General features: G+C 33.4%; 300 protein-coding genes, 4 tRNA genes, 1 pseudogene and 1 riboswitch (1 of these 306 cut by a window edge). Of the genes and pseudogenes, 188 read left to right on the top strand and 117 right to left on the bottom strand.

What is annotated here, in order from left to right; genetic code table 11:
- Positions 1-120: hypothetical protein (locus tag ABJM36_RS12170; RefSeq protein ID WP_348451749.1), on the top strand; the 120-nt coding region annotated here is incomplete at its 5' end.
- A gap of 219 nt (positions 121-339) precedes the next feature.
- Here the strand turns inward: ABJM36_RS12170 and ABJM36_RS12165 are convergent.
- Positions 340-2,937: a phosphoenolpyruvate carboxylase gene (locus tag ABJM36_RS12165; protein ID WP_348451736.1), complete on the bottom strand. Its 2,598-nt coding sequence runs from the start codon at positions 2,935-2,937 to the stop codon at positions 340-342.
- Positions 2,938-3,222: 285 nt separating this feature from the next.
- On the opposite strand from ABJM36_RS12165, the gene ABJM36_RS12160 reads away from it, so the two are divergent.
- Positions 3,223-5,031 carry a hypothetical protein gene (locus tag ABJM36_RS12160; protein ID WP_348451734.1) on the top strand — a complete coding sequence of 603 codons (1,809 nt, stop codon included), beginning with the start codon at positions 3,223-3,225 and terminating at the stop codon, positions 5,029-5,031.
- A 106-nt stretch (positions 5,032-5,137) separates the two neighbouring features.
- Here ABJM36_RS12160 and ssb (ABJM36_RS12155) read toward each other — a convergent pair whose 3' ends face one another.
- A complete protein-coding gene (ssb, locus tag ABJM36_RS12155; protein WP_348451732.1) occupies positions 5,138-5,470 on the bottom strand; it encodes a single-stranded DNA-binding protein in 333 nt (110 codons plus the stop codon).
- Positions 5,471-5,690: 220 nt separating this feature from the next.
- On the opposite strand from ssb (ABJM36_RS12155), the gene ABJM36_RS12150 reads away from it, so the two are divergent.
- On the top strand, positions 5,691-6,038 hold the full coding sequence (locus ABJM36_RS12150) for a hypothetical protein (RefSeq protein WP_092853875.1): 348 nt from the start codon (positions 5,691-5,693) through the stop codon (positions 6,036-6,038).
- 67 nt (positions 6,039-6,105) lie between these two features.
- Positions 6,106-6,798 (top strand): hypothetical protein, encoded by a 693-nt coding sequence (locus ABJM36_RS12145; RefSeq protein ID WP_348451730.1) that lies wholly within the window; start codon positions 6,106-6,108, stop codon positions 6,796-6,798.
- A gap of 85 nt (positions 6,799-6,883) precedes the next feature.
- Here ABJM36_RS12145 and ABJM36_RS12140 read toward each other — a convergent pair whose 3' ends face one another.
- Positions 6,884-7,351 carry a CBS domain-containing protein gene (locus ABJM36_RS12140; protein ID WP_348451729.1) on the bottom strand — a complete coding sequence of 156 codons (468 nt, stop codon included), beginning with the start codon at positions 7,349-7,351 and terminating at the stop codon, positions 6,884-6,886.
- A gap of 206 nt (positions 7,352-7,557) precedes the next feature.
- Positions 7,558-8,076 (bottom strand): hypothetical protein, encoded by a 519-nt coding sequence (locus tag ABJM36_RS12135; RefSeq protein WP_348451728.1) that lies wholly within the window; start codon positions 8,074-8,076, stop codon positions 7,558-7,560.
- A gap of 236 nt (positions 8,077-8,312) precedes the next feature.
- Here ABJM36_RS12135 and ABJM36_RS12130 point away from each other — a divergent pair, with 236 nt between their 5' ends.
- A complete protein-coding gene (locus ABJM36_RS12130; protein WP_348451727.1) occupies positions 8,313-8,903 on the top strand; it encodes a HupE/UreJ family protein in 591 nt (196 codons plus the stop codon).
- A 272-nt stretch (positions 8,904-9,175) separates the two neighbouring features.
- On the opposite strand, the gene ABJM36_RS12125 is transcribed toward ABJM36_RS12130, so the two are convergent.
- Positions 9,176-10,219, bottom strand: coding sequence for a hypothetical protein (locus ABJM36_RS12125; RefSeq protein ID WP_348451726.1), 1,044 nt, complete (start codon positions 10,217-10,219; stop codon positions 9,176-9,178).
- A 639-nt stretch (positions 10,220-10,858) separates the two neighbouring features.
- Between ABJM36_RS12125 and ABJM36_RS12120 the strand changes: the two genes are divergently transcribed.
- Together ABJM36_RS12120 and ABJM36_RS12115 are read left to right on the top strand one after the other, a co-directional pair.
- On the top strand, positions 10,859-11,290 hold the full coding sequence (locus ABJM36_RS12120; protein ID WP_348451724.1) for a dCMP deaminase family protein: 432 nt from the start codon (positions 10,859-10,861) through the stop codon (positions 11,288-11,290).
- Positions 11,290-12,888 (top strand): S41 family peptidase, encoded by a 1,599-nt coding sequence (locus tag ABJM36_RS12115; RefSeq protein ID WP_348451722.1) that lies wholly within the window; start codon positions 11,290-11,292, stop codon positions 12,886-12,888. Before ABJM36_RS12120 ends, ABJM36_RS12115 begins: the two co-directional genes overlap by 1 nt.
- On the opposite strand, the gene ABJM36_RS12110 is transcribed toward ABJM36_RS12115, so the two are convergent.
- Genes ABJM36_RS12110 through ABJM36_RS12100 form a run of 3 tightly spaced genes read right to left on the bottom strand, consistent with a single transcriptional unit; the run spans position 12,885 to position 14,332 of the window.
- Positions 12,885-13,493, bottom strand: a complete 609-nt coding sequence (locus ABJM36_RS12110) for an FAD-dependent oxidoreductase (RefSeq protein WP_348451720.1) — start codon at positions 13,491-13,493, stop codon at positions 12,885-12,887. The genes ABJM36_RS12115 and ABJM36_RS12110 overlap by 4 nt on opposite strands.
- Position 13,494: 1 nt before the next feature.
- Positions 13,495-13,698 (bottom strand): hypothetical protein, encoded by a 204-nt coding sequence (locus tag ABJM36_RS12105; RefSeq protein WP_348451718.1) that lies wholly within the window; start codon positions 13,696-13,698, stop codon positions 13,495-13,497.
- A 46-nt stretch (positions 13,699-13,744) separates the two neighbouring features.
- Positions 13,745-14,332 (bottom strand): MarC family protein, encoded by a 588-nt coding sequence (locus ABJM36_RS12100; protein ID WP_348451717.1) that lies wholly within the window; start codon positions 14,330-14,332, stop codon positions 13,745-13,747.
- 132 nt (positions 14,333-14,464) lie between these two features.
- Here ABJM36_RS12100 and ABJM36_RS12095 point away from each other — a divergent pair, with 132 nt between their 5' ends.
- From ABJM36_RS12095 to ABJM36_RS12080, 4 genes are all read left to right on the top strand, one after another.
- Positions 14,465-15,028, top strand: a complete 564-nt coding sequence (locus ABJM36_RS12095; protein ID WP_348451716.1) for a DUF3109 family protein — start codon at positions 14,465-14,467, stop codon at positions 15,026-15,028.
- A gap of 395 nt (positions 15,029-15,423) precedes the next feature.
- Positions 15,424-16,698: a ribonucleotide-diphosphate reductase subunit beta gene (locus tag ABJM36_RS12090; protein ID WP_348451715.1), complete on the top strand. Its 1,275-nt coding sequence runs from the start codon at positions 15,424-15,426 to the stop codon at positions 16,696-16,698.
- A 3-nt stretch (positions 16,699-16,701) separates the two neighbouring features.
- Complete coding sequence (locus ABJM36_RS12085; protein WP_348451713.1) at positions 16,702-18,498, top strand: ribonucleoside-diphosphate reductase subunit alpha; 1,797 nt, start codon at positions 16,702-16,704, stop codon at positions 18,496-18,498.
- Positions 18,499-18,958: 460 nt separating this feature from the next.
- Entirely contained in the window at positions 18,959-19,636 is a 678-nt protein-coding gene (locus ABJM36_RS12080; RefSeq protein WP_348451711.1) for a hypothetical protein, read from the top strand.
- A gap of 57 nt (positions 19,637-19,693) precedes the next feature.
- On the opposite strand, the gene ABJM36_RS12075 is transcribed toward ABJM36_RS12080, so the two are convergent.
- From ABJM36_RS12075 to ABJM36_RS12060, 4 genes are all read right to left on the bottom strand, one after another.
- On the bottom strand, positions 19,694-20,551 hold the full coding sequence (locus ABJM36_RS12075; RefSeq protein ID WP_348451710.1) for an OmpA family protein: 858 nt from the start codon (positions 20,549-20,551) through the stop codon (positions 19,694-19,696).
- A gap of 185 nt (positions 20,552-20,736) precedes the next feature.
- The gene (locus tag ABJM36_RS12070) at positions 20,737-21,018 is read right to left on the bottom strand and encodes a pyrimidine/purine nucleoside phosphorylase (RefSeq protein WP_348451708.1); all 282 of its coding nucleotides are present in this window, start codon (positions 21,016-21,018) and stop codon (positions 20,737-20,739) included.
- A gap of 98 nt (positions 21,019-21,116) precedes the next feature.
- Complete coding sequence (locus ABJM36_RS12065) at positions 21,117-23,420, bottom strand: inorganic phosphate transporter (RefSeq protein ID WP_348451748.1); 2,304 nt, start codon at positions 23,418-23,420, stop codon at positions 21,117-21,119.
- A 72-nt stretch (positions 23,421-23,492) separates the two neighbouring features.
- Positions 23,493-24,698: a porin gene (locus ABJM36_RS12060; RefSeq protein ID WP_348451707.1), complete on the bottom strand. Its 1,206-nt coding sequence runs from the start codon at positions 24,696-24,698 to the stop codon at positions 23,493-23,495.
- Positions 24,699-25,092: 394 nt separating this feature from the next.
- On the opposite strand from ABJM36_RS12060, the gene ABJM36_RS12055 reads away from it, so the two are divergent.
- On the top strand, positions 25,093-25,407 hold the full coding sequence (locus ABJM36_RS12055; protein ID WP_348451705.1) for a nicotinic acid mononucleotide adenyltransferase: 315 nt from the start codon (positions 25,093-25,095) through the stop codon (positions 25,405-25,407).
- A 75-nt stretch (positions 25,408-25,482) separates the two neighbouring features.
- Here ABJM36_RS12055 and ABJM36_RS12050 read toward each other — a convergent pair whose 3' ends face one another.
- The 3 genes from ABJM36_RS12050 to ABJM36_RS12040 form a co-directional block, all read right to left on the bottom strand.
- Positions 25,483-27,489, bottom strand: coding sequence for a hypothetical protein (locus tag ABJM36_RS12050; protein WP_348451704.1), 2,007 nt, complete (start codon positions 27,487-27,489; stop codon positions 25,483-25,485).
- A 255-nt stretch (positions 27,490-27,744) separates the two neighbouring features.
- Positions 27,745-30,483, bottom strand: coding sequence for a TonB-dependent receptor (locus ABJM36_RS12045; protein ID WP_348451703.1), 2,739 nt, complete (start codon positions 30,481-30,483; stop codon positions 27,745-27,747).
- Between the two features lie 282 nt (positions 30,484-30,765).
- The gene (locus tag ABJM36_RS12040; protein WP_348451701.1) at positions 30,766-31,143 is read right to left on the bottom strand and encodes a carboxypeptidase-like regulatory domain-containing protein; all 378 of its coding nucleotides are present in this window, start codon (positions 31,141-31,143) and stop codon (positions 30,766-30,768) included.
- Between the two features lie 163 nt (positions 31,144-31,306).
- Here ABJM36_RS12040 and dgt point away from each other — a divergent pair, with 163 nt between their 5' ends.
- Positions 31,307-32,647 (top strand): dGTP triphosphohydrolase, encoded by a 1,341-nt coding sequence (gene dgt / locus ABJM36_RS12035; protein ID WP_348451699.1) that lies wholly within the window; start codon positions 31,307-31,309, stop codon positions 32,645-32,647.
- A 158-nt stretch (positions 32,648-32,805) separates the two neighbouring features.
- Here the strand turns inward: dgt and ABJM36_RS12030 are convergent, their stop codons facing one another.
- Together ABJM36_RS12030 and dxs are read right to left on the bottom strand one after the other, a co-directional pair.
- Entirely contained in the window at positions 32,806-36,042 is a 3,237-nt protein-coding gene (locus tag ABJM36_RS12030; protein WP_348451697.1) for a two-component regulator propeller domain-containing protein, read from the bottom strand.
- Between the two features lie 265 nt (positions 36,043-36,307).
- Positions 36,308-38,062, bottom strand: a complete 1,755-nt coding sequence (dxs, locus tag ABJM36_RS12025) for a 1-deoxy-D-xylulose-5-phosphate synthase (protein WP_348451695.1) — start codon at positions 38,060-38,062, stop codon at positions 36,308-36,310.
- A 39-nt stretch (positions 38,063-38,101) separates the two neighbouring features.
- Between dxs and ABJM36_RS12020 the strand changes: the two genes are divergently transcribed.
- Positions 38,102-38,551 (top strand): nucleoside deaminase, encoded by a 450-nt coding sequence (locus ABJM36_RS12020; protein WP_348451694.1) that lies wholly within the window; start codon positions 38,102-38,104, stop codon positions 38,549-38,551.
- A gap of 273 nt (positions 38,552-38,824) precedes the next feature.
- On the opposite strand, the gene ABJM36_RS12015 is transcribed toward ABJM36_RS12020, so the two are convergent.
- From ABJM36_RS12015 to aspS, 3 genes are read right to left on the bottom strand one after another with little or no spacing between them, the layout of a single operon-like run.
- Entirely contained in the window at positions 38,825-39,061 is a 237-nt protein-coding gene (locus tag ABJM36_RS12015) for a hypothetical protein (protein ID WP_348451692.1), read from the bottom strand.
- A gap of 8 nt (positions 39,062-39,069) precedes the next feature.
- Positions 39,070-40,857: a chloride channel protein gene (locus ABJM36_RS12010; RefSeq protein ID WP_348451690.1), complete on the bottom strand. Its 1,788-nt coding sequence runs from the start codon at positions 40,855-40,857 to the stop codon at positions 39,070-39,072.
- Positions 40,858-40,902: 45 nt separating this feature from the next.
- Positions 40,903-42,657 carry an aspartate--tRNA ligase gene (gene aspS, locus ABJM36_RS12005; protein WP_348451689.1) on the bottom strand — a complete coding sequence of 585 codons (1,755 nt, stop codon included), beginning with the start codon at positions 42,655-42,657 and terminating at the stop codon, positions 40,903-40,905.
- A gap of 282 nt (positions 42,658-42,939) precedes the next feature.
- Here aspS and ABJM36_RS12000 point away from each other — a divergent pair, with 282 nt between their 5' ends.
- From ABJM36_RS12000 to ABJM36_RS11990, 3 genes are all read left to right on the top strand, one after another.
- Positions 42,940-45,879, top strand: a complete 2,940-nt coding sequence (locus ABJM36_RS12000; protein WP_348451687.1) for a TonB-dependent receptor — start codon at positions 42,940-42,942, stop codon at positions 45,877-45,879.
- Between the two features lie 267 nt (positions 45,880-46,146).
- Positions 46,147-49,119, top strand: coding sequence for a SusC/RagA family TonB-linked outer membrane protein (locus ABJM36_RS11995; protein WP_348451685.1), 2,973 nt, complete (start codon positions 46,147-46,149; stop codon positions 49,117-49,119).
- A 19-nt stretch (positions 49,120-49,138) separates the two neighbouring features.
- Complete coding sequence (locus tag ABJM36_RS11990) at positions 49,139-50,446, top strand: RagB/SusD family nutrient uptake outer membrane protein (RefSeq protein ID WP_348451683.1); 1,308 nt, start codon at positions 49,139-49,141, stop codon at positions 50,444-50,446.
- 206 nt (positions 50,447-50,652) lie between these two features.
- Here the strand turns inward: ABJM36_RS11990 and ABJM36_RS11985 are convergent, their stop codons facing one another.
- Genes ABJM36_RS11985 through ABJM36_RS11970 form a run of 4 tightly spaced genes read right to left on the bottom strand, consistent with a single transcriptional unit; the run spans position 50,653 to position 57,318 of the window.
- Positions 50,653-54,183, bottom strand: a complete 3,531-nt coding sequence (locus tag ABJM36_RS11985) for an efflux RND transporter permease subunit (RefSeq protein WP_348451681.1) — start codon at positions 54,181-54,183, stop codon at positions 50,653-50,655.
- A gap of 18 nt (positions 54,184-54,201) precedes the next feature.
- Positions 54,202-55,380: an efflux RND transporter periplasmic adaptor subunit gene (locus tag ABJM36_RS11980; RefSeq protein WP_348451680.1), complete on the bottom strand. Its 1,179-nt coding sequence runs from the start codon at positions 55,378-55,380 to the stop codon at positions 54,202-54,204.
- An 8-nt stretch (positions 55,381-55,388) separates the two neighbouring features.
- Entirely contained in the window at positions 55,389-56,711 is a 1,323-nt protein-coding gene (locus ABJM36_RS11975; protein ID WP_348451679.1) for a TolC family protein, read from the bottom strand.
- Between the two features lies 1 nt (position 56,712).
- Positions 56,713-57,318, bottom strand: coding sequence for a TetR/AcrR family transcriptional regulator (locus ABJM36_RS11970; protein ID WP_348451678.1), 606 nt, complete (start codon positions 57,316-57,318; stop codon positions 56,713-56,715).
- A gap of 125 nt (positions 57,319-57,443) precedes the next feature.
- Between ABJM36_RS11970 and ABJM36_RS11965 the strand changes: the two genes are divergently transcribed.
- Together ABJM36_RS11965 and ABJM36_RS11960 are read left to right on the top strand one after the other, a co-directional pair.
- Positions 57,444-58,418: a polyprenyl synthetase family protein gene (locus ABJM36_RS11965; protein ID WP_348451677.1), complete on the top strand. Its 975-nt coding sequence runs from the start codon at positions 57,444-57,446 to the stop codon at positions 58,416-58,418.
- A gap of 40 nt (positions 58,419-58,458) precedes the next feature.
- On the top strand, positions 58,459-58,806 hold the full coding sequence (locus tag ABJM36_RS11960; RefSeq protein WP_348451676.1) for a hypothetical protein: 348 nt from the start codon (positions 58,459-58,461) through the stop codon (positions 58,804-58,806).
- Between the two features lie 355 nt (positions 58,807-59,161).
- Here the strand turns inward: ABJM36_RS11960 and ABJM36_RS11955 are convergent, their stop codons facing one another.
- Complete coding sequence (locus ABJM36_RS11955) at positions 59,162-59,692, bottom strand: alpha-ketoglutarate decarboxylase (protein ID WP_348451675.1); 531 nt, start codon at positions 59,690-59,692, stop codon at positions 59,162-59,164.
- Between the two features lie 156 nt (positions 59,693-59,848).
- Here ABJM36_RS11955 and ABJM36_RS11950 point away from each other — a divergent pair, with 156 nt between their 5' ends.
- Positions 59,849-62,599 (top strand): 2-oxoglutarate dehydrogenase E1 component, encoded by a 2,751-nt coding sequence (locus ABJM36_RS11950; RefSeq protein WP_348451674.1) that lies wholly within the window; start codon positions 59,849-59,851, stop codon positions 62,597-62,599.
- A 28-nt stretch (positions 62,600-62,627) separates the two neighbouring features.
- Positions 62,628-63,833: a 2-oxoglutarate dehydrogenase complex dihydrolipoyllysine-residue succinyltransferase gene (gene odhB, locus ABJM36_RS11945; RefSeq protein ID WP_348451673.1), complete on the top strand. Its 1,206-nt coding sequence runs from the start codon at positions 62,628-62,630 to the stop codon at positions 63,831-63,833.
- A gap of 504 nt (positions 63,834-64,337) precedes the next feature.
- Here odhB and ABJM36_RS11940 read toward each other — a convergent pair.
- From ABJM36_RS11940 to ABJM36_RS11915, 6 genes are all read right to left on the bottom strand, one after another.
- Complete coding sequence (locus ABJM36_RS11940) at positions 64,338-64,970, bottom strand: response regulator transcription factor (RefSeq protein WP_348451672.1); 633 nt, start codon at positions 64,968-64,970, stop codon at positions 64,338-64,340.
- A gap of 33 nt (positions 64,971-65,003) precedes the next feature.
- Positions 65,004-65,447 carry a retropepsin-like aspartic protease gene (locus tag ABJM36_RS11935; RefSeq protein WP_348451671.1) on the bottom strand — a complete coding sequence of 148 codons (444 nt, stop codon included), beginning with the start codon at positions 65,445-65,447 and terminating at the stop codon, positions 65,004-65,006.
- A complete protein-coding gene (locus ABJM36_RS11930; RefSeq protein ID WP_348451670.1) occupies positions 65,416-67,992 on the bottom strand; it encodes a CHAT domain-containing protein in 2,577 nt (858 codons plus the stop codon). The genes ABJM36_RS11935 and ABJM36_RS11930 overlap by 32 nt, the downstream gene beginning before the upstream one ends.
- A gap of 29 nt (positions 67,993-68,021) precedes the next feature.
- Complete coding sequence (locus tag ABJM36_RS11925) at positions 68,022-69,968, bottom strand: PKD domain-containing protein (RefSeq protein WP_348451669.1); 1,947 nt, start codon at positions 69,966-69,968, stop codon at positions 68,022-68,024.
- A 336-nt stretch (positions 69,969-70,304) separates the two neighbouring features.
- Complete coding sequence (locus ABJM36_RS11920; RefSeq protein ID WP_348451668.1) at positions 70,305-71,279, bottom strand: hypothetical protein; 975 nt, start codon at positions 71,277-71,279, stop codon at positions 70,305-70,307.
- Positions 71,280-71,364: 85 nt separating this feature from the next.
- Positions 71,365-71,808, bottom strand: coding sequence for a hypothetical protein (locus ABJM36_RS11915; protein ID WP_348451667.1), 444 nt, complete (start codon positions 71,806-71,808; stop codon positions 71,365-71,367).
- 136 nt (positions 71,809-71,944) lie between these two features.
- Between ABJM36_RS11915 and ABJM36_RS11910 the strand changes: the two genes are divergently transcribed.
- The 11 genes from ABJM36_RS11910 to ABJM36_RS11860 all read left to right on the top strand — a co-directional run bounded on the left by ABJM36_RS11910 (position 71,945) and on the right by ABJM36_RS11860 (position 78,988).
- Complete coding sequence (locus ABJM36_RS11910) at positions 71,945-72,526, top strand: sigma-70 family RNA polymerase sigma factor (protein ID WP_348451666.1); 582 nt, start codon at positions 71,945-71,947, stop codon at positions 72,524-72,526.
- Between the two features lie 5 nt (positions 72,527-72,531).
- Positions 72,532-73,278, top strand: coding sequence for a hypothetical protein (locus tag ABJM36_RS11905; protein WP_348451665.1), 747 nt, complete (start codon positions 72,532-72,534; stop codon positions 73,276-73,278).
- Between the two features lie 130 nt (positions 73,279-73,408).
- Entirely contained in the window at positions 73,409-74,176 is a 768-nt protein-coding gene (locus tag ABJM36_RS11900; protein WP_348451664.1) for a TatD family hydrolase, read from the top strand.
- 2 nt (positions 74,177-74,178) lie between these two features.
- Complete coding sequence (locus tag ABJM36_RS11895; RefSeq protein WP_348451663.1) at positions 74,179-75,210, top strand: type I asparaginase; 1,032 nt, start codon at positions 74,179-74,181, stop codon at positions 75,208-75,210.
- Positions 75,211-75,281: 71 nt separating this feature from the next.
- Positions 75,282-75,369 (top strand) — tRNA-Ser (locus ABJM36_RS11890).
- A gap of 74 nt (positions 75,370-75,443) precedes the next feature.
- The gene (locus ABJM36_RS11885; protein ID WP_348451662.1) at positions 75,444-76,211 is read left to right on the top strand and encodes a MotA/TolQ/ExbB proton channel family protein; all 768 of its coding nucleotides are present in this window, start codon (positions 75,444-75,446) and stop codon (positions 76,209-76,211) included.
- Positions 76,212-76,230: 19 nt separating this feature from the next.
- Complete coding sequence (locus ABJM36_RS11880) at positions 76,231-76,662, top strand: hypothetical protein (protein ID WP_348451661.1); 432 nt, start codon at positions 76,231-76,233, stop codon at positions 76,660-76,662.
- A gap of 3 nt (positions 76,663-76,665) precedes the next feature.
- The gene (locus tag ABJM36_RS11875; RefSeq protein ID WP_348451660.1) at positions 76,666-77,253 is read left to right on the top strand and encodes a biopolymer transporter ExbD; all 588 of its coding nucleotides are present in this window, start codon (positions 76,666-76,668) and stop codon (positions 77,251-77,253) included.
- Between the two features lie 25 nt (positions 77,254-77,278).
- Positions 77,279-77,755, top strand: a complete 477-nt coding sequence (locus tag ABJM36_RS11870; RefSeq protein ID WP_348451659.1) for a biopolymer transporter ExbD — start codon at positions 77,279-77,281, stop codon at positions 77,753-77,755.
- A 92-nt stretch (positions 77,756-77,847) separates the two neighbouring features.
- A complete protein-coding gene (locus ABJM36_RS11865; RefSeq protein WP_348451658.1) occupies positions 77,848-78,540 on the top strand; it encodes a porin family protein in 693 nt (230 codons plus the stop codon).
- A gap of 4 nt (positions 78,541-78,544) precedes the next feature.
- Positions 78,545-78,988 carry a hypothetical protein gene (locus ABJM36_RS11860; RefSeq protein WP_348451657.1) on the top strand — a complete coding sequence of 148 codons (444 nt, stop codon included), beginning with the start codon at positions 78,545-78,547 and terminating at the stop codon, positions 78,986-78,988.
- Between the two features lie 6 nt (positions 78,989-78,994).
- Here the strand turns inward: ABJM36_RS11860 and ABJM36_RS11855 are convergent, their stop codons facing one another.
- From ABJM36_RS11855 to rplM, 11 genes are all read right to left on the bottom strand, one after another.
- The gene (locus ABJM36_RS11855) at positions 78,995-79,600 is read right to left on the bottom strand and encodes a hypothetical protein (protein ID WP_348451656.1); all 606 of its coding nucleotides are present in this window, start codon (positions 79,598-79,600) and stop codon (positions 78,995-78,997) included.
- Positions 79,600-81,060 (bottom strand): RNA polymerase factor sigma-54, encoded by a 1,461-nt coding sequence (rpoN, locus tag ABJM36_RS11850; RefSeq protein WP_348451655.1) that lies wholly within the window; start codon positions 81,058-81,060, stop codon positions 79,600-79,602. The genes ABJM36_RS11855 and rpoN overlap by 1 nt, the downstream gene beginning before the upstream one ends.
- Positions 81,061-81,130: 70 nt before the next feature.
- Positions 81,131-82,564 (bottom strand): asparagine--tRNA ligase, encoded by a 1,434-nt coding sequence (asnS, locus tag ABJM36_RS11845; RefSeq protein ID WP_348451654.1) that lies wholly within the window; start codon positions 82,562-82,564, stop codon positions 81,131-81,133.
- 89 nt (positions 82,565-82,653) lie between these two features.
- The gene (locus ABJM36_RS11840) at positions 82,654-85,044 is read right to left on the bottom strand and encodes an efflux RND transporter permease subunit (protein ID WP_348451653.1); all 2,391 of its coding nucleotides are present in this window, start codon (positions 85,042-85,044) and stop codon (positions 82,654-82,656) included.
- A gap of 157 nt (positions 85,045-85,201) precedes the next feature.
- Positions 85,202-86,473, bottom strand: a complete 1,272-nt coding sequence (locus ABJM36_RS11835) for a DUF5686 family protein (protein WP_348451652.1) — start codon at positions 86,471-86,473, stop codon at positions 85,202-85,204.
- A 79-nt stretch (positions 86,474-86,552) separates the two neighbouring features.
- Positions 86,553-87,110, bottom strand: a complete 558-nt coding sequence (gene frr / locus ABJM36_RS11830; protein ID WP_348451651.1) for a ribosome recycling factor — start codon at positions 87,108-87,110, stop codon at positions 86,553-86,555.
- A 53-nt stretch (positions 87,111-87,163) separates the two neighbouring features.
- On the bottom strand, positions 87,164-87,871 hold the full coding sequence (gene pyrH, locus ABJM36_RS11825) for a UMP kinase (protein ID WP_348451650.1): 708 nt from the start codon (positions 87,869-87,871) through the stop codon (positions 87,164-87,166).
- Between the two features lie 157 nt (positions 87,872-88,028).
- Positions 88,029-89,003, bottom strand: a complete 975-nt coding sequence (gene tsf, locus ABJM36_RS11820; protein WP_348451649.1) for a translation elongation factor Ts — start codon at positions 89,001-89,003, stop codon at positions 88,029-88,031.
- An 86-nt stretch (positions 89,004-89,089) separates the two neighbouring features.
- The gene (gene rpsB, locus ABJM36_RS11815) at positions 89,090-89,863 is read right to left on the bottom strand and encodes a 30S ribosomal protein S2 (RefSeq protein ID WP_348451648.1); all 774 of its coding nucleotides are present in this window, start codon (positions 89,861-89,863) and stop codon (positions 89,090-89,092) included.
- A 189-nt stretch (positions 89,864-90,052) separates the two neighbouring features.
- Positions 90,053-90,439 carry a 30S ribosomal protein S9 gene (gene rpsI / locus ABJM36_RS11810; RefSeq protein ID WP_348451647.1) on the bottom strand — a complete coding sequence of 129 codons (387 nt, stop codon included), beginning with the start codon at positions 90,437-90,439 and terminating at the stop codon, positions 90,053-90,055.
- Position 90,440: 1 nt separating this feature from the next.
- Positions 90,441-90,896, bottom strand: coding sequence for a 50S ribosomal protein L13 (gene rplM / locus ABJM36_RS11805; RefSeq protein ID WP_348451646.1), 456 nt, complete (start codon positions 90,894-90,896; stop codon positions 90,441-90,443).
- Positions 90,897-91,173: 277 nt separating this feature from the next.
- Between rplM and ABJM36_RS11800 the strand changes: the two genes are divergently transcribed.
- From ABJM36_RS11800 to ABJM36_RS11775, 6 genes are all read left to right on the top strand, one after another.
- Positions 91,174-91,758 carry a YceI family protein gene (locus ABJM36_RS11800; protein WP_348451645.1) on the top strand — a complete coding sequence of 195 codons (585 nt, stop codon included), beginning with the start codon at positions 91,174-91,176 and terminating at the stop codon, positions 91,756-91,758.
- A 27-nt stretch (positions 91,759-91,785) separates the two neighbouring features.
- On the top strand, positions 91,786-93,054 hold the full coding sequence (locus ABJM36_RS11795) for a hypothetical protein (protein WP_348451644.1): 1,269 nt from the start codon (positions 91,786-91,788) through the stop codon (positions 93,052-93,054).
- Between the two features lie 102 nt (positions 93,055-93,156).
- Positions 93,157-93,747: a YceI family protein gene (locus tag ABJM36_RS11790; RefSeq protein ID WP_348451643.1), complete on the top strand. Its 591-nt coding sequence runs from the start codon at positions 93,157-93,159 to the stop codon at positions 93,745-93,747.
- 237 nt (positions 93,748-93,984) lie between these two features.
- Entirely contained in the window at positions 93,985-95,616 is a 1,632-nt protein-coding gene (locus tag ABJM36_RS11785) for an ABC-F family ATP-binding cassette domain-containing protein (RefSeq protein WP_348451642.1), read from the top strand.
- Positions 95,617-95,884: 268 nt separating this feature from the next.
- Positions 95,885-96,511, top strand: coding sequence for a hypothetical protein (locus tag ABJM36_RS11780; RefSeq protein WP_348451641.1), 627 nt, complete (start codon positions 95,885-95,887; stop codon positions 96,509-96,511).
- 152 nt (positions 96,512-96,663) lie between these two features.
- Positions 96,664-97,950, top strand: coding sequence for an endonuclease/exonuclease/phosphatase family protein (locus ABJM36_RS11775; protein WP_348451640.1), 1,287 nt, complete (start codon positions 96,664-96,666; stop codon positions 97,948-97,950).
- Positions 97,951-97,997: 47 nt separating this feature from the next.
- Here ABJM36_RS11775 and ABJM36_RS11770 read toward each other — a convergent pair.
- Positions 97,998-98,070 (bottom strand) — tRNA-Gln (locus ABJM36_RS11770).
- 192 nt (positions 98,071-98,262) lie between these two features.
- On the opposite strand from ABJM36_RS11770, the gene ABJM36_RS11765 reads away from it, so the two are divergent.
- Together ABJM36_RS11765 and ABJM36_RS11760 are read left to right on the top strand one after the other, a co-directional pair.
- Complete coding sequence (locus ABJM36_RS11765) at positions 98,263-101,574, top strand: DUF2723 domain-containing protein (protein ID WP_348451639.1); 3,312 nt, start codon at positions 98,263-98,265, stop codon at positions 101,572-101,574.
- A 16-nt stretch (positions 101,575-101,590) separates the two neighbouring features.
- Complete coding sequence (locus ABJM36_RS11760; protein WP_348451638.1) at positions 101,591-102,274, top strand: polysaccharide deacetylase family protein; 684 nt, start codon at positions 101,591-101,593, stop codon at positions 102,272-102,274.
- 263 nt (positions 102,275-102,537) lie between these two features.
- Here the strand turns inward: ABJM36_RS11760 and ABJM36_RS11755 are convergent, their stop codons facing one another.
- Together ABJM36_RS11755 and ABJM36_RS11750 are read right to left on the bottom strand one after the other, a co-directional pair.
- A complete protein-coding gene (locus tag ABJM36_RS11755; RefSeq protein ID WP_348451637.1) occupies positions 102,538-102,834 on the bottom strand; it encodes a thioredoxin family protein in 297 nt (98 codons plus the stop codon).
- A gap of 143 nt (positions 102,835-102,977) precedes the next feature.
- A complete protein-coding gene (locus tag ABJM36_RS11750; protein ID WP_348451636.1) occupies positions 102,978-104,207 on the bottom strand; it encodes a metallophosphoesterase in 1,230 nt (409 codons plus the stop codon).
- A gap of 168 nt (positions 104,208-104,375) precedes the next feature.
- Here ABJM36_RS11750 and polA point away from each other — a divergent pair, with 168 nt between their 5' ends.
- From polA to ABJM36_RS11700, 10 genes are all read left to right on the top strand, one after another.
- Positions 104,376-107,228, top strand: coding sequence for a DNA polymerase I (gene polA, locus ABJM36_RS11745; RefSeq protein WP_348451635.1), 2,853 nt, complete (start codon positions 104,376-104,378; stop codon positions 107,226-107,228).
- 42 nt (positions 107,229-107,270) lie between these two features.
- Complete coding sequence (locus ABJM36_RS11740; RefSeq protein WP_348451634.1) at positions 107,271-108,056, top strand: N-acetylmuramoyl-L-alanine amidase; 786 nt, start codon at positions 107,271-107,273, stop codon at positions 108,054-108,056.
- A gap of 63 nt (positions 108,057-108,119) precedes the next feature.
- On the top strand, positions 108,120-108,371 hold the full coding sequence (locus ABJM36_RS11735; protein ID WP_348451633.1) for a hypothetical protein: 252 nt from the start codon (positions 108,120-108,122) through the stop codon (positions 108,369-108,371).
- 19 nt (positions 108,372-108,390) lie between these two features.
- Positions 108,391-108,777, top strand: coding sequence for a (deoxy)nucleoside triphosphate pyrophosphohydrolase (locus tag ABJM36_RS11730; RefSeq protein WP_348451632.1), 387 nt, complete (start codon positions 108,391-108,393; stop codon positions 108,775-108,777).
- The gene (locus ABJM36_RS11725; RefSeq protein WP_348451631.1) at positions 108,774-111,911 is read left to right on the top strand and encodes a DUF3427 domain-containing protein; all 3,138 of its coding nucleotides are present in this window, start codon (positions 108,774-108,776) and stop codon (positions 111,909-111,911) included. Before ABJM36_RS11730 ends, ABJM36_RS11725 begins: the two co-directional genes overlap by 4 nt.
- 102 nt (positions 111,912-112,013) lie before the next feature.
- Positions 112,014-112,904 carry a YitT family protein gene (locus ABJM36_RS11720; RefSeq protein ID WP_348451630.1) on the top strand — a complete coding sequence of 297 codons (891 nt, stop codon included), beginning with the start codon at positions 112,014-112,016 and terminating at the stop codon, positions 112,902-112,904.
- On the top strand, positions 112,904-113,485 hold the full coding sequence (locus tag ABJM36_RS11715; RefSeq protein WP_348451629.1) for an HD domain-containing protein: 582 nt from the start codon (positions 112,904-112,906) through the stop codon (positions 113,483-113,485). The genes ABJM36_RS11720 and ABJM36_RS11715 overlap by 1 nt, the downstream gene beginning before the upstream one ends.
- 213 nt (positions 113,486-113,698) lie before the next feature.
- Complete coding sequence (locus ABJM36_RS11710; RefSeq protein WP_348451628.1) at positions 113,699-114,193, top strand: hypothetical protein; 495 nt, start codon at positions 113,699-113,701, stop codon at positions 114,191-114,193.
- A 27-nt stretch (positions 114,194-114,220) separates the two neighbouring features.
- Entirely contained in the window at positions 114,221-116,137 is a 1,917-nt protein-coding gene (locus ABJM36_RS11705) for an adenylate/guanylate cyclase domain-containing protein (RefSeq protein ID WP_348451627.1), read from the top strand.
- A 545-nt stretch (positions 116,138-116,682) separates the two neighbouring features.
- Complete coding sequence (locus ABJM36_RS11700; RefSeq protein ID WP_348451626.1) at positions 116,683-117,054, top strand: DUF559 domain-containing protein; 372 nt, start codon at positions 116,683-116,685, stop codon at positions 117,052-117,054.
- A gap of 286 nt (positions 117,055-117,340) precedes the next feature.
- On the opposite strand, the gene ABJM36_RS11695 is transcribed toward ABJM36_RS11700, so the two are convergent.
- Positions 117,341-119,293, bottom strand: coding sequence for a YgiQ family radical SAM protein (locus ABJM36_RS11695; RefSeq protein WP_348451625.1), 1,953 nt, complete (start codon positions 119,291-119,293; stop codon positions 117,341-117,343).
- Positions 119,294-119,380: 87 nt separating this feature from the next.
- On the opposite strand from ABJM36_RS11695, the gene ABJM36_RS11690 reads away from it, so the two are divergent.
- Entirely contained in the window at positions 119,381-120,583 is a 1,203-nt protein-coding gene (locus ABJM36_RS11690) for a tRNA modification GTPase (RefSeq protein WP_348451624.1), read from the top strand.
- A 160-nt stretch (positions 120,584-120,743) separates the two neighbouring features.
- Here ABJM36_RS11690 and ABJM36_RS11685 read toward each other — a convergent pair whose 3' ends face one another.
- Positions 120,744-121,568, bottom strand: coding sequence for a universal stress protein (locus ABJM36_RS11685; RefSeq protein WP_348451623.1), 825 nt, complete (start codon positions 121,566-121,568; stop codon positions 120,744-120,746).
- Positions 121,569-121,702: 134 nt separating this feature from the next.
- Here ABJM36_RS11685 and rimP point away from each other — a divergent pair, with 134 nt between their 5' ends.
- The 3 genes from rimP to infB all read left to right on the top strand — a co-directional run bounded on the left by rimP (position 121,703) and on the right by infB (position 126,317).
- Positions 121,703-122,164 (top strand): ribosome assembly cofactor RimP, encoded by a 462-nt coding sequence (gene rimP, locus ABJM36_RS11680; protein ID WP_348451622.1) that lies wholly within the window; start codon positions 121,703-121,705, stop codon positions 122,162-122,164.
- Positions 122,165-122,175: 11 nt separating this feature from the next.
- Entirely contained in the window at positions 122,176-123,408 is a 1,233-nt protein-coding gene (nusA, locus tag ABJM36_RS11675) for a transcription termination factor NusA (RefSeq protein ID WP_144115099.1), read from the top strand.
- A gap of 80 nt (positions 123,409-123,488) precedes the next feature.
- Positions 123,489-126,317 (top strand): translation initiation factor IF-2, encoded by a 2,829-nt coding sequence (gene infB / locus ABJM36_RS11670; protein ID WP_348451621.1) that lies wholly within the window; start codon positions 123,489-123,491, stop codon positions 126,315-126,317.
- 79 nt (positions 126,318-126,396) lie between these two features.
- Here the strand turns inward: infB and ABJM36_RS11665 are convergent, their stop codons facing one another.
- Entirely contained in the window at positions 126,397-126,786 is a 390-nt protein-coding gene (locus ABJM36_RS11665; RefSeq protein ID WP_348451620.1) for an SPOR domain-containing protein, read from the bottom strand.
- A 292-nt stretch (positions 126,787-127,078) separates the two neighbouring features.
- Here ABJM36_RS11665 and ABJM36_RS11660 point away from each other — a divergent pair, with 292 nt between their 5' ends.
- The 25 genes and pseudogenes from ABJM36_RS11660 to ABJM36_RS11540 all read left to right on the top strand — a co-directional run.
- Complete coding sequence (locus ABJM36_RS11660; RefSeq protein ID WP_348451747.1) at positions 127,079-128,374, top strand: c-type cytochrome; 1,296 nt, start codon at positions 127,079-127,081, stop codon at positions 128,372-128,374.
- A gap of 72 nt (positions 128,375-128,446) precedes the next feature.
- Positions 128,447-131,551 carry a TAT-variant-translocated molybdopterin oxidoreductase gene (locus tag ABJM36_RS11655; RefSeq protein WP_348451619.1) on the top strand — a complete coding sequence of 1,035 codons (3,105 nt, stop codon included), beginning with the start codon at positions 128,447-128,449 and terminating at the stop codon, positions 131,549-131,551.
- 28 nt (positions 131,552-131,579) lie between these two features.
- On the top strand, positions 131,580-133,322 hold the full coding sequence (gene nrfD, locus ABJM36_RS11650) for an NrfD/PsrC family molybdoenzyme membrane anchor subunit (protein ID WP_348451618.1): 1,743 nt from the start codon (positions 131,580-131,582) through the stop codon (positions 133,320-133,322).
- Positions 133,323-133,331: 9 nt separating this feature from the next.
- A complete protein-coding gene (locus tag ABJM36_RS11645) occupies positions 133,332-133,862 on the top strand; it encodes a DUF3341 domain-containing protein (protein WP_348451617.1) in 531 nt (176 codons plus the stop codon).
- 8 nt (positions 133,863-133,870) lie between these two features.
- Positions 133,871-134,422, top strand: coding sequence for a cytochrome c (locus ABJM36_RS11640; RefSeq protein ID WP_348451616.1), 552 nt, complete (start codon positions 133,871-133,873; stop codon positions 134,420-134,422).
- 22 nt (positions 134,423-134,444) lie between these two features.
- A complete protein-coding gene (locus tag ABJM36_RS11635) occupies positions 134,445-135,809 on the top strand; it encodes a quinol:cytochrome C oxidoreductase (protein WP_348451615.1) in 1,365 nt (454 codons plus the stop codon).
- A gap of 29 nt (positions 135,810-135,838) precedes the next feature.
- Positions 135,839-136,912, top strand: coding sequence for a cytochrome c oxidase subunit II (locus ABJM36_RS11630; RefSeq protein WP_348451614.1), 1,074 nt, complete (start codon positions 135,839-135,841; stop codon positions 136,910-136,912).
- Positions 136,913-136,940: 28 nt separating this feature from the next.
- Positions 136,941-138,734: a cbb3-type cytochrome c oxidase subunit I gene (locus tag ABJM36_RS11625; RefSeq protein ID WP_348451613.1), complete on the top strand. Its 1,794-nt coding sequence runs from the start codon at positions 136,941-136,943 to the stop codon at positions 138,732-138,734.
- Positions 138,735-138,961: 227 nt separating this feature from the next.
- Positions 138,962-143,119: a gliding motility-associated C-terminal domain-containing protein gene (locus tag ABJM36_RS11620; RefSeq protein WP_348451612.1), complete on the top strand. Its 4,158-nt coding sequence runs from the start codon at positions 138,962-138,964 to the stop codon at positions 143,117-143,119.
- 27 nt (positions 143,120-143,146) lie between these two features.
- Positions 143,147-144,103, top strand: coding sequence for a type IX secretion system membrane protein PorP/SprF (locus ABJM36_RS11615; RefSeq protein ID WP_348451611.1), 957 nt, complete (start codon positions 143,147-143,149; stop codon positions 144,101-144,103).
- 19 nt (positions 144,104-144,122) lie between these two features.
- Positions 144,123-146,009, top strand: coding sequence for an OmpA family protein (locus tag ABJM36_RS11610; protein ID WP_348451610.1), 1,887 nt, complete (start codon positions 144,123-144,125; stop codon positions 146,007-146,009).
- Positions 146,010-146,204: 195 nt separating this feature from the next.
- Positions 146,205-147,227 carry a Holliday junction branch migration DNA helicase RuvB gene (gene ruvB / locus ABJM36_RS11605; RefSeq protein ID WP_348451609.1) on the top strand — a complete coding sequence of 341 codons (1,023 nt, stop codon included), beginning with the start codon at positions 146,205-146,207 and terminating at the stop codon, positions 147,225-147,227.
- Between the two features lie 183 nt (positions 147,228-147,410).
- Complete coding sequence (locus ABJM36_RS11600; protein ID WP_348451608.1) at positions 147,411-148,751, top strand: cytochrome c peroxidase; 1,341 nt, start codon at positions 147,411-147,413, stop codon at positions 148,749-148,751.
- Between the two features lie 113 nt (positions 148,752-148,864).
- Positions 148,865-150,214 (top strand): cytochrome P450, encoded by a 1,350-nt coding sequence (locus ABJM36_RS11595; protein WP_348451607.1) that lies wholly within the window; start codon positions 148,865-148,867, stop codon positions 150,212-150,214.
- A gap of 166 nt (positions 150,215-150,380) precedes the next feature.
- A complete protein-coding gene (mddA, locus tag ABJM36_RS11590; protein ID WP_348451606.1) occupies positions 150,381-151,124 on the top strand; it encodes a methanethiol S-methyltransferase in 744 nt (247 codons plus the stop codon).
- Positions 151,125-151,154: 30 nt separating this feature from the next.
- On the top strand, positions 151,155-152,087 hold the full coding sequence (gene queG / locus ABJM36_RS11585; RefSeq protein WP_348451605.1) for a tRNA epoxyqueuosine(34) reductase QueG: 933 nt from the start codon (positions 151,155-151,157) through the stop codon (positions 152,085-152,087).
- 53 nt (positions 152,088-152,140) lie between these two features.
- Positions 152,141-154,435 (top strand): NADP-dependent malic enzyme, encoded by a 2,295-nt coding sequence (locus tag ABJM36_RS11580; RefSeq protein WP_348451604.1) that lies wholly within the window; start codon positions 152,141-152,143, stop codon positions 154,433-154,435.
- Between the two features lie 132 nt (positions 154,436-154,567).
- Positions 154,568-155,149, top strand: a complete 582-nt coding sequence (gene ruvA / locus ABJM36_RS11575; protein WP_348451603.1) for a Holliday junction branch migration protein RuvA — start codon at positions 154,568-154,570, stop codon at positions 155,147-155,149.
- Between the two features lie 6 nt (positions 155,150-155,155).
- The gene (gene sprA / locus ABJM36_RS11570; RefSeq protein ID WP_348451602.1) at positions 155,156-162,439 is read left to right on the top strand and encodes a cell surface protein SprA; all 7,284 of its coding nucleotides are present in this window, start codon (positions 155,156-155,158) and stop codon (positions 162,437-162,439) included.
- A gap of 280 nt (positions 162,440-162,719) precedes the next feature.
- Positions 162,720-163,100 carry a glycine cleavage system protein GcvH gene (gene gcvH / locus ABJM36_RS11565; protein ID WP_348451601.1) on the top strand — a complete coding sequence of 127 codons (381 nt, stop codon included), beginning with the start codon at positions 162,720-162,722 and terminating at the stop codon, positions 163,098-163,100.
- Positions 163,093-163,473, top strand: coding sequence for a VanZ family protein (locus tag ABJM36_RS11560; RefSeq protein ID WP_348451600.1), 381 nt, complete (start codon positions 163,093-163,095; stop codon positions 163,471-163,473). The genes gcvH and ABJM36_RS11560 overlap by 8 nt, the downstream gene beginning before the upstream one ends.
- Before the next feature lie 60 nt (positions 163,474-163,533).
- On the top strand, positions 163,534-164,253 hold the full coding sequence (locus ABJM36_RS11555; protein WP_348451599.1) for an energy transducer TonB: 720 nt from the start codon (positions 163,534-163,536) through the stop codon (positions 164,251-164,253).
- A 248-nt stretch (positions 164,254-164,501) separates the two neighbouring features.
- Entirely contained in the window at positions 164,502-165,245 is a 744-nt protein-coding gene (locus tag ABJM36_RS11550; RefSeq protein ID WP_348451598.1) for an energy transducer TonB, read from the top strand.
- A 204-nt stretch (positions 165,246-165,449) separates the two neighbouring features.
- The gene (locus ABJM36_RS11545) at positions 165,450-167,564 is read left to right on the top strand and encodes an energy transducer TonB (RefSeq protein WP_348451597.1); all 2,115 of its coding nucleotides are present in this window, start codon (positions 165,450-165,452) and stop codon (positions 167,562-167,564) included.
- Positions 167,565-167,699: 135 nt separating this feature from the next.
- Positions 167,700-168,230, top strand: a pseudogene (locus ABJM36_RS11540) (M24 family metallopeptidase); the annotation flags it as partial.
- 66 nt (positions 168,231-168,296) lie between these two features.
- Here ABJM36_RS11540 and ABJM36_RS11535 read toward each other — a convergent pair.
- Complete coding sequence (locus tag ABJM36_RS11535) at positions 168,297-169,163, bottom strand: MBL fold metallo-hydrolase (protein ID WP_348451596.1); 867 nt, start codon at positions 169,161-169,163, stop codon at positions 168,297-168,299.
- A 146-nt stretch (positions 169,164-169,309) separates the two neighbouring features.
- On the opposite strand from ABJM36_RS11535, the gene cyoE reads away from it, so the two are divergent.
- The 14 genes from cyoE to tsaB all read left to right on the top strand — a co-directional run bounded on the left by cyoE (position 169,310) and on the right by tsaB (position 181,720).
- Positions 169,310-170,203, top strand: a complete 894-nt coding sequence (gene cyoE, locus ABJM36_RS11530) for a heme o synthase (RefSeq protein WP_348451595.1) — start codon at positions 169,310-169,312, stop codon at positions 170,201-170,203.
- 3 nt (positions 170,204-170,206) lie between these two features.
- Entirely contained in the window at positions 170,207-170,788 is a 582-nt protein-coding gene (locus ABJM36_RS11525) for a cytochrome c oxidase subunit 3 (protein ID WP_348451594.1), read from the top strand.
- Positions 170,789-171,081: 293 nt separating this feature from the next.
- Positions 171,082-172,074: a cytochrome c oxidase subunit 3 gene (locus ABJM36_RS11520; protein WP_348451593.1), complete on the top strand. Its 993-nt coding sequence runs from the start codon at positions 171,082-171,084 to the stop codon at positions 172,072-172,074.
- 54 nt (positions 172,075-172,128) lie between these two features.
- Positions 172,129-172,509, top strand: coding sequence for a cytochrome C oxidase subunit IV family protein (locus tag ABJM36_RS11515; RefSeq protein ID WP_348451592.1), 381 nt, complete (start codon positions 172,129-172,131; stop codon positions 172,507-172,509).
- Positions 172,510-172,886: 377 nt separating this feature from the next.
- Positions 172,887-173,606 (top strand): hypothetical protein, encoded by a 720-nt coding sequence (locus ABJM36_RS11510; protein WP_348451591.1) that lies wholly within the window; start codon positions 172,887-172,889, stop codon positions 173,604-173,606.
- Between the two features lie 35 nt (positions 173,607-173,641).
- A complete protein-coding gene (locus tag ABJM36_RS11505) occupies positions 173,642-174,382 on the top strand; it encodes an SCO family protein (RefSeq protein ID WP_348451590.1) in 741 nt (246 codons plus the stop codon).
- Positions 174,375-174,908, top strand: coding sequence for a DUF420 domain-containing protein (locus ABJM36_RS11500; protein WP_348451589.1), 534 nt, complete (start codon positions 174,375-174,377; stop codon positions 174,906-174,908). Before ABJM36_RS11505 ends, ABJM36_RS11500 begins: the two co-directional genes overlap by 8 nt.
- A 3-nt stretch (positions 174,909-174,911) precedes the next feature.
- Complete coding sequence (locus tag ABJM36_RS11495) at positions 174,912-175,133, top strand: hypothetical protein (protein WP_348451588.1); 222 nt, start codon at positions 174,912-174,914, stop codon at positions 175,131-175,133.
- A gap of 84 nt (positions 175,134-175,217) precedes the next feature.
- Entirely contained in the window at positions 175,218-175,919 is a 702-nt protein-coding gene (locus tag ABJM36_RS11490) for an ABC transporter ATP-binding protein (protein WP_348451587.1), read from the top strand.
- Positions 175,912-177,141: an ABC transporter permease gene (locus ABJM36_RS11485; RefSeq protein ID WP_348451586.1), complete on the top strand. Its 1,230-nt coding sequence runs from the start codon at positions 175,912-175,914 to the stop codon at positions 177,139-177,141. Before ABJM36_RS11490 ends, ABJM36_RS11485 begins: the two co-directional genes overlap by 8 nt.
- Complete coding sequence (locus tag ABJM36_RS11480) at positions 177,134-178,378, top strand: ABC transporter permease (protein WP_348451585.1); 1,245 nt, start codon at positions 177,134-177,136, stop codon at positions 178,376-178,378. Before ABJM36_RS11485 ends, ABJM36_RS11480 begins: the two co-directional genes overlap by 8 nt.
- Before the next feature lie 103 nt (positions 178,379-178,481).
- On the top strand, positions 178,482-179,597 hold the full coding sequence (locus ABJM36_RS11475) for an efflux RND transporter periplasmic adaptor subunit (RefSeq protein WP_348451584.1): 1,116 nt from the start codon (positions 178,482-178,484) through the stop codon (positions 179,595-179,597).
- Positions 179,584-180,921 carry a TolC family protein gene (locus ABJM36_RS11470; RefSeq protein WP_348451583.1) on the top strand — a complete coding sequence of 446 codons (1,338 nt, stop codon included), beginning with the start codon at positions 179,584-179,586 and terminating at the stop codon, positions 180,919-180,921. Before ABJM36_RS11475 ends, ABJM36_RS11470 begins: the two co-directional genes overlap by 14 nt.
- A 121-nt stretch (positions 180,922-181,042) precedes the next feature.
- Positions 181,043-181,720 (top strand): tRNA (adenosine(37)-N6)-threonylcarbamoyltransferase complex dimerization subunit type 1 TsaB, encoded by a 678-nt coding sequence (gene tsaB, locus ABJM36_RS11465; protein ID WP_348451582.1) that lies wholly within the window; start codon positions 181,043-181,045, stop codon positions 181,718-181,720.
- A gap of 57 nt (positions 181,721-181,777) precedes the next feature.
- On the opposite strand, the gene ABJM36_RS11460 is transcribed toward tsaB, so the two are convergent.
- The 4 genes from ABJM36_RS11460 to ABJM36_RS11445 form a co-directional block, all read right to left on the bottom strand.
- Complete coding sequence (locus ABJM36_RS11460) at positions 181,778-182,593, bottom strand: mechanosensitive ion channel domain-containing protein (RefSeq protein WP_348451581.1); 816 nt, start codon at positions 182,591-182,593, stop codon at positions 181,778-181,780.
- 77 nt (positions 182,594-182,670) lie between these two features.
- On the bottom strand, positions 182,671-183,024 hold the full coding sequence (locus tag ABJM36_RS11455; RefSeq protein ID WP_348451580.1) for a DUF1304 domain-containing protein: 354 nt from the start codon (positions 183,022-183,024) through the stop codon (positions 182,671-182,673).
- A gap of 127 nt (positions 183,025-183,151) precedes the next feature.
- A complete protein-coding gene (locus ABJM36_RS11450) occupies positions 183,152-183,352 on the bottom strand; it encodes a dodecin family protein (protein ID WP_144115155.1) in 201 nt (66 codons plus the stop codon).
- 86 nt (positions 183,353-183,438) lie between these two features.
- The gene (locus ABJM36_RS11445) at positions 183,439-184,341 is read right to left on the bottom strand and encodes a NifU family protein (RefSeq protein ID WP_348451579.1); all 903 of its coding nucleotides are present in this window, start codon (positions 184,339-184,341) and stop codon (positions 183,439-183,441) included.
- Positions 184,342-184,517: 176 nt separating this feature from the next.
- On the opposite strand from ABJM36_RS11445, the gene ABJM36_RS11440 reads away from it, so the two are divergent.
- Positions 184,518-185,525 (top strand): type IX secretion system membrane protein PorP/SprF, encoded by a 1,008-nt coding sequence (locus tag ABJM36_RS11440; RefSeq protein WP_348451578.1) that lies wholly within the window; start codon positions 184,518-184,520, stop codon positions 185,523-185,525.
- A gap of 73 nt (positions 185,526-185,598) precedes the next feature.
- Here the strand turns inward: ABJM36_RS11440 and ABJM36_RS11435 are convergent, their stop codons facing one another.
- Positions 185,599-186,756, bottom strand: coding sequence for a vWA domain-containing protein (locus ABJM36_RS11435; RefSeq protein WP_348451577.1), 1,158 nt, complete (start codon positions 186,754-186,756; stop codon positions 185,599-185,601).
- 351 nt (positions 186,757-187,107) lie between these two features.
- Between ABJM36_RS11435 and ABJM36_RS11430 the strand changes: the two genes are divergently transcribed.
- From ABJM36_RS11430 to ABJM36_RS11420, 3 genes are all read left to right on the top strand, one after another.
- Positions 187,108-189,291 carry a histidine kinase gene (locus ABJM36_RS11430; protein ID WP_348451576.1) on the top strand — a complete coding sequence of 728 codons (2,184 nt, stop codon included), beginning with the start codon at positions 187,108-187,110 and terminating at the stop codon, positions 189,289-189,291.
- Positions 189,292-189,366: 75 nt separating this feature from the next.
- Complete coding sequence (locus ABJM36_RS11425; protein WP_348451575.1) at positions 189,367-190,101, top strand: LytTR family DNA-binding domain-containing protein; 735 nt, start codon at positions 189,367-189,369, stop codon at positions 190,099-190,101.
- Positions 190,102-190,108: 7 nt separating this feature from the next.
- A complete protein-coding gene (locus ABJM36_RS11420) occupies positions 190,109-190,624 on the top strand; it encodes a gamma carbonic anhydrase family protein (RefSeq protein ID WP_348451574.1) in 516 nt (171 codons plus the stop codon).
- Between the two features lie 147 nt (positions 190,625-190,771).
- Here ABJM36_RS11420 and ABJM36_RS11415 read toward each other — a convergent pair whose 3' ends face one another.
- Positions 190,772-191,044, bottom strand: coding sequence for a hypothetical protein (locus ABJM36_RS11415; RefSeq protein WP_348451573.1), 273 nt, complete (start codon positions 191,042-191,044; stop codon positions 190,772-190,774).
- A gap of 92 nt (positions 191,045-191,136) precedes the next feature.
- On the opposite strand from ABJM36_RS11415, the gene ABJM36_RS11410 reads away from it, so the two are divergent.
- Positions 191,137-191,613 (top strand): DUF1569 domain-containing protein, encoded by a 477-nt coding sequence (locus tag ABJM36_RS11410; RefSeq protein ID WP_348451572.1) that lies wholly within the window; start codon positions 191,137-191,139, stop codon positions 191,611-191,613.
- 70 nt (positions 191,614-191,683) lie between these two features.
- On the opposite strand, the gene rpmA is transcribed toward ABJM36_RS11410, so the two are convergent.
- The 3 genes from rpmA to ABJM36_RS11395 all read right to left on the bottom strand — a co-directional run bounded on the left by rpmA (position 191,684) and on the right by ABJM36_RS11395 (position 193,170).
- Complete coding sequence (gene rpmA / locus ABJM36_RS11405) at positions 191,684-191,944, bottom strand: 50S ribosomal protein L27 (RefSeq protein ID WP_144115167.1); 261 nt, start codon at positions 191,942-191,944, stop codon at positions 191,684-191,686.
- A gap of 41 nt (positions 191,945-191,985) precedes the next feature.
- Positions 191,986-192,639 carry a 50S ribosomal protein L21 gene (gene rplU / locus ABJM36_RS11400; protein ID WP_348451571.1) on the bottom strand — a complete coding sequence of 218 codons (654 nt, stop codon included), beginning with the start codon at positions 192,637-192,639 and terminating at the stop codon, positions 191,986-191,988.
- A gap of 87 nt (positions 192,640-192,726) precedes the next feature.
- On the bottom strand, positions 192,727-193,170 hold the full coding sequence (locus ABJM36_RS11395) for a DUF4199 domain-containing protein (RefSeq protein WP_348451570.1): 444 nt from the start codon (positions 193,168-193,170) through the stop codon (positions 192,727-192,729).
- A gap of 183 nt (positions 193,171-193,353) precedes the next feature.
- Between ABJM36_RS11395 and ABJM36_RS11390 the strand changes: the two genes are divergently transcribed.
- A complete protein-coding gene (locus ABJM36_RS11390) occupies positions 193,354-193,740 on the top strand; it encodes a heavy metal-associated domain-containing protein (protein ID WP_348451569.1) in 387 nt (128 codons plus the stop codon).
- A gap of 167 nt (positions 193,741-193,907) precedes the next feature.
- Here ABJM36_RS11390 and gldD read toward each other — a convergent pair whose 3' ends face one another.
- The 4 genes from gldD to mutY all read right to left on the bottom strand — a co-directional run bounded on the left by gldD (position 193,908) and on the right by mutY (position 197,522).
- Positions 193,908-194,513, bottom strand: coding sequence for a gliding motility lipoprotein GldD (gene gldD, locus ABJM36_RS11385; protein WP_348451568.1), 606 nt, complete (start codon positions 194,511-194,513; stop codon positions 193,908-193,910).
- 27 nt (positions 194,514-194,540) lie between these two features.
- Positions 194,541-195,845, bottom strand: a complete 1,305-nt coding sequence (locus ABJM36_RS11380) for a gliding motility-associated protein GldE (protein WP_348451567.1) — start codon at positions 195,843-195,845, stop codon at positions 194,541-194,543.
- 53 nt (positions 195,846-195,898) lie between these two features.
- Positions 195,899-196,348 (bottom strand): single-stranded DNA-binding protein, encoded by a 450-nt coding sequence (ssb, locus tag ABJM36_RS11375; protein WP_348451566.1) that lies wholly within the window; start codon positions 196,346-196,348, stop codon positions 195,899-195,901.
- Positions 196,349-196,481: 133 nt separating this feature from the next.
- Positions 196,482-197,522: an A/G-specific adenine glycosylase gene (mutY, locus tag ABJM36_RS11370; RefSeq protein ID WP_348451565.1), complete on the bottom strand. Its 1,041-nt coding sequence runs from the start codon at positions 197,520-197,522 to the stop codon at positions 196,482-196,484.
- 139 nt (positions 197,523-197,661) lie between these two features.
- On the opposite strand from mutY, the gene ABJM36_RS11365 reads away from it, so the two are divergent.
- The 3 genes from ABJM36_RS11365 (at position 197,662) to ABJM36_RS11355 (ending at position 201,946) form a co-directional block, all read left to right on the top strand.
- Positions 197,662-197,952 (top strand): HU family DNA-binding protein, encoded by a 291-nt coding sequence (locus tag ABJM36_RS11365; RefSeq protein WP_055442767.1) that lies wholly within the window; start codon positions 197,662-197,664, stop codon positions 197,950-197,952.
- Between the two features lie 331 nt (positions 197,953-198,283).
- Entirely contained in the window at positions 198,284-199,831 is a 1,548-nt protein-coding gene (locus ABJM36_RS11360; RefSeq protein WP_348451564.1) for a ribonuclease E/G, read from the top strand.
- Positions 199,832-200,323: 492 nt separating this feature from the next.
- Complete coding sequence (locus ABJM36_RS11355) at positions 200,324-201,946, top strand: OmpA family protein (protein WP_348451563.1); 1,623 nt, start codon at positions 200,324-200,326, stop codon at positions 201,944-201,946.
- 143 nt (positions 201,947-202,089) lie between these two features.
- On the opposite strand, the gene clpX is transcribed toward ABJM36_RS11355, so the two are convergent.
- The 6 genes from clpX to ABJM36_RS11325 form a co-directional block, all read right to left on the bottom strand.
- Positions 202,090-203,322: an ATP-dependent Clp protease ATP-binding subunit ClpX gene (clpX, locus tag ABJM36_RS11350; RefSeq protein WP_348451562.1), complete on the bottom strand. Its 1,233-nt coding sequence runs from the start codon at positions 203,320-203,322 to the stop codon at positions 202,090-202,092.
- A gap of 70 nt (positions 203,323-203,392) precedes the next feature.
- Positions 203,393-204,067: an ATP-dependent Clp endopeptidase proteolytic subunit ClpP gene (gene clpP / locus ABJM36_RS11345; protein WP_092848401.1), complete on the bottom strand. Its 675-nt coding sequence runs from the start codon at positions 204,065-204,067 to the stop codon at positions 203,393-203,395.
- 142 nt (positions 204,068-204,209) lie between these two features.
- Positions 204,210-205,538 carry a trigger factor gene (tig, locus tag ABJM36_RS11340; RefSeq protein WP_348451561.1) on the bottom strand — a complete coding sequence of 443 codons (1,329 nt, stop codon included), beginning with the start codon at positions 205,536-205,538 and terminating at the stop codon, positions 204,210-204,212.
- A gap of 152 nt (positions 205,539-205,690) precedes the next feature.
- The gene (locus ABJM36_RS11335; protein ID WP_348451560.1) at positions 205,691-206,038 is read right to left on the bottom strand and encodes a phage holin family protein; all 348 of its coding nucleotides are present in this window, start codon (positions 206,036-206,038) and stop codon (positions 205,691-205,693) included.
- Between the two features lie 10 nt (positions 206,039-206,048).
- Positions 206,049-206,819: an alpha/beta fold hydrolase gene (locus tag ABJM36_RS11330; RefSeq protein WP_348451559.1), complete on the bottom strand. Its 771-nt coding sequence runs from the start codon at positions 206,817-206,819 to the stop codon at positions 206,049-206,051.
- A complete protein-coding gene (locus tag ABJM36_RS11325) occupies positions 206,819-207,532 on the bottom strand; it encodes a pyridoxine 5'-phosphate synthase (RefSeq protein WP_348451558.1) in 714 nt (237 codons plus the stop codon). Before ABJM36_RS11325 ends, ABJM36_RS11330 begins: the two co-directional genes overlap by 1 nt.
- Positions 207,533-207,741: 209 nt before the next feature.
- Here ABJM36_RS11325 and ABJM36_RS11320 point away from each other — a divergent pair, with 209 nt between their 5' ends.
- The 8 genes from ABJM36_RS11320 to murI all read left to right on the top strand — a co-directional run bounded on the left by ABJM36_RS11320 (position 207,742) and on the right by murI (position 216,288).
- Positions 207,742-208,401, top strand: a complete 660-nt coding sequence (locus ABJM36_RS11320) for an acetoin utilization protein acuB (RefSeq protein ID WP_348451557.1) — start codon at positions 207,742-207,744, stop codon at positions 208,399-208,401.
- A gap of 9 nt (positions 208,402-208,410) precedes the next feature.
- The gene (locus tag ABJM36_RS11315) at positions 208,411-209,298 is read left to right on the top strand and encodes an NAD kinase (RefSeq protein ID WP_348451556.1); all 888 of its coding nucleotides are present in this window, start codon (positions 208,411-208,413) and stop codon (positions 209,296-209,298) included.
- 396 nt (positions 209,299-209,694) lie between these two features.
- Complete coding sequence (locus tag ABJM36_RS11310) at positions 209,695-210,381, top strand: DUF6089 family protein (protein ID WP_348451555.1); 687 nt, start codon at positions 209,695-209,697, stop codon at positions 210,379-210,381.
- A gap of 1 nt (position 210,382) precedes the next feature.
- On the top strand, positions 210,383-211,123 hold the full coding sequence (locus ABJM36_RS11305) for an isoprenyl transferase (protein ID WP_348451554.1): 741 nt from the start codon (positions 210,383-210,385) through the stop codon (positions 211,121-211,123).
- Positions 211,056-213,737, top strand: a complete 2,682-nt coding sequence (bamA, locus tag ABJM36_RS11300; protein WP_348451553.1) for an outer membrane protein assembly factor BamA — start codon at positions 211,056-211,058, stop codon at positions 213,735-213,737. Before ABJM36_RS11305 ends, bamA begins: the two co-directional genes overlap by 68 nt.
- 167 nt (positions 213,738-213,904) lie before the next feature.
- Complete coding sequence (locus tag ABJM36_RS11295; RefSeq protein ID WP_348451552.1) at positions 213,905-214,906, top strand: OmpH family outer membrane protein; 1,002 nt, start codon at positions 213,905-213,907, stop codon at positions 214,904-214,906.
- 30 nt (positions 214,907-214,936) lie between these two features.
- Positions 214,937-215,437 carry an OmpH family outer membrane protein gene (locus ABJM36_RS11290; protein WP_348451551.1) on the top strand — a complete coding sequence of 167 codons (501 nt, stop codon included), beginning with the start codon at positions 214,937-214,939 and terminating at the stop codon, positions 215,435-215,437.
- 71 nt (positions 215,438-215,508) lie between these two features.
- On the top strand, positions 215,509-216,288 hold the full coding sequence (gene murI, locus ABJM36_RS11285) for a glutamate racemase (protein ID WP_348451550.1): 780 nt from the start codon (positions 215,509-215,511) through the stop codon (positions 216,286-216,288).
- A 247-nt stretch (positions 216,289-216,535) separates the two neighbouring features.
- On the opposite strand, the gene ahcY is transcribed toward murI, so the two are convergent.
- Positions 216,536-217,852: an adenosylhomocysteinase gene (gene ahcY / locus ABJM36_RS11280; protein WP_348451549.1), complete on the bottom strand. Its 1,317-nt coding sequence runs from the start codon at positions 217,850-217,852 to the stop codon at positions 216,536-216,538.
- A gap of 130 nt (positions 217,853-217,982) precedes the next feature.
- On the opposite strand from ahcY, the gene ABJM36_RS11275 reads away from it, so the two are divergent.
- The 15 genes from ABJM36_RS11275 (at position 217,983) to moeB (ending at position 232,531) form a co-directional block, all read left to right on the top strand.
- Positions 217,983-218,609, top strand: a complete 627-nt coding sequence (locus ABJM36_RS11275; RefSeq protein ID WP_348451548.1) for a 4'-phosphopantetheinyl transferase superfamily protein — start codon at positions 217,983-217,985, stop codon at positions 218,607-218,609.
- 60 nt (positions 218,610-218,669) lie between these two features.
- A complete protein-coding gene (locus tag ABJM36_RS11270; protein ID WP_348451547.1) occupies positions 218,670-219,410 on the top strand; it encodes a geranylgeranylglyceryl/heptaprenylglyceryl phosphate synthase in 741 nt (246 codons plus the stop codon).
- A 41-nt stretch (positions 219,411-219,451) separates the two neighbouring features.
- Positions 219,452-220,084 carry a nicotinamide riboside transporter PnuC gene (gene pnuC, locus ABJM36_RS11265; protein WP_348451745.1) on the top strand — a complete coding sequence of 211 codons (633 nt, stop codon included), beginning with the start codon at positions 219,452-219,454 and terminating at the stop codon, positions 220,082-220,084.
- Complete coding sequence (locus ABJM36_RS11260; RefSeq protein ID WP_348451546.1) at positions 220,045-220,614, top strand: ATP-binding protein; 570 nt, start codon at positions 220,045-220,047, stop codon at positions 220,612-220,614. Before pnuC ends, ABJM36_RS11260 begins: the two co-directional genes overlap by 40 nt.
- A complete protein-coding gene (locus tag ABJM36_RS11255) occupies positions 220,614-222,164 on the top strand; it encodes a DUF4301 family protein (protein WP_348451545.1) in 1,551 nt (516 codons plus the stop codon). The genes ABJM36_RS11260 and ABJM36_RS11255 overlap by 1 nt, the downstream gene beginning before the upstream one ends.
- Positions 222,164-222,571: an alternative ribosome rescue aminoacyl-tRNA hydrolase ArfB gene (gene arfB / locus ABJM36_RS11250; protein WP_348451544.1), complete on the top strand. Its 408-nt coding sequence runs from the start codon at positions 222,164-222,166 to the stop codon at positions 222,569-222,571. The genes ABJM36_RS11255 and arfB overlap by 1 nt, the downstream gene beginning before the upstream one ends.
- A gap of 296 nt (positions 222,572-222,867) precedes the next feature.
- Entirely contained in the window at positions 222,868-225,051 is a 2,184-nt protein-coding gene (locus tag ABJM36_RS11245; protein ID WP_348451543.1) for a TonB-dependent receptor, read from the top strand.
- Between the two features lie 35 nt (positions 225,052-225,086).
- A riboswitch (TPP riboswitch) is annotated at positions 225,087-225,184 on the top strand.
- A 66-nt stretch (positions 225,185-225,250) separates the two neighbouring features.
- Entirely contained in the window at positions 225,251-225,451 is a 201-nt protein-coding gene (thiS, locus tag ABJM36_RS11240; protein ID WP_348451542.1) for a sulfur carrier protein ThiS, read from the top strand.
- Between the two features lie 50 nt (positions 225,452-225,501).
- Entirely contained in the window at positions 225,502-227,361 is a 1,860-nt protein-coding gene (thiC, locus tag ABJM36_RS11235; protein ID WP_348451541.1) for a phosphomethylpyrimidine synthase ThiC, read from the top strand.
- Between the two features lie 146 nt (positions 227,362-227,507).
- Positions 227,508-228,107 carry a thiamine phosphate synthase gene (locus ABJM36_RS11230; RefSeq protein ID WP_348451540.1) on the top strand — a complete coding sequence of 200 codons (600 nt, stop codon included), beginning with the start codon at positions 227,508-227,510 and terminating at the stop codon, positions 228,105-228,107.
- On the top strand, positions 228,104-228,856 hold the full coding sequence (locus tag ABJM36_RS11225) for a hydroxymethylpyrimidine/phosphomethylpyrimidine kinase (RefSeq protein WP_348451539.1): 753 nt from the start codon (positions 228,104-228,106) through the stop codon (positions 228,854-228,856). Before ABJM36_RS11230 ends, ABJM36_RS11225 begins: the two co-directional genes overlap by 4 nt.
- 1 nt (position 228,857) lies before the next feature.
- Positions 228,858-229,499, top strand: a complete 642-nt coding sequence (gene thiE, locus ABJM36_RS11220) for a thiamine phosphate synthase (RefSeq protein ID WP_348451538.1) — start codon at positions 228,858-228,860, stop codon at positions 229,497-229,499.
- 45 nt (positions 229,500-229,544) lie between these two features.
- On the top strand, positions 229,545-230,315 hold the full coding sequence (locus tag ABJM36_RS11215; RefSeq protein WP_348451537.1) for a thiazole synthase: 771 nt from the start codon (positions 229,545-229,547) through the stop codon (positions 230,313-230,315).
- Between the two features lie 9 nt (positions 230,316-230,324).
- Complete coding sequence (gene thiH, locus ABJM36_RS11210) at positions 230,325-231,434, top strand: 2-iminoacetate synthase ThiH (protein ID WP_348451536.1); 1,110 nt, start codon at positions 230,325-230,327, stop codon at positions 231,432-231,434.
- Positions 231,435-231,457: 23 nt separating this feature from the next.
- Positions 231,458-232,531: a molybdopterin-synthase adenylyltransferase MoeB gene (gene moeB, locus ABJM36_RS11205; protein WP_348451535.1), complete on the top strand. Its 1,074-nt coding sequence runs from the start codon at positions 231,458-231,460 to the stop codon at positions 232,529-232,531.
- Here the strand turns inward: moeB and ABJM36_RS11200 are convergent.
- Positions 232,517-232,945, bottom strand: coding sequence for a hypothetical protein (locus tag ABJM36_RS11200; RefSeq protein ID WP_348451534.1), 429 nt, complete (start codon positions 232,943-232,945; stop codon positions 232,517-232,519). The genes moeB and ABJM36_RS11200 overlap by 15 nt on opposite strands.
- A gap of 258 nt (positions 232,946-233,203) precedes the next feature.
- Here ABJM36_RS11200 and greA point away from each other — a divergent pair, with 258 nt between their 5' ends.
- Positions 233,204-233,677, top strand: coding sequence for a transcription elongation factor GreA (gene greA / locus ABJM36_RS11195; protein WP_348451533.1), 474 nt, complete (start codon positions 233,204-233,206; stop codon positions 233,675-233,677).
- 7 nt (positions 233,678-233,684) lie between these two features.
- A complete protein-coding gene (locus tag ABJM36_RS11190) occupies positions 233,685-234,074 on the top strand; it encodes an HIT family protein (RefSeq protein WP_348451532.1) in 390 nt (129 codons plus the stop codon).
- Here the strand turns inward: ABJM36_RS11190 and ABJM36_RS11185 are convergent.
- Positions 234,069-234,419 carry a hypothetical protein gene (locus ABJM36_RS11185; protein ID WP_348451531.1) on the bottom strand — a complete coding sequence of 117 codons (351 nt, stop codon included), beginning with the start codon at positions 234,417-234,419 and terminating at the stop codon, positions 234,069-234,071. The genes ABJM36_RS11190 and ABJM36_RS11185 overlap by 6 nt on opposite strands.
- A gap of 4 nt (positions 234,420-234,423) precedes the next feature.
- Positions 234,424-235,581 (bottom strand): HAMP domain-containing sensor histidine kinase, encoded by a 1,158-nt coding sequence (locus ABJM36_RS11180; protein ID WP_348451530.1) that lies wholly within the window; start codon positions 235,579-235,581, stop codon positions 234,424-234,426.
- Positions 235,582-235,793: 212 nt separating this feature from the next.
- On the opposite strand from ABJM36_RS11180, the gene ABJM36_RS11175 reads away from it, so the two are divergent.
- The 3 genes from ABJM36_RS11175 (at position 235,794) to aat (ending at position 237,815) form a co-directional block, all read left to right on the top strand.
- Positions 235,794-236,663, top strand: a complete 870-nt coding sequence (locus tag ABJM36_RS11175; protein ID WP_348451529.1) for a flavin reductase family protein — start codon at positions 235,794-235,796, stop codon at positions 236,661-236,663.
- 50 nt (positions 236,664-236,713) lie between these two features.
- Positions 236,714-237,091: a DUF3127 domain-containing protein gene (locus ABJM36_RS11170; RefSeq protein ID WP_348451528.1), complete on the top strand. Its 378-nt coding sequence runs from the start codon at positions 236,714-236,716 to the stop codon at positions 237,089-237,091.
- Positions 237,092-237,185: 94 nt separating this feature from the next.
- Positions 237,186-237,815: a leucyl/phenylalanyl-tRNA--protein transferase gene (aat, locus tag ABJM36_RS11165; protein ID WP_348451527.1), complete on the top strand. Its 630-nt coding sequence runs from the start codon at positions 237,186-237,188 to the stop codon at positions 237,813-237,815.
- A 13-nt stretch (positions 237,816-237,828) separates the two neighbouring features.
- Here the strand turns inward: aat and ABJM36_RS11160 are convergent, their stop codons facing one another.
- Both ABJM36_RS11160 and ABJM36_RS11155 read right to left on the bottom strand, forming a co-directional pair.
- The gene (locus ABJM36_RS11160; RefSeq protein ID WP_348451526.1) at positions 237,829-238,512 is read right to left on the bottom strand and encodes a DUF2490 domain-containing protein; all 684 of its coding nucleotides are present in this window, start codon (positions 238,510-238,512) and stop codon (positions 237,829-237,831) included.
- A 6-nt stretch (positions 238,513-238,518) separates the two neighbouring features.
- Positions 238,519-239,082: a DNA-3-methyladenine glycosylase I gene (locus tag ABJM36_RS11155; protein ID WP_348451525.1), complete on the bottom strand. Its 564-nt coding sequence runs from the start codon at positions 239,080-239,082 to the stop codon at positions 238,519-238,521.
- 129 nt (positions 239,083-239,211) lie between these two features.
- Here ABJM36_RS11155 and ABJM36_RS11150 point away from each other — a divergent pair, with 129 nt between their 5' ends.
- Complete coding sequence (locus ABJM36_RS11150; RefSeq protein ID WP_348451524.1) at positions 239,212-239,826, top strand: thioredoxin family protein; 615 nt, start codon at positions 239,212-239,214, stop codon at positions 239,824-239,826.
- Here the strand turns inward: ABJM36_RS11150 and ABJM36_RS11145 are convergent.
- The 4 genes from ABJM36_RS11145 to ABJM36_RS11130 all read right to left on the bottom strand — a co-directional run bounded on the left by ABJM36_RS11145 (position 239,813) and on the right by ABJM36_RS11130 (position 242,533).
- Positions 239,813-240,526, bottom strand: a complete 714-nt coding sequence (locus tag ABJM36_RS11145; RefSeq protein ID WP_348451523.1) for an energy transducer TonB — start codon at positions 240,524-240,526, stop codon at positions 239,813-239,815. The two genes, ABJM36_RS11150 and ABJM36_RS11145, sit on opposite strands and share 14 nt — an antisense overlap.
- A 158-nt stretch (positions 240,527-240,684) precedes the next feature.
- Positions 240,685-241,404 carry a tRNA pseudouridine(55) synthase TruB gene (gene truB / locus ABJM36_RS11140; RefSeq protein WP_348451522.1) on the bottom strand — a complete coding sequence of 240 codons (720 nt, stop codon included), beginning with the start codon at positions 241,402-241,404 and terminating at the stop codon, positions 240,685-240,687.
- A gap of 12 nt (positions 241,405-241,416) precedes the next feature.
- A complete protein-coding gene (locus tag ABJM36_RS11135; protein WP_348451521.1) occupies positions 241,417-242,211 on the bottom strand; it encodes an undecaprenyl-diphosphate phosphatase in 795 nt (264 codons plus the stop codon).
- A 73-nt stretch (positions 242,212-242,284) separates the two neighbouring features.
- Complete coding sequence (locus ABJM36_RS11130; RefSeq protein ID WP_348451520.1) at positions 242,285-242,533, bottom strand: hypothetical protein; 249 nt, start codon at positions 242,531-242,533, stop codon at positions 242,285-242,287.
- 93 nt (positions 242,534-242,626) lie between these two features.
- Between ABJM36_RS11130 and ABJM36_RS11125 the strand changes: the two genes are divergently transcribed.
- The gene (locus ABJM36_RS11125; protein WP_348451519.1) at positions 242,627-243,757 is read left to right on the top strand and encodes a glycerate kinase; all 1,131 of its coding nucleotides are present in this window, start codon (positions 242,627-242,629) and stop codon (positions 243,755-243,757) included.
- 27 nt (positions 243,758-243,784) lie between these two features.
- Here the strand turns inward: ABJM36_RS11125 and ABJM36_RS11120 are convergent, their stop codons facing one another.
- From ABJM36_RS11120 to ABJM36_RS11110, 3 genes are all read right to left on the bottom strand, one after another.
- Positions 243,785-244,039: a DUF3098 domain-containing protein gene (locus ABJM36_RS11120; RefSeq protein WP_092848302.1), complete on the bottom strand. Its 255-nt coding sequence runs from the start codon at positions 244,037-244,039 to the stop codon at positions 243,785-243,787.
- 96 nt (positions 244,040-244,135) lie between these two features.
- Complete coding sequence (locus ABJM36_RS11115) at positions 244,136-245,014, bottom strand: permease-like cell division protein FtsX (RefSeq protein ID WP_348451518.1); 879 nt, start codon at positions 245,012-245,014, stop codon at positions 244,136-244,138.
- A 207-nt stretch (positions 245,015-245,221) separates the two neighbouring features.
- Positions 245,222-246,136, bottom strand: a complete 915-nt coding sequence (locus ABJM36_RS11110) for a DMT family transporter (protein WP_348451517.1) — start codon at positions 246,134-246,136, stop codon at positions 245,222-245,224.
- A gap of 165 nt (positions 246,137-246,301) precedes the next feature.
- Here ABJM36_RS11110 and leuS point away from each other — a divergent pair, with 165 nt between their 5' ends.
- The 8 genes from leuS (at position 246,302) to ABJM36_RS11070 (ending at position 256,350) form a co-directional block, all read left to right on the top strand.
- Complete coding sequence (gene leuS / locus ABJM36_RS11105) at positions 246,302-249,124, top strand: leucine--tRNA ligase (protein WP_348451516.1); 2,823 nt, start codon at positions 246,302-246,304, stop codon at positions 249,122-249,124.
- A 247-nt stretch (positions 249,125-249,371) separates the two neighbouring features.
- Positions 249,372-249,632 (top strand): SemiSWEET transporter, encoded by a 261-nt coding sequence (locus tag ABJM36_RS11100; RefSeq protein ID WP_348451515.1) that lies wholly within the window; start codon positions 249,372-249,374, stop codon positions 249,630-249,632.
- 167 nt (positions 249,633-249,799) lie between these two features.
- The gene (ald, locus tag ABJM36_RS11095; protein ID WP_348451514.1) at positions 249,800-250,894 is read left to right on the top strand and encodes an alanine dehydrogenase; all 1,095 of its coding nucleotides are present in this window, start codon (positions 249,800-249,802) and stop codon (positions 250,892-250,894) included.
- A gap of 161 nt (positions 250,895-251,055) precedes the next feature.
- A complete protein-coding gene (locus tag ABJM36_RS11090; protein WP_348451513.1) occupies positions 251,056-251,754 on the top strand; it encodes a zinc metallopeptidase in 699 nt (232 codons plus the stop codon).
- Positions 251,755-252,080: 326 nt separating this feature from the next.
- Complete coding sequence (locus ABJM36_RS11085; RefSeq protein ID WP_348451512.1) at positions 252,081-252,902, top strand: T9SS type A sorting domain-containing protein; 822 nt, start codon at positions 252,081-252,083, stop codon at positions 252,900-252,902.
- A gap of 129 nt (positions 252,903-253,031) precedes the next feature.
- A complete protein-coding gene (locus tag ABJM36_RS11080) occupies positions 253,032-254,804 on the top strand; it encodes a DNA mismatch repair protein MutS (RefSeq protein ID WP_348451511.1) in 1,773 nt (590 codons plus the stop codon).
- A 198-nt stretch (positions 254,805-255,002) separates the two neighbouring features.
- A complete protein-coding gene (locus tag ABJM36_RS11075) occupies positions 255,003-255,491 on the top strand; it encodes a hypothetical protein (RefSeq protein ID WP_348451510.1) in 489 nt (162 codons plus the stop codon).
- 79 nt (positions 255,492-255,570) lie between these two features.
- Positions 255,571-256,350, top strand: a complete 780-nt coding sequence (locus ABJM36_RS11070) for an amidohydrolase (protein WP_348451509.1) — start codon at positions 255,571-255,573, stop codon at positions 256,348-256,350.
- Here ABJM36_RS11070 and ABJM36_RS11065 read toward each other — a convergent pair.
- Positions 256,343-257,947: an Ig-like domain-containing protein gene (locus tag ABJM36_RS11065; protein WP_348451508.1), complete on the bottom strand. Its 1,605-nt coding sequence runs from the start codon at positions 257,945-257,947 to the stop codon at positions 256,343-256,345. The two genes, ABJM36_RS11070 and ABJM36_RS11065, sit on opposite strands and share 8 nt — an antisense overlap.
- A gap of 62 nt (positions 257,948-258,009) precedes the next feature.
- Positions 258,010-258,687 carry a phosphoribosyltransferase family protein gene (locus tag ABJM36_RS11060; RefSeq protein ID WP_348451507.1) on the bottom strand — a complete coding sequence of 226 codons (678 nt, stop codon included), beginning with the start codon at positions 258,685-258,687 and terminating at the stop codon, positions 258,010-258,012.
- An 81-nt stretch (positions 258,688-258,768) separates the two neighbouring features.
- Between ABJM36_RS11060 and ABJM36_RS11055 the strand changes: the two genes are divergently transcribed.
- Entirely contained in the window at positions 258,769-260,310 is a 1,542-nt protein-coding gene (locus tag ABJM36_RS11055) for a glycine--tRNA ligase (RefSeq protein WP_348451506.1), read from the top strand.
- Between the two features lie 272 nt (positions 260,311-260,582).
- On the opposite strand, the gene ABJM36_RS11050 is transcribed toward ABJM36_RS11055, so the two are convergent.
- Positions 260,583-261,947, bottom strand: a complete 1,365-nt coding sequence (locus tag ABJM36_RS11050) for a saccharopine dehydrogenase C-terminal domain-containing protein (RefSeq protein WP_348451505.1) — start codon at positions 261,945-261,947, stop codon at positions 260,583-260,585.
- Positions 261,948-262,047: 100 nt separating this feature from the next.
- On the opposite strand from ABJM36_RS11050, the gene ABJM36_RS11045 reads away from it, so the two are divergent.
- Together ABJM36_RS11045 and pckA are read left to right on the top strand one after the other, a co-directional pair.
- The gene (locus ABJM36_RS11045) at positions 262,048-262,446 is read left to right on the top strand and encodes a DUF423 domain-containing protein (protein WP_348451504.1); all 399 of its coding nucleotides are present in this window, start codon (positions 262,048-262,050) and stop codon (positions 262,444-262,446) included.
- A 61-nt stretch (positions 262,447-262,507) separates the two neighbouring features.
- The gene (gene pckA / locus ABJM36_RS11040) at positions 262,508-264,124 is read left to right on the top strand and encodes a phosphoenolpyruvate carboxykinase (ATP) (protein WP_348451503.1); all 1,617 of its coding nucleotides are present in this window, start codon (positions 262,508-262,510) and stop codon (positions 264,122-264,124) included.
- 107 nt (positions 264,125-264,231) lie between these two features.
- Here pckA and ABJM36_RS11035 read toward each other — a convergent pair whose 3' ends face one another.
- The 3 genes from ABJM36_RS11035 to ABJM36_RS11025 form a co-directional block, all read right to left on the bottom strand.
- The gene (locus ABJM36_RS11035) at positions 264,232-265,797 is read right to left on the bottom strand and encodes a T9SS type B sorting domain-containing protein (protein ID WP_348451502.1); all 1,566 of its coding nucleotides are present in this window, start codon (positions 265,795-265,797) and stop codon (positions 264,232-264,234) included.
- A 232-nt stretch (positions 265,798-266,029) separates the two neighbouring features.
- Positions 266,030-266,779, bottom strand: a complete 750-nt coding sequence (locus ABJM36_RS11030; protein ID WP_348451501.1) for a uroporphyrinogen-III synthase — start codon at positions 266,777-266,779, stop codon at positions 266,030-266,032.
- A gap of 23 nt (positions 266,780-266,802) precedes the next feature.
- The gene (locus tag ABJM36_RS11025) at positions 266,803-267,450 is read right to left on the bottom strand and encodes a DUF4271 domain-containing protein (protein ID WP_348451500.1); all 648 of its coding nucleotides are present in this window, start codon (positions 267,448-267,450) and stop codon (positions 266,803-266,805) included.
- 115 nt (positions 267,451-267,565) lie between these two features.
- Between ABJM36_RS11025 and ABJM36_RS11020 the strand changes: the two genes are divergently transcribed.
- Genes ABJM36_RS11020 through ABJM36_RS11010 form a run of 3 tightly spaced genes read left to right on the top strand, consistent with a single transcriptional unit; the run spans position 267,566 to position 270,227 of the window.
- On the top strand, positions 267,566-268,288 hold the full coding sequence (locus ABJM36_RS11020) for a polyprenol monophosphomannose synthase (RefSeq protein WP_348451743.1): 723 nt from the start codon (positions 267,566-267,568) through the stop codon (positions 268,286-268,288).
- Positions 268,289-268,299: 11 nt separating this feature from the next.
- Positions 268,300-269,640: a dihydroorotase gene (locus ABJM36_RS11015; protein ID WP_348451499.1), complete on the top strand. Its 1,341-nt coding sequence runs from the start codon at positions 268,300-268,302 to the stop codon at positions 269,638-269,640.
- A complete protein-coding gene (locus ABJM36_RS11010; RefSeq protein WP_348451498.1) occupies positions 269,637-270,227 on the top strand; it encodes a DUF4296 domain-containing protein in 591 nt (196 codons plus the stop codon). The genes ABJM36_RS11015 and ABJM36_RS11010 overlap by 4 nt, the downstream gene beginning before the upstream one ends.
- Here ABJM36_RS11010 and ABJM36_RS11005 read toward each other — a convergent pair.
- Complete coding sequence (locus ABJM36_RS11005) at positions 270,202-271,203, bottom strand: NAD-dependent epimerase/dehydratase family protein (RefSeq protein WP_348451497.1); 1,002 nt, start codon at positions 271,201-271,203, stop codon at positions 270,202-270,204. The two genes, ABJM36_RS11010 and ABJM36_RS11005, sit on opposite strands and share 26 nt — an antisense overlap.
- Before the next feature lie 87 nt (positions 271,204-271,290).
- On the opposite strand from ABJM36_RS11005, the gene tyrS reads away from it, so the two are divergent.
- Entirely contained in the window at positions 271,291-272,586 is a 1,296-nt protein-coding gene (gene tyrS, locus ABJM36_RS11000; RefSeq protein WP_348451496.1) for a tyrosine--tRNA ligase, read from the top strand.
- Between the two features lie 124 nt (positions 272,587-272,710).
- Here the strand turns inward: tyrS and ABJM36_RS10995 are convergent, their stop codons facing one another.
- The 3 genes from ABJM36_RS10995 to ABJM36_RS10985 form a co-directional block, all read right to left on the bottom strand.
- Positions 272,711-273,157: a YHS domain-containing (seleno)protein gene (locus tag ABJM36_RS10995; RefSeq protein ID WP_348451495.1), complete on the bottom strand. Its 447-nt coding sequence runs from the start codon at positions 273,155-273,157 to the stop codon at positions 272,711-272,713.
- Between the two features lie 46 nt (positions 273,158-273,203).
- Complete coding sequence (locus tag ABJM36_RS10990; RefSeq protein ID WP_348451494.1) at positions 273,204-274,184, bottom strand: acyl transferase; 981 nt, start codon at positions 274,182-274,184, stop codon at positions 273,204-273,206.
- 239 nt (positions 274,185-274,423) lie between these two features.
- Positions 274,424-274,765 carry a T9SS type A sorting domain-containing protein gene (locus ABJM36_RS10985; protein WP_348451493.1) on the bottom strand — a complete coding sequence of 114 codons (342 nt, stop codon included), beginning with the start codon at positions 274,763-274,765 and terminating at the stop codon, positions 274,424-274,426.
- Between the two features lie 194 nt (positions 274,766-274,959).
- On the opposite strand from ABJM36_RS10985, the gene ABJM36_RS10980 reads away from it, so the two are divergent.
- Together ABJM36_RS10980 and ABJM36_RS10975 are read left to right on the top strand one after the other, a co-directional pair.
- Complete coding sequence (locus ABJM36_RS10980; RefSeq protein ID WP_348451492.1) at positions 274,960-275,640, top strand: response regulator transcription factor; 681 nt, start codon at positions 274,960-274,962, stop codon at positions 275,638-275,640.
- A 2-nt stretch (positions 275,641-275,642) separates the two neighbouring features.
- A complete protein-coding gene (locus ABJM36_RS10975) occupies positions 275,643-276,692 on the top strand; it encodes an ATP-binding protein (protein WP_348451491.1) in 1,050 nt (349 codons plus the stop codon).
- Positions 276,693-276,701: 9 nt separating this feature from the next.
- On the opposite strand, the gene ABJM36_RS10970 is transcribed toward ABJM36_RS10975, so the two are convergent.
- Entirely contained in the window at positions 276,702-277,754 is a 1,053-nt protein-coding gene (locus ABJM36_RS10970) for a glycosyltransferase (RefSeq protein ID WP_348451490.1), read from the bottom strand.
- Between the two features lie 137 nt (positions 277,755-277,891).
- Between ABJM36_RS10970 and trmB the strand changes: the two genes are divergently transcribed.
- The 3 genes from trmB to ABJM36_RS10955 are packed head-to-tail and all read left to right on the top strand — an operon-like array spanning position 277,892 to position 279,547.
- Positions 277,892-278,566 carry a tRNA (guanosine(46)-N7)-methyltransferase TrmB gene (trmB, locus tag ABJM36_RS10965; RefSeq protein ID WP_348451489.1) on the top strand — a complete coding sequence of 225 codons (675 nt, stop codon included), beginning with the start codon at positions 277,892-277,894 and terminating at the stop codon, positions 278,564-278,566.
- 2 nt (positions 278,567-278,568) lie between these two features.
- On the top strand, positions 278,569-279,198 hold the full coding sequence (locus ABJM36_RS10960; protein WP_348451488.1) for a LysE family transporter: 630 nt from the start codon (positions 278,569-278,571) through the stop codon (positions 279,196-279,198).
- Between the two features lie 19 nt (positions 279,199-279,217).
- Complete coding sequence (locus ABJM36_RS10955; protein WP_348451487.1) at positions 279,218-279,547, top strand: MGMT family protein; 330 nt, start codon at positions 279,218-279,220, stop codon at positions 279,545-279,547.
- Between the two features lie 45 nt (positions 279,548-279,592).
- Here ABJM36_RS10955 and ABJM36_RS10950 read toward each other — a convergent pair whose 3' ends face one another.
- Positions 279,593-280,459 (bottom strand): hypothetical protein, encoded by an 867-nt coding sequence (locus tag ABJM36_RS10950; protein WP_348451486.1) that lies wholly within the window; start codon positions 280,457-280,459, stop codon positions 279,593-279,595.
- Between the two features lie 242 nt (positions 280,460-280,701).
- Here ABJM36_RS10950 and ABJM36_RS10945 point away from each other — a divergent pair, with 242 nt between their 5' ends.
- The 3 genes from ABJM36_RS10945 (at position 280,702) to ABJM36_RS10935 (ending at position 282,615) form a co-directional block, all read left to right on the top strand.
- Positions 280,702-281,841: an Mrp/NBP35 family ATP-binding protein gene (locus ABJM36_RS10945; RefSeq protein WP_348451485.1), complete on the top strand. Its 1,140-nt coding sequence runs from the start codon at positions 280,702-280,704 to the stop codon at positions 281,839-281,841.
- Between the two features lie 3 nt (positions 281,842-281,844).
- Positions 281,845-282,087, top strand: coding sequence for a NifU family protein (locus ABJM36_RS10940; protein ID WP_348451484.1), 243 nt, complete (start codon positions 281,845-281,847; stop codon positions 282,085-282,087).
- Between the two features lie 198 nt (positions 282,088-282,285).
- A complete protein-coding gene (locus tag ABJM36_RS10935) occupies positions 282,286-282,615 on the top strand; it encodes a 2Fe-2S iron-sulfur cluster-binding protein (protein WP_348451483.1) in 330 nt (109 codons plus the stop codon).
- Positions 282,616-282,800: 185 nt separating this feature from the next.
- Here the strand turns inward: ABJM36_RS10935 and ABJM36_RS10930 are convergent, their stop codons facing one another.
- From ABJM36_RS10930 to ABJM36_RS10910, 5 genes are all read right to left on the bottom strand, one after another.
- Positions 282,801-283,595 carry a DUF1853 family protein gene (locus ABJM36_RS10930; protein WP_348451482.1) on the bottom strand — a complete coding sequence of 265 codons (795 nt, stop codon included), beginning with the start codon at positions 283,593-283,595 and terminating at the stop codon, positions 282,801-282,803.
- Positions 283,596-284,501: a metallophosphoesterase family protein gene (locus tag ABJM36_RS10925; protein ID WP_348451481.1), complete on the bottom strand. Its 906-nt coding sequence runs from the start codon at positions 284,499-284,501 to the stop codon at positions 283,596-283,598.
- Between the two features lie 102 nt (positions 284,502-284,603).
- A complete protein-coding gene (locus tag ABJM36_RS10920; RefSeq protein WP_348451480.1) occupies positions 284,604-285,359 on the bottom strand; it encodes an SGNH/GDSL hydrolase family protein in 756 nt (251 codons plus the stop codon).
- A 109-nt stretch (positions 285,360-285,468) separates the two neighbouring features.
- Positions 285,469-286,647 (bottom strand): acyl-CoA dehydrogenase family protein, encoded by a 1,179-nt coding sequence (locus ABJM36_RS10915; RefSeq protein ID WP_348451479.1) that lies wholly within the window; start codon positions 286,645-286,647, stop codon positions 285,469-285,471.
- Between the two features lie 100 nt (positions 286,648-286,747).
- Positions 286,748-287,473 (bottom strand): methyltransferase, encoded by a 726-nt coding sequence (locus ABJM36_RS10910; protein ID WP_348451478.1) that lies wholly within the window; start codon positions 287,471-287,473, stop codon positions 286,748-286,750.
- 147 nt (positions 287,474-287,620) lie between these two features.
- Between ABJM36_RS10910 and ABJM36_RS10905 the strand changes: the two genes are divergently transcribed.
- Entirely contained in the window at positions 287,621-288,076 is a 456-nt protein-coding gene (locus ABJM36_RS10905) for a DUF2383 domain-containing protein (protein ID WP_348451477.1), read from the top strand.
- Between the two features lie 69 nt (positions 288,077-288,145).
- Here the strand turns inward: ABJM36_RS10905 and rimM are convergent, their stop codons facing one another.
- The 3 genes from rimM to ABJM36_RS10890 form a co-directional block, all read right to left on the bottom strand.
- On the bottom strand, positions 288,146-288,670 hold the full coding sequence (gene rimM / locus ABJM36_RS10900) for a ribosome maturation factor RimM (protein WP_348451476.1): 525 nt from the start codon (positions 288,668-288,670) through the stop codon (positions 288,146-288,148).
- 224 nt (positions 288,671-288,894) lie between these two features.
- On the bottom strand, positions 288,895-289,413 hold the full coding sequence (locus ABJM36_RS10895) for a 30S ribosomal protein S16 (RefSeq protein ID WP_348451475.1): 519 nt from the start codon (positions 289,411-289,413) through the stop codon (positions 288,895-288,897).
- Between the two features lie 95 nt (positions 289,414-289,508).
- A complete protein-coding gene (locus ABJM36_RS10890; RefSeq protein WP_348451474.1) occupies positions 289,509-290,576 on the bottom strand; it encodes a lactonase family protein in 1,068 nt (355 codons plus the stop codon).
- A gap of 296 nt (positions 290,577-290,872) precedes the next feature.
- Between ABJM36_RS10890 and ABJM36_RS10885 the strand changes: the two genes are divergently transcribed.
- From ABJM36_RS10885 to ABJM36_RS10825, 13 genes are all read left to right on the top strand, one after another.
- Complete coding sequence (locus tag ABJM36_RS10885) at positions 290,873-291,322, top strand: PA2169 family four-helix-bundle protein (RefSeq protein WP_348451473.1); 450 nt, start codon at positions 290,873-290,875, stop codon at positions 291,320-291,322.
- Positions 291,323-291,488: 166 nt separating this feature from the next.
- Positions 291,489-295,877, top strand: a complete 4,389-nt coding sequence (gene dnaE, locus ABJM36_RS10880) for a DNA polymerase III subunit alpha (protein ID WP_348451472.1) — start codon at positions 291,489-291,491, stop codon at positions 295,875-295,877.
- A 282-nt stretch (positions 295,878-296,159) separates the two neighbouring features.
- The gene (trxA, locus tag ABJM36_RS10875) at positions 296,160-296,477 is read left to right on the top strand and encodes a thioredoxin (protein ID WP_092848165.1); all 318 of its coding nucleotides are present in this window, start codon (positions 296,160-296,162) and stop codon (positions 296,475-296,477) included.
- An 81-nt stretch (positions 296,478-296,558) separates the two neighbouring features.
- Entirely contained in the window at positions 296,559-297,101 is a 543-nt protein-coding gene (locus ABJM36_RS10870) for an ATP-dependent Clp protease proteolytic subunit (RefSeq protein WP_348451471.1), read from the top strand.
- Between the two features lie 93 nt (positions 297,102-297,194).
- Complete coding sequence (locus tag ABJM36_RS10865; protein ID WP_348451470.1) at positions 297,195-298,124, top strand: DUF58 domain-containing protein; 930 nt, start codon at positions 297,195-297,197, stop codon at positions 298,122-298,124.
- A 113-nt stretch (positions 298,125-298,237) separates the two neighbouring features.
- A tRNA-Asp gene (locus ABJM36_RS10860) sits at positions 298,238-298,311 on the top strand.
- A 577-nt stretch (positions 298,312-298,888) separates the two neighbouring features.
- Positions 298,889-302,329 carry a PAS domain S-box protein gene (locus tag ABJM36_RS10855; RefSeq protein WP_348451469.1) on the top strand — a complete coding sequence of 1,147 codons (3,441 nt, stop codon included), beginning with the start codon at positions 298,889-298,891 and terminating at the stop codon, positions 302,327-302,329.
- Positions 302,330-302,383: 54 nt separating this feature from the next.
- On the top strand, positions 302,384-302,758 hold the full coding sequence (locus tag ABJM36_RS10850) for a response regulator (protein WP_348451468.1): 375 nt from the start codon (positions 302,384-302,386) through the stop codon (positions 302,756-302,758).
- Positions 302,759-302,769: 11 nt separating this feature from the next.
- A complete protein-coding gene (locus ABJM36_RS10845; protein WP_348451467.1) occupies positions 302,770-307,263 on the top strand; it encodes a PAS domain S-box protein in 4,494 nt (1,497 codons plus the stop codon).
- A gap of 184 nt (positions 307,264-307,447) precedes the next feature.
- Entirely contained in the window at positions 307,448-307,864 is a 417-nt protein-coding gene (locus ABJM36_RS10840; RefSeq protein WP_348451466.1) for a hypothetical protein, read from the top strand.
- Positions 307,864-308,289, top strand: a complete 426-nt coding sequence (locus tag ABJM36_RS10835; RefSeq protein WP_348451465.1) for a hypothetical protein — start codon at positions 307,864-307,866, stop codon at positions 308,287-308,289. The genes ABJM36_RS10840 and ABJM36_RS10835 overlap by 1 nt, the downstream gene beginning before the upstream one ends.
- Positions 308,276-308,689 (top strand): PAS domain-containing protein, encoded by a 414-nt coding sequence (locus ABJM36_RS10830; protein WP_348451464.1) that lies wholly within the window; start codon positions 308,276-308,278, stop codon positions 308,687-308,689. Before ABJM36_RS10835 ends, ABJM36_RS10830 begins: the two co-directional genes overlap by 14 nt.
- A 132-nt stretch (positions 308,690-308,821) precedes the next feature.
- The gene (locus ABJM36_RS10825; RefSeq protein ID WP_348451463.1) at positions 308,822-308,995 is read left to right on the top strand and encodes a hypothetical protein; all 174 of its coding nucleotides are present in this window, start codon (positions 308,822-308,824) and stop codon (positions 308,993-308,995) included.
- A 266-nt stretch (positions 308,996-309,261) separates the two neighbouring features.
- Here ABJM36_RS10825 and ABJM36_RS10820 read toward each other — a convergent pair whose 3' ends face one another.
- Positions 309,262-311,769: an outer membrane beta-barrel protein gene (locus tag ABJM36_RS10820; RefSeq protein WP_348451462.1), complete on the bottom strand. Its 2,508-nt coding sequence runs from the start codon at positions 311,767-311,769 to the stop codon at positions 309,262-309,264.
- A 213-nt stretch (positions 311,770-311,982) separates the two neighbouring features.
- On the opposite strand from ABJM36_RS10820, the gene ABJM36_RS10815 reads away from it, so the two are divergent.
- The 4 genes from ABJM36_RS10815 (at position 311,983) to ABJM36_RS10800 (ending at position 316,125) form a co-directional block, all read left to right on the top strand.
- A complete protein-coding gene (locus ABJM36_RS10815) occupies positions 311,983-312,987 on the top strand; it encodes a LacI family DNA-binding transcriptional regulator (RefSeq protein WP_348451461.1) in 1,005 nt (334 codons plus the stop codon).
- 339 nt (positions 312,988-313,326) lie between these two features.
- Positions 313,327-313,476, top strand: coding sequence for a hypothetical protein (locus ABJM36_RS10810; RefSeq protein ID WP_348451460.1), 150 nt, complete (start codon positions 313,327-313,329; stop codon positions 313,474-313,476).
- Between the two features lie 132 nt (positions 313,477-313,608).
- A complete protein-coding gene (locus ABJM36_RS10805; protein ID WP_348451459.1) occupies positions 313,609-315,447 on the top strand; it encodes a sensor histidine kinase in 1,839 nt (612 codons plus the stop codon).
- A 3-nt stretch (positions 315,448-315,450) separates the two neighbouring features.
- The gene (locus ABJM36_RS10800; protein WP_348451458.1) at positions 315,451-316,125 is read left to right on the top strand and encodes a response regulator; all 675 of its coding nucleotides are present in this window, start codon (positions 315,451-315,453) and stop codon (positions 316,123-316,125) included.
- 241 nt (positions 316,126-316,366) lie between these two features.
- On the opposite strand, the gene ABJM36_RS10795 is transcribed toward ABJM36_RS10800, so the two are convergent.
- Positions 316,367-316,870 (bottom strand): DUF456 domain-containing protein, encoded by a 504-nt coding sequence (locus ABJM36_RS10795; protein WP_348451457.1) that lies wholly within the window; start codon positions 316,868-316,870, stop codon positions 316,367-316,369.
- A 152-nt stretch (positions 316,871-317,022) separates the two neighbouring features.
- Between ABJM36_RS10795 and ABJM36_RS10790 the strand changes: the two genes are divergently transcribed.
- On the top strand, positions 317,023-317,211 hold the full coding sequence (locus ABJM36_RS10790; RefSeq protein WP_348451456.1) for an energy transducer TonB: 189 nt from the start codon (positions 317,023-317,025) through the stop codon (positions 317,209-317,211).
- Positions 317,212-317,313: 102 nt separating this feature from the next.
- Positions 317,314-317,790, top strand: coding sequence for a hypothetical protein (locus tag ABJM36_RS10785; RefSeq protein ID WP_348451455.1), 477 nt, complete (start codon positions 317,314-317,316; stop codon positions 317,788-317,790).
- A 301-nt stretch (positions 317,791-318,091) separates the two neighbouring features.
- Here the strand turns inward: ABJM36_RS10785 and ABJM36_RS10780 are convergent, their stop codons facing one another.
- Both ABJM36_RS10780 and ABJM36_RS10775 read right to left on the bottom strand, forming a co-directional pair.
- Positions 318,092-319,234, bottom strand: a complete 1,143-nt coding sequence (locus ABJM36_RS10780; RefSeq protein ID WP_348451454.1) for a glycosyltransferase — start codon at positions 319,232-319,234, stop codon at positions 318,092-318,094.
- Positions 319,231-320,163: a lysylphosphatidylglycerol synthase domain-containing protein gene (locus tag ABJM36_RS10775; protein ID WP_348451453.1), complete on the bottom strand. Its 933-nt coding sequence runs from the start codon at positions 320,161-320,163 to the stop codon at positions 319,231-319,233. The genes ABJM36_RS10780 and ABJM36_RS10775 overlap by 4 nt, the downstream gene beginning before the upstream one ends.
- 297 nt (positions 320,164-320,460) lie before the next feature.
- Here ABJM36_RS10775 and ruvC point away from each other — a divergent pair, with 297 nt between their 5' ends.
- The 7 genes from ruvC to ABJM36_RS10740 all read left to right on the top strand — a co-directional run bounded on the left by ruvC (position 320,461) and on the right by ABJM36_RS10740 (position 325,566).
- Positions 320,461-321,012, top strand: a complete 552-nt coding sequence (gene ruvC / locus ABJM36_RS10770) for a crossover junction endodeoxyribonuclease RuvC (protein WP_348451452.1) — start codon at positions 320,461-320,463, stop codon at positions 321,010-321,012.
- Positions 321,012-322,145, top strand: a complete 1,134-nt coding sequence (gene hemW, locus ABJM36_RS10765) for a radical SAM family heme chaperone HemW (protein WP_348451451.1) — start codon at positions 321,012-321,014, stop codon at positions 322,143-322,145. Before ruvC ends, hemW begins: the two co-directional genes overlap by 1 nt.
- On the top strand, positions 322,142-322,891 hold the full coding sequence (locus tag ABJM36_RS10760; RefSeq protein ID WP_348451450.1) for a cyclase family protein: 750 nt from the start codon (positions 322,142-322,144) through the stop codon (positions 322,889-322,891). Before hemW ends, ABJM36_RS10760 begins: the two co-directional genes overlap by 4 nt.
- Positions 322,892-323,500 carry a DUF4230 domain-containing protein gene (locus ABJM36_RS10755; protein WP_348451449.1) on the top strand — a complete coding sequence of 203 codons (609 nt, stop codon included), beginning with the start codon at positions 322,892-322,894 and terminating at the stop codon, positions 323,498-323,500.
- A complete protein-coding gene (locus tag ABJM36_RS10750) occupies positions 323,500-323,865 on the top strand; it encodes an MmcQ/YjbR family DNA-binding protein (protein ID WP_348451448.1) in 366 nt (121 codons plus the stop codon). The genes ABJM36_RS10755 and ABJM36_RS10750 overlap by 1 nt, the downstream gene beginning before the upstream one ends.
- A 128-nt stretch (positions 323,866-323,993) precedes the next feature.
- On the top strand, positions 323,994-324,824 hold the full coding sequence (locus ABJM36_RS10745; RefSeq protein WP_348451447.1) for a hypothetical protein: 831 nt from the start codon (positions 323,994-323,996) through the stop codon (positions 324,822-324,824).
- 163 nt (positions 324,825-324,987) lie between these two features.
- Positions 324,988-325,566, top strand: coding sequence for a PhnA domain-containing protein (locus ABJM36_RS10740; protein WP_348451446.1), 579 nt, complete (start codon positions 324,988-324,990; stop codon positions 325,564-325,566).
- Between the two features lie 238 nt (positions 325,567-325,804).
- On the opposite strand, the gene ABJM36_RS10735 is transcribed toward ABJM36_RS10740, so the two are convergent.
- Complete coding sequence (locus ABJM36_RS10735) at positions 325,805-326,236, bottom strand: DUF4440 domain-containing protein (RefSeq protein ID WP_348451445.1); 432 nt, start codon at positions 326,234-326,236, stop codon at positions 325,805-325,807.
- Between the two features lie 298 nt (positions 326,237-326,534).
- Here ABJM36_RS10735 and ABJM36_RS10730 point away from each other — a divergent pair, with 298 nt between their 5' ends.
- A complete protein-coding gene (locus ABJM36_RS10730) occupies positions 326,535-326,813 on the top strand; it encodes an STAS domain-containing protein (protein WP_348451444.1) in 279 nt (92 codons plus the stop codon).
- Here ABJM36_RS10730 and ABJM36_RS10725 read toward each other — a convergent pair whose 3' ends face one another.
- From ABJM36_RS10725 to ABJM36_RS10680, 10 genes are all read right to left on the bottom strand, one after another.
- On the bottom strand, positions 326,814-327,914 hold the full coding sequence (locus tag ABJM36_RS10725) for a DUF4407 domain-containing protein (RefSeq protein WP_348451443.1): 1,101 nt from the start codon (positions 327,912-327,914) through the stop codon (positions 326,814-326,816).
- A 150-nt stretch (positions 327,915-328,064) separates the two neighbouring features.
- Complete coding sequence (locus ABJM36_RS10720; RefSeq protein ID WP_348451442.1) at positions 328,065-329,516, bottom strand: T9SS type A sorting domain-containing protein; 1,452 nt, start codon at positions 329,514-329,516, stop codon at positions 328,065-328,067.
- 28 nt (positions 329,517-329,544) lie between these two features.
- Positions 329,545-330,690 carry a cytochrome c peroxidase gene (locus ABJM36_RS10715; protein ID WP_348451441.1) on the bottom strand — a complete coding sequence of 382 codons (1,146 nt, stop codon included), beginning with the start codon at positions 330,688-330,690 and terminating at the stop codon, positions 329,545-329,547.
- A gap of 2 nt (positions 330,691-330,692) precedes the next feature.
- Positions 330,693-332,171, bottom strand: coding sequence for a hypothetical protein (locus ABJM36_RS10710; protein WP_348451440.1), 1,479 nt, complete (start codon positions 332,169-332,171; stop codon positions 330,693-330,695).
- Positions 332,158-333,636 (bottom strand): RagB/SusD family nutrient uptake outer membrane protein, encoded by a 1,479-nt coding sequence (locus ABJM36_RS10705; RefSeq protein ID WP_348451439.1) that lies wholly within the window; start codon positions 333,634-333,636, stop codon positions 332,158-332,160. Before ABJM36_RS10705 ends, ABJM36_RS10710 begins: the two co-directional genes overlap by 14 nt.
- 4 nt (positions 333,637-333,640) lie before the next feature.
- Positions 333,641-337,000, bottom strand: a complete 3,360-nt coding sequence (locus ABJM36_RS10700; protein WP_348451438.1) for a SusC/RagA family TonB-linked outer membrane protein — start codon at positions 336,998-337,000, stop codon at positions 333,641-333,643.
- 3 nt (positions 337,001-337,003) lie between these two features.
- On the bottom strand, positions 337,004-338,113 hold the full coding sequence (locus ABJM36_RS10695; protein ID WP_348451437.1) for a FecR family protein: 1,110 nt from the start codon (positions 338,111-338,113) through the stop codon (positions 337,004-337,006).
- 222 nt (positions 338,114-338,335) lie between these two features.
- Positions 338,336-338,941, bottom strand: coding sequence for an RNA polymerase sigma-70 factor (locus ABJM36_RS10690; RefSeq protein WP_348451436.1), 606 nt, complete (start codon positions 338,939-338,941; stop codon positions 338,336-338,338).
- A 100-nt stretch (positions 338,942-339,041) separates the two neighbouring features.
- Entirely contained in the window at positions 339,042-339,908 is an 867-nt protein-coding gene (locus tag ABJM36_RS10685; protein ID WP_348451435.1) for a DMT family transporter, read from the bottom strand.
- A gap of 111 nt (positions 339,909-340,019) precedes the next feature.
- Positions 340,020-341,408, bottom strand: coding sequence for a dipeptidase (locus tag ABJM36_RS10680; protein WP_348451434.1), 1,389 nt, complete (start codon positions 341,406-341,408; stop codon positions 340,020-340,022).
- Positions 341,409-341,509: 101 nt separating this feature from the next.
- Here ABJM36_RS10680 and ABJM36_RS10675 point away from each other — a divergent pair.
- The 5 genes from ABJM36_RS10675 to fsa all read left to right on the top strand — a co-directional run bounded on the left by ABJM36_RS10675 (position 341,510) and on the right by fsa (position 347,611).
- Positions 341,510-341,594: transfer RNA gene (locus ABJM36_RS10675), tRNA-Leu, on the top strand.
- Positions 341,595-342,592: 998 nt separating this feature from the next.
- Positions 342,593-343,072 (top strand): nucleoside deaminase, encoded by a 480-nt coding sequence (locus ABJM36_RS10670; RefSeq protein WP_348451433.1) that lies wholly within the window; start codon positions 342,593-342,595, stop codon positions 343,070-343,072.
- Between the two features lie 12 nt (positions 343,073-343,084).
- Complete coding sequence (locus ABJM36_RS10665; RefSeq protein ID WP_348451432.1) at positions 343,085-344,647, top strand: glycerol-3-phosphate dehydrogenase/oxidase; 1,563 nt, start codon at positions 343,085-343,087, stop codon at positions 344,645-344,647.
- A 248-nt stretch (positions 344,648-344,895) separates the two neighbouring features.
- Positions 344,896-346,944, top strand: a complete 2,049-nt coding sequence (locus tag ABJM36_RS10660; protein ID WP_348451431.1) for a transketolase — start codon at positions 344,896-344,898, stop codon at positions 346,942-346,944.
- Between the two features lie 10 nt (positions 346,945-346,954).
- Entirely contained in the window at positions 346,955-347,611 is a 657-nt protein-coding gene (gene fsa / locus ABJM36_RS10655) for a fructose-6-phosphate aldolase (protein ID WP_144115360.1), read from the top strand.
- Positions 347,612-347,697: 86 nt separating this feature from the next.
- On the opposite strand, the gene ABJM36_RS10650 is transcribed toward fsa, so the two are convergent.
- Positions 347,698-347,986, bottom strand: partial view of an alpha-amylase family glycosyl hydrolase gene (locus tag ABJM36_RS10650; RefSeq protein WP_348451430.1) — the end only. 2,603 nt of this gene lie beyond the right edge of the window; only the last 289 of its 2,892 coding nucleotides appear in the window; its start codon lies beyond the right edge, outside the window; its stop codon occupies positions 347,698-347,700.

The raw sequence follows: 347,986 nt of genomic DNA, 5'->3' as shown, positions 1-347,986 counted from the left end.
TTCTTTGTTTTAAAGAAAACAATGGGTATTAGAGTTTCTGAAAAAGAAGAGTTAGAAGGTTTAGATGCCCATGAACACGGCATGGATGCTTATCCAGATTTCAGGTTGAATGAGCATTAATCTATAACAACAATATAGTTTAGTTTGATAAAAGGACGTCTTGTGCCATACAAGGCGTCCTTTTTTTGTTTTTTTTTTTTTTTTTGGGGATACTGCCGGCAGACAGGCGTCCAATTATAGTACTACTTGAAATGCTATTTGATACTTAGAATTTATAGTATAAAAAAGCCTCCGTTGTTATTACGAAGGCTTTGGTTTTTAATTATAATGTAAAGCTGTTTAAGCTGAATTTCTACTGGCGTTGATATTACCAAATAAAGAACGTGTTACGATTTTCTCGTAAATTAACTTGTCTGGATCATCCGCAGGCACACCGGCTTTATCTAATTCTTGAAGCTTTTTAAGTGCAAACTGTTGTATGGTAAGCAATGGTAATACGATAGATTCTCTAACTTGTATTGAGGCTCTGCCCGAAGGTTCGTTTTCCATTAATTCGCTATAGCCTGTAAGTTTTAAAAGTAAACGTTTAGTGGTTAAATATTCCTCATGGATAATGTTCCAGAAGCCTCCAAACTCTTCGTCTTTAGACATGTATTTTGTTAAATCGAAGAATGATTTGGTTAAGGACATCATACTGTTTTCCAGCAATGTTCTAAAGAATTTAGAGTTGTGATATAGTTGTTCTACTTTATCGAACTCTCCATTTTCCTCGTATTTTTTAAGCGCTGTACCAACACCGTAAAAACCAGGAACGTTTTGTTTTAATTGACTCCATGACCCCACGAAAGGAATGGCTCTTAAATCTGAAAACACCAATTTATCAGATGTGCCACGTTTAGATGGTCTACTACCAATGTTTGTTTTAGCATAGAATTTTAGAGTACTCATACGTTCTAAGTAAGGTATAAACATAGAGTGACTCTTAAAGTCTTTGTATGTTGTGTAACTTGTTTCAGCTAAATCGGTCATAACCGCTCTGTCGGTATCAGACAATTTATTTTTAGCACCGTCAATTCTGTTTTTAATACCAGAACTTATAAGTTGCTCTAAGTTGAATTGGGCAGAATCTAAGGTTCCGAAATTAGAACTAATGGTTTGTCCTTGAATGGTAAGTTGTACTTCTTTATCTTCAATTGTTGGACCTAAAGAAGAGTAGAACTGATGTGTTTTTCCACCTCCACGAGCAGGAGGTCCACCACGACCATCAAAAAATATGGCAGTAACATCGTATTTTCTAGACATTTCGGTTAGCAATTCTTTGGCTTTGTAAATACCCCAATTGGCCATTAAATAACCACCATCTTTTGTACCGTCAGAGAAACCTAACATAATGTGTTGTTTGCTTCCTCTGGCTCTAAGATGTGCCATATATTCTGGGTTGGTATATAGTTGCTCCATTACTCCAGGTGCATTTTCTAAATCTGGAATCGTTTCAAAAAGTGGTGCAATGTCTACAGTTAATTCATCTTTAAAAGCAACCATTCTTAACATAGCAAATAATTGCATAACGTTAAGTGCGGTTTGGTTGTTACTTATAATGTATCGGTTAGCACCGCGCTCTCCATTACTTTTTTGAATATCTTTAATTATAGCAATGGTTTTAAGTGTGTTACAAACCATTTCATCTTCAAAGGTGTCTAAATTTGAAACATCGTCGGTAGCTTTAGATAAAATTTCAATTTGTTCAGCTTCCGATAGATCATGATAATTATCTGGGAAAGAGGAGTTTCCTGTTGCAATTAAACTATCAATAACAGTAGTAAATACATTATGGTGAATTCTACTATCCTGTCTTATATCTAATGATGCAAAACTGTATCCAAATAGGTGTACTCTATTAATTAGGTTATTAAGCTCGCTAACATATAATGATTGATGTTCTTGCGTGATAACCTCTCTAATACTTAGTAATTCTTTTATGAATTCTTTTGAAGACATGACTTCTTCATTTCCTCCATTTTGGTTTGTACTATAGTTATAAAACGTAGTTTCTAAATTTATAATACGATCTTCAACACCTCTAAAGGTTAATTTCTTTCTTAAATCTCTTAAGTCTTCATAATATTTTTTATGAATAGATTGCTTAAGTTTTTTAGCAACTTTTAGTGTTGTGTCTGGTTTTACAAATGGGTTTCCATCGCGATCTCCACCTGGCCAAAAGCCAATGTTTACAATTTCGTTATGGCGTTTACCATCATCGTAAATACTAGTTTGAATGTAATTATATATAGACCCAAAGGTTTTATAAAACACGTTTTCTAAGTACCAAATTAAACTTTTAGCCTCGTCATAAGGTGTTGGTTTTTGGTGTTTAAAAAATGGTGTTTTTCCTAACTGTCCAAATAAATTATTTATTTCAGACAAATCATTTTCTTTTATGGCCTTAGTTAAGTTGGTAATAATACCTAAAACCGACCCTGGATAAAACTGTGTAGGGTGGGCTGTTAATACTATTCTAACCTTAAACTCCTCTAGGTATTTTTGTAATTCTTCAAGATTACCTTCGGAAGCAGCAGTACCTTTTAAGTTTCTTAAGGTACCAACACCTTCCATATTATTTACAGTAGGGAAAGCGGCGTCCTCAATAGCATCAAACAAAACGACTTGACGCTCTATGTATTGAATAAACCTAAATAATAGGTTTATTTGACTTTCTTTATTTCTACGTGCTTGGTATTTTTTAAAAAATGTTTCAACTATAGTGGTTGGATTATCCCCTCGTTTAAACCCGTTTTCGCAAGTTTCATGAAACAAAGGAAGTAAAACTCCTGTTTTAGTAACTGCATCAAAAGGTAATGTCATGAATATACTATTGTATATCTGGTATTTTGATAAAACACTTTGGTTGAATCTAGTTAATTTTGGCTCTACGGACATAATTCAGCTTTTGTGAAAATTAGCCATAAAAATACTAAAGGTTTGGTGAACCACCCAGACGATTTAAAGTTTTGTCAATTATTGCCGATTCCCGATTTCTAATTATGAATAATTAAATAAAATAAGCGATTAGCCCGAGTTTTTTTAATTCGATATGATTAGTTTGTGGTAATATAAAACACTTAAAATACTATGACTTGTTATTGATGTGTTTTAAAGCATGATATAAGTCATATTCCTCGGTTTGTTACTTCTATAACTTTGTTGATTAATAATAAAGCAATTATGAAAAACACACATTCATTTCATATTCCTGTAATGGGCATTGGATTTACAATAGATACACCTTTAAAAGTTGCGCAATACGGAATGGATTCTGTAATTTCTTTAGTTGATGATATTTTACTAGAGAAATTAAGGAAAATGTATAGCGAAAAATTTGAGGTTTCATACCATGAGATTACTGATAAAATTGAAGATTTTAGAGCAAAACGAATAACCGCATACCTTAATTTAATTAGTGATTTGGCAGAAGTGAAATTTGAATCGCTAAAAACTATGGCTTCAGAGAAAAGCGATGCATTATTAGCTTACGTAAATATGCTTCCAGAAGACTCTAAAGCAAAGCAAGAATTTAAAAAACTTACATTAAAAGGTATTAATACCTCCGAAATTAAAAAATGGGCCAATAAAAAATTGCACATGGGAAGTATTGATGTAAATATCATGACCAAAGTAGATAAGGATAATTACATTAAAAAGGAAAAACTTGCTGTGGAGTATAATGATGCACACGCCGCATTACGGGGTTTTGCCCATAGTAAATTAAGCTCTTCGGTAGTGTTGTCGGCAGGTATGAATCCTAGGTTGTTTGCTTATATGGCTCAGTTTAGCGATTTTTTTCCTGATGAAAACGGACAATTTAAAAAACGCATCATCCTTAAGGTAAGTGATTATAGGTCGGCATTAATACAAGGTAAGTTTTTGGCAAAAAAAGGCTTATGGGTTTCGGAGTATAGAATTGAATCTGGTTTAAATTGTGGTGGGCACGCCTTTGCAACCGATGGTTTTTTGTTAGGTCCTGTGTTGTCTGAATTTAAACTAAAACGCAAGGAATTACAAGAAACTATAGAAGGTGTATGGCATCAGGAATTATTAAATACTAATCGCGTAATTCCCGAAAAACCAGTAACTTTTAAGGTAACAGCCCAAGGTGGAGTAGGAACAGATGAAGAACATACTTTTTTATTAAACCATTATAATTTAGATTCTATAGGCTGGGGAAGTCCGTTTTTACTAGTTCCGGAGGCCACCACTGTAGATAGTGAAACTCTAACAAAATTAGCCAAAGCCAAAGAGAAAGATTTGTATTTAAGTGATATTTCCCCGCTGGGAGTCCCTTTTAATAACTTAAAAAACAACACTAAAGATTTAGAAAAACAAGTATTGATTAATAAGGGAAGACCAGGAAGTTCTTGCCCTAAAAAGTTTGTTGCAATGAATACTGAGTTTAAGGATGAAGGCATGTGTACCGCCTCTAGAGAATATCAGTTTAATAAAATTAAAGATTTAGAAAAGCAAAATTTACCAAAGCAAGACTACTTAAAACAATACAATAAAATCATTGAAAAATCTTGTACCTGTGTAGGTTTGGGTACTTCGGCTTTATTGGCCTATAATTTAGATACTAAGGTTGAGGGCAACGGGGTTTCTGTTTGTCCGGGACCTAACATGGCATATTATGATAAAACCATGAGTCTTAAAAATATTACCGATCATATTTACGGTAGGGCGAATATGGTTTCTCGAACCGATCGACCTAATTTGTTTATTAAAGAATTAGATATTTATATTGAATATTTAAAAAATAAGGTGGAAGATGCTAAAGTTTTATTGAGTAAAAAGGAGGCTAAATATTTAAATACCTTTTCTAAAAATTTGAAAGCAGGCATCTTTTATTATCAGGATTTATTTAAAAATGTGTCCTATAGTTTTAAGGATTCTAAACTGCAAATTTTAAAAAAATTAGAACATAGCGAGCTTGTCCTTAACCAAATGTGTTGTGATATTAGAAATTTGGAAATAAAAGGATAAAGTTTGGTTTTCCCTACGTATAGGTGCTCGTCGTATATGTAATATGAATTCCATATTGTTATTATAAAAAAAAAGGACTGCTTTTTAGGCAGTCCTTTTAAGTTAATTATTTTCCTAACATTAATAATTCGTTACAAACAATTTCAGTGATGTAGCGTTTATTACCGTCTTTATCATCATAACTTCTAGATGTTAATTTGCCTTCAATAGCAACTTCTTTGCCTTTGGTTATATATTTTTCAATAATCTGTGCTGTCTTTCCCCAGGCCACAATATTGTGCCATTGGGTATCGGTAATTTTTTCACCTTTATTATTGGTGTAGCTTTCATTGGTAGCAATATTAAATTTAGCTAATGTTTTTCCTGATTCAAGATTGATGATTTCAGGATCGTTTCCTAAGTTACCAATCAACTGTACTTTGTTTCTAAGTGTGCTCATAATTTTTAATTTACGTGTTAAACAGTTAATACTATCGAGTTCTTATGTTTCGACACTGCAAAGATGAATCGCTTTTAATCTTGTAATCGGTTGGTAAATGATTGTGTTCGTTTGTAAGTGTTTGTAGTCGTTTAAATTGCTTTATTAGATTGGTATAGTTGAAAAGTTAATAGTTTACAATTTTAATATAAAATGCATATATTTATATAAATTAATGGTTATGACTAAAGTTTGTTTAGAATGTAGTGAGAAATTAGTGGGTAGAAGTGATAAAAAATTCTGTAGTGATTATTGCAGAAACGCCTATAACAATACGATTAATAAAGACTCTAAAAACTTAATTAGAAATATAAATAACCGATTAAGAAAAAATTGGAGGATTTTAGAAACTTTAAATCCTAAGCAGAAAACCAAAACAACTAGGACCAAACTAATTCAAAACGGATTCGATTTTAATTACTTTACTAGTATTTATACCACTAAAGCAGGAACTATTTATTACTTTGTTTACGATCAGGGATATTTGCCTTTGGATGGCGATTTTTATGCCCTTGTAAAGCGGGAGTAGGTTTGTGTAGTATGTTCAATTAAAGTATCAACTAAAGTTGTGATATAAATTCTTTTAAATTCAAAACATGAGTACACCCTTTATTGTTATTATAGCTTTTACTCTTTTTGCTTTAATTGCTTTTTTGATTTATTATTATAGGCCTAAAACAATTATTTTAAGGCGATTAAAAAACTTGCCTAATCAGCGTATAGGAAGTTTAAAAACCAAAACCTATTCTAAAATAGAAGGCCAGGTATTACCTATTGAAGTGCCTTTAATAGCGCCTTTAAGTAAGCGAAAATGTGTTTTTTATAAAATGGTGATTCAGAAAAAAGTGAGTTCTGGTAAAAATTCTAGATGGAAAACTATAGTTAGAGAAGAGGAAATTCAAGACTTTTTTATAGAACAATCCGGGGAGCGTTTGGTTGTTTTACCCACTAGTAATCCCAAGAATTATTATGATTATTTAATAACGGATAAAAAGGCGAGTGCGGGTTTGTTTAGAGAACTTACACCAGAGTTTGAAGCCCTTTTGAAGTCTTACAACATTAAAACTAGCAGTATATTAGGTTTTAATAGGCCATTACGCTATAAAGAATCTGTAGTTGAGGTTGGTGAGCGTATTGTTGTAGCGGGCCATGTTACTTGGGAAAAGTTAGATAACCCGGTAAAAGATTATAGCTACTCTAGTATTGCAACAGTTAGGGCAAAAGGAAAAGATAAAATTTTAATTACAGATAACCCTGATGCACTTAAACCTAAACACGGTCGGATATAAAGTGCTGGTCGTTTACAAGAATAAAGAGATAAATAAAATCGCCCCATAAGGCGATTTTATTTTATATAAAATGCTGTAAAACATGTTATTTCCAGTTTTGTCCTTTTAACTTCATAGCAGCCTTAAGGACATCTTTTTGGCTTATTTGTCCTACTAGTTTACCGTTTTCAACAATGGGAAAGCGACGTCTGTGAGTTTGTACAAACTTGCTTGCAGCGTCAAAAATATTCATGTTTCCATCAATAGTATCTACATCTTTGGTAAGATATTTTTCAATGGTTATATCTTGCACGGGCATGTTGTAATACCGACTCTCACTAATTTGTTTTATACAATCTGTTTCAGAAATTATACCAATTAATTCGTGTTTCTCGTTAATTACCGGTCCCCCAGAAATATTATTAGTGATTAATGAATGCATAACGCTCTCGACCGTCTGGTCTGGAGTAAATGTTATTAAATCTCGAGTCATATAATCGCTAACCGAAAATGGAATATCATCAGTAGTCTTATTTTGTTGTCTTCTAGCCCCTTGAAAACTCTTTATTGCCATAGTTATAGTTTTTAGTAACTCTAAATGTACTTGATTTTTTTTAGAAATCCTAAAATTACATTGCTAAAACAGTAATGAATATGGTTTAGATAAAGATTATAAACCTTTACTTTTAAGTAAAATAATACTCTTGAACTGGATTAGTTTTTATATGGAGGAGTTAAAAAACACGGTTAATAAGGGGCTAAATCTTAAATTAAATCTGGTTATGGTTTTTCAATAACACGGGTGTCAAATTCAATCTTTTTATTCATTTGGAAGTTTAAATTAGAAAACGCAACTAAGAATTCTTTAATGCTAAGTTTAAGTTCCTCTTTACTAGTTGTAGATAAGTTATAAAGGCTTTTAAGTTTAAGCAATTGCGTTTCTATAACTAAAATCCTAGAGTTTGTAGATTCAGATTTTAAAGCCGCAGGGATATTCTGTTTTAATTCCTTTAAAAACAATATAAGTACTTTTTCATCTTCAGTAAAATACGTTAAATCAGCTTTTTTTATATTTGAAATTAAGTTTTCTAATTGTTTATACTCCTGCCAATCTTTAACGGCATCTTGAGTTTTAGTATCTAAAATATAATCAATGTACTTTATTTTATTTACGTCTTGTTCTGTAATGTCATGCGTTTTAATTTGTGGCACTTCGTCGTCTACCGTTTCCTCTTGGTTTTTTTTACAAGCAGAAAATGTAAGGAGAAAACATAAAAGGGCAAGAGTTTTAATACGCATTAGGCTTTATTTAAAGTATTCTACAAATATAAATTAATAAACAAAATAGATAATAAAAAGACTTGAGTAAACTAGTATTTAATTTTTGGCATTCACTTTTCTTTATTTGTATATTTGAAAACACTAATTTAACCTTATAGTAAAGCTTAAGGACATAGCAGAGGCGTAAAACGAATAAACTGTCTATAAGTGCTGTTTAAAAGTTAAAAAGGTGTTCACCCTAAATCTTAATTATCATGTTTCAAAATTTTTGGTTCAATGTAGAATACGGTATAAATCATGTACTAGATATTAATGCCTACGACCACGTATTATTCCTTATTGTTTTAACCGTTCCTTACATGTTTAAAGATTGGAAACGCGTATTTCTGCTAGTGTCTATGTTTACACTAGGGCATACACTTTCACTTGTGTTATCGGCATACAATGTAGTAACTGTAAATGCTAGCGTGGTAGAGTTTCTTATACCTATAACCATTATGGTTGTGGCACTTTTTAACGTTTTTACATCAGGTAAAGGCGCACAACGGGAAAAAGTAGGCGTACTCTTTTTATCAACGCTGTTTTTTGGTTTAGTACATGGTTTAGGCTTTGCACGCGAGTTTAAAATGCTGCTAGGCGATAGCGATAATAAACTTATTTTACTTCTAGAGTTTGCCTTAGGTATAGAGTTAGCACAAATAATAATTGTGTTTTTGGTGCTCTTTTTAGGTTATATTGTGCAAACCATATTCAGGTTTTCAAAACGCGATTGGATTATGGTGATATCGGCAATCGTAGTAGGTTTAGTGATTCCAATGATTTTAAATAGCGATTTTCTTTCTTAGTTGTTTTTTAAAAATTTTCTAGAATAGAGAAAACTTTATCTTGGTTGTTAACAGTCCCGGTTTCCATCAGGGATCGCTGTGGGTTAGTATTCATTGGTTTCTGTTCTATATTAAAGAATTCAAGACCATAAATGTTTCACATGTATCCTTAACTCGGGTTGGTTTAGGAAGGTTTGTTTTCAAACCAGAGTGTCTAGTTAATCCTATAAACTTAGGTTTTTTTGATTTGTTGGTTGGGCTAAGGGTTAACCTTTTTTATAAGTAAGGCGTAATTAATTTATTGTTACTTTGAAGTTTTCAAGCAGTTTTTTCAGTTCTTCCCATGTGTTTATGGCCTCATTAGTTTGTGGGGACCATTGTAGTTGTATTAAATACACAAATTCTTTGTTTTCAATAAGTTGATAGACTCTGTAAATGGAAAAATCCTTCTTAGTTCCGCTAATTAAAACCTTCAAAAAATGATTAGTTGTCATCCATAATATGGAATCTTCATTAGAGATTAAAGTCTCTATGGGTTCTTTTATTGTTGTTTGCAGAGATGAAAATATATTAGGAAGTGATGGAGGTATCATACTGTCCTTAGTGTCTTTTTTATTAAAAACCTGAATGATAGATCCGTTAAAATAGTTGATGGTCTTTAATTTGGAATCTCCATGCATTAATTTGGCTCTCAAGATTGTTATTTCTTCTTCTGATGGAGTATCTTCTTTATTATCTTTTGCGATTTGAACGACATTATTAATAAATCTTTCAATTCGAGTCATGGTGGAGTCGTCCTCTAATTCAAGTTTATATTTATCACCTATTTGAATGTCAATATTATTGGAGTTAACAATCATTTTTCCAAATGGATTAATGATTGGTATCTTTTGAATAATGGAATCTACAGAGTCAGGTGTGGCTACGCCTAATTTTATTAAGTACTCGGCATAAGAAACACGATTAATTTTAACTTCCGATTTTAAGACGGGTTTGTGGAAAGAAAATTTCAGTAGTGTATCTGTATATACATCACTTTTGGATTCTAGATTATCTATGCTGTTTAATTTATTATTTTTTGGATTAATTTCCAGTTTCTGTTCATTAACCTTTAAAACAAGAGAGTTGCGTTGTCCGGTTCGATCAATAATCACTGCTACTACGATTAAAAGCAAGAAAAAAAGCATAAAAACTGGATACCAGTTGTATAAAGGGGATGTGGTTGGTGTAAGCTTCATCGCGACCAAAATTATGGCTTCAGCTACTAAAACTATTAAGGCTAATAAGTGAATCCAAGTGTTAACGGAGCTAAGAATTGATTTTCTATCTTTTGCCATAATTAAAGGTTTTTTGATTCAACAATAAAGAGTGTATGCCATTTTTAAAAAGTTAGATTCTATATAAGGAAACTCGGTTCGCTTAAAGTTGGGGGAGAAATAATGCACTTCAGAATTGTGCTCAATAAGTATGAATAAAAAGAGTAACAACTTTTAAAGTGAGTACTAAAGATAGCGAATTTTTTATGAGTTGTTAGCTGTTGAGGTGAGATATTTTAGCTATTGCTCTTTTAATAGTCTTAGCAATTTTATTAAAATCGAATTCGGTCCTTAAAGTGTTGCTAGTATAAAAAAAACTCTTTTGGTTATTTTTCTGTAATACTATTTCAAAACCTTTTAATGTAATATTTGTGTTTTAAGTTTAGCTTGGTTTCTTTAATGATAAACTTTCATAAAACTTTAACGCTATGGCGTTGTAATTAAAATACATACTAACTATATTCGTTATACAGACAGCGTTAAGGATAGAAGCGGCATCCTTTTTTATGCTAGTTTGAGTGTTTCGATTTTTTTTAATCGAAATGTATTGAGAGCTTATAAAAAAGATATAGCGGATAGCCTGACCTTTTACTTAGCTAAAAAGTTTAATTTTGTCACGAATTATTAAAGTGAAAGGTAACGCCCAAATAATTAAAATTAATGCCAAATAATAAACAACTTAAGTACGATAAGGCTTATTTAAGAATTGCTAAAGAGTGGGGCAAATTATCGTATTGCAAGCGTAGGCAAGTTGGAGCCATTATTGTTAAAGATAGAATGATAATTTCTGATGGTTACAACGGTACGCCATCGGGTTTCGAGAATTTTTGTGAGGACGATGAAGGTTACACAAAATGGTACGTTTTACATGCCGAGGCTAATGCTATTTTAAAGGTAGCTGCATCCACCCAATCGGCAAAAGGAGCCACCTTGTACATTACCATGTCGCCGTGTAAGGAATGTAGTAAATTAATCCATCAGGCAGGGGTGGTAAAAGTGGTGTATCATGAGGCTTATAAAGACGATTCTGGATTAAGATTTTTAGAAAAAGCAGGAATAGAATTGGAGCAAATAGAAGATTTAAAAGCATAATGTCGAATCAAAAAAAATATTTACCATTAATTATTGGTGTTGCCATTGCAGCAGGTATTTTTATTGGCGGAAAGTTGGATTTTAACGACTCGACCGATAGGTTGTTTTCTACAAATAGTAAAAAGGATAAACTAAATAGGCTTATTGATTATATTGAGTACGATTATGTCGATGATGTTAATACGGATAGCATTGTAGATGTTACGGTTAATGGCATTCTAGAAAATTTGGATCCGCATTCGGTATATATTCCCAAGGAAGATATGGCCCGTGTTGCCGAAGAAATGAAAGGCGATTTTGTAGGTATAGGCGTTAGTTTTTATACGTATAGAGATACTATTGCCGTTATTCGTGCTATTGAAAACGGACCAAGTGCTAAGGCAGGTATTAAAGGCGGAGACAGAATTGTTATGGCGGATGGCGACTCACTATTCGGTAAAAATGTTGCCGATGGTGAAATTGTTAAAAAATTAAAAGGCACCATTAACTCTAAAGTTAAACTAAAAGTTTACCGCCGTGGCGAGCCAGAATTATTAGAGTTTACCATTAAAAGAGGTGAAATACCTATTAAAAGTGTTGATGCTGCTTATATGTTAACCGAAAAATTGGGGTATATAAAAATTAACCGGTTTGCAGAGTCTACCTATAAAGAATTTAAAGCGGGTATCGAAAAATTAGAAGCGCTTGGGGCCACAGAAATAGCTCTCGATTTACGTGATAATCCAGGGGGGTTTCTTGGTATTGCAGAAAAAATTGTAGATGAATTTCTAGAAGATGAAAAACTTATTTTATTCACTAAAAATAAACGTGGTGATATTGAGGAGAGTTTTGCAACCCGTAAAGGGGATTTTGAAGATGGTAAAGTTTATGTACTGATAGACGAAAACTCGGCTTCGGCAAGCGAAATTGTTGCTGGAGCATTACAAGATAATGATAAGGGTACTATTGTTGGACGACGCTCCTACGGTAAAGGGTTGGTGCAGCGTGAAATGGATTTGGGTGATGGTAGTGCGGTACGTTTAACGGTATCGCGATATTACACGCCAACCGGGAGGTCTATTCAACGGCCTTACGATCATGGTAATAAAGATTATTACGATGAGTATTTTGATCGGTTGGAAAATGGAGAGCTTCTGGAGGCTGAAAACATTAAGGTAGACGATTCTTTAAAATTTACCACGCCAAAAGGTAAGATTGTTTACGGTGGTGGAGGTATTATTCCTGATGTTTTTGTGCCCATTGATAATAGCATGCAAAACGAAACCTTGTCTTTTTTACAACGCCGTGGATTTTTTGGGAACTTTGTTTTTGAAGAATTAGAAAAAGACAGGCATCTTTATGATAATGTGTTAAGACAAGATTTTATTGATTCGTTTGAGGTTGGAGACGATTTGGTGTTTGCATTTCAAGATTACTTAAATCTTAGAACCGACTCTAGAATTACTTTTGTGGCCTACCACGATGAGGTTAAGCAATATATTAAAGCAACCTTAGCCGACCAACTTTTTGGTTCTGGAGCTTTCGAGGAAGTTTTTAATCAGCGTGATATAATGATTGAAGAGGTCATTAAGTTGAGTGAAGGGAATAAAAAAGATTAAACCTCTGCCTTATCATGCACCTTAGCATGTTTCCCGCCGTTCCAAAGTGTTAATATATCGGTAGCTACATGAGCACCACTTCCAGAAGCGATGGCAAATTGGCTGCGCCATCCTGCCAAAGTACCCGCAACATATAAGTTAGGTTCTATGAGGTGATTGGTGTTTTTTAGCCAAATACGGTCTTTTTCAATGGCTGCTCTTGGGTGTGGCTCAATATATTGTTCTAAACCTTCTATATTTATTAGGCTTGTATAACCAACTGCGATAACTACAATTTTAGATTTGTAGGTGTTTTTATTTGTGGTAATTTCATAACAAGCATCTTGTTTTAAGATTTGTAAAACTTTTTCGTTTTCAATTTGCTCAATATGCGGGTAAAGGTCCGAAAGCTGTTTTTTGCCACTTTCTAAAATAGATGCGCCAGTAGTTCCGGGTGTTACCCCTAAAACATTGTTAAATAAAGCGGTTTGTAAATGCGAGGTTTTTTGGTGGGTAATAATGCCAATAGTTTTACCTATAGCATAAGCCCTTGATTTTGCCGAACCTATTACTAAAGCACAAGATAAACCTGCTGCACCGCCACCAACTATTAAAGCATCATACATATTATTTACGCTCTTTTACTTTTTGTTCTATACGTTTCGAAATCCTTAAAATAGCCATCATTACAATTACGCATAGCGATGCTACAATAGTAATTATGGCAACTATGCTATCATCTTTAAAAGGGGCGTCAAAATTAATTTGAGTTATATTAAAGATAATTAAGCCTAAGGCAAGTAAACTAAGTATTATGGTAAATATTTTCATTTATTTAAATTTTAATGTCATTTAGTTTTAAGAAAACTAGTGTGTTTTAAGCAACGTCAAACAACGCTTTAATATTATGAGCAAATAGTTTTACTGCAATAGCCAATAAAATAACACCAAAAACTTTTCTAATAATATTAATGCCATTTGCGCCTAGAAAACGTTCAATCTTTGCCGAGGTTTTAAGCACAATATAAATAATTATAACATTTAATAAAACAGCAACAATAATATTTTCTATATAATACTCAGCTCTTAAAGATAGTAAAGTGGTTAAGCTACCAGGTCCTGCAATTAACGGGAATGCTAATGGAAAAACAGCTGTTGTCATAGCTGCATTTTCATCCTGTTTATAAAGTGTAATACCTAGAATCATTTCTAAGGCAATAAAAAATAATATAAATGCACCTGCTACTGCAAAAGAGTTTACATCAATACCGATAAGATTCAATATACTTTTTCCTAAAAACAGAAATATTATTAAAATGGTTCCTGCAATTATGGCTGCTTTTTCACTTTGTATATGACCAGCTTTTTTTCTTAAATCAATAACTATAGGAACATTACCGATTATATCTATTACGGCAAATAATACCATGAAAACTGTAAATATCTCTTTGAAATTAAATTGCATGACGTATTGTTTAAATTTTTAAATGTCTCGCGGGTTTTTGCGTTTTTTAATTTTCTGCAAAAGTAGATTAATATCTTAATTAAATAAACCCAAAGTTTAACTATTTTTGTCGCCTACAAGATAAAAAAGTTTATGTTTCAATTAGGTAAAACAATTGTTTCTGAGGATATTATAGAAAAGGACTTTGTGTGTAATATATCGGCATGTAAAGGTGCGTGTTGTATTGATGGCGATGCTGGTGCACCCCTTGAAGCAGACGAAGCAAAAATTCTAGAGGATATTTACCCAAAGGTAAAGCCTTTTTTAAGACAAGAAGGTATAGATGCCATTGAGGCGCAGGGTGCTTGTGTTACCACCGAAGATGGTGAGTTAGAAACACCTTTAATTAATGGTGCTGATTGTGCTTATGTAATTTTTGATGAAAAGAAAGTAGCGCTTTGTGCTATTGAGGAAGCTTATAATCAAGGTGAGATTACTTGGAAAAAACCAGTTTCATGTCATTTATACCCTATCCGTGTTCAAGAATATAGTGAGTTTTCTGCAGTCAATTATCACAAATGGCAAATTTGCGATGTGGCATGTACATTAGGTGAAGAGTTGCAAGTTCCTATCTATAAATTTGTAAAAGAAGCCCTCATAAGAAAGTTTGGTGAGGATTGGTATATGGAACTAGAAAAAGTTGCAAAAAACTATTAAAAACATAGCTTAACAAGTGTAAAATTAGGGCATGAAGCCCTTGTAAATCTTTTATTTCATTTTCTTTTGAAACCTCAATGAATTGATTATAACTACCTGAAAAACAAACAATTAAAATTAATGTATTGGATTACCAATTTTTTTTGACTTGTTTTTAATTGTTAAAAACTTGTTGAAAAGGTTTCAGAGAATTTGTTAAAACATGTTAATGAATTTACAATCTTTGTTGTGGGGAAAAAACAACATATTTTTCTATTCTAAAGGAAAATAAGTTTTGACACTTTGCCCTTTTTTTGAAGGGAATTAATAGCACATTTTACAGAAATTGCATAAGGGCATTAGGAACGATGACTAATATTCTAATGGTTGTTTAATATTTTAAATTAATATTTTTTATGGAAATCACACAGATTATAAAAAGGGATTATGAAACTAGTCCTTTTGTTTTAAATAAAATTTCAAATGCCATTGAAAAAGCAATGCTGTCTGTAGGTAATGGCAATAAAGAAGATGCCAATACAATTTCGGTTAATGTTTTACAAACCTTATTAGATAGAAAAGGAAAGGATCATAACTATTTACCAACAGTCGAAGAGGTTCAGGATCTTGTTGAAGAGAAATTAATGGAAAGTTCTTTTCATGGTGTTGCTAAAGCTTATATCCTATATAGAGATGAGCAAGCCAGAAATAGAAAAACAAATATTTTTGAAAAAAGAATTAACTTAAAACCTTACGAGTACCCAGAACTTAATGATTATGTTGATGCGATTAGACATTCGTATTGGATACACTCAGAGTTTAATTTCACTAGCGATATTCAGGATTTTAAAACAAGACTTACCGTTGTAGAGCAAAATGCTATAAAAAATACCATGCTAGCCATTTCACAAATTGAAGTAGCAGTAAAATCATTTTGGGGCGAGATTTACAACAAAATGCCAAAACCAGAAATAGGGTCTGTAGGAGCAACTTTTGCTGAAAGTGAAGTGCGTCATCATGATGCTTACTCTCATTTATTAGAAATATTAGGCCTTAATAACGAGTTTAAAAACTTAAAGAAAAAGCCTGTAATAATGAGACGTGTTCATTATTTAGAAACAGCTTTAAAAAATGCAAAAAGTGAAGATAATAAGGAGTATGCAGAATCTATTTTGCTATTCTCTTTATTTATCGAGCATGTATCTTTATTCTCTCAGTTTTTAATAATCATGGCTTTTAATAAGCATAAAAACATGCTTAAAGGAGTTTCAAATGTGGTTGAAGCGACTTCTAAAGAGGAGCAAATTCACGGTGATTTTGGAATTGATGTTATTAAAATCATAAAAAATGAAAACCCAACGTGGTTTGATGAAGAACACAGTGCTTTAGTAAAAGAACTTTGTGAAGAAGCTTTTGAGTCGGAAAGTAAACTTATCGATTGGATATTTGAGGCTGGAGAATTAGAATTCTTACCAAAAAACGTAATTAACGAATTTATAAAGAACAGATTCAATAATTCTTTAGAGAGTATTGGTATCGATAAAGTATTCGAAGTAGACGAATCCTTAATAGCCCAAACCGAATGGTTTGATGATGAAATTATTGGAACTAAACACGGCGATTTCTTCGTAAAACGTTCCATAAATTATAGCAAAAGAACAAAAAGTATAACTAGCGACGACTTATTTTAAACCATGAACGAAAACCTTAATCCAGATCTCGAACAAAAAGTGAATATAGAAACAGTAAAAACATCTAGCCACGATGAATTAATAAAAGCTAGAAAAGAAGCTATAAAAGAAGGTAAAGCCGAACCAGAAATAAAATGGTTAACAGAGCATAGTCGTAAATTTTTGGCATCTGGTTATCTTACAGAAGGTACTAATCCGGAGGAGCGTATTAGAGAAATTGCCGATAGAGCAGAAGAAATATTAAAAATTGATGGTTTTGCCGATAAGTTTTATGGTTATATGGCAGAAGGTTATTACTCTTTAGCATCGCCAGTGTGGTCTAACTTTGGTAAAAGACGTGGCTTACCAATTAGTTGTTTTGGTTCACATATTTCTGATGATATGGGAGATATCCTATATACACAATCTGAAGTAGGAATGATGTCTAAATTAGGAGGTGGTACTTCTGGTTATTTTGGGAAACTTCGTCATAGAGGTGCGCCAGTAAAAAACAATGGTGAATCGTCTGGTGCAGTACATATCATGCAATTGTTCGAAAAAATGGTTGATGTTGTTAGTCAAGGTTCTGTAAGACGTGGTCGTTTTTCTCCATATTTACCAATCGATCATAAAGATATTCATGAGTTTTTAGAAATAGGAACTGAAGGTAATCCAATACAAGAATTAACACATGGCGTAGCTGTTGGAAATGATTGGATGGAAGACATGATTGCTGGTGATGCCGATAAAAGGGCTATTTGGGCTAAAGTTTTACAACGTAGAGGCGAAATAGGATATCCTTATATTTTCTTTAAGGATAATGCTAATAATGCAGCGCCAGACGTTTATCAAGATAAAAACCATGAGATTTACGCAAGTAACTTATGTTCAGAAATCATGTTACCAACAAACGAAAGATGGTCGTTTGTATGTGTGTTGTCTTCAATAAACTTATTACATTATGATAAGTGGAAAGATACAGACGCGGTTGAAACGATGGTGTATTTCTTAGATGCTGTATTAGAAGAATTTATTACAAAGTTAGAAGTATATAGAGATTCTGAAGATCGCGATGATAGGCAAACCTTCATGTTTATGGAGAAAGCTTATAATTTCGCAAAAGAAAATAGAGCTTTAGGTATGGGCGCCTTAGGATGGCACTCGTTATTGCAATCTAAAATGTTAGGTTTTGATAGTCAAGAAGCTTTTAACTTAAACAGCGAAATCTTTAAAACGATACAAGAAAAATCTACTAAAGCTTCAGAGGAATTAGCAAAATTATTTGGAGAGCCAGAAGTATTAAAAGGTTATGGCCGACGTAATACCACGTTAAATGCTGTAGCGCCAACAACATCTTCAGCTTTTATTTTAGGTCAAGTATCTCAAGGTATCGAGCCAATTTGGTCTAACAGTTATGTAAAAGATATTGCCAAAATAAAAACTACGATTAAAAACCCGTATTTATTAGCGCTTTTAGAGGAAAAAGGTATGAATACAGTTGAGGTTTGGAAGAGTATTCGTGATTATGACGGTTCTGTGCAACATTTAGAAGGACTTACAGAGCATGAAAAAGATGTGTTTAAAACCTATTCTGAAATTGACCAAATGACCATTATATATCAAGCGGCAAACAGACAAAACCATATCGATCAAGGACAATCTTTAAACATTATGGTGCATCCAGATATGCCAGTTAAAGAGATTAATAAGCTATATGTTAATGCATGGAAACTTGGTGTTAAATCTTTATACTACCAACACAGTATGAATGCAGCACAAAAATTTAAGCAAAAGAAAGAATGTACTAGTTGCGAAGGGTAAAACCTAGTAAAAAACAGGTATTAATAAAAAACCACTCTGTATGGGTGGTTTTTTATCACCAAATTTTGAAGTGTTAAATGTCATGTAAACACCTGTCAATTAGTATTTTATGGTGTTTTTTTGAAAAAATAAGTTTAATTAAATTAAGAATGAAGAGTAGAAAAAAGATATAAAAAAAAGGAACATCGTGAAATATTCCTCTTGGTATTTTAATTTACAAATTTGGATCCGACCCCTAAATTGTAATTTAAATTGAATTGAGATTAACTCATCTCCTATTTTGTTCTTCAAACGTACAAAATAAGAACCTTCTATCCAAGTTAAATATTTCTGTAAATAATTTAAGACCTAAAAACACTGATATTATAAGACTTTATGGCTTTTATAATTTATTAACTGTTTTTAGAGGTTATTAACAATTGGGGCAAAAAAATAAAAGCCCTTTATAATATTTAAAATTATGAGTACAAGAATTTTAATATCTGTAAATCAATTGGCAGATTTTTCAAAAGGGACAGAAGCTACTAAGAGACGAATTATTAGACAGCAGAAAGCACCAAATAAATTCATGATGGCTTGGTATCAATTACCTAAAGCTAGAATTAAAAAATCTATTGAAAATAACTGTGATTTAGAACCGGTTTTTAATGGTATAAAAGAACTTAAACTTAGAAAACCTGAAAAACCTAGACAGATTACAGATCGACAAGTGTCTTTAGAAGCTTTAAAACGTTTTATTAATATTAAATTACCAAAGTTGCTAAAAGATGTCCCACATGATATAATAAAAAAAGTTCCTTCTAAGTCTATAATAATTAAAGGAGTAGAAATTATTATTTCACCAGATGTTATTTATAAACTTAAAATAAATGAGAAAGTTTATATAGGAGCAGTTAAAATACATATTTCTAAAAATAATGTTTTTAATAATCAACAGTCGCGATATATTTCAAGTTTAGTGTATAAATATCTTAAAGAAGTAGTAGCGGAGAAAGATGAAGAGATTTTAGAAGAACTTTGTTTATCAATTGATGTATTTGGAGAGCAGGTAATCTCGACGCCTAATAACTTTTCTAAGTCATTGGTAGAAATTGAGAATATTTGTGAAGAAGTCAAAAATATTTGGAATGTAGCTTAATAAAAAAAAAGCATCCCATTTGGGATGCTTTTTTGTATTTAAATAATTAGATATAACTTAATCCAAAATATTATTTTCGGCTATGCCTTCATTGTTTTCAGACATTAAAGCGAAAAACTTATCAATGTTTGGAAGAATGATAATGCGTGTTCTTCTGTTTTTTGATCTGTTTTCAGCCGAATCATTAGATGCTACAGGTTGGTAGCTACTTCTACCAGCTGCAATTAGTTTTTCGGGAGCTACATTGTATTTACTTTGTAATTTACGAACCACAGATGTAGATCTTAATACACTTAAATCCCAGTTATCGGCAATGTGCCCTGTTTTTATCGTTCTGGAGTCTGTGTGCCCTTCAACCATAACATCTAAGCTAGGTTCAGAGTTTATAACATCGGCTAATTTTTGTAAAACGGTATCGGCTTTAGAACTTAATCTGTAACTTCCAGAATTAAATAACATATCATCTGCAATAGATATCATAACTACAGTTTCGTTAATATTTACTGCAAAGTCTTCATCTTCATTAATGTTACTTTCGTTAATCGTTTTTTGAAGATTATGCGCTACAGCCAAATTCATAGAATCTTTAAGTGTTTTTGCTTGACTTAATTTGTTAGCGTCAACTTGTTTAAGTGTTTCACGCATTTTAGATTTAGTTGCATTGGACATTACAACATTACCAACTACATCTAGTTTAGTATCGTTTTCTTGCTTTAAAGTGGCTAATTTTGTGTTGTAGTCCTCAACACGAGACTGAATTTTATCAAACTTGGCTTCTAAGTCTTCGTTTTCTACTTTGGTTTTAAGTAATTCACTTTTTATTTCACCATTTTCTTGTTCTAGGGCTAGGTATTTCTTTTTTGAAACACAAGAAAAGGTAAGGGCAATTAGTAATACAATTGAAATTTTCTTCATAATAATAAACTTTTAAGTTATTGTATCTACGTTGAAGAGTTGTGTTTAGACGTTAACCTGTAGGTTGTTTTTTAGTAATTTTAAAGAGATTGGAGTTAAGTGTCTTGTTGTTAATTATTTATGTGTTAAAATAAAAAAAGCACACCGTAATAGGTGTGCTTTTAAATATTTATTTACTTTTTAGTTTACTTATATTGGCATAAGTAGGCTGTTTGGCTAGGTACCTTTACTTGAAACTTCTTGTTAGCATCAATTTGGTAAGAGCTGCCTGCTTTATAGGTAGACCAATTGGTTTCTCCTGGCAGTTTAACTGTCATTTCACCTTCAATAACATGCATGGTTTCGTGAGTAGAAGTTCCGAATTCATATTCACCTGGTTCCATAACACCCACTGTAGAATTTCCTGTTTTAGATTTATAGGCTAAAGACTTTACTTGGCCATCAAAATATTCGTTTGCAGAGATCATATGTTTATTTTTAATTTAGTTTTAAAATGTTGAAATGCTAATTTAATAGAAAAGCACCTTATTATAAAGGTGCTTTTCTATTAAATTAATAAATTGTATTATTCTTCTTCATGACTAGAAATAGTTGCCGGCTTTACAGAGGCGTCATGCGAATTATGATATTCTTCAAGAAGATTCATAGTAGCAGTAAGTAGATCTTTTGTTTCTAATAAAACACTAAAATATAAGGTTGTGTTTTTCGGACTAGATTCTTCTGTACGTGTGCGTTCTACTTGTTTGTGAATTTTTTCAGATAAAATTTTAAATACTTTATCCTTGCTTTTCAAAATATTACCTATTTGTTCAAAAGAACGCGAATCGAAAGCTGTTTTGGTGTCATTAAATAAGCTTTCTAGAGCACCATCAACTTCTTTTAATTCTTTAATTTGATTGAACTTTAATTTTTTATGGTTATTGTTTACGTGCTTAAAGCTAACTTTAGAAATATATTCTAAGGATTGAGCCATATCTTGTAAGTAACCTAAAATGTTAATATAGAAATTACTAGCTCCAATACTAGATTCGTCTAGGTTTTTAATGAAATAGAAAATGTTGTTTCTTAAATCTTCAATTTCTAATGATAATTTATCAACTTGTTTTTTATTCTTTTTAAGCGATAATAAATCTTGTTTAGCTAGACCATTTATAGCATTTGTGTAAATCTTATTTCCACGCTTTACTACGTTTGCTATATTACCAGCACTTTCGTGAATTACACCTTGTACAGAGCTGCTTTCAGCTTTTATTAAGCTATCTTCAGCTCTTACCTCTTTACTTTTTCTATTATGTACTACAGAACTTCTAATTAATAATCCAAAAGCTATTACTAATAAGATAGGGAACATAATGGTAATGTTCAGGTTTAATAAATAGGCTACTAAAGCGGCAGCACTAAATGCGCTAAATGCTGTAAAAAACCAACCACCAATAACATTTAATACCCCTGCGACTCTATAAACAGCACTTTCTGCTCCCCAAGCTCTATCGGCAAGTGATGAACCCATAGCTACCATAAAGGTTACATAAGTTGTTGAAAGTGGTAGTTTATATGATGTGGCAATAGAAATTAAAACTGCTGCTATCATTAAATTTACTGCAGCTCTTACCAAATCGAATGCTGGCAATTCCACTGTTTTATGTTTTGATAGGGTTATAACAGGTGGTTCAAATTGTTTTTCAATTTTTGCTTGCCAAGATTCTGGTAATAAATATGAAGTTGTTTGCGACATTAATATGGCCGTTCTTACAAATCCACGAGATAAAAAGTTAGGCTGAAAACGTTCTTTTGTTTCCCCTTGGCTAGATAAATCCAACGATGTTTTTACAACGCCTTTGGCTTTGGTAGAAAACCATAAGGTTAATACCATAATCATTCCTGCAATAAATAATAACCAGTTATTGGTTGGAACTTTTTCTGCTAAAACATCCATTGGGAAATTGGTTGCTGCTATACCAGAAGTACTCCATTCTTGAAAAGCATTATAAGCGGCAACAGGAACACCAATAAAGTTTACCAAGTCGTTTCCTGCAAAAGCCAATGCTAAAGCAAAGGTTCCTACAATAATAATAAGTTTGTAAATATTCGTTTTTGCAAATGCTATTAAAGAATAGGACAATAAAGACCAAAAAGCGAAACTTATGGTTACAATAGGAAGTACATTGGTTTCTAAAAAGTGAGACATGGTATTGCCACCAAGTATGTTATACGATTCTTTAGCATATGATGTGCCTTTTAATCCTTTCATAAAAATGAAATAGGTAATTGCTGTTAAAGCAAATCCACCAAATAATGCGCCTACCCAAGTCGCTTTTTTCTCAAAATTATAAGACAATAATAATCGGGCAACCCATTGTACAAAGGCACCAACGGAAAAGGCGACTACAACCGAGAGGAGTATTCCAAAAATTATTTGAGAAGCTTTAGAGGTGTTAATATAATTTATAACATCTATAAAATCGCCACCATCATGTCCAATTTTAATTAAAGCCATAGCTACGGCAGCACCAAGTAATTCGAATACAATAGAAACCGTTGTAGATGTTGGCATGCCAACAGAATTGAAAAAATCTAGCAGGAGGATATCCGTAATCATGACCGCTAAGAAAATAATCATGATTTCGTTAAACATAAATTCGCTTGGGTTAAAAATACCTTTACGAGCTACTTCCATCATACCGCTTGAAAACACTGCACCAACTGCTACACCAACACTGGCAACAATCATAATAGTTCTAAAAGAAATAGCTTTTGAGCCTATTGCAGAATTTAAAAAGTTAACGGCATCGTTACTAACACCAACAACCAAATCAGCAATTGCTAAAATGGCTAAAGCGATAGTCATATATAAATAAATATTATCCATAGGGTTTTGTTGTAAAATGGTTGCAAATATCATGAGTATTAATATATAATGTGTTATGTAATTGTTATTTTTTTAAAAGTGGATATCGCATTGTAATCTATACATGAGTTCGTTATTTCCAGCTGCAACTTCTAAATGACTAATATCTGTTTGAACTTTTAGTTTATGGCCAACAATATATTTTGAAAGCCCTAATGTATATTGATTTTGGTTAGAGTTACCCGTAATTTTATCCCAATCTATGGTGGTGAAACGTCCGGATACCTCCCAATCATTCTTAAGTAGAACTCCCGTTTGTAAATTTAAACCTTTACCAACTTGTACAATAACTTGGTCGTTGTCGTCATCGAAAAGTAAAGACCCGTCCGAGTTTTTTGCAAATGGATCTTTGGCATCTCTGTTAGAATATTCGGCCATAAAAGAAAACCCTTGATATTTAAACATAGCATCTACAAAAAGGGTATTGATGTTGGTTTTATAAAAACCGGTGTCGTTAACCATATAAGACCCTTGGTTACTTCGGGTTTTAACGGCATTGTTATTATGGTCGTAACTAACACCAAGTGCTAGTTTAGGGGTTTGTTCTCTTTTTAAATCGGACCCTTTATAATCGCCTTTGCTTGAAAAATTTCCGAAAGGTAATAACTCAATTCGTCCGGTGTATTGATGTCCTCCTAAATTTCCTGTTGTAATATTACGACCTTCACCTTGTGCTAAAGAAAATATTTCGCGTACCACAAATTTTTCTGAAAGATTGAAATGATGTCTTAATTGAAAACCAATATCACGATCTATGGTAAATCTACTATTTAATATGGAGCGATCTACTTGTTGCAAATTTGCTGAAGATATAACACGTTCCCTATTTCCTGGGAGTTTAGTTTGCCCAAACCAAATAACAAAGTTTTTATGGAAATTCCACATTAAAACGGCATCTAAAATATAACGAGGGGCGTTACTTGTATACACTGATGCTCCAGATTGATCTCTGTTAGATAAGCCAAGTTCTATTTTGTATTTTAATTTTGGACTATAAGCAAATCCGTCAAATTTTAATCGAGATCTTCTTATTAAGAAACTGGTTTCTCCACTTTCGCCATCTTCCCATGTTGAAGTTCCTAGTAGTTGTGCGCGTAAGCCAACCCTCATGGTCCATGAACTATCTTTACCAACAAGGTTAAAAAGTCCATTACCAAATTTACCTGATGTAATTTCCTGTCCGCTTAAAGAAGTCATGACGAACAGAAGTAACCCTATTAGAGTTAATTTAGTTTTCATTGTAGTTATTAGTTTTTGTCGCTGCAAATAACTAAAACTAATGTTAACTTAATGTTTCCTAATGATTAACTTTAGAACAAAAAAAGACTGCCTCGGCCAAAGACAGTCCATTAGAAATCATGATAATGTAGTCGACAAAAACTAATAGATTATATGAAAAACTAATTTTTTTTGTCTTAAGACTTTACAAATATCTAGGTTTAACATCATCTAAAGGTAACCTGTATATTAAGTAATTATTAATTTCCAATGTTAAATCTTTAATTATTATTTAAGATTAAGTATCTGTAATACAGATAATTAAAATTTCAATGTTAACTCAATGTTAAGTGAGTGTTGTGTGAATGTTAACTATTGTTTATCTTTGAGATATAATGTTAAAACCCCCATAATTATGAAGAAGTTATTATTTGTTTTTGCCTTTTTAATTACTGTGGTATCTTTTGGTCAACAAAAGAGAGATTTAAAACTTAATAAAGACACAAATTTAATTGATGTTGTTTATTATCATGACAATGGTGTTGTAAGCCAAACAGGTTCTTACACGGCAGATGGTAAATTACATGGTGTTTGGTTAAGCTTTAACACAGAAGGTAAAAAAACAGTTTCTGCTAATTATGATAATGGAAAGAAAGTCGGCAAATGGATTTATTGGATTGACGGATCTAAAAAGGTGGTCAAGTATGAAAATAATGTTGCTTCACTATAGGTTTTTATAGTAAAGTGTTAAATGTAAAAAAGCATCCCAATGGGGATGCTTTTTTATTATCTGTTGTTTTACCGTTTATAGGCTTGCATTTATCCAACTCCAAGAAGAGATGTTTACTTGTGTTCCTGTGTTGTATGCATCAGTTGTGGTTGCAGCAGCACCATCGATAATTACGTTAGCTAAAGGACCATCATCTTTCATGTCGATGTTAGTATCATATCCGCTTAAGTAAAGATCTGTAATAGTTGCTCCAGATTGTTTTTTGAATTGTAAAGCTGTTCCTCCTACAGTAGAAATAGCAGTAACATTTACAAATTTAGGGTTTCCGTTATCTTTATCACCTTCAAAAGCAGTAGAGAATCCAGCAACAGTATTTGAAATGTACGTGTTTGTTACGGTTCCGTTCCATCCTTCAGTCCAATCAACAGCATCATCACTATTGTTTTCTAAGTAAATGTTAGTTACAGAAGCAGTTCCACCAAAGAACTCAATACCATCATCATCACCGTTAATTACAGAGATGTTTTCTAAAGTAGTTCCAGAACCCACAGCGTATAAAGAAACACCGTTGTATTGCGATTCCGAGTTAATTTGAGCACCAGTTCCTTTAAGAACTAAGTAGGTTACAGAACCAGAATTATCAGCATCATTAGTGCCTCCATAAATAAATCCACCAACTTCTGCAGTGGCATCAACACCAGCGGTAGTTGTTGCATTACCACAAATTGTTAAACCTCCCCAATCTCCAGGACTTGAAGATGCAGAAGCAATTACAACAGGATTAGTAGCAGTACCTTGAATGTCTATTTGGCCACCTTGTAATACAGCGATGTAAACTCCTGTTCCACCATCTCTAGCCGTAATTTTTGTTCCAGCAGGAATGGTTAATTTTCCACCATCTTGAATGATGTAAGAAGAGTTAAGAACATAAGAAATAGAAGCGTCTAAAGTTACATTTCCTGTTACAGCTCCTTGAAGTAAGCTACTCTCAAAAGAAATATTTGAACTTACCCAAGCAAAGTCTTCGGCAGTTGTGTTAGGAACAACAGTAGTGTTAAGCGCGTAGTAGTATTCACCGCTAACCAATTGATCGTCATTTGAAGCGAATGCTACGGGTGTATAGCCATCTACAAAAATAACGTTAGTTATGTCGCCACCATCTTTCATATCTAAATCAATATCGTAACCAACTAAAGAAAGCCCATCAATAGTTCCTCCAGAAGTTTTCTTGAATTGTAATGCAGTACCGCCAACAGTTGATACGGCTGTAATGTTATTAAATTTTGGGTTACCGTTATCTTTGTCACCTTCAAAAACTGTAGAGAAACCAGCAACGGTGTTAGAAATGTAAGCATTAGTAATGCTACCGTTCCAACCTTCTGTCCAGTCAATAGAATCATCACTATTGTTTTCTAAGTATAGGTTACTTACTTCAACAGTTCCTCCAAAGAACTCAACACCATCATCATCACCATTAATAACAGCAATGTTATCTACTAATGTGCCAGATCCAACAGCGTAAAAAGAAACACCATTATATTGAGATTCTGAGTTAATTTGAGCACCAGTACCAGAAATTTGTAAATATCTAATAATACCAGAGCTATCAGAATCATCGGTACCACCATAAATAAACCCACCAACTTCAGCAGTAGCATTAACACCAGCAGTAGTTGTTGCTTTACCACATAATGTTAATCCGCCCCAATCACCAGGGTTACCATCTGCAGAAGACATAATAACTGGGTTTCCAGCAGATCCGTTAATGTTTATTGTACCTCCCATTAATGTTGCGATGTAAACATTTGTTCCACCATTATCAGCAAGAATTTTTGTTCCAGCAGGAATATTTAATGTCGCGCCTTCATCAATAATAAATTGTCCAGTTAAGCTATAGGTTGTAGTTGAAGATAGTGTGTAATCTTCCGTTAAGGTACCGTTTAAAACACCTGCATCTAGGTTCTCCATAACTGCGGTTGTACCACCAGTTATTGGGGCAGGATCTTCAGAATCACAACTCGTTAAAGTAATAGCACCAAAGGCCATTGAAATGCTAAGTAGTTTTACAAATAAATTTTTCATTTCTATTTTTAATTTTGGTTTATTATGTATGTTTATTCTGCAAATTAAGCGGATTTATGTTGCTTACTGTTTAATTAAATATTAAGCATAAGTTACCTTTAACCCGCTAAATATGTACTTATGTTAAGCGATTGTTAATAGTTAATTATCACGAAAGATTAGTATATAAATGAACAAACCTCAATACTATGTATTGAGGTTTGTTTTAGGATTTTAAAACCATTTTATAGGTTTTAAATAGATTCTTGATTAGAATTAAAAATCGTATTTAAGGCTTAGGTTTAATTGTGCTCCTTTTTTATAAGAAAGTACCACTTCATCAGTTTCAACACCTGTATTAATATTTCTTACTAATTGTGTTTGTTGAATATCTGGGTTTAGTAAGTTTCTACCAACTAATTTAATTTGTAACTTTTCAGTTAGCATTTTGCTTACAACGAAATCTAGAGTAAAAAATCCTTTTTCAATAATTTCATCATTATAAAGTACAGCACTATTACTAAAATCTTCTGGCGATCCTAAGGCGAATACTTTATCTGAAGAATAGTTTCCTGTTAACGTAGCATTAAACTCTTTTTCAGTTTTACTGTTGTAGCTTAATGAGCTGTTTAAGATTAAATCTGAAGCACCTTGTAAATCAGATTCTGTGATGCCTTTATATTGAAAATCTTCTAATAAATCTTGATTAAACCACATTTTTGTAATGTTGGTGTTGAAATCTAAAAGACTTTCTTGATCTTCATTTTTAAGAAGCTCGATTCTCGTTTCAAATTCAAAACCAAATATATTAGCGTTATCTCCTGTGTTGGCATATTCAAATATTCCTGAAGACCCTCTAGTTTGTGCCAAGTTAATAGGGTTTTTAATGTCTTTATAAAATGCTGTTGCAGAAATTAATTGTCCTTTTGAAGGGAAAAATTCGTATTTTAAATCCACATTAAATACATCCGATTTTTCTAAATCTGGATCACCTCTAGTTACACGACCTGTTGGCGATACATATTCGAAAGGTGCTAATTCTTTAAACTCTGGTAAGGTTTGCGTTAAACTAGAAGCAAAACGAACGGCATGCTTATCATTTAATGTGTATTTTAAGTTTAAGCTTGGGTATAATTCAGAATATTCTTTTTTAATAGAACCAACACGACCAACGTAGTTAGCAACATCCCAAAGCACATTAATTTCATCACGCTCAAAACGTACACCGGCATTACCAGAAAGTTTCTGTCCTAAATGGAAATCTAAATTAGCATAACCCGAAATAGCATTTAAATCGGCATCGTATCTATCGGCTTCTCTTTCTCTTAAAACGAGGCCGTTTTCGAAATTTTCTGTAGTAAACGTTTCAGAAAACTGATCTACAGATGGCACTTGAAAATCTCTCGCTCTAACACCAATAAACAAAGAGCTAAAGACTCTATCTTTTTGACGGAAGTTAGCGCCGAAGTTTAATTTAAAAGGGTGGTTATCGTCTTCATCTAAGGTTCCAAAAGAAATGGCATCATTAATAAAGGCGTTATACTCTGTATCCTCAATTTTCTGATTAGACTTTCTTTGCTGAAAATCTCCAACGTGAGCATATTGCACGGTGTTTTCATCTAAAATATTAGCTTCATTTCTAACTCTATTTGGCTCTTGCGCTAATACATAGTTGTAACCAGCAGCCCAAGTTAATTTGTTGTTTTCTTTAATTTGATGAGAACCTTCAATTTGATTTACTAATAAAATAGTTTGTTTAAAGTTTTGGTCTCTAACAAAAGCACCATCTTCTTGTGGGTCCTGATCAAAAACATAACCTTCACCATTTCTACCTTGCTCGTAAACATTATCGTTACTTGTGTTAACAGATAGGCTGCTAATTTTAAGCCTGTGGTTATCATTTAGTTTTAATCCTAAATTAACATAACCTGTTGTGTTTGTTTTAGTAGTAAAAGATTCGGTATCTGTAAATTCGTTATCTAAAATATTTGATCTGTAACTTCTAAAAAGTCCTTCTTGGTATTCTGAAGATTTAGAGTGAGAACCCGCAACAAATACTTTAAGTTCTTTTCCAAATACTTCAAATTTTTGACCACCAGAAAGCGAAATTCCATAATTACCAGTGCTTTTTTGTTTAAGTGGATCCCAACCTTGTTTTGTAACTAAATCTACAAGTGCATATTCTTTTTTATGGAAACCTAAAGTCGCATCTTCTGTAGCAACGCTTCTTTTAAAACCGCCATCTAAACCTAATACATTGGTGTTGTAGCCAGAACTTAAACTAACAGTTGCGCCTTTTTTAGAATAGCCTTTTGAGGTTATATCAACATTTCCCGAAGTTTGATCTGCGTAACTAGATGTAGCGTAGGTTTTGCTAATTCCAACATTTTCAATTATGTTAGTTGAAAATAAGTTAAGGTTAATGTTTTTGTTGTTTACATCATCAGAAGGTATTGGTAAACCGTTCATGGTTGTAGAAAGGTATCTGTCACCTAAACCTCTAATATAAATATCTCCAGAACCTTCACTTTTAGAAACACCTGCTATTTTAGTAGTTGCAACAGCGGCATCAGAAACACCAATTTTAGATAAACGTTCTGCTCCAATACTTTCTTTTATTACAACCGCTTTCTTCTGTTCAAATAAAAGGGCAGATTCACTTGCTCTTCGTGTTGTAGTGGTAATAACAACCTCGTCTAAAGAGGCAGCACTTGCACTCATTACCACATTAAGTTCTAATTCTTTTCCCGCAATTACAGTAACTGGTATTTCTTGAGTTTGGTACCCAACAAAACTTACTATTAATATATAGTCTTTAGCTTCTAAATTGTTTAAGGTATAATACCCATCAAAGTCCGATGTTGTACCTGTAGTTGTTCCTTTTACAATAACATTAGCAAAGGCTAAGGGTTCATTATTGTATTCTTTATCTGTTAGTTTTCCTTTTACAGAGCCCGTTTGAGCATAAGAAAATACAGTTGTTAATAGCGTTATTGCTTGTAATAGTTTTTTCATTGTAATAATCTATTTTTGTCGCTGCAAAGAAACCAACGTTTTAAAAACTTAACGTTACCAACGGATTAAATAACTGTAATAAAAGTGTTAGATAAATGTTAATGGAAACCCTAATTTTTTTATAATAGTTTACACTGAGTTAACATTAAAAATTGGGGTTGTAAAGTAAATAACAGTTTCAGTCTATTTTAAAACATTTAAATTGAGGTATAAAAAAAGCAGCTTCCATTTTAAGTGAAAGCTGCTTTCTATATAATGTCTTTAAAAATTAAGTATTGCTAATTAGTTGTTGCTAGCTGATGCACTGTTATCTGCGCTAGCCATAGTAGCCATTAAATCTTCTAAAGATAATGTACTAGGTTCTAGTATTACCTTTACTACTGCAGCATCTGATGCTACCGTAATTTTTGTTTCTTTAGTGTCATAACCAACAAAGCTACTTACCAAGGTGTATTCGCCATTGTTCAACTTCTCGAACTTAAAAATGCCATTGTCATCAGTTAAAACTTGGGCTCCAGTTTCTTTTAATACTACTTTAGCAAGTATTAAAGGCTCGTTATTCGATTCAAAATCTAGTAAATTTCCTTGTATAGAACCAGTATTTTGACCATAAGATAATGACGAAATAAAAAATAAAGCGATGTAAATTATTTGTTTCATGAGTGTTATGAATGAACTGCAAAAATACATGCCAACAGCGCTTTGTTATGTTACCAAATCATTAAACATAAATGATTAAAAGGTTACCCTAATGTTAAGTAATTTACCAGCCCGTTAAGTCACGAATTTATTATCTTGCCACCAGTTAATTGAATACAAAATTATGAATTGGGAGCAACTTTTATCCTTAAAACGCTTTGGCGACACTAGTAAACGTATACGTAAAGAACAAGATGAAACGCGATTGGGCTTTGAGGTAGATTATGATCGGGTTATTTTCTCATCAGAGTTTAGGAGTCTTCAAGACAAAACGCAAGTTATCCCATTATCTGAAACCGATTTTGTACACACACGCTTAACGCATAGTTTGGAGGTTAGCGTAGTGGGCCGTTCATTAGGCAGACGTGTAGGTCAAAAATTATTAGAAAAACATCCACATTTACAAAGTACGCTTGGGTATCAAGCCAACGATTTTGGAGCCATAGTAGCTGCCGCAGCTTTGGCGCACGATATAGGAAATCCGCCTTTTGGGCACTCTGGAGAAAAGGCTATTGGCGAATTTTTTAAAACAGGACAGGGTAAATCGTTCAAATCTCAATTAACCGATAAAGAATATCAAGATTTATGCGATTTTGAAGGTAATGCCAACGGATTTAAAATTTTAACCGAAGACCGGGCAGGTCGACTTGGTGGACTGCGGTTAAGTTACGCTACCCTTGGGGCATTCATGAAATACCCAAAGGAGTCATTACCTAAAAAGCCAACAAAACATATAGCCGATAAAAAGTATGGCTTTTTTCAGTCTGAAAAAGAAGCTTTTCAAGATGTTGTAAACGAACTCGGGTTAACCAAACGAAGTCAAACCGATTTAAGTTATGCTAGACACCCATTAGCCTATTTAGTAGAAGCAGCCGACGACATTTGCTACACCATTATCGATTTTGAAGATGGTATTAATCTTGGTCTTATTCAAGAAGAATTTGCCTTAGAATACCTTTCTAAAATTATACGACATAATATAAGACCAGAAAATTATTATGCGCTTTCCACCAAGGAAGATCGCGTAGGTTATTTGCGTGCCCTTGCCATAGGTTCGCTTATTAACGAGGCCGTCGATATTTTTATGGAACACGAAGCTGCTATTTTAAATGGCAATTTTGATTGTGCCTTGCTTGATAAAAGCAAATATGACGCTCAAATTAAAGACGTTATTAAAATAAGTGTTGATAATATTTATCAATCTACAGAGGTAATCGATAAAGAAATTGCAGGTTATGGGGTTATAAACACACTATTAAAAACCTATACCACTGCCATAAATAACTGCTTTAATAACTCTGGATCTAATTATGACAAACTAATATTAAAAGGCTTGCCAAAAAATATAAAGGTTGAAGATTCAAGTCTGTACAACCGTTTATCAAGTGTGTGTTATTATGTGTCATTACTGTCAGATAGTAAGGCTATATTAGATTACAAGAAAATTAAAGGAATTAGTTTTTAGAAAAATATCACTTCGAGTGTTCCGAATCTATTTCTGGATATATAGAGAAGTGGGGCGCCTGCCAGTCGACAGGTTACCAATAGGGTTGGGCTTTCTGTTGTAATCCCTTACGCTTTTTTCGACATCCAATGCAGTTTTAATTGGTAACGTTGAAGTGATTACATTTTTGCTTCGGGTAAACTAACAATAAACTCGGTGCCCTCACCCAATTTGCTTTCAATTATAATAGACCCTTGTAGCTTTTCAACCAATGTTTTAACAATGGCTAGGCCTAACCCATGAGAACTTTCTCCAGCTGTTGGTCGTGCAGAAAGTTTTTGAAACATTTTAAAAGCCATTTTTTTATCGGCATCAGACATACCTGGTCCGTAATCTTTAAAAGAAATATCAATAAAGTCATTTCTTGACTTTGCTGTTAACTCAATAGTACTGCCTTTGTTTGAAAACTTAATAGCGTTGGTCATTAGGTTATCAAAAATACGACCTACCAATTTTTTATCTGCATGAATTTTAAGAGAGTCTTTACCAAGGTGTTTTCTTAGGTTTTGATCTTTTTGGTCTAGCCTAGTTATATAACTTTTTTCCCATTCTTCGATAAATTCAGAAAGATTAAAATCTTCAGAATCAATTCTTTTTTCTGGATGGTTTACGTTACTCATAATTAGTAAATCTGTAATTAAGCTATTGCCGCTTTCTACAGATTCATTAATGTATCTAATATATGTTTTTTGGTCTTCATCTAAATTTTCATTGTCTTCTAATAGTTGACTAAGGCCATAAATATTGTTTAGGGGGCCTCGTAAATCATGGGCTACAATTCCAATAATACCATCCTTTTCTCTGTGAAGTTCTTCTAGTTCTTTGTTGTTTTTTACCAGCTCTTTGGTTTGTTTGGAAACCTCCTTTTGAAGAGATGCTTCTCTTCTTTTCAATTGGTTAATCCGTAAATAGTAGATTGTAAAAATAGATCCAAAAAATATTAATATACTAAGTATTTTAAACCATAATGTTCCCCACCAAGGTGGTGTTATATTAATAATTAACGATGTTTCTTGTTCATTCCAAACGCCTTCATTGTTGGAGCCTTTTATTTTTAACACGTATTTTTTTGGGTCTAAATTTGTAAATGTAAGGTCGTGTTTAGTGCCATTTTCTACCCATTTATCATTAAATCCTTCTAATTTGTATTTGTATTTATTGATTTGAGAATTTGTGAATTCAAGAGCTGAAAATTCAAATGTTAAATTATTTTGGTCATACAACAAATCTATGGAGGTCAATTGGGAAATACTTTTATCAAAGTCCATAGATTTATTATTAATTTTAATATCTGTAAATACAACTTCAGGCAGGTAAGGATTAGTTTTTATATCATTCGGATTAAAAATAGTAAACCCAGTTGTTCCTCCCACTAATAAAGAACCATTCAGTCCTAGTGCATGGCCTCCCATATCAAGAATGTTATTTTCAGGGATGGTAATATTTTTGAATTCCATGTTGCTAGGGGTGACTCTGGATAACCCGTTTGGGGTTGTTAGCCAAATATTGCCATCAAGGTCTGGTAAAATGCCATATATAATGTCACTTGGTAAACCCTCATTTATTCCGTAATTTTTGAACTTTTCAGATTTTGGGTCAAATATTGCTAACCCATTTCTGGTGCCAACCCATATGTTATTGTTACTATCTCGGTATAAAGAACGAATTTTATTTCCTACAATACAGCTGTCGCAATCTTCTTTATGTTCCCATAATTTGAATTTAAGGGTATTGGTATTTAGCAAAATCAATCCTCTGTTGCTACCTACCCACAGTTCTGTTTCAGAGGCTTTTAATGTGCAGTTTACATATAAATTGAGTAAGGCGTCATTTAGGTTGTTTTTTGGGTATACCGTTTTATATTCATTAGTAAGTGTATTGTAGGCTAGAAAACCAGTTCCTATGGTACCCAACCATAGTGTTCCATCTTCTGGCTCATATATAATTTCAATATGTCGTATTTTAGTGGCTAGCGGACTATTTGCAAAACCTTCTGCTAGCATAAATCGATCTTGTTTCTGGTTGTATTTGTACAAAGCACCGCCTTGTGTACCAACCCATAAATCGTTGCTTTCTGAACGATAGATAGAGCGGATTTTTGGTTTTTTTATATCGGCTTTATAATTAAAGTCCTTTATGTAATTCTTAAATAAATTAGATGCGGGATTGAATCGACTTAGGCCATTACTGGTTCCTATCCATATTGTACCGTCTGCATCTTGCAGCATTGCTCTTACGTCATTGTTAATTAGTGAATTGCTATTGTTGTCGTCATTTTCCCAATGTTTAAATATCAGATTTTTTAAATTGAATTTGTTCAGTCCGTTTCCTCTTGTTGCTATCCAAATGTTTTTTGATTTATCAACAAGCACATCTTGTACTAAATTATTACCGATTTTATAATCCGAGTTGCCATCAGACTTATAAACAGATATTTTGTTTGTGCCTAATTGGTAGTTTATGAGGCCGTTACCATTTGTACATAACCAAATGCTTCCATCGCTATCATTATAAATACTCCATATGTACACATCTTGAATAAAATCTCTATCGTTAATATTGTCTAATGGGAGAATTTCATACGTTTCGGTAAGTGTATTTAATAGTGCTAGTCCATGGTCTGTTCCAACCCATAACGTGCCTTTTGAAAAGTCTAAATCATGTATGAAATCTGAAGGCAATTGGTGTTCACCTGTATATTTTAAATGCGGTTTCGTAAATTCACCGTTTGAAGGATTGAAGTAGTAAAGTCCATAAAATTCATCGCCTATCCATAGATTCCCATTGTGATCCTCAACTATAGCTTTTATAGAATATTTGCATTTTTGACAATTATTAGGTTGCAACCAGCTTTTAAAAGTCATTGTGGATTGGTCGAATAAATTCAAACCGTTTTTTGTCGCCACCCAAAGTCTTGACTTACTGTCTTCGTATATTTGATGTACAACATTACTACTAATAGATGTGGCATCATTTTTTTTATGTTTAAAACGAGTTATAACTCCTGTAGTTGTATGGTATAGGTTTAATCCACCACCACTTGTTGCTATCCAAATATTTCCATAAGAATCTTCTAATAAATTAGTAATCAAATTATCTGAAATGGTATTGGTGTTATTAGCATCGTACTTGAACACCTTATATTGATAGCCATCGTATCGGTTTAACCCATTATTGGTGCCAATCCATATAAATCCTTTAGAGTCTTGAATAATACTATTAGGGTAATTAGATGAAAGCCCTTTTTCAATACCAATTTGCTCCACAAAGTGATTGGTAGTCTGAGCATTAAGGTTGGTAAGTATAAGGACGTAGAATATTGAAGTAAAAAATATTCTACTTAAAACATGTTTCATTTATGAATCTTTTGTAGATATAAAAATAGTGAAATATTAATCAAAACGATTAGTAAAAGTCCTTTTTTAGAAGCCTAAAACACGTTTTGATGTTAGTATGGATATAATACGTAAAAGCTTGATTTTTATATGTATTTACTTATCCGGAATATGAGGTTTACCTTGTGTTAAGACTCTAATGTGATATTTTTTATACAGTGAAATACGTGTTTTCGAACCTTAACTGAAACTAGTTAAGTTTTAAGAAAAAGTCTGCTAGTGTTTTTTAAATAAGTCCACTAAAAATAGTCATTAAACTTCCAATATCTAACCCAGCGGATTCTTGAAGTTTATTAACACTACCATGTTCTACAAAAGTATCAGGAATGCCTAAAATTTTAATAGTGTTTTTATAATTATTTTTAGAAGCAAACTCTAAAATAGCAGAACCAAAGCCACCTTTAATGCTATTGTCTTCAATGGTAACCAAAATGGCGTAAGTTTTAAAAATGGTATGAAGCAAGTTTTCGTCTAATGGTTTTACAAAACGCATATCGTAATGCGAAACATCTAAATTAGCAAGTGCTGCAGTGACATTTTTAGCAATGGTGCCAATGCTTAAAATGGCAAGTTTGTTTCCTTTTTTAAGAGTAACACCTTTTCCAATTTCAATTTTAGAAAATGGTTGTTTCCAATCTACAGTAATACCCCGTCCTCTTGGATAACGAATGGCAATGGGTTGCTCTAAACCTAATTGAGCTGTGTACATAATATTGCGTAACTCAACTTCGTTTCGTGGTGCAAAAATGATGAGGTTAGGTATACAACGTAAATAACTTAAATCGAAAACACCATGGTGTGTTGCCCCATCTTCGCCAACTAAACCAGCACGATCTAAACAAAAAATAACGGGTAGTTTTTGTATCGCTACATCGTGTATTATTTGATCGTAAGCACGCTGTAAAAAGGTGGAATATATATTGCAAAATGGTATTAATCCCTGTGTAGCCATACCTGCAGCAAGTGTTACGGCGTGTTGTTCGGCAATTCCAACATCGAAAGCACGATCTGGAATTTGTTCCATCATGTATTTTAATGAGCTTCCTGTTGGCATTGCAGGTGTAATTCCTACAATGTTTTTGTTTAGTTTTGCTAATTCTACAATGGTGTGTCCAAAAACATCCTGATATTTAGGTGCTTGAACTTGGGTAGATTTAATTGGTAAGTCACCTGTTTTAGCATCGAATTTTCCTGGAGCGTGATACTTTACTTGGTCGGCTTCAGCTTGTTTTAAACCCTTTCCTTTAGTGGTAATAACGTGTAGAAACTTTGGGCCTTTAACAGTTTTTAAACGTTCTAACTCTCGAATGATTTCATCTAAATCGTGGCCGTCAATAGGTCCGGAATAGTCAAAATTTAGGGCTTCAAAAATATTATCTTGTTTTTGAGTGCCCTTTTTTACGTTTGTTAAGTACATTTTTAATGCGCCAACACTTGGGTCTATACCAATGGCGTTGTCATTTAAAATAACTAATAAGTTAGCCTTGGTAACGCCTGCATGATTTAAACCTTCAAAAGCCATTCCGCTAGCAATAGAGGCATCGCCAATAACAGCAATATGGTGTTTGTTTTCACCTTTTAATTTTGAAGCAATTGCCATTCCTAAGGCTGCAGAAATAGAGGTGGAAGAATGCCCAACGCCAAAAGCATCATAGGCACTTTCTTCTCGCTTTGGGAATCCGCTTAAACCACCCCATTGACGGTTGGTATGAAAATTGTCGCGTCGGCCTGTTAAAATTTTATGCCCGTAAGCTTGATGACCAACATCCCAAATCAATTGATCTGTTGGTGTGTTAAAAACGTAATGTAATGCTATGGTTAATTCTACAACACCTAAACTGGCTCCTAAATGACCTTCTTTAGTAGCGACAATATTAATGATGAATTCGCGTAACTCCTTGGCAAGTCGAGGTAAGTCTTTTTGGTTTAAAAGACGGAGTTCTTTTGGAGTGTTAATTTGTTTTAATAGACTTTTTTGCACAAAGCAAAAGTACAAGAATGAATTTGTATTTTTGCTATCATGATACAACCTTTTGACGACACCTATTTTATGAAGAAAGCGCTACAGGAAGCAGAGGCTGCTTTTGAACAAGGTGAGATTCCTGTTGGTGCTGTTATAGCTATTGATAACAGAATTATTGCACGCGGACATAATTTAACAGAAACATTAACCGATGTAACGGCACATGCCGAAATGCAAGCCATAACTGCGGCATCTAATTTTCTGGGTGGTAAATATCTTCAAAAATGTACCTTGTATGTAACGTTAGAACCTTGCCAAATGTGTGCGGGTGCGCTGTATTGGAGTCAGATTTCTAAAATTGTTTATGGTGCTAGAGATGAAACTCGTGGTTGTATTAATTTAAAAACCAAGTTGCATCCTAAAACTGAGATTTATGGCGGTGTATTAGCAGAGGAATCTTCGGCACTTATGAAACGGTTTTTTGTTGAGAAACGGAATTTGAATTGATGAGGTTGTTTCGGTTTAATCCTTTGTCTTTTAACGTTATGGAGTTGAAATTTACCATCCCTTGCTAATGAAAGGAATTGCTTGAGCTTGAACCTTTTTTTGTTATTACATTAGTACGATACTAGTTAACGGGAAACGACTACTGTAGGCTAGCCTGCGTTAGGGATTGAACGGTTTGTTTGAAATCCTTTTTGCTTTTTGCTAAAAGATTGAGTAGTGAAAGCCCGACCCTTTTCGGGGAACGCCCAATTAGTGTGATGCTTGAAGTGATATTTAATACTTTTTACGTTTTTGGTTTTCGCGCATTTTATCTAAATTTTCTTTGGTTAGCATGTAATCTTTCATGTTTTTATCTTTCCAACTGTAATAGGTATATAACGGAAAAACCACTAAAAACAAACCGGTTACGCCGAAGCCTATTAGTTTTTCAGAATATTCGACATCTAAGGTGAATCCTAAAATGATGCTTGTAAATGCGGCTATGGCTAGAAAATATATTATGTATTTCATGTTTAATGCTATTGGGTAAAATTGATTAATTGTTGCCTATAGGCAGTTAGCAGTTTGGAACGGGATATGTAGCCGTAATATTTACCGTTTTTTACTACGGGTAAGTTCCATGCGCCACTAGACTTGAATTGATCCATAATAGCATTCATGTTGTCGCTTTCGTAATTTATAATTCCAGCATCGGCATGCATGAGGCTTGCAGCGTCTACTTTGTCATAAAGGTCGGTATCAAACATCATATGGCGGATGTCGTCTAAACGTATTACACCTAAAAATTCGTAGTTGTCATTTACGACGGGAAAATGGTTTCGAGACGATTTTGCTACAGCGTTTTTAAGTATGTCGCCTAACTTCATTTCGGGTTTTAGGACGATAAAATTGGTTTCTACAACCTTATCAATATCTAAAACCATTAATACGTTTTTGTCCTTGTCATGAGTTATAAGTTCACCCCGTTGTGCTAGTTTTAAGGTGTATATGGAATGGGAAACGTAGTATTTTGTAATGACGAAAGAAATTGCAGAAACAATCATTAGCGGTACAAAAAGCTCGTATCCACCAGTAATTTCGGCAATAAGGAAAATGGCTGTTAGTGGTGCGTGAAGTACCCCTGCCATTAAACCCGTCATACCAATTAAAGTAAAATTTGATTCGGAAACGTGAAAATCTAGTCCAATATTATTTATGATTTTAGCAAAAGCATTTCCTAAAACATTTCCCATTACTAAGGTTGGGATAAAAACTCCACCAACGCCTCCGGCACCAAAAGTGGTGGTCATGGCAATGGCTTTAAATATACCAATACCTAATAGCAGTGCGATAACTATCCAGATATTGGTTAAGTCTAAATCGAATGGAGTGGTGCCAATGGCTGCTAAATGATCGCCTTTTAATAGGTTGTTCATAATACCGTAACCCTCACCATAAAGTGGTGGTACAAAATAAAGTATAGTACCAATGGCTAATCCACCAATTATTAGTCGGACGGCTCTACTTTCAAATTGCTTAAAGAAGTTGGTTATCGCGAAAAACACTTTTGAAAAATATACGGATGCTAGACCTGTTACAACGGCTAATAGCACGTAAAAGGCAATATCGTTTATTTCGAATTTATCGGTTAATTGAAAGCGTAATAATACATCGGTACCTAAAAACATATAAGAGGTTACCACTGCTGAAACAGATGCCAAAAGCAAAGGCACTAGTGAAGCAAAGGCAATATCGAGACTGAATATTTCTATGGCAAAAATAATGGCTGCAATAGGCGCTTTAAACATGGATGCCATGGCACCTGCCGCGGCACACCCAATAAGGAGCATGCGCGTTTTGGTGTTCATTCTAAATAACTGGGCAGCATTGGATCCTAAGGCAGAACCCACGCTTACCGCAGGACCTTGCAAACCTACCGATCCACCAAAACCAGCTGTTAATGGTGCTGTTATTAATGCGGCGTAGATATTGTACCGTGGAATGATTCCGTTAAGTTTTGAAATAGCATGTAATGTTGATGATATGCCATGCCCAATATGTTTTTTTAACCAAATTTGTTTAATAACATATACCAAAAACAACCCTATCATTGGGAAAATGAAGTACAATGAATTTTGATAATTATTAAAAAACTCTAGCTTAAAAAGCAAGCGAATATAGTGCGTTAAGTTTTTAAGTGTTACCGTACCCAAACCTGCTAAAAAGCCCACAAGGATGCTAAGTGCATAAATAAATTGTCGCTCTGAAATATATTTATATTTCCAGAGTAGAAATTTACGTAGCAGTTTTTTAGTGAATGATGGCATGATATAAAACTAATAAAAAATCCTGCAAAGCGCAGGATTTAATTTTTATGATTTTAAATTAAGTTTTAAACTTAATTCTGTTAACTGTTCATCATCAATTGGAGCAGGAGCGTCTATCATAACATCGCGACCCGAATTGTTTTTTGGGAAGGCAATAAAATCTCTAATAGTTTCTTGTCCGCCTAAAATAGCAACCAATCTATCTAACCCAAAAGCTAAACCACCGTGTGGAGGTGCGCCATATTCAAAAGCATCCATTAAAAATCCAAATTGCGCTTTTGCTTCTTCTTCAGAGAATCCTAAATGTTTTAGCATTATGGCTTGGGTTTGTTTATCGTGAATTCTTATCGATCCGCCACCAATTTCATTTCCATTTAAAACTAAATCGTAAGCATTAGCTTTTACTTCTCCTGGGTTAGAATCTAACAATTCTATTTGCCCTGGTTTTGGCGAAGTAAATGGATGATGCATAGCGTGGTAATGACCAGTTTCTTCATCTAATTCTAATAAAGGGAAGTCAATGACCCATAATGGAGCGAATACTTTTGGATCTCTTAGTCCTAAACGCTCTGCTAATTCCATACGTAACGCGCTTAATTGTGCACGCACTTTATTGGTGTCTCCAGAAAGCACACAAACTAAATCGCCTTTTTTAGCACCAGTAATTTCTGCCCATTTTGCTAAATCATCTTGATCGTAAAACTTATCTACTGAAGATTTAAAAGTACCGTCGTCATTACAACGCGAGTAAATCATGCCTAATGCACCAACTTGCGGACGTTTTACCCAGCTAATTAATTTATCAATTTCTTTTCTAGTATAGCTGTTTCCTCCTGGTACTGCAATACCCACAACTAATTCGGCATTATTAAAAACGCCAAAATCTTTATGTTGGGTTACTTCGTTTAATTCGCCAAATTCCATACCGAAACGAATATCTGGTTTATCGTTTCCGTATAAACGCATGGCATCGTCATATAATAGTCTTGGGAATTTTTCAACATCAACACCGTTTACTTCTTTTAATAAATGGCGAGTTAAACCTTCAAAAGCATTTAATATGTCCTCTTGCTCAATAAACGCCATTTCACAATCTATTTGTGTGAATTCTGGTTGTCTGTCGGCACGTAAATCTTCATCTCTAAAACATTTTACGATTTGGAAGTACTTATCCATACCACCAACCATTAGCAATTGCTTAAAAGTTTGAGGCGATTGCGGCAGTGCGTAAAATTGTCCTTCGTTCATTCTAGATGGCACCACAAAATCGCGTGCACCTTCTGGTGTAGATTTAATTAAATACGGTGTTTCAACTTCTATAAAACCTTCTTTAGATAAGTGATTTCTAACTTCTTGAGTTACTTTATGTCTAAAAATTAAGCTGTTTTTTACAGGATTACGACGAATATCTAAATAACGATATTTCATTCTAAGGTCTTCGCCGCCATCCGTTTTATCTTCAATGGTAAAAGGCGGTAATAAGGCTTTGTTTAAAATCGTTAATTCTGACACTAAAATTTCGATATCGCCAGTAGGGATATTCGGGTTTTTAGAAGCACGTTCAATAACTTTTCCTTTAACCTGAATTACAAACTCGCGACCTAAGTTTTGAGCTTGATCAATGAGTTCCTTAGATGAGCGTTCTTCATCAAAAACAAGTTGTGTAATACCGTATCGGTCGCGTAAATCGACCCAAACTATAAAACCTTTATCTCTTGACTTTTGTACCCAACCAGATAGGGTAACTTCTGTATTTATATTTGCAGCTGTTAATTCGCCACAATTATGACTTCTGTACATAGTAAAATTTTGATGTGCAAATTTAATGAAATACAGGAGAGTATTAATTTTTAAATATGTTTTTTTAATGAAACCGAATTTCAATTTATGGTGTCTGATTTTAGCTGGTTATGGGTTTTATGAAAATACTAGATTTAAAGGTTTTTTTTTGATGTTTTGTTAGGCTTTGTTGCTTTTTTGTGATAATTAACCGTTTTATAGGAGAATATTGTGCTTATTATGTGATGTTTCGTTCAATAATATGCATATATTAGCAAGAACTAACTTTAAATTATTTTAATTATGATTAAATCTTTACATTTTAAATCATTGATATTCCTATTGTTTATGGGGATGTCAGCAACATTAATGGGGCAGGAAGTTTCTGGGACTGTAACTGATGAATCTGGAGCATTACCCGGTGTTTCTGTAATAATAAAAGGAACAACTACAGGAACAACAACCGATTTTGATGGAAACTATTCAATTAACGCCAATACAGGTGATATGCTTGTGTTTTCTTATGTTGGATATGATACACAACAAGTTGTGGTTTCTGGAAATACTTTAAATGTAGTCCTAAAATCGGGTGTGTCGTTAGACGAGGTTGTACTTATAGGATCTAGAAATCCTAGTAGAACAGCTGTAGATACGGCGGTTCCAGTTGATGTTATTGATATGACTGATCTTGTTACGGCAGGACCGCAAGTTTCGGTAACTCAAATATTGAACTATGTTGCACCTTCTTTTTCTTCAAATACACAAACTGTTGCCGATGGAACCGATCACATCGATCCAGCTCAATTAAGAGGTCTTGGTCCAGATCAAGTATTGGTTTTGGTTAATGGAAAAAGAAGACATACATCGTCTTTAGTTAATGTAAATGGTACTCCAGGTCGAGGATCTGTTGGTACTGACTTAAACGCTATTCCTGCAGCATCTATAAAAAGAATTGAAGTATTACGTGATGGTGCGGCTGCGCAGTATGGTTCTGATGCTATTGCTGGTGTAATTAACATTGTGTTAAAAGATAATGTTAACGAATTAACAGCATCTATAACAACTGGTGCTAATATGTCCAAAAATGGAAATGACCATTCGGGCGGAACTGATGGAGAAAAAACACAAATAGATTTAAATTATGGTATTCCATTAGGTGAAAACGGTGGATATATTAATATGACAGGGTCTTTAACAACCCGTGAGCGTACTTCTAGAGCAAGAGCTTATAGCGGAGAGATTTTTCATGCTTACAATGCTATAGAATGGCAGGCAAATCAAGACGGTTATAATTTATCCGATTTAAGAAATAATTTGGGTGCTATACAAACCTATGCTGCTCAAGTACCTTATTTTGATGCTGGATTACAGGCACAAATTGCAGGTGCTACAAGCATTGAAGAATTATCGGGTTATAATACCACTACAGGTGCACAAAATTCAGGAATTTTATCTGGAATTGATGTTACCGATGCAGAGTTAGCATTGAGAGGACAAACACGTAATGATTATAATATGAGTGTTGGTCAATCTGCTTTAGATCAAGGGCAGTTTATGGGGAATTTAGAAATTCCTATTGGCGATGATGAAAATGAAGCTAAATTATATGCTTTTGGTGGGTTATCATACAGACACGGTGATGCTTCTGGTTTTTATAGAACACCAGGACATAGTTCTGGTAGAGGAAATACGTTATCATATATTAATGGGTTTTTACCAAATATTGAGTCTGATATTATCGATAAATCTTTAGGTTTTGGTATTTCAGGAAAAATTAACGATTGGAATATTGATTTATCTCATACTTGGGGCTTAAATACCTTTGCATACAATATTACTAACACGACTAACTTTTACCTAAAAGCTTCATCGCCTACGGAGTTTGATGCTGGACTTAATGGTTTTCAGCAAAACACGGTTAATTTTGATATGTCTAAGTTTTATGATGATATCATGTCTGGTTTAAATGTTGCTTTAGGTGCAGAGTATCGCGTTGAAAATTTCTTTATTGAAGCTGGAGAAGAATCGTCGTATGCTAAGTATGATGTAAATGGAGAAGTCGAAACTGCGACTGCCTCTGAAGATCCTACATTACAAGTAACTGACTTTTTTGGTAATCAGGCAAGTGCTGGAGCACAAGTTTTTTCAGGGTTTACACCGGAAAATGCTATCGATACTAAAAGAAATAGTATGGCCTTATATATTGATGTTGAAGCTGATATTACTGAAAAGTTTTTGATGAGTGGTGCTGTGCGTTTTGAGGATTTTAGTGATTTTGGAAGCACATTAAATGGTAAATTAGCCATGCGTTACAAACTAAGTGAGAATACAAATATTAGAGGAGCTTTAAGTACTGGTTTTAGAGCGCCGTCATTACATCAACAGTTCTATAGTAAATCAAACACGCTGTTTAATGATCAAGGAATTGCACAGGAGGTTGGAACCTTTACTAATAATTCTAGAGCTGCTAAATTAGTAGGAATACCTAAACTAAAGGAGGAAACTTCGTTTAATGCTAGTTTAGGGTTTACTTCTAAAATTCCAGATGCTAACTTAACAATAACTATAGATGGATATTTTATAGCTATTGATGATAGGGTTACTTATACAGGTAATTTCTCAAATCCTGACGATGGCTCTCCATTGGCTGATATTTTTACGAACCTAGGAATAGGTCAAGCGGCATTTTTTGCTAATGCTATAGATACAGAAACCAAAGGTTTGGATGTTGTTATTTCGCATAAAGCTAATATTGGTGAAGGTAGGTTAACTAATAATTTGGCAGCTACTTATTCAAAAACTAAAAAAGTAGGTGCAACCAAAGGAAGCGAATTACTGACTGAGGCAGGTTTATTAGATAATTATTTTGATGAAGGTTCAAGAGTGTATTTAGAGCTAGCTGTACCAAGAGTTAAAGCAAATTTATCACATAACTTAGACATGGGCGATTGGAATTTCTTCTTAAGAAATGCATTTTTTGGTAGTGTTTACGATACCGGAAATTTAACAGGTGGTGGTCACCCAGAAATTGGGTCCAATGTGGTTACCGATTTAACTATTGGTTATAACTTTAGCGATGCCTTAAGGTTAACAGTTGGTGCTAATAATTTATTGGATGTTTATCCTGATGAGTTGCCTGGGTATTTAACCTCTAGTAATCAATTTGTGTATTCACGTCGTGTGTCTCAATTTGGTAACAACGGACGTTATGTGTTTGGTAGATTAAGTTTTAATCTAAAATAAAATGCTATGTGAAGTCGAGTTAATTAAATAGTTTGACAAATTATAGTAGAATAAAATTTAAACCAGAGCATTTATTTGTTCTGGTTTTTTTTGTAATAAATAGTTGAAATGGTATGCTCAAAATCATATTTACTTGGTATGTTGAATTTTGGAATTCTCAAAATAAGTAACAATAGTTTGTGTATAATTAATATTTAATGAGTTTTTAGTGTTTTTTAGCGATATTTTTAGGATATTTAACTCAACTAACTCAAAACAAATTAAATTATGTACAAAATTTTGAAATCTAAATTATTTTTGTGTTTGTTATTTTTTGTTCCTATTGCTATTTATTCACAGCAAATTACAGGGACAGTAACAGATGGAGTAACAAACATGCCTTTGGTAGGCGCAAATGTTATTGTAAAAGGCACAACAACTGGAACAATTACAGATTTTGATGGTAAGTTTAGTATTAAAGTAAATAGCTTACCAGCAACCCTAGTGTTTTCTTCCATAGGGTTTACTACTTTAGAAGAAAAATTAACCACAGCTAGAGTTGTAAATGTGACTTTACAAGAGTCTGCAACTGCGTTAGATGAAATAATAATTTCTGGTTTAGCCTCTAGTGTTAAAAGAACAAATGCTGCCAACTCGGTAGCTTCAATTTCTTCTGAACGATTATCTGGCGTAACGCCACCTCAAACATTAGATGGTGCATTAGCAGGTAAATTTACTGGAGCTTTGGTAACATCCAATTCTGGTGCTCCCGGTGGTGGTATGTCTGTAAAATTAAGAGGTGTTACTTCAATTAATGGTAATTCTCAACCTTTATACATTATCGACGGTGTTTATATCGATAATAGTAGTATTTCTTCAGGAGGTTTAAATACTGTTTCTGGAGCTGCAAGTGGAGGGAATCCATCATCACAGGATAATGCAACAAATAGAATTGCAGATATTAACCCAGACGATATAGCAAATGTTGAAATATTAAAAGGAGCTTCGGCGTCAGCTATCTATGGTTCTCGTGGGGCTGCTGGTGTTATTATTATAACAACTAAAAAAGGTAAGTCGGGAAAAACTAATATAAATTTTTCTCAATCAGTAGGGTTTAATGAAGTAATTAATTTACAAGGACAAAGAAATTGGACAGCTGCATTAGCTGAAAGTGAATTTGGCGAAGGTGCCCTATATACTGCTGCAGAAGCTGCAGGTACTTTAAGAGATTATGAAAAAGAAATTTTTGGTGAAAAAGGGTTTATATCTAATACTAGCGTAAGCATGTCTGGAGGTTCAGACAAAACTACATTTTATGGTGGGTTAACTCGAAACCAAGAAGATGGTATTGTTAAAAGAACAGGGTATGATAAAACATCTTTAAGGTTAAATGTAGACCATAAGTTTACAGATAATATTAAATTATCTATGGTTAGTAACTATATCAATTCATCTGCTGATAGAGGTTTTTTTAATAATGATAATACAGGTACTACCTTAGGTGTTGCATTAACATCTACACGTCCATGGGATTATTTATTGCCTGATGCTAATGGTAACTATCCCGATCATCCAAATAATTCATCAAACCCGTTACAAACAAGAGATTTGATGACTAATAACGAAACAACCAAAAGGTTTATTACAGGTGGAACCTTGGATATTAATTTGTATAAGGGTGATAAATCGGACTTGCAGTTTGTAGCTAAGGCAGGTTCAGATCACTACACATTAACATCAACTGTAATTTTTCCAAAAGAATTACAATTCATGAGGCCAGATCAAGGTGGTGTAAATGGGGTTTCGGCTATAACAAATACGACAAATACAAATGCAAATTATTCTGCTTTCTTAGTACACAACTATAGAACAGATGATGATATTAGTTTTACAACACAGGCTGGTGTAACAAATGAGCAGTTTTCGCAAAATGTAGTGCGAGTTGTTGCTTCAGATTTAATTGCATCTGAAACCAATGTAGATCAAGCTGCTAATCAAGCCGTTAATCAATTTAGGTTAGAGCAAGAAGATTTCGGTTTTTTTGTACAAGAATCTGTTAATTATCAAGATAAGTTAATCGCTACTTTAGGTATAAGAGGAGATAAATCAACCAATAATGGAGATATAAATGAATTGTTTTATTATCCAAAAGGGTCTTTAGCTGCCAACTTACATAATTTTGATTTTTGGGGTGATAATGAGACTATTAATAGGCTAAAACCAAGAATTGCTTATGGTGAAGCAGGAACTTTTGCTGCATTCGGTTCTTTATTTACTATTTACGGAAGTACGGGAATTGATGGTAATGTAGGGATCGTTGTGCCTACAATTAGAGGTAATGCTGCAATTAGTCCAGAAAGACAAAGTGAATTAGAATTTGGTTTTGATGCAGGGTTTTTAAATGATAAAATTTCTTTAGAATTTACTTACTATAAGAAACAAGTTGACGATTTATTATTAAACGCTAACATTGCACCATCAACAGGGTATGTTAATGAATGGGTAAATGCTGGAACCCTAGAAAATAAAGGTTTGGAGATTGGGATTAATGTAAATGCCATTGAGTCTGAGGATTTTAGTTGGGATACTGGTATAAGCTGGTATAAAAACAAATCTGAAATGACTAAACTAAATGTTCCTACTTTTAATTTAGGAGGTTTTGGTAATAGTTTAGGACAGTTTCAAATTGAGGAAGGAAAAAGCGTTACACAAATTGTAGGAACAACAGGTCCTGGAACTCCCGTATCCGTTTTAGGTGATGCGGAGCCAGATTTTCAGGTGTCATTTACCAATAAATTAGTTTATAAAGATTTTACAATGTCTTTCTTATGGCATTGGAAACAAGGAGGGGACAATATTAATTTATCTAAGCTTCTATCGGATTTTGGAGGTACAAGTGCCGATTTTGATGATTTTGATGTAGATCCAGCTGGTTTAATTAGAAATGGAGACTATAGAATTGATAATGGTTTAAATGCTGGTAATGCCAAACCTTTTGTTGAAGACGCCTCTTATTTAAGACTTAGAGAAATTGGATTGTATTATTCACTACCTAAAGAAAACCTAGATAAATGGTTTAATGGTATAGTATCAAATGTAAAAATTGGGTTATCAGGAAATAACTTAATTAATATTTTTGATTATAATAGTTATGATCCAGAGGTTTCGAACTTTGGTGGTAATGGTTTATCAACAGGAGTTGAAGTAACACCTTTTCCATCATCTAAAAGATATATGTTCCATTTATCAGCACAATTTTAATAATTAAAAATTTAGAAAAATGAAAATAACAATAAAAATTTATTTATTAATATTCACCATTGGTGTTTGGTCGTTTACATCATGTACGCTTGAAGGTGGTGAAAGTTTAAACGGAGCCAGCACATCTTCAATATCTGATGATTTATCTAGAGGAGAGTTGCCACAGGCAATTTCAGGGGTGCTTTCAGATATGAGAGATCGATTAAATACTCAAATTGATGTGCAATGCATTTTAGGAAGAGAGTATTATTATTTTACAAATTCCGATCCGCGATTTGAAGGTGATGTGGTTAATGGGAATCTTGATGATAATACGTTTTATACAACCGCGCCTTGGGGTTCAAGATACGCAGCTATAAAAGATATTAATTTAGCTTTAACAGGCTTAGAGAATACGACAGCTGATTTTTCTGAAGAGGAAAAAGCCGCAATTAGGGGCGTGTTAAATACATTAAAAGCGAATGAGTTATTAACCGTAGCAAATAATCAATATACCAATGGAATTAGGATAGATGTTGTTGATCCAGATAATTTAGGGCCTTTTGTAGGTTATACTGAAGCTTTAGCAGCAATTAATGATCTTTTAACTACTGCGGCTAGTGATTTAGCATCAGGAGGAACTAGCTTTCCTTTTAGCTTAACAACAGGTTATGAGGGTTTCGATACTCCTGCTGGTTTTTTAGAGTTTAATAAAGGATTAAATGCAAGAGTTGAAGCCTATAGAGGTAATTATACAAATGTACGTTCACTTTTAGGAGATTCTTTTATGGATATGACGGGAAATTTAAATAAAGGAGTATATCATACTTTTTCTTTATCTGGTGCAGATCAGGCCAACCCGCTTTTTATTGCTTTAAATCAAGAGGCAAATGTTAGAGTAGCTCATACTAGTTTTACTGATGACGCTTTAGCTAATGATTCTAGAGTAGACAAAGTAGTGCTTAGAGACAGTCCGAGAGAGGCTTCGGATTTAGTTGGGACACATGATGTGTGGATTTATAAATCTAATATTGATGCAGTACCATTAATTAGAAATGAAGAGTTAATTTTATTATATGCGGAAGCTAATATGGTATCAAGTCCAGCAGATGCAGTAGCAGCAATTGATGTAATTAGAAATGCTGCAGGTGTTGGTCCATATCTTGGACTTCAAACGCCAGCTGCCTTAGAAGACGAAATTCTTTTTCAAAGAAGATATTCCTTATTTGGTGAAGGCCATAGATGGATTGATATGAGAAGGTTTGATAGGCTTGATGAACTGCCTAAAGATAGGGTTGCGGATAAAATTCCAGATGCAATTCCAGTACCAGCAAACGAAAATAAATAATAATAGTATTTAGAATTATCAAAAAGCCCCAACGTACGTTGGGGCTTTTCTTCGCTATTAATTAATCCTGATGATCTAAGAACAAAAGGATTTTTTTAAAACAACTTATCTAATAGTTGTTTTAAATTGTATTGTCAATTCCACTATAAAGGGAATGACAATTTCCAAATTGAAGTCTCGACTTATACGAGACAGTTATTTTCAAATTAATCTAAACGTTTATTTAAATTAAAATTTTCTTGTTGAATTAAGGCGTTTTCATTTGAAACACGATCTTTATATAACCACATTTTAAATTTGGTTACAAGATAAAATAAAATTGGGACAACTATTAAAGTTAAAAATGTAGCTATAAAAAGCCCGTAGATAACAGTCCAAGCTAGTGGACCCCAGAAAATTACATTATCACCACCCATATAAATATTAGCATCAAACTCACTAAGCAGGGTAAAAAAGTTAATATTTAAACCTGTTGCCAACGGTATTAATCCTAAAATCGTAGTTATTGCAGTAAGTAAAACAGGTCGTAAACGAGCTTTTCCTCCTTTTACAATGGCCTCCATAAGATCGTCTTTTCCTAAATATTGGTCGGCATCTAAATTATAATTTATTTTCTTCCTATCAATTAGAAGTTGTGTGTAATCGAGCAGTACCACACCATTATTTACAACAATACCAGCTAATGAAATTATTCCCATCATGGTCATCATGATAACGAAAGAGCTTCCAGTAGCAACAATACCTCCAAAAACACCAATTAAACTTAAAAATATAGCTATCATAATAATTCCAGGTTTTGAAACCGAATTAAATTGGAATATTAATATAAAAAATATTAAACCTAAACCTGTAAAAAAGGCACCCATTAAAAAAGCCATTTGCTTGTTTTGCTCTTCTATTTGCCCTGTGTAATCTATGCTTACATTGTCTGGTTTTTGGGTGAAACCTTGCATTTCATTTTGTATTTTAGATACAATAGCTGCGGCATCTGTAAAACCAGGTGCTAATGCAGAATATAAGGTAACAACACGTTTAACATCTTTATGCTTTATGGCGCTAAAACCAGAGTTGTTATTTTGTTTTGCAACTGTAGACACGGGAACTTCTTTTATTTGTCCAGAAGCCATATCTCTAAAGGTTATTTTTTGGTTAAAAATAGCGCTTGTATTGTACCTGTTGTCTTCGTTAAAGCGGACGTAAATATCATAATCTTCGCCGTTTTCTTTGTAAACACCAGCTTTTGCTCCAAAAATAGAATTACGTAGTTGCTGTCCTACTTGTCCGGCGCTAACCCCTAACTCGCCAGCTTTTTTTCTGTCAACCAAAACTTGCATGGAAGGTTTCGATTTATTAACATCAATTTTTAACTCATCAATACCTTGAATGTTTTTAGTATTTAAAAAATCACGCATATTTTCGGCAGTGAGAATTAATTCGGTGTAATCATCACCTTCTAATTCTACGTTAATAGGGTACCCAGCAGGGGGGCCAGCAGCATCCTTTTCAACCGAAATGGCAACTCCAGGGTAAATATCTTTTAAATCTTCTTGAACCTTTTTTAGGAGTTCTTGACTGTCGGCACCTTGTCTAAATTTGTACTCGCGCATGGTGGCTGTAATTTTTCCACGATGTGGCATTTCGGCTGCAGAACCACCATCGGTTTGTGGGTTCCCTGCACCTTCACCTACTTGAGATACAGCGCTTTCGGTTAAGAAATTAAAATCTCCGTCCATATAAGCGTCATCATTAATGATTTTATATACACGTTGTTCAATATCTTTTGTAATGGCATTTGTTTTTTTAATATCTGTACCTTCAGGGTATTCTATATAAACTATAATTTGATTAGGCGTGTTATCTGGAAAGAATTCTACTTTTGTTCGTTGGCTTCCTACCGATGCACCAAAGCCCATAAAGGCTACTATAAGTAGCGCAAATGTACCCACTGTAATTGCGGCAGGTTTTCTTCCACTTAAAGCAAATCGGAGTGATTTCTCGTAAATACGCTCCCATGTTGGTAGTATCTTATTTTGAAATCCGTTTGCCCAACTTCTTAAAAATAGGCGGTAAATCCAAAGTAATAATACCGTTACCATCATTAAAGTTCCTAAGCCACGATAAGCCCCTCCAGATATCAAAATTAATAACCCAATACCGCCAAGTATAGCCGAAATTTTGATGATGTTTTTTAGCGGCATGTCTTTATCCTCAATGGTCATAAATTGAGAAACCATTACCGAATTAAAGAAAATAGCAACAAATAATGAAGACCCTAATACCACGGATAAGGTTATAGGGAAATACTTCATAAATTGTCCCATAACACCAGGCCATAACCCTAGAGGAACAAAAGCGGCAACCGTTGTTAATGTTGAAATAATGATGGGGTATGCAATTTCACCAATACCTTTTTTTGCGGCTTCAATTCTAGTCATGCCTTCTTCACTCATTAAACGATACACGTTTTCGACCACTACAATACCATTATCTACCAACATTCCAAGCCCCATAATAAGTCCGAAAAGTATCATAGTATTCATCGTGTAGCCTAAAAGATCTAATATCATTAACGACATAAACATAGACATAGGAATGGCAAACCCAACAAATAAGGCGTTTTTAAATCCTAAAAAGAACATTAAAACGGTTACCACTAATATGATTCCAAATATGATATTGTTTACTAAATCGTCAACCTGACCAATGGTTTTTGAAGATTGATCGTTAGCAATAGTTACCGTTAAATCTGGTGGAAAGGTATTTGCAATTGCCTCCTTAACTATAACTTGAATTTGCTCGGCTGCAGCTACCATGTTTTTTCCTGCTCGCTTTTTAACATCGAGCATCACCACTGGATGACCAAATTCGCGAGCATAAGTAGTTTTGTCTTCGTCTTTAAAACTAACAACGGCAACATCTTTTAAGTAAATGGGATTGTTGTGTTCTACCTTTACAACAAAATTATCAAGTTCTTTAGGATTGTCAATTTCGCCTATAATTCTTATTGTTCGGCGTTGTCCGCTGGTAATTAAATTACCTGCAGACATAGTCACGTTTTCTCTACTTATGGTGTTTATTATATCGTCGAAACTTACTTGAGCCGCCATCATCTTGTAAATATCAACGGCAACTTCTACTTCTTTTTCTTGAGCACCACGAATATCTACTTGTTTAATTTCTTGTAAACTTTCAATTTCATCTTCAAGAAATTCTCCATATTCTTTAAGTTTATCAATGGGATAATCACCAGAAATATTAATGTTAAGAATTGGGATTTCTTCAGACATACTTAAGTCGAACACATTAGGTTCAACTTTAGCGCCATTAAATGTTGGCCAATCTTCGCCGGCAGTTTCAGAATCTACTTCGTCTTTTATTTTTTGCTTTGCAGCGTCAACAGTTATGTTTTCGTCAAATTCTACAATTACAATCGAATAATCCTCTTGCGATGTTGAGGTAATTTCAATAACATTACTTACCGTTTTAAGTTTATCCTCAATAGGGTCGGTAATTAGTTTTTCAATATCCTCGGCAGTATTACCAGGATATATAGAACTGATATAAATTTTGGTTTCTTTAATTTCTGGAAAATTCTCTCTAGGCATGCTAAAATAAGAACCTGCGCCAAGGAATAATATAAGTGCAATTAAAACATACATAGTTGTTTTGTTATTAATTGCCCAAGAAGAAAAACCAAACTCTTTATCTACTTGTTTGTTTTTTTTATTTTTAGTCATTGATTTTGGTCTTTAAGTTTAGTTTTCGTCTTCGATATTAAGCACTTTTACGTCTTGACCATCTTTGACACTGCGGGCGCCTTCAACAATAATTTCTTCATTATTATCAATACCTGATAATACTTCAATATAATCGCCTTGTGTTTTACCAGTTTCAATAAACTCGCGTTTTACTTTAGCTTTATTTTCAACTTTATTAGTAATTGTGTAAACGTATTGTTGTCCCTCGGCATTTTCTGAAATTATACTTTGTGGTATTAGTATAGCCTTTGGGTTGGTGTAATTGTTAATGTTAAGTTTTGCCGTTAGGTTGGGTTTGATATCTTTATTTTTATTCGAAATAGCAACTTCTACCTTAAAAGTTCGGTTGGCTGGATTAATAAAGTTACCAGCTTGACGGACCTTAGCATCTATTTTTTTGCCAAGAACAGGGAACTCCACTTTAACCTCTTTACCCTTTACTATGTCTGATACGTAGCGTTCTGGTACTTCTGTTTCAATATACATATCGTCCAGATTTACAATTCTAAATAGCATAGATTGACCTGGAGCAACAACGCTTCCTTGCTCTGTAATAACATCATCGATAGTTCCTGAAAATGGTGCACGTACAACTGTTTTTCCAACTTGTTGTTGCAGTTGTTTTGTGGCTTCAAGTTGACCTTCGTAAGCTGCTTTGGCCTGTAAATATTGTAATTCGCTACCTATTTTTTGGTTCCATAACCGTTCTTGACGCTCAAATGTTGTTTTAGCCAATGCCGTTTGAATTTTTAATTGCGATAATTGTTGGCTTAACCCACCATCATCAATTTTAGCTAACATTTGGCCCTTGCTCACCTTTTGTCCTTCTTTTACGTAAACTTGAGTTAATACGCCCGAAAACTCTGGGTATATTACTAGGTTTTGTTTAGTGTTTACGTTTCCTTGTAATTCTACAAAGTGATTAAAAACAGCCTCTTTAGCATGAAAGGTGGTTATTAATGGTATTTTTTCTTGAGGATCCAGGCTTTTAATAGATTGTTCTAATTGTTTTAGTTTCTCTGAGATTTCTTGAGCCGAAATTTCTAATTCACTTTTTTTAGTTCTAATAAGTTCTAAATCATTTGTGGCTATAATGTCTTCAATAGATTTTTTGCCTTCACCTCCACATGAGGTTAATATAAAAGCACTTATAAATGTTAGGTATATATATTTCATGTTGGTTGTTATTTAATATTTAGTAAATTTTTTAAAGTTGCTTTTTTATTGATGACATCAATAATAGATTGTAAGTAGTCTTGTTGGGTAGCGTATAATTGCATTTGTGCTTGCCTTAAATCGAAACTACTGGCAATTCCTTCCTTATATTTTATGGTATTTTTATTTTCAATTTTTTCTGCTAACACTAAATTTTTCTTTTGGTTTGCGTATGTATCTATCGCTAAATTATATTCGTTTTTAGCTTTTTTAAATTCTAATTCTAATTCGTTCTCTTTTAAAATCAGGTCATTTTTAGCGATATCCCATTCAATCCTTGCTTGTTCCCTTTTTGCTCGCCCTCCAAAAGAACTAAATATTGGAACAGAAAGTTTAACGCCTGCAATGGTATTAAATAACCAATCTTGTTCTTTTTTAAAGTACGTTGAGAAACTATCACTATACCCTAAATAGCTTGAGCTTATAAATGCGGTAAGTTTTGGTAATTGCTCAGATTTTTCTAGTTTGTATTCTAAACCCTTACTTGTTACTTGGTTATTAGCAATTTTATAATCAATATTATTTGTTATTGGGTACTCATTATCAATTAACTCTAAAGCTATGTTTTTTAATATTAGTGAATCTAAAGAGTCAGTTAATTCAATAGTTTCATTAATATTAATACCTAATAGTACCTTTAAATAACCTTCAGATATAACTAGATATGTTTCTAAACTTTTAAGGTTGTTTTCTAAATTAGATAGCGTTAATTGAAGCTGTTCAACATCTTCTTCTTCAGTTAAACCGTTTTCATAAATATTGGTAACTTCATTTAAATTCGATTTTAAGACATTAATATTATTATTCATAATTTCAATGCTTTCTTTAGTAAGTAATGTATTACTATAGGCGCTTACTATAGCGGTTTCAATTTCATTTCTTGTTTTATCTCTTGCGTTTTTAGAGATTTCCATAAAAACCTTGTTGGATTGAAGCCCAACAATATAGCCACCATCAAAAAGTAATTGAGATAATGTAATACTTGGTGTTAGGTTGTTTTTCGGAAATAGAAATAAAAAGGGGTTATTGTCATCTAAATCATCAGTGTTAAACGGCGCTTTTATATAAGTTTGATAATCAATTTCACCATTTATTTGTGGTAAACCTTGTGCTGTTGTTTCCCAAACGGTATGTTCGGCTGCTAGTATGGTTAAATCTGCGTTTTTAATAGTTCTGTTATTCTGTTCTCCATAAACTATAGCTTCTTGTAAGGAGAAGCTTCGTTTTTCTTCCTGTGAAAACAGAATAAGACTGCAAAGACAACTAAAAATTAAAATTAGTTTGTTTTTCATTTTATGATTGATTTGATGTTATAAATTTATTTAATATTAGGATGCCCTTTTCGGTTACAATTGCTCTCAAATGATATTCTAAATAACTTTCCATGAGGTAATTCATTTCAAATTTGTTAGCAGGAAATAATTGTTCGTCCTTAATTCCTAGCATACCGTTAAAATACATTCTAGAAATAAACTCTACATCGATATTAGGTCTAAATAGCTGGGTGTCAATTCCTTTTTGTAAGCTTGTTTTAACACACTCTTGCATCTTTTCGAATTGTTTAAATTTTAAAACTTCATATATTTTAGGGTAATACTTTTTTAACTGGTATTGTGGTGAAACTTTTTCGTCTTTTAAATGTTGCATAACAAACATTTTTATATCGTAAAGTTCTTCGATGGGGTTAACCGATGTATTGCAAATGCCGTCTATGCCTTCGCAAATATTTTCAAAAACTTCAAAAGTTACTGCTTCAATGAGTTTGGTTTTGTTTTGAAAATGAACATAAATGGTTTTTTTAGAAATCCCCATTTCTTGAGCAATATCGTCCATGGTAACACTTTTAAAACCAAGTGTTAGAAACATTGTTGCTGCCTTATGTGTTATTTTTTTTCTCATAGTTGTTGGCAAAACTACAATAGGAAACTTTAAAAACCTAAAAAGTTTCCTAAGTTTTAATGATTTTTTAATATATCCTTTACATTGAGGTTTTGAAATATGATGAATTACCCTATTTTTGTTTGATGCTTTCAATAGAAAAATACCAAGAAGAGTTTATCACGTATTTAGAAAACTTTTCTACATTCAAAGAGCCTAAAAACTTATATGATCCTATAGATTATATTTTAAGTTTAGGAGGAAAACGGCTTCGTCCAGTTTTAACTTTAATGACCGCCGATATTTTTTCCGGTAATTTTAAAAGTGCTTTAAATGCAGCATTAAGTATAGAGGTGTTTCATAATTTCTCTTTGGTTCATGATGATATTATGGATGATGCTCCACTGCGTAGAGGCCAAAGTACAGTACATGAAAAATGGGATGTAAACACAGGAATTCTTTCTGGTGATGCTATGTTAATTATGGCGTATCAACTTTTTGAAAATTATGAGCCTAATACCTTTCAGGCCCTGGCGAAGTTGTTTAGTAAAACCGCGTTGGAAGTCTGTGAAGGTCAACAATACGATGTCGATTTTGAAACTAGGAATGATGTTACTATTTCTGAGTATTTAAAAATGATAGAGTATAAAACTGCTGTTTTAGTTGGAGCTGCCATGAAAATGGGGGCTATTGTGGCAAAGGCGTCTACGGAAGATCAAAATAACATTTATGAATTTGGGCGTTATTTAGGTATTGCTTTTCAATTACAAGACGATTATTTAGATGCTTTTGGCGACCCTAAAACCTTTGGAAAGCAAGTTGGGGGCGATATTATAGAAAACAAAAAGACCTTTTTATACCTTAAAGCTTTAGAGTTTTCAAATGAAAGTGACCGCTTGGAGTTAAGCCAGCTATTTGCATCTAACCCAAAGGATGTTAGTACTAAAATTGAAGTGGCAAAACAGTTTTTTGTTTCTACAGGTTCTGCAGATGCGACTAAAAATGCCATTCAAGATTATACAACAAAAGCCTTTGCAGTGTTGGAGTCTTTAAATATTTCTGAAGATAAGAAACAGTTACTTAAAGCCTTTGGAAATAATTTAATGAACAGAACTGTTTAAAAATCAAATATTCTATTCCTTTTAAAAGGAGATTTTGTTTATGAAATTACCAGATACTTTTGAAAATTTGATTGAAGAGGCTAATCAGTTAGATTTATATAAAAAATTAATTCTACAGTTAAATAAAGACTTTCTATTAGCTAATATAGATTTAGATTTTCATGAAGAAGTTTTGCCATCAAGTTTAAAATTGATACTTCATGAAACGGTTTATAAACTTATTCAAGAAAAATTTACCGACTATTTAAGTTTGCTATATATTATAGATGTTTCAGAAAAACAGGTTAAAGCACTTAACGGTGATGATATTTTAAAACTCTCGGAAGAGGTCTCATTTTTAATCTTAAAACGCGAATGGCAGAAAGTGTGGTTTAGGAATAAATATTAATTAAGATAATTTTGTCCTAATTGGTTTTTGTGTCATAGTTGTACCTACTAATTTTATGATAATAATCATATTTAGGATAAAATTATCCTTTTTAAGTTTTTATAAATGACAAGTACTTTCAAGTGATTTGACCTTATGAGTTTAAATGACTAGTTTGTTTTTGGAGAAAGACGAAATAACAAGGCTTATTGATCTGCATTTAGATCATTTTATAGCTGTAGGAGAGCGAGGTTTTTTGTATGGTTAGTTATAATAAATAATGGTAAATTATAAGTGCATGTGTATTCTAATAAATGGCTCCAGTTAAATGGTTTAATGAAATGGATTTTAATTTTAAGAGTTGTTTTCTTAACTTCTAAAAATAAAATCTTACAAAAGGGGCCCAAGGGTCTGCATAAATACTTTTTTCACTATCATATAATACATCGTATCTAATACCTAATGTAACATTGCCGCTTCTATAACCGGCTCCAAAATACAGTGCAGGAATCCAATATTTATCTGTAGGGCGGTTTAAATTGGTGTTGTAACGTCGGTTAACATTAAGTTGTTCAAATTCTGCCGAAATTTGTACTTCTCTTAAAACATTATATAATCCAACTATACTGCCTCCTAAAATAGTAGATTTATAAGTGTTTTTTAGGTTGTTGAAAGTTGCGTTTAAGCCTAACCCTAATGCAAAGTTATTGTCAAATTCATAAATAGCACTTGGCGCCACAGTAGCGCTAAAAAAACCATCGCTAAAATTAAAACCTAAACCTCCACCAAATCGTACATTATTCCAGAAATCTGTCTGTGTATTTTGAGCATTAACATTTAAAGCGCAAAACATAAGTATTGTGAAAAGAAAGATAATTTTTTTATTTATTGAAAGAATTAAATTCATAGTAGCAGGAAATCTTTAAAAAATTAACAAATTTCTGAGCATATTCGTTAAATGCATATTATTTGCTATAAATATAGTTAAAGAAACATCTAATTTTGGTAAAAGTTGTATTTTTGGTGAATATTTTGATTAAACTATACGGGATTACAAATAACAATGGATAAATTTTCATTTTTAAACGCAGCACATACAGCATTTTTCGCTGATTTATACGAACAATATCAACAAAGTCCTGATTCAGTCGAGCCAAGTTGGAGAGCCTTTTTTCAAGGGTACGATTTTGGTAGTGATAATTATGGATTAGAGGGTGAAATTATTGAAGGAGTTTCAACTCAAATACCAGAGCATGTTCAGAAAGAATTTCAAGTTGTAAAACTAATTGATGGTTACAGAATGCGAGGCCATTTGTTTACAAAAACAAATCCAGTTAGAGCAAGACGTACTTATCAACCTACTTTAGAAATCGAAAATTTCGGGCTTAGCGAAAACGATTTAGATACCGTTTTTAATGCCGGAGATATTTTAGGAATTGGAGTAAAAACCCTTCGTGAAATTATTATTCATTTAGATAAGATATATTGTAGTTCTATAGGGATTGAATATATGTATTTGCGTAATCCAGAAGTAATAGCATGGTGGCAAGAGCAACTAAATAAAAATGATAATCAGCCAAATTTTTCAGCTGAAACAAAAAAATATATTCTTTCTAAATTAAATCAAGCCGTTACTTTCGAAAACTTTTTGCAAACCAAATATGTAGGTCAAAAACGTTTCTCGTTAGAAGGGGGCGAATCTTTAATTCCAGCTATAAGTAACGTTCTTTTTTATGCCGTTGAAAAACATGGTGTTAAGGAGTGTGTGCTAGGTATGGCTCACCGTGGGCGTTTAAGTACATTAATTAATATTTTTAGAAAACCAGTTAACGAACTGTTTAGCGAGTTTGATGGTAAAGATTTTGAAGATGCTGATATTGATGGTGATGTAAAATACCACTTAGGTTTAACACTCGATAAAACCTACCAAAACGGTAAAAATATTAAGATGAATTTGGTTCCAAATCCATCGCATTTAGAAACCGTTGCTCCAGTTGCCGAAGGGATAACTCGAGCCAAAATTGATAGTGATTATGAAGGTGACGATTCTAAAATACTTCCTATAATTGTACATGGCGATGCCGCTATTGCAGGGCAAGGTATTGCTTACGAAGTTGCACAAATGAGCCAATTGGCAGGATATAAAACAGGAGGAACCGTACATATAGTGGTGAATAACCAAATTGGATTTACAACCAATTATTTGGATGCGCGTTCTAGTACCTATTGTACAGACGTTGCAAAGGTGACTTTATCTCCAGTTATGCATGTAAATGCTGATGATGCCGAGGCTGTAGTTCATGCCGTTGAAATGGCATTGGAATACAGAATGCGTTATAAAAAGGATGTGTATATCGATTTATTAGGATATAGAAAATATGGTCATAATGAAGGTGATGAACCTCGTTTTACACAGCCTAAATTATATAAAGAAATTGCTAAACACGCTAACCCTTTTAAAATTTATGCCGATAAATTAATAGCTGAAAAAACTATTGATCAGGCCTATGTCGATAATATTATTGCAGATTTTAAAGAAACTTTAGAAAGCGAGTATGCTAAATCTAAAAAAGCAAAATCTTCTAAAGTTCGTGAATTTATGCAAGAACGTTGGACGAATTTTGATCGTCAAGGTGTAGATGCGATGCTTATATCGGAAGATACATCATATTCAAAAGAAAAGTTAGAAAGTATTTCTAAAGTTGTTTCAACAGTACCAGAAGGTGTAAAATTTTTACGAAAAGCAGTGCGTATTCTTGCTGGTCGTGAAAAAATGGTTTTTGAAACCGATACTTTGGATTGGGGAATGGCTGAAACTTTAGCCTACGGAAGTTTGCTTGAAGAAGGTTTTGATGTACGTATTTCGGGGCAAGATGTTGAGCGTGGTACATTTAGCCACCGTCATGCTATTTTACGTGATGAAATTTCAGAAGAACGTATTAATCTTTTAAATACCAATCCGGAGAATAAAGGAGAAATGTATATATACAATTCCTTTTTGTCTGAATATGGTGTTTTAGGTTTTGATTATGGTTATGCCATGGCAAACCCAAATACATTAACTATCTGGGAAGCACAGTTTGGTGATTTTAGTAACGGTGCTCAAATTATATTCGACCAGTATTTATCGGCTGCCGAAGATAAATGGAAAGCCCAAAACGGTATTGTTGTTCTTTTGCCTCATGGATACGAAGGTCAGGGGTCAGAGCACTCATCGGCTAGAATAGAGCGTTATTTACAATTATGTGGTAATGATAATATGATTGTAGCAGATTGTACAACACCTGCAAATATGTTCCATTTACTGCGTCGTCAAATGAAACGCGGTTACAGAAAACCATTAATAGTTTTTACTCCTAAAAGTTTATTACGTCATCCAAAAGCAGTTTCTAGTTTAAAAGAATTGGCTTCTGGCCAGTTTGAAGAAGTTATAGATGATACTGTAAACCCTAAAAATGTTAAAAAATTAGTGTTCTGTACTGGTAAATTCTATTACGATTTATTGGCCGAAAGGGAAGAACTTGATAGAGATGATGTTGCCCTTGTAAGAATAGAGCAATTGTTCCCACTTCATATAGAGAAAATTCAAAACGTTATTGATAAGTATCCTCATGTTGAAAATTATGTATGGGCACAAGAAGAGCCAAAAAACATGGGAGCATGGAGCCATATGTTACAACGTTTAGATATGGTTAAGCTAGAAGTAGCTTCTAGACCTTACAGTTCTGTGCCTGCACCAGGTTCTAGTACTAGAGATAAACGTAGACAGCGTCGTGTAATTGATGCGGTTTTTGGAAACCTAGATAAAAAATAAAATTCAGATACAATTAAAATTATAAAAAATGATTTTAGAAATGAAAGTGCCTTCTCCAGGCGAATCTATTACAGAAGTAGAAATAGCAACTTGGTTAGTAGAAGATGGTGATTATGTTGAAAAAGATCAAGCTATTGCTGAGGTAGATAGTGATAAAGCAACGCTTGAATTACCTGCTGAAGCTAGCGGAACTATTACCCTTAAAGCAGAAGAAGGTGATGCTGTAGAGGTTGGAGCTGTAGTTTGTTTAATTGATACAAGTGCAGAAAAACCAGCAGGAGGTGAGGCTCCTAAAGCTGAATCTAAAGTTGAAGCGCCAAAAGCTGAGGCGCCAAAAGCAACCGAAACTAAAACTTATGCTACAGGTACTGCAAGTCCAGCAGCTAAAAAAGTTTTAGCTGAAAAAGGTATAGATGCTGCAACGGTAACTGGAACAGGTAAGGCAGGACGTGTTACTAAGGAGGACGCTGTAAATGCGGTACCTTCAATGGGGACACCAACTGGAGGAAGCCGCGGTACTTCAAGAAGTAAAATGTCTATGTTGCGTCGTAAAGTAGCAGAGCGTTTAGTAGAAGTAAAAAATACAACGGCTATGTTAACAACGTTTAACGAAGTTGATATGTCGCCAATTTTTGCTTTACGTTCAGAATATAAAGAAACCTTTAAATCTAAACATGGTGTTGGATTAGGGTTTATGAGTTTCTTTACTCTAGCTGTAGTTAGAGCATTAGAAATGTATCCAGCTGTAAATTCTATGATGGATGGTAAAGAAATGTTATCATACGATTTTTGCGATATTAGTATTGCGGTTTCAGGACCAAAAGGATTAATGGTACCTGTAATTCGTAATGCCGAAAACTTAAGCTTTAGAGGTGTTGAGTCTGAAGTGAAACGTTTAGCGCTTAGAGCTAGAGATGGTCAAATTACTGTTGATGAAATGACAGGTGGTACTTTTACAATAACCAATGGAGGTGTATTTGGAAGTATGTTATCTACACCAATTATTAACCCACCACAAAGTGGAATTTTAGGAATGCACAACATTGTTGAGCGTCCTGTTGCAATTGATGGTCAGGTAGTAATTCGTCCAATTATGTATGTTGCTTTATCTTATGATCATAGAATTATTGATGGTAAAGAAAGTGTAGGCTTTTTAGTAGCTGTAAAAGAGGCGCTAGAAAATCCTATAGAAGTGTTAATGAATAATGATGTTAAGAAAGCATTAGAGTTATAGTATTAATAAAGTCAAATAAAAAAAGGTGTTACAATAATTATTGTAACACCTTTTTTTTTAGGTTCTGAATTTGGGACAAACTTGATTACACTAACTAAAACAAATAATAAGATTTATAGCTATTACAATAATGGCTAAAATGCTTAATCCTATAATAATACATTTATTTAAGGTGTTGTTTTCTTTTTCCATTTGGGAATCGAACATGTTTTTGTGTTTTAAATTTATCTAAAAACTCTGCACCATTACAGTGCAGAGTGTCTAAAAAATTCTCTCTCAAAAGAATTAATTAATAGCACTGTAAAAGTAAAAGGAATGGAGATGAAATAAAATACGCACTTGTACGTATTTTATGGATATAGGTAATTAAAATAGACTATTAAATAAAAAAGCTCTAGATCATTACAATCTAGAGCTTTTTATTAATTCTCCCTAAGAACTAATTAATAGCTCTGTAAAGATAAAGGATTTTAGGCTTATAAAAAATACGCACTACTACGTATATTATAAAAACTTTTTATTTAAGGTTGCCCAAATGGATAGTGATGTTGGTCTGTTATCTAAATTTAGTTTATGTACAATATTGCTTCGATGCTTATCAACCGTTCTTATTGAAATAGATAATTCATCTGCAATATCTTGGCTAGTTTTATTTTCCGAAATTAATTTTACTATTCTTAATTCTGACTTGGTAAGTAAATCTAAAGTTTCCGGTTTGTTTTCTAAGGTGCTAGCATTTAAATAGGATGCTATTTCTTCGCTAAAATACGGCTTGCCGGTAACAACCTGACTAATACAAGTTTCAATTTCTTCAATAGCAAACTCTTTTAAAATATAACCATAAACCCCAAATTCTATAGCTTTGTCGTATACTTCTTCTTCTTTGTCAAAAGTTATTAGAATTACTTTGGTGTCTAGTGCATTTTTTTTGCAATCTTCAGCAATTTCTAACCCTGTTTTAAAAGGCATTCTAATATCTAGAATAGCAATAGTTGGTTTTAGTTTAATAATAAGGTTGTAGGCCGTTTTCCCGTCTTCGGCACTACCAATAATATTGTAACCCTTAGATGTTAAGAAGTCTGTTAAGCCACGAAGCATTAACGGATGGTCATCAGCTATAACAATGGAAGTATTCATCTGGTTTCGAGAGAGAATTGGATTGCTATTAATTTATAACTTTAAATATAAATATTTCTTTTCATAATCTATCACCGCTTTACCTTTTTTTAAAATATCGGCACCAATAATACCATCAACGGGTTTCGAATTATGGTTTGTTAGAGCCCTATTTACATGCGTAAGGTTGAATAAAACTAAAACCACCTTATTATTATACCATTTTCCAATTTTAAGTTTGTTTTTTTTTGATGTTTTGGTGTCCATATCTGTGGCGCCAGCTCCTGCTGCTTTAATTAAAGAGTCTTCAGCCTTAAGTTTAAATGTTTCAATGCCTTCAAAACCCACGCAAGAACTAGAGGCTCCGGTATCTAGTATAAATAATCCCTTTTTACCATTTATGGATGCCTTAATTTCAAAATGATTGGTTTTAGTTAAGTGTAATTTTACTTTGGTATACCCTTTGTTAAGTAGAAATCCTTGCAGTTTTTCTGCCATTGTTTTTTAGTTTAAAAAATAAAAATAGTACAATAAAAACGATTAGTATCCCAATAATTATATAAAATGTAAAGTTTTGTGATTTTGAAACCTTAGGACTTCCATAGTATACGAAAGCACTCCAGAAATAAGGTGATTTTTTTATATTACTGATAGATTTATTTTGAAGATATTTAATTTTAGAATGATGATTGGCGGTAAACCCTGAGGCGTTCAATTTATAGTTTTTATAGAAGGATTCCATGATTTGCGATGTCGATAAATCATTTATCTGCCATAATGAAAATAATAAATTTTGAGCACCAGCATATTGAAAACCGCGCGCTATACTCATGGCGCCTTCACCTTTAAAAAGTGTACCAACACCTGTTTCGCAAGCGCTTAAAACCACAAGGTTGGAATTTAGGTTTAAGTTGTACAACTCATTTAAATAAAGGGTTTCGTCAATAAATGAGATGTTAGCAGGTTTTGATAAATTGCCACTACTAGCATGTGTAGATAGATGTAAAATACCATAACCAGCAGCCTTCTTATTGAAGTTGGTTTTGGTTGCTTCGGTTCCCATTAAAATATCCGAAGTCATATTATCATCAATGGTTTCTGCTTCGTTAATAGAATAGGTGAGTTCTTGATTAGTGTTTTCAAAAACTGGGAAAAACCCTAAAACGTTATTGTTTTTATGTTTTTTATTAGCATATAAATAGAACAGAACATTTGTGTTGTAGGCAATGCTTTGAGCGTTTACTACAAATGGCATTTTAGAAAATGAAGAGGTATGGGTTTCTTCTTTTAACAAGGCCTCAAATGGTAAGAAATTTAATAAACCATCTGGAATAATTAATACGTTTTTAAAAGTTGAAAGTGCATCAAATTTTAATAACTTATAGATTTTAAAAGCCTGCTCCGTATAGTTTGTAATATTATTGTTTATTATAGAAGCATCATCAAAAAGATGGATAAAACTTTTAATTTCATTTTGAATCGTTTTGGTGTTTGGAATTCGGTTTAGTGTAATATCATTATTTGAAATGATAAATTGAAAAATACTATAGCGTCCATAAAAATACTCGGTTAAAACCGTATTATCTTTTAATAATTTATCTTGTAATGTTTTTAGAGAAAAAGAGCCGAGTTCCTCAGGATATTTTTTTAAAATGATAGGTTTTAATGATTTTAGATCATGGCTGATTGAACTTAATTTAATACTTAATTCATTTATTTTGGAGGCGCTTAAGTTTTCTTTTACCAATTGTCCAGTAATATATTCTTGCTCTTTTATTAAGCTAAATTCTTTTATTAATAAAGAATCAATCGGATAGCGTTGCAATTGTATTTTTTTAAGAAAAATGTCTTTTAAAACAGAGGATTTGTTGTTTTCTGCGTATTGAAAGGCTTCAAATAACAAGGTTTTATTTTTAGTTTGGGTGTATAAGTAATAAAGAATATCAATACATTTCTCACTTCTAATACGGTTATTGGTTTCGTTTAAAATCTTAGTTTCTTGTGAAGTCCAAGCATTTCTTAATAAACTAGAAACATAAAAGCTTAAATTATAACTTTGTAATGCTGTTTCTGGACGAGTTATAATTTCTGCATATAAATCAAAAATATCAATGAATTTGTTTTCGGCATATAATTGATTTTTTGGGGGTAACCCTTCATTATTATAATTTGGTAAAAGTATTTTTATGGCCACCTGCAAACTTTTTAGGGCTTCAACCTTATTATTTAACAAAAAATAAAGTTGCGCTTCTTCAATATGGAGCTGCGATAACATTCTTTCAGTAATTTGACTTTTAAGTTGATTGTTTTTATATGTTTTGAAAGATTTAAACGCTTCTTGGTAATTGCCGTTTTGTAATTGAATTAAATAGTTGTTTTTTTCTATATTAAGGGGTGAAGAGTTGCTTAAATTGCTTGAGTATGTACCTTTTTCAAGTTTGTTTAAGACTATTAAGCATTCGCTTTTAATGTTTTGTAAATACGTTTTTTGAGTATTGGATATGTTGGGGATTTTATAGGTGTCTTCAATTATTTTTAATGCTGTTTCATGTTTTCCAACCGATAAATAAAGTTTGGCAAGATTGATACCCCCACTAATTTGATGCGACGTATTTTTATTTTTTTTTGCTAAAAAAATATACTGATTAATGGTAATTAAGGCATTAGTAAAATCGTCCGTTTTGGTATATAAATTGCCTAAGGGTTTTAAGCAATTTTCAATAATATCAAATTCTGAAATTTTAGAAAGTTCATGTTTATTAAAGCGTTTTAAAGCAATTTCATAAGTTGTAATAGCTTCTTTTAAGTGTGAGTTTTTATCTAAATAGTAGGCTTTATGAGATTGTAAAAAAACTAACGCAAGTTGTTCGTCTTTAGTTTTTACTTGAGTTTTAAATACTGATTCTTTTCGGTTTAAAATTTGAAGCGATTCATCATTCTGGTTAGCTAAAAAGGTTTCGGCAGCTACATAAATAGTTTCTTCAAGATTTTGGGCGATCCCAAATCCGTAAAATAAAAAAAGTAGAAAGCATATTTTATTCATAACAGTAAAATACTAACTGAGTTTTAGACTCAAAACTTCCAAATAGCATAAAATTGCCAATAATTAAAATCGTTTTCAAAGTTCAAAATATAACGTGCGCCAAGGCTAGGACCTATTCTAGCAAAACCGGCTGTGGCTTCAAATAATAAGCCAGTTCTAAAATTGGTGAACGAATTGGTTTCGTTATTTGTTTCATTAATAGTCTCAAAAACGGGCGCATCTGGTTGGTCACCCTCAAATCGCTCTATTAAAATAGCCTGGTCTTGTTTTTCGCTAATCGAAATCGTGTTGTTCAAGCCAGTTCCAAGACCAATATAATTATTCAAATTATAGCGTATTAACACGGGCACATCCCAATCAATATTTTCATAAGATGCGTTTGTGGTGGTGCGTTGTCTGAATCGGAAACCTTGCGCGTCTTGTACAAATTCATCTTGTATTACTGTTTTAGCATCGTAATTATGAAAATTGTTCATTAACTCCACTTGCCAATACCAGCGATAGGATTTGTAAGGTGAAAGCGTTGCGCCAAAAAAGTAGCTTTCAGAGTTTTTTAGATCAGAAAACGAATTATAACCCACTTTTGCACCAATAGAAATTCCGGGTAAAAAACGCGTGGTAGAATAGTTTGTAATTATAGGATCGTTTTTATCAAAAATAATGGCAGTCCTGCTTTTGGTTTTTTTCTTATGAAAATCTTTAGCGAATTTGATACTGTATTTTACAAAGCCTTTGGTGGAATCGTATGCTTTAACATTTTTTTGTTCGCTTCCTGGAAGGTAAATATTTTTGAATGTAAAAATAGCTTGGGTACCTGTAAAAGTAGTGTCTAAACAACTATAGGTAACTTCTCGTTTAGGGCAAATGTCACATTTGGGATACATATCTACAACCTTTAAGGTGGATTTGTCTAACATTTCCGGAATATCGGTTTCCAGCCTTATGGTGTTTGCTGGACCTTCACCATTATTCTGAAACTTAATTTTATATTTCAAGGTTTTAAAACGGACCAATCTGTAGTTCATAAACGTGCCGTTTGAAGACATTTTATTAGGGTCATGCGAGGTCACAATTTCCATTTCCATGTCCTTCACTTCGTGGTTGTCATAATTTCCATCTGGCACATAAATACCACGAACCGAAATTATAGCGCTAGTATCTTTAACCATTTCGGGTGTTGTTTTTAAACTAAAAAAGATGTTGCGCTCCTCTTTGGGTTGCATATTGTCGAATTCTAAAACACTCCAGTTTTTATACATGGCTTTAGATTCTGAAATGGTTAAAGGTAAATTTGTTTTTATTGTGGAGTCCTGAGGAAAGGTTCTATAATATATAGGCGCATTGCTTGTTGATGCTAAATAGGTGTCTTCGTCATCTATTTTTCTAGTGAAAGCAAAAGCATCTGTTGAAATAGTATTTTCATTGTGATGGGGCCTTGTGTCTGTTAATTCAAAATTGTCAGCCTTATATTTTAATTCATTATAAAACAGATAGATTTTTCCGTTTGTCTCGTAATTTTTACTGTTTTTATAGCTTAAAATGGTTACAATTTCCTCATTAGGCACGGGTTCTCTATTTCTTTGTAATGTAAAATCTTCTTGCATTGTCGCTACGTCTTCATAAGGATCAGTAACGGCGTTTACTGCAATTTTTTTAGGACGAGTTGTGGGTGGTTTTCCTGAATCGTAATTGTTAGTTGCCCATAGTTTTACTTCGTATTCGCCTTTCTTTTTATAAATATGTTTTGGGTTTTCTTCTTTGCTATAGTGGCCATCTCCAAGTTCCCAATAATGGGTGTAAAAAGCTTTGGGTGCTCCTGCAACCTGATTTAGTCCGGGCGTTTCTGGAGTTAATACAACAGTGTTTCCAACAATGTTTGCTTTTATAGTAGCGGTCCTAGTTATGGTATCGTTAATGAGTTCTTGACCAGATACCATAAAACTGAAGATAAAAAGTATGAAGGTGTATTTTTTCATAATAGATTAATTATCGATAAATATACAAAAAGAGAATGCTTTTTAGTCATTTTTTACTACGAGCAAAAATGAGTGATAATCATAATCAGATTAGCCCATAGTATTAATATGATGAATATCACTAGTAATTTTATGAGCGTATGCTTCTTCATACTATTATATCAACTAAATATAGTTTTTGTTACCTATAGTATTTAAAAAGTTTAAAAATGAACAAGTTAATTGTCTTGTGAAGGTGTACCAAAAAAAGCCAGAAACTTAAGGTTTCTGGCTTAAAATAAATAGGTTAAATAATTGGGCAATCTATTGTAAGTAGGTTAATAATGTGATAGACGTTTATGGTAAAGCATTAATAATGGTTGTAAGTTGTGCTTCGGTAGCTATTGCTGTTTCGCCATCAGTAAATGTGATAACATCATTTTCTGCGATGGTAACCGTTTTTATAGCGTATTTCCAGTTGTCTCCATCTTCCGTTGCAAAAATGATATGACACTCTAATCCTATTGGAATTTGTCCGTAATGCTCGCTAAATAACCCTGAAACTTCATCATAAGTATCTAGTTTTGCTAATCCAGAATCTTCACCATCATAAGAAATATAAACGGCACTATTTGCGTTGTCATAGCCTTCTGGAACACCAACTAGTATAGTTGTTTTAGGACGTGGGTCGTTGTAGAATCTATCTACATTAGACCAGCCAAATGAGTTAAAAAAACCGTAATATTGATTGCCTTCACCAAAAACACCACCTTCACCTTGGCCACCATCACGTTTGTCTTCTTCCCAAGCTAGATTCCCATCGTCATCAATAATCCCATTCCAAAGTATCATATCGTTGTCAACACCACCAGTTAAATCTGCTGGAATTAACATTTGAAATCCACATGTAGTTTCCAATATAGCTCCATTTTGAGTAGCTTCAACGAAAAACTCACCACCAGAAATTAATAAAGCTTTATCGCCATTTGGTAAGGTTCCCATAGTTGGTTTGTTGGTTGTAAGCATGTTTCCTTTTTCAAAAAGTTCGACAAATTCTAAATCTACTTGTCCAGTTACGGCATTTCCGTTTAGAGTTAAACATCCGCCGTTAATGTAAATTTGTACACCTTTATCCGAGGTTAATGTAATACTACCGTCATCTGCATTAAATTGAAAGTTTTGTGTTAGGTTTTCTAAAGCTGTTTCTTTTAGATTATTAAAATCTTCGGCTGTTGCACGAACTATTATATCGCCATCGTCATTTTTTGTACAGCTTGTAAATAGTATAATTGTCATTAAAATTGTTCCTAAAATGTGCTTAAAATTTTTCATAATATTGGGTTTAAAATTGTTATTCAAGTTTATATAAACAGGGCAACTATTTTGTTACCCTGTTTTGGTAATTATTTTATTTTTTTTATTGTTGAGGTTGACTGATGATTATTTTTGATACAATAGCATCACCAGAAGCTACTAATTCAATCATTTTGTGTGCATAAGCTTCAGATGAAGAATAGCCTTTTGCTCTTCCGGATTCTGTTTTAACTTCCCAGAAATAATTTCTCTTTGCATTTTGGTTAGCTTCACTTTTTAACATTAAAAAACTTGTAATTATTTTGTCCTTTACAATTTCACCAGCACTAGATAAAGCAATCATGCGTTTTGCACTTTCTAAACTTAAAGCGGTTCCGGCATAAGTACCTTTGTTGGTTTTTACTTTCCAATCAAAAACTTGGGCAATGTGGCTTTTTGTGATTTCTACAACTTCAATTGAAGTGTTACTTGTCGTTTTTTCATTTGTAGCATTTACGTTTAATATTGATAATGCTACGGTTGCGATAATTAAAATTGATTTTCTCATGATTTCTAAATTTTATGGTTTAATTAAATTTTTTATTTTGCTATTTTGACTGTTACACCCTTATATCAAAACCATTTTAAATTTGTTACCCTTTTATTTGAAAGTTTTTTTACATTAGTAGCAAATACAAGGGTTAATGAGTGAAAAAAAAATACACGAAGACCAAAAATATATAGATGGATTGCTAAAAAACAACTCATTTATTATACAGGCTATATATGATAAGTTTGTGCCAAAGGTTGTTAATTATATAAAACAGAATAGCGGTAGCAGTGATAAAGCACAAGATGTTATACAGGATACCTTAATTACCATTTATAATCAGGCAAGCGAAAAAAAGTTGCAGCTTACCTGTCCGTTTGATGCTTACTTCTTTTTATTATGTAAACGAAAATGGTTGAATGAATTGAAAAAATATTCTAATAAAGAGGTAACAATTAATGAGGAGGTCTTATCTAAAGATGACGACGCTCAAGAACTGGCTTTTGAAACTTCGGTATTTGGTGAAAAACAAGCTTTATTTACAGAAATGTTTGAAAAACTAGGAACCGCTTGTAAAGATCTACTTAAAGCTACTTTTAAAATTAAATCGATGGAAGAAGTAGCAGCAAGTTTAAATGTAACTTATGCGTATGCACGAAAAAAGAAATCGTTGTGTATTGGTAAGCTTACCGAGTTTGTTAGAGAGTCGCCCAAATTTAACCAACTTAATAATTAATTATCATGGAAGAGCAAGATTACATACTGTTTGAGGATTATATATCAGAACATTTATCGAATGAGGAACGGGCTGGTTTTGAACAAAAATTAAAAACCGATAAAACTTTTGCTGAAGCATTTCAGTCTTATAAAGAATGGTCTTCCTTTTTAGGTAGTAAATTTGGTAATGCAGATGAATTGAATGCGTTTAAAAGCAATTTAAAAAATATTTCAGACGAACACTTCAATAAAACTGAAGCAATTCAAGATTTTCATGGTAAAACAAAAACTTATAATGTTTTTAAATATGCCATTGCGGCTTGTGTAGTTATCCTGTTTGGGATTTTTACTTTCAATCAATTTTCAAGCCCAACGTATAGCGATTTTAATAATTACGATGCCATTAGTTTAACGGTTAGAGGATCAAATAGTGAGCTTTTAAAAACTGCCGAAAATGCATTCAATAGCAAAAATTTTAATTCGGCAGATGATGCTTTTAAACAGTTATTAGAATTAAATCCATATAATTCAGAGTTAAAACTTTATAGGGCCATAAGTAATATAGAATTAAATAATTTTAAAATTTCAGATGATTTATTAGAAGATTTAATCAATGGAAATTCGGCGTTTAAAAATAAAGCTTCATGGTATTTGGCTTTAAGTAAATTGAAACAAGAAAATAAAACTGCTTGTACAGTGATTTTAAAAACCATCCCTGAAGGTGCGGATGATTTTGAGAAAGCCCAAAAACTATTGGATAAGTTGGATTAGCTTTTTGTTAGCTGAGTTGGTTTTGGATTAAAAAAGACCTGTTAGGATACTAAATTCTAACAGGTCTTTTTCAATAGTGAAAATCCATAAAATCCATGTCATAAATTAAATACTTCATTATTTTTACCAAATGATTATTACAGATACACACACACATTTATACAGTGAAGCTTTTGATGAAGATAGGAATGATATGATTAAACGCGCTATTGATCATGGCGTTTCTCGATTTTTTATTCCCTCTATAGATTCAACATATACTAAGGCTATGTTGCAACTAGAAAAAGATTACCCAAACCATGTATATTTAATGATGGGGTTACACCCAACACATGTTAAGGATGATTATGAAGAAGAATTAAAACATGTTGAAGACATGCTGGCTTCAAGAAAATTTTATGCTGTTGGAGAGATAGGGATAGATTTATATTGGGACAAGTCGACTTTAGGTATTCAACAGAAAGCATTTAAATATCAAATACAACTTGCTAAAAAATATAAATTGCCAATAGTTATCCATTGCAGAGAAGCATTTAATGAAATCTTTGAAGTTTTAGAAAGTGAAAAGGGAGATGATTTGTTTGGAATTTTTCATTGTTTTACAGGAACATTGGAACAAGCTCACCAAGCCTTATCTTATAATATGAAGTTGGGTATAGGTGGCGTAGCTACATTTAAAAACGGGAAAATAGACCAATTTTTAAATCAAATTCCATTAGAGCATATTGTGTTAGAAACCGACTCGCCTTATCTATCTCCGGTTCCTTATAGAGGAAAGCGAAACGAAAGTGCCTATATAGTACGGGTTTTAGAAAAGCTGTCGGATATATATAATGTATCTTTAGATGAATTAGCTAAAATTACAACGCAAAATTCTAAGGATGTTTTTAAAATTTAAGGATGATAAAATCTAAGGTAAAAATACTACTTATATATACAGGAGGTACCATAGGTATGGTTAAGGATTTTAAAACAGGATCTTTAAAAGCTTTTAATTTTAAAAATCTATTAGATAGAATTCCCGAATTACAACTGTTAGATTGCAATATAGATACGGTGTCCTTTAAAACACCAATAGATTCAAGCGATATGCATCCAAAATATTGGGTTCAAATTGCTGAAATTATAGAAACCAATTATAAAGACTTTGATGGCTTTGTTATCCTTCATGGAAGTGATACTATGAGTTATTCAGCATCAGCACTTAGTTTTATGCTCGAAAATTTAGCAAAACCTGTGGTGTTTACGGGGTCTCAGTTGCCTATAGGGGATTTAAGAACCGATGCGAAGGAAAATTTAATTACCTCTATACAAGTGGCTTCATTACAAAGCGAAGGCAAACCTGTGGTTAAAGAGGTGTGCTTGTATTTTGAATATAAACTATATCGAGGTAATAGAACCACTAAATTAAATGCAGAACATTTTCAGGCTTTTGTGTCTTCAAACTATCCGGATTTGGCAGAATCTGGGGTGCATTTAAAAATAAATACCGAGTATTTATTCCAACCAAATACATCAAAACCATTAAAGGTTAATAAGACATTAGATGAAAATATTGCGGTTGTAAGGCTATATCCTGGGATATCAAAAGTAGTTTTAGAACATATTTTTAACGTTTCTAGCTTAAAAGCTGTCATTATTGAAACCTTTGGTGCTGGAAATTGTACTACAGAACCATGGTTTATTAATTTGTTAAGCGAAGCCATATTAAAAGGTGTATATATTGTAAATGTTACACAATGTTCAGGAGGAAGTGTGCTTATGGGGCATTATGAAACCAGTAGCGCACTGAAAAAAATTGGCGTGATATCAGGAAAAGACATGACAACAGAAGCGGCAATAGCAAAATTGATGTTTTTGTTAAGTAAAAATATTTCATCTAACACATTCAAAACCAAATATGAAACAGCATTACGTGGTGAAATGACTTAAAAATAACTGTAAATATTTTATCCTTTAAAGTTTTTTTTGTTATTTGAGCCCCGTAATTAAAAATTGATTATAGAGAGGTGGCCGAGTGGTCGAAGGCGCACGCCTGGAAAGTGTGTATACCCCAAAAGGGTATCGAGGGTTCGAATCCCTTCCTCTCTGCTCATATTTTTTATTTTTAATTGCTTTTTTTTTATATCTTTAACACTTTAACTAATAAAATTAAGATCGTAAACATGAAAAGATTATTTTCTATCCTAGCCATAACTTTAATGGTGGCATTCGGAACTGCTAATGCAACTACAATTGCAAACACTAGTACAGCTGTAACAACTGTTGCAACAATGACACAAGATGACGCGCCAGCTGCAGAGCTTTCGTTTCATCAAAATTTAAAGAAGCGTTTTATTGAAGGAGGTGCCGGATTTATGGGTATTGTACTTTTATGTTTAATTCTAGGATTAGCTATTGCTATTGAAAGAATTATCTTTTTAAATTTATCTACAACTAATACAAAAAAATTATCTCAATCTGTTGAGGATGCTTTAGCATCTGGAGGTATTGAAGCTGCAAAGGAAGTTTGTAGAAATACAAAAGGACCTATTGCTTCTATATACTACCAAGGATTGGATAGAACTGACGAAGGTATTGAAGCTGCTGAAAAAGCGGTTGTTGCTTACGGAGGCGTTCAAATGGGACAATTAGAGAAAAATGTATCTTGGATTTCTTTATTTATCGCACTTGCACCAATGCTTGGTTTCATGGGAACAGTAATTGGTATGATTCAAGCATTCGATAAAATTGAAGCTGCAGGAGATATGCAACCATCACTTGTTGCAGGTGGTATTAAAGTAGCACTTTTAACAACTGTATTTGGTTTAGTAGTAGCTATTATACTTCAAATTTTTTACAATTATATTATTGCTAAAATTGATAGTATTGTTAACGATATGGAAGATGCTTCTATTACGTTAATGGATCTATTAATCAGACACAAAAAGTAATAATCTAAAAAAACAAAAAATGGGTTTACATAAAATTTTAAAAATAGTGGCTTTCGCTTTAGCTATAATTGGAGCAATTATTGTTCTTTCAATTATTGCAGGAGATGAGGAATCTGCTTTAAGCATGAGTGGAAACTTACTCTACGTTGCTTATGCTGTACTAGGAATAGTACTGGCATTAGTAGTAATATTTGTAATTAAAGGTTTATTTGCTGGAGATATTAAAAAGACATTATTAACTGTAGGTGCATTTGCCGCAGTAATATTTGTTTCTTACGCAATATCTTCTGGTACAGATCTAGATTTAAAACCTTTTACAGATAAAGGTTTAGATGTAGATGAAGGAACCTCTAAAACTGTAGGTGCTGGATTGTATGCATTTTATACATTAGCTGTTGTAGCTATCGGATCTATGTTACTAGGTGGAGTAAAAAAAATCTTAAATAAATAAGTTATGGCAAAAAGAGCAGCACCAGAAGTAAATGCAGGCTCAATGGCCGACATTGCTTTCTTATTACTTATATTTTTCTTGGTTACAACTACCATCGAAACAGATTCGGGAATTAACCGTAAACTTCCTCCAATGGAAGAGTCTGAAGAAGATGTTATCATTAAGCAAAAAAATATTTTTACTGTATTATTAAACGGTAAAGATCAATTGCTTGTTGAAGATGAAATCATGGAAGTTAAGGATTTAAGAAAAGCAGCAAAAGAATTTTTAGATAATGGAGGCGACAAGTCTTGTTCTTATTGTAAAGGGGCAAAAGACCCTTCATCATCTGATAATCCTGATAAAGCCATAATTTCACTTAAGAATGAACGTGAAACGACTTATAAAACATATATTGCTGTACAAAACGAATTAGTAGCAGCGTATAATGAGTTAAGAGATGCAAGAGCCGAGGCTTTATACAATATGTCTTTTACGCAAATGGAAGCGGACTATAAAGACGTGAATTGGCCTGGGAATAAAGAGAAGCTAAAAGATAAGATAGATAAGATTAAAGCTGACTATCCTCAAAAGCTTTCAGAAGTACAATAATAAATAAAATTTAACATTTATATATATGTCTAAATTTAAAAAGAAAAAGAGTGGCGAAATGCCTGCGGTTAATACAGCATCACTTCCTGATATTGTATTTATGTTATTATTCTTTTTTATGGTGGCCACAGTTATGAGGCAAAACACTTTAATGATTGATAATAATTTACCGTTTGCCGATCAAGTTGAAAAGCTAGATAAGAAAGATTTGGTAATGTATATTTATGCAGGTAAACCAAGTGATAATTACAAGCAATACGGTACTGAGGCAAAGATTCAATTAAATGATAAATTTGCCGATGTTAATGAAATAGCATCATTTATTGCTGCAGAGCGTGCTTCAAAACGTGAAGAGTTGGTTCCTTTTTTAACTACAGCCTTAAAAGTTGATAGTGATGCTAATATGGGACTAATTGGCGATATTAAACAAGAGTTACGTAAAGTTAATGCACTTAAAATAAACTATACTACTAAAAAGGGTAGTCCATTAGGTAACAATTAAACTTACATTCTTAATTTTATAAAAAAGGCGTTTTGAAATTTCAAAACGCCTTTTTATTTTTATTACTTTTACTAATAAAATAATAAACTTTAATGAGGTATTTTGTTGCTATTTTGTTTTTTATATTCACTATACCTTTTGTTTTTGCACAGGAGGTTCCTGAAAAGGAGGTGGATTCTCTTTATAAGGAAGATCAGTTTTATGCTGGGGTTACTTATAACCTATTAGCTAATATACCTGAAGGATTAAGCCAAAGTGGATTTTCATTAGGTTTTCATTTAGGCTTTATTAAAGATATGCCAATTAACACTAGAAGGAATGTCGCAATTGGGGTAGGCTTAGGGTATTCTGCGAATTCGTTTAATCAAAACTTATTAATTTCTAGGGATGAACAAAATGATTTTGAATACAGTATTCTTGATGATAGTGCTACCTATTCAAAAAATAAATTCTCTACGCATTTAATAGAAATCCCAATTGAATTTAGGTGGCGTACATCTACACCAACCGAGTATAACTTTTGGCGTATTTATACAGGGTTTAAGCTAGGTTATGTGTTTAGTAATACATCTAAGTATTTAGGGGGTTTAGAGGACTTAAAGTATACTAATATCCAAGACTTCAATACAGTTCAATATGGATTTACCCTTAGTGCAGGGTATAACACATGGAATTTTTATTTATACTATGCTTTAAATCCTATTTTTTCAAATGAAGCTAAAATTAATGGTTCGGTAATCGATACTAATGCTATTAAAATTGGTTTAATGTTTTATATACTTTAACTAAATGAGACGTTTATGTTTAATTATTTTTCTTACCGCTTTATTATTTTCAAGTTGTCAAAACAGAAATAATGCAAAAAAGGAATTACTAGTTTATCCATTGGAAAATCACGTTGAATTTGTTAAAAATTTATCCGATAAAATTCTTAGAGCTCAAAGGGATGGTGGTTATTATAAGTTATCGGAAACTGAAGCAAGTTTAAAAATGGTGACTGGGTTAAATGAAACGTTACAGAAATCTAGTTATGCTAAAATTAAAAACATATTTGGTAATTATAAAGGCTTAGAGTTGCATTCTATTGAAGAAATTAAGAAGACTCAAGCTTATAAAATATATAGGTTTAAAGGTGATTTCGAATTGGGATCTGAAGTTGAAATACGATCTGTTTTAGACAGTGAAGGAAAGCTAGCAGGTTTTTTTATTATACCTTGGAAGGATAAACTTTAATATTTTTTATAGCCAATAGGTCACTAAAATTAATTGAGGCATAAGACCTAGAAAAGCTCCAATTATTAATTCAATATAAGAATGTGCTTTAAGGTGAAGCCTAGATGTCCCAACTGCACCTGTAAGAATGGCCATAAAAATTAGCATGCCATTTATATTAATGCTAAAATGAATGCTAAGCGCTATAAAAAACATAAATACTCCAGTAGTAGCTATCATATGAATACTTGCTTTAAACTTCATTATAGCAAGTAATAAACATGAAATATTAGATATTAATATACCAACAAAGAAAAAGTACAATTCAATAGAGTGAGATGGGGTTATAATGCGCTGTACAATGATTATTAGGACTAAAGCATTTAGCATTAAAGGATATATACGTTCTTTAGCTGTTTTTAAATTAATGGAACTAACTAAACCTAATATTTTAAGGAGTAGGTAGAGTAGAACAGGAAGTATTACTGTAAGTATAAACAACGATACGAGTTTAGCCTTAATTATTTCTTCTGGAAAATATCTAGGTGATTTTGAAAAATAAAAAACAACGCCGAATAAAGGCATTACTAAAGGGTGAAATATATATGAAATACTTCTTAATAATTTATCCATTATATTTTTTTCCGTAAGCGAGCTACAGGTATATCTAATTGTTCTCTGTATTTTGCTACCGTTCTTCTAGCAATGGGATATCCTTTTTCTTTTAATATACCTGCTAGATTCTCATCGGTTAATGGTTTTTTCTTGTTTTCATCTTCAACAACAGTTTCAAGGATTTTTTTTATTTCTCTAGTAGAAACATCTTCACCTTGATCATTTTTCATAGATTCAGAAAAGAATTCTTTTATCAATTTAGTACCATAAGGAGTGTCCACATATTTACTATTGGCTACCCTTGATACGGTTGACACATCCATGTTGATTTCATCGGCAATGTCTTTAAGAATCATAGGTTTTAGATTGCGCTCATCACCAGTTAGAAAGTATTCTTTTTGGTAATGCATTATGGCGCTCATAGTAACAAATAAAGTTTGCTGGCGTTGTTTTATGGCTTCAATAAACCACTTGGCGGCATCTAGTTTTTGTTTAATAAATATTACGGCATCTTTTTGGGACTTCGATTTATCTTTAGTGTCCTTATAACCCTTAAGCATATTGTTATACTCTCTTGAAACATGAAGCTCTGGGGCATTACGTCCGTTGAGAGTTAACTCTAATTCACCATCTACTATTTTAATGGCAAAATCAGGAACTACGTGTTCTACAATTCTGTTATTTCCAGCATAAGATCCGCCTGGTTTTGGGTTTAAATGCTCAATTTCACTAATGGCATCTTTTAGCTGATCTTCAGTAATATTAAATTTATTAAGTAATTTTTTGTAATGCTTTTTAGTAAACTGATCGAAAGCATTATCTATAATATTAATTGCTAATTCCGTATCTGGCGTTTTATCTTTTCTGTGTAATTGAATACTTAAACATTCTTGCAAGTTTCTAGCACCAACTCCGGCAGGGTCTAATTGATGTACTATTTTTAATACTTTAGCAACTTGTTCTTCCGTGGTATATACACTTTGCGTAAATGCTAAATCATCTACAATATCACTTAATTCTCGCCTAATGTATCCGCTTTCCCCAACACTTCCAACTAAAAATTCGGCTATATCACGTTCTTCGTCAGATAATCTATAGGTGTTTAATTGGCTAATTAAATGTTGGGTAAATGATGTTCCTGCGGCATAGGGCATTGTTTTTTCTTCATCATCACTACTGTAATTATTAACTTGAGTTCTGTAATCTGGAATTTCATCATCACTCAAATATTCGTCAACATTAATATCCTCGGCGTTTATAGATTCGTTATCCTCGTAATCGTCTGTTGTATTATCAAAATCAGAATCCAATTCGTCATTACTTTCTTCTTTTCCCCCTTCTAAGGCAGGGTTTTCTTCTAATTCTTGCTTTAAACGTTGCTCAAAAGCTTGCGTAGGCAGCTGTATCAATTTCATTAATTGAATTTGCTGCGGCGACAGTTTTTGAGATAATTTAAATTGTAAATATTGTTTAAGCATATTCTGATTTAAGGTTGTTACTCAAATATATAAAAAGGGATTATAAGTTTGAGTTTTACAAAGGTACTTTTTAAAATTCGGCATTTTGAGGGGTTCTTGGGAAAGGAATAACATCTCGAATATTACTCATTCCTGTTGCGAACATAACTAAACGTTCAAAACCAAGTCCAAATCCAGAATGCACTGCGGTACCAAATTTACGTAAATCGAGATACCACCATAGTTCTTCTTCCGGAATGTTTATAGCTGCCATACGTTCTTTTAAAACATTTAAGCGTTCTTCACGTTGCGCACCACCAACTATTTCTCCAATTCCAGGAAATAGGATATCCATGGCACGAACTGTTTTTCCATCGTCATTTAAACGCATGTAAAAGGCTTTAATATCTGCTGGATAATCAAATAAAATAACAGGGCATTTAAAGTGTTTTTCAACTAAAAAGCGTTCATGTTCGCTTTGTAAATCTGTTCCCCATTCATCAATAAGATATTTAAATTTCTTTTTCTTATTTGGTTTCGAGTTTCTTAGTATATCTATGGCTTCGGTATAACTAACGCGTTTAAAATTATTATCGGTTACAAAGTTTAACTTTTCAATTAAAGTCATCTCGCTGCGTTGGGCTTGTGGTTTCGTTTTCTCTTCATCTTGAAGACGTTTATCTAAAAACTCTAAATCTTCACGATTATTATCCAAAACATAAGTGATTACAGATTTCATAAAGTCTTCAGCTAAATCCATATTGCCTGCAAGATCCATAAATGCAACTTCTGGTTCAATCATCCAGAATTCTGCTAAATGGCGCGAAGTATTGGAGTTTTCGGCTCTAAACGTAGGCCCAAAAGTATATACTTTACCCAAGGACATGGCGTAAGTTTCGGCTTCTAATTGTCCCGAAACCGTTAAGTTGGTTTCTTTACCAAAGAAATCTTTTGAATAATCGATTTGACCCTCGTCATCTATAGGAGGGTTTTTGGCGTCTAGATTTGTAACCTTGAACATTTCACCAGCACCTTCAGCATCACTTCCTGTAATAATTGGGGCGTGCATGTAGTAAAAACCGTTGTCATTAAAGTATTTATGAATAGCAAACGATAGGGCAGAACGTAAACGCATTACTGCACTAAAGGTACTTGTCCTAGTACGTAAGTGTGCGTTTTCGCGTAGAAACTCAAAGGAATGTTTTTTGGGTTGAATAGGGTAAGTTTCTGGATCGGAGTCACCTAAAACAATTAATGCGCTAACCTTTATTTCAACATTTTGTCCTTTACCTTGGCTTTCAACCAATTCACCTTTAACATGAATGGCTGCACCAGTTGTTATTCTTTTTAAAAGTGCTTCATCAAAATTTTCGAAATCGACAACACATTGGATATTGTTAATAGTTGAACCATCATTTAAAGCTATAAAACGATTGGCTCTAAAGGTTCTTACCCAACCTTTAATTTCTAGTTCTGGTAATATTATATCTTGTGTTAGTAATTCTGAAACAGTTCTTAATTGCATATTGAAAAATTTATAATGTAAATATAAAATTTTCAAATATTATTACTGTTAGCTATTTGGCTAAATTGTAAAATATTACTGTTAAAATTTTATGCGTCAGATTCGTCCTCTTCAGGAATAATATTTATTGTAGGTTTTCTAAGCACCTGCTTATTTGCTATACTGCGTTCTAAGGACAGTAATAAAGAAGGTAATAGCAGTAAATTAGATAACATAGCAAATAGTAAGGTAGCCGATACTAATGCGCCTAGGGCAACCGTACCACCAAAACTAGATATGGTAAATACCGAGAAGCCGAAAAACAAAACAATGGACGTATAAAACATACTTACTCCTGTTTCGCGTAAAGCGCCATAAACAGATACTTTAATTTTCCAGTTATTAGCTTGAAGCTCTTGTCTGTATTTAGCCAAAAAGTGAATGGTGTCATCCACCGAAATACCAAAAGCAATACTAAATACTAGTATGGTTGAAGGTTTTATAGGTACTCCCAAATAGCCCATTAAACCGGCTGTTATTAGTAGTGGTAATAAGTTAGGAATTAATGAAACAATAATCATTCTTCCAGAGCGAAACATATAGGCCATAAATATGGCAATTAATAAAATGGCTAAGGTTAAAGAAATCACTAAGTTCTTTACCAAGTATTTGGTTCCTTTTTGGAATAATAAGGCTTTTCCGGTCATGATAACATCATAACGTTCTTTTGGAAAAACTTTATCTATTTTGGTTTGAAGGTTTTCTTCAATACGCTCCATTTTGTCGGTACCAACATCCTTCATAAAAGTTGTAATGCGCGCGTATTGCCCTGTGCTATCAACAAAGTTTTTTAGTAAATCGACATTTGATGTTGAGTTTTTAGCGTACGATAAAATAAAACTATTTTCTTGCGAAGTTGGCAGTTGATAGTATTTAGTATTCCCATTATAATACGCTTGCTTAGAGTATTTTACTAAACCAACTACTGAAATTGGTTTTGAAAGTTCTGGAATTTCATAAATTAAATCTTCAAGTTCCTCCATGCGTTTTAATGTGGAGAGTTTCATAACCCCCTTTTTACGCTTGGTGTTTATCATGATTTCCAATGGCATTATACCATTAAATTCTTTTTCAAAAAACCTGATATCATTGACAAATTCAGATTCTTGAGGCATATCTTCAATTAAACTACCAGAAGTTTTAATTTGATAAATACCAATAATACTAACCGCTAGTAAAATAACGGAAGTAATATAAATAGTAATTCGTTTTTTTCTTACCATAAGCTCCATCCAATCCACAAAGCCCCCAATCCAACGTTTGTTAAGATGCTCTAAGTGGCGATCTTTTGGATAGGGCATGAAACTATATAAAATTGGAATTATAAGTAAACACAAAATAAAAATGGCTAATATGCTTAGGGAAGCGACCACACCAAATTCTTTTAATAGTTTGCTTTCGGTTAGAATGAAGGTTGCAAAACCAGAAGCTGTTGTAACATTGGTCATTAATGTAGCGTTACCGATTTTGGTAATAACACGCTGTAACGATTTTACTTTATTGCCATGCAGCTTAACCTCATGCTGATATTTATTAATTAAGAAAATACAATTTGGAATACCAATTACAATTATTAATGGCGGAATTAAGGCGGTTAATACCGATACTTCATAATTTAGGAAACCAATGATGCCAAGTGTCCACATTACACCAATGCAAACAACAATCATGGAAATAAAAGTGGCTCTAAACGATCTAAAAAAGAAAAAGAAAATTAACGAAGTCACTATTAAAGCAGCTAAAATAAAGGTGCTAATTTCATCAACAATATTTTGAGAATTTAGAGTTCTGATATAGGGCATACCAGACATTCTAACATTTAAATTATATTGGTCCTCAAAACTTTTAATTTTAGGAATTAAAACATCAACAATAAAATCTTTTCTTGCCGAAGTATTTACTATGGCTTTATCCATGTAAATAGCTGTTCTAATGGTTTTAGAATCTTTGTTAAACAAAAAATTATCGTAAAACGGATACTTTTCAAAAAGTTCTATTTGTAAACTTTCAATTTGACCTAAGGTCGTTATTGAATCTTTTATAAAAGGTTCTAATTGGAATTTTTCATTCTCGGTATCTTTTATAAGCTTTTGAAGATCTTTAATTGAAACTACAGTTTCTACAGCTTCACTTTTCTTTAAATCTTCCGAAAGTTTATTCCATGCATTTAATTTTTCTACAGTGAATAAAGTAGTGTCTTTTACACCAAGTACAATTAGATTACCTTCTTCACCAAAGGTTTCCAGGAATTTATTATAAGTAATATTTACCTCATGATTATCGGGTAACATATTGGCTTCGCTATAGGCTAAGCGCATATTGTCCCACTTCTGAGCCAATAATACAGTGGTTATTATTATACCTAATATAATACCTATTTTGTTACGTAAAATTAACCTTGCCGTAACATCCCAAAAATTCTTTGAAAAAAGTTTAAACATGCCTTAATAAAAAAGATGCGCAAAGGTAGAAAAAACAAGGGTAATACCTGTTAACAAATAAAATAAACCTTATTATTCGATGCTGTTATGGTTATATTCAATATTAAATAGTTTGGCAGCTATTGCTATGCTTTTGATTGCCACCTATTGTGTTGATTTATAAAGTAATGTTAAATGTAAATTTTAAAGCAATATTATCGTCAATACTTGGTAAATGGTAAGCCCCATATCTATAAGTAAAGCTTAAACCAAAGCCAAAAAGTAATTTATTAAGTTCGAAACCAGATTCAGTATATCCTTTTTCTAAGGAACCAAAGGTTATATTTTGGTGTCTTTCTGGGTATTTCATGTCTCCAATGGCATAACGCGTTATTAAAACCATTTGGGGTTGATAACTTTTAGAAATATTGAAAGGTTTTAAGTAGTGTTTAAGCTGAATGGTGGTAAATCTGTCGGAAAAGAATTCGTTAAAAAACATAGTTTCAAAACTGTTTAATCCGGCTACAGAAAACCGTTGTAGTATTTTCTCTTTTGTAATATTGTTAGGATAAGCGTGATAAAGGTGTGTTAGCGGAATTTCGCCAAAGGCTAATCCAGAGACTAGAGTTAATTCTGAAAAGGCATTTTTTTTATTGCCTATATTGCAAAGGGTTCTAAAATCTAATTTTGAAAAATTAAAATCACCACCAAGAACATTATTAAAACTTTTGGTGTACTGAAAAGAGAATTTAGGATACCCTTCGGTAGTCACTTTTGTTTTATTTTGTGATGTTGTTATGGAATTAAAAGGACTCCATTGTAAGGCTATTTTGGCAGAAGTAATATCGAAATTTTTATATGAATCCTCCTTAACATTGAAAGCATAAGCGTAGGTAGGGTCGATTTTACTAGTTGATAGTTCTGTTTCCGCAATCCATTTATGACTTAATTCGTGTTCAAGAGCAATGGATTTTGTAATATGTTTATGAAATAAATTGATGTTTAATAAACGAGGTTCAAAAAATTGAAAAAACCGTTTGTCAGTTAAAAATTTGGTGCTTCCTGTTTCTTGTAAGTCGTCGGTATACGATAGGTTTAACCATGTATTGGTTTGTTCGGCTAGCCTAATTCCTCCACCAAGACTATATTTAAACCGGTGGTCTCTAAAACCATAAACGACATAGGAGTTTAACCTGTATTTATCTGAAAAAGCTTCGTTAGTAACCAGGCCAATACCTGTTCTTACACCCTCGTATTGATTGTATTTTATTAAATACCTTAAGTCCGCATCAAAATATTTTGAAGGTAAATAGCCGTTACCAAGGCTTTTAACCAACTTCCTTTTTTTTAGTGAATCTTGTTTAGGTTCTACATCTTTTTCATTAAATGATTGGGCCTGCACCAAGGTTGTGCATAGCAAGAATAGGATAATAGAATAATACTTAAACATTCGAAATAACGCTAAAAGCTAGATAAATTATAAAAGAAAAGCGACTTAATGCCGCCTTTAATATTAAAATGATGTTTTATTAAACAGTCATAATTTCCTTTTCTTTAACATCGAAAAGTTCATCGACCTTTTTAACGTGAATATCTGTTATTTGTTGTATGTCTATTTCGGCATTCTTTTTTAAATCTTCCGATACGTCCTCATTCTTTTTAACCTCGTTCATAGCGTCTTTTCTCGCTGTTCTAATGCTTACTTTGGCATCTTCAGCTTCAGATTTAGCCTGTTTAGCTAGGTCTTTACGGCGTTCTTCAGTTAAAGGTGGTACATTAATAATAATGGTTTCACCATTATTCATTGGGTTAAAACCTAGGTTTGCATACGCAATACCTCGCTCAATTTCTTGAAGCATATTTTTTTCCCAAGGTTGCACAGTAATAGTTCTACCATCGGGTGTGTTTACATTGGCAACTTGACTAAGTGGTGTTTGTGAGCCATAATAATCGACCATTACGCTTCCTAACATGGCAGGACTTGCTTTACCTGCTCTAATGTTTAAAAATTGTTTTTTAAGATGCGCTAAGGCATTATCCATTGATTCTTTAGCACTGTCTAATATAAATTGTATCTCTTCGTTCATTGTCTTAAACTTTTTTCAAATTATATAAAATGGTTCAAAAATTACGCCAAATACTATACGTTTACAACTGTTCCTATATTTTCTCCAGAAATTACTTTTAGTAAATTTCCTTTTTTATTCATATCAAAAACAATAATAGGTAATTTGTTTTCTTGACTTAGCGTAAATGCTGTGGTATCCATAACTTTTAACCCTTTTCTTAATACATCATCAAAAGAAATAGAATTAAATTTTACAGCCGTTGTATCCTTTTCCGGATCGGCGTTATAAATGCCATCAACACGTGTACCTTTTAAAATAACATCAGCTTCAATTTCTATAGCTCGTAATACGGCTGCAGAATCCGTAGTAAAATAAGGATTTCCAGTTCCACCTCCAAAAATAACTACACGACCTTTTTCCAGGTGACGCATGGCTTTTCTTCTAATAAATGGTTCTGCAACTTCGTTAATTTTAATAGCAGTTTGTAATCGTGTAGGGATATCGGCATCCTCCAAAGCACCTTGTAGTGCTAAACCATTGATAACGGTAGCTAGCATACCCATGTGGTCACCTTGTACACGATCCATACCTTTACTTGCTCCAGCAACTCCTCTAAAAATATTACCGCCACCAATAACTATAGCAACTTCTACGCCTTTATCGGTAATGGTTTTAATATCTTGAGCATATTCAGCTAAACGATCTGGGTCTATGCCGTATTGGCGCTCTCCCATTAAAGCTTCGCCGGATAATTTTAGAAGTATTCTGTTGTATTTCATCGGTTATTTATATTTCGATTTAGAACTTTGGCAAAGCTACACAATTTTTTTATTTTTTGAATTTATATAAAACCCGTTTTTTGGAATAAAAAAACCACTACTCTTATTAAAGAATAGTGGTTTTGGGTTTTATGATATTGCGCTTTCGCGGAATAGTTTATCCTACTGAAGCACGTTTGAAACCTGAGATTTCAACTTCTCCGTAAGAAGACACATAGTCGGCAACAGTTTTCTTTTCATCTTTGATAAACTTTTGATCTAGTAAACATTGTTCTTGATCTAAAGTTGTGTTATCAGAAATAAAACGTTCCATTTTTCCTGGTAAAATTCTATCCCAGATTTGTTCTGGTTTACCTTCAGCTTTTAATTCTGCTTTTGCAGCTTCTTCAGCTTCGGCAATAACTTCAGGAGTTAATTGAGCCATAGAAATATATTTAGGTACGTTTTTAAGTGTTTTACCTAAACGTCCTAATTCAATATTATCTTTTTCAATTACTGCAATTCTAGCTTCAGTTTCAGACGCTACGAATGCAGGATCAAAATCTTTATAAGATAATGACGTTGCTCCCATTGAAGCAACTTGCATTGCTACATCTTTAACTAAAACATCAGCATTTTCAACTTTAGCAGATAATCCAACTAAGGCAGCAATTTTGTTAATGTGAACGTAAGTACCAACATAAGCAGCTTCTAATTTCTCAAAAGCATTGATTTCTAATTTTTCACCAACAACACCAGTTTGTTCAACTAGTTTTTCTGCAACAGTCATACCTCCAAAATCAGTAGCTAAAAACTCATCTTTCGAACTTGTATTTAAAGCAATATCAGCTAATTGGTTTGCTAATGCTAAAAAGTTTTCGTTTTTACCAACAAAATCAGTTTCACATCCTAAAACAATGGCAACACCTTCAGTTTGGTCTGCATTGATTTTAGAAACAGCTGCACCTTCAGATGAATCTCTATCGGCTCTTTTTTCAGCTACTTTTTGCCCTTTTTTACGAAGCACTTCAATTGCTTTATCAAAATCACCTTCAGCTTCTACTAAAGCTTTTTTGCAGTCCATCATTCCTGCACCAGTTGCTTGTCTTAATTTGTTAACCTCTTGGGCTGTAACTTTTACTGTAGTACTCATAGTAGTTATAATTTAAAAAAGTCGTTCAATATAATTTTCAATAAAGAAAAGAATTAAACGACTTAATTATGTTGTATTAATGTTATTTATTCTTCTTCTTCAGCTACTGCTTTTTTAGCTGGAGCTTCTTTAGCTTTAGGAGCGTCTTTGGCTGATGCCGAAGCGTCTTTTTCAGCTTTACGTTCAGCTAGGCCACCAGATACTGCAGCTGCTACATGCGTTAAGATTTTATCAATCGATTTAGAAGCATCATCATTTGCAGGTATTACATAATCAACTTGACGTGGGTCAGAGTTAGTATCAACCATTGCAAAAATAGGAATGTTTAATTTTTGAGCTTCTTTAATCGCGATATGCTCACGCTTAATATCTACAACAAATAAAGCACCTGGTAAACGTGTCATATCTGTAATAGAACCTAAGTTTTTCTCTAACTTAGCTCTTAAACGATCAACTTGTAAACGCTCTTTTTTAGATAATGTCATGAACGTACCGTCTTTCTTCATTCTATCAATAGAAGCCATTTTTTTAACCGCTTTTCTAATAGTAACAAAGTTAGTTAACATTCCACCTGGCCATCTTTCGGTGATGTAAGGCATGTTAATTTCGCCAGCTTTTTCAGCAACAATATCTTTTGCTTGTTTTTTTGTTGCAACGAATAAAATTTTACGTCCAGAAGCTGCAATTTTAGCAAGTGCTGCTCCAGCTTCTTCAATTTTAGCCGCTGTTTTGTAAAGGTTTATAATATGGATACCGTTACGCTCCATATATACGTAAGGAGCCATATTAGGGTCCCACTTACGTGTAAGGTGTCCAAAGTGTACACCTGCTTCAAGTAATTCTTTTACTTCTACTGCCATTTTGTAATAGTTTACGTTCTGTTGAATAGCAATGATTAAGTGGTCATTTATAATTCGCCTTAATCATTTAGATGCTAAACTAAATCCTGCCTTTTCAGACACGGAAAACAATAACTGTTTTAATTTATTTTTATGATTTGAAAATGATAAAGAAATCTGTAATACAGATCCTGAACCAAGTCCAGGATATTAACGTTTTGAGAATTGAAACTTCTTACGAGCTTTCTTCTGACCGAATTTCTTACGTTCAACCATTCTTGGATCTCTTGTTAATAAACCTTCTGGCTTAAGTGTTAACCTGTTTTCAGCATCAACTTCGCACATTGCACGAGAAATTGCTAAACGAACAGCTTCAGCTTGTCCAGTAATACCACCTCCATATACATTTACTGTAATATCAAAGTTGGCGTCATTGTTAGTCAAAACTAAAGGTTGTTTTACTTTGTACTGTAAGGTAGCGGTAGTAAAATAATTAGCTAAGTCTTTTTTATTGATTGTAATGTTTCCTTTTCCTGGAGAAACATAAGCGCGCGCAACAGCCGTTTTTCTACGGCCAATTTTGTGAATTACTTCCATGTTATTTAAATTCTTCTAGATTTATTGTTTTTGGCTTTTGAGCTGCATGAGCATGCTCTGTTCCAACAACAACTGTTAAATTGCGAAATAAAGCAGCTCCTAATTTGTTTTTAGGTAGCATTCCTTTAACCGCTTTTTCTACTACTCTTGCAGGATCTTTTCCGTACAATTCTGTAGCAGTTAAACTTTTTTGACCTCCTGGGTATCCGGTGTGACGAATGTATGACTTGTCAGTCCATTTGTTTCCAGATAATGTGATTTTGTCTGCATTGATAACAATTACGTTATCTCCACAATCAACATGAGGTGTGAAATTTGGCTTGTGTTTTCCTCTAATTAGTTTTGCAACTTTAGAAGCTAAACGACCAAGCGCTTGACCTTCAGCATCAACTAAAACCCACTCCTTAGTAACAGTAGCTTTGTTTGCTGAAATCGTTTTGTAGCTTAATGTGTCCACACTATTGATTTTTTAATTATTAAACATTCCTCTTTCAAAAAGAGTTTGCAAATTTACGATTAAATATTTGATAACCAAATAGTGGAGTAACTTATTTTTAATACAAGTTATCTACAACCGTACAGATTCTTTTTTTTATTTTTTTTATTTAGTTTTTTAAGTGTATGCGACTGATAGCTAAGGGTTAATGATTTTATGTTAGACGATGTGATATTTGTCATGTTTTAGATTGTTGTTTGTTATGATATTTGCCCCGTAAATCAAAAAAAATCTTACAATGAGCATACTAAAGACACGAGAGAAAACGGTTTTAAGTTTAATAGTATTTTTTGTATTCGTATCGGCTTTTGTACAAGCACAACAACTAAGTTTAGTAAATAGTGAATCTGAATTAACGGTTTTAGGAACTTCGAATATTCATGATTGGCATGTAGAAGCTGAAAATCAAAAAGGTTCAATAAAATTTAAAGATTTAGAAGCTTGTCACATTGAAACCATGGCTTTGGAAATTGAAGCAGAAGGTTTAAAGAGTGGTAAAAAAGCGATGGATAAAAACACCTATAAGGCTTTAAACACAAATGATCATAAGATAATTTCATTTCAAATGGTCGAAATTAAAAGTCTAACCAAAAAATCACCTGGTGTTTTTGACGTAAGCGCTTTGGGCGATTTAACTATTTCGGGTGTTACAAAACGAATTCCTTTAAATTTTAAAATTAACATTGTTGCTAGTAGCGTAACCTTGACTGGAGAAAAGGTTATTAAAATGACAGATTTTAATGTCGATCCTCCCAAAGCCCTTTTTGGTACAATCACGACAGGTGATTCGCTTACCATAAAATTTTCAACACAATTCAAATAAATAAACCAAATTTTAATAAAAACTATTATGAAATCAATTTTAAAAAAGTCAATCGTATTAGTGGTCCTATTAATAGGATTTAATTTTTACGGACAAAGTAGAGACTTAAACAACTTTAAGCAACCAGACCATAGAGGAGTAAATGTATTCGAATCTCCTAAAGACACCGTATCAAATTTTAATGGTGTTAATGTTAGAATTGGAGGGGCTTCAACACTTCAATTTCAAGCCTTGGATAATGAAAATTCCGGTGCTACACCACTGGCAGAGGTTGGAAGTAACTTTAACTTAGCTACGGCAAATTTAGATTTAGATGTTGTTCTTTATGATGGTGTGAGAATGCATTTAAGAACATACTTGTCTTCAAGACATCACCATGAACCATATGTAAAAGGTGGGTATTTTCAAATTGATAAACTAGACTTTGTGAAAAAAGGGTTTATGGAGGACTTGATGAAAAAAGTGACGATTAAAATAGGACACATGGAAAACAACTATGGTGATGCGCATTTTAGAAGAAGTGATAATGCACAGGCCATGCATAACCCATTTATTGGTAACCTAATTATGGATTCTTTTACAACAGAAGTTGGTGCTGAAGTATACTACAAAGCAGATAACGGATTTATAGGAATGGTTGGTTTTACTAATGGAAAATTAAACCAAAGTGTCGAGGAGTCTAATGGGTCTACTGGAGGAGCAGCTTTTTTAGCTAAATTGGGTTATGATAAGCAAATAAACGACGACCTTAGATTTAGATTAACAGGATCTGTTTACAATACGGGCTATGCTCCTAATGTTTATTTATACTCTGCAGACCGTGCAGGAGCAAGATATTATAGCATTATGCAAGACGCAACGGCGACAAGCGATAACTTTAGGGCTGGACGTTTTGATCCGGCTTATAAAAATAAAATAACTGCTTTTATGGTTAATCCATTTTTAAAATATCAAGGTTTAGAAGTATTCGGAACTATAGAGTTAACATCTGGAAGAAGTCTTACTGAAGTAGATAGAAGAAAATCTGAACAATTTGCTGGTGAAGTAATTTATAGATTTGGAAACAACGAAAACCTGTATTTTGGAGCTCGATATAATACTGTAAATTCAGAATTAGCTAGTGGTGACGATGTTTCTATAAACAGATTCCAATTAGGGGCTGGCTGGTTTTTAACTCAAAATATCTTAATGAAAGCAGAATATGTGGTTCAGGAATATAACGATTTTCCTACTGCAAATCTTTTAGAAGATGGTAAATTTAATGGCCTTACTTTAGAAGCCGTAATTAGTTTCTAAACAGCATATTTGTAAATGAGATAAACTAAGTCTAGAGTATGTGTTAATGAAGATTATCATACTTTTAGACTTGGTTTTTTAATTAATAAATAAAAGTACGGCATGAAAAAGATGCTATTTTATATTTTCATTTTTGTAACAATGGCTTTTACTAGCAGCAAAACGGAAACTACTTCTGTAATAATTGCGCCTAGTAGCAAAATTGTTATTAAAGGAAAAACTAATGTTAATAGTTTCGACTGCCAATATAATGTCTTAAATTTAAAAGAGCCAATACCGGTAAATTTTAAGGTATATAACAACAAACTTATTTTTAAAAATACGATTCTAGTCTTAGAATCGAGTGCTTTTGATTGTGGAGGGCCAGGAATAAATACAGATTTTAAAAAGATTTTACAATCGAAAACATACCCGCAAATTTTTATCACATTACAAGAAATTAGTATAGATCCTAAAAATAAAAGCCTAGTAAATGCTCAAATCAATTTAGAAATTGCTGGTATAACAAAACCGTATTCTGTACCTGTAAAACTAGATGGGGAAGATGCCTTAATTATAGAAGGTGTTTTGAGTTTAAATATTCGAGATTTTAATTTACATCCTCCCAAAAAAGCATTAGGTCTAATTGTTGTAAAAGATACTATTGATATTTCTTTTTACTTAAAGGCTCAGGAGTATTCTAAGGTTCATTAATGTTGTACAAACCTAAAAGGTTTAAATCTAATTTTCGACTATTACTTTAAAAGCATTAAAATAAAAACCACTTTTGGTCTTAGACTAAAGGTGGTTTTTTTTAAACAAGAAACTCAGATTTTTAATGTGTTCAACAAAATAAATTATGGCTCATTTAAAATTTTGTAATCCTAAAAACATATTATGTAATTACTAACCTCATTTTTTTACTAATTTCGCAGCTTTAAAATTTACAATATGATTTCAGTTGATAATTTAGCAGTCGAGTTTAGTGGGCACACCCTATTTAGTGATGTATCGTTTACTATTAATGAAAACGATAAAATTGCCTTAATGGGTAAAAATGGTGCTGGAAAATCTACCATGATGAAAATTATTGCTGGTGTGCAAAGCGCAACCCGTGGCAATGTCAGGTGTCCAAAAGATGCTGTAATTGCTTATTTGCCGCAGCATTTATTAACTGAAGATAATACCACTGTTTTCGATGAGGCCTCAAAAGCTTTTAGTCATGTATTTACCTTACGTGACGCAATGGAAGACTTAAATAAGCAGTTGGAAACGAGAACCGATTACGAATCGGATGAATACATGAAGATTATTGAGCGTGTTTCAGATTTAGGTGAAAAGTATTATGCGCTTGAAGATGTTAATTACGATGCCGAAGTAGAAAAGGCTTTAAAAGGTTTAGGTTTTAAACAAGAAGATTTTACTAGGCAAACTAACGAGTTTAGTGGTGGTTGGCGTATGCGAATTGAGTTGGTTAAAATTTTGCTTCAAAAACCAGATCTTATATTATTGGATGAGCCAACAAACCATATAGATATAGAATCGGTTATTTGGTTAGAAGATTTTTTACTTAATAAAGCTAATGCTGTTGTGGTTATTTCTCATGATAGAGCATTTATTGATAATATTACTAATAGAACTATTGAGGTAACTATGGGTAAGATCTACGATTATAAGGCTAACTATTCGCATTACTTACAATTACGTGAAGAGCGTCGTGCACATCAAATTAAAGCTTTCGAAGAGCAGAAAAAGTTTATTGCCGACAATCAAGCCTTTATAGATCGTTTTAAAGGAACATTTTCTAAAACCAACCAAGTAAATTCGCGAGAGCGTATGCTGGAAAAATTAGAGATTATTGAAATTGATGATATAGATACTTCGGCTTTAAAATTACGATTCCCTAAAACGCAGCGTTCTGGCGATTATCCAATTATTGTAAAGGAAATATCTAAGTCCTATGATGATCATGTCGTTTTTAAAAATGCAAGCATGTCTATTTCTAGAGGCGAAAAAGTTTGTTTTGTTGGAAGAAATGGTGAGGGTAAATCGACAATGATTAAAGCTATTTTAAACGAAATAGAAGTAGAAGGCGAATGTGCGTTAGGGCATAATGTTAAGGTGGGGTATTTTGCGCAAAACCAAGCCGCATTATTGGATGAAAGTTTAACCATTTTTCAAACAGTTGATGAAATTGCGCAAGGCGATGTTAGAAAACAATTAAAAAATATTTTAGGTCGCTTTATGTTTAAAGGCGACGCTATTGATAAAAAAGTAGGTGTACTTTCTGGTGGAGAAAAAACGAGGTTGGCTATGGTGAAATTATTATTAGAGCCAGTTAACTTACTTATTTTAGATGAGCCTACTAACCATTTAGATTTAAAATCTAAGGACGTATTAAAAGAGGCCTTAATAGATTTTGATGGGACTTTAGTATTGGTATCTCATGATAGGGATTTTTTACAAGGCTTATCAAATAAAGTATTTGAATTTAAAGATCAACGTGTTATTGAGCATTTCGAAACTATTGATGCTTTTTTAGAGCGAAATAGGATAGAAAGCATAAAAGCTATGGATTTGTAAGTCATTTAATCTTAAATTGTAGCTGTTTTATCTAAAAACTTTTTTTAATCTTTCTAGGAGTTTTCTTTTAATAGGGGTAATAATTATATTTGAGGCATTATTATTATTATTATTACAAATAAACACATTCAATATAGACTGTTTTTGTAATTGTTATGAATCCTAGTCCAGTTCTAATTATTAAAACGGTTTTAGGGAGGCACTAACCTAAGGCATTCTCACTAAAAGCCTAAACGTTAAAAAAGAACTTTACCGTAAATTTTATGTCATGAAAAAGGTGTTAATTATACTTGTCATATGTACGTTTAGCATAAAAGCGCAAAGTAAATTATACCCTAATATTGGTGCTGATATTAATTTGGAGCAAACTATAATTGAAAATCAATTGCATATTTCGCATCCAAAGAATCTTATTACTAGGGTGTTCTTGTATAATAAATCGACCTACGAACGCACAACATTCGAAAACCATTCTAATGCCATTTCAGTAGATTTAAATAACGTAGTAGCAGGATTATACACTGCAATGGTATATACTAATGGAGATGTAATAGTATTAAAATTAGATGTAAAAAACAATGGTTTAATAAAAAGTGTTCAATCTAGCGAAACGGTTGAAAAATCTGAAGAAAAAATTATTAAGTTTTACCGTGTTGTGGCTTCTGTAAACGGTACTAGTACAACTAGGTATAACGTGTTTAGTGAGGCTAGAAAAAATGACTTAATAAAAAAGAATATTTTCGATATTACCACTTATACAGGAAGAAGAAATACGCTTGTACTTTCTGCTGTGTATAGCGATGACAGCGAAGAGGTTATTTATGAAACCGAAGCTCCAAATACTTCTAAATTGTTTATTGAAGATAAAGATTTAGTTAAGGTAAAGGATATTTAAAAAATTAATATAGTTTTTATCTTTAAAAAGCAATTCTTTTAAGCATTACAATAGCGGAAAGTGTTATTTAATTTCGTGCAAAAAGCTTATCTTTATAAGCCTAGTTTCTCCCTTAAAATTGATTGGTTGTTTTCTAATTTAAAACAATTAATATGGAATATTATAGAATTAAATATTTTAAAAAAAAGGAATATATTCCGCGTTGTGTTTCACTTTTAAAAGAATTGCGCCGTGGATTAGATACTAAAATACCTGAACGGCGATTAAATGAAACTTTAATTTTTGGCTCTTGGAATATTAGGGAATTTGACAGTAATAGTAAAAAATTTGGACCAAGAAAGGAAGATGATTTTGTTTATATAGCCGAAATTATTTCAAGATTTGATGTTTTGGCAATTCAAGAAATTAACGATGATCTGGTGCCATTACAGAAAGTTATGAGAATGCTTGGTGATGAGTATGAATATATTCTTACCGATGTAGCTGCTTGGAAAAGTGGTGGCAACAACGAAAGGTTGGGGTTTATTTATGATAAACGAACCGTAAAATTTAATGGTGTAGCAGGCGAACTGGTGTTGCCACAAAATATGTTAATAAGAAATAATGATGGCGTAATTGAACGGCAATTTGCTAGAACGCCTTTTAAATGTTCTTTTCAGGCTGGTTGGTTTAAGTTTAAAGTGACTACGGTACATATTTATTATGGTAAAGACAGCGAAGAATCAAATCATTTTAAAAGGCGTGTTGAGGAAATTGATAAAGTAGCAAAGTTAATTAGTGAAAATGCCGAAAAGGAAGGGGGTAAAAAGGATCCTAGTACAAATTGGTTTAATCCTTACAACTATTTTATAGTTGGCGATTTTAATATTGTAAATGAAAACAATGTAACTTACGATGCGCTTGCAAAGTATGGTTTTGAGACTATAAAAAATAGAAAAGGCTCAAACAAGGACCGTACAAAATTTTATGATCAGATATCATATTACAAAACGTCTAATTTAGATTTTGATTGGAAGGATTCAAACCGATCAACAGGAAAAGATCATAACAATACAGATAGGATATTTAATTTCTTTAATTACATCTATACCGAAGCGCAATTTCCGTTGTTTAAAACTGATATTGTAAATTATATAACACGTAATAAAGCCTCGTTTAAAGAAGATATAGAAGAATTAGCTATTAAAATTGAAGGTATTGAAGCCGAATTAGCCTTAGATACCCTCTCTAAAACACGACGTAAAACCTTAGAACGTCAACTAAAAAAGGCTAATGAAACGCATAACTATACCAAAAACTTAGTTGCTTTAAAGACTGAAGAGCTTACCGATTTTTATTTAAACTCCCCATGGAATACCTTTCAAGTAAGCGACCATTTGCCGTTATGGGCAGAAATTAATATTGATAAAAGCGACGAGTATTTAGATAATTCCTTTTAAAGCAAAAAAAATCCTTACTTTTTACGGTAAGGATTTTTAAATTAATGTTGGCCTACTAGGGCTCGAACCTAGACTCTTTGGTACCAAAAACCAACGTGTTGCCAGTTACACCATAGGCCATTCGTGTAATGAGGGTGCAAATTTAGTATAAAAAAAACTTTGCACAAGTTTTTTTTAAAAAATTTTATCAAAATTTTACGTTTTATTTCAAAACCTTTGGGTATCCGGCATATATGTTAAGACAAACTAAATAGTTAGCGCTCATTTCATATTTATTGTTAAATTCGCCAAAGCAAATAAAAATTCATACAAATGGCAGATGCAAACTATAAAAAATGGAATACCATTTTAGGTTGGTTTTCTTTTTTAATAGCGCTTATAACTTACAGTTTAACCGTTGAACCTACCGTAAGTTTTTGGGATGCAGGTGAATATATATTAACCTCGGCAAAATTACAGGTTGGTCACCCTCCTGGAGCTCCTTTATTCCAAATGCTGGGAGCGTTTTTCTCAATGTTTGCTTTAGAGCCTTCGCAAGTTGGCTTTATGTTAAACATGATGAGTGCTGTTGCTAGCGCCTTTACTATTTTATTTATGTTTTGGACCATTACCTTACTGCTTAAACATTTAGTTGCTGGTAAAAACGACATGTCTCAAGGTAAATCTATGGCTATTTTAGGGAGTGGTTTAGTAGGAAGTTTAGCTTTTACTTTTACCGATTCCTTTTGGTTTAACGCTGTTGAAACCGAAGTTTATGCTATGGCTACGTTAATTATGTCGGTTTTATTCTGGTTAGGCTTACGTTGGGAGCAAGACATGGATACACCTCGTGGTAACCGTTGGCTTATTTTAATTGCTTTTGTAATTGGACTTTCTTTTGGGGTTCACTTTATGGGATTATTAACTATTCCAGCTATTGGACTTATCTATTACTTTAAAAATTATAAAACCATAACCATTCAAAACTTTATAATTGCAAATGTGGCTTCGGTGGGGGTTTTACTATTTGTATTTAAATTATTAGCACCAAACATTCTTAGAATTTTTAGTGCCATGGAAGTGTTCTTTGTAAACACCATTGGTTTGCCCTTTAATTCGGGTTCTATAATTGCGGGAATCGCTTTAGTGGCTATTATTTTTTATGCTTTAAAATATACCCGTCAAAAAAACTATGTCCACTTAAACACGGGTGTTCTTTGTTTAACCTTTGTTATTATTGGGTTTTCTACCTGGTTAATGCTACCTATTCGTGCCAATGCTAATGTGGTAATTAACGAGAATAATCCATCTAGTGCAAGAGAGTTATTAGCCTATTATAATTTAGAGCAGTATCCAGAAACACACTTGTTTTATGGACCTCAATTTACCGATCAATACGCTTATTTAGATGAAAACAATCCCTATGTGGATGATAAACCTAAATATGAGAAAGATGAAGAAAAGGGCAAATACGTTGTTGTTAATAATTGGAAAAATGCCAAGCAGAATTATAATTCCAAACATGCCTCTATTTTACCACGTATGTGGAGTACAGAACATGCCGAAAATTATATGATGTTTTCTGGGTTTTTAGATTTTGAACTCAAGCCAGAATACCGAATGGAAAACGAACTCCGTGCCGCTGTAGGAAAGTTTAGAAACGATGTGGCTCAAGGAGGTATTGATTACGAAGATTATAATGCATTTTTAAAGCAATTTAAAGATTATATTGATATTGAAAAACCATCGCTAGCTAGTAATATCGCTTACCTTTTTGAATATCAATTGGGGTATATGTACTGGCGTTATTTTATGTGGAATTTTTCTGGAAGGCAAGATGATATTCAAGGGCGTTATGATAATCATGGAAACTGGATTTCTGGTATAAAACCTATTGACGAATGGCATTTAGGAATGTCTCAAGACAATTTACCTAGCGATGTTAAAAATAATAAAGCTAGAAATACATATTACTTATTACCTTTAATTTTAGGACTTATTGGCTTCTTCTTTTTATTTAATAAAGACAAAAAAATATTTTGGGTTATGCTTGTGTTTTTCTTGTTTACAGGAATTGCTATACAGGTATATACCAATGTGCGTCCGTTTGAACCAAGAGAGCGAGACTACTCGGTAGTTGGCTCGTTTTATGTGTTCGCACTATGGATAGGGTTTGGGGTTTTCGCTATTTATGATACCCTTAAAACTTATATTCCTAAAAAGCTTGCCGCTCCAATAATTACGGTAGTTTGTTTAATACTAGTTCCGGGAATATTAGCAGCAAACAATTGGGACGACCATGATAGGTCGGATAAATATACAGCCAGAGCCATGGCAAAAATGTATTTAGATTCTTGTGCAGAAAATGGAATTCTATTCACCATAGGGGATAACGATACGTTTGCACTTTGGTACGCTCAAGAAATTGAGGGTTACAGAACCGATGTACGTGTGGTTAACACTAGTTTATTTCAAACCGATTGGTATATAAACCAGATGAAGCGTAAAGCTTACGAGAGCGACCCAATACCTTCGCAATTAACCCATGATTTATATAAGTACGGTACAAATGACTATATTATAATTCAACAAGTTATTAACGACACGTTAAATGTTAAGCAGTTTTTAGATTTTGTTGGTAGTGATAACCCAAAAACAAAATACAAGTATGTGTTGCAGCAACGTGGTATCGATTTATCGAATGTAAGAGAGCAAGATGCAAATGCAACCTATTTGCCAACACCATATTTACGTGTTCCTGTAAATAAAGAAAACGCTTTAAAATCGGGAATTGTAAAACCTGAAGACGCCGATAAAATAGTATCTGAAATTAATATAAAAGTTTCTGGTGGTGCACTTTATAAAAACCGTTTATTAATGCTGGATATTGTTGCCAATAACGATTGGAAACGTCCTATTTACTTTACTGGTGGTAGTTTTGGCGACGATGATTATATTTGGATGAAAGACTACTTGCAGTTAGACGGTATGTGTTATAAGCTAGTGCCTATTAAAACACCTGTGGATAGAGCTAACCCTTTTGATATGGGACGTGTAGATAGCGATTTAATGTATGAGAAGGTTAAAAACTGGGATTGGGGTAATAGCGGAAGTCCAGATATTTATCATGATGTGGAAACGCGTAAAAATTCAATTACTTACAGAGGGAATTTAGCACGCTTAGCAGAGCAGTTAATCAATGAAAATAAGTTAGATAAAGCTGAGGAAATAGCAGATATAGCTATGGAGAACATGCCTGTACAATATTTTGGGTATTACACGCTTTTAGAACCTTTTATAGGTGCGTATTACGAAGTTGGTAATAAGGAAAAAGCGCAACGTTTATTTAAGGAAGTGGCTAATAAATACCAGGAAAACTTAGCGTATTACAGTAGCTTGAAGGTCGCTGAGCAAGAGCGTTTATTTGAAGAGATTTATACCGATATACAACGTTATAAAGGTTTGGTTGATGTTTTAATAAGATATGATGTTGAATTTGCTAAAACCGAAGGTGATATTTTTAACAATTACCTAAGGGCTTTCAATCATTTTTATGGCGATGAAGCACCGGAAAGTCCTGTTAGATCAGATGCTGATATTCCTGAAGATAGTGGCTTACCGGTAGAAAGCGATAGCCTAAATTAATTAATCTTATTTAAGCGTGGGCTTAACACCAATAAAAACGCCTGTAGTAGTTAAGAAGCTATTCCCGAATTATATTTGGGAGGTGCCTACTACCAAAAAGGTTATTTATTTAACTTTTGATGATGGTCCAACACCAGATATTACCAAGTGGACATTAAAGGTTTTAAAACAATACAATGCTAAGGCTACTTTTTTTTGTATTGGCAATAATGTTGAAAAGTATCCTGAGATTTTCCATGAGGTTTTAAAAGCAGGTCATGCCATTGGAAATCATACAAACAACCACATAAAAGGTTGGAAAACGAGCTCGAAGGATTATGTGAATAATATCGACTTGTGTGAGTCTTTTTTAAAGAAACAGGTTTCAAATTCTAAGACTGAAAAGGTTATGCAAACAGGCTTAACTACAAACCTTTTTAGGCCACCTTACGGCCAAATAACGCCCAAACAAGGTAAAGCTTTAATAGGCTTAGGTTATAAGGTAATTATGTGGGATGTGTTGTCTTTTGATTGGGATAAAAACAGGAGTCCAGAAACCTGTTTACAGCATGTACTATCTAAAACCACGGCGGGTAGTGTTATTGTTTTTCACGATAGCGTAAAGGCATCTAAAAACATGCAATTTGCCTTACCTAAGGTATTGGCTCATTTTAGCCAAAAAGGGTATCGATTTGAGATGTTGAACGCTTCGCTCCTTTAAATGACTTTTTTAGCCTTAACACCTACTTGTTTGCCAAATTTATAGCTGATTTTGTTGTGTTTTGGTTTTGCGTTAGGGATTGAAACGGCATCCTTTTATTTTTACAAACCTGTATAAGCAGGTTTTAGGCTAAACGCTTTGCTAGTTTATGGTTAAGTGTAAGAGTTACTACAATAAAAAATACAGTGTAAAGCCCGCCCCTTTTTGAGTAACCTACCGGTAGGCAGGCGCCCAAAACATGTAGATCCTACGTTATTAACGTGTTATTTAAAGTCTTGAAGTAAATCTATAAGCGTATTGGCATCCTGCTCGCCACTTTGGCGCCATTTCATTTGGCCATCTTTATAGATAATAAGTGTAGGTGATGATTTTACACGTAAAGCTTCGGCAAGTTCTTTATTTTTGTCTACATCAATTTTTATAACTTTTGCTTTATCGCCAAGTGCAGCTGCAACATCTCGTAATACAATATGCATAGCTTCTGCTTCTTCGTTATTTTCCGTATAGAAATCTAGTAAAACTGGAATTTCGACATCTATAAGTTCCCCAAATTTTGACATACTTTATTTTTTATTAGTCAAGAGTGCTTTGTACAAACCTACGTAATTTTTTAATATTACATATTTAAGCAGTGTAATATTGTCTGTTTAGCTTTGTATAATTATAAAAATAAGCAATTTCTTTATAAATACAAGGCTTTACATTATGATTTTGCTGTGCCTTTTTTAAGTTCAATAACCGTTACTTCTGGCCATATACCAACGCGCCCCGGATAGCCTAAATAGCCAAAGCCTCGGTTTACATTTATATATTGTCCCAGTTCCTTATAAATGCCTGCCCAGTATTTGTAGCGCCATTTTGCAGGACTCCATTTAATCCAACCTGGTATTTCTATGCCAAACTGCATGCCATGGGTGTGGCCGCTTAGGGTTAAATGGTAATTGTAATCGTCTTTAATAACCTCTTCTTCCCAATGCGATGGGTCGTGGCTTAAGAGTACTTTAAAATCGGTGGTAGTAAGGTTTTGGGCAGCTTTTTTTAAATCGCCTGCTTTTTTAAATCCGCCTTTCCCCCAGTTTTCAACACCTACAATGGCAATGCGTTGTCCGTTTTTTTCAATAAATCGGCTTTCGTTTAAAAGTAAATCGAAGCCCATATCCTTTTGGATTTGTATTAGGCTGTTTAGGTTTTCTGTTTTGGCTTCTGGAGTTGGCCAATCAACATAATCGCCATAATCATGATTTCCCAAAACCGAAAACACACCATCTTTAGCTTTAAGCGTGCCGAAAAGTGATTTCCAATCTTGCATTTCGGAGGCTTTATTATTTACCATATCGCCGGTAAAACAGATGATGTCTGATTCTTGCTCGTTGATAAGGTTAACGCCATACTCTATTTTTGCCTTGTTATCGAAACTTCCGGAATGGATATCGCTAATTTGTGTGATTTTATAACCATCGAAAGCCTCTGGTAAGTCTTCAAAATGTAAGGTGTAGTTTAAAACTCTAAATCGGTATTTACCACGGTACATACCGTATAATAGGGCTGTAAATGGAATAGCAGCTAGACCTAGAGCTACCTGGCTTATAAATTTACGTCTAGAAGGCAAATAGAAGTTGTCGTTTTTAGTCACTATTTTATCATAAACACTAATAATACTTCTAAGAATATCCTCGCCTAATAAAATAGGCACCAAAACCATGTTAAAAGATATAAATGCAAGCAAAAAACCAAAGGCATAACTTTTGGCAGGGTTTAACACTCGGCCTTCGGAGTACACGGTAAACTGAACGATAAAATTAGCAGCAACAAAGAGTGTTAGTGCGATAAATATATAGTGAATCCAACTGTTTTTAGTTACCGTTTTCATGGCCTGAAAACCGTAATAGCTAATTATAAGGTAGAAAACAATAAATAGGATCCAGCGTAACATTTTTCTTTTTTATTCAAAGATACTAGTAATATAAAGGATCTTTTTAAATGCATTACTATTTTAACTTATACTTAAGATTTAGAATGATAAAGAAAGAAATCCAAATCTCTTAATGGATATTTTAAGCATAACTTTTCGTAGTTTTGATATTCTATCAAAATAAACAAAATGTCCGATAACAAACGCGTATTTTTAGTTGATGCTTTTGCATTAATTTTCCGTGGCTATTATGCCTTTATTAAAAACCCAAGAATAAACTCCAAAGGTCTAGATACCTCGGCTATTATGGGGTTTATGAATTCGCTTTTAGATGTTATAAAACGAGAACGCCCAGACCATTTAGCCGTTTGTTTTGATAAGGGCGGAAGTGCTGATCGTGTGGAGATGTTCGAAGCTTACAAAGCCAATAGAGACGAAACCCCAGAGGCTATAAAAATTGCGGTGCCCATTATTCAGGACATTTTAAAGGCCATGCATATTCCTATTATGGTAAAAGACGGTTTTGAAGCCGATGATGTTATTGGAACCTTAGCTAAGCAAGCCGAAAAAGAAGGTTATCAAACTTTTATGGTAACACCAGATAAAGATTTTGCGCAATTGGTAAGCGAAAACATATTTATGTATCGCCCTGTTTTTGGTGGTGGTTACGAAACTTGGGGCATACCAGAAGTTCAGAAAAAATTTGAAGTTACCGATCCTCTGCAAGTTATTGACTTTTTAGGGATGATGGGCGATGCCAGTGATAATATACCAGGCTTACCTGGTGTTGGCGAAAAAACAGCTAAAAAATTCCTAGCCGCTTACGGCAGTATGGAAAACCTTTTTGCCAATAGCCACGAGCTTAAAGGTAAAATGAAGGAGAAAGTTGAAGCGAACCAAGAGTTAGGCTTGTTATCCAAAAAATTAGCGACCATTATGCTTGATGTGCCGGTGGAGTTTGATGCTAAAGATTTTGAATTAGACCAACCCGATATCCCGAAGGTAGTCGAGATTTTTCAGGACTTAGAGTTTAGACGTTTAATAGATAATTTTACTAAAACATTTTCGGTTGAAGGGCAAACTGCTACAGCTACCGTTACAGCTTCAGAAAATGCAGCTCCTAAAGAAGCACCAAAGGAAGTGGCAAATGCTGGAGCAGGCCAATTTAGTTTGTTTGGAGGCGACCCAAATTCCGCGGAAGCGCCAACCAAAACAGATACCTATACCAGAAAAACGGCACAAACGGTATCGCATTTTTACCAAAGTGTAGCACCAGGAATGGCTACCAAATTGTTTATTAAAAACTTAATGAATCAAACGGCGGTGTGTTTTGATACTGAAACCACAGGCTTAAACCCGCTAACGGCAGAGTTGGTAGGTATTGCATTTTCATGGGAAGTAGGCAAGGGGTTTTATGTACCGTTTCCGGAAGATAAAGCCGAAGCACAAGTCATTATTGAAGACCTAAGATGCTTTTTTGAAGCCGAAAACATTCAGAAAATTGGTCAGAATTTAAAATACGATATTAAAGTATTAGCCAAATATAATGTTGAGGTAAAAGGGCCGTTGTTCGATACGATGTTAGCGCATTATTTGATTAATCCGGATATGCGACACAATATGGATGTATTGGCAGAAACCTACCTAAACTACACGCCAATTTCTATTACCGAGTTAATTGGTAAAAAGGGAAAAAATCAATTATCGATGCGCGAAGTGCCCTTGGAACAGCAAACGGAATACGCCGTTGAAGATGCCGATATTACCCTTCAGTTAAAAGAGCATTTTGAAAAAGAATTGGGCGAAGCCAATACACAGAAATTATTTGATGATATTGAAGTGCCACTATTACGTGTGCTAGCAGCCATGGAGTTAGAAGGTGTTAATTTGGATGTGGCGTTTTTAAATTCGCTATCGGAAGCTTTAAATAACGATATAAATACCCTAGAACGTAAAATTTATGAGGTTGCTGGCGAAGAATTTAATATTGCATCGCCAAAGCAATTGGGTATTATTTTATTTGAAAAACTGAAACTAGTTGATAAGCCTAAAAAAACCAAAACAGGGCAGTATAAAACGGGCGAAGATATTTTATCGTCCTTAGCCAAAGACCATGAGATAATTAAAAACATATTGGATTACCGTGGGCTAGCAAAACTAAAAAGCACCTATGTTGATGCATTACCGTTACAGGTAGATGCCGCTACGGGTCGGGTACATACAGACTATATGCAAACTGTGGCCGCAACAGGCCGTTTAAGTAGTAATAACCCTAATTTACAGAATATTCCAATACGTACAGAACGTGGTCGCCAGGTGCGAAAGGCCTTTATACCACGAAGTGATGAGTATACCTTATTAGCTGCCGATTACAGCCAAATAGAACTGCGTATAATAGCCGCTTTAAGTCAGGAAGAAACCATGATTGAAGCCTTTAAAAACGGCGAAGATATTCATGCCTCAACCGCATCGAAAGTATTTGGCGTGCCTATAGAAGAGGTAACCCGCGAGCAACGTAGCAACGCCAAAACCGTAAACTTCGGTATTATTTATGGGGTGTCTGCTTTTGGTTTAAGTAACCAAACCGATTTATCTAGAGGTGAAGCCAAAGAACTTATCGATACCTATTATGAAACCTACCCAAAACTAAAAAAATACATGAGCGAGCAGGTGGATTTTGCACGCGATCATGGGTATGTAAAAACGGTGTTAGACAGAAGGCGTTACCTAAAAGATATAAATTCTAGAAATGCTATGGTGCGCAGTGCTGCCGAACGTAATGCCGTAAATGCGCCGATACAAGGTTCTGCGGCCGATATTATAAAAATAGCCATGATTAACATTTACAATAAGCTTGAAGCCGGTAACTATAAAACCAAAATGCTATTGCAAGTACATGATGAATTGGTGTTTGATGTGTATAAGCCAGAGCTTGAAACCATGAAAACCCTTATTAAAACCGAAATGGAAAATGCCTTTGTTATGGATGTACCTTTAGATGTTGAGGTCGATACAGGTGTAAACTGGTTGGAAGCGCATTAATAGCTTATAATTTTGAGATATTTAAAAACACTTTTTATTTTTTTGCTGTTAGCAAGTTGCTCTAAGGATCTTTATAAAGCATCTAAAACAGCCTATAAAAAACAGGCTAAAGCCCTTGGTAAGAGTTTACAATATATTCAGCCAGATACTATTGGTCATAAAACGGTAAACGTCATAGAATCTCAGAATTTTAGTTTACGTAAACCTAATTTTATTGTTATCCATCATACCGACCAGGAGAGTTGCGAGCAGACCTACAAAACATTTGCGCTTAAACGCACCCAAGTAAGTTCGCATTACGTTATTTGCGACGATGGTAGCATTACCCAAATGCTTAACGATTTACTTCGGGGTTGGCACGCCGGAAATTCTAGTTGGGGCAAGGTAACCGATTTAAACAGCGTTTCTATTGGTATTGAGTTGGATAATGATGGCGAAGAACCCTTTTCGTACGCTCAAATAAATAACCTAATCTGGCTGCTAGAAAAGCTAACCGAAAAGTATAACATACCTAAACAAAATATTATTGGTCATGCCGATGTAGCTCCAGGACGAAAAGTAGATCCCAGTGCGCTGTTTCCATGGAAAACCTTAGCTCATAGTGGTTTTGGTATCTGGTACGACGAAAGTAAATTAAACGACCTAGTGCTAGACGATGCTTTTAACCCCGCAAAAGCTTTAAAGTTTATTGGGTATAATATAAGTAATCTTGAAAACGCTATTTATTCGTTTAAGCTGCATTTTAACCCAAACGAGGTATCGAAAAAACTCACCGAAAAGGATAAAAAAATATTGTATTTATTGGAGTTGGAGGTTTTGAAGGGGTGAAGGATTATTTTGGCAGTTGGTTGAAGTCTTATTGAGAAATTAGCTAATAGAAAAAGTTTAAGTATGATGAACACTTTTGAGGTAATAGATATAGAATACTTAAAAGCATGTAGAACTATAGAAACAATATTGATTAACAATCGAGATTTGGCAGAAGTCTTTTTTGTCTTTAATTATGAAGGTGTATCATATAGAGTATTCAAATCTCATTTAGACTTAATCAATTTTTTTCAAAACAAATCAGAGAGCAAATTTTGTTTTGATACTGAAAATGAACTTGATGTTTTTTTAGCTGAAGTAAAATTAGTAGCATAGAAAAGTTAGAAATAAATTAATGAAAATCATACTTGTCACTTGTGCTATCATTCAATTTGAAGATAAAATTTTAGCAGTTCAAAGAAGTGAAACAATGAAACTTCCTTTGAAATGGGAATTTGCAGGTGGAAAAATTGAAGAAGGAGAATCAGAAATTGATTGTATTAAAAGAGAAATTTTTGAAGAACTAAATATTGAAATTGAAGTTAAAGAAAGGCTAACTCCAGTTACACATCAATACCCAAATTTCAAGATTAAACTAATACCTTTTAAAGCTGAATATCTTTCAGGTGAATTAAAATTAAAAGAACATTGTAGCTTTTTACTTGCTGATAGAAATGAATTGATTAATTTAGATTGGGCAGAAGCAGATTTGCCTATTTTAAAGGAATTTATTGAACTATGAATCAAGGAATATACGAACAGTTAGTAACTCAATTGGTATCTGAAAAATTAAATGAACTTGATAAAGACAAATTCTTTCTAAAGAAAAGTTTAATCGATAAAGAAGAAGCTTCAACTGTACTTTCCAAACATTTATCTACAACATTAAAGCAAGCTTTTGGTCTTTTAGGCAAAAACAAAGTTGAACAACAAATTCTAATTGCTAATAAAATAATAAGACTTTTAAAAGAAGAAATAGGTAAACAAGAATTTGAAGATGATTTAGTAAATATTGAAGGTGAAATTTTGAAAGCTGTATTTTTAAAAACTGATGCACATTTTTCTAATTTAGATTTACACCTTAAAGAAGTCACACCTTATACGACGTTAACCCAAAGTGAATTATTTACTGGTGGAAATGGAGGTTTATCTCTAGAAAGTGAACTGAAGAAAGAAATACTTTCTTCCGACAAAATAAATCTACTCGTTTCTTTTATAAAATTTAAAGGAATAATAATTCTTGAAAAAGAATTAAAAGAATTCACAGAACGTGGAGGCAAGCTTAACGTAATTACTACAACTTACATTGGAGCGACTGATTATAAAGCCATCCAGTTATTGTCAAAACTTCCAAATACAGAAGTTAAAATATCATATAATACAAGCAACGAAAGACTACACGCAAAAGCTTATCTGTTTTACAGAAATTCAGGTTTTCATACTGCATATATTGGCTCTTCAAACTTCTCTAGGTCAGCTTTAACTGATGGATTAGAGTGGAATTTGAAAGTAACTACTAAAGAAGTAAGTCATATAATAGACAAGTTTCAAAAGACATTTGATGCTTATTGGCAAAGTGATGACTTCGAATTATTCGATGATTCTATTGATAAAGAGAAGCTACAAGACGCATTAAAGCAAAGTAAATTTAGTAAACCTTACGAAAACACAACTGTTCATTTTGACATCAAACCTTTTCCATATCAAAATGAAGTTTTAGAAAAATTAGAAGTAGAAAGAAGTGTACACAATAGATTCAGAAATCTTGTTGTAGCAGCAACAGGAACTGGAAAAACAGTAATTTCTGCTTTCGATTATAAACGTTTTAGAATAAACAACAAATCATCAAAATTACTTTTTCTTGCTCATAGAAAAGAGATTTTACAAAAATCACGTTCAACTTTTCAAGGTGTTTTAAAAAATAATAACATTGGCGAATTATGGGTTGATGGTTTGGTTCCTAATAATTTTGAATATGTATTTGCTTCTGTTCAAACCGTAAATAACCAACTTGAAATAGAAAATATTTCAGCAGACTATTATGACTATATAATTATTGATGAATGTCATCATCAAAAAGCAAAAAGCTATAGGTCAATTTTAAACTATTTTAAACCCAAAGTACTTCTTGGTCTAACAGCTACTCCAGAAAGAATGGATGGTGGAGATATTTTGAAAGATTTTGACAACAAAATTGCAGCAGAAATAAGGTTACCTGAAGCAATGAATCGAAAACTACTTTGCCCTTTTCAATACTTTGGAATTACTGACAGTATAGATTTATCTCATGTTAAATGGGTTCGAGGAAGATATATCGCAAGTGAGCTAACAAATATTTACACAGAAAGCGATAGAAGAGTTGGAGAAATAATAAATGCTTTAGATAAATACACAAAAGACATCAACGATGTCAGAGCTTTAGGTTATTGCGTTTCTATGGAACACGCCAAATACATGGCAGAAAAATTCACCTTAGCAGGATTAAAAGCAGACTTTTTAACTAGTAGTAATAGTAAGGACAGAATTCAAATTCGTCAAAAATTAGAGAAGAAAGAAATTAATTATTTATTTGTTGTTGACATCTTTAATGAAGGTATTGATATCCCTGAAATTGACACTTTGCTCTTTTTAAGACCAACAGAAAGTCTAACAATATTTTTACAACAACTAGGAAGAGGTTTAAGATTGTATGAAGAGAAGGATTGCTTAACCGTTTTAGATTTTGTTGGAAATTCTAGACCTGAATATAATTTTGAAAGCAAATTCAGAGCCTTAATTGGTAAAACAAATACAACAGTTGTTAAAGAAGTACAAGATAATTTTCCTCACTTACCTTTAGGATGCTCGATAATTTTAGAGAAAAAGACAAAAGAAACTATTCTAAAAAATATAACAGCTGCAACATCTTTAAATAAGAACAAGTTAATTCAAAGAATACAACAGTTTCAACACGATACAGATTTGTCATTAACCCTTGGAAATTTTAGTAAGTTTTATAATATTCCATTACAATCTATTTACAAAAGAGATAGCTGGAAAAGACTTTGTCAACTTGCAGGAAAAATTAATGATTTCGATTCTGAAAATGAAAAAGCAATTGTTTCTGCAATTTCAAATAAATGGCTTTCAACAAATTCTTTAAGCTATTTTTCTTTCATTTTAAAAATTGCAAAACAAAATTTTATTATAAATATTTCTGACTTTAATTCGAATGAAAAAACAATGCTGTTAATGTTACATTATGATGTTTGGCAAAAAGAAGGTGGATTTGACTCATTAGAAAAAAGCATAAAATCAATTGGCACGAATAGTGTTTTAATTGAAGAAATAAAAGAAGTTCTAGAAGTGTTAATTGAGAATATCGATTTTAAAGAATTACCTGTTAAACTTCCTTATGAACAACCACTAAAACTGCATAGTCGTTACACTAGAGATCAAATTTTAGCTGCTTTTAAGCTTAGCAGTTTCGAAAAAAAATCATCAAACAGAGAAGGAACTGCAGAAAACAAAAATTTAAACACAGAAATCTTGTTTATCAATCTTGTTAAATCTGAAGAAAATTTTTCACCAACAACAATGTATGATGATTATGCCGTAAATGAATTATTATTTCATTGGCAAACCCAAAATTCTGCAAGACCAGATTTAGGTAAAGGTTTATCTTATGTTAATCATTTAGAAACAGAAAAAAGAATATTATTATTTGTTCGAGAAAAAGCGAAAAACCAATTTGGTAAAAGTTTAGGCTTTGTTTTTATTGGAGAAGGAAAACTAAAAGACCATAACGGTTCCAAACCAATGAGTATTAATTGGGAGCTCGAAGAACCAATGCCACATTACTTATGGAAAGATGCTGCTAAATTATCGATTGGGTAAACCCCCAAAACAAACTTAAATACTTATAAATCAGTAGGTATAAAAATAATTGCTTAAATTAGATAGGTATAGATTACAAGGCTATTAATTAATCTTCCACCTATGAGTAAAAGCAATTTAAACATCTTAGACCTAAATTCTGTTTTTTCTTTTAAATCCCTACTTTTAAAAATAATTGGCGTTTCCTGTACGGTTATTGCCATTAAAGGCTTTATGATTCCTAATCTCTTTTTAGATGGTGGCCTTTTGGGTATTTCCATTCTTATCCATGAGTTTTATCATATTGATGTTTCAATTCCGTTAATACTCCTCAATTTACCTTTTGTATATATTGGCTATAAAAAATTTGGTAAAAACTTTGCTGCGCATACCTTTTTATCTTTAGTATTTCTTGGTTTTCTTTTAAGCCTTTTGCCAGTGCCTACAGTAACTCGAGACCATTTTCTTGTCGCCGTATTTGGAGGTGTTTTTGTTGGTCTTGGTATTGGTTTAATTATTAGGGGTGGCGGTGTTATTGATGGTTTAGAGGTTATTGCCGCATACACAAATACCCAATTTGGCTTATCGACCACCGAAATTATTATGGCCATAAACACCACCATTTTCTTAATTATAGCCTTCTTTTTAGGATTGGAAAAAGCCATGTATTCGATTATTACTTTTTTTACGGCTTTAAAAATTTCGGATTATGTGGTGGATGGCTTTGAGAAATTAATTTCGTTAACTATTATCTCTCCTAACGACCAACTTATTAAGGAATTGATTGTTAATCAATTTAATAAGCCCATAACCATCTATAAAGGCGAACGTGGCAACTTACCAGGAAGCTACAATATAAAATATGATTGTGAGGTTATTGTAACGGTTGTTACCCGATTAGAAGTACATAAAATGAGAAAAGCCATTGCGAAAGCAGACCCAAAAGCATTTATGTTTATTCAAAATATAAAGGAAGTAGATGGTGGTGTTATTAGCAGAAAAACTGGGCACTGATGAAACCGAGTATAGCTATAATACGTAAGGATGTTGAACGTTTTTTAAACGACAACTTACCTAAATATTTTACCTATCATAATACCGAGCACACCTTATATGTTTATGAAAAAGCTATATATATTGCCCATAAAGAAAAGGTAAGCGGTAAAGATTTAGCCTTATTAAAAATAGCAGCTTTGTATCATGATATTGGGTTTACAAAAACGCATGTAGAACATGAAAAGGTAGGTTGTAAAATGGCCCAAAAGCAGTTGAGAAATTATGGCTATTCTAAGGAAGACTTGCATGCTATTTGCGGCATGATTATGGCAACAAAGATTCCGCAGAGCCCAAAAAACCTGCTGGAACAAATTTTAGCAGATGCCGATTTAGAATATTTAGCAACGTCCAAATACCTAAAAATTAGCACTGCTTTATATCAAGAATTACTACATTTTAATCCAAATTTAAGTGCGGCCGATTGGCATACTATTCAGCTTACATTTATTAAAAATCATACCTATCATACGGCCTATTGTAAACACTATAAAACCTTTAGGAAAAATAAAAATTTGGCGCTTTTAGAGTCTCGGGTTTAACTAGTACAACAATATAATTGCATACTGTTTTTATACAATAGAGGCTATAGTGTTCATTTACAACTAATTATTTACTATATTTATTAGCCTTTAGCAGTCTCTCAAATCACAAATAAAACATATTCTACTTATTCGTGTGTACGCTGTGCGGTTTTCAAATTAAACCTTTAGTTTGACTGTCGTTATTATTAATCAATTTTAACTTATCAACTAATGAAAACGTCTAACCGATTAATTCAACTACTTCTTGTTGCGCTATTTTTTAATATGTCAACGCTATTTGCCCAAGACACATACTATGTTACCATTCATGTAGAAACCAACAACATTACTAATCAGAATAAATTAGAGGTTTGTTATTTTACTTCAGAAGCACCAAACGGTGATATAACGACTTCTAGTGGTAATATTGAAGATTTTAATATTGAAGTTAATCCTGAAGATAGAATTATCTGGCGAGGCGTGTCTACCACTAATCCTGAAACAGATATAGTTAATGTAAGGTCCATAAATCATCAAGGTGGTCAAAATGTTTTTGGCAGAAATCTTTTAAATGGAAATGGTGAAACTCCCGAACTTGTTATTGGAATAGTCGATCCTGGAACCCGTGGACGTGTCGAAAAATACGCCATTAAAATTACGGTTTATAATGCTGGTAGCAAACGCGGAAACTATCGTATTGACCCTAAAATAACGGTTAAACCTTAATCCTATTTCAAATTAGTTTACCATAAAATGAAATTTAACCAACCATTTTTTTTCTTAATAACCTTAAAGACCTGTTTGCTAATAGGCTTCTTTTGCTATTCTACTATGGGTTTTGGTCAAGAAAAATCAGACTCAGACCGGTTGGAACATAGGTATATAAATAATACGTATTCTAACAGTGAAAAGCTGACTCTATTAAATGAATTGGCACAAAACCATCCAGATCCACAAAAAAAATTACACTATAGCTTAGAGTTAATTAAAACCACCAAATTACTAGATTCTAGCAGGCTCCTTTTTCAAGCTTATATGCATAAAGGTGCTGCACTGCGATTAAAAAGTGATTTTACTCAAGCCTTAGAAAGTTATTTTGAAGCTGCAAACATAGCATCCAATAACGAAAGCCGGCGGGATTTGGGATTGGTTAATATTTCCATTGCCGATGTTTACTCCATAACGAGCAATCATGAAAATGCAGTGAAGTACTATAAATTGGGAATGGATTTATTAAAAAAAGAAAACGACCTTGAAAATTATGCCAATGGCTTATCCAATTTAGGGGACGAGTATTTTAATAAAAAGGAATATGATTTAGCAATGGAATGTTTTATGGAGTCTGGTTTAATTTTTCGGAAAATTAACTCTTTAGAAGGCAATGCTTTTGTTTTAGGAAACATGGGTATGGTCTATGCAGAGCAAGGTAAAGATGACTTAGCAGAAGCCAATATTAATGAGGCCATTCGCATGATGGAAAATCTAGAATTGTATTATCCTATTTCCGTTTATCTTAGGTATATGTCCGATATATACAGGTCTAAAAACAATAGAAAAGCGGCAATAGAATATTCCAAAAGAAGTTTGGATTTAGCAACAAAATACGGCTTAAAAGATCAAATAAGTCATGCGAACTTGCAACTTTCTAAATTATACGAACTAAATGGCAGTTATAAGAAATCTTTAAGTCATTTTAAAAATCATTCCAGCTTTAAAGATAGTGTTGCCAATATTGAAAAGGTTCAAAAAATGGCAGATTTACGTACCGAGTTTGAGGTTTCAAAAAAACAAACAGAAGTCGACTTATTAACGCAGCAACAAAAAACACAAAATATTCAAGTCGACTTATTAAACCAACAAAATAAAAACAGGCAGAATTTGGTGATAGCTACCATTATCGCCTTGTTTTTAATATTAATGATTGCCTTCGGGTTATTTAGACGAAACAAGTACATAAGTAAAACCAAATTAATAATTGAAGAAGAAAAGCAAAGATCGGACAATTTGTTGCTTAATATTTTACCAGAAGAAACAGCACAAGAGCTTAAAAAATATGGTAAAGTAGAAGCAAAACGATTTGATTCGGTAACTGTTCTATTTACCGATTTTAAAAGTTTTACAAGTTACTCTGAAAAGCTAACACCAGAAAAATTGGTAAAAAGTGTGGATTATTATTTTTCAAAATTTGATACTATTATCGAAAAATATGAACTCGAAAAAATAAAAACGGCAGGAGATTCGTATATGTGTGCAGGTGGATTGCCATTTCCTACCCATGATCATGCTGTTAAAATGACGCTCGCCGCATTTGAAATTGTTCAGTTTGTTGAAGAGTCCAAACTTTTAAACAATCCAGATATCGCCCATTTTGATATTCGTATTGGTATAAACACAGGTCCTGTTGTAGCTGGTGTTGTAGGTACAAAAAAGTTTGCTTATGATATTTGGGGCGATACCGTTAATGTGGCCTCAAGAATGGAATCTAGTTCTGTACCAGGAAAAATAAATATTGCAGAAAACACCTATCAATTAATTAAAGATGCTTTTGAGTGTGACTATAGGGGTGAAATTGATGTGAAAAACAAGGGGGTTTTGAAAATGTATTTTGCAAAAAGCATTAAAGAAAAAACCTTTTATGCCTTTATGAATGGCCAAAAGGAGGTGGTTTAATTAAAACATCTAAATTTCCTAAAGAGGACAGTCTAAACCGATACCTTGTTGTTGAACGGTTTAATAAACCCACTACCTACGTTTCTTTTTACTCTTAAACTTTGCCTTGTTCTTGCGTTTATTAAAAGGCACAGCATCATCAAAGGTGTGTTTAGCTTCTCCTGTTGGTTTGTTTTTACGCCACTTTTATTTTTATTAAATTATACCATGTTAGACCAAATTCAGTATTTAGTTCAAAACTCGAATCGAAGGATTGTCCCCTTGAGGGGACAGTCTAAACCGATACCTTGTTGTTTAAGGGTTGATTAACCCCACTACCTACGTTTCTTTTTACTCTTAAACTTCGCCTTGTTTTGCGTTTATAGAAAAGGCACAGCATCATCAAAAGGTGTGTTTAGCTTCTCCCGTTGGTTTGTTTTTACGCCACTTTTATTTTTACTAAATTATACCATGTTAGACCAAATTCAGTATTTAGTTCAAAACTCGAATCGAAGGATTGTCCCCTTGAGGGGACTTTAGGGGTGTCAGAGAACAAAAGGTAACCCATGAAAAACAAAATAATCCCATACCATCCAAAATTAAAACTTTTAGCAAGACAGTTACGAAAAAACAGTACGTTACCCGAAGTTTTGTTGTGGCAAAATATTAAACAACGAGCTTACGGTGTGCAATTTCACAGGCAAGTACCTATGCTTAGCTATATAGTTGATTTTTATTGTCATGAAATTGGTTTAGCCATAGAAATTGATGGCAGTAGTCATGACCATATTTGCGACCATGATGCTAAAAGACAAACTGAATTGGAAGCTTATGATGTTACTTTTTTAAGGTTCTCCAATGAGGAAATAAAAAAGAATATGTTTAGTGTTTTATTGGTTATTGAAGTGACTGTAAAGGAATTGAAGAGGGGTTTGTGAAAATTAGGCTTCTTAAAAACACCCCTAAAGTCCCCTCAAGGGGACAGTCTAAACCGATACATTGTTAATTAAAGGTTTATCAAACCCACTGCCTACCCTTTTTTTTTAAGGTTCTCCAATGAGGAAATAAAAAAGAATATGTTTAGTGTTTTATTGGTTATTGAAGTGACTGAAAAGGAATTGTAGAGGGGCTTGTGAAAACTAGGCTTCTTAAAAACACCCCTAAAGTCCCCTCAAGGGGACAGTCTAAACCGATACATTGTTAATTAAAGGTTTATCAAACCCACTACCTACGTTTCTTTTTACTCTTAAACTTCGCCTTGTTCTTGCGTTTATTAAAAGGCACAGCATCATCAAAGGTGTGTTTAGCTTCTCCTGTTGGTTTGTTTTTACGCCACTTCTCTGTTTTTTCGGGTAGTAATACTTTTAATAAATCGGGTCTGCCAACTTTGTTTAAAGTCTTTTTTATCCAAGCTTTATTTTCATCTTTATACCAAAAGAAAAAACGGTGTTGTTCGTCTTTCTCTTTACGTGTTTTAGGCGTGTTTACTTTTTTAAGCGTGTATGGATGGTAACCAGAATAATAAATTACCGTAGCCACCGTCATAGGTGTAGGTGTAAAACCTTGTACTTGCTCTAATTGGAAGCCCATATCTTTAGTTTCGGCAGCTAGGTTCGCCATATCTTCCACTTCACAAGCTGGGTGATTCGAAATAAAATAAGGGATTAACTGAAGTTTTAAACCTTTAGCTATATTAATTTTATCGAAACGCTCTTTAAACTTATGGAAGTAGCTAAACGATGGTTTACGCATCAGTTTCAACACAGGATCACTAGTGTGTTCTGGTGCAACTTTAAGTCTACCAGAAACGTGTTTGGTCATCACCTCTTCGGTATAATCATCTAACTCTTTAGGATCGGCATTTTTATTAAACTCTGGGACCAACATATCGTGGCGAATACCCGAACCAATAAACGATTTTTTTACTTGTGGATGACTATCAACCGCCTGATACAACTCGGTTAACGGTTTATGCGAGGTATCTAAATTGCTACAAATAACTGGGGAAATACAACTAGGTGCCACACACTTATCGCAAATAGACTGTACCTTTCCTTTCATTTGATACATGTTGGCACTTGGCCCTCCAATATCAGATAAATAGCCTTTAAAATCTGGCATATTTGCAACCGTATCTACTTCTTTTAAAATAGATTCTTTACTACGCGACGCAATAAATTTTCCTTGGTGTGCAGATATGGTGCAAAAGCTGCAGCCACCAAAACACCCACGATGAATGTTAATGGAAAACTTAATCATTTCGAAGGCCGGAATAGGCCCACGCTTATTATATTTTGGATGAGGTAATCGTGTATAAGGATAATCGAAAGAGGCATCAATCTCGCTTTCCGTCATGGTTGGATATGGCGGATTAATCATTAAGGTTTTATCCCCTATTTTCTGGAAAATACGTCGCGCCGCTAATTTGTTCGACTCTTGCTCTATTACTTTAAAGTTAGAAGCGTATTTTTTCTTATCCTTTAAACAGACTTCGTGCGAGGCTATTTCAACATCTTCCCAATTACTATTTTTTGGTATTTTTTCACCTTCATTTAAAAGTACTGCCGTTTGGTTAACCGTGTTTATACTATTAAAAGGGACTCCTTTTTCTAGCAAACGCACCACTTCGCGCAAAGGTTGTTCCCCCATGCCATAAACCAACATATCGGCTTTGGAGGTTTCCAAAATAGAAGGTAACAATTTATCACTCCAATAATCGTAATGGGTAACACGGCGCAACGATGCCTCAATACCACCAATTAAAACCGGTGTATCTGGCCATTTTTCTTTTAAAATTTTAGAATAAACCGTTGTTGCATAATCCGGACGAAAACCAATATCACCATTTGGTGTATAGGCATCCTTATCGCGACGTTTTTTATTAGCATTATAATTACTAATCATGGGGTCCATACAACCTCCAGTAACACCAAAAAATAATTTTGGAGCGCCAAGTTTTACAAAATCCTGAAGATTATCGTTTACATTGGGTTGAGGTACGATAGCTACACGTAAACCAAAACTTTCTAGCATACGCCCAATAACAGCTGGTCCAAAAGTTGGATGATCCACATAGGCATCGCCGCTAAATAGGATAACATCTAGTGCTTCCCATCCGCGTATTTTTACCTCTTTATTTGTGGTAGGTAACCAATCAGAAAGTTTTAATTCTTGCATAGGTTGCAAAAGTAATCAAAAATTAAAGCATCATTGTTTTTGTTGAGAAATAAAACATAATTTTGGATTGAAAATTTCAGAATAAGGATGAAAAAATTATTATTTGTTTTTATTGCTTTACTGCAGACTATCAACGTTGTTTCGCAAATTAAGTTTGAAAAAGGCTACTATATTGATAAATCTGGTAATAAGGTAGAGTGTTACTTTAAGAACCATGATTTTCAAAGTGCACCAGAAACAATTAAATATAAATTACAACCAGAATCTGAAATTAAGATTTTAAACCTTAAAACAGTAAATGAATTTAGCGCTAATAGTTCATATAAGTTTATAAGAAAAAATGTTGAAATTGGTGAAGCTCATGAGTTGAATAAAAAGGAAAAAGATTATGCATTCAAACACCAAGAGCTTTTCTTAAAGGTGTTAAATGAGGGTAAAGCAAGTCTATATTCTTATAATAAAAACGGTAATGAAACTTTCTTTTTTTCTACCAGTATTTTAGAGACTAAACAGTTAATTTTTAAAAGTTACACTGTAGACAATTTAAAAACTAAACAAGAAAACAGGGGATATAGGAAACAATTATTCGATAACTTAAAATGTGATGCCATTAGCTTTAGTGATGCTATTAACTTAAAATATGAAAAGAAGGATTTAATTAGATTTTTTAAAAGGTATAATGAATGTGAAAATTCAAAAAACATTATATACCTTAAAAAACAAAAAACGTTTAACATCAACTTACGTCCCAGAATAAATAATGCTTCATTGACATTAACTGAAAGAGGGGATAAAGATAATCTGGATTCTTATGATTTTGGAAGTAAGACGTCTTTTGGAATAGGAGTTGAAATTGAAGCGCTATTTTCTAATAATAAATGGGCTGTTTCAATTGAGCCAACTTATCAAAAATATAATTCTGAAATAACAACTCAAATAGTGGGTTCTCTTGATGAAACATTTACTGTAGATTATTCTTCATTAGAAATGCCATTAACATTAAGACACTATTCTTTTATTAATAGTAACTCTAAACTATTCGTAAACGCATCATTGGTAATGGATTTTACATCTAATTCGTCAATATTGCAAAGGTTAGATGAATTAGTTCTTGATGAGCTTGATATAGTATCTAATTTAAATGTTGCATTTGGTGTAGGCTACACGTTTAAAAATAAATATAGCGCAGAATTAAGATTTTACTCGAAAAGAAATGTTGTTAACCAATTAATTGATTGGACATCATCTTATAATTCGACATCTATAATATTTGGGTGCAAGTTATTTTAGTACCTTTATTTGTGGTAGGTAATTAATCTAATAATTGTTTACTTATAACAGAACAGAGTCACCGCTAAAACATGATAACTCACTTATTTTGGGTACTGCGCATGGGGTAAAACCTTTAATAATTCTATTTAACGTGTGGTTTTAGTTTTCCATTTCACAACTAAATCTTGAAAGTAACTACAGGGCGTTTGGCATGATTAACCAAATCTTCACTAATACTACCATTAAAAAAATGAGAAATACCTTGCCTGCCATGGGTGCTCATGCCAATTAAATCGGCGTTTATAGATTCCGAAAAATTCATAATGCCCTTTTCAATCGTAACATCATTATAAGTATTTAAGGTGTAGTTTTTAAAATTGGAAGACTCTACAAAAGCTTTCATACGTTCATTTGTTTCTTCCGAAGGCATAAATTTATTTGGCGTATTTACGGTTAGCAAATGCAGTTTAGCATTAAAATTTTTGGCAAATGCAATGGCTTTTTTGTAGGTTTCTTTGCTTTCATCTTTAAAATCCGAAGCAAAAACAAAATTAGAGACGTTAAAGCTTTCGTGTTCCTTTTTAACAACAAGTACTGGTATTTCAGAAGTTCTTACTACTTTTTCGGTATTACTTCCAATTAGCATTTCCCGTAAACCACTTACACCGTTGGACCCCATGACAACCAGGTCGATGTTGAACTTTTTACAATTATGAAAAATGCCTTTAAAAATCTCGTTAAAATCTACGGTTTCGTGTACAGTTATGTCATTCAGGTATCTTTTTCTTAAAATAGACTTAAATCGTTTATGTGCTAATTTCATAAAAAACATAGCCTCAGGTAAATCGCTTTGCGAGCTCATAGCGTCAACTTCGTGCAAGGGCATTTCAATAAGGTGAAGTAAAAAAATTTCGGCATTATGAGTTTTAGCTAACTGAGCAGCAACTTTTAAAGCGTTTTCAGCCTGGTCTGAAAAATCGGTAGGAACAAGTATTTTTTTCATATGATAGTAGTTGTGGTGTATCTAAATTTATGAAATATTCCTTTAAAAATCAATAAAATATTATATATTTGCATCGTTGAAAGGCGGAATTAAAGATATGAGGGGACGGAAAGTCCCCTCTTTTTATACTAAAAATGTTTAAAAATACAGTTACAGAATTACTAGAAACGGCGTTATTGGAACGTCCAGATTTGTTTTTAATAGATTTTTCTATAAATACAGAAAATCATATTAAGATAATAATAGATGGCGATAATGGGCTTTTAGTTGAGGATTGTATGTTTATTAGCAGAGCCATAGAACATAATATTGACAGAGACGAACACGATTTTTCTTTAGAGGTTATGTCGGCAGGTGCGGCATCACCTTTAACACACAAACGCCAGTATAAGAAAAATATTAAAAGAACGCTTAGTGTAAGAACCAGTTCTGAAGAAATTGAAGGGACACTTACCGAAGCTACTGAAGATAATATCAAATTAGAGTGGAAAGTTAGAGAGCCTAAACCAATTGGTAAGGGTAAAGTAACTGTTAAAAAGGAAGTTAGTATTCCTTATGAAAATATTGTAGAAGCAAAAGTTATGATTAAATTTTAATTTAAAGAGTTATGGAAAATATCGCATTAATTGAATCTTTTTCAGAATTCAAAGATGATAAGCTAATTGACAGAGTTACGTTAATGGCAATTTTAGAGGATGTATTTAGAAGTGCCTTAAAAAAGAAATTTGGCGATGATGATAATTTTGATATTATTGTAAACCCAGATAAAGGTGATTTAGAAATATGGAGAAATAGAGTTGTTGTTGCCGATGGCGAAGTTGAAGAGCCTAATCAAGAAATTACAATAACTGAAGCTCGTAAAATTGAGCCTGATTTTGAGGTTGGTGAAGATGTATCTGAAGAAGTTAAGCTTATCGATTTAGGTAGACGTGCTATTTTAGCATTACGTCAAAACCTAATTTCTAAAATTCATGAGCACGATAATACTATAATTTATAAGCAATTTAAAGATTTAGTAGGGGAAATATATACAGCAGAAGTACACCATATTCGTCACAGAGCTGTTATTTTATTAGATGATGAAGGTAACGAAATTGTGCTTCCAAAAGATAGACAAATACCTTCAGATTTCTTCAGAAAAGGAGATAATGTAAGAGGAGTAATTGATAGTGTAGAGCTTAAAGGCGCTAAACCAACAATTATTATGTCTAGAAGCTCACCTAAGTTTTTAGAAAAATTATTTGAACAAGAAATACCAGAAGTTTTTGATGGCTTAATTACCATTAAGCATGTGGTAAGAATTCCAGGAGAAAAGGCAAAAGTAGCTGTCGATTCTTATGATGATAGAATAGATCCTGTTGGAGCTTGTGTAGGTATGAAGGGTTCAAGAATTCACGGTATTGTACGTGAGTTAGGTAATGAAAATATTGATGTTATTAACTATACCAATAATTTACCATTATTTATAACTAGAGCGTTAAGTCCAGCACGTGTAACTTCAATTAAATTAAATGAAGAAACTAAACGCGCTGAGGTTATCTTAAAGCCAGAAGAAGTAAGTAAAGCTATTGGTAGAGGTGGTCATAACATCCGTTTAGCTGGTCAGTTAACAGGCTACGAAATTGACGTATTTAGAGAAGGCGCAGAGGAAGATGTTGAGTTACGTGAGTTTACAGATGAAATTGAAGGTTGGATTATTGAAGAGTTTAGTAAAGCAGGTTTAGACACTGCAAAAAGTATATTAGAACAAGACGTTAAAGATCTTGTTAAGAGAACCGACTTGGAGGAAGAAACCATCCAAGATGTTATAAGAATTCTTAAAGAAGAATTTGAAGATTAGTAAATAATAAGTGCAGATTTGCATTTTCATTATGTCCGAAAGGGTATAATACATATATTTGAGTATTTTAAAGGCGATTTATGGCTGAAACAATTAGATTAAATAAAGTATTACGTGAGCTTAATATCTCTCTAGATCGCGCTGTAGAATTTTTAGATTCTAAAGGCGTAGAAATAGAGAAGCGTCCAACTACAAAAATTTCTCAGGAGACTTATAATCTCCTTTCGGGTGAATTTGAAACAGATGCTAATAAAAAAGTTAAGTCTCAAGCAGTAAGCGAAGCAAAGCTAAAGGAAAAGGAAGATTTACGTATTAAACGTGAAAAAGAAATAGAAGCTAAGCAAAAAGCACAAGAAGCCAGAGAAAGAGCCAGAAAAGCAGAAGTGGTAAAAGCTTCAGCAGAACTTTCAGGACCTAAAACTGTTGGGAAAATTGATTTAGATCCTAAAAAGAAACCTGAAGAAAAACCTGCAGAACCTAAAAAAGAGGTCGCAAAAGAGGTTAAAGCAGAGCCAAAAGTAGAAGCTAAAGTGGAACCAAAGGTTGAAGCTGTAAAGGAGCAACCTGTTAAAAAGGAAACCCCTAAGACTGAATCTAAGTCTGAACCTAAAGCCGAAACTAAGTCTGAAACTAAGTCTGAAACCAAAAAAACTGATCCTAAGGAAGAAACTCCAGAAAAGCCTAAGCTAAAACAAGTTGTTGTTGATGGCGAGTTGGTAACTCCTGAGGAAAAGGTAGAAACGCAATACAAAAAGCTTACGGGACCTAAAATAGCTGGAGATAAAATTGATTTATCCCAGTTTAATAAGCCTAAGAAGAAGAAAGAAGAAAAGAAACCTGTTGCTAAGGCAGGAGACGCTAATAAAAGAAAACGTCGCCGTATTAGTAAAGCTGGAGCGCCACAAGATAATCGTGGAGGAGCTCGAACAGGTGGTGGAGATAGCAGGTTTAGAGGAAAACCAGGTGCTGGAGCAGGACGTCGTAATGTTGTAAAAGAAGAGCCTTCTGAAGAAGATGTGAAAAAACAAGTGCGTGAAACACTTGAAAAACTTCAAGGTAAATCTAACAGAGGTCGTGGTGCTAAAAACAGAAGAGATAAAAGAGATAAGCATAGAGAGCAAACTGAAATCGATCAACAAATCGAAGCAGCTGAAAGCAAAATCATAAAAGTAACCGAGTTTGTTACGGCTAGTGAAATGGCTACTATGATGGATGTTAGCGTAACGCAAATTATTTCAGCATGTATGTCGCTTGGTATGATGGTAACTATGAATCAGCGTTTAGATGCTGAAACATTGTCTATCGTTGCCGATGAGTTTGGATATCAAGTAGAGTTTGTAACTGCAGATATTGAAGAGTCCATTGAAGAAGTTGTTGATAAGCCAGAAGATTTAAAACCACGTGCACCAATTGTTACAGTAATGGGTCACGTCGATCATGGTAAAACATCGCTTTTAGATTACATACGTGAAGAAAATGTAATCGCAGGTGAGTCTGGTGGAATTACACAGCATATTGGTGCTTATGGTGTAGAATTAGAAAACGGACAAAAAATTGCCTTCCTAGATACACCAGGTCACGAGGCCTTTACAGCAATGCGTGCGCGTGGTGCTCAAGTAACAGATATTGCTATTATTGTAGCTGCTGCCGATGATGATATTATGCCACAAACCAAAGAGGCTATTTCGCATGCACAAGCGGCAGGCGTGCCTATAGTTTTTGCAATTAATAAAATAGATTTACCAGCTGCCAACCCTGAAAAAATTAAGGAAGGTTTAGCACAAATGAATTTATTAGTTGAAGACTGGGGTGGTAAAGTTCAATCTCATGATATTTCTGCGAAGAAAGGTACTGGAGTTAAAGAATTATTAGAAAAGGTATTGCTTGAAGCTGAGTTATTAGAGCTTAAAGCGAACCCAGATAAACCAGCTATTGGTACGGTAGTAGAAGCGTTCCTAGATAAAGGGCGTGGATATGTATCTACCATACTTGTACAAGCGGGAACACTTAAAGTTGGGGATTATGTATTGGCAGGTCAGCATAGTGGTAAAATTAAAGCTATGCATGACGAAAGAGGACATGATATTGCCGCGGCAGGACCTTCAACACCAGTTTCTATATTAGGTTTAGACGGTGCGCCACAAGCAGGTGATAAATTTAATGTATTTGCAGATGAGCGTGAAGCAAAACAAATAGCTTCTAAACGTGCACAATTACAACGTGAGCAATCGGTAAGAACTCAACGCCATATTACACTTGATGAAATTGGTCGTCGTATTGCTTTAGGAGATTTCCAAGAGTTGAATATTATCCTTAAAGGTGATGTTGACGGATCGGTTGAAGCGTTAACAGATTCATTCCAAAAACTATCTACTGAAGAGATTCAAGTTAATATTTTACATAAAGGTGTTGGTGCCATTACTGAAAGTGATGTATTGTTAGCTTCGGCATCAGATGCTATTATCGTAGGATTTAATGTGAGACCAGTTGGTAACGCAAGAATGATTGCTGATAAGGAAGAAATTGATATCCGTACATACTCTATTATCTATGATGCCATTAATGATCTTAAAGATGCGATGGAAGGTATGTTATCTCCAGAATTGAAAGAAGAGATTTTAGGTACTGCAGAAATTAGAGAGATATTTAAAGTTTCTAAAATTGGTACTATAGCAGGTTGTATGGTAACGAATGGTAAAATAACGCGTAATGCAGGAATTCGTTTAATACGTGATGGTGTGGTTGTTTATACTGGCGAATTAACGTCGTTAAAGCGATTTAAAGATGATGCTAAAGAAGTTTCTAAAGGTTACGACTGTGGTATGCAAATTAAAAACTACAACGATATTAAAGAAGGTGATATTATCGAAGCTTTCCACGAAGTAGAGGTTAAAAAGAAGTTGAAATAATATACTTTCATAACTAAAGTAATTATATAAAAAAAGAGCGACCAATTGGTCGCTCTTTTTTAGTTCTAGTAAATCCGTTTTATTTTTTAGGCTTAAAAATAAAAGCATGAGGAAACTTTATTTTTATTTTCTTTAAAGCACGATCTGCCTCTAAACGTGTTCTAAAATTTCCGGCCCAAATTTTAAAGTTTGGTGTTTCGTATTGCATAGATGGATGCCAACCTTCAAAAGCACTAGTAAACTCCTCTTGTGCGGCATATGCACCAGCTCTATTGCCTGAATAAACCTGAATCTTATAACGTTCAGAACTAATCTCATCTTTATTTAATTCTTTCTTTAAATCTAACAAAACGGTAATATGTTTGTCTTGATTTATAACAACATTACCTTGTTGAGAAAAACTTGTAGTTGATATTAAAACTAAACATATAAGGCTTAATAAACTTTTTTTTAGGTTCAATGGTTTCATGTGTGTATTAACTTTTTTATTGTAACGCCTTTATAATCATCTTATAAAAGTCATTTTGGTAATTCATTGGGTGTTTTTAATTCATATATTTTATACAAATGTATACGTTATAAACTTAATTGTAGCTCTTTTTATTATTTAGAATCCCTCTAAATTAACAATTAACACTTAGCTAACATTTCTAAAATCGACTTTTAATATTACTTTTGCGACAGATTTTTTTAACTGTATTTTTCCATTTATCGTAATGAAAAAATCATACCAAAGTTTAGAAGTTAATTTGACCAACAATATGAGAAAGGTGATTCACCGTAAATTAAGCACAAACTTTCTTAGTTTAAGCTTAGTTGTTTTACTAGCATTTACATCGGCTCTTTCAGCTCAAGAAGGGGACCCAGCAAAAGGAAAATCATTATTTAATGCTAATTGTGCAGCTTGTCATCAATTAGATAAAAAAATGACAGGGCCAGCTTTACGTAACGTAGAGGCGCGTTTAAGTGACGAGCAAGGTTTAGATCGTACTTGGATTCATGCTTGGATTCGTAATAGTTCAGGTGTTATCAAATCTGGTGACTCTTATGCTAAAAAAGTATACGATGAGTATGGTGGTGCTGCAATGACTGCATTTCCCCAATTATCAGATGAGGATATAAATAACATTCTTGCTTATACGGCTGAAGAAAAGAAAGCGCCAGCTCAGGCAGCTACTCCAGTTGGAGGTGCGGCTACAACTAGTGGTGGCTCTGATGGAATTTCAAACGAAATTATTTTAGGAGCACTAGCTATTCTATTTATTCTTTTAGCTGCAGGTCTTTATTTGGTAAACAAAACACTTCGTCGTTTCGCAGGTGCTCAAGGTATCGATTTACCAGAGGTTACTGAAAGAACACCATTATGGAAAGCATTTGTTCAAAATCAGTTTTTAATGATTGTTGTAGCAATATTCTTTTTGTTATCTAGTGCATACTTTGTTTATGGTTATTTATCTCAAATAGGGGTGGACCAAGGGTATCAACCGGTACAACCTATACATTTTTCACATAAAATACATGCTGGCGATAACGGAATTGATTGTAAGTACTGCCACTCTTCTGCAAGAGTTAGTAAAACATCGGGTATTCCTTCGTTAAATGTTTGTATGAACTGTCATAAATCAGTTTATGAGTATAATGGCGAAACTTCTCCTGAATACACTAAAGAATTTTATGATGGCGAAATCAAAAAATTATATGCTGCTGCAGGATGGGATGATGCTGAGCAAAAATATACAGGAGATGCGCAACCAGTAAAATGGGTTCGTATTCATAATTTACCTGACTTCGCTTATTTTAACCACTCACAGCACGTAACTGTTGCAGGTGTAGAGTGTCAAACGTGTCATGGACCTGTTGAAGAGATGGAAGTTATGTATCAACATGCGCCATTAACTATGGGTTGGTGTATCAACTGTCATAGAGAAACAAACATTGATGTTAAGGACAATGCTTACTATACTAAAATACACGATGAGTTATCTAAAAAGTATGGTGTCGATGAGTTAACTGCCGCTCAAATGGGTGGATTGGAATGTGGTAAGTGTCACTACTAAAAAAGTAGTTTTTCTTTCAGCGAAAGCGGAAAATATTAAATAAAAAATTAAGAAGTAATTCAATTATATAATATGTCATCAAACAAGAAATACTGGAAAAGTGTTGAAGAGCTAAACGAAAATAGCTCTATTGTTGAGACGCTAAAACAAAACGAGTTTGTAGCAGAAATTCCTACTGATGAATTTTTAGGTGATAAAGAAACATTAGAGGAGACATCTACAACGCGTCGCGATTTTTTAAAATATGTGGGATTTAGTACAGCTGCCGCTTCTTTGGCTGCCTGTGAGGGTCCTGTAAAAAAATCTATTCCTTATATAGTACAACCAACAGAAATTATTCCTGGGGTTGCTAACTATTATGCAACTACAATTGCAAATGGTTTTGATTTTGCTAGTGTTTTAGTAAAAACGCGTGAAGGTCGTCCAATTAAAATTGAAAACAATTCGATGGCAGCTACCAATGGTAGTGCTAATGCTAGAGTGAATGCTTCGGTTTTAGGGTTGTATGATAGTTTAAGAGTGCAAGGTCCTAAGAAAGGAGATTCGTCTATTTCTTGGAGTGATTTTGATTCTGAAACTACAGAGAAATTAACCAACATTGCTGCGGCTAACAAAAACATTGTGTTATTAACACAAACATTTGCGAGTCCATCTACAAGTAAGTTGATTTCTGAATTCAAAGAAAAGTATGGTAATGTAAGTCATGTGGTTTATGATTCTGTTTCAGAGTCTGCTGCATTAGATGCTTATCAAGCTAAATATGGAGAACGCGCATTAGCAAATTACGATTTCGCTAAGGCAATGACTATTGTTTCTATAGGTGCAGATTTCTTAGGAGATTGGCAAGGAGGCGGTTTTGATTCTGGGTATTCTAAGAACAAAGCGCCAAACCATGGTAAAATGTCAAGACATATTCAGTTTGAGTCTAATATGTCGCTTACTGGTGCCAATGCTGATAAACGTGTTCCATTAACACCTACAGAGCAAAAAATAGCGCTTGCTAAATTATATAGCTATGTGGTAGGCGGATCTGTTTCAGGAACATTACCTGGAGCTGTAGAAGATGCAGTTAAAAAAGCAGCTTCTCAACTTAAAAAGGCAGGAAGTAACGGTGTTGTGGTAACAGGAATACAAGATGTTAATGCACAAACAGTTGTTTTAGAAATAAATGAAGCTTTAGGAAGTAAGGCTTTTGATATATCTACTCCAATTAAAACAAGACAAGGTAGCGATGCTGCTGTGGCTAAATTAGTTGGCGATATGAAAGCTGGTCGTGTAGGAGCAATTATTATGAGTGGTGTTAATCCACTTTACAGCTTACCAAATGCTTCAGATTTTGCTGAAGGATTGAAAAAAGTAGAATTATCTGTAGCGTTTTCTATGAAAGTAGATGAAACGTCTTCAGAATCACAATATATTGCAGCAGCACCACATTATTTAGAATCTTGGGGTGATGTTGAAATCAAAAAGGGGTATTATGCTTTAACGCAACCAACAATTCGTCCTTTGTTTGACACAAGACAATTTCAAGAATGTTTATTAAAATGGACGGGAAACAGTGTTTCTTACCATGATTATATTAAAGATACTTGGGGAACTGGAATTTTAGGTGGTGGTTCTTTTAACAAAGCATTACACGATGGTGTTTTTGTGGGAACAATTGCTACTCAAACTGAAGAGACTTCAAATGCAGAGGCATCTGCTGAGGCGCCTTCAGGAAATGCAGCTAGAGCATTAGCGTCTTCTGCAAAATCAAGCGGTGGTTTAGAGTTGACATTGTATACCAAAGTTGGTATGGGTGATGGACAACAAGCTAACAATCCATGGTTGCAAGAGTTTCCGGATCCATTAACAAGAGCATCTTGGGATAATTACTTAACCGTGTCTAAAGTTGATGCTGATGCATTAGGTTTAATGAATAAACACGTTGCTAACGGTGCATTAAATGGTAGTTATGCCAATGTTACTGTAAATGGTGCAACTTTAAAAGTACCAGTAATGATTCAACCAGGACAAGCTAAAGGTACGGTTGGATTAGCATTTGGATATGGGAAAACATTAGGTTTAAAAGAAGAAATGCAAACAGGTGTTAATGCCTATGCATTATATCATAACTTTAATAACGTACAAAACGTAACAGTTGAGTTAGCTGCAGGTGAGCATGAATTTGCTTCTGTACAGTTACATAACACATTAATGGGACGTGGTGATATTATTAAAGAAACTACTTTAGAGATATTTAATACGTCTGATAGAGATGTGTGGAATAAAGTTCCTACGGTTTCATTAAACCATAAGGAAACTCCAGTGACTTCTCCAGAAGTTGATTTATGGGATGAGTTTGATCGTTCTATCGGACATCACTTCAACTTATCAATCGATTTAAATTCTTGTACAGGATGTGGGGCATGTGTTATTGCTTGTCATGCAGAAAACAATGTACCTGTAGTTGGTAAAAGTGAAGTACGTCGTAGTCGTGATATGCACTGGTTACGTATTGATAGATATTATTCATCTGATGCTACATTTGAAGAAGATGATGCTAAAAAAGACGGGTTCTCAGGATTATTTGGAGATAACGGTTCTTTGGGCGGATTTGGAGAAATGGAGCAGGCAGCTGAGAATCCTCAGGTGGCATTCCAACCGGTAATGTGTCAGCATTGTAACCATGCACCTTGTGAAACAGTTTGTCCTGTGGCAGCTACATCACACGGTCGTCAAGGTCAAAACCATATGGCATATAACCGTTGTGTAGGTACTAGATATTGTGCAAACAACTGTCCTTATAAGGTACGTCGTTTCAACTGGTTCTTATACAATGGAAATGATGAATTTGATTATCATATGAACGATGATTTAGGGCGTATGGTATTAAATCCAGATGTTGTGGTACGTTCTCGTGGTGTAATGGAAAAATGTTCTATGTGTATTCAAATGACACAGAAAACTATTCTTGATGCAAAACGTGACGGAAGAGAAATTAAAGATGGTGAATTCCAAACAGCATGTTCTGCAGCTTGTAGTAGTGGAGCTATGGTTTTTGGAGATATCAACGATAAAGCTTCTAAAGTTGCAAAACTAAAAGAAGATGACCGTATGTATCACTTATTAGAAAGTGTTGGTACTAAGCCTAACGTGCAGTATCATACTAAAGTGAGAAATACAACTGAAGCATAAATTTAATTAAAGAATCAATTATATAATTATGGCGTCTCATTACGAAGCACCTATTAGAAGACCTTTAGTTACAGGCGAAAAATCATACCACGACGTTACTGTGGATGTGGCCAAACCTGTAGAAGGAAAAGCAAATAAGCAATGGTGGATAGTTTTTAGTATCTCATTAGTAGCTTTCCTTTGGGGAATTGGATGTATTTTATACACTGTATCTACAGGTATTGGAACTTGGGGTTTAAACAAGACCGTTGGTTGGGCTTGGGATATTACTAACTTCGTTTGGTGGGTTGGTATTGGTCACGCAGGTACACTTATTTCTGCAGTACTCTTACTATTCCGTCAAAAATGGAGAATGGCAATTAACCGTTCTGCGGAAGCGATGACTATCTTCTCTGTAGTTCAAGCAGGTTTATTTCCTATAATTCACATGGGTCGTCCATGGTTAGGATATTGGGTATTACCTATACCAAATCAATTTGGTTCTTTATGGGTAAACTTTAACTCGCCTTTACTTTGGGATGTATTCGCAATTTCTACATATCTATCTGTATCATTAGTATTCTGGTGGACAGGTTTATTACCAGATTTTGCTATGCTAAGAGATAGAGCTATTAGACCTTTCCAAAAGAAGATTTATGCTTTATTAAGTTTTGGGTGGTCTGGTCGTGCAAAAGATTGGCAACGTTTTGAAGAGGTATCATTAGTACTTGCTGGTTTAGCAACGCCATTAGTACTTTCTGTACACACCATTGTATCTTTTGACTTCGCAACATCGGTTATTCCTGGTTGGCATACAACAATATTCCCTCCATACTTTGTGGCAGGTGCGGTATTCTCAGGATTTGCTATGGTAAATACCCTTCTTATTATTATGAGAAAAGTGTGTAACCTTGAAGATTATATTACAGTACAACACATCGAATTAATGAACATAGTAATTATGATTACTGGTTCTATAGTAGGTGTAGCATATATTACAGAGTTATTTATAGCTTGGTATTCAGGTGTGGAGTATGAACAATACGCATTCTTAAACAGAGCAACTGGTCCTTATGCTTGGGCATATTGGATGATGATGTCTTGTAACGTATTCTCTCCGCAGTTTATGTGGTTCAAGAAATTAAGAACGAGTATAATGTTTTCTTTCTTTATCTCTATAGTAGTAAACGTAGGAATGTGGTTTGAGCGTTTTGTAATTATTGTAACATCGTTACACAGAGATTACTTACCATCATCATGGACTATGTTTTCGCCAACATTTGTAGATATTGGAATTTTTATTGGGACGATAGGATTCTTCTTTGTATTATTCTTATTATACTCAAGAACGTTCCCAGTTATTGCGCAAGCAGAGGTTAAAACAATATTGAAATCATCTGGAGAGCGTTATAAAAACATTAGAGAAAGAGGCGATAGTTTAGTAGGAACAGGAGCAGATACTAGAACATCAGGAAATGGGGTTGTAAAGCCTGTCGCTGAAGTAAAAGAGACAATACCTTCTACTGATGATAATTCAGAAAAAGTAAGTAACCTTTTAGGAAGCATTGGTGCTTTTGATCCGGCTACTCAAACTGCTGATGATTTGAAACAAATAAATGGTATTGGACCTAAAATGGAAGAAGTATTAAATAGCATTGGTATTTATACATTCCTTCAAGTTAGTAAAATGACAAAAAACGAATATGATTTGTTAGACAGTATTACAAGTTCTTTCCCTGGAAGAGCTGAGCGTGATGATTGGTCTGGACAAGCTAAAAAATTAATAAACTAAACATAGTCAATGGAAGCTTCAAAAGTTATTCACGCTATTTATACCGATGATGATATTTTAATGTCAGCTGTTAAAAAAGTTAAGGCAGAAAGATTTCACATTGAGGAAATTTATACTCCTTTCCCTGTTCACGGGTTAGACAAAGCTATGGGATTAGCACCAACTCGTATTGCTATTACAGCATTTATATACGGATTAATTGGTTTGACTGTAGCCGTTTTAATGATGAATTTTATTATGATTGAAGATTGGCCACAAAATATTGGTGGTAAACCAAGTTTCAGTTATATAGAAAATATGCCAGCCTTTGTACCAATTATGTTTGAGTTAACTGTATTTTTCGCAGCTCACTTAATGGTAATTACATTTTACTTACGTAGTAGAATGTGGCCCTTTAAAAATGCTGAAAACCCGGATCCAAGAACAACGGATGATCATTTTTTAATGGAAATCGCTGTAAATGGAAATGAGAAAGAACTAGAAAGTTTATTAGCAGAAACTGGAGCAGTAGAAATTAATTTAGTTGATAAAGCCCATTAATAATAGATATGAAAAGCTTAATTAAAATATTAGTATTAGCAGTAGTTTTCGTAGCTACATCTTGTAACAAGAGTACGGCACCAAACTATCAATTCATGCCAAATATGTATGAATCTGCAGGATATGAAACCTATGGTGAAGCCGCATTTCCAAATGGAGTGGAAGCACAATTACCAGCTGAAGGATCTATTCCTAGAGGGTTTGTTCCTTTTGATATTGAAAATTCAACCGCTGGTTATGATTTAGCAAAGGCGACTTTGAATAGCCCTTTAGATTCTACGCAAGTAGATTTGAATAGAGGTAAGGAGTTATACGATATTTACTGTGGAATTTGTCATGGTAATAAAGGTAACGGTCAAGGTAACTTGGTAAAACGTGAAAAAATTCTTGGTATTCCAAGTTATGATGATGCGGGTAGAGCCATTAATGCAGGAAGTATTTACCACACTATTTATTACGGTAAAAATGCAATGGGTTCTTATGCTAACCAATTGAATGAAGAGGAGCGTTGGCAAGTAGTGTCATACGTTTTAAAATTGAAAGCAGATTTAGAAAAGTAAGATTGATAAGATTATTATAGATATGTATACATTTTCAAATAAATTAAAGACATTTTCTTTCATTCTAATGCTTTTAGGAGCAATAGGAGTTGGTTATGGTTTTATGACATCTCATTTATCTTTTGAAGAAGTGGAGCACTTACTTGCAGAAGAATCACACCACGGAGGTGGACATGGTGAAGAAGTCGCTCATGGAGCGCCAGCTCATGATGCACATGCTGTAGCTGATTCACATGATAATCACGGAGACACAGCACATGCTGCAGTTGATGAGCACAAGGAACATGTTGAACATGTGCAGCATCAAATCGCTAACAGACCTTGGTCTGCATTGTATGTAGCTGCATTTTTCTTTATGATGATTGCTTTAGGTGTTTTAGCCTTTTATGCTATTCAAATTGCATCTCAAGCAGGATGGTCTCCAGTGCTATTTAGAGTTATGGAAGGTATTACGGCTTATATGTTGCCTGGTGCTTTAATTGTATTAGCTATAGCTGTAGCTTCTGGTACCATTGGGCATTATAATATATTCATTTGGATGGATCCTGAAGTAGTAGCTCATGATAAGTTAATTGCAGGTAAAGCAGGATGGTTAAACATTGGTGGATTTGTTATAAGAGGTCTTATTTTTATAGGTGGATGGTATGCTTACCGTCACTTTTCTAGAAAATTCTCTATTGCTCAAGATACAGCCGAAGATAAAAGTAACTTTAAAAAGTCTTTCCGTATCTCTGCGGCCTTTTTAGTATTCTTTATCTATACCGAATCGATGATGTCTTGGGATTGGATTATGAGTGTTGATCCGCACTGGTTCTCAACATTATTCGGTTGGTACGTATTTGCAAGTATGTTTGTAAGTGGCATTACCGTTATTGCTTTAATCACAATATATTTGAAATCTAGAAACTATTTAGAGTTTGTAAATGAAAACCATTTACATGATGTTGCTAAATTTATGTTTGCCTTTAGTATTTTTTGGACCTACTTATGGTTCTCTCAATTTATGTTAATCTGGTATTCAAACATTCCAGAAGAGGTAACCTATTTTGTAACGCGTTTCCAAGATTATAAATTACCATTCTTAGGTATGGTTGTTATGAACTTTGTATTCCCTATATTAATGCTAATGAATGCGGATTATAAACGTATGCCATGGTTTGTAGTTATGGCAGGTTTAGTAATCTTATTTGGTCATTATATTGACATTTTTAATATGATTATGCCAGCAACTGTAGGTGACAGATGGTTTATTGGAATACCAGAAATAAGTTCAATTTTACTTTTTGCAGGGTTATTTATATTCGTAGTATTTAGCGCCTTAACAAAAGCACCATTACTTGTAAAAGGATATCCTTTTAGAAAAGAAAGTGAAGAATTTCATTATTAATTAGATATAAATAAAGACGAACGATACCAATGACTGCTTTATTAACAATTATAGTTTTAGTATTTATTTTAGTTGCCATTTGGCAAATGGTAAAGATTTTTGATTTAGCTCAGGCTAAAAACGAAAGTACAATTGCCGGTGTTGCAACCGATAAGGATAATACATTAAATGGGTATTTAATGATGGGCTTTTTGGCTTTCATTTACATTATCACCATTGTATGTTTTGTTAAATGGGGGGATTTACCTTTAATGTCTAATTCTGCTTCAGAGCATGGACCAACCATCGATAACTTGATGGTTATTTCTATGACACTTATTTTTGTGGTTCAGACTTTAACTCAGTTTTTATTACACTATTTCGCATTTAAATATAAAGGTGAAAAGGGTAAAAAAGCCTTGTTTTTCGCCGATAATAATAAGCTTGAAGCTATTTGGACTATAATTCCTGTAATTGTTTTAGCAGGTTTAATTATTTATGGTTTAAGTACATGGATAAATATTATGGGTGTGGACGAAAGTGATGACCCATTGGTTGTTGAGCTATACGCACAACAGTTTAACTGGAAAGCTAGGTATGCTGGTGCCGATAATACCTTAGGTAAAGCTAATGTACGTTTAATTGATATTGACCGTGCTAATATTTTAGGTTTAGATGAATCGGATCCTAATGCTCAAGATGATATTATTACTACGGAGTTACATTTACCAGTAGGAAGACCAGTATTATTTAAAATGCGTTCTCAAGACGTTTTACACTCTGCATATATGCCTCACTTTAGGGCGCAAATGAATTGTGTTCCAGGTATGATAACTCAGTTTGGATTTACGCCTACCGTAACTACTGCGGAAATGAGACAAACACCTCAAATGGTTGAGAAGGTTCAAAATATTAACAACATTAGAGTTGAAAAAAGTAAAGGGCTTATTGCTAAAGGTGAAGATGCTTTGGAGCGTTATGAGTTCGATTATTTATTACTTTGTAACAAAATTTGTGGTAAATCTCACTACAACATGCAAATGAAAATAATAGTTGAAACCCAAGAAGAATATGACGCTTGGATTGCAGAACAAAAGGAATTTAAGAACTCTCTAGTTAATTAATTAAAAAAGATAAACACGATATAAGATTATGTCAGCACACGCAGATAACCACGCTCACGACGACGATCACGGACATCATCATAAAGAAACGTTTGTAACTAAATATATATTTAGTCAAGACCATAAAATGATTGCTAAACAGTACCTAGTTACAGGTACGCTTATGGGCATTATTGGAATCTTAATGTCTTTAATGTTTCGTATTCAAATTGCTTGGCCAGAAGAGCCAAACGTATTGTTTGAAGCATTATTAGGTAAATGGGCTCCTGATGGAGTTATGGATGCCGATATTTATTTGGCATTAGTGACTATACATGGTACCATTATGGTATTCTTTGTATTAACAGCAGGTTTAAGTGGTACTTTTAGTAACTTATTAATTCCATTGCAAATTGGTGCTAGAGATATGGCATCTGGTTTCTTAAACATGGTATCGTATTGGTTATTCTTTTTATCATGTATTATAATGGTTACTTCTTTATTCGTTGAAGCAGGTCCTGCAGCAGCAGGTTGGACCATTTATCCGCCTTTAAGTGCTTTGCCAATGGCTCAAGGTGGTTCTGGTATGGGTATGACTTTATGGTTAGTATCTATGGCTATATTTATTGCTTCATCATTACTGGGGTCATTAAATTATGTTGTTACAGTTTTAAACCTGAGAACTAAAGGTATGTCTATGACTAGATTGCCTTTAACAATTTGGGCTTTCTTTGTAACAGCTATAATTGGTATCGTTTCATTCCCTGTATTATTATCGGCAGCATTGTTGTTAATTATGGATAGAAGCTTTGGTACATCATTCTTTTTATCGGATATATTTATTCAAGGTGAAGTTTTACATTACCAAGGTGGATCACCAGTTTTATTTGAACACTTATTTTGGTTCTTGGGGCACCCTGAAGTATATATTGTAATCTTACCTGCGATGGGTCTGGTTTCAGAAATTATGGCGTCTAACTCACGTAAGCCAATATTTGGTTATCGTGCTATGATTGCCTCAATATTAGCAATTGCATTCCTTTCAACTATTGTTTGGGGTCACCATATGTTTATCTCAGGGATGAATCCTTTCTTAGGATCTGTATTTACATTTACAACCTTATTAATAGCAATTCCTTCAGCTGTAAAAGCCTTTAACTGGATAACAACCCTATGGAAAGGTAATTTGCAAATGAATCCTGCCATGTTATTTTCAATTGGTTTCGTATCAACATTTATTACAGGTGGTTTAACAGGTATTATTTTAGGAGATAGTGCATTAGATATTAATGTACACGATACGTACTTTGTAGTGGCTCACTTCCACTTAGTAATGGGTATTTCTGCATTGTATGGTATGTTTGCTGGTATTTATCACTGGTATCCAAAAATGTATGGTCGTATGCTAAATAAAAATTTAGGGTATATTCACTTCTGGATTACTGCCGTATGTGCTTATGGTGTATTCTTCCCAATGCACTTTATAGGAATGGCTGGTTTACCACGTCGTTATTATACAAATAGTAATTTTCCATTATTTGATGACCTTGCTAACGTAAATGTTATTATAACAATTTTTGCTTTAGTTGGTGGCGTTGTTCAAATCATATATTTATATAACTTTTTTAGTAGTATATACTACGGTAAGAAAGCGGTTCAGAATCCTTGGAAATCTACAACTTTAGAGTGGACAACTCCAGTAGAACATATTCACGGGAACTGGCCAGGTGAGATTCCTCATGTATATCGTTGGGCTTACGATTATAGTAAACCAGGACATGATGTAGATTTCGTTCCTCAAAATATTCCATTGAAAGATGGCGAAGAAGAACTACAGCATTAATTATATAAATAAAAATTTAGTTTATAAAAACCCACCTTTTTAAGGTGGGTTTTCTGTTTAAAGGTGTTTTTTCTAGTGTAAAGTGAAAATATTTACAAAAATTCGATGAAATACAAAAAAATCTGTTAAATTGCGTAATATTATAGGTAATTCGCTAATCTGTTTCTTACAGTTCAGTGGTTTAATAACTATGATTGTATTGTTTATTTGATTTTAAATTTCAAACTATGAAAACCAAACCTACTCAAAAAATTTCGCTTCCTTATGCGTTTTTTTTCTTGTTGTTATTTGGAATGTCCAATTTAGGATTTTCTCAATGTCCAACAATTTCTAACCCTACACCACCTCCCATTTGTGATGCTGGCGGTTATTCATTCAGTGATTTAAACGCTTATGCCTCTGATGGTGGTGATGGCATTGTATGGTATGATGCCCCAACGGGTGGAAATGCGTTTAATGTTAATGAATTAGTGGATGAAGGTATTTATTACGCCGATAACAATTCTAGGGATTGCGCTTCAAGAGTAGCCATAACAATTGATTTTGTTGTAGATGCTTCGGGTCAAAATTTAGATCGTGTTTATTGTAGTAATGAAGGAGCAACCTACCAAGTGTATATAGACGATGTTTTAAGTTCTAGTATTCCAATTAATGGTAGTGCTGAAATTTATACAGACATTGCCTTAACTAATAGTGTTAGCGCAAGTGATGAGATACCTAGTAATATGGTTAACCATTATATACTATTTGTGGATAATAGTGGTTGTAAAAGCCAAATAGAAAGTGCTCGGATAGTTGTTAGTAGTTCACCTAGTGATGCTACTCCTCCCACTAGCCAACCTTTTTGTTCGGATGCTGGTGCCACTGTTGCCGACCTTGATCCAGGGACTACGGGTAATTATTATTGGTATGAAAACCTAGATGGTTCTGGAGACCCAATTTTACCTTCATTATCGTCCACTGAAATTTTAGAAAATGGAACCTACTATATTCAAGTAGATAATTTTATTTGTGTTAGTGATCCTGTTGCAGTTTCAGTTTCTATTGATGATCCTGTAAATCCAGGTATACCAAATAGCCTTGCCTTTTGTAATGATAGTTTACCTGCTTCTGATTTTAATTTATTTGATGAACTAGGTGGGCCTAAGGACACAACTGGTGCTTGGACTGGTCCTCGAGCTACGGGTAACGGATATTTAGGAACTATTAATATCTCATCTTTAACAACACCGGGCGATTATATATTCACATATACCGTTCCTAGTAATGGCGTTTGTCCTGATGGCATTTCTGCAGTGACCATTTCGGTTTATGAGTCCTTAAGTTCTGGTAACCCTTCAGCTGCAAATCCAGCTTCATTTTGTATAGCGGACTTACCTATAGATTTTGACTTATTTTCATTAATAGAAAATTATGATATAGATGGGCAATGGACCGAGGGAAGTACAAGTTCAGATCCTATTGTTACTTCTCCTATTGATTTATCGGGTTTAACCGAAGGCACTTATAATTATACATATACTCAAAATGTATCTCCAAATCCATGTCCTGAAAACTCAACCACCGTACAAATTGTAGTATTAGAAGATCCTAATGCTGGTGTTGCTTTAAACGCTGTGTTTTGTGAGAATGATTTAACTGCTAATTCGCCTTATAATTTATTCGATGCCTTAGATGGTTCGCAAGATAATAATAGTGGTACTTGGAGAGATTCTAATAGTAATACTATTTCTAATAACTTAAACATTACGACATTAACTGTAGAAGGAAGCCCTTACTTTTTTAATTATACAATAGATAATGGTACGTGTTCAGATACCGAAATTATTACAATTACCATCGAACCTGCCCCAGAATCTGGAACCGTAAACACGCCAGCAGCCTTTTGTGAAGGTGCAGGATCTTCAAGTTTCGATTTATTTACCTTATTAGATGGTGAAGACCAAACAGGAACTTGGAGTGACGATGATGCTACTGGAGCTGTAACAGGAAATGTAGTCGATTTATCAGGCTTAACACCAGCAACCTATAATTTTACATTCGATGTAGATGCCATAGGAAGTTGTGATGACGAGCTGGTAACTGTTCAAATTACCATCAATCCATTACCAAATACAGGTGTTCCAATGGCAGCTACCTTTTGTGAAAATGATTTAGTAGCAAATTCACCTTTGGATTTATTCGGACAATTAACCGGAGAAGATGCAGGTGGAACATGGACAGATGATAATAGTTCGGGGGCTTTAACTTCAAGCAATGTAGATTTAACTGCGTTAGTTATTGGAAGTTATAATTTCACATATACCATATCTGATGCTAATGGCTGTGAAAACAGTTCAACAGTTACAGTAATTGTAACAGACGCTCCGGAGTCTGGAACCATAAACACGCCAGCAGCCTTTTGTATTTCAGAAATTACTTCAGGAGAAACGTATAACTTATTTGAACTATTGGAAGGAGAAGACCAAACAGGAACTTGGAGCGATGATAATGCTTCAGGTGCTTTAAGCGGAAATCTAGTTACAATTGACGGACTGCCTTCTGGAACCTACAACTTTACTTTTGATGTAGATGCTATAGGTAGTTGTGATGATGAGTTAGTAACTGTAAGTATTGTTATTAATGATATAGAAGCTCCTTTGGCAGATGCTACACAAGAATTTTGTGATAGCGCAACAATAAGCAGTTTAGTAGCTACAGGGACAACTATTAAATGGTATGACGAAGCTACTGCGGGTAACCTTTTAACCAATGATACTGCTTTAGTAGATGGTCAAATGTATTATGCGAGTCAAACCGATGCAACAACAGGATGTGAATCGTCAGAAAGAACAGCAGTAGCAGCAATAATTTACCAATCACCAAATGCAGGTGGACCAAATGAAACGCCTTTAGTGTCTTGTAATACTAATCTTATTATTGATTTGTTTACAGGGCTAGATGGAACACAAGATAATAGTGGTACTTGGTATAATGATGATGGTGTAGGAATCTTAATAGACAATCTTTTTACTACTTTGGCTGTTCCACCAGGAGCATACAATTTTACGTATGTCGTAAGCGCCTCTTCACCATGTGTAGATGATAGCGAAACCATAACCATTACTATTGAAGAACCTTTAAATGCGGGTTCAAATATTAATCCAAGTCAGGTTATGTGTAGTAACGAAGGCACAGTCGATTTATTTACTCTTTTAGGTGGTGCCGACGAAGGCGGAACATGGTCGCCAGCATTAACAAGTGGAACAGGAGTTTTTGATCCTTTAGTTGATGTAGATGGAACTTATGTTTACACACTAACCAATAGCTGTGGCACGTTTACAAATCAAGTTGAAGTGGAAGTAACCTTAGCACCAAATGCAGGGGAAAACAATACGCTAGATATTTGTGCAAACGCCGAGTCAATAGATTTATTTACCTTATTAGGAACAGGAGCACAAAGCGGAGGTTTGTGGTCACCAGAATTAACAAGTACTACAGGCGTTTTTGATCCTTCAGTTGATACTTCTGGAACATATACATATACGGTAACTGCGGTTTCACCGTGTTCTCCAGATGCTACAGCAGAAATTACGGTAACAGTTAGCGATACACCAGCAGTTATTGTTTTAGATTCAGATCCTGAATTCTGTTTACAAGACGATCCAACGGTTGCCGATTTATCTGTAAGTATTCGTCCAACAGGAACGGTTAATTGGTATGATGATATAGCGCTTACCATACCGTTATTAGAAACAGATAGTTTGATAGACGGCGAAGATTATTATGTAACGCAAACAAGCAATGGTTGTGAGTCTTTAGGAATCGAGCAAATTAATGTAACTATTAACGATGCGCCAACACCAACTTTAAAGGATTCAACTATAGAATATTGTATAAATGACAATCCTAATATTGCAATATTATCAGATAATATTAGTGAATATGAAAATGAAGAAGATAATTTAAGGTGGTATGATACAGCAACCGGAGGATCAGCAATTTCAAGTAGCTCGTCATTAACTACAACTACATATTTTGCTGCCTTAGTGGATGCCGTTACAGGATGCGAAAGTAGTGTCCGTTTACAGGTAACCCCAGATTTAACGGCCTGTGGTATACTCCAAATTCCAGATGGTTTTTCTCCTAATGGCGATGGCACAAATGATACTTTTGATGTCGATAACTTAGCCATTCTATATCCTAATTTTGAAATAGAAATTTTTAACCGAAACGGAAACGTAGTTTATAAAGGAAATGCTAATACACCACGATTTGATGGAACCTCTAATCAAGGTAGAATCGTATCAAAAGGTGATTTGCCAGTGGGTGTGTATTTCTACATTTTCAATTATAATGATGGTGAAAATAAACCAGAGCAAGGACGTTTATATTTAAGCAGATAATTTATACATAAAGCAAAATTTAAGAACATGAAACATTTAAATATATATCATAGAATAGCTGCTTTGTTAAGTATAATCATACTGTCTTATCAAAGTAATGCCCAACAAGATCCTCAATTTACACATTACATGTATAACATGAGTGTTATTAATCCTGCCTATGCTACCGCAGAAGAAGGGATATTAAATTTAGGAGGCTTGTACAGAACACAGTGGGTTGGTTTAGAAGGCGCTCCACAAACAGGAAGCTTTTTTGCTCACACACCTTTAAACGATAAAATTGAGATGGGAATCTCTTTCACAAACGATAATATAGGTGATGTTGTAAACGAAAATAATATCTATGCAGATGTAGCCTATGTGTTACCAGTTGGTATAGAAAGCAAATTATCATTTGGTGTAAAAGCTGGGGTAACCCTTTTTGATACCAATTTTAACGGTTTTCAATTACAATCTGGAGGATCAGGTTCCGATCAAGCATTCGATGAAAATATAAGTAAAGCCTTTCCAAATTTAGGTATTGGTGCCTTCTTTTTTACCGACTCCTATTATTTAGGGTTATCGGCACCAAACATGCTTTCAACTAAACATATTGAAAACGAAAATGGCATAACCGCTACCGGTGTTCAAAATGTACACTATTTTTTAACCGGTGGATATGTTTTCGATCTTAATAAAGATTTAAAACTAAAACCAGCATTTATGGCTAGAGGCGTAAAAGGTGCTCCAATGGCTATAGATGTTACGGCAAATGTGTTAATTAACGAAAAACTTGAGGCCGGTTTAGGATATCGTTTAGGCGATGCTATGAGTGCATTAATAAATTTCAGAATTACACCAGAACTTAAAGTGGGATATGCTTACGATTATACAACATCTAATTTAGGAGATTTTAATTCTGGATCGCACGAAATATTTATTTTGTTTGATGTTGATTTATTCGGATTTAAAAGCGGATACGATCGTTCACCAAGATTCTTCTAACATTTAATACTAGGAAAACATGAAAAAATATACATACATACTTGCAGGCCTTTTATTAATTAGTGGACTGGCTCATGCTCAAAAGAAAAATTTAAAACGCGTTAATAAGCTATTCGAGATGAGAGCTTATAAAGATGCCGCCGAAATTTATGAAACTAAAGAGCGTAATCAAGAAGTTCTTCAAAATTTAGCTGATTGCTATTTTTATAATACCAGTTTGCAAAAGGCTGTTAAAACGTACAGAGAATTATTTGTTGAATATGGTGATTCTATTGATATTGAGTATCACTTTAAATTTGCACAAGCCTTAAAAGGTGTTAAAGAATATAACGAAGCAGATAAACACTTAAAAATGTATTATAATAAGCCTATTAATACCTTAGCGTTTATTAAGCAAACTGATAAAACGACGCCGCATAACTTCAAATTGAAGCAAATTGAAAATAAAAATTCAAGTAGCGACTTTGGTTTAACTTTTTATGGTGATAATAAAGTAGCTTTTGCTTCTGGCCGGAACTTAGAAAACCCAAATTATACTTGGAATAATTTACCTTATCTAGATATTTATAGTGCAACATTAACCCGTCAAAATGTTTTAGAAGATATTCAACCATTCTCAGAAGCTATTAATACAAGTTCTCACGAAAGTAGCCCTGTTTTTACTAAAGATGGTAAAACCATGTATTTTAATAGAACTAATACAACACGAAAAAAAACAGACCAAGAGCGTATTGCACACATAAAAATTTATAAAGCAGAATTAGTAAATGGCGAATGGTCTAATGTTACTGCATTACCATTTACATCAAATTCTTATAGCACAGAGCATCCTGCTTTAAGTAAAGATGAAAAAACACTTTATTTTGCTAGTGATATGCCAGGAACTTATGGAAGTTTTGATATTTACAAAGTCACAATTAATGACGACGGCACTTACGGGGAGCCAGAAAACTTAGGAGATACTATAAACACAATACACAGAGAGCAATTTCCGTTTATTAGCGAGTTTAACGTACTGTATTTTTCATCTAATGGTCATTTAGGTTATGGTGGTTTAGATGTGTTTAGAAGTAATTTGGTAAATAATTCCTTCGATAAACCTGTCAACTTAGGAAGTTCTATAAATGGTAATTTAGACGACTTTGCTTATGTTATTAGAGAGAAAGATAATAAAGGCTATGTATCTTCAAATAGAACAGGATACGATAGAGTATTTGGTTTTTCAAGAATAGAAAACCCATTAACTAAATATCAAGTTGAAGGTGTTGTCCAAGACTTAAATAGTAAAGCATTGCTTAAAGGTGCTTTAGTAACTTTATTTGATGAATCTGATACGGTAATTCAAGATACCATTGTAGGAGATAATGCATATTACATTTTCAAAATAGAACCAAATAAAAAGTATAAAGTTCGTGGTACTCAAAAAGCTTATATTCCTCAGGATGTTGAGTTCTCAACCGATAGTAAAGGTAAAGTGCAACATGATATATACTTAACTTTAGAGTCTTTTGCTGATGCCGAAGAGCGTGTTAAGGAAAATGATAAAGGCGATGTTCAAGTAAATTTAGATAAAATTTTCTTCGATTTTGATGAAGCTATAATTCGTGAAGATGCGGCAACAACGTTAAATGTATTAGTTGATTTAATGAATAAATATCCAAGTATGGAGGTAGAGGTTTCTGCACATACGGATGCACGCGGGCCAGACGAATACAATTTAAACTTATCTAAAAAACGTGCGGCTTCAACTCTGGAATATTTAGTAAGCCAAGGGATTGAAAGAAACCGTTTAAAAAGTATAGGCTACGGCGAAATGCAACCACTTAATGAGTGTGTTAAAGAAGGCATTTGCGACGATAGAGAATATGATATAAATAGACGTTGTGAGTTTACAATTTTAAAGTAAAATTCTTGCGCAGACAGGAATCTCATAATTAACTAACCAAAAACCCATCAAATTATTTTGATAAAGCCTTTCCAATTCGGAAAGGCTTTTTCTTTATATTTGCTTGTATTGACTTTTTTGTCAATCTCGCGAAAGCGAGAATCTTTTTAATTTGAACTAAAGTGTTACTATAAGCCCTGTCGAAGGCTCTATGCTATGAACGAAAACCTAGATCCAACAGATGATAATTTTTCTCCAGAAGAATTTGATGTAGAAAAAAAACTAAGGCCCTTATCTTTTAATGATTTTACGGGGCAGGATCAAGTATTAGAAAATCTTCAAATATTTGTGCAAGCTGCAAATTTAAGAACCGAAGCCTTAGATCATACTTTGTTTCACGGTCCTCCAGGATTAGGTAAAACTACTTTAGCCCATATTTTAGCTAACGAGTTAGAAGTTGGTATTAAAGTTACCTCTGGTCCTGTGTTAGATAAACCAGGAGATTTAGCTGGGTTACTTACCAATCTTGATGAACGCGATGTTTTATTTATTGATGAAATCCATAGATTAAGCCCTATAGTTGAAGAATACTTGTATTCTGCTATGGAGGATTATAAAATTGATATCATGATTGAAACAGGACCCAACGCAAGGACGGTTCAAATAAATCTAAATCCATTTACTTTAATTGGAGCCACAACGCGTTCAGGATTATTAACCGCACCAATGCGGGCACGTTTTGGTATTCAAAGTAGATTGCAATATTATAAAACCGATTTATTAACCCCCATAGTGCAGCGAAGTGCTACTATTTTGGATGTTCCAATTTCTATGGAAGCCGCAATAGAAATTGCTGGTCGTAGCCGTGGTACACCTCGAATTGCAAATGCATTATTACGTCGTGTTCGAGATTTTGCTCAAATAAAAGGCAATGGAAGTATAGATATTAAAATATCAAAATACGCCTTAGAAGCCTTAAATGTTGATGCGCATGGTTTGGATGAAATGGATAATAAAATATTAACCACTATTATCGAAAAGTTTAAAGGAGGTCCTGTTGGTATTTCTACCATAGCAACGGCAGTAAGCGAAAGTCCAGAAACTATAGAGGAAGTTTATGAGCCATTTTTAATCCAGCAAGGTTTTATAATGCGAACACCCCGTGGAAGAGAAGTTACAGAACAGGCGTATAAACACCTAGGAAAAGTGAAAGGACCTACTCAAGGCGGTTTGTTTTAGGTGAATTGTGCTATAATACATTTGAAATTGAGATGTAAAACCATGTTTTTGTAGATGAAATTTGCGTTTTAACGAAGTTTTAACAGTACAACTATTTTATAGGTTTTTCAACTAATTTTTGTAAGGTTTTATGGGTTAAGAGTATACATTTACTCCGTATAATAGTAACCCAATCTATGTCTTATGAAAAATTTAAAGTACTATAGTCTAATAGTAATACTTACCTGTTTTTTTTATTCTTGTGCTACAGATCAAGATGATTATATAGAAAGACCCTCTCAGTCTATTCTTGAAGAACGCATAGAAGAGCTATTTGGTTCGAAGGAGTCTTTAATACTTCCAGCTTCAAACGATTTTTCAGATATTCCTAGTGATGCTAAAAATAGTATTACTGAAGCCAAAGTAACCTTAGGAAAATTTCTTTTTCATGAAACTATGTTGGGAGAAAATCCTAGTAAACCAGAGGGTAAGGATACATATTCTTGCGCTAGTTGTCATCATGCAGCAGCAGGATTTCAAAGTGGTTTATTGCAAGGTATAGGAGAAGGTGGTTTTGGTTTTGGAGCGCATGGTGAAGGACGTGTAAAGGCATCAAACTATGTTGAAGCAGAAATCGATGTACAACCTATACGAAGCCCATCAGTAATTAACAGCGCATACCAAGATGTTATGCTATGGAACGGTCAATTTGGTGGTGTTGGAACTAATGCAGGAACCGAAGCAAATTGGACGGCTGGCACTCCAAAAGAAGTTAATAGTTTAGGTTTTGAAGGGGTTGAAACTCAAGCTATTGCGGGTTTAGATGTACACCGAATGGTGGTAAAAGAAGATTTTGTTCTAAATACTTCGTACAAAGATTTATTTATTGCTGCTTTTCCTGATGTTCCTCAGGAGGAATGTTTTAGTAAGTTATACGCAGGTTTAGCTATTGCAGCTTACGAAAGAACAGTCTTGTCCAACGAAGCACCATTCCAAAAATGGTTAAACGGAGATGAATCTGCAATGAGTACAGATGAATTAAAAGGTGCCTTATTGTTTTTTGATAAAGGCCAATGCTATACTTGTCATTCTGGTCCTGGTCTTAACGGTATGGAGTTTCATGCTTTAGGGATGAATGATTTAGCAGGAGAAAATGTTATGACCGTTGTTGATGAGGCTACAAAAAAAGGACGAGGTGGTTTTACGGGTAAAAGTGAAGATAATTATAAGTTTAAAACACCACAATTATATAACTTATTAGATGTTGAATTTTTGGGTCATGGTGGTAGTTTAAAATCGGTACGCGAAGTAATAAGTTATAAAAACAATGCCATAGCTGAAAATACAGAAGTACCATCAAGTAATTTATCAGGTCAATTTGTGCCTTTAAATTTAACAGAAGACGAAATCGATTTACTTACATTGTTTGTTGAAAACTCACTTTACGATCCAAATTTAAAACGTTATCAGCCAGAAAGTTTACCTAGTGGAAATTGTGTTATTAATGCAGATTCTCAATCATCTATTGATATGGGATGCATATAATAGCCACACACTACTAATATATTTTAAAACAAAACCGAAGCTGTGTGCTTCGGTTTTTTGTTTTTTAGTCCTAGCTAAAAGCCATACTTTAGATATTTAAAATAAACTTATAAATGGCAAAATATACCTATCCAAATAAAGTACCGTTTTATAAGTTCTTATTAAGGGCAAATTCAATAGCCAAAAACCCTCTTTTATTTCATAATAAATGGTTTAATGAAGTTGGAGAAACTTTCTCAGTAAAATCACCGTTTTATGGGTATGTGGTGTTAACACGCGAGGTAAATGTTGCTAAACATATTCTTCAAAAACAGCATAAGTCTTATCGTAAATCAAAAATTCAAACCACGCATTTATCTAAATATGTAGGCTATGGTTTGCTAACTTCAAGTGGCGATTATTGGTTAAAACAACGCCGGTTAATTCAGCCAGCATTCCATAAAGAAAAAATTAATAAACTGGTCTCTATCATTAATAATGCTATTGAAAAACAGGTGGATAAGATAGAGCCAAATGCCTTATTAGATTTATATCCAATAATGAATGCACTAGCATTTGAAGTTGTAGCAAAGTCATTATTTAACTTTTCAGCAGAAAAACAGGCTTTAAAAAGATTACAATTTATTATAGAGAAATTGCAGTTGTTTATTGTAAAAGAATTGCGCATGCCGTATAAAAAACTTTGGTATTTTTTAAAGGGTGATATAAGTTATCACATGAAATTGGTAAAAGAAAGTAGGCATATTATAAATTCAATTATTATTAATAGACGAAAATCGACTGAAACGCACAACGATTTATTAGATATGTTACTGCATGCTCAGTATGAAGATGGTTCAACAATGACTAACAAACAATTAATAGACGAAATTTTAATTCTGTTTGTTGCCGGCCATGAAACGACTGCCAATGCCTTAACATTTACCATGAAGCTTCTAGCCGAAAATAAAGATATGTTGCTTAAGGTGGAAGATGAAATAAATAAAATAAGTCATAAAAAGTTATCACCATTGGAAACTTTAGCTCAATTAAATTACACCAAATGTTGTATTGAGGAAAGTTTACGGTTATTTCCACCGGCTTGGATAACAGATAGGGTTAATATTGAAGATGATACTATAGCGGGTTATCATATACAAAAAGGAACCATTATAGGTGTCTCAATTTACGAGCTTCATCGCAACAAAAAATATTGGGATAATCCTGAAGCGTTTAAGCCCGAACGTTTTTTAGAGGATAAAAGAAAAGATATAATGCCATATTATATGCCTTTTGGAGCGGGGCCTAGGTTATGTATTGGTAATGGTTTTGCTATGTATGAAATGATTTTGGCAGTAAAAACTATTGTGAAAAATTTCGATATATCATCAGATAATCATAGGATAAAAATAAATCCTTTAATTACGCTTAAACCAGTAGGTGTTAAGTTGAAATTTACCTTAAAACAATCATGGTCAACCTAAATAAAGTTTCATTAAAATAACAGTCTCTCCTTTTTAGAAACCTTAAATATTAAAATTAAAAAAATGAAATTAAGTAATTGATAGTCAATATTTTGTATATTGATGTGTTGGTGTAGAATTCTCCCTTGGTATAATTTTTAAATATTAACCAATTTAATTCTATATTATGAAAAAATTACTCATTTTCCTTTACGGCATAATGGCATACGTTATATTCTTAATTGCTTTTTTATATGCCATTGGATTTACAGGGAATTTTATTGTTCCAAAATCAATTGATTCTGGGATAGAAGCACCCCTAGTATTTTCCCTTTTAATTAATGCCTCCTTGTTAAGCATATTTGCCATTCAGCATAGTGTTATGGCGCGACCTTCTTTTAAAAGAGTATTAATAAAGGTTATACCTAAGGCAATGGAGCGCAGTACTTATATTCTTTTATCAAGTTTAGCCTTGCTTTTGTTGTATTGGCAATGGCAACCTCTGCCTCAAGTTATTTGGAGGGTTGAAAATCAATCAATCTCAATAATTCTTGTGGCTTTATTTTTTGTTGGATGGCTTATTGTGTTTTTATCCACTTTTATGATTAATCATTTTGAGTTATTTGGGTTACAACAAATTTATAACAATCTTAAACAAACAAATTCAAAACCAATAGCATTTACAACAAGATTCTTTTATGGAATAGTTAGACACCCCATTATGTTAGGTTTTTTAATTGCCTTTTGGACAACTCCAGTTATGACTGTTGGTCATTTGTTTTTTACTGTAATGACAAGCCTTTATATTTACATAGCAGTTAAATTTTTTGAAGAAAAGGATTTAAAAAAATTTATAGGTGAAGAATATGAAGACTATGTAAAAAAAGTACCTATGTTTATTCCATTCACAAAAAAAAGGTCAATAAAATAATGTAATTTTGTAATAACTTAAGTTACTCTATTGGCAATTAATAATTTAAAAATAAAATATGCAAACCTTATAAAAACCGAGGCTAAACGTCTCGGTTTTTTATCTTGTGGAATTAGTAAAGCAGGTTTTTTAGAAGAAGAAGCTCCTAGATTAGAAAAGTGGTTAAATAACAACATGAATGGGCAAATGCAATACATGGAAAACCATTTTGATAAACGGCTAGATCCAACAAAATTGGTTGAGGGTTCAAAAAGTGTAGTATCCTTATTGTTAAATTATTTCCCTTCAGAAGTCCAAAAGGATAAGAGTTTCAAAATATCAAAATATGCTTACGGAACCGATTATCATTTTGTTATAAAAGATAAACTCAAATCGCTATTACACTTTATTCAAGATGAAATTGGCGAGGTTCATGGTCGTGCTTTTGTTGATTCTGCTCCGGTTCTAGATAAAGCATGGGCAGCAAAATCGGGTTTAGGTTGGATTGGTAAACACAGTAATTTGCTAACCCAACAGGTAGGGTCGTTCTATTTTATTGCCGAATTAATTATTGATTTAGATTTAGAATACGATTCCATAACCACCGATCATTGCGGAACCTGTACAGCATGTATTGATGCCTGTCCTACGCAAGCCATAACAGAGCCTTATGTGGTAGATGGTAGCAAATGTATATCGTACTTTACCATAGAATTAAAAGATAATCTTCCTTCGGAATTTAAAGGTAAATTGGACGATTGGATGTTTGGTTGCGATGTTTGTCAAGATGTTTGCCCGTGGAATCGATTTTCAAAACCTCATAACGAGCCACTTTTTAATCCGCATCCCGAATTGTTAGAAATGACTAAAAATGATTGGGAAGAAATTACACAAGAAACCTTTAGTAAAGTGTTTCAAAAATCTGCAGTAAAACGCACAAAATATTCAGGCTTAAAAAGAAACATCAATTTCTTAAAAGATTAGCAATTTCAATAATAGGATTATTATCTTTGTTCGTTTAGTTAATTAACTACATTATGAGCGAAGAAAGCAAACGAAGAGAAGCCCTTATATACCACGCAAAACCAACTCCTGGTAAAATTGCAGTAGTGCCAACCAAAAAATACGCAAGTCAAAGAGATTTATCCTTAGCATATTCACCTGGTGTTGCAGAACCTTGTTTAGAAATTGAAAAAGATAAAGAAAACGCATACCGTTATACCTCCAAAGGGAATTTGGTTGCAGTAATTTCTAATGGTACTGCCGTTTTAGGTTTAGGGAATATTGGTGCTTTGGCAGGGAAACCTGTTATGGAGGGGAAAGGATTGCTTTTCAAAATTTTTGCGGATATTGATGTGTTTGATATTGAAGTTGATACTGAAAATGTTGAAGAATTTATTCAAACCGTAAAAAATATTGCTCCAACTTTTGGAGGTATTAATCTTGAAGATATTAAAGCCCCGGGAGCTTTCGAAATTGAAAGACGTTTAAAGGAAGAGCTAGATATTCCGGTTATGCATGACGACCAGCACGGTACTGCAATTATTTCGGCGGCAGCCTTATTAAATGCCGTAGAATTATCAGAGAAAAAAATTGAAGACGTCAAAATAGTAATAAGTGGTGCTGGAGCAGCAGCTATTTCTTGTTCACGTTTATATCAAGCCTTTGGCGCAAAGCGCGAAAATATGGTGATGTTGGATAGTAAAGGTGTTATTAGAAAAGACAGGGCGGAACTAACTTCTGAAAAGGCAGAATTCGCAACGGACAGAAAAATTGATACCCTTGATGAGGCTATGAAAGATGCCGATGTACTTATCGGACTGTCCATGGCAGATATTGTTACTCCAGATATGCTTTTGGCAATGGCTAAAAACCCAATTGTTTTTGCTATGGCTAACCCGAATCCTGAAATTAAATATGATCTAGCAGTTGCTACCCGGAAGGATATTATTATGGCTACAGGTAGAAGTGATCATCCTAATCAAGTAAATAATGTATTAGGTTTTCCATTTATTTTTAGGGGAGCGTTGGATGTTCGTGCAACTAAAATTAACGAAGCTATGAAAATGGCAGCGGTTAAAGCGCTTGCAAAATTGGCTAAGGAGCCTGTGCCAGAACAAGTAAATGTTGCCTATGGAGAAACGCGATTAACCTTTGGAAAAAATTATATCATACCAAAACCTTTTGATCCGCGTTTAATTGCTGAAATTCCACCTGCAGTTGCAAAAGCGGCTATGGAGAGTGGTGTGGCTAAATACCCAATTACCGATTGGGAGAAATATGAAGATACTTTAAGAGAGCGTTTAGGCTCAGATAATAAGTTAATTAGGCTGTTGTTAAATCGTGCTAAGCTTAATCCTAAGCGTGTGGTTTTTGCTGAAGCAGACCAGTTAGATGTTTTAAAAGCAGCACAAATAGTTCATGAAGAAGGCGTTGCAATACCAATTCTTCTTGGTAGAAAAGAAACTATTGAGGCGTTAATGAAAGAAATTGAATTTGATGCTGAAATTGCTATTATAGACCCTAAAACAGAAGAAGAAAACGAGCGTAAAAATAAATACGCTAAAGTGTATTGGGAGCAACGTAAACGCAGAGGAGTAACCTTTTATTCGGCACAACGTTTAATGCGTGAGCGTAATTATTTTGCAGCTATGATGGTTAACGAAGGCGATGCAGATGCGGTTGTTTCTGGATATTCTCGTAATTACCCAACTGTTCTTAAGCCCATGTTAGAGCTTATTGGTCTTATGCCAGGAGTGAGTAGAGCAGCAACGACCAATTTAATGATGACAAAAAGAGGGCCGTTGTTTTTAAGTGATACCTCAATTAATATAGATCCAGACGCTAAGACCTTAGCTAAAATTACACAAATGACCGATAGGGTTATTAAAATGTTTGGTTTAAGCCCTGTGCTTGCTATGGTGTCTTATTCTAATTTTGGGTCGTCGGTTAGCGAAAAAGCATCAAAAGTTAGAGAGGCTGTTTCCATGTTGCACCGCAATTACCCAGATATGGTTGTAGATGGTGAATTACAAACAGATTTTGCCTTAAATGACGAGATGCTTCAAGAGCGTTTCCCGTTTTCAAAACTGGCGGGTAAAAAAGTAAATGCACTTATTTTTCCAAATCTTGACTCAGCAAATATTACCTATAAGTTACTTAAAGAGTTGTATGAAGCAGATTCTATCGGACCAATTATGATGGGTATGCGCAAACCAGTACATATCCTTCAGTTAGGAGCTAGTGTTGATGAAATTGTAAATATGGCTGCTATAGCTGTTATTGATGCTCAAAACAAAGAAAAGTGGGAAATAGAAAATCCAGGTTTGTAAGAGAAATTAGTGGTTTAGGTAAAAGCTGAATTCAAATTCAGCTGTTTAAATGCTAGAATTTCGATTAGTAAATAGGATATAAATTAAATGTTAATTATTTTATTACATTTGGGGGTTAACGATTAACAATTTATGATAACACATATTCAAGGAAAGCTTACAGAAAAAAATCTAACCCATGTTGTTATTGATTGTAATGGTGTAGGGTATATGTTAAATATATCATTACATACCTATTCTCAAATTCCAGACAGCGAGCTTTTAAAATTATATACACATCTGCAGATTAAAGAAGATTCCCATACATTGTATGGGTTTTCGTCTATTGGCGAACGCGAAATTTTTAGATTACTAATTTCTGTAAGTGGTATTGGTTCTAGTATTGCTCGTACTATGTTATCTTCTCTAACACCAAAACAAGTGCGAGAAGGTATAGCTAGTGGAGATGTGGCTTTAATTCAATCTGTAAAAGGTATTGGAGCTAAAACCGCACAACGTGTTATTTTAGACTTAAAAGATAAAATCTTAAAGATTTACGATATTGACGATGTTTCTTTGCCGCAAGGCAATACCAACAAAGATGAAGCGTTATCTGCTTTAGAAGTGCTTGGATTTGTTAAAAAACAGGCGGAACGTGTTGTAGATAAAATTATGATAGGGCAACCCGATGCCGATGTAGAAACTATTATAAAGCAGGCTTTAAAAAATTTATAATATATTTTGAACCAAACGAACTTTAAACTTACTAAACAATCACTCCTATTAGCATTTCTGCTTTGTTATTCTTTTGTTGCTTGGTCTCAGCAACCAACACAAGATTCTATTCAAACAGGATTTAGCTTGGGTAAAATAAAAGTACCAAATCCTAATAGTGTCGAGTCTAAGTACACTTACGACCCGATAACAGACAGGTACATTTATACCGAAAAAATAGGTAGTTTTAATATTAATTACCCCGTAATACTTACGCCAAAAGAATATTACGCCTTAGTTGCCAAAGAAAATTTACGAAGCTATTACAAGGAAAAAATTGATGCTTTTGATGGTAAAAAGGAAGGCACAGAAGAAAGTCAGAAAAACTTACTGCCCGAATTTTATGTAAAATCAGATTTTTTTGAAACTATTTTTGGTAGTAATACCATCGAGGTTATTCCGCAAGGATCAGTAGAAATGGATTTAGGTGTTCTTTTTTCAAAACAAGATAACCCATCGTTTTCGCCAAGAAACAGAAGTAATTTTACTTTTGATTTCGACCAGCGTATTAGTTTAAGTTTATTAGGTAAGGTGGGAACAAGACTTCAGGTTAACGCCAATTACGACACGCAATCTACCTTCGATTTTCAGCAACTTATAAAATTAGAATACACACCAACAGAAGATGATATTCTTCAAAAAATTGAAGTTGGTAATGTTAGCATGCCTTTAAATAGCTCATTAATAACAGGAGCACAAAGTTTATTTGGGGTGAAGGCGCAATTACAATTTGGAAAAACAACAATAACAGGCGTATTTTCAGAACAAAAATCACAGGCCAATACCGTTGTGGCTCAAGGAGGTGGGACGCTAGAGGAATTTGAGTTTTTTATTAGAGAATATGATGAAAACAGACACTTCTTTTTAGCACAATACTTTAGAGATACTTATGATAAGTCTTTAGAAAACTATCCATTTATCAACAACAAAGGCTTACAAATTACAAGATTGGAAGTTTGGGTTACTAATAGAAGTAACATAACAGAAAACGTTAGAAATGTTGTCGCACTTCAAGATATTGGAGAAAGTGATAAAACCTATTCTACATCAGTGCCTATTTCTGCTGGTCCAGGGGCTTTTCCAGATAATGGAAATAATGGATTTAATCCCTTAACGATTACTACTGGCGGTTCAGTTTTAACACAACAAATTAGAGATATATCTACAGCCGATCAAGGTTTTGGAGCTTTAAATAATGAAGTAGATGAAGGCAGTGATTATGCTAAACTTGAAAATGCAAGAAAGTTAATTAGCGATCAAGAATATACACTAAATACAGAGTTAGGTTACATTTCATTAAGCCAAAGGCTTAGTAATGATGAGGTTTTAGCCGTTGCCTATCAATATACCGTTGGTGGTAAAGTCTACCAAGTAGGTGAATTTGCTAATGATGGTTTAGAGGCGACAGAAGTTGAAACTAACGCCAATAACGAGGTGACTTCGGTAGTAAATACCGCCCTTGTTTTAAAAATGCTGAAGAGTAGTATTACCAATGTAAAGCAGCCTATTTGGGATTTAATGATGAAAAACATCTACGACACTGGTGCTTACAACCTAAGTCAAGACGATTTTACATTAAACATTTTTTATAACGAAGCTTCGCCACTTAACTTTATTACCCCTGTTGGAGCTAGTTTCGAGTTTGATATTAACGGAAACCCCGTTACTACCAATACACCAAGTGAAGATCTTATTGAAAACTCTCCATTACTCCGTGTTTTTAATCTTGATAAATTAAATTTTAATAACGATCCACAAACAAGTGGCGATGGGTATTTTGATTTTGTTTCTGGTATTACCGTTATTCCTCAAAATGGGAAAATTGTGTTTACTAGTGCCGAGCCTTTTGGTGAATATTTATATAATGTGTTAGGTGGTGGTACTAATTACGACGACGACGATAATGTCTTATTTAATGACGATCAGAAAAAGTATGTTTACGATGTACTTTATAAAAGCACAAAAACAGCCGCTTTAGAGGAAGCTGAAAAAAATAAATTCAAATTAAAAGGACGCTATAAATCTTCTGGTGGAGGTGATGGTATTCCCATTGGAGCATTTAATGTTCCAAGAGGATCTGTTCGTGTAACTGCTGGTGGACGTGTTTTAGTTGAAGGTATCGATTATACCGTAAATTATCAATTAGGTAGGGTTCAAATTTTAGATGCATCTTTAGAAGCATCAAATACACCAATTCAAGTGTCAACAGAAAATAATGCCGTATTCGGGCAACAAACTAAACGTTTTACCGGCATAAATGTAGAACATAAATTCAACGAAAATTTTCTATTAGGTGCTACGTTATTAAACTTAAACGAACGACCAATAACCCAGAAAGCCAATTACGGTTCAGAATCAATAAACAACACCATTTTTGGTTTAAATGGAAACTTTTCTACCAAAGTACCTTTCTTAACTCGTTTGGCTAATAAATTGCCAAATATCGATACTGATGTGGAGTCTAACTTATCTCTACGTGGTGAGTTTGCTTATTTAGCTCCAGGGGCACCGAAAGGAACAGATTTAGATGGTGAGGCAACGTCTTATATCGATGATTTTGAAGGCTCCCAAAACAGCATCGATTTAACTTCGCAACAATCGTGGTTTTTATCAAGTAGACCATTGGATATTGATGGTGATGGTGATTACGGAGAGCTCGAAGATCAGGCGGGTATTCAAAATGGTTACAATAGAGCGTTGTTAAACTGGTACACTATCGATCCTATATTTTATAGCACACAACGTCCAGATGAAATTTCAGATGAGGATGTATCTAGCCTATATACAAGTCGTGTATTTATAAACGAATTATTCCCAAATCAAGATTTGGTTCAAGGGCAAAACTCTGTAATTTATACTTTAGATTTAGCCTTTTACCCAGAAGAACGTGGACCATATAATTTCCAGACCACTAATATTAATAACGAAGTGCTTACCACACCTCAAGATTCTTGGGCGGGTATTACAAGACAATTAACGTCTACCGATTTTGAGCAACAGAATGTAGAGTATATCGATTTCTGGTTACAAGATCCGTTTCAAGATAATCCTTCAAATCCGGGAGGTAAATTGGTATTCAACTTAGGTAATATTTCTGAAGATATTATTAAAGATGGGAAAAAACTTTATGAAAACGGCTTACCAAAAGATGGCGATATTAGTTTGTTAAACGAAACGTCTTGGGGAACTGTGATTCCTCAAAATCAATCGTTACTTTATACGTTTGATAGTACTGGTGATGAGCGAACCAACCAAGATGTTGGTTATGATGGTTATGATGATGCCGATGAAATAGCTGCATTTGGATCGCAATTTGGAGAAGACCCTGCAAAGGATAACTACTCGTATTTTTTAAATACTAGTGGAGATATTTTTGAACGTTATAAAAAGTATAACGGTGTTCAAGGTAACACGCCTGATACTTTTACTGATACCGATAGAGCTGCCAATACACAACCTGATGTAGAGGATATAAATCGTGACAATACCATGAACACGATTGATAGCTATTATGAGTACGAATTAGATCTTAATCGAACTAATTTACCACAGTCGCAGGCAGATTTTGATAATCTTTCAAACACGAATCCTTTAAAAGAATTTTTAAGAGATTTTAAAGATCAACCACGTGCCCTACCCAATGGCGAATCGGTTAACGTAAGATGGTATCAATTTAGAATTCCCGTAGAAGGTAGTCATGTTAAGGCTGTAGGAGGGATAAGCGATTTACGTTCGGTAAGATTTGCTAGAATTTACCTTAAAGAATTTCAACAAGCAACAGTATTTCGTTTTGGAACATTAGATTTAGTAAGAAGTGATTGGAGACGCTATACGCAAGCTTTGGATATAGATGATCCTACACCAGAGGATGAGCAAACAGATTTTTCTGTAAGTGTTATTGGTACTATCGAAAACGAAGGAAGTTACCAACGCCCTCCAGGAATTGAACCAGAAGAGCTGTATAATAACAATACCGTAGTGAGCCAAAACGAGCAATCTTTGGTGGTTCAAGTTTGTAATTTAGAAGCAGAAGATTCTAAGGCTGTATATAAAAATATCAACTTAGATATGCGTCAATATAAACGTATGCGCATGTTTATGCATGCAGAAGATGGTGAGTCTGGTACTGGAGATCTAGCTGATAATGAATTAGTTGGTTTTATACGCATGGGTAATGATTTAACCGAAAATTATTATCAAATAGAAGTGCCTTTAGAAGTATCAACATCTACAACTAGAGACGGATTATGGCCAACAAACAACGAAATTAATTTAACCTTAGATGTTTTAGGAAAAATTAAAGCAGAATCATTTTCCGACGCGACACCACCAACAGGTGAGGCTAGATTTTATGATGTAATTGATGATGAGGTTTTTAGAGTTCCCGATGGCGGAACTTATACGGGGTATGTTCCTGGTCAACATCGTGTAGGTATTAAAGGTAATCCTAACTTTGGAGATATTAGAACACTTATGGTCGGTGTTAAAAACGCAACATCAAGTGACGATGTTTGTGCCGAAGTGTGGTTTAATGAGTTACGCTTATCCGATTTAGATAATGAAGGCGGTTGGGCAGCTGTTGTTAGTATGGATACTAATATTGCCGATTTTGCGAGTATAAGTGCCACAGGTAGTCAAAGTACATCTGGTTTTGGTTCGTTAGAGCAAGGTCCGAGTCAGCGTAGTTTAGAAGATGTTAAACAATACGACGTGGTTACCAATGTTAATGTTGGTCAGTTATTACCAAAAAAATGGGGTATTCAAGTGCCTTTTAATTACTCGCAAAGCGAAGAATTAATTACACCAAAATACGATCAGTTTTATGAGGATATCACTTTAGAATCTCGTTTAGATGCTGCTGATAGCGAAGAGGAGAAAGAAACCATAAGACAACAATCTGAAGATTATACAAAACGTCAAAGTATTAACTTTATTGGGGTAAGAAAAACTAGAACCACAGATAAGAAACCGCGTTTTTACGATATAGAAAATGTAACGCTAAACTATTCTTATAATAAAGTACTGCACAGAGATTTCGAGATTGAGAACTCGGTTAGTAAAACTTTACGTGTTGGCGCTAATTATGCACACAACTTTAATCCTATTACTATAGAGCCATTCAAGAAAAACGATTCGCTTTTTACTGGTAAGTACTGGAAACTATTAAAAGAGTTTAATTTTAATTTGTTACCAACAAGTTTTACAATTAATACCGATATTAATAGACAGTTTAATAGACAAAAATTTAGAGAGGTAGATTTAACTGCAGATAGTGGTAACATTGGTATTGAAGAGTTATTTAGAAGAAATTATACCTTCGATTTTCAATATGCTATCAATTATAATTTAACCAAATCCTTACAATTCAATTTTACGGCTGCAAATAATAATATTGTTAGAAATTATTATAAAGACAACGATTTAATTGCAGGCGAGCAAGACGAAACCTTGGATGTTTGGGATGGCTTAATGGATATTGGAGACCCTAACAGACAAACACAAAATTTAGGCGTTACTTACCAATTACCACTTAATAAATTACCAATGTTTAGTTTCATTGATGCAACATACCAATATACAGGTAGTTTTCAATGGCAAAAAGGATCTGATTTATATGGTAGTTTGGAGGTTGATGGTGTGACTTACGATTTAGGAAACACGGTGCAAAACTCCAACGTTCATAATATTAACACCTCGTTGGATATGAATCGTTTTTACAAATATATAGGCTTGGTTAAAAAACCTATTAGACGTGTAAGAACACGAACAACACCAGGTGGAGCCCCTCCTGGTGGCGATGCAGATGCATCTAAAAAGAAGGTGTCGAGAGTTAAAAACCAAAGCATGACAAAACTGTTAAATGCGGGTGTAGATATTTTAACAAGTGTAAAAAGAATACAATTTAACTACTCTGAAAATAATGGTATGTATTTACCCGGGTATTTAAATACACCTGGATTTATAGGGACTTTAAAGCCAACTGTAGGCTTTACATTTGGTAGCCAAAGCGATGTTAGGTATTTAGCTGCAAGTCGTGGTTGGTTAACAACCTTCGATGAGTTTAATCAGCAATTTACCTCTACCAATACCAAGCAATTAGATCTATCAGCAAGTTTACAGCCTGTTAAAGATTTAAAAATTGATATTGTAGGAAATAGAGCGTATTATGAAAACTTTACCGAGAATTATATAGTTACTAACGGTCTTTATAACCCATTAACGCCAAATACGTTTGGTAATTTTAATATATCGACGGTTTTAATAAAAACAGCATTTAGCCAAAGTGACGAAGTGAGATCAGATGCTTTTGATGATTTTAGAGCCAATAGATTAAAAGTAGCAGAGCGACTTGCCGAGGAATTTTACGGGACTACTACTTATGATAGAGATCCAGAAACTAACTTCCCATTAGGGTTTGGTAAAAATAATCAAAAAGTATTGTTGCCAGCCTTTTTAGCAGCTTATTCTGGTCAAGATGCAGATAATATTGAAACGGGAGCCTTCAGAGATATTCCTATTCCTAACTGGGATTTAAAATATACAGGTTTCATGAAATTTGGTTGGTTTAAAAAGCGTTTTAAACGTTTTTCTTTAACACATGGTTACCGTTCGGCATATACAATAAACCAGTTTAGCACCAACTTAAATGTAGATGTAAACGGGATTGGAAATGAAGCGCCACCAACGCCGGGTGTTGCTTATGCCGATCAATCGGATGCATCAAAGGATCAATCAGGTAACTTAAAAAACGAGATTTTATTCAGTAATATTAACTTAACAGAATTATTTAGTCCGTTAGTTAGAATAGATATGGAAATGAATAACTCGGTTAGAGTGCTTGCCGAAATTAAAAAGGATAGAATGCTGTCTTTAAGTTTCGATAATAACCTGTTAACTGAAGTGCAAGGCAACGAATATATTATTGGCTTAGGTTATAGAATTAAGGATTTACGAATTCAATCCAAGTTAGCAGGACCAAAAAAGCGTATTGTTAGCGATCTGAATATGAAAGCAGATATTTCGGTAAGAGATAATAAAACCATAATTAGATATTTAGATTTAGAGAATAATCAAATTACATCGGGGCAAACTATTTGGGGAGTAAAATATTCGGCAGATTATGCCTTTAGTAAAAACCTAACAGGTATATTCTATTTTGATTATACCTTCTCTGATTATGCTATTTCTACGGCTTTTCCTCAAACTACCATTCGATCTGGATTTACAGTACGATATAATTTCGGGAATTAATAAGAGTTTGTTGCTTAGTTTTAATAGTCTTTTTAGTTAGTAATAGGTACTGTATTTAGCGTATTTACCCGCGTTAGGGATAGCAAAGGAAAGCCCACAGCCCGACGTAGGAGGAGCGAGGACTTGTAGTGAATAGCCCGACCGTCTGCCCTGAGCATAGACGAAGGGTGTGGTAACGCCCAAATAAAATTAATATCTAACTTTTTTATTTACTACTTTGAGGTTTGAAAAGTGATTGTGAATAAATACATTTGTTGAATAAATATATTAAAATTATAAAATGAATATTCCTTCAGAATTAAAATACACGAAAGACCACGAATGGGTTAGCTTAGATGGCGACGTTGCTACTATTGGAATTACTGATTTTGCGCAAAGTGAATTAGGTGATATTGTTTATGTTGAGGTTGAAACCCTTGATGAAACTTTAGAAGCTGATGAAGTTTTTGGAACTGTTGAAGCGGTTAAAACAGTATCTGATTTGTTTTTACCATTATCTGGTGAAATTATTGAGTTTAATGAAAGTTTAGAGGATGAGCCGGAAGTGGTAAACTCTGATCCTTATGGAGCAGGTTGGATGATAAAGTTAAAATGTTCAGATTTATCTCAAGCAGAAGGATTATTGTCTGCCGACGATTATAAAGCCCTAATAGGTGCTTAAAAAAGGAACTTTTTTAGTAGCCTTTGTATATACAGTTGCATTAGCGGTAGTAAGTCTAATAAATTTAGACGGTCGTCTTCCTGATGTAAACATATCTTTTGGCGATAAAATTTTTCATTTTTTAGCTTATAGCCTTTTTGCCATTTTATGGTTTTATGCCTTGTGTTTTACTTTTAATTTAAAAATAAAGAAAGCTTTATTGTATGCTTTTATTTTCGCTGTGTCGTTTGGCATAGTTATTGAAGTTTTACAGGATACAATGACAGCCTCAAGAGCCTTAGATGTTTATGATGCTTTAGCGAATACCTTAGGAGCATTAATTGCTTCGACAGTATTGTGGTTTAAAAATCGATTACACATTAAAAACTCTTAAACGCTTGCTTTTTTGATAAATAAATAGTTATTTTAGCAATCTTGATAAACGATTTAAATTATGGAACCTAAAAAAAATCCCCAAGCAAATGTTGGACGTAACAGTTCACTTTACTTCGCAATTGGATTAGCGTTAATGTTGTTCTTAACAAATTACGCAATCAATTACAAAACTTATGATAAAGTTGAAATAGATATAGGACAATTAGATCTTGAAGAAATTGAGGATGAAGAAATCCCAATTACAGAGCAAATACAAACGCCACCACCACCACCACCACCACCTGCAGCGCCAGAAGTGATAGAGATTGTTGAGGATGAGGTTGAAATTGAAGAAACCGTAATCGAATCTACAGAGGTTGATCAGGAAACAGAAATTGTTGAGGTTGAAGAAGTAGAAGTTGCAGAGATAGAAGAAGATATTGATGTACCATTTTCAGTAATTGAAAACGTGCCAGTTTTTCCAGGATGTGAAAAAGGTAGCAATACAGAAAAGAGAAATTGTATGTCTAAAAAAATATCTCAATTTGTAAACAAAAAGTTTAATACTGAGTTAGCAGGAGATTTAGGTTTATCAGGAAGACAACGTATCAACGTTATTTTTAAAATTGATAAAACAGGTACAGTTACAGGTATTCGAGCAAGAGCACCGCACCCAGGATTAGAAAAGGAAGCAAAAAGAGTAATTGGATTGCTACCAAAAATGAAACCAGGAAAACAACGTGGTAAGCCGGTAAACGTTCCATATTCGTTACCAATTATTTTCCAAGTACAAGATTAAGAAAACACAAGTTTACTTATATATTAAAAACCTCGAAGTTAGCTTCGAGGTTTTTTTTGTTTTAGACAATATCTAAACCAATACATGCTATTAAATAATTAGCATATAAAATCCAGTTACAGTTTTGTAACGGGATTTCTTTTTGGTATGCTTATTGTGACTTTAGCATAATATTAACATTTTAAATTCTAATTATTATGAGTAGTCAAAAGAAAACTCACGATCTCATTCGGCAAAATGAGCAAATCGTGAAAAAATCACAAAAGCATGATGTAAATTTACAAAAAAACTCAACCTTTTATTTTCAAATTGGGTTAATTGTGTGTTTACTAATTTCCTTTGGGCTATTGGAAATGAAATTCGAGACGTCTATACCTCGAGTGGCAGATGCTATGCCGCCGGATATCCTAGAAGAAATTTCAATTGACAATATTAAGGTAGAAGACTTGCAAAAAGCCGAGGTAAAACCAGTACTTAAAAAGAAAGTCCTTTTTATTAATAAAATTAAAAAGGTTGAAGATGATGTTACCTTAGAAGAAGCTCTAGACCTTGTAACTGAAGAGGAGAAGCCAACAGAGCCTTTTATAGATCCTGGCGCGGTTAAGGTTGAAAAAGACCCGGGAAATGTAGAGTCTGTTTCTATCGCTTTTGTTCAGAAAGTACCAATCTATCCTGGGTGCGAAGAGTCTAAAAACAATATTGAACGTAAAAAATGTATGTCTGATAAAATAGGAAAGCTAATTCAACGAAAATTTGATGGTGGTAATATCGCATCGCAATACGGATTGGAAGGAAAACAAAAAATAGATGTACAGTTTACTATCGATAAAACCGGTAAAGTAACTAATGTTAAAACACGTGCAGATCATCAAAAACTACAAGATGAAGCTCATAGGGTTATTCATTTTATCCCAGAAATGACACCAGGCAAACAGAATAATAAAAACATTGGAGTTATTTATACACTACCTATTGTATTTTATACTCAATAAGTAATACCAAATTATAATTTCACGCTTTAAAAACCGTTGTTACGATTAGTAATAGCGGTTTTGTTTTAAAACTAATTTAGTTTGCGTAATTATAGTGTAACTCCTATTTTTAGAAGTACTTATCGGGGTTTAAATAAGACTAGAAACTAAAAATATAGTATCTTTCGGCACTAATTAGTTTAAATTAACTCTTAATTCTTAAACATGAAGCAATTCATTGTACTAGTCCTACTTTTAGTTCAATATAATTTTTATGCTCAAGATGTTTTTTCTCTTGAAAAGCCACCGGTATTTTCTAATTGCGAGGACGTCGCTATTACCAACTTGCAAACTTGTTTTAACACCCAGGTATATAACGAAATTTATAATAACTTTAAAGTACCAGCAAAACTTACAGAAGCTGGTTATAAAGGGGAGGTGGTTGTTATTTTTGAGGTGGATACAACGGGCCAGTTTCAAATAGTATACATAGATGCTATGTATGGTGAGTTAAAGGAAGAGGCACAGCGTGTTTTTAATGCGTTTCCTAAAATACAACCTGCTACCTACAACGGGAAAAGTACCTTTAAGCAATATTCGCTACCCATAAAAATACCTTTAGTAAATCCGGCTGAGGCTGTCGGTACAACCACTATAACTAATGCTAATGTTACAAAAGCGGTTAACCCATTAGAGGTAGCGGCTAAAAAGGAATACGATAATGTAAATAAAGAATTAAAAGATTTTGAAAACCAAGCGTTTAAAAGTCAATTAAATATTCAGTTTACTCATAGTGATTATGCACGTTTTGATAGGCAAATGAATATGGTTGGTACAAATAGCCATACCGCATCAAAACCATTTGTTTACGAAGAGGTATCTAAATATTTCGATTTTGAAGCTGAACAAAAACAACTGCAGAAAGACACTGAAACTTGGTTGGGTAAAAAGTTTTGGAACGAACATTTAGTGCAATTACAAAGTGACGATTATTGGTTTACTGTCGATCCTATTTTAGATTTACAAGTAGGAGCAGATTCAAATTTAGATGCTGGATCAACATACAATAATACCAGAGGGGTTTTAATTCAAGGTGGATTAGGAAAGAAATTAAATTTCTATGCTTCGGTGTTTGAAAGCCAGGGACGCTTTGCAGATTATGTAAATCGATATGCCGAAAGTTTAAAAGCTTATGGTCCAGATCCAGCCATAATTCCTGGGCGCGGTATTGCGAAACGCTTTAAAACGGATTCTTATGATTATCCGGTGGCTGAAGCTTATTTGTCTTATGCGCCTGCTAAGTTCATAAATGTACAATTTGGGCATGGTAAAAACTTTATAGGAGATGGGTATCGATCGTTATTACTAAGTGATGTGGCGAGTCCGCATCCGTTTTTAAAACTAAACACCAAGTTTTGGAAAATTAAATATACCAATACTTGGATGTGGTTAAAAGATGTTAGAGACGCTGTTGAAGTCGATAGCGCCTTTTTAACCAAATATATTGCTAACCATTATTTAAGTTGGAATGCTAGTAAACGTTTAAATATAGGATTGTTTGAATCGGTTTTATGGACAAACTCCAACGATCGGGGTTTTGATGTAAATTACCTAAATCCTATTATATTTTACAGAGCCATAGAGTTTGAAACCGGACAAGGCGCCGGAAATGCGCTAATGGGAGCAACAGCAAAATATAAATGGAATGATAATGTCAATATTTATAGTCAGTTTATTTTAGACGAGTTCTCTTTGGGCGATGTAAAAGCAGGAGAGAAAAGCTGGAAAAATAAGTTTGGCTACCAATTAGGTGTTAAATATTATAACGCGTTTAAAGTTGATAATTTATTGCTTCAGTTTGAATATAACCGTGTGCGTCCTTATACCTATTCGCATAATACGGTGGTGTTAAACTATGCGCACAACAACCAACCTATGGCGCATTTATGGGGCGCTAACTTTAGTGAGGCCGTTATAATTGGACGTTACCGTTACAACCGTTGGTTTGGCGATGCTAAATTAATTTTTGGAACACGCGGGTTAGATTTTAATGATGGTACGGACAATTTTAGTTACGGTGGCGATATCTATAGAAATTACAACGACCGCCCTTTTGATACCGGAGTGGAAGTTGGTCAAGGTATAAAAACAACAACCTTTAACGGTAATATACAAGCAGGTTATGTCTTAAACCCTGCAACAAACCTCAAAGTGTTTACCGATATAACCGTTAGAAATTTTAACCCAGAAGCCACAACTGCCGATACTTTTAAAAATAATACGGTTTGGTTTAATTTTGGAGTTAGAACCGATTTGTTTAATTGGTATTTCGATAACTAATATAGGCCCCCGCAGGCGGGAATCTCATATTTATAAGTTTCAAAATAATTATAAACCCCAATAGGTTCTATTGGGGGTTTTTGTAAGAAAATTTATTTATATTTACGAGGTGACAACTACAAAAAAACTAACTGTCCATCAAATAACAAAATATTGAAAGAAGGAGATTTAATTAATATTGATGTTTCTGCGGAACTTAATGGATTTTGGTCTGACAATGGTGGCTCTTTTGTTCTCGGAAAGGACATTCATAATCACCAACCTCTTGTAGATGCTTCTAAAAACATTTTAAGTAAAGCTATAAACAATATAAAAGGCGGCGTGAAAATTTCTGAAATTGGATATTTAATTGAAACTGAAGCAAAAAAATCAGGATTTAAAGTTATTAAAAACTTGGCTAGTCACGGAGTTGGTAGAAGTTTACACGAAGCGCCCGAAAATATTTTAAACTACAGGGTTAAAAGTAACAGGGAAAGATTCAAAAAAAATACAACAGTAGCAATAGAAACTTTTATTTCAACAAATTCAACTGTTGCTGTAGAATTGAATGACGGTTGGACTTTAGTTGGCAATAAAGGAGGATATGTAACGCAACACGAACAAACAATACTTGTAACCGATAAATATCCTGTTATTTTAACAGAATCGAATGAAATTTCGAATTAAATATCTTGCGACAACACGTGTGCAAATCAAATAAAAAACAAATAATTCCCCTGCTAAAAGGCAAAACTACTCCTTTAGTCCCTTATAAAACGTGCGTCTAATTTTTTCGGAAGAAATAAAACAGCAGCCATAATCAAGGTCGTCGTAGGTTTTGGTAAGTGCGCTGTTTGCCGCCACTTTATCTTCGGTTTTCCCTTGGCTAATTTCGGTTTCAATGGTGCTTTTTAAAGTTTCCATCATATTTAAAAAGGTGGTGTATTCGGCTTTGTTAGATAAGTTACCGTGCCCAGGAATAATTTTAGTATCGTCGTCAATTAAAATTAAAGCACTTTTTACAGCGTTGATATAGCCATTAATAGATCCGCCAGAATTTAAATCGATGTAAGGATAGCGCGCGTTAAAAAACGTATCTCCTGTATGTAACACGTTACTTTTTGTAAAATACAGCATAGCGTCGCCATTGGTATGCGCGTTATCTACATGAAAAATAAGCACCTGTTCGCCGTTTATGTATAAACTTAGTTTATCGTTAAAGGTTATAACAGGCAACGACGCATCGTTTTGTTTTGGGTTGTCTTTTATGCGTTTATACACATTATCGTGAGCAATAATAGGGGTTTGTAGTTTTGCAATATTTTCGTTTCCACCGGTATGGTCGCCATGGTGGTGCGTATTAGCTAAATAGGCAATAGGTTTGTCGCTTAGTGTTTTTATGGCCGCTAAAATTTTGGGTGTTAAGGGGGCAAATTGGCTATCGATCATTAAAACGCCATCGTCGCCAATAGAAATTCCAATATTTCCACCTTGACCTTCAAGCATATAAATGTTACTGGTAAGTTGGTGTGTGGTAATGGTAACCTCCTTTTTTTGTGCATACCCTATAAAGGCGATACTAAATAAGGCGATGCTAATAATTGATTTTATAAATTTCATTTCTAAGCTGTTTTTTTTATTACTAAAAATACAATTTTTTAAGTGAGAATTGAATGTTTTAATTTACCATTAAAAACCATTGGTGAAATTGCTTTTATAGAGTATCTTTGCACTCGCAATATTAAAGCCGTCAAGGATATAGACCATTGAGCAAATCGAAAACTACAATAGCAAAGCCTTCTGTACTATCAGATTTTAAAGAAATCACAAAAATGCGATTAGCATTAAGTGTGGTGTTTTCGTCGCTTGCGGGTTATTTACTTGGTGTAGAAACGGTCGATTTTAAAACCTTAACCTTACTAGCTTTTGGTGGGTATTTTATGGTGGGTGCATCAAACGCATTTAATCAAATTATTGAAAAAGATTTGGATGTTTTAATGGATCGGACTAAAAACAGACCGATTCCTGCAGGCCGTATGTCGGTAAACACTGCGTTTATAATTGCAACCATTTTCACCATTTTAGGTGTAGGTATTTTATACACCATAAATAAGCAAACGGCTATGTTTGGTGCCATATCTATTTTTCTATATACCTGTGTGTATACGCCGTTAAAAACAAAAACACCTATTGCGGTGTTTGTTGGTGCCATACCGGGAGCTATCCCGTTTATGTTAGGGTGGGTAGCAGCAACCGACGATTTTGGTATTGAACCAGGAACCTTATTCGCTTTACAGTTTTTTTGGCAATTTCCTCACTTTTGGGCTATTGGCTGGTTTTTATATGATGATTATAAAAAAGGAGGCTTTTTTATGCTTCCAACAGGAAAACAAGATAAAGGGACTGCTGTGCAATGTATTATGTACACTATTTGGACTATATTAATATCTATCGTGCCTGTGTTTGGGTTTACGGGTAGATTACAACTGTCTATTATAGCTATGGTATTAGTATTACTAGCAGGGTTATGGATGCTGTATTACGCCATTGGCTTATTTAAAAAAATGACCGAAAAAGCCGCTAAACAATTAATGCTAGTAAGTGTATCTTATATTACACTGGTACAAATTATTTATGTGGTAGATAAATTTATTAGATAAATTATGGATTTAACTCAAGGAACACACGAAGAAAAAAATAGTAGAGCCAAAAAAATGATGCTTTGGTTTGGTATTATTTCGCTTATTATGTCTTTTGCAGGCTGGACAAGTGCTTTTGTTGTGAGTAGTTCAAGACCAGATTGGTTAAAAGAATTTGTTTTACCTAATGCTTTTATAATTAGTACGGTTGTCATACTAATAAGTAGTGTGACTTTTATTTTGGCAAAACGTGCTTTAAAAAGTGCTAACCATAAAGCAACCATGCTTTGGTTGGTGGCTACATTAGTTTTAGGGTGTGTTTTTATTTATAATCAGTTTTCTGGATTCAGACAGATTATAGATTTAGGGTATAATTTTACCGGACCAACTAGTAATATAACCATGTCTTACATTTATTTAATTGCTATTGTGCATATTTTGCACGTGGTGGTAGGATTAATTTGTTTGTTGGTTGTAATTTATAATCATTTTAAACAAAAGTATGCTAAAGATAATATGTTGGGCCTAGAGTTAGCAGGAACTTTTTGGCATTTTATAGATATTTTGTGGGTTTACCTATTTTTATTTTTATACTTTGTAAGGTAATTGAGTTAAGGGAAGGTCTTTAATTAGTTGTGTTATAAAGGTTTTAACGGATAGTCGCGTTAGAGATTGAGGCTTTGTTGAAGCTCGCCGACGTAGGAGGAAGCGACTGCCGAAAGCCCAACTTTTTGTGTTCCTAGTAGGTTTTTAAAACCGTGAATGTGATAACAAAAAGGAACGCCAAAACTATTTTTAGCAATGATTAATTTTAAGTGATTAATTTTTAAAGCGTGATGTTTTATTAGATGAATAAAATGATTATTTTTGTCCAACTTTATAAATAACAACCATTATATATGAGTACAGCAGTAGCAGAAGGCAAAACTTGGGAAGGCGGAAACGCTCCACTTAAAGTAAGTTACGGTAAAATGATGATGTGGTTTTTCATCGTATCGGATGCCTTAACATTCTCTGGGTTTTTAGCAGCCTACGGATTTTCAAGATTTAAATTTATTGATGCATGGCCAATTGCAGATGAGGTGTTTACGCACTTTCCGTTTTTACACGGTGTAGATGCCCCAATGTATTACGTAGCTTTTATGACGTTTATATTAATTATATCGTCTGTAACTATGGTATTAGCTGTTGATGCTGGTCACCATTTAAATAAAAGCAAAGTCACTATTTACATGTTTTTAACCATTGTGTTTGGTTTAATATTTGTGGGTTCTCAAGCTTGGGAATGGAACACATTTATTAATGGTGATTATGGTGCTGTACAAACTAAAGGTGGTAACATTTTACAGTTTGGACATTATGTGGATAAAGATGGCGAGCAAGTTTTTAAACGTGTAGCTGTTAGGGATTTTGCTGTAACTGCAGCACACCAAGATAGAACACAACACGAAAACAGAAATGGTGTTTGGTTTGCTAGTGAAGGCGCATTACCTGCTTATACTATGGACGAGGTTATACACGGTTTACAAGCCAATAAAGATGTTTTAGTACGTACTCAAATTATTAACGAGCACGGTGAAAAAACAGTGTTGTCTAGAGAAGAGTCTATAAATCAAATAATGAAAAACGGTAAGTTATACGTTGAGGGTGCTAACCTTCAAGTTAACGAATATGGTTCGCCGCTTTTTGCAGATTTCTTTTTCTTTATTACAGGATTTCACGGGTTTCACGTATTCTCTGGTGTAATAATTAACATTATTATTTTCTTTAATGTTGTACTAGGAACTTACGAAAGACGAGGAAGCTACGAAATGGTAGAAAAAGTTGGTCTTTACTGGCACTTTGTAGATTTAGTTTGGGTATTTGTATTCACATTCTTCTACCTAGTTTAATAAATAATTTTTTTCATTTCCTTGAAGAAGGAAATCTTTTAAATCAAAGCAAAAATGGCACAAGAACATAAATTAGAAATATTTAGAGGACTTTGGAAATTTAAGTCTAACACTCAAAAAATTTGGGGTGTATTATTATTCCTTTCAATAGTAACAACAGTAGAGGTTGCTTTAGGTATTGTTAAACCAGAATGGTCAATGGCACACGTATTAGGAATGAAAATATTAAACTGGATATTCATTATACTTACCATCGTAAAAGCCTATTATATTACCTGGGATTTTATGCACATGCGCGACGAAACTAGCGGATTAAGACGTGCTGTGGTTTGGACGGCTATATTTTTAATCCTTTACCTAATCTTCATCTTATTACAAGAAGGTGGTTACGTATTTGAGGTTTATGACAACGGATATATTAAGCGCGATTTTTAATCGCAACAACACATAAAAATGAATCCTGCCAATTGGCGGGATTTTTTTTGCAGTAAAAAGATTAAGGGTCTAGCCTATATCCTTAATTCGTTTCAGGGCCAAGGTTAGGGCATGGAATTTATTGTGATCGTAGACGAAGGACTGTATCTTTTTAAAAGGTTATTGCTAGAAGGGGTTACGTATCAATCTGTTTGTTTTTAGGTAGTTATATTTTTTGTTTTATATGGTTTTTAAAGGTTTGCTGTTTACATTCCCTAACGCGCCTAACTGCCAATGTTGTCGTAATACTAAGTTAAATAATGGAATAAAAGCGGTTATTACCTCTGCTTTTTTTATTTTTGCAAATCAAATAAAAACAACATAAATTCTGGTTTTTAATGGATTATAAAAAGGTAAGTCGCTATGTAGTTTTAGGAATATTATTCTTTCTTCCTGTAACTTTTTTACTGTTTTTATATCCAGCTACGCATAACTATACGCCGTTAGATATTGTAAACGAATCGGTTTTAGATATTGAAGGTTTTTCATCTGAAACGGAGGATCCAATTCTATTAAAAGATCATATTACTGTACTCGGATTTTTGGGAGACAATCCGGAAAAGAGCAGCACAATAGCCTTAAATTTAAAGGAGCTAGTTTACGATAAATTTAAGGGGTTTAAACGTTTTCAAGTGGTTGTGCTTATGCCAAAAGGTAGCGAAAAGGCCGCTAAAGTTTTAAAAGCCGAAATTAGTTCGTATCAAGATTTAAAATTTTGGCACTTTGTTTATGGGGAGCCTGCCGATATAAAACGCGTGTATTTTAGTTTGAAAACTAAAGGCAATCTATCCAATAATTTAGGCACCAATCAAGTTTTTGTAGTCGATAAAGATTTAAAACAACGTGGGCGATTGGATGATAGAACCGATAACGAATTGGAAAAAAACAAACCAGTTTACGGGCTTAATGGTTACAATTGTATTGAAGTAGCCGAAATTAAAAATAAAATGAGCGACGATTTGCGCATTCTTTTTACCGAATACAGGCAAAAACGAAAAGGTGAATTCGATCCTAGTTCTTCACGAACTGAAGATATAAGCGTGGAAAATAAAAAATAAGATTCTCGTTTTAAGGGAATGTCAAAAAGTTGAAAATGAAAAAAACGAATTATTCATACATAGGTATAGCTTTTACAATTCTTATTTTCGGAATTATTTTTATTCCTAGAATAGTTGATAGAATTACTAATGGCGATATATCAAGACAAGAAAGCAGAAGCGATCAGCCTAAAGAAGTGGCCGAAAAAAAATCTGATTTAGTGTTTATACAAAACAATGGTGTAAACCGTAAAGTGCCCGATTTTTCGTTTACAAACCAGTACGGAAAAACAATTACCAATAAAGATTTTGAAGGTAAAGTGTATGTTATAGAGTTCTTTTTTACAACATGTCCTACCATTTGCCCTAGGATGAATAGTAACTTGATTCAAATTCAAAATGAATTTGAAGGTTTTGAAGATTTTGGTGTCGCCTCCTTTACTATTAATCCGGAACATGACACCCCCGATGTGTTAAAAGCCTATGCCGAAAAGTATGGCATTACCAATCTAAATTGGCATTTAATGACGGGTAGTAAAGATGCTATTTACGAGCTTGCAAACAAAGGCTTTTACATTTATACTGCCGAAAACCCAGATGTTCAAGGAGGTTTTGAGCACTCTGGTAATTTTGCTTTAATTGATAAAAACGGATTTGTACGTAGCAGAGAAATGCAAGGAAATCCAATAATTTATTATAATGGTATAACCTCAGAATCTGAGAAAACAGACGAAGATGGTAAGCTAGAAGAAATAAGTGCATTAAAAGAAGATATTAAAAAGTTGCTAAATGAGTAATACAGAAAACACTTTAGACGATATAAAGTATAATAAACTAATTGTCATACTTTCAGTAGTGATACCCATTGCGGTAGCTGCCCTTTTCGGAATAAAAATAGATGCAGAACTTCCTGTTTTTTTACCACCAATTTACGCGAGTACTAATGCGCTAACAGCTTTTGTTTTAGTGTTAGCCTTTATTGCCATCCAAAAGAAAAAAGTAAAGCTACACGAAAGGTTAATGAAACTAGCCATAGGATTATCGGTTTTGTTTTTGCTTATGTATATTGCTTATCATATGACTAGTGATTCTACCGAGTTTGGTGGCCAAGGTGGTGCTAAATATTTTTATTATTTTATATTAATAACACATATATTATTATCCATTATAGTTATTCCATTTGTATTAATAACGTATGTACGCGCTATTACAAACAACATAGAGAAACATAAAAAAATAGCTAAAATCACCTTTCCCTTATGGCTTTATGTGGCTATAACTGGCGTTGTAGTTTTTATTATGATTTCTCCTTATTACGCTTAAAACATGACACGTAAAATTACATTAGTTCTTTTTTTACTTTTGGTTTTTATTAAAACGAATGCACAGTGTGCCATGTGTCGTGCTGTTTTAGAAAGTGAATCAGGGCAAACAACAGCCGAGGGAATAAACGATGGTATTGTGTATTTAATGGCTGTGCCATATATACTTGTGGCGGGTCTTGGATACTTTATTTACCGGAAATATAATTCAAAAAAAAGTATTTAAAACTTTTTTAATTTTTCTTGTAACAAATCTTTGGGCTGCTAGTCTTATAACTAAGTTATAGTGCTTAACTAATTTAATCAAAATATGTTAAAAATTCATCAGCTTCATAAATCCTATCCAATAGGAGATTCTAGTTTACATGTTTTAAAAGGGATTGATTTAAATGTTGAAGAAGGTGAAATGGTTGCCATTATGGGCTCTTCGGGTTCAGGAAAATCAACCTTACTAAATATTATTGGCATGCTAGATGAAGCAGATTCTGGCGAATATATTTTGGATGGTCTTCCAATTAAAAATCTAACAGAAAAAAAAGCAGCTGTTTACAGAAATAAGTTTTTAGGTTTTATTTTTCAGTCTTTCAATTTAATAAATTATAAGAATGCTGTCGAAAACGTTGCACTGCCTTTATATTATCAAGGTAAAAAGCGTAAGGAACGTCAAGAACAAGCTATGTTTCATTTAGGTAAAGTTGGGTTAGCAGATTGGGCTAAACATTTGCCAAAAGAACTTTCTGGCGGGCAAAAACAACGTGTTGCTATAGCAAGAGCTTTAGCTGCAAATCCTAAATTATTATTAGCCGATGAGCCAACAGGTGCCTTAGATACCAAAACATCTCATGATATTATGGCGTTTATTCAGCAATTAAACGATGAAGGCAAAACTATTTTAATGGTAACCCACGAAGAGGATATTGCCAATATGTGTAAACGTATTGTGCGCCTTAAAGATGGTGTTATTATGGAAGATGTTAAGGTAACTCAAGATAGAGCCGAAAATTATGTTTGATTTAGACCTTTGGCGCGAAATATTTCAGAGTATTAATATGAACAGGACCAGGAGTCTGCTCTCTGGTTTTACTGTGGCGTTTGCTATCTTATTATTTACTATTCTTTTCGGGATTGCTAATGGATTACAAAATACATTTGCAGAAGCTTTTGTGGACGATGCTAATAACTCTATTACTGTGCGGTCAGGGCGAACAACTAAAGCCAACAAAGGCCTACAAGTTGGGCGGCAAATTCAGTTTAAAAATGAGGATCTAGATTATATAAAAGAAGAGTTTGATGGCAAAGTAGAATATATTACCGCAAGGATTTATAAAAATTTTCAAGCGTCTTTTAGAGGTGAGCAAAATGTATATGATATTCGGGCGGTACACCCGGATCATCAATTTTTGGAAAAAACCTTGATTAAAGACGGTCGATATATTAACCAAAGTGACTTAATTAATAAAACCAAATGTATTGTTATTGGTAGGTTGGTTGAAGAAGATTTGTTTTTAAAAACTACCGCCTTAGGTAAATACCTTAACCTTGCCGGAATTCAATTTAAAGTGGTAGGCGTTTTTACAGATGATGGTGGTGATAACGAAGAGCGAAAAATTTACATGCCAGTTACAACAGCACAGCACCTATATGGCAATAACGATTATATAGATGAGATAAATTTAACCTATAATCCAGAAATGGATTACGATCAAGCCTTAGCCTTTAGTACGCTGCTTACAAAAAAAATGAAGAATAGGTTTTCGGTGGCACGAAGCGATCAACGTGCTATTCGTGTGCGTAATATGGCGGAAGGCACTAAAGCCGTTAGCCAAATGACGGTGGGTTTAACTTTTATTATCCTCATAATTGGCCTAGGGACTCTAATTGCAGGTATTGTAGGTGTAAGTAATATTATGATTTTTATTGTAAAAGAGCGTACCAAAGAAATTGGTATTCGCAAAGCTTTAGGAGCATCGCCAAAATCTATAGTATCTATAATTTTAATAGAGTCTATTTTTATTACTGCCATAGCCGGATATGTTGGGTTATTATTGGGGGTTGGCGTATTGGAAATTGTAAAACCGTATTTGGTAGAGTATTTTATAAAAGACCCTGGTGTTAGTAATAGTTTGGTAATTGGAGCAACACTAACCTTAATTATAGCAGGAGCTATTGCAGGCTATTTACCAGCTAAAAAAGCATCACAGATTAAACCCATAGTAGCACTAAGAAATGATTAGATTTTTATTAGATAGAGATACTTGGCAAGAAGTTTTTGATAGCTTTAGTAAAAATAAACTTAGGTCTATCTTAACCATGGTAGGTGTTTGGTGGGGTATATTATTACTTATCGGGCTTTTAGGATCTGCTAAAGGTTTAGAAAATTCTTTTAACCGCTTATTCGGAAGTTTTGCTACCAATAGTGTATTCGTTTGGGGACAAAGTACTAGTAAACCGTTTCAAGGGTTTCAAGAGGGCAGACGTGTTAATTTATCGTTAACCGATGCCAAAAAAGTAGAAAATAATGTTGAAGGTATTGAGTTTTTGGTTCCTAGAAATCAAAATCAGTCTACCGTTGTTAGAAACTTTCTTTCTAGTTCATTTTCTATAAATGGTGATTATCCTTTACTGGATCAGGTTCAAAAGAAAAACTTGATTCATGGACGTTTTATTAATCAAAACGATATTGACGGCAATAAAAAAGTGGTGGTTATTTCAGAAGAAGCTTATAAACAACTTTTTGAGAAAGATGAAATGCCAATTGGAGAATATGTCGAGATAAATAAAATCAATTTTATGGTGATTGGTATGTTCGAAAATGGAAATGCCAATATGGGGCCAACCTCAGATATGCATATTCCGTTTACAACCTTTCAACAAATATACAATCAAGGGGATCAAATTGGTTGGATGATGATTACAGGAAAACCCGATTATGATATTTTACAAATTGAAGAAGACGCTAAATTATTACTTAAAAACCTAAATAATATTCATCCTAAGGATCAACGTGCCTTTGGTAGTTTTAACTTAGGTAGTGAGTTTGCCAAAATAACAGGGTTTTTAACGGGTATGCAGTTTTTAACTTGGTTTGTGGGTATTGCCACTTTAATAGCGGGGGTTTTTGCTATTGGTAATATTCTTTTAATAACCGTTAAAGAACGTACTAAAGAAATTGGAGTTCGACGTGCTTTGGGTGCTACACCTTTTGAGATTAAAAGACAAATAGTTGTCGAGGCTGTATTTTTAACTATAGTGGCAGGACTATTTGGAATTATAACCGGTGGTTGGATTTTAATTTTATTGGATCATCTGTTTGGGCAAGGTGAAGATGCGGCCATTGTAAACGCCTCGGTATCCATATCGGTAGTATTTATAGCTTTAGTAATCCTAGTTGTGCTAGGGACTTTAATAGGTTTAATTCCGGCCTTTAAAGCTACTAGTATAAAACCAATTGAAGCATTAAGAGAAGAATAAACAATCTAAAAAAAGTAAACCTTCTATAAGGTTAATATGGTTTTCTTAATTAAACAAGATGTAAAAAACCATGTAACAACATAGAAACAATAAGAACAATCAAATGAATAAAACAGTAAAAATTATTTTAATATTAGTTGCTATTATAGCACTAGTGTGGGTTTTAAAGTATTTTAAAGATGCCAATTCTAAAGATGTGGTAGATTATAAGGTAGAAGAGCCTTTTTACAGTTCTATAAATACTAAAGCTGTGGCCACAGGTAAGTTAAACCCAGAGGAAGAGATTGAGCTAAAACCTCAAATTTCGGGTATTGTGGATAAGGTTCTTGTAGAGGAAGGCGATATTGTTAAAAAAGGAGACCTTATTGCAACGATTAGAGTGGTGCCAAACGAACAAAACTTGGTTAGCGCAAAAAGTAGAATTTCAACCGCTAAACTATCGTATGATAATGCAAAAGTGCTTTTTGAAAGAAACAAAACCTTATTTGAAAAAGGTGTGATTTCTCAGCAAGATTTTGAAAATAGCCAATTGGCTTTCAATCAGGCTAAAGAGTCATTAAACCAAACGCAAAACGATTATCAAATTATAAAGCGTGGTTCTATTTCTGGTGGAAATTCTGCTAACACTAATATCATTGCTCAAATACCAGGTACTATTCTAGAAATACCAGTTAGAGAAGGCGACCAAGTTATTGAAAGTAATAATTTTAACGCAGGTACAACTATTGCGACTATTGCCGACATGAGTCTTATGATTTTTGAAGGTAAGTTAGATGAATCTGAAGTTGGAAAAGTACAGGAAGGAAAAGAAATTAAAGTTATCCTTGGTGCCATTCGAGATAAAGAATTCCCTGCAAAATTAACCTTTGTTGCGCCTAAAGGTGTTGAGGAAAATGGTGCTGTGCAATTTACCATTAAAGCAGATGTTACTATCGATTCTACAACAAATATTAGAGCCGGTTATAGCGCTAATGCCGAAATTGATATCGAAGCTAGAGATAGTGTTTTAGTAATTAGAGAAGCCTTGTTACAATACAATAGAATTACCGAAAAACCTTTTGTGGAGATTTTAACAGGAGACAATAAGTTTGATAAAAAAGATGTGGAATTAGGACTTTCTGATGGAATTAATGTTGAAATTATTGAAGGTGTTAAAGAAGGTGATAAAATTAAAGTTTGGAATAAAGCATCAAAAGATAACGAAGATGAAGAAGCCTAAAATGAAACTATCCACCTTGTTTTTAAGTCTTGTATTAGGTTCGTTTATGTCTTTCGGACAACAAAAAATATGGACCCTTCAAGAATGTGTAAATCATGCACTTGAAAATAATATTAGTGTAAAACAAGGCGAAAACACCTTACTTATAAATAATGAAGATGTTATTGCGGCTAAAGGGCAATTTTTACCATCCTTAAGTGCAAGTGTATCTCACAATATAACTTTAGGTGGTTTAGAAATTGATCCAGGTGTTTTTGTAGATCAAACTTTTAATCAAAGTAGAGTAGGGTTTAGTGTATCTCAAAATATTTTTAATGGGTTTAGAACATTAAATTTATACAAACAATCTGTCCTTACCAGAGAAACCAATCAATTAGAATTAAATAGAATAAAAGACGATATTTCTCTAAATGTTGTTAATGCCTATTTAAATGTATTATTTAATAAAGAAACTCTAGAAACGGCACGTGCCCAATACGAGTTTAGTAAAAAACAATTAAATCAGGTTCAAGAATTGGTTGATGCTGGGGTTCAGCCCAAAGCGAATGTTTATGATGCTGAAGCCACATTAAGTAGAGATGCGCAACAAGTAACTTTGGCAGAGAATAGTTTTAATTTAGCATTACTCTCATTGTCGCAATTACTACAAGTGTCTTATAATGGTTTTAATGTTGAAATTATAGATATAGATTCACCTTCTGAAGCCTTACTCTATTCCAATATAGATCCAGTATTAAACTATGCCTTAAAAAATAGAAGTGAAATAAAAGTAGCAGAAAAAAATATTGAAAACGCAGCTTTAAATACAGAAATATCAAAAAGCGGATATTTACCAAGTTTAAGTTTTTCATATGGTTACAGTTCTAGAGCATCATTTACGAATCTTACAGATTTAGAAGATGATTTTTTTAATCAAATTAATGACAATAAAGGACATAGTTTTGGGCTCAATTTAAATATTCCTATTTTTTCAAGATTTCAAAATAAAACATCAGTTGCAAAATCTAAAATTCAAGAAGATAATAGTAAACTTAATTTAGAACAAGCTAAGTTAAATTTAGAGGCTAATATTCAACGAGCTTTTACCGATGCCCAAGCTGCATTTAAAGCTTTTGAAGCTGCAAAAAAATCCTTAGAATCTCAAAGTTTAGCATTTAGTAATTCTAAAGAACGTTACGATATTGGAGTTATGACTGCTTTCGATTTAGAACAAGCTAGGGTGCAATTAATTAATGCAGAATCCTCTTTAATAAACGCTAAATACGATTTTGTTTTTAAAACAAAAGTTTTAGATTTTTATATGGGTAAATCTTTAACCGAATAGAAAACTCAAATAAGATGTAGTGCTTTAAAAATTTAAAGGTTTCTAATTGTAATCAAAACCTAAAAAGAATACATTATTTGAATATAAAACGATAATTTTGTGCTCAATATACAGAAGCAATATGAGCGTATTTATACTCAACCTAGAAACGGCAACATCAAACTGTTCCGTATCCCTTTCAAAAGATGGTAAAACCATTGTTTTAAAAGAAGATAACGATAAAAGCTATTCGCATGCAGAGCGACTTCATGTCTATATAGATGCTGTTTTAAAAGAAGCGAATATAACCTTAAACGATTTAGATGCTATAGCGGTAAGCAAAGGCCCAGGATCTTATACGGGATTACGTATTGGCGTTTCGGCAGCTAAAGGACTTTGTTTTGCTTTAAACAAGCCTTTAATTGCTATTCCGACTTTAGATGCTTTAGCGTATCAAGTAAAAATGAATGATGGTATTATTGTTTCTATGTTAGATGCGAGACGTATGGAAGTTTATTCTGCAATTTACAACTCAGATTGTAACCAAATTCGAGAAACACAAGCTGAAATACTTGATGACACCTCGTTTAATAACTATTTAGACGAAGGAAAAGTATATTTTATTGGTAATGGTGTTGAAAAAACCAAAACCTTAATTGAGCATGCTAACGCTGTTTTTGTTGATAATAAATTACCTTCTGCTAACGAAATGAGTGTTTTAGCCTTCAAAAAATATAAAGAAGATAATTTTGAAGATGTGGCTTATTTTGAACCTTATTATTTAAAAGATTTTGTGGCCTTAAAACCTAAAGCTAAATAAAAAAAGCCCCTTCATGTTGTAAATGTGAAGGGGCTTTTAATTTATTAAATAAGGTGTTTATCCTTGTTTTTGAATTTCAACACGATGTGGGAAAGGGATCTCAATACCAGCTGCATCAAGAGCTTCTTTTATGTTTTCGGTAGCTTCGAAGTACACTGCCCAATAATCTTCAGCATTACACCATGGTCTAACCGCAAAGTTTATAGAACTATCTGCCAATTCCTTAACATTTACAGAAGGGGCAGGATCTTGTAATACTTTAGGGTGCGATGTTAATACATTCATTAATACTTCTTTAGTCTTTTTAATGTCAGAATCGTAACCAACGCCAATAACTAAATCTACACGACGTGTACCTTCAGTAGTATAATTAACAATATTTCCGTTTGATAAAGAACCATTAGGAATAATGATTTCTTTATTAGAAAGTCCAGTTAATTTAGTTGTAAAGATTTCAATTTCTTTAACTACACCAATTTCACCTTGAGCTTCTATTAAATCGCCAATTTTAAAGGGTTTGAAAATCATTATTAAAACTCCACCTGCAAAATTTCCTAGCGAACCTTGTAAGGCTAAGCCAATGGCTAAACCTGCAGCAGCTAAAATAGCAGCAAACGAAGTGGTTTCTACGCCAACAGTACCAAGAACAACAACAATTAATACAATTTTTAAAACCCAGCCAAGAAGGTTTAATAAAAACTTTTGAAGACTTTCATCATAGCTTTGTTTGGACATTAAATTTTTTGAGGTTTTTAATATTTTTTTTATCACCCATGCTCCAATAATCCAAATAAGTATGGCTCCTATAATTTTCAGGCCATAATCTAATCCTAATTGTAACCACTTTTCAGTGTCAATGTTTTCTAAATTCATAATTTTTAAAAAGTTAAAGTAAGTGCAAACTTAAAAACTAAACCTTAATTTTTAAGTTTTAAAATGTTTAATTAATGTTAAAAAAAGCAAAAAATTAGGGCGACAATGGCAGGAACCGATTGTACATAAAATAGTTTTATTTGCTTTGTGGAATACGACCCATAAATGCCTGCTATAGTCACACAAAGAAGTAAGAAAATGGCAAGCTTTATGTCTTGATTTATAATAGAAAATATAAGTGTACCTGCTAAAATGCCGTTGTAGAGTCCTTGATTTGCTGCTAATACTTTTGTGTCTTCAGCAAATTGTTTCGATTTTAACCCGAATGCTTTTATGGTTTTAGGGGTGGTCCACATAAACATTTCTAAAACTAAAAAATAGAAATGAAGGACAGCTATAAAAGCTATGAGAATTGTGGTTATAAGTGTCATGGTTAAATTTAAGATTAGACTATTTTTATTATGTTTTGTTCTTCAAAGTTAGAGAATATAAACCATAAAAAAGCGTTCAATTATATTGAACGCTTAATGTTATATATTGAGTGTAGAAATGGGGTGATTATTCTACTTCAAAAGTAATTTTAAGGTTTACTCTAAAATCTGAAACCTCACCATCTTTTACACTAGCACTTTGGTCTTGAACATAAACAGAACGAATGTTTTTAAGACTTTTTGATGCGTGTTTAACTGCTTTCTTAGTAGCATCTTCCCAGCTTTTTTCAGAATTTGCTAAAATTTCAATTACCTTTAATACTGCCATGATTTTATTTTTTTAGTTAAAGTTTTAAACCCTGGTAAGAGTTTTATGCTTTTTTGACACTATTAAGAATAAAAAGTCACAGTAGGTTAGCCGTTTATAGCTTCAACAGTTTCAATTTTTCCAGGTAACATTTCTTTAAGCATATTTTCTATACCGCTTTTTAAGGTATAAGTTGAAGATGGACAACCGCTACAAGCCCCTTGAAGCATTACACTCACGTTTTTGTTTGCCGAATCATAGGAAATAAATTGAATGTTTCCACCATCGCTCGCAACAGCAGGTTTAACATACTCTTCAAGGATGTTTACAATTTCTTTTGAAACATCATCTAAAGAATCAAAATGACTATCAATTTGCTTAGTAGATTTTTGTAATTTCTCTACAGCTTCTGGTAATACAATGTCTTTTCCTTTTTCAATATAATCCTTAATGAATTCACGAAGTTGTACAGTAATATCCTGCCATTCTGTAATATCATATTTTGTTATAGAAACATAATTTTCATCAAGAAATACGCTTTTTACAAATGGAAAATGAAATAACTCTGTAGCTAATGGTGATAGTTTGGCTTCCTCTATAGATGTAAATTCAAAAAGGGCAGCAACCATTTTTTTGTTGGCAACAAACTTCATTACAGATGGGTTAGGGGTGCTTTCAGCATAAACCGTTACGGCTACCTTTTTTGCGGTTGCAGATTCTTCAACTACAACACCTCCATCGTTTAAATAGGATTCGATTTGTTCCCTAACTTCGTCTTGAACATCATTCCATTGTACGATATCATAACGTTCAACAGCGATAAAATTTCCAGATATATATACTTTTTTTACAAAAGGTAAGTAAAATAATTGTTGTGCTAATGGTGCATTTTTAGCCTCGTCAATATTATTAAATTCAAAACTTTGATGTTTTGTAATAAATTGATTGACCTCGAATTTTACAATAGCATTATTGGATGTTTCTTGCACAGAAACCTTGAAAGTATTCATTTTAGCTAATTTTTTACAAAAATACTAAAAGAAAACTTTAGTTATCCATATATTTGAGTTTTGTTGCTTGTAGTAATAAGGCAAGAAAGGTAGAGCTCGATTTTAATTTTTTTATGTGTAATTTTTTAAGAATCATCGCGTTGGTATTAAACTAAACTTACTTCCTAATAAAGTTTATGAATTTAAAAAACATCATTTTAGTGGCGATAACAGTTATGTTTTTAAACATAGCATCAGCTCAAGAGGGTTTGCCAATTTATACGGATTACTTAACGGATAATTATTATTTAATTCATCCGTCTATGGCTGGTATTGCAAATTGCTCTAAAGTTAGACTAACAGGAAGGCAACAATGGTTTGGTCATGAAGATGCACCAAAACTTTCTACACTTAGTATTAATGGCAGAATAGGAGAATCTCAATCGGCAATTGGAGGAATTGTTTACGGAGATAATAATGGGTACCATTCGCAAAAGGGTGCCTATTTAACTTATGCACACCATCTTATGTTTTCTAGAAGTGAGGCCGATTTAAACATGCTTTCTTTTGGTTTAAGTGCTGGCTTTATTCAATACCAATTAGATGAAACAACGTTTTTAGATGGTTCACCTATACCAGACCCAATAATTGATGGGGTGGTACAAAATGAAACAAATTTTAATGTTGATTTAGGATTTTCATACCACTACCTTGATTTTTATGCACATGGTACCGTAAAAAATTTATTAAATAATTCTGGTGTTAATAGCGATTTGGAAATAACAAGTAACCTAAGACGCTATTTGTTTTCGGTTGGAAATGTATTTAGTAGGTTTGGTAGCGATTGGAGTTACGAGCCTTCTATATTGTTTCAATACCGAGATTTGACCAAAGAGTCAAGTATCGATTTTAATGGGAAGGTTTACAAGGAGATGGAGTTTGGTAAATTATGGGCTGGTGCTTCTTACCGACAAAGTTTAGATGGGGCCGAATATTTGGACGGTACAACTGTAAATAGTCAAAAATTGAATCAAGTAACAGGAATTATTGGGACAAACTATAACAATTTTATGTTTGCCTACACCTATACGTATCAAACCAATCCTATAGTGTTTACAAGTGGTGGTTTTCACCAAATAACATTAGGTTATAACTTTGGTTGCCGCCGCAAGAAATATACCTGTAACTGTCCTGCAGTTAATTAATAAGGTATATTAAATGATATATAAATAAAAATCCCGCTTAAAAGCGGGATTTTTTGTGAACCAATTCAGGAGTTTATTCCCAGGTATATTTTTTTCTTTTAGCTTGTTCTTTTATAGCATGAGTCATAGCGTTTTCTAAGTTGTTGGCTTGTTCATTCTTGTGTTTAGAAATGTAAGCAACACGTTTTGCATTTAGTTTAGAAATTTCATTTTGTATACGTTCTCGTTCTTTACTCTTGCTATCAACATAGGCTTTAATTTCACTTTTTGATTTACCTTTTAATTCTGTAGGTAGCTCATCGTCATTAATATTTTCAATAATAACTTCTTCCTGCTCGACAGCGTCAACTAAATCCCAACTTTTATTTTTATATAAATGTGAGCTTTTGCTAACCGTTCTTTTTACAGCATTGGCTTTACTATAACTACTAGCATTCATATCTTGTTCTTCTTGTAATGCTATTTTTCTACTACCTTTTGCACCATAAGCAACATACGTATTATTTAATTTATTATTTAAAATTAAAATAGCGTCATCGTATGGCGAAGCTATATGTACGGTTGTTTTATCTTGATTAATAGCCATATAGTCGCCCTGTGTTAATTGCGCACCATCCTGCCAAAAGCTTGATACACCTTGGTTATAATTACCGCAAAAAATAGTGTTTACAGTAACATCCTTTTCATTTGCGTTTGCAGCTGCATCTTTATAATTCACTTTTCCTTGTGTAAAAGGCTCGTTTCCTGCAATAAAAATAAGTTTTAAATCGTCTGCATTTTTACCCCAATTTAATTGGTTTAATGAGGTTTGAATCACCTGGCCGCAATACTCCTCGCCACCATTTGTGCGTAACGAAAAGAGTTCTTTTGATATATCATCTAAATCATCGCTAAACCCTAAAACCTGACGAATATAGCCTTCATTACCGTTTAGTCGATCATTACCATATTCATACAAAGCAATTTCTAAATTGGGTTTGTTAGTGCCGCATTTGGCATAAGATAGTTCGTTAACAATATCCCAAAGTTGTGCTTTTGCTTGGTCTATTAAACCATCCATACTATTGCTAGTATCTAATAATAAAGCAACTTTTATAAATGGTTTGTTTGGTTTTGGGTTAAGGGTTTTAGTTTCGTTTAGTGCGATTGTTTGTTTTTTGTTTTCTGCTTTACAAGATGTAAATACAGCTAAAGTAGTGCAAAGTAAAACTGTTTTAAAATACGTTTTCATGGTTTTTCGTTTTAAGATTAATGAGTGTTTTTGATAGTCCTATTTTTGGACGTAATGATCTACAACGTAAAACTATGTCCAACATAATTCTTATAAAAAGGAGAATGAGTAAAATGGCTGTTTTAATGAGTAAACCAACCTATTAAATTCGTAAAGCCAAATTATTAGTCATGTAAATGGATCTTTTTGTTAAACACAGATTTTCTTAAACCAAGTAAAGTACGTAAGTTTATACCGAATGAACTTCAAAAGGATTGATAATAAATTTGAGTTATATTTTATCTAAAGGAAATAGAAAGGAATTTAATCTGTTGTTTAGGAGTTCATTTGGTAGTTCTACTAAAATAAAGAATGCACTCGGTTATTAAATATATATACTTAACATGTTTCGTCTTATGTGGCCTGTTTTTACAAGGTCAAAATACTAGCGAAGGTTTAAATCGCGGCCCAAAGTTTACAGTACGTGGTTCGGTGGTTGATAGTGATACTCAAAAACCTATTCCAGATGTTAATATTGAAATTAATGGTGGTGGCTATTCGGCTACCGATATTTACGGTGAATTTAAAATTCAAGCTAGAGAAGGCGATGAGTTAACCATAAGGCATAAAGATTTTGAAACCGTGTTTTATGTTATTAATAGCAGTGAGCGCATAAAAGTAGAAGTAGAGCCAAACTACGATGAAGAATCAAAATTATCTAAGTTTAAATCCGTTTCTAGATATCAAAAAGAATTATTTGCCCCGTTAATAGATTCGGCAGAAGTGTATTTACAAAAGGATGCTAAAAAAAGTATTCAGTTTATTGCTGATGCCCTTTCTGAATCGAATTCAACTAAAGAGAATAGTGAGGCCTATGAGGTTTTAGGCGATATTTATATGTATTGGAAGCAATATGATTTAGCGGTTTCTAACTATAGAATAAGTTTGCAAAATACAAGCTCCAACGGTGTTTCATTAAAGCTAGCCAAAGCTTATAAATGGAATAAAAACTATCAAGAAAGTTTACAGGTTTACAATAGTATTAAAAATAGCAGTTTAACAAATTGGCAGCTAACCGAATTATATGAAGGTTTAGGTGATGTTTACCTTTTAACGAAGGCATACAGCCTATCTCTTGCTGCTTACCAAGATGGATTAGATTTCGCAAAAAAGCATTTAATTACACCTAAGGTTACCGATTTAAACTCTAAAATAGCTCAGGCATACAATGCCCAAGGTGAAACACAAAAAGCGCAAGGATTTTTTAATAAATCTTTAAAATTAGCGAATAGCGAAAACAAAAAACGAGCAGTCGAGGAGCAAATTAAAGTGGCCGATTTTCAAAACCAAACTAATAATTATTCAGATGAAATTCAGCTAAGGAAGGAAGCATTAAATACCATTAGTGAAATTGAAAGTGAAGTTGACAATATTGATAACGAAAGTCCTTTAACACCTCAAAAGCAAAATTATAAAATAGGTAATGCCTATGCGTCTCAAAAAGATTATAATAGCGCTATTCCATACTTAGAACGTAGTATTGAAGAAGCGGGAAGTAAAGCAGATTTAGTGGTTCAAAAAGATGCTACTAGGAAACTCTCAGAAGTATATAGTGATGCAGGTCAGTTTAATAAAGCATTGTTGGCGTATCAGGATTATGTGGAACTGGTAGATAAATTGTACTCTAAAAAAGAGCAAGAAATATCACAAGCTGCGAGGTTTAGTAAAGATATTATAAGTAAACAAAACCGTATTTCTAGTCTAGAAAGCGACAGGCAATTATCCGAAAGTAAATATCAATTATCTGAAGAGCAGGCAAAACGACAAAAACTCATTATTTACTCCTTAATTGGTGGGTTAGTCCTTTTGTTAATAGCTGCTTTTTTAATGTTTAAATACATTAAGCAACAACGTTTAGCAAACAATTTATTAGCCCTTAAAAGCTTGAGAAGTCAAATGAATCCGCATTTCATATTTAACGCATTAAACTCTGTAAATAGCTTTATAGCTTCTAATGACGAGCGTACAGCTAATAAATATCTAACCGATTTTTCATTATTAATGCGAGCCGTTTTAGAAAATAGTGAAGAAGATTTTATTCCTTTAGAAAAAGAAATAAAACTCATAGAGCTCTATAGCAAACTAGAACATTTTAGATTTAAAGATAAATTCGATTATGCTATAAATGTCGATAAAAGTATTACGGTAAAAGACTTTGTAATTCCACCCATGTTGCTACAGCCATATATAGAAAATGCAGTTTGGCACGGTTTAAGGTATAAAAAAACAAAAGGAACGCTAGACATTAGTATTGTACAAACGAAGGCCGACGAAATTAAAATTACGATTGCAGATAACGGTATTGGACGAGATAAATCTAAAGCTTTAAAAACAGAAAATCAACAGAAGCAAACCTCAAAAGGCATGGGTAATATTAAAAAACGTGTATTTATTTTAAACGAAATGTACAAGGATAAGGTAGATGTTTTAATTGACGATTTTCAAGCTGCAGAAGACACAGGAACTAAAGTTGTTGTAACACTAAAGAAAGATTAAAAAGAGTTGGAAGTTAGGAAAACGAAGCACGAATTTTGCCGCTCACTTCTAGCTACGGACTTCAATCATATAAATATGAAACTAACCTCAGTAATAATCGAAGACGAAGAAACTAGTAGGGAAATTCTAAAAAATTATCTCAAAAAATATTGTCCTAACGTTACTGTTTTAGGTGAAGCAGCAAATGTGGAAGAAGCTTTAGTTTTAATCCGTAATCATGATTTAGATTTGGTATTTCTAGATGTGGAAATGCCATATGGTAATGCCTTCGATTTGCTAGATAGGGTGGGCGACATTAACTTCGAAACTATTTTTGTAACGGCCTATAATCATTATGCTATCGATGCGCTAAACGCACATGCAAGTTACTATTTAATGAAACCCATTTCTATAGACGAGCTTATAAAAGCTGTAGATTATGTTACCGAAATAAAAATCAAAGAAGATGTACTCCAAGATCAAATATTAGTACCAAAAACTAATATGGTGGCGGGTAAAATTACCATTCCGCAATTAGATGGTTTCGAGATTTTAAACACGTCGGATATCCTTTATTGTAAAGCGGACGATAATTATACTGAGATTTATTTTAATAATAATAAAAAGAAAATAGTAAGCAAAACGCTTAAGTATTTTGAGCAGGCTTTAAGCAAATCAAGCTTTGCTAGAGTTCATAAATCCTATTTAGTAAACGTAAATGAGATCGTTAAATACGTCAAAGGAAAAGGAGGTAGCGTTGTGCTTAGTAACGGAAAACAAGTCATGGTTTCAGCCTCTAAAAAATCAGACTTATTATCTTATTTTAAATAAATTATTTATGCCAATAATAAAAACAGTAAGAGGCAACACGCCCGTAATACCAGACAATTGCTTTATAGCCGAAAACGCTACAATAGTGGGCGAAGTAACCATGGGGAACCAATGTAGCGTATGGTTTAGCGCCGTAGTTCGGGGCGATGTAAACTTTATAAAAATGGGCAACAAGGTTAATATACAGGACGGTGCTGTTATTCATGGTACCTATCAAAAAGCGGGCACAACCATTGGTAATAATGTGTCTGTGGGGCATAATGCTTTGGTGCATGGCTGTACCATCCATGACAATGTATTAGTGGGTATGGGCAGTATAATTATGGACGGTTGCGTTATAGAAAGTAATAGTATTGTGGCAGCAGGTGCAGTAATTACGCAAAACACCGTGGTAGAGTCTGGAAGTATTTACGCAGGCGTACCAGCAAAAAAAGTTAAAAATGTTAGTGAAGCGCATGTTTCCGGGGAAATTAACCGAATTGCCGACGCTTATATAAAATACTCCGGTTGGTTTAAAGAATAATTTGATTACCAGATGTTGTTCTAGGGTGGCATGATAAGTGAGGTTTATGGGTATAGCGTTACCACAAGGGTCGAGCTTTCACTACTCGCTTCCTCCTACGTCGGTGAGCTCAAACATGCCGTTCAATCCCTAACGCAAAACACGATGTTACTCATCAACCATATCTTCTTCGAAATACCACCACAAGCTAGAATCTATAGATTGTTTCATTTTATTAATATCAACATCATTTTTTAAAAAGATAGTAATATTTTCTCCTACACGATTTTGTCCAATACTTTCTCTAATTTCTATCTCTTCTATCTCGTCAAAGTGCTCTAAATGTTTTTTTATTTTAGCATCTAAAGATTCATCACTTAAATAAATCTTTATGGTGGACTTACTCGGCGAGTTTCTAATTTCAGATCTAAATGGCAGCATAATTAACGTATTAAAAATTAAACAATAGATAAATTGCAAATGCAATACTTTAAAGTTAGTGATTTTATTAATACTTTTAAAATAATTTTGTTATGGCAGATAAAAACATACGTAAATTAACTCAACAGTTAGCCGAAATTGAGGGGCTTATACCTAAAAAGGATCTTAAAAATCCTTTGGTTTCTATAGTAGATGCTGGTTGGCATCTAGATCATGCTTTAAAAGTATTTAATGCGGTTAGCCAATGGACTGAAAATTCTAACCCAAATGAATATAAACGAAAATTTAATTTTTGGCGCTCCATTTTATTGCCTTTAGGCTACATTCCGCGAGGAAAAGCAAGAGCTCCAAAGCATGTATTTCCACCTGAAATTATTAAATCTGAAGATTTAAAAAAACAATTGCAAATTGGCAGGATTCATATTGACAAACTAACAAAACTCCCAGAGAACGCTTTTTTTAATCATTTTATTTTCGGAATGTTATCAAAAAAACAAACACTTCGTTTTTTAGATATGCACACTAACCATCATTTAAAAATTGTTTCCGATATTTTAAATACTAAGTAATGTACCAAATAAAAAGCCCTTTCTGATAAACAGAAAGGGCTTTTAAACATTTTATTAAAGAAATTATTTCCTAAGCATCAAAAGGCTCGATAGAAACGTAAGACTTATTGTCTTTTTTCTTTGTAAACTTTACAACGCCATCAACATATGCGTGTAATGTATGATCTTTTCCTTGGTATACGTTTTCACCTGGGTGATGTGTATTACCACGTTGTCTTAATATAATGTTTCCAGCAATGGCAGCTTGTCCACCAAATATCTTAACGCCTAAACGTTTCGATTCTGATTCTCTACCATTCTTAGAACTACCTACTCCTTTTTTATGAGCCATTGTCTTAAGTTTTTATATTGTTAATAATAAGTGGTTGAAAATTATTTTTCAATTCCACCTTCTAATCTGTCCTGTAATTCTTTAAGCTCATCCCATTTACCTTCTGCAGCTAATTTAGCTTGCTTTGGCCATGTATCTGTAACGATATGAGATAATCTTGAACTTGCTTCAGATAGAATATTACTTAAATCTTCAGCTTTTGCTTCTGCTACTTTAGCAAAAGTATCTAAACCTGCATTTACTAAAGCTTCAGCAGCTTTTGGTCCAGCACCTTCGATTTTTTTCAAATCGTCAGCTTTTCCTGTTGCTTTTTTAGCTTTAGGAGCAGCAGCTTTCGCTTCTACTTTTTTAGTTTCTTTTTTAGGAGCAGCTTTTTTAGCACCAGAAGAAACTATTGATTCAATAACGATTTCAGTTAAAGATTGTCTGTGTCCGTTTTTTACACGGTAACCTTTACGTCTTTTCTTCTTGAATACTATTACTTTATCACCTTTAAGGTGTTTTAAGACTTTTGCACTAACTTGTGCTCCATCTATAGCTGGGGCGCCTACAGTTACATTGTCACCATCACTTAAAAGAAGTACATTGTCGAAAGACACTGCCTTACCTTCTTCTGTTGCTAAACGGTTAACAAAAACTTTTTGGTCTTTTTCAACTTTAAATTGATGCCCTGCTATCTCTACAATTGCGTACATAGCGTAACGTTTTTATTAATTAATTTTGTTCAAAAATGAGTGCAAATATACTTCTAATTAATTAATCTACAAACGTTATCGTTAAATTTAAGTCAAATTTCTACTTTTTTTGAAAAGTTGCATGACTGTAAGCGAAGCAACTACAGTAGTAGCTAGTCCCATAATCGCAACAACAAAGGTTACCATGCCAATATCGATATTAAAATTACCATTAAGTTTTTTTACCAATTGGGGTAAAAATGTAGTATTAACTTCAGTAGCATAGAATAAAAAGAAAATAGTAAACACCAGAGTCGCAGTAAAACCAGTTATTATACCCGTTTTAAACCCTTCGCCATACGAGAATTTTTCTGGATTTTCTAGCTTGCATAGACGTGTAGATTCGTAAATGCCAAATCCAGTAATAATGGCGTTTACAAAACTAAATGCTGGATTTGTATGTTTGTCAACCAGTGATAATATCAAGAAATAAGCTATCAATACTGCACTAGTTACTAAACCAAAACGAATGGGAAGCGATAAATTTTTCATATTGTAAGAGGGTTGAATCTCTTAAATTTCGGGAAAATTTTTGAATTAATATAATTATTATCGGCTTTTCTGCACCACCGAGGGTTTAAAATGTTATTAGTTTCATAAATACTTGTTTTTATAAAGGGCTTAAAGTCAATATTTAGTAAATTTGCTATAGGACTAATAAAATATATAACCCTAATGAAATCGATAAAATTAATTTTAATACTTACCGTAGTTGTAACCTTTGCATTTAGCTGTAAAAACAATAAAAGCCCTGAGGTAAAAACTGTTGAGGTTGAAAAAACTGTGGCTAAACAATTGGACCCTAATGCAACTTACGCAAAAGCAGAATTTTCTATTGATGGTATGACGTGCCAAATAGGTTGTGCTGCGACTATTCAAAAGAAAATTTCTAAAATGGATGGTGTAAAATCTGCGACGGTTTCTTTTGACAAGAAATTGGCTATGGTTGAATATGATGAAGCTAAAGTAACACCACAATCTCTTAAGGAAGCTGTTGTTAATGTTGCCGATGTTTACAAAGTAAGCAACATGAAAACAGTAAATGATTTTTCTAAAGAATAATCTTGTGAACCAGATGTGAAAAAAAGTGTTGTAAATCTAGATTACATGAAGCTGAAAAAATGGCTTGTAAGTCGGATTGTAAAGAAGCGTGTTGTGTTAAAAAAGACGCTTAACACACCACAAAAAAAATATATTAATAAAAATGGTTTCCAATTTGGAAGCCTTTTTTATTTCCACGAAATGGTTTCCATAATATGTTTAATATCCTTTTGCAAATAATTGGCAGCAGGCAAAATGGAATCGTAGTTAGGTTTTGCGTAGAAGTATAATGAGCCTGTAAGGAAATGGTTAACGCTGTCTGTTACATAAAACTGTGCTGGCGATGCTACATTACCCTTAACTTCAGACAACAAACCGTAAACTTTTCTTTTTTTATCTTCAAAAGGGTAGGCGGGAATTTCATCTGCTTTCTTGGTATGTTCTAGCGTGAATTTTTGAGCGTCTCTTAAAAAGGCTTCCAGGTTGTTCTTGTCCTTATTAATACCCTTATAGGTTAAAAAAATAGTGCCTTTTAATGCAGGGTATTCCAAATTAACCCCATAACTTTCGGTTGGTGCGTTTAATGTTTTAGAAACTACTTTTTTTACTAATAGGTTTTTTTCAAAATTGAAAGGCAAATCTAAATTGGCATTAACATATTTGGCTGTTGGATAGTCTAAACGTAATTGGGCTTTAGGTTTTGGTACAAAGTCATCACCACATGATGAAAGTACAATAACGCAAGACCATAATAAACTTTTTAGTAAATAGTAAGTATTAGTTTTAAAGATCATAAAGTATTCTGCCTCAGTTTTCAGTAATTACAATATGGTGAATTTAACAAGTTTAATTCGTTTTTTGTCCATCGCCTCAATAGTAAATACGTGATTTTCAAAATTTATTTTACTATTCAGTTTAGGAAAACTCTTTGATATTTCTAAAACAAATCCTGCAACAGTTTCAGCTTCACCTTTATTAGCTTCAAAAACAGTATCATCTTCAACCCTTATAATTCTATAAAAATCTTTTAAAGCTGTTTTTCCTTCAAACACATAATTGTTGTCATCTAATTTAGAATACATTAAGTCTTCATCGTCGAATTCATCACTTATATCGCCTACAATTTCTTCAATAATATCTTCAAGGGAAATTAATCCTGAGGTGCCTCCATATTCATCAACAACAACAGCTAAATGTACTTTTTTTTCTTGAAATTCGGCCATTAAATCATCCAGTTTTTTGTTTTCTGGTACAAAAAAAGGTTCCCGTAATAAAGTGGTCCAATCAAACTGTTTCCTATCTAAATAAGGTAATAAATCTTTAACATAAAGTATACCTTCAATGGTGTCCATATTATCGCGATAAACAGGAATTCTAGAATAGCCATTTTCAATAATATCTGGCATAATTTCTAGATATTTTTGCTCGATATTTAAGGCAAAAATATCAATTCTAGGTCGCATTACTTGTTTAGTGTCCGTATTACCAAAAGATACAATGCCTTGTAAAATTTTTTGTTCTTCTTTAGTCGTGTCCTCTTCACTAGTAAGTTCTAAGGCTTGCGATAGTTGATCGACACTTAAGTTAGATTTTTGCTTTCCTAATTTATTGTGAATTCCTAGAGTAACACTTCGCATTGGTAAACTTATAGGCGATAATATAACATCTAGAACTCTAAGTGGGTAAGCCATAGAAGTGGCAAACTTTAAATTATTTCGGCTGGCATAAATTTTAGGTAATATTTCGCCAAAAAGTAAAATTAAAAAAGTAACAACAACAACCTCTACTACAAATTTAATAGTGGGGTTATTGATATTGCCAAACATAAAATCGCCTAAAAATGCAAATAAAATAACAATGGCTATATTAATAAAGTTATTGGCAACCAAAATAGTTGCTAGCAGTTTTTTTGGGCGTTCTAAAAGTTGCGATAAGATTTCAATGCGTTTTGAATTTTGTTCTAAACCGCTCTCAATATCACTTCTGTTTAAAGAAAAAAGAGCAACTTCTGCTCCAGAAATAAGGGCAGAGCATAATAAAAGTATCACTAATAATGCAAAACTAAAAACAACCGAAACATCAATTGCCATAATTAATAGTATACAACTCGTGGGGTCAGGATCCAATTACAACTAGTTTAGTTAAACATAAGGGGCTCGATAAGCTATCGAGAAATTTATTAAAAAGGAAGGTCGTCATTATCGTCTTCAATAGGTTTACTACTTGGTTTAAGAGCTGCAGGTGCAGTAGACTTTTGTTCTACAGGAGCACTTGTGCTAGGTTCACTGTCCTTTTTGGTTGAAAGGAATGTAAAATCATTACATTGAATCTCGGTAGAATATCTATCATTTCCTTTTTCGTCTGTCCATTTCCTTGTTTTCAATCTACCTTCAATATACACTTTATCTCCTTTGCTTAAATACTTTTCGCAAATTTCGGCACCTTTATTTCTTACTACTATATTATGCCACTCGGTATTTGTAATACGTTCATTGGTTTGCTTGCTTACATAGGTTTCGCTAGTAGCAATAGGGAATCTGCCAACGCAACCACCACCTTCGAAATAATGCATTTTTACATCATCTCCTAAATTTCCAATAAGCATTACCTTATTTAATGTACCTGCCATAATTTATAGTTTAAGTAGAAGCAAAATTACTGAATTGCTTTGCATTTATTTAAAATTAATAAAAAAATATGATTGTTGAATAAAAACATAAAAAAAATAAGGAATTTCAACAGCTTACTTTTTTAATATGTTTTTAAAAATTAAAACCTTCAATAAAATTACCTATTAAAATAGGGACTGCAAAGTCGCGTATTTTGGATGTAGGTACACCTTTAGTTGGAAGCTTTTTAGTATTAATAATCCAGAATTTTGTGTGTAAATGTTGGTGTGATAATTTGTGTATTAATGTCTCCTTATTATATAAGGACATTTTAAACGTTGTTTCTTTTAATAAATCGTGATTAAAAACCAACTTTTTAAACTCTTTTTCACGTAATTCATTTTCAGTTTCAACTAAGGGAAACTGGTATAAGTTTTGCCAAATGCCTTTTCCTTTTCGCTTTTCTAAAATGGTTTTTTCATCTTCAGAAATAAACACTAAAAAATTGAAATACTTTTTTTTCGCTTTCGCTGATTTTATTTTTACAGGTAAATTGCTGATTTTGTTTTTACTAAAGGCTAAACAACTAGTATTAAATGGGCAGATGCTACAGTCTGGATTTTTAGGTTTGCATTGTGTGGCGCCAAACTCCATGATAGCTTGATTAAACTCTGCGGGCTGTTTGGCATCAATTAATTCTTGTGCCAAAGCTTTAAACTCTTTGGTGCCTTTTGAAGAATTTATTGGGGTTTCAATATCAAAATAACGGGATAATACTCTGTATACATTGCCATCAACAACAGCCGTAACTTCGTTAAAGCATATGGAAGCAATCGCACTAGCTGTATAATCTCCTACACCTTTTAATTTTAGTAATTCTTTGTAAGTATTAGGGAATTCTCCTTTTAGGTGGTACGCAACGTGTTTTGCCGATGCATGTAAATTTCTTGCTCGAGAATAATAACCTAGCCCTTGCCAAAGTTTTAAAACATCACTTTCATCTGCGTTTGCTAAGTCAAAAACAGTCGGAAATTTGCTAACAAAAGCTTCATAATAAGGTAAGCCTTGCTTAACTTGGGTTTGTTGTAAAATTATTTCTGATAGCCATATATGATAAGGGTTGTTGGTTTCTCGCCAGGGCAAGTCGCGCTTAGTTATTGAGTACCAATGTGTTAAAGTTTTTGAAAATATCATAAAATCATTTAATCGAGCAAACAAAAATAAACGTTTATAATATTAAATTTTAGTGAATTAGGTTTGAAATATTGAATATTAAATGCATATATTTGCATCCCTTTTAGAATTATTAGTAACAAAAAAATAATATATTAAAATGACGAAGGCTGATTTAGTAGCAAAAATTTCTGAGAAGTTAGGAATTGAAAAAGGAGATGTTCAAGCAACGGTTGAAACATTTATGGAAGAAGTAAAAACTTCTTTAGAAGGTGGAGACAATGTTTACTTGAGAGGTTTTGGTAGCTTTATTATTAAAACAAGAGCTGAAAAAACAGGTAGAAACATTTCTAAAAATACAACTATAAAAATACCTGCTCATAATATCCCTGCATTTAAGCCTGCAAAAGTTTTTGTTGAAGGCGTTAAAACAAATGTAGACGTTAAATAAAGTAACTAAGTGCTGAAGATGTTCAGCAATAAAACGAATTATTAATTTAAAAATACACTATTTATGCCAAGTGGTAAAAAACGTAAAAGACATAAGGTAGCGACGCACAAACGTAAAAAACGTAGACGCGCTAACCGTCACAAGAAGAAAAAATAAATCAAAAAAGTAGTTAGATTAGCTACTTTTTTTGGTTTTAAAAACAAAAAGTTCATTGAAATGAGTTCAATAATTTTTTAACACCGTTAAGGTGTTGTTTGAACTCCACGGATTAAAATCCTGTGAAAAAATAATGTTTAATCCATCCCGATTTATCGGGACAAAAATTAACTAAATGGATAAAGAATTGATCATTCGATCTAGTTCTGACGATGTTGATTTTGCCTTATTAAAAGATGGAAAACTTATTGAATTACAGAAAGATGAAGATAGTAATGACTTTGCTGTTGGTGATGTGTTTATAGCCAAAATCAGAAAAGCCGTTCCTGGACTAAATGCTGCATTTGTTAATGTAGGTTATGAGAAAGATGCATTTTTGCATTATCATGATTTAGGGCCAAAACTACCTTCGCTTTTAAAATTCACAAAACGTGTAAGCACAGGTAAACTAAAGGAATTTTCTTTAAAAAATTTCCCATTTGAAAAAGATATTGATAAAGACGGTAAAATTACCGACGCATTAAAATCTAATCAATCGCTATTAGTACAAATTGTAAAAGAACCTATATCAACCAAAGGGCCTAGAATAAGCTCAGAGCTTTCTATTGCTGGACGATATATAGTTTTAGTACCTTTTTCTAGTCGTATTTCTATTTCTCAAAAGATAGAAGATCGCGAAGAGAAAGATCGCTTAAAACGCTTGGTAAAGAGTATAACTCCTCAAGGTTTTGGCGTAATTGTACGTACAGTAGCACAAGGCAAAAAAGTAGCAGAGCTAGATAAAGATTTACAAAATTTGCTTAGTCGTTGGACGGCAATGTGTAAAAAGCTACACAAAGCGCATCATCCTACAAAAGTATTAGGAGAAATGAATAAAGCCTCGTCTATTTTACGAGATATATTCAATGACACCTTTACAGGAATAACTGTAGATGATGAAACGCTGTATTATCAAATTAAAGATTACGTGCAGGAAATTGCACCAGAGAAAGAATCAATAGTTAAATTGTATCAGTCAAATAATCCAATTTTCGAGAAATTCGGAATAGAAAGACAAATTAAAACCTCTTTTGGAAAAACCGTTTCTATGGCAAAAGGTGCGTATTTGGTAATTGAACATACCGAAGCTCTTCATGTTATTGATGTAAACAGCGGAAACCGCTCAAATAAAGCAAACAATCAAGAGGATACAGCTCTAGAAGTTAACTTAATAGCTGCTACTGAAATGGCTCGTCAATTACGCTTGCGTGATATGGGAGGAATCATTGTAGTAGATTTTATAGACATGACCAGTGCTGAAAACAGGCAAAAACTCTTTAATCATCTTCGTGATGAAATGAAAGATGATAGAGCTAAACACAAAATATTGCCTCCAAGTAAATTTGGATTGATACAAATTACAAGACAGCGTGTTCGCCCAGAAATGAACATTAAAACTCGCGAGGAAAATCCCGATGAGATTATTAATGGTTCAGAGGTTGAAGCACCAATAGGCTTGATTGAAAAAATTAATCAAGATCTTGAAAGACTTATTAAAAAAGACTACAAAAGGTTGACTTTAAACACACATCCTTTTATAGCGGCCTTTTTAACTAAAGGTATTCCATCTGTGCGATCTAAATGGTTTTTAGAGCACAAAAAATGGGTTAAAATTTTACCAAGAGATGCTTACACATACTTAGAATACCACTTTTTTGATAAAGATGGTAATCAAATTAAATAATTAAAAAAGCCTTACTATTTGTTTAGTAAGGCTTTTTTTATACATCCTTTTTAGGTCTTTAAATTTTGATAAAGGCGTTGTGTAAATCATATTTTTATACATAATTTGGGCGCCTGCCTGCTTGTTATCACTAGGGTTGGGCTTTATTTCTTTGGTTTAACTTAAGGAACTCATGAATATAATTATTTCACTACTCGCTTTTTACAAAAAGTCGGGGAGCTTAAACATGCCGTTCAATCCTTAACTTGGGTTTAGTTCTTACATTTGGTTTTTAGTATTATTTGCGTTTTGCTGCATCAAATAAGCGCTTAAACCGCAGTATTAGTGGTTATTTCGTCCATATACTAAAATTATACGATTATTTAATTTTATTGTCAGATTCCCCTCTAAAACAGGTAGTTAACGATTTTAAAGGCCATTTAATCAAAAATATTTATTATTCTTTTAGTAACATACTACATTACAGGTGATTAATTCTAAACCCTCTCTCAGATGAAAACTAAATTTTGTTTTTTCATTTTACTTGCCTGTAATATTATTAGCGCTCAAGGTCCAAATAATGTATTAGCTTTTAATAGCTCACCTTATAATAATACAAATTCATCGTCTGTATATAATACAACTAAACCTGTTGTAATAAATTTTAACGGTTTTAATTTCGAGTTATTAGATGCTGGTGTTAGTACACGATATGCTGAAATTGGTTCTGGTTTTTTTAAAAACAAACTAATTATGGTGTCCTCAAAAAAAATTGGAGGACTAGCTAAAATTGATCCAAATACTCATGAGGCTTTCAAAGAATTATTTTGCTTAGATATCGATAAAAACGGGGCTTTAAGTTCGCCACATTTATTTAGTAGAATATTAAATACAAATTCGAGTGAAGACCAATTAACGTTTTCGCCTAACGAAAAAACAGTTTACTATACTAGAAGTAGTAAAGGCAATTCGCTTGAATTTAAGCTATACAAAGCTGATTTAGAAGCCGACTCTCATGGTAATTGGATTAATAACGAACTTTTAAGCATTAACGATACTAATGTTTCTGTAGAAACGCCTTTTGTTAATCGCACTGGAGATAAATTATATTTTTCTGCAAATTACCCAGACGCTATAGGTGGTTTTGATTTATATGTGTCTGCTATTAACGCAGATGGGACTTTAGGAATACCTAAAAACTTAGGGAATACCATTAACACTACAGCAGACGAAAAATACCCTTCCTTTTCCATAGATGGTAAATATTTATACTTTTCATCTAGAGGTCACGAAAACATAGGAGGTTACGATTTGTTTGTGAGTAAAATTATAAGAAATGAATTTCAGGAGCCAAGAAACATGGGGAATACCATAAATACGGTGTACGACGAAATTGCTTATTTTTTAGCGGCTAGAAATAAGGCGTATGTATCTTCAAACAGACCAAATGGAAAAGGAGGTTACGATATTTATACGGCAACTAATGATGAGGTTGTTCAATCTATTAAAGGTGAAATTTTAGATTTCGAAACGCAAATTAAACTACCCAACACAGTAGTAATATTGAAAGATGAAGAGGGTAGCGAAATTGCAAAAACAATAACGGCAGAGGATGCTACTTTTAGCTTTAATGTTTCACCATTTGAAACCTATAACATATCAGCGCAAAAAGATGGGTTTAAAGATTATGCTGTTCAGTTTTTCGCTAATAGGGGTAATGAAACCATTTATAAAAAAGATATAGAACTTCTGACTACCGAGCCAGTAATTGCTAAAGTGGATAATGAAATGCGTATTGTGTTAGAAAACATCTACTTTAATTTTAATAAATGGAATGTTAAGGAAGAGTCCTTTATATCATTGAATAAGGTAATTAAAGTTTTAAAAGCAAACCCAGACATGACAATAGCTGTTAATGCGCACACCGATAATAGAGGTAGAGATAGTTATAACTTAAATTTATCCAACAAGCGTGCTGCATCTGCGGTTAGGTATTTAATTAAAAATGGCATTTCTAAAGATCGTTTGGTGTCAAAAGGTTATGGAGAAGCTAAACCACTAGTTGATTGTAAAACCAGCTGTTCTGAAAGTGATTTACAAGTAAATAGACGTGTAGAATTTGTTATTGTTAATTAATATGAATTACATCTATAAAAAAAACCACGCTATTGGCGTGGTTTTTTATTTTTTAAACTTTCCTTGTTTTTAAAAGCTATAGTAGAAAGCGTGGCCTTTAGTTATGCTACTCGATGGTAGGTAGGCTCCTTAAATATTATAATTTATGAAACTGCTTTCAATTTCTTTAAGGTAGTTTTACTTAATTTCTCTTCGGCATAAGCCTTAGTAACGTTAAATTTCTTTTCGTTGCTACTTGGTAATTCAAACATAGCATCGGTTAAAATTTCTTCGCAAAGGGAACGTAATCCTCTAGCTCCTAATTTATATTCGATAGCTTTTCCAACAATAAATCCTAGGGCTCCATCGGTTATAGAGAATTCTATTTCGTCCATTTCAAACAATTTTTTGTATTGTTTGATAATGGCGTTTTTAGGCTCTGTTAAAATGGCTCTAAGCGTATCGGCATCCAATGGATCCATGTATGTTAGTACAGGTAAACGTCCAATTATTTCCGGTATTAAACCAAAATCTTTTAAATCTTTTGGTATAATATATTGCAGTAAATGTTCTTGATCTACAACATCATCAGACATTGAAGCGCTATAACCTACCGCTTGCATATTTAAACGTTTAGAGATCACACGATCAATACCATCAAAAGCTCCACCGGCAATAAATAAGATGTTTTCTGTATTTACTTCTATAAATTTTTGATCTGGATGTTTACGTCCTCCTTTTGGCGGTACATTTACAACAGTGCCTTCTAAAAGTTTTAATAATGCTTGTTGAACACCTTCACCAGATACATCGCGCGTAATTGATGGGTTGTCACTTTTACGAGCTATTTTATCAATTTCGTCAATAAAGACAATACCTTTTTCGGCTTTTTCTAAGTTGTAATCTGCGGCCTGTAATAAGCGTGTTAATATACTTTCTACATCTTCACCAACATAACCCGCTTCAGTTAAAACAGTAGCATCAACAATAGCCAATGGTACGTTTAGCATTTTAGCTATGGTTTTTGCCATTAAGGTTTTTCCTGTTCCGGTTTGACCAACCATAATGATATTACTTTTTTGTATTTCAATATCATCCTTTGAAGGTGGTTGTAATAAACGTTTGTAATGATTATATACAGCAACAGACATTACTTTTTTAGTAGCGCCTTGCCCAATAATATACTCATCAAGGAAATTTTTAATTTGTTGAGGCTTACGTAGTTTTAATTCTGCAGATAAATCGCTGCTATCACTTTGTTTAGACTCTTCTATTACAATACCATGTGCTTGCTCAATACATCTATCGCAGATGTGAGCATCTAAGCCTGCTATTAACAAGTTAGTTTCGGGTTTTTTACGACCACAAAACGAACATTCTAATTCTTCCTTTGCCATTAATCTTATTATTTTTTGGAGTGAAAGGTTCTAATCACCTCTCTAACAATTCTTTAAAATTACAAATAATTTATTTGCGAGCCAAAATTTCGTCAATCATACCGTATTCTTTGGCTTTATCAGACTTCATCCAATAGTCTCTATCACTATCTGCATATACTTTGTCGTAATCCTGTCCCGAATGCTTACTTATAATTTTATATAGTTCTTCTTTAAGAATTAAAATCTCACGAGCCGTAATTTCAATATCACTAGCTTGTCCTTGCGCACCACCTAAAGGTTGGTGAATCATAACTCTAGAGTGTGTTAAACCACTACGTTTACCTTTTGCACCGGCACATAATAAAACGGCGCCCATTGAAGCTGCCATTCCTGTACAAATAGTGGCTACGTCTGGTTTAATAAACTGCATCGTATCATAAATTCCCAAACCTGCATAAACACTACCTCCTGGTGAGTTTATATAGATTTGAATATCTTTATTAGCATCTGTACTTTCTAAAAATAAAAGTTGTGCTTGAACAATATTGGCTACTTGATCATTAATTCCTGTACCAAGAAAAATAATTCTATCCATCATTAAACGCGAAAACACATCAAAAACGGCGATATTCATTTGACGCTCTTCAATAATGTTTGGTGTTAAATTGGTAGGGTACATGCTACTAATAATTTTATTGTAATATGTACTGCTTATCCCTTGGTCTTTTATCGCGAATTTTTCAAATTCTTTAGCGTAATCCATAATCTTTTTCTGTATTTTATGTGCTAAACTCTTGACTTACATTGAAGTGAGTTTATGTAAATTAAATTAAAACTTCTTTTTGAATAAAAAAGCGCTTAAACCCGCAGATTTAAGCGCTTAAATATAAGCAATTTTAATTTATTTATTTGTCACCATAAACTTCTTTTACAAAGTTCTCGTAACTTAATTCTTTTACTTTAAGATTTGCTTTTTCCTTATAAACGTTTAGTAATTTTTGACTTACTAATTGCTCAGAAATACGACGTGCTTCGTCTTGATTTCCTAAAACACGTGCAGCAATATCATCTAGTTCCTTATCAGAAGGATTCATTTGACCAAATTGAGCCATTTGCCCTTTAATCATTTCTCTGGCGTGACCCTTAATGTCTTCCATAGTTACTTGCACATTGTTGGCCTCAATTAATTTACCTTCAATTAATTGATAACGTAAGCTTTTTTCAGACTTTTCGTATTCTTCTTTAGCTTGTTCGGCATCCATTTCTTTTTCACCAGCAGTTTGCATCCATTTTGTTAAAAATTCTGCAGGTAAATCGAATTTTGTGTTTTCTACCAAATACTCAGTAATATCATTAAGTAATTTTTGATCGGCTTGTTGCACGAATTGCTTTTCAGCATCTTCTTTAATTTTTGCTTTAAGCTCGGTTACAGAAGTTACAGCGTCTTTACCAAAAAGTTTATCGAATAACTCTTGGTCTAAATCTGCTAATTCACGTTTGTTTATTTCAGAAATTGTGAAGTTTACTTCGATATCTAATCCGTGAACATCGTCGTGACCTAATTTTAAAGCGTGCATTAAATCATGCTCATCATCAAAAAGGCCTTTAGTTTTTAATGTAATAACATCACCAGCTTTAGCACCAATAAATTGTTTTGCAGTTGACTTGCCTTTAAATTTATCTAGTGTTAGCGTTACGGTGTTGTTTATTTCTTTTTCTTCGTTTGTGTACGCTCCAGTGATTTCGCTATCTTCTTCAACAACATCTTGAGATACTAATTTTCCGTATTGTTTTTGAATACGTTCAATTTGCTCATCAATCATTTTGTCATCAGCAACAATATTATATTGAGTGATAGGTTCTTCGCTTTTAAGTTCAACTTCAAATTCTGGGGCAAGACCTAATTCAAATTCAAAAGAAAATTTATCAGCATCCCAATCAATCTCATCTTGAGTTTTTGGTAATGGTTGTCCAAGAACATCTAATTTTTCTTCTGTTAAATACTTGTTTAAAGCATCTTGTAATAGTTTGTTAACTTCGTCAACTAAAACAGCTTTACCGTATTGTTTTTTTACCATACCCATTGGCACATGTCCTTTTCTAAATCCAGGAATGTTTGCTGTTTTACGGTAATCAACCAATATTTTTTCAACCTTATCGCTATAATCTTCTTTAGCGATATCTACTTTTACTACAGCATTTAATGCATCAACGTTTTCTCTTGTAATATTCATTTTAAATGATATAAAGCCTTAAATCAGGCATTTAACAATAAAGGTTTGTTTTAAAACCTGTAATTTTTTGTTACCAAAATTGGGATGCAAAAATAGTATATTTTTACATCCTAACAAAGTTTTTAATTACTTGATTTACAATAGCTGTTTAACTACTTTTTATCGGTTTTAAGGAAAGACTGTAAAAGTGATTGAAGTATAGATAATAAAATGCTAAATAGGATGGCCCACCAAATATTTGTTACCGAAAAACCGTTAATAAATTGATCGGCTAAAAGTATTATTACACCATTAATGACTAATAGGAATAAGCCTAAAGTAAGTATGGTTGCGGGTAAAGTAAAAATAACTAATAGCGGTTTTATAAAAAGGTTTAGAATGGAAAGTACCACTGCTACAATAATTGCAGTTACATAACCATCTACATGTACTCCTGATAATAAGTGAGCTAAAGCGAATACAGCCACGGCGTTTAGTAATAATTTTAAAATAATATTCATGATTGAAATTTTATTTTGAATTTACAAAATTATTAACAGCTTGTGAAAAATCTTTAGGGTTTTCGGCATGCAGCCAATGTCCAGCATTAGCAATGGTAATAATATCAGCCTTTGGGAAATGATTTTTAATTATAGCTTCATCGCCAACACCTATATATTCTGATCGATCACCACGTAAAAATAATGTGTCTTTTTCGAACCTAGCGTAACTAGGTAAAGATTCGCCAACTTCGCCAACTTCCTGTTTTAATACCTTCAGATTAATGCGTAAAGCTAGTTTTCCTTTTTCAATCCAGTATAGGTTTTTTAGTAGAAACATACGTGTTCCAACATCGGAAACATAGGGATTTAAAGTTTTATCTGCCTCACCTCTAGTTTTAATTTCATTAAAATCTAAAGCGCTTAAGCCTTCTAAAATGGCATCGTGATGTACAGGGTAAAATCTAGGAGAAATATCGGCAACGATTAATTTTGATACTAGTTCTGGATATAATGTAGAAAATAACATGGCTGTTTTTCCGCCCATAGAATGACCTAATAAAATAATATCAGATAAATTATGTTCATCACAATAATGTTTTAAATCTTCGGCTAAAACCTCATAATTAAAAGCATCATTATGAAAACTACGTCCATGATTCCGTTGGTCTACTAGGTGCACTTGAAAACCAAGTTCGCTAAATTGAGTTCCTAGCGTTTTCCAATTATCGCTCATGCCTAAAAAGCCATGAAGTATAATAAATGGTTTTCCTTCGCCTAATATGTTTGAGTGTAAAAGCATTATTTTAATTTGTGTAAATACATTTGAATAACGTTCTCGATACCTAAATATAAGCTTTCAGCAATTAACGCATGTCCTATAGATACCTCTAATAAACCTGGGATGTTTTCTTTAAAAAACTTGATGTTATCTAGAGATAAATCATGACCAGCATTAATGCCTAAGCCTAAATTATTTGCTAAATTAGAACTCTCTACATAAGGGTTTATAGCGTCCTTGTTTCCTAAGTCATATTGATGAGCAAAGGCTTCAGTGTATAATTCAATTCTGTCGGTTCCGGTGGCTTTTGCACCTTCAATTTGCTCTAAAATAGGGTCTACAAAAATTGAAGTTCTTATACCGTTGTTTTGAAATTCCTTAATAACATCAATTAAAAAATCTTTGTGTTTAATGGTGTCCCAGCCAGCATTACTAGTAATGGCATCAACCGCATCTGGCACTAAAGTTACCTGTGTTGGTTTAACTTCTAATACCAAATTCATAAAAGATTCTATTGGGTTTCCTTCAATATTATATTCTGTGTAAACTTCTGGTTTTAAATCGCGTGCATCTTGGTAGCGAATATGTCTTTCGTCTGGTCTTGGATGTATAGTAACACCTTCGGCGCCAAAACGCTGTACGTCTTTTGCAAATTCAACAACATTTGGTACATCGCCACCTCTAGAATTTCTTAAAGTCGCAATTTTATTAATATTAACACTTAACTTAGTCATCTAACAAATTTTAAAATAGAATGTATTTGAAACTTTTTAATTTAAGAAAACCTCAAATTAATTGTACAAAAATACAAAGTAGAACAGCCATAGATACTATTTTTTTGATTAATTTGCAGTTCTATAAGGGAATGCAATAAAATACCATTTTTAATAAATTTTAAATAGGTAATTGCAATTTACAGTCTTAATAAAATAGTAGTTACAAAATGAAACTTTCACAGCTTATTATAAACGACATAGCGCCATTAAGCGACAAGAGTGAAACGGGCGATTTAAAACAATTGTTTAATCAGCTTACTTTTTCGCATATTCCGGTTAAAAATGAAAACGGGGTTTATATAGGTTGTTTTTCGGATACCGATGCTCACTGTTTTGATAGCGGGAAATCACTTGGGACCTATTTATATGCTTTAGAAGATTTTTTTGTTAGAAGTAATACCCTTTGGTTGGATGTTTTAGAGGCATTTGCTGTAAATTCGGCTAATATTATGCCGGTTTTAAATGAAAAAAATGAATATTTAGGCTATTATGAGCTTAACGATGTTATAAGTTTATTTAGCGAATCTCCTTTTTTCTCTGAGGCAGGAGGTATTCTTGTAGTCGAAAAAGGTATTAACGATTATTCATTTAGTGAAATTAGTCAAATTGTAGAGTCTAACGACGGTAAGTTATTAGGAGCCTTTGTTTCTAAAATGAATACCGACCTTGTTCAAGTAACCTTAAAAATAGGAAATACAGGGTTAAACGAAATTATTCAAACCTTTCGCAGATACAGTTATAATGTAGTTTCTGGTCACGAAGAAGATGGTTATATTGAAACCTTAAAGGAACGATCAGATTATTTAAACAAATATTTAAACATGTAATTTTAAATTATGAAGGTTGCCATTTTCGGACGATATTATAATACTACAACATCAAAATCTGTTGAAACCCTTTTTAATTACCTGGAGAACCAAGGTATAGATGCTTATATTGAAACTAAATTTCATAAACTTATAGATAAGGAGCCTCATAATATTGAGGACTATCATAAATACAAAACCTTTACCGAGTTAGATCCAAGTTTCGATTTTCTTGTGAGCATAGGTGGTGATGGAACCATATTAAGAGCCACCATGTTTGTAAAAGATATGGGTATCCCAATTATTGGAATAAATACAGGGCGCTTAGGGTTTTTAGCAACGATTCAGGTAGATGCTATCGAAAAGGCAATACAAAATATCCTAGATGGTAAATATCGAATATCAGAACGTAGCTTGTTAACAGTTGAAACATCGTCTGGAAATAAAGATATCGAGGCCATGAATTTTGCGTTAAACGAAATATCGGTAAGCCGTAAAAACACCACGGCAATGATAACTATAGATACGTATTTAGACGACGAATTTCTAAATTCCTATTGGAGCGATGGCCTAATTGTATCTACACCAACGGGTTCAACAGGATATTCATTAAGTTGTGGCGGGCCGGTAATAACACCTGGTTCAAGTAGCTTTGTGTTAACACCAATAGCGCCACATAATTTAAGCGCTCGACCACTTGTAATACCAGATTCAACCGAGGTGCACCTAAGGGTTCATGGTCGCGAAAAACAACATTTAATTTCCTTAGACTCGCGAATTGCAACTTTAGACAACGGCACACTTATTAAGATTAAGAAAGCCAATTTTAAAATTAAAATGATTGATTTGCTGGATGAAAGTTTTCTAGATACTCTCCGTAAAAAGCTGCTTTGGGGTGAAGATAAACGGAATAAATAAGTTTTGTGCCTTCCCTGCAAAGTTTTGGGCTAGGGTTCTGACTTGGGTGGAGCCAAAAGGTTACAAGTCCTTGCATTTCCTATGTCTGGCTGTGGGTCTTTAATCGTGAAATATTATTTTGAATTAATGAATATAAATATTTCAGTACAAAAACTAACATAAACCAATATGTCAATGTTCTGTTAGTAGCCATGAGTGAGTTGCTATATATAAATTAATCATCATATTATTTTTATAACCATTTGTTTAACCTATCGGAAAGAACATGTAATCTGTAATTTTCCTTTCAATGAAAAGCAATAACTTAAAAGATTTTCTGTTTTAAACCCATACAATTAAGCTTAAATTATAATGGGCTAATGTTATTTAATTATATTTGCAAACTTTTGAATATTTATGAGGCATTTAACCGTATTGATATTAAGCATCTTATGTGTCCAACTAAGTAGCGGCCAAATTAACGAAATTGGTGTTTTTGTAGGAGGTAGTAATTTTATTGGCGACGTAGGTGCTACCAATTATATAGCACCAAATCAATTAGCTATTGGAGGTATGTATAGGTGGAATAGAAGTAAAAGACACTCGTATCGGGCCTCATTAATTTTTAGCGAACTGGAAGGAGTTGATAGTCAATCAGACGATCCTAGACGAATTCAACGTGGTTATGAGTTTTCAACTAAAATTACAGAATTATCGGTAGGGATGGAGTTAACCTTCATAGATTTTAATTTGCATTCTGGTAAAAGATTAGCAACACCGTATTTGTTTACAGGGGTTACAGTGGCTTTTCACGATAATTCTTTTTTTAGAAATGCCATTCAAACTCCCGAAGATACGTCGAGTTGGGCTTATGGTATTCCAATGGCACTAGGTGTTAAAACTAATGTTATGGAAAATTTTATCTTAGGCCTTGAAATAGGAGCGCGATATACCTTTTCAGACGAGTTGGATGGTAGTATGCCGGATTCAGGATCATTAGAACAATTTCGTTTTGGAAATATAAATAACAATGATTGGTATGTGTTTACAGGGATTACACTTACCTATACATTTGGAGAAAACCCTTGCTATTGCATAGATTAACATGGACTTAAAAAACAATGTACTTAAAGGAGCGCTGCCAAAGCATATTGCCATAATTATGGATGGTAATGGACGTTGGGCTAAACAAAAAGGTATGTTACGTGCCTTTGGTCATGAAAATGGTACAAAATCTGTAAGACAAACAGTGGAAGCTTGTGCAGAGTTAGGTGTAGAAAACTTAACGCTTTATGCGTTTTCTACCGAAAACTGGAATAGACCAAAGCTAGAGGTGCAAACCTTAATGAAGCTTTTAGTGTCATCCCTTAAAAAAGAAATTAAAACACTTCAAGATAATAATATTAAACTTTCAGCAATTGGATCATTAGAAACATTACCTAAAAGAGTATTTAAAGAACTATCAGAAGTTATTGAAAGCACTAAGCAGAATACTAGAATGACTTTAACTCTTGCGCTAAGCTATGGCTCAAGAGCCGAAATCATAAACAGTGTTAAAGAAATTAGTATTAAAGTTAAAAATAATATAATTTCGGCCGAAAACATTGATGAATCAATTATAAATGAGCATCTTTACACGCGAAATTTACCAGATGTAGATTTGCTTATTAGGACAAGCGGAGAGCAACGTATAAGTAATTTTTTACTATGGCAAATCGCTTATGCCGAATTATACTTTACAAGTGTCTTATGGCCAGATTTTACGAAGCAACATTTGTATGAAGCTATTATTGAATATCAAAAAAGAGAACGACGATTTGGGAAAACAAGCGAACAACTTAGCTAAGAAATTATCTACACAAACCTATTTAAAACACTGCTTATCAATATTATTTTTCACCTGTTGCTTAAGTAGTTATGGGCAAAATTCTAAATTCAACGAAGGTTCTAAATACACCTTAGCAGAAATAACGGTAGCCGGTAATACCACCTTTAGCGAACAAACCATTATCACATATTCTGGTTTAAGAAAAGGTAAAGAAATAACTATTCCTGGAGAGGATATTGGTAATGCTATTAAAAAACTTTGGAACTCTAAATTATTTAGCGACATTGAAGTTTATGTTACCAAAATTGAAGGTGATGTAGCATATTTACAAATAAAGCTTGCCGATTTACCACAACTTAACGAGCTTAAAATTAACGGGGTTAAAAAAGGAAAGCACGAAGGGATTATTAAGGATAATAAGTTAAGAAAGGGAACTAAGGTTACCGAAAACTTAATTACTACTACCAAAAATTTCCTTACCAAAAAGTACAAAAAAGAAGGTTTTCTTAATACCAAAGTACATATTAATACCATTGAAGTTCAAGATTCTATAGAATCTGCAAGAGTAAATATGGTGCTAAATATTGATAAGGGTGAAAAAGTGAAAATAAAAGATATTACGTTTAATGGTAACGATGTTCTAAGCGATAAACAGCTTAGAAAAAGCATGAAAGGGACCAAGAAAATTAAACGAATAAGATTATTAAAGCGATCAAAGTTTGTTGATTCATCATACCAAGCAGATTTGGGTCATGTTATAGATACATATAAAGAAAATGGTTATAGAGATGCTAGGGTATTAGCAGATAGTATTATTTATAATGATGATAAAACCATATCCTTAGTTATCGATGTAAATGAAGGTGAACCTTATACTTTTGGTGAAATTAAATTTATTGGTAACACCGTTTATACAAACGATCAATTAAGTAGATTATTACGAATTAGAGAAGGTGATACCTATAACGGAATTTTATTGCAAGAACGTATTGCAGATAACTCTAAACCAGATGCTCAGGATATTACAAATCAATACCAAAACAACGGATATTTGTTTTCAAGTATCAACCCAGTTGAGGTTAGTGCTGTTGATAATATTATTGATATTGAGGTTCGAATATCTGAAGGTAAGCCAGCATATTTTAACACGGTAAGTGTTGTTGGTAACGACAAAACTAATGATCATGTTATTTACAGAGAGTTACGTACACGTCCAGGGCAACTATACAGTAAAGCCAATGTAGTACGAACAGTTAGAGAACTTGGGCAATTAGGTTTCTTTGATGCTCAGGAAATTACACCAAATTTTAATAATCCAAACCCGGTAGAAGGAACTATCGATATGGAGTATGCTGTTAAAGAAACTGGATCTAGCCAAATTGAACTACAAGGTGGTTATGGTGGCGGAGGTTTTATTGGTACACTTGGTTTATCTTTTAATAACTTCTCTATTAAAGATATGTTTAAAAAGGAAGCGTATAAACCAATTCCTATGGGAGATGGTCAAAAATTAGCATTGCGTTTACAAGCCAGTCGTTTTTATCAAACCTATAGCTTTTCATTTTCGGAGCCTTGGTTAGGTGGTAAACGACCTATTCAATTTTCTACATCATTATCACATACCAAGCAGTTTTTATATGATTACACAACAGGTAATGCAGATAAAAGCAAAAGTTTCAACATTACTGGTATTACATTTGGTTTAGCAAAACGTTTACAAGTACCAGATGATTACTTTACATTGTCGCAAGCCATTAGTTACCAACGTTACGACTTAAATAACTATAACACGGGTTTATTTACCTTTGGTGATGGGTTTTCAAATAACTTGTCATACACGTTCGGTTTAAGTAGAAATAACACAAGTGTAGATCCTATTTTCCCAACAGGAGGTTCAAATTTCTCATTCTCCACAAAATTCTCACTTCCATATTCTTTATTTAATGGGGTAGATTATAAACAATTGTCTGAAGATTATGAAGATGCCTTAGAACGTCGATCTAATGCTACAAGTACAACGGATGTTGATTATATTGAGGCCAATAACGATATTACAGAAATAGATCAAAAACGTTATAACTGGTTAGAATTTTATAAAGTTAAATTTTCTGGAGAGTGGTATACTCAAATAACCAAAAATTTAGTTTTAAGACCTAAAATAGAATTTGGGTTCTTAGGAGCTTATAACCAAGATAGAGGTGTTATACCATTCGAGCGTTTTTATTTAGGTGGAGATGGTTTAGCAAATTACTCTTTAGATGGTAGAGAAGTGGTTCAATTACGTGGGTATCCAAACCAATCTTTAACACATTTAGATGAAAGCACAGGGCAAGCCTCTCAAGATGGTTCTAGTATTTATAATAAGTTTTCATTAGAACTTCGTTATCCAATAACATTAAAAGCATCTGCTAAAATTTATGCTTTAGGCTTTTTAGAAGGGGGTGCGTCTGCAGATTCTTTTAGAGATTTTAATCCTTTTAATATTAATAGATCTGCTGGTTTAGGTATACGTATATTCATGCCTGCCTTTGGTTTATTAGGTATTGATTTTGGTCATGGTTTCGACCCATTACCAGGGGAAACAGTTAAAAATGGATGGGAAACACATTTCATAATTGGACAACAGTTTTAAGAAAAAAATACTTTGGCACGATATTTTCTAATAACACTTTGATGTTTTGCAAGAGAATTGAAATTTTTAACGTTAAAATTCGTTAATTTTGAAGATGCAATTCCAAAAGGCAGAAATATCATCTGTCATTTTAGAATTTATAACCATAAATTATAAAATATTAACAGATGAAAAATAACGTTCTTTGTTTACTGACATTAGTTTTTATGCTAAGCTTTTATGCTAACGCCCAACGTGGCGTAAGGATAGCTTATATAGATACGGAGTATATTTTAGAGAATGTTCCAGAATATCAAGAAGCAACTGCTCAATTAGATGATAAAGCTCAAAAATGGAAAAATGAGATCCAATCTAAATTAACGGCAGTTGAGCAAAAGCGAAAAGACCTAAGCAATGAAAAAGCACTTTTAACAAAAGAGCTTGTTGACGAACGCGAAGAAGATATCACTTTTGAAGAAAATGAAATCTTAGATTATCAACAAAAACGTTTTGGGCCAAATGGCGATTTATTTATTCAGAAAAGGCAGTTAATGCAGCCTATACAAGATCAAATATTTGCTGCGGTTCAAGATATGGCCGAAGGTAGAAAGTATGATTTTATTTTCGATAAATCATCAGATGCTACCATGTTGTTCTCGGCAAAGCAATTTGATATTAGCGAGCAGGTTTTAAGGAGTATAACACGAACTTCTAAACGAAAGCAAGCAAGTACTAAAGCAGAACGTAAGGCTGCGGAACAGGAAGAGGTAATTCCTGAAATTAATGAAGAGCTAGAGGCTCGAGAAAAAGCCTTAGAAGAAAAGAAAGCTGAAAGAGAAAGTGCAGTTGAAAAACGCAGGCAAGAAATTTTGGCGGCTAGAGAGGCTAAAAAGTTAGAAGCAGAAGCTAAGCGCCAAAAAGCATTGGAGGACAGGGAAAAGGCTAAACAAGCTAAGTTAGATGCTAGGAATAGTGTTTCTCAGTCAACAGAAGCGGCAAGTACAGAAGCTAAAGAAACGACTGATAAAACAGAAGTTGTAGCAACTAAAACAAAGGCAGAACTAATTGAGGAAAATAGACAAAAAAAATTAGCAGAAAGGGAAGCTAGAAAAAAAGCCCTTGAAGAAAGAAAAAAACAAATATTAGAAGAACGCCAAAGGGCGAAAGACAGTATAAATAACAATAATTAATAATTTATAACACAATTAATACTATTTAAAATGAAACAATTTAAAACTCTTTTATTAGCAATCACACTATGTTTTGCAACCGTTAGTTTTACGCAGGCACAAAGTAAAGTTGCACATATAAACACTCAAGAATTGATTGCATCTATGCCGGCAGCTAAGTCTGCACAAGCTGAAATTGAAGCCTTAGGTAAAACTTACCAAACAGATATTCAAGCTTCAATTACAGAATACCAAAACACGGTAAAGCAATACGAAGCTGAAGCAGCTACAAAAACAGATGAAGAAAACCAAAAGAGAGGTTTAGAGCTTCAAGAAAAACAACAACGTATTCAACAATTTAGAGCTGATGCTCAAAAAGATTTAGCAACTAAAGAAGCTGAATTATTTAAGCCTATTCAAGAAGCTGCTATGAAGGCTATTAACGAAGTAGCTAAAGCTAAAGGTTACGAATATGTAATTGATAGAGCAACGTTAATTGTAGCTAACGGAACAGATATTCTTGCAGATGTTAAGAAGCAATTAGGTATCTAATAAAAAATTACATTAAAATAAATTTTAAAGCTGTCTTTTATAAAGGCAGCTTTTTTATTTTTGTTAAACTTATGAGTAAGCAAGCTATTGGTTTTTTTGATTCTGGAGTTGGAGGAACTTCCATATGGAAAGAAATACATGCGCTTTTACCTTATGAGAATACCATTTATCTGGCCGATAGTATTAATGCACCTTATGGCCCTAAAGGTAAAGAGGCTATTTTAGCATTAAGTATAAAAAATACTGAGTACTTACTTAGTAAAGACTGTAAGCTCATTGTAGTAGCTTGTAATACCGCCACAACAAATGCTATAACGTATTTAAGAGCGCAGTATGATGTGCCAATTATTGGAATAGAGCCAGCAATAAAACCAGCAGCGTTACAAACCCAAACTCATGCGGTTGGTATACTAGCAACTAAAGGGACTTTAAGTAGTGCCTTGTTTTCTAAAACGGCGACACTATTTGCTAAACATGTTACCATTGTAGAACAAATAGGCGATGGTATTGTAGAGTTAATTGAAGCTGGTAAACTGCATAGTGAAACCATGAAATTACTTTTAAAGGGCTATTTAGATCCCATGATTAAAGCTAATATTGACTATTTGGTTTTAGGTTGCACACATTACCCTTACTTAATGCCTATTCTTTTAGAATTACTACCAAAGCACGTTAAAATTATTGATTCTGGCGAAGCTGTAGCGCGACAAACCAAGGCTGTGTTAAAAGAACATAAGCTTTTAAATAAGGCAATGATTAAGCCTAACTCTCAATTTTTTACCAACGGAAATCCTCAGGTTATGCAAACGCTTTTAGGTAATGGGTTTGATGTAAATTATCTTGATTTTTAATTGTAACCGAAATATATTTTAGAACTTATAATATGGGTAAGTAATAAACTCGCGTTTGGGATAGTAGTAAAAAGTTAAAAGCCCGACGACGGAGGTAAGAAGCAATGTAACGTATTATCTGTCCCTTTTCGGGAAAGCCCAATTTCTCGGAACAATTCTTCACCCTTTAGAACTATTTGAAATAACAAAAAAAATCCCAAACAAGAATGCTTGGGATTTAGATTTTATAATTGGAATTTTTGTATTTCTAGTATCTGTAATGTTCTGGCTTATAAGGCCCATCTACAGTTACACCAATATAACTAGCTTGCTCTTCGCGAAGCTCGGTAAGCTCAACGCCTATTTTTGCTAGGTGTAATTTTGCTACTTTTTCATCAAGGTGTTTTGGTAACATATATACGTCGTTTCCGTAAGCATCAGCATTTGTCCAAAGTTCGATTTGCGCTAAAGTTTGGTTTGTAAACGAGTTACTCATTACAAAACTAGGGTGTCCGGTTGCACAACCTAAGTTTACTAAACGCCCCTCGGCAAGAATAATAATATCCTTTCCAGCAATATTATATTTATCTACTTGTGGTTTAATAGTATCTTTTGTATTACCGTGATTTTTGTTTAACCAAGCCATGTCGATTTCGTTATCGAAGTGGCCAATGTTACAAACAATAACCTTGTCTTTCATAGCTTCGAAATGACGACCTTGGATAATATCTTTATTTCCCGTAGTTGTGATAATAATATCTGAATTTGCAACTACAGTTTCTAGTCTTTTTACTTCAAAACCATCCATAGCAGCTTGTAAGGCACAAATAGGGTCTATTTCGGTTACTGTTACTATAGAACCAGCTCCTTTAAATGAAGCTGCTGTACCTTTACCAACATCGCCATAACCACAAACGGTAACACGTTTACCGGCAAGCATAATATCGGTTGCACGACGAATAGCATCTACTGCAGACTCTTTACATCCGTATTTGTTATCGAATTTAGATTTTGTTACAGAATCGTTTACGTTAATAGCAGGCATTGGTAATGTTCCGTTTTTTACTCGCTCGTATAGACGGTGAACACCTGTTGTAGTTTCTTCTGAAAGTCCGTTAATTCCTGCTGCTAATTCTGGGTATTTGTCTAAAACCATGTTAGTTAAATCGCCACCATCATCAAGAATCATGTTTAATGGTTTTCTATCTTCTCCAAAGAATAAAGTTTGCTCTATGCACCAATCAAATTCTTCTTCGGTCATATCCTTCCATGCGTAAACTGCTGTTCCTGCTGCTGCAATTGCTGCTGCTGCCTGGTCTTGAGTTGAGAAAATGTTACAAGAACTCCAAGTAACTTCTGCCCCTAAGGCTTGTAAGGTTTCTATTAAAACAGCCGTTTGGATAGTCATGTGTAAACAACCAGCAATTCGTGCGCCTTTTAATGGTTGTTCGTTTTTATATTCTTCACGAAGACTCATTAATCCTGGCATTTCAGCTTCTGCCAATTTTATTTCTTTTCGTCCCCAATCTGCAAGAGAAGCGTCTTTTACTTTACTAGCTACGTAAGGAATTGTTTTTGTACTCATAGTAATTTTCTTTTGTTTTTTAATGCTAAGCTTCATTGTGATTAGAACTTAAAATACTTAAATTCGCTTTTGAAAAACACATTATTAACTTAGAGATTGCAAAGATAACTATTAACTTTTAGAATATTAAATGCCTTTATATAAAACCATTGTCCCAAATTCACAAACTACTGTTAAAATCTGGAAGATTACTGAATCTTATACGGATTTAATGGCAGCTGTTAATTTGAAATCAATAGCGTTAAATCGTGTTTTAGGCATGAAAAGTGAATTGCACCAACGCGGGTTTTTAAGTGTGCGTTGCTTATTGCAAGAATTTGGGTATTCCGATGCCGATTTGTTTTATGATGAAAATGGCAAACCCCATTTAAAAGATGGTAAGCAAATATCTATTACACACTCTTTTAATTTTTCATCTGTTATTATCAGCGATTTAATTGTAGGCATCGATATAGAGAAGCAACGTGATAAAATAAGTGTCATTGCACATAAGTTTATTGATTACGAAAACGATTATTTAAACGATAAAGCTGAAGATTATGTAAAGAAATTAACTGCCATTTGGTGTGTTAAGGAATCTTTATACAAGCTTTTTTGTACGCCAGGACTTAGTTTTAAACAGCACTGTTTGGTGATTCCGTTTTCTAAAGGCGATAATGATACCGTAGCGTGGATTGATTATAAAAATAAAAAATATCGATATAATATTCACTTTTTAGAGTTTGAAGGTTTTACCTGTGCTTATGCTATTCAGTAGAAACAAGAAAATAGAGAAGAGAAAATAGAATATAGCCCAAAGAAAATTATTCGTGAATTCGTGGTAAAAAGACAAAATATATATCAAGATATCATAAAGTCAGTTTCGACTAAAGAAAAACTATTAGCCGTATTAATTGATCCTGATAAGTTTTTAATTGAAAATACAAGGTCTTTTATAGAGAAGGTAAACGCTTCTATTGCTACTCATGTCTTTGTTGGAGGGAGTACAGTTGATGATTTTGCAACCGAGGTTTTGGTTTCAGAAATAAAAAAAAATACCAGTTTACCAGTAGTTTTATTCCCTGGTGATATTACTCAAATTACTGAAAAAGCGGATGCTATTTTGTTTTTGTCTTTGTTGTCCGGTAGAAATCCAGATTATTTAATAGGAAAACATGTCGAAGCTGTTTCAAAATTAGATAAAACCATGTTAGAGGTTGTTTCTACAGGTTATATTTTAATAGAAAGCGGAAAACAAACGGCTGTTGAGCGCGTTACTAAAACCAAACCATTGCCTAGAAAGGAAATTCAAGACATAATTAATACTGCTAAAGCAGGACAATTATTAGGTATGAAACTTATATATTTGGAAGCCGGAAGTGGAGCCGAAAAAGCACTTTCTGAAAAGATAATTAAATCGGTTAAAAACGAGTTAGCAATTCCTTTAATAGTTGGTGGTGGCATAAAAAGTAAAGCGCAATTGGAACAAGCTTATAAAGCAGGAGCCGATTTAGTTGTTATTGGAACGGCATTTGAGGATGATGATTTGTTTTTTGAAGACTTAAGACTAATAAACTAATACCACTTGCTAATTAAAAAGTTAAACTTTAAATGTTGATGATAGATACTTTTTTTGAGTTTTTCTTTGGGCAATATTCCGATTACCAAACCACAGATATAGTGCTTGAAATTGTGGCTGTAATTTTTGGATTTCTTTCCGTTTGGTATTCAAAGCAGAATAATATTTTAGTGTTTCCAACCGGTATGATAAGCACGATTATTTTCGTGTATCTGCTTTATAAATGGGAGCTGTTAGGCGATATGATGATTAACGGTTATTATTTTATTATGAGTGTTTATGGCTGGTATATTTGGACAAGAACGGATAATGATGCACAGGTGTCACCCATTTCAAAAATGTCCTTTAGCGAAAAAAAAATAAGTGTAATTATATTTTTAGCCACCTTAGTATTTGTTTATTTAATTTATCAGGCATTTGATAAATGGACAGGTTGGGTTGCTTATGTCGACACCCTAACAACAGCTATATTTTTTGTAGGGATGTGGTTAATGGCAAGGCATAAAATAGAAAATTGGATTTTCTGGATTGTTGGAGATCTCATTTCTATTCCGTTATATTTTTATAAGGGGTTTACATTTACAAGTTTTCAGTACTTAGGATTTACAATTATTGCGATTTTTGGATATTTAGCATGGAAGAAAAATATAAACAGCAACCCGCTAACTGCATAAAAGTAGTTTTGTTTGGGCCAGAATCTACGGGAAAAACAACATTGTCTCGTCAGTTAGCACGCCATTATAATTCGGTTTGGGTTCCAGAATATGCGCGTGAATATTTACAAAAAAAATGGAACGACCATAGGAAAACTTGTGAGTTAGAAGATTTATTGCCTATTGCAGAAGGACAAATAAAACTTGAAAACGAATTGGCCCAAAAAACAGATTCTGTTTTAATTTGCGATACGGATTTATTAGAAACCAAGGTGTATTCCGAAGCTTTTTATTCGGAAAGTTGTGATCCTATTTTAGAGAAATATGCTATACAAAATTCGTACAATTTGTATTTTTTAACTTATATTGATACGCCTTGGGAAGCGGATGATTTAAGAGATAGACCAGAGGAGCGCGAAGCCATGTTTAAGGCTTTTCAAGATGCATTAGAAAAATATAACAAGCCATACGTGTTATTGAAAGGCGATATAAAAACACGTTTAGAAACAGCCGTAAAACATATAGATAACCTATTAAATTCTAAAGTATAATGTTTTCAGACCAAGATATTAAACAACTAAATAGTAAAGGCATTACGGTTAACCAAGTAGTGGCGCAAATATCTAGATTAAAAAATGGCATGACGTTTTCTAATTTGGTAGCAGCAGCTAACATTGGTAAGGGAATTGAAAGTTACGACGATAATGAGATCCAAGAGTATATCAATTTGTATGAGGCAAAACTAAACAAGTTATCTATTGTTAAGTTTGTGCCAGCTTCGGGGGCGGCCACACGAATGTTTAAATTTTTATTTCAATTTTTAAATAATTTTGAGTCTTCAAACTTGAGCATTAAAAAGTATGCAGAAAGAAATAATGATGCTTTAATAGTAGATTTCGTTGAAAACATAAAAAACTTTCCATTCTATAACGAAGTTATTTCTAAAATTAATAAAACCCACGGAGACTTCGATTCGTTGTCAGATGATGAACAAAAAGTGGAGTTTGTAAAAACTATGTTGGATTCAAAGGGGCTTAATTATAGCTTTTTGCCAAAAGGATTACTGCCGTTTCATAAATATAAAAATGAAGTTAAAACAGCATTTGAAGAGCATTTGTTTGAATCAACTTTATATGCGTCTTCAAAGAAAGAGGCTAACCTTCATTTTACGGTTTCTAAAAACCACCAATTATATTTTTCAAATACATTAGATAAAATAAAAGAGCACTTAGAAGCGCAAACTAAAACGACTTTTAATGTGTCCTTTTCTTATCAAAATGAAGCCACAGAAACCGTTGCGCTTACAAATGAAAATGAAGTATTTAGAAAAGAGGACGGTTCCATTTTATTTAGGCCTGCGGGACACGGGGCACTTATTGAAAATTTAAACACTTTAGATAACGATATTGTTTTTATTAAAAACATTGATAATATTGTAGTTTCAGAAAGAAATATAGCGATATCAAAGTATAAAAAATTATTAGCTGGGGTTTTGGTTGAAGCCCAAGAAAAGGTGTTTGAATATCTTCATAAATTAGATGTTGGCGATTTAATTGATACAGATTTTAAAGTGATTGCTTTATTTTTACGATATAGATTAAATGTGCCTATTGCAACCAAATTTGAAGATTATACGGCTCAAGAAAAAATTGAATATTTAAAGGAAAAACTAAATCGCCCAATACGTGTTTGTGGTATGGTTAAAAATCAAGGTGAACCTGGAGGAGGACCATTTTGGGTTAAGGATGCCAATGGCAATACCTCATTACAAATTGTAGAGTTTGCGCAAATCAATTTCAGTAATAGAAACCAGCAAGGAATTGTTTATAAAGCCACACATTTTAATCCAACAGATTTAGTTTGTGGTATTAAAAATTATAAAGGCGAAAAGTTTGATTTAACCAAATTTGTGGATGCAGAGGCTGCTTTTATAACAACAAAAACCCAAAACGGAGTAGATATTGATGCTCTAGAACTTCCTGGATTATGGAATGGAAGTATGGCGTATTGGAATTCTATTTTTGTAGAAGTGCCACTTGAAACGTTTAATCCGGTTAAAACAGTAAACGATTTACTTAAGCCTGTACATCAAGGGGGTTAATGTTTAATGAACAAGCCATACTAAATGAGTTAACTTTTAAAGCTATTAGAAGTTCGGGTAGTGGTGGGCAACATGTAAACAAAGTATCTTCGAAAGTAGAACTAACTTTCAATTTATTTAATTCCATTGTATTAAATGACATACAAAAGGAACGTTTAGTAGTGAAGCTTAAAAATAGATTAACAAAAGACGGTGTTTTAATTTTACAATGCGATGAAAGCAGAAGTCAGCATAAAAACAAACAACTTGTCATTAAGCGATTTTTAGAGTTAATAAAAACCTCTTTAATAATACCTAAAAAACGCAAAACTACAAAGGTGCCAAAATCGGTTATTAAAAAACGACTTAAAAGCAAAAGGCAACTTTCGGAAAAAAAGGCGAATAGGCAAAAACCTAATTTAGATTAAAAAAATAAGATTTGTTAGTGGTCAATTAATAATTGCTTACTACATTTGCAGCGTTCTCAAAAAAGGGGTGCCTATTATCGGCTGAGATCATACCCATTGAACCTAGAACAGGTAATGCTGTTTAGGAATCGAGCGTAAAGAAAATGTCCGGTAGACATTTTTAGCGAGTGCCAAAGAATTATTAAATTTAGAGGCGTTCACGATTAGCTCAAGGAAAAGAAGCAAATAGCTTCAAAACTAATTATTAATTAAAAAGAATAATTACCTCTTTTTATTCGGTTATAAATGTAATCGCAATGAAAAATGTATTCAATAATTTGTCATTCCTAGGAAATCAGGGATTTCGTCAAAGGAAGATTTTCACATTTTTAATACTCTTAACTACGGTTGGAGTAAACGCACAACAAAATCTAGTTGAAAACGATTCAACTACAACAGAAAATCTAGAAGAAGTTTTAGTTAAAGCGGTTCGTGTAGATGCCGATTCGCCAATTACACACTCCAATCTTACTAAAGCAGAACTTGCAAAGCGTAATTTAGGGCAAGACATTCCATCACTATTAAATTTTTTGCCTTCGGTAGTGACTACAAGCGATGCCGGAGCAGGAATTGGTTACTCAGGAATTAGAGTGCGCGGTACCGATGGGACACGAGTAAACGTAACCATAAATGGAATTCCTTATAATGACCCAGAAAGTCAAGGTTCGTTTTGGGTAAATTTAGGTGATTTTGCATCATCTACAGAGAGTTTGCAATTACAACGTGGTGTTGGAACGTCAACCAATGGTTCTGGAGCATTTGGTGCAAGTTTAAACTTGTTAACCGATGCTACTTCTAAAGAAGCTTCAGGGGAAATAGCTAATAGTTTTGGAAGTTATGGTACAAGAAAACATACCGTAAAATTAAGTACAGGTTTATTAAATGATCATATTGAAATTTCAGGACGTTTTTCAAAAATAGATTCAGACGGTTATGTGGATCGAGCGTTTACCGATTTAAAATCGTATTTCTTACAAGGGGTTTATAAGGATGGGAACACTATAATTAAAGCCTTAACTTTTGGAAATGTTGAACGCACTTATCAAGCTTGGTATGGGCTAACGGAAGATGAATTAAAGGAGGACCGTCGCCAAAACCCATATACTTACGATAATGAAACCGATAACTACTGGCAAGACCACTACCAATTGCATTGGAATGAACGTTTTGATAATAATTGGTCTACTAATTTAGGTTTAAATTATACCAAAGGAAAAGGGTATTTTGAGCAATATAAGGCTGAAGAATCTGCACCCGATTTTAATAATTTAATTGAAGATGGTTCCGATGTCATAGTTCGTAGATGGTTAGATAATAACTTCTATGTACTAAATGCTAATGTTACGTATAAAAAAAATGCACTAGAACTTATCTCTGGAATATCATATAGTTCTTATGATGGCGATCATTTTGGAGAAGTAATTTGGGGAAGTGATTTAGCTTCTGGAACAAGTATTAGAGATCATTATTACGATGGCGATGCTACTAAAAATGACTTTAGTGTTTTCTCGAAAGCCACATTTAAACTCGCAGAAAAAATTACAGGTTTTATGGATTTACAAGGGCGTTTTGTAAGCTATAAAACAAATGGATTAAATTCTGATAGAGTAGAATTTACTACCGATGCTAATTTTAGTTTCTTCAATCCAAAATTAGGATTAACCTATAAGCCATCGCAGTTTAATAATTATTATATCTCTTATGCACGTGCTAATAGAGAACCAAATCGCGACGATTTTGAAAACGGTGTAACCGAAAACGAAACTCTTAATGACATTGAGTTAGGATGGCGTTACAACAAAGGGAAAGCTAGTGTAAATACAAACTTGTATTACATGTTTTACCAAAACCAATTGGTGTTAACAGGCGAGTTAGATGATGTTGGGAGTGCGCTAAGAGCTACCAGTGGAAAAAGTTTTAGACTAGGTTTAGAGGTCGATGCTAATATTCAATTCTGTAAACAGTTTAGCACATCAACAAATATTGGTTTAAGTAGTAATAAAAACAGAGATTTTTCATCTGAAATAAATGGAGAATTAGTCGATTTAGGAAACACAAATATTTCATTTTCACCAGATTTAGTTATAGGTAATGCTTTAAATTTCTATCCTGTAGAGCGTTTACAGGTGTCATTACTTAGTAAATATGTTGGCGAGCAATACATGGGGAATATCGATGAGGAATCTTCAAAGTTAGATAGCTATTTTGTAAACGATTTTAATGTTAACTATCAAATTAAGCCTAATAAATTGTTTAAGTCCATCGTTTTATCAGCTTTGGTTAATAATATCTTTAATAAAGAATATGTTTCAAACGGGTACTTTGGATCGTATACTTACCAAGATGCTAGCATGCCAACAGGAATAGCGACAGGCTATTATGCAGGGTATTACCCTCAAGCAACTAGAAACTTTTTAGTGGGTTTAACACTAGGATTTTAGAATTATTAAATGAACGTTAGTTCATAAACACATAATGTAAACTTTAGGAGTGGCTAGTTTTATACTAGTTTGAGACATATCCTTTGAACCTGATTTGGTTAATACCAACGTAGGGAAAAGTTATTTTCGAAATATTAGATGAGGCCATTGTGCTTTAATCTTATTCTTCTTAGAGTTTACTTTATACAACCGTAACACTATGTATATTAAAGTAAACAACACTACACGTGAAATCACAGATAATACTTCGGTAGAACAGCTTGTTGCGCAATTAAAAGTGTCAACAAACGGCATTGCCGTGGCCATAAATCAACACGTTGTAAAAAATGTTAATTGGTCTTCAACCATTATTAAAAATCAAGATGATATCATAATAATTAAATCTACACAAGGCGGTTAATTCAATATTAACTTAACGTATTAGAATCAAAATAACACAAGGTTAAAAACATGAAGAAAAAAGATACTGCACCACAACAAAACGGAGTTACTAGAAACCCATTTCCTAATTCAAAAAAAATATATGTTTCAGGAACATTACATCCACAAATAAAAGTAGCAATGCGCGAAATTTATTTGAGTGATACTAAAGATTCCATGACAGGAAAATTAACCCAAAACGAACCAGTAACCGTTTATGATACTTCAGGTCCTTATACAGATTCAGAAAAGGAAATAAATATTCATAATGGTTTAGAACGTATTCGTGAAGCATGGATTAATGAACGTGGTGATGTAGAAACTTTAAATGAATTTACGTCAACATATTGTAACGAGCGTTTAAACAATGCAAGTCTGGACGATTTGCGTTTCAATCTAAAACATAAACCGAAAAGAGGGGTAAAAGGCAAAAATGTAACCCAACTACATTATGCAAAGCAAGGTATAATTACTCCAGAAATGGAATACATCGCAATTCGTGAAAACCAACGAATAGACGAAATGACCGAAATAGCAAAACAACATAAAGGTGAAAATTTTGGAGCTTCTATTCCTGAAAAAATTTCACCGGAATTTGTGAGAAGTGAAGTGGCTCGTGGTCGTGCGGTAATACCAAATAACATTAATCACCCAGAAAGCGAACCTATGATTTTAGGTCGAAATTTCTTGGTAAAAGTAAATGCTAACATTGGTAATTCTGCCACTACATCTTCCATTGAAGAAGAAGTAGAAAAGTCGGTTTGGGCATGCCGTTGGGGAGCCGATACCATTATGGATTTATCCACAGGTAAAAACATTCATGAAACCCGAGAGTGGATTATCCGTAACTCACCCGTTCCAATTGGTACAGTGCCAATCTATCAAGCATTAGAAAAAGTAAATGGTGTTGCAGAAGATTTAACTTGGGAAATTTTTCGAGATACGTTAATTGAGCAAGCGGAGCAAGGTGTCGATTATTTTACCATACATGCCGGTGTATTATTGCGTTATGTACCCATGACGGCTAAGCGTGTAACCGGAATTGTTTCTCGTGGCGGATCTATTATGGCAAAATGGTGTTTAGCACATCATAAAGAAAGCTTTTTATACACGCATTTTGAAGATATTTGCGAAATTTTAAAACAATATGATGTAGCTTTCTCTTTAGGAGATGGGTTACGCCCAGGTTCTATTGCCGATGCAAATGATGAAGCTCAATTTGCAGAATTAGAAACCCTAGGTGAACTAACAAAAATAGCGCGTAAGCACGATGTGCAATGTTTTATTGAAGGCCCTGGGCATGTACCAATGCACATGATTAAAGAAAACATGGATAAACAACTTGAGCATTGCGACGAAGCTCCTTTTTACACATTAGGCCCACTAACCACAGATATTGCTCCAGGTTACGACCACATAACGTCTGGTATTGGTGCAGCAATGATTGCCTGGTATGGTTGTGCAGTGTTGTGTTACGTTACACCAAAAGAACATTTAGGATTGCCCAATAAAAACGATGTTAGAGAAGGTGTTATTACTTATAAGCTTGCCGCTCATGCAGCCGATTTAGCAAAAGGACATCCAGGAGCTCAACATCGAGATAATGCATTAAGTAAAGCGCGTTTCGAGTTCCGTTGGGAAGATCAGTTTAATCTTGGTTTAGATCCCGAACGCGCTCGCGAATATCACGATGAAACTCTTCCTGCCGAAGGCGCCAAAATAGCACATTTCTGTTCCATGTGCGGACCAAAATTCTGTTCCATGAAAATATCTCAAGAAGTGCGTGATTTTGCGGCCGAAAACGACATTGTAGACAACGAGGTGATTGCTAAAGGTTTCGAAGAAAAATCAAAAGAATTTAAAGAAAAAGGATCCGAAGTGTATCTTTAACAAAATAATTAGGGAGTTCCCGTGCTTTTTAGCAAAAGTACGGGCGGGATTTTCGTTACAATCTTTTGTAAAAAAACAAAAGGATTTTCACTGCAATCCCTAACTCAGTGCTACGGCATAACAAAGCGCAAACAAAAAAATAGAAAATGATAGTCTTAATTTCACCAGAAAACGATATTTCAAACGAAATTGAAATACTTAATCAGTTATTTCAAAAAGGTTTACAATACTATCATCTTAGAAAACCAGAAAAAAATTACGACCAACATTGCGCTTATTTAAACCAAATAGAGGCTCAATATCACAACCGGATTGTAGTTCATTATTTTCATGAGCTTGTTAATACATACCCTTTAAAAGGCATTCATTTTCAAGAACAAAAGCGAATAGACCACATTGATAATCCTGGGCAATATTTCAAAAACCTTAGCATGTATGGTAAAACTATAAGCTCATCGTTTCATGAAATTCAAGACCTTATCGACTGCGAATTCGAATTCGATTATCATTTATTAAGTCCTGTGTTTTCATCAATTTCTAAAGTTGGTTACCAAGGCCGAGGTTTCAATGTAAACCATATCGATAAATTTATTGTTGGAATGGGCGGCATTAATACCGATACTATTTTGAAAACTTTCAAACTCGGTTTTAAAGGTATTGGTGTTTTAGGTGGTGTTTGGAATGCTGAAAACCCTGTAAAAAGTTTTATTGAGTTACAAACCGCACATAGCAACATAAAACTTTGAGAAACAGACCAAACATATTAACTATAGCAGGTTTCGACCCCACTAACGGTGCCGGATTAACGGCCGATGTTAAAACATTCGAGGCCTTAAAATGTTATGGTTTATCTGTTTGTACAGCAAATACAGTTCAAGACGATAAAGCATTTTTTGCTTGCCATTGGATGCCGACTTCAATTATTTTGAATCAAATAGATGTTCTTTTTAAACGTTTTGAAATCAACTTCGTTAAAATTGGCATTTTAGAAAACTGGGACACTTTACAAATTATCATCAACAGATTACACTTTCTAAATCCTAAAATAAAAATCATCTTAGATCCTATTCTAAAATCGAGTTCCAATTTTGATTTTCATAGCAATCATTCAGAAAAATTAGATGTTTTATTATCTAAAATCTATCTGCTTACGCCTAATTATAACGAAATTCAACAGTTATACCCAGAGAAAAATATCAGCGAAACTATTGCACATATTCAATTTAAAACCAATCTGTTTTTAAAGGGCGGTCACCATCCCGAAAAACTAGGACAAGACGCACTGCATCTTAAAAACAAAAAACATTTTGTATTACATGCTAGATCTAAAAATTGTAGCCAAAAACATGGTAGCGGTTGCGTATTATCATCAGCAATAACATGCTATTTAGCCTTAGGTTTTCCTGTGTTGAAAGCCTGTTTAAAAGGAAAACAATACACCGAGAAATTTTTAAGTTCTAATACTACATTATTAGGCTTTCATTCAAAAAAATAACATGAAAACAACATTACATTACATATCGCAAGGTGCAACACCACAAGAACATTTAATTAATATTCACAGTGCCTGTGCTGCTGGAGCCGAATTAGTACAATTGCGCTTAAAAAAAAGTGATCCTATAACCATTTTAGAAACAGCAAAAAAAGCAAGAGAAATAACTAATCACTTCCAAACGCGCTTAATTATTAACGACTACTACAAAGTGGCCGCAGAAGTTAAAGCCGATGGCGTGCATTTAGGTAAAAAAGATGCTTGCCCAACTGTAGCTCGAAAAGCATTAGCCTCTTGGCAAATTATTGGTGGCACAGCAAATACGCTAGAAGATTGCCAAACGCTTATCGATAAAGGCGTCGATTATATTGGCTTAGGTCCTTTTCGTTTTACCGAAACAAAAGATAATTTAGGTCCTGTTTTAGGAGAACAAGGTTATGCTGAAATTATTACGGCTTTAAACACCAAAATACCAGTTATTGCTGTTGGCGGCATTACGTTAAATGATGTTTTAGATATTATGATTACGGGCGTTTTTGGCATTGCAGTTTCAGGTGAAATTACACGCGATTTTAACAAAATAACAATGTTTAAAGAATTAATTAACGGCGGTACAGCACCAGAACAACTTTGGAAACCTGAATAACCTTTAAAAAAAAAGCTAAAACCTTTAATAAAAGTTACTTTTATTATGAATGATAAATTACAAATAGCAGATAAAACATTTTCCTCTAGACTGTTTACGGGTACCGGGAAATTTAGTTCTTCGGCATTAATGAAATCCGCTTTATTAGCTTCGGAAAGTGAGTTAATAACTGTAGCCTTAAAGCGTGTAGATGTTCAAGATAAAGAAGATGATATTTTATCGCATTTAGACCATTCGAGAATTAATTTATTACCCAATACATCAGGTGTAAGACATGCAAAAGAAGCTGTTTTTGCAGCCGAATTATCCCGTGAGGCTTTAGAAACTAATTGGGTGAAATTGGAAATTCATCCAGACCCAAGATATTTATTACCAGATCCTATTGAAACTTTAAAAGCGGCCGAAGTATTAGTTAAAAAGGGCTTTGTTGTTATGCCTTATATTCATGCCGACCCCGTGCTATGCAAACGGTTAGAAGAAGTGGGTGTGCAATGTGTTATGCCGCTAGGTGCGCCAATAGGAAGTAATAAGGGTTTAAAAACACGTGATTTTTTAGAGATTATTATAGAACAATCGAACGTGCCAGTAATTGTAGATGCAGGCATTGGTTCGCCTTCTCATGCAGCACATGCCATGGAAATTGGTGCCGATGCTGTTTTGGTAAACACTGCAATTGCAGTTTCTCAAAACCCTGTAACCATGGCAAAGGCCTTTAAAATGGCTGTTCAAGCAGGTCGAATGGCATATCAAGCAAAACTAGCAGCAGTTAAAAATCATGCCGAGGCTAGTAGTCCGTTAACCTCATTTTTGACTTAAAATAAGTTTATGATAGCTTTCGAAACAAACCTCAAAACGTATAAGTGGGACGATACGCTGGCTAGTATTAACGCTAAAACAAAAGCCGATGTAGAAATGGCTTTAGCTAGTAATAAACGAAATTTAGAAGATTTTAAGGCTTTAATTTCACCGGCTGCCAAACCATTTTTAGAGCAAATGGCACAAATGAGCCGCCAACTTACTAAAAAACGCTTTGGAAACACCATTCAAATGTATGCGCCTTTGTATTTAAGTAACGAATGCCAAAATATATGTACTTATTGCGGTTTTAGCCTTACTAACAAAATACCAAGGCGAACCTTAACCGATAATGAAATTTTAAAAGAGGTTGAATTCTTGAAGAAAAAAGGCTTTGATCATGTACTAATAGTAACGGGAGAAGCCAATAAAACAGTAGGTGTTAATTATTTAAATAATGCCATAAAATTAGTGAAACCCCATTTTTCTAATATCAGTATTGAAGTTCAGCCATTAGAGCAAAATGAGTATGAATTGCTGATTGAAAATGGATTATATGCAGTTCTAGTTTACCAAGAAACCTATCATAAAAACGAGTACAAAAAACATCACCCAAAAGGCAAAAAATCTAATTTTGAATATCGCTTAGATACTCCAGATCGACTGGGTAAAGCGGGTATTCATAAAATAGGTTTAGGTGCTTTATTCGGTTTGGAGGATTGGCGGGCAGATAGTTTTTTTACAGCATTACATTTAAAATATTTACAAAAACAGTATTGGAAAACTAAATACTCCATTTCCTTTCCAAGACTGCGCCCACATTCGGGCGGTTTAGAGCCTAAGGTTGAAATGACCGATGCCGATTTGGTACAGCTAATTTGTGCTTATAGGTTGTTGGATGAAGATTTGGAACTCTCAATGTCTACGCGAGAAAGTGAAACTTTTAGAAACAACATTGTGCATTTAGGTATAACATCTATTAGTTCAGAATCGAAAACAAATCCTGGTGGATATGCCGTGGAACCACAATCTCTAGAACAGTTTGAAATTTCAGATGAAAGAAGAACCGAAGCATTTACTAAAATGCTAAAAAACCAAGGGTTGGATGTCGTTTGGAAAGATTGGCAGCATTTTAGGTAACCTTATCATAATTTATAAATACTATGTTAAGTAAAGAGGAACAGATACAATATAGCCGCCATATACTTTTAAATGAATTAGGCCTTGAAGGTCAATTAAGACTTAAACAGGCCAAAGTGTTAGTTATTGGTGCGGGCGGATTGGGTTGTCCTATACTACAATATTTAACCGCTGCTGGTGTTGGTACATTGGGGATTATTGATGATGATGTGGTAGATCAAACAAACTTGCAACGTCAAGTTTTATATACCGTTGATGATGTTGGTAAAGCAAAAGTAGAGATAGCAGCAAAACGATTATCGAAGTTAAATCCTTTTGTTCAGTTTCAGGTTTTTAAGGATAAACTGACCATAAAAAATGCCCTTTCACTTTTTAAAGCGTTTGATATTATTGTTGATGGAAGCGATAATTTTCAAACACGTTATTTGTGTAATGATGCTGCTGTAATTACAAATAAACCTTTGGTTTATGGTTCAATATTCAAGTTTGAGGGGCAGGTAAGCGTATTTAATTTTAACGGTAGTGGAACTTACCGATGCTTATACCCAACACCGCCAAAACCAAAAGAATCTCCAAATTGTTCCGATGTGGGGGTTATGGGAGTTTTACCGGGCATAATAGGGAGCTTACAAGCAAATGAGGTTATTAAAATAATTTGTGGCTTAGGTGACGTGTTAGCTAATAAATTAGTGGTTTTCGATGTGTTATCCATGCGTCAATTGATTTTAAGTTTCTCTAAAACCGACGAATCAAAAATCTTAAAGCTAGAGGAAGATTATAATTTTTTCTGTGGTATAGATTCTGCAGATCAAATAATTTCAATAGACGAATTACTTAAAAACAAATCTGATTTTAACCTGCTAGATGTTCGTGAAACTTGGGAACGCGAACAAGGTCATATAGGTGGTTTACATATACCTTTAAATCAACTTCAAGACCGTTACCATGAAATAAGTACAAACAAACCTCTTGTAGTGTATTGTAAATCTGGTATACGCAGTAAAAAGGCTATTTTGTTTTTGCGAGATGTGTTCGCAAACACGACTCTAATAAATTTAAGAAACGGATTGCCTATTAAATTTTTAATTAAATATTAAAAGCGAATTACCATTTACTTGAACACGGTAGTTTTTTAATGGGCAGTTTAATCCATTATTTCCAGCAAGGGTTCCGGTTACAAAATTATAGGTGTTTTCGTCGCCACAACCACATGTGCCATTTAATCCTGAAGGTATAATAACAGAGCAATCGGATAGAGCGTGGTTAGGATCTGCTGCATCCCAAGCATAAAAATCTACCCCGGTACTCGCAACTATAATTCCTGCATTACCTTGGTTTTCTATGTATACCGAATTTCCTGCAAAAGTTAGTTGACTGTATTGCGGTAAGCTTAAATCTATGGAGACATTAACTCCAATATCTAGTAAAAAATTACAGTTTCTGTCGTCTACAGAGTTTCCACTACAAGTAGTTAGTGTTAATAATAATAAAGTGTAAATAAATAGTTTCATGATTAAAAGAATAGGGGTGCAATTTACAATAAATAGTGATTGTACTTGGTGATTTAGTGTTTTTCCTTTGGAGGTTTTAATTGTTTTTTAAATAGGTTCTAAAGTAAAGTATATTAATGTTTTCGATACATAATTAACTAAAATTTTGTACTTTTGTTTTACAATCTCGTGTAAGCGGGATTTTTTTATTTGCTGAATACTTCAAAGCATAATTTTTGAAGTTTATCAGCATCTTTTATTAAGTTAAACGATGAAGTTATGAGTAAAGTATCATACTATACACCAGAGGGGTTAAAAAAGTTAAGAGCCGAGTTAAGACAACTTAAGGATATTGAGCGCGTAAAAGCTTCAAAAGCAATTGCAGAAGCTAGAGATAAAGGCGATTTAAGTGAAAATGCAGAGTATGATGCCGCTAAAGAAGCACAAGGCATGTTAGAAATGCGCATCTCTAAATTGGAAGATGCTTTGGCAGGAGCACGTGTAATTGATGAGTCGCAATTAGATAACTCTAAAATATTGGTGTTGTCAAAAGTGAAAATAAAAAACCAAACCAATGGTATGGAAATGAATTATACTTTGGTGGCAGATGGTGAGGCAGATTTAGCTACAGGAAAAATATCTGTAAATTCACCTATCGGAAAAGGTTTGTTAGGTAAGTCGGTTGGAGACGTTGCAGAAATTCAAGTACCTAAAGGAGTTATGAAATTTGATATCGTTGAAATTTCTAGATAAGTAAATTATGGCATCTATATTCACAAAAATTATTAATGGCGAGTTACCTTGTTATAAAATTGCAGAAACGGAAGACTTTTTAGCATTTCTAGATGTAAATCCTAATGCTAAAGGGCATACACTTTGTATTCCTAAAAAAGAAGTTGATAAAATTTTTGATTTAGATGAAGCCGATTATAACGGATTAATGTCTTTTTCTAGAACCGTGGCCTTAGCGCTTAAAAAAGCCGTACCATGTAAACGCATAGGTGTTTCTGTAATTGGGCTAGAGGTGCCTCATGTTCATGTGCATTTAATTCCTTTGCAGTCTATGGACGATGCACGTTTTATTCAAAAGGTTAAATTATCTACTGAAGAATTTAATGCGTTGGCAGAATCTATTAAGGCCGAATTATAGATTTAAGTAAAACACCAAAGCTAGTATTAAAGCCAGTATTAATATACCTGAAATAATACTGATCCACATCGTTTTTTTAAAGTAGGTCAAGGATTTTTTAGGCGTAAATGCTTTTTTCTGATATTCAAAAACACGTTCAATGTCATCAGTCCATTGCACAGGATAAATAATAGAACTACAAGTGGTGCAATTTATTTCATGACTAATATCCGAAGTTATTGATTTATAAAAATGTGTTTCTTTTATTTTTTGTTTGAAAGTTAAACGCAAGCCTTCTTTACTAAAACACTCCGGACAGTTGTTATGTAATGCTACTTCTTTTATATCAATTAGTTTCTCTGGCATAGTTTTAGTTAGTGGCAGCGCGTTTTAAACTTATTTGTAGGGTGCTACCTTTATCCTTTTCAGATTGTAGTACCTTAATTTTTCCGTCATGAAAATCCTCAATAATACGTTTTGCTAAAGATAAACCTAATCCCCAACCTCGTTTTTTTGTGGTAAATCCAGGTTCAAAAATACTATTAAAATTCTTTTTAGGAATACCTTTTCCGGTATCAATTACACTTACCATAACATCATTTTCAAGTTGAGATATTTCTACAGTAAGTTTTCCTCTGCCTTTCATGGCATCAATAGCGTTTTTTATTAAGTTTTCAATGGTCCAACTGTAAAGTTGCTTGTTTAAATTTACAAAAATTTCGCCTTCAGGGATAATAATATCAAAATCAACAAGTTTTGAAGACCTTGTTTTTAAATAGCCGTAAGAATCTAAAGTTTCTTTTATAATATCGGCTTTTTCTAAAACGGGTAAAGAGCCAATTTTACTAAAACGTTCGGTAATGGTTTTTAAGCGGTCCACATCTTTTTCTATTTCAACTATGTAATCCGGATTTACATTTTCGGTTTTAAGTATTTCGGTCCACCCTATTAAAGAGGATAGGGGGGTACCAATTTGATGCGCCGTTTCTTTGGCCATTCCAGACCATAATTTGTTTTGTGTCGCGTTTTTGTTACTGCTGTAAAAAAAGAAAATAAGCGCTACAAACAGTACTATAATTAATAACAACGCTAATGGATAGTATTTTAATTTATTAAGCAACGGCGAATTACCGTAGTAAATGGTACTAGAAATACTATTGCCAATTTTAACCGGTATGGGTTCGTTTTCTTCTTTAAAGGTTTCAATAAGTTTTTTTACATATTTTGAATCAGTAAGTTTGGTTTCATCAATGTTGTTGGAGCTGTATAGCGAACCATCTTCATTAATAACCAACATAGGGGTTGTTTTGTTACTATTTAAAATTTGTAGTGTGAGTTCTAAACTTGTATTTATATCCGAATTAATAATTTCGTTTTGGGCAAACGACCAGTTTTCCATTTTGGTGCGTTCCTCATCTTTAAAATGCTGAAAAAATTCGTATGTTTTCCAGAGTATAAGGGAGACAATAATAAAGGATGCTATAACAATAGCCCAACGGAATGCATTGCTATGTTTGGTAAAAATCATTTACAATAAATTTTTTATGGTAATATAATGCAAATCTGCTAATATTATTGTTCAAGATGTTAGTAACTCTATTTTAAGGTGTTTTATTGCTTAATTATGAAGTATAAAATGACAAATAAAGTTGGATTGTTGACATAGACTAGGGTAATGTTGAAAACTAGATTAAATTTTCATCTTTTTTTTGATTAGTTTTGTAAAAATTAAAATAACTAATGCCCTCAATAGACCCAAAAAGCTTATCAACCAGTAAATTACATGGTTATTTGTTAAGCGCTATTGCGCCAAGGCCTATTGCTTTTGCAAGTACAATAGATACTGAGGGAAATCCGAATTTGTCGCCATTTAGTTTTTTTAATGTATTTAGTGCAAACCCACCAATTTTAATTTTTTCGCCGGCAAGACGCGTAAAAAATAATACAACCAAGCATACGTTACAGAATGCTGAAATAACAAAAGAAGTTGTTATTAATGTTGTTAATTTTAATATGGTGCACCAAATGTCATTAAGTAGTACAGAATATCCTGAAGGTGTTAATGAGTTTGAAAAAGCGGGTTTAACCATGCTTAAATCAGACCTTGTAAAGCCGTTTAGAGTAGCCGAAGCACCAGTGCAATTTGAGTGTAAGGTAAATGAAATAATAAAATTAGGGGCTGAAGGTGGTGCAGGTAATTTGATAATATGTGAAGTTGTAAAACTTCATATTGATGATAATGTGCTTGATGAAAATGATGCTATAGACCAAAAAAAGTTAGATTTGGTTGCTAGAGCAGGAGGTAGTTATTACAGTAGAGCTAAGGAAGGGTTTTTCGAAATTCCAAAACCTATAGCAACATTAGGTGTTGGAGTTGATGCTTTACCAGATGATGTTAAAAATAGTACGGTTTTAACAGGGAACGATTTAGGAATGTTAGGGAATATTGAGGGATTACCAACGCAAGAAAGTATCAAAGCTTTTATTGATGAAGTAGGAGAGCGGTACCCGAATATAGCATGTGCAACAGCTATTGATAAACATAAGTTAGCGCAAAACTATCTAAGTTTTGGAGATGTAGAAAGCGCTATAAAAATACTATTGTCTTAAATAAAAGGCAGACAACAATAAATATTAATAAAGATTAAATTTTAGATTAAATGGAAGTTCAAGGTAGAATAAAAATGGTTGGAGAAACTCAAACTTTTGGAAGTAATGGGTTTAGAAAAAGGGAAATTGTTGTAACAACTGAAGAGCAGTATCCACAACATATTATGGTGGAATTTGTTCAAGATAAAACAGATTTATTAAACAGCTATAAAGAAGGACAACAAGTTAAAATAAGCATTAATCTTCGTGGTAGAGAGTGGGTAAACCCTCAAGGTGAAACTAAATATTTTAACTCTATTCAAGGATGGAGAATTGAAGCTGTTCAAGCTGAAGGCGCATCAGGAAACGTACCACCAGTGCCACCAGCAGATGCTTTCGAGCCTGCAGGCAACTTAAAAGAAGAAGATCACGACGATTTACCTTTTTAATTAAAGTAATTTTGTTATTTCCGCAACAGCTGGAAACTTATAATACCAACCTCAATATTTATCTAAATGTTGAGGTTTTTTTATATTTACTCAAATGCAATACCTAACCGAAAAAATATGGTTTCCAGATGTGAATAACACATCCCTCGAAGGCATTATAGCTGTTGGAGGCGACTTATCTACTGAAAGATTACTACTCGCCTATAAGAGCGGTATTTTTCCTTGGTTTGATGAAAGTAATCCTATTTTATGGTGGTCTCCAGATCCGCGTTTTGTGTTATATCCCGAAAAGCTTAAAGTGTCAAAAAGCATGAGGCAGGTGTTAAGGCAATCAGATTTTAAAGTCACCATAAACCAAGATTTTAGAGCCGTAATAACCCAATGTGCTTTGGTTAAACGAAACGGGCAGGAAGGTACGTGGGTGACTAATGATACGATTGAGGCTTATGTAAAGCTTCATGAATTAGGATTGGCCAAATCGGTTGAGGTGTGGCAAAATAACGAGTTAGTAGGTGGACTTTACGGTGTAGATTTAAATAATGGCGTTTTTTGTGGCGAAAGCATGTTTGCCAAAGTTAGTAACGCTAGTAAAGTGGGGTTTATATTGTTTATACAAAGCACTAATTATAAGCTAATCGATTGCCAGGTCTATACTAATCATTTAGAAAGTTTAGGGGCCGAAGAGGTTTCTAGAGATACTTTTATAGAGTTTTTGAAGGGTTAAATGTTTAAATTTTCTAAATCCTCAAAACCGCTGAAGTCAGTACAAATAAATTGTTTTTAGCCTTTAAATTAAAAGCTTCATAACGGTGTTCTAGTCCCGTTTGTAGCTTTAAAGCTTTAGTAATTAGCCATCCAATTTGACTAGAAATTCTAATGTCGGTTTCTGGTTTACTGGGTTTGCTTAAACTCAATAGCCCTTCAATAGCACTAGTTAAATAGGAGGACCCTAGTTGTAATTTAGTGCCTTTTAATACACAATTTAAGGCAAACCGGTAGCGTTGTCTAAAAATAGTTTTGTTTTTTAGGATGCGTTGTTCGCTTCTAAAACGATGTCCGTAACTTTTACCTAATTTCTTTTTGCTGTAATTATACTGTTGTGTAAAACGAAGTTCGTCGCTTCCAGATTCAAACCAATCTCGGTTTCTATAATACATACCAAAGCCTATTTTGTTTTTTGTATTTAATTTATAATGCGAAAAGTGAAATACATCAACCTGTTGTTGTTGGTATGTAAAATTATGGGTATGGTTTAAAAAATAACGGCTTCTAAATGTGAAATTAAAGCTATAAGTTTCTGTGGTAGTGTGGTTAACGGCCAATACAGATTCGCCCAAAACACTAAAATTGTTTTGTGTAAAGCCATTAAAATATGTTAATAAAAGAAAAAGCGTAAGGCTATTTAAATATGTTTTCGGCATAAAAAACTAAACTTCTTGGTATCTAAAACATTTTACTTCGTGGTCGTTAATCAATCCTGTGGCTTGCATGTGAGCATAAACTACTGTAGATCCAACAAATTTAAAACCACGTTTTTTTAAATCTTTGCTCACGGTATCGCTTAAAGGCGTGTTACCTGGAGCATCTTTATAATGCTTTACACTATTTTTTATAGGTTTGCCATCAACAAAACTCCAAATATACTCACTAAAACTTCCAAATTCTTCTTGAACCTTCATAAATGATTGAGCGTTACTAACGGTAGCATTAACCTTTAGTTTGTTTCTTATAATGCCAGTGTCTTGAAGTAAAGCGTCTATTTTAGTTTGTTGGTAGTTGGCTATTTTTTTGTAATTAAAATTATCAAAGGCTTTTCTGAAGTTTTCACGTTTACGCAATATGGTTATCCAACTTAAACCCGCTTGAAACGTTTCTAAAATTAAAAATTCAAATAAGGTGTCATCATCATAAACAGGAACGCCCCACTCATTATCATGGTAAGCTTCATATAAAGCATCACCTTCGCACCAACCGCATCTGTGTTTTTTCATTGTAATACCACTAAAATTTAATACTCTTAAAAAAGACTGTAAGGTTAAAAGTAAAAGTATGACAAAAATCACCTTATATAAAATCTGAAGACTTTAAATTTGTTTAAGGATTTCTTAAAAACTAGTGTTATGAACCAAATTATAAAAGAAAGTTTAGCTAAAAGCATGACTTACCAAGAGTATAGGACGTTAGTAAAGCAATTAGCTGAAGAAAATTCTAATACAGGATTAGAAAAAACGGAAGCCTTAGCCAATTATACCGTGCTTAATGATAGGCGTATGAAGCGTTGGGATAAAACTATTAAGGTTGGCCAAGATGCTAAAGGAAAAATAGAAGCCTTAAATAGAAATACAACGTGGTTAATAATTACTGAAAGTTGGTGTGGCGATGCGGCACATGTTATTCCTCCATTAAATAAAATAGCGGAATTAAGCCCAGGTATTGATATAAAAATAGTACTGCGCGATGAAAATTTAGAACTTATGGATTTGTTTTTAACCCATGGGAATAGAGCCATAGCTAAAGTTATTATGATTGACAACGAAACAGGCGAAGTTTTTAATACCTATGGTCCAAGACCTAGTGAAGCTACAAGTTATGTAAATAGATTTAAGGCTAAAAATGGAGCACTAACACCAGAGTTTAAAGAAGATTTACAACATTGGTATAATAAAGATAAAGGGCAAAATGTAATTAATGATGTGGTAGAAATTCTTACTGCTGTAGAGCCTATTTGCCAATAAAAAAGAAGGTAATAGTACCTATTTGGTTGTCTTTAGCTGCATCGGGAGTAAAGCGTGAGCGTTTGGCATAATCAATAGCGTGTTCTATTAAACAGGCATTATTGGATGTTGACGAGGTGTTTACATAGGCATCAATAACCTTTCCGTTGGCATTAACAGTAATATTAACTACAATTTTACCATCTACTTCGCATAAATATACAGGTATTGGTATGTGTACTTTCTTTCTGTTTAATAAAGAATAGCGAATGGAACTTTTTGAGTTGTTGCCATCGGATTGTTGCTTTTTTAGCAAATCGTTTACTTTACTAAATTTGGATAACTCCTCGCTGTTTAAACTAGAAGCTTCGGGAACCTCGTATGCTTTTCTAGCAGAAGATGATTCGTTAGATGTGGTGTTCGATTTAGGAACATAATCTTCTGGAGGCGTAATAGTTTTATAAGCTTGAGCAAAATGTTTTGATTGTTGGGTTTCGTTAAAAGCGTCGTTAGTTTCTGCCTTAGCGTTATTCATATTTTCCAAAGCTTCAAGAACTTTAATTTCTTCTTCGGTGATTTCCTTTTCTGGCTCCATTAAGTAATAACTTTCAGATGCATAGACATCTTTTTGTTTCAGACTTAAATTGAAAACAAAGAGTACTACAGTTCCAGAAATTAGAAGTGTAATAAGTAGGGCTTTATGTTGATTGTTAAGGCGCAATACGTTGTTATCAATTAGGGAGTCATACTAATATATACGGCAAAATACGTTAAAAAGTTTTAATTAACACAGGTTCTAAAATTTTTAGGGTGTGAAATTTAAACGATTTATGATTTGTTTTTATGCTAAAACTAAGATGTTTTAAAAAGAATTTGCTGTTAGTTGGAAGATAAACTATCAATAAATCCTTCAATAGAATTGGCGTTTTTAACATTAAAAGCTCCAATTTTTGTGCGTCTTAATGCCGATAGATGTCCGCCAGAATTTAATGCTTTTCCAAAATCATTTGCTAAAGAGCGTATATAGGTGCCTTTACTACAAACTACTCTAAAATCAATGTGTATTGAGCCTGTACTGAGCGCAGTCGAAGTATCAATTTTAGTAATTTCAAATTCTGAAATGTTTATTGTTCTCGAAGGAATATCTACATGCTCGCCAGCTCTAGCAAATTCGTATAAGCGTTTACCATCTTTTTTTAATGCAGAAAAAACAGGTGGAAATTGCTGAATTTCACCAATAAATTGCTCGGTAGTTTTATAGATTAAGACTTCATTAATATGATCGATAGGAAAGGTTTCGTTTATTTCGCTCTCCAAATCATAAGATGGTGTAGTGCTACCTAAAACAATAGTTCCAGTATATTCTTTTATTTGACCTTGAAAGGTGTCTATTTGCTTAGTCATTTTTCCTGTACAAATAACCAATAATCCGGTAGCTAAAGGATCTAGTGTGCCAGCGTGCCCTACTTTTATTTTTTTTATTTTGAAGGCTTGACGGATTTCCCAACGCAGTTTGTTAACCACTTGAAACGACGTCCAGTTTAGGGGTTTGTCTATAAGTAAAACTTCTCCAGAAAGGTAATCTTCAAGCGTTTTCAAGTGTATTAGGTTTTAGTTTAATAATGAAAAAACAATAGCAATAATACCAACAATTACACAGTAAATGGCAAAATAGGAAAGTTTGCTTTTCTTTACTAACGATATCATCCAAGTACAAGCAAATAAGCCCGCAATAAAAGCTGCAACAAATCCAATAGAAAGTGCTGTGAAGTTTCCAGAATCATAAGTTAAATCGCCACTTAAAACATCTTTAGCAATTTTTCCAAAAATTAAAGGCACTACCATTAAAAATGAAAAACGAGCCGCTTTAGTTTTATCGTTTCCTAGTAATACCGAGGTAGAAATGGTTGCGCCAGAACGTGAAATTCCTGGTAGCATCGCAATAGCTTGTGAGATTCCAATAACAAATGCATTTTGGAAGCTTACCTTTTTTTCGGTGTCCTTAGCTTTGTCTGCCAAAAATAAAAGGATAGCCGTAACGATTAACATACAGCCAACTAATAAAATGTTTCCGCCAAAAAGTGATTCTAATTGTTCTTCAAAAAATAAACCTACAATAACGGCTGGAATCATAGAAATAGCAATTTTAGAAATGAATTGTAAGTCGTCATTCCATTCAAACTTTAAAGCGCCTTTAATAAGATTTAAAATATCTTTTCTAAAAATAACCATGGTGCTTAATGCTGTGGCAAAATGAAGGACTACTGTAAATAATAAACTTTCTTCTGGCACCGAATTATCCCCTAGAATGGCTTTTCCTATTTCTAAATGTCCGCTAGATGAAACAGGTAAAAACTCTGTAAGTCCTTGAATAATACCTAAAATGATTGCGTCTAAAATTTCCATGGCGCAAAAGTATTAAAATTGCGTAAGTAAAATGTCTTTCAAATAAAAATATTAAACTTTAAAAGTAGAATCTCTAATTGTAATGTTCCCTTATATTTCTATGAATATCAGTAGTACTTTTAATTTCTTCAATTAAATGTTTAATAGCAATGTATTCTAGGATACAGATATTAAATTTTTTTGTTAATATCATGATTTGACCTAATTTTACAGGTGTAATCAGAGCTTTAGTAGTAGCGTATACTGTTAATGCGTTAACTCGTAACCCTGAATTTAAAAGCATTTCAAACTTTAATGTTGCCATTAAAAAGGAGGATTTCATGATAAAAGAAGTTTATATTCTCTTGGTGTTTTTTGTGTTCATTTTAGTGTTTAGTTATTTTCTTCCATTGTTTTTAAATTAAATTTCGAGTAAATGAAAATTGTTTTAGCACCAGATAAGTTTAAAAATTCTTTAACAGGATTAGAGTTTTGTAATACTGTTGAAGGTGCTATAAAAAATTTAAATTTAGATATTGAAATTTTAAAGCTCCCATTAGCAGATGGTGGTGATGGCACAATCGAGGTGGTTAATTATTATCTAAAAGGATCCGCGGTAAAAGTAGAGGTGAATAATCCTTTTTTTAAGCCTGTAATAGCGACTTATCTGTATTCTGAAAGGTCCAAAACGGCATTCATTGAAATGGCCGAAGCTTCTGGTTTAAAACTTTTAAAACCAGAACAATTTGATTGTAAAAACGCAACCACATTAGGCACTGGCGAAATGATCCTCGATGCTATTAATAAGGGTGCAACAAACATAATTTTAGGTATTGGTGGAAGCGCTACTAATGATTGCGGTATTGGAATGGCAACTGCATTAGGCTATCGTTTTTTAGATAAAAATAATAAAGAAGTGGTGCCTATAGGTGCTAATTTATCTCAAATTACAGATATAGATATTAGCCATATTAGTCCTAAATTATTTGATGTAAATTTTAGTATTGCTTGCGATGTAACCAATCCGTTGTACGGAAAAAATGGCGCTGCATATATTTATGGCGCGCAAAAAGGAGCTTCAAGTAAAGATATTGAAATGCTCGATAAAGGCTTAGAATCTTTTACTAAACTTATAAAGGCCGTTTTTAATGTAGACACGCAATCTGTAAAAGGAGCAGGTGCTGCAGGTGGCATGGGAATAGCATCAAAAGTGTTTTTAAATGGCCTTTTAGAACCGGGTATAAAACTCATAAAAGACTTAGCTGATTTTGACTTTAAAATTACAGGAGCCGATTGGATAATTACTGGAGAAGGAAAGTTAGATACACAAACCATGTCTGGTAAGACTATTCAAGGTGTATTGTCTTCAGCGAAAGCGAAAAAAATAAAAGTGGCTGCCTTTTGTGGCGCAATAGATTTAGAGGGTAATAGCCCTGAAGAATTCGGAATTCATTATGCAGATGCCGTTATAAATTATGCGAAAAACCTAGATGATGCTATGAAAAACGGGTATTCTTACCTGAAAGAAATAGCTAATGTGTTTTCGAGAAAATGTTTAAAAGAATAAATTAGAGATATACGTATCGTAATTAATCTATTTTTTATCAGGATTTAAAAGTATCGCATAAATTTGGATACCAAAACCAATAAGAATTAATGTTGGTGCCAATCGAATACGTCTCCAGCTAAAAATTTCAGGATTAAAAACGTTTGGATCATCACTTCCACCGCCAGACATTAAAATAAACCCAAGTGCAATAATAGCTAAACCAATAAACATGAATTGGTAGTTTTTCTTTCCAAATACAAAAATTGGTTTCGCTTCTTCTTTACGTTTTTTTTCTCCCATGATTAAATTCCGCAGAATAATTTAGTGCAAAGTAAAAGATTTATTTAGAAAAATGCTGTTAATGATTTTCTAAATTATTGTTTTTTACTTTTTGTGTTAATAATACAACTCGTCTGTTCTTAAATTTAAGAAGCGTTGTGTTGCAAAGTGTGTACTTATCCAAGTAATTATAATGCCTAAGGCAAATATAAAAACAAATAATGCCGCAACTAAAATAGGGTTGCCTAGCAGTTCTAGTTCAACAAAAGTTTTGTCTAAATAGTATAAAACAATGGCCATACCTATTAACGCTAAAAAAGCGCCAATCATGCCTAAACGTACACTTTTCCATACAAACGGACGTCTAATAAAACGTTTTGTTGCGCCAACCATTTGCATGGTTTTAATGGTAAAGCGTTTAGAGTAAACCGCTAATCTTATAGAGCTATTAATTAATAAAACAGCAATTAAAGTAAAAATTCCACTTATTACCAATACCCAAAAACTGATTTTCTTTACGTTATCGTTCATGAGGTTAACCAAGTCATTATCATAAGTTACTTCATCAACAAAGTTTTTGTTTGTTGCTTCCGCTGAAATTTTTTCAAGATGTTCCGACGTAACAAAATCGGCTTTTAAGTGCACATCAATGGAGTTTTGCAATGGGTTGTAACCTACAAAGTCCATAAAGTCTTCACCGTTTTCAGCTTTCATAAATTCGGCAGCCTGTTCTTTTGAAACATATTCGGTAGATTTTACATAATCTGCCATAGCCAAACTTTTTTCAAGCTGTTTAGTTTCCACTTCCTTAGCGGTGTCTTTTAAGTAAATAGTAACTACAACTTGTTCCTTAAAATGGTCTGAAACTTTTTTGGCATTTAAAATGAGCATGCCTAGTAACCCTAATAAAAATAAAACCAATGCAATACTTAACACTACTGAAAAGTAGGAAGAAATAAGTCTGCGTTTTTGGTGTTTTTCAAATGATGAACTCATAAAATGATAGGATTAAAGCTGTAAAAATAATAAAGAAATTGAAAAGAAACTTCAAAAGGCTTAAGTCTTTTGTTTTCAGTTCCATTTGTCAATTCCTGTTTATGTTAAAATCATATAATATCTAAAGATTTTTTATTTTTTGCTGATTATGGTTGGTTAAAGTTGATAGATTTTAAGATAACAACGTTAAATCTTATATTATAGTTTTTAAATTCTTAGTTTTTCTGGTTTGCTAATTATGTAAACACCAAAAGCCACGACAAAACAGCTTATAATTTTAATAAAATTAATGTCTTCGGCATAAATATCTTGCATAAAAACAAAGGCAAGAACAGTAACCATTATAAAGCTAACAACAGGTTGTAAATAGGTGTAGCTGCTGGTTATTGATGGAGCTAAATGCTTAAGCGCAAAAATATTAAATAGGTATGCAAAAAAGGTGGTAAATAAAACCACATAGCCAATAGTTAAATAGGTGTTTACGGTAAAGGCTTCAAAATTGGTGTTTAAAAATTCTGATATTCCAAAAGGTGAAACAAACATAAAACCAAACAAAAACATCCAACTTATTACAGTTATGGGGTTGTATTTACTCATTAAGGTTTTAGCTATTACCAAATATAAACCATAACAACTGGCATTAAGTAAAACAAATAAGTTGCCTAAAAAAGAGCTGGTTCCGGTGGCTTTATTGCCATAGAGAATTAAAAAAACAGCGCCAATTGTAGCAATAGTAATACCTATAAGTTTGTTTTTTGTAATGCGTTCTTTTAAAATGATAAGGCTAAAAATTAAAACAATAACAGGTGTAGCCGTGGTTATTATAGAAGCATCTATGGGCGAGGTTAAATTAATGCCATGAAAAAACAACAATTGGTTTGCTGCACCGCCAAACAAACCACATAATATAAAACGAGGTAAATCTTTTTTATCAATTTTTTCTTTTATAAATAAGAGTTTAATAGCCCAAAATAAAAGGCAGCAGCAACTAAGGCGAATAAAAACGAATGCCGTTGGCCCTATTTTATTTGGCATAATGCCTTTTGCAATAATATAATTGGCGCCATAAATAATATTGGCACTTAAAAGTGCTAGGTGAGCTTTGGTGGTGTCTTTTATCAAGTGTAAACAGTTATTTAAGGTTGCGAAATTACAAATTTGCATAGTTTAAATCCTTAAAACATCTATATGTTTTAAGTAAAATAAGGTGATAACGATTAATTAAATCGAAACCCTTTTTGTTTTCTATTTAAAACGTAAATTTGCAACTTCTTAAAACGGATGACAATGAAGTACAATTTCAATGAAATTGAAGCCAAATGGCAAAAATATTGGGCAGAAAACCAAACTTTTAAAGCGGTAAATGGTAGCGAAAAACCAAAATATTATGTTTTGGATATGTTTCCTTACCCTAGTGGTGCAGGATTGCACGTTGGGCATCCTTTGGGTTATATTGCGTCCGATATTTATGCACGCTATAAACGTCACCAAGGGTTTAATGTTTTACACCCTCAAGGTTATGATAGTTTTGGGTTGCCTGCAGAGCAATATGCTATTCAAACAGGGCAACATCCAGCTATTACCACTAAAGATAATATTGCAACGTACCGCCGTCAGTTAGACCAAATTGGGTTTTCTTTCGATTGGTCTCGCGAGGTGCGCACATCTGATCCTAGTTATTACAAATGGACGCAATGGATTTTTATTCAATTATTCAATTCATGGTTTAATAATGATAAAAATAAAGCAGAAGATATTTCAGAATTAGAAGCGATTTTCGCCTCGGAAGGAAATGGAACTATCAATGCTGTTTGTGACGATACTGTTGAGCCATTTACTGCGGAAGATTGGAATGCTTTTGATTCTAAAAAACAACAACAAATAGTATTACAATATAGATTAACCTATTTAGCCGAAACTGAAGTTAACTGGTGTCCAGCCTTAGGAACTGTTTTAGCTAATGATGAAATTGTTAATGGTGTTTCAGAACGTGGTGGGCATGCCGTTATTCGTAAAAAAATGACACAATGGAGTATGCGTATTTCTGCCTATGCTGAACGTTTACTACAAGGTTTAGAAACTATTGATTGGACAGATTCTTTAAAGGAAAGTCAGCGTAATTGGATTGGAAAATCTGTAGGAGCATCAGTAACTTTTAAAGTTAAAGAAAATGATGCGGTAATTGATGTGTTTACAACGCGTCCAGACACCATATTTGGTGTTAGTTTTATGACTTTAGCTCCAGAGCACGAATTAGTACAACAAATAACAACGCCAGAGCAAAAAGCTGAGGTTGAGGCTTATGTAGTAGCAACAGCTAAGCGAAGCGAGCGCGATAGAATGGCCGATGTAAAAACCATTTCTGGTGCTTTTACAGGTGCGTATGCAGAACACCCATTTACCAAAGAGCCTATTCCGGTATGGATTGGCGATTACGTTTTGGCAGGATACGGTACAGGTGCAGTAATGTCTGTCCCATGTGGTGATGAGCGCGATTATGCCTTTGCAAAACACTTTAATATTCCAATTATTAACATATTTGAAGGTGTTGATATTTCGGAAGAAGCATTTTCAGATAAAGAAAAAACCGTCATAGGAAATAGTGATTTCCTAAACGGTATGAATTATAAAAAAGCGACCAAACGTGCTATTTACGAGTTGGAGCAAATTGGGCAAGGCGCAGGCAAAACCAATTACCGTTTGCGCGATGCCGTGTTTAGTCGTCAACGTTATTGGGGAGAGCCTTTTCCTGTGTATTATGTTGATGGTATGCCACAGATGATTGCTGCCGAACATTTACCAATAAAGTTACCTGAAGTTGAAAAATATTTACCAACCGAAACTGGCGAACCACCATTAGGAAATGCTACCGTTTGGGCTTGGGACACCAATAAAAACGAAGTGGTTTCCAATGACTTGATTGATAATAAAACGATTCACCCATTAGAATTAAATACCATGCCAGGGTGGGCAGGAAGTTCATTCTATTTTAATAGATATATGGATCCGGATAACCAAAACGAAATAGCATCGAAAGAAGCTATGGATTATTGGAAAGATGTCGATTTGTATATTGGAGGAAGCGAGCATGCTACAGGACACTTATTATATTCGCGTTTTTGGCAAAAATTCTTGTTCGATAAAGGTGTTGTACCTGTTGATGAGTTTGCTAAAAAACTGATTAACCAAGGTATGATTTTGGGAACTAGTGCTTTTGTTTATAGAGAAGAAGGAACTAATACCTATGTGTCGGCTGGTTTAATAAAGGATAAAAAAGTACAAGCACTTCACGTAAAAGTGAAATATATTAATGCTTCTGATGAATTAGATATTGAAGGGTTAAAATCTGATGGTGAATTTGGTGAAGATTATAAAGCTGCTGAGTTTATTTTAGAGGATGGCGTGTATAAGGTTGGTAGAGATGTTGAAAAAATGTCTAAATCGAAATACAACGTTGTTAATCCTGATGATATTGTTTCAGATTATGGGGCTGATAGTTTACGATTATACGAAATGTTTTTAGGCCCATTAGAGCAATATAAACCTTGGAATACTGCAGGTATTACAGGAGTTCATAATTTCCTTAAAAAATTATGGAAGTTGTATGCTGATGATAGCGGACTTAAAGTCTCAGATGCTAAACCAACTAAAGACAACTTAAAAACGTTACATAAAACCATTAAAAAGGTACAGGAAGATATTGAGAATTTCTCTTTTAATACTTCGGTGTCTACCTTTATGATTGCAGCTAACGAACTGACGACGCAAAAATGTACTTCGAAAGAAATACTCGAGCCTTTATTGGTTTTAATTTCTCCTTATGCGCCACATATTGCTGAGGAGTTATGGAGCCAATTAGGGAATAAGGAGTCAATTTCAACGGCGCCTTTTCCAAAGTTTGATGCAAGTCATTTGGTTGAAAGTAGCAAGAATTATCCAATTTCGTTTAATGGTAAAATGCGTTTCACCATGGAATTACCATTGGATATGAGTAAGGACGATATTGAAGCAGCTGTTTTAGCAAACGAAAAAACACAAGAACAATTAGCAGGGCGTACACCTAAAAAAGTAATTGTTGTACCTGGGAAAATTGTAAATATTGTAGGGTAAGGGCAATACAAGTTTTTGCACTATACAATATTTTTGGTTTTCGTAAAAATGACTAAAATAGATTGGTTTTAATAAAAAATAAATACTGCCAATAACAAATAAACCCACATTAGGAATTGAGGTTTTGTTGAAGCTCTTTTTGTGTTGTTTACGCCTGCATGCCAACAGGTAGGTATGCAAAACAAAAAAGCGACTACCGATCGCCCAACCCTTGGGGAATGCCCAAATAATTTAATTAAAAATAAGAATGAATTATACTGAAACTATTGGATTTATTGCAGCCATTTTAACTACAGCTGCTTTTCTTCCGCAGGTATTTAAAACTTGGAGCACAAAAGATGTATCGGGTTTATCCTTGCCTATGTTATTAATGTTTTTTGCTGGTATTGTGGCTTGGTTATTTTATGGGTTTTTAAAAGATAGCCCTTCTATGATTTTTGCTAACAGTATTACAGTCGTGTCTGCTTTTTTATTGATGTTTTTTAAAATAAAATATTCTAAAAAGTAAGGCGGTTACTGGTAAATGTAATTCCTACTAAATTGATGTAAATTATGTAAAAATTATGTTTTTCTGTTTTTGCATGGAAATAATTTAGTGAAAAGCGTATTTTACAGATAATATTTAAAATTATTGTTTTAGTTTTGCTCTAGTTTTACACTTTAAATAACCTATTTATGAAAATTGGAGTTCCTATAGAAATTAAAAATAATGAAAATAGAGTAGGTATGACACCTTCAGGTGTTTTTGAACTTACTAAACGAAATCATTCTGTTTATATACAAAAAAACGCAGGGTTTAATAGTGGTTTTTTAGATGAAGATTATATTGGCGCCGGAGCTACAATTCTTGATACTATTGAGGAGGTTTATGGTATTGCCGAAATGATTGTAAAGGTTAAAGAACCTATTGAGCCAGAATACAAGTTAATTAAGGAAGATCAGATTGTATTTACTTATTTCCATTTTGCTTCTAGTGAAGTGTTAACCAATGCGATGATTGATAGTAAGGCTATTTGTATCGCTTACGAAACGGTTGAAGATGCAGATGGGTCGTTACCATTATTAATTCCAATGTCTGAGGTTGCAGGTAGAATGTCTGTGCAACAAGGGGCTAAATATCTTGAAAAACCTATTATGGGTCGCGGTATTCTATTAGGTGGAATTCCAGGTGTACCTCCTGCAAAAGTATTGGTTTTAGGTGCTGGTGTGGTAGGTTTACAAGCGGCACGTATGGCATCTGGATTGGGTGCTAGTGTTCATGTTTTAGATATTAATATGAAAGCTTTACGTCATGTTAGTGATGTGATGCCAAATAATGTAATAAGTGAATTTTCTAGTGAATATAATATTAGAAAGCATATTGTAGATTCCGATTTAATTATTGGAGGCGTATTAATTAAAGGGGCAAAAGCACCAAAATTAATTACCAGAGATATGCTTAAAGAGATGCGTCCAGGGACCGTTATGGTGGATGTAGCTGTAGATCAAGGCGGTTGTTTTGAAACTACAAAACCGACTACACACCAAGATCCTACTTATATTATTGATGAGGTTGTGCATTATAGTGTTGCAAATATGCCAGGTGCTGTACCTTACACATCTACAATGGGATTAACTAACGTAACATTACCTTATGTCGTTAAATTAGCCAATGATGGTTGGAAAAAAGCATGCGATAATAATACTGCTTTAGCTAAAGGATTAAACATTGTAAAAGGTGAGATTGTATACAAAGAGATTGCCGAAGCTTTTGATTTAGAAATGGCTTAAGGAATAATAAATTATATTTAAAAACGTCTAAATTCTTATTAACTAGGGTTTAGACGTTTTTGGTTTTTGTAACTAATGTTTTGATTGACTGACATTATTTCATTTCAAAAATTTGGCGTTATTTTTGCTATCTTTAATTAGAATTTAAAATTTAAAAAACAATGATTGGATATTATATATTAATTGGTGCCATTTCTTTAGTGAGTTGGTTAGTAAGTAGTCAATTAAAAAGCAAGTTTAAGAAATACTCGCAGGTGCATTTGCGAAACGGCATGAGTGGTGCTGAAATTGCAGAAAAAATGTTGGCCGATCATGGAATTAGAGATGTTGAGGTGATTTCTACACGAGGACAATTAACAGACCATTATAACCCTATAAATAAAACTGTGAATTTAAGTGAGTCGGTTTATAATCAACGTAATGCTGCTGCGGCGGCTGTTGCTGCTCACGAATGCGGACATGCGGTACAACACGCTACAGCATATAGTTATTTAACTATGCGTTCTAAATTAGTACCTGTGGTACAAATTACCTCAAGTATGTCACAATGGGTCGTGTTTGGTGGTATTGCTTTAATGGCAACAGAAGCTATGGGTGGCATGGGCCAATGGGTTGCTATTGCTGGTCTAGTTATGATGAGTTTTGCAACATTATTTAGTGTGATAACATTACCTGTTGAGTATGATGCAAGTAATAGAGCTTTAGCATGGTTAAAAAATAAAAATATAGTAACTCCAGATGAATATAAAGGTTCTGAAGATGCCTTAAAATGGGCCGCTAGAACATATTTGGTGGCTGCCATTGGTGCTATTGCTTCATTAATGTATTGGGCACTTCAAGTTTTTGGAGGGCGCGATTAAAACCATATAAAAATTACCTATTAAAAGCTCTGAATTTTTTCAGGGCTTTTTTGTTTTCAAAGTATAATGACGTTTAAGTAAAAAATAAATGTTTAAAGAGACTTTGGTTTATAATATTAGGCTAAAAATAAATATCAATTCTGGTGATTTTCATGATATAGATTAAGGATTACCTTTTCAAGCCTCCAATCATTTTTAAAGCTTAGATATGGATGTTTTTGGCTATGATTTGTTTTTCTAATTCTAAAAGAGTGTATAATAATTTTATTACAAAATTAATTGGTATATTCAGTCTTTCAAACAGTTAACTCATTAAAATTTATATTATGAAAAAAAAATACCCTTATTCAAAAAAAACATTAATTAGCGCCATATTTTTCAACCTGTCTCTTTTATTGGGCTTTAGTATGTCTGCACAAATTGTGAACTTTACCATTGATACTGCCATTGATGACAACATAAGTTTTTATATTACCGAAACTATTATTTCGGGAACTGATACTTATGTATTAAAGGTCGATCATGCTCAAAATGTTGAAACATTGGATGATTTAGGTGGTGGTGATCTTGTATTTTATTTAGGGAGTGCTTCATCAAACGCTCCGTTTATTTTGACCATTACCAAAAATGGGCAACCCACTAATTTTGATCTTATCAGTATTGATTATGATCTTCTTACATCACCAGGGACGCTATCGCTCACCAACCAAAATGGTGCCTTTATTTCAAACCCAACTTTATACCAAGTCGGCTCCGGAACCTTGTCTATTACCAATCCTGGTGACGCTTTGAATATTAACAAGATAAATATTATTCCAACAACGGTCCAAGATTTAAATAATTTTGGCTTTCACAATATAACAGTTCAGATGACGCCCACTTTAGGAGTGGATGAAAATGCCATGCTTGCCAAGAATGTAAGTGTTTTTCCTAACCCATCCAACGGCGATATAGAAATCAGGTCAAATATTGGTTTGGAAAAAGCAGTGGTTGTCGATTTAAACGGCCGTAAAGTAATTACATATAAACTTAACGGAATAATTGGAAGCCAAAATCTGAAAATGAACGCTTTATTATCTCAAGGAGTGTATTTTATGACCGTTTTTTCGGCAAAAAATACGATTACAAAAAAGTTAGTTATCCATTGATAATTAGTCTTTTAAAGGGTGGTTACTCGTCACGTAATTGATGCGTTAATAAATCAATAATAAAATACGATACAAAAGCTCTGAATATTTTCAGGGCTTTTTTGTTTCTTTATTGCATAATAACAGGTCATGAAAAATCCATTAGAATATTATAAAACCCATTTACAGATTTATAAAGTGCAAGTGCAACGCTTAACTAATACAATGACGCTTTTTAGCTTGTATCGATTAGCGGTGTTTGTGGGTGTTGGCTTTGGTGTGTATTTCTTTTTTAACCAATGGCAAATTGCAGTGCCAATAGCGGTTTTTGGTGTTATTTTGTTTGTTTATTTGCTTTCAAAGCATACAGATATAAAAAGACAGCGCGATTTTAATAAAGCTTTAGTAAGCATTAACGAGGATGAAATTAAAATTGCTGAGGGCGATTTTCTTAGTAGAGATAAAGGTTTACAATATCAAGATCCTTCGCATTATTATAGTTTAGATATTGATTTGTTTGGTCGTGGTTCGTTTTTTCAATTTATAAATAGAACAACCATAAAAGAGGGAGCAGCACAATTAGCAAATGCGCTTAAAGCTAATAATGTAGATGGTATTACTGCTAGACAAAAAGCTATTGAAGAGTTAAATAACAAACCCAAATGGAGACAGTATTACTCGGCAACCTCTAGTTTAGTGCAAGTTGAAACACCAGCAAAACAGATTATTGGGTGGCTACAAAGTCATAAATCCTTTTTACCAAAACTGATGTCTTGGTTGCCTTTAGTGTTTAGTTTAGGTACGCTTGTTTTGTTTGTGCTCACCGTTTTAAATGTTATTCAAAATAAAGCCATAATAGGCTATTGGTTATTTGTTGGGTTAGCCATTACGGGGCGTTACCTTAAAAAGATTAATGTTCTGGCTGCTAATACCGATAAAATTAGAGATACCTTTCGTCAATATGCAGCGTTGTTAGATTTGATTGAAAACGAGTCTTTTACTTCGGAATTGTTACAGCAAAAACAGAAGCAAATTCAGTCGGACAATAAGAAAGCTTCTGAAATTTTTAAAACATTTTCAAAGGCATTAGATGCTTTGGATAATAGAAATAACCTGATAGGAGCCATTTTTGGAAATGGGTATTTTTTAACCGATGTTAAAAACAGTTATAAAATAGAACAATGGATAGCGCAGTATGGCCATAAGGTATCCGATTGGTTTGAAGTGGTTTCGTTTTTCGATGCTTACAATTCCTTTGGAAATTACACTTATAACCATCCGGAATTTGTGTTTCCACAGATTTTAGAAAATGGAGCAGTTATAAAAGCCAAAGATTTAGGACATCCCTTGCTAAATAAAGAAAAACGCGTGGATAGTAATCTAACTATAGATAATGAACAATTTTTTATTGTTACTGGCGCAAATATGGCGGGTAAAAGTACATTTTTAAGAACCGTATCCTTACATATTGTTATGGCTAACGTTGGGTTACCTGTTTGTGCAAAATCAACACAGTATTCGCCTGTAAAATTGATAACAAGCATGCGTACAACAGATTCTTTAGCCGATGATAGTTCGTATTTCTTTTCAGAATTAACACGACTTAAATACATTGTCGATACCATTCAAAAAGAGCCTTATTTTATAATTTTAGACGAAATTTTAAAAGGAACCAATAGTACAGATAAGGCCATAGGTTCTAGAAAGTTTGTTGAAAAATTAGTGGCATCAAATGCCACAGGAATAATAGCGACACACGATTTAAGTTTATGTGAAATCGAACAAGAATTAGAAGATGTGAAGAACTATTATTTTGATGCCGAAATTATTAACGATGAGCTTCATTTTGATTATACATTAAAAACAGGTATTTGTCAAAATATGAATGCGTCGTTTTTGTTGAAAAAGATGGAGATTGTTTAGATATTTGGGCATTCTTATGAAGCTAGAAATCGATTTATGAAGAGCAATTTTTAGTTGGGTTTTTTTCAAATGTTACATCTTGGTTACTTAATATAAGTGCTGTCTTATAGAAAACCTTGAATTTATTAACTTTATTTTAAGTAACTTTTTACAAAGAAATGGGTCTTATTAGTACATTTAATATTAAAAAAAAGAAATATGAAATATTTATTGATAGTACTGTTTTTAGGGTTAGGGTATGTTGTTAACGCCCAAGATGTTAGTTTTAATGGGGAGCCATACGAAATTAAAAAAGATAAAATTTTTAAAGCTGGGGTCGATGTTACTGAAACCTTATCGGAGGAGGATAAGGCAGGTGTTTTAGCAGCTTTTGATAGTAAAATGACTCAAATTAAAAATGCCGAAGAAACTAAAAAACGTATAGAAAAGGCTGAAAAGGACCAGGAAAAAGCTGAAAAAGAACAAAAACAAGCGGAAAAGAAGCAAAAAAAGGCCGAAAAGGAATTAAAGAAAAGACAAAAAGCACAATCTAATTTTGACAAGGCGACTAAAAAACAAAAAGACGCTTTCGCAAAATACGAGAAGTTAAAAAGTAAAGGTAAATTGTCGCCAGTTGATGAAGAAAAATGGCTGGAAAAAATCGAAAAATATAAAGAAGCTACAGCAAAAGCCAAGAAAAAATTATAAGGTGCTAAATAGAAATAATCGCTTTCTGTTTTAAAATAGAATTAAAAAACGTTATTTTAAGGTTTAGTATATACTATCTATGCAAAAAGACCTTAAAATAGCGTTAATTCAAACCGATTTAGTTTGGGAAAATCCTGAGCAAAACCGTGTAAACTTCACAAATAAAATTAAAAATATTTCCGAGGATGTCGATATTATTGTACTTCCCGAAATGTTTACTTCTGGTTTTACTATGAATGCTTCGGCAGTTGCCGAAACTATGGATGGGAAAACGGTGACTTGGTTAAAAGAATTAGCTTTGCAAGTAGATGCTGCCATTGTTGGCAGTTTGGTTATTTCAGACCAAAATAGGTTTTATAATCGTTTGCTTTTTGTTGAACCTTCAGGGCATGTAACGCATTACGATAAACGCCACTCGTTTACCTTAGTTGGCGAAGAAAAAATATATACTTCAGGTACTAAAAAAGTTATTGTAGATTATAAAGGTTGGAAAATCTGCCCTTTAATCTGTTACGATTTACGTTTTCCCGTATGGGCAAGAAATATCGAGGATTATGATGTGTTACTTTATGTTGCTAATTGGCCAAAACCGAGAGTTTCAGCTTGGGATACTTTATTAAAGGCACGAGCTATTGAAAATATGTGTTATTGCATTGGCGTTAATAGAGTTGGAGTTGATGGCGTAAATGCTGCGTATTCTGGTCACTCGGCAGTATATAATGTACTTGGAGAACAACTAGTAGCGTTTCCTCCAAATGTAGAGGAAACCAAGATAGCTACACTCGAAAAAAGACATGTTGAAGCTTATAGAAACAAGTTTAAGTTTTTAAACGATAAGGATCAATTTAAAATTATTTAAACGTAAGTGTTTCTTGTATTCCCCAATCCGCTCTAATTTCAATCTCTTGAAAATGACTTATTTTTTCTGGTTGAATCTTTTTTAGGTAGTTACCTGTGTCAAACATTTTATTGCCATTAACATCATGTACAACACGTATAGAATACATGCCTGCCGTTAAATTTAAGAAATCTATTGGGCCTTTTTCAGCGGCATAGCGTTCTTCTTTTACTTCCCCTTTTTTATCTGTTAATTGAATAATTAGTGGGTAAGTAGCATTAACAATAGTGAATCGTACATAGCCAAAATCCGAAGCTTTTTTAGTTCTTAAAGTTAAATTTAAGGTGTCCTTGTTTTTATCGCCATAAAAATCTTCAAAGGCTTCAGGTAGTATCTCAATTTTATAATTGTTGTTTTCGGTTTTATCAAACTTAAACAAATAGGCGTTTTGTAAGGTGTCAAAATCTGTAGTGAAGGTTACGGCTGTAGAGTCTTTATCCATCATTCTTAGTTTCGAAACATCAAATTTTGTTAACGGCGTGGTACCCGATATTTTAAAATCTTCGTTGTAAGCAATATTACCCGAAGGTGAAGTTCCAATAACTAACGTGTCTCTGTCTTTCTTGTTCAATCTAACAGTGAAATCTTTTTTGTAATCTTTATTCGTTACTTTAAAAAGTAAAGAGTCGGTTTCAAGTTTAGGTTTATACCAGTAATTTAAGGTGTCTGTAACAGGGTCTTTAGTAATGCGGTATTCAAAATCAGAAGGCGCTTCAGAAATAAGGTCTATTTGCATGCCTTCATAGTCGCCTTCAAAACCAAATGCTATTTTTTCGCCCGAAATTAAACGCGGTCTAGTTGCCTTATAATCTAATTTTTCGTTAAAAAGGCGCAAGGTGTAGGTTGTATCTGTAGGTACCTCAATAAAGTTATTATGAAACGCTATTTGATCTGTTTTTTGTTGAAATTTATTATCGCCATTGCCATCCTTTAAAGCCATTAATAAATACTTGCCAGGTTTTAGGTTATCAATAGAAAATGTGGTTATACTATCTAAAGTATTGGTGATGTATTTAGGAGCAGATTTGTAAACAACAGAATCTGAAAACGAGGAGTCTACTTCGTAAAGAGCAACGTTAACAAAGGTTTCAGGCTTCTTTTTTAAAGCGTCAACAATTTTACCTTTTACAGAAAGCGAATCAATATAGTCTCCTGTAGATAGTACATAACGATAATAAGGATAAGGGTTGCCTTCGTTATTATCCGTTATACTATTTCCAAAATTAAAAGCATAAGTAGTGTTAGGTTGTAAGGTGTCGTAAATTTTTATGGTAATGGATTTACTGCCGCCACTTAAAGGAGAAACGTCTGGTGCCGTATTCATAGGAGGCGAAATAATAAGTTGCTTTGAAATGTCCTTTATTTTAATATACTCATCAAAATAAACTTTGATTTCATTGCCTTTAAAATTGGTTGAATAATTTTCTGGTTCAGATTTTACAATTCTCGGAGGTGTTTCGTCTTTTGGTCCACCTTGTGGCGTTCCACGATTAGCACAACTTATAATAATTAAGCCAATAATTAAGGCGAAAATAAAATTTGAAAGGGTCTTATTCATCAACAACTTAAATTTTTAGCAAAAGTACATGAATTCGGTTAAAAAATATAACGATAATATATTTATGCTATTGCCATAACAGCAATACTTATTTTTATGTTTTTAGCTTCGTTTAAAACTAAAATGCAAGCTTCGAGAGTGGCGCCGGTAGTAATTAAATCATCAACAATTAAAATGTGCTTGTTTTCAATTTTCGATGGGTTTTTAATTGTAAAAAGCTGGTTGTCGTTGGTCCACCTGGCAAAGCGTTTTTTTGTGACTTGCGATTTGGTGTTGGTTATTTTTAAAAGTACATCATCAACATATTGTGCATTTAACGCTTCTGCTATTTGTTGTCCAAATTTTGCCACTTGATTAAAACCTCTTTTTTTTAATTTGTTTTTGTGTAATGGCACAGGAATAACCATATCAATATGTTTATAGGCATCGAGGGTTTTTAATTCGCCACCAAGCCAATTTCCTAAAACGAAACCTATATGCTCATGGTTTTTATACTTTAGGTTATGAATAAGGCGTTGTACATGGCCTTTTTTTTCAAATCGAAACAGGGCAGTGCCGTTTTCAATTAGCGCACGACCGTAAAGTACCTTTTTTACACTATCATTATTATCAAAATGGAAATTGGTAATGGGCAAATCGTGTCGGCAGTCTAAACAGATGGTATCTTCATTATCATCTAGTAAATTATGGCATGCATAGCATACTTTAGGAAAGAATAAATTTACTAATGAGTTAAGCATAATAAAAAAATGTAGTCTTGTAAACTTAATTATTTTTAACAAAATGACGTTTGTTTTAAGCGGTTTTTTATTTTTGCACCTATGGCAAATCAAGATGATCAATTTAAGAAGGTAATTTCGCATGCAAAGGAATACGGATATGTGTTTCAAAGTAGTGAGATTTACGACGGTTTAAGTGCAGTATACGATTATGCACAAAACGGCGCAGAATTAAAGAAAAATATACGCGACTACTGGTGGAAAGCCATGGTGCAAATGAATGAAAATATTGTAGGTATTGATGCTGCAATATTTATGCATCCAACCACATGGAAAGCTTCTGGCCACGTTGATGCGTTTAATGACCCATTAATAGACAATAAAGATTCTAAAAAACGTTACAGAGCAGATGTTTTAATAGAAGATTATTGCGCTAAAATTGAAACAAAAATTGAAAAGGAAGTTAAAAAGGCTGAAAAACGTTTTGGTGATGCCTTTAATAAAGAAGAATTTGTTTCAACTAACGGACGTGTAGTTGGTTATCAAGAAAAGATAAACACGATTCTTTCTAGAATGGCGAAATCTTTAGAAAAGGAAGATTTAGCCGATGTAAAATTGCTTATTGAAGAATTAGAAATTGCCGATCCTTTAACAGGAAGTAAAAACTGGACAGACGTTAAGCAGTTTAACTTAATGTTTGGAACAAAATTAGGAGCTTCTGCCGAATCTGCTATGGATTTATATTTGCGTCCAGAAACGGCTCAAGGTATTTTTGTTAACTTTTTAAATGTACAGAAAACAAGCCGATTAAAAATTCCGTTTGGAATAGCGCAAACAGGTAAAGCCTTTAGAAATGAAATTGTTGCAAGACAATTTATTTTTAGAATGCGTGAGTTTGAACAAATGGAAATGCAGTTTTTTATAAAACCAGGAACTCAAAAAGAGTGGTATGATTACTGGAAAGAACACAGGATGAAATGGCATTTATCTTTAGGACTGGGGGCTGATAATTACCGTTTTCATGACCATGAGAAATTAGCGCATTACGCTGATGCTGCTGCCGATATTGAATTTAAATTTCCGTTTGGTTTTAAAGAATTAGAAGGGATTCATTCAAGAACCGATTTCGATTTAAAAGCACATGAAGAGCATTCCGGGAAGAAATTACAATATTTCGATCATGAAGATAATGCAAGCTATACACCGTATGTTTTAGAAACATCTATAGGTTTAGACCGTATGTTTTTAGCCGTTTTTTCAAATTCTTTACAAGAAGAAGAACTAGAAAATGGCACAAAAAGAACCGTTTTAAAATTACCGAGTGTTTTAGCTCCAGTAAAAGCAGCTATTTTACCATTGGTTAAAAAAGATGGTTTACCAGAAATAGCAAAACAAATTGTTGAAGAATTAAAATGGGATTTTAATGTGATTTATGATGAAAAGGATGCCGTAGGACGTCGTTACAGAAGGCAAGATGCCAACGGAACACCTTTTTGCATTACTGTAGATCATGACTCTAAGGAAGATGGTACAGTTACTATACGTCATAGAGATTCTATGGCGCAAGAGCGTGTTAAAATTGAAGACTTACGTAATATTATTAAGCAAGAGGTAGATGTTCGTTCTTGGTTAATGAAAATGTAATTGAAGTCTGCGAAAGTAGTAACTTTATATAGTAATAAAAAAATCCCAGCATAGTCTGGGTTTTTTTGTTTTATAAAAAGCGCTTAGTTGTATGCATTCCCTTAAGACGGGAAAATAATGGCCTTATTTCAAGCTAAAACATACATGTAAGTATTTGATTTAAAATTGAAACTATAAATTGCGTTAGGGATTGCAGTGGAAAGCCTACAGCCCGACGTAGGAGGTGCGAGGACTTGCAGCGCAAAGCCCGACCCTTGGGTAACGCCCAAATATTAAATGTTTAAAGGGTTGTAGCCTAAATAAGGGACTTCTTTTTCTTGAAACGTAATGCCGTAGTTTTCGAGTTCTTTTAAAATGGGTTGATAGACCTCTTTGGTGATAGGAATTTGAACGCCAGGAGTTTTTATTTTGCCATTTAAAATGGCAAGTGCAGCCATGGCAACGGGTAGTCCCACGGTTTTTGCCATAGCGGTATAGGTTTGGTCTTCGCCTAGTGCAACCATGTTTGCGTCTATTTGATGTTGGTTTCCGTGTAGTTCGTAACCGAATTTATGATACATCACTATCATGTCTTTGTCCGTTTTTGATAAGGTCCAGCTATCCATTAATATTTTTTGTAGGATTTGTGCGGGAGTTGCTTTTTTGAGTTCTACAGGTTTATTAGGATTGAAAATATCGAGTTCTACGAGTTTATCCCAAACCACATCATCTTGATCGATTTTTAGCTGGTGGCGCAGTTTTAACTCTACGGAGTCTGTAGTACTGTAAGGGAGAAATGCGTTTACAAAATCGCGGTAACTCATGTTTTCACTGTCGTCTATGGTGTAGCTATCGTCCGTCATACCAAGTGTAGCAAAAATATGCCATGCACGACTAAAACCTACACGACGCATGGTGCCGCGGTATAGTGTTTTAACGTTATCTAAGCCATAAACGCTTTGGTATTTTAAGGAGTCGCGGTTGGCATAAACTTCAAAACGTCCAAAATTCGGGATTTCTAAAAATTCTGTGCGCCTAAACAAACGGTTATACGGAATGTATTTGTATGCGCCTTCTTGAAGAAATTTAGCTGCTCCGCCTTGTCCTGCAATCACTACATTTCTAGGGTTCCAAGTAAACTTGTAATTCCAAAGATTATTGTCGCTTTCGGGCGCTACTAAACCGCCGGTAAAGGATTCAAATAAAATAATTTTACCACCTTTATCTCTGATGCTGTCTAAAACTTGCATGGCACTCATGTGGTCTATTCCGGGATCGACTCCAATTTCATTCATTAAAACTAGGTTGTTAGCTTTAGCGTCGAGGTCCAGATTTTGCATTTCTGGACTTACGTAACTTGCCGTTACCATGTGTTTTTTGTAGGTAATACAATCCTTAGCAACTTCAATATGAAAGTGAGCTGGAAGCATAGATATTACAATATCTGCATTTTTAATGGCATGAATTCTTGATGAGTTATCAAACACATCTAAGTGGATAGCTTTAGCCTTTTTATGGTTGCCAATTAACGATTTTGCTTGGTCTAGATTTAAATCGCCTACCGTAATAAATAAATTTTCGGAATCGGATTTATCTAGAAGATATTTTAATAAGTAGGCTGTTGATTTTCCTGAACCAATGACTAAAATCTTTCGCATATTAAGTAAATTTGTTGTGATAAGAGATATGCTGTTTTGGCATTTTATTGGACTAATTTACTAATTATTAAGTGTAATTTTAAAGAATAACTAAAGGAAGATGAATAAAACAATATTGGTTACTGGTGCTATTTTGGGAGTTGTGAGTATTATTTTGGGAGCTTTTGGTGCCCATGCCTTAAAGGAATTAATTCCTGAAACAGCTCAACAAACTTTTGAAACAGGGGTGCGCTACCAAATGTATCATGCCTTATTACTTTTATTTATTGGCCATAGTACTTTAATTGAGACAAAAACTAAAAGCATCATTTTCTATTTGGTTGTTATCGGGCTTTTGTTTTTTTCTGGTTCTATTTATGGGTTAGCGACAAATACATTGTCTGGTTTTAATTTTAAATCTATTGGTTTTATAACGCCAATAGGCGGGTTATTGTTAATTGTGGCGTGGTGTTTTATGATAGTATCTTTTTTGAATATTTCTTCGAAAAAAGTCGATTAATTTAGGGATGCTTGAAAAAAATATCTTTATTTTGTGTTTTAATATAATTTAGAGCCAAGTTATGGGAAATAACAGTGAAGTTACGAAAACGATTTCGTTAGAAAAGTACGGTATTAAAAGTGCCAAAGTAAACTATCAATTAACTCCCCAAAAATTACATGATATTACGGTATCAAAAGGGTTGGGTGTCGAAGCAGCTTCTGGTGCATTGGCAGTTAATACAGGTGAATTTACGGGGCGTTCTCCCAAAGATCGATTTATAGTTAAAGACGAGGTAACTAAAGATAGGATTTGGTGGGGTAATGTCAATATTCCGTTTGAGCCCAATGATTTTGATAAGTTATATGCTAAGGTTGTTGATTATTTATCTGAAAAAGAGCTGTTTGTGCGTGATTGTTATGCCTGTTCAGATGAAAATTATAAGCTAAAAATTCGTGTCATTAATGAATACCCTTGGAGTAATCAGTTTGCATACAATATGTTTTTACGCCTAACAGATGCGGAGCTAGAAAATTTTAACCCAGAATGGACTATTGTTAATGCTCCAGGATTTATGGCTGTAGCTGAAGAGGATGGAACACGTCAACATAACTTTGCGATTTTAAATTTCACAAAAAAAATAGCCTTAATTGGTGGAACTGGTTATACAGGCGAAATTAAAAAAGGTATTTTTTCTGCATTAAATTTTATATTACCTGTTTTTAAGAATACGATGCCTATGCATTGCAGTGCTAATGTTGGTAAAGATGGAGATACAGCTATCTTTTTTGGCTTATCGGGTACAGGAAAAACAACGTTATCAACGGATCCAAATAGAAGTTTAATTGGTGATGATGAGCACGGTTGGACAAACGAAAACACCGTATTTAATTTTGAAGGTGGTTGCTATGCTAAGGTTATTAATTTATCAAGAGATAATGAACCTGAAATATACGATGCCATTAAAAAGGGTGCAATTCTAGAAAATGTTATTTTAAATGATAAAGGTGATGTAGATTTTACTGATACATCTATTACACAAAATACACGTGTAAGTTATCCTATTCATCATATTGAAAATATACAAGTACCTTCTATAGGTAAAAATCCGAAAAATATATTTTTTTTAACGGCTGATGCTTTTGGAGTTATTCCACCAATTTCGAAGTTAACACCTAGCCAAGCGGCTTACCATTTTATATCTGGTTATACTGCTAAGGTAGCAGGAACAGAAGCTGGTGTTAAGGAACCTGTGCCATCATTTTCGGCATGTTTTGGAGCACCTTTTATGCCTTTGCATCCTGCTAAATACGCAGAAATGTTAAGTGATAAAATGATAAAGGCTGGTGTTAATGTGTGGTTAGTAAACACTGGTTGGACTGGTGGTCCTTATGGTGTTGGAACACGAATGAAATTAAAGTACACTCGCGCCATGATTAATGCCGTTTTAAATGGAGATTTAGGACTTTATAATTATGATGATTACCACATTCATTCGGTGTTTGGTGTAGCGCAACCAAGAAGTTGTCCAGGTGTACCAACAAGTGTCTTAAGTCCAAGATCTACTTGGGATGATGATGAGGCTTATTACACTACTGCTTTTAAATTAACCAATGCGTTTAGAGAAAACTTTAAAAAGTTTGAAGCGCATTGTACCGAAGAAATAAGACGTGGTGGCCCACAACGCTATGCGTTTTAAATAACTAATTGTTTTTATTTTTATAAAGGCCTTAGTTTTAATCTATAAAGGGGTAATTTTATAATTATCCCTTATTTTAGGTATTATATAATGTAAAGAATACGGTTTTATCGCTTTAAACTCATGTGTCCTTGTAGAGTAGAACTATCATTGTAAACGATTTGATACCAATAATCATCAGTTGGTAACATATTACCATTACTTGTACCATCCCAACCTTTTTCAATATCAATTATCGTTTTTAAAAGTTTGCCGTAGCGATTATAGATGTTAACATGTGCTATCCTGTTTACGGGGTTTGGGGTTATCCAGAAGTCATGGATTCCGTCGTTATTTGGGGTGAAAAATTTTGGTGGTAAATGAATGCCAGCTTTTCCAGTAGTAAAAATTTCTTCGGTACATCCTATAGCTTCACCTGCTAAATTGTAAGGCTCTATAATAACATAGATTCTAGTGTTTTCTGGAAGATCGGCAGGGATATCGTAGCGTGTTATATTTCCAACATCAAATCGATTATAGATATCAATATTATCGGTAAATGTTTCAACCGTCAGCATATAACCGGTAGCGTCTGAAATTGGAAGCCATTCTAAATCGGTACCCACAGGAACATCAAAAGCATCTGCCAAGGGTAAAACTAGTTTTGTGCAATTAGGAACAGGAAACACAGCTCCCGTTGTAAAGCTTTCAGATACACAACTAGTGGCGTTACCTTGGTTGTTATAAGGTGTTATGGTAACAAAAACACGGGTGTTTCCGGGGAAATCGTTTGTTGGATTGTAGTAATTGTTGCTGCCTACATCAAAATTGTTTAATATATCGGTACCTCCAGCAGTAGTACCAATACTTAATGTGTATCCTGTAGCCTCTGAGGCGGCAAGCCATGTTAAGTCTGTATTAAAAAGAACATCTGTATCACCATCCTTTGGAATAGAAAGCGTTGTACAGTTTGGCGCTAAACCCGAACCTCTTGTTATAAAGTGTTCTTGTATACATGAGGAATTATCTCCAGACGCGTCGTAAGGTATTATGGTTACATAAATACTTGTATTAGCAGGGTAGTTTCCTGAAAGGTTGTAAGTTGTTGTGTTTCCAATATCAAAGTTGTTTAAAAGTTCCGTTCCGCTTACCGTTGTGCCGATAGATAATCTATATCCTGTTGCATTTTGCACTTTAAGCCATTTTAAATCTGTTGCAACAGATACATTAATAGCATTATTTAACGGTTGTACTAGATTGGTGCAGGTAAGCCCTGGTGCTGATGCACCGGTAATAAAGTTTTCTTCAATGCAGGTTGTAGCGTCACCATCGGTATTATAAGGCGTTATTGTTACATAAATATTTGAGCTTCCCGGTAAATTTACCGGTAGGTTGTAAAAGGTAGAGTTGCCAACATCAAAATGATCAAGAATATCTGTGGCTCCTGGAGTTGTACCTAGGGTGAGTTTATATCCTGTAGCATTTGGAATAAAATCCCAAGTAAAATTGGTTTCTACAGATACATCAGTATCTCCATGTAATGGCTTAATTAAGGTGGTGCAACTAGGAGGTAGTAATGTTGTTATTTCACCGTTATTAGATTCTGTACTAGATAAAACACTACCATACACTATTGTTGTTAAGACTAAGAACAAAAAAGAAGTATAGTATGTTTTTAAACAATGTTTTATCATGGTGTTTGACTTTGACAGAAAATTGTAATGTTAAATCATACTCAATATTACAAAATAGTTAAGGAATGGTTTATAAATTAAAAGTCAATTCTTATAAATTATTGTTTAGAATTGGGGGTGGTAGTCTATTTTTAAAATATTATTAGTTTGATTTAAGTTAATATGATAACCAAAAAAAGGGGATAATTTTTTAAAATTATCCCCTTTTTTTAATCTATAATAAAATAAAGTCTTATTTCCCTTTATTAGCCTTTTCAATATATTTCTGTAACGCCATGGTCATTGAAGGAGTTTCAGGAGTTGGAGCAGCAATATCTACACGTAATCCTTTTTCTTCAACAGCTTTAATAGTGGTATTTCCAAAAACAGCGATTCTAGTTTCGTTTTGTTTAAAATCTGGAAAGTTTTGAAATAAAGATTCTATACCAGAAGGACTGAAAAATACCAACACATCGTACGATACGTTTGCTAAATCAGATAAATCACTAACTACAGTTTTGTAAAATGTAGCTTGTTTCCAATTAACCCCTAAAGCATCAAGTGTATCTGGGACAGCCGGCTTTACCTTATCTGTATTAGGTAATAGGAATTTTTCGTCTTTGTATTTTTTAATTAAAGGCGATAATTCAGCAAAAGTACGTTTCCCAACATAAATTTTACGTTTTCTGTACACTACATATTTTTGTAGGTAGTATGCCACAGCTTCAGACTGACAAAAATACTTCATAGAGTCTGGAACTTTAAATCGCATTTCTTCAGCTATTCTAAAAAAATGATCAACAGCATTTCTACTTGTTAAAATAATAGCAGTGTAATCGGCTAAATCAATCTTTTGATGCCTAATTTCTTTGGCAGACACACCTTCAACATGAATAAATGGTCTAAAATCAATTTTTACACGTTGCTTTTCTTGTAAATCAAAGTAGGGAGAGTTCTCTATTTTAGGTTCTGGTTGAGATACTAAAATGGTTTTCACTTTCATAAGCGCTAGCGTTTGTTTTTCTTTTAATTAGAAATAAATACCTTATATAAAATGATATAGGGTGCGATTTCGAGAGCGCAAAGATACAAAATAAAATAAAACAAGTTGTTTTTTATTAAACTTTGATGTGTTTTAAATGAACTAATTAAGCCAATAATATTAACAATTAGCATTATAATAACAATTACGTAAATTATTGTTAATGTTGGCGTAAAGGTGTACAACAATAAAGCGTTGATGGGTAATAATAAAAGACCTAAATAATTTTTAAAACTTATTTTTTGAAAAAGATATTGGTCTATAAGTTTATCAATTTCTAAAAGACTACCAATTAATCGCTCAATAAGGACCTTAATTAGGATAAAAACACCAATACTAAAGGTGAGTTTAAACATGGTGTTGGCAGAAATAATTTGGGTATTGGTAAGTTGTTTATAACTTATAAAACAGAACACTGAAACCGAAATAATTAAGTTGGTAAATAGTAAGGCATCAAACTTGTCGAAAAATTTCTGATCTCTAGAGTAAATTTTCAAGTACCTATCATTTCCTAGGACTAAAACAAAGTCATCAAAACGTTTTGGCGCTGTTAATTTGGCTATAGCTACAATTAATAAGCCTATAATTAACAGGACGGTAAATATTTCGTTTGAAACGAGGTGTCGAAGCATGCGATAAAATTATCATAATTTTTAATATTACTAGATATTATTAAGGAATATTTAAAATAAATAAAAATCGATTAATGTACATTTGCCAAAAGAAAAAAGATTGACCAAAGAGGATATGTCGAAAACGGTTGTAATTATTCCAACATATAATGAGATTGAAAATATAGAAGCCATAATTAGGGCTGTGTTTTCGCAATCACCTATGTTACATGTTCTTATAGTCGATGATAATTCGCCAGATTTAACAGCCTTAAAGGTTAAGGAGCTTCAAGAAGAGTTTAAAGATAAATTGTTTTTAGAAGTTAGAAAGGAAAAATCTGGGTTGGGTACAGCATATATTCATGGCTTTAAATGGAGTCTAGCAAAAGGCTATGACTATATTTTTGAAATGGATGCCGATTTCTCGCATAATCCAGAGGATATTTTAAAATTGTACCATGCTTGCCATAATGAAGGGGCTGATTTAGCTATAGGATCGCGCTATAAAACAGGGGTAAATGTGGTTAATTGGCCAATGAATAGAGTACTTATGTCTTACGGCGCATCAAAATATGTGCGTCTTATTACAGGTATGAAAATCCATGATACTACTGCAGGATTTGTGTGTTATAAAAAGAAAGTTTTGGAAACCATAGATTTAGATGCTGTAAAGTTTATTGGTTATGCCTTTCAAATAGAAATGAAGTTTAAAGCCTATTTAAAAGGATTTAAAATTGTAGAAGTACCAGTTATATTTACTGATAGAACATTAGGAGAATCAAAATTACATTCAGGAATTATTTCTGAAGCTATTTTTGGGGTTATCTCAATGAAGTTGAAAAGTTTATTTAAGAAATGAAACGTATGCAAATGAAAACTAAACTAATTAAGAATGCTAAAATAGTTAACGAAGGCACTATTTTTAATGGCGATGTATTGATTGAAGGTGATTATATTAAGCAAATAGGAGAGTTTATTAGTCCTAAATCTGCCGATGTTCAAGTTTATGATGCCGAAGGAAAATATCTGTTGCCAGGTGTTATAGATGATCAGGTTCATTTTAGAGAACCGGGATTAACGCATAAGGGGAATATTGAAACCGAATCTAAAGCAGCCATTGCAGGAGGTATTACCTCTTTTATTGAAATGCCAAATACAAACCCACAGTCTACTACCATTGAAAAGTTGGAGGAGAAATTTGATATTGCGGCAAAAACATCATCTGCAAATTATTCGTTTATGTTTGGTGGTACTAACGACAATTTAGACGAAATTTTAAAAGTAGATAAAACCAAAGTAGCGGGTTTAAAATTATTTTTAGGATCATCGACAGGAAATATGTTGGTTGATAACCCTGAAGTTTTAGAGAAAATTTTTGAAAGTACCGATATGGTAATTTCTGTGCATTGCGAAGACGAGGGTACTATTAAGGAAAATTTAAAGGCACATATTGAAAAGTTTGGAGACGATATTCCTGTAAAATATCATCCTATTATTAGAAGTGAGGAAGCTTGCTATATATCCTCATCGAAGGCTATAGAATTGGCTAAAAAAACAGGAGCAAGATTACATGTGTTCCATTTATCTACTGGAAAAGAAACGAGTTTGTTTACAAATAAAATACCTTTAGCCGAAAAGAAAATTACTGCCGAGGTTTGTATCCATCATTTATGGTTTTCTGATGAAGATTACGATAAAAAGGGTACTTTAATTAAGTGGAATCCTGCGGTAAAAGGCGAAAAAGATAGGGACCAATTATGGGAAGCACTTTTGGATGATAGAATAGATGTTATTGCAACAGATCATGCGCCACATACTAAGGAGGAAAAAGATAACGTTTATACTAGTGCGCCTTCAGGTGGCCCGTTAGTGCAACATGCCTTACCAGCCATGTTAGAAATGTTTCATAAAGAAAAAATATCTTTAGAAAAAATTGTAGAGAAAATGTGCCATAACCCGTCAATATTATTTCAAGTTGAAAAACGAGGGTACATTAAAGAAGGTTATTTTGCCGATATGGTTTTGGTGGATTTAAATAACCCATGGACCGTAACAAAAGATAATATTTTATATAAATGTGGGTGGTCACCTTTTGAGGGCGCGACTTTTAAATCTAGAATTACACATACATTTTTAAATGGTACCTTGGTGTATCATAATGCGAAGTTTAATGATGTTAAAGCAGCAAAACGTTTAACTTTTAATAGATGATTTTAAAACGACTTTTACTTGTTGTTGGAATAATTTTTATGGCGCTAGCTTGTACTAATTTAAAAGGTCCAGAAAAGCCAAAAAAATTAATCTCCAAAGATAAAATGGTGGATATTTTAATTGACGCTAGACTATTAACATCTGCTAATTCTAAAAACAAGATGATTATGAGAGATAGTGGTCTTGATATGAATAACTATGTTTTTAAAAAACATAATATTGATAGCTTACAATTTGCTTTAAGCAATAGTTATTACTCCTATTATGTTGATGAGTATGAGGAGATTTATACCAAGTTAACTGATAGCTTAACAAAATTAAAAGAAGTTTTAAAAGAACAGGAAGCTAAAGAGTGGAAAGAACAAACTAAAAGAGAAGCAGATTCTTTAGCAGCAGTTTTAAAAGAAAAAAATAAGACAGTAGATTCCTTAAACGTTAATCCAATTGATAAAAGTGTTTTTAAAAAACCAAATGGCGAGCGTTTAAAGAAAAATAATGGTGAAATAGATGAAGAAAAGTTATTGGAAGAAAGTATACAGGAAATAGAAGGTTTAGTAGAACCTATTTCAGATAAAGGTTTCCAATAGCAGTAATGGTGTTATCAACAGCTTTAAATTTATAGTTTAAAGCTGTTTTTATTTTAGTACTACTATAATGTTTCTCTGTAGTTAACGATTGCACTAAATGTTTAGTTAATTGTCTTCGTTTACCTGTTAGTTTATGTTTTAACCAATCCATTTTCCAAGCCATATTCAAAAGTCTTTTACTTGCTTGTTTTTTAGGAGGTTTTGCATTTACAGCTTTTGCCAAGGCATGTAAAAACCTTTTGTAAGTCCAGTTTTCTGCAACTAGAATAAAGCGTTCATTTTTAATTTGGCTATGCATTAACGTTATCATTATATCAATAACATCATTTACAGCTACCAATCCAACTGTGCCAGAAGGATAGTATTTAAAACCTTTTTTAGCTTTTTTAAATAAATTCCCTGTGCCATAACGCCAAATACCGGCACCTAAAATAACACCAGGGTTTACAATTACAGCATCAAGACCTTCTTGTGTACCTCTCCAAACCTCCATTTCGGCACCATATTTTGTAATGGCGTAAACGTTATTGTCATCTTCAGGATTCCAAATGGTTTCTTCTGTTATTTCAGTGTTTTTTAAAGTATTGCCTAGTGTTGCAATTGAGCTCACATAACAAAGCTTTTCAATTTTATTAGAAATACTTAGGTTAACAATATTTGCAGTGCCCACAATATTTGTTTTTCGTAAAAGTTGGTATTTATCGGGCTCAAACGATACAAACGCGGCGCAATGATATACTTTTGTAATTCCTATAAAAGCATCACTAAGTGCAGAGATATCCAAGAGGTCTGCCTCAACCCATTCTATGCGGTTAAATAAAGTATCGCTATTATCAGTATAACAAGAGAATACATCTTTAGTATTAGAAATTTTTTGTTTATTTCTGTAAATAGCTCTTACTTTATCATTATCGGAAGCAAGTTTATATAGTAAATGCGCTCCAACTAGTCCTGTTCCTCCTGTTACTAATATCATGCAACTAAATTAAAGAATTATTCATAATCCATAAGGAATTATACTTGTATTTTTATCTTTGCATAGTTTTGTAAAAATTTAAGAATAATGATAAAGAATTTTGTTGAAGAATTAACTTGGAGAGGCATGATACAAGATAGCATGCCAGGTACTGAGGAGCATCTATTAGAGTCTATGCGTTTGGCTTATGTTGGTATTGATCCAACTGCCGATTCGTTACATATTGGTCATTTAGTAGGTGTTATGGGGTTAAGACATTTTCAATTGTCAGGACATAAGCCCGTTGCGCTTGTTGGTGGGGCTACAGGTATGATTGGAGATCCTTCAGGGAAATCTGCAGAACGGAATTTACTAGATGAAAAAACCCTTGAGCATAATCAAAATGCTATTAAGGAACAGTTGTCTCGATTTTTAGATTTTGATAGTGATGCGGAAAATGCAGCTATCATAGTTAATAATTATGATTGGATGAAAAAGTTTTCATTTCTTGAATTTATTAGAGATGTAGGTAAACACCTTACCGTCAATTATATGATGGCGAAAGATTCTGTTAAAAAGCGTTTGTCCTCTGAATCTTCGGTAGGTATGAGTTTTACCGAATTTACATATCAATTAGTACAAGGTTATGATTTCTTGCATTTATACAGAAACAAAAAATGTACTTTACAAATGGGAGGTAGTGACCAGTGGGGGAACATCACCACAGGTACGGAGTTGATACGACGAGTAGATTCTGGTAAAGGGTACGCTTTAACATGGCCTTTAATCACTAAAGCAGATGGAACTAAATTTGGTAAAACTGAAGGTGGGAATATATGGCTAGATACAAAAAGAACTTCACCTTATAAGTTTTATCAGTATTGGCTAAATACTAGCGATATTGATGCAGAAAAATACATTAAGATATTTACCTTTCTTGAAAAAGAAGAAATTATAGCCTTAATTGAAGAACATAAAGAAGCACCACATTTAAGAGTATTGCAAAAGCGTTTGGCTGAGGAGATTACAGTAATGGTACACTCTAAAGAAGATTTAGATAATGCCATAAAAGCAAGTAGTATTTTATTTGGAAAATCCACTAGCGAAGATTTAAAGCAATTGAACGAACAAACGTTTTTAGATGTTTTTGATGGCGTGCCACAAACTCAAATAGAAAAATCTGAAATAGAAAACGGGTTGGATATCATTGCTGCCTTAGCTGAAAAAGGCGGTTTTTTAAAATCGAACGGTGAAGCTAGAAGAGCACTAAAGGAAAATTCTATTTCTGTTAATAAAGAAAAAGTAAAAGACGATTATAGTATTACTACAAAAGACTTAATTAATAATAAGTTTGTTTTGTTACAGCGTGGCAAGAAAAATTATTTTGTGTTACAAATTGTTTAAAAACAATAAAGCCTGAGTTTTCACTCAGGCTTTATAATTAACCAACTAACTAAAAAGCTAATTTTTCTTTTTCTTAGCTATTAGTTGGTCGTAATTCTTTTTAATAACTTACTCAGTTTTATAATTATTTTTTAAATTTTATTTTTTGCCAATTTTTATCGGCTTTATCTTTTAATTTATTTTCGTTTTCCTTCTTCCATAAATCCAAAGTATTTGTGCCCCAAGCATTATAAAACAAATAAAGCTTATCATCTTTAATTTGAAATGTTTTTGGATTTATAGAGACTTTATCGCTTTTTGCACCAATGGCATAAGCACAATAACCCCCATATTCGGGAATGTATTTTTCAGGATTCTTCTTAAAAGTTTTTAAATTTTCTTCGGTTGAAAACTTGTATTTAGCGCCATCAAAAGAAGCAGTGTAGGTATTATCACCCTCAATAGCTTTATTATTAAAATAAGCTACAACATCGTAACCATTGGCTATAAATCCATTTTTTAAGTTATAATCTATAGATTGTGCCGATACTGTGGAAATAGTTAGTAGAAGTAATACCATTAAACTTTTCATAAATAATGTTTTATAATAAGTCTAAAAATTCCGAATACCTTACAAGCTAAAGCACCATAAGGTTACATCCACGAATGTCCGAATTATCGAAACGTCCAATAACTTCAAAGGAATTATCGCTATTTACCCGTCCTAAATCTTGAGTAGCAATAAAGGAACACGAGTTTATATTGGCTAAATCTATTATGTTTAAGCCACCAGCTTTTCCTGGTTTTTGAATAGTAAGTGCATCTTCAGGGTCACGAGTTAAAACACTCATCCAAGGCGGACAATTAAATACGCCATTTCCTTTGGAGTAGGCCTGACTTAAAAGTTCGGTCATGCCGTATTCGCTATGAATGTGGTCTACACCAAAACCTTTTTTTAAGGTATTATGTAGTTCGGTTCTAATAAGTTCCTTTCTACGACCTTTCATACCGCCTGTTTCCATGATAATGGTGGTTTTTAAGTCGAATTTATAGGTTTCAATTAAATCTAATAAAGCAAATGACACACCAATAAGAATATTTTTTTTACCATCTTGATCCAGTTTAATTAATGTGTCTTTTAATTCTGAAAGGTTATTTAAGTAAAAACCACTTTCGGGATGTTTAGAGGTTTTTATCATAGAATCCACCATATAAATTAAGGACGATCCTTTGCGCTCTAAATAAGATGGTAAAAGCCCTAAAACAACAAAGTCTTCAATAGGTCCATAAAATTGTTGAAAACCTTTAGTAAAGCTTTGCTGGTAAATATCTAGATTGGTAACATGATGTTTGCTCGTTTCGCTTCCGGTTGTGCCAGAACTAGTAAAAGTTGTTTTTATAGGTGCAGAATCACTTAAAACTTCTCGGGTTTTAAAAAATTGAATGGGTAAAAAAGGGATGTCCTTAAGAGTTTTTACATCGCTAGGGTGTATGTACAACAAATCGCAAAACGATCTGTAAACTTTATTGTTATCAAACTGAAACTTGAAGATTTTAAGTGCTATATCTTCAAAGTCTGCTTGGGTTTTAATATTAAATATGGATTGTGTATCTATCATGCTTTAACAAAGAAACAAAAGTACGTAATACAATTTATTAATATGGTATTCTTATACAAGTAGAACTGTTGAAGTTTAGTTGGTATTTGCGTTAGGGATAGTAGTGGAAAGCCCACAGCTCGACGTAGGAGGTGCGAGGACTTGTAAGCGATAGCCCGACCCTTTTCGGGTAACGCCACAAAAAAACAAAAAAAAGCGCTGCTAAAAACAACGCCTTAATAATATTTTAAATAAATAAGTTATCGAATAACAAGTTTTCTAGATTCGCTAACATTGTTTTCGCTAATTTTTAAGATGTAAACGCCTTTTTGTAGGTTAGAAACGTTTAACTCTTTTCCGGCTAAAACGGTAGCAAATACTTTTTTCCCTAACACATCAAAAACTTCAACATTTTTAATAAGACTACGTTTAGAGCTAATATTAATGTATGGTTTTGCAGCATTTACAGGGTTAGGGTAAATGGTTAAACCTTCTATTTTTGAAGGTGATGCCGTGTTTTGAGCATACGCTTGAGCCTCCATTTTCTGGGAGGTAAAACACGCAAAGCTTAAAAATAAAATTATAAAGTAAACTTTTTTCATATACTACGATTTGGTGTTATAAAAGTAACAAATTACTACAAAATTGATGCCAAAATACTGTTAAAGATTGGGGTAATTGGTCGAAATGTTAACAGTAGGTAAGCCTATTGTTACCTAATTGTTATTTATTTTAAAAATTTTATAATCTTATGTTTTAAGCTTTATCTTTACTTCAAGAAACATGTATTTTAATAATGAAAAACAAGGATATTAAGATTTTATTGGTTGATGATGAGCCAGATATTTTAGAAATAGTAGGCTATAATTTGTCCAATGAAGGATATCAAGTTATTACAGCAGAAAACGGATTAGAAGGTGTAAAGAAAGCTAAAAGTGAACTTCCGCATTTAATAATTCTTGATGTTATGATGCCAGAAATGGATGGTATTGAGGCCTGCGAAAACATTAGAAAAATTGCTGATTTAAAGCATTCAATTATTACGTTTTTAACCGCTAGAGGAGAGGATTATTCTCAAGTTGCAGGGTTTGATGCTGGTGCCGATGATTATATAACCAAGCCTATAAAACCAAAGGTTTTAATAAGTAAAGTTAAAGCACTTTTAAGACGCTTTAAAGAGGTAGAGGTTTCCGAGACATTAAAAGTTGGTAGCTTGGTTATTAATAGAGACGAGTATAAAATTATTTCGAAAGGTAAAGAGCTTGTTTTACCTAGAAAAGAATTTGAATTATTATCTTTACTTGCATCCAAACCAGGAAAAGTATTTAAAAGAGATGAGATTCTTGATGCTGTTTGGGGTAACGAAGTTGTTGTTGGAGGTAGAACCATTGATGTACATATTAGAAAGCTTCGTGAAAAATTAGGTGATAAAAGCTTTAAAACCATTAAAGGCGTAGGCTATAAGTTTGTAGATTAAACATGCAGGCAAAATTTAAAAAATCATATCGATTTGCTGCTCGTACAGCATTGTTTATAACATTATACACAACACTCTTAATGAGTGTTTTTTTGTATTTTAATTTCCAATTGCTTTGGTATTATCCTATTTTGCTTGCAGTATGTGTATTTGTATTTTCCTTTATAATTATTCAATTTAGTGTAGAACGTTTTATTTATAAGCGTGTAAAAAAGATATACGATGATTTAACCCTTTTAGAATCGGCTAATTTGGATAAAGGTGCTATTACCACCGACATGCAAACGCTTACACAAGAAATAGATCGCTTTGCAAGGGATAAAAAGTTTGAAATTGAATCCTTAAAAGTTAGAGAGGCCTACAGAAAAGATTTTTTAGGTAATGTGTCTCATGAATTAAAAACACCACTGTTTACCGTTCAAGGTTATATCTTAACCTTACTTGATGGTGCCATGGACGATAAAAATATTAGAGAAAAATATCTTGAACGTGCTAGTAAAGGTATTGAAAGACTAGGATATATAATTAAAGATTTAGACATGATTACCAAACTGGAAGTTGGTGATTTAAGTTTAAATATGGAGGTTTTTGATATTGTTGAACTTGTAGAAAACGTGTTTGATATGTTGGAAATGAAAGCTCACAAGAAAAAAATAACGCTAACTTTTGATAGGGATTACCCAAACCCTGTTATGGTAAATGCAGATAGAGAGCGTATACAACAGGTGTTAGCCAATTTAATTGTAAACTCTCTAAAATATGGCAGTGATAAGGGTACCACAGAGATTAGCATAGAAAATCTTATTAAAAATAAGGTCATTGTGCGTGTAACCGATAATGGTGAAGGTATAAGTAAAGTACATATACCAAGGTTGTTTGAACGTTTTTACCGTGTGGATAAAAGTGGCTCTAGAAAAGAAGGTGGTTCAGGTTTAGGACTTTCTATCGTAAAACATATTATAGAGGCACATCACGAAAAAATTTATGTAGAAAGCGAGTTTGGTGTAGGTAGTGAGTTTTCGTTTACTTTAGAAAAAGCAGATTCTATTTAAAAACTAAATTTATCGGCTAAAAATCGAAAATAAGTTTTCGTAATCCAATTCAAAATTAAAAGCTGTTAAACCTTTATAAGGCGTATTCGTATCTAATTTTTCTAAAGTAAACTCATCCTGAGAACAAGTGGGCACTAAAAGCATCTCGCTAAGTCGGTTTGCTAAATATACCTGTTCAAACTGTCCAGGCGTAGGGATAAAAAACGCTTTTTTATTTAGTTTAGCTAAATCCATTACTGTTGTATATCCGGATCTCGATACCACCAAAGCGCTTTCATTTATAGTTTTTTCTAATAATTCAGAAGTCATAAAATTATAAATAGTCAAGTTGCCCAAAAATTGTATGCTCTGTTCAGGCTGCATGATACCCTTAACAAACACTACTTTACCTTTAAATTTTTTAAATTCAGAAAGTAACTTATCCTCAAGTAAGGATCGCTGCGGCTCAGGTCCCGATAATAAAACTAAAATATCATTTTTAATTTTCGAGTTCGATTTTGTCAATCTACTCATTGGTCCTAAGTATTTTATGGGGATGTCAAAATTGTCTATATGCCCTAGTTTACCACTTAAATTTATATCGCCTTCAGCATCTGGAACCCAACATATATCAAATTTTTTGATGATCTTTTGATGCAATTTTGTACTTAACCAAGTGGTATTACCACTCAATACATTCAATTGATGCGTTATAAAAACCGATGGTACATTTTTATGTCTTACTCCCAATCTATTATCCGAAATTATACCCCAAATATCATATTTTTCAATAATAGATTTAATCGATTTTTTTTCAGCCTTAATAGCCTTTAAAAGTTTAGGAGAATCTTTAAGTAGTTTTAGCTTAAAAAACTTTCCGTTTTTAGAGTAGGTTACATTATATGATGGTAATTCTATAGTTTGAAGACTAGGGAATTCCTTCCGCAGCAATGTTAATGCAACACCATCGCTAGCAATTATCGGAACAAAATTGGCGTTAATTAAGGCCTTAATTATAGGAATACACCGCGTGGCATGTCCGAGTCCCCAATTTAAGGGAGCAACTAAAATCCGTTTTTTCATAACTAATTATTTATACGTACCTCAAAGGCAGGCCTCACGTACTTTTTAACGATAATCAAAGATAAGATATTAAGGCTGCCATTTATTTCCTTAATTTTACCAAAAATTATATAATAATAAGAAATCGTTAATAAACTTTGGGAAGTAAAAACAAACTTAGAAGATTTAAAGAAAACGAAACGTTTTCAAATGTCGTTCAACCCACAAGAGAAGATTTGGTAAATTCAAATTTTAAGCAAAAGGGAAACTGGAGAGCAAATATCTTTAATAACGATAACCCTTTGGTTTTAGAGTTAGGTTGTGGTAAAGGTGAGTATTCGGTTGCTTTAGCAAAAAAATACCCTAATAAGAACTTTGTAGGGATCGATATAAAAGGTGCTCGTTTTTGGCGAGGTGCTAAAACGGCCATTGAAGAAAATATACCCAATGTAGCTTTTCTTCGAACACAAATAGAATTAATTGATCATGCCTTTGCAGAAAACGAGGTTGACGAAATCTGGATAACCTTCCCAGATCCGCAAATAAAATATAAGCGTACCAAACACCGTATGACTAATGCGGCCTTTTTGGAGCGTTACAAGCAAATTTTAAAACCTGAAGGCGAGGTTAACCTTAAAACCGATAGTGAATTTATGCATGGTTACACGCTTGGTTTGTTGCATGGTGCAGGACACGAAGTGCTTTATGCTAATCATAATGTTTATAAACAAGAGGGTAGTCCGGAAGAGGTAACAAGTATTCAAACCTTTTACGAGTCGCAATATTTAGAACAAAACAAACCCATTACCTACATTAAATTCAAAATAAAATAAGTGTGAATATCACCTTTATATTTTTTTTAGGTTTATTTTTTGCAATGATTGGTGTTATTCCACCAGGGTTGTTAAATATGACAGCAGCCAAAATAAGCCTAAAAGAAGGCCATGTTAGAGGTATTGTGTTTTCCGGAGGTGTATGTGTTATCGTTTTAATACAAACGTATTTAGCAAGTATTTTTGCGCGCTATTTAAGTAAGAATCATGAAGTTATTGGTGTTTTGAGGGCTATCGCTTTGGTTATTTTTATTTTAATAACTATTTACTTTTTGTTTATTGCCAAATCTGAACCTAAACGGCAAAAGGAACCCAAAATAAGAAGTAAGCATAGTCGGTTTTTTCAAGGTATGTTTTTATCAGGTATAAATGTATTTCCTATTCCGTATCAAGCTTATATGACTATTACTTTGGCTTCTTTTGGTTGGATGACCTTCGAGCAAACTAGTATTATGGCTTATGTAGCTGGTGCTGCTACTGGTACCTTTGTAACGTTGTATTTGTATATTTTCTTTTTTGATAAAATAAAAGGAAAAGCCTTTACGTCTCAAAAAAACATGAACCGTATTATAGGCGGTATTACAGGTGTTATTTCTATTGTAACCATCATTAATATGATACAAGATTATTAGAAAATAATAGAAACTACACATGAAACCAGAAACACTAAATTTTTTCGATAAAGTTTATGAGGTCGCTAAGTTAATTCCATATGGTCGTGTTACAAGTTATGGTGCTATAGCTAAATATTTAGGAGCAGCTAGAAGTGCTAGAATGGTAGGGTATGCTATGAACGGTTCTCACGGAAAAGATATTCCGGCTCATCGCGTTGTAAACAGAAAAGGGTTACTTACAGGAAAGCGTCATTTTGATGGTACAAACCTTATGCAACAGCTTTTGGAAAGTGAAGGTGTTACTGTCATTGAAAATCAAATTCAAAATTTAGAAACCGTGTATTGGGATCCTTCTAAGGAATTGTAATTCTGTATTAATTTTTTAAAATTCACCAATAATGACAAAACTTAATCAAAGATAAATCCCTATACCTAAACTCACATTAGAAACACCAATATTTCCTATTTTTAAATATTCGTAGCCTCCTATAAACTTATATTGTTTTCTGTGGTAATTTAAAAGCCCATTGAATTTATTAACAGTATTATCATTCACCAATATCTGATTAAAATTACTAGCCAAACTAAAGGGTTTTATAAAAAACCATTCGGCACCTAAGCCGTATGTAAACCCTAATGCATTAACATCACCATTAATATAAGAAGCACCCAAACCCCAATACGCATTAAAATGTTCCGTACGTATCCGATTGTATTTAGCTAAGGCCGTGTAAATGGCTAAAGTGTTATTGCCAAAGTTCGGGTTTTCTTCCCAAAGTTGTAGGTAATCTAGCTCTAAGCCAAAACGTTTAAAAAATCGCAAATCCGCATTTAAATGATAACCGTATAACCTATTGGTTTCAAAAAGACACCTAGTGGTAATGGAAGTAGTAAATAATTCTGTATCATCATTCCAATAATAAGAGAAGTTACCTGTTTCAGAATTTTTATAAGGGTGTTTAGTTAAATAAGCATTATTAGCTAAATGTGTTGTTTCAAATGGACTTTCAATAGCAATGCCATAAGCCGTATAAGCAAGTAATTGTATAAATAAACCACCAATAACATCAGTTAAAAAGTTGCCTTTCGGGGCATTACAGCTATTTGTGTAAGTTGTTTCAGTTTGGCTGTTATTACTCGTGTTTTGGTTGTCTTTTAAACTGTCCTCTGCTTCTTTTATTTTTCCTTGGCTATAGCTTATACTGTTAAAACTAATTACAAATATTAAGAAAAATAACGAGTGTTTCATAGATGTGAAATTAGAAAATATAGGTTGCATAAACTATGCCGTTTTAAGATTAAAGCAGCGCTTTATTACGATAACCAAACCCAATGGTTATATAGTAAAAACTTCTAACAACAAGCTTAAAGTTTCGGGCATTATTAACTATCTTTGCGCTTAGATTGATTCTTAATTGGTGCGGTTTAAGGATTTAAAAATTCACATAACCACACTTAGAGGCTGTGGCAAAAAGGAATATGCTTTTTACATCCTCGTTTTGAAACAGATTTCAAAAAAATATGAAACTAGATAAAAAGGACATACTTAAAGCACTCGAAAGTATTACTGTACCTGGCGAAGGACAAAATATGGTAGAGAGCGGTGCAGTAAAAAACGTCATCACTTTCGGCGATGAGGTTATTGTTGATATTACAATACAAAACCCAAGTTTACAGGCTAAAAAGCGTACAGAGGTCGATATTCTTAAAACCATTCATGAACAGGTTTATGAGAAAGCTAAAATTACTGTAAACGTAAAAGTTGAAGCTCCAGCAGAAAAGCCAAAAGCTAATGTTATTAAAGGAAAACCAATTCCTGGTATTCAAAATATAGTTGCGGTAGCATCTGGTAAAGGTGGTGTAGGGAAATCTACCGTTACAGCAAATTTAGCAGTTACTTTAGCTAAAATGGGATTTAAAGTTGGGGTTTTAGATGCCGATATTTATGGACCATCTATTCCAATAATGTTCGATGTCGCAAACGAAAAACCTTTAGCTGTAAATATTGATGGGAAATCAAAAATGAAACCTATTGAAAATTATGGTGTAAAAGTATTATCTATCGGGTTTTTTACAAAACCAGATCAAGCGGTCGTGTGGCGTGGGCCAATGGCAGCAAAAGCTTTAAACCAAATGATTTTTGATGCTCATTGGGGCGAATTAGATTTCTTGCTTCTGGATTTACCCCCTGGAACAGGCGATATTCATTTAAGTATCATGCAATCTTTACCAATTACAGGTGCAGTTGTGGTTAGTACACCACAAAATGTAGCTTTGGCCGATGCTAAAAAGGGTGTAGCAATGTTTCAGCAAGAAAGTATAAATGTGCCGGTATTAGGAATTATAGAAAATATGGCATACTTTACACCTGCAGAATTACCAGATAATAAATATTTTATATTCGGTAAAGAAGGTGCTAAACATTTAGCCGAAGACTTAAATGTGCCTTTTTTAGGTGAGTTACCATTGGTGCAAAGCATAAGAGAAGCTGGTGATGTTGGTCGTCCGGCGGCGTTACAAACAGCAACGCCATTAGAGCAAGCATTCGAGAAATTAACTCAAAATGTTGTGCAAGAAGTTGTAAGACGAAATGACGATTTACCACCAACCGAAGCTATTAAAATTACAACTATGGCAGGTTGTTCAGCTGTTAAAAAATAAATTATGACCTCAGAAGAACTAAAAGAAAAAGTAGAATTCGCCCTTGAAGAAATTCGTCCATTCCTGCAAAGTGATGGTGGCGATATCTCATTATTATCTATTGAAGATAATAAATTAGTGAAAGTGCAATTAAAAGGTGCATGTGTAGGTTGTAGTGTAAACCAAATGACGCTAAAATCGGGTGTGGAAATGACTATTAAAAAGTACGCACCACAAATAGAACAGGTTATTAATATTGAAGCTTAGTATAAGTTACTATTAAACTTTCAATCAAAGTATAATTCTAATAAAAAAGGAATCTTAAAATTGAAAAATTTTGACGATTCCTTATTTTTTTAGTCTACATTTTAAATTAGCTAAAAAATCATTAAAAAATAAATTTGCAAGTCTTAAATTTGTGGCACGAATAATGACATGCATTTAGCATAAGTACAAAACAAAGTAATGGAAGACGTAAATATAAAAATCACAGATAGAGACGGAGTAACTCACGATATAGTTGCCCCAACCGATATGGCCATGAATCTTATGGAGGTTGTTAGATCTTACGAGCTTGCCCCAGAGGGCACCATTGGTGTTTGCGGTGGAATGGCTATGTGCGCGTCTTGTCAATGCTACGTGTTAAGCGGAACCGAATTGCCAGAAATGGGCGACGATGAAGAGGCTATGCTATCAGAAGCTTTTGATGTTAAGGATAACAGCCGTCTAGGGTGCCAAATTCAAATTACTCCAGAAATGGAAGGTTTAGAGGTGGAATTGGCTCCAGAAAGCTAAATTCCTGCAAAGGCAGAAATCTCATCAAAATTAATTTTTTAGGATTAATTTTTCGGACGTTACCACAAGGGTCGGGCTTTCCACTGTATCTTTTGTTGCCATTTATGGCAACAAAAAAAGGATGCCACTACAATCCCTAACGCGGGAGTATGTGCTAAAGTCATGCCTTCAAGAAAAGACAATAATCACCACCAAACCAAAAACAGTTTTTTCAATTCGCCAGAATTAAATTTTATCCAGCATAACGTAGAAAATTGCTGATCAAAATAATCTTTAGTACATATTTTAAAAGCTTCAAAACTTAACCAATTTATATGGGTGTGTGGCTCTAGCAACCAATCCTTTTTATTTGGAATAAAGAACTTGCAATTTTCAAATTGATGCAAATCATTTTGGTTAATATAGAAGCCAACAATACAATCAGGGTTCAACGTTTTTAACTCAATATCTTTATTAGAAAAAGGTAAAAATAACTGCGCTTTAAAATACACTTGCTGGGTAATGTTTTTAGCATTTAAATCAAGTTTCTCCAAATATGGTTTACAAGCATCAGAGTAGAGTAGTGGTAGTTGTTTATCTTTTAATTTTCTAAGCTTTTCAATTAAAGAATCTTTTCTATTTGGACCAATAAAATGGTCAATTTCAGATTGCCCAACAGATGCATCATACAAGTAAAATTTATAAATAATTTCAAGGTGAATGGGTGTGTTGTTTTTAAGAAGCAAACAATCAATTTCACCCAAAGTAATCTTGTCATCTTGAATTTGTATATTTTCAGCTAAAACAGAAATGTTGTTTTCTTGCTCAATTTCAAAAGACACTAAACGCTCTACATATTTTCCTAAGCGCAGGTTTTCATCTAAAACGATATCTATTTTGTTGGCGTTAGAATCAATTTCAAATTGAAGTAAATTAGAAACAGCATTACCTTTCCATAAACATGGTGTTTTTAAAAAGCCTTCGTATCTTTTTTGGAGCATTTAGTTTTTTTGAGTTTTATAATCTATCAACTTCCTTGGGCCTTCCAATAGGACTCTAACAATTTTCAGCACACCATCATCGTTGGTATTTATTTGCCATTTGATAAGTGATATCTCGCCGTTTTCAATCTCAATACCCGTAATGCTTCGCGGATGTACACAACTTCCATCATTAAAAAATGCTATATCACCAGGTTTAGGAAAACGCGGTCTGTGTGTATGGCCAACAATGGTCATTACATTATTGTTTTCGGTAATCCATCTTTTTGTTCTGCGTTCTACTTTTATAAGTTCAGTGTAATTTTTTGCAGGACTTGTTGGGTCTGCAATTCCCATCACATTTAATGGTTTCCAAAGTACACGAACCATAAATCGACTCCATTTCCAAAATAAGAAATTCCACCAATCTGCCTGATGTCCGTGAGTTAAAAATAACTCTTGTCCTGTCATACAATGTTTTAATACGATGCCTTCATGGTATTTTATATCCTTAAAAAGCTCAACCTCTTCTCCTCTTTTAGGATCAAAATATGTCGATAAATTTTTTTTAACATATTTAGGATCTCTATAAACCATATCATGATTACCCCATATCATGTGTAAACGCTTATTTTTATGAAATTCTTTCATAAGCATATACACGTTTTTATGCGCATTAAGTATAGAGTTAAACGACAGGTTTTCCCAAAGCTCATCGCCATCGCCAATTTCGCAATATTGAAACCCTTCAGTATAGTAATGTTTTAAAGCATGAAAGTAGATGTTCCGGTTATTGGCAAAATCGTCGGCAAAACTATTGTCACCTCGGTGGCAATCACTAAATAGAATAAACTTACTATCATTGTCAAAATCAATAATTTTGGCGTTTCGGTAAGCGTTATCTAATCTTTTCTTGGATGAAAACATAGAACAGTTTAAAACTTAATGAATTGAAATGAAAACAGTTTATAATACGTAAGATAGTAAATGTAAATAAAAAGCCTTTCTGTTGAAACTGTTTATTGCAGATTATTCCTTTTTAAGTTTTTCAATAGCCACAGGAAGTAACCTCTGCACAAACTTGGAATAAGCCAGTTCTGAAGGATGCAAACCATCGCTAGCCACTAAATTTGGATTTTCTATTCCGAGCCTCGTAATATCTGTAATATAAACGTAGCTAATGTTATTTGTATCGCAGTAATTTTTAGCGAACGTATTGTAGGTGTTTAAGTTGGCAGATATATTAGGGTTGCCTTGCCCAAAAGGCGTATAGGCGTAATCTGGGATAGAGACCACAATAACATTGTCTTTATTGCCTTTGGCTTTAGTAATAGCGATGTTAACGAGCTGTGGGAATTCAGACTGGTAAAGACTAAAAGGCTTGTTTTGAAACTCATTATTAACACCAATTAAAAGGGTTGCCAAATTAAAATGTGAATTAGGGTTTTCGTTTTCTATGGCGTTTATTAAATTGGTAGTTGTCCAGCCAGTTTGTGCAATTATTGATAGCTCAAAATTAGAAATAGAATCAATATTTTTTAAAATATCACGTTTTAAAATTTCTGGAAATCTACAAGTTCCACAAACACTTTGCCCTATAGTATAGCTGTCTCCTAAAGCTAGATATTTTATGGTGTCTAGTCCTTTAGGTATAGTTTCTTCCTCGATTGTTTCTAAAGGTGTGAAAACCTTAAGCGTGCTTTGTTCTTGGGAGTTTGTGGGTGCGTTCGAGCAGCTTAAACCAGCAATTATTAAAATGGGGAGTAAATAAACTTGAAGTTTCATCGTTGTTTTTACCTAAATATACGAAACATTGCATTGCTCGATTTTATAAAAAACAAAGTTGAAGTATCCTTAACTTGATTTAATCGTAAAAAATATTAACTAAATGGCTTTATTTAAAAGCGTTTAAGCCTGTAACATCTAAGCCAGTAATTAGTAAGTGAATATCGTGTGTGCCTTCGTAGGTAATAACACTTTCTAAATTCATAGAATGTCGCATTACAGAATACTCTCCAGTAATTCCCATTCCTCCAAGCATTTGTCTAGCTTCCCGAGCAATAGTTATGGCCATATCCACATTATTGCGTTTTGCCATAGAAATTTGAGCTGAGGTTGCAGTGCCATTTTCACGCATTACACCAAGTCTCCATGCCATAAGTTGGGCCTTGGTAATTTCGGTAATCATTTCAGCAAGCTTTTTTTGTTGTAACTGAAATTGGCCAATAGGTTTCCCAAATTGCTTACGCTCTTTACTGTATCGCAACGCGGTATCATAACAATCCATGGCAGCACCAATAGCACCCCAGGCAATACCATATCGCGCAGAATCTAAACACCCAAGCGGTGCACCTAAACCAGATTTATTTGGCAGTAGATTTTCTTTTGGTACTTTTACATTGTCAAAAATAAGTTCCCCGGTGGCCGATGCGCGAAGTGACCATTTATTATGTGTTTCTGGTGTTGTAAATCCTACCATCCCGCGCTCTACTATAAGACCATGAATGCGTCCGTTTTCATCTTTAGCCCATACTATAGCAACTTGGGCAAAGGGCGCATTACTAATCCACATTTTAGCGCCATTTAATAAATAATGGTCACCTTTATCTTTAAAATTAGTAACCATACCACTTGGGTTACTACCGTGGTCTGGTTCGGTTAAACCAAAACAACCCATCCATTCGCCACTCGCTAATTTTGGTAAATATTTATTACGTTGGGTTTCGTTGCCGTACTTCCAAATAGGATACATAACCAATGATGATTGCACCGAAGCTGTAGAACGTACTCCAGAATCGCCACGCTCAATTTCTTGCATAATTAAACCGTAACTTATCTGGTCTAAACCTGCACCGCCATATTTTAATGGAATATAAGGTCCGAAAGCACCAATATCTGCTAAGCCACCAATAATTTGTTTTGGGAATTCTGCTTTTTGTGCATAGTCTTCAATAATGGGTGAGACGTCCCGTTTTACCCATTCGCGGGCTGCGTTTCGAACTAATTTATGTTCGTCGGTTAATAATTCATCTAAATTGTAATAATCAGGAGCTTCGAATAAGTCTGGTTTCATTCTGCTTAAATTTTTAATTAAGAATTATTAATAAATGGGTTTTATTTTTAATAAAAAACCAATATAATGACTCAAATTTAAAGAATCTTTCTAGATGTTGTTACATTTTTAGGTAGAAATCTTTAGTTAAATTGATATAGGACTCGGTGTATTTGTGCCTTTCGGTTTCAATAATTAAGGACTCAATTATGGTTTCGCTTTCGCGGAAAGAAAATTCTAATAATGCACGCTTAATTTCAGATGTTGGGGTGCCTTTTACATGTAAAATTCTATTGGGAAATAAGTTGAATTTTGAAGCTAATTCGGTAAATGTTGATGTTTCCTTAAACGGAATTACTACTGAAAATACACCAATTTCGGACAGTAATTTAGAGACGCTTTCAAGTAAATGATTAAATGGCATAGCGTCCTGAAATCTTGCCAAGTCTCTTTGGTTATTGTCTGTTTTGTAATCTTCAGAGTAGAAAGGTGGATTACAAATAATGACATCATATCGGTCTTCCTCGGTTTCTAATTCTTTAACAAAATCGGCTAATGAGGCATGATAGCAGAATAAGCGGTCTCCCCAGGGCGATTGCTCAAAATTGTCAACACATTGCTCAAAGGCATTATCGTCTATTTCAATGGCGTCAATAATTTCGGCATCACTTCGTTGTGCAAGCATTAAGGCTAGTACACCGGTTCCGGCTCCAATATCTAAAATTGAAAACGGACGATTTTTAAGCGATGTCCATGCGCCCAATAAAACACCATCGGTACCAATTTTCATGGCACATTGGTCGTGGTATATTTGAAATTCCTTGAAAACAAAAGGTTTTTTAGACATAATAAGTTTTAAAACATTTTAGGCAATAGTATGAAATAATGTGTTAAAGTATTATAAATTCTATTAAACTATGTTAAATAAAATACGATTACCTGTTTATTTAGAGTTAGAAACAGAAAACCTTAATTATAACTAAAATATAATAGTATGAAATACTCTGAAAAATTATTAAAAGGGTTAAACGATTTATTAACCTTAAATTTAGAGGTTGAAAAAATATATATGGAAGCTTTAAGTGCGGTTAGTGATACTGAATTGAAAACCTTTTTTACGGAGAGTGGGCTTGAACGAAATGAATTTGGTAAAGAATTAAAAGCTGAAATGGAAATGTATAATACCGAAATGGAGCTTAAATTTGATGGGAAATTAGAAAATGGATTTTATGTAACATGGATGAATTTTAGACGTTTGTTTTTGTTTGAGGATAAAATTAATTTGTATGAAGAAATATGTAAGTTAAAAGAATTGACTATACGTAAGTATGATAATTTGTTAAGTCAAAAGGAATTACCACATTCCACTATTAAAGTATTAGAGCATCACAAAGCTAAAATTCAAAACGCTTTAAATACAATTATTATAGAAAAAAATCTTGTTGCATAGTATTAAGTTTCTAGATAATTGAATAAAAGAAAAGCAACCCAATTGGGTTGCTTTTTTTAGTATGAATTGTTATAAATACAAGTCTATGAGCCCTTCTGGGGTTTCAACAAGGATGGTTTTGTTATCTCTATCTACTTTAATTATAAACTCATCGTTCATAGGTATTAAAATTTCTATACCATCTCTGTCAATTTCAAAAAGCGATTGTGCTGTAGAGTCGTTAATAGCTTTAATAATACCAACATCTCCATAGTTTTTATCTGTAATTGTAAAACCAATAACCTCATGGAAGTAAAATTTATTACCCTCAAGTTTAGGAAGTAAATCTAGAGGCAAGTATAAGCCGCTTTTCATAATAGCATCGGCATCAGCTTCGGTATCTACATCTTCAAATTTTATGCGAAGCAATTCAGATTTATGTAATTGAGAACTTTCAATAAAAAACGGGACAAGATTATTTCTTAACTCCAAAAAAATAGCATCTAGATTTTCGTATATATCGGGTTGGTCAGTATCTAGTTTAGCTAATACTTCACCTTTAAAACTGTACTTTTTTACAATTTTACCTAGGTAAAAACAATCTTCTTTTTTCATTGCAAAGCTATTTTTGTGATCCCCGTGAAGGTGGGAATCTTAATAAATTAATTCTAAGGTTTATTTGAGATTCCCATCTTAGTAGAAATCTATTCAAATTTAATACTTAAGTTAATGAGATTCTCTTGTTCTCGGGAATTATTTAATAAAACTTTTTTGAAAGTTTTATTAAATAAAAAACTCCGATATTGCTATCGGAGTTTAAAAGTATAAAAAATGATTTTTTATTCTTCTTCCTTTGAAGCTTCTGCTTCAGCAGCAGGAGCATCTTCAGTTGCTTCTTCCTCAACAGGAGCAGGAGCAGCTGCAGCAATTCTTGCTTCGTTAACAGCTTTCTCAGCAGCAAGAGCATCAGCTTTCGCTTTAGCTTCTACATCAGATAAACCATCAGCTTTCGCTTGAATTTTAGCTTCTTTTTCTTCTAACCAAGCAGTAAATTTAGCTTCTGCTTGCTCTTCAGTTAAAGCACCTTTTCTAACACCACCAGCTAGGTGGTTTTTAAGCATTGCACCTTTGTAAGACAATAAAGTCTTAGCGGTATCAGTTGGTTGTGCACCATTCTGTAACCAAGTTACAGCGCCATCAACGTTTAACTCAACAGTTGCAGGGTTTGTGTTTGGATTGTAGATACCTAATTTTTCTAAGTATTTACCATCTCTTTTTGAACGTGCATCTGCTGCTACGATCCAGTAAAAAGGTTTCCCTTTTTTACCATGTCTTTGTAATCTAATTTTTACTGGCATAATAATTAATTATTTGAGGTTCTCGACCTCTGTTATTAATGAGGGCGCAAAGATAATATAAATATTTAATTACCAGTGATTTATTTTTAAGGAATTTAAAACAATAAACAAACAGGTTCTGGAGTCTTAAAGTCCTGTAAAAATGATAGTTTACCTGTTGTACTGTCAATGTTAAAAACAGCAATATTGTTGCTTTTTCTATTCGCTACTAATAAAAATTTCCCGGTTGGATCTAAAGTAAAATTCCTTGGCCAATCGCCATGTACACTAATGTTTTGAATTTTATCAATAGTGCCATTATTAGTGTCTCTTTTAAAAACAGCAATTGAGTTTTCGCCACGGTTAGAGCCATATAAAAAACGTTCGTCTTTTGATAAATGAATATCAGCACATTTATTCTTGCCTGTGTAGTTTACATCAAGAGTAGAATCGAAATCAATCTGCTCGAAACCAGAGTCTGTTTTTTTTACCGAAGTTATAGAACCTCCATACTCATTAATCATATATATAAAATTCCCATCCTTAGTTATTGAAAAATGCCTTGGTCCTGGATTACCTTCAATTTTAATTATGGACTCAGATTCTAATTCATAGACGTTATTATTGAGTTTGTATTGATACAGTCTGTTTCTTCCTAAATCTGAAACGAATAAATCATCTTTTCTAAATTGAGCCGAATGTGCATGAGCTGGTTTTTCGCCTGCTTCATTATGATTAAAAATTTGAGATGCTTTATTTAAACTGCCGTTTTCATTTAGCGCATATATGGAAATAGTACCCCCGCCATAATTTGAAACCACAGCTTTCCTGCCAAATTCATTTATATCAACATGGCAAGGGCCTTTCCCATTGCTGTTTTCGGAGTTTATAAGTGTTAAACTGCCATCTTCATTTAGTTTGAAGGCGGTAATAGCGCTAGATTGTCCTTCGCCAACAGCATATATAACTTTTTTGTTTGGAGAAAATGAGATAAATGATGGGTTTGCAACAGCAACTGCTAATTGCCTGTTTGAAAGTTCTCCGGTTTCCATATTGAAATCAAATTTATAAATGCCTTCGCTATCTCCTTTTGTGTAAGTACCAACATATAATGTTGTGGTTTGAGGTTTACAGTTTAATAAAACAAGTGGTACTATTAATAAAATAAGCTGTTTAGCATTCATAATGTTAAAATTTAAATTTCTAAATTATAATAAATTATGTTAAATCGAAGGGTTTTTTGTTAAGGATTCTTAAGTTCATCATAAACCCTGTTAAATCGCTTGACAAAAGGTGTGTTTAAATGTATATTAGGGTATACGATGTCAGTCAATATGCATCGTTAAATAATGTATTGCAACCAAAATGGTTTATAAAACTATTTATTTGTGTTTAATAGTTTGAACAACCATCAAAGGGTATAAATCTACCCTGAAAACGATTAAGTGAAACACATGAAATTTAAAATGAAAATGATAATATGAAGTACACAGAAGAAATTTCAAATAAATTAAATGAATTATTAGTAAAAAATTATGATGCCGAAAAAGGGTATCTAAATGCTGCTGAAAATGTCGATAGTCCAACTTTAAAAATATTTTTTAAACGAAGAGCAACCCAGCGAAGTGAATTTGCTAAAAACTTAAGGACAGAAATTTTAAGGTATGGCCAGATTCCAGAAGATTCAGGAAGTTTTAAAGGTGTCATGCACAGAAATTGGATGAGTTTAAAGTCGCTTTTTTCTTCAAATGATGAAGAAGCCATTTTGCAAGAAGCTATTAGAGGAGAGCAAGCAAGTCTTGAAGAGTACGACGAGATTTTAAAAGATAAAACCTTGCCGCCAACCATCGATTCGATGTTATATAAACAGCGTAACGAAATTCAAGCAGCAATCAATATTGAAAAAGTACACGAAGAATTAGTGTCATAAAAATAAGTTGGTTTGGTTAGTAAAGAGTGGGATCCATAGGGTTCCGCTTTTTTTTGTTTACAACTCTTTAAAAATTCACTTTAAGGGAGCCTAAATTCTATGTATTTTTATACACTTCGTTTTTCGCTCTAAACGAATAATCACATCAACAAATAAACATGTTTTTATGTATTTAATTTTCGATACCGAAACTACCGGATTACCAAAACGTTGGGATGCACCAATTACAGATACAGATAATTGGCCTAGGTGTATTCAAATTGCATGGCAATTGCATGATGGTATGGGTAACTGTATTGAAAGTCAGGATTATTTGGTTAAACCAGAAGGCTTTAATATCCCATATGATGCTGAGAAAATTCATGGTATTTCAACCGAATTGGCTCAAGAACAAGGTGTGCCTTTGGCAGAAGTTTTAGAGAAATTTAATGCTGTTTTAGGAAAAACAAAATTTGTAGTAGGGCAAAACGTTAAGTTCGATTTAAATATTATGGGTGCCGAATTTGTTCGTGGCGCCATTGAAAACCCTTTGCAGGAATTACCCGTTCTAGATACGTGTACCGAACATACAGCAAGTTTATGTGAAATTCCGGGAGGACGTTATGGAAAATTTAAACTTCCTACGCTAACAGAATTACATGAGTTTTTGTTTAACGTACCTTTTTCTGAAGCGCACAATGCCACCGCCGATGTAGAAGCAACAACCCGTTGTTTTTTAGAGTTAATACGTTTGGGCGAGTACACAAAAGAGCAGCTTGATGTGCAGCCTGAATATTTTGAGGATTTCAAAAAAGAAAACCCCGATACCATTCAGCTTATTGGTTTAAAGCATATTAACCTAAAAAAGGAAAGTGCTAAAATTAATGCACGGTTAAAAAAGGCACAGGAGGTTGATATTTCCTCTGAGGAAATTAATCAAAATGTTTCCGATTTAGCCGATGTCGACTTTGTGCATTTACATAATCATTCGCAATTTTCGGTATTACAATCTACTATGGGGGTTGCCGATATTGTTGCGGCAGCAGCCAAATTTAATATGCCGTCTGTAGCTTTAACCGATCACGCTAACATGATGGGGGCTTTTCACTTTATAAATGCTGTAAATAAACATAATAAAGTGGCCGAAGCTAAAATTGCTGAAGCAGAAGAAAATGGTGAATCTACCGATGTAAAAACGATAAAACCAATTATAGGTTGCGAGTTTTTTGTTTGCGAAAATCACCTAGATAAATCTAGAAAAGATAACGGCTATCAAATTGTATTGTTAGCCAAAAATAAAAATGGGTACCATAATTTAGCAAAACTATCGTCGCATGCCTTTGTAGACGGGTTTTACTATTTACCAAGAATTGATAAAAAGTTAATCCAACAATATAAAGAAGATATCATTGTATTAACAGGAAACCTTTATGGTGAGGTACCTAGTAAAGTTTTAAACGTTGGTGAAAATCAAGCTGAAGAGGCATTGCTTTGGTGGAAAGAAGAGTTTGGCGACGATTTATACGTGGAGCTTATGCGTCATAATCAAGATGATGAAGATCGTGTAAACCCAACGTTAATAAAGCTTGCTAATAAACACAATGTTAAACTAATAGCGACCAATAATACGTATTATCAAAATCAAGAGGATGCTAATGCGCATGATATTTTATTATGTGTAAAAGATGGTGAAAAACAGGCTACTCCAATTGGTCGCGGACGTGGGTATCGCTACGGCTTACCAAATCAGGAGTATTATTTTAAATCGCCTGATGCCATGAAGGAATTGTTTAAGGATGTTCCTGAAGCTATTATAAATGCGCAAGAGGTGGTGGATAAAATTGAGGGCTACCAACTTGCGCGTGATGTATTATTGCCTGCGTTTGATATTCCGGAGGAATTTAAACATGAAGAAGATGATGTAGATGGCGGAAAACGTGGGGAGAATGCATTCTTAAGGCATTTAGTGTATCAAGGTGCAAGAAAACGATATGGTGAAGAGTTATCGGAAGTCGTTGTTGAGCGTTTAGACTTTGAGTTAAGCGTTATAGAAAATACGGGATATCCCGGATATTTCTTAATTGTTGAGGATTTTATTCGCGAAGCTAGAAAAATGGATGTTTCGGTGGGTCCAGGCCGTGGTTCTGCGGCAGGATCTGTGGCAGCTTATTGTTTATGGATTACAAATATAGACCCTTTAAAGTACGATTTGCTTTTTGAGCGTTTCTTAAATCCAGATCGTGTGAGTATGCCCGATATTGATATCGATTTTGATGATGAAGGTCGAAGTCGTGTTATGGATTATGTAATTGATAAGTACGGTAGTAATCAAGTAGCACAAATTATTACTTACGGTACCATGGCGGCAAAATCGTCTATTCGTGATACGGCGCGTGTGTTGGACTTACCTTTGTTTGATGCTGATAGGATTGCGAAATTAATCCCGAATATGTCTAAACTAGGGAAGATTTTTGGTCTTTCTGAAAAGGAACTTGGGAAAAAATTTAGAGCAGAAGATTTAGAAAAAATCAACGAGCTTCTAAATATTGCCGACGGTAGTGATTTACAAGCGGAAACTTTAAACCTAGCAAGAACCCTTGAAGGTTCTGTTAGGAATACAGGAATCCATGCCTGTGGTGTTATTATTACGCCCGATGATATTACTAAATTCGTACCGGTTTCTTTAGCTAAAGATTCCGATTTGTATGTTACCCAGTTTGATAACTCGGTGGTGGAAGATGCGGGGTTATTAAAAATGGATTTTTTAGGGTTAAAAACGCTGACTTTAATTAAAGATACCGTTAAAATTGTTAAAGCGAAGCACGATATTTTACTCGACCCGGAAACATTTCCCCTTGACGATGAAAAGACTTATGCTTTATTCCAGCGTGGAGAAACTGTTGGTGTGTTCCAGTATGAATCTCCAGGGATGCAAAAACACCTTCGTGATTTAAAGCCTACTGTTTTTGAAGATTTAATTGCCATGAACGCCTTGTATAGACCAGGGCCAATGGAATATATTCCAAGTTTTGTTAGAAGAAAACATGGTGATGAGGAAATAGAATACGATTTACCGGCCATGGAAGAATACCTAAAGGAAACTTATGGTATTACGGTATATCAAGAGCAGGTAATGTTGCTTTCTCAAAGTTTAGCAGATTTTACAAAAGGTGAAGCCGATGTACTGCGTAAGGCGATGGGTAAAAAGCAAATTGCCGTACTTGATAAAATGAAACCTAAATTTATTGAGCAAGCCAGTGCTAAAGGACATGATGCTAAAATTCTAGAAAAAGTTTGGAAAGATTGGGAAGCCTTTGCGAGTTATGCCTTTAATAAATCGCATTCCACATGTTATGCGTGGATTGCTTACCAAACCGCCTATTTAAAAGCGCATTATCCTGCGGAATATATGGCGGCGGTATTATCTAACAACATGAACGATATCAAGCAGGTTACATTCTTTATGGAAGAATGTAAACGTATGAAACTTGATGTTTTAGGGCCCGATGTAAACGAATCATTTTATAAGTTTTCTGTAAATAAAGATAATGCGGTACGTTTTGGAATGGGTGCCATAAAAGGTGTTGGTCATGGTGCTGTTATAACTATTGTGGAGAATAGAAAAGAGGACGGACCTTATAAATCGATATTTGATTTCGCAAAACGAATAGACTTAAGGGCAGCTAATAAAAGAGCCTTCGAAAACCTTGCTTTGGCAGGAGGTTTTGATGGCTTAAGTGATGTTCATCGTGCACAATATTTTCATGATGATGGCGATGGTATAACCTTTTTAGAGAAGGCTATTAAATTTGCTCAAAAGTATAAAGAGAACGAGAATTCGGCGCAGATCGATATGTTTGGGGAGCAAAGTAGCGTTCAGTTTGCAGAACCAGAAGTGCCGCCTTGCGAGGAATGGGGTACCATGGAAAAATTGAGTAAAGAGCGTGAGGTTGTTGGGGTTTATATATCAGGACATCCGTTGGATGATTTTAAAACCGAAATGAAAACCTTTTGTAATGGTACCGTAGGTATGTTTAATACTTTAGAGCCTTATGTTAATAGGGAGCTGGTTTTTGGTGGTGTGGTAACCGATGTGCAGCATCGTGTTAGTAAGCAAGGTAAAGGCTGGGCTATGTTTACTATTGAAGATTATACCGATAGCTTTGAGTTTAGAATTTTTGGAGAGGAGTATTTAAAATTCAGGCATTTTTTATTACAAAATAGTTTTGTGTTTGTTAAAGCATTTATACGCGAAGGTTGGGTCAATAAAGATACGGGCAAGAGAAGTGATCCTAGATTGCAATTTAATAGTTTCCAGTTGTTGCATGATGTGATGGAAAATTATGCTAAAAAGTTATCCATACAGTTAAATATTAAAGATCTTGATGAACAAAAAATAACAGCTTTAAAAGAATTGCTGCACATGCATCCTGGAAATCAAGCTTTAAATTTCTTGGTGTATGATATGAAAGAAAAAATAAAACTGAATATGTCTAGTAGAAGGCAAAAGGTGAAAGTTTGTCAAGAACTAATTAGTGAGTTGGAGGCTCAAGATGTAAAATTTAAGTTGAATTAGCCTATTTGTGATGCTAAATTAACAATGCAAATTTGAAGTTCTACACCCGCGCAAGGGATTGAACGGTTCGACTGCGCTCACCGCAGGCTAAGTGTTTGAGCGCCCGACGTAGGAGGTGCGAGTAGTGAAAGCCCGACCCTTGGGATGCGCCCTATAAAATTAAATAAAGCTAGCCAATAGCGTTATAGGTAAAACAAATTGTTGGTTTGTAAGCTTTCGTTTATTTTTTGACTAAATTTGTGTTATTAAAACGAATTAAAAACTTATTAAAATATAAATATTATGGCATTAGAAATAACAGATGCGACGTTTGAAGAAGAAGTATTAAAGAGTGATAAGCCAGTTTTGGTGGATTTTTGGGCTGCCTGGTGTGGACCATGTAGAATGGTTGGACCTATTATTGAGCAAATTAGCGAAGAATATGAAGGTAAAGCCGTTGTTGGTAAGGTAGATGTTGATGCTAACCAAGAGTTTGCTGCTAAATATGGTGTGCGTAACATACCTACAGTTTTAGTGTTTCAAAACGGTGAGGTTGTTGGTCGTCAAGTTGGTGTTGCTCCTAAAAAAGCTTATACAGATGCTATTGAAGGTTTATTGTAATAGATAAATAAAAAGAAACTTAAAAAGGTTTGCCGTTATGGTGAACCTTTTTTTTATTTTAGATGAAAATAATAAAAAACCATGAGTAAAACGATAAAAGTACAAGATGCTATTGATCGCAAATTAATTGAGGAACGCAAAGTGTTTTTGTGGGGACAGGTAGATGATAAATCGGCTAAACATGTAATTGACAGATTACTTTATTTGGATGCCTTGGAGACTAAGGATATTCAGTTATACATAAATAGTCCTGGTGGTTATGTAACTTCAGGTTTTGCTATGTATGATTGTATAAAATCTTTAAATAGCGATGTGTCTACAATATGTACAGGCTTGGCAGCTTCTATGGGATCTATTTTGTTGTCTGTTGGAACTAAAGGAAAACGTTTTATACAACCACATGCTCGAGTAATGATTCATCAACCTAGTGGTGGAGCAAGAGGACAAGCAAGTGATATTGAAATTACGGCTCAAGAAATTATAAAGACTAAAGAGTTAAGTGCTAAAATATTAGCAGATAATTGCGGACAGGATTACGAAAAAGTAATTAAAGATTTTAACCGCGACCATTGGATGGGGGCAGAGGAATCTGTGGCTTATGGTATTGTTGATGGAATTATCTAATTTTTTAGAAAATCGAATAAAGATGAACTTTAGATGTATTTGATGTCTTTTTTTCTTGATTCGGGTAACTAGTTGGTCTAACATCTTAAATAAATGAACTTACAAAACGAACTTAATAAAGCAGAAGGATTTAAAAATCTTGAGCTACTTGCAAAACAGGTGGTTGAAGGTTTTATTTCTGGAATGCATAAAAGTCCGTTTCATGGGTTTTCGGCAGAATTTGCTGAGCATAAAATTTATAATCAAGGTGAAAGTACACGCCATATAGATTGGAAATTGTTTGCTAAAACGGATAAGTTGTATACAAAGCGTTATGATGATGAAACCAATTTACGTTGTCATATTATTGTAGATAATAGTAGCTCCATGCATTACCCAAAGCGGGATGCGTTTTCCATTAATAATCTAAACAAAATTGGGTTTTCGGCTTTAGCAGCAGCTTCTTTAATGCAAATTTTAAAAAAGCAACGCGATGCTGTTGGTTTAAGTATTTATAGCGATAGTTATGATTATTATGCGCCAGAGAAAGGGAGCGAGCGTCACCACCAAATGCTTTTAAGTCATTTAAGCGAAGCGGTAGTTTCAAGACCGTTAAATAAACAAACCGAAACGTATAAGTATTTGCATGAAATTGCAGAAAAGATTCATAGGCGCTCTATGATTTTTTTATTTACTGATATGTTTCAAACCAAGGAAGACGACGCGCGTTTATTTGAAGCCTTAAGGCATTTAAAATATAATAAGCATGAAGTAGTGCTTTTTCATGTGTTTGATAAGAAAAACGAGCTTAATTTCGAATTTGATAACAAGCCTAAGCGCTTTATTGATGTTGAAACTGGCGAATACATTAATTTGTATGCCGATTCTATAAAAGAAAGTTATAATAAAGCTGTTGTTGCGTATTTTGAAGCTTTAAAATTAAAATGTGCACAATACAAAATAAAGTATGTTGAGGCCGATATTAATGGCGATTTTAGTAACATCCTCACTACGTACATGATAGAGCGCCAAAAATTTGGATAGCAGCTCTTTTTTGAAAGGGTTGAAAAAATTTTTTCATTTTTTTTTAAAAAAAGTTTTAAAAAGCTTTGGGTAATTGAAAAAGGCGGTTATCTTTGCACTCGCAATAATGCAACGGTCTGGTAGTTCAGTTGGTTAGAATGTCGCCCTGTCACGGCGAAGGTCGCGGGTTCGAGTCCCGTCCAGACCGCAAAAATTGCAAAAAGAAAGCTCTGAGAAATTAGGGCTTTTTTTGGCAATTATAACGACGTTGTGTTGATCACGCCAAAAGCGTGATGTAGTTATACCAAAGTGATTTGGTATTCCAATGGAAAGCTTTCCTTTTTTCTGTGAAGAAGATGGGGATGCTTTTTTGTTTTAGGGCTGTTGCATTGCATTCACAGGTAGTGTTTTTATAACATGCAGGTCCTTAAAAAAATCATGCTATAAGTCAAGAAAAAAGAGTTGCAATAAATAATTGCCTTTTTTTTTGTTCTATTTAATGATTTGGGCAATTAAGTTTTAAATACTAATGGTGTTTAAAAAAAAACCGCTACAAGTATATGTATCTAGTACTAAAAAAACCTACAATTTTTTTTATACATTTGTTAAAGGTTGTACATACTATTTACATTATGCTAAATACGCTTAAATTACTATAAAAATATTTTAGGCGATTCTCTCTATTTACAAACCATAAGGCTAATTAAGTTAATGGTGTAATTGTGTGCTAACTAGTCGTTTTTAAACCACAAAGGTTTTAAGGACAGTATTTAGAGAAAAATTGTATGAACATTTACACCATAATAATTACAGAGTTTTTACTTTTATCTTCCTGCATACTTCTGTTATTTAAATTAAGAGCTAGAATTGGTTTAGCACCCCTTTATATTCTTTTAGGCGCCATTCAATATTTACAAGCTAATTTAGGGAGTACATTTAGTTTTAATGTTTTTAGTGAATATGTTATTTACCCTGGGTCCATAATTTTGTTTAGTGGGGTGTTATTTGCTGTGTTATTAATTTATATAAAGGAGGGGGTAGCAAGTGCTAGAGCTCTTATTATTGGTATTGTTGTTTCAAACATTTTCATGTCCTTGATGTTTGAAGTTACTTATTTACAGGAAATTGTTATTAGTCAAATTAACAACACGCCATTAAATACAGATTCTGTATTTAATATAAATTTTGAATATTTTTTTAGTGGCACAGTTATATTGTTAGTAGATTTCTTTTTGCTTGTTATTCTATACCAATATTTAATTTTAAAATTTAACAAACTACCTTTTTTCTTAATTCTGTTTACAGCGCTTTGTACTATTTTGGTTTTCGATGCTATAGTTTTTAATGTGGCTTTATTTTATGGAACCCCATTGTTTGCAACATCATTATTAAGTCATGTTTTAGGCAAATCGTTAGCTGCATTCTTATTTTCAATAATTCTTTATTTATATGTTAAACATGTAGATAGTGAGCATAATAAGGTAACTTTTGTAGCCACCCAAGAAAGGGACATATTTTCGATATTAAATTATAGACAAAAATATAATGACCTGAAGATTCAAAAAAAGGAAGATGAAAAAAGGTTAACATCTCAATTAGAAACAACCTTAAATAATATTTCTGATGGTTTTGTGTCTTTAGACACCAATTGGTGCTATACATTTATAAACCAGAAAGCAGCAGATTTTTTAGAAAAAACACCAAGCAGTTTAATCGGGAAACATATCTGGACAGAGTTCCCAAGTGGTGTTGGTACGTCGTTTTATGAGGCTTATTATAGAGCTGTTGAAACTCAACAAACCCAAAGTTTTCAGGAGTATTACAAGCCCTTAGGTAAATGGTTTGATTATAGGGTTTATCCTTCTGACGAAGGTTTGTTTATTTATTTTACAGATATTACAGAACAGAAAACAGCAGAGATAGCTTTAAAGGAAAGTGAATACCGGTTAAGAACTATTTTAGAAACAGAGCCAGAATGCATTAAACAACTAAATGCCCAAGGTGAATTAATTTATATGAATCCTGCTGGGTTAAAAATGATTGAAGCAGATAGTTTAGAAATGGTAAAAGGGAATTCTGTTATAAATATTGTTAACCCTAATTATCATGATGCCTTTAATAAAATTATAATTGATGTTTTTAATGGGGGCTCTGGGAAACTTGAATTTGAGATAACTGGAATTAAAGGCACAAAGCGGTGGTTAGAAACGCATGCTGTTCCATTAAGAGAAACCAATGGGGATATTGTTTCATTACTTGGTGTTACAAGAGATGTTTCCGATAGGAAAAATGCCGAAGCCAAATTAATTAAAAATGAAGCCTTATTTCGTAGTTTAACATCAAATGCTCCAGTTGCAATATTTCAAACGGATAAGGATGGGGCCTGTAATTATGTGAATGAGGAATGGGTAAAATATGCCGAAAAACCTTTTGAGGCAGCCTTAGGGAGTGGATGGTCTAATACTATTCATCCTGAAGATAGAGAAAGGGTGTTAAAAGAGTGGCAAGGATCTATAAAAACAAATACTGAATTTACTTCAGAATTTAGGTTTCAAAATGAAAAGAAACAAGTTACTTGGCTTTCAGCTAAAGCTGTTGGGCTATACGACAACCAAAATAACTTATATGGCTATATTGGAATGGCTTTGGATATTACCAAGGCCAAAAATGCCAAAAAACGTTTAATTGAAAGTAAAGAATACCTTGATAATATAATAAATAATATAGGGGATCCTGTATTTGTAAAGGATGATAAAAGCCGTTTTCTAATAGCTAATAATGCTTTTTATAATTTATTTAATCGGACTAAAGAAGAAATAATAGGTCGAGATTTTGCTGATGATGTGCTTAATGAGGAAAGAGAGCGGTATTTAAATATAGACAAGCAAGTAATATCTGAAGGTGTTGAGTGCGTTTATGAAGATGATGTTAATCTCAAAGACGGAAAAACTCGGTTTATTTCTACCAAGAAAACGAGGTTTATTGATGGCGATGGAAATAAATTATTAATAGGCGTTATTAGAGATATTACCGAACTAAAAACTGCCGAAAATCTTGTAAAGGAAAGTAAAGAATACCTTAATAATATTATAAACAATATTGGTGATCCTGTATTTGTAAAGGATGATCAGCATCATATATTATTAGTTAATGATGCCTTTTGCGTACTTTTTAATCTCTCTAGAGCCGATATTATTGGAAAAACACTTGCGGAGAACCTGCCACAAGATGAAAGTGAAAGCTTTTTAAGGATTGATAAAGAAGTGCTTAGGACAGGTGTTGAGAATTTAAATGAAGAACGTTTTACTTTTAATGGCAAAGAAACACGCATAATAGCGACAAAAAAAACTAGATTTATTGATGGCAATGGAAACAAGTTTTTAATTGGAGTTATTAGAGATATTACCAAACGTAAAAAAGCAGAGGTTGAACTAGAAAACCACAAGCATAATTTAGAAGCATTGGTAGAATCTAGAACTTCAGAATTAGAAAAGGAAAAAATAAAAGCCCAATCGGCAGATTTAATGAAGTCTGCATTTTTAGCCACCATGTCTCATGAGTTACGCACACCAATGAACTCTATAATAGGCTTTACAGGGATATTAATAAAGGAATTAGCAGGGCCTCTTAACGAGGAGCAAAAAAAGCAACTAGAAATGGTGAAAAATAGTGGTGTACATTTATTAAGTTTAATTAATGATGTTTTAGATATTTCTAAAATTGAAGCAGGTAAGCTAAAAGTGTCATTTTACTATTTTGATTATTTAAAGTGTTTAGAAAAAACAACGGACTTTTTATTGCCTCAGGTAACAGGAAAAGGACTAAAGCTAGTTACTGAGATTTCTGCCATGGATATAGGGCTTATTAGTGATGAAAGACGGGTAGAGCAAATTCTTTTAAATTTACTTTCAAATGCAATAAAATTTTCAAAAAAAGGAACTATTCTTATAAAAGTAGATGTTGTTGATAATATGGTTATTACTCAAGTTATAGATGAAGGCATAGGGATAAGTAAAGACGATATTGTGAAGTTATTTATGCCTTTTATTCAAATTGAGGGTGGGCTAAATAGAAATCATGAGGGTACTGGTCTTGGATTAGCAATTAGTAAAAATTTAATTGAAAAATTAGGAGGTACTATTGAAGTAGAAAGCCAATTAGGAGTGGGAAGTAATTTTACATTTAAATTACCTTTGGAGTATTCCAAGGATAAAATAATTAACTAAATAAGATGCAAATTTTTAAGAATATATGATATTCATCTTAATAGACTCAAAACCATGAAGCCATCAGTTTTAATTATTGAAGATAATGAGCAAAATATGTATATGTTATCGTATTTGCTTAAAAAGAATAATTACAAGATTCTTGAGGCCTATAATGGTGTTGAAGGTTTGCAGTTGGCGCATGACAAACACCCTGAGATTATTTTATTAGATATACAGTTACCCGATATGGATGGCTATGAAATATGTGTTAAATTACGGCACAATGGGTTGCCTAAAAGCACCACAATTATTGCAGTAACCTCATATGCTATGGGAGGAGATAGAGAAAAAGCGCTAGAAGCTGGAGCAGATGGGTATATTGAGAAACCTATAAATCCTGATACGTTTTTAAGTCAAATGGAAAATATTCATAGTGCTAAAAAATAGAATGAAATAGTATGAAAACTATATTAATAGTAGATGACATCTTTGAAAACTTGTACTTACTTAGGGTAATTCTTGAGAAGGCAAATTTTGAGGTTATTGAAGCTAAGGATGGTAAGGTTGCCCTAGAAAAATTGCGTAAAAATAGTGTAGATCTTATTATTTCTGATATTTTGATGCCTGTTATGGATGGCTATTTGTTATGTCAAGCATGCAAAAAAGATGAATTACTTAAACACATTCCCTTTGTTTTCTATACATCAACTTACACCGAAAAATCTGATGAAGATTTTGCTTTAAAACTTGGTGCCTCACATTTTTTAATAAAACCTACCGACCCGGATGACATAATAAAATTAGTCCAAGAGTTGTTAACCGTTGGCCATTCACCTTTAAAACCTAAAGAAGAACAATTTACAGAAAAAGAAGTTTTAAAACTTTATAGTAAGCGACTTATTCGAAAGCTAGAGCAAAAGAATTTAGATTTAGAAAAAGAAGTATTAGAGCGCCAAAAATTTGAACATAAACTAATTAATGAAAATGTAATATTAGATTTAATAGCTAATAATGCACCTATTAAAAAAGTTTTTGACCACATTATAAATAACTACGAATCGCTGCATCCAGGATTTTTTGGAACCATTAGTTTGTTGGAAGAAGATGGTTTGTCTTTAAATCTTATTTCTGGGCCAAAGCTACCAGAGTCCTATAATTTAGCTATTAAGAGCGTAGTAATAGGTGAAGGCGTTGGTTCTTGTGGTGCAGCTGCATTTACTAAAAAACCAGTTATTGTTTCAGATATTAGCAAAGATGCGTTATGGGTTGATTACAAAGAACTTGCATTAAAACACCATTTAAAATCATGCTGGTCCATTCCAATACTTTCAGAAAATGATATTGTTTTAGGAACCTTCGCTATTTATAGTTATTCGGTTAATACCCCTTCACTAGAAGATATTAGAGAATTAAATTCTGCTGTTAGTTTAGCAAAAATTACCATTATAAAATTTAATATAATGGCAGCGGTTAAAAAAAGTAATGAATCTTATAAAGCGTTAGTTAATCAAGCTAGTGATGCTATCTTTACATATTCTTTCGATGGTGATATCTATGATTTTAATGAAGCAACATACCAGATGTTGGGGTATACAAAAAAGGAGTTTTTAAAATTAAAAATCCAAGATATCCTAGTTGGAGACATTATTAAAAGTACTAAGCGGTATCAAGAATTACTCAAAGGTAAACCCGTAATGTTAGAAAGGCAATTAGTCTGTAAAGACGGTACAATAATTGAAGCAGAAATTTCGGCAAAATTACAAAACGATGAAAAAACGCTTGCAATAGTTCGTGATGTTACAGAGCGTAAAAAAGCTGAGTTAGCCTTAAAGCAAGCTAAAGACTATTCAGAAAGTCTTATTGAATCCCTGCATGAAGGCTTGGTTGTTTATGATACAGATACAAATATTATAAAAGTTAATCCGTCGTTTTGCAGAATGTCGGGGTTTTCGGAAGAGGAATTAGTTGGTCAACAATATCCTTATTCGTTTTGTCCGCCAGAAATCATAGAGGAGTCTAAATTACGTCATAAAAAAGCATTATTAGGCGATGTAATTCCAAACTTTGAAAGTGTCTATATGCGTAAGGACGGTAAGCGGTTTAACGTTAATGTAATGGTTTCGTATATTAATGATTCTGACGGAAACAGCATGGCTTATTTTGGAACCATCATTGACACTACAGAGCGTAAGAAAGCCGAAATAAAGCTTATAGAAAGCGAACGAAATTTAAGGCAATCTCAAAGAGTTGGTAATATAGGTTCGTATTCTATAGATATTAATACAATGCTTTGGGATAGTTCGCGGGTGTTAGATACTATTTTAGGTTTAACAGAACAAGATACATTCGTTAAAAGTGTTGAAAACTGGGTTGGCTTGGTTCATCCTGAAGATAGAGAAGAAATACTAAGTCTTTTTGAAAATAACGTTTTAAAAAATAATGAAAAATTCGACTATGAATATCGATTTATACGATTAGATAATGAGGAAGTGCGGTGGGCGCATGGTTTTGGTGAATTGGTTTTTGATAGTAAAGGGAATCCAATAAAAATGATTGGAACGGTGCAAGATATAACGTCCCGAAAACAATTTGAATTACAAATAAAAGAAAGTGAAAAATCTTTAATAGAAGCACAGAAAATAGCAAAAATCGGTAGTTTTAACTTAGACTTAAAAAAGCAAATTGCAAAAACTTCAGCTATATTTAATGAAATAATAGGGGTTGATCTTAACGCGGAGGTAAGCTTTGATTTGTGGAAAACAATAGCGCACCCTGAAGACAGATTACTCATCAAAAATACGGTGAAACAAGGTGTAGAGTTAAAGCAAAAAATCGATTTAGAATGTAGAATTTTAACTAAAAACACTAAAGAGTTAAAATGGATTCATGGTTTAGCAGAAGCAGTGCTCGTAAATGGAGAGGTTACCATGTTTTTAGGTACCATTCAAGATGTTACCGAAAGAAAGCAAAATGAATTAGCGCTTAAAGCGGCAAAAGAGTTTAGTGATAAACTTATTATGTCTATGCAAGAAGGTTTGTTAATTGTTAATTTGGAAGGTCAAATTATTATGGTTAATGACTCGCTTTGCGATATTTTTGGTTATTCGCAAGAAGAACTTATTGGTTTAAATCTACCTTATCCTTTCGCAAAAACTGAAGATTTAGAATTAATGTTAAAAACTAAAGAAGAGGTTGCTAAAGGGGAAACAAAGTCTTTTTATTTAGAGTTTATTAGGAAAAACGGTGAAAAATATTTAGTGTCGTTTTTGTCGGGTAACATTAAAAACGATAAAGGCGAAGTAATTGCCTTGTTTGCTACCATAAAAGATGTTTCGGAAGAAGAAAAAGCCAAAAGAATTTTAGAAGATGTGGCGAAAAAATCCATCTTAAAGAAAAAAGTAATTATGGAACTGACAGCTTTGGTAGGGTCAGATTATCATAAAACCTTAAAACAAATAACATCCATAGCAGCTTCTACTTTAAATGTTGCGCGTGTTGGTATCTGGAAATTTAATGAGGAAAGAACAAATCTTGTTTGCGAGAATTTATATAATTTAGAAACAGGAGTATGTGAAAGTGGAATGGTTCTAACCAGAAAAGATAACCCAATCTATTTTGAAGCCTTAACTGGCAACCAAACCATAAGTGTTGCAGATGCCGTAAATAATGATATTACAAAAGGTTATGCGAAAAATTATTTAGAACCTTTAGGTATTTCTTCTTTGTTAGATGTGTTTATTCAAGGCAACCAAGGTATGCATGGTGTTATTTGTTTTGAGCACATTGGAGAAAAGAGAGATTGGACAGCTGATGATGAGGAATTTGCAACCTCCATTGCTAGTATTGTGTCACTAATGGTTGAAAGTTCCGAGCGTAAAACAGCAGAAAAAAATCTTGTTGTGGCAAATGCTGAACTTTCTAATGCTAATATAGAGTTAAATCATTTACGCGAGCAATTAGAGCAAGAAAACGTATATCTAAGAAACGAGTTAGATTTAGTGTTTAACTACGAAGAAATGGTTTATGGGAGTGAAGTGTTTAGTAATGTTTTAACAGAAATTGAAAGAGTTGCGCCAACTAATGCTACTGTATTATTGTTAGGAGAATCGGGTACCGGAAAAGAGTTGTTAGCAAGGGCTATTCATAATACAGGGTTACGTAATACCAAGCCATTAATTAAGGTAAATTGTTCTGCCATTCCTAGGGAACTTATGGAAAGCGAGTTATTCGGGCATAAAAAAGGCTCGTTTACAGGTGCTTTTAGTGATAAAATTGGGAAATTTGAATTGGCTCATGAAGGTACTTTATTCTTAGATGAAATAGGGGAACTGCCTTTAGATATGCAGCCAAAAATTTTGAGGTTTTTGCAGGAGGGAGAAATTGAAGTGGTTGGTGGAACAGAATTAAAAAAGCTAGATGTAAGGGTGATAGCAGCTACTAATCGAGACCTTAAAGAAGAAATAGAGAAAAAACAATTTAGAGAAGATTTGTATTTTAGACTTAATGTATTTCCTATAAAAGTTCCTGCATTAAGAAATCGTAAAGAGGATATTCCGTTATTGGTAGAGCACTTTGTGGATAAGTTTAATAAGTCTTACGAAAAGCATATTAAATTTATACCAAATGAATCCATGGATGGTCTTAAAATGTATGACTGGCCAGGGAATATAAGAGAATTAGAAAATTTAATAGAAAGAGCTGTCATCTTATCAGATTCAGAAACTTTAATGCTTTCGCCTGTAAGCGAATCTTCAGTATTAAGTGAATTAGCGGTAAGAACATCTAACTTAACACTTAATCAAGTGCAACGAAACCATATTATTAAAATACTCGATCAATGTGATTGGAAAATTGATGGTGAACATGGGGCTTCAAAATTGCTTGATATTAAACCTAGTACATTAAGAGACAGGATGAAAAAACTAGGTATAAATAAACCTGCTAAAAAGTAACGGTATACCGTGAAAATCTATTTGTAGGTAAAAACACCAACGGCATACCGTGAGTTCTTATTGGTGTCTGTTAATTTTATTTTTTATATAACATACTGAAAATAAGACAATTACGTTTTGTTTTTCAGGCGTTTTATGTCTGTGGCACGCGAATTGGTATTCAGTTTTAAATTGAATAACAGTTATGAGTAAGCCTATAAAATGTAATAAAACTATAATTTGGTTAGAAGAAAATATCCTCTTCTGCAAATTTATTGGCGATGAATGTAATAATACTAAATTTAGTAAGGATTGCTTAGAGGAATATATAAGAGTTATTACTGAGATATCCGATGGAAGTTATTTTCCGCTAGTCATAGACCTTAAGCAACTTAAAAATAATTACGCCCTCTCTGTTATTAAAACTATGGCAAACCATTTAGAGTTTAGGTCTGCTATATTATCAAAATCTTTTGTGGTCAATTCCTTTTATGTGCAATTTGCTTTTATTGCATCAAAAGTTATTCAAGACCCCGTAGCTCCTAATAAAGTTTTTTTGAGTTACAATAAAGCAGTCGCTTTTTCTTTAGAAACCAACCAATCTTTTAACGCACTATATTAATGGAAGCAATAAAAAAATCAATAACAATAAAAAATGCGAAGTTTTGGACCAATGCTTTGGGGGTTATTTTTTGTGAACTTAGTAACACAGAAAACTATAAAATCCTAGAAGTAGATTTGGTAAAAAAGTATGAGCAAGCAATTTTTACATTGTCGGAAGGTAGGTCTATGCCTTTTGTAATAGATATTAGGGATAATCAAGGTAATATTAGTATTGATGCTGCCAAGTTACTTGCTAATAGTTCAATTTTGAAAAAAATAAGAATTTCAGAGGCCTTTATAATTAATTCAATTAATGCAAAACTATTAATAAACTCATACAAAAGAATTTATGAGCCCAATACGCCTTTTAAAATATTTAAGGATTTTGATGAAGCATTAGCCTATTCAGTTAATACTAAAAAACTACACGATGCAAGCAATTAAAAATTACAAATGGCGCACAAATCCAGATATTGCTATTTTGGAATTTATAAAGGACAATGTTGCTGTTTCTGTGTCTGATAAACTTGGTCGAATAATATATGCTAATGATTGTTTTTGTGCTAAAATAGAATGTAAGGAAAATGAGCTTTTAGGTGTTGTAAATAGTATATTCTTATCGAAAATTAATGAAAATTCCTTTTATAAAAATTTGTGGAATAGGTTAGAGAACGGCTGCGTATGGCAAGGTGCGTTAAATTATAAAACAAAGACACAAAAGTTAATACGTTTTGAAACCACAATTGTCCCATTGAAGGATACTAAAGGTAACGTAGAAAGTTTTGTATTTATGTACTTAGATGAAGTTAAAGTTAATCAAGAATGCTATGAACCTAGCATGTAATAAAATTTAAACAATCATATTAAATCTTCTACTTTAGAAGGTTATTAGGCTTTTATATTTTACTTGAAATCTAGTTTTTGATAATAGTATTAAAGTTTATGGTTCTTATTTTAAATCAAAACCAAAAATGTTATGAAACTAGTACAAAAAGAGGTAAGAAAACAAAGGTCAGAAGATAATTTAAAAGAGTTTTTAATAAATGACACTAGTATTTCTGTAACGGACGTCATTGGAAGTGTTCTTTATGTAAATAATAATATTTCAGACTTAATAGAAATTCCAAATCCAAGAATTGTACATAGTTAAATAGCGCTATAAAAACTCCAACATAGGAGGCTAGGCTTATTTTGTAAAAAAAACAATGTACTATAATTACTGTATTAGGAGTGTATGATTACCAGTAAAAATACTTTAATATACATATTTATAAGTACACGGCACAATTTTAATTTATGGTTTAAATGTGACTTTTTAAAAAGAGTTGTGTCTTATAAATGCTATTAGTCAATAAAAAAAAGAGGGCTTGTAAATAATTGAAGCTCTCTTTTTTGTTTTATTATAAATTGAATTTCTTAAAATTCGCGTTTACCAAATTCACTATCAATAAACTTACTTTTATTTTTTACCGTATTAAACGTGTATGATAGGTTTAAGCTAACCATATCGACCTCGTAAACATAATTGGTGGTTGTATAAAATTGATCGGGTCTAGATGTCGTTATACGTTGTTCGTTGGTATTAAGCATTCCCATATCAATATTTTGCCATTGCAAGGTTGCAGATAAGCGGTTGTCAATAAATGTTTTTTTGAAAGTTAGGTTTGGTGAATAAAATCTTGAATCTTCGCCCATAGCGGTATTTCTATCCGATAGATAATTGAAGTTAAACTGTACAGAGGCATTATCCCAAAACGAATATGTGGAGTTTAAATTTAAGGAGTAAATAGTCGATTTGCTATCTATATTGTAAGTTCTTTCAATACCATCTCTATGGTTAAAATTTAATACGCCATCAATAGCATAGTTATAAACGTTTGCACCAATTATAGTGGTCCAATTTTTTGTTGGTTTAATTGTAGCACCAAACTCTAATCCAACAGCATTACTTTTCCCAACATTAGAATATACACGGTTTATAATGCTATCAATAACTTCTCCTGAAGCTTCGTAAGCTAAAGTGTTTACACGATTAATTACGTTGTCTACATGTCTAAAATATGCTGTAGCATAAATGGAATTTCCGCCCTTTATCTTTTTGGTAACACCAATCTCTGCTAAATCAATAAACTCTGGTAATAAGGAGTTATCGCCTTGCTCAAATACTTCAGAATGCTCGCGCTCTGCAAAACTATTCATTTTTAAAGTGGTTGTGCGTTCTACTCTTTTACTGTAAGCTGCTTTAATTTTTGTTTTATCGTCTACAGTGTATTGTACAGAGGCTGAAGGAAATAATTTTACAAAATCGTACTCGTAAACATTAGGTGTTGGTTCACTTTTTAAAGCTTCGGTATATGTTCTGTCCATAGACTCTAAACGTACACCAGCTGCATAATCCCATTTATCTTTTGTTGCGGTTAATTGAACATAACCTGAATGTAATTTACGCTTTAATTCTATTTCGCTAGAGAACTCAGGTACTAAATTCCCGTCACGTTGGTAAACAAACTCTCCTGTATGGTCTAGGTCTCTGTATTGGTAACCTGTTTCTAGAGTTCCGAAAGAAAAGGGTTTCCATTGGTAATCAAGATTAAATCGTGTACCGTAAAGGGGGTTGTCGTTTGTGTTATATTCTTGTTGGTATACAATATTATTGTCTGGGTAACCTAAGTTATCGTTTTCTGTTGGGCCTCCTAAAAAAGTATATTCATATAAAATAGAAGTAGATAATTTAGAGTTATTATTAAACTTATGCGAATAGTCTAAACTACCTAAAGCAAAATCACCTTTTCTAATTCTTAAATTATGGTTGTAATATTCAAATGTATATAACCTATTGTCGCTTCCAATAGGAGAAACGGCATGATTGTCGTAATACACAATATCAGCAAGACGTTCTTTGGTGTGTTTTCCAGCAAACACACCAAATGAAAAGGCATTATTTTCGTTAGGAGTGAAGTCTAAATTTAAGCGGCCGTTATAGCTAATATCATCAAAACTACGTTCACCATCAGATGGTAAAAAAGTAGTTTTGTTTTCGGGTTCATTAACAATATACATGTCGCCTTCACGACGTCCTGTTTTATCATTTCTTTGGTAGCTAGCTCCTAAGGAAATGTTCCATTTGTCGCTGCGCTTATTTACGGTAGCATCTATGCCATAGCGTTCTGCTGGAACTTTAGTATCGTAAGATTCTATAGAAGGCAACCCGCCGCGAAGGTTTATTTGGGCAAAGGTGCCATTAATAGCGCCTTTTTTTGTTTTAATATTTAAAATGCCTCCTTTACCTTCGGGATCATATTTTGCAGAAGGAGCCGTAATAAGTTCTACGGTTTCTAAAGCATTTGCTGGTAATTGTGCTAAAATAGCACTAGCATCGCCTTGCGTAGGTTTGCCGTTAACTAATACGGTAAACCCCTTACTACCACGAACACTTATTTCGCCTTGTCCATCTACGGTTACCGATGGTAGATTTTTTATAACATCAACAGCATTACCACCTTCACTATTTTGATACGTTTTAGTGTCGAAAACTTGACGGTCAATTTTATGTACCACAGCTGTTCGTTCTGCCTTTACAAGGACTTCATTTAATTGGTTACCTAGAGTTAATTTTAGAGGACCTAAATTAATAGTTGGTCCTTTTTTGCTAACTTTTAGAGCATCAGTTTTTAAGGATGTGTATCCCATAAAAGAAGCTTCTAAGGTGTAAGTGCCCGCTTTTATTCTCTCTAAGCTAAAAACACCAAGAGAATTAGTTACAACACCAGTAATTAAGTTTCCCTCCAGGTTATATAACGCTGCTGTAGCATATTCTATAGGTTCATTGCTTTCTGCATCGATAATTTTTCCGGTAATTTGACTATGTATTAATTGAGTTGTAAAAAAGAAAAGGATTAAAATCGTCGAAATTTTAGTTTGCATCTGTTTGTTGTAAAAATTTAATAAATACCGTTTTGAACTTGAAAAGTTTTCGCAAAACTAAGCTAATATTTAGAATTTAAATACGTTTATTTAAAAATCTACAGCGTATGTGATGAGTGTTATTTTAAAAATGAATATGTTTAAAACTTATTTTTACTTAAGGGGTTTTCAAGTACTAATTTTGTAAATTGCTGTTTTATTTTTTAAAATTATATGGTTACACTAAAACAACTAGCAAAAGAATTAAACGTATCTATATCAACAGTTTCTAAGGCTTTGAATAATAGTGAGGAAATTGGAGAGGAAACCGTAAGACGCGTTAAAGAACTTGCAAATTTGTATAACTACAGACCTAATAAAGTTGCTTTAAGTTTAAAAAATAATAAAACAAAAACCATTGGAGTTATTATACCAAATATTCTAAATCGCTTTTTAGCTAAAGTACTTTTTGGTATTGAACGTGAAGCCTCAAAACATGGTTATAATATTATAACATGTATATCAAACGAATCGTTACAAAAAGAAAAGGAAAGTTTACAATTTTTGGCTAATGGAAGTGTAGATGGCTTTATTTTATCTGTGTCTCAAGAGTCTCAGATGAATAATGAAGTTGACCACTTTAAGAATACTATTAAACAGGGGTTACCAATTGTTATGTTTGATAGGGTGGCCCACGATGTGATGTGTGATAAAGTTATAGTTGATGATTTTGATGCTACTTATAATGCCACCAAAAGCTTAATTGAAGAAGGAAGAAAAAAAATTGTCTTTATAAGTAATATTAATGATATAAGTGTTGGTAAATTAAGAGAACGCGGTTATAATAAGGCTATTTTGGAGAACGGAAATTTGGAGGCCTTAGTTTTGAAAATCAAGAAAAAGGATGATCAGGCAAAAAAAATTAAATCTTTTTATAAGAAAAACAAAAACATTGAAGGCGTAATCGCTGCTGATAGTTCTTCAGGAATCATAGCCCTTAATACTGCTGTTAATTTAGGATTAAAAGTGCCTAAAGATGTTTCGGTAATCGCTTTTGCAAGTAAATCAGACTCCAATCATACAATTCCCAGATTAACCACAATTAGGCAACACGCAAAGGTAATTGGTACCCATGCCGCCGAATTACTCATTAATCGTATGCAAAATACAGGTGTAGAAACGGATATGAAAACGAAAATCATAAAAACGAGCTTAATTAAAAACAGCTCTACTTTGTAAGTAAACTTCCTTTTATCCGGTTTTTATGCATTTCGTCGATTGAAAATTGTGTATTTCGTCGAATATTTCACTTTTTTTTTAAAAAACTAGGCTTTAATATACGCTATAATATATTTTCGCTTTGCTTAGTTGGGCGACTTATTTTCCCTAAGTTCAATTAAGTAGAATTAATCCACATTGACTTTTAGTCATTTCCCTCAGAAAATTGATTTACAGAATCGGTATCCATTACGTGTATTCGATTTGCTCTTAACAATAATTTGTAAGAAAATTTTGTTAGAAACACTATTTTTAAATATAAAATAGAATAAATTTTGTAACCTTAAAATTATAATACATATGAAAACCCTAAAAATTACATTAATTACAGCGCTTTTTTTCACAGTTATAACATCTTGTACTAAACAAGATTTAGCAGAAGATGATTTTCAAGTTGTCCCTGATACAGAACAACCTGTTCCTCATACCGGAGGTCAAGGTCAAGATTAAGTAAGAGTCTAAATATATTTTAAGTCCTATATAATTTATTTTATATGGGATTTTTTATACCATGAATCTAATTAGTTAAAATTGAAAAATTATAAATACATTTGGAATAGACTTAATGTACCCTATATTTAATTGAAAAATTTAATACGATATTCTCTTTTGCTATGTTGTTTTCTTGGAATACAGGCTCAAACTGAGCAAGTTTCTGAAAAAATAGATTCTTTAAAAAATACATTATCGGTAGTTAAATCAACAGATTCTATCTTTAAAGCGAAACAGCATTATAAAATAGGTGAGCTGTATAGAAAGTATCTTTTAAGCGATAGTGCTTATATTCATTTTTATACCGCCGAAAAAATATTCAGACAATATAATTATAAATTTGAAATGGCTGCAACGCTATTTGGTATTGCAGTTTGTCAAACTTATGATAAGGACTATACCGGTAGTGAATCTACATCTATTGAGGCTATTACTTTACTAGAAAGTTTAAATGAAACTAATGATGTAAAAAAATACAAGGCTTATATTAATAATAATTTGGGTATCGTTTTTAATGAGCTCGGGTTGTATGAAGAGTCTATAAAATATCATAAAAGAGCTTTAGCCTTAAAAAAGGATTTAGATGGCGATTTTGAAAGAAGTATAGGGTTGTCTGAAAATAATATAGCTTTTGCCTATAAAAACTCAGAGCAATATGATTTGGCTTTAAAGGTGTATAAGAAAATTTTATCAAATACTACATTATTAAAAAATCATCCAGATGTTCATGCTTTAGCTTTAGGGAATTATGCCAATACGCTATATTTATCAAATAACTTAAAGGAACTTCCGGGGCTATATCTAAAAGCGTTAAGCATTTGCGATAGCACTAATGATACTTATAACTCTATAATTATTCTGCAACATTTAGCAGAGTATTATTATGACTTTAATCAAATAGACTCAGCTAAATATTATGCTTATAAGGCTAAAAGTATTTCCGAGGTTTATAATAATGACGATTTATTAAAATCATTATTATTGATTTCGAAAATAGAAACTGGTTCTGTATCTAATAAATTCTTAAAAGATTATATAACCCTTAGTGATAGCTTGGAAAGAAGCGAAAGATTGAAACGAGATAAATTTGCAAGAATTAGGTATGAAACTAATAAGATTGAGCAACAAAATGTTCAAATCGCAAAAGAAAGGATGTGGCTCCTAATAATATCCATAGTAATTGCTTTAGCGTCGTTTTTACTATACTTAGTTATTACCCAGAGAAATAAGAATATAGAATTACAGTTTATACAAAAACAACAGGAAACAAATGAGGAAATCTATAACCTCATGTTATCTCAAAATGAAAGCGTCGAGGAAGCAAGAGATTTAGAAAAGAAAAGAATTTCTCAAGAACTTCATGATGGAGTTTTAGGACGTTTGTTTGGTACCAGATTAAGTTTAGATAGCCTAAATATGAACAATAGTGAAGAAGCTATAAAAACTAGAGAACAATATATCGATGAGCTTAAAACAATTGAGGACGATATTAGAAAAGTTTCCCACGAATTAAGTTCCGAATTTGTCTCTGGTTCTGGTTTTGCAGATATTATTAAAACTTTAATTGACACACAGGCTTTAACCTATAATCTTAAATACAAATTAATACATGATGATGATATTACTTGGGACTTAGTGGGTAATAAAATGAAAATTCATATTTATCGAATTATTCAAGAAACGCTCCATAATATACATAAACACGCAAAGGCAAGCGAAGTGGAAATTAGCTTTAAATTAAAAAATAATGTAATTTGCTTAATGATTAGCGATAATGGTACCGGCTTTGATATAAATAGAGCAAAATCAGGTATTGGGTTAAAAAATATGAATTCTAGGATTAAAGAATTAAACGGAACTATAAATATAAAATCTAAAAAAAATATTGGTACCCAAGTTAATATTGAGGCACCAATACATCAAATTTAATCTATGATCGAAAAAGTTAAAATTTTAATGATTGATGATCACCCCATGATTATTGAAGGTTATCAAAATACATTACAGTTTACCAAAAAAGATAATCAAGAGTTAACCATCGATATTGCTAATAATTGCGATGAAGCCGTTAAGTTTATGGATAAATCTCTTCAAATAGAAAGGCCATATAATGTGTTGTTTGTTGATATTAGTTTGCCGCCCTCTACTGATGGTTCTATGAGTTCTGGTGAAGATTTAGCTGAATATGCTAGAAAAGTATTGCCAGACGCTAAAATTATTGTTTTAACCATGTTTAATGAGTCGTTTAGAATTCATAATATTATTAAAACCATAGATCCAGAAGGGTTTTTAATTAAAAGCGACTTAACATCTAAAGAATTAGCGAGTGCTTTTCAAGCCGTACTATATAATCCACCTTTTTATAGCGGTACTGTAAATAGCCATATTCGAAAAACAATTGCAACGGATATTGTTGTAGATGATAAAAACCGAAAAATTCTACATTTATTATCACAAGGTATAAAAACAAAAAATTTAGCAACTCATTTAGGTATTTCTTTGAGTACTATAGAAAAAAGAAAAAAACAACTTCGAGAAATTTTTGAAGTTAGCGATGGTCAGGATGAAACTTTACTAGAAGAAGCTAGAAAAAAGGGCTTTATTTAGGAAAATTATTATATTTAAGAAAAAAAATAAATTTTTTTTTACTCTCGAAACCTTTGTTATTACTGCATATTACGACTTGTTCGTAAAGTAATTACGGGAAACCCGTAATCCAAACACAATAGTTCTGAGTATATTTGTATATCAACACTTCAGAAAAATTAATTAATCCCTCAATTTTTTGTTGATAATAGCAATTTACATAAACCCTGTGGAGGTGAGAGACCCACAGGGTTTCTTCTTTTTAGGCTACAAAAATGGCATATCTGTAATCCCAAAGTATTCCAATAAATAAACCAAGGTAAATTATGGCTACCACAAACTTTATAAAAGTTGATGTTAGAAAGCCTATAAAAGATCCGAAAGCTGCTTTTGTAGCCGTTTTAGAGTCACTCTTATTAATAAGTTCTCCTATTAAAGCCCCAATAAAGGGACCAATAATAATACCTCCAGGAATCGGAGCTATTAAACCAATAATTAAACCAATGGTGGTTCCTATCATACCGTATTTAGTGCCTCCAAATCGTTTTGTGCCAACAACAGGAATGATATAATCGAGAATCCAAATGCCTATTGCGATAGCGAATGTTATAATTAAAAATGTTTTATCTAGAGGAATAGCATCGGTAAAGTAAAGTACTAAAAGTCCAATCCAACTAGTTAATGGTCCTGGTAAAATGGGTAAAAAGCTACCAATAATGCCTAAAAGCATAAGTAGTGCAGCAATAATAATTAAAATAATATCCATAAAAATGTTTAAGTTATGTAGTAGTTAGACTAAAAAATATGCCAAATGTTACATTTTACAACTAAGGCATCGGTTTATGCTAATTGTCTAGTTCAATAAATTATGAAACAACTTCGCAAGGCAGAGTACGAAATTCTACATACAAATGCCTATTGGCCATTTTTAAAATAAGTAGTAATGGAGATGTTGTTGATGTTCGTTCTAGAGCGGCACATCCTGAGTTGGAAAACGAAGCTATACGTATTGTTAAAACCCTACCTAAATTTAAATTAGGAGAACATAAAGGGAAGCAGGTTAATGTGCGCTATTCGCTACCCATTATATTTTTTATAGCCGAATAGTAAAAGCTTAATAATTAAAAATCAGAGTTAATGCTTCGGTTTTTCTTTTTTAAATTACAAAAAACCTAAAAAAATTGTATTTTTCGGTTTCAGTTAAAATACATGAGGAATTTATTAGTTTTAATATCCATTTTTATACTCACATCTTGCGAGTATTTTAATGTGAAGAAAACATCTACTGAAGCAATTCTTAAGGAGGAATTGCAAACGTTTAATTGGACAGATGTTGATGAATACCCAAGTTTTTCTAAATGTGATTCATCTAGCTCGAAAGCCGAAAGGACCTTGTGTTTTCAACAAACCATAACAGAAGAAATTACGAATTATTTACAACAAGAACGTATTGTGGTTACTCAAGATATTAATGATACGTTAATGTTAGAGTTTCAAGTGTCTAACTCCGGAGATTTAAGATTGTTAGAGGCTAAAATTGATTCGCTTACTATAGCCGAAATCCCGAATATAAGGCAGTTATTAAACCAGAGTCTTGATGTTTTGCCTAAAATTTTTCCGGCCATAAAACGCGGACAACAGGTTACTACACAATTTAAGCTACCTATAGTTATTCATGTAAATTAGTTTGGCTATGGCCTTTTTTGATTATTATAAAATTTAATAGCTGGTTTCCGTATGAGTCTTAATTCTTCCAAATAAATAATTTGATGCCGATAAATCCAAAAAGCTAGGGTATTAAATACATTACAGTTTCCACATCCCAATCGAAATAATAACTATAATGGTTATGTAAAGCATGGATTTAATGAAAAAACACTAACCGATATGGCTTTTGCAGATGTGATTTTCGCATAAAAAAGTAAGTGGTGAATACAGGATTGGAGGTTTGTATTAAGAATATTTATACGAAATAAAACTACTTGTTTTATTTTTTATATTGTCTCCCTTTCCACTTATAACTCGAAAACATAGAAATACAAGCCACATAGACACTAAAAAAAGGATAGAGTAAAAAACCGATTATGTAACTTTTTAAAATAGGTTTTTGATTGAAAAATGAAGCGGTTATATACAGTAAATAAAAATCTATATTAAACTTTATAAAAGCCATATAAAATAGGGTTTTAAAGTTTATTATACCAATAAAGAAAAGTGTTAAGCTTATAATTATTAAAGCATTCATTGTTAAAACAACTAGGCCTGTTAGTTTCCCAAACACATTATTATAAGCAGTTGTTTTTGCTGCCCAACGGATGCGTTGCCTTATTAAAAGCTTCCAATTGGGTTGTGCGTTGGTTTTTACAATGGCTTTTTCGCATTTTAGGTAATGTACCTGGTTAGGTTGTGCTTTAGCTATTTTTTCTAGTAGGAAAATATCGTCTCCACTGGCTATTTTAGTATTGCCAGTAAACCCATTAATAGCGATGAATATAGATTTTTTATATGCAAAATTAGCCCCATTACACATAAATCGTTTTTTTATCCCAAAACCGCCAATTGTAGCACCTTGTAAACTTAAAATATCTAAAGTTTGGAAGGTGTTTAATAAAGTGCCTCGCGTTGTATATGTCACAGGAGCCGCAATACAAACGGCATGATGTTTTTGGATATACTCGTCGAAACTATCCAACCAAAATTTAGGTAATTGGCAGTCGGCATCGGTTGTAATTATCCAGGGGTGTTTGGCTATTTTTATGGCTGAGGTAATGGCCATTTTTTTGGGTGAATTTGATTTTTGTGTGTTAGAAATGACTTGAAAATTAATCGTAGTGTTTTCCTTTGTTGCTGCTAAATCGAATTCGTTTTGAATGATATTAACCGATTTGTCATTAGAGTCATCATCAACAAAAATAATTTCGAAAAGATGCTTTGGGTAGTTTAATTCAGTTATAGATTGTAATAATTCGGGTAAATGTTCTGCTTCATTTCTAAACGGAATAACTATTGAGAATTTGGTTTTAGCTGGTAGGTCTGTTAAAATAAACGTAGAAACTTTTTTATACCCAATAATAAAACTACCTATTAAAATTAGGTAAATTAAGGTAACAAAAAGTAGTGTTAAAATCATACTTGCACTTTATTATTAGGAAGGCTAAAACTAATCACATAGTAACTGCCAAACAAGCTAGGTACTACAAAATTAAGTAACCACATTATGGTAATACTAGATAAAATTATCAGTTCGTTAACTCCGGCGAAGGAAAATAAATATACCGCAATACTCCCTTTTACTACCACATCGAATATAAATATAGATGGAATACTAGAGGCTATAAAATACATAGAACTAATTATTATCATGGCATGTGCATAGCTAAATTCTATTTTAAAAATATGTAATAGAAAATAGAACTGAAAAGAAAATATAGCATAACGTAGGATTGAAAATAGTAGACCTAATACTAATTTGTTTTTAGGGAATTCTAAAATAAACTGCCTTATTTTTTTAACTGAAAAGTCTTTAATTATAAATCTGCTTTTAGAAATCACAAAGCCTAACAAAATAAGACTAGATAGGACTATTAATATAAATTTACTCAGCTTTACATAGTTAATATCCGGATTGTAATTTAAAATAAATAGGCTAAATCCAATAGCTCCAAAAAGAGTGGTTGCACACATTTGCAGCATATTACTAAATAAGTTAACCAGCACAACTCGTTTTCTTAAATGTACACTGTAATACATGGCTTTTGCCCCATATTCTCCAATTCTGTTAGGTGTAAGTAAAGATGCTGTTAACGATCCTAAACTTTGTTTTAAAGCCGTTTTAAAGCTGGTTTTTTTTATGAAACTTACTAATGTTTTCCATTTTAAAATTTCGAAAAACCAGTTAAATAAACTTAAAAGGAGTAAAAAAATGATGTTTTTTTTTGCAAACACCTCATTTTTTGTGGAAAAAGCGATAAATTCTGAAAAGCTTAATTCGGTATTATTAGTTAGTTTATTGTAAATAAAATAAAAAGCACCAACTACAATGCTTATTTTAATAAGCACAAAAAAGAATTGTTTAGTTTTGTATGGTAACGTTAGGATCATTAGCGATGCAAATTAAATTAATATTACCACATGACCTCAAGTTTTAATTTAATACTAGTTTTTGCTTAGAGATGGCTTCTTTAATCTATAGCTTTTCAGGTTATGTACAGGGTGATATTAATGCTTTTAAAGCAAAATTTGTATTAGGGTTAAATGATTCTGTTCCTAATGGATTAGTGTTGTTAACGACGTTATTTTAACCATAACTTTTGGCGCATATATTTCGCTAAGTGGTTGTTATTACTGTGTAGATTAATGAAAGAAAGAATAATTTTAGGCATTGACCCTGGTACAACCATTATGGGTTTTGGCATTATAAAAGTGGTTGGTAAAACCATGCAGTTTGTTCAGTTAAACGAATTGGATTTAAAAAAATACAGTGACCATTATTTAAAATTAAAACTCATTTTTGAGCGTACTATCGAATTGATTGATACGCACAATCCAGACGAAATAGCCATTGAAGCACCTTTTTTTGGTAAAAACGTACAGAGTATGTTAAAACTTGGTAGAGCGCAAGGCGTTGCTATGGCAGCAGGTTTGAGCAGAGAAATTCCTATTACAGAGTACTTGCCTAAAAAAATTAAAATGGCCATTACTGGAAACGGAAATGCCAGTAAAGAGCAAGTTGCTAAAATGCTTCAAAGTTTATTGGGTTTAAAAACCTTACCCAAAAACTTAGATTCAACAGATGGATTAGCGGCAGCAGTTTGTCATTTTTATAACTCTGGCCGCATTGAGGTAGGGAAGAGCTATTCGGGTTGGGATGCTTTTGTGAAGCAGAACGAAAGTAGAATTAAGAAGTAATGGCAGGCATATACATCCACATACCATTTTGCAAGCAAGCTTGTCACTATTGCGATTTTCATTTTTCAACCTCTTTAAAAAAGAAGGAAGAATTAATTCAATGTCTTGTACATGAATTAGAACTTAGAAAAGAAGAGCTAGAACACCAAAGCATAGAAACCATTTACTTTGGGGGCGGAACACCAAGTTTATTGTCTTGCAATGAATTGGATTTTATAATAGATGCGGTATATAAACATTACAACCTTGCAGAGCATCTAGAGATTACTTTGGAAGCTAACCCCGACGATTTATCTGAAAGCGTAATACAAGAATTGGCTAAAAGTCGAATAAACCGATTGAGTATTGGTATTCAGTCGTTTTACGAAAGCGATTTAAAACTTATGAATCGAGCGCATAGTGCTAATGAAGCTAATGAATGCTTGTCTGTGGCAACTCGCCACTTCGATAATATTTCTGTCGATTTAATTTATGGTATTCCAGGATTAACCAACGAAGCGTGGATTAAAAATATAGAAACAGCATTAGCCTTTAATGTGCCACATATTTCTTGTTATGCACTAACCGTCGAACCTAAAACAGCCCTAGAAACCTTTATTAAAAAAGGGGTTATTGCTAATGTAGACGATGATTTAGCACAAGAGCAATTTAATATACTTGTCGATACCTTAGAAACTTCAGGGTTTATAAATTACGAGCTTTCTAACTTTGGTAAACCACAGTATTTTAGTAAAAATAATTCGGCGTATTGGCTTGGTAAACCTTATTTGGGTATTGGCCCTTCGGCGCACTCTTTTAATGGAGACCAGCGCAGTTGGAATGTGTCTAATAATACCAAATATATAAAGTCTATTCAAAACAATATACTGCCTAGCGAAATAGAAACCCTTTCTAAAACGGATAAATTTAACGAAAATATCATGACAGGTTTAAGAACCGTTTGGGGCGTTTCATTAGAAAAAATTGAGAATGATTTTGGAGAAAATTATAAAAACTATTTATTAAAACAGGCAGAAATTTATATTAAAGAACATTTATTGTATATTGAAGGTAATAAATTATTAACCACAAAAAAAGGCAAATTTCTTAGCGATGGTATCGCCTCAAACCTTTTTAAAATAAACTTATCTTGATTGCAACAATTCAATACAATTCTAGAAAACTTCAAATCGACTTTTCAAAACCGTTGGACATTTCAATACCACTTATTTCATCAGATAAAAATGTAAATGCCTGGTATGTTGATGCACCAAAAATTGAACCCGTTAAAGATGGTGAGTGGACAGCAGCTGTTAGTAAAGGTGCAGATATTAATTTCAATAATATTCAATTTAATCCACATGCTCATGGCACGCATACCGAATGTGTTGGACATATTACGGAAAAAGTACATTCTATTAATCAAAATTTAAAAACCTTCTTTTTTCTTGCTGAAGTCATTACAGTAGCACCAGAAAACGATGGTGAAGATAAAATTATATCAAAAAAACAATTACAGTTTGCTCTTGGAAATAAAAAAAGAGATGCTATAGTTTTACGGACTATCCCCAATACACGAGAAAAACACTCAAGGCAATACTCAAATACAAATTGGCCTTATCTAAAAGCAGATGCCGTAAAGTTTCTTGTAAATAAAGGCATAAAACACTTGCTTATAGATTTACCGAGTATTGACAAAGAAAAAGATAGCGGGGAGTTATTAGGTCATCGCGAATTCTGGAATACTAAAGGGGAATTAAGGTTAGATGCTACTATTACCGAGTTTATTTATGTATCTAACAAAATAGAAGATGGCGAGTATTTTTTAAATTTACAAATAGCACCATTCGAAAATGATGCTACACCAAGTAAACCTATATTATACAAAGTTATTAATTAAATGGAAGTTTTTTTAGCCGTTATTATTTCAGTTTTGGTAACACTTGGGGTAGTTACCATTTTAAAATCTATTAAGAAAAAACAGCTTATTAATTCGCAATCTACTATCCTTTTAGATAAGATAAAAAAGGTCTGTAAGTTTATAACCGTAGAAGGCGATTTTGCCGAAATCTACCATTATGAAGATGTAAAACAACGATTCTTAAAGCTCATTACTAGTAGAAAAAAAGCGTTAGTTGTTATAAACGCTAAAGCACATATTGGTTATGATTTGTCGAAAATAGATTTATTGGCCGATACAGATAAAAAGAAAATAATATTAAAACATTTTCCGCAGCCAGAAATTCTTTCTATAGAAACTAATTTAAATTATTATGATAAGTCCGATGGTTATTTTAATAGGTTTGAAGCTAACGATTTAACGGGCTTACATAACGAGGCTAAACTTCATATTAAAGAGAAAATTCCAGAAAGTGGACTCATTCAAGCAGCGCAAAAAGAAGCTTTAGAAACCATTTTACTTATAGAGACTATAGTAGAAACCATTGGTTGGACATTAGATTATTCAGCCCTAGAAATTGGCATTACCGAAACTAAAAAGCTTAAATAATGAATATTGAGCAAATTCGAGAATACTGTTTAGCTAAAAAAGGAACAACCGAAGATTTTCCTTTTGATGAAGATACACTCGTTTTTAAGGTATTAGGTAAAATGTTTGCTTTAGTAGGGTTAAAGAGATGGGAAGCTGGCGAATCCGCTATAAACCTTAAAGCAGATCCAGAATATTCGCAAGATTTGCGAGCTGAGTATAACAGTATTCGCCCGGGATTTCACATGAGTAAAAAACATTGGAACACCCTCTATCTTCATGAAGGCGAATTGCCATCCAAACTTATTTTAGAGTTAATAGATCATTCTTACAATATGGTAGTAAAAGGTATGACAAAAAAAATGAGAGAAACTTTGTTTGATTAAGTTGTTGATTATTAGTGGTTTTTTGTTTATATTTACTATCTCTCACATTCCTGAGTATTTATTTGTAGCATAATCCTAAACCCTAAGAATTAAAGGTAAATATAATTTTAACTTTAATATTACAGATTATGAAAAAAATCAATCAATTACTCTCAATTTTAATTCTAGCGGTATTGTTATTTAGCTCAACTACAGTTATAGCGCAAGATGAAGCGCCTAAAATGCCAGAATTTGTAACCGTAACCACCAATCACTGGAATATGGATAAAAAGGACTTTAAAATGTTAGAATGGAAAGCTGCAGCAAAAGAGTACCTTGAAAAAGTGACTATGAAGAATGAGTATATCTTAAATACCTCGGTATATTTACATAATATGACCGAAGATAATACAGAGTTGCTTAATGTACAAACATTCGCTTCTTGGGAAGATATAGGTAAGTTTGGAAAACGTAATGCAGAATTAGAAAAACAAGCGTGGCCAGATGAAACCAAAAGAATAGCATTTTTAAAACATTTGGGATCCTATTACTCTAACGAGCATTCAGACGAAATTTACGCATCAATAAATGGCGCTAAGTATATGGCAGAGAAGGCAACAAAAGACATGGTGTTATATGTTAGGAAAAGTCATTTTGCATTTCCAGAAGACGGTACTATGGAAGAGTTTAATAAATTAAGAATGGAGGCTAATGCTGCTGTTGTACAAAAAAATCAGTACGTAAAAGCATACTATCCAAATGTGCACGCTTGGGGTTCGGATAAAACTGAATTCTTAGAAGCGTATTACCTAGATTCATTGGGAGATTTAGAAAAAATGTTTGATAGAGATGATGAATTATTAAAAGAAGCTTTTCCTGAAAATGAAGCTAATATTTTAAAAGAAAAAGCATGGGCTAAATATTTTACAGGAGTTCATGGCGATTATCTGTATACGTATATTCACGACCTATCCAAATAATAATATTCCAATTTCATTAACAAAAAAGGACGCTTTATGTGTCCTTTTTTGTTTTAAATAATTCGCTGGTTTTAAATAAGAGTAAGGCTTACGATTATGTATTAAACTACAAATTTGTAGAACCTGCTATTAAGCTGTATTATTGCACTACAAAAAGTAGATTATGAGTTTAGAAAGAGAATTATACAAAAGAGCAAATAATAAATGTGAACTTTGCGGAAGCGAAGAGCATTTAAAAATACATACCTTATTACCACAAAAGGACGAAGCCTTAAATAAGTCGTTAGTAGCTTGTAAAACATGTGTGGATCAAATTGAAAATCCAGACACTACCGATGCTAATCACTGGCGCTGTTTAAACGATAGCATGTGGAGCGAGCACGAAGCAGTAAAAGTAGCCGCTTGGAGAATGTTATCACGTTTAAGGGCTGAAGGTTGGCCGCAAGACCTGCTAGATATGATGTATTTAGAAGACGATGTTTTAGAGTTTGCAAAAGCAACAGGCGAAGGAGAACCAGATCCAGAGCAACTTATTCACAGAGATGTAAATGGCGTAGTTTTACAACATGGCGACTCGGTGGTTCTTATAAAAGATTTGAAAGTTAAAGGTTCTAGTATGGTTGCTAAACAAGGCACGGCAGTACGAAATATTCGTCTAGATCGCGAAAACGAAAAATATATAGAAGGTAAAGTAGGGCCAACACTTACCGTAATAATTACAGATTTTGTAAAGAAATTGTAATATTTGGGCGCCTGCCTACCGGCAGGCAGGTTACCTTTAGGTCGGGCTTTTCTCTGTGTCTTTTCAAAGTGTCCATGCAAGGAGTAAGCGATGTGACAATTAGTTAAATAATAGTTTTGCTCTGCCTTTTGGTTTTTTAAGCTTTAAAAAGGATGTTGCTGGAATCCCTAACGCAATTACCTGCCAAGGTTAGTGGTTTTATTTAGGCATAATTTTTTTATTATAGAGTCTATAATTATTAGGTTGAGGTGTCTACAATAATTTTCCATTCGCCACTAATTTTTTTGAAAACTAGCATAAATATACCATCGGCATTTCCCATATCCCGTTTAATGTGATATTCGCCTAAAACGTAATAAGAGCTTTCGCAAATTTTGGTAATGTCGTTAATTCTAAAACTCAGTTTCCCAGTATGCTCTTTAGTTGGGTAGGCCTTTTCGTAACGATTAAATGTGTTTTCCCAGCCATAAATAACTCCATTCTTACCATAAAACTTTAGTAATTCACTGTTCCAATAACCTTCCATATAGCCTTCTAAATCGTGGTTTGACCAAGCTATTCTTTGTTTTTTTAAAACTTTGTTAATTGCCTTTATATCATCTTCATCATTAGTTTGGGAGTAGCTATTGCAGAAACAAATTATACATAGTAATACAATAAGTTTTTTCATCTATTTAAATTTTATTAAAGGTTAGCGTTTTATTTATTCAATTTAGGTTCAAAAAATATACCAATATTTAAAGCGAAAGTAAATGTAATAAAATCTTAATTGTAGTTTTAGTTTTTTTATAGAGATGAATATCAAGTCATTCACCGATAAAATTTACAGAAAGTTTTTTTTCATCTAAAGTAAAAAAGGGTTTGTCGAAAAAATAGTATAAATACCTTTCTATTTGTGTACTTTTAAAAAGTAATATAAATAAATATTTTCCCTCAAGTTTATTTTAACCTTTAAAAATCAATGAATTATGGACTTTAAAATCACGAATTGCAACAATTTCTTTAAAGTAAAAGGTGTGCTAAACAAACAAAATGTAGATGTGTTTAATGCGCAATTTCACAACATTTTCGACAAAGAAAACCACATTACTATTAGTATTCAGGATGTTGAAAGTATGGATAAATATGGTGTAAATGCTATTTCAAAACTTCACGAAGAAGCCTTAGCTAAAAATAAAAGGTTATCTATAGTTGGTTTTGGTTGTAAAGAACTTTACGATCATTTTAAATCGGAAATAGCCGCATAATCATAAAATATTTTTCTGTTTATTATAGAAGGAATCTGCTTGTAATTGCATAAGTTCTCTCGCTTTTTTGCGCTTGTAGGTATAGAGCTCCTTTTCGTTTTCAAGGTCAATGTAAATACGGTTGTTTATGGCGTAATCCGTTTTTAATAAAGTATCGCGTTGGTTTTTGTCTTGCAGTACATTTGTTTTTAAAGCAGTTTCTTCATCTTCTAACTTTAGGTCGTACGCACCCTTAGGAGACAGTAATTTTGCCATTATTGGAGATGTTTCAATGGCTAAAAAAAGTAAGAATATAAAAAACGAAGGCAACCAAGGTAACTTTCCTTGGGCTTCTAGACGTGCCATTAACCCATCAAAATTATCAATAATAGGTTGGGTGTTTTCCACTAGTGTATCATAGTTACTTTTATGATTGGCAATATCGTTTTCAAGCGCTATTATTTTAGCTTTATTTTCGGCTTTTAATACCTGTAATTCGCTTAGTAGGGCGTCGTGTTTATCACGTTTTTCTTTGTAAACAGGCCCTTTTCCTAAAAGCTTTGTTCCTGCTGTTCCTTCGGCTTCAGCAATATAAGTGTTGTAAAGGGCGTTAACTTCTGCTTCTTTAGCATTTACAGTGTTTTTTAAGTTTTCTATATCGTTTTGTAGCCTTGTAATTTTAGGCGAAAATTGTTTAGTAAGTTGTGTTTTGTTTGCTAAGGTCATTTGGTTTTTCTGTTCTAGTAAAACCTGATTAATTTCTTTTTCGAAAATCTTTAGCTCTAAAGGTTTTGAAATAACAATGGCAATAATTAGGGCAAGTACTATTCTGGGTGATGCTTGAATAATTTCTTTAAAAAAAGAGTCTGATTTTTTAATGGTTGAAACCATATAGCGGTCCAAATTAAAAATGAGTAATCCCCAAATAAGTCCAAAAAATATAGAGGTAAGCGGATTATCGAAAACCGTGTAAAGGGCATAACTAGCGGCAATAAAAGCCATTATTGCTGTAAAGAAAACGGTAGCGCCAATACCTGCATATTTGTTTTGCTCGCCAGCCGAACAGCTTTGTAGAATATCCGTATCCGCCCCAGAGCAGATAATAAAAAAATGCTTTAACATGATGATTGATTTTTTGATTGACCCTTCGACTATGCTCAGGATAGGTTGACTATTAGTACGTTAAAGCAGTCAGTTTGTTACAAAGTTGTATAAAAAAAAGCCTCGCATTCACGAGGCTTTTAAGATAAAGAAAGGATAATTTGCTATTAATTACTTTACCAAAATCTTTTTTGTAATAGTACTTAAGTCCGTTTTTATATGTAATAAATACATACCATTGTTTAAATTCAATTCAATTTTTTCAGAAGAAATAGCCCCTTCAGATACTTGTTTTCCTGTTACATCATGAATGGTGTAATTTCTATTTAATAGGCTTGTTGGAACTATAATGTAATCTGTAGTTGGATTTGGATAGATACTGATTATTTCAGCCTTAGCGTTTTTAATAGACAAGGTTGATGGGTCGAAACTGTAAAGTTCGTTACCTGTAGATCCATTATCGCCTTCAAAATATAGCATATCGTTTAATACTGTAATTTCGTCTATATCCTTTATAGTGGCATCTATTTGGGAAATTATTGCACCATCGGTTCTAAATAAATATTTGTTACTGTTAGTTGCACCCGATCCGCTGTAATATAAATAGCCGTTATATGCTGCGTAATCTCCTGGGTTATGGTCATTATTACTTCCAGAGATGTTGCTAATGTTTGTTACTGTTTCTAAGGTTGGATTATAAACATAAAGTTGGTCGCCGTTTGTTCCATCATCACCTTCAAAAAATAATAGACTATTCCAAGCGTATAAATTTGCAATACCGGCAAGTGTAGATGCTGGTGCTACAGCTATAGTTCCTCCTGTGGTTCCATCAGTTTTCCAAAGTGCATTATCTGCTTCAAAATAAAGCGTGCTACCCAATATCGTAAAGTTGCTAATACTTGAGTCTCCTGTTCCTGCATCGATATCTTTTATTAATGTAAAAGTATCTGTGGTTGGGTTGTATGCATATAGTTCATTTCCAACCGTAGCATCGTCTGTGGAGTAGTTCATGTACATAAAAATTTGATTGTTGAACACAATCATATCTTGTAAAACTGTTTCGAAACCTGCACCAACATCTGCAACTTGTTCTGCATCGTTTACACCATCCCATTGCACTAATTTATTTACCGTTTCTTGTGTAGTGCTTCCTGGTTGGCTTCCTACGGTGAAATAAGCTAAACCATCGAACTCAACGAAACGTTGTGGTGCTTCTCCGGTAATGGAAGGCATGATGTCTACCTTAGTGGTTCCGGCTTCAGTACCGTCTGATGTCCATAGTTCTGAACTGGTATCAAAAGCAGTAAAATAAAGTTTGTTATTAAAGGAAAACAAATTAAATGGGTTGCTACCAGAGCTTCCTGTTCGTACGTCCTTTACAAAAGTGGTTCCTGTGCTAGTACCATCGGTAACCCAAAGTTCTTTTCCTAAATCTGCACCACCTGGTGTGTTGGAACCATTAGAATCGTCGCCTGCAAAAAATATTTTGCCATTATGCACAGTAAGATTTGCAGGGCTAGAATTAGAAGTCCCCTGGTCGTTAATTTCTTTTACTAAGGTTACTTGGGCGTTTAAAATTAAGGCGCCTAAAACGGCTACAAGGGAGAGTAATTGTTTTTTCATAATTTAAAATTTTATAGTTACTATTAATTTATTGAGGAAGTTTTGGTATTAATGTTCTACCTCTGCTAGAAGACAAGGTTTCCATGAACGCAATTAATGCTTCAATTTCATTTTTTTCCAGATCTAATTTTTTTAAGATAGGCGAGGTGGTTGGTATTAAAGAGTCGCGCCCTTTACCTAAATATTTTTTCTGAACAGGTGCTGGGTTTCCAAGATTGTAAAATTGAACAACATCTAATAAGCTAGGGAAGTGGCCATTGTGCATCCATGGACCGGTTCTAGAAACCTCTCTTAAAGTTGGCGTTCTAATTTTTCCAATGTCATCTATGTTTTTAGTCACGTTATAGCGGCCAAAATCTTCATCTTTGGTGCCAAACAAGGTTTGTCCGTCGTTGTGAAATTGGTTGTCCGAAAAATACGGGGTGTTGTGGCAATTAATACATCTTGCTTTTGTGCGGAATAAGTGTAAGCCTAAGACTTCCTGATTGTTAAGTTTGGTAGAATCGCCTTCAACAAACTTATCGAACTTTGTTTTGTAGCTGTTTACGGTGCGTTCAAAGGTTGCTATGGCAAACTGAATACGTTGTAATAATATGGTGTCATTACCAAAGGCCTCTTCAAATAAAGGTTTGTAACCTTCTATTTCGGCTATTTTATCCACTGCGATATTTAGTTTTTCATTCATTTCTAAAGGATCGCCAATAGGAAATCTAGCCTGATCTTCTAAGCTAGAAGCACGACCATCCCAAAACAAGCTGTGTGCAAACCCAGCATTTAAAATGGTCATGGAGTTTCGTGCTCCTGTTTGGCGATCGTGACCAAAGGAACGGGTAGAATTATCAGTCCATGCCAATTCTGGATTATGGCAAGAAGCGCATGCTATTTGTCCGCTTACCGATAATCTTGGGTCGAAAAAGAGTGTTTTACCAAGTTTAGATTTTTCTTGACTAAAGGGATTGTATTCCGGGTGTTCTACTTTTGGCAAAGCGCCAATATCTTTAAAAGTCTCTTTGTTTACCGTGCTATCTAAGGTTGGCGTTGGCCATTTTGTAATATCGCCACTAGAGTAAATAGCTTTTAAGTTAGCAATATTGGTGTAACCCTCTTTATGTTCTGTTTTGCATGAACATATAAAAGCGCAAATAAATAAGGTTAAAATAAGGTTGTTTCTCATGGTTATTCTAGTATGTATTCAGTAATGCAATTGTTAGTAGTTAAATCTTCAGGGTCAGTATAACTTGCTGTGTTATATAAGCGGTATTCAGAAGTAATTGTGCCTCCAAAAATGCCGTCGTTAGTCAGGTTTAAGTCAAATTTAAGTTCAAAAATACCTGGGCTAACTTCTTGGTAAGAGCCTTCTCCTGAAATTGCAAAAGAGAAACTTTTACCACTCGTGCTCGAAATGGTTAAAAATTGAGGGATTATTAAAATGGAGCCGTTAGTTGTACTTGTTCCGTTTTCAGGAAAAAATTCTATGGCTGGAGTCACGTTAAAACCTGGAGAGTTTGCTCTACTTGTACTCTCGTTACTAAAGTATCTTTTTAAGTTGAAGGCGTTTACTGTTGTAGTTGCAATTGGGCTATCGAAACCTATTTGAAAGGCATGATGGTAAATATCATCTTGCGGATCGGCAGTGCCATTATCACTATAAAGTACCGCATTTGGATTTGTAGATTCTACAACTATAGGGTAGGTGAATGCAAAAGTAGATTGCCAAGCACATTCTCCATCTTCATTAAAATCGTTCCAATGTTCTATATAGGTGCGGTGATAGAAATCTGATAAATTGTAGAAACTAGCTGCTGTATTAATTGTAACATCACGGTCAGATTTAATAGGCTTTACAATTTGTAGTGTGTTGTTTCCGGTGGTTGTGTAATTTTCGTTATCGATAAGCGTAATAATGGTTTGGTATAACACATCATCATTTTCAATAGACTCATTTAGGGTCACTCTGTAGGTTATAATAGCGCTGTTTTCTCCTAAATCTAATGGCTCAATACTATAGTCAAAGCCATTTAAAAATTTAAAAATATCTAAATTTTCTATTTCCGAAGGAAGGTATCCGTTAGGAAAATTTACGGTAAAGTCAATATGTTCACCTGCTTCACCGGTAATTTCAATTCTGTTTTCTAGAAATGTATAGGTGGTTGTAATAGGTTCTAAGTTAATAGTAAATTCCGTATTAGTTTCATTTGAATTTAAGTTCCCTATATGAATCGAAGAATCTGACACCGACTCTAGGTTTAGAACAATACTTTCCTCACCAACCCATCGTTTATTAAAGTTAATATAAATAGTATCGGTTAATTGATTGTTTTTAAACGAAACTTGGTTTACTGGGCTTATAGAAAATAGATCTTCATTAGAGGAGGATGTAACGCTGTAATTTACGGTTACCTCATTTTCTAATGTGTAAGATGTTAAGGTTACAGGTACTTTTAAGGTGTTAACGCTTGTGTTTATATAATTAATACTTGGTATAATGGCGCTACTTACTTGTGGGTATTCTAGTGGTTCATTATTGCTGTTGGTTAAAAAATTAAACCGAACAAAACTTGGAACGTCATTAACTGTATTGTCATCATTTTTAGAGCATGAAAACAGTATGGTAAAAACAGTTGCTATGGCTAATATGGTTTTAGTATGTATCATTTTGCTGTAAATTAGAGTTAAGTTCGATGTTACTGTTTGGTATTGGAAGTATATATTTTCCTGAAGGATAATTTAAGTTACAAGTTCGCGATACGCAGTCTTCACCTCGTGTTATATTTTGTTGAAATCTTGCTAAGTCAAATAAATATTGAGTTTCAAAGCACATTTCTTTTCGGCGTTCTTGTAGAAGAATACCCTCTAAATCTGTCGTCTCTGTAAGTAGCGTGGCATTTGCTCGGTTTCGTAATATATTAATGTCGTCTTTACAAGCTTCTAGATTTTCAAGTCCTAATGAGGCTTCGGCTCTTATTAAATACATTTCACTTAATCTGATAGCTATAAAGCCTGGGTTATCTTGAAATTTTTTAGTAAAATAATATGGGCGGTCTTCTAGTTCACCATCAATTAAGGTTGGTAAATTGGCTTCAAGAAAAAGCTGTCCACGTAAATCATTAGGTTCAAAAAGGTTTAATAAATCTTCCGAGGCTACATAATCAGCATAATCTGCTGTTGAGGTAAAACCATAGGAACTCGACAGTGAACCTCCTACCGTACCGCCACTGTCACGCGGAATTGAAAACTCTAATAATACTTCAGAAATAGGTAAATCTGGTTTTTCCCATTCTGTTATATAGTCTTCCGTAGGTGTTAGTATGGTTCCAGAATTCAGAATCACTTCATTTGCTAAATTGTAGGCATTTTGCCAATCGTATTTAGATATGTAAACTCTTGCAAGTAAAGCTTGAGTGCTTGTTTTATTGAAATAAGAATATGTTGGTCCATCTAAAAGTAGAATGTCTGAATAGTTGTTTATAGCGGCGGTTAAATCGTCAATAATTAAAGTATAGGTTTCTGCTAAGGTTGCTCTAGATGGGTAGGTTATGCCATTGGTTAAAGTGGTTTTATTATAAACAATGCCTAAATGACTAGCATCTGTGGTGAAACCATAGTTTTGAGCGTATACTTGGGATAATAGAAAATGTGCATAGGCTCTAATGGTTAAAGCCTCTGCCTTTATTTGATTTTTTACAGCATCACTCGAGTCTGGTAATGTTTCTATATATTCTAATATAAGGTTTGCTTGGTTTATAATATCGTAGCTATCATCATAAAACCCTTCTAGATTACTCTCATCTGCTAAGTCCTCAAAGTTGTATACGTTTTCTAAATTCGCTGGTACTGTTATTTGTCCAGTATTACTTCCGGTTTCTGTTGGTGTAAACGTAATATTTCCCGCTTGCATGTCGGCATAAATGGTGTAGCTACTTCTAACGTTGGCTTCTAAATCATGATAAGCACCATTTAGGGCGGTTATTACGCCATCTGTGCTGTCAAGTAATTCGGTAATAGAGGTTTGAGATCCTGGTTCTTGTTCTAAAAAACCACTGCAGTTATAAAAGGTTGCAATTAATACTGCTAGGAAGTATTTAGAAAGTTGTTTGAGCTGTTTTTTTTGTATTATCATCACCTTAAAATTTTGCATTTACTCCTATTGAAATTGTTCTCGCTTGTGGGTAGGTAAATCTAAATTCACTAATACCATTTCTACCATTTAAGCTTTTTTCTTTGTACCAATAAAGGACATTTGAAACATCGGCATAAACAGATAGGCCATCTAAAAAACTTACACTATTTTGAGGAAAGCTATAGTTTAAATTCACGTTACTTATTCTTAATGAAGTAGCGTCGTAAATATATTTATCGTAGTTAGAAATGGTTGGGTTGTTGCTAATAACAATTGGGTTAAGCGCAACGTCTCCTGGGTTTTTCCAATAATCGTAAGCATTAACCGATAGGTTTCTATTTGAAGTGATGTTGTATTTAGCAATAATCTCATCTTCTGCTAAATAATCACCGCCTATTTGAAAGCTACCTCTAATAGATAAGCTTAGTTTGTTGTTGAAGGTAAACGTGTTATTGAACCCGCCGTAGGCATCTGGTTGATAATCACCTATTGGAACCCAATCGGCACTGCTAAACAAACTGTTATAAGTTACGGCATCGTAAATTTCGCCATCTTTTTTAAGTAAGTCGCGGCCTGTAGCAGGATCGATACCTACCCAATTAATTCCCCAAATAGTAGAAGTGCTGTAGCCTACTTTTTGTGCTAAGGCAATTTCTGAAATTGAAAATTCATTACCCAATCCTTTCAATTCTGTAACTTCACTTTGTAATGTAGAGATGTTAAACGAGGTAGTCCATTTAAAATTTTCTTTTTGAAACCATTTAAAATTTGTTGATAGCTCTAGGCCTTTGTTGTACATGCTTGCAGCATTAATTTGTATAGAGTTATATCCTGTTTCAGAAGGTATACTTCTACTTGTAATAAGGTCATTTATATCATCGTAATAATATTCAAGGGTTAAACTAACCGCATTTAAAAAGTTGAAGTTTAAACCTGCATTAAATTTTTTATTCTTTTCCCAACTAAGTTCACCATTAGGAGCGGCAGAGGGATAAGCAATGTTTAAATTATTATAGCCATTATCATCAATAGTATATAAGCCTTTAGAGCGATAAGATCCTATTCTAGAGTTTCCTGTGGTTCCGTAACTTAGTTTAAGTTTTAATAAATCAATCCAATTATTAGTGTCTAAAAAATTCTCGTTAGATAAAATCCAGCTTACACCAGCGCCTCCTGTGTAGGCCACATTGGTGTCGTCTCCGAAAACAGAACTTTGGTCACGTCTAAAATTTGCTAGAATAAAATAGCGTTTTTTGTAATTGTAATTAAGTTGCGAAAAGAGTGAAACTTTAGAGTTGTTGCTAATATCCGAGCTATAAGTTTGGTTCCCTGTAGATTCATTTTCGGTTGTTGAAAGGTCGTCGTCCTGAATCGCATCGGTAACCTGGTTTATAATGTTTGGGTTTACAAAGCCACGACCAGAAGCATAATTAAAGTCTACATTTTCTTCTGTAAGTTCAATACCAAAATTACCATCGAAAGTATTGTTTTCATTTATTTGTTTATTGTAAAGTGCTCGTGTTTGCCAGTTCCACTTATTGGTGTGCCTATTATTTATTAAACGACGGCCGTAGTTTGGATACGATGTACCATTTAGTGTAAAACTACCAGTAAATTGACCACTTTCATTTTCTCCCGAGAAATAGCGGTCTTGTTCTTTATCACTATATGAAAGACCAAATAAAGAGGAAATATTTAAGTCTTTTGTTATATGGTAGGAAGCTTGTAGACTTCCTAAAATACTATAAGTATTAGCAATATTTTTGTTTTGGTTAATGGCGGCTAATGGATTTCCTAAGCCGGTAACGCCAACATTGGCATAAGAACCATCTTCGTTATAAGGCGATAAGTTTGGTGCAAAAGCATAGCTGTAATATATGTTTGGAGCTTTTTTAGATACGTAGCTTGGATTTAGAGTTAAATTTAGGTCGAATTTCTTATGTTGATATCCTAAATTTATACTCGCATTTAGTTGTTTGTTGGAGTTCCCTTTTTGAGGTTCGTCTATTTTTTTAAAGGATAAACTTGTGCGGTATGAAAAGGTATTTGAAGCTCCAGATACACTAAAATTGTATTTGTTATAAATTCCCGTACCATTTAGTAAGTTAAACCAATCGGTATCTACACCATTGTAAGCTGTAGGTGTGTAGCCTACTGTTGTGTTTTTTAAATACTCATTTCGCAGTTCGTTGTATTGAGATCCACTTAAGTATTCAATTTGATTAATAGCAGATGAAATTCCTAGTTGTGAGGAAAACCCAAATTTTGTGGGCCCTTTTTTTCCTTGTTTCGTGGTAATTAAAATAACACCATTGGCCGCATCGGCTCCATAAATACTAACTGCAGCGGCATCTTTTAAAACGGTAAAACTTTCAATGTTTTCAGGAGAAATTTGAGATAAAGGATTCGATAAATCTTCGGAAGAGCTTCCGTTAGCATCAAAAAAGTTATTGTCTATCGCCATTTCTTCGGCCATAATAACACCATCAATAATAATAAGTGGCTGTGTTGAAGTGCCGTATATAGCACCATTTAGAGGGGTTAAACTACCTTGACCTCGAATGTTAATACTTACTGGGCCACCAATGCCAGATGTGTTTTCTATATAAACACCCGCTATTTGTCCGTCTACCATTTTATCAATACTTTCCGAGGCTTGATCTACTGCAATATCTTTTGCACTAAGTGTTTCAATACTGCCAACAATTTCTTCCCTAAGTGTTTTTGTTCCGTAAGATGATGTAATAACAATCTGGTCGAGCTCATCGGCGGATTCTTTTAAGTAAAAGGTGAATTTGGAATTGTTACCAACCATCTGAGTTATGGTTTGCATGCCTAAATAATGCACCTCAAGTTCTATGGAGTTTATGTTGTTACCTTGTAAGCGATAAGTGAACTCACCGTTAAAATTAGTGATCGCACCTCGTTTGGTGCCTTTTATTAATACAGTAGCGCCAGGTAAAGGGATGTTGCTGGGGCTAGTAAAAACAGTCCCAGAGATTAACCTTTGTTCGGGGCTTTTAACTGCGGGAGTGTTCTTGGTTATTTGTTTTTCAACTAGTAGTATTTGGTTGTTTTTTATAACGTAAGCGAGTGCTGTGTTTTCTAGTAATTTGCTTAATACTGTTTCTAGACTTACATTACTAACATTAAGGCTAACTTTCCTGTCTAGATCTATTTTGTTTGCATTATAAATAGCTCGGTATGTAGATTGTTGTTCAATTAATTTTAAAACCGATCCAAATGATTGTTCTGTTGCGTTGATTGAAATAGGGTTAGATTGTGCGTTAATATTGTTGCAAAACAAAATAAGTCCAAGAAAGAGTATTAGTGCTTTTACATGTAGGTTAAAAAAATGCTTCATCTATTAATTGTTGCTAATTATTATTTGGTTGTCTTCTATGCTGTATTCAAAATAGGTGTCGAACTTCAATAAATCTAGTATATCTGCCAAGCTCGAAGTTTTGAAGTTTATTGTTCCGCTAAATTCTTGAGCCTCTAGTAAACGGTTGTTGTTAATTATTTTTACATTAAAAGCGCGTTCTAGCTTTTTAGAAAATGAACTGAAATGCGCAGATTCAAGAATAATTTCACCATGTATCCAAGCGGTGTATAAATCTGTATTAACTTCTTTTAAACTAAAATTTTCTTCTGCTGGCATCCAAGTAGCTTTATAGTTAGGTGCTAATAAGGCTTTGTTATTGGGGTTGTTTAAGTTGAAAACTTGCACAGATCCTTCAACTAAAACACATGAGTATATTGCGTTTTCAGGATAGGCGTTTACATTAAATTTTGTGCCTAAAACTTTTACGGCTATATCGTTTATGTTCACGATAAAAGGGTGTGTTTTATCTTCTTCAACTTCAAAAAATGCCTCACCTTTTAAATACACTAGTCGGTTTCCTGTATTACTAAATTGTTTTGGATATTTAAATGTAGTTCCGGCGTTTAAGTGCACTTTTGTGCCATCAGATAGAGTAACATTAAATGTCTTTCCCAAAGGAATATTTAAAGTGTGATATTCTATGGTATTTGATGTTTTTGACGATTTGTATATAATTTCGTTGTGGTTTTGTTCTGCAATAACTTCCCCAGATTGGTCTGTAACATGTTGTATTTCGGACTCGAGGTTAATACTGTTGTCATCAATTTCTAAAACAATAGTATTGTTGGGTTCTGGGTCTTGGTTATAATTAATCCAAGCTATTCTCCCAATAGAAAGGAAGAGTGCTAAAACGGCAGCATATTTAATCCACGATTTATATTTTGAAGGTTTTGTTTTCGATATTTTTTTCTGAATCGCTTTCCATGCAATGTCTTGATCTGGATTAGAAACCTCGGTTAATACCCATGCTTTTTTTAAGGCTATGAATTCCTTTTTATTAACTTCGGATGCATCGATCCAATCAAAAATTAATTTGATTTCTTTTTCAGTGGCATCGCCATTTAGGTATTTAGTTATTAAATTCGAAATCATGTTGTGCTGGTTTTATTTGGTTTATTTAGTTGGTACTATAGTAATAGGTACACGCCAATATTTAAAAACCCTAATAAAAAACATTATTTTTATTTAGACTTATTAAAAATAAAGGTAAAAATAGAATAATTCTTAATTTTATTTGGTTGTAGATAGATAAATATTTGCGGTTTTTTAAAGTAAATAGTTGAGAGTTCGCTTTAAATGGAGGACTGTTTTTACTTAGTATTTGGAGAGTATAACCGTAATAAGGATAAGGGGAAGGTAATCGGATAGATTTACTCTTAAAATTTTTAAAGCCTTTGTCATATGAGCTTCAACCGTTTTTACGGTAACATTTAACTCATTGGCTATATCTTGGTTTTTTTTGTTTTCGAATCGTTTTTTTAAGAATATTATTTTTGTTTTTTCGGGTAAATTTTCGATTGATTTTGAAATTAAATCTTCTAATTCCGATAAAGCTAAGGTGTCGAAATTCATAGAATTTAAAATTTCGAAGTCTAATTCTCGCTCTTTTTCATTTAAAGTTTTACTCTTATAGCGTTCTTTAACTTGATTATGCCTAATAACATTTAGGCATTTTGATTTGGCATAGGTGTATAAAAAAGATTCTAAACCACTTACTTTTTCAATTTTATTTTTATTGAGCCATAGGTTTAAAAAAGCGTCTTGGGTTATGCCTGAAGCTTGAGGTTTATCGTAAATAAACTGAATGCAAAACCCTAAGATATGGCTATGATATTTATTGAAAAAATACTCAAAGGCCTTCTCGTTTCCGGATTTAAGGTTTTTAAAGTTGAGTATTTCGGTTTTGCTATAATCTTGCATTGAGAGGTTTAAGGATGCACTTTGGTTAAAAAGTGATAAACACCAAAAATACAATTTTTAAGAAAATAAACACCATGGAAAGTGAAAGTGTACTTTTTAATTAAGAATTGCCCTTTTTAGCTCGAATGCTCTCAATAACAACCGTGGCAAGTATTAAAGTACCGCCAATAAAGGTGTTTAGTTTAGGTATTTCGTTTAGAAATAAAAAGGCTATTATAATTCCAAAAATGGGTTGGGAGCTTCCAATAATACTAGCTGTACTTATGGAGAAGTGTTTAAAACTGCTTATTAATAACGAGTGGCCAATTGCTGTGGTTACTAATGCTAGTAATATAACATAAGGGTATTGCGTGGTAATGTTCGAGTTGTCTTTTATGAATAGAAACGGAAGTAAAATAATGGTTAGAAATATGGTTTGATACATCATTAAAGCCATACCGTTATATTTTGAAGCGGGTTTTTTAAGCATTAAATTTCTTATGGCGTAAAATAACGCTGATAGCAAACCAAAGAGAATTCCTTTTATTTGGGTGCTTTTAAAATTAAAATCAGGTGCCAGTATATAAACACCTAATAATACCATTAAGGCTAAAAGGAGGTGAATAGGGTTTAGTCTTGTTTTTGTAAAAAAGGGTTCTATTAAGGCGGTTATTACTGGAAATGTAAATAGCGACAGCATGCCTAAAGCTACATTTGATAGTTTTAGGGCGTAGAAATAGGTAATCCAATGGGCACCTAAAAAAATGGCACTAACTAGTATGGTTGAAAAATCTTTTTTGGACTGAATTTTAAGGTCTACTTTTTTGATTTTACAAAACATAAACAGAAACAGGGCTCCTAAAGCGCTACGCCACCAAATAATAATTTCGGTTGGCATGCTTATAAAGCGCCCTAACGCTCCAGAGGTACTAATAAGTAAAGTGGCTAATGTTAGTAATAGTAGGTTCTGGTTATGTTGGTTTTTCATACTGTGTTGCTAACTGCGTTAGCGATTGTAATGGCATCCTTTTTTTGCTTTTATAAGTGGCAAAAAAAGATATAATGGAAAGCGCGACCCTTGTGGTAACGCCCAAATTATTTATTTTGAAAACTCAGTGAAATATTTATAGAATAACGGAATAGTTTCTATGCCTTTTAGGTAGTTCCATACCCCAAAATGTTCGTTTGGCGAATGGATGGAGTCGCTGTCTAGACCAAAACCCATTAAAATGGTTTTACTTTTTAACTCGTGCTCGAAAAGGGCAACAATAGGAATACTGCCTCCGCTTCGTTGTGGTATTGGGGGTTTTCCGAAGGTGTCTTGATAGGCTTTACTTGCTGCTTTGTAGCCTACACTATCGATAGGTGTTACGTAGCCTTGGCCGCCGTGGTGCGGGGTTACTTTTACGGTTACGCCTTCTGGAGCAATATTTTCAAAATGGGTTTTAAATAATTTGGTAATGTCTTGCCAGTCTTGGTTTGGAACTAGACGCATGGAAATTTTAGCATAGGCTTTACTGGCAATAACAGTTTTAGCACCTTCGCCGGTGTAACCACCCCAAATGCCGTTAACGTCTAGTGTTGGCCGTATGGAATTGCGCTCGTTGGTAGTGAATCCGGCTTCGCCGTAAACAGCGTTAATATCTAAGGCTTTTTTGTAATCGTCTAAATTAAATGGTGCTTTAGCCATTTCTGCACGTTCTTCCTGTGATAGTTCTTCAACTTTGTCGTAAAATCCTGGAATGGTAATATGATTGTTTTCATCGTGAAGCGATGCAATCATTTTGGTTAAAATATTTATAGGGTTAGCTACTGCGCCTCCATAAAGACCAGAGTGTAAATCGCGATTAGGTCCTGTAACTTCTACCTCGACATAGCTTAAACCTCTTAGGCCTGTTGTAATTGATGGCACATTGTTAGCAATCATGCCGGTGTCGGAAATTAAAATAACGTCGTTTTTAAGTTTTTCGGTGTTGTTTTTTACAAAAGTTGCTAGGTTAGCGCTTCCGACTTCTTCTTCGCCTTCAATCATAAACTTAACGTTGCAAGGCAGCTGGTTGGTAGATGTCATAAACTCCATAGCCTTTACATGCATGTACATTTGTCCTTTGTCATCGCAGGCTCCACGAGCAAAAATTGCACCATCAGGATGTTTTTCTGTTTTTTTAATTACGGGCTCGAAAGGAGGAGAGTCCCATAAGTTAATTGGATCTGGTGGTTGGACATCATAATGTCCATAAACTAAAATGGTTGGTAGGTTTTTATCAATTATTTTTTCGGCATATACAATAGGGTAGCCGTCTGTTTTGCAAATTTCGACAGTATCGCAACCTACTTTTTCTAAGCTGTTCTTAATAGCATCGGCCGTTTTTAAAACATCATTTTTATAAGCTTTGTCTGCACTTATTGATGGGGTTTTTAAAAGATCGATTAATTCTGTTAAGAATCTTTCTTTATGTTCAGCTATGTAAGATTTGATTTGATTCATTGAAGTTTTTATATGGAAATAATCAAAAGTATAAAAAAGAAAGTTTTTTGGCCCTATAAAGTTTGCAATTTAAAAATGTTGTTTATATTTGCAGTCCTTTAGCGGGCGTGGTGGAATTGGTAGACACGCTAGACTTAGGATCTAGTGCAGCAATGTGTGGGAGTTCGAGTCTCCCCGCCCGCACCAAAAGCTCTCAGTATACTGAGAGCTTTTTTTATTCGAAATCATGACTTTATTTTACTCAGGTACAACATAGGTGCAACTTTTTGTTATATTTATTGATAGGAATTAATTCTGTATAACTTCATTTAGAATTTAATAATAAAAATAAACGGTTTAGTATAAAAAGTAGGAAGATTTTAAATTAGGCCTAATAAAAAACTTGTTTCTCATTCTTATAAGTAAAAATTGCTTCGTCCTTACCTGTGCGTAGATTATGTAATAAAAACAGTGTGTCTTTTGGCAGATCTATAGAGATCAACTCCTTATTAGTTCCAATTTTCGTTCCTAACGAAACCCATTCATTATCCCAATACACTAATTCATATGTATTGCCAGTTACTATCTAGACCTGCAATAAAAAAGTGGACCATTAATTTCGAGACTTAAGCAGGTACCTTTTTGTTTATACTTTTCTAATTCTAATTCTAATTCGTTAATGGTTTTATGCCCTAATGTTGAGTGTATTACTTTCACAACTTTCTTTAAAATTAACGGTAATTTATGTTGATAGTTCCAAGGTATTGAAATCTTAGTCTTTAACAACTATAAAAGCCGCTAGTGTTAACTTTTAAAACTTATCACAACTCCCCGACTGTAAACTTAAATTTTACTTGTTGCTCTTGGAGAAGATAGAGCGAAAAGATATAGCGTGTCTTTAAAGATATGTACCAGTTGAAGCTTTGGGGTAGCATCCTTATTTTATATCTGGTGATCTTCTTAAAGATCTTTTAACTGTTTCTTTTTTTTCATGAATCAAAGTTAATTTATGTAACTCTAAATCTCTCAACATAATGTCTAGTTTAATATAGTAAGTCCAGAAATCCCAATGTCAAAAATCCGAAGAAGTCTATGCGGTTTTTTTGTTTAAAATCGTTTAATTTCATTCATTTTTAAATTTCTAATAAAGTTGATATGTTTTTGTGTAAATTGACTTTTTAAATTAGATGGAAAAGTAGTGTAATATGAGTGATTTAGATAAAAAACTATTTATGCAAGAAGCTGTAAATGCAGCGATTTCTGGAATGAATAATAATGAAGGCGGTCCTTTTGGATGTGTAATAGTTAAAGATGGCGAAATTGTTGGTCGCGGAAATAACAAAGTAACCTCAACTAACGACCCAACGGCACATGCCGAGGTTACCGCAATACGGGATGCTTGCAAAAACTTAAATACTTTTCAATTAGAAGGCTGCGAGATTTATACATCATGTGAACCCTGTCCTATGTGTTTAGGGGCTATTTATTGGGCTAGACCAGATAAAGTGTATTATGGGAGCAACCAAATTGATGCTGCAAATATAGGTTTTGATGATGCGTTTATTTACAAGGAGATTCCATTACCTTATGATAAAAGAAGTATCCCATTTAAACAATTTGGAAGAGATATTGCTATTGAAGCTTTTAATAAGTGGGAAATAAAAGAGGATAAAACGAAGTATTAAAAGGCAGTCAATTTGTTTAACAGAGAAACTTTAGTAAAGCAATTAAAAGAAAATCTAGAATGGGATGTTATCGTTATTGGTGGCGGAGCTACGGGTTTAGGCGTTGCTCTAGATAGTGCATCGCGCGGTTTTAAAACTTTGCTTTTGGAACAGGTAGATTTCGCTAAAGGCACTTCGAGCAGAAGTACAAAATTAGTACATGGCGGTGTTCGCTATTTAGCACAGGGAAATATCGATTTGGTTAAAGAAGCGCTTTACGAACGCGGATTAATGTTAAAAAATGCACCACATTTGGTGGGTAATCAATCATTTATTATTCCTAGTTACAGTTGGTGGGATAATTTTTTTTACACCGTAGGTCTTAAGGTCTATGATTTTTTGTCTGGAAAATTAACTTTTGGAAAATCGACAAGAATTTCAAAAAAGGAAACAGAAACGCGTTTAGAAACTATAAATAATGAACATCTTAAAGGTGGTGTAGTATATCACGATGGGCAGTTTGATGATTCTAGACTTGCCATAAATTTGGCGCAAACTTGCATTGAAAATGGAGCAACGGTGCTTAATCATTTTAAAGTAATAAGTCTACTGAAAAATAATAAAGATAAAGTTTGTGGGGTTAAGGCAGTAGATTCAGAAAGTAATGTGGTTTATACTTTAAAAAGTAAAGTAGTAATTAATGCCACTGGTGTTTTTACAGACAATGTATTGAAAATGGATAATGCCCAAGCTAAAAACAGAATTCGTCCTAGCCAAGGCATACATTTGGTTTTCGATAAAACGTTTTTGCCAGGAAACGATGCTATTATGATTCCTAAAACCAAGGATGGTAGAGTTTTGTTTTTAGTGCCATGGCATAATAGAGTTGTGGTTGGAACCACGGATACCCTTATGGAAAAGTACAGTTTGGAGCCAATAGCACTTAGTCAAGAAGTCGATTTTATTTTAGAAACAGCTAATGCATATTTAACTAAACCTGTAGGTAAACAAGATGTGCTTAGCATATTTGCAGGTTTACGTCCTTTGGCAGCTCCAAAAGAAAATTCGGAAAAAACTAAAGAAATTTCAAGAAGTCATAAAATTATTAAATCTAAATCTGGCCTTATTACCATAACGGGTGGTAAATGGACAACTTATCGCCGTATGGCACAGGATACCATCAATAGAGTTATTAAACTAGGTATATTGCCAAATGCGAAGTGTCAAACGAAAACATTGTTAATTCATGGAGGAGATGGTGTAGTAGATAAATCGGAGCATTTGTACATCTACGGAAGTGATAAAAAACATATTAAAGCTCTTATTGAAAAATCTCCTGAATTAGGCGAAAAATTACACGAACGCATAGAGTTTACAAAGGCAGAAGTAATTTGGGCTATTCGAAATGAAATGGCAAGAACCTTGGACGATGTACTAGCAAGACGAGTAAGAGTGTTGTTTCTAGATGCCAAAGCAGCAGTTGATATGGCGCCAAAAGTAGTTGCTATTTTAGCTAAGGAGTTGGGTAGAGATAAAGCTTGGGAAAAAGAGCAAATGTCTAGTTTTAAAGAAATAGCAAATCATTATATTCTTTAAGTTAATTTTTAACTAAAAAGTTAATATAATAAATTTACGGGCTATTTTATATCTAGTATTTTTCATTATTCTTACAAACATCATGATTTTTTAGAGATGTTAACATTTGTTATTAAAAAATTTCACTATTTATTTACCCCTAACGATTTAAAGATTATATATTTGCAAAAACCGTGGATTTTGGAAGCTATATTGGTATGCAATCGCACTGTTTTTTAAGCAATTAAATATTAATCATAATTAAAAAAATGAACAAAGACATTAATTTACAAGCAGCAGATAATATAAGAGCATTAGCTGTAGCTATGGTAGAAAAGGCAAATTCAGGTCATCCAGGTGGCCCAATGGGAGGGGCAGATTTTATGCATATCCTTTATTCAGAATTTTTTAATTATGATCCTTCAGATATGACTTGGCCATTTAGAGATCGTTTCTTTATGGACGCTGGCCACTTATCTACATTAATGTATGCACAGTATTATTTACTTGGTAATTACTCTAAAGATGATGTTGCAAACTTCCGTCAATGGGGTTCAATTACTCCAGGGCATCCAGAAGTAGATGTTGCAAGAGGTATAGAAAATACATCTGGTCCTTTAGGACAAGGGCATACTATGGGTGTGGGAGCAGCTATTGCGGCTAAGTTTTTAGAAGCCCGTTTTGGAGACTGGATGAACCATAAAATTTATGGATTTATTTCAGATGGAGGAATTCAGGAAGAAATCTCTCAAGGTGCAGGTAGAATTGCAGGTCATTTAGGATTAAGCAACTTTATTATGTTTTTCGATTCTAATGATATTCAATTATCAACATCAACAGACGAGGTAACTAGTGAAGATACCGCAGCTAAATATGAAGCTTGGGGATGGAAAGTAGTTACTATTGATGCTCATAATCATGATGAAATTAGAAAGGCATTAACCGATGCTAATAATGAAACCGAAAAACCAACCTTAATTATTGGAAAAACAATAATGGGTAAAGGTTGTGTAGCTGCCGATGGTTCTATGTTCGAAGGATACTGTGAATTACACGGTCAGCCTATTGGAGCGACAGGAGCAGATTACGAAAAAACCTTATTAAATTTAGGGGCTAGTGTTGAAAATCCTTTCGATATAAATGAAAATGTAAGTGCTTTTTATAAAAAGGTTATTGCTGAAAAAACAGCAAAAGCAGCCGAAAAGAAAGCTGTAATAAACGGGTGGAGAAAAGATAATGAAGCTTTAGCTAATAAGTTAGATTTCTTCTTATCAGGAAAACTTCCTGAATTAGATTTTGAATCTATCGAACATAAAGCAGGATTAGCAAGTAGAGCAGCGTCTTCAAATGTATTAGCTTATTTGGCTGAAAACGTTGAAAACATGATAGTGTCTTCTGCCGATTTATCTAATAGTGATAAAACTGATGGATTCTTAAAAAAATCATCGGCATTACAAAAAGGTGATTTTAGTGGATCGTTTTTACAAGCTGGTGTTGCCGAATTAACAATGGCATGTATTGCCAATGGTATTGCATTACATGGTGGAATAATTCCTGTTGTAGCGACGTTCTTTGTGTTTTCAGATTATATGAAACCTGCTATTCGTTTAAGTGGAATTCAAGAATTAGGTGTAAAATATGTTTGGACACACGATGCTTTTAGAGTAGGTGAAGACGGACCAACACACCAACCAGTAGAGCAAGAAGCTCAAATACGTTTATTAGAAAAACTTAAAAACCATAGTGGTAAAAATAGTTTCTTAGCTATGCGTCCTGCAGATTCTGCAGAAACAAGTGTAGCTTGGAAAATGGCTTTAGAAAACACTGACACGCCATCTGGTTTAATTTTGTCAAGACAAGGTATTAAAGATCTTCCTACTAAAGGAGCATCACGATATCAAGATGCTTTAGCTGCTCAAAAGGGTGGTTACTTAGTAAAAGAAGTTGAAAATCCAGATGTGGTTTTAGTAGCAAACGGATCAGAAGTTGCCACCTTATGGGAGGCAGCTCAAATTCTTGAAGAAAAAGAAAACTTAAAGGTGAATATAGCTTCTATAATTTCAGAAGGTGTATTTAGAAATCAATCTAAAGACTACCAAAATAGTGTTATTCCTAAAAACACACCGTTATTTGGATTAACTGCAGGACTACCTGTTAATTTAGAAGGTCTTGTAGGAGATAATGGTAAAGTATTTGGATTAACTCACTTTGGTTATTCTGCACCAGCAAAAGTTCTAGATGATAAGTTTGGATTTACTGGCGAAAAAGTAAGCCAACAGGTATTAGAATATTTAAACCAATCAGTTTTAACAAAATAAACTAAGAGATATGAAATTTTTTATAGATACAGCAAACCTTGATGATATTGCAGAAGCACAAGCATTTGGTGTTTTAGATGGTGTTACAACGAATCCATCTTTAATGGCAAAAGAAGGTATTACAGGAGCCGATAATATTATAGCGCATTACAAAAAAATATGTGATATAGTTGAAGGCGATGTAAGTGCCGAGGTAATCTCAACGGATTTTGAAGGTATGGTTAAAGAAGGAGAAGCTTTAGCTGCTTTAAACCCTCAAATTGTTGTAAAGTTACCTTTAATTGCAGATGGAATTAAAGCCTGTAAATACTTTTCTGATAAAGGAATTAAAACCAATGTAACATTAGTTTTTTCTGCTGGTCAAGCGCTTTTAGCAGCTAAAGCAGGTGCTACTTATGTGTCTCCTTTTATTGGAAGATTGGATGATATCTCTACAGATGGTTTAAACCTTATTGCAGAAATTAGACAAATTTATGATAACTACGGATTTGAAACTCAGATCTTAGCAGCATCAGTTCGTCACACGATGCACGTTATTGATTGTGCTAAATTAGGAAGTGATGTTATGACAGGGCCATTATCATCTATTAAAGGCTTATTAAAACATCCTTTAACCGATATTGGTTTAGCTAAATTTTTAGAAGATTATAAAAAAGGAAATAGCTAGAATACTATAGCCTTTTAAAATGTAAAAAAGCTTCTCACATTCCAGATTGGAATTGAGAAGCTTTTTAATTTTTACACCGTTTTAAACTATTGTTTTACAAGTTTTAAAGTATTGGTTTCTCCTAAATCATTAGTTGCTTTTATTAAGTAAATGCTCTGTTTTAAGTTTGTTATATCAAAAGCATTACCTTTTCTGAAATGTCCTTTAAACGTTTTTATAAGTTTTCCAGTAATATCATAAATTAAAACCTTTTCCAAATCGGTATTAACTTGAAATGATGTTGACGCAGGATTTGGATGGATTCTAATATTTAATGGCTTATCAAAGCTCTTGGTGGATAAGGTTGTGGCTTGGTTGCCGTAAACTCTAAATTCC

The sequence above is a fragment of the Algibacter sp. genome, assembly GCF_039977455.1.
Lineage (GTDB): Bacteria > Bacteroidota > Bacteroidia > Flavobacteriales > Flavobacteriaceae > Algibacter_B.
This window is presented reverse-complemented; position numbering and strand designations above follow the sequence as displayed.

Excerpts from the sequence above, each read along its gene's own strand:
- ABJM36_RS12165 (WP_348451736.1), bottom strand. The coding sequence starts at position 2,937 with ATGTCCGTAGAGCCAAAATTAACTAGATTCAACCAAAGTGTTTTATCA.
- ABJM36_RS12160 (WP_348451734.1), top strand. The coding sequence starts at position 3,223 with ATGAAAAACACACATTCATTTCATATTCCTGTAATGGGCATTGGATTT.
- ssb (WP_348451732.1), bottom strand. The coding sequence starts at position 5,470 with ATGAGCACACTTAGAAACAAAGTACAGTTGATTGGTAACTTAGGAAAC.
- ABJM36_RS12150 (WP_092853875.1), top strand. The coding sequence starts at position 5,691 with ATGACTAAAGTTTGTTTAGAATGTAGTGAGAAATTAGTGGGTAGAAGT.
- ABJM36_RS12145 (WP_348451730.1), top strand. The coding sequence starts at position 6,106 with ATGAGTACACCCTTTATTGTTATTATAGCTTTTACTCTTTTTGCTTTA.
- ABJM36_RS12140 (WP_348451729.1), bottom strand. The coding sequence starts at position 7,351 with ATGGCAATAAAGAGTTTTCAAGGGGCTAGAAGACAACAAAATAAGACT.
- ABJM36_RS12135 (WP_348451728.1), bottom strand. The coding sequence starts at position 8,076 with ATGCGTATTAAAACTCTTGCCCTTTTATGTTTTCTCCTTACATTTTCT.
- ABJM36_RS12130 (WP_348451727.1), top strand. The coding sequence starts at position 8,313 with ATGTTTCAAAATTTTTGGTTCAATGTAGAATACGGTATAAATCATGTA.
- ABJM36_RS12125 (WP_348451726.1), bottom strand. The coding sequence starts at position 10,219 with ATGGCAAAAGATAGAAAATCAATTCTTAGCTCCGTTAACACTTGGATT.
- ABJM36_RS12120 (WP_348451724.1), top strand. The coding sequence starts at position 10,859 with ATGCCAAATAATAAACAACTTAAGTACGATAAGGCTTATTTAAGAATT.
- ABJM36_RS12115 (WP_348451722.1), top strand. The coding sequence starts at position 11,290 with ATGTCGAATCAAAAAAAATATTTACCATTAATTATTGGTGTTGCCATT.
- ABJM36_RS12110 (WP_348451720.1), bottom strand. The coding sequence starts at position 13,493 with ATGTATGATGCTTTAATAGTTGGTGGCGGTGCAGCAGGTTTATCTTGT.
- ABJM36_RS12105 (WP_348451718.1), bottom strand. The coding sequence starts at position 13,698 with ATGAAAATATTTACCATAATACTTAGTTTACTTGCCTTAGGCTTAATT.
- ABJM36_RS12100 (WP_348451717.1), bottom strand. The coding sequence starts at position 14,332 with ATGCAATTTAATTTCAAAGAGATATTTACAGTTTTCATGGTATTATTT.
- ABJM36_RS12095 (WP_348451716.1), top strand. The coding sequence starts at position 14,465 with ATGTTTCAATTAGGTAAAACAATTGTTTCTGAGGATATTATAGAAAAG.
- ABJM36_RS12090 (WP_348451715.1), top strand. The coding sequence starts at position 15,424 with ATGGAAATCACACAGATTATAAAAAGGGATTATGAAACTAGTCCTTTT.
- ABJM36_RS12085 (WP_348451713.1), top strand. The coding sequence starts at position 16,702 with ATGAACGAAAACCTTAATCCAGATCTCGAACAAAAAGTGAATATAGAA.
- ABJM36_RS12080 (WP_348451711.1), top strand. The coding sequence starts at position 18,959 with ATGAGTACAAGAATTTTAATATCTGTAAATCAATTGGCAGATTTTTCA.
- ABJM36_RS12075 (WP_348451710.1), bottom strand. The coding sequence starts at position 20,551 with ATGAAGAAAATTTCAATTGTATTACTAATTGCCCTTACCTTTTCTTGT.
- ABJM36_RS12070 (WP_348451708.1), bottom strand. The coding sequence starts at position 21,018 with ATGATCTCTGCAAACGAATATTTTGATGGCCAAGTAAAGTCTTTAGCC.
- ABJM36_RS12065 (WP_348451748.1), bottom strand. The coding sequence starts at position 23,420 with ATGGATAATATTTATTTATATATGACTATCGCTTTAGCCATTTTAGCA.
- ABJM36_RS12060 (WP_348451707.1), bottom strand. The coding sequence starts at position 24,698 with ATGAAAACTAAATTAACTCTAATAGGGTTACTTCTGTTCGTCATGACT.
- ABJM36_RS12055 (WP_348451705.1), top strand. The coding sequence starts at position 25,093 with ATGAAGAAGTTATTATTTGTTTTTGCCTTTTTAATTACTGTGGTATCT.
- ABJM36_RS12050 (WP_348451704.1), bottom strand. The coding sequence starts at position 27,489 with ATGAAAAATTTATTTGTAAAACTACTTAGCATTTCAATGGCCTTTGGT.
- ABJM36_RS12045 (WP_348451703.1), bottom strand. The coding sequence starts at position 30,483 with ATGAAAAAACTATTACAAGCAATAACGCTATTAACAACTGTATTTTCT.
- ABJM36_RS12040 (WP_348451701.1), bottom strand. The coding sequence starts at position 31,143 with ATGAAACAAATAATTTACATCGCTTTATTTTTTATTTCGTCATTATCT.
- dgt (WP_348451699.1), top strand. The coding sequence starts at position 31,307 with ATGAATTGGGAGCAACTTTTATCCTTAAAACGCTTTGGCGACACTAGT.
- ABJM36_RS12030 (WP_348451697.1), bottom strand. The coding sequence starts at position 36,042 with ATGAAACATGTTTTAAGTAGAATATTTTTTACTTCAATATTCTACGTC.
- ABJM36_RS12020 (WP_348451694.1), top strand. The coding sequence starts at position 38,102 with ATGATACAACCTTTTGACGACACCTATTTTATGAAGAAAGCGCTACAG.
- ABJM36_RS12015 (WP_348451692.1), bottom strand. The coding sequence starts at position 39,061 with ATGAAATACATAATATATTTTCTAGCCATAGCCGCATTTACAAGCATC.
- ABJM36_RS12010 (WP_348451690.1), bottom strand. The coding sequence starts at position 40,857 with ATGCCATCATTCACTAAAAAACTGCTACGTAAATTTCTACTCTGGAAA.
- aspS (WP_348451689.1), bottom strand. The coding sequence starts at position 42,657 with ATGTACAGAAGTCATAATTGTGGCGAATTAACAGCTGCAAATATAAAT.
- ABJM36_RS12000 (WP_348451687.1), top strand. The coding sequence starts at position 42,940 with ATGATTAAATCTTTACATTTTAAATCATTGATATTCCTATTGTTTATG.
- ABJM36_RS11995 (WP_348451685.1), top strand. The coding sequence starts at position 46,147 with ATGTACAAAATTTTGAAATCTAAATTATTTTTGTGTTTGTTATTTTTT.
- ABJM36_RS11990 (WP_348451683.1), top strand. The coding sequence starts at position 49,139 with ATGAAAATAACAATAAAAATTTATTTATTAATATTCACCATTGGTGTT.
- ABJM36_RS11985 (WP_348451681.1), bottom strand. The coding sequence starts at position 54,183 with ATGACTAAAAATAAAAAAAACAAACAAGTAGATAAAGAGTTTGGTTTT.
- ABJM36_RS11980 (WP_348451680.1), bottom strand. The coding sequence starts at position 55,380 with ATGAAATATATATACCTAACATTTATAAGTGCTTTTATATTAACCTCA.
- ABJM36_RS11975 (WP_348451679.1), bottom strand. The coding sequence starts at position 56,711 with ATGAAAAACAAACTAATTTTAATTTTTAGTTGTCTTTGCAGTCTTATT.
- ABJM36_RS11970 (WP_348451678.1), bottom strand. The coding sequence starts at position 57,318 with ATGAGAAAAAAAATAACACATAAGGCAGCAACAATGTTTCTAACACTT.
- ABJM36_RS11965 (WP_348451677.1), top strand. The coding sequence starts at position 57,444 with ATGCTTTCAATAGAAAAATACCAAGAAGAGTTTATCACGTATTTAGAA.
- ABJM36_RS11960 (WP_348451676.1), top strand. The coding sequence starts at position 58,459 with ATGAAATTACCAGATACTTTTGAAAATTTGATTGAAGAGGCTAATCAG.
- ABJM36_RS11955 (WP_348451675.1), bottom strand. The coding sequence starts at position 59,692 with ATGAATTTAATTCTTTCAATAAATAAAAAAATTATCTTTCTTTTCACA.
- ABJM36_RS11950 (WP_348451674.1), top strand. The coding sequence starts at position 59,849 with ATGGATAAATTTTCATTTTTAAACGCAGCACATACAGCATTTTTCGCT.
- odhB (WP_348451673.1), top strand. The coding sequence starts at position 62,628 with ATGATTTTAGAAATGAAAGTGCCTTCTCCAGGCGAATCTATTACAGAA.
- ABJM36_RS11940 (WP_348451672.1), bottom strand. The coding sequence starts at position 64,970 with ATGAATACTTCCATTGTTATAGCTGATGACCATCCGTTAATGCTTCGT.
- ABJM36_RS11935 (WP_348451671.1), bottom strand. The coding sequence starts at position 65,447 with ATGGCAGAAAAACTGCAAGGATTTCTACTTAACAAAGGGTATACCAAA.
- ABJM36_RS11930 (WP_348451670.1), bottom strand. The coding sequence starts at position 67,992 with ATGAATAAAATATGCTTTCTACTTTTTTTATTTTACGGATTTGGGATC.
- ABJM36_RS11925 (WP_348451669.1), bottom strand. The coding sequence starts at position 69,968 with ATGAAAAAATACACCTTCATACTTTTTATCTTCAGTTTTATGGTATCT.
- ABJM36_RS11920 (WP_348451668.1), bottom strand. The coding sequence starts at position 71,279 with ATGAAAAATTTTAAGCACATTTTAGGAACAATTTTAATGACAATTATA.
- ABJM36_RS11915 (WP_348451667.1), bottom strand. The coding sequence starts at position 71,808 with ATGAGAAAATCAATTTTAATTATCGCAACCGTAGCATTATCAATATTA.
- ABJM36_RS11910 (WP_348451666.1), top strand. The coding sequence starts at position 71,945 with ATGAGTGAAAAAAAAATACACGAAGACCAAAAATATATAGATGGATTG.
- ABJM36_RS11905 (WP_348451665.1), top strand. The coding sequence starts at position 72,532 with ATGGAAGAGCAAGATTACATACTGTTTGAGGATTATATATCAGAACAT.
- ABJM36_RS11900 (WP_348451664.1), top strand. The coding sequence starts at position 73,409 with ATGATTATTACAGATACACACACACATTTATACAGTGAAGCTTTTGAT.
- ABJM36_RS11895 (WP_348451663.1), top strand. The coding sequence starts at position 74,179 with ATGATAAAATCTAAGGTAAAAATACTACTTATATATACAGGAGGTACC.
- ABJM36_RS11885 (WP_348451662.1), top strand. The coding sequence starts at position 75,444 with ATGAAAAGATTATTTTCTATCCTAGCCATAACTTTAATGGTGGCATTC.
- ABJM36_RS11880 (WP_348451661.1), top strand. The coding sequence starts at position 76,231 with ATGGGTTTACATAAAATTTTAAAAATAGTGGCTTTCGCTTTAGCTATA.
- ABJM36_RS11875 (WP_348451660.1), top strand. The coding sequence starts at position 76,666 with ATGGCAAAAAGAGCAGCACCAGAAGTAAATGCAGGCTCAATGGCCGAC.
- ABJM36_RS11870 (WP_348451659.1), top strand. The coding sequence starts at position 77,279 with ATGTCTAAATTTAAAAAGAAAAAGAGTGGCGAAATGCCTGCGGTTAAT.
- ABJM36_RS11865 (WP_348451658.1), top strand. The coding sequence starts at position 77,848 with ATGAGGTATTTTGTTGCTATTTTGTTTTTTATATTCACTATACCTTTT.
- ABJM36_RS11860 (WP_348451657.1), top strand. The coding sequence starts at position 78,545 with ATGAGACGTTTATGTTTAATTATTTTTCTTACCGCTTTATTATTTTCA.
- ABJM36_RS11855 (WP_348451656.1), bottom strand. The coding sequence starts at position 79,600 with ATGGATAAATTATTAAGAAGTATTTCATATATATTTCACCCTTTAGTA.
- rpoN (WP_348451655.1), bottom strand. The coding sequence starts at position 81,060 with ATGCTTAAACAATATTTACAATTTAAATTATCTCAAAAACTGTCGCCG.
- asnS (WP_348451654.1), bottom strand. The coding sequence starts at position 82,564 with ATGCAATTAAGAACTGTTTCAGAATTACTAACACAAGATATAATATTA.
- ABJM36_RS11840 (WP_348451653.1), bottom strand. The coding sequence starts at position 85,044 with ATGTTTAAACTTTTTTCAAAGAATTTTTGGGATGTTACGGCAAGGTTA.
- ABJM36_RS11835 (WP_348451652.1), bottom strand. The coding sequence starts at position 86,473 with ATGTTTAAGTATTATTCTATTATCCTATTCTTGCTATGCACAACCTTG.
- frr (WP_348451651.1), bottom strand. The coding sequence starts at position 87,110 with ATGAACGAAGAGATACAATTTATATTAGACAGTGCTAAAGAATCAATG.
- pyrH (WP_348451650.1), bottom strand. The coding sequence starts at position 87,871 with ATGAAATACAACAGAATACTTCTAAAATTATCCGGCGAAGCTTTAATG.
- tsf (WP_348451649.1), bottom strand. The coding sequence starts at position 89,003 with ATGAGTACTACAGTAAAAGTTACAGCCCAAGAGGTTAACAAATTAAGA.
- rpsB (WP_348451648.1), bottom strand. The coding sequence starts at position 89,863 with ATGGCAGTAGAAGTAAAAGAATTACTTGAAGCAGGTGTACACTTTGGA.
- rpsI (WP_348451647.1), bottom strand. The coding sequence starts at position 90,439 with ATGGAAGTAATTCACAAAATTGGCCGTAGAAAAACGGCTGTTGCGCGC.
- ABJM36_RS11800 (WP_348451645.1), top strand. The coding sequence starts at position 91,174 with ATGAGCATACTAAAGACACGAGAGAAAACGGTTTTAAGTTTAATAGTA.
- ABJM36_RS11795 (WP_348451644.1), top strand. The coding sequence starts at position 91,786 with ATGAAATCAATTTTAAAAAAGTCAATCGTATTAGTGGTCCTATTAATA.
- ABJM36_RS11790 (WP_348451643.1), top strand. The coding sequence starts at position 93,157 with ATGAAAAAGATGCTATTTTATATTTTCATTTTTGTAACAATGGCTTTT.
- ABJM36_RS11785 (WP_348451642.1), top strand. The coding sequence starts at position 93,985 with ATGATTTCAGTTGATAATTTAGCAGTCGAGTTTAGTGGGCACACCCTA.
- ABJM36_RS11780 (WP_348451641.1), top strand. The coding sequence starts at position 95,885 with ATGAAAAAGGTGTTAATTATACTTGTCATATGTACGTTTAGCATAAAA.
- ABJM36_RS11775 (WP_348451640.1), top strand. The coding sequence starts at position 96,664 with ATGGAATATTATAGAATTAAATATTTTAAAAAAAAGGAATATATTCCG.
- ABJM36_RS11765 (WP_348451639.1), top strand. The coding sequence starts at position 98,263 with ATGGCAGATGCAAACTATAAAAAATGGAATACCATTTTAGGTTGGTTT.
- ABJM36_RS11755 (WP_348451637.1), bottom strand. The coding sequence starts at position 102,834 with ATGTCAAAATTTGGGGAACTTATAGATGTCGAAATTCCAGTTTTACTA.
- ABJM36_RS11750 (WP_348451636.1), bottom strand. The coding sequence starts at position 104,207 with ATGTTACGCTGGATCCTATTTATTGTTTTCTACCTTATAATTAGCTAT.
- polA (WP_348451635.1), top strand. The coding sequence starts at position 104,376 with ATGTCCGATAACAAACGCGTATTTTTAGTTGATGCTTTTGCATTAATT.
- ABJM36_RS11735 (WP_348451633.1), top strand. The coding sequence starts at position 108,120 with ATGATGAACACTTTTGAGGTAATAGATATAGAATACTTAAAAGCATGT.
- ABJM36_RS11730 (WP_348451632.1), top strand. The coding sequence starts at position 108,391 with ATGAAAATCATACTTGTCACTTGTGCTATCATTCAATTTGAAGATAAA.
- ABJM36_RS11725 (WP_348451631.1), top strand. The coding sequence starts at position 108,774 with ATGAATCAAGGAATATACGAACAGTTAGTAACTCAATTGGTATCTGAA.
- ABJM36_RS11720 (WP_348451630.1), top strand. The coding sequence starts at position 112,014 with ATGAGTAAAAGCAATTTAAACATCTTAGACCTAAATTCTGTTTTTTCT.
- ABJM36_RS11715 (WP_348451629.1), top strand. The coding sequence starts at position 112,904 with ATGAAACCGAGTATAGCTATAATACGTAAGGATGTTGAACGTTTTTTA.
- ABJM36_RS11710 (WP_348451628.1), top strand. The coding sequence starts at position 113,699 with ATGAAAACGTCTAACCGATTAATTCAACTACTTCTTGTTGCGCTATTT.
- ABJM36_RS11705 (WP_348451627.1), top strand. The coding sequence starts at position 114,221 with ATGAAATTTAACCAACCATTTTTTTTCTTAATAACCTTAAAGACCTGT.
- ABJM36_RS11700 (WP_348451626.1), top strand. The coding sequence starts at position 116,683 with ATGAAAAACAAAATAATCCCATACCATCCAAAATTAAAACTTTTAGCA.
- ABJM36_RS11695 (WP_348451625.1), bottom strand. The coding sequence starts at position 119,293 with ATGCAAGAATTAAAACTTTCTGATTGGTTACCTACCACAAATAAAGAG.
- ABJM36_RS11690 (WP_348451624.1), top strand. The coding sequence starts at position 119,381 with ATGAAAAAATTATTATTTGTTTTTATTGCTTTACTGCAGACTATCAAC.
- ABJM36_RS11685 (WP_348451623.1), bottom strand. The coding sequence starts at position 121,568 with ATGAAAAAAATACTTGTTCCTACCGATTTTTCAGACCAGGCTGAAAAC.
- rimP (WP_348451622.1), top strand. The coding sequence starts at position 121,703 with ATGTTTAAAAATACAGTTACAGAATTACTAGAAACGGCGTTATTGGAA.
- nusA (WP_144115099.1), top strand. The coding sequence starts at position 122,176 with ATGGAAAATATCGCATTAATTGAATCTTTTTCAGAATTCAAAGATGAT.
- infB (WP_348451621.1), top strand. The coding sequence starts at position 123,489 with ATGGCTGAAACAATTAGATTAAATAAAGTATTACGTGAGCTTAATATC.
- ABJM36_RS11665 (WP_348451620.1), bottom strand. The coding sequence starts at position 126,786 with ATGAAACCATTGAACCTAAAAAAAAGTTTATTAAGCCTTATATGTTTA.
- ABJM36_RS11660 (WP_348451747.1), top strand. The coding sequence starts at position 127,079 with ATGAGAAAGGTGATTCACCGTAAATTAAGCACAAACTTTCTTAGTTTA.
- ABJM36_RS11655 (WP_348451619.1), top strand. The coding sequence starts at position 128,447 with ATGTCATCAAACAAGAAATACTGGAAAAGTGTTGAAGAGCTAAACGAA.
- nrfD (WP_348451618.1), top strand. The coding sequence starts at position 131,580 with ATGGCGTCTCATTACGAAGCACCTATTAGAAGACCTTTAGTTACAGGC.
- ABJM36_RS11645 (WP_348451617.1), top strand. The coding sequence starts at position 133,332 with ATGGAAGCTTCAAAAGTTATTCACGCTATTTATACCGATGATGATATT.
- ABJM36_RS11640 (WP_348451616.1), top strand. The coding sequence starts at position 133,871 with ATGAAAAGCTTAATTAAAATATTAGTATTAGCAGTAGTTTTCGTAGCT.
- ABJM36_RS11635 (WP_348451615.1), top strand. The coding sequence starts at position 134,445 with ATGTATACATTTTCAAATAAATTAAAGACATTTTCTTTCATTCTAATG.
- ABJM36_RS11630 (WP_348451614.1), top strand. The coding sequence starts at position 135,839 with ATGACTGCTTTATTAACAATTATAGTTTTAGTATTTATTTTAGTTGCC.
- ABJM36_RS11625 (WP_348451613.1), top strand. The coding sequence starts at position 136,941 with ATGTCAGCACACGCAGATAACCACGCTCACGACGACGATCACGGACAT.
- ABJM36_RS11620 (WP_348451612.1), top strand. The coding sequence starts at position 138,962 with ATGAAAACCAAACCTACTCAAAAAATTTCGCTTCCTTATGCGTTTTTT.
- ABJM36_RS11615 (WP_348451611.1), top strand. The coding sequence starts at position 143,147 with ATGAAACATTTAAATATATATCATAGAATAGCTGCTTTGTTAAGTATA.
- ABJM36_RS11610 (WP_348451610.1), top strand. The coding sequence starts at position 144,123 with ATGAAAAAATATACATACATACTTGCAGGCCTTTTATTAATTAGTGGA.
- ruvB (WP_348451609.1), top strand. The coding sequence starts at position 146,205 with ATGAACGAAAACCTAGATCCAACAGATGATAATTTTTCTCCAGAAGAA.
- ABJM36_RS11600 (WP_348451608.1), top strand. The coding sequence starts at position 147,411 with ATGAAAAATTTAAAGTACTATAGTCTAATAGTAATACTTACCTGTTTT.
- ABJM36_RS11595 (WP_348451607.1), top strand. The coding sequence starts at position 148,865 with ATGGCAAAATATACCTATCCAAATAAAGTACCGTTTTATAAGTTCTTA.
- mddA (WP_348451606.1), top strand. The coding sequence starts at position 150,381 with ATGAAAAAATTACTCATTTTCCTTTACGGCATAATGGCATACGTTATA.
- ABJM36_RS11580 (WP_348451604.1), top strand. The coding sequence starts at position 152,141 with ATGAGCGAAGAAAGCAAACGAAGAGAAGCCCTTATATACCACGCAAAA.
- ruvA (WP_348451603.1), top strand. The coding sequence starts at position 154,568 with ATGATAACACATATTCAAGGAAAGCTTACAGAAAAAAATCTAACCCAT.
- gcvH (WP_348451601.1), top strand. The coding sequence starts at position 162,720 with ATGAATATTCCTTCAGAATTAAAATACACGAAAGACCACGAATGGGTT.
- ABJM36_RS11555 (WP_348451599.1), top strand. The coding sequence starts at position 163,534 with ATGGAACCTAAAAAAAATCCCCAAGCAAATGTTGGACGTAACAGTTCA.
- ABJM36_RS11545 (WP_348451597.1), top strand. The coding sequence starts at position 165,450 with ATGAAGCAATTCATTGTACTAGTCCTACTTTTAGTTCAATATAATTTT.
- ABJM36_RS11535 (WP_348451596.1), bottom strand. The coding sequence starts at position 169,163 with ATGAAATTTATAAAATCAATTATTAGCATCGCCTTATTTAGTATCGCC.
- ABJM36_RS11525 (WP_348451594.1), top strand. The coding sequence starts at position 170,207 with ATGGATTTAACTCAAGGAACACACGAAGAAAAAAATAGTAGAGCCAAA.
- ABJM36_RS11520 (WP_348451593.1), top strand. The coding sequence starts at position 171,082 with ATGAGTACAGCAGTAGCAGAAGGCAAAACTTGGGAAGGCGGAAACGCT.
- ABJM36_RS11515 (WP_348451592.1), top strand. The coding sequence starts at position 172,129 with ATGGCACAAGAACATAAATTAGAAATATTTAGAGGACTTTGGAAATTT.
- ABJM36_RS11510 (WP_348451591.1), top strand. The coding sequence starts at position 172,887 with ATGGATTATAAAAAGGTAAGTCGCTATGTAGTTTTAGGAATATTATTC.
- ABJM36_RS11505 (WP_348451590.1), top strand. The coding sequence starts at position 173,642 with ATGAAAAAAACGAATTATTCATACATAGGTATAGCTTTTACAATTCTT.
- ABJM36_RS11500 (WP_348451589.1), top strand. The coding sequence starts at position 174,375 with ATGAGTAATACAGAAAACACTTTAGACGATATAAAGTATAATAAACTA.
- ABJM36_RS11495 (WP_348451588.1), top strand. The coding sequence starts at position 174,912 with ATGACACGTAAAATTACATTAGTTCTTTTTTTACTTTTGGTTTTTATT.
- ABJM36_RS11490 (WP_348451587.1), top strand. The coding sequence starts at position 175,218 with ATGTTAAAAATTCATCAGCTTCATAAATCCTATCCAATAGGAGATTCT.
- ABJM36_RS11485 (WP_348451586.1), top strand. The coding sequence starts at position 175,912 with ATGTTTGATTTAGACCTTTGGCGCGAAATATTTCAGAGTATTAATATG.
- ABJM36_RS11480 (WP_348451585.1), top strand. The coding sequence starts at position 177,134 with ATGATTAGATTTTTATTAGATAGAGATACTTGGCAAGAAGTTTTTGAT.
- ABJM36_RS11475 (WP_348451584.1), top strand. The coding sequence starts at position 178,482 with ATGAATAAAACAGTAAAAATTATTTTAATATTAGTTGCTATTATAGCA.
- ABJM36_RS11470 (WP_348451583.1), top strand. The coding sequence starts at position 179,584 with ATGAAGAAGCCTAAAATGAAACTATCCACCTTGTTTTTAAGTCTTGTA.
- tsaB (WP_348451582.1), top strand. The coding sequence starts at position 181,043 with ATGAGCGTATTTATACTCAACCTAGAAACGGCAACATCAAACTGTTCC.
- ABJM36_RS11460 (WP_348451581.1), bottom strand. The coding sequence starts at position 182,593 with ATGAATTTAGAAAACATTGACACTGAAAAGTGGTTACAATTAGGATTA.
- ABJM36_RS11455 (WP_348451580.1), bottom strand. The coding sequence starts at position 183,024 with ATGACACTTATAACCACAATTCTCATAGCTTTTATAGCTGTCCTTCAT.
- ABJM36_RS11450 (WP_144115155.1), bottom strand. The coding sequence starts at position 183,352 with ATGGCAGTATTAAAGGTAATTGAAATTTTAGCAAATTCTGAAAAAAGC.
- ABJM36_RS11445 (WP_348451579.1), bottom strand. The coding sequence starts at position 184,341 with ATGAATACTTTCAAGGTTTCTGTGCAAGAAACATCCAATAATGCTATT.
- ABJM36_RS11440 (WP_348451578.1), top strand. The coding sequence starts at position 184,518 with ATGAATTTAAAAAACATCATTTTAGTGGCGATAACAGTTATGTTTTTA.
- ABJM36_RS11435 (WP_348451577.1), bottom strand. The coding sequence starts at position 186,756 with ATGAAAACGTATTTTAAAACAGTTTTACTTTGCACTACTTTAGCTGTA.
- ABJM36_RS11430 (WP_348451576.1), top strand. The coding sequence starts at position 187,108 with ATGCACTCGGTTATTAAATATATATACTTAACATGTTTCGTCTTATGT.
- ABJM36_RS11425 (WP_348451575.1), top strand. The coding sequence starts at position 189,367 with ATGAAACTAACCTCAGTAATAATCGAAGACGAAGAAACTAGTAGGGAA.
- ABJM36_RS11420 (WP_348451574.1), top strand. The coding sequence starts at position 190,109 with ATGCCAATAATAAAAACAGTAAGAGGCAACACGCCCGTAATACCAGAC.
- ABJM36_RS11415 (WP_348451573.1), bottom strand. The coding sequence starts at position 191,044 with ATGCTGCCATTTAGATCTGAAATTAGAAACTCGCCGAGTAAGTCCACC.
- ABJM36_RS11410 (WP_348451572.1), top strand. The coding sequence starts at position 191,137 with ATGGCAGATAAAAACATACGTAAATTAACTCAACAGTTAGCCGAAATT.
- rpmA (WP_144115167.1), bottom strand. The coding sequence starts at position 191,944 with ATGGCTCATAAAAAAGGAGTAGGTAGTTCTAAGAATGGTAGAGAATCA.
- rplU (WP_348451571.1), bottom strand. The coding sequence starts at position 192,639 with ATGTACGCAATTGTAGAGATAGCAGGGCATCAATTTAAAGTTGAAAAA.
- ABJM36_RS11395 (WP_348451570.1), bottom strand. The coding sequence starts at position 193,170 with ATGAAAAATTTATCGCTTCCCATTCGTTTTGGTTTAGTAACTAGTGCA.
- ABJM36_RS11390 (WP_348451569.1), top strand. The coding sequence starts at position 193,354 with ATGAAATCGATAAAATTAATTTTAATACTTACCGTAGTTGTAACCTTT.
- gldD (WP_348451568.1), bottom strand. The coding sequence starts at position 194,513 with ATGATCTTTAAAACTAATACTTACTATTTACTAAAAAGTTTATTATGG.
- ssb (WP_348451566.1), bottom strand. The coding sequence starts at position 196,348 with ATGGCAGGTACATTAAATAAGGTAATGCTTATTGGAAATTTAGGAGAT.
- mutY (WP_348451565.1), bottom strand. The coding sequence starts at position 197,522 with ATGATATTTTCAAAAACTTTAACACATTGGTACTCAATAACTAAGCGC.
- ABJM36_RS11365 (WP_055442767.1), top strand. The coding sequence starts at position 197,662 with ATGACGAAGGCTGATTTAGTAGCAAAAATTTCTGAGAAGTTAGGAATT.
- ABJM36_RS11360 (WP_348451564.1), top strand. The coding sequence starts at position 198,284 with ATGGATAAAGAATTGATCATTCGATCTAGTTCTGACGATGTTGATTTT.
- ABJM36_RS11355 (WP_348451563.1), top strand. The coding sequence starts at position 200,324 with ATGAAAACTAAATTTTGTTTTTTCATTTTACTTGCCTGTAATATTATT.
- clpX (WP_348451562.1), bottom strand. The coding sequence starts at position 203,322 with ATGGCAAAGGAAGAATTAGAATGTTCGTTTTGTGGTCGTAAAAAACCC.
- clpP (WP_092848401.1), bottom strand. The coding sequence starts at position 204,067 with ATGGATTACGCTAAAGAATTTGAAAAATTCGCGATAAAAGACCAAGGG.
- tig (WP_348451561.1), bottom strand. The coding sequence starts at position 205,538 with ATGAATATTACAAGAGAAAACGTTGATGCATTAAATGCTGTAGTAAAA.
- ABJM36_RS11335 (WP_348451560.1), bottom strand. The coding sequence starts at position 206,038 with ATGAATATTATTTTAAAATTATTACTAAACGCCGTGGCTGTATTCGCT.
- ABJM36_RS11330 (WP_348451559.1), bottom strand. The coding sequence starts at position 206,819 with ATGCTTTTACACTCAAACATATTAGGCGAAGGAAAACCATTTATTATA.
- ABJM36_RS11325 (WP_348451558.1), bottom strand. The coding sequence starts at position 207,532 with ATGACTAAGTTAAGTGTTAATATTAATAAAATTGCGACTTTAAGAAAT.
- ABJM36_RS11320 (WP_348451557.1), top strand. The coding sequence starts at position 207,742 with ATGAAACTTTCACAGCTTATTATAAACGACATAGCGCCATTAAGCGAC.
- ABJM36_RS11315 (WP_348451556.1), top strand. The coding sequence starts at position 208,411 with ATGAAGGTTGCCATTTTCGGACGATATTATAATACTACAACATCAAAA.
- ABJM36_RS11310 (WP_348451555.1), top strand. The coding sequence starts at position 209,695 with ATGAGGCATTTAACCGTATTGATATTAAGCATCTTATGTGTCCAACTA.
- ABJM36_RS11305 (WP_348451554.1), top strand. The coding sequence starts at position 210,383 with ATGGACTTAAAAAACAATGTACTTAAAGGAGCGCTGCCAAAGCATATT.
- bamA (WP_348451553.1), top strand. The coding sequence starts at position 211,056 with ATGAAGCTATTATTGAATATCAAAAAAGAGAACGACGATTTGGGAAAA.
- ABJM36_RS11295 (WP_348451552.1), top strand. The coding sequence starts at position 213,905 with ATGAAAAATAACGTTCTTTGTTTACTGACATTAGTTTTTATGCTAAGC.
- ABJM36_RS11290 (WP_348451551.1), top strand. The coding sequence starts at position 214,937 with ATGAAACAATTTAAAACTCTTTTATTAGCAATCACACTATGTTTTGCA.
- murI (WP_348451550.1), top strand. The coding sequence starts at position 215,509 with ATGAGTAAGCAAGCTATTGGTTTTTTTGATTCTGGAGTTGGAGGAACT.
- ahcY (WP_348451549.1), bottom strand. The coding sequence starts at position 217,852 with ATGAGTACAAAAACAATTCCTTACGTAGCTAGTAAAGTAAAAGACGCT.
- ABJM36_RS11275 (WP_348451548.1), top strand. The coding sequence starts at position 217,983 with ATGCCTTTATATAAAACCATTGTCCCAAATTCACAAACTACTGTTAAA.
- ABJM36_RS11260 (WP_348451546.1), top strand. The coding sequence starts at position 220,045 with ATGGAAGAAAAATATAAACAGCAACCCGCTAACTGCATAAAAGTAGTT.
- ABJM36_RS11255 (WP_348451545.1), top strand. The coding sequence starts at position 220,614 with ATGTTTTCAGACCAAGATATTAAACAACTAAATAGTAAAGGCATTACG.
- arfB (WP_348451544.1), top strand. The coding sequence starts at position 222,164 with ATGTTTAATGAACAAGCCATACTAAATGAGTTAACTTTTAAAGCTATT.
- ABJM36_RS11245 (WP_348451543.1), top strand. The coding sequence starts at position 222,868 with ATGAAAAATGTATTCAATAATTTGTCATTCCTAGGAAATCAGGGATTT.
- thiS (WP_348451542.1), top strand. The coding sequence starts at position 225,251 with ATGTATATTAAAGTAAACAACACTACACGTGAAATCACAGATAATACT.
- thiC (WP_348451541.1), top strand. The coding sequence starts at position 225,502 with ATGAAGAAAAAAGATACTGCACCACAACAAAACGGAGTTACTAGAAAC.
- ABJM36_RS11230 (WP_348451540.1), top strand. The coding sequence starts at position 227,508 with ATGATAGTCTTAATTTCACCAGAAAACGATATTTCAAACGAAATTGAA.
- thiE (WP_348451538.1), top strand. The coding sequence starts at position 228,858 with ATGAAAACAACATTACATTACATATCGCAAGGTGCAACACCACAAGAA.
- ABJM36_RS11215 (WP_348451537.1), top strand. The coding sequence starts at position 229,545 with ATGAATGATAAATTACAAATAGCAGATAAAACATTTTCCTCTAGACTG.
- thiH (WP_348451536.1), top strand. The coding sequence starts at position 230,325 with ATGATAGCTTTCGAAACAAACCTCAAAACGTATAAGTGGGACGATACG.
- moeB (WP_348451535.1), top strand. The coding sequence starts at position 231,458 with ATGTTAAGTAAAGAGGAACAGATACAATATAGCCGCCATATACTTTTA.
- ABJM36_RS11200 (WP_348451534.1), bottom strand. The coding sequence starts at position 232,945 with ATGAAACTATTTATTTACACTTTATTATTATTAACACTAACTACTTGT.
- greA (WP_348451533.1), top strand. The coding sequence starts at position 233,204 with ATGAGTAAAGTATCATACTATACACCAGAGGGGTTAAAAAAGTTAAGA.
- ABJM36_RS11190 (WP_348451532.1), top strand. The coding sequence starts at position 233,685 with ATGGCATCTATATTCACAAAAATTATTAATGGCGAGTTACCTTGTTAT.
- ABJM36_RS11185 (WP_348451531.1), bottom strand. The coding sequence starts at position 234,419 with ATGCCAGAGAAACTAATTGATATAAAAGAAGTAGCATTACATAACAAC.
- ABJM36_RS11180 (WP_348451530.1), bottom strand. The coding sequence starts at position 235,581 with ATGATTTTTACCAAACATAGCAATGCATTCCGTTGGGCTATTGTTATA.
- ABJM36_RS11175 (WP_348451529.1), top strand. The coding sequence starts at position 235,794 with ATGCCCTCAATAGACCCAAAAAGCTTATCAACCAGTAAATTACATGGT.
- ABJM36_RS11170 (WP_348451528.1), top strand. The coding sequence starts at position 236,714 with ATGGAAGTTCAAGGTAGAATAAAAATGGTTGGAGAAACTCAAACTTTT.
- aat (WP_348451527.1), top strand. The coding sequence starts at position 237,186 with ATGCAATACCTAACCGAAAAAATATGGTTTCCAGATGTGAATAACACA.
- ABJM36_RS11160 (WP_348451526.1), bottom strand. The coding sequence starts at position 238,512 with ATGCCGAAAACATATTTAAATAGCCTTACGCTTTTTCTTTTATTAACA.
- ABJM36_RS11155 (WP_348451525.1), bottom strand. The coding sequence starts at position 239,082 with ATGAAAAAACACAGATGCGGTTGGTGCGAAGGTGATGCTTTATATGAA.
- ABJM36_RS11150 (WP_348451524.1), top strand. The coding sequence starts at position 239,212 with ATGAACCAAATTATAAAAGAAAGTTTAGCTAAAAGCATGACTTACCAA.
- ABJM36_RS11135 (WP_348451521.1), bottom strand. The coding sequence starts at position 242,211 with ATGGAAATTTTAGACGCAATCATTTTAGGTATTATTCAAGGACTTACA.
- ABJM36_RS11130 (WP_348451520.1), bottom strand. The coding sequence starts at position 242,533 with ATGAAATCCTCCTTTTTAATGGCAACATTAAAGTTTGAAATGCTTTTA.
- ABJM36_RS11125 (WP_348451519.1), top strand. The coding sequence starts at position 242,627 with ATGAAAATTGTTTTAGCACCAGATAAGTTTAAAAATTCTTTAACAGGA.
- ABJM36_RS11120 (WP_092848302.1), bottom strand. The coding sequence starts at position 244,039 with ATGGGAGAAAAAAAACGTAAAGAAGAAGCGAAACCAATTTTTGTATTT.
- ABJM36_RS11115 (WP_348451518.1), bottom strand. The coding sequence starts at position 245,014 with ATGAGTTCATCATTTGAAAAACACCAAAAACGCAGACTTATTTCTTCC.
- leuS (WP_348451516.1), top strand. The coding sequence starts at position 246,302 with ATGAAGTACAATTTCAATGAAATTGAAGCCAAATGGCAAAAATATTGG.
- ABJM36_RS11100 (WP_348451515.1), top strand. The coding sequence starts at position 249,372 with ATGAATTATACTGAAACTATTGGATTTATTGCAGCCATTTTAACTACA.
- ald (WP_348451514.1), top strand. The coding sequence starts at position 249,800 with ATGAAAATTGGAGTTCCTATAGAAATTAAAAATAATGAAAATAGAGTA.
- ABJM36_RS11090 (WP_348451513.1), top strand. The coding sequence starts at position 251,056 with ATGATTGGATATTATATATTAATTGGTGCCATTTCTTTAGTGAGTTGG.
- ABJM36_RS11085 (WP_348451512.1), top strand. The coding sequence starts at position 252,081 with ATGAAAAAAAAATACCCTTATTCAAAAAAAACATTAATTAGCGCCATA.
- ABJM36_RS11080 (WP_348451511.1), top strand. The coding sequence starts at position 253,032 with ATGAAAAATCCATTAGAATATTATAAAACCCATTTACAGATTTATAAA.
- ABJM36_RS11075 (WP_348451510.1), top strand. The coding sequence starts at position 255,003 with ATGAAATATTTATTGATAGTACTGTTTTTAGGGTTAGGGTATGTTGTT.
- ABJM36_RS11070 (WP_348451509.1), top strand. The coding sequence starts at position 255,571 with ATGCAAAAAGACCTTAAAATAGCGTTAATTCAAACCGATTTAGTTTGG.
- ABJM36_RS11065 (WP_348451508.1), bottom strand. The coding sequence starts at position 257,947 with ATGAATAAGACCCTTTCAAATTTTATTTTCGCCTTAATTATTGGCTTA.
- ABJM36_RS11060 (WP_348451507.1), bottom strand. The coding sequence starts at position 258,687 with ATGCTTAACTCATTAGTAAATTTATTCTTTCCTAAAGTATGCTATGCA.
- ABJM36_RS11055 (WP_348451506.1), top strand. The coding sequence starts at position 258,769 with ATGGCAAATCAAGATGATCAATTTAAGAAGGTAATTTCGCATGCAAAG.
- ABJM36_RS11050 (WP_348451505.1), bottom strand. The coding sequence starts at position 261,947 with ATGCGAAAGATTTTAGTCATTGGTTCAGGAAAATCAACAGCCTACTTA.
- ABJM36_RS11045 (WP_348451504.1), top strand. The coding sequence starts at position 262,048 with ATGAATAAAACAATATTGGTTACTGGTGCTATTTTGGGAGTTGTGAGT.
- pckA (WP_348451503.1), top strand. The coding sequence starts at position 262,508 with ATGGGAAATAACAGTGAAGTTACGAAAACGATTTCGTTAGAAAAGTAC.
- ABJM36_RS11035 (WP_348451502.1), bottom strand. The coding sequence starts at position 265,797 with ATGATAAAACATTGTTTAAAAACATACTATACTTCTTTTTTGTTCTTA.
- ABJM36_RS11030 (WP_348451501.1), bottom strand. The coding sequence starts at position 266,779 with ATGAAAGTGAAAACCATTTTAGTATCTCAACCAGAACCTAAAATAGAG.
- ABJM36_RS11025 (WP_348451500.1), bottom strand. The coding sequence starts at position 267,450 with ATGCTTCGACACCTCGTTTCAAACGAAATATTTACCGTCCTGTTAATT.
- ABJM36_RS11020 (WP_348451743.1), top strand. The coding sequence starts at position 267,566 with ATGTCGAAAACGGTTGTAATTATTCCAACATATAATGAGATTGAAAAT.
- ABJM36_RS11015 (WP_348451499.1), top strand. The coding sequence starts at position 268,300 with ATGAAAACTAAACTAATTAAGAATGCTAAAATAGTTAACGAAGGCACT.
- ABJM36_RS11010 (WP_348451498.1), top strand. The coding sequence starts at position 269,637 with ATGATTTTAAAACGACTTTTACTTGTTGTTGGAATAATTTTTATGGCG.
- ABJM36_RS11005 (WP_348451497.1), bottom strand. The coding sequence starts at position 271,203 with ATGATATTAGTAACAGGAGGAACAGGACTAGTTGGAGCGCATTTACTA.
- tyrS (WP_348451496.1), top strand. The coding sequence starts at position 271,291 with ATGATAAAGAATTTTGTTGAAGAATTAACTTGGAGAGGCATGATACAA.
- ABJM36_RS10995 (WP_348451495.1), bottom strand. The coding sequence starts at position 273,157 with ATGAAAAGTTTAATGGTATTACTTCTACTAACTATTTCCACAGTATCG.
- ABJM36_RS10990 (WP_348451494.1), bottom strand. The coding sequence starts at position 274,184 with ATGATAGATACACAATCCATATTTAATATTAAAACCCAAGCAGACTTT.
- ABJM36_RS10985 (WP_348451493.1), bottom strand. The coding sequence starts at position 274,765 with ATGAAAAAAGTTTACTTTATAATTTTATTTTTAAGCTTTGCGTGTTTT.
- ABJM36_RS10980 (WP_348451492.1), top strand. The coding sequence starts at position 274,960 with ATGAAAAACAAGGATATTAAGATTTTATTGGTTGATGATGAGCCAGAT.
- ABJM36_RS10975 (WP_348451491.1), top strand. The coding sequence starts at position 275,643 with ATGCAGGCAAAATTTAAAAAATCATATCGATTTGCTGCTCGTACAGCA.
- ABJM36_RS10970 (WP_348451490.1), bottom strand. The coding sequence starts at position 277,754 with ATGAAAAAACGGATTTTAGTTGCTCCCTTAAATTGGGGACTCGGACAT.
- ABJM36_RS10955 (WP_348451487.1), top strand. The coding sequence starts at position 279,218 with ATGAAACCAGAAACACTAAATTTTTTCGATAAAGTTTATGAGGTCGCT.
- ABJM36_RS10950 (WP_348451486.1), bottom strand. The coding sequence starts at position 280,459 with ATGCAACCTATATTTTCTAATTTCACATCTATGAAACACTCGTTATTT.
- ABJM36_RS10945 (WP_348451485.1), top strand. The coding sequence starts at position 280,702 with ATGAAACTAGATAAAAAGGACATACTTAAAGCACTCGAAAGTATTACT.
- ABJM36_RS10940 (WP_348451484.1), top strand. The coding sequence starts at position 281,845 with ATGACCTCAGAAGAACTAAAAGAAAAAGTAGAATTCGCCCTTGAAGAA.
- ABJM36_RS10935 (WP_348451483.1), top strand. The coding sequence starts at position 282,286 with ATGGAAGACGTAAATATAAAAATCACAGATAGAGACGGAGTAACTCAC.
- ABJM36_RS10930 (WP_348451482.1), bottom strand. The coding sequence starts at position 283,595 with ATGCTCCAAAAAAGATACGAAGGCTTTTTAAAAACACCATGTTTATGG.
- ABJM36_RS10925 (WP_348451481.1), bottom strand. The coding sequence starts at position 284,501 with ATGTTTTCATCCAAGAAAAGATTAGATAACGCTTACCGAAACGCCAAA.
- ABJM36_RS10920 (WP_348451480.1), bottom strand. The coding sequence starts at position 285,359 with ATGAAACTTCAAGTTTATTTACTCCCCATTTTAATAATTGCTGGTTTA.
- ABJM36_RS10915 (WP_348451479.1), bottom strand. The coding sequence starts at position 286,647 with ATGAAACCAGACTTATTCGAAGCTCCTGATTATTACAATTTAGATGAA.
- ABJM36_RS10910 (WP_348451478.1), bottom strand. The coding sequence starts at position 287,473 with ATGTCTAAAAAACCTTTTGTTTTCAAGGAATTTCAAATATACCACGAC.
- ABJM36_RS10905 (WP_348451477.1), top strand. The coding sequence starts at position 287,621 with ATGAAATACTCTGAAAAATTATTAAAAGGGTTAAACGATTTATTAACC.
- rimM (WP_348451476.1), bottom strand. The coding sequence starts at position 288,670 with ATGAAAAAAGAAGATTGTTTTTACCTAGGTAAAATTGTAAAAAAGTAC.
- ABJM36_RS10895 (WP_348451475.1), bottom strand. The coding sequence starts at position 289,413 with ATGCCAGTAAAAATTAGATTACAAAGACATGGTAAAAAAGGGAAACCT.
- ABJM36_RS10890 (WP_348451474.1), bottom strand. The coding sequence starts at position 290,576 with ATGAATGCTAAACAGCTTATTTTATTAATAGTACCACTTGTTTTATTA.
- ABJM36_RS10885 (WP_348451473.1), top strand. The coding sequence starts at position 290,873 with ATGAAGTACACAGAAGAAATTTCAAATAAATTAAATGAATTATTAGTA.
- dnaE (WP_348451472.1), top strand. The coding sequence starts at position 291,489 with ATGTATTTAATTTTCGATACCGAAACTACCGGATTACCAAAACGTTGG.
- trxA (WP_092848165.1), top strand. The coding sequence starts at position 296,160 with ATGGCATTAGAAATAACAGATGCGACGTTTGAAGAAGAAGTATTAAAG.
- ABJM36_RS10870 (WP_348451471.1), top strand. The coding sequence starts at position 296,559 with ATGAGTAAAACGATAAAAGTACAAGATGCTATTGATCGCAAATTAATT.
- ABJM36_RS10865 (WP_348451470.1), top strand. The coding sequence starts at position 297,195 with ATGAACTTACAAAACGAACTTAATAAAGCAGAAGGATTTAAAAATCTT.
- ABJM36_RS10855 (WP_348451469.1), top strand. The coding sequence starts at position 298,889 with ATGAACATTTACACCATAATAATTACAGAGTTTTTACTTTTATCTTCC.
- ABJM36_RS10850 (WP_348451468.1), top strand. The coding sequence starts at position 302,384 with ATGAAGCCATCAGTTTTAATTATTGAAGATAATGAGCAAAATATGTAT.
- ABJM36_RS10845 (WP_348451467.1), top strand. The coding sequence starts at position 302,770 with ATGAAAACTATATTAATAGTAGATGACATCTTTGAAAACTTGTACTTA.
- ABJM36_RS10840 (WP_348451466.1), top strand. The coding sequence starts at position 307,448 with ATGAGTAAGCCTATAAAATGTAATAAAACTATAATTTGGTTAGAAGAA.
- ABJM36_RS10835 (WP_348451465.1), top strand. The coding sequence starts at position 307,864 with ATGGAAGCAATAAAAAAATCAATAACAATAAAAAATGCGAAGTTTTGG.
- ABJM36_RS10830 (WP_348451464.1), top strand. The coding sequence starts at position 308,276 with ATGCAAGCAATTAAAAATTACAAATGGCGCACAAATCCAGATATTGCT.
- ABJM36_RS10825 (WP_348451463.1), top strand. The coding sequence starts at position 308,822 with ATGAAACTAGTACAAAAAGAGGTAAGAAAACAAAGGTCAGAAGATAAT.
- ABJM36_RS10820 (WP_348451462.1), bottom strand. The coding sequence starts at position 311,769 with ATGCAAACTAAAATTTCGACGATTTTAATCCTTTTCTTTTTTACAACT.
- ABJM36_RS10815 (WP_348451461.1), top strand. The coding sequence starts at position 311,983 with ATGGTTACACTAAAACAACTAGCAAAAGAATTAAACGTATCTATATCA.
- ABJM36_RS10810 (WP_348451460.1), top strand. The coding sequence starts at position 313,327 with ATGAAAACCCTAAAAATTACATTAATTACAGCGCTTTTTTTCACAGTT.
- ABJM36_RS10800 (WP_348451458.1), top strand. The coding sequence starts at position 315,451 with ATGATCGAAAAAGTTAAAATTTTAATGATTGATGATCACCCCATGATT.
- ABJM36_RS10795 (WP_348451457.1), bottom strand. The coding sequence starts at position 316,870 with ATGGATATTATTTTAATTATTATTGCTGCACTACTTATGCTTTTAGGC.
- ABJM36_RS10785 (WP_348451455.1), top strand. The coding sequence starts at position 317,314 with ATGAGGAATTTATTAGTTTTAATATCCATTTTTATACTCACATCTTGC.
- ABJM36_RS10780 (WP_348451454.1), bottom strand. The coding sequence starts at position 319,234 with ATGATTTTAACACTACTTTTTGTTACCTTAATTTACCTAATTTTAATA.
- ruvC (WP_348451452.1), top strand. The coding sequence starts at position 320,461 with ATGAAAGAAAGAATAATTTTAGGCATTGACCCTGGTACAACCATTATG.
- hemW (WP_348451451.1), top strand. The coding sequence starts at position 321,012 with ATGGCAGGCATATACATCCACATACCATTTTGCAAGCAAGCTTGTCAC.
- ABJM36_RS10755 (WP_348451449.1), top strand. The coding sequence starts at position 322,892 with ATGGAAGTTTTTTTAGCCGTTATTATTTCAGTTTTGGTAACACTTGGG.
- ABJM36_RS10750 (WP_348451448.1), top strand. The coding sequence starts at position 323,500 with ATGAATATTGAGCAAATTCGAGAATACTGTTTAGCTAAAAAAGGAACA.
- ABJM36_RS10745 (WP_348451447.1), top strand. The coding sequence starts at position 323,994 with ATGAAAAAAATCAATCAATTACTCTCAATTTTAATTCTAGCGGTATTG.
- ABJM36_RS10740 (WP_348451446.1), top strand. The coding sequence starts at position 324,988 with ATGAGTTTAGAAAGAGAATTATACAAAAGAGCAAATAATAAATGTGAA.
- ABJM36_RS10735 (WP_348451445.1), bottom strand. The coding sequence starts at position 326,236 with ATGAAAAAACTTATTGTATTACTATGTATAATTTGTTTCTGCAATAGC.
- ABJM36_RS10730 (WP_348451444.1), top strand. The coding sequence starts at position 326,535 with ATGGACTTTAAAATCACGAATTGCAACAATTTCTTTAAAGTAAAAGGT.
- ABJM36_RS10725 (WP_348451443.1), bottom strand. The coding sequence starts at position 327,914 with ATGTTAAAGCATTTTTTTATTATCTGCTCTGGGGCGGATACGGATATT.
- ABJM36_RS10720 (WP_348451442.1), bottom strand. The coding sequence starts at position 329,516 with ATGAAAAAACAATTACTCTCCCTTGTAGCCGTTTTAGGCGCCTTAATT.
- ABJM36_RS10715 (WP_348451441.1), bottom strand. The coding sequence starts at position 330,690 with ATGAGAAACAACCTTATTTTAACCTTATTTATTTGCGCTTTTATATGT.
- ABJM36_RS10710 (WP_348451440.1), bottom strand. The coding sequence starts at position 332,171 with ATGATACATACTAAAACCATATTAGCCATAGCAACTGTTTTTACCATA.
- ABJM36_RS10705 (WP_348451439.1), bottom strand. The coding sequence starts at position 333,636 with ATGATAATACAAAAAAAACAGCTCAAACAACTTTCTAAATACTTCCTA.
- ABJM36_RS10700 (WP_348451438.1), bottom strand. The coding sequence starts at position 337,000 with ATGAAGCATTTTTTTAACCTACATGTAAAAGCACTAATACTCTTTCTT.
- ABJM36_RS10695 (WP_348451437.1), bottom strand. The coding sequence starts at position 338,113 with ATGATTTCGAATTTAATAACTAAATACCTAAATGGCGATGCCACTGAA.
- ABJM36_RS10690 (WP_348451436.1), bottom strand. The coding sequence starts at position 338,941 with ATGCAAGATTATAGCAAAACCGAAATACTCAACTTTAAAAACCTTAAA.
- ABJM36_RS10685 (WP_348451435.1), bottom strand. The coding sequence starts at position 339,908 with ATGAAAAACCAACATAACCAGAACCTACTATTACTAACATTAGCCACT.
- ABJM36_RS10680 (WP_348451434.1), bottom strand. The coding sequence starts at position 341,408 with ATGAATCAAATCAAATCTTACATAGCTGAACATAAAGAAAGATTCTTA.
- ABJM36_RS10670 (WP_348451433.1), top strand. The coding sequence starts at position 342,593 with ATGAGTGATTTAGATAAAAAACTATTTATGCAAGAAGCTGTAAATGCA.
- ABJM36_RS10660 (WP_348451431.1), top strand. The coding sequence starts at position 344,896 with ATGAACAAAGACATTAATTTACAAGCAGCAGATAATATAAGAGCATTA.
- fsa (WP_144115360.1), top strand. The coding sequence starts at position 346,955 with ATGAAATTTTTTATAGATACAGCAAACCTTGATGATATTGCAGAAGCA.